Origin of the sequence: Streptomyces incarnatus (assembly GCF_001027185.1) — a bacterium.
Taxonomy (GTDB): Bacteria; Actinomycetota; Actinomycetes; order Streptomycetales; family Streptomycetaceae; genus Streptomyces; species Streptomyces puniciscabiei.
Genome location: NZ_CP011497.1, coordinates 2,995,249 through 3,399,453, shown reverse-complemented (window position 1 = coordinate 3,399,453; position 404,205 = coordinate 2,995,249). Strand labels below are relative to the sequence as shown.

The following is a 404,205-nucleotide window of genomic DNA, read 5'->3' as shown; positions in this document are numbered from 1 at the left end:
CCGCAGCAGCACCTCGGTGCCGATGCGGGCCGCGTGCGTCCGGGCCAGGCAGTCCCGCACGATCTCCCGCCAGGCGTCCGGGAGTTCGGGGGACAGGCGCAGTTCGTCGGTGCCGCGCGCATACGCGGCGGCCGCGTCGCGGCGGGCCGTCGGGGTGGCGCCGGACAGCGGGAAGGAGTCGGTGAGGACGAGATGCGCGAGCACGCCGAAGGCCCAGACGTCGGCGGACGGGCGGATACGGCGGCCCCGTTCGCCGATCTCCGCCCACAGCAGCTCGGGCGGGGTGTAGTCGGGGGTGGAGAAGGCCGGGGTGTAGGCGTGGGTGCCCTCCAGTTCGGCTGCCATGTTGAAGTCGGCGAGCCGCGCCGAACCGTCCGGCATCAGCAGCACGTTGGCCGGTTTCAGATCCCCGTGCACCCAGCCCGCCCGGTGCAGCTGGGCCAGCCCCTCGCAGACCTGGGCGAGCAGCGCGGGACCGGCGGCCGGGCGCGGTGCGGCGGCGAGCAGCGCGGACAGGGAGCCCTCGGCCCGCTCCAGGACGAGGACGGTGGCGCCGTCGAGCGCGGGGCGGTCCGGGTCGTCCACGACGAGCGACTCGTACATCCGGATCAGCCGCGGCCGGCTGAGCCGCCGGTGCAGGTCGACCTCGCGCTCGATGAGGTCGCGCAGATGGGCCAGTTGACGCGGGGTGCCGGTGCCGGTGGGCAGGAACTTCAGCGCGGCGGTGGCGGGCAGCTCCGCCGGACCGCCGGTGCGCCGGCCCACGTACACGCTGCCGAAGGCGCCCGTCGCGATCGGCTCGCGCACCTCCCAGGCGCCGACCCGGTAGCCCCGTGGCACCGGTACGGCGTACGGCTCGGTCACCGGGCCGTACGGCCGACGTCGGCGGAGGCGGCGGACAGGACCACCAGGTCGTCCTCCCGTACGAGATCGAAGCGGAGCGCCAGGGAGACCAGGGACTCCTTCTTGCCGTTGAGGCGGGGACCGGTGTCCGCGGTCTCCGGGCCGGGCTTGAGCCGCAGCTTCACCGCCAGGTAGTCGATGTTCCACTGCACCGAGGTGCGCGAGGCGGCCGGCCAGGCGGGGCGCAGCCGGTCGACGACCTGGTCGACCGTGGGCAGCGGGGCGTGCGGATCGCCGCGCAGCCGGGGTTCGCACAGGGCGGCCAGGACGGCGAAGTAGCGCTTGGTGCGGTCGACGGAGAAGGCGGGCGCGGTGGTGTCCCCGTCCGGCCCGGCCCCCTCCCGCAGATAGTCGTGGCGCGGCGCCCACACCTCGATCGGCAGCAGGTCACCGGCGGCGGGCAGCACGATCCGCGAGAACTCGAACGGGATCGGCGCGTCCAGCCGGCCCGGGCCGACCTTGATGTGCTCGCCGGCGCCCTCCGGGTTCTCCACCACGTAGGTCTGGCGCGCGGACAGGTTGCTCAGTATCCAGAACGCGCCCTGGGCGCTGAGTTCCCCGGCCCGGCGGGAGACCCCGTCGTGCGGGATCGTCAGGTCGTTGCCCAGCGCCCGTCCGAAGCTGAGGCGCTCACCGGGTGCGAGCCGGATCTGGGTGCTGCGGTCCTGTCGGTCCTCCGGGGTCGGCGGAGGTACGACGATGATGCTGTACAAGGTGCGTCTCCCCGTGCCTGACGGCCACCGGCCGGGTCTGGCCGCACCGGTCAGCCTAGGGGGACACACCAGGGCCGTGCCTCCCCCTGGACGGGTGAGACACGGCCCTCGGTGTTGAAATGGCGCGAACTGTTCCGTGACGCGCGCAGCGGTCAGTAGCTCGGGCGGTTGAACCAGTAGCTGCCGCCCTTGTTGGCGCAGAAGACGATGGTCAGGATGCCGAGCACGATGCTGACCAGCGCCAGGAGGTTGCCGCCGAAGAGGCTGAGCACGCTGAACAGCGTGACGAGCGAGGCGTAGACGATGGCCGAGACGCGGACGCCTCCGCGACCGCCCGCGAACTTGGCGCCGGTGAAGATCCCCCAGAACGCGAACGCGAGGACGATGATGCCGAACACGATCATCACGCCCACACCGATGCTGGCGGCCTTGTCCGCGTCGGTCGACGAGACGGTGCCGTCGGACGACACGACGCTCCTGATGCGGTCGGCGAACCAGGAACTGGCCACCAGCATCAGCAGACCGGCGAGCGCCTGGAACCCGCCCAGTACGAACAGGAACACGCGCGCGGCCTTCACACCGCCGGGCATCGCCGCGGGGGCCACCGGGGCGCCGTAGCCGGGCTGCTGGACCGGCGGCGCCGCCGGGTAGCCGTAACCGGCACCCTGGGGCTGCTGGGCGTAGCCGTAACCGGGCTGCTGCCCCTGCGGGGGGCCATAGGGGTTGTTCGGGTCACCGAAGCTCATGGTGGGGTTCCTCCGTTTTTCGAGTGCGGGGACGAGGCGCGGCACTGCACGGAGGAGGGTTTCTACAGATGCGGTCCGTCCCCCCGTCGAGCTGCCCGCTGCACTGTGGTGTCCATCGTTCTTGACCGGTTCCTGACTTGTCCAGCCGAAAGCCCCAGGTGTTGTGCAAGTGCAACATCATTGATCATCTGCCGGCCGTGCCGCGGGACCTCCGGCCACCCGGATTGGAACCGGGGGCGGGTCATCCGCGAGGATGGGGGCATGACCGCCCAGATTCTCGATGGCAAGGCCACCGCAGCCGCGATCAAGTCCGATCTGACCGCCCGCGTGGCGGCGCTGAAGGAGAAGGGCGTCACGCCCGGCCTCGGCACGATCCTGGTCGGGGACGACCCCGGCAGTCAGAAGTACGTCGCCGGCAAGCACCGCGACTGCGCGCAGGTCGGCATCGCCTCCATCCAGCGCGAGCTGCCGGGCACGGCCACCCAGGAGGAGATCGAGGCGGTCGTACGGGAGCTGAACGAGGACCCGGCCTGCACCGGTTACATCGTCCAGCTGCCGCTGCCCAAGGGCATCGACGAGAACCGCATCCTGGAGCTGATGGACCCGGCCAAGGACGCCGACGGGCTGCACCCGATGAACCTGGGCCGGCTGGTCCTGAACGAGCCCGCCCCGCTGCCCTGCACCCCGAACGGAATCCTTTCCCTGCTCCGGGCCCACGGCGTGGAGATCAAGGGCGCCGAGGTCGTGGTCGTCGGCCGCGGTGTCACCATCGGCCGGCCCATGCCGCTGCTGCTCACCCGGCGCAGCGAGAACGCCACCGTGACCCAGTGCCACACCGGCACCCGCGATCTGTCCGGCCACCTGAGGCGGGCCGACATCATCATCGCCGCGGCCGGCTCCCCGCACCTGATCCGCGCCGAGGACGTCAAGCCGGGCGCCGCCGTCCTGGACGTCGGTGTCTCCCGCAACGCCGAGGGCAAGATCATGGGTGACGTCCACCCGGACGTCGTCGAGGTGGCCGGCTGGATCTCTCCGAACCCCGGCGGTGTGGGCCCGATGACCCGGGCGCAGCTGCTGGTCAACGTGGTCGAGGCGGCGGAGCGCAGTGCCGGCTGACGAGGCCCGCGCGGGGGCGGTCACCCGCGGCACGCAGAGCGCGGGCGCGGTCGCCCGCGGGGCGCACGGCGCCGAGGAGCGTCCGGAGCGGACCACCCGCCGCTTCCCGCGGATCACGAAGGACACCGCGCGGCCCGAGGGCGGCGGCCGGGCCGCGCCCGGTGACGCCCCGGCCCCGGCGCGGCAGTGGCCCCTGCTCGTGGTGCTCGGCGGGGTCGCGTGCGGCCTGCTGCTCACCGCCCTCGACCTGTTCCGCGCCGGCACCCTGCTGATCGGCGCGGCCCTGCTGGCCGGCGCGGTGATGCGCTGGATACTCCCGAGCGTCGGCATGCTCGCCGTACGCTCCCGCTTCACGGACATCGCCACCTACGGCGTGCTCGGCCTCGCGATCGTCCTGCTGGCGATGATGGCCCAGCCCAAGCCGTGGCTCGAGATCCCGTTCCTGAAGGATCTGCTGCACGTCACGATCAGCAACAAGTAGCCGGGCCGCGCCGCCGGTGGCCCGCGCCTCCCCCCGGGGCGCGGGCCACCGGCGTACCCCCGTGCCCCGACGGTACGGCCGCCCGCCCGGCCCCCGCGTCCACCGGCGGACCGAACTCCCTCACCACCGCGGGCGGTAGGCCACCTGGTTCCTGCAACTTCCGTACTACTCCTCAGGTTTGACTCCCGCCTCCGGCCTCGGGCGTTACCCTGCGGCGATGCGACCGCTGACGCCCCGCCCGCTCCTGGTGGACACGCTGATCGCGGTCGGCATGGCCGTGGTCGCCGTCCTGCTGGGGCAGGAGTCACGATCGCAGGGCTGGCCGGAACTCGACGCCCGCGCCTATGTCCTGGTCGCCCTCGCCCATCTGCCGGTCGCCCTGCGCGGCCGGTGGCCCCTCGCCGTCTTCGCCGTCGTGCAGGCCGCCGCGATCGTCTACACCACCCTCGGCTACTGGCCGGTGGTGTGCACCTTCGGCTCCATGCTCGCCCTCTACACCGTGGCCTCCGTACGCCCCGTGCGCACCGCCCTGGCCTGCGCGGCCTGCATGACCGGGGTCTGGGCGTACGCCGGGGTGGTCAGCCACACCCCGTCCATGGCGTCCGTGCTCGGCCAGGCGCTGCTGTACTGCTCGGTGCTGGTCTGGTTCGGGCATCTGGCCCGGCGCTCCGCCGAACTGACCCGGCGGCTGCGCGCCGAGCAGGCCGAGCGGGCCCGGCGCGCGGTCGCCGAGGAACGGGGCCGGATCGCCCGCGAGTTGCACGACGTGGTCGCCCACCACATGTCGGTGATCTCGGTGCAGGCCGGTCTCGCCCGGTTCGTCTTCGACTCCAACCCCGGCCGGGCGCGCGGCGCGCTCGGCACCATCGCGGACACCAGCGGCGAGGCCCTGGAGGAGCTGCGCCGCATGCTGCAGGTGCTGCGCGAGGAGGACCCGGAGGCGCCCGAGCGCGCCCCCATGCCCACGCTGGCCCGGCTCGGCGAGCTCCTCGACCGGGTCCGGGCCGGCGGGCTGCCCGTGGACCTCGCGGTGGCGGGCACCGAGCGCCCGCTGCCGCCCGGCGTCGAACTGTGCGCCTACCGGGTCGTCCAGGAGGCCCTCACCAACGCCCTCAAACACGCCGGTCCGGCGCACGCGCGCGTGGAACTCCGGTACGGCTCCCACGAGCTGACCGTCCGCGTCACCGACGACGGGCAGGGGACGATTCCGGCCAGAGTGCCGGCGGGCGGCGGACACGGCTTGATCGGCATGCGCGAGCGGGCCAAGCTCTACGGTGGGACGATCACGGTCGGCCCACGCTCCGAGGGCGGGTTCGAGGTCCTGCTGGACCTGCCCACCTCGGCCGCCGAGCGCGGCGGCACCGGCGCACCGGAGGCGGAGCTGTAGGGACGGCGCCGGCAACGGGACGGCGCACGGCGAGGGGACGACCGTACGGCATGACCAGAGTGCTCGTCGTCGACGACCAGTTCCTCATCCGCGCCGGACTCGTCGGTCTGCTGGAGGCCGCGCCCGGCTTCGAGGTGGTGGGCGAGGCCGCGGACGGCGAGGAGGCCGTGCGGCTCGCCGCCGACACCCGCCCCGACGTGATCCTGATGGACATCCGGATGCCCGGGGTCAACGGCATCGAGGCCACCGAGCGGATCCTCGCCGCCGCCGACGGCCGCCCGCCCCGGGTGCTGGTGCTGACCACCTTCGACCTCGACGAGTACGTGTACGGGGCGCTGCGCGCCGGGGCCTCCGGGTTCCTGCTGAAGGACTCCGGGCCCGAGCGGCTGCTCGCCGCCGTCACCGCGGTCGAGGGCGGCGACGCGCTGTTCGCGCCCAGTGTCACCCGGCGCCTGGTCGAGGCGTTCGCCCACCGGCAGGCTCCGGCCGGGACCGAGACGGCCGCCCCGCCCGACCTCGCCGTGCTCACCTCCCGGGAGAGGGAGGTCCTCGAGCTCACCGCCCGCGGCCTGTCCAACGTGGAGATCGCCGACCGCCTCTACATCAGCGAGGCCACCGTCAAGACCCACCTCAACCGCACGATGAGCAAGCTCGACCTGGGCAGCCGGGCCCAGGCGGTCGTGCTGGCGTACGAGACGGGACTGGTGACACCGGGCGGCTGAGCGGCGGCTCGCCCCCACCCCCGAAGGGAGGCGAACCACCGCCGGGAATCAGCCTTCCGCCCATGAACCGCCTGTTCAACGGCTGTCCTTGCGCTGTGGCACGGAAGTGACCGTTCCGCTACGGTGTCCGCGCGCCGTCCATGCTCCCGCGCGCCCCTACTCCGGGAACTGGGATCCTTAGGGAGTGCATCCTTGTGGGTAGCCAGGACGGGGGAAGTAGGGGGGAAGCGATGCCTCGTTGGAAAGATCTGCCCGAGGAACTGGATCCGCAGATCAAGGAGTTCACCCAGCAGGTGCGGCGGCTCGTGGACCGCAGCGGTCTGAGCGTCGCGGCACTCGCCGACCGCACGGGCTACAGCAAGACGTCCTGGGAGCGTTACCTGGGCGGCCGGCTGCTCGCGCCCAAGGGGGCGATCGTCGCGCTCGCCGAGGTCACCGGCACCAACCTGGTGCACCTGACCACGATGTGGGAGCTGGCCGAACGCGCCTGGAGCCGGGCCGAGATGCGGCACGACCGCACCATGGAGGCGATCCGCATCTCCCAGGCGCGCGCCGCGCTCGGGGAGTTCGGCGCCGCGGAGGCGACCGGTGGCCCGTCCGGCCGCAAGGGTGCCGGCGCGGCCACAGGGATCGCCGGTCCGGCCGGTGTCTCCCCGACGATCCCCACCCAGCCGACGGCCCCTGACGCCGACGCGCGGGAGGGGGCGGGACGTGAGCGGGGCGAAGGCCGTGACCGGGCGGAGGGTCTCGACCGGGCCGGGGGGCTTGACCAGGCTGGGGGGCCTGATCGGGTCGACGACTCTGGGCGGGGCGGGGGTTCCGGGCGCGGCTCGGTCGGTGGTTCCGGTCGTGGTGCGGCCGACGGATCCAGTCGTGGTTCGGCCGGTGGTGCGGGCCGCGGGGCGGTCGACGGTTCGGGTCATGGGGCCGGTGACGGTTCGGGGAGTGGTGCGGCCGGGGGTCCGGGCGGCGGCTCGGGCCCTGGGGGCGCCGAAGCGGCAGGTCCCGGTACGGCCGACGGAGCGGGCCGGGAGCCGGCCGAGGCGGCTGGGCGGGGGCTGACCGGCGACGCGGGTCCGGGTCCGGCCGGCCGGGACGGCGCCGGGCGCGGCGCGGCCTCGGGCGCCAACTCCTGGGGTCTGGCCGGGTACCAGGGCCCGTCCAAGGCGAGCGCCCGCCCCGGCGCCGGGGCGCGCGCGGAGGCCGGTGCCGGGGCGGGCGCGGGGGCCGGTGCCACCGCCGTGAACGGCGCCAGGCCCGCCGGTTCGCCCGAGGGCCCCGGCTGGACCCCTGCCACCCCGGACCCGTACGGCGGCGGGCCGGCTGGGCCCGGCCCCACCGGCGGCGGCACCCCGGCACCGGGGAAGGCCGGCCGGCAGCGGGTGATCATGTTCCTCGCGGGGCTCGTCGGCGTGCTCGTCGTCATCGGCGCCGTCTTCTTCTTCACCGACCGGGGCGGCGCCAGGCACGAGAACGCCGGCAAGCGGCCGTCCCCCAGCGCCACCGCGCACGCGCCCCTGCCGCCCGGGGTCAAGTGCGCCGGCTCCGCCTGTGACGGCAAGGACGCCGAGGCCATGGGGTGCAGCGGCGAGCTGGTGACCACCGCCAAGACCGCCACCGTCGGCACCACGACCCTGGAGGTCCGCTACAGCAAGGCCTGCGGCACCGCCTGGGGCCGCATCACCGGCGCCGCCCAGGGCGACCAGGTCCAGGTGTCCGCCGGGAAGGCCCGGCAGACCGGTGCGACCTCCGGCGCCGGCGACACCATCGCCTACACCCCGATGGTCGCCGTCAAGAACGCGGCAGAGGCCAAGGCCTGCGCGACCCTGGCGTCGGGGCGCACGGGGTGCACCAAGTAGGGGCAACGGGACCGACGCCCCTCGCGGTCCGGCGTGCGGCGGAACGGGCGGCCCCGCGCAGGGGCAACGGGCGCCCCGAGCGCAGGGCCGGCGAGCGCCCCGAGCGCAGGGCTGACGCGCGCCCCGGGCACGGCCAATGGGCGCCTGAGCAGGGCTGACGGGCCGCGGCGCGTCCGGCGTACGGCGTGCGGGGAATCGGGAGGGTGAAATTCCGGGGCCGGGTGCATGGCGGGCCGGATTCTGGGCACGCGCCCCAGTACCCCCCACGGGAGTCCGGCACGTCCGGTACCCCCACCTGGCGGCCGCCTCCGTCCTCTCCCCCTCTCCCGGACGGGCGGCCGCCCTTTCGTTAGACCCACCTTCGACTTGTGGGGTGATCCACAGGGCCCCGGACGTCTCGCATGCCGGATGCGCGATAGCCTGACCGCTGGATCGATCTCTTGACGCCAAGAGATCGATCATCCGCCCGGGGCCGGGATGCCCCACCGCCAGCTGTCATACGGAGAACGCCATGACCCGCACTCCCGTGAACGTCACCGTCACCGGCGCGGCCGGCCAGATCGGTTACGCCCTGCTCTTCCGCATCGCCTCCGGCCAGCTGCTCGGCGCGGACGTGCCGGTCAAGCTGCGCCTGCTCGAGATCACCCCGGCCCTGAAGGCCGCCGAGGGCACCGCCATGGAGCTGGACGACTGCGCGTTCCCGCTCCTGCAGGGCATCGACATCACGGACGACCCGAACGTCGCCTTCGACGGCGCCAACGTAGCCCTCCTGGTCGGCGCCCGGCCCCGCACCAAGGGCATGGAGCGCGGCGACCTGCTCGAGGCCAACGGCGGCATCTTCAAGCCGCAGGGCAAGGCCATCAACGACCACGCCGCTGACGACATCAAGGTCCTGGTCGTCGGCAACCCGGCCAACACCAACGCGCTCATCGCGCAGGCCGCCGCGCCGGACGTCCCGGCCGAGCGCTTCACCGCGATGACCCGCCTGGACCACAACCGCGCGCTGACGCAGCTCGCGAAGAAGACGGGTTCGACGGTCGCCGACATCAAGCGGCTGACCATCTGGGGCAACCACTCCGCCACCCAGTACCCGGACATCTTCCACGCCACCGTCGCCGGCAAGAACGCCGCGGAGGTCGTGAACGACGAGAAGTGGCTGGCCGAGGACTTCATCCCGACCGTCGCCAAGCGCGGTGCCGCGATCATCGAGGCCCGCGGTGCCTCTTCGGCGGCCTCCGCCGCCAACGCCGCGATCGACCACGTGTACACCTGGGTCAACGGCACCGCCGAGGGTGACTGGACGTCCATGGGCATCCCGTCGGACGGTTCGTACGGCGTGCCGGAGGGTCTGATCTCCTCCTTCCCCGTCACCACGAAGGACGGCAAGTACGAGATCGTCCAGGGCCTGGACATCAACGAGTTCTCCCGTGCGCGCATCGACGCGTCGGTGAAGGAGCTGGAGGAGGAGCGCGAGGCGGTTCGCTCGCTGGGCCTCATCTGAGAGTTCCGTCAGACGCGGTGACGCTCGGCACCCCGCCGTGGGGGTGCCGGGCGTTTGCCGTCTGCGGGTGCGTTCCGGCTACCCGCCGTAGGAGCGCGCGCTTGCTGCCGGATGCCGGTCCGTTGTGGTTGCTCGCGCAGTTCCCCGCGCCCCTTCGGGGCGCTTTCCATATCCCGCCACCACCAGTGCCGTAGCCCCCAGCACCACCACCCCCGCCGTTCGCAGCGCCGGGCCCAGGCCGTGGAGCAGGTCGGTGTGGGCGGACAGGACCGTGCCGGTGACGGCGACCCCCAGGGCCGCGCCCGTTTCCCGGGCCGTCGTGCCGAGGCCGGAGCCGAGGCCCGCCTGGTGGGCGGGGAGGGAGGTGACCACGCCGACGGTCAGGGCCGGCATGGAGAGGCCGGCACCGGCGGAGATGACCAGGAGCCAGCAGACGAACACCGCGTAGGGCGTGCCGGCGTCGGCCGTGGACGCGCCGAGCAGGCCGAGGCCGATGAGGGCGAGACCGGCGCCGATGACCGCGCGCGGGTGGCCGGCCCAGCGGGTGGCCAGCTTCTGGGACACGGCCATCCCGAAGACCAGGGGCATGATCGCCACCCCCGTGACGGCGGGGCCGAAGCCCTTCACGCCCTGCAGGTACTGGGAGTTGACGAAGAACAGGGAGAACAGGCCGAAGAACGCGGTGGCCGTGCCGAGGGAGGCCGAGCGCAACCGGGGCGAGGCGAAGACCCGCGGGTCGAAGAGGGGCGCCGCCGAGCGCAGGGCGTGCAGGGTGAAGGCCGCGATCAGCAGCGCGCCCGCCGCGAAGGCGCCGAGGATGCGCGCGGAGCTCCAGCCGTAGGTCGGGCCCTCGATGATGCCGAACAGGACCGCGACCAGGCCCGCGGTGAGCAGCAGGGTGCCGAGCGGGTCGGGGCGGGCGGCGGTGGCGCGTTCGGTGCGCGGGACGGTGAGCGCGGCGGCCACGGCGAGTACGGCGGCCAGCGGGACCATCACCGCGAACAGGGCGCGCCAGGTGAGGAACTGCCCGGCCAGTCCGCCGCCCAGGTTGCCGGCCGCGCCGCCCAGGCCGATCGACAGCGTCCAGGCACCCATCGAGCGGACCCGGTGTTCCGGCGCGGACAGCTGCATCAGGATCGAGAGGGTGGCCGGGGTGATCAGGGCCGCTCCGGCGCCGGACAGCCCCCGGCCCGCTATCAGCATGGCGGGCGCGGTCGCGAGCGCGCTGGTGGCGGCGCCCGCCGCGAACAGGGTCAGCCCGGTGAGCAGGGCGCCCTTGCGGCCGTACCGGTCGCCGAGCGCGCCGGCCGGGATGAGCAGGCCCGCGAAGACGATGACGTAGGCGTCGACCGTCCACAGGATCTCGGTGTGCGAGGGATGCAGGGACGACGAACTCAGCTGCGGGATGAGGAGGTTGATGGCGGCGACCATGCTCTGGGCGACCAGGACGCAGGCGCACAGCGCGAGCAGGGTGGGGCGTTTCAGGGCGTGCGCGGGCACGGCTCCTCCCGGGAGCTTCGGAGGTGGTGGTGGGATCGCCCTCACCGTAGGCTCGGCGGTGACCTGCTTTCCAGTGCAACCTTCGCAAGGGATACCTGCACATGACGCAATCCACGGGGCTGGACCTGAATCTGCTGGTCGCGCTGGACGTGCTGCTGGAGGAGCAGAGCGTGCAGGGTGCCGCCCGCCGACTGCATCTGTCCGAGCCCGCCATGAGCCGCACGCTCGGCCGGATCCGCAAGGCGCTCGGCGATCCGGTCCTGGTGCGCGCCGGGCGCCGGATGGTGCCCACTCCGCACGCGCTGGCCCTGCGGGCCGAGGTGGGCGCGGTGGTGGAGCGGGCCCGGGCCCTGTTCGCGCCGGGCCGCGACACCGACCTGCGGACCGTCTCCCGCACCTTCACGATCCTCGGCCACGACGCGGTCTCCGCCACCCACGGCGCCGCCCTCTTCGCCCGCGCCGCCCGCGAGGCACCCGGCATCCGCCTGCGCTTCCTCTCCGAGAGCCATGTGGACGCCCCGTTCCTGCGCCAGGGCACCGCCGACCTGGAGGTCGGGGTGATCGACACCACCGCGCCCGAGGTGCATGTGGAGACGGTGTACGAGGAGCGCATGCTGGGCGTCGTACGGTCCGGACACCCGTTGCTGGACGGGGAGTTGACGCCCGAGCGGTTCGCCGGGCAGGCCGGTCACCTCGTCGTCTCCCGGCGCGGCAGGCAGCGCGGCCCGGTGGACGACGCCCTGGCCGAACTCGGCCTCGGCCGCTGCGTGGTGGGCAGCGTCGGCACCTATCCCGCCTCGCTGTTCGTGCTGCGCGAGACCGACCTGATCGGCCTGATCACCACCTACAGTCGCCCGATGGCGGACGCCCTCGGTCTCGTCGTCTTCGAGATCCCCCTCGAACTCCCGGCGGTCGAGGTGGGGCTCGCCTGGCACCCCCGGCACGACGCCGACCCCGCCCACGCCTGGCTGCGCGCCTGCGTCCGGGACCTGATGGCCGAGGCGTCAGGCGCCGTCCTCGGCTAGTAGCCGCTTCTCGAACCAGTGGCCGCCGTAGACGTCGTCGTTGTAGCGCGGGATCTCGGTGTACCCGCACGCCCGGTACATCGCCTGCGCCTCGGTGAGCACCGTGTGCGTGTCCAGGCGTACGACCGTCAGGCCGCGCTCCAGGGCCTCCCGCTCCAGCGCCGCCGGCAGCCGCCGTGCGAGCCCCAGCCGGCGCGCCTCCGGGTGCACCCACACATGGCGGATCTCGCCGGCCCCGGGTGCCAGCCGTCTGAACGCCCCGCAGCCCACCGGCCGCCGTTCCTCGTACGCCACCAGGAAGGCACCGGCCTCCCCGGTGACCTCCTCGGGGCGTACCAGGGCCGCCTTGTCGTAGCCCTCGGGGAAGCGCGCGTCGATGTCCGCCGCGTAGGCCTCCAGGCAGGCCCGCGCGTCCGGCGAGGCGCCGTCGACGCTCTCCACCGTGATCCGCACCTCACGCCGGGGCGAGCGGCCGAGCCTGCGCCGGTTCCTGGTCGACATGATCGAGGAGTACGCCCGGCACGTGGGCCAGGCCGACCTGATCCGGGAGTCGCTCGACGGCCGCGTGAACGAGGACCCGCCGGCCGGCTACCGGGCGTGGTAGCCGGCCGGCGGGTCCTCATGCGGGCCTTCACGGCTTCACGGCGTGGGGTCCGGCGGATCGGTGTTCGTGGCGTGCCGGGGGCGGTTCCTCGTCGAGATCTGGCCGACGAGTTCCCAGAAGCACACCAGAGCGGTGACCGGCGGGATTCCGAAGATCACTAACGAGAGCAGCGCATGCGACGAGTGGCTGACGCACAGCCCCACGGCGAGCGCGGAAGCGGCCAGCACGACGCACCAGGAACGCCGCGCACTGCGGCGCTGAGCGGTGGCCCGCAGTACGGAGAGGGCGGCCACGAACCACGGCCCGTACACGGTCAGCGGCCAGCATTGCGCCAGTCTCGTCGGCAGCACGGACGACGCGATTCCGCGCAGTTGCCAGTACGAGTAGCAGACGGACCAGCCCAGCATGCACAGCGCGCAGACGGTCACCGTCGCGATCAGCAGCGTGATGTGGGTGAGGCTGCGGCCGCCGTCGAGCAGATGGGACTCGTGACGCACCCGTCGGCGGTTGTTCCTGCGCGGGGACGGCAGGTCCAGGGGGGTGACGGGGCTCACGCTGGTCGGCGTGGACAGTATCTGGGCCAGTTCCTCGACCGGGTCCCAGTCGTTCGGCGCGATGTCCTGGTCCGGGACGTTCCAGGTTTCCATCGTTCTACCTCCGTACCCCCGCCTCAGGACGCCCTGTACAGAGCTGCCATCGTCCGCCGGTATTCATTTTCCATTGTGTTGATTTTCGTAAGGAAGTCGTCGAGCAGATCCGAGCATGACGTGACGTCCGCCTCGCCGCTCCAGCGCAGCATGGTCGTCTTATGATCCTCGGCCGCGTGCCAGTCCAATCGCATCACGGTCACCTAACGACGGCCGATGGAGGTGGGCTTTGGGGCATTCGGGGGAATTGTAAATACACAGGCAATTGTATTCCGTGAATACTGCAATTAAATGGTCGACGGGTTGAGTGATCTGGTGCGGGCTGATGTGACCCCGCGCACTTTCCGTCATCGATCGCGCATGCGAGGTGCCGGTCCTGGGCAGGCGGCGACGGTCCCCGAGCGTGGCACGCGAGTGACACAGGGGCATCGATCAGGAACGGAAGGCAACACCGATCATGGCGGACAGAACGGCACGACAGGCCCAGGCGACCATCCACGCGGGAGGCGAGTGGCTGGCTGCGGTCTCCGGCGCGACGCGCGAGATCCTCGACCCCGCGGACGCCCGGCCGTTCGCCGTGGTCGCCGAGGGTGACGAGAAGGACGCCGAGCGCGCGGTGGCCGCGGCCCGGCAGGCCTTCGACCACGGCCCCTGGCCGCACACCCCGGTCGCCGACCGCGCCGCCCTGCTGCGCCGCGTCGCCGGCCTCCTCGTACGCGACCGCGAGGAGCTGGGCCTGCTGGAGAGCCGGGACGCGGGCAAGACCGTCGAGGAGGGGCGTATCGACATCGACTGTGTCGCCGACGCCTTCCGCTACTTCGCCGACCTGGTCGCCGCCGAGGCGCCGGGCCGGGTCGTGGACGCGGGTTCCCCCGACATCCACAGCGTCGTCGTGCACGAGCCGGTCGGCGTCTGCGCGCTGATCACCCCCTGGAACTACCCGCTGCTCCAGGCCAGTTGGAAGATCGCTCCGGCCCTCGCCGCCGGCAACACCTTCGTGATCAAGCCCAGCGAGATCACCCCGATGACCACCGTCGCGCTGATCGAGCTGCTGGCGGAGGCGGGCCTGCCCGCCGGGGTCGCCAACCTCGTCACCGGCCCCGGCCACACCGTCGGCGCCCGCCTCGCCGAGCACTCCGACGTCGACCTGGTCTCCTTCACCGGCGGCCTGGTCAGCGGCACCAAGGTGGCCCAGGCCGCCGCCCCGACGGTGAAGAAGGTCGCCCTCGAACTCGGCGGCAAGAACCCCAACGTCGTCTTCGCCGACGCCTGCGCCACCGAGGAAGGCTTCGACACCGCCGTCGACCAGGCCCTCAACGCCGCCTTCATCCACAGCGGCCAGGTCTGCTCGGCCGGCGCCCGGCTCATCGTCGAGGAGTCGGTCAGGGACCGCTTCGTCGCCGAACTCGCCCGCCGGGCCCGGCGGATCAGGCTCGGGCGCGGCACCGCGGACGGTGTCGAGTGCGGCCCGCTCGTCTCCGAGCAGCAGCGCGCCAAGGTCGAGGCGTACGTCGCGTCCGCGCTCGCCGAGGGCGCCGTACTGCGCTGCGGCGGCAAGCGGCCGGAGCCGTCACCGGAGCGCCCCGAGGCCGGCTACTTCTACGAGCCGACGGTCCTCGACGCCTGCCACCGCGAGATGCGGGTCGTCCGCGAGGAGGTCTTCGGACCGGTCCTCACCGTCGAGACCTTCCGCACCGAGGAGGAGGCCGTCAGCCTCGCCAACGACACCGAGTACGGCCTCGCCGGCGCCGTCTGGACCGCCGACGCGGGCAGGGCCCGCCGCGTCGCCGGCCGGCTGCGCCACGGCACCGTCTGGATCAACGACTTCCACCCCTACCTGCCGCAGGCGGAGTGGGGAGGCTTCGGCAGGAGCGGCACCGGCCGCGAGCTGGGACCCGCCGGACTCGCCGAGTACCGCGAGACCAAGCACGTCTACCAGAACCTCGCGCCGAAGCCGGTGCGCTGGTTCGCCGGCTGAGCCCCACCTCTTCGCCCCCCGGAAACACCCCCTGGAGTAGTACCCCCATGTCCCACACCCCCCACGTCTACGACTATGTCGTGATCGGCGGCGGCACCGCGGGCTCCGTCATCGCCTCCCGCCTCACCGAGAACCCGGACGTCACCGTCGCCGTCATCGAGGGCGGCCCGAGCGACGTCGGCCGCGACGACGTCCTCACCCTGCGCCGCTGGATGGGCCTGCTCGGCGGCGACCTCGACTACGACTACCCGACCGTGGAGCAGCCGCGCGGCAACTCCCACATCCGGCACAGCCGCGCCCGCGTCCTCGGCGGCTGCTCCTCCCACAACACGCTGATCTCCTTCAAGCCGCTGCCGTCCGACTGGGACGAGTGGGAGGAGGCCGGCGCCAAGGGGTGGGGGGCCGTGCCCATGGAGGCGTACTTCGCCCGCCTGAAGAACAACATCGTCTCCGTCGACGAGAAGGACCGCAACGCCATCGCCCGGGACTTCGTCGACGCCGCCCAGGCCGCGCTCGGCGTCCCCCGCGTCGAGGGCTTCAACAAGAAGCCGTTCACCGAGGGCGTCGGCTTCTTCGACCTCGCCTACCACCCCGAGGACAACAAGCGGTCCTCGGCGTCGGTGGCGTACCTGCACCCGGTGATGGACGAGCGCCCGAACCTGACGATCCTGCTGGAGACCTGGGCGTACCGGCTGGAGCTGGACGGCACCCGGGCCCAGGGCGTCCACGTGCGCACCAAGGACGGCGAGGAACTGCTGGTCCGGGCCCGGAACGAGGTGGTCCTGTGCGCGGGCGCCGTCGACTCCCCGCGCCTGCTCCTCCACTCGGGCATCGGCCCCCGCGGCGACCTGGAGGCCCTCGGCATCCCCGTCGTCCACGACCTGCCCGGCGTCGGCGAGAACCTGCTGGACCACCCCGAGTCGGTCATCGTCTGGGAGACCCACGGCCCGATCCCGGAGAACTCCGCGATGGACTCCGACGCGGGCCTGTTCGTGCGCCGCGACCCCGGACACGCGGGCCCGGACCTGATGTTCCACTTCTACCAGATCCCGTTCACGGACAACCCGGAGCGGCTCGGCTACGAACGCCCGCGGTACGGCGTCTCGATGACCCCGAACATCCCCAAGCCCAGGTCCCGCGGCCGCCTCTACCTCACCAGCGCCGACCCGTCCGTCAAGCCCGCCCTCGACTTCCGCTACTTCACCGACGAGGACGACTACGACGGCCGGACCCTGGTCGACGGCATCCGCATCGCCCGTGAGATCGCGAGGACCGAGCCGCTCGCGAGCTGGCTCAAGCGCGAGGTGTGCCCCGGTCCCGAGGTCCGGGGCGACGCCGAACTCAGCGAGTACGCCCGCAAGGTCGCGCACACCGTGTACCACCCGGCCGGCACCTGCAGGATGGGCGCCGCCGACGACGAACTGGCCGTAGTCGACCCGGAGTTGAGGATCCGAGGCCTCGACGGCATTCGCATCGCCGACGCGTCCGTCTTCCCGACCATGACCGCCGTGAACCCGATGATCGGGGTGCTCATGGTCGGGGAGAAGGCCGTCGACCTGATCGGAGGTGACGCCCGATGACCCGCACCGTCCCCACCCGCAAGCCGCCCACCGCCGCCCCTGTCTTCTCCGTCGAGGGCCTGTGGAAGGTCTTCGGCCCCAAGCCCCAGCGGATCCCCGCCGACCCGGAGCTCAGCACGCTGGACCCCGCCGACCTGCGCGCCCGCACGGGCTGTACGGCGGCCGTCCGCGATGTCTCCTTCGACGTCCGCAAGGGCGAGGTCTTCGTGGTCATGGGCCTGTCCGGCTCCGGCAAGTCCACCCTGGTCCGCTGCCTCACCCGGCTGATCGAACCGACGGCGGGCACGATCTCCATCGACGGCGAGGACGTCCGCGCGATGGACAAGGGCCGCCTGCGCGAACTGCGCCGGCACCGGGCCGCCATGGTCTTCCAGCACTTCGGCCTGCTCCCGCACCGCACGGTCCTGGACAACGTGGCCTACGGCCTGGAAATCCAGGGCGTCGGCAAGGCCGAGCGGCGCGAGCGGGCCGCCGAGGTCGTCGCCAAGGTCGGCCTCGAAGGCATGGAACACCGCCGCCCCGCCGAACTCTCCGGCGGCCAGCGCCAGCGCGTGGGCCTGGCCCGGGCCCTGGCCGTCGACCCCGAGGTCCTGCTCTTCGACGAGCCGTTCAGCGCCCTCGACCCGCTCATCCGGCGCGACATGCAGGACGAGGTGGCCCGCCTGCACCGCGAGGAGGGCCGCACGATGGTCTTCATCACCCACGACCTGTCCGAGGCCCTCAAGCTGGGCGACCGCATCGCCCTGATGCGCGACGGCAGGGTCGTCCAGCTCGGCACCCCGGAGGAGATCGTGGGCTCCCCGGCCGACGCTTACGTCCGCGAGTTCGTCCGGGACGTCCCGCGCGAGCAGGTGATGACGGTCCGTACGGCGATGAAGCCGGGCGACTGCGGCGGTTCCGAGCACCCGGGCGCCCTCACCCCGGACGCCGTGGTCGCGGACGCGATCAAGGCCGTGGCCGAGACCGGCACACCGGCGTGCGTGGTGGAGGACGGCCACTGCGTCGGGACCGTGGACCACGAGCTGCTGCTGGACGTCGTGGCGGGCCTCGACGTGTGCGTACCCGCCCCGCGCATCAGCCCGGAGGCGGTCTGATGGCAACGCTCACCGTCCCGGCCTCCCGCACGAACGTCCCCCGCGTCCTCAGGAGCAGAACCACGGCGAAACTGCTCCTCCTCGCGCTGGTCACCGCCGTACTGCTGCCCCTCCTGCACGGCGGACCGTGGCCGCAGCACCTGACCGTCAGCCTGGACAAGCCGCTCACCGGCGCCAGCAACTGGGTCATCGACAACCGCGACAGCCACCCGCTGTTCCTGTACTTCTTCGGCTACATCAGCAACGCCGTCGTCATCGCCGTACGCGGCGTCTACCTCACGCTGCTCGCCGCGGGCTGGGCCGGCGTCACGGCGTTCGGCGCCCTGCTCGCCTGGCGCTTCGCCGGCCCCCGGCTCGCCGCCGGCACCGCGATCGCCTTCCTGGCCTGCGGCGCCCTGGGCATGTGGGTGCCGACCATGCAGACCCTCGCGCTCATGGTCGTCGCCGTCCTCGCCTCCGTGGCCGTCGGCGCGCTGCTCGGCCTCGCCGCCGGCCTGTCCGACCGCCTGGACCGCGCCCTGCGCCCGGTCCTGGACACCATGCAGGTGCTCCCGGCCTTCGCCTACCTCCTCCCCGTCGTCCTGGTCTTCGGCATCGGCGTCCCCGCGGCCGTGCTCGCCACCGTCGTGTACGCCGCCCCGCCGATGGCCCGCCTCACCGCGCTCGGCCTGCGCGGCGCCGACCCCGAGGTCCTGGAGGCCGTGGAGTCGCTCGGCGCGACCCGCCGCCAGCGGCTGCTGACCGCCCGCATCCCGCTCGCCCGGGGTGAACTCCTCCTCGGCCTCAACCAGACGATCATGATGGCGCTGTCCATGGCCGTCATCGCCTCCGTCATCGGCGCCGGCGGCCTCGGTGACCGCGTCTACCAGGCGCTCGCCTCGGTCGACGTCGGCCAGGCCCTCGCCGCCGGCATCCCGATCGTGCTGCTCGCGATCGTGCTGGACCGCGTGACCGCGGCGGCGGGCGCGGGCGCCGGCGACGGCACCACGCGCCCGAGGACCATCGGCTGGGTCTACGCCCTCGCCGTCACCGTGGCCGCCGCCCTGGCCGCCCGCCTCCTGCACGGCCTCGACTGGCCCTCCGGCTGGACCCTGGACATCGCCGAACCGGTCAACCGTGCCGTCGACTGGATGACCAACCACCTCTACTCCGGCGTCCCGGTCGTCGGCGGTACGGCCGACTGGGCGGGCCACTTCACCACCTGGGTGCTGGACCCCGTGCGCGGCGGCCTGCAGTGGCTGCCCTGGTGGTCGGTGCTGCTGATCGTCGCCGCCCTGGCCTGGTCGATCGGCACCTGGCGCACCGCCCTGACCGCCGTCCTCGCCATGGCCGCGATCGGCGTCCTCGGCGTCTGGGAGCCGGCCCTCGACACGCTCTCCCAGGTGCTCGCCGCCGTGGCCGTCACCCTCGTCCTCGGTTTCGCGACCGGCATCGCCGCCGCCCGCAGCGACCGCGTCGAACGGGCCCTGCGGCCGGTCCTGGACGTGTTCCAGACCATGCCGCAGTTCGTGTACCTGATCCCGGTCGTCGCCCTGTTCGGCGTCGGCCGCGCCCCCGCCGTCGCCGCGGCCGTCGTCTACGCGCTGCCCGCCGTCGTCCGGATCACCGCGCAGGGCCTGCGCCAGGTCGACCCCGCCGCGCTGGAGTCGGCGCGCTCGCTCGGCGCGACCGGCCGGCAGCAGCTGTGGCAGGTCCAACGCCCGCTGGCCAAACGGTCGTTGCTGCTCGCCGTCAACCAGGGCGTGGTCCTGGTGCTCGCCGTCGTCATCATCGGCGGCCTGGTCGGCGGCGGCGCCCTCGGCTACAACGTGGCCTTCGGCCTCGCCCAGGGCGACCTGGCGACCGGTCTGGTGGCCGGCGCCGCGATCGTCTGCCTGGGCCTGATGCTCGACCGGGTGACCCAGCCGACCGGGCGACGCGCGAGGAAGGGAGCGTGACATGACGAAGCTCAAGCGCAGGACGGCACTGATCGCCGCCGGAGCGGCCACCGTGTCGCTGCTCACCGGCTGCGGCGCCGCCGACATGACCAAGCAGGCCAGCCCGTTCGCGAACGCCAAGGGCTCGAAGACCGTCACCCTGTCCGTGCAGTCCTGGGTGGGCGCGCAGTCCAACGTGGCCGTCGCCCAGTACCTGCTGGAGCACGAGCTGGGCTACCGCGTCGACACCGTCCAGGTCGACGAGGTGCCCGCCTGGGACGCGCTCAGCCAGGGCCGGGTCGACGCCATCCTGGAGGACTGGGGCCACCCGGACCAGGAGAAGCGGTACGTCCAGGACAAGAAGACGATTCGGCGGGGCGGCGGCCTCGGGGTGACCGGTCACATCGGCTGGTTCGTCCCCACCTACCTCGCCGAGCAGCACCCGGACATCACCGACTGGAGGAACCTGAACAAGTACGCCTCCCTCTTCCGCACCGCGGAGAGCGGCGGCAAGGGCCAGCTGATGGACGGCTCCCCGTCGTACGTCACCAACGACAAGGCCCTGGTGAAGAACCTGAAGCTGGACTACCAGGTCGTCTTCGCCGGTTCCGAGGCCGCGCAGATCACCCAGATCAAGCAGTTCGCCAAGGAGAAGAAGCCCTTCCTGACCTACTGGTACGCCCCCCAGTGGCTGTTCAAGAAGGTCCCCATGACGGAGGTGAAGCTCCCGCCGTACAAGGACGGCTGCGACGCGGACGCGGCGAAGGTCGCCTGCGCCTATCCGCACACCCCGCTGCAGAAGTACCTCAACGCCGGGTTCGCCAGGTCCGGCGGCAAGGCGGCGGCCTTCCTGAAGAAGTTCAGCTGGACGACCGAGGACCAGAACGAGGTCTCCCTGATGATCGCCGACCAGAAGCTCTCGCCCCAGGACGCGGCGAAGAAGTGGGTGGACAGCCACCCCGACGTGTGGAAGCGGTGGCTGTCCTGAACGCCCTCATTCCTTGAGGGAGTCGGCGATGCCCTGAAGCGCGGCTGCGGCCCGCCGCTGCGGTCCCGGTCCGAAGGTGACGCGGGTGGCCCCGAGTTCGCCGAGCCCGGCGGGCGAGGGGCCGGCCCAGCCCTCGCCGTCCAGCCGGGCGAGCGCGTTCAGCGGGCCCTGGATGCCGGACCGCAGCAGCGGCAGTACGGCGGCGGGGGCGAGGATCGGATAGACGCAGTCGGCGCCCGCCGCCACGTACAGCGCGGCCCGCTCGATGGCCCGCCCGGGGTCCTTGTCGCCGTGCACGAAGGTGTCGACCCGGGCGTTGACGAACAGCCGGCCGGCGGCGGCCGAGCGGACCTCGGCGAGGAACTCGGCGTGCTCGCGCGGGTCCTTGAGGACACCCCCGCGCGAGTCCTCGAGGTTGCACCCGACGGCACCCGCCTGAAGCACCCGCTCCACCAGTTCCTTCGGCGCGAGCCCGTACCCGTCCTCGACGTCCGCCGACACCGGCACGTCCACCGCCCGCGCGATCCGGGCGACCGCGGCGAACATCTCGTCGGCGGGGGTGGCCCCGTCCGCGTACCCGAGCGAGGCGGCCACCCCGGCGCTCGGTGTGGCCAGCGCCGGGAACCCGGCCTCTTCGAAGACGCGCGCACTGGCCGCGTCCCAGGGCCCGGGCAGGACCAGCGGGTCGCCCGGGGGGCGGTTGCGGTGCAGTGCGCGGAACGCGTCCACTTTGCTCACGGCTGATACCCCCCGGGCGGGACGCGACGGCTGACCATGATCCGGTTCCAGCCGTTGATGACGGCGACCAGGCCGATGAGGTGGGCGAGTCCGGCCTCGTCGAAGTGCTCGGCGGCGCGCTCGTACACCTCGTCGGGCACGAACCCCTCGGTCAGCACGGTGACGGCCTCGGTCAGCGCCAGCGCGGCCCGTTCCCGCTCGCTGTAGAGGCCCTCGGTCTCCTCCCAGGCGTTCAGCAGCTGGACACGGTCCTCCGACTCCCCGTTCTCCCGGGCGGCCTTCAGGTGCATGTCGAGGCAGAACGCGCAGTGGTTGAGCTGCGAGGCCCGGATCATCACCAGCTCGGCGAGGACCGGATCCCCGAGCCCCTTCTTCGCCGCCGCGCTCAGCGCGGACATCGCCCGCCCGACCTCGCGGTCCAGCAGTCGGGTACGGCTCACGTGTGCTGCCCGGGCTGGTAGTGGCCCGGGGTCATCCGGGTGGTCACCCCGAACCGGTTCCAGGTGTTGATCACCGCGATGGCGGCGATCAGCTGGGCCAGCTCGGCCTCCTCGAAGTGCCCGGCGGCCCGGTCGTACACCTCGTCCGGCACGAAGCCGTCGGTCAGCACGGTGATCGCCTCGGTCAGCTCGATCGCCGCCAGCTCCTTCGCGGTGTAGAAGTGCCGCGACTCCTCCCAGGCGCTGAGCTGCACGATCCGCTCCACGCTCTCACCGGCCGCGAGCGCGTCCTTGGTGTGCATGTCGAGGCAGAACGCGCAGTGGTTGAGCTGCGAGGCGCGGATCTTCACCAGCTCGTACAGCTTGGGGTCGAGCCCCTGCCTGGCGGCGGTGTCCAGCCGGATCATGGCCTTGTAGACCTCCGGCGCGTGCTTGGCCCAGGCCAGTCGCGGGGCCTGCTCGGTGACGTACTCGGCGTTTTCCTGTGCAGTGCTCATGCCCTCGACCCTAGGAGCCGGGCAGCCCAGGAGTATGGTCCATTTCCATGGCGGAATCCTGGGCCACTCTGGGCGTCGACCTGCATCTCGAACCGGCCGGCTCCGGCGGGCTGCGCCGGGGCCTGACCGACGCCCTGCGCGACGCCGTCCGCACCGGCCGCCTCGCCCCCGGCACCCGGCTGCCCTCCTCCCGCTCCCTCGCCGCCGACCTCGGCATCGCCCGCAACACCGTCGCCGAGGCGTTCGCCGACCTGGTGGCGGAGGGCTGGCTCACCGCCCGCCAGGGCTCCGGCACCCGCGTGGCGGACCGGGCCGTCGTCCCGCCGGCGGACTCGGCACCCCGGCGCCGGGAAGCCGCCCGCCCCACCCACAGCCTCATCCCCGGCACCCCGGACCTGGCCGCCTTCCCCCGCACGGAATGGCTCAAGGCCGCCCGCCGCGCCCTGGCCACGGCCCCCTACCAAGCCCTCGGCTACGGCGACCCGCGCGGCCGCCCCGAGCTGCGCGAAGCCCTCGCCGGCTACCTCGCCCGCGCCCGCGGCGTGCGCGCCCACCCGGACTCCGTCCTGATCACCGCCGGCTTCTCGCACGCCCTGCGGCTGCTCGGCACGGTGCTGCGGGCGCGCGGGGCGCGCACGGTGGCGGTCGAGTCGTACGGCCTGGACGCGCACCGGGACGTGCTGCGCGCCGCCGGCCTGACGGCACCCGCCCTCCCGTACGACCGGCTGGGCACGGACACCGGCCCGTTGACGGACGCCGGCGCGGTCCTCCTCACGCCCGCCCACCAGTTCCCCATGGGCACGCCCCTGCACCCGGACCGGCGCACGGCCGTCGTGGACTGGGCGCGGCGGACCGGCGGCCTGGTCCTGGAGGACGACTACGACGGCGAGTTCCGTTACGACCGCCAGCCCGTCGGCGCCCTCCAGGGCCTCGACCCCGACCGCGTGATCTACTTCGGCACCGCCAGCAAGTCCCTCGCCCCCGGCCTGCGGCTGGGCTGGATGGTGCTGCCGACGGCCCTGACGGAGGAGGTGACCGCGGCCAAGGGCCGCGTCGACACGGTGGGCGCGCTGGACCAGCTCACCCTCGCCGAGTTCATCACCTCCGGCGCGTACGACCGTCACGTCCGCTCCTCCCGCCTGCGCTACCGGCGCCGCCGCGACGCCCTCGCCGCCGCCGTCGCCGCCCGCGCCCCCGAGGTCACGGTCACCGGCATCGCCGCCGGCCTGCACGCGGTGCTGCGGTTGCCGGCCGGCATGGAACAGCCGGTGATCCAGGCCGCCGCCTGGCAGGGGCTGGCCCTGCACGGCCTCGCCTTCCACCGCCACCCGGAGGCCGGCACCGAGCCGCTGGACGCGCTGGTCGTGGGGTACGCGACACCGCCGGACAGCGCGTGGGCGGGGGCGCTGGACGCGCTGTGCAGGGTGCTGCCGTAGCCGCGCTCCGGCCGGTCAGGCGCCCGGCGGCAGCCAGGGTGCGAGGTCGTCGCGCCATCCCTCGAAGTGCTCCAGGGCCACGCCCAGACGGGAGTTCTCCGCCCGGTACAGGGCGCCGACGATCTGGTGCGGGTCGACGACCGGGAGCAGGGACTCGCCCTCCTCCTCCGAGGCGGCGACGGCTTCGGCCTCCGGCCCGGTGAGCCGGTCGTACGGGTAGGTCAGGGACGGGCACGTCCGTTCCGGGCCGGGGCAGGGGGTGCCGGGCGGCCACACCCAGACCGCACCGTGGTGCCGTACGAGGACTTCGCCCAGGTACCGGGCGACCGCCCGCAGGAACGGGCCGCGCCGGTCGTCGTACTGCCGGCCTGCTCTGGTTCAGGCGCCGCCGTACCAGTGGCGAGGGGTAGGCCCCTGAGCTGACCGGCCCACCACCTCGGGAGGCCCCCGCCCGAAGGGAATCCTTCGGGCGGGGGCCTCCCGCGTCTCACCGCTCACCGTGAGGGGCGACCGGAGGTCGCTTCCGCGGAACTACGGCTGCCCGGGGAGCGGCTCAGCCCTCCTCGGCCACCGCCACCGGTGCCTCCCCGAACCGTGCCAGCGCCAGCGCGCCCGCCACGGCCACCAGGAACCCCAGCACCGCCAGCCAGGTCAGCCCCTCGCGCGTACGGTCCCCCAGCCACACCACGCCCACCGCGGCCGGGCCGATGGTTTCGCCGATCACCATGCCGGCGGTCGCGGTCGTCACGGACCCCCGCTGCAGTGCCGACGTCAGCAGCATGAACGCGGCGCCGCCGCCGATCAGCAGGGCGTAGACCGCCGGGTTGGTCAGAAGATCCGCCGGCGCCAGACTGTCGATCAGCCGCACCGACACCTCCACCACCCCGAAGCCGAACCCGGCCCCCAGCCCGAGCACCAGCGGCCGCGCCGGTCCGGACAGCCGCCCGGCCGCGAACGCGAGCAGCAGCATCCCGGCCGCCACGGCGAGCATCACGTACCGCAACACGTCCGAGCCGCCCACGTCGCCCTCCGGGCCGGACGCCAGCCCCAGCATGGCGAGCCCGGCGCAGACCACGGCCACCGCGCTCCACTCGGTGCCGTTCAGCCGCACCCGCAGCAGGCGCGCCGCCACCACCGCGGTCACCGCCAGACTCGCCGCCAGGGCCGCGCTGACCGCGTAGATCGGCAGGGACCGCAGTGCCGCGATCTGGAACAGGAAGCCGAGCCCGTCCAGCGCGAGACCGGCGATGTACCGCCACTGCCTGAGCGCCCGCAGCAGCAGTGCCGCCTCGCCACCACCCCCGTCCGTGCCCGCCGCCCGCGCGGCCACCGCCTGCAACACCGTCGCGGTGCCGAAGCAGACCGCCGCGCCAAGGGCGCACACCATTCCAAAGACCACAAAGGGACTCTAGGAGACGGCTGATCCGGCCACCCCCTGTGGCCTGCGCTCTTACCGTTCTCTAGGCTGGCGGCCGGCATCAGGCCACTCGGATCCGGACACGGGGGAGACACGAACATGGCTGACACCCGGCGGCGGTTGCGCTCGGGCACGGTGATCCTCGGCGGCATGGGCCTGCTGGCCGCCGCCCTCACCGCCTGCTCGTCCGACCCGGACAAGCGCTGCGTCGACCGCGACAGCTACACCTACGCCAAGGGCTACAAGGTCGTCTCCGACAAGAACTGCACGTCCGTCAAGGCGTCCGTCGACGGCGGCTGGTACTACGGCGGCAAGAAGAAGGGCTCCTGGGTGAGCGGCGGCTCCTTCACCAGGCCCAGGTCGGGTTCGGGCGGCAGCCACGGCGGCAGCGGGGTGCACCGCGGCGGCTTCGGCGGCGGCCACCACAGCTCCGGCGGCTGACCGGTACCGGGCCATGGAACGCCGTACCACCACGCCCCGCCCCGGCTGGCAGCGGACCGTCGAGGCGCAGGGGCTCGTCTACCCCCTCACCCGCCACCCCGACGGCTCCCTGCGCCCCTACTGGGACGAGAGCGCCTACTACGTCTTCTCCCTGGCGGAGGTCGAGGCGCTGGAGGAGACGGTGGAGGAACTGCACCGCATGTGCCTCGCGGCCGCCGAGCACATCGTGGCGAAGGACCGGCTCGCCGACCTCGGCATCACCGACCCGCGCGTGGCCGAAGCCGTCACCGAGGCCTGGCGGCGCCGCGCCGAACTCCCCTCCGTCTACGGCAGGTTCGACCTCCTCTACGACGGCAGTGGCCCCGCGAAGCTGCTCGAGTACAACGCCGACACCCCGACCTCACTGGTCGAGGCGGCCTCGCCGCAGTGGTTCTGGATGGAGGACCGCTTCCCCGGCGCCGACCAGTGGAACTCCCTGCACGAACGCCTCGTCGCGGCCTGGCGGACCCAGGCCGCGCTGCTGCCCCCCGGCAGCCCGCTGCACTTCGCCCACTCCTCGGCCGACGAACTCGGCGAGGACCTGATGACGGTCGCCTACCTGAAGGAGACCGCCGAGCAGGCCGGCCTCGACACCGACTGGCTGTCCATGGAGGAGATCGGCTGGGACACCCTCTCCGGCCGCTTCGTCGACAACCAGCTCCGTTTCATCCGCGGCATCTTCAAGCTCTACCCCTGGGAGTGGCTCACCACCGACGCGTTCGGCGGGCACGTCCTGGACACCCTCGACAACGGCGGCGGCACCGGCAGCACCCTGTGGATCGAACCCGCCTGGAAGATGCTGCTCAGCAACAAGGCCCTGCTGGCGGTCCTGTGGGAGCAGTACCCCGGCCACCCCAACCTCCTGCCCGCCTACCTCGACGGCCCCCGCGAGCTGGCCTGCGCACCCGGCTACGTCGCCAAGCCGCTGCTCGGCCGCGAGGGCGAGGGCGTCACCGTGCACGAGCCCGGCGCGCCCGCCGTACTCCGCGACGAGCCCTGCTGCTACCAGCAGCTCGCGCCCCTGCCCGCCTTCGACGGCAACCACGTCGTCCTCGGCGCCTGGGTCGTCCAGGACGAGGCCGCCGGCCTCGGCATCCGCGAGTCCACGGGCCTGATCACCGACGAGTACGCCCGCTTCCTGCCACATGTGATCCTCTAGGCTCCCAGGACGGTCCGCAGCTGCTCCAGCCCCCACTCCAGTTCCTCCTCGCCGATCACCAGCGGCGGGGCGATGCGTACGGTGGCGCGGTGGGTGTCCTTGACCAGGACCCCGCGGTCCATCAGCCGCTCGGAGACCTGCCGCGCCGTGCCGGCCTTCGGTGCGATGTCCACGCCCGCCCACAGTCCGCGCCCGCGCACCGCCGTCACCGCGCCCGTGCCGAGCAGCGCGCCCAGGTCCCGGTGCAACCGCTCGCCCAGCTCGGCCGCCCGCGCCTGGAACTCGCCCGTGCGCAGCATCGCGATCACCTCCAGTGCCACCGCGCAGGCCAGCGGATTCCCGCCGAACGTCGAGCCGTGCTCGCCCGGCCGGAACACCCCGAGCACCTCCGCGCTCGACACCACCGCCGACACCGGCACGATCCCGCCGCCCAGCGCCTTGCCCAGCACGTACATGTCCGGGACCACCCCCTCGTGCTCGCACGCGAAGGTCCGCCCGGTGCGGCCGAGACCCGACTGGACCTCGTCGGCGACGAAGAGCACGTTCCGCTCGCGGGTCAGCGCGCGGACGGCGGCCAGATAGCCCTCCGGCGGTACGACCACCCCGTTCTCGCCCTGGATCGGCTCCAGCAGCACCGCCACGGTGTTCTCCGTCAGCGCCTGGCCCATCGCCGTCAGATCGCCGTACGGCACGATCTCGAACCCCGGCGTGTACGGCCCGAAGTCCGCCCGGGCCTCGGGGTCGGTGGAGAAGCTGATGACCGTCGTCGTACGGCCGTGGAAGTTGCCGCCCGCGACCACGATCTTCGCCATCTCCGCGGGCACCCCCTTCACCCGGTACCCCCACTTCCGGGCCGTCTTCACCGCGCTCTCGACGGCCTCGGCCCCCGTGTTCATGGGCAGCACCGTCTCCATCCCGCACAGCTCGGCCAGCTCGGTGCAGAACGCGGCGAACCGGTCGTGGTGGAAGGCCCGGGAGGTCAGCGTCACCCGCTCCAGCTGGGCCCGCGCCGCCGCCACCAGCCGCGGGTGGCGGTGCCCGAAGTTCAGCGCCGAGTAGCCGGCCAGGAAGTCCAGGTAGCGGCGGCCCGCCACGTCCGTCATCCAGGCCCCCTCGGCGGTGGCGACGACGACCGGCAGCGGGTGGTAGGTGTGCGCGCTGTGCGCGTCGGCGGCGGCGATCAGGTCTTCCGCAGTGGTCACGACGGCCTCCGAGGACGAGGGGGGATCTCCTTCCTACCGTCGCTCGCATGGTGGACCGAGGAACCTGGCCGCGCGCTCCGCCCGGTAGGCTGATCAGCGGGCCGTGACTGGCGCGCTGGGATGGGACGGACCATCGGGGAGCGGCCCGAGTCTGATGTGTGCCGTGCGCCTGGGCCGAACGTGAACGCTGTACGCACGCCGTCCGGAGGTCCCCATGTCGAAGCAGCACCTCTCCACCGAGTCCACCGCCTTCCGCGCGGCCCTCGACGTCATCCGCGCCGTCGAACCGCGCGTCGCCGACGCCATCGGCCAGGAGGTCACCGACCAGCGCGCGATGCTCAAGCTGATCGCCTCCGAGAACTACGCCTCCCCGGCCACCCTGCTGGCGATGGGCAACTGGTTCAGCGACAAGTACGCCGAGGGCACCGTCGGCCGCCGCTTCTACGCCGGCTGCCGCAACGTCGACACCGTCGAGTCCCTGGCCGCCGAGCATGCCAAGGAGCTCTTCGGCGCCCGCCACGCCTACGTCCAGCCGCACTCCGGCATCGACGCCAACCTCGTCGCCTTCTGGGCCGTCCTCGCCGACCGGGTCGAGGCCCCCTTCCTGGAGAAGGCCGGCGCCCGCCAGGTCAACGACCTGACCGAGGCCGACTGGGCCGAACTGCGCCAGGCCTTCGGCAACCAGCGCATGCTCGGCATGTCCCTGGACGCCGGCGGCCACCTCACCCACGGCTTCCGCCCGAACATCTCCGGCAAGATGTTCGACCAGCGCTCCTACGGCACCGACCCGGCCACGGGCCTCATCGACTACGACGCCCTGCGCACCCAGGCCCGCGAGTTCAAGCCGCTGATCATCGTCGCCGGCTACTCGGCGTACCCCCGTCTGGTGAACTTCCGGATCATGCGCGAGATCGCCGACGAGGTCGGCGCGACCCTCATGGTCGACATGGCGCACTTCGCTGGCTTGGTCGCCGGCAAGGTCCTGACCGGCGACTTCGACCCGGTCCCGCACGCCCAGATCGTGACGACCACCACCCACAAGTCCCTGCGCGGCCCGCGCGGCGGCATGGTCCTGTGCGACGACTCCCTGAAGGACCAGGTCGACCGCGGCTGCCCGATGGTCCTCGGCGGCCCGCTCCCGCACGTCATGGCCGCCAAGGCCGTCGCCCTCGCCGAGGCCCGGCAGCCCGCCTTCCAGGACTACGCCCAGCGCATCGTCGACAACTCGAAGGCGCTGGCCGAGGGCCTCATGCGGCGCGGCGCCACCCTGGTGACCGGCGGCACCGACAACCACCTCAACCTGATCGACGTCGCCACCTCCTACGGCCTCACCGGCCGCCAGGCCGAAGCGGCCCTCCTCGACTCGGGCATCGTCACCAACCGCAACGCCATCCCGGCCGACCCCAACGGCGCCTGGTACACCTCCGGCATCCGCATCGGCACCCCCGCGCTCACCACCCGTGGCCTCGGTACGGCGGAGATGGACGAGGTGGCGGGCCTGATCGACCGCGTCCTGACCACCACCGAGCCGGGCACCACCAAGTCGGGCGCCCCGTCCAAGGCGGCCCACCTCCTCGACGAGAAGGTCTCCCAGGAGATCGCCCAGCGAGCGACGGACCTGGTGGCAGGCTTCCCGCTGTACCCGGAGGTCGACCTGGGCTGATCAACCCCGGTCAGGGGCAGCGCCCCGGAAGGGGCGCGGGGCCGCATCAATATGCGGCTCCGCCGCGGGGCGCGACCAGCCACAACCGGTCCGCAGTCCCCGACGCACCCGATCCACCCCCCCACCTCTCGGGCCAATGACACCCCCAGCCGATGAGAGAATGGGCAACATGGCTTCCGCTGACGAACCTCGCGTGCTCTCCGGCATCCAGCCCACCGCCGGCTCGTTCCACCTCGGCAACTACCTCGGCGCCGTCCGCCAGTGGGTGGCCCTGCAGGAGTCCCACGACGCGTTCTACATGGTTGTCGACCTGCACGCGATCACGGTCCCGCAGGACCCGAAGGAGCTGCGCGCCAACACCCGCCTGGCCGCCGCCCAGCTCCTCGCGGCCGGTCTGGACCCCGACCGCTGCACGCTGTTCGTCCAGAGCCACGTCCCCGAGCACGCCCAGCTCGCCTGGATCATGAACTGCCTCACCGGCTTCGGCGAGGCCAGCCGCATGACCCAGTTCAAGGACAAGTCCGCCAAGCAGGGCGCCGACCGGGCGAGCGTCGGCCTGTTCACGTACCCGATCCTCCAGGTCGCCGACATCCTCCTCTACCAGGCGAACGAGGTGCCGGTGGGCGAGGACCAGCGCCAGCACATCGAGCTGACCCGCGACCTGGCCGAGCGCTTCAACGGCCGCTTCGGGCAGACGTTCACGATCCCGTCGCCGTACATCCTCAAGGAGACGGCGAAGATCTACGACCTGCAGGACCCGTCGATCAAGATGAGCAAGTCGGCGTCCACGCCGAAGGGCCTGATCAACCTGCTCGACGAGCCGAAGACCACCGCCAAGAAGGTCAAGAGCGCCGTCACCGACACCGACACCGTGATCCGCTACGACACGGAGAACAAGCCGGGCGTGTCGAACCTGCTCACCATCTACTCCACCCTCACCGGCACGTCGGTCGCCGAGCTGGAGCGGGAGTACGAGGGCAAGATGTACGGCGCCCTCAAGACCGACCTCGCCGAGGTCATGGTCGAGTTCGTGACGCCGTTCCGGGAGCGCACCCAGCAGTACCTGGACGACTCCGAGACGCTCGACTCGATCCTGGCCAAGGGCGCGGAGAAGGCGCGCGCGGTCGCCGCGGAGACGCTCGCGCAGGCGTACGACCGGGTGGGCTTCCTGCCGGCGAAGCACTGAGAGGCACACGGACGCACGGACCGGCGCCGAGGCGCACGACCGTACACACGTCCTAGTGGGCAGAGCGCTGCACATCACTTCCGCTGCGCCTGCCCCCAGGACGACCGTGGCCGTACAGTCGATACCCGGACGACTGAGAACACAACAGACGCGACGACAGGAGACGACGTGGGGACCGTAACGATCGGCGTGTCGATCGCGGTCCCGGAGCCTCACGGCCGCCTGCTCCAGGAGCGGCGCGCGGGCTTCGGCGACGCCGCGGCTCACGGCATCCCCACGCATGTCACGCTGCTGCCGCCGACCGAGGTCGACGAGAGCGAGCTGCCGGCCGTCGAGGCGCACCTCACGGAGGTCGCCGCGGGCGGGCGGCCGTTCCCGATGCGGCTGTCCGGCACCGGCACGTTCCGTCCGCTCTCCCCGGTGGTCTACGTCCGCGTCGTCCAGGGCGCCGAGGACTGCACCCTGCTGCAGCAGCGGGTCCGGGACGCCTCCGGGCCGGTGGCGCGTGAGCTGCAGTTCCCGTACCACCCGCACGTCACCGTCGCGCACGGCATCGACGAGGCGGCGATGGACCGCGCGTTCGAGGAGTTGGCCGGCTTCGACGCGCAGTGGCCGTGCACGGGTTTCGCGCTGTACGAGCAGGGGGCCGACGGGGTGTGGCGGAAGCTGCGGGAGTACACGTTCGGGGGGACTGTGGTGCCGTCGCAGGCCGGTGCGGTGCGTGAGTTGGGCCGGAGTAGCGCAGTCTCGTAGTGCCGGGAGCTGTGGTCTGGCGGCTGCGGCTGCGTCGTGGCTGGTCGCGCAGTTCCCCGCGCCCCTTTGGGGCGCGTTCCTCGCGGTGCTAAACAGGCAGCCGTCGGAACAGCGCCCTAGGCGTGTGCCGCAACGCCGACATGACCATCCGCAGTGCTCCCGGCACCCACACCACCTCCGAGCGTCTGCGCAGCCCCAGTTCGATGGCCGTCGCCACCGCCTCCGGAGTGGTCGAGAACGGCCCCCCGTCCCGGAGGTACCCGGGCCGTACGACCATGACGTGGGCGCCCGTGCCGTGGAGGGCGTCGCCGAGGCCCTGGGCGAAGGCGTCGAGGCCGGCCTTGCTGGAGCCGTAGATGAAGTCGGTGCGGCGGGCCCGCTCGCCGGCGGCGGAGGAGAGCACCACCAGGGAGCCGTGCCCCTGGGTCTGCAGGGCGCGGCCGGCGACCAGGCCGGCGGAGACGGCTCCGGTGTAGTTGGTCTGGGCGACCTGGACGGCGCGTGCCGGGTCCCGCTCGTCGTGGGCCTGGTCGCCGAGGATGCCGAAGGCGAGCAGCACCAGGTCGATGTCGCCCTCCGCGAACACCTTGCCGAGGGCGGTCTCGTGGGACTCGGGGTCGAGGGCGTCGAAGGCGACGGTACGGGTGTCCGCGCCGAGTGCGCGCAGGCTCCCGGCGGCCTGTTCCAGGGCCGGTGAGGGGCGGCCCGCGAGCCATACCGTGCGGGTGCGGCGGGCGATCAGCCGGCGCGCGGTGGCCAGCGCGATGTCGGACGTGCCGCCGAGGACGAGCAGGGAGTGGGGGAGACCGTGTTCCGGGCCGTCAGGTCGTCGCATGCCGGTGACCGTATCGTCCCTGTATGGGGGTTAGTTACGGAACATTCGGCCACTCCACACAATGGGTGATTAGTGGGATGTCTTACGAGCGCGCGGTCGGGGGCAGGAACGGATCATGGACTGGCTGAAGAGACTCCCCGGCATCGGGCCGCTCGTGGCCCGGCTGACGGAGACGCACGCGTGGCACTGCTACGAGCGGCTGGACCGGGTGAAGTGGACGCGACTGGCCGCCGCGATGACGTTCATCAGCTTCGTGGCGTTGTTTCCGCTGCTGACCCTGGTCGCCGCGGTCAGCGCCGCCACGCTCAGCCCGGCCCGGCAGAAGACCGTCGAGCACAAGATCGCCGAGCAGTTCCCCGGCGTCCTGTCCAGCCGCCTGGACCTGACCTCGCTCGTGGACAACGCCGGATCCGTCGGCGTCATCGCGGGCGCCCTGCTGCTGTTGACGGGCATCAGCTGGGTCGGCCAGATGCGGGACTGCCTGCGCGCGGTGTGGGAGCTGCCGGACCAGCAGCAGAATCCGGTGGTGGCCAAGGCCAAGGACGCCGGCATCCTGCTCGGCCTCGGCGGGGCCGTGCTGGTCACGCTCGCCGTGTCCACGCTCGCCTCGGCCGCCGTCGGACTCGTCTCGCGCACCCTCGGCCTGGCCGAGCACGGCTGGGGCAGTGCGCTGCTGCGGATCGCCGCGTTCGCCGTCGCCGCGCTCGCCGACTTCCTCGTCCTGCTCTACGTCCTGACCCTGCTGCCCGGTGTCGAGCCGCCGCGCCGCCGCCTGCTGGTGGCGGCCCTGCTCGGCGCGGTCGGCTTCGAACTGCTGAAACTGCTGCTCAGTGGCTATATCCAGGGGGTCGCCGCGAAGAGCATGTACGGCGCGTTCGGCGTCCCCGTGGCGCTGCTGCTGTGGCTCAACTTCACCGCCAAACTGGCACTGTTCTGCGCCTCCTGGACGGCGACGCCCAGCAAGGAGGACCGGGAACCTAGGACCGCGGCCGACGGCGCATCAGGTCCGGCAGCGGCCACCGGCGATTGACCAGGAACGCCGCGCCCGCGAGCAGCACCAGCACCCCGCCGGTGATGGCGGCGGCGGTGCCGATGCCGGAGCCGGCGGCGGTACCGGCGGTGGCACCGGCCACCGGCCTGGCGCCGGCGCCGTTCTTCCCGGAGTTCCCGGCGGACGCGCTTGCCCCCGGGCTCGGCAGGGCGCTCTTCGGCGGCACCAGCTCGCCCACCGGATTGACCTTGCCGGCCGCCTGGAAACCCCAGTCGAACAGCCTGGCCGTCTCCTTGTAGACCTCGTTGTGCTCGGCCTTCTCCGGATGCATCACCGTGACCAGCAGCACCCTGCCGCCCCGTTCGGCGACCCCGGTGAAGGTGGCGCCCGCGTTGGTGGTGTTGCCGTTCTTCACGCCCGCGATGCCCTGGTAGACGGGCACGTCGGTGTCACCGCTCAGCAGCCGGTTGGTGTTGCGGATCTCACCGGACTCGAACCTGGCACTGACGGTGGAGCAGTAGTCGCGGAAGTCCTTCTTCTGCAGCCCGGACCGGGCGAACAGCGTCAGGTCGTACGCCGACGACAGCTGCCCCGGCTCGTCGTAGCCGTCGGGCGAGACCACGTGGGTGTCCAGGGCCTGCAGTTCGTCGGCGTGGTCCTGCATGTCCTTGACGGTCTGCGCGACGCCGTTGTTCATCGAGGCCAGGGTGTGCACGGCGTCGTTGCCCGAACGCAGGAAGACCCCGAGCCACAGGTCGTGGACGGAGTAGGTGTGCCCCTCCTTTATCCCGACCACGCTGGAGCCGACGCCCATGCCCGCGAGGTCGGCCGGCACCACCTTGTGCTTCTCGTCCTTCGGGAAGCGGGGCAGCAGGGTGTCGGCGAACAGCATCTTCAGCGTGCTCGCCGGGGGCAGCCGCCAGTGCGCGTTGTGCGCGGCGAGCACCTCGCCGGACTCGGCGTCGGTGACGATCCAGGAGCGCGCGGTGATGTCCTTCGGCAGCACCGGGACACCCGGCGCGAGGTTGACCTGCGTGCCGGGCTGCCCCAGCCGGACGCCGCCCACGGTCGACATCCGGTCCGGGGGAGTGGCCGTCGGGTGGGCGGAGGGGACGGGGGCGGCGAGGGCGGCGGGCGCGGTGGCGGACAGCGCCAGCAGGGTGGCTGAGGTGACCAGCAGGGATCGCCGGCCGGTCTTCTTCGGTGCGGACACGGTCGAGAACGTACCTTTTGTCGGCTGTGAAGTCCCATGACCCGCCTCACCCCGGACACGGAACCGGACGGCGAACGGCGATACTGGTCGTATGAAGCTCAGCCGTCCGGTCTCCTGGTTCCTGCTCGCCTTCGGGGTGTGGTCCTGGGTCATCTGGGTCACTTTCGTCAAGAACCTGGTCAAGGACAGCAGCGGGCTCGCCTTCGACCACGGCCACCCGACCGCGTACTTCTGGGTGCACCTGCTGCTGGCGGTCGTCTCCTTCGTATTGGGGACGGTCATCGGGGGCATCGGGTTGCGCGGACTGCGCGCACTGCGCCGCGCGTCATAGCCATCCGGGATGGTCGCCGTCCTCGCGCTGGTCGCCGTCGCCGCCCTGGCCGTCGTGGCGGGCCTGCACTGGTACGTCTGGCGGCGCCTGGTCCGCGACACCACGCGCGGCGCCGGCCCGGCCCGCCGCGCCGGCACGGTGCTCTTCGTCACAGGCCCGGCCCTGACGCTCGGGGCCCTGCTCACCGAGCACTCCGCCGCCCCCTTCTGGCTCCAGCGCACCCTCGCCTGGCCCGGCTTCCTCTGGATGGCCGTCGCCCTGTACCTGCTGCTGGCGGTACTGGCGGGCGAGGTCGTACGCCCCCTTCTCCGCCGCATCCTGACCCGCCGCAGCAGACCCGGCGAGGAGGAGACGGCAGAGCCTCTCAGCGAACCGAGCGAGAACCTCGTCGCTTCACCTCTCAGCGAACCGAGCGAGAACCTCGTCGCTTCACCTCTCGGCCAACCGAGTCGGGTGGCGGGTGGGCATAGGCCGGGGGTCCAGGGGGCGGAGCCCCCTGGTACGCCCACTGCAACACCGGATCCCACGCGCCGCCTCTTCGTGTCCAGAGTCGTAGCCGCCGCAGCCACAACCGCGGCCACAGCGACCGTTGGCTACGGAACCTACGGAGTACTCCGCGGCCCGCACGTGAAGAACGTCACCGTCCCCCTGGCCAAACTCCCGCGCGCGGCCCACGGTTTCCGCATCGCGGTCGTCAGCGACATCCACCTCGGCCCCGTCCTCGGCCGCGACTTTGCGCAGCGGGTCGTCGACACCGTCAACGCCACCCGGCCGGACCTGATCGCGGTCGTCGGCGACCTGGTGGACGGCAGCGTCAAGAACCTGGGCCCGGCCGCCGCACCCCTCGCACAGCTCAGCGCGCGGCACGGCGCCTACTTCGTCACCGGCAACCACGAGTACCTCTCCGGCGCCGAGCAGTGGGTGGCCGAGGTGCGGTCCTTCGGCCTGCACCCGCTGGAGAACGCCCGCACCGAGTTGCCGTACTTCGACCTGGCCGGGGTGAACGACCTGGCAGGCGAGAGCGAGGGCCGGGGACCGGACTTCGGCAGGGCGCTCGGCGACCGGGACCCGGCACGCGCGTGCGTGCTGCTCGCGCACCAGCCGGTGCAGATCCACGAGGCCGTCCGGTACGGCGTCGACCTGCAGCTGTCCGGGCACACCCACGGCGGCCAGCTCTGGCCCGGCAACCTCCTCGCGGCCGCCGCCAATCCGACCGTCGCCGGCCTCGACCGCTACGGCGACACGCAGCTGTACGTCAGCCGGGGCGCCGGCGCCTGGGGCCCGCCCACCCGGGTGGGGGCGCCGTCGGACGTGACGGTCATCCACCTGGCCGCCACGCGCGCGTGAGCCAGGTCAATCCACCTGGCCGCCACGCGCGCGTGAGCCGCTCCACGCCCGAGCCGCGGCCCGAGCCGCGCCGCCCCCTGGCCGAAACCGCTCCCATGCCTGTGAAGACGCTGTGAAACCCGGGGGAAACAACGCCTCGGTAAGTTCTTTCCCCATCTGGTCAGAAAGCCCTTCCCCCAGGCGAAACCCGTGTGATTAGGTGAGCCGCGCCACTAGGGGGTGGCGAAATTGTGCTGGCCAGGGGTAGGGCCTTTGAAGGGCCTGGGGAGGGCACCACCATGCGATCAGTTCGCATGCGCGTTCTCGTGGCACTGCTCGTGCTCGCGATCGTGGGAATCGGCGGCTGGCAGCTGCTGCCGTCGCAGGACAACCAGAACAAGACCATCGCGGTCGGTACGACGGACGCCGTCACGGACCTCGACCCGGCCGGCGCCTACGACGCCGGTTCCTGGGCCTTGTTCAGCAATGTCTTCCAGTCGCTGCTGACGTTCGAGCCGGGCGGCGTCGAGCCGGTCCCGGACGCGGCGCAGAGCTGCGCCTTCCAGGGCGGCGGTCTGCGGACGTACCGGTGCACACTGCGCTCCGGGATCACCTTCCCGAGCGGACGCGCGATGACGGCCGAGGACGTGAAGTACTCCTTCGACCGGGTCAAGAAGATCAACTCCGACGTCGGCCCGGCGTCGCTGTTCGCCACGCTCGGCTCGGTGACCGCCGACAGCGCGACGACCGTCACGTTCCATCTGTCGTCCCCTGACGCCACCTGGCCGCTGAAGGTCGCCACGGGCGCCGGGGCGATCGTGGACAAGGAGAAGTACCCGGCCGACGCCCTGCGCAAGGGCACCGACGTCGACGGCACCGGCCCGTACACCCTGACGTCGTACACCAGCGACGACAAGGCCGTCCTGGAGCCGAACGGCCACTACAAGGGCTATCTCACCGGCACCGGCCGCCCGATCGAGCTGCGGTACTACGCCGACTCCGCGAAGCTCGACAGCGCCTGGAAGGCGGGGCAGGTCGACGTCGCCACCCGGGAGCTGCCGCCGAGCGTGCTCTCCCAGCTGAACCCGAGCGACCCCAACCAGCGGGTCACCGAGTCCGACAGCGCCGAGACCCGCAACCTGTACCTCAACACGCGCGCCACCTCGCCTCTGCACGACGCCCGGGTGCGCCGCGCGATGGCCTGGCTGGTCAACCGCGAGCAGCTCGCCTCGACGGTCTACGAGGGCACGGTCGACCCGCTGTACTCACTGATCCCGACCGGCATCACCGGCCACACCACCTCGTTCTTCGACGACTACCCGACGCAGAGCGTGCAGAAGGCTCGGGCGCTGCTCGGCCAGGCCGGGGTGAGCCTGCCGGTGCGCTTCACGTTCGGCTACGGCAGGAACCGGGGCGTGGGCGAGCAGGAGGCCGCCGCGCTGAAGCGGCAGCTGGAGGCCGGCGGCCTGTTCAAGGTGGACGTCCAGGGGTACGAGTGGACCGACTTCCAGAAGCGCTGGGCCGCCGGGAAGATGGACGCGTGGGCGGTCGGCTGGGTGCCCGACTATCCCGACCCGGACACCTTCGGCGCCGCGCTCGTCGGCACCGGCTCCACGATGAGCACCGGGTACAGCAACAAGCTGGTCGACAGTCTCATCCAGGACAGCCAGCGGTACGCCGACCGCAGCCGGGCCGCGAACGACTTCAAGGACATCCAGGCGGACGTCGCCCAGGACGTCCCACTGATCCCGCTGTGGCAGCGCAAGGAGTACGTGGTCAGCACCGAGGCCGTGGGCGGCAGCCAGTACCTGGACGACGGCACGGGCGTGTTCCGCCTGTGGCGTCTGCAGTGGATCTGATCAGCCGGCCTGCTCGCCGCGCCCCTTGGTCTCCTTGGTCCCCTTGGTCTCGTCCCTCTTGGTACGGGGATCCGGCAGTGCCTTCGTCATGCCGGGCAGGAAGTCCGTGAACAGCTCATGGACCTCCAGGACCAGGGGGCGCAGCACGCGGAAGCGGGCGAGCGCCACCCCGCGGGCGGTCAGCCGGGCGCCCCGGCGGGCCAGGCGGTAGCTGCGCTCGCGCCCTTCGGTCCGGTCGAAGACCCAGTACAGGACCAGGCCCATCTGGGAGAGCCACATCAACTCCGGGAGCACGTCCCGCAGTTCGGGGGCGACCTTGGACTTGGAGCCCGCCAGCACCTCGCGGTGGACGGCGATGGCCTGCTCCCGGGCGTGCTCGCTCTCCGGGGAGAAGGGGCTGAGCGGGCTGTCGGGGTCGGCGGCGTTCTTGAAGAACTGCACGGCGAACTCGTGGTACGGGCGGGCGATGTCGAGCCAGACGGTCAGCACGCCCGCGAGCCGCGCCTCCAGGTCCGTCTCCCGCTCCAGGACCTCGCGGACCGCCGCCCGGTGCTCGGCGGCGATCCGGTCGTAGAAGCCCTGGATCAGGTGTTCCTTGCCCTCGAAGTAGTAGTAGGCGTTGCCGACGGAGACCCCGGCCTCCTTGGCGATGGCCCGCATGGTGGTCTTGTCGTACCCGCGCTCCTGGAACAACCGCATCGCGGTCTCCAGGATCAGCGCGCGGGTCTGCTCGGACTTGCTGCTGGGGGAGCCGGCCCTCTCGGGGCCGTCGTTCTTCGCGGGCACGGTGAAGAGCCTAACGAGTACGCCGTAAGGGCCTAACCGGTGGCGCAGGCTCCGCCGGAGCAGGAGCGCGGCTCGTAGCTCCAGCCGGTGTCGGGACGGTAGGTCCACCCGTCCTCCCGCCGGTAGGCGGTCCCGCCCCAGTTCCATTCGCCGCGCGGCGCGCCGTTGTTCCGCTGCGCACCCCGCCACTTCGCCGCCGCCAGCACCGCGCCGCGGGCGAGCCGGGCGCCGGAGGGGGTGCTGAGCCGGTGGGCGAGGGGGCGGTGCTCGCGCAGGGCCCACAGGACGACGATCCAGGCGCGCGAACCCCGGTACACCTGGCCGGAGTCGCCGACAACGGTGACCTCGTCGAGGGTGGCGGCGTGGTCGAGCCCGGGGAAGCGGGCCCGGGCCCGGTCCGAGCCGGCCGGCAGCAGGTCCAGCGGCACCAGCTGCGGCTGCCGGGCGAGCCAGTCCCGTACGTGGGTGCACAGTCCGCACCCGGCGTCGTACAGCACGGTCAGCCCGCGGACCGGGACGCCCCCCGTGGCGCCCCGGTCCCCCGTGGTGGTCACGGCGGTCACGCCCCGGCCGCCGGGGCGGTCCACTCCTGCGGGCCGACCGGGGGCAGCTGCTCGCGCTCCATGACCCCGCGCCGGCGGATCCGGTTGAGCACGTACACGTTGCCCAGGTGCATCACGCCGAGCACCAGCAGCACCACGCCCAGCTTGGTCGACAGGGCCTCGAAGATGCCGCGGGTATCCTCGATCGTCTCGTCCCCGCTCAGATACAGCGCCACGAAGCCGAGGTTGACCAGGTAGAAGCCGACGACCAGGAGATGGTTGACGGCGTCCGCGAGCTTCTCGTTGCCGCGCAGCACATCGGCGAGGAAGATCCGGCCGTTGCGGCTGAGCGTGCGGGCCACCCAGATGGTCAGCGCGATGCTGACGACCAGGTAGATGACGTAGGCGATGACCGTGCGGTCCATACCCCACCCCTTGTTGAACGCGTTCAAAACGCTGACAGGGATGACTGTAGACCTCTTTTTGAACGTGTTCAACTCAATCGCGGTCAGCTTCTGCGGCCCAGTTCCCGGCGCTTGGTGTAGTCCGTGAAGCCGAGGACGTTGCCCCAGGGATCGGCGATCTCCACCGTCCACCCGGTGGCCCCCTGGACCACCTCGTCCAGCGGCTGGATCCCGGCCGCGGCCAGCTCCCGTGCCGCCGTCCGCGCGTCCGGCACCTCCAGCCAGACCCGCGCCGAGGGCCAGGGCGGCGACCGGTGCCCCAGCTGCTCCTCGACGCACAGCAGGATCCCGGGCGTCTCCGCGCCGACCTTCAGCAGGGCGAGCCCGCCCTCGTCGAACCGGAAGCCGACGCTGAACCCGGCCCGCTCGTAGAACCCGACGGCCTCGCCGAGGTCTCCGACGGGAAGCAGAACGTTGTCGAAACCGAGCAGCTCGTAGGACTCTTCGTCTGACATGTCGTCACATTAGAACCGCCCGGTGCGGAAACCCGACAAAAACGCCCGAGGGCCCTGCTTCCGGAGGATCGGAAGACAGGGCCCTCGGGCCGGACCGGCGGCGCCGGCGTGACCGGCGGGCGGATCAGTAGCGACGTGTGATCAGCGCGCGCTTGACCTCCTGGATCGCCTTGGTGACCTCGATACCGCGCGGGCAGGCGTCCGTGCAGTTGAAGGTCGTGCGGCAACGCCACACGCCGTCACGGTCGTTGAGGATCTCCAGGCGCTGCTCGCCCGCCTCGTCACGGCTGTCGAAGATGAAGCGGTGGGCGTTCACGATCGCGGCCGGACCGAAGTACTGGCCGTCGTTCCAGAACACCGGGCAGGACGACGTGCACGCGGCGCACAGGATGCACTTGGTGGTGTCGTCGAAGCGCTCGCGGTCCTCGGCGGACTGCAGCCGCTCCCGCGTCGGCTCGTTCGTGTCCTTGGTGACCAGGAACGGCATGACGTCCCGGTACGCCTGGAAGAACGGCTCCATGTCCACGACCAGGTCCTTCAGGACCGTCAGGCCCTTGATGGGCTCGATCGTGATCGGCTTCTCGGGGTTGATGTCCTTGATCAGCGTCTTGCAGGCGAGACGGTTCCTGCCGTTGATCCGCATCGCGTCCGAACCGCAGATGCCGTGCGCGCAACTGCGGCGGAAGGTGAGGGTGCCGTCGAGGTCCCACTTGATCTTGTGGAGGCCGTCGAGGACACGCTCCTTCGGGTCGATCTCCAGCTGGAAGTCTTCCCAGGCGGCCTCCGCCGAGACCTCCGGGTTGAACCGGCGGACCCGGAAGGTGACCGTGATGTAGGGGGAGTCGGCGAAACCGGGCTCGGGCTTGCCGGCCGCCTCTTCCTTGTCCAGAACAGGGGTAGCCATCAGTACTTACGCTCCATCGGCTGGTAGCGGGTCTGGACGACCGGCTTGTAGTCGAGACGGACGGTTTCCGAGCCGTCGGCGCCGACCTCGCGGTACGCCATGGTGTGGCGCATGAAGTTGACGTCGTCGCGGTTCGGGTAGTCCTCGCGGTAGTGACCGCCGCGGGACTCCTTGCGGGCCAGCGCCGAGACGGCCATGACCTCGGCCAGGTCCAGCAGGTTGCCCAGCTCGATGGCCTCCAGCAGGTCGGTGTTGAACCGCTTGCCCTTGTCCTGGACCGCCACGTTCTTGTAGCGCTCCCTGAGCTCGGCGATCTTCTCGACGGCCGTCTTGATCGTCTGCTCGGTGCGGAACACCATGACGTTGGCGTCCATGGTCTCCTGCAGCTCACGACGGAGCGTGGCCACCCGCTCGTTGCCGGTGGAGTTGCGCAGCCGCTCGATCTGCTCGACGACGAACGACTCCGGGTTCTCCGGCAGCTCGACGAAGTCCGCCTTGTGGGCGTACTCGGCGGCGGCGATGCCCGCGCGGCGGCCGAACACGTTGATGTCCAGCAGCGAGTTGGTGCCGAGGCGGTTGGCGCCGTGCACGGAGACACAGGCGACCTCGCCGGCCGCGTACAGACCCGGGACGACGGTGGTGTTGTCCGCCAGGACCTCACCCTCGACGTTCGTCGGGATGCCGCCCATGGCGTAGTGCGCGGTCGGCTGGATCGGGATCGGGTCCGTGTACGGCTCGATACCGAGGTAGGTGCGCGCGAACTCGGTGATGTCCGGCAGCTTGGCGTCCAGCTGCTCCGGCGGCAGGTGGGTGAGGTCCAGGTAGACGTGGTCGCCCTCGGGACCGCAGCCGCGGCCCTCGCGGATCTCGGTGTAGATGGAGCGGGACACGACGTCACGGGACGCCAGGTCCTTCATGACGGGAGCGTACTTCTCCATGAAGCGCTCGCCGTCCTTGTTGCGCAGGATGCCGCCCTCACCGCGGGCGCCCTCGGTGAGCAGGATGCCCATGCGCCAGATGCCGGTCGGGTGGAACTGGAAGAACTCCATGTCCTCCAGCGGCAGGCCCCGGCGGTAGACGGCGGCCTGGCCGTCACCGGTGAGGGTGTGCGCGTTGGAGGTCACCTTGAAGAACTTGCCGCAGCCGCCGGAGGCGTAGATGACGGCCTTCGCCTGGAAGACGTGGATCTCGCCGGTCGCCAGCTCGTAGGCGACGACACCGGCCGACTTCTTGACGCCGTCGACCTCGGTGATCAGCTGGTCCAGGACGTAGAACTCGTTGAAGAACTCCACGCCCTCCTTGACGCAGTTCTGGTACAGCGTCTGGAGGATCATGTGGCCGGTGCGGTCCGCGGCGTAGCAGGACCGGCGGACCGGGGCCTCACCGTGGTTGCGGGAGTGACCGCCGAAGCGGCGCTGGTCGATGGTGCCGTTCGGGGTCCGGTTGAACGGCAGGCCCATCTTCTCCAGGTCGAGGACGGCGTCGATGGCCTCCTTCGCCAGGATCTCGGCGGCGTCCTGGTCGACCAGGTAGTCACCGCCCTTGACCGTGTCGAAGGTGTGCCACTCCCAGTTGTCCTCCTCCACGTTGGCCAGCGCGGCGGCCATGCCGCCCTGCGCGGCGCCCGTGTGGGAGCGGGTGGGGTAGAGCTTGGTCAGCACGGCGGTACGGCTGCGCTTCGTCGCCTCGATGGCGGCGCGCATGCCCGCGCCACCGGCGCCGACGATCACTGTGTCGTACTTGTGAATCTTCACTGGGTCTCGCCTCACTGCGGGGCTTTGTCGGAGACCGGGAGGTGCGAGCATCGGCCGGGGGTCCGGGGGTTGTCCCCCGGGAAATGCAGCATGATTCTCGCAGCCCCGTGCCTAGCGGATGTTCGGGTCGAAGGTGAAGATCACCAGCGTGCCCAGCAGGATGGTCCACACCGTGGCGGTGTACAGCAGGGCCTTCAGCCACATACGGGAGGCGGGACGCTCCGCGTAGTCGTTGATGACCGTGCGCAGGCCGTTGGCGCCGTGCAGCATCGCGAGCCACAGCATCAGCAGGTCCCAGACCTGCCACCAGGGGGACGCCCAGCGGCCCGCCACGAAGGCGAAGCCGACCTTGGACACACCGCCGTCCAGCACGAGCTGGATCAGCAGGTGGCCGATGACCAGGACGACCAGCACGATCCCGGACAGGCGCATGAACAGCCAGGCCGCCAGCTCGAAGTTGCCCCGGGTCGACTTCGGGGACTTCTTGGTGCGCTTGCGCGGCGCCTCGATCAGCGGGGCCGGGTTGTCGACGGTGTAGACGGGGGCGCCCTCGACGGGGCCGACTCCGGACGCGGCGGTTTCAGTGGTGGACATCGGCGTCAGCTCCCAAAGAGAACGCGGTACGCGTGACCGAGGACCGGGTAGATCGCCCCGACCATCAGCACGATCCAGACACCCATCACGGTCCAGAACATCTGCTTCTGGTAGCGCGGGCCCTTCGACCAGAAGTCGACGGCGATGACGCGCAGGCCGTTGAGCGCGTGGAAGAGGATGGCGGCGACGAGGCCGTACTCCAGCAGCGCGACGATCGGCGTCTTGTACGTGGCTACGACCTTGTCGTAGTCCTCGGGGGAGACACGCACGAGAGCGGTGTCCAGCACGTGAACGAACAGGAAGAAGAAAATGAGGACGCCGGTGACTCGGTGAGCCACCCAGGACCACATTCCTTCCCGGCCGCGGTACAGCGTTCCAGCCGGCACGGAAGTCCCTCCGGGAGCGGGGATTGGGGCCGCGCCGGCTTCGGTGTCGGGCGGGCCCGGCCGGGTACGGTCCACCGGCCCCCAGCATCGTAGCGATGCGCTGCGCTGTGCTTTACGGGGGGCCTACCTTGTGTGATCAAATTGGCACCGGATGGGTTAGGCGGCGGGCGGCTACCGGGGCGGTGTGTCCTGTTATTTGCCGGGTGCGGGTGCGTTGGGGCTGGTCGCGCCCCGCGGCGGAGCCGCTGATCGATACTGCCCCGCGCCCCTGAGGTAGGTGCCCAGTCGCCCTCTCGCAAGGCGCCGGAGTTCATCTGCAGCTATGACCCGTTCCTCTTCGGGATCGTTTGTCAATCGTGATCGGATCGCCTCGAGGATGCGGTCGAGGGATTCGTCCGGGTGGGTGTCACCCAGGTAGATGACGAACGCGTGTCCGAACCTGGCCTCGTAGGCCGCCTGTGCCGCGCTCAGGGCCATGTGGGCCGCGGAGTACGTGTCCTCGGGGAGCTCGGGGAGGGACTCTCCGGCCAGCGCCTCCGCCATGTCGGCCGGCGACAGGTCGTACGCCGCCTCGTCCGCCGCGGCCAGGAGGGAGTCCAGGTCGGGGTAGGGGCGGTGGTCCGCGACGCGGTGGGACCAGCGCAGGCTGCGCAGGCAGTGCAGCAGGAGGGCGCGTGCCTCGTCGGCGGGTGCCGCGTTGAAGGCGTCGAGCGGGTTGGGGAGATTCGGGAGACGGTGGGCGGGCAGCGTGGGTCCTCGCGTCACATGTGGCGTGGCAGGGGATGCTGTGAAAGGTGTGTCGTCAGGTTATCGAGAGTGGTCACTGTGTGTCCGCGAGGTGCCTGAAATTCACCCGGACGGCAGAGTTTCAAAGCGCCTGGATGACGAACGAAGTGCCAAACGGTCGTACGTTGGCAGGGTGACCCAGCACAAACGCAGTGATCCGGCGCAGCAGGTGATGCGGAAGCGGGTGGTGGTGGCCGCCGCGGTCGTCGGGACCGTCGCGCTCGGCACGGGGGTCGGCGTGTGGGCCTCGGCGGGCGGGGGCGGCGGGAAGCCGGCGGAAGGGGGTGCGCGGCAGTCGTCGTCCGGCCGGGTGGCCGGCGGTTCCCCCAGCGGGGCGGGCACGCCCTCGGCGAGTCCGGCGCCCAGCCGGTCCTATCCGCTGTCCCGGGCGCCGCGCACGATACCCGCGGTGCGCTCCCACACTCCGGCGCGCGGGCCCGGCTGGAAGCCGCGGAGGGCGGACCGGGTGGTGATCAGCAACGGCGAACTGGCCGACGAGGGGCGGCTGATAGCCGGGGAGCTGGGGCTGACCTACGCGGGGCAGAGGGCCGACGTACGGGCGGGGGACCTCCGGCTGGCGCTCGGTGGCGGGGGCGGGAACCAGGAGTCGTACACCATGACCGTCCGCGGGGGGCGGGTCGACATCAGCGGGCCCGGCGACGCCGGCGTCTTCTACGGCACCCGGACCCTGAAGCAGGAGATCAAGGGCGGCGGTACGGCCCCGGAGGGGGTCGTACGGGACGAGCCCGCCAAGCCGGTGCGCGGGTTCAACCTGGACATCGCGCGCAAACCGTTCTCCGAGTCCTGGATAGAGGACCGGATACGGGAGCTGGGGGACCTGAAGTTCAACGAGCTGGGGCTGCACTTCTCCGACGACCAGGCCTTCCGGATCGAGTCCAGCACCCACCCCGAGATCGTCTCCCCGGTCCATCTCAGCAAGGCGCAGGTCAGGCGGATCGTGGACCTGGCGAACAGCCGGCACATCACCGTCGTACCCGAGATCGACTCGCCGGGGCATCTGGGCGCCGTCCTCGCCGCCCACCCCGACCTGAAGCTGCGCAACGCGAGCGGGGTCGTCACCAAGGGCGCGATCGACATCTCCAAGCCCGCCTCCGCGAAGCTCGTGGACGATCTGCTGAACGAGTACGCGGGCCTGTTCACCGGCGGCCAGTGGCACCTCGGCGGCGACGAGTACCAGGCGCTGACCGTGAAGAACCCCCAGGCCTCCTATCCGCAGCTCGCGGCGGCCGCCCGGCGGAAGTACGGCTCCGGCGGCACGGTCGCCGACCTCGCCACCGGCTGGCTGAACGACCGCGCCGCCACCGTCCGCGCCCACGGCAGGACCATGCGCGCCTGGAACGACGGCTTCTACCGCGGTACGTCCGTGCAGGCGGCCCGGGACCTCCAGGTCGCCTACTGGACGGGCAAGGAGCTCGGCGCCCGCCAGCCGGTCGACTACCTGAGCGCGGGCCGCAAGGTCATCAACTACAACGACGAGTTCCTCTACTACGTCCTCGGCCAGCCGCAGACCTTCGTCTACCCGACCGGACAGCGGATCTACGAGCAGTGGAACCCCCGGGTGCTGCGCGGCACGGCCGCCGTACCGGCGAGCTACGACGGCCGGATCCTCGGCGGGTCGTTCGCGGTCTGGTGCGACTTCCCGAACGCGCAGACCGAGGCTCAGGTCGCGGCCGGCATCCGGATGCCCCTGCGGGCCACCGTCCAGAAGCTGTGGGACCCGGGCAGGCCCGCGTTGTCCTGGGCCGACTTCCGGAACCTGGCGAACCGGCTGGGCTGACTTGGCCGAAAACCTGCGCTGTGACACTCCCGTGCAGTATCACGCAGTAAAGGGAAGTGCGGGCTCCGTAACGGTCGGCGCCCCGGCGAGGGAGACATTTCATGAGCCTGGTGGAACGGATCGCACAGGCCGACGCACGCGGACTGGCTGCCGGCGGGCTGGCTTGTTTGGATCGGTGCCTGCCGCTGCTCGGCGCCGACGACGAGCTGCTGCGCCCCCTGTGGGCGTGCCTCGCCGACGGCTCCGACTGGGCGGCGAGCCTGGAGAAGGCGCGGGGCGCGCTCGGTGCCGGACAGCCGGACGACGAGGCCGCGCTGCTCGCCCGGCGCATGCTGGACGCGGCGCCGGCCGAGCGCGGTGCCGACGCGGTACGGGCCTGGGCCGACGCCTGCTCGGTCGCCTCCCTGCGCATCCACCGGCTGCTCGACCCCGCCGCGGACGGCACGTCCACGGCCGACGGGCTCGACGCGGGGCGGGCGGGACAGACGGCCGACCTGCCTCCCCTGGTCGCGGCGGAGCTGCGGCGGCAGACCGCGGTGCTGGACGTCCTCGCCGAGCACGGCGCCAACGGCCTGCGCCGGGCGCTGGACCTGTCGATCGAGGGCCGGCGGGTGCTGCGCGCGGTCGTGTCGCGCCGGGAGCGCGCCGGGTCCTGAGCAGCGCGGGGTGCTCTCCGGCCGGCCGGGGCTGGGGTCGGGTCGCTTGCCGGCGCGTTCAAACCCCCCGCGTGCGCGAGTCCTGTGACCGTCGTGCGGTCGGCATGGGGTGGTTCTGCGGTGGTTGGCGGAACCGTACTGAATGGCGTGACAGTCGGCCGCGGCGGCTCGCTCTTCCCTATGTGACAGCCCAGTACGTGACAGCACAGCAGGAGACCAGGCCGCACGCCGCGGCGAAGCCCGTGCGGTGGGCCGCGGACGCCGTGGCGACCATGCGCGAGGGTGCCCGGGTCCGGCTCGACTACTCGGCGCAGAGCCTGTGGCGGGTGGACCGGATGATCGAGGAGATCCGGCGCGAGGGGCCGCCGTACGCGGCTGTCGAGAGCGTGCTGCGCGGCTTCGGCGCCTACGCCGGTGAGGTGATCGTCCGGCAGTGCGGCGCCGAGTGGTGGGCGTCGGGAGGCGACCACTGGGTGCGCACGCCGGACGGGCGGCTCTGGGACCCCTTCGACGAGGCCCGGCGTGCCTACGGCGGCAACGGCTCGCTGCGCCTGCTCTGCCGGGACGCGACCGGCTCCCGCTGACCGGCGGACGCCCTGCTCTCCGCGCACGTCAACGGGTGGGAACGAGGTCCGGACGGGCCTGCGCGGGCCGCCGGGCGGGGCGCACGGGAGGCTGTGACACTTCTGTGAGCCGTGACGCTGATGTCCCTGGGGACGCGGGACGCCGAAAGTCGTGTCGCTCGGTACGGACGAGGACGGTTCTTGGGCCACGGAGGGGAACCCCGCCGCCGGCAGGCGTACGACGGGGAGCTGGGCGCGGCCGTCGTGCGGGCCCAGGACGGCGACGAGACGGCCTTCGCGGTGGCCTACCGGATCGTGCAGCCGGGCCTGCTCGGCTATCTGCGGGGCCTGGTCGGCGAGGACGCCGAGGACGTGGCGTCCGAGGCCTGGCTGGAGATAGCCCGCGACCTCGGCCGGTTCAAGGGCGACGGCGCCGGCTTCCGCGGCTGGACCGCGACCATCGCCCGGCACCGCGCCCTGGACCATCTGCGCCGCCGCCGGGTGCGGCCCCGGGCTGCGGCGCTGGAGCAGGACGCGCTGGAGCTGCCCGGCCGGCTCGACACCCACGACCAGGCCCTGGAGTCGCTGTCCACCGCACGGGCGCTGGAGCTGCTGCGCGGCCTGCCGCAGGACCAGGCCGAGGCCGTGCTGCTCCGGGTGGTCGTCGGCCTCGACGGCCCGGCCGCCGCGCGCGTCCTCGGCAAGCGCCCCGGCGCCGTCCGCACGGCCGCGCACCGCGGGCTGAAACGCCTCGCCCGTCAGCTGGGCGTCCAGGAACCGGCGGCCGGGCCGGCGACGGAAGCCGGCCCCGGGGAGAAGTAGTCCTCGTCACCCGGGCGTACCCGTGAAAGGCAACGGCCGGGGCCGCCACCCCCCACAGGAGAGGCCCCGGCCGTCGCGCTGCCGGGCCGCGTGCGGCCCGTACTCTCTACAGCGCCGAGCGTGCCGTATCTGTCACACCCGGCCACCGCCGATCCTCACCCTGCGCACATCCGTACCCGGTCACGAGTTAGTTGCATCTTCTACAGACATGGACGTGGAGCGGTTTCACGCCGTAACGTGCCTTTCGCGCCGACCGGGAAACAAGGCGTAAAGGGAGTCAGGTGCTGGGGGACGACGCGGAGCTGACCGCCGCGGTGCGATCGGCACAGGACGGTGACGAGACCGCGTTCCGTACTGTGTACCGCGCGGTGCATCCACGCCTGCTCGGATACGTCCGCACGCTGGTCGGCGATCCGGACGCCGAGGACGTGGCGTCCGAGGCCTGGCTGCAGATCGCCCGCGACCTCGACCGGTTCAGCGGAGACGCCGACCGCTTCCGCGGCTGGGCCGCCCGCATAGCCCGCAACCGCGCCCTGGACCACATACGGATGCGCGGCCGCCGCCCCGCCATAGGCGGCGACGAGACGGAACTCACCGGCCGGCCCGCCGAGTCCGACACGGCCGGCGAGGCCATCGAGGCCCTGGCCACCGGCAGCACCCTCTCCCTCATCGCGCGGCTGCCGCAGGACCAGGCCGAGGCGGTCGTCCTGCGTGTCGTGGTCGGCCTCGACGCCAAGAGCGCCGCCGAGACCCTCGGCAAACGCGCCGGTGCCGTACGCACCGCGGCGCACCGCGGCCTGAAGCGGCTCGCGGAGCTGCTCGGCGACGATCCGGAATCGGCCGGCGTGCTCGACGCGCTCCCGCCCCAGCGAGAACCGCGCGGCCGCGCGGTGTCGTCCGCAGGTGTGACGGATACGCGTGCGCGGACGCAGAAGGACATGTGATGGCCGACGAGCAGTACAAGTGGCTGAACCGGGAGACGGCGGAACGCCTGCTGCGCGGTGAGTCGCTGGAAGCCGTCGACGCCTCCGCCCGTGACCAGGCCGAACGCCTCTCCCGGGCGCTCGGCGCGCTGACCTCGCAGACGGCCCCCGCCGCCGACGAACTGCCCGGTGAGCAGGCCGCCCTCGCCGCGTTCCGCAAGGCCCGCGAGGCCGCCGGCACCGAAGGCAGCACCGCGGACCGGGCCGGCGACACCGCCCGCTCGTCCGCGCCCGGCGCCGACGCGGGCCTGGTCCGCATCGGCACCCCGGCCCGTACCGGAATCCCGGCCCGCCGCCGCCCCCGCTGGGGCCGCCCGGTGCGGCTGGCGCTGGCCGCGGCGGTGGCCGTGGGCACGGTCGGCGGGGTCGCCATGGCCGCCGGGACCGGGGTGTTGCCCACGCCGTTCGGGCCCGAGCACCCCGCCTCCTCCTCCTCCTCCGTCTCCGCCGACCCGAGCTCCGGATCGGCGCTCGCCTCGGTCCCGCAGGGCACTCCGGGGGCGACCGTGAGCCCGGGCGCGCCGAGCGGCAGCGCGGGCACGCACCCCGGCGCCTCCGGCGCGGCCGTCGGACCGGGCGACCACACCGGCAAGAGCACCCCGCCGGGCAGCGGCGACCCCTCCGGCACCCCGGGCGGCCGGTGGAAGGACGCGGCCTCGGCCTGCCGGGACATCAGGGACGGCAGGGAACTGGACGCCGGCCGCCGGCGCGCCCTGGAGAACCTGGCCGGCGGCAGCGCCCGGGTGAGCCGGTACTGCAAGGCCGTCCTGGCCACCGTCGACTCGGTCGACGGCGCGACGGGCGGCGGCAAGGGCGACGACAAGGGCGACAAGGGCAAGGGCAAGGGAAGCGGCCAGGGCGACGACGAGGGCCACCCCGGCCACGGCGGCGACGGTCACCCCGGCTGGTGGGGCGGCAACGGCGGCAAGGGCGACGGCGGCGGCAAGGGCAACGGCGGCAAGGGCAACGGCGGCGGCAAGGGCCGGCACGGCGACGACGTCGCGTCCGCTCCCTCGGCCCTCTCCCCGGCCCGCCACACCTGGACGACCGGCACCGTGCTCGGCCCGGTACCGAGCCCGACGTACACCGCGCTCTGACCCCGATTGCCCGTCTGACCTGCGGTTTCGTGGGCCGCGAAAAATTCTTCGCGCGGGGTGTGACGTTTTTGGAGCCCCGTACGCAGTACTGAGTGAGCCGACTGGTCATCGGCCGTCGCACTGAGCCGGGGTTCCCCCCGTACCCACGGCTCGTGCACCTGGCGCGGGCGGGACACGTTCCCCCGGTCCCGCCCGCGCCCCGCAATCCCGCCTCACCAGTGGACGACCACCTTGTCGCCCACCCGCACCTGAGCGAAGAGCTGCTGGATCGCGGCCTCGTCCCGGACGTTCACGCACCCGTGCGAGGCTCCCGCGTAACCGCGCGCCGCGAAGTCGGACGAATAGTGCACGGCCTCGCCTCCGCTGAAGAACATCGCGTACGGCATCGGCGAGTGGTAGAGCGTCGACACCCAGCTCCGCTCCTTCCGGAAGACGTGGAAGACGCCCTCCCGGGTCGGCGTGTACTGGGCCCCGAACCGCACCGCCGTCGTGGCGAGCGTCCGCCCGTCGACCATCCAGCGCAGCGTCCGCGTCGTCTTGTCGATGCACAGCACGCGTCCGGTCAGGCAGCGCGGGTCGGGCGCGCCGGCCGGCTGACCGCCCATCAGATACAGCTCCCACGTGCCCGGCGGGTGCGTCATCTCCACCAGCCGCTGCCAGGTGACGCTGTCCGTCCGCCCGGTCCGCGGCAGCCCGCGCTTGCCCTGGAAGCCCCGCACGGCCTGCTCGGTCGGACCGTCGTACGACCCCGTCGGCCCGTCGAACAGCCACGCCACCTGGCGCAGCCGGGCCTGCAGCTCCCGCACGCCCGGCCCGCTGTCACCGCGCGCGTACAGGATCCGGGGAGCGGGCGCGGGGACGGGCGCGGGCGAGGAGGACCGCTCCGGACGGGCGGGCTCGGCCGGGCGGCTCGCCGGGATCTGTGCCGGGCGCTGGACGTGCACCGGGGCCCGGGGTTTGCCGTCGGCCTCCGCGGGCTGCACGCTGCAGCCGCACAGGGCGGTGAGCGCGGCGAGGGCGGTGGCCGAGGTGAGCACGGCGGCGGGTCTTCGCGAGATCGTCATGCCGGGATGCTTCCCCGCGTGACCGCCGCCGAACGACGGGGCATGGTGAGGGGGTGACAGGACGCGCAACCCGGAGGCATCCATGACGCGTGAGTCGGAGTCGGGACTGCCCATCGAGCAGGTCTACGGGCCGCAGGACCTGCAGGGCTGGGACCCGGCCGGGAAACTGGGCGAACCGGGCACGTACCCCTTCACCCGCGGGGTCTACCCGACGATGTACACCGGCCGGCCCTGGACCATGCGCCAGTACGCCGGCTTCGGCACCGCCGCCGAATCGAACGCCCGCTACCGGCAGCTGATCGCCCACGGCACCACGGGCCTCTCGGTCGCCTTCGACCTGCCCACCCAGATGGGCCACGACTCCGACGCGCCCCTCGCGCACGGCGAGGTCGGCAAGGTGGGCGTGGCGATCGACTCGGTCGAGGACATGCGGGTGCTGTTCGACGGCATCCCGCTGGACCAGGTGTCGACCTCGATGACGATCAACGCCCCGGCGGCCCTCCTGCTGCTCCTCTACCAGCTGGTGGCCGAGGAGCAGGGAGCGCGCGCCGACCGGCTGACCGGCACCATCCAGAACGACGTGCTGAAGGAGTACATCGCGCGGGGGACGTACATCTTCCCGCCGAAGCCCTCCCTGCGCCTGACGGCGGACATCTTCAAGTACTGCACCGCAGAGATCCCGAAGTGGAACACGATCTCGATCTCCGGCTACCACATGGCCGAGGCGGGCGCCTCGCCCGTCCAGGAGATCGCGTTCACGCTGGCGGACGGCATCGAGTACGTCCGTACGGCGGTCGCGGCAGGCATGTCCGTCGACGACTTCGCGCCCCGCCTGTCCTTCTTCTTCGTGGCCCGTACGACGCTGCTGGAGGAGGTCGCCAAGTTCCGCGCCGCCCGCAGGATCTGGGCGCGCGTGATGCGCGAGGAGTTCGGCGCCCGCAACCCCAAGTCCCTGATGCTCCGCTTCCACACCCAGACGGCGGGCGTCCAGCTGACGGCCCAGCAGCCGGAGGTGAACCTGGTGCGGGTCGCCGTACAGGCCCTGGCCGCGGTGCTGGGCGGCACCCAGTCCCTGCACACCAACTCCTTCGACGAGGCGATCGCGCTGCCGACCGACAAGTCCGCCCGGCTGGCCCTGCGCACCCAGCAGGTGCTGGCGCACGAGACGGACGTGACGGCGACGGTGGACCCGTTCGCGGGCTCCTACGCGGTGGAGCGGATGACCGACGACGTGGAGGAGGCGGCCGTCGACCTGATGCGCAGGGTCGAGGACCTGGGCGGGGCGGTCGCGGCGATCGAGCGGGGCTTCCAGAAGTCCGAGATCGAGCGGAACGCCTACCGGATCGCCCAGGAGACCGACTCCGGGCAGCGGGTGGTCGTCGGCGTCAACCGCTTCCGGCTGGACGAGGAGGAGCCGTACGAGCCCCTGCGCGTCGATCCCGCCATCGAAGCCCGGCAGGCGGAACGCCTGGAGAAGCTCCGGGCCGAGCGGGACCAGCGGGCGGTGGACGCGGCGCTGGACGCGCTGCGGAAGGCGGCGGAGGGCGAGGAGAACGTCCTGTATCCGATGAAGGAGGCGCTGCGGGGGCGGGCGACGGTGGGGGAGGTGTGCGGCGCGCTCCGCGGGGTGTGGGGGGCTTATGAGCCGTCGGAGGTGTTCTGAGCTGGGTGATTCCCTCGAATGGGTGATCGAGGGCGGAATCCGCACGTGCCCGGATACGCTCGTGAAGAGTGAGTCCCCGAAATGGAGGATGCCGTGGCTGTACTGCAACACGAGCTGACGTTGGGCGAGGCCGCCGACCTGCTCTCCCGTGCACTGCCTGGGCACCGCGTGGAGATTCTCCAGGGGAGGCTCACCGTGACACCGCCGCCGGACGGTTCGCATGCGCTGTCGCTGACGAAGCTCGGTAGGGCATTCGACCGAGCAGGGATTGTCGATGTGGGCGGCGAGTATGTCCAGGGCGTCGGCCTTTGGTTGCCCACACTGCCTGAGGACTTCGCGATTCCCGACTTCTCGGTCGTCGATGAGGACTTCCGTGACGCCCATGTCACGAAGAACTACTACGCACCGAACGTCTTCCGTCTGGTCGTGGAAGTGACATCGACGAACTGGTCAGACGACTTGGGCCCCAAGGTCGAGTGCTACGCCCAGGCCGACATCCCGGTTTACATCGTGGCCGACCGCAAGCACGACGAGGTCCTCCTCTACACCAACCCGGCCGACGGCAAGTACCCCGACCCCGTCCGCTACAAGCGAGGCCAGTCCGTCCCCGTCCCCGAATCCGTCGGCGTCACCCTCGACCTCCCCGTGGACACCCTCCTCGACGGCGACGACTGACCCGGCCCGAACCGGAGTGTCGTACCCCCGTGCGACACTCCTTTCCATGTTCGGCGTCATCGATCTCCCCACCTATCTGGCAGGACTCGTCCTGATCGTCCTGCTGCCCGGGCCCAACTCCCTGTACGTCCTCTCCGTGGCCGCCCGGCGCGGAGTCCGGGCCGGTTACACCGCGGCCGCGGGAGTGTGGTGCGGGGACACCGTGCTGATGACGCTGTCCGCCGCCGGGGTCGCCTCGCTGCTCAAGGCCAACGCCGTGCTGTTCGGGATCGTGAAGTACGCCGGTGCCGGGTATCTGACCTGGCTGGCGATCGGCATGCTGCGGGCCGCCTGGCAGATGTGGCGGACCCGGCGGGAGAAGGCCGTCGAGGAGGACGCCCCGTCCACCGCCGGGTACGAACGGCCTTTCCGGCGCGCCTTCGTCGTCAGCCTCTTCAACCCCAAGGCGATCCTGTTCTTCGTCGCCTTCTTCGTGCAGTTCGTCGACCCGGACTACGCCTACCCGGCCCTGTCCTTCGTCGTCCTCGGCGCGTTCGCCCAGCTGGCCAGCTTCCTGTACCTCAGCGCGCTGATATTCAGCGGCACCCGGCTCGCCGCCGCGTTCCGGCGCCGCAGGCGGCTCTCGGCGACGGCCACCTCGGCGGCGGGCGCGCTGTTCCTCGGGTTCGCGGTGAAGCTGACGCTGGCCAGCGCGTAGCGCAGGGTCAGGCACCCACCCCGGCCAGGTAGGCCCGGACCCCGTCCGCCGTGTCGCCCGCCCAGCCCACATAGCCGTCGGGCCGGACCAGGAACACCCCCGGGCCGTACGACTCGGGAGCGGCGGGCAGCGCCCGTACCCCGGCGACCGGGGTGTCCGCGCCCAGCAGCGTCCAGTGCGGCCCCCGGAACACGTCGAAGAGGCGGATCCCGGACACCGTGCCGTCGGGGGCGCGGTCGCCCGCCCGGACGCCGGTCGGGTCGGTCCGCGTCTCGGCGCTCAGGGACGACTCCCGGTAGCCCAGCCCGAGTTGCATGGTCGCCTGTCCGCGCCGTACCTCGCCGCGGTGCACGCCCGTCGAGAGGTCCAGCATGGCCGCCGCGGTCGCCCGGCGCTCCTCCTCATAGGTGTCGAGCAGGGCGTCCGGCGCCCCGCCGCGCAGCACCGCGCCCAGCTTCCAGCCCAGGTTGTAGGCGTCCTGGACGCTGGTGTTCAGGCCCTGGCCGCCGGCCGGGGAGTGCACGTGGGCCGCGTCGCCCGCGAGGAAGACCCGGCCCACCCGGAAGCGGTCCGCGAGGGCGGCGCGTGGCCGGAAGTCGGACGCCCAGCGCAGCTCCGTCACGTCGTCGGCGTCCAGATGGGTGTACCCGGCGACGATCTTGCGGATGCCGTCGAGGGACAGGTCGAGGTCCGTGCCGTCCGGGAAGCGCCCCGCCAGCTGGAAGTCCTGTGTGGCGGGCAGCGGGCACAGCAGGACCCCGCTGTCGTCGGATCCCGGAAACGCGTGCCAGTGGTCCCGGTCCAGGCCCCGCACCCGTACGTCCGCCACCAGGAACGGCACCGGGTCCACCGTCTCCCCGGTCATGCCCACACCCACCGCGCGCCGGACCACCGAGCGGCCGCCGTCGGCCGCCACGACATAGCGCGCGCGGACCGTCGTACCGTCGGCGAAGCGCGCGGTCACCCCGTCCGGGTCCTGCTCCAGGTCCGTCAGTTCGCGTCCGAAGGCCACCTGGCCGCCCAACTCCCGCAGCCGGGCGTGCAGGACCTCCTGCGTCCGCCACTGCGCGACCATCCACGGCTCGGCGTACGGCGTGCCCTCGTCCGCCTCGATCCGCTCGAACATCGGCCGCTCGCCGACCCGTTCGCCGTCCTTCCAGATCATCCGCACCGGAACGGGACCGCCCGCCGCGCGGATCTCCGCCAGCACCCCGAGGTCGTCGAAGACCTCCAGGGTGCGGGGCTGCAGGCCCTTGCCGCGCGAGCCGGGGAACAGGGCCTGCGCCCGCTCCACCACCAGTGCCTCCACCCCGCGCCGGGCCAGGTCGATGCCCAGGGTCAGGCCGGTGGGACCCGCGCCCACGATCAGGACGTCCATCACATATCCCCTTAACGTTGTTAAGTGCTGGCGATCGCAAGCGTGCCCTTAACGCTGTTAAGCTGTCAAGTGTGAGCCCCGAGAAACGCGCCCCCCTCGACCGCCGACGCGTCGCGGACACCGCACTGCGGCTGCTGAACGAGGTCGGTCTGGACGGCCTGACCCTGCGCGCCATCGCGAAGGAGCTGGACGTCAAGGCGCCCGCGCTGTACTGGCACTTCAAGGACAAGCAGGCACTGCTGGACGAGATGGCGACGGAGATGTACCGGCGGATGCTCGCCGGCACCGTGCTCGACCCCGCCGACACCTGGCAGCAGCGGCTGCGCGGGACCGGCCGCGGACTGCGCGCCGCGCTGCTCGGCTACCGCGACGGCGCCAAGGTGTTCAGCGGCTCGCGTTTCACCGGCACGGACCACGCCCCCGTCCTGGAGGCCCACCTGCGGCTTCTGACGGACGCCGGGTTCACCCTCGCCCAGGCCGTCCACGCGGGCCGCACCGTGAACGCGTACACCATCGGCTTCGTCACCGAGGAACAGGGCGTGCAGCCCCTCCCGGGCGAGCGCCGGGAGGGGTACGACGTCGAGGAACGCGCCCGGCGCCTGGCCGAGTACCCGCTCGCCGCCGAGGTCGGAACGCTGCTCTTCGACGGTTACGACGAGCAGTACGAGGAGGGACTCGCGATCGTGATCGCGGGCGTCGGGGCGCGGTACGGGATCAGCTGAGCGCGGGCGGCGTGCGCTTCAGCGCCCGCTTCAGCAGCGGACCGAACGGCCTCTCCACGAACCGGTGGATCAGCCAGGCCAGCACCAGCATGCCCAGCACGGTCACCGCGAGCGTCGGCCAGGCGGGCAGGCCGAGACCCCGGTGCAGCACCCGGATGACGAACCAGCCCAGGTGCTCGTGGACCAGGTAGAACGGGTACGTCAGCGCGCCCGCCGTGACCAGCCACGGCCAGGAGGCCCGGCGCGTCCAGCCCAGCGCCACGGCGGCGACGGCCGCGAAGGCGACCGTGACGATCAGGACGACGACGTACGGGTCGCGGTGCGGGTGCGCGCCCCACAGGCCGCGCGTGGCCGAGCTCTGCGCGAGCAGCCAGGACATCGCCACGATGCCCCACGCCAGCAGGTCGCTGCCGAAGCGGTGGATCAGGTACAGCGCCAGACCGCCGATGAAGAAGAAGGCGTAGTCCGGCATGACCACCTGGTTCAGCAGCTCGTTGCCCGACGTGCGGCACAGCACCGCCGCCAGCGCCCATACCGAGCAGAACAGCACCACCCGGCGGTAGGTCACCCCGCGCAGCACGACGAGCAGCGCGAAGAGGGCGTAGAAGCGGACCTCGACCCAGAGCGTCCAGCACACGCCCAGGACGCGGGTCGCGCCCATCGGCTGCTGCAGCATCGTCAGGTTGACCAGGAACTCGTCGAGACGCACCGGGTGCACGACGACGGGCAGGGCGAGGGACGCCCCCGTGACCAGGAGCAGCGCCACCCAGTAGGCGGGGTAGAGGCGGGCGACCCGGGAGCGGAAGAAGTCGCCGAGGGTGCGGCCCCAACTGCTCATGCAGATCACGAAACCGCTGATGACGAAGAAGAACTGCACGCCGAAGTTGCCGTAGACGGCGGCCCGGGACAGCCCCGGGAAGAGGTGGCCCGGACTGCCGTGCCAGGACGCCGAGACCGTGCCGCCACGACCGGTGTAGTGGTAGAGGCAGACCATCAGCGCGGCGACGAGCCGCAGCCCGTCCAGGGCGAGCAGGCGGCCCCGGCGCGGGCCGGGGGCGGCCGGGACCTCGGCCGCCCGGCCTATGAGAGGGCCGGGCGCCGGGACGACGCCGGAGGGTGGAGCGGCCATGTGCGCTTTCCTTCCTGGTCCGTGGTCCTGGTCCGTGGTCAGCCGCGGGCGCCGCGCCGCAGGCTCCGCGCCTTCTTCGCCATCCGGCGGACCGTCGCGTTGCGCGGGATGAACGCCAGCTGGGCGGGCACCCCGCCGGGCAGGGCCAGCGAGGTCAGCCGCCGGCGCTTGAAGTAGCGCAGGGTGTGCTGGTTCAGGTTCCGCGCGAGCCAGGTCTCGGCCTCGGCGCGCAGCCCCGGGTAGATCTTCGGCTGCATCGCGAAGCCCACCGCGCGGAGCAGCGCGCCGAGCGCCTCGACCGCCATGCCGGTGTGCTGCTCGGTCACCGCCCCGCGGTCGCCGAGGTCGGGCAGCAGCGCGTCGACGATGGTCACCGGGACCCGGTTGCTGTTCTCGTACGGCGTCAGTTGCTCCAGCAGCAGCCCGGTCCCGATCCGGGCGACCGGCAGGCCGTACAGGGCCTGCGCCGTGAGCAGGGCGGTGGAGAAGCAGCCGACGACCAGCGCGGGACGCATCCGCTGGTACAGCACCTCGGCGAGGACCGGGGTGTCGAGCACGGTCAGCTCCACCTCCAGCCGCTCCGCCCGCTGCTCCAGCAGGCGGGTGAAGCGGGCCGGGGCGGACGGGTGCGGCTTGAACACCACCCGGGAGTGGCCGAGTCGGGCGGCCCCCTCGAGCATCCGCACATGCAGGTTCTCCTCCTGCTCGGCGGTGAGGATGTCCAGCGCCGACAGATACTGGCCGAGCAGCAGCGCGGGCTCCTCGATCCGCGGCAACTCCTCGTCCGAGGGCGCCAGTTCGGCGAGCACCTTGGTGAAGGCAGGCGTCGGCACGAGCTCCGCGGGCACGTCGAACTCGGTGAGCAGCAGCGGCTTCAGGCCCGGCACCAGGTCCAGGTGGAGCACCCGGTCCACGCGGGTGCCGACCAGCGGGTCGATCTTGTTGCGGGTGGGACCGTAGCTCATCAGGCCGTCGGCGTAGACCGTCACCGGGGCGTCCGTGAAGATCTGCGCGAGCGCGTGGGCCGGGTTGACCTGGATGGACTCCACGGCCAACTCGACGTCGTCTTCGCCCAGTTGCCACTCGTGCCGCAGGAAGCGTTCCCACAGCGGCATGTCGTCCACCCGGGGCGCCCAGCCGCCCGGGTGGAACGGGAAGATCGTGTCGTTGTACAGGATCACGTCGTCGAAGCGGTCGCGCAGCTTCTCGAAGCCGGGCGCCTCGTCCAGCGCGGGCGTGGTCTCGGGCGTGGCCGCGTTGTTGCACACCAGCAGGATCCGCCGGTCGGCCGGGCGGAAGCAGCCGGAGTCCAGGGCGGCGGCGAGCGTGGCCGTGCCGTACAGCGTCGACGCCTGGAAGATCTGGGTGGTCACGCGGCGGCCCCCGCGGAGGCGGGACGGCGGCGCAGCCGGCGCAGCTTGCCGGCGCGCTGGAGATCCATCGAGTCCAGCGCGTCGTCCAGCACGTCCTGCGGCATGCGCCGCAGGGCAGCGGCACTCATGGATTTCAGTTTCTTCGCCACCGCGGGCTCGAACCTTTCGATGGATCCCAGATGATGGGAAATGATGGCGCAATAGGTACGGACGGCCTTCGGCAACAGCTGGTCGGCGTCCCGGTCCTGGGCGGTTTCCGCGACGACCTGATCGAATGCCCGAATGAAATCGAGTTGCCGGACATCGCCGATCTGGGTGAGCGAGGAAGCCACGCCACGCCGGTAGAACACCCCGAGCAGGCTCACCGCGGCGAAGGACTCCGCCTCCCGGTGCAGCTTCCAGATCCACGGCCGGTCCTCCGCCGTGCGCAGCCCGTCGGTGAAGTGCAGCAGCCCCTTGTCCAGCAGCCGGCGGTGGTAGACGCCCGCCCACGCGTACGCGTAGTCGACGGAGGTGGACCGGTCGGTGGGCAGGATCGCCTCCCGCGGGTCCAGCACCACGTTCCGCCGGCCGACGGGCACCCGGTTCACGACGCGCGACCGCGCGGTGCACTGCACATGGTCGGTGCGGATGAAGTCGCAGCCGAGTTCGTCCATCGCCGTGACCAGCCGCGGGAAGTACCCGGGGGCGAGCCAGTCGTCGCCGTCCAGGAACGTCAGGTACGCGCCGCGCGCCCGGTCGATACCGGTGTTGCGGGCGGTCGCCAGCCCCCCGTTCCGCTCGTGCCGGACGTAGACCGCGCCGGGCAGCTCGCGCTCCGCGCGCGCGAGAATCTCTGGTGTCCCGTCGCGGGAACAGTCGTCGACGAGAATGAATTCGAAGTCCTCACGCGCGTTCGCCTTCAGGCTCCTGAGCGTGTCGGGCGCGTATTGCTGCACGTTGTAGAACGGCACGATGACGGAGAGCTTGACCACGGCTTGAACGTTAGGGCGAACCCCGTCATTCGTCTTGACCGACTGCTTGATGCTGAGTGAACGGCACGTGGCGAAGCTGTGAACCGGGCTTTTTTCCGGTGCTCTCGCGGCCCGATTCGCCATTCGGCGATGTGCTGTTAACCGTTTGTTGCATTCGGGTTGGGCGGAACCTCGGAATGGCTTCCTAGCGTCTTCGGCGTGCCAGCAAGTGCTACGAAGTCCCTGCGGGTCGCCGTCCTCGCCGATTCCGACACCCGGTGGAAGTGGGGCGCCCTCACCGCGCGGCGCCTCGCCCCCACGGACGCCGGGATCCGGCTCGACGGCTACCTCCTGCGGGGGCGCGCCACCCCGACAGCGCGTCAGCTGAAGGAGGTCGGCGTCCGGGCGGACTCCCTGCGCGAGGTCACCGGCGTCGAGTTCCTGCGCGCCATGGACGAAGCGTCGTACGACGTCCTCGTCCTGGCGCTGGTCGGCGGCGGCGTCCAGGCCATGCTGCACGGGCTGCGCGCCACCTGGGCGGGTGCCGGCCGTCGCCCCGTCGTCGTCACCGGGTACGTCGGTGTCGTCTACGAGAAGCTCGCCGACGGCCTGCTGCTGCGGCACGGCGCCGACCTCGTCCTCGCCAACTCCCGCCACGACGCGGACCGGTTCCGGGCCGTGTACGAGGGCGTGGGCGCCGACGCCTCCTCGGTCACCGAGGTCGCGCTGCCGTTCCTCGGCGGGGCGCCGTACACCGGTGAACACGAGCCGTACACGGTCGTCTTCGCCGCCCAGCCGTCCGTCCCGGACAGCCGCAAGGACCGCGCCTACCTGCTCAACCGGCTGATCGGGCACGCCCGGAAGCACCCCGAGCGCGAGGTGCTGCTGAAGCTGCGCTCCAAGCCCGGCGAACACACCACCCACATCGAGGAGTTGCCGTACCAGAAGCTGGCCCAGGGCCAGGACCTGCCCGCCAACTTCCGCCTGGTGTACGGCCACATGGGCGAGGTGCTGGACCGCACCGACCTGCTCGTCACGGTCAGCTCCACGGCCGCCCTGGAGGCCCTGCACCGCCGTATCCCCACGGTGATCCTGACCGACCTGGGCGTGCGCGAGGTGCTCGGCAACCACCACTTCACCGGCTCCGGGTGCCTCGCCTCCTGGGACCAGCTGGACGCCGGGCACCGGCCGGTGGCCGACGAGGACTGGGTGGCCCGGCAGGGCGTCGCTGCCGACGGCTCGTACGAGACGGCCTTCGACGCCGCCCGCGAACGCATCGCCAAGCTGCTCGACCGCCCCGGCGGCCTGCCGCCCCTGAACCCCTACTACACCCCCGAGACCGCGCCCGGCTATCTGCCCGGCATCCTCGCCCGGCACCACCTCGGCCCCGACGGCGTCCCGCTGCCCGGCGCGCCCGCCGCCGACAAGGAGCCCGGACCGGTCCGCCAGATCGTGCGCCGCGCCGCGCGTGGCGCCTACCGCCACGGCGTGCAGCGCGTCGCCCCGGTGATCCGCCGGATGGGGGAGCTGTGACCTCATCGCAAGGAGTAGATCCCATGTCCAACCCGGAAGCGGGCCACGGCGCGACGGTGCGCCGGGTGCTCGCGGTGATCCCCGCCCGCGGCGGCTCCAAGGGCGTGCCCGCGAAGAACCTCGCGCCGCTCGGCGGCGTCCCGCTGGTGGCGCGCGCGGTGCGCGAGTGCCGGGCCACCCGGCTGGTCACCGACGTCGTCGTCTCCACCGACGACCAGGCCATCGCCGCCGCCGCCCGGGAGGCGGGCGCCGAGGTCGTGCTGCGGCCGGCCGCCATCGCCGGGGACACGGCGACCTCCGAGGCCGCGGTCCTGCACGCCATGGACGCCCACGAGGCGCTGCACGGCGCGGCCGTCGACGTGGTCCTGCTGGTGCAGTGCACCAGCCCGTTCATCGTCCGCGAGGACATCGACGGTGTCGCGTCGGCGGTGCTCGAGGGCGGCGCCGACACCGCCCTGACGGTCGCGCCGTTCCACGGCTTCGTCTGGCGGGAGACGGTCGACGAACTCCCCGCGCAGGGCGGTCCGTCGTCCGGCGCCGCGGTGCCGGAGGGCCGGTCGGCAGCGCAGGTCCCGGTGAGCCTGCCCCGCCCGGCAGCCGGCCCCGTCAGGGCCTCGGCGGCGGCAGCGCCGGGCCCGACCACGACGCCTGGCACGGCCCCGGTGACCGCGGCGCCGGGCGGCGGTCCCGTCGTTCCCGCGTCGGCCGCGGGGGGTTACGGCGGTGGCTCCGCCGCTTCCGCGTCGGCCGCGAGGGGTTGTGGCGGCGGCCCGGTCGTTCCTGCGTCGACCGCTGGAGGCCATGGCCCCGCCGTTCCCGCGCCGACCGCCGGAGGCCACGGCGTCAACCACGACAAGTCCTTCCGGCCGCGCCGCCAGGACCGCCCCCAGGACTTCCTGGAGACCGGCGCCGCCTACGCCATGGACGCGGCGGGCTTCCGCAAGCACCAGCACCGCTTCTTCGGCCGTACGGAACTCGTCCGCACCGATCCCGCCCGGGTGCTGGAGATCGACGACCCGCACGACCTCGCCCGCGCCCGCGCGCTGGCCCCCCTCTTCGACGCGGACCGCCCGGGTTCGCTGCCCACCTACGACGACATCGACGCCGTAGTCCTCGACTTCGACGGCACCCAGACCGACGACCGGGTGCTGATCGACTCCGAGGGACGGGAGTTCGTCTCCGTGCACCGCGGCGACGGACTCGGCATCGCGGCCCTGCGCCGAAGCGGCCTGAAGATGCTGATCCTGTCCACGGAACAGAACCCTGTGGTCGCCGCCCGCGCCCGGAAGCTGAAGCTCCCCGTGCTGCACGGCATCGACCGCAAGGACCTCGCGCTGAAGCAGTGGTGCGAGGAGCAGGGCATCGCGCCGGAGCGCGTGCTCTACGTCGGCAACGACGTCAACGACCTGCCGTGCTTCGCCCTCGTCGGCTGGCCCGTGGCGGTCGCGAGCGCCCACGACGTCGTACGCGGCGCCGCACGCGCGGTCACCACCGTCCCCGGCGGTGACGGCGCGATCCGAGAGATCGCCAGCTGGATCCTCGGCCCCTCTCTCGATTCCCTCCCCAAGTAAGGACATCCCCCTGATGAGCACCAACTCCCGTCTGCGTACGTTCGGTTCCCGCGAGGTCGGCCCCGGCAAGCCCGTCTACATCTGCGGCGAGATCGGCATCAACCACAACGGTGAGCTGGAGAACGCCTTCAAGCTGATCGACGTGGCCGCCGCGGCCGGCTGCGACGCGGTCAAGTTCCAGAAGCGCACCCCGGAGATCTGCACCCCGCGCGACCAGTGGGACATCGAGCGCGACACCCCCTGGGGCCGGATGACCTACATCGACTACCGCCACCGCGTGGAGTTCGGCGAGGACGAGTACCGCCAGATCGACGAGTACTGCAAGGAGAAGGGGATCGACTGGTTCGCCTCCCCGTGGGACACCGAGGCCGTCGCCTTCCTGGAGAAGTTCGACGTCCCCGCCCACAAGGTGGCCTCCGCGTCCCTGACCGACGACGAGCTGCTGCGCGCGCTCCGCTCCACGGGCCGCTCGGTCATCCTCTCCACCGGCATGTCGACGCCGAGGCAGATCCGCCACGCGGTCGAGGTCCTGGGCAGCGACAACATCCTGATGTGCCACGCCACCTCGACGTACCCGGCGAAGGCCGACGAGCTGAACCTCCGCGTGATCAACACGCTGGAGAAGGAGTACCCGAACGTCCCGATCGGCTACTCCGGCCACGAGACCGGCCTGCAGACGACGCTGGCCGCGGTCGCGCTGGGCGCGGTCTTCGTCGAGCGTCACATCACCCTCGACCGCGCCATGTGGGGCTCCGACCAGGCCGCGTCCGTGGAGCCGCAGGGCCTGGAGCGCCTGGTCCGCGACATCCGCGTGATCGAGGCGTCCCTGGGTGACGGCGTCAAGAAGGTCTACGACTCCGAGCTCGGCCCGATGAAGAAGCTGCGCCGCGTCACCGGTGTCGTCGCCGAGGCGGAGATCGCGGCGGCGGCGGGCGAGCCGGTCTCGGTCTGAGCACCGGCCGCCTGAGCCCCTTCGGATTCCCTTCGGATTCCCTCACGACGGGACGGTCGTACGCCGATGAGCCCCCGCGCCGGTCACGCCGGCCACCCTCCCCGCACGCTCGCCTTCGTGGAGAGCCCGGTCCAGCTGCTCAACGTGCTGGAGTGGGCGCATCTGCGCGGACTGGGCGGCCCGGAGCAGCCGGATCCGCTGCCGTCCGTGCCCGCCCAGGTGCGGCGGACCGTGGCCGGCGGCCCGGCACGGACCGGCGCGGACCTCACGGTCGTCGTCCTGTCCCCGACCGACCCCATGACCCGGGGCCAGCTGCGCCGCATGGCGGACCTGGCCCGGGACGAGGGGTACCGGGTGCGCTGGGAGGAGGCGCGGGGCGGCCCGGCCGCGCCCTTCTCCACGATCGGCGGCCTGGCGGGCCCCTTGAGAAGGGCCAAGCGGATCGTCATGGGAGACCCGTTCTCCCGGTACGTGCAGTTGCTGTTGACGATCACCCGGGCGAAGGACCTGGTCGTGGTCGACGACGGCACGGCGACGATGGAGTTCGTCGCCCAGCTGGCCCGGGGCGAGCGGCTGGTCCGCTGGCACCGCAAGGGCGGCCGCCCGGGAGCCCGGGACCTGCTGTTCGCCCCGGTGTCGTCCTCGGCCCGCCGCCGCCTGACCCCGAGCGCCCGCCGGAGCGTGGAGGTCTTCTCCTCCATGCCGGTCACCGAGACCCCGGACGGCGTCACGGTCACCGCGAACGACTTCTCCTGGACCCGGGCCCGCTTCGGTCCGCCGCGCATCACCAAGGGTGCGGACATGGTCGGAACCTCCCTGGTGGAAACGGGAGTCGTGGACGGCGACGCGTATCTGGAGGCGGTTCGTCACCTGTCCCGGACGCACGGTGCCACGCGCTACTTCGCCCACCGCAGGGAGAGCGCGGAGAAACTCCACCGCCTGGCCGCCGAGACCGGTCTGGAGATAGTCCGCCCGGACCTCCCGCTCGAGGTGATCGCCCGCCGGGGCCCGATCGGCCGTACGATCCTCAGCTTCCCGTCGACGGTCGTCCACACCCTGCCACTGGCGCTGGTGGGCACGGGGGTGAGAGTGGCGGTGTGCGACATCGACCCGACCTGGCTGACCGAGACCGCGTCCCCCCGGGCCCAGGGTTTCCTGTCCGGGGTGACGGGCACGGCACGGGACGTACACCGGCTGGCGGCGGTGAGCCCGGCCTAACCGCCCAGGTCCTGGCCTCGCCGGCCCGCCGCGGACGCGAAGCCCAGCCAGGTGTGCCGGTTGCCCGCCCAGCACCAGCCGACCTTGGGGGCGTCGCGGCGCTCGCGGCCGTCCCGCCCGGTGCCGTTGCTGATCCACAGCGCCGGGGTACGGGCGTCCAGGGCGCCGCCCGGCTTGCGCAGCCTGGAGCCGATGGTCATGAAGCAGTGGTTGCGCTCCAGGACGGTGGGCTGCTGCAGCACCCAGTGGATGCCCTCGGTGAGCAGCAACGGCGTGCGGGACTCTGCGGTGAGGGCGGGCAGTGCCTCGGCAGGGCTCCAGTTGGCCATCGTGTCGCCTCGGTCGAGGCCGGTGAGGAGGTGGAGCGGAGTGTCGGGCAGCACGACCGTGTCGAGCGGGGCGAACAGGTCGACGTCGTCCATGTCGGTGACGACGAAGCCCGGCTTGCCGTCGCGGCGGAGCAGCGGAGCGAGCGCGGACGCGGGGGCCCGGTCCGGGTGAACGGCGAGCAGGGCGCCGCCGTCGCAGCCTGCAGCGGCCCCGGCTGCGGCGGCGAAGCCACGGAGCTCTTCGGCGGGCACCCCGGCGATCTCGTGCACCCCCAGCTCGATCAACCGCTCGGCCTGTGCGCTCAGGGGCGGGAGTAAGGGCAGAACGCTGGAGGCGGCGGGCGTGGTCGCGGACATGATCCTCCCAGGGACGGCGATCGCGGACGGGCCGGGGGCGGGCCTGGTGGGGCCCATGTGGCCCAGAGGTGGCCCGGAGGCGGGCTCAGGGCCAACGAGGCGGGCCGCCGGAAGGTTCCCGCTATGGGGGCCGACGATCGTCAGGGCTTGCGGGCCAGTACGAACGCGCGTGCCCTTTTCTCCTCGCCGGCCGGCTCCCGGCGGACCGTCGCCACCAGGTCGAGGTCGGCCTCCGCCAGCAGCGCTGTGATCTGGTCCGGGGTGCGCCAGTAGTAGTCGAGGTCGATCTCGTGGCCGAAGCGTTCGGGCAGGTGCAGGTGGCCGGGCTCCTCGGAGGTCTGGAAGGCGAGGAGGACGTGCCCGCCGGGCTGGAGGGTGCGGTGGATCTCGGCGCAGGCCGTCGGCAGGTGGGCGTCGGGGACGTGGATCGTCGAGTACAGGGCGAGGACGCCGCCCAGGGTGGCGTCCGGCAGGTCCAGGGACGTCATCGAGCCGATGTGGAAGCGCAGTTGGGGGTAGGTGTCGCGGGCCAGCGTCACCATGGCGGGGGAGAGGTCGACGCCGAAGGCCGGGACGCCCAGCTCGTCCAGGAGCGCGGTGACGTGGCCGGGGCCGCTGCCCAGGTCGGCCACGGGGGCCGGGCCGTGCTCGGTGACCAGCTCGGCGAAGGCCGTGATCACGGCGCGGTCGAGCGGGTGCCGGCCGCCGGGCGGGAACTGGGCGGCGTAGTCCTTGGCGATCGCGTCGTAGGAGGTGCGGGTCGTCTGCAGGAAGCTCTCGGTCGCGTCCGTCACGGGTGCGCACCCTAGCCGGACGCGACGCGCGCTGTGGTCCGGTTCGTGGACATGGCGAGCGTGACTGTACCGAGGCGTGGTATCCGTGGAAGAAGGAAAGAAGGGTTTTACCCATCAGAGTCCGCCGCCATGCGTCCGCCGGTCAGATTTTCTTCCCCTAACGGGCTGAACTTTTGTTGATCGAGGGGTAGTTGACCAGCCGGGCGTCCTACCCTTCAGAGGGTGAAGCAATTGATGTCCCTAGAGTCCGAGGCCGGCCTCGCGGGGGATGTGCTCCCCGGCGTGCTGAGCGCAGCCCTGCACGCCGAACTCGTCGCCTTCCGTCGCGACTTGCACATGCACCCTGAGCTGGGCAATCAGGAGTTCCGTACGACCGCCGCGATCAAGGAGCGGCTGGAGCTGGCCGGGCTTCGGCCCCGGGTGCTCGCCAAGGGAACCGGACTCGTGTGTGACATCGGTGTGGCGGAGGGTGAGCGGCCGGCCCTACCGCTGCTGGCCCTGCGGGCGGACATCGACGCCCTGCCCATCCCGGACACGAAGAGCGACTGCCCGTACCGGTCGACCGTGCCCGACCGGGCCCATGCGTGCGGGCATGATGTGCACACGACCGTCGTGCTCGGGACGGGGCTCGTCCTCGCCGACCTGCACGCCAAGGGCCTGCTGCCCCGGCCGGTCCGGCTGATCTTCCAGCCCGCCGAGGAGGTGCTGCCCGGCGGCGCGCTGGACGCCATCGAGGACGGGGTGCTCAAGGGGGTCGAGCGGATTCTCGCCGTGCACTGCGACCCCCGCGTCGACGCCGGGAAGATCGGACTGCGGCACGGCGCCATCACCAGTGCGTGCGACCGGCTGGAGATCTCGCTCGACGGGCCCGGCGGGCACACCGCCCGGCCGCACCTGACCACCGACCTGGTCACCGCCGCCGCCCGCGTCGCCACCGACGTGCCCGCGCTGATCGCCCGCCGTGTCGACACCCGGGCCGGGCTGGCCCTGACCTGGGGGCGGATCGAGTCGGGGCACGCGCCGAACGTGATCCCGCAGCACGCCGAGCTGTCAGGCACCGTGCGCTGCCTGGACCTGGAGGCCTGGCGGCAGGCCCCGGACATCGTGCACGCGGCCATCGACGAGGTCGCCACCATGCACCGCGCCAAGTCCGAGATCACCTACGTGCGCGGGGTCCCGCCCGTCGTCAACGACCGCGAGTCCACCGATCTGCTGCGCCGGGCCATGGCCGCGCGCCGGGGCCGGGACTCCGTCGAGAGCACCGAGCAGAGCCTCGGCGGCGAGGACTTCTCCTGGTACCAGGAGCACGTCCCCGGCGCCATGGCCCGGCTCGGGGTCCGGCGGCCCGGCGAGCGCACCGTGCGCGATCTTCACCAGGGTGACTTCGACGCCGACGAGCACGCGATCACGGTCGGCGTGGAGATGTTCACGGCGGCGGCCTTCCTGGAGCCGAACGGAACACAGGGCTGAGCGAGCCGAGCGCAGGGCCTGAGCGAGCCGAGCGCAGACCTGAGCGAGCCCAGCACACGGTGAGCCGGCCGAGCGCCCGGCTGAGCCGGCCGAACGGAGCACAGGGCTGAGCTCGCGGCCCCCGCGGCGCTGCCCCGGGGGTCTTTCCCCTGGCCGGCGCAACACAGTCGTAAGCCATTCGTACACGGTGCGCAACAGCCCTCTGCAAGAGGTCGAGACCACGTGTTCAGACGCTGTTTGCCTCGAATCGATAACGGCTTCGAGAGGGGGTGTTTTGCGACATCTACGCGCGTTACGATGCCGCGAAGCCGACGCCGCCGGGGCGTTTCGGCTCGAGCACTGGCATGGTGCTCACATCAAGCGCCGACACGGCGCTCAGGTCAGGTGAAGGAGCCTCCCGTGCGCCGGGTAGCCAAGCTTTCCGCTGCGTGTGCCGCCACCGCAGCCCTCGCACTGACTGCCACCGCGTGTGGCAGCACGTCCTCCGACAACAACGCCTCGTCCTCCGCCTCCTCGGGTGGCGGCAAGGGCATCAAGATCGGCCTCGCCTACGACGTCGGCGGCCGTGGTGACCGGTCCTTCAACGACTCCGCCGCGCGCGGTGCCGACAAGGCCGAGAAGGAGTTCGGCGGTTCCATCAAGGAGCTGACCGCCAAGACCTCCGACACCGAGGCCGACCGCGAGCAGCGCCTGTCGGACCTGGCCCAGGCGGGCTACAACCCGATCGTGGCGGTCGGTTTCTCCTACGCCTCGGCCGTCGACAAGATCGCGAAGCAGTACCCGAAGACCAGCTTCGGCATCGTCGACTCGGTCGTGAACGCGAAGAACGCCGACAGCATCACCTTCACCGAGGAGCAGGGCTCCTACCTCGCCGGTGTCGCCGCGGCGCTGAAGAGCAAGGCGCACCACATCGGCTTCATCGGCGGCGTCGACGTCCCGCTGATCAAGAAGTTCGAGGCGGGTTACGTCCAGGGCGCCAAGGCCACCGACCCGAAGATCAAGGTCGACACCCAGTACCTGAGCCACGGCTCGGACTTCTCCGGCTTCGCCAGCCCCGACAAGGGCAAGGCGGCCGCGCAGGGCATGCTCGACAACGGCGCCGACGTGATCTACTCGGCGGCCGGCTCCTCCGGCAACGGTGCCATCGAGGCCGTCAACGGCAAGAAGGGCACCTGGGCCATCGGCGTGGACTCGGACCAGTACAACATCCCGGGTCTGGCCAAGTACAAGAACTCGATCCTGACCTCCATGGTCAAGAACGTCGACGTCGGCGTGTACGACTTCATCAAGTCCGTGCACGACGGCAAGCCGCTGACCGGCCTCAACGCCTACTCCCTCGCAAAGAACGGTGTCTCGCTGGCCACCAGCGGCGGCTTCATCGCCGACATCCAGCCCAAGCTGGACGCCGCGAAGAAGGACATCGTCGACGGCAAGATCAAGGTCAAGACGACCCCGTGACCCGAGCGGTACGGCCGGGCCGCCGACCCGGCGGTCCGGCCGTACCGTGGGACTTGAGGCTCGGCGCGGGGGCGCCCTCCGGAGCCCCCCCGCCGAGCCATAACAATGTGTCAACTCTACGCGTGTAGCATGGAGTTGCCGCGCTAGCGTCGCCGACGCCCAAGCCCTCCCCTACGCAGCCCCTTTCCCCGAGGAGAGTGCGCCATCAACGCGTCCAGCCCTCCCGCTGCCGTCGAACTGCGCGGCATCACCAAGCGTTTCCCCGGCGTCGTCGCCAACCGCGACATCGACATCACGGTCCGCACGGGCACCGTCCACGCCCTGTGCGGTGAGAACGGCGCCGGCAAGTCCACCCTGATGAAGATCCTCTACGGCATGCAGCAGCCGGACGAGGGCACCATCACGGTCAACGGCGAACAGGTCACCTTCCACAACCCCGGCGACGCCATCGCCCGCGGCATCGGCATGGTGCACCAGCACTTCATGCTCGCCGACAACCTCACCGTGCTGGAGAACGTCGTCCTCGGCGCGGAGAAGCTGTACGGCATCGGGAACAAGGCCCGCACCAGGATCAAGGAGATCTCGGACGCGTACGGCCTGAACGTCCGCCCGGACGTGCTGGTGGAGGAGCTGGGCGTCGCCGACCGCCAGCGCGTGGAGATCCTCAAGGTCCTCTACCGCGGCGCCAGGACCCTGATCCTCGACGAGCCGACGGCCGTGCTCGTGCCGCAGGAGGTCGAGGCGCTCTTCGACAACCTGCGCGAGCTGAAGTCCGAGGGCCTCACCGTCATCTTCATCTCCCACAAGCTGGGCGAGGTGCTGTCGGTCGCCGACGAGATCACCGTCATCCGGCGCGGCACGACGGTGGGCACGGTCTCGCCCGAGGGCACCACCCCCAAGCAGCTCGCCGAGCTGATGGTCGGCAGCGAGCTGCCCACCCCGGAGACCGAGGAGTCCACCGTCACGGACGTCCCGATGCTGAAGGTGGAGGGGCTGCACCTCGCGCAGACCGACCTCGAGGGCATCGAGCGGATCATCCTGGACCAGATCTCCTTCACCATCCACAAGGGCGAGGTCCTCGGCATCGCCGGTGTGGAGGGCAACGGCCAGTCCGAGCTGGTCGAGGCGATCATGGGCATGCGCCACCCGGACGCCGGTGTCGTCACCCTCGACGGCACCGACATCTCCCACACCCCGACCCGCGACCGCCGCGAGGCCGGCATCGGCTACATCCCCGAGGACCGCCACCGCCACGGCCTGCTGCTGGAAGCCCCGCTGTGGGAGAACCGCATCCTCGGCCACGTCACCGAGAAGCCCAACGCGCGCGGTCAGCTGCTCGACATCAAGGCCGCCCGCGCCGACACCGAGCGGATCGTGCAGGCGTACGACGTCCGCACCCCCGGCATCGACGTGACCGCGGCCTCGCTGTCCGGCGGCAACCAGCAGAAGCTGATCGTCGGCCGCGAGATGAGCCACGACCCCAAGCTGCTCATCGCCGCCCACCCCACGCGCGGCGTGGACGTCGGCGCGCAGGCCGCGATCTGGGACTACATCCGCGAGGCCCGCCGCGAGGGCCTGGCCGTCCTGCTGATCTCCGCGGACCTGGACGAGCTCATCGGGCTCTCCGACACCCTGCGGGTGATGTACCGCGGCCGCCTGGTCGCGGACGCCGACCCCGCCACCATCACCCCCGAAGAGCTGGGCTCCGCCATGACGGGTGCGGCCACCGGCCACCTGGAGCACACAGAGGACGACGAGCGATGAACAAGCTGACCTCACGGATCGACAAGGAGCGGCTGCTCCTCGGCCTCGCCGCCCCGGTGCTGGCGATCGTCGCCGCGCTCGTCGTCACCGCCCTGGTGATCCTCGCGACCGGCAAGAACCCCGGCGACGCGTTCAGCGACATGGTGACCTACGGCTTCGCCAGCGACAGCCAGGTCTACATCCTGAACAAGGCGACGACGTACTACCTCGCGGGTGTCTCGGTCGCCATCGGCTTCCGGATGAACCTGTTCAACATCGGTGTCGACGGCCAGTACCGGCTCGCCGCGTTCTTCGCCGCCGTCCTCGGCGGGGCGCTGACCGTGCCCGGCTGGATCGCGATCCCGCTGATCCTCATCTGCGCCATGGCGACCGGCGCCCTGTGGGCGGCCATCGCGGGCATCCTCAAGGTCACGCGGGGCGTCAGCGAGGTCATCTCGACCATCATGCTGAACTCGATCGCCACCGCGATCATCGCCTATCTGCTGCAGCCCGGGAAGCTGGCCCAGCTGGAACAGGGCGGCACCCTCGTGTCCACCAAGCCGCTGCCGTCGTCCTCGTACTTCTTCAGCATCAACACCGGCCCGGCCGGTGAGCTGTGGGGCTTCATCTTCATCGCCGCGGCCGTCGGCGTGGCGTACTGGTTCGTCCTCGGCCGCACCCGGTTCGGCTTCGACCTGCGCACCGTCGGCCAGTCCGAGAGCGCGGCCGCCGCGAGCGGTGTGTCCGTGAAGAAGATGATCGCCACCAGCATGATCATCTCGGGTGCGGTGGCCGGTCTGATCGGCATGCCGACCCTGCTCAACGACTCCTACGCGTTCAGCAACGACTTCCCGGTCGGCATCGGCTTCACCGGCATCGCCATCGCCCTGCTCGGCCGCAACCACCCGATCGGCATCGCGCTCGGCGCCCTGCTCTGGGGCTTCCTGGAGCGCACCACCAACCACCTGGAGTTCCAGGGCTACGACAAGGAGATCCTCGGCGTCATCCAGGGCGTCATCGTCCTGTGCGTCGTGATCGCCTACGAGGTCGTACGCCGCTACGGCCTCAAGCGCCAGCAGCAGAAGGTCGGCGCCGAACTCGCTGCGCAGGCCGCCGCCCCGACGAAGAAGCAGGAGGTGGCGTGATGACTGCCACGATGACCGACACGCCGCCGCCCGCGGCGCCCAAGGCGGCGGGCGCGCCGCAGCGCTCGGGCCGCTCCTTCGGCCAGATCCTCCTGCTCGTCGCGGGTGCGCTGCTGCTCCTGGCCGCGGTCCGCATGATCACCGGCTCCCAGCAGCTCGACTCCGCCGGGCAGGTCAGCGCCGCGCTCGGTCTCGCCGTGCCGATCGGCCTCGCCGGCCTCGCCGGTCTGTGGTCCGAGCGGTCCGGTGTGGTCAACATCGGCCTCGAAGGCATGATGATCCTCGGCACCTTCGGCGCCGGCTGGGTCGGCTGGCAGTCCAGCCCCTGGCTCGGCCTGCTGTGCGGCATCGGCTTCGGCGTCCTCGGCGGCCTGCTGCACGCCGTCGCCACCGTCACCTTCGGCGTCGACCACATCGTCTCCGGTGTCGCGATCAACCTGCTCGCGCTGGGCGCCACCCAGTACCTCGCCAAGCTGTTCTTCGCGGGCGGCGCGGCGGCGAACGCGGGCGGCAACCCCAAGCAGTCCCCGCCGGTGGACTCGCTGCCGCAGGTCACCGTGCCCGGCCTCTCCGACGGTCTGCAGTCCCTGGAGAACCACCACTGGTTCCTGATCTCCGACCTCGCCGGCATCCTCGGCGGCCTGATCACCAACCTGTCCGTGATCACGATCCTGGCCGCGGTGCTGTTCGTCGGCAGCTGGTGGCTGCTGTGGCGCACCCCGTTCGGCCTGCGGCTGCGCTCCTGCGGCGAGAACCCGACCGCCGCCGAGTCCCTCGGCGTCAACGTCTACAAGTACAAGTACGCGGCCGTGGCCGTCTCCGGCGGACTCGCCGGCCTCGGCGGCGCCTTCCTCGCGCTGGTCACCTCGCACACCTACCTGGAGGGCCAGACCGGCGGCCGCGGCTACATCGGCCTCGCCGCGATGATCTTCGGCAACTGGCGTCCGGGCGGCCTCGCGATGGGCGCGGGCCTGTTCGGCTACTCCGACGCGCTCCAGCTGCGCAACGGCGGTCCGACCGTCCACGCGCTGCTGCTCCTGCTGGTCATCCTGCTGGTCGCGCTGGCCGGCTGGAAGCTGTACCGCACCTCGCTGTGGCAGGGCGCGATCAGCCTGATCGTGGCTGCCCTCGTCCTGGTGTGGTACCTGGTCACCGACGAGGTCCCGAGCGACTTCGTGGGCGCCACGCCGTACGTCGTCACCCTGCTGGTGCTGTCCCTGTCGGCGCAGCGCCTGCGGATGCCGAAGGCGGACGGCATGCGCTACCGGAAGGGCCAGGGCAAGTGACACAGGAAGCCGCGGGGTTCGACTGGGAGGCGCTGCGGGAGGTGGCGCGCGAGGCGATGACCCACGCGTACGCCCCCTACTCCGGCTTCCCGGTCGGCGTGGCGGCCCGGGTCGACGACGGCCGCACGGTGACCGGCTGCAACGTGGAGAACGCCTCCTACGGGCTCGGCCTGTGCGCCGAGTGCGGCCTGGTCTCCGACCTGCAGCGCACGGGCGGCGGCCGCCTGACGCACTTCACCTGCGTCGACGGCACCGGCGGCCTGCTGGTCCCGTGCGGGCGCTGCCGCCAGCTGCTGTACGAGTTCGGCGGCCCGGAGCTGCTCCTGGACACCCCCGCGGGCGTCCTGCCCCTCTCCGAGATGCTGCCCCAGGCCTTCGGGCCCGGGCATCTCTCCTCGTAAGTCCCGTACGGCCCCCCTGCCCCGCTCGCAGGGGGGCCGCACACTTCGCACCTCCCGGAAGGAACCACACCCGCCATGGCCATGGACGCCATCTCCGTGATCCGCACCAAGCGGGACCGCGGCGAGCTGACCGACGAGCAGATCGACTGGGTCATCGACGCGTACACCCGCGGCGAGGTCGCCGACGAGCAGATGTCCGCGCTCGCCATGGCGATCCTGCTCAACGGCATGACCCGCCGCGAGATCGCCCGCTGGACGGCGGCCATGATCGCCTCCGGCGAGCGCATGGACTTCTCGGCCCTGTCCCGCCCGACGGCCGACAAGCACTCGACCGGCGGCGTCGGCGACAAGATCACCCTCCCGCTTGCCCCGCTCGTGGCCGCGTGCGGTGCCGCCGTCCCCCAGCTCTCCGGCCGGGGCCTCGGCCACACCGGCGGCACCCTGGACAAGCTGGAGTCGATCCCCGGCTGGCGGGCCCTGCTCTCCAACGAGGAGATGCTGCACGTCCTGGACACCACGGGCGCGGTGATCTGCGCGGCGGGCGACGGCCTGGCCCCGGCGGACAAGAAGCTCTACGCCCTGCGTGACGTCACCGGCACGGTCGAGGCGATCCCGCTGATCGCCTCCTCGATCATGTCGAAGAAGATCGCCGAGGGCACCGGGTCGCTGGTCCTGGACGTGAAGGTGGGCACCGGCGCCTTCATGAAGACGATCGAGGACGCCCGCGAGCTGGCCACGACGATGGTCGGCCTCGGCACCGACCACGGCGTGAAGACGGTCGCCCTCCTGACGGACATGTCGACCCCGCTGGGCCTCACCGCGGGCAACGCCCTGGAGGTCCGCGAGTCGGTCGAGGTCCTGGCGGGCGGCGGCCCGGCGGACGTGGTCGAGCTGACGCTGGCCCTGGCGCGCGAAATGCTTCAGGCGGCCGGGGTGAAGGACGCCGACCCGGCGAAGGCCCTGGCCGACGGCTCCGCGATGGACGTCTGGCGCCGGATGATCGCGGCCCAGGGCGGCGACCCGGACGCGGCGCTGCCCACCTCGAAGGAGCAGCACGTCATCAAGGCCCCGGCCTCCGGTGTCCTGACCCGCCTGGACGCGTACGACATCGGCATCGCCGCCTGGCGCCTGGGCGCCGGCCGCGCCCGCAAGGAGGACCCGGTGCAGGCGGCGGCGGGCGTCGAGATGCACGCCAAGCCGGGCGACACGGTGACGCAGGGCCAGCCCCTGCTGACCCTCCACACCGACACGCCCGAGCGCTTCGAGTACGCGCTCCAGGCGGTCGAGGGCTCGTACGACATCGCGGCACCGGGCACCGACTTCACGGCATCGCCGGTGGTGCTGGAACGTATCGCCTGACCAGGGGATTTCCCTTGCGGGTGAACGGGACCGGTGGACCGCCACCGGTCCCGTTCGGCATGTTGGATGAGCCCATGGCGGAGATCATCCAGGGGCTCGTCACCGTGGCTCCCTACTCCGCCGTCATGACTGCCGACCGACCCGGCGTCACCCCAACCCCGCCGCCACCCCCACCAGCACCGGCACCGACACCACGGTCGACAGCAGGATGGACTCGCGGGCCAGGCCCTCGGCGACCCGGTAGCGGCCGGCGTACGTGAAGAGGTTCTGCGCGGCCGGGAGGGCCGAGGTCACCACCACGTCCAGCAGCGGGGCGCCGTGGAGGCCGAAGAGAGCGGTCGCCAGCGCCCACGCCACCAGCGGCTGGCCCACCGACTTCAACACCACGGAGAGCAGCACCAGTTGGCGGTCCCGGCCCCGGCCGGGGGCCGGACTGCCGTGCAGGGACATGCCGAAGGCCAGCAGGGCCGCCGGGACGGACATGCCGCCGATCAGGCTGAGGGGGTTCATGAGGGGGCCCGGGACGTGCACGCCCGCCGCCGAGACCACCACACCCGTCAGCGAGCCCACCGCGATCGGATTCCGCAGAGGCGTCAGCAGGCGCCGCCACACCGTGCCCTTCTCGCCCATCCCGGACAGGTCCAGGACCGTCAGCGCGACCGGCGTCACCAGGACCACCTGGAAGAGCAGCACCGGCGCCACCAGGGAGGCGTCGCCCAGGACGTACGCCGCGATCGGGATACCGAGGTTGCCCGAGTTGACGTAACCGGAGCACAGGGCACCGATCGTCGTACGGCCCACGCCCCAGCGGCGTACGGCACCGACCGCCACGAAGACCCCGGCGACCGCCGCCGTGCTCAGCGCCGTCACCAGCAGGCGGGCCGAGAAGAGCACCGACAGGTTCGCGCGCGCGAGGGTCGTGAACAGGAGCGCGGGGCCCGCCACCGCGAAGGCCAGCCGGGTCAGCACCTCGCCGCCCTGCGCCCCGAGTGTCCCGCACCGCCCGAGCACATAGCCCAGCCCGATGACGACCACGATCACCGCGAACCCGCTCAGTACCCCCGTCACCCGGCCAACCCTCCGAGGAGAAGCGGGAACTGGTCAAGGTGATCCGTGCCGACGATGATCCGTACCGATGAGTTCCGCCCGGACCGCCGGTCTACCGCACGTGAAGGCCGAGGAACCCGCCGTGCTCGTGCTGCCCGGCCCCGTCACCCGGGACGAGGTGGCGGGGCTGTGCGCCCAGGTGCAGTCGCTGCTGGCGGGCGAGGGCGCCCGCGTCGTCGTGTGCGACGTGGGCGGGCTCGGGCCGCCGGGCCTGGCCGCCGTGGACCTGCTGGCGCGGCTGGAGCTGGCCGCCCGCCGGGCCGGCGGGCGGATCCGGCTGCGGGACCCCGATCCGGCGCTACCCGCCCTGCTCGACCTCGTCGGGCTCCGCTTCCAGATGGAGGGGCAGGCCGAAGAGCGGGAACCAGCGCTTGGTGTCGAGGAAGCAGTGGAAACCGGTGATCCGGCCGTCTGACAGCTCCAGCACCTGCACGGCCCAGGGGGCGAAACCGCCCTTCTCCTCGTCCGGCTTGTAGTGCGCGAACCCCGGCAGGCCGTTGACCTGCACCGGCAGCAGCCGCGAGCCGGCGCAGGAGGCACCGAGCGTCGACATGAAGCCGGTGATGTCGGCCGGGCCGCGCAGCCACAGGTCGAACGGCGGCATCGTCATGACGGCGTCCTCGTGCAGCAGCGCCGTCAGCGCCGTCATGTCGTAGCCCTCGAAGGCTTTGACATAGCGCTCCAGCAGTTTCTGCTGCTCCTCGTCGAGCGGATCGGACACCGCGCCCTCGGGGCCGGCGTCCGCGCGCTCGGCGAGCGTGGCCCGCGCCCGCTGCAGCGCGCTGTTGACCGAGGCGACCGAGGTGTCCAGCAGCTCGGCGACCTCGCTCGCCTTCCACGCCAGCACCTCGCGCAGGATCAGCACCGCCCGCTGCTTGGGCGGCAGCTGCTGCAGGGCCGCCATGAAGGCCAGCCGGATCGACTCCTTCGCGACGGCGGCTTCCGCCGGGTCGTCGACCGTGGGCAGCACGCGCGCGTCCGGCATCGGCTCCAGCCAGGTGTGGTCCGGGCGCGGGGAGAGCGCGGCCTGTGCGAGCGGGGTCGACTCCGTCAGGTCCATCGGTCTCGCCCGCTTGTTGCCCGCCGTCAGCATGTCCAGGCACACGTTCGTCGCGATCCGGTACAGCCACGAGCGCAGGCTGGAGCGGCCCTCGAACTTCTCATAGCTCCGCCAGGCCCGCACCAGGGTGTCCTGCACCGCGTCCTCCGCCTCGAAGGAGGAGCCGAGCATGCGGTAGCAGTACCCGGTCAGCTCGGTCCGGTGCTTCTCCAGTGCGACGTCGAGGTCCGCCGTCGCCGTGCTGTCACCCATCGTCCACCCACCCCTGTGGCCGTTCCCTGCGGCGCTTCCTTGCGCCCCAGCACTTGGAAGCTACCGCAGGGCACTGACAATGGCGCCCGGAGTCGGGAAACGTGCAGGTGAGGTGGTGCGCCGCAGAACTCGGGTGGGTGCTGTTCGCGGGCGGCCGCGGGGCCGTCGTGGTTGCACGCGCCCACGGGGCGGAGCCGCATGTCGACACAGCCCCGCCCCCCCTTCAGGGCGCCCCTCAGTGCGCGTTGGCCACGACCGGGCGCCGCGCCGCCACCCGGGCCGCCCGCGTGCCCAGCACCGTGATGGTGACGACCCCCGCGACCGCCAGCAGGCCGACCCCCACCGTGCCGCCCCAGCCGTCCGCGTGGAACGCGATCGCGCCGACCGTGCTGCCGACGCTGGAGCCGATGTAGTACATGGACTGGTACAGGGCCGAGGCCTGGGCGCGGCCGCGCGTGGCCGTCTTGCTGACCGCCGAGGAGGCGACCGCGTGGCCCGCGAAGAAGCCCGCGGTGATCAGCACCAGGCCCAGCAGGACCAGCGGCAGCGAGGGGACCAGCGAGAGCAGCAGGCCCGCCGCCGTCGTACCGCCGGCCAGGTACAGCGCGCCCCGACGGCCGAGCCGGCCCACCAGGCGGCCCGCCGTGGACGCCGAGGCCGTACCCACCAGGTAGACCAGGAAGATCGAGCCGATGATGCCCTGCGGCAGCCCGAACGGCGCGCCCGTCAGCCGGTAGCCGATCACCGTGTACACACCGCCGAACACCGTCATGAAGAGCGCGCCGATCGCGTACAGCCGCCGCAGCAGCGGGTTGGCGAGGTGGTCGCGGACCGTGCCGAGCAGCACCCGGGGCCGCAGCGAGCCCGCCGTGAAGTGCCTCGGCGCCGGCAGCAGCAGCCGGAAGGCGATCGCGCACCCGACGGCGACCACGCCGATCACGCCGACGGCCACCCGCCAGCCCCACTCCTGAGCCACCCAGCCGGTGATCACCCGGCCGCTCATACCGCCCACGCTGTTGCCCGCGACGAACAGTCCGATCGCCGTGACCAGCGCCTTCGGCCGGACCTCCTCGGCCAGATACGCCTGCGCGGAGGCCGGCAGACCGGCCAGCGCCGCGCCCTGCACCGCCCGCAGCACCACCAGCACGCCGAGCGACGGCGCGAACGGCACCAGCAGCCCCACGGTCACCGCGACGGCCAGCGAGGCCGTCATCACCGCACGGCGGCCGAAACGCTCGGACAGGGCGCTCATCGGCAGCACGAACAGGGCCAGACCGCCGGTCGCGGCCGCCACGGTCCAGCTCGCCTCGCTCGCCGCGACCCCGAACTCGCCGGAGATCAGCGGCAGCAGGGCCTGGGTGGAGTACAGCAGGGCGAAGGTCGCGACCCCGGCGAGGAAGAGGGCGAGGCTCATCCGGCGGTAGCCGGGCCCGCCCGGAGTCATACGGGAGTCGGCGGCGGAGGTGTCGGGGACGGGGACGGTCGTTGCGGCGCCCACGGTGGTGGACGCCCCGGTACTGGCGGGAGACATGCCTCGACCGTATGGACGCCCTCGCTCATCCGTCCAATGCATGGAATCGCCATAATCGTTCCCATGCCGCATCAGCAGAGCTCACCGCCTCGCCTGTCACCGAACAGTGACACAGAAGACATGTCCGGGATGTCGAGGGTGCTGGCGCCCCGCCTCGCGTACTTCGCCGGTGTGGCCCGCACCGAGCACGTCACCCGCGCCGCCCACGAGATGAACGTCCCCCAGTCCACCCTGTCCCGCGCGATGGCCCGCCTGGAGCAGGACCTGGGCGTCGACCTGTTCGCCCGGCACGGCCGCACGGTCTCCCTCACCCCGGCCGGCCGCACCTTCCTCACCTCCGTCGAACGCGCCCTCGCCGAGATCGAGCGGGCCGCCGAGGAGGTACGCGCGGACGCCGACCCGGCCACCGGCAAGGTCGCCTTCGGCTTCCTGCACACCATGGGCGCCGAGACGGTCCCCGGCCTCCTGCACGCCTTCCGCGAGGACCACCCGCGCGTCCGCTTCAGCCTGGTCCAGAACTACGGCGAGGCGATGCTGGAACGCCTGCGCGCCGGAGAACTGGACCTCTGCCTCACCTCACCCGTCCCCGACGCCCCCGACCTGGTCGCGCGCCGCCTGGACGAGCAGAAACTCCGCCTCGTCGTCCCCGCCGACCACCGCCTGGCCACCCGCCGCCGCGTCCGCCTCGCCGAGGCGTCCGAGGAAACCTTCGTCACCCTGGAGCCCGGCTACGGCTTGCGCCGCATCGTCGACTCGCTGTGCCAGGAGGCCGGCTTCCGTCCCAGGATCGCTTTCGAGGGCGAGGAGGCGGAGACCCTGAGGGGTCTGGTGGCGGCGGGCCTCGGGGTCGCCCTGCTCCCTCCGCCCACGGTCCCGAGGCCAGGGGTCGTGGAACTCACGGTCACGGCCCCGAGAGCGGTGCGGGAGATCGGCGTGGCGTGGCTCGCGGACCGCCCGGACACACCCCCGGTGGCCGCGTTCAAGAAGTTCCTGCTCTCGAGAAGGGGCAACCTGCTGCCCACCTGAGCGCTACCGCTGCAACGACTTGCCGAACCCCACGGCCAACGGCATCCGAAGCCCGATCGGCGGCGGAGCCGCCAGCGCGTCCTCAACAGGGCGGGACACGGAGTGCCCGAACAACGCCCCCATCATGAAGTCAACGGCCAGGGAAGCGACTTCGTCCCGGTGCCCATACAACCCGTGTCCGTCGGAGTGCACCTCGAACCGGCACACCTCCCGGTTCACCTTCTTCGCCCGCGCCGCGAACCGGAACGACAGCTCGGGATCGGTCCGCTCGTCATTCGTGCCGTGCACGATCAGCACCCGCCGCCCCACCAGCTGCTTCACCGGCTCCGCAGGCGCGGCCACGTCGTCCTCGGGCAGCCAAGGGGCCAGCGCCACAACGGAGTTGACGGCCTCGTGCCCGCCCGCCCGCAGCGCCGCCCGCCCGCCCATGTCCACCCCGACCAGGCACACGGGAACGTCCCCGTACCGCCGTACGACCTCGTCGGCGGCCCACTCGGCGTCCACGGCCAGCTGTGCCTCGCTGCCGTTCCAGCCCCGGCACCGGTAGTGGACGGTGTGGACGGCCAGCCCCTCCTCCCGGCCCGCGCGAGCCAGCCGACGGCCCAGCGAGCGCAGCGCGAGCGCCGCCCGGACGGGGGACGGCCTGCGGGCGGAGACCTCCTCCCCGCCGGGGAGCAACAGCACCGCTCCGCTCACCGCCGTCGGCACCGCGCCGACCGCCTTCCCCAGCCCGGCCGTTCGGACCGGTGTCGCTTGCTGTCCCATGGCAGAACAGTGTCAGAAGGGGCGGTGTACGAAACCCGTACGCGCGGTCACTGTTGCATATCGACGGAAAACCGTCCCCGCGCAGCTGACGCGTTCACCCGTATCTCTACGCGCGTAGGCGTTACAGTGCGGAAATGACGAGCCAGACTGCACCAAGTGGGGCCGTTCCGACGCCGGACCAGATCCGCCGGGCACCCAAGGTTCTGCTGCACGATCATCTCGACGGCGGGCTCCGCCCCGGAACCGTCGTCGAACTCGCCCAGGAGAGCGGCTACGCGGAGCTGCCCGAGACCGATCCGGACAAGCTGGGCATCTGGTTCCGCGAGGCCGCCGACTCCGGCTCGCTGGAACGGTATCTGGAGACCTTCAGGCACACCGTCGGCGTGATGCAGACGCGGGAGGCACTCGTCCGGGTCGCCCGCGAGTGCGCCGAGGACCTCGCCGAGGACGGGGTCGTCTACGCCGAGGTGCGGTACGCCCCCGAACAGCACCTGGAAAAGGGGCTCACCCTCGAAGAGGTCGTCGAGGCCGTCAACGAGGGGTTCCGGCAAGGCGAGCGGCTCGCCCGGGAGAACGGCCACCGCATCCGGGTCGGCGCCCTGCTGACCGCCATGCGGCACGCCGCCCGCTCCCTGGAGATCGCCGAACTCGCCAACCGCTACCGGGACTCCGGAGTCGTCGGCTTCGACATCGCGGGCGCCGAGGCGGGCTACCCGCCCACCCGGCACCTGGACGCCTTCGAGTACCTCAAGCGCGAGAACAATCATTTCACGATCCACGCCGGCGAGGCCTTCGGGCTGCCGTCCATCTGGCAGGCGCTGCAGTGGTGCGGCGCCGACCGGCTCGGGCACGGGGTGCGGATCATCGACGACATCGAGGTCCACGACGACGGCTCCGTCACCCTCGGCCGGCTGGCGTCGTACGTCCGCGACAAGCGGATCCCGCTGGAGCTGTGCCCCAGCTCCAACCTGCAGACCGGGGCGGCGCCCTCCTACGCCGAGCACCCGATCGGGCTGCTGCGCCGACTGCACTTCCGGGCCACCGTGAACACCGACAACCGGCTGATGTCGCACACGAGTATGAGCCAGGAATTCGAGCATCTCGTCGAGGCGTTCGGTTACACGCTCGACGACCTCGGGTGGTTTTCGGTCAATGCAATGAAGTCGGCCTTCATTCCTTTCGATGAACGACTCGGCATGATCAATGACGTCGTCAAGCCCGGATATGCGGAACTGAAATCCGAATGGCTGTTCCGGCAGACGGCCTCCACCAGCGGGTCTGCCGGTTCGGCGGGATAGCGGCGGCTCGGCGTGACGGGCGGGTTGTGAAAGGCGGTTCACAACCCGTCCGCATTTCGGTGTTTGCGGCGGGTGATCGGGCGTGTTTACGGTCAAGGACCGTTCATCGTTTTTGTTCTCCGTCCCCTATTGCAAGGACGCATTCGCCATGAAGCACTCTGCCGTCAGGACTCTCGGTGTCGCCGCCCTCGGTGCCGCTTTCGCTGCCGCCGGCGCGGGAGCGGCCAACGCGGCGGTCCCGGCCGTCCCGGACGCGGCCCCGGCGCTCGGCACCGTCGCCAGGACGCTGCCGGCCGGGGACACCGGCATGAACCAGCCGGCCGCCACCGACGCCCTCAGCCGGGGGCAGGACGCCCTGGGGGCCGGGATGGCCGCCACGCAGCCGGCCGTCGAGAACGCGCTGCACGGCGGGCCGACCGGGCCGCTCCACAGCCGCATCGGCGGACTGCCCGTGCAGGGCGCGCCCGTGCACGGCCTGCCGGTGAACGGGCTCTCCCTCGGCTGACACCGCCGCCGTACCACGCCGTCGGGGCGCCTCGGTCAGGTCCGGGGGCGCCCCGACGGCGTGGTGCGTACGGCGGTCATGGCAGCCGGGCCGGTCACCAGGCGGTGCGCGGCTTGTCCTCGGCCGGCAGCAGGATCCACAGCGCTATGTAGACCAGGAACTGGGGGCCGGGCAGCAGGCAGGACAGCAGGAAGATCACCCGCATCGTCGTCGCCGAGGTGCCGAAGCGCCGCGCCAGGGCTGCGCACACTCCGCCGATCATGCGGCCGTGGGTCGGGCGGGCAAGGGTGGTCATCTCGGCTCCTCCGTGTCGTCGGTCCCTGTCGCCGGCTGTCTTCATCAGCGGCTTCATCGGCTGTCGTCAGCCGACTTCCGAGCTGTCTTCGACGATACGGAGACGAAGCGGACGAAGCGTCACTCTATGGAGCTATTCCGACCCTGGGAATCGTCGGGGTCCGCCCCTGAGACGGCTCCTCCTGGACGGTGACGGCCTCGGCCCCCGCGCGCTCGTCCAGCTGCCACCGCCGCACCCGGGCCCGGCCCGCCGGCACGACCACCAGGTGGGCCAGCGCCACGCCGGCCGTGTTCAGCAGCAGCGAGTCGACGTCCACGACCCGGCCGGGGACGCCGGTCTGCAGCAGGGCGATGCCGACGGAGACCAGGGCGCCGGCCGCGGTCGTACGGATCAGGGAGGAGACCGGGGACACGGTGAGCCTGCCGTGCGCCATCGGCAGCAGCACCCCGAGCGGGGCGAGCAGGGCCACGCCCTCGCCGATGCGTCTGGCCGCCACCGGCCAGCCCAGGGCCAGATCGGCCCGGATGCCGGCGAAGGGGTGCAGATTGGGGGGTGCCACCCAGGGGACGTCCAGGGGTCGCAGCATCAGCCAGGCGACGAGGGCGAGATGGGCGACGAGGAGGACACCTCCTGTCACCCGGATACGGATCGCGGCGCTGTCGCCGCCGATGGAGCCTTGACGCTGCACGACACCCTAGACGCGGGGGTGGTGCCGGTCGGTTCCGGCCCGCAACTTTTTGGTTGCCGTGTGCGCTGGAAGCGGTTTCGCTCCGCTGGGTTGGGGGAGCGGTTTCGCCGTGGGGGTCCTGATTCGTTGCGGGCTGCGGGTTCGTTGTGGTTGCTCGCGCAGTTCCCCGCGCCCCTTCGGGGCGCTGCCCCCCGCGAGGCCATCGAAGGCGCTGGTGCCCCCTACCGCCTCGGGATCTCGGTCGATGGTGGTTCTGCGGTGCCCGGGCGGTCGCGGACGTCGGCGGTGCAGTCGTAGCGGCGCAGGGGTCCGCCGGTCGGGCCGCCGAGGGTGACCGAGCCGTCGCCCTCGGTCGCCGCCGAGTCGGAGAGGGTGCACACCAGCTGGGCCAGGGCGTAGGAGGTGAGCCGGGACGGTGCCGTGCTCAGGCGGAGCGCGTCCTCGGGGTCGCCGGGACCGGGCCCGCGCACGGTGAGACCGCCCGGCACGTACGTCGTATAGCCCGCGGAGCGCTCCGCGGCGGACGGGGACGCGGCGAGCTGGTCCAGGAGACCCTGGGCCACGATCACGCGGCGCCGCGCGTCCGGGGTGCCCTCGGGCACCCGTACCGTCCGGTCGACGGCCACCAGGGACGCCCCGCAGAGCAGGAAGACCTGCACGGGCACGCCCCGCGCGGACTGTGTGGCCAGGTCCGGCCCGGCCAGCGAGCACGGCACCCGGGACGGCGCCGCACCGAAGTCGGTCGGCACCTGGGTGGCCCGGATACCGCAGCCGGAGACCAGCAGGCCGAGGAGAGGCAGCGTCAGCAGCCGTCGCACGGTCGGTCGTCGCGCGGTCAGGCGTCGTACGGACATCACCCCTCCTCTCCTGAACTTCCTGAACTTCCCGAACGTCCTGAACCGCCTGAACTTCCCGGATCCCCCTTGCTTCCGGAGTTCCCGGGAGCGTCCCTGTCGGCCTTCCCGCCCTCGCCGGTCTCCTCCGTCAGCCGGGAGGCGTCCCGCGGAAGCCTCAGGGTGAACACCGCGCCGCCGTCGGGCGAGTTGGCGGCGGTGATCTCGCCGCCGTGGATGTGGGCGTTCTCCATGGCGATGGACAGGCCCAGCCCGCTGCCCTCGGAGCGCGGCCGGGAGGCGCTCGCCTTGTAGAAGCGGTCGAAGACGTGGGGGAGCACGTCCTCGGGGATGCCCGGTCCGTGGTCGCGCACCGCGATGACCAGGTCGTCGCCGTCTATGCGGACCGACACCCGTACCGGCGACCCGCCGTGTTTGAGCGCGTTGCCGATCAGGTTGGCGAGTATGACGTCCAGGCGGCGCGGGTCGAGGCGGGCGTGGATGCCGCGCTCGGCGTCCAGTTCGACCGCGTCCAGCCAGGCCCGGGCGTCGATGCAGGCGGTGATCTGGTCGGCGATGTCGACGTCGTCCAGGACCAGCCGGGCGGTGCCCGCGTCGAAGCGCGTGACCTCCATCAGGTTCTCGACCAGGTCGTTCAGGCGCCGGGTCTCGCTCACCACCAGCCGGACCGCGGGCTCGATCATCGGATCCATGGATCCGGACTCGGCCTCCAGCTCCTCCTCCAGCACCTCCGTCACGGCGGTGATGGCGGTCAGCGGCGTCCGCAGCTCGTGCGACATGTCCGCCACGAAGCGGCGGGACGCCTCGTCCCGCGCGGCCATCTCCGCGACCCGCTTCTCCAGCGCCTCGGCGGCGTTGTTGAACGTCCGTGACAGATCGGCGAGTTCGTCGGTCCCCGACACCCGCAGCCGCGTGTCCAGCCTGCCCTCGCCGAGCCGCCGGGCGGCGATGCCGAGCCGCTGCACGGGCTTCAGTACGGTCGAGGCGGCGGCCTGGGCCAGCAGCGCGGCGCCGATCAGGGCGAGCCCGGTGGCGATGCCCAGCGACCAGGCCAGCGAGTTGAGGTCCTTCGCCTCCGGCTCCAGCGACTTGGCCATGTAGCCCGTGGGCCCGCCGCCGATCACCCGCGAACCGGCCACCAGATACGGCGTGCCGTGGTCCACCACCCGCTGCCAGTACAGGTGGTACGGCTCCTTGTTGGCGTCGGTGACCTTCTGCTGCTTGTTCACGGCCGCGCGCAGCGACTTCGGCACGTCCTCCAGCGAGAAGCCGTTGATGCCGCCCGAGTTGCCGTACACCGTCTTGCCGGCGGCGTCCTGGGCGACCAGCAGCACGCTGAAGTGCTGGCTGCTCGCCGCCATCTGGCCCGCCGCGCGCTGGAGTTGGTCCTGGGTGGGATGCGCCGGCAGCGCGCCCGCGCGGTTCTGCATCTCCTGCCGGAAGTCGCGCAGCACCGCGTCCTGGGCCCGGGTGAGCACCGCTTCCCGGTTGAGCCAGTAGGCGATGCCGGACGCCGAGACGGCGGCCGTCAGCGCCACCAGCGCGAAGACGACGACCAGGCGCAGCCTGAGGCTGGTGAACCTGAGCCGTGACAGATTTCCCCTGCGCCCCGCGGCCCAGCCGCGCAGCCCCCCTTGCGTGTCGGTCACTGAGGCGTATCCAGGCGGTAGCCGACACCACGGACGGTACGGATCAGCGTCGGGGACGAGGGCACGTCCTCGACCTTCGCGCGCAGCCGCTGCACACAGGCGTCCACGAGCCGCGAGTCACCGAGGTAGTCGTGCTCCCACACCAGCCGCAGCAGCTGCTGCCGGGACAGCGCCTGACCCGGTCGCCGGCTCAGCTCCAGCAGCAGCCGGAGCTCGGTCGGGGTCAGCTGCAGGTCCTCGCCGTTCTTCGTCACGGTCATCGCCGACCGGTCGATGACGAGGTTGCCGAACGTCGCCGAGTCACTGGACTCGCGCTCCCCGCGCCGCAGCACGGCCCGGATCCGGGCGTCCAGCACCCGGCCCTGCACCGGCTTGACCACGTAGTCGTCGGCGCCGGACTCCAGCCCGACCACCACGTCGATGTCGTCACTGCGCGCGGTCAGCAGGATGATCGGCAGCTGGTCGGTGCGCCGGATGCGACGGCACACCTCGAAGCCGTCGATGCCGGGCAGCATCACGTCCAGCACGATCAGGTCGGGCCGCTGCTCGCGCAGCAGCTTCAGACCGTCCTCACCGCTGGCAGCGGTCGCCACCCGGTGTCCCTGGCGCGTCAGGGAGAGCTCCAGGGCCGTGCGGATGGCGTCGTCGTCCTCGATCAGCAACAGGGAAGGCACGGGCTCATTCTGGCCCATGGACGGGCCGTCGTACGACCCGCCGACACCGGGCCTTCCCTACCGCCACCATCTGTGCACTTCCTGTGACGACGCTGGGCCGGACCCCTGTGACAGGTCTGTGACAGTCGGCGGACACGGCGATGAAGTCGCCCCGGCAGTCTTTTGGGCACGGGCCGGACGGGGGAGCCAAGGGCCGGCCCGGCAAGACCGAACCACCGGAAGTCCACCACGGGGAGCGCGAGATGAACACGCTGCACAGCATCAGCACCAGCGCAGTGATCACGCGTCTGCACGACGTGAACCGGGGTTCCGAGAAGTCCGGTGCCGTGAGCGGGCGGGGGTGCGCTCGCGGCACCGGGCGCCAGCACGCCGCCTACATGACGGTGGTCGACGCGCACACGGGGGACACGCACGGGGGATCCGCGTACGGGGAGGACTCGGGGGAGCAGCGCCGTTCCCTGACGGAGGCGGAGTTCACCGCCTACGTCCAGGAGCGCCGCGCCTCCCTGTACGCCACCGCCTACCACCTGACCGGCGACCGCTTCGAGGCCGAGGACCTGCTGCAGAGCGCGCTGTTCTCGACGTACAAGGCGTGGGAGCGGATCAGCGACAAGGCCGCGGTCGGCGGTTACCTCCGCCGCACCATGACCAACCTGCACATCAGCGCCTGGCGGCGCCGCAAGCTCAACGAGTACCCGACCGAGGAACTGCCGGAGACGCCCTCCGACACGGACGCGATGCGCGGCACCGAGCTGCGCGCGGTCCTGTGGCAGGCGCTGGCCCGGCTGCCCGAGCTCCAGCGCACCATGCTGGTCCTGCGCTACTACGAGGGGCGTACGGACCCGGAGATCGCGGAGATCCTCGGCATCAGTGTCGGCACGGTGAAGTCCAGCATCTGGCGCTCGCTGCGCCGGCTGCGCGAGGACGAGGTCCTCAGCTTCGGCCGTGACGAGGAGGACGCCTTCGGCGAGCTGGTGGCCTGAAGGTCCGGGGTCACTGGGGGGTGACCCGCGGGGGGACACGGGGGAAAACGGAGGGGGACACGGGGGCCTCGGGGGAGGGACCCACGGGGGAACGGGGGAGCACGAGAAGCGGGACTGGAGGGGCCGGGGGGCCTGTCCAGTCCCGTTTCGCGCTCCGCCGTGCGGTGTTCTCGTGTCCGTAGGGCGGTTACGCCACCGTCTGCCGGCGCGCCTGCCGCCCCGCCGCCGCTGCCGCGAGCCGCCCCAGTGCCTCGTCGCGGTCGCAGGGATGCGCGCCCAGCGACACCTGGCGGGTGACGATCGAGCGTTCCGCGCGCATGAGCCGCCAGCCGCGGCGCAGCAGGAACGGCACCGACTTGCGGCCCTCCTTCAGATCCCGCAGGAACCGCCGGCGGAACGTGGTGACCGGCCCGCGGCTCAGGCACAGCGCGTCCGCGAGCAGGCCCTCTTTCCGGCAGCGTTCGACGATCTCCGCGGCGAAGATGCCCTCCGCGATGAACAGCGGGGTACGGCCGATGTGCAGCGTCTCCTCGCCGGTACGGGCGCTCAGTGAGATGTCGTACACCGGAACCGGCGTCGAGCCGGTGGCACACAGCCGGGCGATGGCTTCGACGGCGGAATCCGCGTCCCACGACCGCGGATGGTCCCAGTCGATGTCCGAACTCCCGTCCACCAAGGGCAGGGTCGGGTCGTCGCCCTCCTTGTAGAAGTCGTCCAGACGCAGGACGGGGAGTCCGGAACGGGCGGCGACGAGGGACTTGCCCGAACCCGAGGGGCCGCACAGCAGCACGACGCGGGCGGGGGACGGGGGATGAAGGCTCACGGAACACCAGTTTGACGCATGGCGGCCCGCCTGCCGACCCCGCGGGTCGGCTTTTGAGCGTGACTCCCGCCTCAACTACCCTTCGTGTCGACCGCTTCACCCTGCGTATCAGAAGGTGACCCCGCATGACACGACACACGCCTCCCCGCCAGCGCACCGCGCGGCGCGCCCTGATCGTCCTCGCGACCGCCTCGGCGGCGCTGGGTGCGGGCGTGGCGACGGCATCCGCGGACGCCGCCCGTGTCCCGGACGTGCCCTGGCGGCCTGCCTCGACCGGGGCGATGACCCCGCAGGCCGGCGCCGAGGTGCCGGGGCTGACCGACTACGCCGCCATCCCCGTCCAGGCCCTGCGGTACACCCCGGTCGCCCCCACCCGTGTCGCGCCGGGTGACGACGGTGACCTCGGCGGTCTGACCGGCCCGGTCGCCCGCATGGGCCCGATCGGCGTCGCCCCGGCGGCGGAAGGCCTCAGCGGTGTACTGGGCGGTCTGACCGGGGGCGAGGGCTGACCACGCGCGAGAGAGCCGCGCCGCCCCTGGACGGAGGGGTGGCGCGGCTCTCGGCTGTGGTGGGCGGCAGGCTGCGGTGGGCGTCAGTAGGAGGAGCCGGACGCGCCCAGGGAGCCCGTCGGGTGCCACACCGTCTTGGTCTCCAGGAAGGCCGTCAGGCGGTCGGTGCCCGGCGTCTCGGAGTAGTCCACAGGCTGTGGACGCAGGACGCGCTTCAGGTTGTCGGCCGCCGCGATCTCCAGTTCCTTCGCCAACTCCTCGTCGGCGCCCGCGAGGTCGATCGCGTTGACGTCCTGGTGCGCGGCCAGCGGTGCCGCGAGCTCCGCCGTGCGGCCGGAGAGGATGTTCACCACACCGCCCGGGACGTCCGACGTGGCCAGCACCTCGGCCAGGGAGAGGGCCGGGAGCGGGGACTTCTCGCTCGCGATCACGACCGCCGTGTTGCCGGTGGCGATGACGGGCGCGAGCACCGAGACCAGGCCCAGGAAGGACGACTCCTGCGGGGCCACGACGGCCACCACGCCCGTCGGCTCCGGCGAGGAGAGGTTGAAGAACGGGCCCGCGACCGGGTTCGCCCCGCCGATCACCTGGGCGATCTTGTCGGTCCAGCCCGCGTACCAGACCCAGCGGTCGATCGTCGCGTCCACGACCGCGGCCGCCTTCGACTTCGACAGGCCCTCCGCGTCGGCCACCTCGCGCACGAACTGGTCCCGGCGGCCCTCCAGCATCTCCGCCACGCGGTAGAGGACCTGGCCGCGGTTGTACGCCGTCGCGCCGGACCAGCCGCCGAACGCCTTGCGCGCGGCCACGACCGCGTCACGGGCGTCCTTGCGGCTCGACTGCGGTGCGTTGGCCAGCCAGTTGCCCTTTGCGTCGGTCACCTCGTACACCCGGCCGCTCTCGGAACGCGGGAACTTCCCGCCGACGTACAGCTTGTAGGTCTTGAAGACGCTCAAACGGTCAGACATCGAGGTATGCCTCCAGGCCGTGGCGGCCGCCCTCGCGGCCGAAGCCCGACTCCTTGTAGCCGCCGAACGGCGAGGTCGGGTCGAACTTGTTGAACGTGTTGGACCAGATCACGCCCGCGCGGAGCTTGTTCGCGACCGCCAGGATCCGCGAGCCCTTCTCGGTCCAGATGCCCGCCGACAGGCCGTACTGCGTGTTGTTCGCCTTGGCGACCGCCTCGTCCGGGGTGCGGAAGGTGAGGACCGACAGCACCGGGCCGAAGATCTCGTCGCGGGCGATGGTGTGTGCCTGGGTGACGTTCGTGAAGAGCGTCGGGGCGAACCAGTAGCCGGAGGAGGGGAGTTCGCAGGCGGGGGACCAGCGCTCGGCGCCCTCCGCCTCGCCCCGCTCGGCCAGCGCGGTGATCCGGGCCAGCTGCTCCGCGGAGTTGATCGCGCCGATGTCGGTGTTCTTGTCCAGCGGGTCGCCGAGGCGGAGCGTGGTGAGGCGGCGCTTGAGGGAGTCGAGCAGCTCGTCCTGGATCGACTCCTGCACCAGCAGCCGGCTGCCCGCGCAGCAGACCTGGCCCTGGTTGAAGAAGATGCCGGTGACGATGCCCTCGACGGCCTGGTCGATGGGCGCGTCGTCGAAGACGATGTTGGCGCCCTTGCCGCCCAGTTCCAGGGTGAGCTTCTTCCGGGTGCCCGCGACCGTACGGGCGATCTCCTTGCCGACGGCCGTGGAGCCCGTGAAGGCGACCTTGTTCACGTCCGGGTGCGCGACGAGCGCGGCGCCCGCGTCGCCGTAGCCCGGGAGGATGTTCACGACACCCTTGGGCAGGCCCGCCTGGCGGCAGATGTCCGCGAAGAACAGCGCGCTCAGCGGCGTGGTCTCCGCCGGCTTCAGCACGACCGTGTTGCCGGTCGCCAGCGCCGGGGCGATCTTCCACGCCAGCATGAGGAGCGGGAAGTTCCAGGGGATGACCTGGCCGGCGACGCCCAGCGGCCGCGGGTCCGCGCCGAAACCGGCGTGGTCGAGCTTGTCGGCCCAGCCCGCGTAGTAGAAGAAGTGCGCCGCCACCAGCGGGAGGTCGGCGTCCCTCGTCTCCTTGATCGGCTTGCCGTTGTCCAGCGTCTCCAGGACGGCCAGCTCGCGGCTGCGCTCCTGGATGATCCGGGCGATGCGGAACAGGTACTTGGCGCGCTCGGAGCCCGGCAGCGCCGACCACTTCTCGAAGGCCTTGCGCGCGGCCTTCACGGCCCGGTCGACGTCCTCGGCGCCGGCCTGGGCGACCTCCGAGAGGACCTCTTCCGTGCTGGGGCTGACCGTCTTGAAGACCTTGCCGTCGGCCGCCTCGGTGAACTCGCCGTCGATGAACAGGCCGTAGGAGGGGGCGATGTCGACGACCGAGCGGGACTCGGGCGCCGGTGCGTACTCGAAAACCATGATCGATCAGTCCACCGTCACGTAGTCGGGGCCGGAGTAGCGGCCGGTGGCCAGCTTCTGACGCTGCATCAGCAGGTCGTTCAGCAGCGAGGAGGCGCCGAAGCGGAACCAGTGGTTGTCCAGCCAGTCCTCGCCCGCGGTCTCGTTGACCAGGACCAGGAACTTGACGGCGTCCTTGGAGGTGCGGATGCCGCCGGCCGGCTTCACGCCGACCTGGACGCCGGTCTGGGCGCGGAAGTCCCGTACGGCCTCCAGCATGAGCAGGGTGTTGGCGGGGGTCGCGTTCACCGCCACCTTGCCGGTCGAGGTCTTGATGAAGTCGGCGCCGGCCAGCATGCCGAGCCAGGAGGCGCGGCGGATGTTGTCGTACGTCGACAGCTCGCCGGTCTCGAAGATGACCTTCAGTCGGGCGCTGTCGCCGCAGGCCTCCTTCACGGCCACGATCTCGTCGTACACCTTCAGGTACCGGCCGGCGAGGAACGCGCCACGGTCGATGACCATGTCGATCTCGTCGGCGCCGGCGGCGACGGCGTCCCGGACGTCGGCCAGCTTCACGTCGAGGGCGGCACGGCCGGCCGGGAAGGCGGTGGCGACCGAGGCGACCTTGACGCCGGAACCGGCGACGGCCTCCTTGGCGACGGCCACCATGTCGGGGTAGACGCAGACCGCGGCGGTCGTCGGGGCCGTACGGTCGGTGGGGTCGGGGTGGACCGCCTTGGCGCCGAGCGCCCGGACCTTGCCCGGGGTGTCCGCGCCTTCCAGCGTCGTCAGGTCGACCATCGAGATGGCGAGGTCGATGGCGTACGCCTTCGCGGTGGTCTTGATGGAACGGGTGCCGAGAGACGCGGCGCGCGCCTCCAGGCCGACCGCGTCGACGCCGGGCAGCCCGTGCAGGAAGCGGCGCAGCGTGCTGTCGGACGCGGTGACGTCAGCGAGAGCGTGTGCTGTGGGTGCAGTGGTGGGCATGGTCACCAGACGAGCATATCTACGCGCGTAGCAGATGTATAGCCCCGGTGCTCATATCCCGGCCGGAGATCACAGCTGAGCGCCGGTTCCGGGGCGCGTGGCGGCAGCGCCGCCGGGGTCGTGCAGACTGGGCGCATGACCACCCCCGACCACCAGTCACCCGCGTCACAGCCCCCGGGCCCCACCGTCAAGGACCGGATCTACCGCTCGCCCATGGCGCTCGTGGGCGGCGTGCTGCTGCTCGCCGTCGTCGGCTGGCTCGGCTTCGACGCGCTGTTCCGGGGCCATGGCCGCGCGCCGTGGCTGGCGCTCGCCGCGATGATCCTGATCGTGCCGCTGGTGATCGCCTTCACGCTCCGCCCGGCGGTCTTCGCGGGGCAGGACCGGCTGCGGGTGCGCAACCCGTTCCGGGTGATCAGCCTGCCCTGGGGAGAGATCGCCTCGCTGCGCTCCGGCTACTCCAACGAGGTCGTCGCGAAGTCCGGCGGCAAGTACCAGCTGTGGTCGATCCCGGTGTCGCTGCGGGCCCGCAAGAAGGCGGAGATGCGCAAGGCGCGGGCCGCGGCGGAGGCGGGGCGCGGCGGGGCGCCGGCGCGCCGCGGTTTCGGCGGTTTCGGCGGCATGGGTGGCTTCGGCGGCGCCGGCGGCGCGGACATCGCGGCCGGACCGACCCGCGCCGAGCCCGACCAGGCCATGGACGACCTGCGGGACCTGCTGGACCGGCGCGGCGAGGCGGAGTCGGCGCAGGGGGAGGTCACGGTGCGCTGGGCGTACGAGGTGATCGCACCCACGCTGGCGGGTGCGGTGCTGCTGCTGATCCTGCTCGCCACGGGGTGAGGCCTTCCGGGGCGCAGGGGTCAGCGGGCGCCGGGCGGGGTGGGCCGGGGCTCGCGGCAGGCAGAGGTGTGGGTTGACCATCCGGGTTCATGGCCGCCGGGGCTCCTGGCACGCGGCGGCGTGGGCTGACCACGCGGGGTCGTGGCCGGCCGGGCTCGTGGCACGCGGCGGTGTGGGCCGTCGGCCGGGGTTCATGGCCGACGGCCCACGGCTCATGGCACGCGACAGCGTTGGCTCTGGAACATGCGTGAGCCTCCGCCGCCGTTCGCCCTGGACGGATGGAACCTGCGGTTGAAGTTCATCGGGATGTCCAGCGCGAAGAAGTTCTTCCCGTCCCCCGTCCGCGCGCGCACGCGGATCTGGTGCTCGGCCACCGGCACCGCCTCGGGCAGCTGCAGGATCCAGGCCTGCTTCCACGGCCCGGCCGGGGGCCGGAGGTCCCTCGGCATGCGCGCGCCCATGAGCGCCAGCAGGTCGGGCAGCCGGTACCGCCGGTCCAGCATCTTCACCGGACCGAACTTCATGATCACGTGGCAGGTGACCCGGGTCAGGTCGACCGTCTCCTTGAGGTGGCCGTCCATCTCGCAGCGGACCTGGTGACCGAGCCACGGCAGGGCGGGGGTCAGGGTGATGGTGAGGAGGTCCAGGACGTAGGTGTCGTCGCTGATGTCCTCCACCAGGGCCACACTCATCTGACTCACCCCGCAGTGTCGAGTACGAACGCCCCTTCACCCGTTCGGGCGCGGGGAAACGGTGGGAAGGAAGCCGACGGCCGTGGCGTCGGCGGGGGCGCCGACGCAAGGCGTCCGGGCGGACACCACCGGCGGGATCGGCCGGTGACGGGAGGGACGGCCGTCCGGACACCCGGCGTACGGCGCCTGGTGTCCGGCCCTGGTGGGATGCGCACGGCGCGTGGGCCGTCGGACAATGGGCACAACCGGTGCTCCGGCCCGATTCCGGCGGGCCGGAGCTCCCCGACATCGCGGGTTCTGGGCTACTTGCCGCCGCCCCAGTTCCCGCCCTCCCACTCGCCGCCGCCCCAGCCCTCGCGGTGGATCACGCGGAAGCTGGCCACCACACCGTCCTTGATGCGGATGTCGTCGACCTTGCCCACGTGGACACCGTCCGCGGAGCTGTGGGGGCCGACGGTGGCGATGGGGGCGCCGTTGTCGCAGACCACTCCGCGGAAGACCTCGACGGTCTTGTGGCTGTCGTTGCGGATGTTCAGACTCCTGGCACCGAGGCCGCTGACCACGGTGATGCAGTCGCCCGGGTGGGCGGAGTACGACCGCTCGTTGATCTGGATCCGGCCCCAGTCGCCCTCCTCGTGCCTGCTCCAACCCTCGTTGCCCTTGCCCTGCCCGTTGTCGCCGCCGAGGGGCGCCGCGGCGGCAGATGCCGGGGCTGACTGGGGCGCCGGGGCGGAGGCCGCCGAGGCGTAGGTGATGCCGGTCGCGGCCAGGGCGGCGGCGGATGCGACACCAGCGGTGACCACGGTGGAACGGGGGAGCTTCATATCGCTTCTCCTGTCTCCGGTTTCAGAGATACCGGCCCGTCAGCCGGCTCGTGAGTAAAAGTACCCACCGCAGTCATATTGGTCATATAGGAAGATAGGGATAAGGGGCCAATAGAGGTATTTTTGGCGTCATATCCCTGTCCTCGGGAAGCCTCGACGGCCCATCAAGTTGCCGTGATTAAAAGCAGATTGACCGACTATTAGGCCTTCCGACGGATCTTCTGACGCATGCTCATCTCCGTCGTGTCGCGGCGTGTCGCACCGCGCCGCAGCGTGTCGCCGTCGCGGGGGAGGCGAGTCGTGTTAGGAGGGGCGCGCCGCTCGGTGCGCTGCTCGGTGCCGTCGGGCGAGTACCGGACGAAGGCTTCGCGGGAGGTGAAAGACGTTTCCCTTCCGGGGAGTTGAGGAGAACCGCGGCCCTGGAACGACGAATGGGCGCCCCCCGGGTCGGGGGCACCCCATCGGTGTCGTACGGGATCGGTGTCGTACCGGATCGGTGTCGTACCGGATCGGTGTCGTACGGGTCAGATGCCGGCGGCCGCCGACAGGTCCCGCTTGATCGCGGTGAGGAGCTCCGTCGCGCGGGCGCGGGCGGCCGGAAGCGCCGCGTGGTCCGCGACCGGCACGACGACCTCCAGGTAGCACTTCAGCTTCGGCTCGGTGCCGCTCGGGCGGACGATCACGCGGGCGCCGTCGAGGCTGTAGCGCAGGCCGTCCGTGGGCGGCAGCTTGTCGGTGCCCCGGGTGAGGTCCTCGGCGCGGACGACGGCCAGGCCCGCCAGCCCGGTCGGCGGCTGCTCGCGCAGGCGGCGCATCGCGTCCGCGATGAGGGAGAGGTCCTGGACGCGGACGGAGAGCTGGTCGGTGGCGTGCAGGCCGTGCTCCACGGCGAGGTCGTCGAGCAGGTCCAGGAGGGTACGGCCCTCCTCCTTCAGCACGGACGCCAGTTCTGTGATGAGCAGGGCCGCCGTGATGCCGTCCTTGTCGCGCACGCCCTCGGGGTCCACGCAGTAGCCGAGGGCCTCCTCGTAGCCGTAGCGCAGGCCGTCCACGCGGGCGATCCACTTGAAGCCGGTCAGCGTCTCCTCGTACGGCAGCCCCGCCTTCTGGGCGATCCGGCCGAGGAGGGAGGAGGAGACGATCGACTCGGCGAACACGCCGGTCGCGCCCCGGCGGACCAGGTGGGCGGCGAGCAGGGCGCCGACCTCGTCGCCGCGCAGCATGCGCCAGTCGGCGCCGTCCTTGACGGCCACGGCGCAGCGGTCGGCGTCGGGGTCGTTGGCGATGACGAGGTCCGGGTCCGTGGCGCGGGCCCGGGCGAAGGCCAGGTCCATCGCGCCCGGCTCCTCCGGGTTCGGGAAGGCGACCGTCGGGAAGTCCGGGTCCGGGTCGGCCTGCTCGGCGACCAGCACCGGCTCGGGGAATCCGGCCCGGGCGAAGGCGGCCAGCAGCACGTCCTTGCCGACGCCGTGCATCGCCGTGTAGACCGTGCGGGCGGTGCGCGGGGAGCCGGGGGCCAGCACGGCGTCCGTACGGGCCAGATAGGCGTCCAGCACCGCGTCGTCCAGGGTCTCCCAGCCGGCGTCCGGGCGCGGTACGTCGTTCAGGGAGGCGATCGCGTCGATCTCGGCGGCGATCCCCGCGTCGGCGGGCGGCACGATCTGGGAGCCGTCGCCGAGGTAGACCTTGTAGCCGTTGTCCCGGGGCGGGTTGTGGCTGGCGGTGACCTCGACGCCCGCGGCAGCGCCGAGATGCCGGATGGCGTAGGCCAGGACCGGGGTGGGCAGCGGGCGGGGGAGTACGGCGGCGCGCAGGCCGGCGCCGGTCATCACGGCGGCGGTGTCGCGGGCGAAGTCGGCGGACTTGTGGCGGGCGTCGTAGCCGATCACGACGAGTCCACCGGCGTGGCCGTGCTCCTTCAGGTACGCGGCGAGGCCGGCGGCCGCCCTGATGACGACGCTGCGGTTCATGCGCATCGGGCCGGCGCCCAGTTCGCCGCGGAGACCTGCGGTGCCGAACTGGAGGGTGCCGCTGAAACGGGCCGAGAGTTCCGTGACGTCACCGGCCTCGATCAGCTTGGCCAGTTCGTCCCGGGTCTCCGGGTCCGGGTCCTCGGCGAGCCACGCCTTGGCCCGTGCGATGAGATCGTCGTGCACCTTGGGATCAACCTCTCCGTGTTTGCCTGGTCCACTGGGGGCTCCGCCCCCAGACTCCCGGTTGCCCACCCGCCCACCCGAATCTGTCGGCTGGAAGGCGGGCGGAAGGGGTCAGCGGCGTTTACAGCTTGCCCAGCACCTGGCCCAGCAGTTCGCCCATCCGAGCCGCCGAGTCGCGGCCCGCCTGGAGGACCTCCTCGTGGTTGAGGGGCTCGCCGGTCATGCCGGCCGCGAGGTTGGTGACCAGGGAGATGCCCAGCACCTCGGCGCCGGCCTCGCGGGCGGCGATGGCCTCCAGGACCGTGGACATGCCGACCAGGTCCGCGCCGATGACGCGGGCCATGCGGATCTCGGCCGGGGTCTCGTAGTGCGGGCCGGGGAACTGCGCGTAGACGCCCTCCTCCAGGGAGGGGTCGATCTCCTTGCACAGGGCGCGCAGGCGGGGGGAGTACAGGTCGGTCAGGTCGACGAAATTGGCGCCGACGATCGGCGACGTCGCCGTCAGGTTGATGTGGTCGCTGATCAGGACCGGCTGGCCGGGGCGCATGCCCTCGCGCAGGCCGCCGCAGCCGTTGGTGAGGACCACGGTCTTGCAGCCGGCGGCGACGGCGGTGCGGACGCCGTGGGCGACGGCGGCGACGCCGCGGCCCTCGTAGTAGTGGGTGCGGCCCAGGAAGACCAGGGCGCGCTTGTCACCGAAGGAGTACGAGCGGATCTTGCCGCCGTGCCCCTCGACGGCCGGCGGCGGGAAGCCGGGCAGCTCGGTGACCTGGAACTCGGCGTCGGGCGCGCCCAGGGCATCGACGGCCGGAGCCCAGCCGGAGCCCATCACGAGGGCGACGTCGTGGGTCTCGGCGCCGGTGAGTGCGCGCAGGCGCGCGGCGGCGTCGGCGGCGGCGGCGTACGGGTCGCCCTGGATGTCGTCCGGAAGAAGAGATGCGTTCACGAGGTCGAGGGTAGCCGCTCTTCGCCTACGCGCGTAGATGACAGACGTCACGGGATCGGGATCGTTGTCTTGTCGTTTCCGACGAAGCCGCTCCGCGGGCGTCGCTGTCACTCGTCGGTGATGAGGATGTCCTTGTCGTTGAACACCTCGACGATGAAGATCAGCAGACGGCCGCGGCTCACCGTGTACTCCACCAGGATGTTCTGGGTGAGCCGGATCGTACGGTCGTCGCCCGTGGACCCTATGGGCCGGGACACCGGGAGGAAGGGGTCGCGGGCCAGCTCTAGATCGGCGCCCGCTCAGCAGGGGCGTTTCCGCAGCTCCATCACGTAATCGTGGGGCGCCCCCGCCGACTCCGCCGCGTCGGCGATCTCCCCCAGGTAGCGGGCCGAGGGCAGGCCGCCCTCGTAGCCGTTGAGGACGTACGTCCACGCGGCCTCCTCGCCGTCCAGGGTGTGCACGCGTACGCGGACCCGGCGGTAGAGGCCGTCGCCCACGCCTTCCCACCGGTCGAGGGACTCCTCGTCCAGGGGTGCGATGTCGTACAGGCCGACGAAGACCTGTGCCAGCGGGTCCTCGACGATCGTCGCCAGCGCCCCCTCGAAGTCCAGGTGCTCGCCGCCGAACGTCAGCCGCCAGCCGTTCAGCCAGCCCGTGGCGCGCAGCGGGGAGTGCGGGGCGCGGAAGGACATCAGGCGCGCGTCGAGGTTGCCGGCGTACGCGGCATAGAGCGACATGGGGAGAGCGTACGGCAGGGAAAGTCCCGTCACTCGCGCCCCGTACGGCACTCGCGTGCGCCCCCGGGCAGTAGCACCTTGAAGCGTGCGGGACAATGGGGTACGTGACTCGGATCGTGATCATCGGTGGCGGACCCGGCGGATACGAAGCGGCCCTGGTGGCCGCCCAGCTCGGTGCGGAGGTGACCGTCGTCGACTGCGACGGTCTGGGCGGAGCGTCGGTGCTGACCGACTGCGTGCCGTCGAAGACGCTCATCGCAACGGCCGAGGTGATGACCACCTTCGACTCGTCGTACGAAGAGCTCGGCATCATCGTCGCCGACGACACCCCGCCGCTGGAGCAGGCGGCCCGGGTGGTCGGGGTGGACCTGGGGAAGGTCAACCGCCGGGTGAAGCGGCTGGCTCTCGCGCAGTCCCACGACATCACCGCCTCCGTCACGCGGGCCGGCGCCCGGGTCATGCGCGGCCGCGGCCGGCTGGAGGGCATGCAGGCCCTCGACGGGTCCCGCAAGGTCGTCGTCACCGCCGCCGACGGCACCGAGGAGACCCTCACCGCCGACGCCGTCCTCATCGCCACCGGCGGTCACCCGCGCGAACTGCCCGACGCCCAGCCCGACGGCGAGCGCATCCTGAACTGGACCCAGGTCTACGACCTCACCGAGCTGCCGGAAGAGCTGATCGTGGTCGGGTCGGGTGTGACCGGCGCCGAGTTCGCCGGCGCCTATCAGGCCCTCGGCTCGAAGGTCACGCTCGTCTCCTCCCGGGACCGCGTGCTGCCCGGCGAGGACCCGGACGCCGCCGCCGTGCTGGAGGACGTCTTCCGGCGCCGCGGCATGAACGTCATGGCCCGCTCCCGCGCACAGTCCGCCAAGCGCGTCGGCGACCGGGTCGAGGTCACCCTGGCCGACGGCCGGGTCATCAGCGGCAGCCACTGCCTCATGGCCGTCGGCGCCATCCCGAACAGCGCCGGGCTCGGCCTGGAGGAGGCGGGCGTCAAGCTGCGCGACTCCGGGCACATCTGGACCGACAAGGTGTCCAGGACGACCGCTCCCGGCGTGTACGCGGCCGGTGACGTGACCGGGGTCTTCGCCCTGGCGTCCGTCGCCGCCATGCAGGGACGCATCGCCATGTACCACTTCCTCGGCGACGCGGTGGCCCCGCTGAACCTGAAGACCGTCTCCTCGAACGTCTTCACCGACCCCGAGATCGCGACCGTCGGCTACTCGCAGGCGGACGTGGACGGGGGCAAGATCGACGCGAGGGTCGTGAAGCTCCCCCTCCTGCGCAACCCGCGCGCCAAGATGCAGGGCATCCGGGACGGCTTCGTGAAGATCTTCTGCCGGCCGGGTACGGGCATCGTCGTCGGCGGTGTGGTCGTGGCACCGCGCGCCTCGGAACTGATCCACCCCATCTCGATCGCCGTCGACAACAATCTGACGGTCGAACAGATCGCGAACGCGTTCACGGTGTACCCCTCCCTTTCGGGGTCGATCGCGGAGGTGGCCCGGCAGCTGCACACCCGCAAGGCCGGCGCGGAGGCCTGACGGCCGGATCCGACTTCCCGCTGGTCACGGGGAGTTGCCGCGTGTGCGTACGGCATAGGCGGGGCGACTAGGTCCTATACCACTTCCCGCCCTGCCGTGCGAACAACTTCTGTTATTCGGCGCAAACTGCTGAAACCAGACGGTCGCTGGGGTTACTGTCAGTTTCGTGTTCGCTGCTGAACGTCGCCAATTGATCCTCGAAATGGTGCGAGCGAACGGAGCCGTGTCGCTCCGTGAGCTCGCCCGCGTCGTCCAGACCTCCGAAGTGACCGTACGGCGGGACGTGCGGGCACTGGAGGCAGAAGGACTCCTCGACCGCCGGCACGGCGGTGCGGTACTGCCGGGCGGTTTCACCCGCGAGTCGGGCTTCCCGCAGAAGTCCCATCTCGCGACCGCCGAGAAGACGGCCATCGCCGACCTCGCGGCGAGCCTCGTCGAAGAGGGCGAGGCCATCGTGGTCGGCGCGGGTACCACCACGCAGGAGCTGGCCCGCCGGCTCGCGCGGGTGCCCGGCCTGACGGTGGTCACCAACTCCCTGCTGGTCGCCCAGGCGCTGGCCCATGCCAACCGGGTGGAGGTGGTGATGACCGGCGGCACCCTGCGCGGCTCCAACTACGCCCTCGTGGGCTCCGGTGCCGAGCAGTCCCTGCAGGGGCTGCGGGTGTCCAAGGCCTTCCTGTCGGGCAGCGGTCTGACGGCCGAGCGCGGGCTGTCCACCTCCAACATGCTCTCGGCGTCCGTCGACCGGGCCCTCGTCCAGGCCGCCGCGGAGGTCGTGGTCCTCGCGGACCACACCAAGCTCGGCACCGACACGATGTTCCAGACCGTGCCGACCGACCTCATCACGCGGCTCGTCACCGACGAGCCTCCGCCTCACGACGACCGTGCGGCCACCGAGCTGCAGGCCCTTGCCGACCAAGGGGTGCAGATCGCCGTGGCCGGGGCCGGCAGCCCTCCGGGGGGTGAGCAGGCCCCGGCGCGACGCGCCGCGCTGCCGGGGCCGCGCAGGGGGGTGTCGCTCCGCTCGGGAGCGGGGTACGGGGAGCCTGCGGGAGCCGAGCGGGGGCGCGTTGCCGATCTGCGGCGGCGCTGAGGGTGCGCTCAGAACGGGCTGAGGGTGCACTGAGAACGGGCTGAGGGTGCGCTGAAAACGGAACGCCCGGCAGGCCAACCGAGGTTGGTCCACCGGGCGTCCTTCGAAAGCCGCGTCAGTCCTTGATCTCGCAGATCGCCGCGCCGGAGGTGACCGACGCGCCGACCTCGGCGCTGAGGCCCTTGATGGTGCCCGCCTTGTGGGCGTTGAGGGGCTGTTCCATCTTCATGGCCTCCAGGACGACGACGAGGTCGCCCTCCTTGACCTCCTGGCCCTCCTCGACGGCGACCTTGACGATCGTGCCCTGCATCGGGGAGGCGAGGGTGTCGCCGGAGGCGACGGGGCCGGACTTCTTGGCCGCGCGACGCTTGGGCTTGGCGCCGGCCGCGAGGCCGGTGCGGGCCAGGGACATGCCCAGGGAGGACGGGAGGGAGACCTCCAGGCGCTTGCCGCCGACCTCGACGACGACCGTCTCGCGGCCCGTCTCCTCCTCCGCCTCGACATCGGCGGGGGCGGCGAACGGCTTGATCTCGTTGACGAACTCGGTCTCGATCCAGCGGGTGTGGACCGTGAACGGGTCGGTGGAGTCGGTCAGTTCGGGGGCGAACGCCGGGTCCTTGACCACCGCGCGGTGGAAGGGGATCGCCGTGGCCATGCCCTCGACCTGGAACTCGTCCAGGGCACGGGCGGCCCGCTGAAGGGCCTCCTTGCGGGTGCGGCCCGTCACGATCAGCTTGGCCAGCAGGGAGTCCCAGGCCGGGCCGATCACGCTGCCGGACTCCACGCCCGCGTCCAGGCGGACACCGGGGCCGGAGGGCGCGTCGAACCTGGTGACCGTACCCGGGGCCGGGAGGAAGTTGCGGCCGGGGTCCTCGCCGTTGATGCGGAACTCGAAGGAGTGGCCGCGCAGCGGCGGGTCGTCGTAGCCGAGCTCCTCGCCGTCGGCGATGCGGAACATCTCGCGGACCAGGTCGATGCCGGCGACCTCCTCGGTCACCGGGTGCTCGACCTGGAGGCGGGTGTTGACCTCCAGGAAGGAGATCGTGCCGTCCTGGCCGACCAGGAACTCACACGTGCCCGCACCCTCGTAGCCGGCCTCCTTCAGGATGGCCTTGGAGGCGCGGTACAGCTCGGCGACCTGCTCGTCCGAGAGGAACGGCGCGGGGGCCTCCTCCACGAGCTTCTGGTGGCGGCGCTGCAGCGAGCAGTCACGGGTGGAGACGACGACCACGTTGCCGTGCTTGTCGGCCAGGCACTGGGTCTCCACGTGGCGCGGGCGGTCCAGGTAGCGCTCGACGAAGCACTCGCCGCGGCCGAAGGCGGCGACCGCCTCGCGGACGGCGGACTCGTACAGCTCGGGGACCTCTTCGAGGGTCCGGGCGACCTTCAGGCCGCGGCCGCCGCCACCGAAGGCGGCCTTGATCGCGATGGGCAGGCCGTGCTGCTCGGCGAAGGCGACGACCTCCTCGGCCCCGGAGACCGGGTCGGGGGTGCCGGCCACCAGGGGGGCGCCGGCGCGCTGGGCGATGTGCCGGGCGGCGACCTTGTCACCCAGGTCGCGGATGGCCTGCGGGGGCGGGCCGATCCAGATCAGGCCCGCGTCCAGGACCGCCTGGGCGAAGTCGGCGTTCTCCGAGAGGAAGCCGTAGCCCGGATGGATGGCGTCCGCGCCCGACTCGCGCGCCGCGTTCAGGATCTTGTCGATCACCAGGTAGCTGGTCGCCGGGGTGTCACCGCCCAGGGCGAACGCCTCGTCCGCGGCGCGGACATGCAGAGCGTCGCGGTCCGGGTCCGCGTAGACGGCCACGCTCGCGATCCCGGCGTCCCGGCAGGCCCGGGCCACGCGGACAGCGATTTCGCCACGGTTGGCGATGAGCACCTTGCGCACGATTGAGGCTCCCTCCTTGAAACAAGCCGAGTTTAGGGACTGCCGACACGGCACTTCGACCCGTCCCCAATGGTGAGCTTGCCCACACGGAGCGTGATGCGAGGCTCGCTCCACCCGCGAAAACCCTTGTCGCACCGGTCGTACGCAGGGGTCCTCCGGAAAACCCTAGCCCGGTCATGTGGTCAAGGTCTCTGTGAGAGCGTGCTGCGGCCCACTCTGTTTCTTTGTCGAGTCCCTACGAATGGCCCAATGATTCTTTGCTGCCGCGCGAACCCTTGTCCCGGGGTTTACCCGTTAGTAGCGTTCATGACGACTCGAACGTACCTGGAGTAACAAGACGCTGGCTCGAGAGTGGGTGGGGACCGGTGGTGCGCAGACCGGTGGCATGGGTGGTGGCGATCGTCCTCCTGGCGGAGGCGTTCTTCATCGCGGCGCTGAACTGGTTCCTCGGGGTGGTCGTCGACCGGCAGAAGATGTCCCTGGCCGGGCTCGACCCGAACGTGATGTCGACGTCCTCGAAGATCGGCGGCGTCGTCTTCGGCCTCTACTTCGCGCTGTGCGCGCTGGTGGCCGTCCTGGTCGCGATACGCGACCGCGCCCCCGCGGGCTTCGGCCGGGTCCTGCTGATCAGCGTGGCGGTCGTGCACGGCCTGCTGGGCGCCTTCGCGCTGAGCCTGGTCGGCGTGACGGCGTTCCTGTTCATGGTGGTGGTGCTCGGCCTCGTCGTCCTGCTGCTGATGACGTACGACCGTGACGGCGGGCCGGAGCCGGCCGGGCCCGGTGGTGCGGGGCAGGGCGGTGACCCGAAGGCCGAGGCCGGGCCCGAGCCGGCCACGGCCCCGGACGCGGCGGCCGTGCCCGCCCCCCGTACGGGCGAACCCCAGGACGGGGACGACGAGCCACGGGACGCCGTGCCCGCCCAGGTCACTCGGCCGGTGACCACAAGTCCGTGATGCCGACGCCCAGTTCGGCCAGCAGCTTGCGCACCAGGGGCAGGCTGATGCCGATCACGTTGCCGTGGTCGCCGTCGATGCCCTCGATGAACGGCGCCGACAGGCCGTCCAGGGTGAACGCGCCGGCGACGTAGAGGGGCTCGCCCGAGGCGACGTACGCGGCGATCTCCTCGTCGGTCGGTTCGCCGAAGCGGACGACGGTGGAGGCGGTCCCGGACACGTACCGCTTGGCCGTCGTGTCCCAGATGCAGTGCCCCGTCTGGAGGATCCCGGCGCGCCCGCGCATCGCCTTCCAGCGGGCGGTCGCCTCCTCGGCGTCGGCGGGCTTGCCGAGGGCCTGCCCGTCCAGCTCCAGCACCGAGTCGCAGCCGATCACCAGGGCGCCCTGCACCTCCGGCTTCGCCGCCACGACCGAGGCCTTCGCCTCGGCCAGCGCGAGCGCCAGCTCCGCCGGGGTGGGGGCGGTGACGGCGTCCTCGTCGACGCCGCTCACGATCACCTCCGGTGAGAGGCCGGCCTGCTGCAGGAGGCCCAGGCGGGCCGGGGACTGGGAGGCGAGGATCAAGCGGCGGCGTGGCTTGGCAGTCATGCCGTCAGGGTAGCGGCGGCGCCGCGCTCGCTCAGGCCGAGTCATCGCTGGCCGAGTCGTCTCAGGCCGGGTCATCGCTGGCCGAGTCGTCTCAGGCCGGCTCATCTCAGGCCGGATCATCGCTGGCCGGGTCATCGCAGGCCGATGACCAGCATGGCCAGGATCATGGCCAGGGCCAGGAGGAAGCCGAGCCGCCGGAGCATGTCATGCGCTTCGCGCATGTCCTCCGGCGGCTCGTCCTCGGGGTCCGACCACAGCATGCCACCAGCGTGGGGCCTCGGCCGGGGCGGGCGCCTGAGTACGGGTACTCAAATGGCGCCCTGAACTATGAGGTTGATTCCGCTCAGCTCGGCCAGTAGGTGCGGGTCCAGGACGCCGGGCCCGGCTTGGGCAGGTGGGCGCCCGCGATCCTGCTGGGGTCGGACCACGCGTCCCTGGGGCCCTCCGCGCCGGGCGGTGCCGCCGCTGCCGCCGCGGCGCGGGCGCGGACCACCGCCAGGGCGGCGGCCAGCTCCTCCGGGGTCGGGTTGCCCCGTACGACTCTGATCGTCACAGCGGGCTCCTTTACAGGGGGATGTTGCCGTGCTTCTTCGGAGGCAGGGATTCCCGCTTGGTACGCAGCTGACGCAGGCCGCGGACGATGTGGGCGCGGGTGTCGGACGGCATGATCACGGCGTCGATGTAGCCGCGCTCGGCCGCGACGTAGGGGTTGAGGAGGGTGTCCTCGTACTCCTGGATCAGCCGGGCCCGGACCGCCTCGACGTCCTCCCCGCTCGCCTCCGCCTCGGCGATGGTGCGGCGGTGCAGGATGTTGACCGCGCCCTGGGCGCCCATGACGGCGATCTGGGCGGTCGGCCAGGCCAGGTTGAGGTCGGCGCCCAGGTGCTTGGAGCCCATGACGTCGTAGGCGCCGCCGAAGGCCTTGCGGGTGATGACCGTGATGAGCGGAACGGTGGCCTCGGCGTACGCGTAGATCAGCTTGGCGCCGCGCCGGATGATGCCGGTGTGCTCCTGGCCGACGCCGGGCAGGAAGCCGGGGACGTCCACGAAGGTCAGCACCGGGACGTTGAAGGCGTCGCAGGTGCGCACGAAGCGGGCGGCCTTCTCGGAGGCGTCGATGTCCAGGCAGCCGGCGAACTGCATCGGCTGGTTGGCGACGATACCGACCGGGTGGCCCTCGACCCGGCCGAACCCGGTGACCATGTTCGGCGCGAACAGGGCCTGCGTCTCGAAGAACTCGGCGTCGTCCAGGACGTGTTCGACCACCGTGCGGATGTCGTACGGCTGGTTCGCGCTGTCCGGGACCAGGGTGTCCAGCTCGCGGTCCTCGTCGCTGACCGTGAGGTCGGCCTCCTCGGGGAAGACCGGGGGCTCGGAGAGGTTGTTGGACGGCAGGTACGACAGCAGCTGCTTGACGTACTCGATGGCGTCCTTCTCGTCGCCGGCCATGTGGTGGGCGACACCGGAGGTCGCGTTGTGGGTGCGGGCGCCGCCCAGCTCCTCGAAGCCGACGTCCTCGCCGGTGACGGTCTTGATGACGTCCGGGCCGGTGATGAACATGTGCGAGGTCTGGTCGACCATGACCGTGAAGTCGGTGATGGCCGGGGAGTAGACCGCGCCGCCCGCGCAGGGCCCGACGACCAGGCTGATCTGCGGGATCACACCGGAGGCGTGGGTGTTGCGGCGGAAGATCTCGCCGTACGCGCCGAGGGAGGCCACGCCTTCCTGGATGCGGGCGCCGCCGGAGTCGTTGATGCCGATGACCGGGCAGCCGGTCTTCAGCGCGAAGTCCATGACCTTGACGATCTTCTGGCCGTAGACCTCGCCGAGGGCGCCGCCGAAGACGGTGAAGTCCTGGGAGAACACGGCGACCGGCCGGCCGTCGACGGTTCCGTAGCCGGTGACCACGCCGTCGCCGTAGGGGCGGTTCTTCTCCAGGCCGAAGTTCGTGGAGCGGTGCCGGGCGAACTCGTCCAGCTCGACGAAGGAGCCCTCGTCGAGGAGGAGCTCGATCCGCTCACGGGCCGTCAGCTTGCCCTTCGCGTGCTGCTTTTCGACGGCGCGCTCCGAGCCGGCGTGCGTCGCCTCGTGGATACGGCGCTGCAGATCCGCGAGCTTGCCCGCGGTCGTGTGGATGTCGATCTCTTGGCGCTCTTCCGGCTCGGACATCGGGATCGCGGCTCCCTGCCTGCTCAAAAGGGGGGACGGTTACTCATCCGTAGAGTAGTGCTGGGCCTGGGTGTCGGCAGTGCGGCGTTTCCCACACCTAGGGTGACTTGCATGACGCCGCACAATGCATCAGATGACAGCCGTGGTTCCGATGACAGCCGTGCTTCCGGTGACCGCCGTGGGTCCGGCGACGGCCGCTGGTCCGACCTGGACCGTCCGCCCCTGAACGCCGTGGCGCTGCGCCGCGGGCTGGTCCGGGACGGGGGCCTGTACAGCGCGGTGGACGTGGTGCAGCGCACCGGCTCCACCAACTCCGACCTGGTCGCCCGGGTCGGCGCCGGGCAGGCCGGTGAGGGCGCGGTGCTGGTCGCGGAGGAGCAGACGGCGGGCAAGGGGCGGCTGGACCGCCGGTGGACGGCGCCGGCGCGCTCGGGCCTGTTCTTCTCCGTGTACCTGCGCCCCGCCGAGGTGCCCGTGGCCCGTTGGGGCTGGCTGCCGCTGCTCACGGGCGTCGCCGTGGCCACCGGGCTGGCCCGGGCGGCGGGCGTGGACACGGCCCTGAAGTGGCCGAACGACGTGCTGGTGACCGTGGGCGGAGAGGAGCGCAAGGCCGGGGGCATCCTCGCCGAGCGGGCCGGTGACGACGGTGTGGTCATCGGCGTCGGCATCAACGTCACGCTGCGGGCGGAGGAGCTGCCGGTGCCGCAGGCGGGGTCGCTGGCGCTGGCGGGTGCGGTGAGCACGGACCGGGATCCGCTGCTGCGGGCGGTGCTGCGGGCGCTGGAGGACTGGTACGGGCGGTGGCGGTCGGCCGGGGGTGACCCGTCGGTGAGCGGACTGCAGGAGGCGTACGCGGCGGGGTGCGCGACGCTGGGGCGCACCGTGCGGGCCGAGTTGCCGGGGGAGCGTTCGATCGTGGGCGAGGCGGTGGCGGTCGACGGGGACGGGCGCCTGGTCATCGCGACGGAGGCCGGGGTGCAGGAGCCGGTGGGGGCGGGGGACATCGTGCATCTGCGGCCTGCGTGACGGTGCCCTCTGCTGTGCGGGGGCCCGGTGCCTGTGCCGGCCGGGGGTCGGGTCGCTTGCCCGCGCTCGCGGGGTGCCGCTGCGCCCACCCGTGCCGCCCCAGCGGCACGACTGCCCGCAGCTACGAGCCCCGTAAGGGGCGCGGGGCTGTATCAATATGCGGCTCCGCCGCGTGGGCGCGACCAGCCACGACGGACGCGCGGCCGGGGACGGCGGGGGCGCCCCCGGACCTGCCCCGAGGCGGGGGTCTGGGGGCGCAGCCCCCGGGGTTGGCCGGCACCGACGCCGGTCACCGGACCCGGCACCGGGAAGTGGACCGTCCGCCGAACCCAACGGAGTGAGCTGGCGCACACCTGCCGTAGAGTTGAGGCCGGTCGATACCTGACCGCGGCAGATCGGAAGGGCAGCAGGCGTGACCGTCGACGACACGGGCTCCGGCGCGGACGCGGACGGCCGGGTGGACCCCCTCCAGGAGCGGGGGGACGCCCATGCCGCCGGTCCCGGCGAGGACCCGCTGGCCCTGCGCCTCGAACAGCTCATCCTGGGCGCCGAGCGCCGCTACACGCCGTTCCAGGCGGCCCGCAGCGCCGGTGTCTCCATGGAGCTGGCGTCCCGGTTCTGGCGGGCCATGGGTTTCGCCGACATCGGGCAGGCCAAGGCGCTGACGGAGGCCGATGTGCTGGCCCTGCGCCGGCTCGCGGGTCTCGTGGAGGCGGGGCTGCTCAGCGAGGCCATGGCGGTGCAGGTGGCCCGGTCCACCGGGCAGACCACCGCCCGTTTGGCCGAGTGGCAGATGGATTCCTTCCTGGAGGGCCTGACCGAGCCGCCCGAGCCCGGGATGACCCGCACCGAGGTGACGTACCCGATCGTCGAGCTGCTCCTGCCCGAGCTGGAGGAGTTCCTGGTCTATGTGTGGCGGCGCCAGCTCGCCGCCTCGGCCGGGCGGGTCGTGCAGTCGGCGGACGACGAGGAGATGGTGGACCGGCGGCTCGCCGTCGGCTTCGCCGATCTGGTCGGGTTCACCCGGCTGACCCGCCGGATGGAGGAGGAGGAGCTCGGGGAGCTGGTCGAGGCCTTCGAGACCACCGCGGCGGATCTGGTGGCGGCGCGTGGTGGCCGGCTCATCAAGACCCTCGGTGACGAGGTGCTGTACGCGGCGGACGACGCGGGCACGGCAGCGGACATCGCGCTGCGGCTGGTGGAGACGCTGTCGAACGACGAGACGATGCCGGAACTGCGGGTCGGCATGGCGTTCGGCACGGTCACCACTCGCATGGGTGATGTGTTCGGTACGACGGTGAACCTGGCCTCCCGGCTGACGTCGATAGCCCCCCGGGACGCCGTGCTGGTGGACAGCGCCTTCGCCGAGGAGCTGATCCGCACCGGCGAGGCGCCCGCCTCCGAGGCGGAGGCGGCCGAGGCCGCGGCGGCCGCCGAGAAGGAGGGCGAGGAGCCGCCGACGTACCGCTTCGCGCTCCAGCCGATGTGGCAGCGCCCGGTGCGTGGACTCGGCGTGGTCGAGCCCTGGTTGCTGGCCCGCCGCGACGGTCAGCCGTGATGCCTCTCCAGGCGCTCCGCTAGCGGCCGGTGCCGGCCGCCGCGTCCACGCACAGACCCAGCACCGGTACGCACAGCCCGCCCGGGCCCGGATCCGTCGTTCCGTGGCTGGGCGCCGGGGTGGTCGGGGCCGGGCGGCCGGTCGTCGGGGCCGGAGCCGGGGCGGACGTCGTCGCCGAGGGTCGCGGTGCGGTGCCCGGGGTGGAGACCGCGGTGGTCGGGAGGCCGGTCGCGGTCGGTACGGCGGTGCTCCCCGCCGATGTGCTGGGCGCGGCCGGGCCGGTGGGTGTGGCCGTGGGCGTCGGCGCGAGGCTTCTGCCGCCCATGACGGAGGTCGCCGAGGGCAGCGCGGTCGGGCCGGCGGTGACCGCGGCGGCGGTGTCCGCCGCGTGGTCCCCGGCGCCGCCGCCCGCGCCTGAGCGGGGCTCGGCCTCCGCCGTGCCCGGGGCGCCGACCCCCGACTCCGACGAGACCCGGACCAGGCTGAGCACGCCCGCCGCCAGGGCGAGACCGCCGGCCGCGAGCAGCACCTTGCGCGGGCGCGGTTTGCGGTGCCGCCCACGCCGTACGGGCCCCTCTTCCGCGTCTTCCGCACGGGCCTCTTCAGGTATCGGTGCCATGGTTCCCCTCCCCGGTTCCCCTCCCGGCCGCGCCCCGGGCGGGCCGTGGCGGACGCACGCTATGCGTTCCTGTGGGCGATGTGGGGTGAGACGGCCGGGATGTCACTCGAACGGGCGTAGCCCCCTGGGCTTTCCCGGGATCGGGTACGGCTGCGATGATCGGTCCGAGCGGTGCGTTAACCCGCGTTAACACGTGAGCCGGAGGGTGTCATGAGCGAGGAGCGGTTCGGGGAGTTCGTGCTGGTGCGGCGGCACGGGCATGTCGCGGAGCTGGTCATGGACCGGCCCAAGGCGATGAACGCCGTCTCGACGGAGATGGCCCGCTCCCTCTCCGCCGCGTGCGCGGCGCTGGCCGCCGACCGGGACGCGCGCGTGGTGGTGCTGACCTCGTCCCACGAGCGGGCGTTCTGCGTCGGCGCGGACCTGAAGGAGCGGAACTCCTTCAGCGACGCGGATCTGCTGCGGCAGCGGCCGGTGACGCGCGGTGCGTACACCGGGGTGCTGGAGCTGCCGATGCCGACGATCGCGGCGGTGCACGGGTTCGCGCTGGGCGGGGGCTTCGAACTCGCCCTGTCCTGCGACCTGATCGTGGCCGACCGTACGGCGGTGGTCGGGCTGCCGGAGGTGTCCGTCGGTGTGATCCCGGGCGGCGGCGGTACCCAGCTGCTGCCGCGGCGGGTCGGGGCGGCGCGGGCGGCCGAGCTGATCTTCTCCGCGCGTCGGGTGGAGGCGGCGGAGGCGGCCGGGCTGGGGCTCGTCGACCGGCTGGTGGACGAGGGCCGCGACCGCGAGGAGGCGCTGGCCCTGGGCGCCGCCATCGCCGGCAACTCCCCGGTCGGCCTCCGCGCCGCCAAGCGCGCACTGCGGCTGGGGCACGGGCTCGATCTCCGGGCGGGCCTGGAGGTCGAGGACGCCGCCTGGCGTTCGGTGGCCTTCTCGGGCGACCGCGCGGAGGGAGTGGCAGCCTTCAACGAGAAGCGCAAGCCGGAGTGGCCGGGGGAGTAAGGCACGCTGTGCTGGGGCTGGTGGGGGACGGCTGGCCACGCCGGGTGGGTGCAGGCTACGACGGCGATGAGCGCCCCGTAAGGGGCGCGGGGAACTGCGCGATCAGCCCCCACGCACCCGCACTCGGCAGACAGCGCGCAGCCCCGAGCTCCTAGCCGCACAGTCATCCCCCTGATCGCCGCACCAATGTCCCGAATCCCCTAAATCATCCCTAACCTGGAGTAATGGGCGAGGACAAGCGGCTAGCCGCAGTCGTGGCGCTGGCGCAAGGCATGGCGGCGGCGCACACCCCGGCAGGGGCATGGCAGGCCGCCGCGCTCGGTGCCTGCCGGGCGCTGGACGGCAGCTTCGCCGCGCTGTCGGTGTGGGAGCGCGAACTGGGCCGGCTGCGGGTCCTCGTGAACGTGGGCGACCGGCGCCCGGACGAGGAGGAGTTCCCCGAGTCCGAGGCCTATCCGGTGCACCAGTTCCCGGAGATCACCGAGTTCCTGCACGAGCGCTGGGCCGGCGGGGGCGGACCGAACGCGTGGGTGGAGACCGCCGAGGGCACCGCCGCCGGCACCCCGGGCTATTTCCATCAGCGCGTCGCCGCCCTGCGCCGCCGGGGGCGCGGCTGTTGTGTCGTCGCGCCGGTCCTGCTGCACGGCAGGGCGTGGGGCGAGTTGTACGTCGCCCGTGCCGTCGGGGACCCCGTGTTCGACCGGGCCGACGCCGACTTCGCGACCGTGCTGGCCGCCGTCGTCGCCGCCGGGCTCGCGCAGACCGAGCGGCTGGAGGAGGCCCGCCGGCTCGCGTACACCGACGCCCTCACCGGACTCGCCAACCGGCGGGCCGTGGACGTACGCCTGGAGGAGGCGGTCGAGCGCCACCGCACGGAGGGGGTCGTCGTCAGTCTCGTCGTCTGCGATCTCAACGGGCTCAAGCGGGTCAACGACACCCTGGGGCACGCCGTCGGGGACCGGCTGCTGGAGCGGTTCGGCTCGGTGCTGTCGCTGTGCGGTGCCATGGTGCCGGGCGCGCTGGCCGCGCGGCTCGGCGGGGACGAGTTCTGTCTGCTGGCCGTCGGGCCGGCCGCCGACGACGTCGTCAAGGCGGCCGACGAACTGTGCCGCAGGGCAGGGGAGTTGGAGCTGGGGGAGGGCGTGGCGTGCGGGGTCGCCTCGACCGAGGATCCGGTCGGGGAGGTGCGTGACGCGCGGCGGCTGTTCCGGCTCGCCGACGCCGCCCAGTACCGGGCCAAGGCCCTGCGGGCGGACCGGCCGGTGGTGGCGGGCCGGGAGGGGCCGGAGGATCCGGTCGTACGGCTGGCCGACGAGCCGCCGCACGTGTCGCCCGCCGAGCGCCGCCGGTTCCGGGGGCGCAGGCCGTAGGCGAGGTCCCGTGGGTGAGGTCCCGAGGGTGAGGCGAAGCCCACACGGGTCGGTAAGGGTCGCTCCCGTACTCCACTAGTGACATCACGGCATTCAATGCGTACGCTCCTGAATATGGATATGCACACTGTGGTGGTGGGGACGTCGGGTGTCACGGCGTCCGACGTGCTCGCCGTGGCGCGCGGCGGTGCCCGCGTCGAGCTGTCGGCCGAGGCGGTGACGGCCCTCGCGGCGGCCCGCGAGATCGTGGACGCGCTGGCGGCCAAGCCCGACCCGGTCTACGGCGTCTCGACCGGCTTCGGCGCCCTGGCGACCCGGCACATCAGCCAGGAACTGCGCGCCCAGCTGCAGCGCAACATCGTCCGCTCGCACGCCGCAGGCATGGGCCCGCGGGTCGAGCGCGAGGTCGTACGGGCGCTGATGTTCCTGCGGCTGAAGACCGTCTGCTCCGGACACACCGGCGTGCGGCCCGAGGTCGCGCAGACCATGGCCGACGTGCTCAACGCCGGGATCACCCCGGTCGTGCACGAGTACGGCTCCCTCGGCTGCTCCGGCGACCTGGCCCCGCTCTCCCACTGCGCCCTCGCCCTCATGGGGGAGGGTGACGCGGAGGGCCCCGACGGGGTCGTACGGCCCGCCGGTGAGCTGCTCGCCGCGCACGGCATCGAGCCGGTCGAACTGCGCGAGAAGGAGGGCCTGGCCCTCCTCAACGGCACCGACGGCATGCTCGGCATGCTGGTCATGGCCCTCGCCGACCTCGACACCCTCTACAAGTCCGCCGACGTCACCGCCGCCCTCAGCCTGGAGGCGCTGCTCGGCACGGACAAGGTCCTCGCGCCGGAGCTGCACGCCATCCGACCGCACCCGGGGCAGGGCGCCAGCGCCGCCAACATGCTGGCCGTGCTGAAGGGTTCGCAGCTCACCGGGCACCACCAGGACGACGCCCCCCGCGTCCAGGACGCCTACTCCGTGCGCTGCGCCCCGCAGGTCGCCGGTGCCGGGCGCGACACCATGGCGCACGCCCGGCTGGTCGCCGAGCGGGAGCTGGCCTCCGCCGTCGACAACCCGGTGGTGCTGCCCGACGGCCGCGTGGAGTCCAACGGCAACTTCCACGGCGCGCCCGTCGCCTACGTCCTGGACTTCCTCGCCATCGCCGCCGCCGACCTCGGCTCCATCGCCGAGCGCCGCACCGACCGGCTGCTGGACAAGAACCGCAGCCACGGGCTGCCGCCGTTCCTCGCCGACGACGCGGGTGTCGACTCCGGGCTGATGATCGCCCAGTACACGCAGGCCGCGCTGGTCAGCGAGATGAAGCGGCTCGCCGTACCGGCCTCCGCGGACTCCATCCCGTCCTCCGCCATGCAGGAGGACCACGTGTCCATGGGCTGGTCGGCCGCGCGCAAGCTGCGCACCGCCGTCGGCAACCTCACCCGGATCATCGCGATCGAGCTGTACGCCGCCACCCGCGCCATCGAGCTGCGCGAGGGTCTCGCCCCGGCGCCCGCCTCCCAGGCCGTGATCGAGGCCGTGCGCGCCGCCGGCGTGCAGGGTCCGGGCCCGGACCGGTTCCTGGCGCCCGACCTCGCCGCCGCCGACGCGTTCGTGCGCGGCGGGCACCTGGTCGCCGCGGTGGAGGCCGTCACCGGCCCGCTGCAGTAACGTCCCGGCAGGACGACAGGGGCCCCGCCGTGCGCGGGGCCCCTGTCGTCACGTCACTTCAGCTTGGCCTGCTGGGCCTTGACGACCTCCGGTGACACCGCGTACGCCTTCTTGTCCATCATCGCGCCCAGGTTCGACGTGAAGTAGACCGACAGGGTGGTCCCGGTCCGGACGACCTCGGCGTGGACGGGCGCCGGGTCCCCGTCGCCGGTGTCCATGGTCGCGGTGAACGCCACCGCCCCGTCCCCGGTGGCCGTGGCCTTCTCCTCGGCGACCTTGGTGAACTTCGTCCTCGTGCCCGCCTGCGCGGCGGGGAAGCCGCTCGCGCAGCCCTGCACGGCGGTGCGGACCGTGCCGAGCGCCTTCTCGGCGCCGGCCCCGTCGTACGAGGCCAGGGTGACCGTGGTGACGTCCCGGTCCAGGGACTTGTGGATCGCCTCCTCGAACTTCCCGTCGGCCAGGTCCTTCATGGAAGTCGCCTTGTCCGTGGGGTCCTTCGTCTGGTTCTCCGTGGCCAGCCGGTCGGTCTGCGCCGCCGCCTCGACCGGCGGGAGCCCGCTCATCACGCGGGCCAGCGGCCGGCACAGATCGCTCTGGGTCGTGATCGGCTTGGCGCGGGTGGCGGGCACCGGCGCCACCTTGTAGCCGGGCACCTCGCCCTGGGCGATGATCAGCTTCTTCAACTCCGCGGCGCCCAGCGCCTTCGCGGCCGTACCGGAGTCCTTCGCGTCCCCGCCCGAACCGCCGCCGGAACAGCCCGTGACAAGGGCGAACGACAGTGCACCAAGAACCGCGGCGGCGCACAGCCGTACGCCCGATGATCTCTTCATGGGCGCACTATGTGGGAACCGTCAAAGGCTCGTCAAGGGAAATTAAAAGCCCATGCGTTCGCGGCGCACCGAATACATGACGAAGCCCGCGCCCACGCCCAGGAAGAGGGTGCCGCCGACGACGTACGGCGTGGTGTCGATGCTTCCGGTGTCGGCGAGCTGGGTGTCGTCCGCCGCCTCCCGCGCGGTCTCCGCGGTCGCCTGCGTCACCGCCCTGGCCTGCTCGGTCAGGTGCGCGGCGGAGGTTTCCGCGTTCGCTCTCGCCGTGGCGTCCGCCTGGGAGTCCTGCGACGCGTTCGCGGACGGGACGAACCACAGGGCGCACAGCAGCGTGCCCGCGGCGGTGGCGGTCAGCAGCGGACGGCGAGCGGATGACACGGAATATCGATCCCCTTGTGACGCTGGCGAATTGGCCGTGGGGAGCGATGTTAGTGAAAGTCGCGGGTCACAGGAAAGTCACGGGTGGTTTCGGTCGTACGCTCGCGCCATGAACGCTGAAGAGACATCACGGTATGTACGGCTTCGAGTGGAGATCGTCCTCGAGGTGCAGGACGAGGACGAGGTGAGCAAGGCCGCGCTGCGCCGGCTCGCCGCCGATCCGGAGCTGCCCGCGGCGGAGCGGGCCCAGGCCGAGGGGGCTGTGACGGAAGACACCGCGGAGGCCCTGGCGTATCTCGTGGACCCGTTCGACCTGGTCAGCGAGGTGCCCGGGGTGGAGCTCCAGCAGGCGTCCTGGTCGAGTGAGCGGATCGACTACGACCCGGACTCGCCGGACTGGGACCTGGATGAGGAAGATGGAGCGGACGACGAAGAAGAGGACGGCATCGGCTGAGCGTCCCGGGGCACCCTGACCCCGGACGGCAACCGCCGTCCGGGGTTTCGTCGTTCCAGGGGGACGCACGGACCGACTCCCGTACCACCCGCGCACCGTGGACGTGGTGTGCCCCACAGATCCCCGGGATGTGGAACGGGACGGCATGGCCGGAGCGTTGACGGTTCCTACGGGGGTTCTCGGGGTTTTTGGCGACTCGGCAACGATGGAGAAGCGTGTGATGACGGACAGTAAGCGGCGCAAGGGCCTGATGGCCGCGTCCGCACTGCTCGGTGGTGTCCTGGCCCTCACGGGCTGTTCCGGCGGCGGCAAGGCCAAGGCGTCCGACCAGGGCGAATCCTCCCAGGCCCAGGCCGACGCAGCGGCGGCGAAGAAGTCCTCACAGGCGCAGATCACGATCACGCCGAAGGACGGCTCCGACAACGCCTCCATCAACAACTCCGCCGCCGTCACCGTCAGCAAGGGCACGCTCACCGGCGTCACGATGACCACCCAGGACGGCAAGGCCGTCGCCGGTCAGCTCTCCGCCGACCGGACGAGCTGGAAGCCCACCGTCCAGCTGCAGCGCTCCACCACCTACAAGGTCGCCGCCGAGGCCAAGGACTCCCAGGGCCGCATAGCCAACGAGAACGCGACCTTCACCACCGTCTCCCCGGCCAACAGCTTCATCGGCACCTTCACCCCGGAGGACGGCTCCACGGTCGGCGTCGGCATGCCGGTCTCGATCAACTTCGACAAGGCGATCACCAACAAGGCGGCCGTGCAGAAGGGCGTCACCATCACCTCCAGCAGCGGCCAGGAGGTCGCCTGCCACTGGTTCAACGCCAACCGCATGGACTGCCGCCCGGAGCAGTACTGGAAGGAAGGCTCCACCGTCACCCTGAAGCTCGCCCTCGACGGCGTCCAGGGCGGCCCCGGCATCACCGGCGTGCAGCAGAAGACGGTCACCTTCCACATCGGCCGCAACCAGGTCTCCTACGTCGACGCGAAGACCAAGCAGATGAAGGTCACGCAGGACGGCAAGGTCGTCAAGACCATCCCGATCTCCGCCGGCGCCCCCGAGCACACCACCTACGAGGGCCAGATGGTGATCTCGGAGAAGTTCAAGCAGACCCGGATGAACGGCGCGACCGTCGGCTTCAAGGACTCCGACGGCAAGGGCGAGTACGACATCAAGGACGTGCCGCACGCCATGCGCCTGACCACCTCCGGCACCTTCATCCACGGCAACTACTGGGGCGCGCCGTCCGTCTTCGGCAACGTCAACACCAGCCACGGCTGTGTCGGCCTGCAGGACGCCAAGGGCGCCGGCGACCCGAACACCCCGGCCGCCTGGTTCTACAGCCACTCCCTGATCGGTGACGTGGTCGTCGTCCAGAACACCGGCGACAAGACCGTCGCCCCGGACAACGGCCTCAACGGCTGGAACATGAACTGGGCCCAGTGGAAGGCCGGCTCGGCCGTCTGACGGTCCGTCCACAGCTCCCCGGTGCCGCCCCCTCAGAGGGCGGCACCGGCGTTTCCGGGCCCTCCATGGGCCCGGCCACGGCCTTCTCATGCATCTCTTATGCCGGGCTCAGGGTGCCGTCACGGGGCGTCCCTAGCTTGCCGGCCATGTTCTTCACCTACCTGAGGCGCGAACTGCGCCGCCGCAGAAAGGCGGCCCTCGTCGTCGCCTCCGGCCTCGCGCTGGGCATCGCGCTGGTCATCGTGGTCAACTCCGTGTCGAGCGGCATGGGCAAGGCCCAGGACAAGGTCCTGCAGTCGCTGTACGGCCTGGGTACGGACATGACCGTCACCAAGGCGCAGACGCCGAGCGGAAGCAGCTCGCAGCGGCCCCGCTTCCGGTTCGACGCGAAGGGCAGCGACGACACGTCCACCCAGAGCAGCGACCGGGTCATGGTGCAGGGCTTCACCACCCTGTCCGCCTCGACCGTCTCCAAGGTCGCAGGCCAGCAGGGCGTGTCGACCGCCGTGGGCGGGCTGAACCTCAACGTGTTCAAGGTCAGCGGCCAGTTCACCCGCGGCCAGTTCCAGCAGAACGGCGGGGGTGCCGGCGGGTTCCAGCGCGGTGGCGGCACGGGGCAGCCGCAGGGCGAAGTGAAGGGCGGCGGCGCCGACTTCGACATCAACCAGTACACCGTCTTCGGCACGGACGTCACCCGGACCGGCGTCGGCCCGCTGAGCTCCTCGAAGATCACCAGCGGCCGTACCTTCAGGACCACCGAGACGAACGCCGCGGTGGCCGTGGCCGACTCGGCGTACGCCAAGGAGAAGAAGTACAAGGTCGGTTCGACCGTCACCGTCAAGGGCACCAAGTTCACCGTGGTCGGCATCGCCACCGCCGACAGCGGCGACTCGGCGGCCAACCTGTACATCCCGCTGAAGCGGGCGCAGACCCTCGCCGACGAGAAGGACAAGGTCACCACGATCTACGTCAAGGCGACCGACTCCCAGAAGATCGACTCCGTCAAGAGCGCCATCCAGAAGAACGTCTCCGGTACGACGGTCACCACCTCCTCCGACCTGGCGAAGACGGTCTCCGGATCCCTGTCCACCGCGTCCTCCCTGGCCACCAAGGTCGGCACGTGGCTGTCCATCGCGGTGCTCGTGGCCGCGTTCCTGGTCGCCGGCCTGCTGACCTCCTCCGCGGTCTCCCGCCGCGTCCGCGAGTTCGGCACGCTGAAGGCGCTGGGCTGGAAGTCGGGCCGGGTGACCCGGCAGGTGGTCGGCGAGGCCGTGGTCAACGGCCTGGTCGGCGGCGCCCTCGGCATCGCCCTGGGCCTCGCGGGCGCGTACGCGGTCACGGCGATCAGCCCCACGCTGCAGGCCCAGCTGGGCGGCGGCGGTGGCGGCTTCGGCGGCGGTCCCGGTGCCGGTGGCGGTGGCTTCGGCGGGCCGGGGCGACAGACGGCCAGGACTCTGGAGGTGGCCCTCACGGCACCGGTGAGCGTGACGACGATCGCCCTGGCGGTGGCCCTGGCAGTGGCGGGCGGCCTCATCGCGGGCGCCTTCGGCGGCTGGCGCGCGTCGCGGCTCCGTCCGGCGGATGCACTGCGCCGAATCGAGTAGTTGACGTCGGCTGCTGCGGCGGCGCTACGAAGCCGACGGCACTGCAACTCCCTAGGGGCGCGGGGAACTGCGCGACCAGCCCCCACTCACCCGCAGCTGACAACAAGCTCACCACCCCCGAACCCTCCCCAGGAGCCACCCCCGTGTACGAACTCAGAAACGTCACCAAGCGCTACACCCGAGGCAAGGACACCGTTCACGCCCTCGACGGAGTCGACCTGACCATCGCCGACGGAGACCGGCTCGTCATCCAAGGCCCCACCGGCGGCGGAAAGTCCACGCTCCTGCAGATGCTCGGCGGCCTCGACCGGCCGACCTCGGGCGAAGTCGTCCTGGACGGCACCGACCTGGCCGAGCTCGGTGAGGCCCGGCTGACCAGGGTCCGCAGCGAGAACATCGGCTTCGTCTTCCAGTCCTTCAACCTCATCCCCACGCTCACCGCACAGGAGAACGTCGAGACGGCCCTCGTACCGCTCGGCATCAAGGTCAGGGAACGCCGTGAACTCGCCGCCGACGCGCTGAAGTCCGTCGGTCTCGGTGAGCGCCTCTCCCACCTCCCCGGCGAGATGTCCGGAGGACAGCAGCAGCGCGTCGCCATCGCCCGGGCCGTGGTGAAGAAGCCCAAGGTGCTGCTGGCCGACGAGCCGACCGGCAACCTCGACGAGGGCATGCGGGACGAGATCATGGACGTACTCGAACGCCTGTGGAAGGAGCACGGGCTGACCTTCATCATGGTCACCCACGACTCCGCGATCGCGAAGAAGGCCCCGCGGCTGGCCACCATCCGCAAGGGAAAGATCACGGTAAGGGAGAACGCCGGTGCCTGATCCCGCAGTTGTGTAACGGCGGTCCGGCCGCGGCGTAACAGTTTTCCGTCATCATTTCTTACCGTCCTCTCGTCTATTGAGCCGTCTGATCACCCCCCGGCATACTCTGCGTGACCCCGGGGGGGGGGTTGACGTTCGACGACGTTCACATCCACGACCTCCCCCCGGCCGGGCGACGGGGAATTCGCCCGGTACTCCATCTCCAGGGGGAGAACTTGCGCAGACAAGTGAAAAGAGCTGCTGCGGCCAGTGTCGCCACGGCCGCAGCCGTCGCCCTCGCAGCGGGTATGACCAGCCCGGCGTCGGCGAAACCCGCGGTGCCCACCACGGCCGCCGCCTCCGCGCTCACCGCCGAGACCCATGTCACGCTCATCACCGGTGACCGTGTCGCCCTCGACGCCAAGGGCCGGATCGTCGGCCTTCAACGGGCCAGGGGCCGCGAGCACATACCCGTCCAGATCCGCAGGACCGAGGGGCACACGCTGGTCGTGCCGGTCGACGCGGCCCACCTGGTCGCCTCCGGCAAGCTGGACCAGCGCCTGTTCGACGTCACCGAGCTGAACAAGGCGGCCACCCGCCGGGCCCAGAAGAACGGCCTGAAGGTCATCGTCGGCTACCACGGGACCGCCGCGGCCGCCAGGGCCGGCGTCCGGGGCGCGGGCCATCTGCGGCGCACCCTGGGCGCCCTCGACGCCGATGCCGTACAGACGCCGGTCGATGACACCGCCGCGCTCTGGCACGCCGTCACCCACGGGGACGACACCGCCTCCGGCATCGCGCACGTCTGGCTCGACGGCGTCCGCAAGGCCTCCCTCGACAAGTCCGTGCCGCAGATCGGCGCCCCGGTCGCCTGGAAGGCCGGATACACCGGCAAGGGCGTGAAGGTCGCCGTCCTGGACACCGGCGTGGACACCAGCCACCCGGACCTCAAGGACCAGGTGATCGCGTCCAAGAACTTCTCCGGCGCCGCCGACGCCACCGACCACTACGGGCACGGCACCCACGTCGCCTCGATCGTGGCGGGCACCGGCGCCAAGTCGGGCGGCAAGTACAAGGGTGTCGCTCCCGACGCCAGGATCCTCAACGGCAAGGTCCTCGACGACACCGGCTCCGGTGACGACTCCGGCATCCTCGCCGGCATGGAGTGGGCGGCCCAGCAGGGCGCCTCCGTCGTCAACCTCAGCCTCGGCGGCTACGACAGCCCCGGCATCGACCCGCTCGAGGCCGAGGTGAACAAGCTGTCCGCCACCAAGGGCATCCTGTTCGCGATCGCCGCGGGCAACGACGGCCCGCAGTCGATCGGCTCGCCGGGCAGCGCGGACGCCGCGCTCACCGTCGGCGCCGTCGACAAGAAGGACAAGCTCGCCGACTTCTCCTCCACCGGCCCGCGCCTCGGCGACTACGCCATCAAGCCGGACGTCACCGCGCCCGGCGTGGACATCACCGCCGCCGCGGCCAAGGGCAGCGTCATCGACCAGGAGGTCGGCGAGAAGCCCGAGGGCTACCTGACCATCTCCGGCACCTCGATGGCCACCCCGCACGTCGCGGGCGCCGCCGCGATCCTGAAGCAGGAGCACCCCGACTGGGGCTACGCCGAGCTGAAGGGCGCGCTGACCGGCTCCGCCAAGGGCGGCAACTACACGCCGTACCAGCAGGGTTCGGGCCGTATCGCGGTGGACAAGGCCTACCGGCAGACCGTCGTCGCCGACCCGGTGTCGGTGAACTTCGGGCTGCAGCAGTGGCCGCACACCGACGACAAGCCGGTCACCAAGAAGGTGACGTACCGCAACCTCGGCGACAAGGACGTCACGCTCACCCTGAGCAGCACCGCCCTCGACCCCAAGGGCCACGCGGCACCGTCGGGCCTCTTCACGCTCGGCGCGACCAGGCTGACGGTCCCCGCGCACGGCAAGGCCTCCGTCGCCCTCACCGCGAACACCAGGCTGGGCGGCACCCTGGACGGCGCCTACTCCGCGTACGTCACCGCGACCGGCGCCGGCCAGACGGTCCGCACGGCCGCCGCGGTGCAGCGCGAGGTGGAGTCGTACGACGTCACCGTGAAGGTCATCGGCCGTGACGGCAAGCCGGGCAGGTACTACACCGCCGACCTCAGCGGTGTGTCCGGCCTGGCGAGCGGCACGCAGGTGAGCCCGTACGACCCGTCCGGCACGGTGAAGGCGCGCCTGCCGAAGGGCACGTACCTGCTCAACTCCGCGGTCTTCGTGGACAAGAACGGCACCAAGGGCACCGACTGGATCGTCCAGCCGAAGCTGACCGTCGCCAAGAAGCAGACCCTCACGATCGACGCGCGCAGGGCCAGGCCGGTGGACATCACCGTCCCGGCCGCGGGGGCCAGGTCGCAGTTCGCCTCCCCCGGGTACTCCCTGACGCTCGGCGACAGCGAGTACAGCTACAGCTGGTTCCTGGACTCGTACAGGAACTTCCGCACCGCCCACCTGGGCCCGCGGCTGCCCGCCGGCCGGCTGTTCCAGCAGTGGGACGGCCACTGGAGCAAGGGGGCGGACCAGGAGTACGACGTGACCTCCGGCGGCCCCGTCAAGCAGCTCGCCACCGGCTACACCAAGCACTGGAAGGCGAGTGAGCTGGCCACCGTCAAGGCCCGGCTCGGCGCGTCCGCGCGCGGCAAGACCGGCGCGATCTCCGCGACCGGCTGGCTGCCCGGCAGCTCCGGAGCCTCCTCGATCGAGATCCCGCAGCAGCTGCCCGGTGACCGCACCCTGCATCTGTCCGCCGGCGGCGGCGTCCTGTGGAACCTGGACTTCAGCCAGTACGGCGGACGCGACCAGGACGGCTTCCCGATCCAGGACGCCGGCTACACGCTCGGCCAGTCCTCCTACAGGGCGGGCCACAGCTACACGAAGACGGTCAACACCGCGGTCTTCGGCCCGCACCTCGACAAGGACCTCGGGCTGTTCCGCACCGGCAACGAGATCTACGGGGCGCTGCCGCTGTTCGCCGACTCCGCCCGGCACGCCGGGTACTCGGAGTTCACCTCGGTGAACACCACCCTGTACCGCGACGGCGCCAAGGTCGGCTCCACCGAGGACCCGCTGTTCGGCGACGAGACCTTCAAGGTCCCGGCCGGTGACGCCGCGTACCGGCTGACCACCTCGGTCAGGCGCTCGGCGAAGGTCGCCCAGGCCTCCTCGCGGATCGACGCGACCTGGACCTTCCGCTCCAGGAAGACGTCCGGCACCGCCAGCCGGCTCCCGGCCTCCGTCCTGCACTACGGCGTCACGACCGGCCTGGACAGCCGGGTCCCGGCCGGGAAGACGATCACCTTCCCGGTCACCGTCGAGGGCTCCGCCGCGGGCGGCAACCTGAAGTCCCTCGCGGTGTACGTCTCCTACGACGGCAGGACCTTCACGAAGGCCGACGTCCGAGGCGGCAGGATCACCGTCAAGAACCCGGCGAAGGGCAAGTCCCTCTCCTTCCGCTCCGTGATCACGGACAAGAAGGGCAACACGTCCGAGATCACGATCTACGACGCGTACTTCGGCCAGTGAGCCGCAGCGCCCGCTGAACGAGCGAGGGGCACCCGGAGCACAGGCTCCGGGTGCCCCTTCGTCGTAGGAGGGCCTACGCCGACGGCACCGCGCGGGTCGCGTCCGTGCCCCAGCTGGCCAGCAGACGCAGCGAGTCGGCGGACGGGGAGCCCGGCTCGGCGTGGTAGGTGACCAGGCACTGGTCCGCGTCGCCGGCCAGGCGGAAAGACTCCCAGTTCAGGGAGAGGTCGCCGACCAGCGGGTGGTGCAGGCGCTTGACGCCATGGCTCTTCTCCTTGACGTCGTGCGTCGCCCACAGCCGACGGAACTCCTCGCTCTTGACGGAGAGTTCACCGACCAGCGCCGACAGCCTCGGGTCGTCCGGACAGCAGCCCGCGTCCATGCGCAGGGCGCAGACGATGTCGATCGCCTTCTGCTCCCAGTCGACGAACAGCTCGCGGTACTCCGGGCGCAGGAACGTCAGACGTGCCCAGTTCCGCTCCGCCGCCGGCAGTTCCGCCCAGTCACCGAAGAGCGCCGCCGCCATCCGGTTCCAGGCGAGGATCTCCGAGCGGCGCCCGACGATGTACGCCGGTACGCCGTCCATCGTGTCCAGCAGCTGCCGCAGCGCGCCCCGGACCTGCTGCTGCCGTGCCGCCGGCTTCTTCTTGTGCGACTTCGGCTTGGCCAGATGCGTCAGATGCGCGTGCTCGGCGTCCGACAGCCTCAGCGCCCGGGCGATCGAGTCCAGGACCTCCGCCGAGACGTTCCGCCCGTTGCCCTGTTCCAGCCGGGTGTAGTACGCCACCGACACCCCGGCCAGCTGTGCCAGCTCCTCGCGGCGCAGCCCCGGCACCCGACGGTGCCGGCCGAACTCCGGCAGCCCCACGTCCTCCGGCTTCAGCCGGGCCCGCCTGCTGCGCAGGAACTCGCTCAGCTCGGCCCGCCGGTCCAGCGGCCGTCCGGCGGCCGCCGCGGCCCGCGGTGCTGAGTCCCTGTGCTCCATACGTCCAGTATTCCCGGTCGTACGTGCACGAGCCTGACCCCGCCAGTGGTAGGCACAGCGGTCGTACGCAAAGGCGTGGTCTGGGTGGCCGGCCCGGATCGCGGCAGGCTGGGGCCGTACCCGGTCGGAAGGCAACCGGGCACGGAACACCTGCTAGGAGAACCCCCGGCATGACCACTGTTGCTGCGTATGCCGCGCCCGCCGCGAAGGCTCCGCTGGAGCGGACCACCATCGAGCGGCGCGCGGTCGGCGAGTTCGACGTCCTGATCGACATCAAGTTCGCCGGCATCTGCCACTCCGACATCCACCAGGCCCGCGAGGGCTGGGGCGAGGCCATCTTCCCGATGGTGCCCGGCCACGAGATCGCGGGTGTGGTCTCCGAGGTCGGCCCCGGTGTGACGAGGTTCGCCGTCGGCGACCGGGTGGGCGTCGGCTGCATGGTCGACTCCTGCCGTGAGTGCGAGAACTGTCTGAGGGGTCTGGAGCAGTTCTGCCTCAAGGGCATGGTCGGCACGTACAACGCCGTCGGCAGGGAGGGCGAGCCCACCTACGGCGGCTACTCCGAGAAGATCGTCGTCGACGAGAACTACGTCGTGCGCATCCCCGACGGCCTGTCGCTGGACGTGGCGGCCCCGCTGCTCTGCGCCGGCATCACCACCTACTCGCCGCTCAAGCACTGGAACGCGGGCCCCGGCAAGAAGGTCGCCGTGGTCGGCCTGGGCGGCCTCGGCCACATGGCCGTCAAGATCGCGCACGCGATGGGCGCCGAGGTGACCGTCCTCTCGCAGTCCCTGCGCAAGAAGGACGACGGCCTGAAGCTGGGTGCCGACCACTACCACGCCACCAGCGACCCGAAGACCTTCGAGGAGCTGGCCGGCACCTTCGACCTGATCGTCTCCACCGTCTCGGCACCGATGGACTTCGGCGCGCTGCTGTCGCTGCTGAAGGTGGACGGCGCGCTGGTGAACGTGGGCGCCCCCGAGGAGCCCATCTCCCTCAACCTGTTCTCGGTGATCGGCGGCCGCAAGACCCTCGCGGGCTCGATGATCGGCGGTATCGCCGAGACCCAGGAGATGCTCGACTTCTGCGCCGAGCACACCCTGGGCGCCGAGATCGAGCTGATCAGCGCCGCGGAGATCAACGAGGCGTACGAGCGGGTCCTGTCGAGCGACGTCCGCTACCGCTTCGTGATCGACACGGCGACGATCTGATCTTCCGGGTCGTGATCGGTACGGCGGTCATCTGGTCTTCCGGGTCGTGATCGGCGCGGCGGGCATCTGCCGTGCCGATTCGGAGAGCGGTCGGGCAGGCGCAGCCGGTGCGGGCCGCCGACCAGCGGTGGTGAGCGCGCCGGCTGGTGTCTCCAGTGGCACCGGCCGGGGCTTGTCGCGAGGCCGGCGGCCACCCACACTGCTGCACCCGTCGGCGGCGGGCACAGCAGCCGCGGTGTGCGGGTGCGCGTGCGGATGTGGGAGCGGGTGTGGGTGCGAGTTCCGGGTGACGCGGCTGGGTGGCTGAGGTGCGGTCAGCCGCCGAAGCCGACCGGCCCGGCCGCACCGGTCGCTGGGCCGGCGCGGACGGCACCGGGCGCGGTCAGGCCTGGTCGATCGCGAAGCCCTCTCCGGCGCGGTAGGACCGCACGAGCGCACCCCCGTCCCCGCCCGGCCGTACCACATGGGCGCGGCCCAGACCCGCCACCCGGACCTCGCCGTCCACCACGTGGAGCAGGGTGCTCTCGTCCACGGCGACCCCGTACGGCGCCGCGCCGCGCCCGACCACCGCGATCAGCCGCGCGAGCGTGCCCCACTGGGCGGCGTGGACGTCCACCGCGAACGGCACCAGTCCGAGCCCCGCCCGCACCTCGACCTCCGCCAGGTCCTCCCCGGTCTCCTCCGGGCACACCGGCACCCCGTCCACCAGCCACCCGCCGACCACGGCCCGCCGCGCGGCGACGGCGGCACCGGCGGAGAACCCGGCATACGGCATCCCGCGCCCGGCGAGCAGCGCCGGCAGCCGGTCCAGACAGTCGCCGAGCGCCTCCTGGTACGCGGGCGTCAGCCCACCGCACACCAGCAGCCCGTCGACCCCGGCCAACGCCGCCTCCGGCTCGAACCGGCCGCCGAGCGGCACGAGCAGCGGCACGGGCGTGCCGGCCCCCGCCTTCCGCAGCACCTCGGCGTACCGCTCGAACTGCGCCGCCCCGTCCCCCTCGTCGAGGATCAGGCACCCGATGCGCCGGTCCCCTCCGACCGCACGGACGAACGGCTCGTACACCTCGGCCGTGTCCCATCCTCCACCGATCAGAAACGTGTCCATCGCTCTCCTCCCCCTTGCTGTACGGCTTGCCGGCAGCTCGCGTGGCTCCCTGGCTTCCGCGGCTTCGCGGACGGTGAATGTACGGGGGAGGGCCCGCCCCCGTCGCCGGATTTACCCGGCCCGCCCCGCGAGCCCCAGCAGTCCGGCCGCGTTGCCGCCGAGGACGCGCTCTTGGAGCTCGGGGGAATCCGTCGCCCGCTCCACCATCGCGCGAGCCACGACCGGGTCGCCGTAGGGCGCGTCGGAGCCGAAGAGGGTGCGCTCGGGGAGTGCACGGACGGCGAGCCGTACGGCGATGACCAGGAAGGCGGTGGACAGCTCCAGGTACATGCCGGGCGTGTCCCGGACCAGCTCGACGGCCTCCATCCAGTGCAGGCCGCCCAGTTGGCTGACGACGAGGGGGACGCGGGGGTGGCGGCGGGAGAGGGCGGCGAGCGTGCGCAGGTCCTCGGCGGTGGTGGGGGCGAACCCGTGCACGACGACCGGCAGCCCGCCGTGATCGGCGGCCGCCCGCAGCACCGGCTCCAGCCGGCCCGCCCGCCCCGGGGCGGGCGTCAGCTCACCGATGCCGTGCAGCCCCCGCCCCACCACGTCCTCGGCGACGGCCCGCTCCACCTGGGCGTCCGGCAGCTCCAGGGGCACGGAGCCGAATCCGAGGAACCGGTCCGGATGGTCCGCGACCGCCGCGCTCACCTCGTCCAGGGCACCGGCGAAGGCCTCGCGCGATCCGTCCGTCCCGCCGAGCGCGCCGTCGAGCACGGCGAACTCACGGCGCAGGCCCGCCAGATCGGTGGCGCGCTCGGGGTGGGGGCGAGTGGGGAACAGGACGGCCTTGTCGACGCCGGCGGCGTCGAGGGCCTCCAGGTGAAGACGGACGGGGTCGTGCACATGCCCGTGCGCATCGATGATCATCTCTCTCCTCCGGGACGCGGAATAGTGATCGCCGGGGGAGAGTTGCAGCCTGACACGGTGAGAGGGTCAAGCGGCACGCGGAGCGGGAGGGGGCGGCGGGGGATGCTGATCGGTGAACTCTCCGCCCGCACCGGCACGAGCCCCCGCCTCCTGCGTCACTACGAACGCACCGGCCTGCTGTCCCCGCGCCGCCGCGCCAACGGCTACCGCGAGTACACGGAGGCCGACGTCCCCCGGGTCCGGCGCATCCGCACCCTCCTCGCGGCGGGCCTGCCGACCCGGGTGGTCGCCGCTCTGCTGCCCTGCACCGCCGACGACTCCACGTCCGGCCCCACCCTCGCCCCGTGCCCCGGCGTCCCCGAGGCCCTGCGCCACCGGCTGGCCGAACTCGACGAGCGAGCCGCCCGGCTGGAGACCGAGCGCACCGAACTCCGCCGACTGCTCGCAGAGCTGACCTGAGCCACGTCCGGCCCGGGTGAGCGCATCGGCGGATCAGGGGACCGAAGGGCCGCCGGCGGAGTTCGCGGCCCTGAGACAGGAGATCATTCAGCGACAGGCCACTCGGGTCTGACCGTGACGGCTCTGTGCTTCCTGCTGTTGTGGCGAACCGCCAGGTCGGCGCGGGATCCCGGCCCGAGCCGCCGCGTCCATCCGCCGGAACCGCGTCGTGAGCCGCTGGACTGACGGTCGGGGGCCGGGGTGCCGGTCAGCCGGGGAGGGTGGCCGGGCTGCCGCCGTTGGCCTCGTAACCGGCCACCGCCAGGGCGCGGTAGAGGGCGAACTCGGCGGCCGGGTCGGCGGACAGGGTCCAGGGCAGCGCCCCGACGTGCCCGTCGACGTGTATCAGCTGGTGCATGGCCTCCTGCCAGCGCTCGGCGCGGACCAGGAAGAAGATCAGCAGATGGCGGACGTGCGCGAGCATCGGGTCGTCGGGGCGGGCCGAGTGCACCGCGTGCAGGGCGCCGTGCATCGCCTTGGTGACGACCTCGCTCTGGTAGAAGCTCGCCACCAGGTTCACCTCGGGGAGGTGCTCGAAGACCGCGAACAGGGGCAGCGCGGCGAGCAGTGAGCCCTGCGGTGCGCGGGCCGCGGCGGCCTCGGCGAAGGAGTACGCCTGCTCGCGCGAACCGTGCCACTTCTCGCACCAGTAGTGCAGCGCGGCCAGATGCGCGCCCATGTGATGCGGGGCGCGGTCGAGGATCTTCAGCCACAGCTGGTCGAACTCGTCCTGGGAATAGGCGAGTCCACGGGCAATGGACAGCTCGACGATGTACGGCACCGGGTCGCCGGGAGCGAGCAGGGCGGCCTGTGCGCACGCGTCCCGGGCCTCCTCCATGATGATCCGGAAGTCGTCCGTGCCCGGCGTCGAGGTCCGCCAGGCCTGCTGGACCAGGAACTCCGCGTAGACGGCGGCGCAGCCCGCGTCCTTGGGCTGCTCGGCCCGCCACACCCGAAGCCACTGGCCGCCCGGCGTCTCGTGTATCCCGCCGGGCCGCTGCTGCAGCTCCAGCGCGGCCGCGCCCGCGAAGGCCTGCACGCGCTGCCAGCGCGGCTCGCCCTCGGTCTCGGTGCCGGCCAGCAGCTGGGAGGCCGCGTGATAGTCCTGCGTGCGCTGCACCAACTCCAGGACGTCCAGCAGGTCCTGGTCCGGGCCCGGCATGCGCAGGTCCAGCTCCTCCTGGCGCATGAAGCCGTAGGCCGCCGGATCGGCGGCGTCGGGGTGTCCCGGGGGAACCTGCTCGATCACGCCGCGCCTGCGCCGCATGACCGACAGCAGCACGAAGCTCAGCATGAGCAGCGCCATGAGCAGCCAGAGAATCGACATGCCCCAAGCGAACCAGACGCCGCCGACAATTGGCCAACCCCGCCACGAGGCTGTGGAAAACTCCGGGGCTGTTCATGACAGGGCAACGCCACAGGGCAAGGACGCAGGGCGAGGACGCAGGGAGAGGACGCAGGGCGAGCAAGGGTGAGGGGAAACCCTTCCTCCGGTGCCGCTCGAGCCCGGCGGGCGTCAGGATCCGGTCAGGCGCACTACGCTCGGTGCACATGAGCGACAGGCACATCAGTCAGCACTTCGAGACCCTCGCGATCCACGCGGGCAACACCGCGGATCCCCTCACCGGCGCGGTCGTCCCGCCGATCTACCAGGTCTCGACCTACAAGCAGGACGGCGTCGGGGGGCTGCGCGGCGGCTACGAGTACAGCCGCAGCGCCAACCCCACCCGCACCGCCCTCGAGGAGAACCTCGCCGCGCTGGAGGGCGGCCGTCGCGGCCTCGCCTTCGCGTCCGGCCTGGCGGCCGAGGACACCCTGCTGCGCACGCTGCTCAGCCCCGGTGACCACGTGGTGATCCCGAACGACGCCTACGGCGGCACCTTCCGCCTCTTCGCCAAGGTCGTCACCCGCTGGGGCGTGGAGTGGTCCGTCGCCGACACCAGCGACCCGGCCGCCGTACGGGCCGCGATCACCCCGAAGACCAAGGCCGTCTGGGTGGAGACCCCCTCCAACCCGCTGCTCGGCATCACCGACATCGCCGCCGTCGCCTCCGTCGCGCACGACGCGGGCGCGAAGCTCGTCGTCGACAACACCTTCGCCACGCCCTACCTGCAGCAGCCGCTGTCGCTCGGCGCGGACGTCGTCGTCCACTCCCTGACCAAGTACATGGGCGGTCACTCGGACGTCGTGGGCGGCGCGCTGATCGTCTCCGACCAGGGCCTCGGCGAGGAGCTGGCCTACCACCAGAACGCGATGGGCGCCGTCGCCGGCCCCTTCGACTCCTGGCTGGTGCTGCGCGGCACCAAGACGCTCGCGGTGCGGATGGACCGGCACAGCGACAACGCCACGAAGATCGCCGACATGCTGACCCGGCACCCGCGCGTGACCAGCGTGCTCTACCCGGGCCTGCCCGAGCACCCCGGCCACGAGGTCGCCGCGAAGCAGATGAAGGCGTTCGGCGGCATGGTGTCCTTCCGGGTGCGGGGCGGTGAGGAGGCCGCCGTCGAGGTGTGCAACCGCGCCAAGGTGTTCACCCTCGGCGAGTCGCTCGGCGGCGTCGAGTCCCTCATCGAGCACCCCGGCCGGATGACGCACGCCTCCGCGGCCGGCTCCGCGCTGGAGGTACCCGGTGACCTGGTACGCCTGTCCGTGGGCATCGAGAACGTCGACGACCTGCTGACCGACCTCCAGCAGGCGCTGGGCTGACGGAAACCAGCGCCGGGGTGCGCGGGGAGGCTCGTGGGGGCGGGCCGGTGGCGGGTGGACGGTTGCCGGACGTCACCAGCCGGTGATCGGCGGAGTCGTCTGGGAGGGCGGCTCCGTCCACGGGTGCACTCGGGCCGCCCACACGCTGAACGCGACGACCGCGGCGCAGGCCAGCAGCCACAGCACCCGGCGGACGAGCTGCCTGCGCCCGAGCAGCCGCTCGCCGCGGCGCACCGCCTCCGCGCACAGGTCCGGCGGCACCGGTGCCGGAGCCCGCTCCATGATCTGCCGCGCGGCGGCCTCCCGTTGGGGCCGGTTCATCCCGCCCTCCCGCCGCGCCGGGTTCCCGATGCCCGCGCGCTCCTGGGCTCGCCCCCACGCGGGGCGCTCCCGGCGCTCTCCCCGCCCCGCGCGCGCCCGCGGCCCGACCCACTCCGCACGGCCGGGGGGCTCGACGCGGCCGGAGCACCCCCCACGGCCGGAGCACCCCCCACGGCCGGGGCACCCCTGGCGGCCGGTACGCGCCACGCGCTGTTCGCTCCCCGCCTCCTCACGACGGCGCCACCTTCCTGCCCGCCGTCCGTGGCGAGGGGCGGCTCGGCGGGTGGAGCAAGGTGGCTGTCGCGCGGTCGCAGATGGTGTGGACGCGCTCTTGCGGGAGCCCGAGGAGGGCCGCGGTCTGTTGCTCGGCGACGCCTTCGTACAGGCGCAGCACCAGGATCAGCCGCTCCTGCGGGGTGAGCGCGGCGAGCGGGCTGCGCGGATCGGGGCGGCCGCGGCCGAAGGCGCCGTACTGGTGCCAGGTCGCGCGGGCGAAGCGGGTGGCGAGGTACTGGCGGGCGCAGTCGTACGGGTCCTCGCCGTGCAGCCGGTCCCAGCGCGCGTAGGTGTGGGCGAGCGCGAGCGTCAGCAGGCGCCGCGCGCGCGGGTTGGCGTCCGGCGCCTCCGCGGTCAGCAGCGTGGCGGCATGCAGCAGACGTCCGGCCGCGCCCGCGACGAAGGCCTCGAACTCGCGGGCCCGGCGGGTACTTCGGGACACCTGCCGCTCACGCACCGCGCCTCCCCCCTTGAACGGGGCCCGTCCGGTACGGGAAATGGTGAACCGCGTACGACGCAGGACCCGGTCTCATATGAGGCCAGCGGCGGCCCGGGGTCAAGACTCCGGAAGCCACCGATGCCGGGAGGCGCCGACGGGGTTCAGGACGCCGGCTGCTGTTCCGCCGGCGCGGGCCCCTGCACCGTCATCCGCGCGGACAGCGCGCGGTTGAAGCGGGTCAGGAGCGTGCAGAACTGCTCACGCTCCTCCGGTGCCCAGTCCTGGGTCAGCTCGGCCATCAGCTGACGCCTGGAGGAGCGCACCTCCTCCAGCCGCGCGACCCCGCGCGGGGACAGCTGAAGGACCACCGCCCGCCCGTCCTCGGGGTGCGAGGTGCGCTTGACCAGCCCGGTGTCGACCAGCGGAGCCACCTGCCGGGTGACCGTGGAGGAGTCGATGCCCATGCTCGCCGCGAGCGCCTTGACGCCCATCGGGCCTTCCTTGTCGAGGCGGTTGAGCAGCAGATACGCCGCGCGGTCCATGGAGTTGCGCACCTGCCCGACGCCGCCGAGCCGGGTCTGTTCGGCACGGCGGGCGAACACCGCCACCTCGTGCTGGAGGGTGTCGAGGAGACCGGTGTCACCGACGGTCGTCATGTCCATCGACATTTCAGGTGTTGTGGGCATGGCCGGGGGCTCGCTTCATGAAGGGCTGCTGGGTTGGGGGACAGGGTACGCGGCCCGGCGGCGGACCGTACCGGCGCTGCGCAAACCGGTCTCGCAGCTTGGTCACACCCGTCGTGTACGACCGTGAACTGCGATGCTGGAGTCATGAGCTACCGCACGGCTGACTCCTTGCGTTCCGTCACCCTGGACGATGTGCGAGGAGCGCAGAAGATGCTCTCCGGCGTGGCACGGGTCACCGCGATGGAGGGCAGCCGGCACCTTACCCAGCTGGTCGGCGCGCCGGTGCATCTGAAGTGCGAGAACCTGCAGCGGACCGGCTCGTTCAAGCTGCGCGGCGCCTATGTGCGCATCTCGGGACTGCTGCCGGAGGAGCGGGCGGCCGGGGTGGTGGCCGCGAGCGCCGGGAACCACGCCCAGGGTGTGGCGCTGGCCTCCTCACTGCTCGGTGTGCACTCCACGGTGTTCATGCCGAAGGGCGCGCCACTGCCGAAGATCAGCGCGACGCGCGACTACGGCGCCGAGGTGCGCCTGCACGGCCAGGTGGTCGACGAGACGCTGGCCGCCGCCGAGGAGTACGCGGCCGAGACAGGGGCGGTGTTCATCCACCCCTTCGACCACCCGGACATCATCGCCGGTCAGGGCACGGTCGGCCTGGAGATCCTGGAGCAGTGCCCGGAGGTGCGCACGATCGTCGTCGGCATCGGCGGCGGCGGGCTCGCGGCCGGGATCGCGGTGGCGGTCAAGGCGATCCGGCCGGACGTCAGGGTCGTCGGCGTGCAGGCGGAGGGCGCGGCCGCCTATCCGCCGTCGCTGGCCGCCGGGCACCCGGTGTCGGTGCGGAACCCGGCGACGATGGCCGACGGCATCAAGGTGGGGCGGCCGGGCCTGGTGCCGTTCGGGATCGTCAGGGATCTGGTCGACGAGGTGCGCACCGTCAGCGAGGACCAGTTGTCGGCCGCGCTGCTGCTGTGCCTGGAGCGGGCCAAGCTGGTCGTGGAGCCGGCCGGGGCGAGCCCGGTGGCGGCGCTGCTGGCCGCGCCGGACGCCTTCGAGGGCCCGGTCGTCGCGGTGCTCTCCGGCGGCAACGTGGACCCGGTACTGATGCAGCGCGTGCTGCGGCACGGCATGGCCGCGCAGGGCCGCTACCTGGCCGTACGCCTGCGGCTGACGGACCGCCCGGGCGCCCTCGCCACGCTCCTCGGGGTGTTGTCAGCGGTCGACGCCAACGTCCTCGACGTGAGCCACGTACGAACCGACCCCCGGCTCGGGCTCACGGAGGCGGAGGTGGAGCTGCACCTCGAGACGAAGGGCCCAGCACACTGCGCCGAGGTCGGCCAGGCCCTGCGGGACGCGGGTTACACCGTCATCGACTGAGGCCGGGCCGCCTTGCGCCCCTGCGCCTCGTACCCCCTCGCCACCCGATCAGGTGAAGTCCATTGAGGGACGCGATACATCGCGTTATGGTGTGTCGTGGAGGCGGGCTGCTCGCGGCTCTTTGCCCGTCCCTTGGAAAACCACGGGCGCATTTGAACGTGCAAACCTAACCTTTCCGAAGAATCCCGGACGACGACCCCCGATGACGTGGAGACAGACATGCCAGGCGCCATCCATGCCGAAGGCCTGGTGAAGACCTTCGGCGACGTAAGGGCTCTCGACGGCGTAGACCTCGACGTGCCCGAGGGCACGGTCCTCGGCCTCCTCGGGCCGAACGGCGCCGGCAAGACGACGACCGTCCGCTGCCTGACCACGCTCCTGCGCCCCGACAGCGGCAAGGCGGTCGTCGCGGGCGTGGACGTGCTGCAGGACCCCGACGCCGCGCGCCGCTCCATAGGCCTGTCCGGCCAGTTCGCGGCGGTCGACGAGTATCTGACCGGCCGGGAGAACCTGGTGATGGTCGGACAGCTGTACCAGATGAAGGCCAAGGCGGCGAAGGCGCGCGCGGCTGAGCTGCTGGAGCAGTTCAACCTCGCGGACGCCGCCGACCGCCCCACCAAGACCTACTCCGGAGGCATGCGCCGCCGGCTCGACCTCGCCGCGGCCCTCGTGGTCTCCCCTCCGGTGATGTTCATGGACGAGCCGACGACCGGCCTCGACCCGCGCAACCGCCAGCAGCTGTGGGAGGTCATCAAACAGCTCGTCTCCGGCGGCACCACCCTGCTGCTGACCACGCAGTATCTGGAGGAGGCCGACCACCTCGCCCACGACATCGCGGTGGTCGACCACGGCCGGGTGATCGCCCAGGGCACCTCCGACCAGCTCAAGGCCCGCACCGGCGGCGAGCGCGTCGAGATCGTGGTGCACGAGCGGGAGCACATCGCGACCGCCGCCGAGGTGGTGCGCGGCTTCGGCAAGGGCGAGGTCACGGTCGAGGAACACACCCGCCGGCTGACGGTTCCCGTGACCGGCGGCGCCAAGCTGCTCGCCGAGATCATCCGCGAGCTGGACACCCGCGGGATCGAGATGGACGACATCGGGCTGCGCCGCCCCACCCTCGACGACGTCTTCCTGTCGCTGACGGGACACGTGGCCGAGACCGCCGCCCACGACGACGAGGCGACCGCCGAGGAGGCCGTGAAATGAGCGCCGTCAGCGACTCCCTGGTGGTCGCCCGCCGGAACCTGATCCGCATGCGCCGGATTCCCGAGATGCTGGTCTTCGGGCTGATCCAGCCCATCATGTTCGTGGTGCTGTTCACCTACGTCTTCGGCGGTTCGATCCAGGTCGGCGCGTCCCACTCCACCCAGGACTACCGCGAGTTCCTGATGGCCGGGATCTTCGCGCAGACGGTCACGTTCGCCACGGCGGGCGCCGGTGCGGGCATCGCCGACGACATGCACAAGGGCCTCGTCGACCGTTTCCGCTCCCTGCCCATGGCGCGTGGCGCGGTCCTGACCGGACGCACCCTCGCCGACCTGGTCCAGACGGCACTGACCCTGCTCGTGCTCGCGGTCGTCGCCCTGATCGTCGGCTGGCGCACCCACGAGAACCTCGGCAAGGTGCTCGCCGGATTCGCCCTGCTCCTGCTGCTCGGGTACGCGTTCTCCTGGATCGGCGCGCTCATCGGCCTGTCCGTGCGCACTCCCGAAGCGGCGACCTCGGGAGGCCTGATCTGGCTGTTTCCGCTGACGTTCATCTCGAACGCGTTCGTGGACGCCAACCAGATGCCGGCCTTCCTGCGGCACATAGCGGAGTGGAACCCGTTCAGCGCGACCGTGCAGGCGTGCCGCGAGCTGTTCGGCAACCTCCCCCCGGGCTTCCGGACACCCGGCGCCTGGCCCATGCAGCACCCCGTGCCGGCCTCGCTGATCTGGTCGGTCGTGATCATCCTGATCTTCCGCACGCTCGCGGTGCGCAAGTACCGCCGGGCCAACGGCTGACCTCGGGGCGTCACAGCGGGCCGACCGCGACCGCCTCGCCCACGGTCTCGTGCACCTTGAGGTCGTGGGTGGGCCGCGCGATGCGCAGAAGCCGGTGCACGCGCCCCTTGGGAACCACCACCCGCACCGTGCCTCCGTGTCGGACGGCCGTCCGGTGGGCACCGATGAGCGCACCCAGTCCATGCGCGTCGCAGAAGGTGACGTCACCGAGGTCGATGATCACCTGGGGACGCCCACCGTGGTCGGCGATGAGTGCTCCCAGATGCGTCCGCAGCCCCGGCTCGGTGAAGATGTCGATCTGGCCGGCCAGGCTGGCGATCGTCCAGCCGTCGAGGCGGTCGACGGACACCGTCAGCTTCCCATGCCCGTCCCCCTGTCGGTCTTCCCTGTCCATGCCGCACCTCCACTCCGGCCTTACCGGCAGCTTCACGCGGGCGGTGGGGTGCCGACAGGGGCGGACGGTCCCGGGTGGGGTGCTGCGGGTCCTTGCCGCGGTAGGCCGTTCGGCCCATGGCGCGGGCACGGGTGGATGGCCGTGGCGCGCCGTCGGGCGTTCCCGAGGTCTCACCGCGGCCCCCGCGCTGTTGCGGAGGCCGGGGCCCGGCGTTGCAATCAAGTGTGAGGCACTTTGGCGGCGCCGTGCCCGCAGGCCTCCCCGCTCCCGGGACGGGGGCCGGCCGGAAGGGGCTGAAGACCGACGCCCTGGGCATGTTCTCCTCGGTGGCCATGGGCCTTGCCTCCACCGGCCCGGCGTACAGTCTGGCCGCGACGCTGGGCGTCATCGTGGCCGGGGTCGGACTGCAGGCCCCGATCGTCACGATGCTGGCCTTCATCCCGATGCTGCTGATCGCGTACGCCTTCCGGGAGCTCAACGCGAGCAACGCGGACTGCGGGACCACCTTCACCTGGGCCACGCGCACCTTCGGACCGCGCGTCGGCTGGATGGGCGGCTGGGGAATCATCGTCGCCGACACCATCGTCATGGCGAACCTCGCCGAGATCTCGGCCGCCTACGGCTTCCGGCTGGTGGGCCTGGACGGACTGGCGGCGAGCCGGCTGTGGACCACCGTGGTCGGCATCGCCTGGATCGCCGTACTCACCGCGATCTGCTACGTCGGCATCGAGTTCTCGGCGGCCGTCCAGCGCTGGCTGCTGTGCCTGGAAGTGGTGATGCTGGTCTGCTTCGCCGTCGCGGCGCTGGTCAGGGTCTACACCGACCCGCCCGCGACGGCGATCCATGTCTCCGCCTCCTGGTTCAACCCGTTCGAGGTGCCCTCGGTAAGGGCGCTGACCTCGGGCATCCTCGCGGGGGTCTTCATCTACTGGGGCTGGGACACCGCGTTCTCGGTCAACGAGGAGACCGTCGACAGCACGCGCGTCCCCGGGCGCGCCGCGGTCCTGACCACCGTGCTGCTGCTGGTCATGTACGGCCTGGTGTCCACCTCGGCGCAGTCGTTCGCGGGAGTCGGCACCTCCGGCATCGGGCTCGGCAACCCGCGCAACTCCGACGACGTGCTCTCCCGGCTGGGCGACGCCGTGTTCGGGACGGACGGCACCGGGCTGCTCCTGTCGCGCATGCTCGTCCTGATGGTGCTGACCTCCGCGCTGGCCTCCGCCGAGACCACCATCCTGCCCCTGTCCAGGACCGTCTTCTCCATGGCGGTCCACAAGGCGGTCCCCGCCCGGTTCGCCCGGCTCCACCGCAGGTTCCTCACCCCGACCTGGGGCACGGTCGGCGTGGGAGCGGTCTCGATCGCCCTGTATGTCCTGCTGGCGTCGTTCAGCCAGAACATCCTGGCCGACTCGGTCGAATCGGTCGGTCTCGCGATCGCGTTCCAGTACGGGGTGACCGGCCTCGCCTGCCTCTGGTACCACCGCAAGGTCCTGACCCGCAGCACCAGGGATCTGGTCTTCAAGGGCGTACTGCCGGCGCTGGGCGCGCTGATGATGCTCTCGCTGTTCCTCTACGCGGCCTTCGCCGTCTACGCGAAACCCGGGTACGGCATGACCGCCGTCGATCTGCCGCTGATCGGCAGGACGGGCGGGGTCACCGTGCTGGGCCTCGGCGCCCTGCTGATCGGTCTGCTGCTCATGCCGGTGGTCACCCATGGCCACACCATGGCCCTCAAGCTGCAGCGGAGCCTGCTTCCACGCCGCCTGCCGGCCCACGCCGCCGTCGACTCGGCGAGCCGCTACCAGCCCGCCGACAGCCGGTCCGGGGTGGGTGGCGACTGGTACGACGTCATTCCCCTGTCGGGCACCCGGGTCGGCCTGGTCGTCGGAGACGTGCTCGGGCACGGCCTGCGTGCCGCGGCCACCATGGGCCGCCTGCGTACGGGGGTGCGGGTGCTGGCCCGGCTGGACCTGAGCCCGGACGAGCTGTTGTCCCGCCTGGCCGACCTGGTCGAGCAGACCTCGTACGAGGGCGGGGCCGGCCGGGGCCCGGGCCACCCGAAACCGCACGCCGACGAGGCCATGGGCGTCAGCTGCCTGTACGCGGTGTACGACCCGGTCTCGGGCAGGTGCGGGCTCGCGCGGGCCGGGGAGCCGGTGCTGGCGGTCGTCGACCCGCGCACGGGCGTCGTCGACTGTCCGCAGCTGCCGAGCGGGCCACCGCTGGGGATCGGGGGCCCGCCCTACCAGAGCACGGAACTGGACCTCGCGCCGGGCAGCCTCCTCGCCCTCTGCACGGACGGCCTGCTCCAGGCGGCCGACGACCGCGCCGCCGGGCTCGCCCGGCTGTCCCACGTCCTGGCCGGCGGCCACGCGTCCCTTCCGGAGCTGTGCGACAGGGCGGTGGCCACGCTGCTGCCCGGGCCGGTGGACGTGGACGCGACGCTGCTCGTGGTCCGCACCCGCCTGCTCGACCGGAACCAGCTCGCCGAGTGGTCGGTACTCCCGGACCCGGCGGCGGTGGCCACCATCCGCACCGCCACCGGCAAGCAGCTCGTCGACTGGGGGCTGGACGACCTGGCCTTCACCACCGAGCTCGTCGTCAGCGAACTGGTCACCAACGCCATCCGCTACGTCGGCGGTCCGATCCAGGTACGCCTGATCCGCGACCGGGCCCTGATCTGCGAGGTCTCCGACACCGGCCACACCTCGCCGAATCTGCGGCACGCCGCGAGCGACGAGGAGGGCGGGCGGGGCCTGTTCATCATCGCGCAGATGACCCACCACTGGGGCACCCGCTACACCAGCGCCGGCAAGACCATCTGGACCGAACAGGACCTCCCGCCCCCGGGCGGCAGCTAGTGCCGGGGCACCAGGCCCGGGACCCGGCGCCGGGCACGGCGAAGCCCCCGGGGGCCGGGCGGGATCCGCCGGCCGCCGGGGGCTCGAGGTCACATCGGGTGGGGGATCAGCCCGAGTACGGCTCGGCCTTCAGGATCCGCACCGAGGCCTTCTTGCCGTTCGGCAGTTCGTACTCCGCGTCCTCGCCGACCTTGTGGCCGATCACGCCCGCACCGAGCGGGGACTGCGGCGAGTACGTCTCGATGTCGGAGCTGGCGTACTCGCGGGAGGCGAGCAGGAACGTCAGCGTGTCGTCCTCGTCACCGTCGAAGGCGATCGTGACGACCATGCCCGGCGCGACGGCACCGTCGGCGGAGGCCGGGGCCTCGCCCACCTTGGCGTTCTCGAGAAGCTGGGTCAGCTGCCGCACGCGCAGCTCCTGCTTGCCCTGCTCCTCCTTGGCCGCGTGGTACCCGCCGTTCTCACGCAGGTCGCCCTCCTCGCGCGCGGCCGCGATCTTGGCGGCGATCTCCGTGCGCGCAGGACCAGTAAGGTACTCAAGCTCGTCCTTGAGCTTGTTGTACGCCTCCTGGGTCAGCCAGGTGACGTTCTCGCTGGTCTGGGTCACAGGGTGCTCCTCGTCGGTACTGGGAATACAAAGCATCGCCCTACCCAGAAGAATGTTCCCTCTCGGGTGGGCGAAACCACGAGCCTAACAATTCGAGGCCGCAAGGGGGAGGACATAAGCCATAAGAATTACATCAACGCAGGTCAGCGGCTACGTATTCCGGGTGATGCCGGGGATGTCCGGCCCTGTCAGCCGGTGTGACAGCCGAGCAGTTCGGCCGTCGTCCCCTTCGCCGTCGTACGCAGCGTGACGACCCGGTCGATGCGCGTGGCCGGCCCGGTGAAGCGGAAGTCGGCCCGGCCCACCTCGGAGCCGTCCGCCGCCTGGGAGCGCAGGGTGCAGTAGCCCGAGGTGCCGGAGTCCTTGCGGACCTCCAGATGCACCTTGACCGCGTTGTCCGTGGCGTCGAAGGCGATCACCTGGGCGCTGATCCTGCTCTGCACGACATAGTGGTAGGCGAAGTAGGCGACCAGTGCGAGCAGGGCCGTGCCGAGCACCGCACCCGCGACCCTGAGCCTACGGTCCGCGCGCTCGTCCGAGGAACGGCCGTAGCGGCCCTCGGGCAGCCGCGTGCTCGCCGTACTCATGATCGTCCTCTCGGCCGGAACCGGACCCGGAATTATTCGCCCCCCGATTCCGTCACTATAGAAGTCGCCGACTGCGCCCGGAGCCACGGGGGCGCCGACTTACCGAGGATTGAGTCTTGACTGACCAGCTGCGACTGATGGCCGTTCACGCGCACCCCGACGACGAGTCGAGCAAGGGCGCGGCCACCATGGCGAAGTACGTGTCCGAGGGGGTGGACGTGCTGGTGGTGACCTGCACCGGCGGAGAACGCGGGTCCATCCTCAACCCCAAGCTCCAGGGCGACAGGTACATCGAGGAGCACATCCACGAGGTACGCAAGAAGGAGATGGACGAGGCCCGCGAGATCCTCGGGGTCAAGCAGGAGTGGCTCGGCTTCGTCGACTCCGGCCTGCCCGAGGGCGACCCGCTGCCGCCGCTGCCGGAGGGCTGCTTCGCCCTGGAGGACGTCGACAAGGCGGCCGGCGAGCTCGTGCGCAGGATCCGCGCCTTCCGCCCGCAGGTGATCACCACCTACGACGAGAACGGCGGCTACCCGCACCCCGACCACATCATGACCCACAAGATCTCCATGGTGGCGTTCGAGGGCGCGGCGGACACCGAGAAGTACCCGGAGGCCGAGTACGGGCCCGCCTACCAGCCGCTGAAGCTGTACTACAACCAGGGCTTCAACCGCCCCCGCACCGAGGCGCTGCACCACGCGATGCTCGAGCGCGGCATGGAGTCGCCGTACGGGGAGTGGCTCAAGCGCTGGGACGAGACGCAGCGTGTCGAACGCACCCTGACCACGCACATCCCGTGCGCGGACTTCTTCGAGATCCGCGACAAGGCGCTGATCGCGCACGCCACGCAGATCGACCCCGACGGCGGCTGGTTCAAGGTCCCGATGGAGCTGCAGAAGGAGGTCTGGCCGACGGAGGAGTACGAGCTGGCGAAGTCTCTCGTCGACACCTCCCTCCCCGAGGACGACCTCTTCGCGGGCATCCGGGACAATGCCTGACATGAGCGCAAGCGTGAGCCCGGCAGTGACGCACCTCGTCCCCCTGGCCGACCTCGACCAGAACAAGGTCACCCCCGGTGTCCTCGGCTTCATCGTCTTCGCGGTGATGGCCCTGGCGGTGTGGGGCCTGATGAAGTCGATGAGCAAGCACATGAACAAGGTCGACTTCAAGGAGTCCCCGGACCCCGAGGAGAAGCAGGCCGAGAACGCCGACTCCGCCGCCCGGCGGCACTGACCCGGGCGTCAGCGTCCCGCCGCCACCGCCACCCCCATCACCTCCCGGGCGTGGCGGTCCGGCGTCATGCGCAGCCGCCAGGCCTGCCAGCCGTCCTCCAGGCTGACCCCGCGTTCCAGCAGCAGCGCGTACGCCGGGACGTACTCGGCCAGTTTCTCGTCCCGCAGGGGATGACCGGCGCGGGCGAGCTGGGCCAGCTCCTCCTGGGCGACCGCCGCGCCCACCTCCGCCCCGCCCGGCGCCGCGTACGGCAGCAGGGTGCAGCGCAGGAAGCGGGCCCAGTCCTCGCCGCGCCGGTCGCCGTAGGAGACGAACAGGTCCAGCGCCTCGTCGGCGAGGGCCAGCGCGGCCTGCGTACGGGCGTTGCCCGCGTCGACCACGGCCAGCTCCAGGCAGCTCCACGCCTCGCCGTGGGCGACGCCGATGCGCTGGAAGTCGGCGCGGGCGTCCACCAGGAGCTGCCGGGCGAAGCCGGAGTTGCGCAACGAGCCGGTCTGCGCGGCCCGCTGGTCGCGGGTGACCCGCGCCGAGTGGTGCCGGGCGCAGGCCAGGCCGTACACGTCGCGCATCCGGGAGAACATGGTGCGGGACCGCTCCAGGTCGCGCACCGCCAGGTCCAGGTCGCCGGTCTCCTCCAGCGCCTGGCCCAGGTAGTACAGCGTCCACGCCTCGCCGCGCGCGTCCTCGTTCTCCCGGTGCCGGGCGGCTGCCTGCCCGAGGCTCTCCACGGCCGGTGAGGCGTCGCCGGCCACCAGCCGGGCCCGGGCCAGCTGGGTCAGCGCCCACGCCTCGCCGCGCGCGTCGTGCGTCCGGCCGTACCGCTCCAGGGCCGCCCGCAGCTCGGTCTCCGCACGCGGCACGTCCCCCATCCGCAGCGCCAGCTGGCCGAGCTGGAAGTGTGCCCAGGCCTCGCCGTGCACCGAGCCGCCCTCGCGGTGCAGCACCAGCGAGCCGGTGAGCAGCTCCAGCGCCTCGGCCGGCCGGGCCCGGTCACGCTGGACGGCGGCCAGGGCGTGCATCGTCCAGGCCCGGTCGGTGGCCAGCTCGGGGGCCGCCTGCAGATCCAGCGCCTCCTGCAGCTTGGCGGCCGCCTCCGTGAGGTTGCCCTGGTGGTGCAGGGTGATCCCGAGCGAGCACAGGGCCCGGGCCGCCCCCGCCTCGTGGTGCGCCTCCCGGTACAGGTCCACCACCGACGCCAGCGTGGAGCGCGCCTTGTCCAGCTCGCCCAGCTGCCGGGCCGCGATACCGGTACGCCACTGCACCGAGCGCACCAGCAGCCCCTGGTCCACGGCCTCGGCCAGCTCGCTGATCTCCCCGAGCCGGTACAGGTCGCCGCGCAGCAGGCAGTAGTCGCACAGCGCGCCCAGCAGGTTCTGCACCGCCGCCTGGTTGACGCCCTCGGCGTGCCGCAGGGCCGCGGTGATGAAGCTGGACTCGTCGTCCAGCCAGCGCAGCGCCTCGTCCAGCGAGGTGAAGCCGTGCGGGCCGAACTGGTGCGAGCGCGTCGACACGTTCCCGTCGACCAGGCGCAGCACCGAGTCGGCCAGGTCCGCGTAGTTCACGATCAGCCGTTCCTGCGCGGCCGCGCGCTCCGCCGGGTCCTCCTCGTCCAGCAGCCGGGCCTGGGCGAAGGCGCGCACCAGGTCGTGCAGCCGGTAGCGGCTGCCGCGCACGTGGTCGAGGAGGCCGGCCCGGGCGAGGGCGACCAGGTGGCGGGTGGCCTCGGCCTCGTCCGTGGCGAGCAGCGCGGCGGCCGCCGCGGCACCCAGCGAGGCCCGGCCCGCGAGCGCGAGCCTGCGCAGCAGCCGGCGCGCGGGCTCCGGCTGGTCGGTGTAGCGCAGCCACAGGGCCCGCTCCACCGGCTCCACCGGCCCGTACGCGCCCAGGTCCGTGGCCAGCTGCCGGGGTGAGCGCGGGCCGAGCGCGGAGCCCGCGATCCGCAGGGCCAGCGGCAGCCCGCCGGTGAGGTCCCGGATCCGGTCGGCGGACTCGGCGTCGTACGGCCCCGACGCGTCCTCGGCGACGGCACCGAGCAGTTCCTCGGCGCCCGCCGCGTCCAGCGCCTCGACCGGCAGGTGGTGCACCCAGGCCGACAGGTCCGCCGGCAGGTCCAGGGCGTCGCGGGCGGTGACCAGGACCAGGCTGTCGGAGCGCTCGGGGACCAGCGCCCGCACCTGCTCCGAATCGGCGGCGTCGTCCAGCACGATCGTCACCGGCAGACCGGACAGATGCTGGTGGTACAGCTCGCCGAGCCGCTTGACCTGCTGGTCGGGGGAGGAGCGCTCCCGGAACAGCAGCTGCTCGCGGGGCGCGCCGAGCCGGTTGAGCAGGTGCAGCAGGGCGTCCCGGGTCGCGAGCGGTGCCTCCTCCCGCCTGCCGCCGCGCAGATCCACGACCACCGCGCCGCGGAAGTGGTCCCGCAGCTCGTGCGCCGCGCGCACCGCGAGCGTGGTCCGGCCCGAGCCGGGCTCGCCGTGCAGCACGACCACCGTCGGCCGGGTCTCCGTCGCCGCCCGGGCGGCCTGCGCCCACTGCCGGATCCGCGCCAGCTCCGCCCGCCGCCCCGCGAACGCGCGGTCCGCGTCCGGGAGTTGCCCGAACGACTGCTCCAGCACCGAACGCCGGCGGGCCGCCGCGCTCTTGTCCGTGCCGCGCAGCGCCGGGCCGCCCTTCTTCTTCGGGGCCGTGGCGGCGGTCAGCACCCGCTGCTGGTCGAGGAACGGGCGGATGCCCCGCACCTCCAGCGCGGTCAGCCACTGCAGCCGCAGCTGTTCGGGCCCGCCGGGCTGCCCCGCCGCGCCCGCGCGGTGATGCGCGGCGGGCAGATGGGCGCCGGCCACCTTCACCACGGAGGCGGCGGCACCGACCACACCCGCGGTGACACCCGCGCCGACGGCCGTGCCGGCGCCGGTGCCGAGGGAGACGTCGGCCACGGCCGCGGCCACCGCCGCGACCACCGCCACCAGCAGCGCGGTTCCGGCGCCCTCGCGCGCGTAGCGCTGCCCGAAGGTCAGCCGGCCCGCCTCGGCCTCGTCCAGCGCGCGGACGTAGGCCTCGTACTCCTCCCCGGCCGCCCCCGCCATCGCGTCCAGCGCGCCGCGCGCCCGCGACAACAGCACCTGCCCGTCGATCCGCCCGCCCGAGCGCCGTACCTCCTCCTCGACGGCCCGCACCAGCAGCCGCTCCGCGTCCACCCGATGGCCGTCCCGCATGTCCCGTCCCCCTCCGGCGTCAACTCCGTTGCCTATGAGTGTCCTTCGGGGCGCACGGGATGGCGAGGGGGTGACGATCAGGGGGTGGGTGAGGGTTTCGTGCCGACGCCTCGCGCACGTCCCCGGCCGAGTCGATCACGTCCGGGAATCAAGGAACCGGGCCAAGGCCCGTAAAGGCCGAGCCGTCGCAGGACTGACCGGAACGTGTGGGGCAGGATGGAGGTATGCCGAACCGACTGGCCCATGAGACATCCCCCTACCTGCTCCAGCACGCCGACAACCCCGTCGACTGGTGGCCTTGGTCGGCTCAGGCATTCGACGAGGCGCGCAGGACGAACAGACCCGTACTGCTGAGCGTCGGATACAGCAGCTGTCACTGGTGCCACGTCATGGCTCACGAGTCCTTCGAGGACCGGGCCACCGCCGACTACCTCAACGAGCACTTCGTCACCATCAAGGTCGACCGCGAGGAACGCCCGGACGTGGACGCCGTCTACATGGAGGCCGTACAGGCCGCCACCGGTCAGGGCGGCTGGCCGATGACCGTGTTCCTCACCCCGGACGCCGAGCCCTTCTACTTCGGGACCTACTTCCCGCCCGCGCCCCGCCACGGCATGCCCTCCTTCCGGCAGGTGCTGGAGGGGGTGCAGCAGGCCTGGGCGACCCGGCGCGACGAGGTGAGCGAGGTGGCCGGGAAGATCGTCCGCGACCTCGCCCAGCGGGAGATCGGCCAGCAGGCCGCGCAGCCGCCCGGCGAGCAGGAGCTCGCCCAGGCCCTCCTCGGGCTCACCCGTGAGTACGACCCGCAGCGCGGCGGATTCGGCGGAGCGCCCAAGTTCCCGCCGTCCATGGTGCTGGAGTTCCTGCTGCGGCACCACGCCCGGACCGGCGCGGAGGGCGCGCTGCAGATGGCGCGGGACACCTGTGAGCGGATGGCGCGCGGCGGGATCTACGACCAGCTCGCCGGCGGGTTCGCCCGCTACTCGGTCGACCGCGACTGGGTCGTGCCGCACTTCGAGAAGATGCTCTACGACAACGCGCTGCTCTGCCGCGTCTACGCCCATCTCTGGCGGGCCACGGGATCGGACCTCGCCCGGCGCGTCGCCCTGGAGACCGCCGACTTCCTCGTGCGTGACATGCGCACGGACGAGGGCGGGTTCGCCTCGGCTCTCGACGCCGACAGCGACGACGGCACGGGCCGGCACGTCGAGGGCGCGTACTACGTGTGGACGCCCGAGCGGCTGCGCGCCGTCCTCGGGGACGCGGACGGCGACCTCGCCGCCCAGTACTTCGGCGTGACGGACGAGGGCACCTTCGAGCACGGGCAGTCCGTCCTCCAACTGCCGCAGAGCAACGCCGTCTTCGACGCCGGGAAGATCGCCTCCATCAGGGAGCGGCTGCTCGCCGAGCGCGCCGGTCGCCCCGCGCCCGGCCGGGACGACAAGGTCGTCGCGGCCTGGAACGGCCTCGCCGTCGCCGCGCTCGCCGAGACCGGCGCGTACTTCGACCGGCCCGACCTGGTCGAGGCCGCCGTCGGCGCCGCCGACCTGCTCGTGCGGGTGCACCTCGACGAGCACGCCCGGCTCGCCCGGACCAGCAAGGACGGCCGGGTCGGCCCCAACGCGGGCGTGCTGGAGGACTACGCCGACGTCGCCGAGGGCTTCCTCGCGCTCGCGTCCGTGACGGGCGAGGGCGTCTGGCTGGATTTCGCCGGGCTGCTCCTGGACCATGTGCTCGCCCGCTTCACCGACCCCGGCACCGGTGCGCTGTACGACACCGCCGCCGACGCCGAGCCGCTGATCCGCCGGCCGCAGGACCCCACCGACAACGCCACCCCGTCCGGGTGGACCGCGGCGGCGGGCGCGCTGCTGAGCTATGCCGCGCACACCGGGTCGGAGCCCCACCGTACGGCCGCCGAGCGGGCGTTGGGGGTCGTGAAGGCGCTCGGGCCGCGCGTGCCCCGGTTCATCGGCTGGGGGCTCGCCGTCGCCGAGGCCCTGCTCGACGGGCCGAGGGAAGTCGCCGTCGTCGGACCCGGCCTCGACGAGGAGCGGACGGCCGCCCTGCACCGTACGGCCCTGCTGGGGACCGCGCCGGGTGCCGTCGTCGCCGTCGGCACCGCGGACAGTGACGAGTTCCCGCTCCTCGCCGACCGGCCGCTGCACCACGGTGAAGCGGCCGCGTACGTCTGCCGTAACTTCACCTGTGACGCGCCGACGCCCGATCCGGAACGGCTGCGAGCGGCGCTCGGCAGCCGGTGAGCGGCGCGGACGCGCGAAAGCGTGAACGGGTGAAGTGTCCGAGTGTGAGCGGGTGTCCGGGTAAGTCCCGTTACCCGTAGCACCGTTCCGAAACACGCTATTTATCGGAAGAGCTCCCGCGCTTCACAGTTCCCCCCTAGTCTCTCCACAGCGGGTTGACGGGTGGTCACTCACCGTCGCCCGCACAGGGGGTAATCGGGGATCTGGGGGGATCTTTTTGCTCACGTCCGTCTTCATCGCCGCCGTCTCGCTGGCCCTGTTCTGGATGGCGGCTTTCACCCTGTGGTGGCAGATGCACGCGTGGCGCACGCCCGAGGTGCTGGCCTCCACCCGGTTCGGCAGACCGGACGGCGACGAACACCTGTCGTTCTCGCTGCTGCTGCCCGCCCGGCACGAGCAGGCGGTGCTGGACCACACCATCCAGCGGCTGCTGGAATCCACGCACACCGACTTCGAGATCATCGTGATCGTCGGGCACGACGATCCGGAGACCACCGAGGTGGCCGAGAAGGCCGCCGCACGGGACCCGCGCGTCCGGGTCGTCGTCGACACCCACGAGAAGAAGAACAAGCCGAAGGCCATGAACACGGCGCTGCCGCACTGCCGCGGTGACGTCGTCGGGGTGTTCGACGCCGAGGACCAGGTCCACCCGGAGCTGCTCGCCCACGTCGACCACGCCTTCCGCACCACCGGCGCGGACGTCGTCCAGGGCGGGGTCCAGCTCATCAACTTCCACTCCAGCTGGTACAGCCTGCGCAACTGCCTGGAGTACTTCTTCTGGTTCCGCTCCCGGCTCCATCTGCACGCGCAGAAAGGTTTCATTCCGCTTGGCGGCAACACCGTCTTCGTCCGCACGGACGTCCTCAGGGAAGCGGACGGCTGGGACCCGAACTGCCTCGCCGAGGACTGCGACCTGGGTGTCCGGCTGTCCAGCGTCGGCAAGAAGGTCGTCGTCGCCTACGACTCCGACATGGTGACCAGGGAGGAGACCCCGGGTTCCCTCATGTCGCTGCTCAAGCAGCGCACCCGCTGGAACCAGGGCTTCCTCCAGGTGTACCGGAAGAAGGACTGGCGGCAGCTCCCGGGACTCGGACAGCGGCTGCTCGCCCGGTACACCCTCATGACCCCGTTCATGCAGGCCTTCTCCGGCGTGATCATCCCGCTCAACGCGGCCGTCGCGCTCTTCCTCGACGTGCCCGTCGGGATCGCCTTCCTCACCTTCCTGCCGCTGGTCACCGCCGCCGTCACCTTCGTCTTCGAGGTGGTCGGGCTGCACGACTTCGGCAAGCAGTACGGCCTGAGGGTCCGACTCGTCCACTACGTGAAGCTCATCGTGGGCGGCCCCTTCTACCAGGTCCTCCTCGCCGGTGCCGCGATCCGCGCCGTCTGGCGCGAGCAACGCGGCCGCAACGACTGGGAGTTGACCACGCACGTCGGCGCGCACCTCACCGCGGCCGAGCCCCTCCGAGAGGACGTTCCCGCGTGACCTCCACACTTCCCGCGGTGACCGCAGCGAAGGTCCCCGCGCAGCGCCCACCTGTGCCGCAAGACCGTTCGACCGGCCGGACGGACCCGCCGCCACGGCTCCGCTCCTCCCGCCCCGACCTGCTGCTCTGCGGCCTCCTGCTCACGGCGATCCTCGTCGTCCAGGGCTGGAACATCGCCGACTACCCGACCCTCAGCGACGACGAGGGCACCTACCTCGCCCAGGCCTGGGCCGTCCAGCAGGGCCGGGGCCTGGCCCACTACACCTACTGGTACGACCACCCGCCCCTCGGCTGGATCCAGATAGCCCTGCTCACCCGGCTCCCCGCGGCGATCAGCCCCGGCTCGATGACCGTCGGCACCATGCGGCTCACCATGCTGCTGGTCAGCGGCATCAGCGCGGTCCTCGTCTACGTCCTCGGCCGCCGGCTCTCGCTGCCCCGCTGGGCCGCCGGGCTCGGCATGGCACTGTTCGGGCTGTCCCCGCTCGCGGTGGTCCTCAGCCGGGAGATCTTCCTCGACAACATCGCCGTGATGTGGCTGCTGCTGGCGTTCTGCCTGGCCGCCTCGCCCAGCCGCCACCTCTGGCACCACTTCGGCGCGGGCCTCGCCGCCGCCGCGGGCGTGCTCAGCAAGGAGACGACGCTCGTCGTCCTGCCGGCCCTGCTCGTCACCATGTGGCGCCACGGCCACCGCGACACCCGCAAGTTCGCCCTCACCGGAGCCGTCACCGCCTGCGCCCTGACCGGCTTCTCCTACCCGCTGTTCGCCCTGCTCAAGGGCGAGCTGCTGCCCGGTGCCGGACACGTGTCCCTCTGGGACGGCATCACCTACCAGATGTCCAGGCCGGGCTCGGGATTCCTCCTCGACCGCTCCTCCGGCTCCTACGGCGTCCTGCACTCCTGGCTGTACTACGACCGCGTCCTGCCCCTCGGCGGCCTCGCCGCGGCCCTGCTCCTGCTGCTCGCCCGGCGCTGGTCGGTCACCGCCCGCGCCCTCGCCGGACCGGCCCTGGCCGTGGCGATCCTGGCCGCCGTGGCCCTGCGCCCGAACGGCTATCTGCCCGCCATGTACATCATCGGCGCGCTGCCCTTCCTCGCCCTGGTCCTCGCGGGCGGCGCCGCCTCCGTCGCCCACACGGCCCTCCGCAGGTGGCGCACGGAGGGCGAGAAGCGGTACGTCACCGGCGGCCGGTACGCGCTGGCCGCCGTCCTCGCCCTCGCCGCCGGCGCCTACGTCGTACCGCACTGGTACGACGGCGACCGCACCGCCGTCACCGCCGACGCCAACCGGCCCTACCGGCAGGCCTCCCACTGGCTCAGCACCGAGGTCGCGGACCCGGGGGACACCCGTGTGCTCGTCGACGACGCCCTCTGGCTGGACCTCGTGCACGCCGGATACCGGCCCGGGCTCGGCGCCATCTGGTTCTACAAGGCCGACCTCGACCCGGCCGTCATGAAGACCATGCCGCACGGCTGGCGGGACATCGACTACGTCGTCGCCTCGCCGACCGTGCGCCGCGACGCCAAGGACCTGCCCAATGTGCGGGCCGCGATCCGGCACTCCACCCCGGTCGCCACCTTCGGCACCGGACCCGACCGCATCGAGATCCGGCAGATCCAGGCCGGGGGAGGGGCGCGATGAGCGAGTACACCGCGCCGGCACAGGGCCTCGACGCCGTAGAGATCCCCGAGCCCGGCGCCGTCACCATCGTCGTACCCACCTTCAACGAGTCCGCGAACGTCCGGCGGTTGCTGGACCAGATCACCGAGTCGGTGCCCGCGCGGCTGCCCTGCGAGGTCCTCTTCGTGGACGACTCCACCGACGACACCCCCGAGGTCATCCGCGCGGCCGCACAGGACTGCCCGTTCCCGGTGGCCGTGGTGCACCGCGAGGAACCCGTCGGCGGGCTCGGCGGGGCGGTCGTCGAAGGGCTGCGGGCGGCCACCTCCGAGTGGATCGTCGTCATGGACGGCGACTGCCAGCACCCGCCGTCGCTGGTACCGGAGCTGGTGGCCACGGGGGAGCGGACGAGCGCCGGACTCGTCGTCGCCTCCCGGTGCATCGAGGGCGGCAGCCGGGCCGGGCTCGCCGGTGGCTACCGGGTGGCCGTCTCGCGCGGCGCGACCTGGCTCGCCAAGGCCCTCTTCCCGCGCCGGCTGCGCGGCATCAGCGACCCGATGAGCGGTTTCTTCGCCATCCGGCGCAGCGCGGTCACGGCGGACGTGCTCAAGCCGCTCGGCTACAAGATCCTCCTCGAACTGGCCGTCCGCAGCCGCCCCCGGCAGGTCGCCGAGGTGCCGTTCGTCTTCCAGGACCGGTTCGCGGGCGAGTCCAAGTCCACCGCCAAGGAGGGCTTCCGCTTCCTGCGCCACCTGGCGGGCCTGCGCACCGCGTCCCCGGTCGCCCGGATGGTCGGCTTCGGCCTGATCGGCGCCAGCGGCTTCGCACCGAACCTGCTCGGGCTCTGGGCGCTGACCGTCCTCGGGATGCACTACCTGCCCGCCGAGATCCTCGCCAACCAGCTCGGCGTCGCCTGGAACTTCCTGCTCATCGAGCAGCTGCTGTTCCGCGACCGGCGGGCACACCGGCGCTGGTGGGACCGGCTCGGCCGGTTCGCGCTGCTGGCCAACGCCGACCTGCTGCTGCGGATCCCGCTGATCGCCCTGCTGGTCGGCCGGTTCGGCATGGGCGCCCTGCCGGCCACCGCGCTCGCGCTGGTCATGACGTTCGTCCTGCGCTTCGCCGGTACCGAGGCGCTGGTCTACCTCCCCCGCCGCCGGGGGAGCCGAGCAAGGAGAGCCGTGTGAGGACGACGTATCGCAGGCGCCGCAGACGGACCGCGCTGGCCGGGGTGGGCGCCCTGACCGCCGGCCTGCTCCTGACCGCGCCCCAGCCGGCCGAGGCCGCCAACCTGATCAAGAACCCCGGCTTCGAGACCGCCGGTACGGACGGCATGCCGTACTGCTGGGAGAAATCCGGCTGGGGCGACAACGACTTCAGCTTCGAGACGACCTCGGACGCGCACTCCGGGTCCCGGGCCATGAAGGTCACGCTGGCCCGCCGGGCCGACGGCGACCGCAAGGCGCTGATCACCGAGTCGACGGACTGCGCGCCGGGCGTGACCGCCGGAAAGCAGTACGACCTCGGGCTCTGGTACAAGACGACGACCCCGGACGCCAACATCACCCTCTTCCGGCACGACACCACCGCCGGCTGGCAGTACTGGACCGACCTCAAGACCCTCGACATGGCGTCGGCGTGGACGCAGGCCACGGTCCGCACCCCGGAGGTCCCGGCCGGCACCGACCGCATCACCTGGGGTGTCTCCGTCTACGGCACCGGCTCGGCGACCACCGACGACTACACCATGGACCAGGTCCCGGACCCGCTTCCGCCGGCCCAGTGCACCGGCACGAACGACCAGTGCGCCAACGGCAGTTGGTCGGTCCTGCCCACGCAGAACCCGGTCCGCTCCATGCACTCGGTCGTCCTCAACAACGGCAAGGTGCTGCTGATCGCCGGCTCCGGCAACAGCGAGGAGAACTTCAACGCGGGCACGTTCACGAGCGCGGTGTACGACCCGGCGACCGGTACGTACAAGGTCATCCCGACGCCGAAGGACATGTTCTGCGCGGGGCATGTGCAGCTGCAGGACGGCCGGGTGCTGGTGCTGAGCGGCAACAAGGCGTACCCGGTCGCGGGCGGGCACGGCTACGAGGGGTTCAAGGACTCGTACATCTTCGACCCGAAGACCGAGACGTACACCAGGACGAACGACCTGAACGACGGTCACTGGTACCCGTCGGCGACCGAGCTCGGCAACGGTGACGTCATCTCCTTCGGCGGACTCCGCGAGGACTCCACCGGCTCGGTGACCGCGGAGAGGTTCAGTTACGCGCAGAACCAGTGGCTGCCGCTGTGGCAGGTCAACCAGACCTGGTCGTACTGGGGCCTGTACCCGGCGATGATCCTGATGCAGGACGGCCGCCTCTTCTACACCGGCAGCCATGTCTTCGGCAACAACATCCCCGGCACGGGCTCGGCGGTCTACGACTACGACGCCAACACGGTCACGCAGATCGCGGGGTTGCAGAACAAGGACGAGCGCGACCAGTCGGCGTCCGTGCTGCTGCCCCCGGCGCAGGACCAGCGGGTGCTGACGATCGGCGGCGGCAACATCGACTCCAACCCGGACGCGGGCCGCCTCACCGACCTGATCGACCTCAAGCAGGCCAACCCGTCGTACGTCGCCGGACCGCCGGTCCCGCAGGGCACGGTCGACCTCGGCGGCGGGCCCCGGCCGGAGACCGGCAACCAGGGGAAGATGTACGTCTCCGCGGTCCTGCTGCCCGACGGCAAGGTGCTGGAGACGGGCGGCGCCCTGCACAACCGGGCCGACCCGGTGTACGAGTCCTCGCTCTACGACCCGGCCACGAACACCTTCGACCCGGTCGCGGCCGACCCGGAGTCCCGCGGCTACCACTCCTCGGCGTTCCTGCTCCCCGACGGCCGGGTGATGGCGACGGGCGACAACCCCGGCAACGGCAGCTGGAACCACAACGTGTCCATCTACACCCCGCCCTACCTCTACAAGGGCACCCGGCCGACGATCACCTCGGTGATCAACCAGGAGTGGAAGTACGGCGACACCCAGCGGATCACCGTCGACCGCCCGATCGCCAAGGCGGAGCTCATCCGCCCGGCGGCGGTCACCCACTCCTCCGACCCGAACCAGCGGTTCGTGGACCTGCCCCTGTCGGTGGACGGCGACAACGTCGACCTGAACGTCACGAACAACCCGAACATCGCGCCGCCCGGCTGGTACATGCTCTTCGCGGTCGACCCGGGCGGAGTGCCGTCGGTGGCCAAGTGGGTCCACCTGACCGGCCCTTCGGCCCTGACCGCCGCGTCCCCGCACATCCACGCCTTCGCCGACTCGCTGTCCGGCAAGGTGTCGGGCCCCGGCAGGAAGCGGACCGCACAGCAGGTCAGCCCGACCATCTCCGGCTGCGACCGGCACTACGGCTCGGCCAACGTGTGCGTGCCGACGGTGTTCCCGCCCGAGGTGAGGAGGACGGCGGCCGCGCGGTGTGCCTGGCTCAAGGAGAACAACTACGGCCGGCTGAAGGTGAACGGCGCCGACGACCCCCTGGGGCTGGACCGGGACCGGAACGGGACCGCCTGCGACAAGGGGGATGTGACCAGGCGCTAGCCGCGCGCCGCCAGGGCGCGCTCCACGATGGCCTCCAGCTGGTCGTGGTGCGCGCCCTTCCAGTACGCGCGACCGCACTCCGTGCACTGGGCGAAGACGTCGTAGGTGCGCTGGGTGCCATGCTTGAGCTGGTCGGCGACCTCGGCCTTCGTGGCCTGTTTCAGCAGGCCGTTGCAGGCGGTGCAGCGGGTCCAGGGCTTCAGGTCGGGAGCGAAGCGGTCGAGGACGTCGTGCAGCTGGTCGTCGGGGCGGGTGCTGTAGACGAACGCGCCGGCCCAGAGTTCGCGGCGGCGCAGCAGGCCCCGGTCGCGGCTGAGCATGACCCGCTTCTCGGCCGCCGAGCGGGCGGCGAGGGCCGCGTCGCCGATGTCCGTCGATTCGTACGCCGTGTCCACGCCGAGCAGGCGCAGGCGGCGGGCGAGCGTGCCGAGGTGGACGTCGAGCAGGAAGCGGAGCGGGGCGCCGGGGACCCGCTGGGGGCGGTCCACGGGGCGTACCCGCACCGTCTCGCCCGCCCGCGGGATGTGCGACACCGGCACCTCGCGGCCGTCCACCTCCAGCGCGCCGACCTCGGTCAGCGGGACGCCGAGGGACTCGATGACATGGCCGAGCGTCGAGACGCCGTCCGTGCCGAGCGGCGTGGCGCCGGTGCGGCGGGCGGCCGGTACGAACAGGTGGAGCGCGGGGGCGACTTCGACGTGGATCTCGGGTCCGTTCACCCCGTCAGCATCGCACGGGACGGCGCCCGCGCCTCAGCGGTTTTCGCTGGGCAGGCCGTGCTCCATGACGTCCAGAGCGCGGTCGATCAGGGCCGTGAAGTCGTCCCGGTGGTCGTTCTCCGCCCAGTACATGGAGGTCTCCATGAGGCCGCCGATCAGACACATGGCGTAGACCCGGACCTCCAGGCTGTCCGGGTCGCGGCCGGTGCGCTCGCCGATGGCCTGACAGAGCATGCGGCCGGTGGCCGACATGCTCTCCATCATCCGCGAGCGCACCGCGGGGACCTGGACCATGAGGTGGGTGCGCAGCCGGGTCACCGCGGGCTCGTCGGCCATGGCGAGCCCGACGGCCCGGTGCAGGACGTACCGGATGGTCTCGGACCAGGGTTCGCCGGCGGGCCGTGCCTTGATCTCCTCCAGGATGACCGGGTCGTACTCGTCCGTGAGGACGATGTCCTCCTTGGTCGGGAAATACCGGAAGACGGTCGACGGCGACACCTCGGCCCGCTCGGCGATCTGGTCGATCGTCGTGGCGTCGTAGCCCTGCTCCCGGACCAGTGCGTACGTCGCCGCGCGGATCGCCTCCCGGGTCTTGATCTTCTTGCGTTCCCGCAGGCTGAGGCGGGGCCGGTCGGCGGGGGAGGTGCTGGGGGTGCGTGCGGCCGTCATGCGGGACATTGTCAGGCATCCGCGGCGGGGGCGGCCACGGCCGGGGTCTCCTTCCGCTCGGTGCGCCGCACCGCGGGGACGTCCGGCAGCAGCAGGGCCGCGAGCAGCGCCGAGAGCAGGGAGGCGACGCCGCACACCAGCAGCACCAGGGCCAGGCCGTGCACGAAGGCGCCGTTCGCGGAGGCCGCGAGGTGGGCCGAGTGCACCTTCCCGGCGACCACGTGCGCCGCGACCACGGACTCCCGGGCGGTGTGCGCCACCGGACCCGGCAGCCCGGTCACGTCGAGCCGGTCGCGGAAGGCGCCGGCGAGGAGGCTGCCGAGCAGGGCGACCCCGATCGCGCCGCCGACCTGGCGGAAGGTGCTGAGCAGTCCGGAACCGCTGCCGGCCCGGTCGGCGGGCAGGGCCCCGAGGGCGCCGTCCATCGCCGGGACGACGGAGAAGCCGAAGCCGAGGCCGGCGAGGGCCAGCCACAGCGCGGTGAAGCCGTAGCCGGAGTCCACCGCGGTACGGCTGCCCAGCAGGGCGGCGAAGGCCAGGACGACCAGGCCGGCGCTGACCACCGCGCGCGCCCCGAACCGGGCGACGGCGGCCTGGGCGCCCTTGGCGGCGACCATCAGGCCGCCCATCATCGGCAGCAGCCTGAGGCCGGTGCCGAAGGCGTCGTGGCCGAGGACCGCCTGGAGGTAGGTCGGCACCGCGAACATCAGGCCCGACAGGACGAACATCACCAGGGTCGCGGCGACCGTGTTGAGCAGGAAGCCGCGCCGGCCGAGCAGGCCCATGTCCAGCATGGGGCGGGTCATCCGGCGTTCGCGCAGGACCAGGCAGGTCAGCAGGGCGGCGGCCGCCGCGACCATGGCCAGGACCAGCGCGTCGGTCCAGCCGCGGTCCGGGGCCTCGATGATGGCGTAGATCAGGGCGCCCAGGCCGGTCGCGGTGAGCGCGGTGGAGACGGGATCGACCTTGGGGCTCGCCGGGTCGCGGGTCTCGGGCAGCAGGAAGACGCAGGCGGTGATGCCGATCGCGGCCATCGGGAGGTTGACCAGGAAGACCGAGCCCCACCAGAAGTGGTTCAGCAGCCAGCCGCCGACGAGGGGGCCGAGCGGCATGCCGAGCGCCGAGGCGGCGGAGATCATGGCGACGGCCTTGCCGCGCTCGTCCGGGCCGAAGAGGGCGGGCAGCACGGACAGCGAGAGCGGCATGATCAGCGCGCCGCCGATGCCCATGACCGCGCGGGCGGCGATGACGGTGTTCACATCGCCGGCCAGGGAGCCGAGCACGGAGCCCGCCAGGAAGACCCCGAGGCCGGCGATCAGCATCAGACGGCGGCCGAAGCGGTCGCCGAGCAGACCCGCCGGGAGCATCAGCGCGGCGAAGACGACGATGTACGCGTCCATCATCCACTGCTGCTGCCCGGTCGTGGCGCCGAGCTGCCCGGCCATCGTCGGCAGGGCCACGTTGAGGATCGTCGAGTCGAAGGCGAGCACCAGCATGCTCGCGACCAGGGCCCCGAGGGCCCACCAGCGGCGGGGGTCGCGCCGCGCCTCGGCAGCGTCAGTGACAGTAGCCATGAAATGAGAGTAGCTCTCAAAATCATGTCAGTGTCAATAAACAGTCGGTGGCGGGCAAACGAAACCGGCCACGGCTGATGAGCCGTGGCCGGAAGGGGGGTGGGGGTGGCGGCTTACGCGTGCTGGTAGGCCACCAGCGAGATGCCGACGTAGTGGACGACGAACGCGGCGAGCGTGAACGAGTGGAAGACCTCGTGGAAGCCGAACCAGCGCGGTGACGGGTTCGGGCGCTTGATGCCGTAGACCACGCCACCGGCGCTGTAGAGCAGGCCTCCGACGATCACCAGGACCAGGACCGCGATGCCGCCGGTGCGCATGAAGTCGGGCAGGAAGAACACGGCCGCCCAGCCCATCGCGATGTAGCAGGGCGTGTAGAGCCAGCGTGGGGCGCCGACCCAGAAGACGCGGAAGACGATGCCGGCCGCGGCGGCGGCCCAGATGCCCCACAGCAGCCACTGGCCCTTGGCCCCGGGCAGGAGCAGCAGGGTCAGCGGGGTGTAGGTGCCCGCGATGATCAGAAAGATGTTGGCGTGATCCAGGCGGCGCAGGACGCCGTCCATCCGCGGGCTCCAGTTGCCCCGGTGGTACAGCGCGCTGACCCCGAAGAGCAGGCAGGCCGTCAGGACGTAGATGCCGCAGGCGATCCGGCCTCTGGTGGAGTCGGCGAGGGCGGTGAGCACGAGGCCCGCGATGAGTACGGCCGGGAACATGCCGAGGTGCAGCCAGCCGCGGAGCCTGGGCTTGACCTGTTGCGACAGTGAGAGCGCGGGACCGCGGCCGTGGGCCGGCGTGTCCGTGGGCGCGTCGGGGACGGACGCAGTCATGGGGGGCATGGTACCTACGGCGCCGTAAGTCGGGTGTCAGGGCGGTCTCGGTCGATCGAACGCAAAAAGACCTTCAGGTGACGCAAACCTGGACGTAAAGGGAACGCAAACAGGCCTGGAAACCGTGGTCTTCCTCACGTCGCTCACCTGTGAGGTCCCCTGGACATATGCGCACTCTGGGCGGATGATCAAATGAGTGCGGTCGGCACCGGATGAGCATCCCGTGAAGCATCCGGGTCGCAGCCCCCACGGGGCAACAGGACAAAATCCCTCACCAGGGTATAAATCCCTCACTTAGGAGCAACCGTGGCGCGCGACAACTCGGCTACCAGCGTTCCCACCAACCACCAGGCACTGATCTCCTGGGTCAACGAGATCGCCGAACTGACGCAGCCGGACAACGTGGTCTGGTGTGACGGCTCCGAGGCCGAGTACGACCGGCTGTGCGAGGAGCTGGTCGCGAAGGGCACCTTCAAGAAGCTCGACCCGATCAAGCGCCCCAACTCCTACTACGCGGCCTCCGACCCGACCGACGTCGCGCGCGTCGAGGACCGCACCTTCATCTGCTCCGAGAAGGAGGAGGACGCCGGCCCGACCAACCACTGGAAGGCCCCCGCCGAGATGCGGGAGATCTTCAGCGGCGAGAAAGGCCTGTTCCGGGGCTCCATGCGGGGCCGCACCATGTACGTCGTCCCGTTCTGCATGGGCCCGCTCGGCTCCCCGCTGTCCGCGATCGGCGTGGAGATCACCGACTCCGCCTACGTCGCCGTCTCGATGCGCACGATGACGCGCATGGGCCAGGCCGTCCTGGACGAACTCGGCGACAGCGGCTTCTTCGTCAAGGCCGTCCACTCCCTCGGCGCCCCGCTGGAGCAGGGCCAGGAGGACGTGCCGTGGCCGTGCAACTCCACCAAGTACATCTCGCACTTCCCCGAGGACCGCGAGATCTGGTCCTACGGCTCCGGCTACGGCGGCAACGCCCTGCTCGGCAAGAAGTGCTACGCGCTGCGCATCGCCTCCGTCATGGCGCGTGACGAGGGCTGGCTGGCCGAGCACATGCTGATCCTCAAACTCACCCCGCCGCAGGGCGAGTCCAAGTACGTCGCCGCCGCCTTCCCGAGCGCCTGCGGCAAGACCAACCTCGCCATGCTGGAGCCCACCATCTCCGGCTGGACCGTGGAGACCATCGGCGACGACATCGCCTGGATGCGCTTCGGCGAGGACGGCCGCCTGTACGCGATCAACCCCGAGGCCGGCTTCTTCGGTGTCGCGCCCGGCACCGGCGAGCACACCAACGCCAACGCGATGAAGACCTTGTGGGGCAACTCGGTCTTCACCAACGTCGCCCTCACCGACGACGGCGACGTGTGGTGGGAGGGCATGACGGAGGAGACCCCGGCCCACCTGACGGACTGGAAGGGCCGCGACTGGACCCCGGACTCCGCCGAGCCCGCCGCGCACCCCAACGCCCGCTTCACCACGCCCGCTTCGCAGTGCCCGATCATCGCGCCGGAGTGGGAGGACCCCAAGGGCGTGCCGATCTCGGCGATCCTCTTCGGCGGCCGCCGCGCCTCCGCGGTGCCGCTGGTGACGGAGTCCTTCGACTGGAACCACGGCGTCTTCCTCGGCGCCAACGTGGCCTCCGAGAAGACCGCCGCCGCCGAGGGCAAGGTCGGCGAGCTGCGCCGCGACCCCTTCGCCATGCTGCCGTTCTGCGGCTACAACATGGGCGACTACATGGGCCACTGGATCGACGTGGCCAAGGGCAAGGACCAGTCCAAGCTGCCGAAGATCTACTACGTCAACTGGTTCCGCAAGAACGACGAGGGCAAGTTCGTCTGGCCCGGCTTCGGCGAGAACTCCCGCGTCCTGAAGTGGATCGTGGAGCGCCTGGACGGCAGGGCCGAGGGCGTCGAGACCCCGATCGGCGTGCTGCCGACCAAGGCGGCCCTCGACACCAAGGGCCTGGAACTCTCCGACTCCGACCTGGACTTCCTGCTCACGGTCGACAAGGACGTCTGGCGCGAGGAGGCGGCACTCGTCCCTGAGCACCTCAACACCTTCGGCGACCACACGCCGAAGGAGCTGTGGGACCAGTACCACGCGCTCGTGGAGCGCCTGGGCTGAGGCCCGCACCTCGAAAGAGATCCCGAAAGACTCCACGGCCGGCCGCCGTGCCCTGACCAGCGATCGTCCCGGCCGGCCGTGGTGACAAACCGGCGAGGCCCGCACAACGGCGTGGGGGCTCTGGGCCTGTCGTCACGTTCCCGCCCGCCCCGCGGGAGCACGACGGCAGGCCCTCGCCCGTGTACGGCGACGCGCCCCGAAGGGGCGCGGGGAACTGCGCGAGCGACCACGAACCACAGGCAGCCGCAGAACGACATCAAGCCCTACGGCGAGACGTGGCCCGACCCACCGCACCGAAGAAACGCCCCGCACCCCAGGAATCCGGCCAAAGCCAACGCGGTGTATGGCGCCCGGTCCGCGCGTCGCTGCACGTGCACGCGGACCGGGGCCGGCGAGGGGACCCCGGGCTGGGGTCAGGGGGTCGAGCTGAGTTCCTTCGGATCGGATCCCGCACGGGCGTGCGCGTCCATCCGCTCGGCCGCGAGGATGGCCGCCGCGGTGTCGGCCCGCGAGGCGGCGACCACGAGCGCACGGCCGGCGAGCGCGTGCGCACGCCGGTGCAGCGCCGCGGGATCGCCGGCCGCGGACGGCGTCGCGCGCAGCGGAGGGCGTCCTCCCCGGAGCCGGGCCACCTGCTCGGCGAGCCGCTCGCCGGCGGTCTCCAGGTCGGCCGACGGAGTCAGCCCGCGCAGCTCGTCGGTCACGGCGAGCAGCGCGGCGAGGTGGCCGGCGAGCTGGATGTCGAGCTCCTCCTCGCGCGACCGGTGGGGGAAGTCGGAGGCGGTGCCGGCCATCGTGCGGTGGACCGACTTGGTGCGGATCGGTTCGTACATGGGGGATGGCCTCCTGTGCTCTGACAGGAAGCCATCCTAGCTTGGATTTCGTCTAAAGTTGAGTCGAGTCACGGAAAGGAGTCCCCAGGACTCTCTCCGCTACGGCTGGCTGTAGCCGTCCAGGAAGTTCCCGATCCGGGTGATCGCGTCCCGGAGGTCGCCGACCGACGGCAGGGTCACCACCCGGAAGTGGTCCGGCTCCGGCCAGTTGAAGCCCGTGCCCTGGACGACCATGATCTTCTCCTGGCGCAGCAGGTCCAGGACCATCTGCCGGTCGTCCTTGATCTTGAAGGCCTGGGGGTCGAGCCGCGGGAAGAGGTACAGCGCGCCCTTGGGGCGGACGCAGCTGACGCCCGGGATCTGCGTCAGCAGCTCGTACGCCGTGTCCACCTGCTCCTTCAGCCGCCCGCCCGGCAGCACCAGGTCGTTGATCGACTGCCGTCCGCTGAGCGCGGCGACCACCCCGTGCTGCCCCGGCATGTTGGCGCACAGCCGCATGTTCGCCAGGATCGTCAGGCCCTCGATGTAGGAGTCGGCGTGCGCGCGCGGCCCGGAGATCGACATCCACCCCACCCGGTACCCGGCCACCCGGTAGGCCTTCGACATGCCGTTGAAGGTGAGGGTGAGCAGGTCCGGGGCGACCTTGGCGGTCGGGGTGTGCGTGGCGCCGTCGTAGAGGATCTTGTCGTAGATCTCGTCGGAGCAGACGAGGAGGTTGTGCCGCCGGGCGATGTCCGTGAGCCCCTTGAGCATGGCCTCGTCGTAGACGGCCCCCGTCGGGTTGTTGGGGTTGATGATGACGATGGCCTTGGTGCGGTCGGTGACCTTGCGCTCGACGTCGGCGAGGTCGGGCATCCAGTCCGACTGCTCGTCGCAGCGGTAGTGCACCGCCGTACCGCCGGACAGGGAGACGGCGGCGGTCCACAGCGGGTAGTCCGGGGCGGGTACGAGTACCTCGTCCCCGTCGTCCAGCAGGCCCTGCATCGCCATCACGATCAGCTCGGACACGCCGTTGCCGATGAAGACGTGCTCGACGTCCGTCTCGATGCCGATGGTCTGGTTGTGCATGACGACGGCGCGGCGGGCGGCCAGCAGGCCCTTGGCGTCGCCGTAGCCGTGCGCCGTGGAGACGTTGCGGAGGATGTCCTCGAGGATCTCCGGGGGGCACTCGAAGCCGAAGGCGGCCGGGTTGCCGGTGTTGAGCTTGAGGATGCGGTGGCCCGCCGCCTCAAGCCGCATGGCCTCCTCGAGAACCGGGCCCCGGATCTCGTAACAGACGTTGGCGAGCTTGGTCGACTGGATCACCTGCATGACGTGAGCTTACGGCCCGGTAATGCCTCATGGCTCGTGTTTTCCAACACGTGAGACACATCGGTTTGCCCCGATATCTCCATCGGCTGTCTCAGTGGTCACCCGCGTCCCTAGAATGCGGTGCCGCCGGGCGCCGGATCCCGCACGGCGACGGGAGTGGGGCGGGGAGGTACAGAGGGATGGGGATGGACGGCGGACACAGACCGGACGGCGGCCACGTACCGGGTCTCGCACCCCGGCACGGCCCCGACGCGGCCGCCACGCAGCCGCTCCCGGCCCCACCGGCCGGCCCTCCGGCGCACCCCTTCCCGGCGGCCCTGCCGCCGGACGCGGTCCCAGGCGTTCTGCCACCGCACGCGGGTCGAACGCAGCCCCTCCCGGCTTCCCTGCCGCCGGACCCGGGGCAGCCCCGGTCGTTCCCGGACGCCCAGCCGCACCCGGGGCACGAGCGGCAGCCGGCCGCGGCTCCGGCCCCGGTTCCGCCGCGGGCGGGCCATGCGTCGCCCGGCTCGCCGCCGCCGAACGTGTACCTCCCGCAGTCGGTCCCCGCTCCGGCCTACGACGAGTACGCCGACCCTGCGGCCGCCCACGGCTGGCAGAACGCCTACGACCGGACCCGCGAGCTGCCCGCGGTCCCGGCGGCGGACGAGCCGGGCGCGGCGGCGATCGCCGCTCTGGCGGGCGGCTCGGATTCCCCCGCCCCGGACGGGTCCGGTCCGGCCGCCGGCACGTCCGCCGCCGCGAGCCCCCGCACGGACACCGGCTCCCCGGCCGCGGGCACGCCGACGGCGGCCGGCGGCTCCCCCTCGCCCTCGCCGTCCCCCTCGACCTCCTCCCCGGACGTCCAGGCGTCCCGGAGCCAGGGCCAGGGTCCGGCGACCGACGGCCCGACCCCCTCGGCGTCCGCTCCGGCCGCTACGACGTCCCGGGCGCCCGCACCCACGGCGACCACGGCCGCCCCGACCACCTCCGGGCCCGCCTTTCCCGGCGGCCAGGGCCACGGTCACGGAGCCACGAAACACCCGCACTGACCAGCGAAGATCGCTTTCTCGCCAACGACGGCCCCAATCCAGGTCACTTGGCCTGTCGTCAAGTCGTGTCGGCATGCCGGCGGGCGAGAGTTGTACGCATGACCGAGCAGCCTCACCCTTCCCCCTCCCGACAACCGCTGCCCCACTCCGACGTGCTCGCCTCCGACGAGGACCGCGAGCGGGCCGTCGAGCGGGTCCGGGCCGCCGTGGCGGACGGCCGGCTGGCACTGAGCGAGCTGGACGACCGGCTGGACCGGGTCCACGGCGCCCGTACTCTCGGCGAGCTGGCGCAGGCCGCACGTGGGCTGCCCGAGCCCGGGCCCAGGGATTCCCTGGTGGTGGAGGACCGGGCACCCACCTCCCGCTTCGCGATCGGCGTCTTCGGCGGATTCCGGCGTGACGGCGAGTGGGTCGTTCCGCCCAGGTTCACCGCCTGGTCCATGTGGGGCGGTGGCCGGCTTGATCTGACCGAGGCCCGCTTCGCCGCCCAGGAGACCGTGATCCGTGCCGTCGCCCTGTGGGGCGGCACCGGGATCGTCGTTCCGGACGACATCGACGTCGAGGTCAAGGGGCTCGGGCTGTTCGGCGTGTTCCGACGGCGTGGTGCCCGTAAGCCCGGCAGGCCGGGCGTCCCGCGCGTCGTCATCAAGGGTCTCGCCCTGTTCGGGGCCGTGGTCACCAAACCCCCGGAGCGGTAGTGGAGTTGCTCAGGCCGGGAGGTACAGGGAAACCCCTATGACCTGAGCGGGCTTCTTGTTCGCGTCCCCTCCATGTGCCGATGATGTGCATGACAAACGAGTGGGCGGCCGGAGACTCCGGTCGCCCAAGTCGTCAGAGGGGACCCCCACATGAACAAGCCTCTCCTTGCCGCGCTCTCCTCCCTGGCCATAGCCGGGCTGGGCGCGACCCCCGCGGTCGCCGCGCCGCACACCACCGCTGCCGCCAAGCCCAAGGCGACCGTCAACTTCGCCGGCACCGTCGCGCTCAGCAACTGCTCCGGCTCCGTCATCCGCTTCCCCAACTCCGCCGACAGCGACCCGGCGCTCGTGCTCACCAACGGGCACTGCCTGGAGACCGGCTTCCCGGACCCCGGTCAGGTCATCACCGGCCAGTCCTCCAGCCGTACCTTCGGTCTGCTGAACGCCTCCGGCAGCAAGGTCGCCACCCTGCGCGCCAACCAGGTCGTCTACTCGACCATGACCGACACGGACGTCACGATCTACCGGCTGACCACCACGTACGCGCAGATCAAGAGCGCCTACGGGATCAGCCCGCTCACCGTGAGCGACACCCACCCCACCGCCGGCACCGCCATCAAGGTCGTGTCCGGCTACTGGAAGCGCACCTACAGCTGCAGCATCGACGGCTTCGTGTACCGGCTGAAGGAGGGCGACTGGACCTGGAAGGACTCGGTCCGCTACACCTCCTCCTGCAACACCATCGGCGGCACCTCGGGCTCCCCGGTGATCGACACCACCACCGGCAAGGTCGTCGCCGTCAACAACACCGGCAACGAGGACGGCGAGACCTGCACGGAGAACAATCCGTGCGAGGTGGACGAGAACGGCAACGTCACCATCCACCAGGGCATCAACTACGCCGAGGAGACCTACCAGATCCCCGCCTGCTTCACCACGGGCAACAAGCTGGACCTCGGCGCGTCCGGCTGCGTCCTGCCCAAGCCGTAACGGCCATACGGTCATACGGTCATACGGGCGTACGGCGGACGGACCGGCCCGCGAGCACGTCCGTCCGCTTCCCGTCCTCGATGACGAACCGTCCGTCGACCAGGACGTACGGGATACCGGTCGGCAGCGTGCGGGGCTCGGCGAACGTCGCGCCAGGCGCCACCGTCTCCGGGTCGAACAGCACCAGGTCGGCCCGGTACCCCTCGCGCACCAGCCCCCGGTCCGGCAGCCGCAGCCGGGCCGCGGGCCGGGACGTGAGATGGGCGACGCACTCCTCCAGCGACAGGATCCCCAACTCCCTTACGTAGTGGCCGAGATAGCGCGGGAAGGTGCCGTAGGCGCGCGGGTGTGGCTTGGCGCCCCGCAGGATGCCGTCCGAGCCGCCGGTGTGGGTGCGGTGCCGCATGATCGTGCGGACGTTGTCCTCGTGGCCGACGTGCTGGAGGATCGTCGTACCGAGCCGGTCCTCGACCAGCAGCCGGCGGGCGGTGTCCCACGGGGCCTCCCCGCGCACGGCGGCCGACTCCCGTACGGTACGGCCCACGTACTCCCCGAGCGCCGGGTCGCCGACCCCGGAGATCTCGATCGTCCCCCACTCCACGGGCACGCCGTGACAGCCGTCCGAGCCGGTCACCTCCAGGTCGTGCCGGATCCGCGCGGCCGTCGCCGGGTCGCCGAGCCGCGCCAGGATCTCCTCCGGGCCGCCCTCGCTCGCCCAGCTCGGCAGCAGCGCGGCCAGGGTGGTGCAGCCGGGGGTGTAGGGATAGGTGTCGAGGGTGATGTCCGCGCCGGCGTCCAGCGCCTGGTCCAGCAGGGCCAGCAGGTCCGGCGCGCGGCCCTCGTTGACCCCGAAGTTCATCGTGGCGTGGGCCAGATGGAGCGGACAGCCGGCCTCCCGCGTCAGGGCGACCATCTCGGCATAGGCCTCCAGGGCCCCGGCGCCGTAGGAGCGGTGGTGCGGGCAGTAGTAGCCGCCGTACGACGCCACCACCCGGCACAGCTCGGTCAGTTCGGCGTCGGGGGCGTACATGCCGGGCGTGTACGTCAGCCCGGAGGACAGCCCGACCGCCCCCTGCTCCATGCCCTCGGCGACCAACTGCCGCATCCGGTCCAGCGCTTGGGGTGTCGCCTCCCGGTCCTCCCAGCCGACGGCGAGCGCGCGGACCGTGCCCTGGGGGACGAGATAGGCCGCGTTGACGGCGATGCCCCGGTCGAGCCGGTCGAGATACTCGCCGACCGACCGCCAGTCGAGGTCGAGGTCGTCGCCGTACCCGTTCCACCCGCTGATCGCCCGCCGTACCTCCTGAAGCGTGCGGTCGTCGACGGGCGCGTACGACAGCCCGTCCTGCCCGAGGACCTCCAGCGTGACCCCCTGCGCGGCCTTCGCGCTGTGGTCGGGGTCGCGCAGCAGGGCGAGGTCGGAGTGGGCGTGCATGTCGATGAAGCCGGGGGAGAGGACCAGGCCCTCCGCGTCCAGTTCCCGCACGGCGCGCGGACGCTGGCAGCCGGCCGCGGCGGCCTCCTTGACGATTCCGGTGATCCGGCCGCCGTCGACCACCACATCGGCCCGGTACGACGGTTCGCCGCTGCCGTCCACGACGTCGGCGTCCCGGATCACGAGTTGCTCCACGGCCGGTTCCTCCCGCGGGTCTAGAAGAACGTACGGATGTACTCGACGACCGTCCCGTCGGCCTCGGCCACCGGGATCAGCTGCCACTTGTCGAACGACGTGCACGGGTGGGACAGGCCGAACCCGATCCAGTCGCCGACCTCGACGTCCGCGCCCGGCTCCGTGCGCAGCCAGGCGTGCTGGTCGGACAGGCCGGTCACCGTGATGCCGTGGGCCGGGCGCTCGGCACCGTTCCGGCGTACCACCTGGGCGGCCGGCAGGTCCAGGTCGTAGGCCGCGTCACGCTTGCCTGCGTTGGCGAAGGCCTGCTCGGGGGTCGGCCGGGCGACGACCTGCGCCCACAGCCGGAAGGCGGGCTCCAGCGCCCCTTCCTCGGGGACGCGGGTGAAGGGGGTGAGCCTGCGGTAGTGCCCGTCGTCGTGCGAGACGTACGCCCCCGAGCGCAGCAGCTTCAGCACGGGCAGGGACAGCTCGGGGATCTCCTCGAACACGTCGGCCACCGCGTCGAACCAGGCGCTGCCGCCCGCGCTCACCACGATCTCCTCCGCGTCCTTGAGGTGTCCGGCCCTGTCGAGGCCGGCGGCGAGCGCGACCAGCCGCCGCAGGTACGACCGCACCCGCTCCGGATCGGCCCGCGGGACCTCGCCCTCGTAACCGGCGACGCCCACGAGCCGCAGCGTGCGCGTACGGCCCACCGCACCGGCCACGGCGAGGGCCTCGGCCTCCGTGCGCACCCCGGTCCGCGCGCCCTCGCCGGCGCCGAGCTCCACGACGACGTCGACGGGCCGCGCGGAGCCCTTCAGGGCCGCGTCCATCAGCTCGGCGCCGCGCACGGAGTCGACGTAGCAGACGAGCCGGAAGTCCGGGTCGGCGGCGAGTTCGGCGGCGATCCAGCGCAGGGCCGGGGCGTCGACCAGCTCATTGGCGAGGAAGACCCGCTGGATGCCGAACGCCCGGGCGACCCGCACCTGGTGGGGGACCGCCAGCGTGATGCCCCAGGCGCCGTGCTCGATCTGGCGCTGGAAGAGCTGCGGGGCCATCGAGGTCTTGCCGTGCGGGGCGAAGGCGAGGCCGTGCCGGGCGGCGTACGTCTCCATGAGCGCCAGGTTGTGCGCGAGCCGCTCCGCGGAGAGGACGAGGAGGGGAGTGGTGAAGCCGCCGCCTCCGGGTTCCGCCGAGAAGAGGTTGCGGCGCTGGGCGGTCAGTTCGCCGACGGTGAGGCCGTCGGCGTCCGGCGGGAGGCCCTTGAAGCGGTGGTCGACGCGTTCCTCGGCCAGCCGGGCGAGCGCTTCGCTGCTGCTCATGGAGCCCCTCTCTCGACCCGTTGCACTCTCTGCAACGGTCATTGCATGTATTGCTGCTTGGTGTCTAGCATCTCGCCGACGCCGGGTCAACGGAGCCGCTACCCGGGTATCGGACAGGAGTCATCATCAAGGACGCTGCTTACCCCGTGAAGGGTTCGGCCGTGCGGGATGTGGACGTGGACGTGGTCGCGCTCGGCGAGTCCATGGTCACCTTCCTGCCCAGCCGGCCGGGCCGCCTCGCGGACGTGCCCTCCTTCGACCGCGCGATCGGCGGCGCCGAGTCCAACGTGGCCTGCGTGCTGGCCGCCGCCGGGCACACCGCCCGCTGGATCGGCCGGGTCGGCGCGGACGGCTTCGGCGACCACCTGGTGGAGTGCATCGCCGGGTACGGCGTCGACGTCTCGTCCGTCTCCCGCGACCCGGCGCGGCCGACGGGGGTGTACTTCCGTACCGCAGGCGACCGGGGCACGGGTGCGCACGAGGTGGCGTACTACCGGGCCGGCTCGGCGGCCTCGGCGATGTCGGTGGGAAACGTGGACCTCCGCGCGGTACGGGCGGGCCGCGTGCTGCACCTGTCGGGGATCACGGCCGCACTGTCCGGCGCGTGCCTCGACCTGATGCGTGAGCTGACGGCACCCCGCCCCGGCCGTCCGCTGGTCTCCTTCGACGTCAACTACCGGCCCGCGCTGTGGCGCGGCGCCGACGGACCGCGCGTCCTGCTGGACCTGGCGCGGCGCGCGGACATCGTGTTCGTGGGGGACGACGAGGCCCGCGACGCCTGGGGGCTGCACGGCGGACGGTCCATCGCCGGGGCGCTGCCCGAGCCGGCGATGGTCGTCGTCAAGCGGGGCAAGGCCGGCGCGACCGCCTTCGGCAGGACCGGCGACGGTACGGAGGACGCCGACGGCACCGCGACGTTCGTCCGCGCTCCCCAGGTGGACGTCGTCGCCCACGTCGGCGCGGGAGACGCCTTCGCCGCCGGCTTCCTTTCCGCCACCCTCCGCGACCTGCCCGTACGGGACCGCCTCCGCCACGGCCACCTCTTCGCCGCCGCCGCCCTCACCACCCCCGGCGACCTGGCCACGCCCCCCGCCCGGGACCACGCCGACCGCCTGACCGCCCTGGACGACACCGCATGGGGGAGACTTCGACTCGCCCCCGGCTGGACGCAGGCCGAGCGGGCAACGGAGGAGGCGAACACCCCATGAGCCAGACCGTAGACCGCGCCCTGAGCATCCTGCCGCTCCTCGCCGAGGGCCCCGCGGACCTCGGCCAGGTGGCCGACCGCCTGGGCGTGCACAAATCCACGGCGCTCCGCCTCCTGCGCACCCTGCACGAGCACGGCCTGGTCTACCGCCAGTCCGACCAGCGCTACCGCCTCGGCGCCCGGCTCTTCGCCCTCGCCCAGGAGGCGATGGAGAACCTCGACATCCGCGAGATCGCCCACCCCCACCTGGTACGGCTGAACGAGGCCTGCGGCCACACCGTGCACCTCGCCGTGTACGAGGAGGGCGAGGTCCTCTACATCGACAAGGTGGACAGCCGCTACCCGGTCCGCATGTACTCGCGGATCGGCAAGCCCGTCGCCATCACCGTCGCGGCCGTGGCCAAACTCCTCCTCGCCGACCTGCCCGAACCCGAGCGCCGCGCCCTCGCGGACAAGCTCGAATACCCCCTGTACACGCCCCGTTCGACCGCCAACGCCCCCGCTTTCCTGCGGGAGTTGGAGAAGGTCCGCGAACAGGGCTGGGCCACCGACCTCGGTGGCCACGAGGAGTCCATCAACTGCGTCGCCGCCCCCATCCGCGGCGCCGACGGCCGCGTGGTCGCCGCGATGTCGGTGTCCGCGCCGAACGTGGTCGTCACCGCCGAGGAACTCCTCACCCTGCTCCCGCAGGTCCGCCGTACCGCGGACGCGATCAGCGGCGAGTACTCCGGAAGAACGCCAGTGGGCGACCCCGAATGACAGACGAGGACCGTGCATGACCGAGAAGACCGCCCTCACCCCGAAGACCCACACCACCCCGCCCGCCAAGTTCTCCCACGGCGTGAAGAAGGGCAACATCCTCCAGGTCGCCGGCCAGGTCGGCTTCCTGCCCGCCGAGGAGGGCAGGCCCCCGACTCCGGCCGGTCCCACCCTGCGCGAGCAGACCCTCCAGACCCTCGCCAACGTCAAGGCGATCCTCGAAGAGGGCGGCGCGAGCTGGGACGACGTGATGATGATCCGCGTCTACCTCACCGACGTGGACCACTTCGCCGAGATGAACGAGATCTACAACGCCTACTTCGAGGAGCAGGGCCTCACCCAGCCGCCCGCCGCCCGGACCACGGTCTACGTCGGTCTCCCGGCCGGCCTCCTCATCGAGATCGACGCGCTCGCCGTACTCGGCTGAGCGCCTGACGGTCCCCCACCTCCCGCACGCCCCCTCCCGGTACGGCGGCCCCCACCCCCGGGCCGCCGCACCGCGATCCACCCTGCCCGAAAGCACCATGAACTTAAGCAGAGGACCCCCGTATGTCCTTCATCCCCTTGGCTGCTGCCACGCCCGCCACCCCACCCCACACCGGAGGCCTGCTCCTCCTCCTGCACGGCACCCCCGGCCTCCTCACGGTCGCGGCCCTCGGCATAGCTCTGCTGCTGTTCCTGATCATCAAGGTCCGGCTGCAGCCCTTCGTGGCCCTCCTGGCCGTCTCCATAGCCGTGGGCCTGCTGGCCGGCCTGTCGGTCACCGAGCTCTTCGGCACGGTCCAGCGTTCCGACGCCGTCTCCACCGTCGAGTCCGGCATGGGCGGCATCCTCGGCCACGTCGCGATCATCATCGGGCTCGGTACGATGCTCGGCGCGATCCTGGAGGTCAGCGGCGGCGCGGAGGTGCTGGCGGCCCGCCTGCTCGGCCTGTTCGGCGAAGAGCGCGCCCCCCTGGCCATGGGCCTGACGGGCCTGATCTTCGGCATCCCGGTCTTCTTCGACGTGGGCATCTTCGTCCTGGCCCCGCTCGTCTACGCGGCGGCCAAGCGGGGCGGCAAGTCGATCCTGCTCTACTGCCTGCCCCTGCTGGCGGGCCTCTCCATGACCCACGCCTTCCTGCCCCCGCACCCCGGCCCGGTCGCCGCCGCGGGCCTCCTCCACGTCCAGCTCGGCTGGATCATCCTCATGGGCATCGTCTGCGGCATCCCGGCCGTACTGGCCGCCTGGGCGTACTCCGCCTGGATCGGACAGCGGATCTTCGTCGCCGTACCGCAGGACATGGTCGAGGCGGCCCAGGAGGCGAAGGGGGCGGTCGTGGCCGAACAGCGCGCCCAGGGAGTGGAGCCCCAGGAGCGTCCGGTGCCGCTCACCACGGTCCTGGCCATCATCGGCACACCCCTCATCCTGATCCTCGTGGCCACCTTCTCCTCGATCGCCCTGGACCCGTCCCCCACCCGCTCGGTCCTGGAGTTCTTCGGCCACCCCTTCGTGGCCCTGACCCTGGCCCTGCTCCTCGCCTACTACCTCCTGGGCATCCGCCGCGGCTGGTCCCGCAAGTCCCTGGAGGCGGTGTCCACTTCCTCCCTCAAGCCGGTCGGCAACATCCTGCTGGTGGTGGGCGCCGGCGGGGTCTTCGGCGCCGTACTGAAGGCGAGCGGGGTGGCCCAGGCGTTGTCGGACACGTTCCATGGCGTAGGCCTGCCGGTGATCGTCCTGGCGTACCTGATCTCGCTGGTCCTGCGGGTGGCGCAGGGCTCGGCGACGGTGGCGATCGTGACGACGGCGGGCATCGTGGCGCCCCTGCTCTCGGCGGGCCACCATTCCCAGCCCTTCGTGGCCCTGGTCATCATGGCCATCTCCGCGGGCTCCATCTTCGCGTCCCATGTCAACGACGGCGGCTTCTGGATGGTGGCCAAGTACTTCGGCATCAGCGAACGCGACACGCTGCGCACCTGGACGGTCCTGGAGTCGGTGCTGTCGGTGACGGGGTTCGCGGTGGCGGCGGTGGTCGGTTTGTTCGTGTCACCTTCTTGGCCGTGAACGACCGAGCTTGTGTTCGCGGTTGTTCACACCTTGTCGCGCTCCCGACTGCCCCCTACGACAGGACGGTCACGGGTCGCATCCACCCACCCCCCCGATGGTCAGGGGGAGGATGCGGGTGCGGTGACAAGCACCCACGCCGAGCGTGCGCGATCGCGCACGTTGACCCCGGCGACGACATCGGCCGGGCCAGCGAGCCCGCACCGACGACAGCGGAAAAGGTCCCGGTCGGGCCGGTTGGCCCGCTCGGTGTGGCCGCAGCGCGGGCAGCGTTGCGAGGTATGGCGCGCGTCCACCTCGAGGAACGGCACCCCGGCCTTCTTGGCCTTGTAGGCGAGGTGCTGTCCGAGCCGGTGGAAGGGCCAGGCGGAGAGGGTGCCCCGCTGGTCGCGGCGTAGCCGTACCCGCTCGCGGATCCCGCCGAGTTCCTCGACGGCGATCCCGCGACCGGTGCGTTGTGCGACGGACACGATCTCCTTGCTGATGCGGTGGTTCACGTGGGTGGCATGGCGCTGCTCCTTCTGTCTCCGGCGGGCCAGGCGGCGGGTGGCCGAGCGCGTCTGTTTCCGCTGGAGTTCGGCACGCTTGCGGGCCTGCCAGCGCCGGTAGCGCGTCAGGCGGCGGCCTTGGTGATTGGTGCCGTCGGACGTAGTGGCCAGGTTCACGATGCCGCGGTCCACTCCGATCCAGTCGACCGGCTCATACACGTGCGGATCGGGGATCTCACATGTGGCGACCAGGAACCACTTGCCGCCGCGCCGGACGAGGTCACTCTCGCCCTTGCGGCACGTCACGAGCGTCTTGAGCCGATCGGGCGAGCAGGCGAACCGGATCCCCTTCGTCCGCCCGTCCACGGTCCAGATGGAGACGGTGCGTGCGTCGTACTGCCAGGACAGGCAGCGGTCGTCGAACGGCTGGGCCGCCTCCGGCCGGAAGACGATCGGCGTGCTGACCGCCTTGCGGTACCGCTTGGAGGTGGGCGGGCCGAAACGCCCCGCCCGCAGGTTGGCTTTCAGTGACGCGTAGGCGTCGACGACCTTCTTCACCGTCCTCACCACCGGCTGCGCCGACAGCCCGAACGTTGCCTTCAGATCCGCGTACACCTCCTTCTGCAGACCGTTGCGGTCCTTGATGTCCTGGGCAAAGCCAATCTGCGAGGCGTAGGTGGCGGCCCGATTGCAGGCGCGCAGGGTCGACTCCAGAGCCGACGCCTGCTCGGGCGTCGGCAGCAGTTTCACCTGGATCACCAGCTTCATGGCATCGGACCGTAGTACGGCCACCGAAAACGTGAACGCATCTTTCTCGGATGTCGCCAATTCGGATGATCTATGCGATGACTGTTCGCATTCTCGGGCTTCACGGAGTGTTGGGTAGAGGCGTTTCACGGCGTGAGAGAGCGGTTGTGGTGACGCTCCGCGTTGCTGGAGTGAAAGGGGATGAGCGGGCTGACTGGTTCCGGCACAGGGAAGTCGTCCATACTGCCGCCGTGGAGCAGCGCATAGGAGCGAGCAGCAAGCCGTACGGGGCCGAGCCGTTGAAGGCCGAGCCCGTGACGGGCGCCGGTTTCGACCCGGCGTTCATCCCCGGGATCACGGCCCCGGCACCGGCGAAGTCCGACGAGCCGGAGGACGCGGTGGTGCCGGCGGATTCGCCGGATTCGCCGGAGCCGGAGGACGCGAAGGCGCCCGAGGAGACCACGGAGCCCGACGGGACCCACGAGACCGACGTGACCGCGGAGTCCGGCGAGACCACGGACGGCGACGGCCCGGACAACGGCCCCGAGGACGGCCCGGTCTTCGAGGCCGCCGACCGCCGCGCGAGGATCGTGGCCGACCGCAAGGGCGTCCGCCTCCGTCTGGACGAGGAGTCCTGCGAGTTCCGCTGGGACGAGATCGCGGCGGTGGAGACGGAGACCCCCCGCTTCGGCAAGCGCTACACGATCACCGTCCACACGCCCGAGCGCCGCTGGTATCCCATCGAGATCGAGGCGACGTCGAAGTCCCTCTTCAAGGAGTGGGACGACCAGCTGGACGCGGTCCTGGACGCGTACTTCGAGGAAGGCTCCGCGGCGGAAGAGTCCGCATAGGCGTCCGGCCCCGGCGACGGCGGACTCGTGTGATCACGCCCGGGCCGCTGAAGGCCCGGGCGTCGGTGTCATCGGTCGGATGTCATGCCACGTGTCATGTCACGGCAGCGCATGCACATGCGCCCCCACCCCGTTCGACCACGCGTTGCCCGCCGACGCGTCCCAGTTCGTCGACCAGGTCATCGCGCCCCGCAGGTCGGGATAGGTCTTGGCGGGCTTGAAGGTGCCGCAGTTGGTGCCGGCCGTCAGGCAGTCCAGGGCGTTGTTCACCACGGTGGGGGACACGTAGCCGCTGCCCGCCGCGCTCGTGGAGGCCGGGAGGCCGAGGCCCACCTGGGACGGGGCCAGGCCGCCCTGGAGCTGGATGCAGGCGAGGGCGGTGAGGAAGTCGACCGAGCCCTGGCTGTAGACCTTGCCGTCGCAGCCCAGCATGGAACCGCTGTTGTAGTACTGCATGTTGACGACCGTGAGGATGTCCTTCACGTTCAGCGCCGTCTGGAAGTACGCGTTCGACGTCGACTGCATGTCGATCGTCTGCGGGGCCATCGTGATGATCAGGGACGAGCCCGCCTTGGCCGACAGGGCGCGCAGGGCCTGTGTCATGTAGGTCGCGTTGAGGCCGTTCTCCAGGTCGATGTCCACGCCGTCGAAGCCGTACGTCTGCATGAGGGAGTAGACCGAGTTCGCGAAGTTCGTCGCCGACGTCGAGTCGCTGATCGACACCGTGCCGTTCTGGCCGCCGATCGAGATGACGACCTTCTTGCCGGCCGCCTGCTTGGCCTTGATGTCCGCCTTGAACTGGTCCACCGTGTAGCCGCCCAGGCCGGACGAGTCCAGGTTGAAGGTCACGGCACCCGGAGTCGACGTGGCGTCCGCGAAGGCCACCGCGATGATGTCGTACGAGGAGGGGACGTCCGACAGTTTCTGGACCGTCGCGCCGTTGTTGAAGTTCTGCCAGTAGCCGGTCACCGCGTGCTTGGGCACGGAGCCACCGCCGCCACCGCTGCTGCCCCCGGAGGACGTCGTGGCCGTCACCGCCGCCGACTTCGCCGATTCGCCCGCCGTGTTGGTCGCCGTCACCTGGAAGGAGTACGACGTGGACGCCGTCAGGCCCGTCACCGTGGCCGACGTTCCCGTCACCGCCGTCACCTTCGTGCCGTCGCGGTAGACGTTGTAGCCCGTGGCGCCCGTCACCGGGGACCAGGACAGCGACGCGGAGGAGGACGTCGTACCGGAGACCGTCAGGCCGGCCGGAGCCGCCGGGACCGTGGGGGCCGGGTCACCGCCGCCTCCGCCGTCGGGGCCGTAGACCGAGACGTCGTCGGCGTAGTAGGCCGCCTGGCCGTACCAGCCGTGCGTGTAGACCGTGACCGAGGTCGTCGACGCGCCCGTGGTGAAGGTCGTCGACAGCTGCTTCCAGGCGGAGGTGTCCGGCGTCCACGTGGACACGTCCGTCGTGCCCGTGCCGGTCACGCCCAGGTAGGAGTAGCCACCCTGGACCCAGGCGCTGAGGGTGTACGTCGAGTTGGGCTTGACCGCGACCGTCTGGGTGCACTGGGCGTCGTCCTGGCCGGCCGGGGTCGCCTTCAGGGCGGAGGAGCCGGAGTGCACCGGGGAGGAGACCGTCGTGCCGCTGCCGGCCGTGCAGGTCCAGTTGGACAGGCCCGACTCGAAGCCCGCGTTCCTGACGTTGTTGACGTCCGCCGCGGAGGCCGGGCCCGCGGCCGCGGTGAGGCCGGCCACGGAGAGGGCCAGGGCCGTGGCGGCGGACCACAGGGTGATTCGCCGTCCACGGGGTCTGGGTATGCCTGGTGCATGGTCCACTGGGGCCTCCGGTGGGGAAGGGGGCTTCGGCGAGGGCGCCTTGGCGTGGGAGGGGAAGGGAGGGGAGAGATGCGGTGGCCACCGTTGGGCATACAAGTTGGTCCAGACCAATCCGGGTGTCAAGAGGTCCAGACCAAAACCGTTTCCGGATCGCGGCTCAAGCTGTCCGGATATGGCCCAAGTTGTGACCGGAGAGTTCCACGCGAGCTTCACAAACGCTGTTCTCCGGCCATACGGCCGTGGATACAGTGCTCACGTAGTCACGCAGTGAAGTCGTCCTGGCGCACGGGAGTCACCTCCGTGGGCCGGCGGGTGTGAAGAGCGGGGAGCTGCGCGTGCCAACTGCCATTGCCGTGACCAGTGCCGACATGGCGCTGCCGGCGCAGGACGAACGGACCATGCCGGCCGTCGTGCTCGGCGGCCTCGACCAGCGGCCCCTGGAGCACGCGCTCACCGAACTCCACACCCTGACCGAGCAGTACGGATACGTCATCGTCGTCTGCTCGACCGCGACCCCCGAGCCCGTCGTGCGGCGGCTGCACACCCTGCGCTCGCTGCTGGAGAGCGACCGCATCGCCGTCTTCCGGCCCGAACTGCCGCCCCTCGGCATCGCCGTGCTCGCCCGGCAGCTGCGGCAGCTGGCCTCCTGCGACCTCAGTCCGGGCGTCCTCGCCTCCGCCGGGCGCCTGCTCACCCACTACATCCACGCCGGGGCCGTCCTCGCCTCGGTCGCCAGGCTGGACCGGGTGCCGGTCGGACTGAAGGCGCACGCCAAGTCCTGGGTGCCCGGCAGCCAGTTCGCCGTGCTCGCGCACCCCGAGCCGCAGCTCGTGCGCACCGGTCCCGGTGTCACGCTCAAGGGCCCCGAGTTCACCACCTGGATGCTCGTCGCCAAGGGGCAGCTGCCGGGGGACTGGGTCGCCGGTCTCGCGGGGCAGTGGAGCGTGCACGGGCTGCGCGAGGTCCCGCTGCCCGCCGAGTCCCCGGTGTGGTGGGGGACGGGCCGCATGACCGAGTTCTGCAGCTACCTCGCCGATCTGTCCGTTCTGTACCAGCTGGTGACCTCGGTGCGGCAGACCGCCTGCCACTGGTGCGGCCTGGACGTCATCGGCGACCGCTGCGTCTTCTGCTCCGCCACCCCGCCCGCCCGCGAACCCGCCGCGCCCCGCGCCCTGGAACAGCGCACGCCCGCCTGACCCGACCCGCACGTCCCCAGTCCGCTCGACCGATTCCCCCAATGAGGTTGCACGGTTCATGAACTCCCGTCAGCGCCGCGGCGTGATACTCCTGATCCTCTCGGTCCTGTGCGCTCTCGGCGCGTTCGCCGGCGTGCTCTCCGTCGTCCACAACGTCGATTCCAAGGTCGGGCCCGAGGTCACCGCCTACCGGGTGCGGTCCGACGTGAAGCCGTACACCACCCTCGGCGCCGGTCAGTTCGAGAAGATCAAGATGCCCAGGCGGTGGCTGTCCGGCAACGCGGTCACCGACCTGCGGCAGATCCAGGGCAAGATCGCCGTCACCACCCTGCGCGCGGGCTCCCTGCTGCAGACCGACATGATCGTCGACCAGCCCGCCCTCCAGCCCGGACAGCAGGAGGTCGCCATCATGATCGACGCGGCGACCGGCGTGGCGGGGAAGATCACCCCGGGATCGCACGTCAACGTGTACGCCACCTTCGCCGGGAAGAAGGAGGGCGACCCGGACCAGTCGAAGATCATCGTCGCCAACGCCCGGGTCCTCGACGTCGGCCAGATCACCGCCCTCGACCCGGACCAGAGCAAGAACCAGCAGCAGCCCAGCCAGGCCGTCCCCATCACCTTCGCGCTGTCCACCCTCGACGCCCAGCGCATCACCTACGCCGAGTCCTTCGCCCAGCGCGTCCGGCTCGCGCTGGTGGCGCCCGGCAGCGAGACCAGCGTCCCGGACCGGGACCGCACCTACGAACTCGCGACGGACAAGTGAGAGGCGGTGGCCCGCATGCCGACCAGGATCCTCCCGGCGGGAGCCGACCCGGACGCCGTACGCTCCCTCACCACCCTGCTCAGCCAGCTCCCCGACGCCGAACCACAGCCACCGGTCGGCGACTCCACCCAGCTCGTCGACACCCTCGCCCGGCTCGCCGCCGAGTCCGTGGACGAACTCCCCGAAGTCGTCGTCGTCCACGAGCGCATCGGACCGGTCCCGGCCCTGGAGCTGATCCGCGAGGTCGCCCTCCGGTTCCCCGCCGTCGGCGTCATCCTCGTCACCACCGACGCCGGCCCCGGCCTGTTCTCCGCCGCCATGGACTCCGGCGCCCGCGGCCTGGTCGCGCTCCCGCTGTCGTACGAGGAACTCGCCAGCCGGGTCCAGGCGGTCGCCCAGTGGTCGACGGGCGTACGGCGCCATCTCGGGCACGGCGCCTCCGACATGCTCGGCGGGGTCGGCGGCACGGTCGTCACGGTCAGCGGCGCCAAGGGGGGCACCGGTGCGACGCTGACGGCGCTCCACCTGGCCCTCGCCGCACAGGCCTCCGGCCGGGCGACGGCCCTGGTCGACCTCGACCTGCAGACCGGGGACATCGCCTCCTACCTGGACATCCAGTTCCGGCGGTCCGTGGCCGACCTCGCCGCCATCACCGACATCTCCCCCCGCGTCCTCGCCGACGCCCTCTTCCGCCACGACACCGGGCTCGCCCTGCTCCTCGCGCCCGGCGAGGGCGAGCGCGGCGAGGAGGTCACCGACCGCGCCGCCCGGCAGATCGTCAGCGCCCTGCGCTCCCGCTACGAGGTGGTCGTCGTCGACTGCGGCGCCCAGCTGAGCGGTGCGGGCGCCGCCGTGGTGGAGATGGCCGACATCGCACTGCTCCTCACCACGCCGGACGTCATCGCCGTCCGCGCCGCCAAGCGGACCGTACGGATGTGGGACCGGCTGCAGATCCGCAAGGCCGAGGAGACCACGGTGGTCGTCAACCGGCACAGCCGCAGTACGGAGATCCAGCCCGCGCTCGTGCAGCGCATCACCGGGACCGCGCTCGCGCGTACGGCGATTCCCGCCAACTTCAAGGAACTTCAGGCCGTTGTGGACGCCGGCCGGGTCCATGAGCTCGACAGCAAGAGCACGGTGAAGCAGGCGCTGTGGGGGCTCGCGGGGGAGCTGGGGCTGGTGAAGGCGGCCGAGGGGGCCGCGGGCCATCGGGGGAGCGGGCGTGGTCCGGGCGGATTCCGGCGGCGGAAGGAGTGAGTGCTCCATGAGAAGGCCGGGTGGGGACCGGGAGCGGGACCGGGGGCAGGTCAGCATCGAGTTTCTCGGGATGACGCCGCTGATCATCCTGACGCTGGTGCTCCTGTGGCAGGCCGTGCTCGTCGGGTACACCTTCACGCTCGCCGGGAATGCCGCGGACGAGGGGGTGCGGGCGGGGACGGCGGCGCCGCAGGGTGGTGCGCGGCAGGCGGCCTGCTCGGCGGCCGGGCTGAGGCACCTGTCGGCGGCGTGGCGCGGGGACGCCACGGTGACGTGCAGCCAGTCCGGCTATGTCACGGCCGATGTCTCCCTCAAGGTGCCCGTTCTCTTCCCCGGCGTGATCTCCTTCCCCGCCACGGTGCACGGCCACGCCGGTGCCGTCGAGGAGGTGAAGCGCTGAGATGTCCCCTCGCCGGAGCAGCGACCGGGGCCAAGTCGCCATCGAGTACCTCGGGTTCATCCCGGTCCTGCTGATCGTGGCCATGGCCGGCATCCAGATCGGGGCCGTCGCCTATGCCGCCGAGCAGGCCAGTACGGCGGCCCGGGCCGGGGCGCGGGCGGCCTCTCTGCGGCAGGACGCCCAGCAGGCCTGCTCCGAGGCCGTCAGCGGCGGACTCACGGTGACCTGTGCGACCGGGGGCGGAGGAGACGGCTCCGTGACCGTCACCGCCACGGTGAACATCCCCCGGATCGTCCCCGGCTGGCCCCTCGACCCCGCCGTCAAGTCCGCCACCATGCCGCTCGACCACTGACCGAGGAGGTGCCGACATGAGCCTGCGGGCACGCATCAGCACTCCGGAGGAGCACGGCAGCCGGGGCGAGGACGGGCATCTGGTCGCCTCCTACCGGGCCAAGCTGCTGGAGGAGATCGACCTCGCGGAGATGAGCTCGCTCGCCGCGGCCGAGCGCCGGGCGCGCCTGGAGCGGGTGCTCGGGCACATCATCAGCCGTGAGGGCCCGGTGCTGTCGACGGTCGAGCGCGCGCAGCTGATCCGCCGGGTGGTGGACGAGGCGCTGGGCCTCGGCATCCTGGAGCCGCTGCTGGAGGACGCGTCGATCACCGAGATCATGGTGAACGGCCCCGACGCGATCTTCGTCGAGCGGGGCGGCCGCGTCGAGCAGCTGCCGCTGCGGTTCGCCTCCGCGGACCAGCTGATGCAGACCATCGAGCGGATCGTGTCCACCGTCAACCGGCGGGTGGACGAGTCGAACCCGATGGTGGACGCCCGCCTGCCCTCCGGCGAGCGCGTCAACGTCATCATCCCGCCCCTGTCGCTGACCGGACCGATCCTCACCATCCGCCGCTTCCCGCGCTCCTTCACCCTCCAGGAGCTGGTCGCCTTCGGCTCCCTGGACGAGCCCATGGTGTATCTGCTGGCGGGGCTGGTGCAGGCGAAGTTCAACATCATCGTCTCGGGCGCCACGGGCACGGGGAAGACGACCCTGCTGAACGCGCTCTCGGGTCTGATCCCGTCCCACGAACGCATCATCACCATCGAGGACTCCGCCGAGCTCCAGCTCCAGCAGACGCACGTGGTCCGGCTGGAGTCGCGGCCGCCGAACGTCGAGGGCAAGGGCCAGGTCACCATCCGCGACCTGGTCCGCAACTCCCTGCGCATGCGCCCGGACCGGATCGTGGTCGGCGAGGTCCGCGGCGGCGAGTCCCTCGACATGCTCCAGGCGATGTCGACGGGCCACGACGGCTCGCTGGCCACCGTGCACGCCAACAGCGCCGAGGACGCCCTGACCCGGCTGCAGACCCTCGCCTCCATGTCCGACGTAGAGGTGCCCTTCGTGGCCCTGCACGACCAGATCAACAGCGCGGTCGACGTCATCGTCCAGCTCACCCGCTTCGCCGACGGCGCCCGCCGGATCACCGAGATCGCGCTGCTCGACAGCCACGGCGGGGAGCCGTACCGGATCGCGACCGTGGCCCGGTTCGACGCCCGGCCCATGACCCCGGACGGCCGCGTGTACGGCAGCTTCCAGTACTTCCCGATGCCCCGCCGTACCGCCGACCGCCTCTACATGGCGAGCCAGCCCATCCCGCAGGCCTTCGGAGTCGCCCACTCCGTGGACCAGCTCGCCACCCGAGAAGCCAGGTAGGCCACCCATGGAACTCCACACCCTCGTCCAGCTCACCACCGGCGTGACGCTGCTGACCTGCGTCCTGGCGGTGGCCGGCGTGCACGCCTACGCCGCGGGCCGGGCCCAGCGCGCCGCGCTCGTGGACCGTCTCACCCACACCGGCCCGGCCCCGGCGACCGGCCGCACGCGCCGCTTCCGCGACCTGGACCGGCGGCTGCGCCGTACCCGTCTCGGCCGCCGGCTGGAACTGCGCCTGGCGGCCACCGGCCTGGACGTCACCCCGGGCGAGTTCTTCGTCTACATGCTCGCCGCCATCGCCGCGCTCTGGCTGATCGGCCAGGCCACCCTGGCCCCCTTCTTCGGCCCCCTCGCCGGCCTGCTCGGCATCTGGGCAGCGGTCCAGTTCCTCAACTGGCAACGCCAGAAACGCATCGAGCGGTTCATCAACCAGCTCCCCGAACTCGCCCGCATCCTGGCCAACGCCACCCAGGCGGGACTCGCCCTGCGCACCGCGATCGGCATGGCGGCCGAGGAGCTGGAGGCCCCGGCGGGCGAGGAACTGGCCAAGGTGTCGGACCAGCTGGCCATCGGCCACTCCCTCGACGACGCGCTCGGCGAGCTGGCCGACCGCCTCCCCTCCCGCGAACTGGTCGTCCTGGTCACCACCCTGGTGCTGTCGAACAGAGCGGGCGGCCAGGTGGTGAGCGCCCTGCGGAACCTCACCGAGACCCTGGAGGAACGCAAGGAGACCCGCCGCGAGATCCGCACCCAGCTGAGTCAGGTGACGATGACGTCGTACGCCGTCCCCGTCCTGGGCGTGGGCGCGCTGTTCCTGATGAACGGGGTGAAGGACGGCGCGCTGGCCCGCATGACCGGCTCACCGGTCGGCCAGGCTTGCGTCCTGATCGCCTTCGCGATGTACGCGGTCGGATTCGTCCTCATCCGGCGCCTGAGCCGGATCGACGTGTGAGGGAGGGCGGCCCGGTGATCGGATTCCTGCTCGCCCTGCTGATGGGCCTCGGCGTCTGGGGTGCCTTCGCGGGCATCCGGATGTACCGGGCGGACGCGAAACTCCCCGGTGACCTGGCGGTGGCCCTGGAGGTCGGCGCCACCCGCACCGGCGCGGTCGGCTCGGTCATCGACCGGATGGGCATGCGCTACGCCCCCGCCGTGCTGCGCCTGATGGGCCCGCGCCTGGTGGCCAAGTACCGCCGCAGGATCGACCTCGCCGGCAACCCCGGCGGCCTGACCATCGACCGCTACGCGGCCCGGCGGGCGGTGTACGGCGCGCTGGGCGCGGTCGGCTGCCTGGTGTTCCTGCTGCGGGGCCAGTGGTTCGTGGCCGTACTGCTCCTGTTGTTCGGCGCGTTCTGGACGGAGGTCGGCATCTGGTCGGCGATCCGGGTCCGCAAGGACGTCATCGAGCGCACGCTGCCGGACTTCCTGGACGTGCTGGCGGTGGTGGTCAGCGCGGGGCTGGGCTTCCGCCAGGCCCTGGACCGCGTCGCCTCCCGCTACGAGGGCCCCTGGGCGGACGAACTGCGCATCACCCTGCGCCAGATGGACCTGGGCATGAGCCGCCGCCAGGCCTTCGCGGAGCTCCGCCGGCGCAACGACTCCGAACAGGTGGCGATGTTCGTGACCGCACTGCAGCAGGGGGAGGAACTGGGCGCACCGATCGTCGACACCCTCGTCTCCCTGGCCAAGGACATGCGCCGCACCGACGCGCAGAACGCCCGCCGCAAGGCCGCCCGCGCGGTGCCCAAGGCCACGCTGATGATCACCACCTTCATGGTCCCGGCCACGATGCTGCTGCTGGGCGCCGGCCTGATCCTCGGTTCCGGCGTGGACTTCGGCTCGCTGACGGGGAAGTGAGCGGACGTGACGGTGACGGGGCTGACGGGGCGCGGGGGAGGGACGTTCCTCGGCGGCAGGATGAGAGAGGTCCTCGGCCGGCTCCGGGAGCGGTCCAGGGCCGCCACGGGCCGCCTTGCCGTGCGCCGGAGGACGGCGGCCGGTACCGCACCCGCTCCCGAACCCTCCGAGAAGATCCAGATCAGCGCGCTGCAGGCGATGTGCCGGCAGGTCTTCGGCTTCCGCCTCGCCATGATCGCCCTGGCCGCCCCCGCCGCCCTGCTCCACGCGGCCCCCGGCCTGGGCGCCCGCCTGGTGGGCGCGGCCGTGGTCGTCACCTTCATGGTGTCGTACGTCCTGTTCCGCGACTGGGAGCGCTTCGGCCCGCTCCTCCTGCGCCACCCCAGCCTCCTGGCCGCCGACACCCTCTTCGGCTCGTTCCTCCTGATCTCGGCGGGCCCGGACACCACCCTCGCCTACGTCAGCGTCTGCACCCCGCTCCTGGCGGGCCTCGTCTACAGCTGGCGCGGCGCCGCGTTCTTCGCCTCCCTCCAGTCCCTGATCCTGCTGCTCGTCCACGCCACCCTGAAGGCCGACCGCCACGCCCCGGTGGCGGAAGCGCTCCTCCTGCCCGGCCTGTGCGTCATCGCCGGTGCCATGGGCTCGACCCTGCGCAATCTCATGCTCCGCTTCGGCGCCGCGACCCAGGCCCTCACGACGGTCCAGGCGCGCCTCGCGGCGGCGGAGGCGGTGAGCGCCGAACGCGCCCGGCTGGCCCGCGAGATGCACGACTCCGTGGCCAAGACCCTGTACGGCGTCGCCCTCGCGGCGGACGGCCTGGCGGCCACGGCCTCGGCCGACGCCCCCGACCCCGGCCGCATCCGGCAGCAGGCGGAACTGGTGTCCCGCTCGGCGCGCAGGGCGGCGGCGGAGTCGCGGGAACTCCTCACGGACCTGCGCCGACAGCAGCCGGACCGGCTCGACGCGGGCGGCGTCGACGGCGGGGGTACGACGGTCTGGCACGAACTGACGGAGACGGCCGACCACTTCACGGCCCGCACGGGTCTGCGGGTCACCTGCCCCGACCTGGACCCGAACCATCTCCCGTCACTGGCCGCCCCCCTGGCCCGGCACCTCCTCGCCATCACCACGGAAGCGCTGGAGAACGCCTACCGCCACGCGCGCGCCACCCACGTGGAGGTACGGGCGGCCGTGCACGGAGGCCTGCTCCGCCTCACGATCCACGACGACGGCCGTGGCCTCCCGCCCGGCACCACCCTCGAACGGCTCCGCGACTCCGGCCACTTCGGCCTGCTCGGCATGGTGGAGCGGGCCGCGCAGGTGGGCGCCCGGATCCGCATCGGCCGGGGCGGCCACGAACGGGGCACGGAGGTGCGCGTGGAACTCCCTCTGCCTCCCCTGCCGTCGCCCAACGGCCCCGACCCCGCACCCCGGAACCCCTGAGAGGAGGCACCATGCAGCACACCCATCCCTGGCCGGAGGCCGCCGCGCCACCGCCTTCCCCGCCCCTGCGTCTGCTGGTGGCCGACGACAACCCCGTGGTCCGGGCGGGCCTGACGGCACTGCTCTCCGGCCGCGAGGACACCACGGTGGTGGCGGAGGCGACGGACGGCCGCGAGGCGTACGAGGCGGCCGTACGACACCGCCCGGACGTCATCCTCCTCGACGTCCGCATGCCCGGGGTCGACGGAATCTCGGCGTTGCCGCACCTGGTACGGCTGGCGCCGGTCATGATGCTCACCTACAGCCACGAGACGGAGACCGTGCGGGAGGCGTTGCGGCTGGGGGCCGGGGGATATCTGGTCCACGGCGAGTTCACGACGGAGCAGCTGGTGCGCGCGGTACGGGATGTCCGGGAGGGCCGGCCACATGTGACCCCGGGGGCGGCGAAGGCGTTGCTGACGGAGTTGCTGGGGAGTGCACCTGCACACACGGAACCTCAACAACCGGACTTCCTAAGGGAAAACTCCACCAAAGGCCTTTCGCACCTGCAACCCACCATGGGACAGTCATTCCGTTCGAGTTTCCGGCTGAGCACAAGGGAGGCGGAGATCATGGACCTCATCGCGTCCGGCATGACCAACCAGCAGATCGCCGCCGCCTGCTTCATCTCCGAGAAGACGGTCAAGAACCACATCAACCGCATCTTCGCCAAGCTCCAGACCACCACCCGGTCCCAGGCGGCGGCGAAGTGGCTGGGGGTGGCCTGAGGTGGGGGCGTGGGGGTGCGGACGGCAGGGGGAATGGGTCCGGGGTTGGGCCCTGGGGCCCTTGGGTGGCGCGAGCGCCGGGCCGTACGTTGCCGAGATCGGAGGCGAGTCCGGAGGGGACCACCATGAACAACTGGTTCAACACCACCGTCGCGTATCTGCAGGCCCGAGTCGCTCGCAGCGACAGGGGGCAGACCGCGGTGGAGTACCTGGGCATCATCGCGGTGGTGGTGGCGATCGTGTTGGCGATCACGGGCACGAGCATCGGGCAGACGATCTTCGACGCGATCACCAACAAGATCGCGCAGGTAACCGGCGGCTGATCCTTCCGAGCGGCGACGCAGGGCAGGCCTTCCCCATCTACATCACGGTGGTGGCAGGCCTGCTCTTTCTTGCGTTGGCCTACCTCGCGGTCGGCCAGGCCACGGTGAACCGGAGCAGTGCGCAGACGGCTGCGGACGCGGCGGCGCTGGCGGCTGCCCAGAAGACCCGTGACCAGCTCGCGGGCATATGGGTGGACGATGTACGCGACCCGACCAAATGGCAGGCCGTCTTCGCCGGTCAGGGTGGTGAGGACTTCTGCTCGCGGGCCGGCCAACTCGCCGGGCAGAACGGTGCGACGGCGCAGTGCCAGTTCCAGCCACCCCTGAGCTACACGGTCGAGGTCAAGACGAACAAGCCCGTGGGTGACTCCGTCGTACCCGGTACCGAGAACGTGCATTCGACCGCGCACGCGACGGCCGTGATCGAACCTCTCTGCAAGCCCCCCGACGCCGGTGCCAAGGGCGATGCTCTGCCCCAACTCATCTGCCGGGACAAGGTGTGGGACCTGAAGCCGGATGATCCGTCTGGACTGCCGAAGCCCAATGACCTCTTCGACGTCCACCTGGCCGACTCACCAGCGAACGATCAATGACGAAGGAAGCGGAGCGATGAGCATTCGGTTCACTGCGCAGGCCCGCAGGGGGATGGTCGCATTGGCCGTTGCGGCTGGTCTGGCCGTCGGTGTGGCCGGCTGCGGTGGAAGCGGCGGTGGCGACGACATGAAGCCGGGCAGCTCGGCATCCGCTTCCAGGACAGGCGGCTCCAACCCGACCGCGCAGGAGGGTCAGTCGGACCAGCCGCTGGCCGAGTTGAAGGGGTCGGACGGCCTGCTCCTCCAGATCACCTCGGCACAGCGCGATACGGGCGGTTTCGTCTCGATCAATGGCACACTGAAAAACGACGGGGCCCAGACCGTTGCGATTCCCTCGGCCCTGAGCGGCAACGAAACCGAGATCATCAAGAACGGCAGATCTCTGGGCGGGGCCACCTTGGTCGATGCGCAGGGCAAGAAGCGGTACTACGTGCTGCGGGACACCGAAGGCCGCCCGCTGACGACCACCGGCTTCTCGACACTCAAGGCCGGCGAAACCCTGGCCGTCTTCATGCAGTTCCCAGCCCCACCCGCGAACACCACCGACGTGGAGTTCCAGCTGCCCACCTTCGCCTCCGCCACCATCAAGATCTCCGGGTGAGGCCGAAGTGACCCCCACCCGTCTCGCCCTCACCCTCACCGCCGTAACCCTCCTCCTCACCGCCACCCCCGCGAGGGCCGACGGCACGGACCCCAGTCAGCCCCCGGACACCGCGCCCTCCGCGGCCGCCCCGGTGAAGATCGACCCCACCGATCCCGACCTCAAGCTCCCCGAAGGCGCCACTCTCGCCGCGCCCAAGGTGCTGGACATCAAGTCGGTCGTGGAGGACCAGAGCGGGGACGAGCGGCGGGAGGACACCAACGCCGACGTGACGTTCGCGCTCCAGGCCGAGGTCCTCTTCAGCAAGGACAGCGCGAAGCTCAGCGACGAGGCGAAGTCCCGCATCGCCACCATCGCCGGGGAGATCAAGAAGCAGAACGCGACCCAGGTCCGCGTCTTCGGCTTCACGGACAACCTCGGCTCGTCCGCCCACGGCGACGTCCTCTCCAGGCAGCGCGCCAACGCCGTACAGGCCGTCCTGGACCAGGACCTGAACGACCCGAACATCACCTTCGAGGTCCGGGGCTACGGCGAGCAGTACCCGATCGCCGACAACTCGACGGAGGAGGGCCGCAGGAAGAACCGCCGGGTGGAGGTGTCGTTCCCGCGTACGCAGGAGTGACGGGCACTCACCCACCTCGTAGCCGAACTAAACGGCTCCGTGCAGGTACACCTGGTCGTGCTGCGCGTCGACGGGGTGGACGGCGATGTTCAGCCAGTTCAGGTCTCCCTCACAGACTGTGCACACCGGCCCTTCGGTGACGTCGGCGAGTGTCTCCGGCTCCTTCAGACCGAGGTGGGCAAAGGGGGTGGTCGGCGACTGTCCCGTCCCCGAGGTAAGGGGGGCGTTCCGGTGCAACAGGGAGCTCTCGGGACCCAGCTTCGCAATGAAGGCCTTGGTGTCGGCCTTGGGCAGCGTGAAGGCGAGCAGCACGCCGTCGTCCTGGAACCCCCTCTGGTAAGCGGCCCTGAGGTCGGTGGCCCGCGCCGGGATCGTGACGTTCATGTCCCGGGCGACCTGCGCGGGGGTCGTGCCTTCGACCCAGTACGGGATGCGCCGTCCGCCGGCGGACCCCTCCCGCACCGAGGTCCCTGGTGCGGGTGACGAGGAACAGGCGGTCAGCGAGCAGGCCAGGGCGGCGCACAGCACGCCGAGGAGCGCCCGGCGTGGGCGCGCGGAGGGCACAGGGAGAGCGGATGTGTTTCTCACCGGGCGTCTCCGTTGCGTCCGATGTCCGTACGTGTCCCGTCCCGCCCGGGATCGGCCGGGGGAGGCAGGGAACCCGACGTGGTTCCCAGGTCGTAGTGCTGCACCGACCCACTGCCTCTCATGTCGTACTCCTTGGCCAGGCCCGTCCTGTGCAGCCGGGCCATGTCCGCGTCGGTCACGGTCGTCGGTCCGATCGGGGTGGCCTTTCCAGGGTCCCAGTTGTAGCGGTCCCAGACGTTGACCCGGTAGTCGAGGCCGATCTTCGGCTTGCCGTCGGCTCCCGGTACCACGGTGACCACGCCGGTGGTGTTCGTCTTGGCGCTGCCGATCGCCAGGTACCAGTTGCGATCGGAGTGCGTGTAGCCGGTGCCGGAGGACTCCACCGGAATCGCCACGGGCTTGCCGCCCGACTTCCGGTAGGCGTCCAGGGCCTCTTGCCGCCAGTGCTCCTGGTTCTCCGTGATGCTCGCCTTAGCCGCGTCACGCAGCACGGCGTCGTCGCGCAGCATCCTGTCCACGTCCAGGTCGAGGGCCGTCCCGGTGCCCCGGAGGTAGTGGTCCATGTTGCGGGCCGCGTCCGTGTTGCCGATGAAGTCGCCCGCGTTCGCCATTCCTTTGGCTTCCGCCAGAATCCAGTAGTCGTGCGCGGTCGGGTCTTCGACGTCGTACGGACCGGATCCGCCGTCGGGGGAGATCTGCTTGACCGTGACGCCGAGGATTCCGGCGGAGATCAGGTGGTCCTTGTCCTGGGACCACAGTTCGGCACGTGCCCCGGGACTCAGTGACTCCCACAGCCGGCGGAGTTCTGCGCGCTGCTGCGGATTGGCGTCATCGCCGAGTTCCGCGAGCTTGCGGGCCCGCGGCAGCATGTCCTCGTCGAGGGAGGTGTACGTGGCGTGGCCCGCGTTATAGGGGTCGTTGCCGTGGCTTCGGCCGAGTGCGCGCACCACGGCGGCATCGATCTCCGCGGCGTGACGCACCAGGTCGGTGAGGGAGTTGGCGTACCACTGCATCAGTTCGCCCTGCGTTGCAGGCCGACGAGTTCCTGGTGGGCGTCGTCCAGGACGCTCCAGATGCTCTTGGCCTCACTGTGCAGGTCGGCGCACTCCTTGGCCGTCTTGTCCACGAACTCGCGCGTCACGGTCGCGTTGACCCCAGTGGTGCGACTTCAGCGCGGCGGCGGCCTGCATCGTCGTGCCCGCACCGCGGTCGTCGGCTCCCGCTCCCGCGATGTCGGCCTGATCGTGGAGGCGGGCGTGCAGCTGGAAGGCCTCGTGACCGACGGCACCGAGGTCGTCCTGATGGACGACGAGATCCGCGCCGCCGGTGCCGCCCGTGCCGCCGACGGTGTCGGCCACATGGTTCAGTTGCAGGTGCGCCGTTTTCCCCTCAGCAGCTTGGTTCTTCAGCTGCTCCCATTCCTCCCAAGCCATGCGTCACGAACCCCCGTTGTGATGCTTTTGAATTCCTTGCCGGGCAGTTTACGTGCACACAACCATGCGTCGCCGGACGAGACCGGGCCCGCTACGCGTCCACCTCGTACTCGAACCAGATCCGGTGGGTGCCGTCCGCATCGATCCGCAGACCACCGGACCCTCGGATCCCGGCCAGCGCCCCCGTCCCGCTCCCCGGCACGATCACGAAGAACTCGGCCTCTCTGCCCTCCCCGAAGGTCGTCGCCGAGTGGGCGAAGTTGAAGGCACCGCTCAGCTCGCCCAGCGTCCCCTCGAAGGACTCCATGGCGACATACGTGCCGGTCCCGCTGGACTGGTCGTACGCCGCGGTGAACAGCGTCTGCGACACCCCGGCGACCTCGCCCTCGTACCGCTTCCGCATGGTGGCCACCCCGACCGGCACCGCCGTCCCGACCACCGGCTCCGGCAACCGCACCTCCGCCGGAGTGAACTCCTCGACCTTGAACGTCCCTGAAGCTCTCATGCCGCGATGCTAGGACGCGCCACTGACAACGGCCCTCAACCCGAGCCGTCCGCACCGCCGGTGCCACCTGGGTCACGAACGCCGTCGGTGTCGCCCTCGGCCTCCACGCTCACCCGGACCCCCGCCCGCAGCCCCCACCCAGCCATCACCCCCGCCTCCGCCTCCAGCACATGCCGGGCCCGCAGGCGGGGGCGGCCCAGGCGGCCCGGCTTCATCGTGCGGACGGCGAGGACGGTCAGGCGGCGGTCCAGGTAGGCGACGTCGATCGGGATGCGCATGCCGAAGGTGTGCACCCCGCTCGCCGGTGACAGCAGCATCGCCCCGGCGACCGAGTCCCGGCCGAGCAGCCCCTTCGTACGGGCCCGGTAGGAGGCCGCGATCTCCAGGGGGAGGACCAGCGGGGCGGCCGTCGGGGCCTCGCCGCCCTCGTCCCGCGGCACGATCAGGCTGCCCGAACCGTCCCGCCAGCGTCTTGCCATGTGCCCTCCCGCGCCTCGGTGCCGCCAACTCTCCGTCGGCCAAAACCGGTTGTCACCCCACGTCCTCCCCACTAGGAAGAGGACCATGACTGGACTCGGTGTCGTGTTCCGCCCCCAGCTTCCGCCCGAGCGGCTGCGGGCGGCGGCCCGTGCGGCGGACGAAGCAGGACTCGACGAACTGTGGTTGTGGGAGGACTGCTTCCGGGAGGGCGGGATGGCGACCGCCGCTGCGGCGCTCGCCTGGACCGAGCGGGTGCGGGTCGGTGTCGGACTGCTGCCGGTGCCCCTCAGGAACGTGGCGATCACCGCGATGGAGGCCGCTTCCCTGCACAGGATGTTCCCGGGGCGGGCCACTGTCGTCGTCGGGCATGGCGTGCAGGACTGGATGGGGCAGGTCGGTGCCCGCGCCGCCTCCCCGCTCACCCTCCTCGGCGAGCATCTCGACGCCCTGCGCGCCCTGCTCGGTGGTGCTCGGCTCACCGTGCGGGGCCGGTACGTCTCCCTCGACGACGTCGCCCTCGACTGGCCGCCGGAGCGGCCGGTGCCCGTCCTCGCCGGCGCCACCGGGCCGCGTACCCTCCGCCTTTCCGGAGCCAAGGCCGACGGCACCCTCCTCACCGCCGCCACCTCCCCGGACGGCGTACGGCAGGCCCGGCAGCGCATCGCGGAGGGGCAGAAGGAGGCCGGGCGTGGGGAGCAGCACCCCGTGGTCGTCTATCTGCTCGCCGCCACGGGCCCCGGCGCCGAAGCCCGGCTGCGGGCCGAACTCGCCGACGAGGGGCTGGAGTCGGCCACGGACGTCGGCGTGGCGGGGGACGCGGGCGCCGTGGCCGCGGCCGTACGGCGGCTCGCCGAGGCCGGTGCCGACACCGTCGTGCTGCAGCCGACCGGGGACGAGCCCGACCCGGAGGGGTTCGTGCGGTTCGCCGCCGAGGAGGTCCGGCCGTTGGTGCCGTGACCGCAGGTGGCGAGGCGTTGTCAGTGGCGGCTGCCACACTGCCTGGCATGACCGACGAGCGCAGCGGCGAGCAGGGCGACGAGCACAGCGGCGAGCTCCGTGAAGTGCGCCTGCGGGGCGTCAGGGATGACGATCTGTACGTCTTCCTCTCCTATGAGCACGACCCGGAAGCCGTCCGCCGGTCGAGATTCACGCCCCGGCCGCGGGACGCGTTCCTCACGCACTGGCGCAAGCGCGTGCTGGGCGATCCCGACTGCCTCGTGCGGACCGTCACGGTGGGGGGCGAGGTCGCCGGTCACATCGTCTCCTGGACGGTGGACGACAAGCAGCGGTTCGTCGGGTATTGGCTCGGACGGCCGTACTGGGGTGGCGGCATCGGCACCCGCGCGCTCGGTCTCTTCCTGGAGCTGGAGCGCGTACGGCCTCTGTACGCCGACCCGTTCGGCGGCAACACCGCCTCCGTCCGCCTGCTGGAGAGACACGGCTTCGAGCGGGCCGGCACGGTCCGGCACGGGGATGACGAACACGTGCTGCTCGTCCTCACCGGATCCGGGGGCGAGAGCCCATGACCGCGCCCTCGCCCCCGCTCCGGGTCGGCTAGCGCCGGTCGGCGGCGGGCGGGTGGTCGCCGGTGGCGCCGTCGATCAGCTCCCGCAGGATGTCCATGTGGCCGGCGTGCCGCGCGGTCTCCTCGACCATGTGGACCAGGGTCCAGCGCAGGCTGACGGTGATGTCCCGCCAGGCCGGGCTGCCCTGGGCGTCCAGCGGCAGCCCGGTGATCACGGCGTCGGCGGCGGCGCGGGCGCGGCCGTAGAAGGCGACGATCCGCTCGGTCGTCTCCCCGGGGGTGACCCGCATGTCGTCGTGCGGGTCGAACCACAGCGGCTCGGGCTCGCCGCCGAACGTCTCCACGAACCAGCCGTACTCGACACAGGCCAGATGTTTCACCAGGCCCAGCAGATTGGTGCCGGACGGTGTCATCGGCCGGCGCAGCTGCTCGTCGTCCAGGCCGTCCAGCTTCCACAGCACGGCGTCCCGGTGCCGGTCCAGGCTCGCGTGCAGGGTCTGCTTCTCTCCGGCGGAGTAGGTCGTCATGCGGGCGGAAATTAGCAGGCACGGGCCGAGGTCACCCTGCGATCATGGCGGCCATGTCAGGGAACCGCTCGTTCGAGGACCTCGTGGCCGAGGGAGCCGCCGTATCCACCGACGGATGGGACTTCTCCTGGTTCGAGGGGCGGGCCAGTGAGGAGCGGCCCTCGTGGGGGTACGCCGTGTCGGCGGGGGAGCGGCTGGCCCGGGCCGAGGCCGTGCTGGACGTCCAGACCGGCGGCGGTGAGGTGATGGACTTCGCGCTGGGCAGGGCGGAGCCCGCCCGGCCGGTGCTGGCGGCCGCGACGGAGGGCTGGCCGCCGAACGTGGCCAGGGCCACCGCGCTGCTGCGACCGCGCGGGGTGGTGGTCGTCGCCGCCCCGGACGACGCGCCGCTGCCGTTCGCCGACGAGACGTTCGACCTGGTGCTCAGCCGTCATCCGGTGCGCCCGTACTGGGACGAGATCGCCCGGGTGCTCCGGCCGGGTGGCACGTACTTCGCCCAGCACGTCGGGCCGGCCAGCGTCGTCGAGCTGGTGGAGTACTTCCTCGGGCCGCTGCCGCAGGGGGTGCGCTCCGGCCGGGACCCCGAGCGCGAGCGGGCCGGCGCCGAGGCGGCGGGCCTGGAGGTGGCCGGGCTGCGGGCGGAGCGGCTGCGGATGGAGTTCCATGACATCGCCGCCGTCGTCCACTTCCTGCGCAAGGTGGTGTGGATGGTGCCGGGCTTCACCGTGGAGGCGTACGAACCCCGGCTCCGGGCGCTGCATGACCGGATCGAGAAGGAGGGGCCGTTCGTGGCGCACAGCACCCGGCACCTCTTCGATGTCCGCAAACCCGGCTGATTCACCCGGAGTTTGCCAACGGTTTCCACATCGTTATCCGGTGTGGTTCACATGAGCCTCATCTGTCACATAAGTTCAGACCAAGGTAATTCGCGCTGGCAAACCCGCGCGGGTGGCACCGCGCAGTGGAGGGGGCTGCGCGGTGCCGTGAAGCCGAGTGATCTCCCCCGTCCGTCGTAGCGGAACCGTCAAGTCACCGTTCGCTGACCGGGTAGCCCGTCGGAGGGACCCCGGACCAACGCGCCGACATGCGCCCAGATGGCGTAAACCGGCCGAATCTCTCCGAATCGTTTCGCATCTGATCGGTTTTCCCTGGGATTCCGCTGTGAACCGGCCATGTGACCCCCCTGAATCCAGCATTCCGTGCCCACCGGGGCGTCGCCGGGTGATTCCGGAGAGTAGTTGTGTCCCGCCAATGCACCCACCATCCCTCACGAAGGGTTATGGTGGAACCCCCCCCTCGGGCCGGTCCGTCTCCCCCCCACGGACCGGCCCGTTTTTCATGTCGCCTCCGGCGGGATTCCCGGCGAGGGCTCCGGGAACCTCCCGGCGCCGACCGGGCGTCCCAACGTCAGGGGCGCGGGGAACCGGGCGCGGAACCCCCGCACAGCCGCGCTCGACGGCGAAACCGCAGGGCCCCCGAACCCGTCCCCGAACCCCGTCCCCAAACCCCGGGCCAGAGCAAAGTCCCCAGGGGGGTAGGCTCGAACAACTCCCGCTCCCCCAACCCGCCGCCAACCCCCCGGAGGGCCACGTGAACCTGCGCGACAACCTGCGCAGCCTGCTCGTCAGGCTCTACGCACGCCGGGTGGAGGGCCACCTGGACCACACCCAGGTGCCCAAGCACATCGGCGTCATCATGGACGGCAACCGCCGCTGGGCGAAGGCGTCCGGCTCCACCACCGTCCACGGCCACCGGGCCGGCGCGGAAAAGATCGAGGAGTTCCTCGGCTGGTGCACCGAGACCGACGTCGAGGTCGTCACCCTGTGGCTGCTGTCCACGGACAACTTCGACCGGCCGCAGGACGAACTCGTCCCGCTGCTCGGCATCATCGAGGACGTCGTCCGCACGCTCGCCGCCGACGGCCGCTGGCGCGTGCACCACGTCGGCACGATGGACCTGCTGCCGGGCGGCATGCAGCGCACCCTGAAGGAGGCCGAGGAGGCCACCGCCCACATCGACGGCATACTCGTCAACGTGGCCATCGGCTACGGCGGCCGGCAGGAGATCGCCGACGCCGTGCGCTCCATGCTCCTCGACGCCCGTGACAAGGGCGTGACGATGGAGGACCTCGCCGAGTCCGTCGACATCGACATGATCGGCCGTCACCTCTACACCGGCGACCAGCCCGACCCGGACCTCGTCATCCGCACCAGCGGCGAGCAGCGGCTGTCCGGATTCATGCTGTGGCAGACCGCGCACTCGGAGTACTACTTCTGCGAGGTCTTCTGGCCCGCCTTCCGCAAGGTCGACTTCCTGCGCGCCCTGCGCGACTACGCCGCACGTCACCGGCGTTACGGCGGCTGAACACCCCTCACGCCCCGCCGGCCGCCACGGCAGCGGGGCGCTCCTTATACCCCGGTTCCGGCGGACTTAACAAGGAGTTCACCGGCACGCCGTTGGCCGCTTTTGCATGGCGGTGCATGTTCGAGGGCATAAGCCAGTCAGGTCGACACCCGAACCACGGGTGTCGGATCTCAGCGGGCGGCACGGGGCCGTCCGCCCGGGAGGCCCTTTGCACCAGCCCGATCGTGCGGTCACTGCACGGAAGCAGCCGCGGAGGGCCGGTTCACGGCCCGCCGCACGCGGGGGCCAGACACCGGTCCAGCTCAGCCTCGTCGCTCCCCGACCTCATCCGAGGGGGTACGTCCTTCCGTGGTGACCAGCACAAAGCGCCACAAGCCAGACCGGCGCACCTATGTTCTCGACACCAGCGTCCTGCTGGCCGACCCGAACGCCCTGACCCGCTTCGACGAGCACGAGGTCGTGCTCCCCATCGTGGTGGTCACGGAGCTGGAGGCCAAGCGGCACCATCCCGAACTCGGCTACTTCGCCCGCCAGGCCCTGCGCCTGCTGGACGACTACCGGGTGAAGAACGGTCGCCTCGACGCCCCCATCCCGATCGGGGAACTGGGCGGGACCGTCCGTGTCGAGCTCAACCACTCGGACCCCAGCGTGCTGCCCACCGGCTACCGCCTGGGGGACAACGACTCCCGCATCCTCGCGGTGGCCCGCAACCTGCAGGCCGAGGGGTACGACGTCACCGTCGTGTCGAAGGACCTCCCGCTCAGGATCAAGGCCTCCTCCGTCGGTCTCCTCGCCGAGGAGTACCGCGCGGAGCTCGCCATCACGGAGAACTCCGGCTGGACCGGAATGTCCGAACTGACCCTCCCCGGCGAACAGGTGGACATCCTCTTCGAGGAAGGGCACCTCTACGTCCCCGAGGTCACCGAACTGCCGGTGCACACCGGTCTGACCATTCACTCCGAGCGCGGCAAGGCGCTCGGCCGGGTCACCGCCGAGGGCAACGTCCGGCTGGTGCGCGGCGACCGGGAGGCGTTCGGCATCAAGGGCCGCAGCGCCGAGCAGCGGATCGCCCTCGACCTGCTGCTCGACCCGGACGTCGGCATCGTCTCGATGGGCGGCCGGGCCGGCACCGGCAAGTCGGCGCTGGCGCTGTGCGCGGGCCTGGAGGCGGTCCTGGAGCGCCGCCAGCACCAGAAGGTGATGGTGTTCCGGCCGCTGTACGCGGTCGGTGGGCAGGAGTTGGGCTATCTGCCGGGCAGCGAGGCGGAGAAGATGAGCCCGTGGGCGCAGGCCGTCTTCGACACGCTGTCGGCGGTCACCAGCCGCGAGGTCATCGAGGAGGTCACCGCGCGCGGGATGCTGGAGGTGCTCCCGCTCACCCACATCCGCGGCCGCTCGCTGCACGACGCGTTCGTGATCGTGGACGAGGCGCAGTCGCTCGAACGGAATGTGCTGCTCACCGTTCTGTCCCGAATCGGCGCGAATTCACGGGTCGTTCTCACCCATGACGTGGCACAAAGGGACAATCTACGTGTCGGCCGTTATGACGGGGTCGTCGCCGTCGTGGAGAAGCTGAAGGGCCACCCGCTCTTCGCCCATGTCACGCTGACCCGGTCCGAGAGGTCCCAGATTGCGGCGCTCGTGACCGAAATGCTGGAGGACGGCCACATCTGACCCCACCCGCACGACAGTTGGCGCCGTCCGGCAAAGGCCAAGAGCCTAGCCGGGCGGCGCCTCGGCGTGTGGAGGTTTCCGAAAATCCCCCGGGCCAAACGGGATGTGAGCTTTCACACTCAACGCAGAATTGCCACCCGGCGTCCGGTTACGGCAGAGTCTCAGTCCTGTCAGGCCCCGCATACGACACACCTGTACCCCCAGCGGTACAGCACCACAGCAGCACCACCAACTCCATAGAGTCCGTCGTATGCCGCCCGAGCACCACGCGGCGCTCCCCGCAGGGGGAGTTGCCCACCGGGCCCGCGCCTCCCGTGACCCCGCAGTTGGGAGGCCAGTGCCAGGGGCACGATTGCGTCCGCCAGGGTCACCGAAGCGGGCGATGCTGGAAGGAAACCGTGTGAGCCGGATTTCGGTCCGGGGATTCGCAGTGGCCTCGGCCACCGCGGTCACCGCCGTCGGAAGCGTCGTCGGAGTTGCCTCGGGCAGCGTCGCGCAGAACAACGACGCCGAGCCGACGGCCGCCGACACCACGCTCCTCGCGGACATACCCGCGGGCCAGCAGGCCCAGGTACAGTCCGCGTCCCTGACGCAGCAGGCCGACGCACAGGCCATCGCCGCGGACGCGAGCGCCAAGAAGGACGCCGAGGCGGCGGCCCGCAAGGCAGCCGCCGAGACAGCCATCGCGAAGAAGGCGGCGGCCGAGCAGGCGGCCAAGGACGCCAAGGCGCGCGCCGAGGCCAAGTCCGCGGCCAGCCGCGACAGCGCCCGCGACTCCTCCAGCTTCCCGGTCCAGAGCAGCTACTCCGTCGCGCAGATCCAGGCGATGGCGCGGCAGATGGTGGCGTCCGACCAGTTCCAGTGCTTCAGCAACATCGTGGACCACGAGTCCAGCTGGAACTACCACGCGGTCAACGCCTCCTCCGGCGCCTACGGTCTCTTCCAGGCCCTGCCCGCCGGCAAGTACGCCTCGGCCGGCGCCGACTGGCAGACGAACCCGGCGACCCAGATCAAGTGGGGCCTCAACTACATGAACAGCCGGTACGGCAGCCCCTGCCAGGCCTGGTCGTTCTGGTCGGCCAACCACTGGTACTAGACCAGCCCGGTCCGCACCGGTCGCACTCAACCTCGCGCAGCCCCTCCCCGTCCTCAGGTGAGGGGCTTTCGCCCTGTACGGTCGTACCCGAACGCCTCCAGGGGGAGGAGAGGTGGCGAGCACGCGGGGACGCGGGGGAAGAGGACGGATCATGTCGCGAGTGCCAGGGTGGCTCGGCAAGCTCGGCGCCGGTCTCACCGAGATGAGCGAGCGCCTGGACGAGCGCCGTGCCGAGGTGGCGCGCGAGGACACCGCGACCCCCGCGGACACCCCGCCCGAACCCGCCGCCCCCGGCCCCGACCCGATCCCCGTACCGGCCGCCCGCCGGCCCACGCCGGCCGCTGGCCCCCGTCCCGACCCCGCCGAGGCCGTGCCCTGGGGCGTGCGGGTCGCGGCCGAGGCCGGCTGGCGGCTGCTGGTGCTCGCCGGCACGGTCTGGGTCCTGATGAAGGTCATCAGCGCCGTCCAGCTCGTGGTGTTCGCCTTCGTCATCGCCCTGCTGGTCACCGCGCTGCTGCAGCCGACGGTCGCCCGGCTCACCCGCCGCGGAGTGCCGCGCGGCCCGGCCACCGCGCTCACCGCGATCAGCGGGTTCGTCGTCATAGGGCTGATGGGCTGGTTCGTGACCTGGCAGGTCATGGAGAACATCGACACGCTCTCCAACCAGATCCAGTCCGGCATCGACGACCTGCGCGACTGGCTGCTGAAGAGCCCGTTCCACGTCACCGACAAGCAGATCAACCAGATCGCGAAGAACCTCCGCGAGGCGATCGGCGCCAACGCCGACCAGATAACGTCCGCGGGCCTGGAGGGCGTCCAGGTCATCATCGAGACCCTCACCAGCATCCTCCTGGTGTTCTTCTCGACCCTGTTCCTGCTCTACGACGGCAAGCGCATCTGGGAGTGGTTCCTGAAGCTGGTGCCCGCGGCGGCCCGCCCGGGCGTGGCCGGCGCCGGCCCGCGCGCCTGGCGCACCCTGACCGCCTATGTGCGCGGCACCGTCCTGGTCGCCCTGATCGACGCGATCTTCATCGGCATCGGCATCTACTTCCTCAACGTGCCGATGGCCGTCCCGCTGGCCGTCTTCATCTTCCTGTTCTCCTTCATCCCGCTCGTCGGCGCGGTCGCCTCCGGCGCGCTCGCGGTGATCGTGGCGCTGGTGACCCAGGGTGTCTTCACGGCCGTCATGACCCTGATCGTCGTCCTCGCGGTCCAGCAGATCGAGGGCCACGTGCTGCAGCCGTTCATCCTGGGCCGCGCGGTCCGCGTCCACCCCCTCGCGGTCGTCCTCACGGTCGCCGCCGGCGGCATGGTGGCCGGCATCGGCGGCGCGGTGGTCGCCGTGCCGCTGGTGGCGGTGGCCAACACGGTGGTGGGGTATCTGCGGCAGTACTCGGAGGAGCTGCAGCGGCAGAAGGCCGCCGCCGAAGAGCCCCTCCCCGAGAACGCGGAAGACCCCGTCCACCAGGAGTGAACGGGGCCTGTCCGGGACGGCCTACTCGGCCAGCACCGCCTCGGCGTCAAGGGTGACGCCCACGGCCTGGATCACGGAAGCGATCTTGAACGCCTCCTGGACGACCTCGCGCTCCACGCCCGCCTTGCGCAGCACCTGCTCGTGCGAGTCCAGGCACAGACCGCAGCCGTTGATCGCGGAGACCGCGAACGACCACAGCTCGAAGTCGACCTTCTCCACCCCCGGGTTGCCGATGACGTTCATCCGCAGGCCCGCGCGCAGGGTGCCGTACTCGTGGTCCGACAGCAGGTGGCGCGTCCGGTAGAAGACGTTGTTCATCGCCATGATCGCGGCGGCCGACTTGGCGGCCGTGTACGCCTCCGGCGTCAGGTTCGCCTTCGCCTCCGGCTCCAGCTCACGCAGCACGATCGGGGAACGGGAGGCGATGGCGGTCGCCAGCACCGTGCCCCACAGCTGCTGCGCGGGCAGGTCGGAGTTGCCGATGACCGAGCCCAGGTTGAGCTTCAGGTCCTTGGCGTAGTCCGGGACGCGGGACTTCAGCGAGTCGAGCGACATGGGTCACTCACCGGCCAGGAGCGCGACCGGGTCCAGGGTGCTCTCGCCCTTGTTCCAGTTGCACGGGCACAGCTCGTCGGTCTGCAGGGCGTCCAGCACCCGCAGGACCTCCTTGGGGTTACGGCCCACGGAACCGGCGGTGACCATGGTGAACTGGATCTCGCGGTTCGGGTCGACGATGAAGACGGCGCGCTGCGCGAAGCCGTCCTCGCCCTCGATGCCCAGGTCGCGCATCAGCTCGTGCTTGGAGTCGGCCATCATCGGGAACGGCAGGTCGGTCAGGTCCGGGTGGTCCTTGCGCCAGGCGTGGTGGACGAACTCGGAGTCACCGGAGAAGCCGAGGATCTGGGCGTCGCGGTCGGCGAACTCGTCGTTCAGCTTCCCGAACGCGGCGATCTCGGTCGGGCAGACGAAGGTGAAGTCCTTCGGCCACGCGAAGACGACCAGCCACTTGCCCTCGTAGGACTTGTGGTGGATCTGCTCGAACTCCTTGCCCTTCTCCAGCGAGACGCAGGCGGTCAGTTCGAACTCGGGGAACTTGTCACCGACAGTGAGCACACGCTCTCCTTGCAGCGAGGAACACCCCTTTTGGGGGTGTTTCCCATGGGTTGGACTTTGTCGATGTTGGCACAGACTGCATTGATTAGTGAAATAGCTACACTCGGTCATGTTGATCGGAGGTAGTTATCAGTGACCGTCAGTAACGGCAAACGGAGGCAGCCGAGCCTCGCACAGCTGCGTGCCTTCGCCGCCGTCGCCGAGCATCTGCACTTCCGGGACGCGGCGGCCGCCATCGGGATGAGCCAGCCCGCCCTGTCCGGCGCGGTCTCGGCGCTGGAGGAGACCCTCGGGGTGACCCTTCTCGAGCGTACGACGCGCAAGGTGCTGCTCTCGCCCGCCGGTGAGCGCCTCGCCGTACGGGCGAAGGCGGTGCTGGACGCCGTCGGGGCGCTGCTGGAGGAGGCCGAGGCGGTCCGGGCGCCGTTCACGGGCGTCCTGCGCCTCGGGGTGATCCCCACGGTCGCGCCGTACCTGCTGCCGACCGTGCTGCGGCTGGTCCACGAGCGCTATCCGCACCTCGACCTCCAGGTGCACGAGGAGCAGACCGCCAGCCTGATCGACGGCCTGGGCTCCGGCCGCCTCGACCTGCTGTTGCTGGCGGTGCCGCTCGGCGTGCCCGGTGTCGTCGAACTCCCGCTGTTCGACGAGGACTTCGTGCTCGTCACCCCGCTCGACCACTGGCTCGGCGGCCGCGAGGGCATCCCGCGCGCGGCGCTCAAGGAGCTGAACCTGCTGCTCCTGGACGAGGGCCACTGCCTGCGGGACCAGGCGCTCGACATCTGCCGGGAGGCGGGCCGCGAGGACGCCCCGGTGACGACCACCGCCGCCGGCCTCTCCACGCTGGTCCAGCTGGTCGCCGGGGGCCTCGGCTGCACGCTGCTGCCGCGTACGGCCCTGAAGCTGGAGACCGCCCGCAGCAGCCAGCTCCTCACCGGTTCCTTCGCCGACCCGGCCCCGAGCCGCCGGGTCGCCTTCGCGATGCGGGCCGGGGCCGCGCGCTCCGCGGAGTACGCGGAGTTGGCCGTGGCTCTGCGGGGGGCGTTGGGTGCCCTGCCGGTGCGGGTGCTGGAAGCGCCCTGAAGGGGCGCGGGGAACTGCGCGACCAGCCCCCACCGGCCCGCAGCCGCGCGTACCCCGGAGCCACCCTCCCCGGAGCGATCCTGCTACTCGGTACGCAGACCTTCTGGCCGCATCAACCGCACCAGCGGCGGCAGGCTCAGCAAGGTCACGGTCACGACGACGCCCGCGCCCACCGCCGTCATCGACAGCACGCTCCGCCAGTCCACGCTCACCGTCGCGCCCACCATCTTCAGCAGAACCCCGCCCAGCGTCAGGCCCACGGCCGAGGCGAGCAGCAGGCCCAGGGCGATGGGGATCGCCGTCTGCCAGAGCACTGACATGCTCAGGGTGCGCCGCCGGGTGCCGAAGGCGACCAGCGAGGACAGCAGCTTGCGGCGCTCGCGCAACTGCTCCAGCTGGGAGACCAGCAGGCTCATGCCGATCAGTGCCAGCACGCAGACGGCGCCGACGAACGTACCGGTGCGGATGGACGTGAACTTGTTCGACTGCTCGGTCGACGACCACACCATCGCGTCCGCGAGCGGATCGATCCGCGCCGCCGTGTTGCGGACGTACTCGTGCACGTCCGGCACCGACTCGTCGATCCTGAGGTACACCCCTCCGGTCAGCGCGCCGCTCATCCGGCCGGTCAGCGCGGCCGGCGTCATCAGCACCCCGCTGTCCTTGGTGCCGTTCGGCCCGGTGATCGCGCGGGCCTGCTTCAGTCCGTGCGGCACGGTCCAGACGACGTCCGGGCCGTCGCCCCGGCCGTCGCTCGTGTTGACGTGGAGCGTGCGGCCCGGCCGGGCGTATCTGTCGACCTCGGAGTCCTCGTCCCCGCCCTTCGCGACGAAGACGTCCCCGTCGTGGCAGGAGGTCAGCGCGGCCACCTTGCGCAGGGAGGCGCAGGTGCCGACGGTGAGGCCCACCGTGTTCTCCGGCCCGGCGTCCCCGCGCCAGGGCCGGTCGCCCATCTCGGTGCTGCCGAGGGCGGTGGCCTCGCGTACGCCCGTGGTCGCCGCGAACTTCCCGGCGGCCGCCACGAAGGGGACGCCCCGGGACAGGTTGACCTGCATCTGAACGCGGTCGGTGTCCTGGCCCGTGGACTTGGTGTAGTCGCCCTGCACCCCCGAGAACAGCATCTGCAGCGCGATCGCCCCGGCCACCGCGACCGCGATGCCGTTCACCATGCGGGCCGCCGTACCACTGCTCAACTGCAGCCGTCGTACGGCCAGTTGCCAGGCCACCCCGCCGCGCCCGAGCCGGGCCACGACCGCCTCGACGATCCACGGCAGCAGCGCGGTCACGCCGACGAGCAGCAGCAGGACGCCGCCGATCACCAGGTACTCGTTGAAGGTGCCGTTGTTCCGGCCCTGGCCGATCATCGGCGCGAGGCACGCCAGTCCGCCGAGCGGCAGCAGCAGCCGCCACCACAGCCGGCGGCGCGCGGGCTTGGCCGTACGGACCACGCCCAGCGGTTCGATGACCACCCCGCGCAGCGCGAACAGCGTGACCAGGACCGCCGCCGCCGGGACGGCGACCGCGACCAGTGCGGCCAGCGCCGGGGAGGGGTTGAGATAGCTGGGGAACACGCTGACGTCCATGATCTCGACCGAGGCCGCGAGCTGCCGGCCGAGCAGGAAGAAGACGGTGCCGAAGACCAGCCCGACCAGTGACCCGGCGAGCGCCTCCCCGGCCGCGATCCGCCGGGTCATCCGGCTGTCGGAGCCGACCAGCCGCAGCGCGGCCAGCCTGCGGTCGCGCCGTTCGCCGCCGAACCGTACGGCGGCGGCGATGAACACGGCGACCGGCATCAGCAGCACCGCGAAGACGACCAGCACCAGCAGGATCAGCACCGGGTCGGCCTTTTCCGCCGGGGACGCCTGCGCGGGCCCGAAGTGGGTGATCCGGGCCGTCCGCCAGTTGTTGATGTGCGAGGCCAGGTCCTTCGCGCCGGCGTAGTAGGCGAGTTCGTGCGAGCCGATCAGCCCGGACTCGGCGATCGTCCCGACGATCCGGTACGGCAGCCGCTCGCGCAGCAGCTTGCCGTCGGCGGAGCCGAGCAGCTTCTTCAGCGCGGGGGAGACGACCATGTCGCCGGGCGCCGGATACGCCGTCAGGCCCGGCGCGACCGGTGCCCGCGGCCCTTCCGGTTCCACCAGCCGGCCGCGGACGTCCGTGCCGTGGTACGTCGTGTCGGCGTCGGAGATCACCAGCGTGTTCGCGGCCTTCGGCCGGTGCGGGCCGTAGGTGTAGTCGAGGCGTGCCTGGTCACGGTCGTGCCGTACCGCGATCGCGTTCGGGAGCGCGGTCGTCAGCAGCAGCAGCGCCACGCCGAGGCCGACGCCGACCGCGGTCAGCAGCATCCGCACCCAGCCCTCGCGCCCGCCGGTGAAGGCGAACCGGACGCCCATGCCGAGGTCCCTGGACCACTGCCGTGCCTTCATATGGCCCGCTCCATGTCGCGGGACTTCCCGTCGCGTACGACGATCTCGCGGTCGGAGTAGGCGGCCACCCGGGGCTCGTGCGTGACCAGCACGACGGCGGCGTTGGTGGTGCGGGCCGCGTCGGTCAGCAGCTCCATCACGCGCTCGCCGTTGAGGGAGTCGAGCGCGCCGGTCGGCTCGTCGGCGAACACCACCCGGGGCTCGGTGACCAGGGCCCGCGCCACCGCGATGCGCTGCCCCTGGCCGCCGGAGACCTCGCCGGGCCGCTTGCCCCTGAGGTCGTCCACCTCCAGGCGTTCCATCCAGGTGAGCGCGGCCTTCTCGGCCTGCTTGCGGGAGGTGCCGTTCAGCCGGAGCGGCAGCGCCACGTTCTCCACGCAGGTCAGCTCGGGCACCAACTGGCCGAACTGGAAGACGAAACCGAACTCGGACCGGCGCAGCGCGCTGCGCTCGGCGTCGCTCAGGCCGGCCAGTTCGCGGCCGTTGTAGACGATGGACCCGGAGTCGGGCGGCACGATGCCGGCGAGGCAGTGCAGCAGCGTCGACTTGCCGGAGCCGGAGGGGCCCATCACGGCGACGACCTCGCCGGGGTGGATGGAGAACTCGGCGCCGTCGAGCGCGACCGTGGGGCCGTACGCCTTGTGCAGGTTCTCGGCGGCGAGCAGGGAGCCGGGGGGAGGAGTCACTTGGCCACCGCCTCACGGAGCTTGTCGAGGCGCGCGGCGGTCAGCTCCAGCCAGCGCAGGTCGGCCTCCAGGTGGAACAGCGCGTGGTCGCAGATCAGCTGGTCCGCGAGGTCGCCCTTGCGCTTGCGGTCGGTCAGGATCCGCATGCTGCGCAGGTGCTCGGCGCGCTGGGTGTCGAGGATGACGGAGGCGTCGCGATGGGTGAGGAGGGCGAGGACGACCTTGTTGTACAGGGTCGACTGCAGGTACTCCTCGGGCTTCTCCGGCGTGCCGAGCCAGCGCTCGACGTCCGTGATGCCGGCGCCGGTGATGGCGTACCGCTTGCGCTCGGGGCCGTCGCCCGCCTCGATCCCGTCGACCTCGACGAGGCCGTGCTTCAGCAGCCGGGACATCGTGGAGTAGACCTGGCCGTAGTGCAGCGGCCGGTCGTGACCGAACTTCTCGTCGAAGGCCCGCTTCAGGTCGTAACCGTGCCGCGGGCCGGACTCCAGGAGTCCCAGGAGAGTGTGACCGATGGACATGCACCGCACTCTACACACGGTGTATACGTCGCATGTATACGCGGAGTGTGTAGATCATGGCGGCGCGTACGGGGGCCCAGGTGGCGGGCCATTGTCATGGTTCGGTAACGAAACAGCCCGTCCGGCGTGCGCGGGGAGGCCGTTCAGGCCGACGGGGGTTCGGGGGCGGAGCCTCCCGGCGGCCGGCCCCGGCGCGGCAGCGGCCCCGTCTCCTTCGGCAGTCGTCCCGCCTCGGCCAGTGCCTTCCTGAGCAGGAACTCGATCTGCGCGTTGGCCGACCGCAGTTCGTCCCCGGCCCAGCGCGCCAGTGCCTCGTACACCGACGGGTCGAGCCTCAGCAGCACCTGCTTGCGCTGCTGAGGCCGACGCTTCGGAGTCCCCGAAGGCTCCGTCACTGGTAGAGCGTCCCGGTGTTGAGGACCGGCTGCGGGGCCCGGTCGCCGCACAGCACCACCATCAGGTTGGACACCATCGCCGCCTTGCGCTCCTCGTCCAGTTCCACGATGTCCGCCTCCGCGATCCGGCCGAGCGCCGCCTCGACCATGCCGACCGCGCCGTCCACGATCTGCCGCCGCGCGGCCACGACCGCACCGGCCTGCTGCCGCTGGAGCATCGCCGAGGCGATCTCGGGAGCGTACGCGAGGTGCGTGAAGCGCGACTCGACGATCCGCACTCCGGCCGCCTCCACCCGCGCCTGCAGCTCGACGGCCAGCTTCTCGGTGATCTCCTCGGCGTTGCCGCGCAGCGACAGACCGTCCTCGTCGTGGGCGTCGTACGGGTACTCGATCGCGATGTGCCGTACGGCCGTCTCGGTCTGGGTGGCCACGAACTCGGTGAAGTCGTCGACCTCGAAGGTGGCCTGCGCGGTGTCCTGGACCTTCCACACCACGACCGCGGCCAGCTCGATCGGGTTGCCGTAGGCGTCGTTGACCTTCAGTACGGCGGTCTCGTGGTTGCGCACCCGGGTGGAGATCCGGGTCCGCGAGGTGAACGGGTTCACCCAGCGCAGGCCGTCCTGCCGGACCGTGCCCCGGTAGCGCCCGAAGAGCTGCACGACCCGGGCCTCGCCGGGCGCGACGGTGTTCAGGCCGCGCAGCGAGATGATCGCGGCGAGGAACACGACGATCCCGGTGACGATGAGCCCGGCCCTGGCGCCGGCGGCGGTGACGGCCGAGGCGGCGGCGAGCAGCCCGGCGGTGGCACCGAGTCCGAGCAGGCCGAGCAGCAGCGCGAGCCCGCCGCCGATGCTGTGCGCGGTGAACTCCCGCACCTGTGGCGCGGGCATCTCGGGTACGTCGAGTGCGGAGTCGTTGGCGGTCATGGTGATCCCCGTTCAGGTGGTGCTCACTTCGGTCTAGCTAAGTGATATCACTTTTCGCGCCGGAAGCAACCCTGTGACCTCCACAACCGTCGGTTCCCTTGGAGCAGGTGCTGATTGTCACGTCCGTAAAAGAACGGATCGGACGTCCTTTGTCATATAGACGGGTGTTAGCTTTCGGAGCTGACCACTGAGACGGAAGCGGAGCGAAGGAACCCATGGGACGAGCGGAAGAGAGACGAGCGCGCCAGCGCGGTGGCCACCGCGCGGCGCCCAAGCGCCGCCGCTCCGCCCCCGCAGGCGGCGCCGCGCCCGCACCCGGCGGCAGCGCCGGGCCCGCCCCGGGCCGCAGAGCCGCCGGCAAGGCCGCCAAGCCGCCCAAGGGCCGCATACGCCGCCTCTTCACCTGGAAGAAGATCCTGGGCACGTTCTTCGGCCTGTGCCTGTTGACGATCGCGGCCTTCATCGGGCTGTACATGTACGTGGACATCCCGGTGGGGAACGCCGACGCCCAGTTGCAGAGCAACATCTACAAGTACAGCGACGGCACCATGCTCGCCCGCACCGGCCAGCTCAACCGGGAGAGCGTCGACCTCGCCCAAGTCCCCAAGGACGTCCAGCGCACCTTCGTCGCGGCCGAGAACAAGACCTTCTACCACGACTCCGGCGTCGACCTCAGGGGCACCGCCCGCGGTGTGCTCAACACCCTTATGGGGCGCGGCACACAGGGCGGTTCGACGATCACCCAGCAGTACGTCAAGAACTACTACCTGGACCAGAACCAGACCGTCTCGCGCAAGCTGAAGGAACTGGTCATCTCGCTGAAGCTGGACCGCCAGAAGTCCAAGGACTACATCCTCGCGGGCTACATCAACACCAGCTACTACGGCCGCGGCGCCTACGGCATCCAGGCCGCGGCGCAGGCGTACTACCACAAGGACGCCAAGGACCTCTCGGTCCAGGAGGGCGCCTACCTGGCCGCGCTGCTCCAGGCACCCAACCAGTACGACTGGGCCATCGCGAGCGACACCGGCAAGAAGCTGGCGGTGGCCCGATGGAACTACGTCCTGGACAACATGGTCAAGCAGCACTGGCTGGACGCGGGCAAGCGCCAGGCCTTGAAGTTCCCGGTACCGAAGGCGCCCAAGGCCGCGCCCGGCATGAAGGGACAGACCGGCTACCTGGTGGACGCGGCCAACGCGGCGCTGGAGAAGCAGCTGGTCGCCCAGGGCAGGGCCAACTCCATCGGGGACGCCGAGGCGTTGGTGAAAAAGGGCGGCTGGACCATCACCCTGAACATCGACAAGAAGAAGCAGGCCCAGCTGGAGCAGGCGGTCACGTCGCAGCTGATCAGCAAGCTGGACCCGAAGAAGCGCTCCGTCGACGGCAACGTCCAGCCCGGTGCCGTGTCCGTCGACCCGAAGACCGGCAAGGTCCTCGCCATGTACGGCGGTGCCGACTACTTCAAGCACTTCACCAACAACGCGACCCGCCGCGACTACCAGCCGGCCTCCACCTTCAAGCCGGTGATCCTCGCCGCCGCCCTGGCCGAGGGCGCCACGACGCAGGACGGCCAGCCCATCACGGCGAACACGATCTACGACGGCACCAGCGGCCGCCAGGTCGTGGACCGCGGCAGCAAGGTCGGCTTCGGCCCGCCGAACGAGGACGACCAGGACTACGGGCCCATCACCGTCCAGACGGCGATGAACAAGTCCGTCAACTCCGTCTTCGCGCAGATGGGCGTCGACGTGGGCATGAGAACGGTGATGGCCACCGCCGCCGAGCTCGGCATGGACACCAAGGGCATGGACCCGGTCCCCGCGCAGACGCTGGGCTCCATGGGCGCGAGTCCGCTGGAGATGGCGGGCATCTACGCGACCTTCGACAACCACGGCAAGAAGGTCACCCCGGCGATCATCAAGTCGGCGGAGCACAAGGACAGCGACCTCGCTCTCCCGGACCCGATCGGCGACCAGGTGATCCCCCAGAAGGCCGCCGACACGGTCACCTCCGTGCTCACCGGCGTGGTCGACGACGGTACGGCCAGCGACTCGGTGGCGGGCAACTCGGCGCGCCACGGCCAGCAGGTCGCCGGCAAGACGGGTACGTCCGACAACAACAAGTCGGCCTGGTTCACCGGCTACACGCCCGGCCTGGTCACCTCGGTCGGCCTGTTCGGCGAGGACTCCAAGACGCACGCGCAGGTTCCGCTGACGGGCGCGACCGGCCCGCTCAACCCCATCGGCCACACCGGCCGCATCAACGGTGGCGGCTATCCGGCGATGATCTGGGCCTCGTACACCTTCGAGGCGATGGGTGACGTCAGCAAGTTCGACCTGAACACCGACCAGGGCGCGGCCGTCCAGCCGACACAGACCCCGACGCACAGCCAGACCCCGTCCCAGACGCCGTCGCACACGCCGACCAGCAAGCCGCCGACCAGCTCCGCGCCGCCGTCGAAGACGCCGACGCAGACGCCGACCCAGACGCCCACGCAGACGCCGACGCAGACCCCCACACAGACGCCGACGCAGACGCCGACAGGCGGCATCTCGGACAACCCGCTCGATCCGGGTGGCGGCCGGAACTTCGGCCAGTAGGCCAGTAGGCCCGTAGGCCGGTGGGCCAGCGGGCCAACAGGCCGGTAGGCAGGTGGAGCGCACACGTGAAAGGGCGCCCGGGAACTCCCCGGGCGCTCTTTCACGCAGCTACGGCTCTCTCAGCCCCGGTTCAGCTCGAACCACACCGACTTGCCGGTGCTCAGCCGGGTCGCGCCCCAGCGCCGGGCCAGCTTGTTGACCAGGTACAGGCCGCGCCCGCCCTCGTCGTCGGCCCGGGCCTGCCGCAGCCGCGGCAGCTGCGGTACGTCGTCGCCGACCTCGCAGCGCAGCACGTCGGTGCGCAGCAGCCGCAGCGTCACCGGCCGGGACGCGTACCGTACGGCGTTCGTCACGACCTCGCTGACCAGCAGCTCCACCGAGTCCGACAGATCCTCCAGGTCCCAGCGGGCGAGCGCGCGCCGGGCCAGGCGGCGGGCCTGGCCGGGGGCCGTGTCGTCCGGCTCCAGCTTCCAGTACGCGACGTCGCTCGGCGCGATCCCGTCGAAGCGGGCGGCGAGCAGCGCGATGTCGTCGTCCCGGTCGCCCGGCCCGAGCATGTCCAGCACCTCGTCGCACAGGGCTTCCAGCGGCGGCGGATGGTCCGGGCCGGTCAACCGGGCGGTCGCGGCGAGCTTCTCCCGCAGCTGCTCTATGCCGGTCCACACGTCCCGCAGCCGGGACTCCACCAGCCCGTCGGTGTAGAGGAGCAGCGTGGCCCCGGCGGGCGCGTCCAGCTCCACGGCCTCGAAGTCGACACCCCCGACGCCGATCGGCGCCCCCGGCGGCACCCGCAGCACCTCGGCCCGGCCGCCCAGGTGCAGCAGCACGGGCGGCGGATGGCCGGCGTTGGCGATGGTGATGCGGTGCGTCACCGGGTCGTAGACGGCGTACAGGCAGGTCGCCATGCGGTCCGTGCCGAGCCGCTGCGCCTGCTCGTCCAGGTGGTGCAGCACCTCCTGCGGCGGCAGGTCGAGACCGGCCAGGGTCTGCGCGGTCGTCCGCAGCTGGCCCATGATCGCCGCCGAGGTCATGGAGTGGCCCATGACGTCACCGACCACGAGCGCGACCCGGCTGCCGGGCAGCGGGATCGCGTCGTACCAGTCGCCGCCGACCCGCGCGGTCTCCGCGGCCGGCAGATACCGGGAGGCCAGCCGCACGCCCGTCGGCCGGGGCAGGGTCTCGGGCAGCATGGTGCGCTGCAGCTCGTCGGCGATGTACGCCTCACGGCCGTACAGCACCGCCTTGTCGATGCCGAGCGCGCTGTGCGTGGCCAGCTGGGCCGCCACCAGCAGGTCGTCGGCCTCGAACGCGAGCCGCTCCGGGCGGCGCAGGAACAGGGCGGCGCCGATCACCCGGCGCCGGCCGCGCAGCGGCGCGAGGATCGCGTGCTGCCCGGACGGTACGACCGTCTCGGCGCACTCGCCGAGCAGCTCCGGCAGCGCGGCCCGGGCGGCGGGCGAGTCGGCGAACACCGGGCGCACCCCGCGCAGCACCTCGTTCAGCGCACCGCCGGGGCGCACCTCGCACAGCTCGGTGGTGAGCGAGGACAGCTCGGCCAGCGCACTCGGATCCGGCTCGGGTTCGAAGGCGGGCGGCAGCAGCACCCCGTCGGTGTCCCGGTCCTCCGGAATCCGGTCGGTACGGCGCAGCCGCAGCACCACCGGACCGGTGGGCCGCTCGTCGCCGACCGGCAGCGGGTCGCGCAGATAGACCAGGATCGCGTCCGAGAACGTCGGCACGGTCGCCCGGCACAGCCCCATCACGATCTCGTCCAGGTCCAGACCGCGCGCGATCCGCCGGGTGGCCGCGCCCACGAAGCGCAGCCGGTCGCCGTCGCGCCGCATCGGCATCGGCCGGCCCGGCGGCAGACCCCGCCCGGTACGGCGCTCCTGACCGCCCGTCGCCCGCTCCTGCTCGGCGCCGGGCTGCGGCGGGATGGCCTCCGGCGCGGGGCGCGCCGGAAGGGCCGCCTCGGGCGCGGGACGCGGGCGGTGTGCGCCGGGCTCGGTGGTGGCGGGCTGGGAGTGCTCGGGGCCGTTGACTGGGGGCTCCTTCCCCTTGCCGACCGGGGACTGCGTCCCCCTGCCGTCCTTTCCCTGGCCACACGGTGTGGCCGTGCCCGGTGCGCAGGACACTCCCTCCGGCCGGGCCTGCGCCGGTAAGGCCGGGGTGCCGGCCGGTTTCGGGGCACGCGTGAGCGCCCCGTGGCCCTCCGCGGGGTCGGCGCCCTGAGGGCGCTCGAAGGAGGTGGGCTGCTCCGTCACGCGTGTCGCATCCATCCGTACGGCACTGCGCGCCGGGCGCGCAGTTGCTCCCGCAGAAGTCCCGATACCCGCAATACGTGCCCCAGGAACGGAATTCCCGCGTGGTCAGAGGTGGTTCCTGTGCCCTGGTGCCCCTCGCTCACGTGCTGCCGCCCCTCGGTGACGATCGGTCAAGCCCGGCACATGCCCCGGGAGTTGCTTGTACGCGCCCTTGCGGAGGACGATCCTACGTTTTGTGCCCGGGGGCGCATCAAGGGTCTCATGAGGACACATGCGCGGGCGTACGGTCCCAGTCCTCCGGGAGAGAAGGTACCGCCCAGGACGGATCCGGGCGCCAGTGCTGCCAGCCGTCCGAGAACGGCGTCCCCCACGCCTCGATCACCTCGACCGCGTCCCGCCCGGCCGCCCGGACCCGCTCGGCGGTGGCCGCGTCCATCAGCCCGTCCCGCTGGGCCTGCGCGAACTCGTCCTCGTCGCGCCAGTGCCAGCTTCGGTCGGGGTGCACGGAGATGTCCAGGAAGTAGTCCTCGGAGTCCACCCCGCCCGACCAACGGGCCAGCGGCTGCTCCAGGTTGACGTACCAGTTCTTGAACCGCCAGCCCGGCTCCCAGAACAGCCACACCGACCAGGGCCGGCCCGGCTGGGCCAGCTTCAGCACACCCGTGCCGAACCAGCGGTCCCGCTGCACCGAGCGCGGCTTGGTGTAGCGGGACCGGAGCGGCTCCAGGTGCACGGGCGTGCCGTCGGCGAGGACCGGCTTCACGCACTCGGTGCCGGGGGCCATCCACACGGCGAGCAGTTCGGCGTCGTCACGGACGACGGTGACGGGCCGGGCGATGTGGATGCGCGCACCGGCGTTCGCCCGGTAGCGCCACAGGATCTGGGCCCCGGGGGCCCAGTGGGGCGCGGGTCCCGTCCCCGCGGCCTCGGCCGTGTCCGCCGGGTCCGCCGCGTCCGCCGTCTCCACGTCTGTCGTCGCTCCGTCGTCCGTCATGGACAGATATTAGGTGCCGCAGGCATACGACGCTGCGGTGCACGTCACGGTTCCGGGCGGCCGGTGACCGGTGGCCGGAAAGGTTCGCTCGTGGTTACGGGTGCGTCATCCGCAGGACATCCAGGGCCTCGTCGAGCTGGTCGAGCGTCAGGTCGCCGCGCTCGACATAGCCGCTCTCCAGTACGACCTCACGGATCGTCTTCCGCTCCTCGAGCGACCTCTTGGCGACCTTCGCGGCCTCCTCGTAGCCGATGTACTTGTTCAGCGGGGTCACCACGGACGGGGACGACTCCGCGTACTCCCGGGTCCGCTCCCGGTCGGCGGTGATGCCGTCGACCGTCCGGTCGGCCAGCAGCCGGGAGACGTTGGCGAGCAGCCGGATGGATTCGAGCACGTTCTTGGCGATGACCGGCAGCATGACGTTCAGCTCGAAGTTCCCCGCGGCGCCGGCCCAGGCGATGGTGGCGTCGTTGCCGATGACCTGCGCGGCCACCATGAGGACGGCTTCGGGGATCACCGGGTTGACCTTGCCCGGCATGATGGACGACCCCGGCTGCAGGTCCGGCAGCCGGATCTCGGCGAGCCCGGTGCGCGGCCCGGACGCCATCCACCGCAGATCATTGGCGATCTTCGTCAGTCCGACCGCGATGGTCCTGAGCTGTCCGCTGGTCTCCACGATCCCGTCCCGGGCGCCCTGCGCCTCGAAGTGGTCACGGGCCTCGGTGAGCGGCAGCCCGGTGGCCCGGGCGACCTCCTGGATGACGGCGGCGGAGAAACCGGGCGGGGTGTTGATACCTGTGCCCACGGCGGTGCCGCCGAGGGGGAGTTCGGCGAGCCGGGGAAGGGAGGCGCGGAGCCGCTCGACGCCGTGGCGAACCTGCGCGGCGTACCCGCCGAATTCCTGACCGAGCGTCACGGGGGTGGCGTCCATGAGGTGGGTCCGCCCGGACTTCACGACATCGGCGAACTCCCCGGACTTGCGGCTCAGGGAGGCGGCGAGGTGGTCGAGGGCGGGGATCAGGTCGTGGGTGACGGCGGCGGTGGCGGCGATGTGGATGGAGGAGGGGAAGACGTCGTTGGACGACTGCGAGGCGTTGACGTGGTCGTTCGGGTGCACGTCCCGGCCCAGCCGGTCACTGGCGAGGGTGGCGATGACCTCGTTGGTGTTCATGTTGGACGAGGTGCCGGAGCCGGTCTGGAAGACGTCGATGGGGAAGTGCTCGTCCCATCGCCCCTCGGCGACCTCGGCCGCGGCCTCCTGGATCGCTTCGGCCACCTCCTCGTCGAGCACGCCGAGTTCGGCGTTCACCTTGGCGGCGGCGCCCTTGATCCGGGCCAGCGCCTCGATGTGCGCGCGTTCCAGCCGCTGCCCCGAGATCGGGAAGTTCTCGACGGCGCGCTGCGTCTGGGCGCGCCACTTGGCGGCGGCGGGGACACGGACCTCGCCCATGGAGTCGTGCTCGATGCGGTAGTCGCTCATGGCGGTTATAGCGGTCGGGCAGGCGCGGTTGTTCCCTGTCGTTACGCTGAGTGAGTGAGACGGGCCATGACCAAAGCCGCAGGCCGGGGGGTGTGGGGCAAGGAGCGGTGGAACAGGTCTGCCCATTGCCTCCCCTCACACCCACCCGGCTCACCCGGCGGGCAGGCGAGGCGCGACCGCGCGCCCCGCCCGCCACCCGCAAGCCGCCATGCCCGAGTACTGCGGCGGGGCGTCAGGCCAGGCCCGGGCCCCGGACCGGGATCGAGGTGAACGTCGGCTGCGGGGCAGGGTCGGTGAAGAAGTCGTTGCCCTTGTCGTCCACGACGATGAACGCCGGGAAGTCCTCGACCTCGATCTTCCAGACGGCCTCCATGCCCAGCTCCTCGTACTCGAGGACCTCGACCTTCTTGATGCAGTCCTGGGCGAGGCGGGCGGCGGGGCCGCCGATGGAACCCAGGTAGAAGCCGCCGTGGGCCGCGCACGCGTCCGTGACCTGCTTCGACCGGTTGCCCTTCGCCAGCATCACCTTCGAGCCGCCCGCCGCCTGGAACTGCTCCACGTAGGAGTCCATGCGGCCGGCCGTCGTCGGGCCGAAGGAACCGGAGGCGTAGCCCTCGGGGGTCTTCGCCGGACCCGCGTAGTACACCGGGTGGTCCTTCAGGTACTGCGGCATCTCCTCGCCCGCGTCCAGCCGCTCCTTGATCTTGGCGTGCGCGATGTCACGGGCCACGACCAGCGGGCCGGTCAGGGACAGGCGGGTCTTCACCGGGTACTTCGTCAGCTCCGCGAGGATCGTGTCCATCGGCTGGTTGAGGTCGATCTTGACCACGTCACCGTCCGACTCCAGGTGCGCGTCCGTCGTCTCCGGCAGGAAGCGCGCCGGGTCCGTCTCCAGCTGCTCCAGGAAGACGCCCTCGGCGGTGATCTTCGCGACGGCCTGGCGGTCGGCCGAGCAGGAGACGGCGATCGCGACCGGGCAGGACGCGCCGTGCCGGGGCAGGCGGACCACGCGGACGTCGTGGCAGAAGTACTTGCCGCCGAACTGCGCGCCGATGCCGATCTTCTGGGTCAGCTCGAAGACCTTCTGCTCAAGGTCCTTGTCGCGGAAGCCGTGGCCGAGCTCCGAGCCCTCCGCCGGGATCTCGTCCAGGTAGTGCGCGGAGGCGTACTTCGCGGTCTTCAGGGCGTACTCCGCGCTGGTGCCGCCGACGACGATCGCCAGGTGGTACGGCGGGCAGGCGGCCGTACCGAGCGAACGGATCTTCTCCTCCAGGAACTTCATCATGGAGGCCTCGTTCAGGACGGCCTTCGTCTCCTGGTAGAGGAAGGACTTGTTGGCGCTGCCGCCGCCCTTCGCCATGAACAGGAACTTGTACGCGCCGCCGTCGGTGGCGTAGAGCTCGATCTGGGCCGGCAGGTTGGAGCCGGTGTTCTTCTCCTCCCACATGGTGAGCGGAGCCATCTGCGAGTAGCGCAGGTTCAGCTTGGTGTAGGCGTCGTAGATGCCGCGGCTCAGCGCCTCCTCGTCGCGGCCTTCCGTCAGCACGTTCTGGCCGCGCTTGCCCATGACGATCGCCGTGCCGGTGTCCTGGCACATCGGGAGCACGCCGGCCGCCGCGATGTTCGCGTTCTTCAGCAGGTCCAGCGCCACGAACTTGTCGTTGCCGGACGCCTCCGGGTCGTCGATGATCCGGCGCAGCTGGGCGAGGTGGGCCGGGCGCAGGTAGTGCTGGATGTCGTGGATGGCCTCCGCGGCCAGCTTGCGCAGCGCCTCCGGCTCCACCTTGAGGAACGTCCGCCCGTCCGGGCCCTCGACGGTGGAGACGCCCTCGGACGTCACCAGCCGGTACGGGGTGGTGTCCTCTCCCTGGGGGAGCAGATCGGTGTACGCGAACTCAGGCATCTCAGCCCATTCCTCACTCTGACGGACGGCCGCCCGCCGACGCTGGCGGGCCTCACCAGCCTAGAACCTGCCGCCGACACGGAACCTGTGAGGTAAGGCTCAGTTCGACACGCCGAGCCCGCAGGGGGTTTTCCACAGCCCCTAGTCGCGATCTATCGCGTTTCGGTACGCTGTGCCCGTGGACCTTCAGAAGCACACCGAAGCACCTGTCGCCGAGCTGCGTGCCTCGGACGCCGACCGTGACCGCATCGCCGAGATCCTCCGTGAGGCCCTGGCCGAGGGCCGGCTGACCGCTGACGAGCATGCCGAGCGGGTCGACGGCGTCCTCGCCGCCAAGACGGTGGGTGAGCTGGAGGTCTTCATCCGGGACCTGCCCGCGGCCCACCAGCCCCCGGCCGGCCCCGCCTACACACCCGTCCCGCCCCGCCCCACCCCCGGCGCGATACCGCACGAGGCGGACGCCAACGTTGTCGCGGTCTTCAGCAGCGCGGCGCGCCGGGGCCGCTGGCGGGCCGGCCGCCGGATCCACGCGTACTCGGTCTTCGGCAGCGTCGAGATCGACCTCAGCGAGGCGATCTTCGAGTACCAGCAGGTCGTGATCAAGGCCGTCTCGGTCTTCGGCGACGTCCAGATCCGCGTCCCGGAGAACGTGTCGCTGCGCGGCACCGGAGGCGGCGTCCTCGGCAACTTCGAGGTGGACACGCTGGACTCGGTCGACTCCGACGCACCGGTGGTCTACGTCGACGGCTGGGCCGTACTCGGCAATGTCGAGGCCCGCCCCAGGCGCGGCAAGCGCGTGGCGGACATCCTGGACCGGGTGCAGAGCAGGATCGACCGCAAGCTGGAGCGGGTCCAGGACAAGGTCGACCGGAAGATGCGTAAACACCTGGGCCGCTGACGCTCGCGATTCCGCCGGTGAGCGGAGGGTTCCGCTCCTCCTGTGCCGTCACGAGGGGGCGCGAACAAGCCGCCGCGCGCCCGCGACTGGGAACGCTGTGCATAGGCGCGCGCACAGCGGGTAGGCCTTGCTGCATCGTCTCTCGCTCGCGAAGCCGTCGTCAGGAGTAGACCGTGCTGCAACCGCCGCATTCGTCCCTGCAGGTCGCTGCCCTTCCGGCCCAGCGGGTGCCAGTGCGAGACAGGGACCAAGACGCTCCCTGGCACACCGAGGCCGTGTGCCGGCGCGACGAGGCGGGCCTGTTCTTCGCGCCGTCGAAGGAGCCGACCGCCGCCCGGCTGTCCCGCGAGGAGGCGGCCAAGCGCGTCTGCGCCCGCTGCCCGGTGATGGTCGAGTGCCGCGAACACGCGCTCCTCCAGCCCGAGCCGTACGGCGTCTGGGGCGGCCTCACCGCAGCCGAGCGCCGCGTGGTCCTGGCAAGGCGCCGCAGGCGAGAGCTCGAACTGAAGAAGGCGGCACGGGCGACTGCGGCCAACCGCATAGCGGGCTAGGAGATGGGGCGCCCCCTCCGCACCGGGGGCGCTGATTCCCTGAAGGGCGCGGGGCTGCATCGATACGCGGCTCCGCCGCGTGGGCGCGACGGCCACGCATCACCCGCAGCCGCCGACGCTCCACGCGCCCCCTTTGACACGGGCGCTGATCAGCTCCGGAACTACTTGGCCCGGTCGAAATCGATCGCGCTGTAGGCCCGCAGCTTGCTCAGCCGGTGCTCGGAGTCGATCCGGCGGACCGTCCCCGACTTCGAGCGCATCACGATCGACTCGGTCAGCGCGGTCTCCGACTTGTACCGGACACCCCGCAGCAGCTCACCGTCGGTGATACCGGTGGCGACGAAGAAGACGTTCTCCCCGGACACCAGGTCGTCGGTCGTCAGCACGCGGTCCAGGTCGTGCCCGGCGTCGATGGCGCGGGCACGCTCCTCGTCGTCCTTGGGCCACAGCTTGCCCTGGATGGTCCCGCCCAGGCACTTCACGGCGCAGGCCGAGATGATGCCCTCCGGCGTGCCGCCGATGCCCAGCAGCAGGTCGACGCCGGTGCCCTCGCGCAGCGCGTAGATGGAGCCCGCCACGTCACCGTCGGAGATCAGCTTGATGCGCGCGCCGGCCTCACGGACCTCCCGGATCAGACCCTCGTGCCGCGGCCGGTCGAGGATGACGACGGTGACGTCCTCGGGCGTGGCCTTCTTCGCCTTGGCGATCCGCTTGATGTTCACCGCCACGGGCGCGTCGATGTCGACGAACTCGGCGGCCTCCGGACCGGTGACCAGCTTGTCCATGTAGAACACGGCGGACGGGTCGAACATGGCGCCCCGCTCGGCCGCGGCGAGCACGGCGATCGCGTTGGGCATGCCCTTGGCGGTCAGCGTGGTGCCGTCGATCGGGTCGACCGCGATGTCGACCTCGGGACCGGTGCCGTCGCCCACCTGTTCCCCGTTGAAGAGCATCGGGGCCTCGTCCTTCTCACCCTCGCCGATGACGACGACGCCGTTCATCGACACGGTGGAGACGAGGGTCCGCATGGCGCGCACCGCGGCACCGTCGGCGCCGTTCTTGTCACCGCGTCCCACCCAGCGGCCCGCTGCCATCGCGGCGGCTTCGGTCACCCGGACGAGTTCCAGGGCGAGGTTGCGGTCGGGAGCCTCGGAGGGAACATCGAGCTCGGACGGCAGGTGATGATTTTCGGTCATCGGAGCGCACCTTTCTGATACGACGACGGCCGGATGAGGGTATTCGACCCTGACTTTATCGCCGGACAGACAAAATGAGCAGGGGACCCCACGGATGAGCGCTTGGGGCACCTGCGACGATAGAGGGCGTGGCAGGTTCGAACGGTAAGCAGAAGACAGCCCGGGACATGGTTCTCTCCCTGGCCCTGATCGGCATCGCGGCGTTGGTCGTGTACTTCCTCGCCATCCCGCACGACGATCACGCTCCCGACCTCAAGCGGGTCGACTACCGGGTCGAGCTGCTCACCGCCCGTCGCGCCGCGAGCTACCCGGTGGCCGCGCCCGAGGGCCTGCCGAGTACCTGGAAGGCGACCTCCGTACGCTTCGAGGGCGAGAACGGTGACCGCTGGCACCTGGGCTTCCAGACCCCGGACAGCCAGTACGTGCAGATCGAGCAGTCCACGCAGAAGCCGGCCGACTTCATCGACCAGGCCAGCCAGGGCGCGTCGGCGACGAAGCAGACGGAGACGATCGGCGGCCGCACCTGGACCCGCTACAGCGGCGGCCGCTACGACGCCCTCGTGCTGAACGGCACGCGCGGCTCCACCACGGTGGTGGCCGGCACGGCGCCCTTCGCGGAGCTGACCAAGATGGCGGCGGCGCTGAAGATGCAGTGACCTCCCCGCATGTGAAGAGGCCCCCTCGAATACGCCGTCACGCGGGGGCCTCTTCATGTACGGATCCGCTCAGGCGGTGATGACTCAGACGGTCGTGACGACGTCCTCGTACGCCAGGCGCGGCGAGCGCGGGAACCAGGCGTCCGGGCCGGGCTTGCCGATGTTGACCACCATCAGCGGGGTGTGGTCGTCGTCCAGGAACTCCTTGCGGACGCCCTCGAAGTCCAGACCGGTCATCGGGCCGGCGGCGAGGCCGGCGGCCCGGACGCCGATGATGAAGTAGGCGGCCTGCAGGGCGGCGTTCAGCGCGGCGGCGCCCTCACGGGCCGGACGCTCGCTGAAGAAGAGGTCCTTGGCCTGCGGGAAGTGGGGGAAGAGGGTCGGCAGCTCCTCGTGGAACTCGTTGTCCGCGGAGAGGATCGCGACCAGCGGGGCGGCGGCCGTCTTCGGCTGGTTGCCCTCGGCCATGTGCTGCACCAGGCGCTCGCGGGCCTCGGGGGAGCGGACCAGGGTGATGCGCAGCGGGCTCTGGTTGAAGGCGGTGGGGCCGTACTTGACGAGGTCGTAGATCGCCTGGACCTGCTCGTCGGTGACCGGCTCGTCGGTGAAGGCGTTCGCGGTGCGGGCCTCACGGAACAGCAGGTCCTGGGCGGCGGGGTCAAGAACGAGAGACATGCGTGAACTTCCTGGATGGCACCTTGATCCGACGTACCGGACCGTGGTCCGGATCGGCTGACGTGATGAGCCTACGACAGTGAAGTTCAACCTTCAACAAAAGTCGGGGGGTGGTGACCCGCTTCACAACGGGAGCGGCTGCCGACCCCTACTCGGCCTCCGTCTCCGCCTCCTTATCCGTCTCCGCCTCCTCCTCGGCCAACGCCGCGTCCAGCCGCGCCCGCGCCCCCTCCAGCCAGCGCCGGCACACCTTGGCCAGCTCCTCGCCGCGCTCCCACAGCGCCAGGGACTCCTCGAGCGTCGTACCGCCCGCCTCCAGGCGCCGTACGACCTCGATCAACTCGTCCCGCGCCTGCTCGTAGGAGAGCGCCTCGTCCACCTTGCCGGTCATTCGCCTACCTTCACTGTGAATTCGCCTTCGGCGACGCGGGCCCGGAGTGCCTCGCCTTCGGTCACCTCGTCCGGACCGCGTACCACGTGCCCGTCCGTCTTCTGCAGCACCGCGTAGCCGCGCTTGAGCGTCGCCGCGGGGGAGAGGGCCACCACGCGCGCGTGCGTGTGCGTCAGCTCCGAGTCCGCGCGGTCCAGGAGATGGCCGAGGGTCCGCCGACCGCGCTCGGCGAGGGAGGCCACCTGGTCGGCGCGCTCGTCGATCATCCGGTGCGGATCCTCTATCGAGGGCCGGGCGAGGGCATGCGCCAGCCCCCGCTCCTCCCGTTCGACGAACGCGTTCACGCAGCGCCGGGCCCGGTCCCGCAGCATCCGCACCCGCTCGAACTCCTCACCCACGTCCGGCACGACCTTCTTGGCAGCGTCGGTAGGGGTGGAGGCGCGCAGATCGGCCACGTGGTCGAGCAACGGGTTGTCGGGCTCGTGCCCGATGGCGGAGACCACGGGCGTACGGCACTCGGCCACGGCCCGCACCAGCTGCTCGTCGGAGAAGGGCAGCAGATCCTCGACGCTGCCGCCCCCGCGGGCGACGATGATCACATCGACGTCCGCGATCTCGTCCAGCTCCTTCACCGCCTGCACGACCTGCGGGACCGCGTGCACGCCCTGCACCGGGACGTTGCGCACCTCGAAGCGGACGGCGGGCCAGCGGTGGCGGGCGTTCTCCAGCACGTCCCGCTCCGCGGCGGAGGCGCGACCGCAGACGAGCCCGATCAGCTGCGGCAGGAAGGGCAGCGGCTTCTTCCGCTCCGGCGCGAACAGTCCCTCGGCCGCGAGCGCCTTCTTCAGCCGCTCCAGCCGGGCCAGCAGCTCACCGACGCCGACGGGCCTTATCTCGGCGGCGCGAAGGGACAGCTGGCCACGCGGGGCATACCACTCCGGCTTCGCCAGTACGACGACGCGGGCGCCCTCGCCGACGACATCGGCGACGGCGTCGAACACCTGCCGGTAGCAGGTCACGCTCACGGAGATGTCGTACGACGGGTCCCGCAGCGTCAGGAACACGACACCGGCGCCCGGCCGCCGCGACAACTGCGTGATCTGCCCCTCGACCCACACCGCACCGAGCCGGTCGATCCAGCCCCCGATCAGCCGGGAGACCTCACCTACGGGCAGGGGGGCTTCGGGGGTGGTTTTGGCAGCCATGCGGTTGAGAGTAACGGGGGGTACCGACAACGAGTCTCCCGCCGACACCGCCGACACCGCCGCCGACGCCGCCAAGCGCCCCCACCCCCCGCTCGGCGTGGCGGCGAGCGGTCTCGCGCAGGTGGTGGGCGGACGAGCCTGTCCCGGCCGCCGGACCGCCGCGACCAGGGTGATCACCGCCGCGCACAGCGGAGCGACCCGCGGCACACCGGCGTCCGTCCGGGACAGCGCACGGGGCAGCCGGCGATCCCTGCCCCTCCGGCCCCCCTTGCCGAGCCCCACGCGCGCGTAGCCGTCGCCCCCGCGTACACCAGCGCCACCGCCCCGTGCGAGCGGGCGTCCGGGGCGTCCGGCGTGCCGGACACGTCGACCGGCGCCATGGGAGCGATGAAGAGAAGTCTGTGATCACGAGGTCCCGCAGGCCGAGACCGCGGCGCAGCCGGTGGTGTGGGTCGGCCGCGCTCGGTGAAGGGGCCGGGGACGGCGTCGTCGTATCCGGGCCGGACATGGCCATCGGTGTTCCCCGCGCGGCGCCGGACGGGCGATCTCGGCGCCGCCGAACGCGGCCTTACGATGGGACGCATGACCGCTTCGCCTGGCCGCCGTGTCCTGCTCGCCGCCCCCCGGGGCTACTGCGCCGGTGTGGACCGCGCCGTGATCGCCGTCGAGAAGGCCCTCGAGCAGTACGGGGCCCCGATCTACGTCCGGCACGAGATCGTCCACAACAAGTACGTCGTGCAGACCCTGGAGAAGAAGGGCGCCGTCTTCGTCGAGCGGACGGAGGAGGTGCCACCGGGCAACATCGTCATGTTCTCGGCGCACGGCGTCGCCCCCGTCGTGCACGAGGAGGCCGAGCAGGGCCGCCTGGCCACCATCGACGCCACCTGCCCGCTGGTCACCAAGGTCCACAAGGAAGCCGTCCGCTACGCCAAGGAGGACTACGACATCCTCCTGATCGGCCACGAGGGCCACGAGGAGGTCATCGGCACCTCCGGCGAGGCCCCCGAGCACATCCAGCTCGTCGACGGCCCCGGCGACGTCGACAAGGTCGAGGTCCGCGACCCGTCGAAGGTGGTCTGGCTGTCCCAGACCACCCTGTCCGTGGACGAGACCATGGAGACCGTCGACGCCCTGAAGACGAAGTTCCCCGGTCTCGTCTCCCCGCCCAGCGACGACATCTGCTACGCCACGCAGAACCGCCAGCTCGCCGTGAAGCAGATGGGCGCCGAGGCCGAGCTGGTCATCGTCGTCGGCTCGCGCAACTCCTCCAACTCCAAGCGGCTGGTCGAGGTCGCCAAGCTCGCCGGTGCCCGCGAGGCGTACCTGGTGGACTTCGCCGACGAGATCGACGAGGCCTGGCTGGAGGGAGTGACGACGGTCGGCGTCACCTCCGGCGCCTCCGTCCCGGAGGTCCTCGTCGAGCAGGTTCTCCAGTGGCTCGCCGAGCGCGGTTACGGCGACGTGGAGATCGTCAAGGCCGCCGAGGAGTCCATCACCTTCTCGCTGCCCAAGGAGCTCCGCCGCGACCTGCGCGAGGAGGCCGCCGCCCTGGTCGCCGAGCGCGGCGGAAGCGGTACGACCGAGGCGTGACTGTCAGTGGTCCGTCGTAACGTAGTGCCATGCAGATCTTCGGCGTGGACATCGGCGGATCCGGGATCAAGGGCGCCCCTGTGGACCTGGACAGGGGCGACCTGGCCCAGGAGCGCTGCAAGGTGCTCACCCCCCATCCGGCGACACCGGACGGCGTGGCCGACGGGGTCAAGCAGGTCGTCGACCACTTCGGCTGGACCGGCCCCGTCGGCCTGACCTTCCCCGGAGTGGTCACCGGCGGCGCCACGGTCCGTACGGCGGCGAACGTCGACAAGAGCTGGATCGACACCGACGCGCGCGCGTTGTTCAGCGGCAAGCTGGGCGGCCTGCCGGTGACGGTCGTCAACGACGCGGACGCGGCGGGCGTCGCCGAGATGCAGTTCGGCGCCGGCCAGGGCCGCGGGGGCACGGTCATCCTGCTCACCTTCGGCACCGGCATCGGCAGCGCCCTCTTCTTGGACGGCCGCCTCGTGCCGAACACGGAGCTCGGCCACCTGGAGCTGAGCGGCCACGACGCGGAGAAGAAGGCCTCCAGCAAGGCCAAGGACGACCACGGCCTGAGCTGGGAGCAGTGGGCCCGCCGCGTCCAGAAGTACCTGGCGCACGTGGAGATGCTGTTCTCGCCGGAGCTGATCATCGTCGGCGGCGGGGTCAGCCGCAAGGCCGACAAGTTCCTGCACTTCATCGACGGCATCAGGGCCGAGATCGTCCCCGCGCAGCTGCAGAACAACGCGGGGATCGTGGGAGCGGCGATGAGAGCGGCCCAGGAGAGATGACCGGGGGCGGCCGGGGGCGTCGGCTCAGTTCCGCCGCCGGCGCCGCCGTACCCACCGCACCCGGCGTACCAGCACGATCACCCCGGCGGCCAGCGTCCCGCAGTACAGCCAGCCGGCCTGGGTCGCCAGCCCGGTGAACAGCCCCATCAGCCGCCCGACCAGCCCCCCGCCGCCGTCGGCGACGGGCACCATGCCCGCGGCGAACGCGATGGGCAGGACGACGGGAGCGGTCAGCACGTCCCCCGCCCGCACCCACAGCGCCGTCAGCGCGCACACGGGCAGGAACAGCACGCCGTACGCGCTCAGGGACCCGCCGAACAGTGCGTCCAGGCAGCCCAGCAGGAACATCGCGAGGGTGCAGAACAGTCCGCCGCCGAGCCCGGTGAGCCGGGGCCCGGGCACCCTCGGCTCGGGCGCGGACGGCCGGGCGGCGGCCCAGGCCTGCCGCCCGCCCCGCTCCTGCCGCCCCGCCCGCCCCGACCTCCGCGCCCCCTGCCCCTGGCCCGGCCCGCGCCCGCCGCCGGGCCTGCGGCGGGCCTGCGGAGGCAGGTGCGCGGGCTGGTGCGGCGTGCCGCGTCGCGGTCCGTCGTTCGGGGGTCGCGATCCGTGTTGCTCCACTGGACCAACTTAGGTCTGTTTATGTGCCGAATAGCCCATCAGACACGCCGGTGGGAAGCGCTTGGCCAGGCGTTCGAAGCTCCCGCGAGCCGCTCGGCGCGGACGCCGTAGACTGGTGGATCGGCCAGCGTTCCTGGCCCCTGGCAGCCCCTGGCCCACTCATCTACGGGAAGTCGCAACGTGTCGCTCACGATCGGAATCGTCGGCCTGCCCAATGTCGGCAAGTCGACCCTGTTCAACGCCCTGACCAAGAACGACGTGCTGGCGGCCAACTACCCGTTCGCCACGATCGAGCCCAACGTCGGTGTGGTCGGCGTCCCCGACGCGCGGCTGGCCAAGCTGGCCTCGATCTTCGGCTCGGAGCGCATCCTTCCGGCCACGGTCGACTTCGTGGACATCGCCGGTATCGTGCGCGGCGCCTCCGAGGGCGAGGGCCTGGGCAACAAGTTCCTCGCGAACATCCGTGAGTCCGACGCGATCTGCCAGGTCATCCGCGCCTTCAAGGACGAGAACGTCGTGCACGTCGACGGCAAGGTCTCGCCGAAGGACGACATCGAGACGATCAACACCGAGCTGATCCTGGCGGACCTCCAGACGATCGAGAAGGTCCTCCCGCGCCTCCAGAAGGAGTCGCGCATCAAGAAGGACGTCGCTCCCAAGGTCAAGGCGGTCGAGGAGGCCAAGGAGATCCTGGAGAAGGGCGACACACTCTTCGCGCACGGCATCGTCCAGGGCACCGAGCGCAACGAACTCCTCCATGACCTGCACCTGCTCACCACCAAGCCCTTCCTCTACGTCTTCAACGTCGACGAGGACGAACTGATCGACGAGGACTTCAAGAACGAGCAGCGCGCCCTGGTCGCCCCCGCCGAGGCGATCTTCCTCAACGCCAAGCTGGAGGCGGACCTCGCCGAGCTGGACGAGGAGGAGGCCCTGGAGCTGCTGGAGTCCGTCGGCCAGCACGAGCCCGGCCTCGCCACGCTGGCCCGCGTCGGCTTCGACACCCTCGGCCTGCAGACGTACCTGACGGCCGGCCCCAAGGAGTCCCGCGCCTGGACGATCAAGAAGGGCGCCACGGCCCCCGAGGCGGCCGGTGTCATCCACACCGACTTCCAGAAGGGCTTCATCAAGGCCGAGGTCATCGCCTTCGACGACCTGGTCGAGACCGGCTCGGTCACCGAGGCCCGCGCCAAGGGCAAGGCCCGCATGGAGGGCAAGGACTACGTCATGCAGGACGGGGACGTGGTGGAGTTCCGCTTCAATGTATAGGCATCGCATTGCCGTGGATCCGGTGAATTAGCAAAACACCAGGTCAGGCGGGGTCGGCCCGGATTCGGGTCGGCCCCGTTCGCATGCCCGTGACTGGAATTCGGCTGGATGATCTGACGCTTCCTCACCCGTCGTCATCCGGCTCACGTCGGGCACGCGATTCGCGGTGGTTGACCGCCCGCGCCCCTGACGAGACGTCAGCCTGGCAGGCAGTGAGCGGGCTCTGCCGAGAAAGGCAGTGCCCCTGACCTCGGACGCTGGGCCGTCAAGGTCGCTGCAGGGTCGCTGATCAGGCAGAACGGCACTTCGCGGCAGCGCCGAACACCACATCCATGCGGTTCAGTGCGCGTTGCGAACCGTCTCGAACGCCTCGCGCAGCAGCGTCACGAAGTGGTCGGCGGAGAGGCGGCGGTCCGAGGCGTCCGTGTGCTGGGCGACGTGGGCGATGAGGGCGCTGCGGATGGCGGCCACGCAGACGCGGGCGAGTACCTGCGTACGCAGGTCGCCGTGGTCCGGCAGCCGCTCGGCAAGCGCGTCGGCGATGGCGGCCTCGATGTCCCAGAGCACGCGCGTGCGGCCGGGGCCCGTGGACAGGTCGCGGGGCGGGGCGCCGACGAAGAGGATGGCGAGGCCGCCGTCGAGTTCTCCGGCGGCGGCCAGGAGTCCGTTGAGGACCGCGGTGAGCGGGGTCTCGTCGGCGGGGCGCCGTGGGATCTCTCTGCGCAGCAGCGGGAGGAGGTCCTGGATCTCCGCGAAGACGAGGTCTTCCTTGGAAGGGAAGTAGCGGAAGAACGTGCGTTCCGTCACGCCGGCCGCCGCGGCGATGTCCTTGACCGTCGTGCTCTGGTAGCCGTGCTCGGCGAACATGCGGGCGGCCGTGTGCAGCAGCGCTCCCCGCGTGGCGGCCTTCTTCCGGTCCCGCCGTCCCAGCTCGCGTCCACCCTCCTCGTTCATCCGTTCATCCTGACATGCCCCGAACGCCGCCCGGTCGGCAGACCCTCTGCAAAGTGTCATGACTGACATGTTATGTATCGTGTCAGTCATGACAGTTTTTGGTCGGCTGATATCCCGCGCCGGTGCGCGGCGTCGCGTCACGCTCGCCGTGGTGGCCGCGTTCGCCCTGACCGGCACCGTGGGCATGGCCGAGTTCGTCTGCCGGGACAGGATCGGCGAACGGTTCGCGACGGAGGCCGGGAAACGGCTCGGCAGGACCCCGGGCGTCGACGTGGGCGCCAGGCCCGTGCTGTGGCAGCTGGCCCGGGGCTCGTTCCCGGATGTCGGACTGACGGCGGACGGCGTGACGGTCCGCCGGATGTCGGGGCTCGGCATCGACGCCCATCTGCACCAGGTGCGACGGTGCGGCCACACCGTGACGGTGCGGTCCACCACCGTCGACGTCGAGGTCCCCGCCGCCTCCCTGGCGGACGGCGCGTTCCAGGGCCTGGGCGGCGAGGTGGTTCCGAGCCCGGAGACCGGGCAGCTGCTCGTCCATCTCGGCCGGGCGGGCGCGCTCACCGTCCCGGTCACACCCACCCTGCACGGCGACACGATCTGGACCGTCCCCGGCCGACCGACCTTCGACGGCGCTCCCCTGCCGGGCGCCCTGGCGCACAAGGTCACGGACAGGGCCGAGCGCTCCGTCGAACTGACCGGTCTGCCCCTGGCGTTGGAGCCGCGGCGGCTGGCCGTCACCGATGACGGCCTGCGTCTCACCCTGTACGGCGGCCCGGCCGCGTTCCACGCCTGACCAGCAGGCCCATCCCCCTCGCGGGCCCCTCCCCGACCGTGCCGCTCGCCCCTGCACATCCCCCCTCAAGGAGCACCTTTTCCATGGCTACCCTGCTCTACCGGATCGGCCGCGGTGCCTTCAGGCACCGCCGGGCGGTGCTGGCCGCCTGGCTGCTGGCACTGACCGCGGTGGTCACCTGTGTGATCACCTTCGGCGGCACGACCAACGACGAGTTCACCGTCCCGGGTTCACCGGCCCAGACCGCGATGGACACCCTCAAGACCGAGCTGCCCTCGGCGGCCGGCACCAGCGCCCAGATCGTCTTCGTGGCCCCCAAGGGGCACAAGATCACCGAACCGCAGTACGCCAGGGCGGTCAGCGCCACCATGGCGGATGCCGACAGGGCCCCGCAGGTCGTCGGCGTCACCGACCCGGTGCAGAGCAAGGTCATATCGCCGGACCGCACGGCCGCCCTCGGCCAGGTCCGCTACCAGGTCAGCAGGGCCGACCTGCACGACGACAGCCTCAGCTCGCTGGAGAAGACCACCCGGCCGGCGAAGGACGCGGGGCTCACCGTCGAGGTCGGCGGGTCCGCCTACGGCAGCAGCAAGAGCACCGGCCACACCAAGGAACTGATGAGCCTGGCCGTCGCCCTCGTCGTGCTGACCATCACCTTCGGCTCACTCTTCGCCGCCGGCATGCCCCTGCTGACGGCGATCACCAGTGTCGGCATCACCCTGCTCGGACTGTCGGCGCTCACCGGCGTCCTGACCATCTCCAGCACCGCGCCCTCCCTGGCCTCGATGCTGGGTCTCGCGGTCGGCATCGACTACGCCCTGTTCATCCTCTCCCGCCACCGCTCCCAGCTCGCCACCGGCATGGACACCGAGGAGTCCGCGGCCCGCGCCACCGCCACCGCCGGAAGCGCGGTCGTCTTCGCCGGCCTCACCGTGATCATCGCGCTGTGCGGCCTCGCGGTCGTACGCATTCCGTTCCTCACCGTCATGGGCGTGGCCGGTGCCGCCGCCGTACTGATCGCAGTCGGCGTGTCCACGACGCTCCTGCCCGCCCTGATGGGCTTCGCCGGTGAACGGCTGCGGCCGAAGCCGGGCTCACGCACCGCCCGTCGCGAGCAGGCGGCCCAGGGCGAAGGGCACAGCCGGCGCAGGCCGATGGGCGAACGCTGGGGCAGGATCGCCATTCGCCGCCCGCTGCTCACCCTGCTGGCCGTCCTCCTCGGCCTGCTCGCCGTCGCCGTCCCCGCCCGCGACCTCCAACTCGCCCTGCCCGACAACGGATCGGCCCCCATGGGCAGCAGCCAGCGGCAGGCGTACGACACCGTCGCCGAGAAGTTCGGCCCCGGCTTCAACGGCCCGCTGCTGGTCCTCGCCGACACCTCGCACACCGGCAGCCCGCAGCAGGCCACGGCCACGCTCGTGAAGGACCTGAAGGCGGACGACGGCGTCGCCGCGGTCGGGAAGCCGCAGGTCATCGAGCACGGGGACGCGGCGGTCATCCAGGTGGTGCCGAAGACCGGCCCGTCGGACCAGAAGACGAAGGATCTCGTCGAGCACATCCGGAACGAGGCGGGCGACTGGCACAGGCAGACCGGTGCAGAGGTGTCGGTGACCGGTACGACGGCCGTGAACATCGACGTCTCCGACCGGCTCGCGAGCTCGCTCGTCCCGTTCGCACTGGTGGTCGTCGGACTGTCCCTGCTGCTGTTGCTGCTCGTCTTCCGGTCGGTGATCGTGCCGGTGAAGGCCAGCCTGGGCTTCCTGCTGTCCGTGGCCGCCACCTTCGGCGCGGTCGTGGCCGTCTTCCAGTGGGGCTGGCTCTCCGGGCCCCTGGGGATCGCCGAGACCGGGCCGATCGTCAGCATCCTGCCCATCCTGGTGATGGCGGTGCTGTTCGGACTCGCCATGGACTACGAGGTGTTCATGGTCAGCCGCATGCGCGAGGCGTACGTCCACGGCGCCAGGCCACGCGATGCCGTCCTGGCCGGTTCGCGCCACGCCTCCCGGGTCGTCACCGCCGCCGCACTGATCATGTTCGCGGTGTTCGCGAGTTTCATCCCCGGCGGCAGCTCCATGCTCAAGCCGATCGCCCTCGCCCTCGCCGTCGGCGTCTTCATCGACGCCTTCCTCGTCCGCATGACCCTCGTCCCGGCGGTCCTCGCCCTGGTCGGGCGCTCCGCCTGGTGGCTGCCGAAGTGGCTGGAGCGGCTGCTGCCCCAGGTCGACATCGAGGGCGAACGGCTGGGCGGCGACCACGGCACCGAGGCCGACGCCCCCGGGCACGGTGAGCCGGTCACCGCGGGCAGGAGCGTCGACGGCGGGACCTTGTAGAACACCGTCCCTCCGGGTCCTGCGGGCCCGCATGGGGGTGCGGCGGGGCGCGGCCCGGCAGACGAAGCGAGTCCGCCGGGCCGCCCACGCACGGAGCGCACCGGACCGGCGGCGGCCCGCAGCCCGCCGGCCAGGTCAGCCGTGGGGCGGAGCCGGCGGCGCCCCCGTCTGCCGCACCCTGTTCGGCGGCCTGGGCAGGCTCCGCGGTGAGCAGTGCGGGGGCGGCGAGCACGGTGGTAAGGGCGGCGCCCGGGAAAGTCTTCAGTGCACGCCTGCTCCTGCTTGTCCCGGCGCGGTGTCCGCCGCCATGTGGTGCACCGCGAGGCGCCGGGCGTCGTGCTCGGGGCGGATGGCGGCAAGGGCAAGGGCGCCCGCGACGAGCATCACCGCGGCGGCGGCGAGGAACGCGGTGGTGTAACCGGCGGCCGGGCTGCTGGACGCGTCGATGAGGTGCCCGGTGAGGAGCGGCGCGACGAGGCCGGGCAGAGTGCCGACGGCGGCGACGATGCCGAACACCGCACCGCGCTGGGCCACGGGCACCACCTCGGCGGTCGTCATGTAGTGGAGCGGTATGGCGATCGACGTGGCGCCGAAGCCGAGCGTGATCAGGATCAGGCGCGGACCCGTGGCGTGGACGAACGGAATCGCTGCCATGGCGCAGCCTGCGACGCACACGGCGGTGCTCTGCACCGCCCCGCTGGACCAACGGCTGCTCACCCCACGGGACTTCAGCGCGTCCACGAACGGGGAGACCGACAGCAGCAGCACCAGGCCGAAGCCGGAGACGACGCTGATGCAGGCCGCGGCGGACCGCGCCGACATGCCCAACTGGGTGCGGAGGTACGACGGCAGCCACGCCTGGCTGAGGGAGAGCGCCCACTGCGCGCCGAAGGCGCTGGCGATGCTGCCGAGGACGGTGCCGGTGAGCAGGATCCTGCGGTACGGCAGCCGCAGCCCGCCGGCACCGGTGCCGGTGCCGGCGTGTTGGCCGTCGTAGGGGCCGTCGTGGCCGGTGCGCCACCACAGCAGCGCCCAGACGGCGCTGACGGCGGCGAGTGCGGCGTAGGCCGAGCGCCAGCCGAACGCCTGGACCAGCCAGGTGACGACGGGGGCCGCGATCAGGGTGCCGAGTGCCGCCCCGCCTATCTGGAGGGCCGACGGCAGGGCACGTCGTTCGGCCGGGAACCACCTGTACAGCGCGTGGATCGACAGGGAGGCCGCCGGCCCTTCGGCCGCGCCCAGCAGGACGCGGCCGGCCATGAGGGTCGGCACCGACGCCACGGCCAGGACCGGGAGCTGGGCGGCGGACCACAGCAGGGCCATGCCGAACAGCAGGGTGCGACTGGAGATCCGGGTGGAGAGGAAACCGCCGACGAGTCCGGAGAGGGAGAACAGGAAGAAGAAGGAGCTGGAGATCAGGCCGTAGGCGCTGTTGCTGAGGTGCAGCTCTTTCGTGATCGGTACGGCGGCGAGGCCGAGAACGGACTTGTCGGCGTAGTTGACGACCATGAAGGTCACGATCATGGCCGTGATCAGCCAGGCTCTGCGGCGGTCGGGACGGAGGACGGCGATGGCGCCGTCGCTGTGCCCGGTCGAAGGCGCGGAGGAGTGGGGTGCCATGGGTGACTCCTGCGGGTGCGGGTGAAGCAGGGGGTCGTTAAGGAGGGGCGGGTCCCCGTGACCACAGGTCCTCGGGCATGAGGCGCGTACGAAGTCCTGCGGCGCCGCCCCTGTGGCACCAGGGGAGTCGGTCAGATCAGGCCCTTGGCGATGGCGTTCTTGTGGATCTCGGTGGTGCCGGTGACGATCCGGAACATCCGCAGGCTGCGGAAGATCTGCTCGACCTCGTTGCCGCGGGTCAGCCCGGCCTTGCCGTGGATCTGCACGGCCTGGTCGGCGACGCGGAAGCACGCCTCGGAGGCGAACAGCTTGCACATGTTGGCCTCGACGGAGACGTTCTCGCCCCGGTCGGCCTTCGCCGCTGTCGCCGTCACCATCGAGCGGGCCGCGTAGATGTCGGTGGCCATCTCGGCGATCTTGTGGTGGACGGCCTGGTGGGCGAGGAGAGGCCGGCCGAAGGCGACACGGTTCGTCGCGTACGTGACCGACAGGTCCCAGGCGCGGCGTGCGGCGCCGATCAGGGACGGGCAGTGCAGGAGCCGGTTGAGGGTGATGCGCCCGATGCCGATGCGCAGGCCCTGGCCGATCTCGCCCAGCAGGTTCGCGGCCGGGACACGGCAGTGGTCGAAGACGAGGTCGCCCTCCATCTGCTGCCCGGACATGGGGACTTCACCGTCCAGGACCGTGCAGCCGGGCGTGTCGAGGTCGACGAGGAACGCGCTGTACAGCTCCTCCTCGCCGGCCATACGGGCCACGACGATGGCGAAGTCCGCGAAGGGGGCGGCGGAGCTGAAGACCTTCTTGCCGGTGAGGACGTAGCTGTCACCGTCCGGGGTCGCGGTGGTCGTCATCCTGCGTACGTCGGAGCCCGCGTCCTCCTCCGTGAGGGAGAAGCAGCAGGCGCGCTCGCCCCGGATGACGGGCATCAGGTAGTGCTCCAGCTGGTGCTCCGTGGCGTACTTCACGATGGCTCCGGCGCGCAACGGGCCACCCATGTCGCCGAGCACCGAGTGGGACAGGGCCGCACCGGAGGCCGTCAGCTCCTCCTTGACGGCGCAGAGTTCGGTGAAGCTCAGCCCCTGGCCGCCCAGCTCGGGGGGCAGGCTGATGCCGTAGAAGCCGAGTTCGCGGCTGCGTTTCCAGACGTGTTCGAGGGTGGGACGCTCCAGTCGGCTCTCGGCGGTGATGCCGCGCTCGCGCTCGAAGGGGATCAGTTCGTCGCGCAGGTAGGCACGCAGGCGGACGACGAGGTCCTGGAGGCGCGGGTTGTCGTCGTAGGAGGGTTCGAGGGTGAAGGGCATGCGGGGGCTTCCTTGGAAAGACGGTCGGGGAAGGGTCAGTTGACGCGGCGGTCGGCGCCCGCCCAGTACCGGTCGCGGATGGCGCGGCGGTCGATCTTGCCGTTGGGGTTGTGGGGCAGCGCCGCGACGAAGTCGACCGAGCGGGGCTTCTTCATGCGGGCCAGGCGGTCGGCGCAGAAGCCGATGAGAGCGTCCTCGGTGAGCGTGGCGCCCTCGCGCAGGACGACGACCGCCTTCACGGCCTCGCCCCACTGCTCGTCGGGGACGCCCACCACGGCCGCCTCGTACACGTCCGGGTGCTGGTGCAGGACGGACTCGACCTCGACGGCGTAGATGTTGAAACCGCCGGAGACGATCATGTCCTTCTTGCGGTCGACGATGAAGACATAGCCGTCCGCGCGGCGGCGGGCGAGGTCGCCGGTGAGGAACCAGCCGTCGCGGAAGGAGGCGGCGGTCAGCTCCGGCGCGCCCAGGTACCCGGGGACGACGTCCGGTCCGCGTACGGCGATCTCGCCGATCTCCCCGTCCGGCACGGGAGTTCCGTCCTCGTCCACGATCGCCACCTCGGCCTCGGCGAGCGGACGTCCGCAGGACAGCAGCAGTTCCTCGTCCTCGCCCTCGATGGCGCGCCGGTGGTCCTCGGTGGACAGGAACAGGACGCCGGAGGTCGTCTCGCCGCAGCCGTAGCCCTGGGAGAGGACCGGACCGAAGAAGTCCCACGCCTCACGGATGCGCCGCGGGGACATGGGAGCGGCGCCGTAGATCAGCTGGCGCAGGCTGGAGGTGTCGTAGTCGCGGGCGTGGGGCAGCGCGAGCACCGTGTTGATCATCGTGGGGACCACGAACGCGTGCGTGGCCCGCTCGCGCTGGACGGTGGCGAGGAACTCCTCCGCGTCCCAGCGCGGCAGGATCACCGCACAGCCGCCGGCGAAGAAGATGCCCAGCAGCGGCATGCCGGAGGCGTGGGTGACCGGCCCGGCCAGGATCTGCCGGTCACCGGGGCCCACGCGGGTGCCGGCGCTCATCACCGTCTTGCGCATCAGGGCCAGGCGGTTTCCGTACGTCTGGACCGCGGCCTTGAGCTTGCCGGTGGAGCCGGACGTGAAGTGCAGGACAGCGGCATCGCCCTCGGCGCACTCGACAGCCACGGGCTCCGCTTCATTTCCGGACAGTGTGTCCAGGTATCCGGGACCGAGGTCGGTGGGGCCGTCGTAACCGATCACCGTCTTCGCCGCGGTGCCGGACACGATGGGGCGTACGGCGTCCAGGTGGGCGGCGTCGGCGAGCAGCACCCGCGCGTCCGACTCGCGCAGCAGGTGGGCCACCTCGGTGGCGCCCAGCCGCGCGTTGATCGGGACGCGGACCAACCCGGCCTTGTACAGGGCGATCTCGGTCACCACCAGCTCGGCGCGGTTGGCGGCCAGGGTGGCCACCCGGTCGCCCTGATGCAGACCCAGGCCGCGCAACGCGACCGCGAGCCGGTCACTGTGGTCGTCCAGTTCCGCGTACGTCAACCGGGTCTTGCCGCAGATCACGGCTTCGGCGTCGGGCTGGTGGCCGGCTGTCCGGCGTACGTACCGCCCCAGGTTCATCGCGCACCCCACATGAGTTCCTGAACAATCTGTTCGGTAACTAGCTTGGCGTCCAGCAACGTAAGCCCAGCGTTAAGGTCGGGTCAACGGTCAGGGCCACACAGGGCGAGAAGGAGACACAGTGGAAACGAAGCCCGCCGGGGACCGGCGCGTTCGCCGGACCCGTGCCGCTCTGCGTGCGGCGCTGGTCGAGCTGGTCCTCGAAAAGGGGTTCCACGCGATCACGGTCGAGGAGATCGCGGAGCGCGCGGACGTCGGCCGGGCCACCTTCTACGCGCACTACCGCGACAAGGAAGACCTCCTCGTCGGGATCGTCCAGGACCTCGCCGAGGACCGCGAGCGCCTGCTGCCGGCCGTCACACAGGCCCGGGAGAAGGGCTTCACCGGCCAGCCCGTGCTCTACATCTTCCAGCACGCCCAACAGGAACGGCCCGTCTACCAGGTCATCCTGCGCGGGGAGGGCGACGGCCGGGCGCTGCGCGAGTTCACCGAACTCATCCGCACCCAGGCCGAGCAGGTCTTCCGCACCCGCGCCGAACAACTCGGCGCCACGCCCCGCATCCCTCTCGACATCGTCGCCCGCGCCTGGACCGGCGAACTGATCGGCCTGCTGACCTGGTGGGTCGAGAACGACACCGGCTACAGCGCCGAGGAGATCACCGCCCATCTGCGGGACCTGTCGGTCTACGGCCGCGTCTGGGCCACGGGCCTCACACCCCTCGACGCCCCCGGAGCACTCGATCTCACACCGTGAGCACCGCGTCCTCCGTGCCACGAGTCCGGCCCCGACCGGGGCGGCCTGACTGTGCACCGTCAGTATTCCGCTTCAGCGTGTGATCAGTCCGCGGCCGGCAAGGGGCCGGCCTCTCGGTGAGCCGGGCCCCGTGGTCGCGCCCGCCGGCGGCGAGGCCGGGGGCCGACATCAGCGGCATCGAACTCGCGCCCCGCCGCCAGCGGTTGACGGCTTGTCTGGCCGGTATCGCCCTCAACCTGTCCGTCGCCTCGGCCCTGCTCCTGGCCCTCGCCCTGACGCACACCGGTACGACGGCGCACCGGCTGCTGTCCGTGGCCCTGCTGCCGGCCGTGCTGCCGTTGCCGTTCCCGTTCATGGTGTTCACTCGCGCGGACCTGTACTTCGTCCTTCAGGACCTCACCGGCTGCCGGAACCTGTACGGCGACGGGCGCGCCTACGCCCGGTACCTCCTCCGGCGCGTGCTGCGCTCACCGCGCCCCGGCAGCGGGGCCACCGGGACCGGTGACCCGGGCGCCCGGCTGTCCGCGCACGAGCGGCGGGCCGTTCGCCTCTGCAGCGTCGTGCTGGTGGTCGGCACGGTGGCCTGCCTGATGTTCATGGCCGCCGTCACCCTTCCCGCCGACGTCACCCTGCTGGTCCGGGCGGCACGCGGTCTGGGGCCGGGGCACGGCCTCGCGGGCAATGCCGACTCGGCGGCCGTACTGGTCACCCTGGGCGGAGTCAACGTCCTGCGGCTGGTCACCCGGTGGCGCGACCGCCGCTCGGGCCGGTCCCCGGGAGCCGTCCGACGGCCCGCGCCTCCGCCGGACGGGGATGTGAGGGCTCACATCCCCGTCACCCGCGCCACCGTGAACGGCGTGGTCGGTGTCCCCGCCCCCATCGGGCCGCCCTTGTCGAACTGGGAGCGGACGACGAGCAGGCCGTGGTGGGTGTGGGCCAGGGTGGTGGGGATCTGCAGGGCGGGGGTGGTCAGGGTGCGGGTCAGCCGGGCCTCGGTGCCGTCGGGGGAGAGGTGCCAGCGGGTCAGGGTGTTGGTCCTGTTGTGGGCCGCCCACAGGGTGCGGTGGGACAGCTCCAGCCCGTCGCCGTTCACCAAGTCGCCCCCGTGCAGGGTGACGTGACGGACCGAGCCGTCGGTCACGTCGACCCGGTACAGGCCGCCGCCGGTCATGTCGACCACGAACAGCAGCCGTCCGGTGGGGTCGGCAACGATGCCGTTGAGGGTGTAGGCGTCCCGTGAGTGCGGGGGTACGGCCCCGCTCAGGTCGACGTGCGCGACGAGCGGCGCGCTGCCGCCCCGGGCCACCTCGGCGGGCGTGATCCGGTACAGCACCGGACGCACGCTGTCGGTGGCGTACGCCGTGCCGTCCGCGGTGACGACGAGGTCGTTGATGAAGCGCTGGTCGCCCTCCGGCACCGCGAAGCGGGCCAGCAGGGCGCGGTCGCGCAGGTCGTAGACGTCGATTCCGGTGGTGTGGTCGATGACCCACAGGCGGCCCGCCCGGTCGGCCTTCAGCCCGTTGGCCGTCGTACGGCCGTCCGTGCCGGCCGGCAGGAAGACGCCGGCGGCCCGGGCGCCGGCGGCGGCCCGGTAGACCGCGCCGGTCGTGAAGGAGCCGACGTACGCATCGCCCGTGCGCGGGTCGAGGGCGATGCCCTCGGGGTAGGCCCGGTCGTCCGGGAGGGCGAAGGCGGTGGAGACGCGGGGGCCGGTGGCCGCGGCCGCCCGGGGCGCGGCGAGGGCCACGGCCCCGGCGGCGGCGCCGGTCAGGAAGGTGCGGCGGTGGATCGAACGGGACACGGCGGTGCCTCTCGGTTCGGCTGCTCACTATCAGATGACTGAAAACCTATATTAGAGCTCTAATCATCGCCAGGGTATTTATCTCCGCCAGAGTCTTCATCTCCCACCACGCACTAATCTGGCCGGGTGACCTCCATGCCCGCGTCCGAGCGCCTCGGCTCCCACCTCAAGCGGGCCGAGCAGGCCCTCAACGCCACGAAGACCGCGGTCCTCAAGCCCGCGGGCCTGACCGTCGCCCAGTACGCCGCGCTGCTCCACCTCTCCGGCAACCCCGGCATCTCCGCGGCGGCCCTGGCCCGGCTGTGCGGGGTCACCCCGCCGACCATGAACACGGTCCTGAAGAACCTTCAGGACCGCGAACTCATCACCCGCAGCCCGCACGAGTGGCACAAGAACGTCCTGGAGACCCGCCTCACGGACGAGGGCCGCGCCGTCCTGGCCGAGGCCGACACGGCCGCCGTACGCGTGGAACGGGCCCTCGCCGCGGAGTTCACCGACGCCGAGCAGGAGGCGCTGACCGGGCTGCTCGCCCGCTGTGCCAGAGTCCTGGAGGAACAGCGCCCGGGAAGCCGATGACGGGCTCCGGCGCCGGATCCGTCACCCAGCCCGCCACCAGCACCAGCCGGGACTCGCGGTCGACGGCGAGGAAGCCGAAGGGGCGGTCGAAGACGGCGCGGACGACCGTGGTTTCGTAGCGGTACTGCGGCGGGGCGCTGCCCGGCGCCGCCATCACCGCCGTCACGGCCGCCGCCCGGAACCCCAGTGGACCGAACTGGGCCAGTGCCGACTGGCGGGCCGCGCCGATGGCGAGCGGGTACTCGCTGATGCCGGGGAAATGGCCGTGGCGGGCATCCGTCGCCGCCGTCAGCCCGAACAGCCCCGCCAGGGCGAGCAGATCGTGGTCGGCGCGCACCTCGTAGGCCACCGTCCGCACGTCCAGCGTCACCGGCGCCGGCTCGACGGCCGGCTGCTGCTCCACGTACAGGCCCGGACCCACATGCCCGTGCGGCAGCGCGCCGCCCCCGGTCAGCGGCAGTGCCCGCGCCACGATCCCCACCCCGGCCGCCAGCACCTGACCCGGCGTCATGCGCTCCTCGCCGAGGACCAGATGGACGTCGATGCCGTTGTCGCCGGGCACCGTCAGCGCGGTGACGAAGCCGTCCGGGGTGCCCGTCACGCCCACCCGGTCCGGTCGTACGCTGCGCCGGTGCAGGCCGCGCAGCGTGCGCCCCTGCCAGGGGCCGGAGCCGGGCCGCAGTGGCAGCTCGGTGAACGGATGCCGCCACGTCGTGCGCAGCGCCAGCGCGCTCGCCAGCACCATCCGGGCGTCCCGGGTCAGCGTCACCGGCATGCGCTCCACCAGCCCGCCGGTCCGCTCGGCCGCCCAGGCGTCCAGTCGCTCCTGCGCGGTGACGAGGTCGTCCCCGAACACCCCGTACGTCCCGGCCGGCAGCCCGGCCCGCCACTCCTCCCGCAGGGGGAGCGCCTGGTGCGTCCACAGGCCGAGCGCCGCGTCCAGGCCCGGTACCGACCGCAGCGCCGCCAGCAACTCCCGTGCCGCACCCGCCGCCTGATCCGCCGGCAGCCCGAGGGCCTCGCTCAGCTCGGCCCGCACCGGGCCCGCGGCGCCGTCCGCCAGGAAGGCCAGCAGCGGCCAGACGCCCGGCGCGGAGAAGACGGTGCCCTCGGGCAGGGCCTGCGCCCAGCGGGCGGCCAGCCCGTTCACCCGGCGGACGGTGTCGGCGGCCACCTCGCTCACTGATCGTCCTTCCACGGGTCGCTCGCGTCCAGCTCGTCCGGGTACTCCGGGAAGCGCAGCGGGTCCGTCACCCAGCCCGCCGCCAGCACCAGCCGTGAGTGCCGGTGCAGCGCGAGGAAGCCGAAGGGGCGGTCGAAGCGGGCCTCCACCCTGCTCGACACATACCGCAGCCGAGGCATCGCACCGCCCGCGACCAGCCCGAACATCGTGACCGCCGCCGCGCGGAAGCCCAGCGCCTCGAACCGGGCCAGGGCACTCTGCGTGGCCGATCCGACGGCGAGCGGGAAGCCGCTGATGCCCGGGAAGTGGCCCCGCCGGGTGTCCCGCGCCGTCGTCAGCCCGAACAACCGGGGCTGCTTCAGCAGATCGTGGTCCGCCCGCGCCTCGTACGCGGCCGTCAGGACGTCGAGGACCGGCGGTGCGGATGCCGCGCAGCGCTCCTTGACGACCCGCAGACCCGGGCCCACCTCCCCGTACGGCAGCCGGGAGCCCGGTACGACCGTGCGCGGGTGGTGCAGCAGATCCACCCCCGCGCCGAGCACCCGGCCAGGGGCCATCCCCTCCTCGCCCAGCAGCAGATGCACGTCCAGCGCGTCCGTGCCGAGCACCTTCAGCTCGGTGACCCAGCCGTGCCGGGTGTCGGCGACGCCGACCCGGTCCAGCAGGGTGCTCCTGCGCCGCAGGCCCAACCGCTCGGTGGCGGCCCAGGGTGCGTACGACGTCTCCAGCGGCACCTCGTGGAACGGGCTCAGCCACCTGGTCCGCATCGTCAGCGCACCGGCCAGCACCAGCTCGGTGTCCTCGTCCAGCGGGGCCGGCATCCCGTCGATCAGCCCGCCGGTACGGTCCGCCGCCCAGGCGTCCAGCGCCCGCTGGTCGGCGGCCACGTCCCCGGTGAGCACGCCGTGCGCCTCGGCGGGCAGCCCCGCCCGCCACTCGGGAACGAGCTCCACCGTCCGGCTGGTCCACAGGCCGACGGCGGAGTCCACCCCGGGCAGGGCGGCCAGCGCCCCGAGCAACTCCCGTGCCGCACCCGCCGCCTGATCCGCCGGCAGCCCGACGGCCTCGCTCAGCTCCGCCCGCGCCGGGCCCGCCGCGCCGTCCGCCAGGAAGGCCAGCAGCGGCCAGACACCGGCCGCCGAGAAGACCGTGCCGTCCCGCGCCGTCTCCGCCCACCGGGCGGTGAGCCCGTTCACCGCCCGGACGACCTCGCCGCCCACCCGGCTCCCCGTCAGGGTCCCCACCCTCATTCCGCCCCCGTTCGTTCCCCGCCCAACCGTATCGGTGTCCCGTGCCCCGCCTGGTGCAGGTGTGAGCACAGTCGTCCGAGCGTATCTATGCGGCTATAGGGAGAAAGTGCCTGGGTAAAGGCCCCGCACGCCTCACGTCATCACATCGAGTGATTCCCTGGCCTTTGCTTGCATGGCACAACCCACGGTTGCCAGGCTGTTGCTGTCTGTACAACCTGATGGGAGCGGCCAGTGACTTTCGGTGAGCAGCCGGCGTACCTGCGTGTCGCGGGTGATCTCCGCAAGAAGATCGTCGACGGTTCACTGCCGCCCCACACCCGCCTGCCCTCCCAGGCCCGCATCCGCGAGGAGTACGGCGTCTCGGACACCGTCGCGCTGGAGGCCCGCAAGGTGCTGATGGCCGAGGGGCTGGTCGAGGGCCGCTCCGGTTCGGGGACGTACGTCCGCGAGCGCCCGGTGCCCCGCCGCGTGGCCCGCTCCGGATACCGCCCGGCCACCGGCGCCACGCCCTTCCGGCAGGAGCAGGCCGACGCCTCGGTGCGCGGCACCTGGGAGTCCAGCAGCGAACAGACCGAGGCCGGCGCCGCCATCGCCGAGCGGCTGGGCATCCAGGCCGGCGACCGGGTCATGCGCACCAAGTACCTGTTCCGCGAGGCCGGCGAGGCGATGATGCTCTCCACCTCCTGGGAGCCCCTCGCCCTCACCGGCCGCACCCCGGTGATGCTGCCCGAGGAGGGTCCGCTCGGCGGCATGGGTGTGGTCGAGCGCATGCGCGCCATCGACGTCATCGTGGACAACGTCACCGAGGAGGTCGGCGCCCGCCCCGGCCTCGCCGAGGAACTCCACGTCCTCGGCGGCGTCCCCGGCCATGTGGTCCTGGTCGTCCACCGCACGTACTACGCCTCGGGCCGCCCGGTGGAGACGGCCGACGTGGTGATCCCGGCGGACCGGTATCAGGTGGCCTATCACTTGCCCGTCAGGTGACGGGGGTTGGCAGGGGTGGGTGGGAAGCGGTGGGGTCACGCCCGGGGCTGACGCGCGCCCGCCGTCGCGCCCCACCGGCCCCACGTCCCCCACCTCCACCGGCGTGTCGCCGTCCCCGTACGCGCCCCCAAGTGAGGTAGCGCACACCCTTGGCGCCTGCCGCCGGTGTGATCTCCGGTCGCGCGACCTCCGTACGGGCCGAACCAAGGCCACAATTCGGCCGTCTTCCCAGGTGGTCAGCGGTCACACGGATATGCCTCCGACTCGGGACGGTGGCGCTCACGGCGGCGCGTTCGCTTCCGTGCGCCCCCTGCGTACTGGCCGGTTGCATACCTCTTTGTGAAAAGGCGTGTTCGCTGCGTAAAGGTTGGGCGTACGCTCGGGCATATGCGTATTGCGGTTTCCTTAGGTGGGGCACGGCGGGGGCCCACAGGAAGCGGAAGTGGGTGGGGCGGTGCGAGAAGGGGCGGCGCGGGCGGTGGGGGCCATGAGTGAGGGGACGGTCTCCCTGCCCTGGCTCGTGATACGGCAGGACGACAACGGCAATCGCTACCGCGTGGGCCGGTACGCGACCCGCGCCGAGGCCCAGAAGATCGCCGACAGCCTCGACGACCGGGGACACAAACAGCTCTACTGGGTCGAGCGCATCGGCCAGAACGGCGACGGCGCCCGCAACTGACCACACGCGCCCTCCCGTAGGCTCCGCCCCATGACGTCCATGACCCCCGGCACACCGATGACGGACCGGACCGTGGTGGTGGGAGCCGCCCTGCTCGACGGCGGCCAGCTGCTCGCCGCCCGCCGCAGCGCACCCGCCGACCTGGCCGGACGCTGGGAACTGCCCGGCGGCAAGGTCGAGCCGGGCGAGCGGCCCGAGGACGCCCTGGTGCGTGAACTGCGCGAGGAGCTCGGCATCGAGGCCGAAGCGGTGGAGCGGGTGCCCGGGCAGTGGCCGCTGCGCGCGCCGTACGTGCTGCAGGTGTGGACCGCCCGCCTGCGCCCCGGCTCGCCCGCACCGAGGCCCCTCCAGGACCACGACGAGCTGCGCTGGCTGACCCCGGACCGGATCTGGGAGGTCGACTGGCTCGACCAGGACGTGCCCGCGGTCCGCGAGGTCTCACCCCGGCTCACCACCGGCCCGCGCTGAGCGCCCCCTACGCCGTTCGTGCCACTGTGCGCCCTCCTGTGCGGTACTCCCCCTGGGATATCGGGTATGTGCCCATTAACCCCATGAAACCGGACATGGGTGGGCTCGCTGGCCTGGGAAGTGATCGGCGTGATCGACACCGATGGCGACTGCGCCGAGTGGACGTTTCCCGCGGAGCCGGGGGCCGTGCGCACCGCACGCGCCGCCGTCCGCCGCCAGTTGCACGGCTGGCACCTCGACTGCGTCGCCGACCTGGCCGCGTTGCTGGTCAGCGAGCTGGTCACCAACGCGCTGCGGCACGCCACCGGCCCCATCGGGGTACGGCTCGTCCGTCCCCTCGGGCTCGACGACGCGCTCCTGGTGGAGGTGTCCGACCCGCTGCCCGACCCGCCGCACGCACGCGTCGCCCGCGACGAGGACGAGAGCGGGCGCGGTCTGCAGCTGGTCGCCGGCTCCTCCCGCCGCTGGGGCACCCGGCCCGGCGCGAGCGGAAAGACCGTCTGGTTCGAACTGGCGGTGCCGGGGTGAGCACGAAGCACTCGGGGGGCAGGGGGGTGTACAGCCGGCGGGGGTGCGTCCATCGTGCGCCGCGGGCGCGCGGCCGGCTCCGGGGCGCGTGATTCGAGGACGCCTTCCCTGGTTAGAAGAGTGGAAGTGATCTCACGGTCGGTCCGAAAAACATCTGGACCGAGCTGTGATCGTGAACACCGTGTCATGCGGCGCCGTAGTGCTGGATACTGCGGGCAGCCGCTGTCGGTGACCGGTGCCGGGCGCGGTGAGCTGGAGGGGACGGTTCGCGTGAGCGAGATACCAGCGAAGGCCACGGAGTCCGAGGACCCGTCGGGCGGCGCGATGAACCAGGCCGCGGAGGCCGCCGCACCCGGCGACGCCATGTGGCAGAGCAGTCCGCCCGGTTCCATCTACGACTACATCAAGGTCGCGTCCTTCTCCATCGGCCCCGGCGGGCTGGTCGACCAGTGGAGCCTGCGCGCCGAGCAGCTCTTCGGCGTCCCCGCCGCACGCGCCGTCGGCATGGACCCGATAGAGGCCTTCATCGATCCCGACCTGCGCGAGCGCGGCCAGCGCAAGATGGCCGAAATCCTCGACGGGCGGGAGTGGACCGGGGTCGTGCCCTTCCGGATGCCGGACAAGGCGGACGGCACGCGCGGCGAGGAGGGGCTGGCCGAGGTCTACGTCATGCCCACCCGGACCGCCGAGGGCGACAAGGCCGCCGTGTGCATCGTCGTGGACGTCCGCACCCTGCGCAGCATCGAGACCGACCTGGCCGCCTCACAGGCCATATTCGGCCAATCCCCGTTCGGATTCCTGCTGATCGACACCGATCTGAGAGTCCGTCGGGCCAATGAACGGTTCGCCTCCACCTTCGGTGGAACCCCGGACGACCACCGGGGCAAGGGAGTTCACGACTATCTGCCGCGTGGTGAGGCCGAGCGGGTTTCGGCCACCCTGCGGCGGGTGCTGGAGACCGGCCAGTCCATCACCGACATGCATGTCACCGGTCACCTCCCCGGCTCCGAGGAACGCCGGCACTGGTCCGTCAACCTCTACCGCGTGCACGGCGGCACCGGCCGGCCCATCGGCATCGCCTGGCTCGGCACCGACATCACCTCCCGCCGGGCCGCCGCCCGCGAGGCCGCCGCCGCCCGGCGCAACCTCGCCCTGCTCAACGAGGCCGGCGCGCGCATAGGGAACTCCCTCGACCTGGAGACCACGGCCCGGGAACTCCTCGACGTCGTCGTCCCCGGCTTCTGCGACCTCGCCACCGTCGACCTCTACCAGGGCCTGCTCACCGGCGACGAGACCCCGCCCGGACTCACCGACGGCAGCGCCGAACTGCGCCGCGTCGCCTTCGCGAGCGCCGTCGCCGGGGCGCCCTTCGCCGGCTCCGGTGAGCCCGTCGAGGTCGGCGCGGTCCACCACTTCCCCTTCAACTCGCCCTGCGCGGACGCCCTGCGCACCGCCCGGCCGCGGGCCGTTCCCCCCGAGGAGGGCGGCCTCGTGCAGTCCACGCTGGCCGTGCCGATGGTCGCCCACGACACGGTCGTCGGCCTCGCCCAGTTCTCCCGCGCCAAGGGCAGCGAGCCGTTCGGCGACCGGGACCGGGACCTGGCCGTGGAGCTGGCCGCGCGCGCCGCGGTCTGCATCGACAACGCGCGGCTGTACCGCAGGGAGCACGAGCGGGCGCTGATCCTGCAACGCTCGCTCCTCCCGCCCGGCGACCCCGAGGCCTCCGGGCTGGACATCGCCTGCCGCTATCTGCCGGGCAACGCGGCGACCGAGGTGGGCGGCGACTGGTTCGACGTGATCGAACTGCCCGGCCACCGTACGGCGTTGGTGGTGGGGGACGTGATGGGGCGCGGCCTGCGGGCGGCCGTCGCCATGGGTGAACTCCGCACCGCCGTACGCACCTTGGCGCTGCTGGATCTCGAACCCGCCGAGGTGCTCTCGGCGCTGGACGAGATCGCGCGGGGGCTGGGGACGCCGGGGGGCGTGCAGCAGGCGACCCGTACGGCCCGCCAGCCGCGGGACGCCGACCTCTCCGAGGTCTACCTCGCCACCTGCGTCTACGCCGTCTACGACTCCGTCACCCGACGCTGTACGTTCGCCAACGCCGGCCATCTGCCCCCCGTCCTGGTCGAGCCCGGTGAACCGGCCCTGATGCTGGACGTGCCGCCCGGCATGCCGCTCGGGGTGGGCGGCGAGCCCTTCGAGGAGGTCGAGGTCGAGCTGCCGGAGGGCGCGCTGCTGGCGCTCTACACGGACGGTCTGGTCGAGTCCCGCGACCACCCCCTGGACGAGGGCCTGCAGGCATTCGTCGGCGCGCTCACGGACCCGTCCCGCCCCCTGGAGGACGTCTGCGACCATGTCCTCAACACCCTCGACACCCACCACGGCGAGGACGACATCGCGCTGCTGATGGCCCGGGTCCAGGGGCTGCCGGCCGAGTGCGTCGGCGACTGGACGCTGCCGCGGGAGCCGCGGAGCGTGGGGCGGGCCCGGGAGTACGCCCGGGGGCAGTTGCTCAGCTGGGATCTGGAGCCGCTGGTCGACACGACGGAACTGCTCGTCAGCGAGCTGGTCACCAACGCGCTGCGGTACGGCGAGGGGGAGATACGGCTACGGCTGCTGCTCGACCGCACGCTGGTCTGCGAGGTGTGGGACAGCGGACTGGTCCAGCCGCGTCGGCGGCGCGCCCGGGACACGGACGAGGGGGGCCGGGGGCTGCAGCTGGTGGGGTTGCTCAGTGCGGCGTGGGGCTCGCGCCGTACCCCGCGGGGCAAGACGGTGTGGTTCGAGTTGCCGCTGCCCGGGGCGGAGGCGGGCCTGACCGACCCGGCGGAAGCACTGCTGAGCCTCTTCTGAGCCGCCCCCTGGGGGCTCCGCCCCCAGACCCCCGGGCACGGCTTCCTCGGCTACGCAGGCGTTGAGAAGCTGTGGCGGGACCTGGTCCGTGGGCCGCCGTAGCTTGCCGGGGGGCCGGCGTCCGGGGTTTCGGAGAGGAGGATTCCGCCGAGGACTGCGGCGGCCAGGCCCGGGGCGTCGCCGTCGGCGGCGGTGTGCGGGTTGCCGTGCGCCCGTACGTTCCGTTCGGCCAGGTCCCGGGCCTCGCGGGCCAGGGCATCGGCCTGGGCGGCGTGGCCGGCACCCAGTTCGCGTGCCGCCTCCGCCAGGCGGACCCGGGCCTGAGGGCCCACCGCGCCCCGGTGCACCGTGACGAAGTCGTCCGCCCCGGCGACCGAACCCCTCGCCACAAGCAGCGCCGCGGCGGACGGCGCACCGGCGAGGCCCGTGTCCAGCCGCTCCACCGCCCGCGCGATCCGGCGCAGGGCGTCCAGCGGGTCGTACGGGCCGGCCGTCAGCTCATGCCGTACGGCGGCCAGCACGGCGTCCGCGTGGGCCAGCCGGGCGTGCAGCTCACCGCTGGTCAGGGGGCCCGGCACGCCCCCTTTGCGGGCCGCCGCGATCTCCGCCTCCGCACCGGTCAGCGCGGCCGGCACCAGCGCCGCCGCCTCCCGCAGCTCGGCGGCGAGCCGTTCCACCCCGGTGACCAGGACGTCGGCCTGGGCCACCGCGCCCTCGGCGGCGCGCAGCTGCCCGGCGGCCCGCGCACCGGCGCCCGCGTCGGCCGACTGGCGGGCCTCGTTGAGCCGCATGGTGGCGAACACCAGCCGGTCCTTGGCCTGTTCGAGGTACCCGGTGACGGGCGCGACGGCCGCCGGTGTGCAGCGGTCGCGCAGGGAGGTCAGGGTGTTCCCGGCGGTCAGCGTCCGCCCCGTCAGCTCCCGGAACCGCCCCTCGGCGACCTCCAGCGCCCCGGCCAGCCCGGGCCCGTCCAGCTCCCGCAGCCGGTCCAGCGCGGCGGCCTCGGCGTCCAGCCGGCGTCCCGCCTCCGCGCACCGGCCGACCACGCCGACCAGCGCCTGCCGCCGGGCCACGTCGTCCTCCGGCACCCCCTGCTCGTACCGCCGCCAGATCCCGCACGCGGCCGCCAGTTCGGTCTCGGCGGCCCGCAGCGCCTTGACGAAGGGCTCCGTGTCCGCCCCCCCGAAACGCGCCCGGACGAAGGAGAGTTCCTCCTGGCTCGTGCGCACACAGTCGTCGGCCAGGACCAGCGCGGCGCGGGCCTGGCGCTCGGAGTCGGCCGGAGTGGGCGCGGGCGGTGCGGCCGAGACGATCCCGGGCGTCGTACGGGTCCGGGCACGGCGGGTGCGGCGCACGTATCCGTATCCGGCCAGCCCCACGGCGGCGACCACCGCGATCAGGGGCAGCACGAGGTCGGCGGTCGACGTCTCCTCCTGCGGCGCGGCGGCGCTCGCGACGGTCCCGGTGGACGTCACGGGAACCGGATCTTGCGCACCGGCCGTCATCACCGGCAACACCAGCCACCCGGCCCCGACCACGACACCCAGCACGGCATGCGCCACCCGCACGCGTATGTGCGCCTTGGCGCGCCGGGGCCGGCCGCGGATCAGGGAGGACGTCACATTTCGGAGCGTATGGGCAGGTAGGCGCCTTCGCGAGCGGGACGGATACGGCTGGGGGACGGGATGGGCAGGGGGTCAGGAATGGACGCCAGAGGCAGCGACCGGCCGATGACGGACGGGGGAGGGACGGACGAAGGAGGGACGGACGGGGGAGCAACGGACGGGTCAGCCGACGAGCTCGTGCGGCGACCGGCGCAGACCGCCTCCGCGAAGGATGCCCCGCACGGACCGCCCGCCCCCGACACCGAGGACACCCGGTCGGGTCCGCCCGGCCCCGACGCCGAGGACACCCGGTCGGGTCCGCCCGGCCCCCACGCCGAGGACGTGCCCCAAGAGGCATCCGCCCCCGACGACGAGACCCGCCCGGCCGGTGGGAGTCGGAAGCGCGCCTGGCCTCGGACGCTGCGGCGCACCGCGCTCGTCCTCGTCCTCCTGCTGCTCCTCCCCACCCTCGCCGCGGAGACCGCCCTCCGCGTCAACTACACCGGCACCCCTGAACCCGGCACGTACACCCGTGACCGCGATGCCATCTGGCTCGGTCACGCCTGGATCGACGGCCGTAAGACCGACGCCGACGTCACCGCCCTGGCCGGCCGGCTGCGCGGCACCGGCATCCGCGACCTGTACGTCCACGCGGGCCCCCTGGAGCACGACGGAACCCTTCCCAAGTCGGCGTACCCACGGGCGCGTTGGCTCATCGAGACCTTGCACGGCAAGGCGCCGCACATCCGCGTCCAGGCCTGGCTCGGCGACGAGGTCGCCCCCGAGAAGCCGTACGCCATGCACCTGGAGCGCCCCGCGACCCGCTCCCACGTGGTCGCCTCCACCCGCCAGATCCTGGACACCGGCTTCCAGGGTGCCCACTTCGATCTGGAGCCCCTGCACTCCGGCGACCGGAACTACCTCGCCCTCCTGGACGCCCTGCACCGCGTCACCCGGGACCACCGTGCGGTGCTCTCCGTCGCCGCGCACCAGATCGATCCGCTGCCGGCCCTCCACTCCTTCTGGGGAACGGCCACGGGCCACCCCAAGTGGTGGTCGCAGGCGTACTTCGGGCAGGTCGCGCGCCGCGTCGACCAGATCGCGGTGATGTCGTACGACACCATGCAGCCGTCGCAGAGCCTGTACGGCGGCTATGTCGCCCAGCAGACCTCGCTGGCCCTGGAGGTCACTCCCGAGTCCACGGACCTGCTCATGGGCCTGCCCTTCTACCACGAGAACCGCTTCGGCCACTGGGCCCGTGCCGAGACCGTCCCGGCCGCGGTACGCGGTGTCCGCCTCGGCCTGTCCCGCACCGACAAGGGCCGGGCACGCTTCGGGGTCGCCCTCTACGTCGACTTCGCGGCCACCGAAGCGGACTGGACGGCTTATCGGGAAGACTGGGTCCGGTGACCGGAACAGGACACCGTGAGGGAACATGATGGGCATGCACATGTTCTTGGTGATGGCGGCCGTCCTCGCGGTGACGCTCATGGGCGTGCTCGGCGTCCTGGCCGTCGGGGGGGTGTGGGTACCGCCGGTGGCCCGCCGCCGGGTGCTGCGGCCCCGGCTGTGGGGGTACGGGGCGCTGGTGAACGCGGTCGGGCTGGGCCTGTTCATGTTCCTCGGGCCCCTCGCCGACGCGGGTCTTGAGTTCCTTCCGGCCCTCGGCTGGTGCCTGTGGATGGGCGGAACGGTGGTCCAGCTCCTCGCCCAGCGCCCCGGTCGCCCCGCCCCTACGAAGACCGCCTCCTGATCTTCGACCCGAGCCACACCAGCGGGTCGTACTTGCGGTCGACCGCGCGTTCCTTCATGGGGATCAGGGCGTTGTCGGTGATCTTGATGCCCTCGGGGCAGACCTCGGTGCAGCACTTGGTGATGTTGCAGTAGCCGAGGCCGTGTTCGTCCTGGGCCGTGCGCTTGCGGTCCAGGCCCGTGTCGGCGGCCGAGTCCAGCGGGTGCATGTCGAGTTCGGCGATCCGCATCAGGAAGCGCGGGCCCGCGAACGCCTTCTTGTTCTCCTCGTGGTCCCGGACGACATGGCAGGTGTCCTGGCACAGGAAGCACTCGATGCACTTGCGGAACTCCTGCGAGCGGTCCACGTCCTCCTGCATCATCCGGTACTCACCGGGACCGAGCCCGGCGGGCGGGACGAAGGCCGGGACCTCCCGCGCCTTCTGGTAGTTGAAGCCGACGTCCGTCACCAGGTCCCGGACCACCGGGAAGGCGCGCAGGGGCGTGACGGTGATCGTCTCCTCGCGGGAGAACACCGACATCCGGGTCATGCACATCAGCCGCGGGCGGCCGTTGATCTCCGCCGAGCACGAACCGCACTTGCCGGCCTTGCAGTTCCAGCGCACGGCCAGGTCGGGGGCCTGCGTGGCCTGGAGGCGGTGGATGATGTCGAGCACCACCTCGCCGTCGTTGACCTCGACCTCGAAGTCCTCCAGGCCGCCGCCCTCGGCGTCACCCCGCCACACCTTGAAGCGGGCCTCGTAGCTGCTCACTCGTACAGCTCCTCTTCGGCGAGGTACTTGACCAGCTCCTCCTTCTCGAAGAGGGCGAGCAGGTCCGGGCGGATGGGGGCGGTGGTCTCGCGGGTGAGGCGGATCTGGCCGCGGCCGGGGTCGGTCGCCGCGAGGCCGCCGGTGGGGTCGGCGAGGGCGCAGAGCAGGTTCACGTTGCGCCACTTGCGGTCCATCGTGGGGTGGTCCTCGCGGGTGTGGCCGCCGCGCGACTCGGTGCGCTCCAGGGCCGCACGGGCCACGCACTCGCTGACCAGCAGCATGTTCCGGAGGTCGAGGGCCAGGTGCCAGCCGGGGTTGAACTGGCGGTGGCCCTCGACCCCGGCGCGGCGTGCGCGTACCCGCAGCTCGGCGAGCTTGTGCAGGGCCTGCTCCATCTCGCCCTCGCGGCGGATGATGCCGACCAGGTCGTTCATGGTCTGCTGGAGTTCCTGGTGCAGGGTGTACGGGTTCTCCGGCGGGCCCGCCTCGCCCGCCCGGTCCGCCTCCGCCGAGAACGGGCGCAGGGCCTCCGCCGCGGCCGTGTCGACCTGGGCGTCGTCCACCGGCGGACGCCGGTACGCCAGCCCCTGCGCGTACTCCGCCGCGTGCCAGCCCGCGCGGCGCCCGAAGACCAGCAGGTCGGAGAGGGAGTTGCCGCCGAGCCGGTTGGAGCCGTGCATGCCGCCGGCCACCTCACCGGCCGCGAACAGGCCCGGCACCCCGCGTGCGGCCGCCGTGTCGGAGTCGACCGCGATGCCGCCCATCACGTAGTGACAGGTCGGCCCGACCTCCATCGCCTCCGCCGTGATGTCGACGTCCGCCAGCTCCTTGAACTGGTGGTACATGGACGGCAGCCGGCGCCTGATGACCTCGGCGGGCATACGTGTCGACACGTCCAGGAAGACACCGCCGTGGGGCGAGCCCCGGCCCGCCTTGACCTCGGCGTTGATGGCGCGGGCCACCTCGTCGCGCGGCAGCAGCTCCGGTGGGCGCCGGTTGTTGTCCGGGTCCTCGTACCACCGGTCGGCCTCCTCCTCCGACTCGGCGTACTTCTCCTTGAAGACGTCCGGGATGTAGTCGAACATGAACCGCTTGCCCTCGGAGTTCCGCAGGACCCCGCCGTCGCCGCGCACCGACTCGGTGACGAGGATGCCCTTCACCGACGGCGGCCAGACCATGCCCGTCGGATGGAACTGCACGAACTCCATGTTCAGCAGCGGCGCGCCCGCCAGCAGCGCGAGCGCGTGGCCGTCGCCCGTGTACTCCCACGAGTTCGACGTCACCTTGAAGGACTTGCCGATGCCGCCGGTCGCGATCACCACGGCGGGGGCTTCGAGGACGAAGAAACGGCCGGTCTCGCGCTCGTACGCGAAGACGCCCGACACGCGCTCCCCGTCTTTGAGGATCCTCGTGACCGTGCACTCCTGGAAGACCTTCAGCCGGGACTCGTAGTCCCCGGTCTCCTTGAAGTCCTCCTGCTGCAGGGCGACGATCTTCTGCTGGAGGGTGCGGATCAGCTCGAGGCCCGTACGGTCGCCGACGTGCGCGAGCCGCGGGTACTCGTGGCCGCCGAAGTTGCGCTGGGAGATCCGGCCGTCCTTCGTACGGTCGAACAGCGCGCCCCAGGTCTCCAGTTCCCAGACCCGGTCCGGGGCCTCCTGGGCGTGCAGCTCGGCCATCCGCCACTGGTTGAGGAACTTGCCGCCGCGCATGGTGTCGCGGAAGTGGACCTGCCAGTTGTCGTGCTCGTTGGCGTTGGCCATCGCCGCCGCGATGCCGCCCTCGGCCATCACCGTGTGCGCCTTGCCGAACAGGGACTTGCAGATCACCGCCGTACGGGCGCCCCGCTCGCGCGCCTCGATCGCGGCCCGCAGCCCGGCGCCGCCGGCACCGACCACGACGACGTCCCACTCCTGGCGGTCGACCACGGACATTCGCTCAGATCCTCACTGGTCTCTAGAAGAAGCGCGGGTCGGCGAAGACCCCGGACGCGACGAGATAGACGTAGAAGTCGGCGAGCGCCACGCTCAGCAGCGACGCCCACGCCAGCTGCATGTGCCGGGCGTTGAGCCGGCCGACGAACTGCCACGCCTTGTAGCGCACGGGATGCCGGGAGAAGTGTTTGAGCTTGCCGCCGACGATGTGCCGGCAGGAGTGGCAGGAGATCGTGTAGGCCCAGATCAGCGTGATGTTGACCAGGAACACCACGGTGCCGAGGCCCATGTGGCCCCAGTTCTCGTGCGGGTCGCGGAAGGACAGCACCGTGTCGTACGTCAGCACGCCCGCGACCAGGATCGCCGCGTAGAAGAAGTACCGGTGGACGTTCTGCAGGATGAGCGGGAAGCGCGTCTCGCCGGAGTACGTCCGGTGCGGCTCGGCCACCGCGCAGGCGGGCGGGGACGCCCAGAAGCTGCGGTAGTACGCCTTGCGGTAGTAGTAGCAGGTCAGGCGGAAGCCCAGCGGGAAGATCAGGATGATGATCGCCGGGGAGATCGCCCACCAGCTGCCGAAGAGATCCGCGTTCGGCCCCGAGGGCATGGTCTTGCAGTTCTCCGCGAGACAGGGCGAGTAGAACGGCGAGACGTACGGCGCCGCGTAGTAGTCCGCGTTCGCGAAGGCCCGCCAGGTCGAGTAGACGACGAAGGCGAGCAGACCGGCCGCGGTGACGGCGGGCGCCAGCCACCAGCGGTCGGTCCGCAGGTGCGGGGCGGCGATCGCGGCGCGCGCAGTGGTCCGTACGCCGCCGCTGTTCTGTTGGGGTTCCGTACCAGTGGCCAATGCGGGGCTCCGCTTCTATGGCTCGATCTGCGCTGGGGACCTGTGACTGGGGGACGGCTCGGGGCGGCTCGGGGATCAGGGGGCGTGGCGGTCGCGGGCGCCGAGGCCCTCGTCGTCCGAGCCCACCCACAGGCTGGTGTCGTACGGCGCGTCGGAGATGGTGACGAGGTCGGGGCGGCGGGGGGACTCCGGCGCGGCGGCCGCCTCACGCAGCAGCGCCACGCTCTCCCGCAGATGGTCGGCGTCCAGCCGGACCCGGCGCACGTCCAGGCCGCCGCTGCCGAGCTGGTGTTCCAGGCGTCCCAGCGACCGGTACAGATCGTCGAGAGAGCGCTGGACCGAGGTGATGTCGTCGTGCACGGACATGACTTGCCCTCACTTCCGCGGTTCCGGCGGGTCCTGGGCGGCGACGTTCATGCGCCTTGGAGTGTTGCGCGCCACACCCGCCGATGTGAAGGCGTGTGCAGCGATTGGCGGAGGCGCACTGGTGCATCTCCGGTGGTGTTGCGCCACACGAGTGGGGTTACTGCTCGTGAGCGCCGTGTCGCCCGTTGTTGCCGGATCCTTTCCTCTTCAGTGGGCCGCATAGATCTGATCAGCTCCATATACCGCCAAAGGTGATCAGCTCCACATTCCGACACATGTGAGCATAAACCCGCGGCTTCCCGGAGGTAGCAGAGATGTCCCACGACGGAGTCGGACCGCGCGCCGTCATGCGATCGGTCGCCTTCCTGGCCGCAGGCGCGCTCGCGGTGCCGTTCCTCGCCGCGTGCGGCTCCGACGAGGAGGTCCCCAAGCCCCTCGCCGCGCAGGACATCGCCCCGGTCGCCCGTGGCCTGGTCGCCGACGGCGGGACGCTGAAGTGGGCCGTCGACGCCGTACCCGCGACCCTGAACGCCTTCCAGGCCGATGCCGACGCCGGCACCAGCCGCGTCGCCCAGGCCGTCCTGCCGTCGATGTTCCGGCTGGACGCCACCGGCCGGCCGGTGCCCAATCCCGCCTACCTGGAGTCGGCCAAGGTCATCGAGACCGAGCCGCGCCAGGTGGTGCTGTACAAGCTGAACCAGCAGGCCGTGTGGAGCGACGGCCGGGAGATCGGCGCGGCCGACTTCGCCGCCCAGTGGCGCGCCCTGTCCGGCAGGAACAGCGCGTACTGGACCGCCCGCAACGCCGGCTACGACCGCATCGAGAAGATCGAGCGCGGCGCGAACGACCTCGAGGTCCGGGTCACCTTCTCCCGCCCCTACGCCGACTGGAAGTCGCTGTTCTCCCCGCTGTACCCGAAGGACGTCATGGGCACCCCGGACGCCTTCAACGACGGCGCCCGGCGCGGTCTGAAGGTCACCGCCGGGCCGTTCACCGTGGCCAAGGTCGACACCGCCCAGAAGGACGTCGTCCTCACCCGCAACCCGCGCTGGTGGGGCAAGGCCGCCAAGCTGAACGAGATCGTGCTGCACGCCGTACCCCGCGACAAGCGGGCCGAGGCGCTCGCCGACGGCAGCGCGGACCTCGCCGACGTCGACCCCGCCGACGCCCAGCGGATCGGGCTCGCCGCCCACGGCGCCGCGAACCCGCTGCAGGGCTCCGGGAAGACCTCGGTGAAGAAGCTGCGCGCGTGGGCGCGCGCGCACGACTTCGACCCGGACGACGTCAAGGCCGGCCGGACGAAGCTGCGCAAGGCCATCTCCGAGTACCTGGACGAGCAGCAGGCGCTGAGCGGTGTCGAGGTCCGCAGGTCGCTGGAGCCCGCGTACACGCAGCTCGCCCTGAACGGCTCCCGGGGCCCCCTCGCCGACGAACGCGTCCGCCGGGCCGTCGCCCGCGCCCTGGACCGCCGGGAACTGGCCAGGCTGGTGCTCACCCCGCTGGGCCTGCCCGCCGTTCCGGTCGGCAGCCACCTCGCCCTGTCCGGGCAGGCCGCGTACGCCGACAACAGCAGCGCGCTCGGCGCCCAGGACCCCAAGGAGGCGCAGGCGCTGCTCGCCGACGCCGGGTGGGTGCCGGGCGGCCCGGTGCAGGAGCCGAAGAAGGGCGAGAAGGCGGCCGGTCCCGAGCGCGGGAAGACCGACGGCGGCGAGAAGAAGGGGAAGGGCGAGAAGGCGGAGGACAAGTCCGACGGCGGCAGGGACGGCGAGTACATCGTCGGCGAGGACGAGAAGAACGGCGGACGCGGGGACGGGGGCGACCGGCACCTGGCCCAGGAGGGCAGGCACGGGGGCGCACAGGGTGCCTACGCCCCGCAGGGCACCGCCGCGCCGGCGGCCGCGGCGAAGCCGCTCGCCAAGGACGGCAAGCCGCTCCTGCTCCGGTTCGTGCTGCCCTCCGGCGCCGGCTCCCAGACGCTGACCTCGGTCGCCGACCGGATCTCCGCCATGCTGGAGCGGGTCGGCATCCGGACGACGATCAGCAAGGTCTCGGATGCGAGCTACTTCAAGGACCACATCGCGTCCGGCGACTACGACCTCGCGCTGTACTCCTGGCCGTCCTCCGCGTTCCCGGCGACGGACGACCGGCCGGTGTACGCCAAGCCGGTGCCGGCGGCGGACGGCTCGCTGAACGTCGAGCAGAACTACACACGGGTCGGCACCGACCAGGTGGACCAGCTGTTCGACGAGGCCGCGACCACCCTGGACGAGGACGAGGAGGTGTCGCTGATCCGCAAGGCGGACGCCAGGATCTGGGCCGCGGCCGGGTCGATTCCGCTGTACCAGCGGCCTCAGCTCGTGGCGGTGCGGAAGAACCTGGTCAACGCCGGGGCGTTCGGATTCCAGACGCCGGTCTACGAGGACATGGGCTTTCTGAAGAAGGGGGCGAAGGTCTCCGCGAGTCCCACGACCGCCTCCGCCAGTCCCGGCAGCTGACCTCCCCGGAGATCATCACACGGCCCTGAGGAGGCCGCTTCCCGCGGGGCCACGTACCATGGGGTGAGGCCGTGGCGTGTCCAGCCCGGCAGGACCCGCGCGACACAGACGTACGCGCAGGGCAATCCTCACACTCCGGGAGTTCGTCGCACTATGGCTGTGTCCATGACACGTCACGACATCCGCAACGTCGCCATCGTCGCTCACGTCGACCACGGCAAGACCACCATCGTCGACGGCATGCTGAAGCAGGCCGGCGCGTTCGCCGCCCACCAGCTCGACCAGGTCGACGACCGGGTCATGGACTCGAACGACCTGGAGCGTGAGAAGGGCATCACGATCCTCGCCAAGAACACGGCGGTGAAGTACCACCCCAAGGACGGCGGGGAGCCCATCACCATCAACATCATCGACACCCCCGGCCACGCCGACTTCGGCGGCGAGGTCGAGCGCGGTCTGTCCATGGTGGACGGTGTCGTGCTGCTGGTGGACGCCTCCGAGGGCCCGCTGCCGCAGACCCGGTTCGTGCTGCGCAAGGCGCTGCAGGCCCGCCTGCCCGTCATCCTGTGCATCAACAAGACGGACCGCCCGGACGCCCGGATCGACGAGGTCGTCAACGAGACCTACGACCTCTTCCTGGACCTGGACGCGGACGAGGAGCAGATCGAGTTCCCGATCGTCTACGCCTGCGGCCGTGACGGCATCGCCTCGCTGACCAAGCCCGAGAACGGCACGGTCCCGGCCGACTCCACCAGCCTGGAGCCGTTCTTCTCCACGATCCTGGAGCACATCCCGGCTCCGACGTACGAGGAGGACGCGCCGCTCCAGGCCCACGTCACCAACCTCGACGCCGACAACTTCCTCGGCCGTATCGCGCTGCTCCGGGTCGAGCAGGGCGAGCTGCGCAAGGGCCAGACGGTCGCCTGGATCAAGCGCGACGGCAGCATCAGCAACGTGCGCATCTCCGAGCTGATGATGACCGAGGCGCTCACCCGCAAGCCCGCCGAGGTGGCCGGCCCGGGTGACATCTGCGCCGTCGCCGGTATCCCCGACATCATGATCGGCGAGACCCTGGCCGACCCGGAGAACCCCATCCCGCTGCCGCTGATCACGGTCGACGAGCCCGCGATCTCCATGGTCATCGGCACGAACACCTCGCCGCTGGTCGGCCGGGGCGGCACCGGCAAGGGCGCCGACGCGAAGGCGGCCGTGAAGGACCGCAAGGTCACCGCCCGCCAGGTGAAGGACCGCCTGGACCGCGAGCTGATCGGCAACGTCTCCCTCCGGGTGCTCGACACCGAGCGTCCGGACGCCTGGGAGGTCCAGGGCCGTGGTGAGCTGGCGCTCGCCATCCTGGTCGAGACCATGCGCCGGGAGGGCTACGAGCTCACCGTCGGCAAGCCGCAGGTCGTCACCAAGGAGGTCGACGGCAAGGTCTACGAGCCGGTCGAGCGCATGACGATCGACGTGCCCGAGGAGCACATGGGCGCCGTCACCCAGCTGATGGGTGTCCGCAAGGGCCGCATGGACAACATGTCCAACCACGGTTCCGGCTGGGTCCGCATGGAGTTCGTGGTGCCGTCCCGCGGTCTGATCGGCTTCCGGACCGAGTTCCTGACGCAGACCCGCGGTACCGGTATCGGGCACTCCATCCACGAGGGCCACGAGCCCTGGTTCGGTGCGCTGCAGACCCGCAACAACGGCTCGCTGGTCGCCGACCGCTCCGGTGCCGTCACCGCGTTCGCGATGACGAACCTCCAGGAGCGCGGCGTGCTCTTCGTGGAGCCGGGCACCGAGGTGTACGAGGGCATGATCGTCGGTGAGAACTCCCGCTCCGACGACATGGACGTCAACATCACCAAGGAGAAGAAGCTCACCAACATGCGGTCCTCGACGGCCGACGTGGCCGAGTCGATCGTGCCGCCGCGCAAGCTGTCGCTGGAGCAGTCGCTGGAGTTCTGCCGTGACGACGAGTGCGTCGAGGTGACCCCGGAGGCCGTTCGCATCCGCAAGGTCAACCTCGACCAGCGTGAGCGGGCGCGCGCCGCGAGCCGCGCCAAGCACGGCTGATCCCCGAGCAGTTGAGCCCGGGCGTCCCCAAGGATGGGGGCGCCCGGGCTTTTTGCAACCCGTTTTTGGTGGCCCCATGTCCGACATGCGGAGATCGCTGCCCGATAGCCATGTAACAAGTCCGTTTCGCGCCTTCTTCGGTCGAACAGTTTGTCCAGATTTTGGAAGGTCCAGCGGCGAGCTGTGACTGAATTGAGATCTACGGGCGGTGGTCGGTATCCGACCCATGGCAGATAGTTAGCCGCGTAGCGCTCGGGTCAATGGGTCCAGCGCACTGTGGGGACAGTGCGCCGACTCACGAGCACCAGGGGGTGCCTGTCCCTCCGTCAGGGGTGTCGGAGGGACGACGGAAACCCTCTCCTGTTGGTGAACACGTGGAGTCATGAGGAGGAACACCCATGCGCGGTGTCACGAACGCCAGGTGGGTCGGTTCGTCATTTCCAGCGGTGTGATTCGGCGGTAGGACTACGCGCGTCCGCCTCGCGGTTCAGCGCGTCCTCGGAGTACCCGGGCACCTCCCACACTCATACCTGTGAAACGGACGAACCGTGACAAGTCCTATCGACATTGAGGGCGGCGGTACCTCGGTCGTCGTCGACGGCGAACCAGGGCCGGAGGCGAAGAGCGAAACCGTCAAGCTCGAAGGCCGGTCCCCCGGCCAGCTGATGTGGCTGCGCTTCAAGCGCGACCGCACGGGCGTGATCTCGGCCTACGTCGTGGGCTTCTTCTTCCTGATCGGCCTGCTCGCCCCGCTGATCGCCAAGCTGTACGGCAAGAATCCGTACACGGTGTATGCGGACGAGCGCCCGGAACTCTTCGACAGCGCCGGCGTGCCGGTGCACCCCAACGGCGGTATCAGCAGCGAGTTCTGGTTCGGCCTCGAACCCGGCAACGGCTACGACGTCTTCACCAAGCTGATCTACGGCATCCGCACCTCGCTGATGATCTCGGTCGCCGTCACCGTCGCCGTCGTCATCACCGGCATCCTGCTCGGTGTCGCGGCCGGCTATCTCGGCGGCAGGACCGACTACTTCATCGGCCGGGTCATCGACTTCCTCCTCGCCTTCCCGGCACAGCTGTTCTTCATCGCGAGCATGCCGGTCGTGGTGTCCCTGTTCGTCAGTCCCCGCGACGAGACACCCACCTACGTCCGGGTGCTGGCCCTGATCATCGTCCAGTGGTTCCTGGGCTGGATGGGCCTCGGGCGGATCCTGCGCGGCACCGCGCTCGCCCTGCGGGAACGGGAGTTCATCGAGGCGGCCAAGGTCAGCGGGGCCTCGCCGTGGCGGATCATCCGCAAGGAGATCCTGCCGAACATCGTCACCCCGCTGCTGGTGCAGGCGACGTATCTGCTGCCCAACTTCGTGACCGCCGAGGCCGGTCTGTCGTACCTGGGCGTCGGCATCGTCGAACCGACGCCGGACTGGGGGCAGATGTTCTCCAAGGCGTCCACCGAACTGGTGATGCAGAACGACATCACCTACATGTTCTTCCCCGGCGTATCGATGATCATCTTCGTCGTCGCGTTCAACCTGCTCGGGGACTCGGTCAGAGACGCCTTCGATCCCAAGACCGCGCGCTGACCGCAGCACGTCAATCACACGGAACGTCAAGTTTCACAGATGGGTGGGAAATTTCGTGATGAGTAGGGGCGGACGCCACGTCTACGGCGCGCTCTCCGTGCTCGCGGCCGGAGCTCTCGTGCTCACCGGTTGCAGCAAGGGCGGCAGCGACACCGGCACCAACGACAAGAAGGACCAGCAGGACGCCAAGCGGCAGCAGGCGTCGATCAAGTTCGGCGGCACGGCGGACTCCACCGGCCCGGCCGCCGCCGTGCCCGGCGCCAAGTCCGGCGGCACCATGGAGGTGCTGCAGCGGGACAGCTTCGCGCACCTCGACCCGGGGCAGATCTACGTGTCCGACCAGATGGCGCTCGCCCAGCTGATGCACAGAGGCCTCACCGGCTACAAGGCCACCAGCAACGACGGCAAGCAGCACGAGGTCGTCGGCGACCTCGCCACCGACTCCGGCACCACCACGGACGGCGGAAAGACCTGGAAGTACACGCTCAAGGACGGCATCAAGTTCCAGGATGGCACCCCGATCACGTCCAAGGACGTCCGCCAGTCCGTCGAGCGGCTCTTCGCGCCCTTCATCACCCAGGGCCCCACCTACCTGCAGCAGTGGCTGGCCAACGCGTCGGGCGCCACCTACCGCAAGCTGCTCCCGGACGGCCCCTACAAGGGCAAGCACCTGCCGGACAGCGTCCTGGAGACGCCCGACGCGAAGACGATCGTCTTCCACTTCGCCAAGCCGCACCCGGACCTGCCGTACACGCTCGCCATGGCGGGCTACGCCGTCGTGTCCGCCAAGGGCGACACCAAGGAGAAGTACGACAAGGCGCCGCTGGCGACCGGCCCGTACGAGGTCCAGTCGTTCAAGTCCGGCAAGTCGATGGTGCTGGTCAAGAACCCCAACTGGGACCCGAAGACGGACCCGATCCGCCACCAGTACGTCGACCGGTTCAACTTCACGTTCAACCAGCAGTTCGAGACCTCCACCAAGGCCCTGCTGGCGGACAGCGGCCCCGACCAGACCGGCGTCAGCTTCAGCAACCAGGTGGACGCGGGCAACCTCTCCCAGGTGCTGCGCGACCCCAAGCTCAAGTCCCGCACGATCTCCGGCTACCAGCCGTACGTCGGCCAGATGAACATCAACATGAGCAAGCCGGAGATGAAGGACATCCGCGTCCGCCAGGCCATCGCGTACGCCCTGCCGGTCACGCCGTTCGTGCGTGCCTACGGCGGCACCGACGCGATGGAGGTCGCCGGCGGCATCATCAGCCCGACCGTCAGCGGCTACGACGCCGCCTTCGACCCGTGGGGCAAGAAGAAGAACCCGGCCGGTGACCCGGAGAAGGCCAAGGCGCTGCTGAAGCAGGCCGGCAAGCTCAACATGAAGCTGACCTTCGGCTACACCAACACCCCCGAGGGCCAGCAGTACTCCACCGCCATGGCGGCGGGCCTGAAGAAGGCCGGCTTCGACGTCCAGCGCCAGGAGATCCCGTCCGAGACCTACTACGACCAGGTCTCCAAGCTGAACAACACCTACGACATCTTCCACACCGCGTGGGGCGCCGACTGGCCGTCCGCCTCGACCGTGATCCCGCCGCTGTTCGACGGCCGTGGAATCGCCGACGGCGCGCAGAACTACCCGCAGATCAACGACCCGAAGGTCAACAGCGAGATCGACCGGATCAGCACGATCACCGACCCGGTCAAGGCCGCGGCCGAGTGGGAGAAGCTCGACCAGTACATCGTCAAGGACGCCGTCGCCGTCGTCCCGACCGCGTACTACAAGCAGACCCAGATCGCCGGTTCCAAGGTCGGCGGCCTCGTCTACGACGACGTGATCGGCGGAGTCGACCCGCGCCGCCTCTTCATCAAGTAACCGTCCCCTCCCGGTACCCGGCGCGCCCCCGCACCAGGGGCGCGCCGGGCGCCGCCAAGGCCGCCGACGTCTGAGAGCTGCCCTGTCATGCTGCGCTTCCTCGTCCGCCGGATCATCGGTGCCGTCGTCATCCTGTTCCTGCTGAGCATCGTCACGTTCGTGCTGTTCTTCGGGGTGCCCCGGGATCCCGCGCTGATGATGTGCGGCAAGACCTGCAATCCCACGAGCATCGCGAACATCCACCACGTGCTCGGCCTGGACAAACCCATCACCGAGCAGTACTGGATCTTCCTGCACAACCTGTTCCTGGGCAGCAACCAGTTCGACCAGGGACCGTGCCCGGCCCCCTGCTTCGGCTACTCGTACCACACCAACGAGCTGGTCTGGGGCACCCTGATGGACCGGCTGCCCACCACCGTCTCGCTCACCCTGGGCGCGAGCGTGTGCTTCCTGATCGTCGGGCTCGGCACCGGGCTGCTCGCCGCCTGGCGGCGCGGCACACTGATCGACAAGACGGCCACCGCCGCCGCCATGGTCATCAGCTCGCTGCAGATCTACTTCCTCGGCCCGCTCGCCCTGGCGATCCTCGTCTACCAGACGCACTGGTTCGACAAGCCCGCCTACACCAACTTCACCCAGGACCCCGTCTCCTGGTTCTCCGGCCTGATCATCCCCTGGGTGATCCTCTCCACGATCTTCGCCGCGCAGTACACCCGTATGGCCCGCTCCTCGATGATCGAACAGCTCCAGGAGGAACACGTCCGCACCGCCCGCGCCAAGGGCATGTCCCGCCGTTACGTCTTCTTCCGCTACGCCTGGCGCGGTTCGCTGATCCCGATCGTCACCATCTTCGGCATCGACCTCGGCTCGCTGTTCGGCGGCGCCATCATCACCGAGTACACCTTCGGCCTGCCCGGCCTCGGCAACCTCGCCGTCCAGTCCGTCTTCTTCAGCGACCTGCCGCTGCTGCTCGGCGTGATGCTCTTCTCCGCCAGCATGATCCTGCTGTTCAACATCATCGTCGACGCCGCCTACGCCTTCATCGACCCGCGCGTGCGGCTGTCCTAGGAGCACTGTCGTGACCACTCTGACCAAGGAGGCCGGTGCCCCGCACCCGGCCGGCACAGCTCCCCTGCTCTCGGTGCGGGACCTGCACGTCAGCTTCAGGACCGAGGACGGCGTCGTACGGGCCGTGGACGGGCTCTCCTTCGACCTGGAGCGCGGCAGGACGCTCGGCATCGTGGGCGAGTCCGGCTCGGGCAAGTCGGTGACCAACCTGACCATCCTCGGCCTGCACAACCCCATGTTCACCACCGTCGAGGGCGAGATCCTGCTGGACGGGCGGGAGTTGACGACCGCTCGGGAGTCCGAGCTGGAGAAGCTGCGCGGCAACAAGGTCGCCATGATCTTCCAGGACCCGCTCACCGCGCTCTCCCCGTACTACACGGTCGGCCGGCAGATCGCCGAGCCGTATCTGAAGCACACCGGCGCCTCCAAGAAGGAGGCCTGGGCCCGTGCGGTGGAGATGCTCGGCAAGGTCGGCATCCCCAACCCCAGGGAGCGGGCGAAGGACTACCCGCACCAGTTCTCCGGCGGCATGCGCCAGCGCGCCATGATCGCCATGGCCCTGATCTGCGACCCCGACCTGCTCATCGCCGACGAGCCGACGACCGCCCTGGACGTGACGGTCCAGGCGCAGATTCTCGATCTGCTCAAGGACCTGCAGCAGGAGTTCGGATCCGGCATCATCTTCATCACCCACGACCTGGGGGTGATCGCCGACATGGCCGACGACATCATGGTGATGTACGCGGGCGGCGCGGTGGAGCGGGGCACGACCGACGAGGTGCTGCGCTCGCCCCGGCACCCCTACACCTGGGGCCTGCTGAACTCGATGCCGCGCCTGGACTCCGATCCCGGCGGCCGGCTCTCCCCGATCCCCGGCACCCCGCCCTCGCTGCTCACCCCGCCGTCCGGCTGCCGTTTCCACCCCCGCTGCACCTATCCGGAGCGGGTCGAGGGCACCGGCCGCTGTGTGCGCGAGCGCCCGCTGCTGGCGCCGGACCGGGCCTCCGCGTGCCATCTCACGGAGGAACAGAAGCGGACCATCTTCATCGAAGAGATCAAGCCCCGTCTGGGCTAGGAGGACATCGGCATGACTGAGGACATGGTCCTCCCGGCCCCGCGCGACGAGAGCGCCGCCCCGGACGGGGAGCCGCTGCTGGAGGTCTCCGGACTGACCAAGCACTTCCCGGTCAAGGGCGGCTTCCCGATCCGCCGGACCGTCGGCGCGGTGCAGGCCGTGGACGGCATCGACATCACCGTGCACGCCGGGGAGAGCTTCGGCCTGGTCGGCGAGTCGGGCTGCGGCAAGTCGACCACGGGCCGGCTGATCACCCGCCTGCTGGAGCCGACGAGCGGCACGATCACCTACCGCGGGCGGGACATCAGCCACGCCTCGCGGGGGCAACTGGCGCCGATCCGCTCCGAGATCCAGATGATCTTCCAGGACCCGTACTCGTCGCTGAACCCGCGGCAGACGGTCGGCAAGATCATCTCCGGGCCGATGGAGATCAACGGAATCGAGCCGGAGGGCGGCAGGGAGAAGCGGGTCCGGGAACTCCTGGAGATCGTCGGCCTGAACCCCGAGCACTTCAACCGCTTCCCGCACGAGTTCTCCGGCGGCCAGCGCCAGCGCATCGGCGTGGCCCGCGCACTGGCCCTGGAGCCGAAGCTGATCGTGGCGGACGAGCCGGTCTCCGCGCTGGACGTCTCGATCCAGGCCCAGGTCGTGAACCTGCTCCAGGAGGTGCAGAAGGAACTGGGCATCGCGTTCGTGTTCATCGCCCACGACCTCGCGATCGTCCGGCACTTCTCGCAGCGCGTGGCCGTGATGTACCTCGGCAAGATCATCGAGGTGGGCGACCGCGACTCCATCTACACCCGGCCGCGCCACCCGTACACCCACGCCCTGCTGTCCGCGGTTCCCGAGGTGAACCTCTCGGAGGACGACACGGGGGCACGCGAACGCATCCGCCTGGCCGGCGACGTCCCCTCGCCCATCTCCCCGCCCTCCGGCTGCCGCTTCCGTACGCGCTGCTGGAAGGCGCAGGAGCGATGCGCCACCGAGGAACCCCCGCTGATCCAGATCTCCGGCAACCGAGAAGGCCATCTGACGGCCTGCCACTTCCCGGAGGAGCCGACGACCGAGGCACGGGACGAGGACATCGTCCTGGACCCGGCACTGGCGGCACTGGAGGAGAACGCCGACTAATCAGGGGGAGGGCGTCGGCTGGTCAGGAGGAGGGCGTCGGCCGGTCAGGAGGGCCGGGCCACGGTGATGATCTCGGGGCTCGCGGGGGTGAGCGGCCCCCGCCCCCAGTCGCCGTACTGCTCCACGACCGTCAGGCCGGCCTCGGTCAGGAAGCCCGCCAGGGACTCCCCGTCCAGGAACCGCAGGACGCTGTGGCAGACCTGCGGGGCCGGCCAGGCATCGCCGTCGTAGGTCTCGGTGAACCGGACCCGCTCACCGCTGAGGCCGTCGCCCTGGACCTCGTGCCACACCCGCACCGGGGTGCCGTCCTCGGCGGTGATCTCGTACACCCGGTCCGGCGTCCACCGCTCCCAGGCGCGGGCGCCGGGGTTGCGGGTCTCGAACACGAACCGCCCCCCGTCGCCGAGAGCCGCCCGGACCCCGCGCAGACAGTGCCGGATGTCCTCGTCCCGGACCAGTTCCTGGAAGGCGTGCCCGGTCATGACGGCGAGGTCGAACTCCCCGTCCCACAGCCGGGCGCGCATGTCCCCGAGCACCCACTCCACGTCCGGCCGGGCCCGCCGCGCCTGGACGAGCATGGCGGGGGCCGGATCGAGCCCCGTCAGCCGGCCCCGGTGCCCCTCGGCCCGGGCCCGCCGCAACAACTGCCCGGTGCCGCACCCGACATCCAGCACCGAACGGGCCGCCCGCACCAGACCCAGGTAGAAGTCGTCTCCCGGCCCCCAGGGGTTGAGGCGGTCGTAGAGCGCGGCGAGCGTGAGATCGGTAAACACATGATCTACCACCGCGGCAGTCTGACACATCCTGTTGAACGGTGCGTCAGGTTCCGGTGCAGTTCTTGAGGGGTTCTCAACTCTTGGTGCGGGCGGCCTCGTTGTACGACGAAGGCCCGCGCCTGGGGAGGCGCGGGCCTTCGTCCCCTGGAAGCGGACGTTCAGGGGCTCGGGTCAATGGGCCGGTGAAGGTCCGTTCCGCGAGGGGGCGGCTGACGAAAAGGGGTGTGTCAGGCCGCCGCCTCGGGGTCCTTGGAGAGACTGTCCTTGGGGGCCCGGGGGGCGGGGATCGTCTCCTGGGTCTCAGGATAGTGGCACGCCGTGAGGTGACCCGGCTTGTTGCCCTCCGCCTGCACCAGCGGCGGGGCCTCCGTCGCGCACTTCTCCGTCGCCTTCCAGCAGCGGGTGCGGAAGCGGCAGCCGGAGGGCGGGTTGATGGGGGAGGGCACGTCGCCGACCAGGCGGATGCGCTCGCGCGGCTCCTCGTCCACCGTGGCCTCGGGTACGGCGGAGAGCAGCGCCCGGGTGTAGGGGTGGCGCGGGTTGTCGTACAGGTCCTCGCGGTCGGCGATCTCGACGATCTTGCCGAGGTACATGACCGCGACCCGCTGCGAGAAGTGGCGGACGATCGCGAGGTCGTGGGCGATGAAGACGAACGCGATGCCCAGTTCCTTCTGCACCTTCTGCAGCAGGTTCACGACCTGGGCCTGGATCGAGACGTCGAGGGCCGAGACCGGCTCGTCCGCCACGATCAGCTTCGGCTCCAGGGCCAGTGCGCGGGCCACGCCGATGCGCTGGCGCTGGCCGCCGGAGAACTCGTGCGGGAAGCGGTTGAAGTGCTCGGGGTTGAGACCGACGATCTCCAGGAGTTCCCGGACGCGCTTCTCGCGGCCGCCGGCCGGGTTGATGTCGTTGATCTCCATCGGCCCGGAGATGATCTTGCCGACCGTCTGCCGCGGGTTCAGCGAGGCGTACGGGTCCTGGAAGATCATCTGGATCTCGGAGCGGATCGGCGCCAGCTCCTTGCGGCCCGCGTGCGTGATGTCCTGCCCGCGGTAGGTGATCTTGCCGCCGGTGGGCTCCAGCAGGCGGGTGATCAGCCGGCCCGTGGTCGACTTGCCGCAGCCCGACTCGCCGACGAGGCCCAGGCTCTCGCCCTCGCCGACCTGGAAGTCCAGCCCGTCCACGGCCTGCACCGCGCCGACCGTACGGCGGATCGGGAAGCCGCCCTTGATCGGGAAGTGCTTGGTGAGCCCGGAGACGTCCAGGAGGGGGTTCGTGTTGCTCATGGTCGTGAAGTCCCGTCTGCTGTCCGTCAGTTGTGCCGGGTTGTGGCGAAGTCGGTGAAGAGCTCCCGCTTCTGCTCCACGGTCAGGTGGCAGGCGGAGCCGCGGCCCTCCACGACCTCCAGCAGCGGTCGGTCGCTGGAGCACTTTCCGTCGGCGATCTTCTCCGCGAAGGCACAGCGCGGGTGGAAGCGGCAGCCGGAGGGCGGGTTGAGCAGCGAGGGCGGGGAGCCGGGGATGGGGGAGAGCGGCACGTCGACCGGGCCGTCCAGGCTCGGCATCGAGTTCAGCAGGCCCAGGGTGTAGGGGTGGTCCGGGGCGCTGAGCACCTGCTTCTTGGTGCCGCGCTCCACGCACCGGCCGCCGTACATCACCAGCACGTCGTCCGCGATGTCGGCGATGACGCCCAGGTCGTGCGTGATGAAGATGATCGCGGTGCCGAACTCCTGCTGCAGGTCCTTCAGCAGGTCCATGATCTGGGCCTGGACCGTCACGTCGAGGGCCGTGGTCGGCTCGTCGGCGATCAGCAGCTCGGGGTCGCAGACCAGTGCCATGGCGATCATCGCGCGCTGGCGCATACCGCCGGAGAACTGGTGCGGGTAGTCGTCCACCCGCACGTCTGGCTGCGGGATGCCGACCCGGCGCAGCATCTCGATCGCGCGGTCCCGGGCCTCCTTCTTGGAGCAGCCGGTGTGCTTGCGGTACGTCTCCGCGATCTGCACGCCGACCTTGTGGTACGGCGACAGGGAGGCCAGCGCGTCCTGGAAGATCATGGACATCTTGTTGCCGCGCAGCTTCTCCAGGGTCCGCTCGGAGGCGGTGAGCAGCTCCTGCCCGTCGAGCAGGATCTCACCCTCGAGGGCGGTGCGTTCGCGGTTGTGCAGGCCCAGGATGGCGAGGTTGGTCACCGACTTGCCGGAGCCGGACTCGCCGACGATGCCGAGGGTCTTGCCCTTCTCCACGTCGAAGGAGAGCCCGTCGACGGCCTTGACGATGCCGTCCTCGGTGGAGAAGTGCACGCGCAGGTCGCGGACGGAGAGGAAGGGGGTGCTCATCTTGTCTCTCCTTAGGCGAGGCGGACGCGCGGGTCGATGAAGGCGTACACGGTGTCGACGATGATGTTGAACAGGACGATCGCGCCGGCCGCCACGAGGACCACACCGAGCAGCATCGGCAGGTCGTTGTCGCGCACGGCCTTCACCGAGAGGGCGCCGATGCCGTGCAGACCGAACGTCGCCTCCGTGATGATCGCGCCGCCGAACAGCGAGCCCAGGTCCAGGCCGAGGATCGTCACGATCGGGCCCATCGCGCCGCGCCAGGCGAAGCGGAAGAACACCGTGCGCGCGGACAGGCCCTTGGCCCGTGCCGTGCGGACGTAGTCCTCGTTCAGCGTCTCGACCAGCTGGGAGCGGGTCATACGCGTGTAGTTGGCGGTGAAGATGATCGCCAGCACGAACCACGGCAGCAGGAAGCCGCCGAACCAGCCCGCGGGGTCACTGGTGAAGCCGGAGTTGTCGTTCGGGCGGGGCAGGATGCCCCACTCGTCGGAGAGGTAGAACATCGCGACGATGCCGACGATGTAGATCTGCAGCGACGAACCGACCAGCGAGGCCGAGGAGGCGATCTTGTCGAGCGGCTTGCCCTGCTTGACGGCCGCGATCATGCCGGTGCCGACACCGAAGACGACGAACACGACCGCGCTGCCCAGAGCGAGGGAGAGCGTTGTCGGGAAGCGGTCCGTGATCATGCCGAGGACCGGCTCACGGTTGATGAACGAGTAGCCGAGGCACGGTGCGTTGCAGTGACCGAACGAGGCGTAGTCGCGGCCCACGAAGACGCCTTCGAGCCAGTGCCAGTACTGCACCGGCAGCGGATCGTCGATCCCCAGGTTGTGCTTCACCAGCGCCAGAGTCTGTGGCGTGCAGATCTTGCCGCAGGCGACCCGGGCGGGGTCACGCGGAGCGACGTAGAAGAGGAGGAAGGTGATGGCACTGATGATCAGCAGGATCACCGCTGCGCCGAGTATCCGGCGGACGAGAAAGCGGAACATGGCGATGGGATTCCCTGGGCGACGCCGTGGTGGGGGCGGAGGGGGACGGGCGGGGCGCCGGTGTACGGCGCCCCGCCCCTGGACGAACTGGGGCGTCAGGCCTTCGTGTACAGCTTGTACATGATGAAGCCCGAGAACAGCGGGTCGAACACCGCGCCGCCGACCTTGTCGCCGTACAGGTAGAACCGGCGCTGGAAGGTCTCGGGGATGATCGGAGCCAGCTCCGTCATGATCTTCTTGTCCAGGTCCTCCCACGCGGCGCCGGCCTTGGCCGGGTCGGTGATGACGGCGTTCTTCTTGATCGCGTCGTTGACCCAGCTCACGTTCAGCTGGGAGACGTTGTTGGAGCCGTTGGCGATCGTGCCGCCGTCGAACAGCGGCTGCATGACGGTGTAACCGGTCGGCCAGTCCGGGGACCAGCCGAACCACATCACGTCGAACTGGTTGTTGATCTGCTGGATCTGGTCGTAGTAGCTGCCCTGGTCGACCGCCTTCACGACCGGGTCGAAGCCCGCCGCCTTCAGGGCGTTGACGATGACGACCTTGGTCTTCTCGTAGGCGTCGTTTCCACCCTTGGGGTAGGTGTAGACGATCTTCTGGCCGAGCTTGCCGGCCTCCTTCAGCAGCGACTTGGCCTTCTCCGGGTCGCCCTGCGGCTTCTTCAGCTTGCCGTAGACGTCCTGGTGTGCGTAGCCCAGGATGTCGGGGCTGATGATGGAGGTCGCGTAGTCACCGGCCGCCTCGCCGCCGTAGATGCGGCGGATCTGCTCCAGCGGCCAGGCGTAGTTGAGCGCCTGGCGCACCTTCGGGTCGGTGATCCGCTTGCAGTTGATCGCGTAGTAGTAGAGGCCGCTGAGCAGACCGTTGATGGTCCGCTTCTTCAGCGTGGCGTCGCTCAGCACCTTCTGCAGACGCTCCGCGGGCACACCGCTGTACGCCATGACGGAGTACTGGTCGCCGCCGCTCTGCGCGATCAGCCGGTCGGTGGCGGCCAGCGCTTCGGTGCCGAACTCGAAGGTGAAGCTGTCCGGGTACGCGTTGCGGATCGAGTCCGTCGACGGGTCCCAGTGCGGGTTGCGCACCAGCTTCAGGGACTTGTCGACGGAGTGCTGGGCGATCTTGTACGGGCCGGCCGAGACCGGGTCCTTGTCGTACTTCTCCTTGGTGTCGTGGCTCACCGGCACGGCGCCGTAGGAGTGCATGGCCAGCGTGAAGTTGAGGTCCGGGCGGGCCTCCTTCAGCTTCAGCGTGATCGTCTTCTTCGTGTCGTCGGTGACGATCGAGTCGAGGTGCTTGCTGCTGAACGGGCCCTTGTACTTCGAGCGGAAGTCGCTGGAGCCGACGAGCGCGGACTGGACGTACTGCGCACCCTCGGTGGTGAAGCTGGCGAAGCCGCGCTCGATGCCGTGGCGGACGTCCTCGACGGTCAGCTCGCTGCCGTCCTCCCACTTCAGACCGTCCTTCAGGGTGAAGGTCCAGGTCTTGCCGCCGTCGCTCATGGTGCCGGGGTCGGTGGCGAGGTCACCGACCAGCTTCATGGAGCCGTCCATGGCGATCTTGTAGCCGGTCAGGGCACGGATGTACAGGTTGCCGACGGTGGAGTTCCAGGCGTAGTAGATCCGCTGCGGGTCCAGGTGGGAGAAGTCGGTCGGGCCGAGGCCGGTGATGTTGCCGCCCTTCTTCGCACCGGGGATCTCGGGGGCGGGGCCCGTCGAGTCCTCCTTCGTACCGACGGTCACGTGACCGGTGTACTTGTCGGTGCCGGCGTGGCCGTTGCCGCTGTTCCCGCCACCTCCGCCGCTGCTGCACGCGGAGAGGACCATGGAGCCGCCGGCCGCGACCGACGTGGCGATGACGAAGTTTCTGCGGGAAAGGGACATGGTTTCCTGCTCTGGTCGAGGAGAGATACGAGCTTCTCCGGCGGGCCCCGTCGCCCGGACCGGAAGGTGGAACGGGAGGTTCAGCGCCCGGCCTTCGGGTCCAGCGCGTCGCGCACCGAGTCACCGAGGAGGTTGAAGGCGATGACGAAGATCACCATCGCCAGGCCCGGGAAGAGCATGTACGTGATGTCGTTCTGGTAGAACTTCGACGCGTTCTGGACCATGACGCCCCAGTCGGGCGTGGGGTCGGACAGACCGACGCCGAGGAAGGACAGACCGGCCTCGACCGTCACGTACATCGGAAGCGCCAGGGTCGACTGGATGAGGATCGGCGTCCAGAGGTTCGGCAGCAGTTCCTTGAAGATGATCCGGGCGGGGGAGGCCCCCGTCACCTTGGCCGCTTCGACGAACTCCCGCTCCCGCAGGGAGATCACCTCACCGCGCAGCAGTCGGGCGATGGGCGCCCAGCCGAACGCCGTCATGACGGCGATCAGGGAGACGACGGTGAGCCAGGTCGGGGTCGCCTCGTCCGGCGCGACCAGGATCGTGAGCATCACCGGCCAGAAGCCGATGAAGAACAGGGTCTGCGGGAAGGCCAGCAGGATGTCGATGATCCGGCCGACGAGGTAGTCCGTCTTGCCGCCCAGGTAGCCGGCGGTGAGGCCGATGACAACGCCGAAGAAGGCCACCAGCAGGGTGGTCGCCGTCGCGATCAGCAGCGAGTTGCGGATGGCGTAGAGCAGGAACGTGAACACGTCCCGGCCCAGCTGGGGGTCGATGCCGAACCAGAAGTTCCCGTCGATGCCGCCGTTGGGCTTGACCGGGAGACCGAAGTCGTTCAGCAGGGTCGGGTCGTTCTGACCGTACGTGGTGTACGGATCCTTCCCGTACACCTTGGCGATCAGCGGTGCGGCGATGCCGATGACGAAGAAGAAGATCACCACAAAGGCGGATATGACGCCCGTCCGGTCCCGCTTGAAGCGGGTCCAGGCCAGCCGTCCCGGAGAGCGGCTCTCGGTGCCCTTGGGGTTGCCGGGCTTCGCCGAAGTGGCGCTGTCTTCTTCGGTCACCTCGAGTGCGGCGGCCGGGGAAGAGGATGCGGGGGTGGTCATGATGCTCCGTGCCTTGTGGGTCAAGGCTCCGCAGGGCGCTCCCCTACGGGCTACGCCGGACTTTTTCAACGCAATTCATTCACGGTCAATAAATTCTCGGTCGCCTTGGTTGCGTCTTTACCTTCTTTACTCGTACTTGATCGTTCCGTAGCTACGCGGGTAGTACGCCGTAATCAATCCGTGCTTCACATCGGGCTAATGGGGCTAATCGGGCAAGAAGTTCGATATGCGGACGGTGGTGTGTCGAAATGCGTACATCGACACGTCGCAATCCAACGTTTCGGCATCGTTGTCCGAAGATCTGTTGTGCACCCTTGGCAAGATCGTCCAGCCGCCCCCGTCCGGCTGCCCGCGTTCGGATGATGCGTCCCCCTAACGGCCCCTCAATCCGGCGGCGCGCATGCGGTATGCGTCGTATAAGCCGATATTGGCCGGTAATGGATCGGTGAGCGCGGAGGAGGCAGCCATGCGGGGTAGCACGCACGCCCGATGGGCCGCCTGCGCGATCGCGGCCGGGCTGCTGGCCACCGCGTGCGGTGGGGGCGGCGGCGTCGGCGGCGCCGGGGTGCTGACCTCCTCCTGGGGCGACCCGCAGAACCCCCTGGAGCCCACCAACACCAACGAGGTCCAGGGCGGCAAGGTCCTCGACATGATCTTCCGGGGGCTGAAGAAGTACGACCCCAGGACCGGGAAGGCGCAGGACTGGCTCGCCCAGTCCATCGAGACCAAGGACTCGCAGCACTTCACGATCAAGGTCAAGGACGGCTGGACCTTCTCCAACGGGGAGAAGGTGACCGCCCACTCCTTCGTGGACGCCTGGAACTACGGGGCGAGCCTGAAGAACAACCAGAAGGACGCCTACTTCTTCGCCTACATCGACGGGTACGACAAGGTCCACCCCGACAGCGGCCCCCAGACCGCCGACACCCTGTCCGGACTCGAGGTCGTCGACGACCACACCTTCACCGTCCGGCTGGGCCAGAAGTTCTCCAGCTTCCCCGACACCCTCGGCTACGCGGCCTTCGCCCCGCTGCCCCGCGCCTTCTTCACCGACCACGCCGCCTGGCTGAAGAAGCCGGTCGGCAACGGGCCGTACCAGATCGAGTCGTACACCCGGGGCTCGGCGATGAACCTGAAGAAGTGGGACGGCTACCCCGGCCCCGACAAGGCCCGGAACACCGGGGTGACCCTGCTGGTCTACACCGACAGCAACACCGCCTACACCGATGTGCTGGCCGGCAACCTCGACCTCGTCGACGACGTGCCGGCCAGCCAGCTCAAGAACGTCGAGACCGATCTGAACGGCCGCTACATCAACACCCCGGCCGGCATCCTGCAGACCCTCGCGTTCCCCTACTACGACCCGAAGTGGAACACCGACGGGGCGCGCAAGGTCCGCACCGGCCTGTCCATGGCGATCGACCGCAAGCAGATCACCGAGACCATCTTCCGGAACACCCGCACCCCCGCCACCGACTGGACCTCACCGGTCCTGGGCGCGGCCGGCGGATACAAGCCCGGGCTGTGCGGCCACGCCTGCGACTACGACCCCGCGCAGGCCAAGAAGCTCATCCAGGAGGGCGGCGGGATCCCCGGCGGCCAGCTGAAGATCACCTACAACGCGGACACCGGCTCGCACAAGCAGTGGGTGGACGCCGTGTGCAACTCCATCAACAACGCGCTCGGCAACGACCGGGCCTGCGTGGGCAACCCGGTCGGCACCTTCGCCGACTTCCGCAACCAGATCGGGCAGCACAAGATGACCGGCCCCTTCCGGGCCGGCTGGCAGATGGACTACCCGTTGATCCAGAACTTCCTGCAGCCGCTGTACTACACCGGCGCCTCCTCCAACGACGGCAAGTGGTCGAACAAGCGGTTCGACCGGCTCGTCGACCGGGCCAACGCCGAGACCGGCCAGGCCGCCGCCGTCCGGCTGTTCCAGCAGGCCGAGGAGGTCGTCCGCGACAACATGGCGGCCATCCCGCTCTGGTACCAGAACGGCAGCGCCGGCTACACCTCCCGGATCTCGAACGTCGCGCTCAACCCGTTCAGCGTGCCGGTCTACAACGAGATCAAGGTGGGCTGAGCGGCATGGGGCGCTATGTCGTACGGCGGCTGCTCCAGATGATCCCCGTGTTCATCGGGTCCACCCTGCTGATCTTCCTCATGGTCAACGTGATGGGCGACCCCATCGCCGGCCTGTGCGGCGAGCGGGCCTGCGACCCGGCGACGGCCGCCCAGCTCAAGCGGGAGTTCGGCCTGGACAAGCCGCTGTGGCAGCAGTACGCGACCTACATGGGGAACGTCTTCACCGGAGACTTCGGTACGGCGTTCAACGGCCAGCCGGTCACCGAGCTGATGGCCACGGCGTTCCCCGTCACCATCCGGCTCACGATCGTCGCGATCCTCTTCGAGATCGTCGTCGGCGTGACGCTCGGCGTGCTCACCGGCCTCCGGCGCGGCCGGCCCGTCGACACCGGGGTGCTGCTGGCCACCCTGGTGGTGATCTCCGTCCCCACCTTCGTCACCGGCCTGCTGCTCCAGCTGCTGCTCGGCGTCCAGTGGGGCTGGATCAGACCGTCCGTCTCGGCGTACGCGACCTTCGGCGAGCTGATCGTGCCCGGCCTGGTCCTCGCCTCCGTCTCCCTCGCCTACGTCACCCGGCTGACCCGCACCTCCATCGCGGAGAACAAGCGCGCCGACTACGTCCGCACGGCGATCGCCAAGGGCCTGCCCAGGCGCCGGGTCGTCACCCGTCATCTGCTGCGCAACTCGCTGATCCCCGTGGTCACCTTCATCGGCGCCGACATCGGCGCGCTGATGGGCGGCGCGATCGTCACCGAGCGGATCTTCAACATCCACGGCGTCGGCTTCCAGCTCTACCAGGGCATCCTGCGCCAGAACACCCAGACGGTCGTCGGCTTCGTGACGGTCCTCGTCCTGGTCTTCCTCGTCGCCAACCTCCTCGTCGACCTCCTGTACGCCGTACTCGACCCGAGGATCCGCTATGCCTGAACAGCCGTACGAGCCCGAGGGCGCCATCGCCGGGACCGGCATGGGCGGCGCGATGGACCTGGGCGCGAGCGAGGCCGCCACGCTGGAGCGGACACCGGGCGGCCCGGAGGGCACCGGCCCGGCCGGCAGGCCGCGCTCGCTCTGGTCCGACGCCTGGCGGGACCTGCGCCGCAACCCGGTCTTCCTGATCTCGGCGGTGGTGATCCTCTTCCTGGTCTTCATCTCCCTGTGGCCCTCGGCGATCGCCCCCGGCAGCCCCCTGAAGTGCGACCTCGCCAAGGCCCAGGACGGGCCGGGGCCGGGCGCGCCCTTCGGGTACGACGGCCAGGGCTGCAACGTCTACACGCGCACCGTGTACGGCGCCCGTACGTCCGTCACGGTGGGCGTGCTGGCGACGCTCGGGGTGGCCGTCCTCGGGTCGGTCCTCGGGGCCCTGGCCGGGTACTTCGGCGGCACCTGGGACTCGATCCTGTCCCGCATCACCGACATCTTCTTCGCCATCCCGGTGGTTCTCGGCGGTCTGGTGCTGCTGTCGGTGGTGACGAGCAACACGGTGTGGCCGGTCATCGGGTTCATGGTGCTGCTCGGCTGGCCGCAGATCGGCCGGATCGCCCGCGGCTCGGTCATCACCGCCAAGCAGAACGACTACGTCCAGGCCGCCCGTGCCCTCGGCGCCTCCGACTCCCGCGTCCTGCTGCGCCACATCGCCCCGAACGCCGTGGCACCGGTGATCGTGGTGGCGACCATCGCGCTGGGCACGTACATCGCGCTGGAGGCGACCCTGTCGTACCTCGGCGTGGGCCTGAAACCCCCGAGCGTCTCCTGGGGCATCGACATCTCCGCCGCCTCCCCCTACATCCGCAACGCCCCCCACGCCCTGCTGTGGCCCTCGGGCGCCCTGGCCGTCACGGTCCTGGCCTTCATCATGCTCGGCGACGCGGTCCGCGACGCCCTCGATCCGAAGCTGAGGTGAGGGCCGTGCGAGGTGATGGCGGCGCGCTGCTCGAAGTACGGGACCTGTGCGTGGAGTTCCGGACCCGGGACGGGGTCGCGCACGCCGTCAACGGGGTGAGTTACGAGGTGGACGCGGGTCAGACCCTGGCCGTGCTCGGCGAGTCGGGATCCGGCAAGTCGGTGACCGCGCAGGCCGTGATGGGGATCCTCGACACCCCGCCGGGCAAGGTCACGGGCGGCCGGATCCTGTTCCGGGGCCGGGATCTGCTCACACTGAAAGAAGAGGAGCGCAGGAGGATCCGCGGCGCCGAGATGGCGATGATCTTCCAGGACGCGCTGTCGGCCCTCAACCCCGTCATCTCCGTGGGCGACCAGCTCGGCGAGATGTTCGTCGTGCACCGCGGGATGTCGAGGAAGGACGCGCGGCGCAAGGCCGTCGAGCTGATGGAGCGGGTGCGCATCCCGGCCGCGGCCCAGCGGGTGCGTGACTATCCCCACCAGTTCTCCGGTGGCATGCGCCAGCGCATCATGATCGCCATGGCGCTGGCCCTGGAACCGGCGCTGATCATCGCCGACGAACCGACGACGGCGTTGGACGTCACCGTGCAGGCCCAGGTCATGGACCTGCTCGCGGAGCTGCAGCGCGAGTACCACATGGGGCTGATCCTGATCACCCACGATCTCGGGGTCGTGGCCGACGTGGCCGACCGGATCGCGGTCATGTACGCCGGGAAGATCGTCGAGTCCGCGCCCGTCCGCGACATCTACAAGGCGCCCGCCCACCCCTACACCCGCGGCCTGCTCGACTCCATCCCGCGCCTGGACCAGAAGGGACAGCAGCTGTACGCCATCAAGGGCCTGCCGCCGAACCTGATGCACATCCCGCCCGGCTGCTCCTTCCACCCGCGCTGCCCGATGGCGAGGGACGTCTGCCGCACCGACGAACCCCCGCTGTACGAGGTCTCCGGCACCCGCGGCAGCGCCTGCCACTTCTGGAGGGAGTGCCTCGATGACCCCGGCGACCGCGACCACTGAACCCATCCTCGAAGTGACCGGACTCGTCAAGCACTACCCCCTCACCCGGGGCATCCTCTTCAAGAAGCAGATCGGCGCGGTGAAGGCCGTCGACGGCGTCGACTTCACCCTGGCCAAGGGCGAAACCCTCGGCATCGTCGGCGAGTCGGGCTGCGGCAAGTCGACCGTCGCCAGGATGCTCTGCAACCTGGAGCGCCCGACGGCCGGCTCCATCAGGTTCAAGGGCGAGGACATCACCAAGCTGTCCGGCAGGGCCCTGAAGGCCGTACGCCGCAACATCCAGATGGTCTTCCAGGACCCGTACACCTCCCTCAACCCCCGTATGACGGTCGGCGACATCATCGGGGAGCCGTACGACATCCATCCCGAGGCCGCGCCCAAGGGCGACCGCCGCCGCCGGGTCCAGGAACTGCTGGACGTGGTCGGCCTCGACCCGGAGTACGTCAACCGCTATCCGCACCAGTTCTCCGGCGGGCAGCGCCAACGCATCGGCATCGCACGGGGGTTGGCGCTGCGTCCGGAGGTGATCGTCGCCGACGAGCCGGTGTCCGCCCTCGACGTCTCGGTCCAGGCCCAGGTGATCAACCTGCTGGCCCGCCTGCAGTCGGAGTTCGACCTCTCCTACGTCTTCATCGCGCACGACCTGTCCATCGTCCGGCACATCTCCGACCGGGTGGCGGTGATGTACCTCGGGCGGATCGTGGAGACCGGACGCGACGCCGAGATCTACGACCACCCCACGCACCCCTACACCCAGGCGCTGCTCTCGGCGGTCCCGGTCCCGGATCCCGAGGCCCGGGAGCAGCGCGAGCGGATCATCCTCAGCGGAGACGTGCCGTCGCCGACGAACATCCCCTCCGGCTGCCGCTTCCGCACCCGCTGCTGGAAGGCGCAGGAGCGCTGTGTCCGGGAGGTGCCGGCCCTCGCGGTACCGGCCGTCTTCCGCGCCGCCTCCGGCCCGGCGGCCCACCCCTCGGCCTGTCACTTCGCGGAGGAGAAGCGGGTGGTTCCGGCGGAGTAGGCGTAGGCAGAGGGAGGAGGAGACAGGGGAATCCGCGGCGTGGGAGTGCGCGGGGAGTGCGCGTACGGCAGCGGGCCGGGATGACATGGCGCATCCCGGCCCGCTTACGGCACCCGCACGGCCGTACGCTGATCAGCCTCGCGCGTCCGTATATCGGTACCGCTTCCGTGAAGTTGCCTGCGTGTTAACGCGGTTCACGGTCATTTTCCCTGATCGGGCAGGGCTCGCCGGAGGAAGTCCAGCTGGAGCAGCAGCAGGTTCTCCGCGACCGTCTCCTGCGGGGTCATGTGCGTCACCCCGGACAGCGGCAGCACCTCGTGCGGGCGGCCGGCGGCGAGCAGGGCGGAGGACAGCCGCAGGGAATGGGCGACGACGACGTTGTCGTCCGCGAGGCCGTGAATGATCATCATCGGGCGGTGCGGCTCGGCCGCGTCGACGAGGCCCGCGTCGTCGATCACCGAGTTGCGCCGGAAGACCTCCGGCTGCTCGTCCAGGAGGCCGAGGTAGCGCTCCTGGTAGTGGGTGTCGTACAGCCGCAGATCGGTGACCGGGGCGCCGACGACCGCCGCGTGGAACACGTCGGGCCGGCGCAGTACCGCCAGGGCGGCCAGATAACCGCCGAAGGACCAGCCGCGGATCGCCACCCGGCCCAGGTCCAGCGGGAACTCCCCGGCGAGCGCGTGCAGCGCGTCCACCTGGTCCTGGAGCACGACGGCCGCCAGCTCGTCGCGGACCGACTTCTCCCAGGCCGGCGAGTGCCCCGGAGTGCCCCGCCCGTCCGCCACGACCACCGCGAAACCCTGGTCGGCGAACCACTGGGAGGTGAGGTGGGCGTTGTGCGCGGCGACCACCCGCTGGCCGTGCGGGCCGCCGTAGGGGTCCATGAGGACGGGCAGGGGACCGTCACCGTGGTAGTCCCGTGGCATAAGCACGGCGCACGGAATTCGGCGTGCGCCCCCATGAGTGAGCGTCACTCGGGGGGACAAACCAGGATCTTCGGCGTACGACCGGACAGTCGCCGCCGGTTTTCCGTCACAGAGCACCTGGACACGGGACCCCGGAGTGTCCGGCGTCGCGGACACGAGCACGGTCACGCCGCCGGCGCGCACCGCCGAGTGCACCCCGGGCTCCTGCGACACGCGCTCCACGCCCAGCTCGTTCACCCGGTACACATGGACCTGGCCGGTCTCGGGCTCCGGTGCCTCCGCGCCCGCCGAGGCGGAAACCAGCACGTCGTGGTCGCCCACGTCCAGCACCGCCCGGATGTGCAACAGGCCGCTGGTCAAGGGCCGTTCGCCGACCGCGAGGACCCGGACGCCCCCCTCGTCCGCGATCCGGACAAGCTGCCCGGACGGGCTCCAGCACGGCACTCCAGGGAAAAGTTCCAGCCAACTTGGATCTTCGTCGGCGTGCACCATCCGGGTGGCCCCCGTGTCCGGGTCCACCGCCAGGAACAGCTGGCTGCGCTGGTCCCGCGCCTGCACCAGCAACAGCGGCGCACCCGCCGCTGACCAGTGCACACGGGCCAGATACGGATAGCGGGACCGGTCCCACGCGACCTCCGTGCGCGCCCCGTCGAGCCCGATCACGAACAGCCGCACGTCCGCGTTGGGCGTGCCGGCGGCCGGGTAGGCGACGTTATGTGGCTCACGCTCCGGGTGTGACGGATCGGCGATCCACCACCGCCGCACCGGCGTGTCGTCCACGCGCGCCACGAGGAGCCGGTCACCGTCCGGAGCCCACCAGAAACCCCGCGAACGGCCCATCTCCTCGGCCGCGACGAACTCCGCGAGCCCGTAGGTGACCCGTCCCGGTCCGTCCGTGGACTCCGGCTCGGCGAGCGCCCGGTCACCGTCGCCCTCGGCGCCCACGACCCGCAGCGCACCCTGCGCGACATACGCGATGTGCGTCCCGCCGGGGGAGGGGCGCGGGTCGATCACCGGCCCCGGGACCCGGAGTTCACGTGCCGTACCGGCTCGCAGCTCGGCCGTGAAAAGCCGCCCTGACAAGGCGAAAGCGGCCAACTCCACGGCGGTGTCGGTGGCGTAGGAGACGATGCCGGCGCCGCCCTCCCGGCTGCGCTCGCGCCGGGCCCTTTCCTCGGCGGAGAGCTCTTCGGAGGCGCCGCCGAGGAGCGCGCCCGGATCGGCCGCCAGGCGCTCCGCGCCCTCCGGAAGATCCATGATCCACAGGGAGTTGGCCCGGTCGGTGCCGGAGCCGGAGCGCAGGAACGCGACACGCGCACCGTCGGGTGCCACCGTGAACGCACGCGGCGCGCCGAGGGTGAACCGCTGCGTCCGGGCGTGCCGGCGGGGGAAGGAGTCAGACTCGGTCGTCATACCCCGACCATATTGGCCATGCGCCCCCTTGTGCGGCCGTGCGCCGAGCGATGCGCGAGCACGGATAGTTATGATCACTACCGCTGTGTGGGTATGAACCTGCTGGCGTCTGCATGGATTTGCTCAACTGATCTAGATCTGACGATCTTTGGAGGTGAGCCGCCGTGGCACTCTCGATTTCGGCGGTGGTGCTGCTGGCGATCATCGTCTTCCTGCTGATCAAGAAGTCGGGGCTGAAGGGCGGTCATGCGCTCGTCTGCATGCTGCTCGGCTTCTACCTCGCCTCCTCGACCGTCGCCCCCACGATCAGCCAACTGACGACCAACGTCGCCAGCATGATCAGCAGCATCAAGTTCTGAGGGCAGCTCCGGCGGGCGTCAGAGGGGCTGCCGCGTCGGGATGCCTCAGCGGGCGCCAGGAGGCTGCCGCGTCGGGGGCCAGGGGTTTGGCTGCGGTGGGGTCGGGGGTTGGCCCAAATCTTCCCATTGCCCTGCTCCCTCCCGGGCCCTCGTCCCCGGCCCCGGTGCTCAGCGTCCGGCAAGCCCCGGTGTCGAGCCCCCTCCGACCCCGCCCCGGCCACCCCCGTCGGCGGGCTGGCGCGGCGTAAGGGGGAGTGGGCCTCGTAGGGTGGACCCATGACGGAACTCCCCGCCCGGCGTCTGCTTCTGGTGCACGCGCACCCGGACGACGAGTCGATCAACAACGGCGCCACCATGGCCAGGTACGCGGCCGAGGGGGTGCACGTGACCCTGGTCACCTGCACGCTGGGGGAGAGGGGGGAGGTCATCCCGCCCGAGCTGCGGCATCTGACGGGGCCCGCGCTGGGCGCGCACCGGCGTAGGGAGCTGGCCGACGCCACGCGCGCGCTGGGCGTGAGCGACGCTCGGCTGCTCGGCGGCGCGGGGCGGTACGGCGACTCCGGGATGATGGGCATTCCGGACAATGGCGACCCCGGATGCTTCTGGCAGGCCGATGTGGACGAGGCCGCCGGATATCTGGCCGACGTGATCCTCGAGGTCCGGCCCCAGGTCCTCGTCACCTACGACGACAACGGCGGCTACGGCCACCCGGACCACATCCAGGCCCACCGCGTCGCCATGCGCGCCGTCGAGCTGGCGGACGAGCGCGGGCACCGGATCGACAAGGTGTACTGGAACCGGGTGCCGCGTTCCGTCGCCGAGGCCGCCTTCGCCCGGCTCCAGGAGGAGCTGGCCGTACTGCCCTTCGAGAAGAGCGGCAGCGTCGCGGACGTACCCGGCGTGGTCGACGACGAGCGGGTCACCACCAGCGTCGACGGCACCGCCTTCGCCGCGGCCAAGGCCGCCGCGATGCGTGCCCACGTCACCCAGATCGAGGTGGCCGAGCCCTACTTCGCGCTCTCCAACGAACTGGCCCAGCCGCTGTTCACCACCGAGTACTACGAGCTGGTGCGCGGCGAGGCCCGGCCCGGGGAGACCGACCTGTTCGCGGGCGTCGAGGAGGCGGCGGCATGAGCGGCGGCGGTGGCATGAGCGACAAGGGACAGGGCCCGCTGCTCGCCCAGCCGCTGCAGCGGCCCTCCGCCGGGCGGATCGCCGCCTATGTCGGGCTTTTCCTGCTCGGCGCCGTCATCGGGGCGGCCGGGGCCCTCGTGCAGGCCGCCTGGTTCCCCGGCGGGCTGCTGCTCGCCCTCGCGGGCGCGGCCGGGCTGTTCCTCGGCGGGGCGTACGCCACGGGCGGCCGGGGCGGGGCGGTCGCACCGGTGGTGGGCTGGATCGTCACCGTCATCCTGCTCACCACCTCGCGTCCCGAGGGCGACTTCCTGTTCGGCGCGGGACTCGGCTCGTATCTCTTCCTGCTCGGCGGCATGGCCCTCGCTGTGATCTGCGCCACCCTTGGTGCCGGGCGGCAACCTCGGGGTGGTCCCGCCCGACTTGGCAAGTGACGTACTACTTTCTCCGCGCGGCGCACGTGCGAGTCCGGTGTGGGTTTCCTCAGCGGTCATGGGATACACGCCAGAAGTGGCCAGTATGGTGGTGCGCGCCGCCGAGCCGCCCGAGCTAGTTGAGGTCGTAACGGGCGGCGAAGCCAACTGGGAGAACCTGCCTTGAGTCGTGAAACTGACACTCCGTCCTCCGGGCCCAACGGGCGCGGCGGAGCCGCATACCCATCCGGCACGCCGCCGTACGGGACCCCCATGGCTTCCGACGACGGTACGGACGCGGGCCGTTCGGTCACGCGGCCGGAGGAGAAGAAGACCGAGACCACACTGACGACCCGGATCCGGATCAACATTCCGGGGTCCCGGCCCATTCCGCCGGTCGTCGTGCGCAAGCCCGTCGGGGACACCGACGGCGCCGGGGACGAGGCGCCCGCCCGTGACACGCGGCCCGCGGCCGACGGCCCCGCCACCGGCTCCGTCGAGCCGCCCGCCGAGCCCGCGGCGCAGGCCGAGGAGAAGACCAGCGACTGGTTCGCGCCCCGCAAGTCCTCCGGCGGCAAGGGCGCTCCGGCCACCGGCGGCACGAACGGGTCCGGAACGTCCGGCGGTTCCAGCACCGCCCCCGGCTCGTCGGGCACCCGTTCGGGTGGTCCGGGAGCATCCGGTGCGTCCGGTACCACCGGCGCACGATCCGGCGGGCGTCCCGGCGGTGTGGTCGGCTCCATGAGCGTCCCGGGCGCCTCCCGCTCCGGTACGGGCACCGGCAAGGGTCTGCCCGGTGCCACCGGCGGCCCCGTCGCCCCCGGACACGGCGGCGGCACCGGTTCCTTCGACGTGACCGAGGTGCTGAACGCGGGCCCGAGGGGCGCCGGCTCCCGTCCCGGCGCGTCCGGCGGCGAACCGCGCCGCGACGACCTGCCGTACTTCTCGGAGAACGGCGGCCAGGACGACTTCGACGGCACGGGTACGGCGGGTTCGGGTGCGGCCGGTACGGGCGGCCACGACGGCTTCGGCACCCCGGGTGCGAACGGCCAGAACGGCTTCCCGGGCGCCCCCGGCGCTCCGGGGGCGAACGGCCTCGGCGGCCCCGGCGGTCCCAGCGGCTTCAACGGCCCGCACGGCCACGGCGGCCCCGGCGGTCCGCAGGGCCCGGCCGGCCCCACCAGCGGCCCGGTCACCGGCGACGGCCCCCTCGTCCCGTCGGCGGGCGAGCCCTTCGACGGCCTGTCCGGCAGGGACGGCAGGGACGGCCTGGGCGGCTACGACGGCCCCGGCCGCCCGGGCACGGCCCAGCCCCCGCGCAGCGCCCTCGCCGACATCGCCGACCTCGAAGGTCCCGCCGGCCCCGGCCGTCCAGGCGGCGGCCCCGCCGGACCCGGCGCCCCGGCCGCCGGCCCCGGTGTCACCGGTCTCGGCCCGGGTGGCGGGCTCAGCGACGACACCGCGATCCTCACCCCGCAGAAGCCGGCCCCCGAACCGGGCACGCCCGGCTACCGCCCGGCCGACAACGTCTCCGGGCACACCGTCACCAGCGGCATCCCGGTCGTCCCCGGGGCCGGCACCTCCCCGTTCGGCACCCCGGCCGGCGGCCCGGCCGCGCAGCGCCCGTCCCAGCCGGAGCCGTCCGGTGCGCCCAAGGCGCAGGCCAAGCCGAAGAAGAAGGGCCGCAGCAAGCTGGTGCTGCTGGGCGCCGGCGTGGTCGTCGTCGCGGGCGGTGCCTACGGCGCCGGACTGCTGATGAACCACACCGACGTGCCCAAGGGCACCACGGTCCTCGGCGTGGACATCGGCGGCGGCACCCGGGACGACGCCGTCAAGAAGCTCGACGACGCCTTCGGCGGCCGGGTGAACAAGCCGCTGAAGCTCTCCGTCGGCGGCAACACGGTCACCCTCACCCCGGAGAACGCCGGTCTCCAGTTCGACTTCCAGGCCACCGTGAGCAAGGCCGCGACCAGCGACTACAACCCGGTCCACGTCATCGGCTCGCTCTTCGGGCAGAAGCGGGTGATCGACCCCGAGATGCCGGTGGACGAGGAGAAGCTGCAGGCCGCCCTCCAGCAGGCCGGCGGCGGCTCCGGCTCGGTCGTCGAGGGCGGCATCGACTTCAAGCCGGGCCGGGCGGTAGCCGTCTACGGCAAGGCGGGCAAGGCCATCGACGCCGCCCAGTCCACCCAGGCCGTCGAACAGGCCTACCGCACCCTGGTGGAGACGGGCACGCCGACCCCGGTCACCGTCCCGACGACCACGAAGCAGCCGACGGTGTCGAACGCGGCGGTCGACCAGGAGATGAAGCTGTTCGCGGAACCGGCGATGTCGGCCAAGGTGACGGTGTCGGCGGGCGCGGGCCACGTCGTGCTGATGAGCCCGGAGAAATCGCTCTGGAAGTTCCTCAAGGTGGTGCCGACTTCGGACGGCAAGCTGGTCGACAAGCCGGACCTGAACGCCCTGAAGCAGCTGTACGGCAAGGCCTTCGACGGCGTGCTCATCACCCGCGGCAACGGCAGCAAGACGCCCGTCACCCCGCAGGACGTCTACGTCGCCCTCCGTCAGGCCCTGATCAGCAGGACCAACCGGGTCGCCGTCATCCCCACCAACCCGAGCTAGCACGGCGACACCACAGGGGGCGCCCACCGGACACCGGGCGCCCCCTTCGCCATGCCCTGTCACCCGATCGGCATGACATCTGTCATCCGGCACTCAGGACCCCCGACACTGCCCCGCACCCGGCCCCCGCCGCGAGCATGGGTGCCATGACGACAACTGCGGCACCGGCCACCACCACCCCGGTGGTCGGCTTCGACCAGGTGACCAAGACGTACGGGAGCGTGAAGGCCGTCGACGGGCTTTCGCTCCGGCTGTACCCGGGCGAGACCGTCGCCCTCCTCGGCCCGAACGGGGCCGGCAAGTCCACCACCCTCGACCTGCTCCTCGGCCTCAAGCAGTCCGACAGCGGAACGGTGAGCCTGTTCGGCGGCACCCCGCGCGAGGCGATCGTCGCCGGTCGGGTCGGGGCGATGCTGCAGAGTGGCGGGCTGATGGACGAGGTCACCGTCGCGGAGCTGGTGAAGCTGAGCTGCTCGCTGCACCCGAAGCCGTACCAGGCCTCGGACGTGATGGCCCGCGCCGGCATCACGCAGATCGCCGACCGCAAGGTCAACAAGCTCTCCGGCGGCCAGGCCCAGCGGGTGCGCTTCGCCCTGGCCACCGCCGGCGACAGCGACCTGATCATCCTGGACGAGCCGACGACCGGCATGGACGTCTCCGCCCGCCAGGCCTTCTGGGCCACCATGCGCGAGCAGGCCGACCAGGGCCGTACGGTCCTCTTCGCCACCCACTACCTCGAAGAGGCCGACGCCATCGCCGACCGGGTCCTGGTGCTGCACCGCGGCCGGCTCCTCGCCGACGGCACCGCCGCCGAGATCAAGGCCAAGGCCGGCGCCCGCCGCGTCTCCTTCGACCTGGAGGGCGAGATCGACGAGGCCGCCCTGCGCGCCCTGCCGTTCCTGACGTCGATCGACGTATCCGGCCAGACGGTCCGCATCCAGTCGTCCGACGCCGACGCCACCGTGCACGCCCTGTACGGCCTCGGTGTCTACCCCCGCAACCTCGAAGTCGCCGGTCTCGGTCTGGAGCAGGCCTTCGTCGCCATCACGGAGGCCGAGGAGGCCAAGCAGTCATGAACGCCCTGATCAAGCTCGAACTGACCCGCGCCCTGCGCAACAAGAAGTTCCTGTTCTTCTCGGTGCTGTACCCCGCGATCCTGTTCCTGATCTTCTCCAGCAGCTCCGGCTCGAACGAGAAGGTCGACGGCACCGGCCTGACCGTCGCCACGTACCTGATGGTCTCCATGGCCTCCTTCGGCGCCCTGACCGCCGTCCTGATGGGCAACAGCGAGCGCATCGCCAAGGAGCGCGAGAACGGCTGGGTACGGCAGCTGCGGCTGACCCCGCTGCCCGGGCGCGGCTATGTCCTGGCCAAGACCGCCAGCGCCGCCGTGGTGAGCCTGCCGTCGATCATCGTGGTGTTCGTGGCCGCCGCCGCGATCAAGCACGTCCACCTGGACGCCTGGCAGTGGCTGGCCCTCACCGGGGTCATCTGGGCCGGCAGCCTCGTCTTCGCCGCGCTCGGCGTCGCCATCGGCTACCTGGCCTCCGGTGACGCGGTCCGCCCGATCACGATGATCGTCTACTTCGGCCTGTCGATCCTCGGCGGCCTGTGGATGCCCTCCACCAGCTTCCCGAAGACCCTGCAGGACATCGCGAAGTGGCTGCCCACGCACGCGTACGCTGCACTGGGGCGGGCGATCGAACAGAGCCAGGCCCCGCACGCCACGGACATCGCCATCCTCGCCGTCTACTTCGTCCTCTTCGCGGGCGGCGCGGCCTGGCTGTACCGGAAGGACACGCTGAAGGCGTGAGCACGATGACGGAAGACCCGCGGGCCGGCGAGCGGCGGCCGGAGCACCAGGTGCGGATCGGCCAGGGGCCGCGCAACCGGCGCGAGCTGGTGGTCAAGGTGCTGTGGATCGGCATCTGGCTGGTCTTCCTCAGCGCGCCGGTGCAGGACCTGGCCTCGGGCCGCCACACCGTGGGCGCCACGGTGGCCGGCGGGATCGGCCTCGCCGCCTTCGTCACCGCCTACCTGACGCTGGTCTTCCGCAACATCGGCCGGCCCTTCACCCCACGAGTCGTCCTCTCCCTGCTCGCGGTCCTCGGCGTCCTCGCCCCCCTGCTGACGTTCACCCTGGGCGGCGCGTGGCTCGGCCTGTTCATCTACCTCTCGGTCGCCTGCGGGGCCACCCTGCCGGTCCGGGCCGCGTTCTGGGCGATCCCCGGGGCGACCGTGGCGATGTTCCTCGTCGGGCTGCGCTGGCACGAGAAGCCGGACGAGAGTCTGCTCCTGGTCCCGATGATCGGGTTCGCGATGGTCGGGGTCGGCCAACTCGTCCGTACGACGGTCGAGTTGCGCAAGGCCCGGGAGACGGTGGCCCACCTCGCCGCCAACGAGGAGCGCCTCCGCCTCGCCCGCGACCTGCACGACCTGCTCGGCCACTCGCTGTCCCTGATCACGCTGAAGAGCGAGCTGGCGGGCCGGATGCTGCCCGACCACCCCGACAAGGCGGCCCAGCAGGTCGCCGACATCGAGCAGGTCAGCCGGCAGGCCCTGGTGGACGTACGGGAGGCGGTCACCGGCTACCGGCGCCCCAGGCTCGCCGCCGAACTGGCCGGCACCCAGGTCGCCCTGACCGCCGCCGGTGTCAGCGCCGAGGTGCCGGCCGAGCCGGATCTCGGCGACGTGCCCGAGGAGTCGGAGTCCGCGCTCGCGTGGGCGCTGCGCGAGGCGGTCACCAACGTGGTCCGGCACAGCGGCGCCGACAGGTGTCTGGTCCGGCTCACCCACCGTCAGTCCCTCGACGGCGCCATGCTCGAACTCTCCGTCGAGGACAACGGATCCGGTGGCTCCGGCGGCGGACCCGGCAACGGTCTGACCGGCCTCACCGAGCGGCTGGAGAAGGTCGGCGGCTCCCTGGAGGCGGGCCGGATCAAGCACGGGTTCCGGCTGGTCGCCCGCGTCCCCGCGGCCCCTTCGGGGCACGTAGGATCCGGGGCATGACGAGCACGATCAAGGTTCTCCTGGCCGAGGACCAGTCGATGGTCCGCGAGGCCCTGGCCGCGCTGCTCGGCCTGGAGGAGGACATCGAGGTCGTCGCCCAGGTCGCGCGCGGTGACCAGGTACTGGCGGCCGTCGGCGCGCACGGCGTGGACGTGGCGCTGCTCGACATCGAGATGCCCGGCTGCACGGGCATCGAGGCGGCCGCCCGGGTCCACCGGGAGTTCCCGCAGGTCAAGCTGGTCGTCCTCACGACTTTCGGGCGCCCCGGCTATCTGCGCAGCGCCATGGAGGCGGGTGCCGACGCCTTCCTCGTCAAGGACGCCCCGGCCGCCCAGCTCGCCGAGGCGATCCGCAAGGTGCTGTCCGGTGAGCGGGTCATCGACCCCACGCTCGCCGCCGCCGCGCTCGCCGAGGGCGCCAATCCGCTCACCGAGCGCGAACGCGAGGTCCTCCGCGCGGCCGCCGACGGCTCCACCAACGCCGAACTGGCCAAGACGCTCCACCTCTCCCAGGGCACGGTCCGCAACTACCTCTCCACGGCCATCCAGAAGCTGGCGGTACGGAACCGGGCGGAGGCGGTGCGGACGGCGCGGGAGAAGGGGTGGCTGTGACCGGACCGGCCGCCCCGCCGTTCCGTCGATCCCGCCCGGCCTGTCAGTTGAGCATGGCCCGCGCGGTATGGGCCTGCTGCCGTACCTTCCGCGCGGCCGACTCGTCCACCACCTCGATCAAGTCGGCGTAGTACTCCAGCTCTTCCGCCCCGGAGCAGAACTCCCCGCGCTGCACCAGGAGTTGCCCCCGCTCGTACCGGAGCCGGGCCGGATGCGCGGGCACCAGCAGCGCCAGCTCCACGGCCCACAGCGCCACGTCCGACCGTTCCGGCCGGGCGGCGGCCCACGCGCGGATGTTGTTCAGGATCCGCTGGACGACCTCCAGCGGCGCGGCCGGCTCCAGCATGGAGGCTTCCAGCGGCGCCCCCGTGGCCCCCACCACGAGCATCTCCGCGTCGGTCCCGGTCAGCACCCGGCCGCCGTCGAACGGATCGGCCAGCACCTGCTCCTCGGCCGGGCCGAAGCCCACCACGAAGTGCCCCGGCAGCGCGACGCCGTACACCGGAGCCCCCGCCCGCCGCGCGACCTCCAGCCACACCACCGACAGCAGGATCGGCAGCCCGCGCCGCCGCCGCAGCACCTCGTGCAGCAGGGAGGACTCCAGCCGGTCGTAGTCGGCGGGCGTGCCGTGGAAGCCGTAGTGCGCCCCGAGCAGCCGCCGTACCGCTTCCGCCCACGCGCGCGGCCCGCCCGGCCGGTACGGCAGCTCGCCCGCGAGCCGGTCCAGCTCCAGCTGGGATGCGTCGATCCCGGCCTCGTCCAGCGTGCCGTCGGCCTCGGCGCCGATCAGCAGGCACAGCGCCGACAGATCCGGCCGCTCGGACCGGGCCTCCTCGGCGAACCTGCGGCGCAACTCGGCCGACCGCTCCGGCGGGGGCGGGTACGGCGGCGGCAGATACGGGTGACGCATGCCAGGCTCATGCCCTTCCACGGGCGGTTCTACGACCCACCCGGACCGGAATCGTCCGTCTCTTCGCCTTCGTCCCGGCCGGCTCCCGGATCCCGGCGGTCAGCGGGGCCGGCGCCATGGCTCGGGCGACCCACCGCACCCGCGCCCGATCCCCGTCCGCCGCCCGCGCCCGTCGCCCGGTCCGGGTCTCGGTCCGGGCCCGCGGACCCGCCCGTTTCGGCGTGCTGGTCCTCCGACGCCGCCGCGTCCGGTTCCCGGTAGTGGTGGTACGCGAAGTGGGGTGTGAAGCCCAGGGCGGCGTACAGGGCGCGGGCCCCCTCGTTGTCCGTCTCGACCTGCAGCCAGGCCGCCGACGCTCCCTCGTCCAGCGCCTGCCGGGCCAGCGCGGCCATCACCTCCGTGGCGAGCCCCTCCCGGCGCCGGCCGGGGTCCACCTCGACCGCCGCGAACCCGGCCCACCGCCCGTCCACGACACACCGCCCGATCGCCGCAGGGGGCTCGTCCCCGGCGCCGGGCACGGTCGCGAACCACACCGACGGGCCCCCGCCGAGCACCCGCAGGGCCACCTCGCTCACCCCTTTGCGCTGGTACCGGGCGAGCCACGCCTCGTCCGCCTGCCGGGACAGCACCACACCGGTGCCCTCGGCCCGGTCCGCGACCGGTGCCAGGGCGCCGGTCCACACCTCGGCGGTCACCTCCCGCACCCAGCCGCGCCGCTCCAGCTCCGCGCACAGCAGCTCCTGCGTGCCCTCGGCACCGGTGGCCGTCTGGACGTAGGCGGGCAGGCCACGCTCGCCGTACCAGCGTCGTACGGCGGCGAGGGCCGCGTCGAGGGGCAGACCGGGGTCGCCGAGCGGCAGCACACTGTTGGCCCGCCGGGTGAATCCACCGGCCGCCCGCAGCTCCCAGTCACCGAGCCGCTCGGTCTCCAGCGGCTGCCAGCCGCGCGAGGCGACCCGCGCGAGTTCCTCGTACGAGGCGGCGGGGCCCCTGCGGCGCGCCGGAGCGGCCGGTACCACCTTGCCCGCGACCAGCTCGGACTCGGCGATCCGGACACTCCGCCCGTCCCGCCGTGTGATCATGAGCACGCCATCGTCCCATGATGTGAGAACACCCACCGTGTCGGTGAACTTCTCCGGCGCCTCACCAGTTTCGCTCAAGCGCCGTACTGACACCCTTTTTCCCACGTCAGAAGGGGTGATACGGACTTTCAGGCGTCCTGCCGCCGAGATTTCCACTGGTCAGTTCACCCCTCCTGTTCGGATCATGCTCCGGAACGGAGATACTAGGGGCGGGCATCGACGACGCCGCGCTCCCGCGCGCCAGGCGGCGGAGCCTGAGGAGGCCCGCCAGCGCCCTATCGAGGAGGAACGACAGCGTGACCTACGTCATCGCGCAGCCTTGTGTCGACGTCAAGGACAAGGCGTGCATCGAGGAGTGCCCGGTCGACTGCATTTACGAGGGCTCCCGGTCCTTGTACATCCACCCGGACGAATGCGTCGACTGTGGTGCCTGTGAGCCGGTCTGCCCGGTCGAGGCGATCTTCTACGAGGACGACGTCCCGGAGGAGTGGAAGGACTACTACAAGGCGAACGTCGAGTTCTTCGACGAGCTCGGCTCTCCCGGCGGCGCCAGCAAGCTGGGGCTGATCGAGCGCGACCACCCGTTCGTCGCCGCGCTGCCGCCGCAGGGCGAGTGACCGTCTGAGCGCCAAGCGGCCCGCACACCGCCGCGCCGCCTCGGTCCCGTACGGCCCGATCGTCCAGATCACCGCCGTACGGGACCGAGGCGTTTGCCGCACCGTACGAAAGTGAGCCTGATTCCCGTGTCCGCAGTCTCCGACCGGCTCCCCACCTTCCCCTGGGACAAGCTGGAGCCGTACAAGAAGACGGCCGCCGCGCACCCCGACGGGATCGTGGACCTCTCCGTGGGCACCCCGGTCGACCCGGTGCCCGAACTGATCCAGAAGGCCCTGATCGACGCGGCCGACTCGCCGGGCTACCCGACCGTCTGGGGCACCCCGGCGCTGCGTGACGCGATCACCGGCTGGCTGGAGCGCCGCCTGGGCGCCCGCGGGGTCACCCACCGCCATGTGCTGCCGGTCGTCGGCTCCAAGGAACTGGTCGCCTGGCTGCCGACCCAGCTGGGCCTCGGCCCCGGCGACAAGGTGGCCTACCCGCGCCTCGCCTACCCCACCTACGAGGTCGGCGCCCGCCTGGCCCGCGCCGAGTACGAGGTCTACGACGACCCGCGCGACCTCGACCCGGCCGGCCTGAAGCTGCTCTGGCTGAACTCCCCGTCCAACCCGACGGGCAAGGTGCTGTCGAAGCGCGAGCTGACGGACATCGTCGCCTGGGCCCGCGCCCACGGCGTCCTGCTGTTCTCCGACGAGTGCTACCTGGAACTGGGCTGGGAGGCCGACCCGGTCTCGGTCCTGCACCCGGACGTCAACGGCGGCTCCTACGACGGCATCGTGGCCGTCCACTCCCTCTCCAAGCGCTCCAACCTGGCCGGCTACCGCGCGGCCTTCGTCGCCGGCGACCCGGCCGTCCTGGGCCCGTTGCTGGAGATCCGCAAGCACGGCGGCATGATGACCCCGGCGCCGACCCAGGCGGCCGTGGTGGCGGCCCTCGGCGACGACGAGCACGTCCGCGTCCAGCGCGAGCGCTACGCCGCCCGCCGCGAGGCCCTGCGGGCCGCCCTGCTGGGCCACGGCTTCCGCATCGAGCACAGCGAGGCGAGCCTGTACCTGTGGGCCACGCGGGACGAGTCCTGCTGGCGGACGGTCGCCCACCTGGCCGACCTCGGCATCCTCGTCGCCCCCGGCGACTTCTACGGCGAGGCGGGCGAGACGTTCGTACGCGTCGCCCTGACGGCGACGGACGAACGCGTCCGGGCGGCGGTGTCCCGCCTGACGGCCTAGCCGGTCCGGACACAACCGAACGGGGTCCAGGGAATTCCCTGGACCCCGTCACCGGTCAGCGCCGGGCGCTCAGCCGAGCGGCGACAGGCCCTGCACCGGCAGGTTCGGCACGCCGGTCTTCGTGGCGTTGGACGCGGCGCCCCCGAGGGCCTGCCCCGCCGCCCCGGCGGCACCGCCCGCGGCCTGCTGCGCCACCGGCGCCGTCTTCTTCAGGGCACCGCCCGTCGCCTTGCCCGCGGCCGGCACCGTCTGCTCGACCGCCTTGCCGCCCGTGTGGCCCGCGAGGGAGGTGACGTTCTGCGCGGCACCGTCGACGGTGCTGCTGGCGTGTGCCGTGTCCAGAGCGGACAGGCCACCCACGTTCGGGGTCGCCGGCAGGCTCGTGGCCGCACCGGCGGAGCCGGCCGCACCGACCCCGGCTGCCGCTCCCGCTGCGACGAGCAGCGCGGCACGGGCGATCCGGCGGGTCAGAGGGAGGGACATGATGCTCCATTCGACGGGAGAGAACGGTGTCTGCGTCCGGGTCCGTGTCGCGGCCCGGACGCCGTGACTACCGCTCGAAGCCCGCGAAGGTTGCGGACGCCCCAGGTAAAGAATGGATAACGCATCGCATTATCAGGTGTGGATAAAAACGGGCAAAGAACATCCGCCCCAAACCCGCGCAGAATCCTTACAGCCCCTGGTTTTCCAAGGAATCCCCGAGACGGCACGCGTCCCGTCCGAACCGCCGCCCGAACCGGCGCCGCACAACCCCTCGGGGTGATCTCCCGTACTACTGTCCGGCCACGATCCGGACGACCCCCAGCGCCGCCCCGGCACCGCGCGCCCCGCCGGAAGCGGCCGTCCTCCACTGCCCGCCGCCGCTCCCCGCGGCCCACTCCCGGCCCTCGTACGACACCCGCTGGATGTGCAGCGCCGAGGAGTTGGCCACGGCCCACTGCGCCAGCTGCCAGCCCCGCTGCCGTTCGCCGCGCCCGGTCGCGTCGACCTTCGTGCCCTGCGGCACCGGCACGGTCACCGTCCGGCCCTGCGCGGTCGCGGTGACGCTCGGCGAGGGAGAGGGCGACGGCACGGGCGTCCCGCCCACCTGCGCGCCGGTCTCCTGCAGCGCGTCCCGCCCGAAGTCCCGCACCAGCGCCGCCCGTACCGCGTCCGGACCCGTCGCCGAGGCCGTGGTCTCCGGGCGCCCGTCGCAGGTCAGCGTGGCCGCCGCGCGTCCGGTCAGGGCCGCGGCCAGCAGCTGCGCGTCCGGCTCGTGCTTGGCGTACGCCTCCGGGTAGCCGCTGCGCTGGACCTCCTGGGCCGCCTCGGTCAGCGGCAGACCGGTGTAGTGCGGCACCTTGGCCAGGTGCGCGTAGAAGATGCCCGCCGCGTACGCCGGGTCCATGATCTGCTGCTCGGTGCCCCAGCCCTGCGAGGGCCGCTGCTGGAACAGGCCCAGCGAGTCCCGGTCGCCGTGCTCGACGTTGCGCAGCCCCGACTCCTGCAGGGCGGTCGCCAGCGCGATCGTCACCGCCCGCTCGGGCATGCCGCGCCCGGTGCCGACGGCCGCGATCGTCGCCGCGTTCACCGCCTGCTCCGGGGTGAACTCGTACGACTTTCTGTCGCCGTCGGCCGAGACCACCTTGCAGCCGCGCGCTCCGCCGCCTCCGGTGACGTACTGCACCACGAGGTACGCGGCGACGCCGCACAGGACCAACAGGGCCGCGCCGAAACGGAAGAGGCGGCCGCGGCGCTTGGGACGGGTGGGGGACGGCTCTGGCACGCGTACAAGGTACTGGAGGCCCGCCCGGGCCTCACGCGGGGTTGACCGGACAGCGCTTACCCCCGGCCCCCACGAACGGCGCGCTAGGGTCGGCGCCATGGCCGACACCTCGCTTGACCTCACGCTCGACGCCGCCGCGCTCACCGCACAGCTCGTGGACTTCCCCTCCGAGAGCGGCACCGAGAAGCCGCTCGCGGACGCGATCGAGACCGCCCTGCGCGCCCTGCCGCACCTGACGGTCGACCGCTACGGCAACAACGTGATCGCCCGTACGAACCTGGGCCGCGCCGAGCGCGTGATCCTGGCCGGCCACATCGACACGGTCCCGATCGCGGACAACGTGCCCTCGCGCCTGGACGAGGACGGCGTGCTGTGGGGCTGCGGCACCTGCGACATGAAGTCGGGCGTCGCGGTGCAGCTGCGCATCGCGGCCACGGTCCCCGCGCCCAACCGCGACCTCACCTTCGTCTTCTACGACAACGAGGAGGTCGCCGCCGACCTGAACGGCCTCAAGCACGTGGCCACGGCCCACCCGGAGTGGCTGGCGGGCGACTTCGCGGTCCTGCTGGAGCCCTCCGACGGCGAGGTCGAGGGCGGCTGCCAGGGCACCCTGCGGGTGCTGCTGAGGACGACGGGCGAGCGGGCCCACTCGGCGCGCTCCTGGATGGGCTCCAACGCCATCCACGCGGCGTCCCCGATCCTGGCCCGTCTGGCCGCTTACGAGCCCCGCTACCCCGTGATCGACGGCCTGGAGTACCGCGAGGGCCTGAACGCCGTGCGCATCGGCGGCGGGGTCGCCGGCAACGTCATCCCCGACGAGTGCGTGGTGACGGTCAACTTCCGCTACGCCCCCGACCGCACCGAGGAGGAGGCGATCGCGCACGTCCGCGAGGTGTTCGCGGACTGCGGGGTGGAGGAGTTCGTGGTCGACGACCACAGCGGCGGCGCGCTGCCCGGCCTCTCCCACCCGGCCGCCGCGGCCTTCATCGAGGCGGTGGGCGGCACGCCGCGCCCCAAGTACGGCTGGACGGACGTCTCCCGCTTCTCCGCGCTCGGCATCCCGGCCGTCAACTACGGCCCGGGCAACCCGCACTTGGCCCACAAGCGCGACGAGCGGGTGGAGACGGCGAAGATCCTGGCGGGCGAGGAGCGCCTGCGGAACTGGCTCACCGCGTAGGCAGCCGCGCTCCGGGCCGCCGCGGGACGGCATGAGTCGCCCGTACGGCGCACGCGTGCCGGACATACGTATGTCCCCCCTCCGTAACCGGCGTGGATCTACGCTGAGGTGGAACCACCCCCGAGCGGAGGGAGCGCACATGCCTACCGGCAACCCCGAGGGGAAGAAGATCCCGCCGGACGAGCAGCGGCTGGGACCGGTCCTCCGCCGCCGAGGACAGGTGACGCCGAGTACGACGGACCAGCGGCTGCTGGACGCCGGTGGCCCCTCGGACTGGGTCCACACCGATCCGTGGCGCGTGCTGCGCATCCAGTCGGAGTTCATCGAGGGCTTCGGCACACTGGCCGAACTCCCGCCCGCCATCAGCGTGTTCGGCTCGGCACGTACGCCGGTGGACTCGCCGGAGTACGACGCCGGGGTGCGGCTCGGCCGGGGCCTGGTGGAGGCGGGCTGGGCCGTGATCACGGGCGGCGGGCCGGGCGCGATGGAGGCGGCCAACAGGGGCGCCTGCGAGGCGGGCGGCGTCTCGGTCGGCCTCGGCATCGAGCTGCCCTTCGAGCAGGGCCTGAACCCCTACGTCGACATCGGCCTGAACTTCCGCTACTTCTTCGTCCGCAAGATGATGTTCGTGAAGTACGCGCAGGGTTTCGTGGTCCTGCCCGGCGGCCTCGGCACCCTCGACGAACTCTTCGAGGCGCTGACCCTGGTCCAGACCCAGAAGGTCACCCGCTTCCCGATCGTCCTCTTCGGCAGCGAGTACTGGGGCGGCCTGGTGTCCTGGCTGAAGAACACCCTGGTCGCCCAGGGCAAGGCCAGCGCCAAGGACCTCCTGCTCTTCCACGTCACGGACGACGTGGAGGAGGCGGTGGCCCTGGTGTCGAAGGAGGCGGGCCGCTAGCGCGCGCTCTGGACCGCCCCCTTGCCCATCCGCGCTCCCGCCCGACTCGGCCGACCGAGCGGCGGGGGGCGAAGGGGCCGGCGGGGCGAATACGGCGCCGTGACCCTCAAGGCGGTCACGGCGCCGCACCCGGCTCAGCACTCGAGCCATCACGCTGGGATCCGCTCCGAGCGATCACACCGCCGCGCCACCCGGCCACCACGCGGACATCCGGCCCGCCCCGCCTCGCCCGGCAGCCGCAGCGCGATTCCCCATCCACCGCAACCCACTGCCTCAGCCTCCCGGCCGACCGAGACGGGTGGGTGTGGTGGGCAGACGGGGGTCCAGGGGGCGGAGCCCCCTGGCACCTAGGCCAGACCCCGGCGAGCCACCGCAGGGACCCGGTGGCCGGCGATGGACGCGACCATCTCCAGGACCTGGCGGGTCTCGGCCACCTCGTGCACCCGGTACACCTGCGCCCCCAGCCACGCGGACACCGCGGTCGTCGCCAACGTACCGATCAACCGCTCCTTCACCGGCCGGTCCAGCGTCTCACCCACGAAGTCCTTGTTGGACAGCGACACCAGCACCGGCCACCCCGTGGCGACCATCTCGTCCAGCCGCCGCGTCGCCTCCAGACTGTGCCGCGTGTTCTTCCCGAAGTCGTGCCCGGGATCGATCAGCACCGACTCCCGCGGCACCCCGAGCGCGACCGCCCGCTCGGCCAGACCCACGGTGACGTCCAGGATGTCGGCCATGACGTCGTCGTACGTCACCCGATGCGGACGCGTACGCGGCTGCACACCCCCCGCGTGCGTGCACACCAGCCCCACCCGGTACCGCGCGGCGACCCCCGCGAGCCCCGGATCGACGCCGCCCCACGCGTCGTTCAGCAGATCCGCCCCCGCCTCGCACACCGCCTCGCCGACCTCGGCCCGCCAGGTGTCCACGCTGATGATCACGTCCGGGAAGCGCCGCCGTACCTCGGCCACGAAACCGACCGTCCGCCGCGCCTCCTCCTCGGCCGTGACCTCCTCGCCCGGCCCGGCCTTCACCCCGCCGATGTCGACGATCGCCGCACCCTCGGCCACCGCCTGCTCCACGCGGGCGAGGGCAGGCTCGTCGCGGAACGTGGCCCCCTGGTCGTAGAAGGAGTCCGGAGTCCGGTTGACGATCGCCATGATCACCGGCTCGTGGGGCCCGAATTCCCGCCTGCCCAGCCTGAGCATCCGCTGTGACCTCTCCTCGTATGTCCCGCAGTACAGCCGCCTGTGACCCTAACTGTCAGACTCGCATGGCACGATCGGAGCCAGACAGATTCAGCGTCCGGCACAGGCCGGCACGGAGCGTGGGGACCCCTGGCGATGGTGATGTTCTTGTTCCTGGTCGTCGCGCTGGTCGTCGTCGTCGCCGCGGTGACCCTCGCCGTGGTGGGCGGCGGCGGGAGCGGCCCGCTGCCCGAGGTGGCACCGGAGCGGCTGCAGGACCCGCTGCCCCCCGACCGCCCGGTGAACCGCGCGGACGTGGACAGCCTGCGCTTCCCCCTCGCCCCGCGCGGCTACCGCATGGCGGACGTCGACGACGCCCTCGGCCGGCTCGGCGCCGAACTCGCCGAGCGGGACGCCCGTATCACCGATCTGGAGTCGGCGCTGGCCGGCGCCAGAGCCGCGGCGGCACACGTCCACCTGGAGAAGCCCGAGCGGCCGGAGGACCCGCGATGAGCGACGGCGCCGCCCTTGCCGGGCCCGACGGCGCCCTGCGCTGCCCCTGGGCCCTGTCCACCGACGACTACGTGGCATACCACGACGAGGAGTGGGGCCGCCCGGTCCACGGCGACGACGCCCTCTTCGAGCGGATCAGCCTGGAGGCCTTCCAGTCGGGCCTGTCCTGGATCACGATCCTGCGCCGCCGCGAGGGCTTCCGCGCGGCCTTCGCGGGCTTCCGCATCGAGAAGGTGGCCGCGTTCACCGACGAGGACCGCGAGCGACTGCTGGCGGATCCGGGCATCATCCGCAACCGCGCCAAGGTCGACGCCACGCTCGCCAACGCGCGCGTGCTGGCCGGCTGGGCGGAAGGCGAGCTGGACGAGCTGATCTGGTCCCACGCCCCCGACCCGGCAGGCCGCCCGGCCCCGAAGACCCTCGCCGACGTCCCGGCCGTGACCCCGGAGTCCACGGCCCTGTCCAGGGCGCTGAAGAAACGGGGCCTCAGATTCGTCGGTCCGACGACGGCGTACGCGTTGATACAGGCCTGCGGCCTGGTCGACGACCACCTGGAGACGTGCGTGGCGCGAGGCGCCGGTGCCTGACCGCATGTCCGGGTCCCCGACGCTGGCCGGCATCCTGGACGCGGCGGCCCGGGGGCGCTTCCCGGCTCCCGACGGCGCGGTCACCGTGGTGCCGCAGCCGAGCCGTCGCGACGCCGGGGTGATCGCGTTCACCGCCCACTCCGTGGTGTTCACGGACGAGGACCCGCGGTGGGTGCGCAGCACGCTCGCGTCCCTCGACTGCGACGCGCTGGCGTCGGCGATGAACCCCCGCTTCCTGGCCGCGTTCCTGGCCCGCACGGGCCGGTCGACCGACACCACGGACCTGCTCACCGTGGCGAGCTCCCTGCCCGGCGACCCCCCGCTGGAACTGCGCGAGATCGCCGACCCGGACCATCTGCGCGTGCACAGCGCGCGCAGGCGCCGGGACGAGGTGCGCGTCTGGGCGACGGACGGGGGAGTGGTGGTCCTCGGGCGGGGCGTGGCGGGCCGCTGGGAGACGGCCGTCGAGGTGGACGAGGACGTACGGCACCGGGGGCTGGGCCGGGCCCTGGCCACGGCCGCCCGGCACCTCGTGCCCCCCGGGCAGTGGGTCTGGTCGCAGCAGGCCGCGGGCAACGCCCGCAGCGTCCGCGCCTTCCAGGCGGCCGGCTACCGCCCGGTGGGCGCGGAGGCCCTGTTCACCGCGCGGTAGCACCGGCCCACGGGCCCGCCCTGTCCGGTCCTGTCCGCTAGCGGCCCAGGTACTTCGGCCTCTCCTTGTTCACGAACGCCTGCACGGCGATCGCGTGGTCCTCGGACCGGCCGGCCCGGGTCTGCAGCTCGTCCTCCTTCTCCAGGGTCTCGGCGAGGGAGTGCGTGAGGCCGTAGGCCACCGCCTCCTTGAGGGCCGCGTACGCCACCGTCGGGCCCTCGGCCAGCGCCCGCGCCGTCTTCTCGGCCTCGGCGCGCAGCTCGGCCGCGGGGACGAGCCGGTTGGCGATGCCCAGCTCCAGCGCGTCCTGGGCGCTGATGCTGCGCGGGAAGAGCAGCAGGTCGGCGGCGCGGCTCGGGCCGATCACCCGGGGCAGGGTCCAGGAGATCCCGGAGTCGGCGGTCAGGGCGACGCCCGCGAAGGAGGTGTTGAAGGCGGCCGTGTCGGCGACCAGCCGGTAGTCCGCGGCGAGCGCGAAGCCGAAGCCCGCCCCGGCGGCGACGCCGTTCACCGCGGCGACCACCGGCTTGGGCGCCCCGGCGAGGGCTCGCACGATCGGGTTGTAGTGCTCCTTGACCGTGCTCATCGTCTGCCCGGACCCGGTCTCGCGGTCCGCTGCGAGCAGCCCGATGTGCTCCTTGAGGTCCTGTCCGACGCAGAACGCCCGGTCCCCGGCCGCGGTCAGCAGGATCGCCCGTACGGCCGTGTCCCCGGCCGCGGATTCCGCCGCCTCCCGGAGGGCGACCTTGGTCGCGATGTTCAGCGCGTTCATCGCCTCGGGGCGGTTCAGCGTGATCGTCGCGAGCCCGTCGCTCACCTCGTAGAGCACGGTGTCGGCCATGGGTCATCCCCTCCAGTCGCGGATGACGTACCGCTCAGTACGTCCCTGTACGAAGGACAGCATGGCGGAGATCGCCGCCCAAGGGCCGGACCGGACGTGTGAGCTGCGTCAAAGAAAACCGGAGCGGAGCCGGCCGGTGGATGTCCGTGCGGCGGTGCAGTATCGCAGCCACATCGCCGAATTGGGTGGTTTTGCTCGCGCGCGTTGCCCAAGCGATGCCGACTGATGTTGGTCATCGGGTCCTGCGATGCGGGATAATGGCTGGGAAGCAATGTGTTCGATGCCGGTGGCGCGTGTCCGTTCCGGAACACGCGGATGCCCTCCTAGGGCTCTCGGCAGACGATGAGCTGGTTTCAGGAAGGGGAACGAGCATGGCGGCCATGAAGCCGCGGACGGGCGATGGCCCGCTCGAGGTGACCAAGGAGGGGCGGGGCATCGTCATGCGCGTTCCGCTCGAAGGCGGCGGTCGACTCGTCGTCGAGCTGACCCCTGACGAGGCCGAGGCGCTCGGCGACGCCCTCAAGAAGGTCGTCGTCTGACGTCCCAGCGATCCTGTCCTGCGGACTGCCCCGGCATCGTACGCGGTGCCGGGGCAGTCGCGTGTCCGTCCCGCGGCGGGCCGGTCACCGCTTGACGGCGCACAGCAGCCCGTCGCCCACCGGCAGCAGCGAGGGGACGAGCTCCTGGCTCTCGCGCACCGCGCGCAGCAGCTCGCGCAGCCGCAGCACTTCGGTGGGCTGCGGCCCCGAGTCCACCGTGCGGCCGCCCGCGAAGACGCCCTCGAAGACCACCAGGCCGCCCGGCCGCAGCAGGCGCAACGATTCAGCTAGATAGTCCAGGTACTCCAGCCGGTCGCCGTCGCAGAAGACGAGGTCGTAGCCGGCGTCCGCGAGCCGGGGCAGCACGTCCAGGGCGCGGCCGGGGATGAAGCGGGCCCGGTTGCTGGCGAAGCCGCAGGCGCGGAAGGCCTGCCGGGCGAACTGCTGGTGCTCCGGCTCCGGGTCGACCGTGGTGAGCACCCCGTCCGGGCGCATGCCGTGCAGCAGATGGATTCCGGACACCCCGCAGCCCGTGCCGATCTCCGCGACCGCCTTGGCGTCCACGGAGGCGGCGAGCAGTCGCAGCGCGGCGCCGGTGCCGGGCGACACCGAGCGCAGCCCTGCGGCGCGGGCCCGGTCACGGGCCCACCGCAGTGCGTCGTCCTCGGCGACAAAGGCGTCGGCGAACGCCCAGCTCGTCTGCCGGTTGCCGGTAATGACCCTCTCCTGTCCCCGTGGTTGCCTGGGCGTGACTGTATCCGTTGGTGGCGGGAACCCGCAGATGGGACCGGGCGTTTATAGGGATGAGACGGTGGCCGGCGACGCGACGGGGGGCGAGAGGTGGATCAGACCGCCGAGCAACTGCTGACGCAGTCGCACGAGCCGTATCAGCGAGTATCAAATTCTCGTAAAACCGCTTATCCGGAGCTAACGGGCGAGGTGGCTATGGTAGGGGCTCCACTGGACACCACCAGAGCCGACAGGGGAGGTGCGGCTGCGCCCGAGGATCGGGGTGGAGTGCTGCGGCGCTTCCTCGGGTCGGCGGGCAGGCCGAAATCCGTGACCGACACCGCTGCTGACCACCACGCCGGTCTCGCCGCAGGCGAGGCCCAGACCGCGACCTTCTCCACCGACGCGGACGGGCAGGCGTGGACTCCGCCCACGTGGGAGGAGATCGTCAGCACGCACAGCGCCCGGGTCTACCGGCTCGCCTACCGTCTGACGGGCAATCAGCACGACGCGGAGGACCTCACCCAGGAGGTCTTCGTCCGCGTCTTCCGCTCCCTGTCGACCTACTCGCCGGGCACCTTCGAGGGCTGGCTGCACCGCATCACCACCAACCTGTTCCTGGACATGGTCCGGCGCAAGCAGCGCATCCGCTTCGACGCCCTCGGCGAGGACGCGGCCGAGCGCCTGGCCAGCCGCGAGCCCACCCCGCAGCAGCTCTTCAACGACGCGCACTTCGACGCCGACGTCCAGCAGGCCCTGGACACCCTCGCGCCCGAGTTCCGCGCCGCCGTCGTCCTGTGCGACATCGAGGGCCTGTCGTACGAGGAGATCGCCGCGACCCTCGGCGTGAAGCTCGGCACGGTCCGCTCCCGCATCCACCGCGGCCGCTCCCAGCTCCGCAAGGCGCTCGCGCACCGGTCGCCGGAGGCGCGCGCGGCCGAGCGGCGCACCTTCCTGGCCCGTGTCCCCGCTCTGGGGGGAGGGGGCGCGACCGCGTGAGTGGATCCCGGCCCAAACCCGCGGGGGCACACCTCGCAGAGCAGCACCTGGGAGACCGGCTCTCCGCCCTGGTGGACGGAGAGCTCGGTCATGAGTCGCGTGAGCGGGTCCTCGCGCACCTGGCCACCTGTGCCCGGTGCAAGGCGGAGGCGGACGCCCAGCGCCGGCTGAAGAACGTGTTCGCGGAGGCGGCCCCGCCGTCCCCCTCGGCGAGCCTCCTGGCCCGCCTGCAGGGCCTGCCCGGAGGAGGTGACCTGGACGGCGACGGCATGTCGCCGCCAGGGGGACTCTTCGGCCGCGGCTCGGACGACGACGACACCACGGGGACGACGGGAGCATCCGGCGGCTCGGGCGTCTCGGGCGGCTCGGGCGTCTCCGGGGTCTTCGGGGTCTTCGGGGTGAGGCGCGGCGAGCGCTTCGCGTTCGGATACGTCCCCGCCCGTCCGCACGGCCCCGCGCACCCGGGCAGCCCCGTCTCCGCCGCCGAGGAGCGCGGCTTCCGCATCCATCCCGTCGGCCGCCCGGACGACGGCCGCTCCGCCTCGCGCGGTCTGCGGTTCGCGGCCGCCGCCGCGGGCGCGGTGTCGCTGGCCGCGGTCGCCCTCGGCGGCGTCACCACCGCCATCCCCGGCGACACCGCCGTGGACGCCCGCGGCGGCTCCGGCACCGGCAGCAATGTGATCCCGGCGCGCCCGGCGGGCACCGGCGCGGGTTCGGGGGCCGCCACGCCCGACAGCCAGCGCCGCCGCTCGCCGGCGCCGCTGTTCGCCCAGGGCGGTACCCAGCTCGGACCGCTGCCGGCCGTCCCGACCTCGATGGCGGCGCCGCTGGTGCCCGGCCTGCCGGCCCCCGGCACCGGCCAGGGCCAGGGCGGCGACGCCGTGAGCGGCCTGACCGCGCCGGTGACGGCCGGTGCGGCCGCGGTCTCCCCGCTGATACGTCCGCTCGACGACACCGTGGTCTATCCGCTCGCCGCCTGGTCGAGAGTTCCCGGAACGCCCGGCGCCGGCTTACTGCCCGCCCCGCTTCCCGCTCCCGTCCTCGATATCACCGCCGCTCCCACCCCGTCCCCCTCCACCCCCCGCCAGACGCCCTGACCGGCCCCTTCGCCACGGCCCGCGAACCTGGTTGAATCCGGTGAGGGCCGTTCCCGCGGCGATGACCCGGGGGCGCAGTCGACGTTCCGCGGCCGCCGCCGACGCGTGCGGCCGCGGCCAGCCGTGGGGAGAGCATGAACAAGGGCAACCGTGTCCCACCGGAGTCCGACCCGGAGGGAACGGCGGGGGCGACACCGGCCGACTCCGCCCCGGCGCAGGGAGCCGGGTCGGTGCGGGCCGGGTCCGGGACGGGCGAGGCGGACAACGCCGCCGCCTTGGCCGAGGGGGCCTTCGAGCTGACCGAGGACGGCGATTTCGAGCTGGCCAAGCCGGTGTCCGAGCCGACGGGCGCAGCCGAGCCGACAGGCGCCGCCGAGGTGACCGGAGCCGCTCCGGCCGACGGCTCGACCGGGCCCGGGGCAGGCGCGGCAGGTGCCTGGGCGGCGCCCACCGAGCGGCCCAAGCCGTTGCACGACCCGGACCCCTACGGCACCCCGCCGTACGGCCAGCCGGGCCCCTGGGCGCCCGCGCCGCCGGTGCAACACCCTGCGGTCACGGCGGCCCAGGGAACGACTCAGGGAGCCCCCGTGCCTGCTCCCAGCACTCCATCGATGGCACCCGGCGCTGCCGCGCCCGGGCCGCCCGCACCGCCAGCCGAGGCGCCCACACCCGCACCCCTGACGGGGCCGCACACCCCAGCACACGGCGTCCCCGCGCCAGAGACACACACCCCCGCAGCCGGCGTACCCCTACCCGCCGCCACCGCCCCCCTCGCAGTCCCCGGACCGCCCACCCCCACCGCTCCAGCCGCCGCCCCCTCGACCCCTGCGGCGCCCGGCGCTCCGACCTCCGCGGCGCCTGCCCCTGGCGTTTCATCTGCCGGTGTTCAGCCCTCCGGCACTCCCGCGCCTGCGGTGCCCGCGTCCGGCGTTCAGCCCCCCGGCACTCCCGCCCCCGCGCCAGCCACCCCCGACACTTCAGCCCCCGGCGCCCCAGCCCCCGGCGCCCCTGCTCCCGCGGGCGCCCCAGCCCCCGGTGCCCCCGCTCCCGAGGGCGCCCCGGGGCCATCCCCCTCCGAGGTGGAGGCGGGGCGGCGGTATGACCCGTGGGCTGTGGGGTCTCCCAAGGAGCAGGTGCTCGGGGCGGGGGCGTTGCAGCAGACCGGGGTCGGGGTGTTGACCCACGAGGAGCGCGGTCGGCGGGGGAAGCGGCTGTTCGTGGGGTGGAGCCTCCTGGTGGCCCTGGTGTCGGCGGTGGCCGGCGGGGTGGCCGGCGCCTGGGTCGAGCGGCAGGGGCTCGGGGACGACGTACGGCTGCCGCAGGCCGGGCACGTGCCTGCCGGGCGGGCGCCCGGCAGCGTGGCCGGGATAGCCGCCCGCGCACTGCCCAGCGTCGTCACCCTGCACGTCACCGGCACCGACCAGAGCGACACCGGCACCGGCTTCGTGCTCGACACCCAGGGGCACATCCTCACCAACAACCACGTCGTCGCGCCGGCCGGCTCAGGCGGCGCGATATCCGTGACGTTCAGCAGCGGCGACACCGTCAAGGCCGAGGTCGTCGGCCACGACAGCGGCTACGACCTCGCCGTCGTCCAGGTCCCCGGCATGCAGGGGCTCACCCCGCTGCCCCTCGGCAACTCCGACGACGTCCGGGTCGGCGACCCCGTCGTCGCCATCGGCGCCCCCTTCGACCTCGCCAACACCGTCACCTCCGGCATCATCAGCGCCAAGGAGCGGCCCGTCACGGCCGGGGGAGAGAAGGGCGACGGCAGTGACGTCAGCTATGTCGACGCGTTGCAGACCGATGCCCCGATCAACCCGGGCAACTCCGGCGGCCCGCTCCTCGACTCCCGGGCCCAGGTCATCGGCATCAACTCCGCCATCCGTTCCGCCGACGGCGGCTCCGACTCGGACAGCAGCCAGGCCGGGTCCATAGGCCTCGGCTTCGCCATCCCGGTGAACCAGGCCAAGCGGGTCGCCGAGGAACTGATCAGCGACGGCCACGCGACCCACCCCGTGATCGGCGTCACCCTCGACATGGCGTACACCGGCGACGGCGCCCGTATCGACAGCAGGAGCGCGAACGGCGGCCCCGCAGTGAGCAGAGGCGGCCCCGGTGACCAGGCCGGTCTCAAGGCGGGGGACGTCATCACGGAGGTCGACGGAGAGCGCGTGCACACGGCCGAGGAGCTGATCGTCAAGATCCGCGCGCACCGGCCCGGCGACCGGCTGCGGCTGACGGTCCGGCGCGACGGCACGGACCGGGACGTCCCGCTCCGACTGGGCGCGGCCGAGCAGAACTGACACAAGTCTCACCTCGGGACGGTACCGGTCGGACAGGAACGCCGGGTACCGTTGAGCGACCGAGGACATCGCAAGGAGCGTCAGGTGTTCAATGACATAGGGCCACTGGAGCTGGTGACCATCATCGTGCTCGCCGTGCTCGTCTTCGGTCCGGACAAGCTCCCGAAGGTCATCCAGGACGTGACGCGCACGATCCGGAAGATCCGCGAGTTCTCGGAGAGTGCCAAGCAGGACATCCGCAACGAACTGGGTCCGGAGTTCAAGGACTTCGAGTTCGAGGATCTCAACCCGAAGACGTTCATCCGCAAGCAGCTGGACAACGACGAGCTGGGCCTGAAGGAGATCCGCAACGGGTTCGACCCGCTGAAGAAGGAGATGGCCGAGATCACGGACGCGGTCAACGGGCGGGAGAGCGAGGTGTCCGCGTCGGCCGCGGCCTCCTCGGTGTCCGCGTCGGCCGCGGGTTCGGCCGCCTCGGGGCGTGTCGACATGGCCAAGAAGCCCGAGGAGCCCGCCAAGGACGAGCGGCCGCCCTTCGACGCGGACGCCACCTAGGCGCACCCCCCGCGCCGACACGCGCACCCTCCTCGCCGACACGCGCACCTCCGGCGCCGACCGCGCACGCTCGGCGCCGACACGCGCACGCGGGCGTACGCCGCGCACGTGACGCGTTTCATAGCACGCCCCCGTCGCATACGGCCTGAACAGGCCGTTCGCGCGACCCACGCATCCAGCGCCTGCCCTGCGGCTCTCACCGGTGTGGATATGCTGCCGAGTTGTTGTGCGGACCGGACGAGTACGCCCGAAGGGGGGCGGGCCACCGCTGGTCCGACGAGAGCGAGGAGGCGTCCGGGCAGATGGAGACGACGAGTCGGGTGGGCGCGCAGGCGCCGGTCGCGGAGGGCGCGCAGCAGCTGTCCTCCGCCCGGCGTACGGTCGACGGTTATCTGCAGGCACCTTTCCCCTGGTACGGCCTCGACGAGGCGTTCACCGGTCCACGCTGGCTGATGCAGGTCGGTACGGCGGCCGACGGCGCCGTCGAGCACGGGTCGATCGGACACGGCGACGAGCCCTCCGTGCGCGGCGAGGCCGGCTCCCCCGGTGAGCCGCGGGAGAAGTTCGCGGTGGTCGTCACCGTCGCCGCGCAGCCGTCCCGGCGCAGCGCCGACGGTACGGGGCTGCTGGAGGCCACGTCGGTGTCCTCGGCGGCGTGGCTCGCGGGGGTGGGGCTGCTGTCCTTCACCTGGCCGGGGCAGATGGACCACACCCTGCGGGACGACTGGCTGGAGCAGCAGACGGAGACCGCGTGGTCGCTGGCCGACGATCTCGAGGGGCCGGAGTGGAGCCGGCTGTCTCTGCCGGTGGACGGGGCCGCGGCCTCGTTCTACTACCGGGAGTCGGAGTTCGGATGGGTCCTGGCCGGGTCCACCGAAGCGGGGGTGCACCTGGGGGCGTACGGACGGGGGATGAGCGCGTACGGGCTCGGATTCTCCGTGATCAAGGACATCGCCGCGTACGCGTAGGGTGCGGGGCCCGGGTGCGCTGCCGCCCGGGCCCTCGGCCGCGCTCGTCAGTGCCTCAGGTTGTGCCAGACCGCCAGGACGGCACCGACCTGCACCAGGAGCCAGGCGATCTGCCCCGACAGGCCGCGCATCTGGTAGATCGACAGCAGCAGCGCCAGACGGCTGGGCCAGTACTGCCGCTCTTCCCGGAACGTCGCCATGTCCATCGAGGTGCTGGTGAGGGTCAGGACGGTGAGGAGGAGCACGGTGTACAGGATGAGCTGGCGGGGGTTGGTGTCGGTGATGCGGATGAACAGCGTGGCCAGTAGCACGGGGATGCAGTAGGCGGCCGTGAGGTAGCACGCCCGTGCCTGGCTGCGGCGTCCGGGCAGCAGACGCCACAGCGCCCCGAGGGTGAAGCCCGCGGCAGCCCACGCGACCTGATAGAGGATCAGGTCGGCGGCGGCCTCCGGAATGCCGGTGGGACCGTACAGGGTCTGGTCCACGGTGTAGAGATCGCGCGCCTGGTAGTAGACGAGGGCCACCGTGGCCAGGGTGCCGAAGCAGAAGGCCAGACGCGCCGCGCGTACCGCGTTCGACCACCAGTGTCCGTCGGGCCCCCAGGCCAGGGCGGCGTCCAGCACGGAGATCTGCTCCGGCGGGTTCCTCCTGCCGCACCCGGCGACCAGCCACCCGCGCAGCCGGCGCAGTTGGTCCTCCAACTCGGCGCAGGTGACCCCGCCGCCACGGCCCTGTTCCAGCAGGTACATCTGATGGTTGACGTTGCGGTACTCGTGCGCCTTCTCCATCAGTTCACGTCGGCGTCCCTCGGTGTCCAGCCGAAGCGCCCGGAAACGGCCTCCCAGCTCGCCCAGCACGGACCGTCGACGTCCCATGGCGAGAACAAGGTAGACGGAGAGGATGTCCAGCGGCAGCCAGATGCCGTACAACGCGCTGGCGCCTGCGAATCTGGCGGCCCTCAGCCCGACGAAGAAGGCGAACATCGAGATCGTCAGCAGAAGATCCGGTCTGCTCGGTCCCAGGGAGAAGCGCTCGGGCCGGTGACGGCGGTGCGCACGGCGCGACTGGTTGCGGAAGTGCAGCAGAGCCAGCAGCGCGATGCCTGTCAGCACCCAGCTGTAGGAGAAGGCCCATTTGAGGTCGGTGAAGGAGAAGTTCTCCAGCACCCTGTTCACGGTCGTGCCGTACGAAGCGGGGGGCCGGTCGACGAGCCAGGTGGCGCGCTTCCACTGTCGTTCGTTCACCCCCCAGGCGCATGCGAGCAGCGCCACGGCGACGGCCGCCAGCAGGCACCCGACCAGAGCCACGGACTTGCTGGGCGCCCTGTCCCACCGCGCGGTCCAGCGGGCGCGCAGCAGCCCTCCCTCGCGTGCGAAACGCCAGGCCCAGGCGGACATCGCGGCCAGCCACAACCACATGGTCGCCAGGCCCAGCATGACGAGTCCGGCGCGGCCGACGGTAGTTGCCCTCCGCGGCGCCAGGCTCTCCGGAAGCCCGAAGAGGTCGTGGGCCACGACCACCAGCAGGCCGACGGCGGCGACAGCGCCCGCGGTCGCGACGACGGCGCGCACCTGCCGGCGCCGGGCCACGCTCAGGCGGGCCGGCTCGTGGCGCGCGGTACGAGGTGCGGCGGGTGACATGCCGCGGCTCCAGGGGCGGGCGACGATGATCAGCGCCAGGCCCGCGGGGATGCAGAGAAGGGCGTGCCACCGGGGCGACTCCTGGTCCCGCGGGAAGAGCAGCAGCAGCGACAGGGCGACTGCCACGCTGAGCACGGCCCACTCCAGAAGCACCCGGGGGAGGCTCAGGTCGCGCCCGGCACCGGTGCGCACGACCTGCGCCCCCGGTCCCCCGGCCGCCGCCCCGCGCGGGGCGCGCCGCGCCGCCCCGCGCACGGCGGCCGGGTCGTAGCGTCTGGTCCGGAGCGCCGCCACGGCGAGCAGGATCGAGGCGCACACCCACCAGGAGACGACGCCCGCGGTGCTGATGCGCGACTCACTGAGGACCGCCGCCCACGTCCGTCGCCAGGACAGATCGACCTCGACGCGTACCGTTTCGGGGAGCTGATCGCGCCAACTCAGGGTGTTCTCGCTGGAGTACGACGCCCGTTCCGAGAGATCGTTGAAATTGAGGCCTCCGAGGTCGGCCTCGATGCTCTTCCAGGGGATCGTACGAAGCGTCGGCGGGTTGAGGAGGATCGTCCACTTGTCTTTGTTCGGGGCGATCTCCCAGGGCCCCACCAGGACGGGCTTTTCGGTGGTGATCCAGGTGAACGCGACGTAGTGCACCTTGACCCGGTCACCGGTCTCCATCACCGTGGGGTCTTTCTGGTGCCACTCGTTGCGCTCGCTGGAAGTCTCGTTGCCGCGCAGCAGGCATCGCATGGCCTGGCGGTACTTCGGCGAATTCTCACTGAACGTCAAATGCCTCGCCAGCCGCCACCGCTTCGGCACCTCCACACTCATGTCGGAAGTGAGCTGCGGGACATCGCGCTCGTGCTGTTCCAGCCGGAGTGTGGCCTTGACAATGCTGCCTTCGAGGCCGCCTGAAGAACAGTCAGTGCTTTCTTCACGCGTCTCCGTCGTGCCGCACCCACTCGCGCACGCCAGCAGCAGAATCAGCGACAGCAGCCGCCACCACCGCGTCATCACCATCGGGCTGACCCCTCTCCCTGTCCCCGGCGAATCTAGACAAGGCGTCATATATGTCATGCACAGACACACGAGGAGGCCCGGACACTACCCCTTTGGGTGTGACTCTGGCATTTGCAACCGGCAGATGATCGACGGACAATGGAAGTAGCTGACCGTCAGCCGATTGACGGAGGACCCATGACCGATACCAAGGTGGGGTTCCCCCGGAGTCCGCTTCCCCGATTCGAGGAGGCCGAAGGGCTGGGGCCCCAGGACACCGAATTCGTCAAGGATCTGGTGGCGGTACTGGCCAAGTACGGGAATCTGGACCGTTTCGGCCTGTGCCTGCTGCACGACCACTTCCCGCTCTCCGCGGACGAGGTTCTGGTGGAGACGAACGACCCCGAGGCTCGCACGCTGCACGCGCACGTGGAGAAGGCGGACGGGACACGGCACGCCAAGGCATCGCAGTGGCGGTTCGTGCCGCACGCCGACCATGAGCCGGGTCGGGAGGCCGGCACGGACTCCTGCCAGGAGATCATGCTGTGCACCACCCTCGACCTGTGCCCGGGACGGGAGCACGAACGAGGCGACCGCTGACGCGGACCACCTGGCCACGCGGCCACACGCCCACACCGAGGAGGGACCACGACGAGGGGGCGCCGTCCGTGCCGGACGGCGCCCCCTCGCTGCGGCGGCTCTAGAACTTGTTCTTCGGCGTGATCCCCAGCGACAGGCCCGACAGGCCCCGCTGGCGGCCGCCCAGCTTGCCGGCGATGGCACGCAGGGCGGAGCCCGCCGGGGAGTCCGGGTCGGTCAGGACCACCGGCTTGCCCTCGTCGCCGCCCTCGCGGAGGCGGACGTCGATCGGGATGTTGCCGAGGACCGGGACGGTCGTACCCGTGGTGCGGGTAAGGCCGTCGGCGACCAGCTGGCCGCCGCCCGTGCCGAAGACGTCGACCATCTCGCCGCAGTGCGGGCACGGCAGGCCGGACATGTTCTCGACCACGCCGACGATCTTCTGGTGGGTCTGGACCGCGATGGAGCCGGCGCGCTCGGCGACCTCGGCCGCCGCCTGCTGCGGGGTCGTGACGACCAGGATCTCGGCGTTCGGGATCAGCTGGGCCACGGAGATCGCGATGTCGCCGGTGCCGGGCGGCAGGTCCAGGAGCAGGACGTCCAGGTCGCCCCAGTAGACGTCCGCCAGGAACTGCTGCAGCGCCCGGTGCAGCATCGGGCCGCGCCAGACGACCGGGGCGTTGCCCGGGGTGAACATGCCGATGGAGATGACCTTCACGCCGTTCGCCGACGGCGGCATGATCATGTTCTCGACCTGGGTGGGACGGCCGTCCGCGCCCAGCATGCGCGGCACGCTGTGGCCGTAGATGTCGGCGTCGACGACGCCCACCTTCAGGCCGTCGGCGGCCATGGCGGCCGCCAGGTTCACCGTCACCGAGGACTTGCCGACGCCGCCCTTGCCGGAGGCGACCGCGTAGACGCGGGTGAGGTTGCCGGGCTTGGCGAACGGGACCTCGCGCTCGGCCTGGCCGCCGCGCAGGGCCGCCGCCAGCTCCTTGCGCTGCTCGTCGCTCATCACGTCGAGGGTGACGCCGACGCGGGTGACGCCCTCGACCCGGGAGACCGCCTCGGTGACCCGCTGGGTGATCGTCTCGCGCATGGGGCAGCCGGAGACCGTCAGGTACACGGTGACCGCGACCGCGCCGTCATCCCCGATCTCCACCGATTTGACCATCCCCAGTTCGGTGATGGGTCGGTTGATCTCGGGGTCGTTCACCGTCGCCAGTGCCTCGCGCACCGCGTCTTCCGTAGCCATGAGAACGATGGTACGGCGCTCCGAGGGGCGTCCGGGATGCCCCTCAGCGGTCGTCTGTGTCACGTCCCGGCGACCGATCTGACCGTTCCGCCGGGAATACGACATGCCCGGGGTGCCCGTCGTGCCGGCGGCGTTCGTCCAGCTCCTTGACGAGGTCCTGCAGCTCCGAGCGGATCCAGTCGCGGGTCGCCACCTCGCCCAGGCCCAGGCGCAGCGCGGCGATCTCCCGGGTCAGGTACTCGGTGTCGGCGATGGACCGCTCGTTCTGCTTGCGGTCCTGCTCCAGGTTGACCCGGTCGCGGTCGTCCTGCCTGTTCTGCGCGAGCAGGATCAGCGGGGCCGCGTAGGAGGCCTGCAGGGACAGCGCGAGGGTCAGGAAGATGAACGGGTACTCGTCGAAGCGCAGATGCCGGGGCGCGGCGATGTTCCACAGCACCCAGACGATGATGACGACCGTCATCCAGACGATGAAGCGTCCCGTGCCCAGGAAGCGGGCGATCCGCTCCGACAGCCGGCCGAAGGCCTCCGGGTCCCACTCGGGGATGATCCGGCGGCGCGGCGGGCGCGGCTGGTCCAGGCGGGGCGCGCGGGGCCGGGTGGCGGCCGTGGCGCCCACCGGGGTGCGCTCACGGGTCGCGGTGTCGCGCTCAGGAGCCATAGGTCCCCACCCCCTCGTTCTCGTCGTTCAGGTGGAACTCCGTCTCCCGCCAGTCCTCGGGCAGCATGTGGTCCAGTACGTCGTCCACGGTGACCGCCCCGAGCAGCGACCCGGACTCGTCCACCACGGGCGCGGCGACCATGTCGTACGTGGCGAAGAACCCGGCGATGACGCGCAGCGCCGCGTCCGGGTCGAGTGGCTGCAGGTCCGTGTCGACGATGGAGCTGACCAGGGAGTACGGCGGCTCGCGCAGCAGCCGCTGGAAGTGGACCGTGCCCAGGTACTTGCCGGTCGGGGTCTCGTCCGGCGGACGGCAGACGTAGACCTGGGCGGCGAGGGCCGGGGAGAGGTCGGGGTTGCGGACCCGGGCGAGCGCGTCGGCGACCGTGGCGTCCGGGCGCAGCACGATCGGCTCGGTGGTCATCAGACCGCCGGCCGTGTGCTCCTCGTACGACATCAGCCGGCGCATGTCGGCCGCGTCGCCCGGCTGCATCAGGCTCAGCAGCCGCTCCTTGTCCGCCTCGGGCAGCTCGCCGAGGAGGTCGGCCGCGTCGTCGGGGTCCATGGCCTCCAGGACGTCCGCCGCGCGCTCCTCCTTGAGCTTGCCGAGGATCTCGATCTGGTCGTCCTCCGGGAGCTCTTCCAGTACGTCGGCCAGCCGGTCGTCGTCGAGGGCGGCGGCGACCTCGGCGCGCCGCTTGGGGGAGAGGTGGTGCAGGACGTTGGCGAGATCGGCGGGGCGCAGCTGCTCGAAGGTGGCGAGCAGGCTCTCGGCGCCCTGTCCGTGCTCCTCCAGGGAGAAGCCGGTGACGGCCGACCACTCGACGGTCAGCGTCTCGCCCTTGGCCCGCCGGAAGGCGCTCGCCTTCCGGCCCTTGCGGACGAAGACGCGGTCGACCTCCCAGTCGCGGCGGGCCGGCAGCTGCTGCACGGACAGGTCGAGGACGGTGACCTCCTCGCGGGTCTCCACCAGCGTCACGCGCCGGTCCAGCAGCTCGCCGAAGACCAGCCGCTCGGTGGGCCGCTGCTCGAAGCGCCGGACGTTCATCACGCCGGTGATGATGACCTGCCCGGACTCGACGCCGGTGACCCGGGTCATGGGCAGGAAGATGCGGCGCCGGGTGGTCAGTTCGACGACCAGCCCGAGCAGGCGCGGGGGTTTGCGTCCCACGCGCAGCATCACGACGAGGTCCCGCACGCGGCCCACCTGGTCGCCGTTCGGGTCGAAGACGGGGACCCCGGCGAGGTGCGAGACGAAGATCCGGGGGGCGCCGGCTGCCATGGCTGTGGTTCCTTTGGGTGGGGTTCGTGTGAGTTGCTCGGAAATGCCCGCACGGTTGCGCTTCAGGCTAGCCCCTCCTGATCGGATACGCCCCGGTGGGCCGCCCGGACGGACTGGCTCCGCCGGGCGGCCGGGGCACCGGTACGCTGCGGTACGCCGCTCAGGAACCGTCAGAAAGGCAGCTCCACCTGTGACTGCGATTCCCCACGGCCGAACCGGCCGGGCCGCGCGGCTCACCGCGCTGTGCGCACTGGCCGTGACCGGGGCGGTGGTGCTGACGGGGTGTGGCGGCGGGGATCCGGACGCGGGGACCAACGGCGTGGGCAAGCTGCCCCCCGACCGGATCCAGGCGAAGACGCGGGCGGCGGCGTCGGCGGCGTCCGCGGTGCGGCTGTCCGGCACGGTCGTCACCAGCGGCCGTACGTACACGCTGGACATGCGGCTCAAGGCCGACGGCGGCACGGGGTCGGTGACGTCGAAGGGGGCGACCTTCAAACTGCTGCGGGTCGGCAGGCAGCTGTATCTGAAGGCCGACGCGGACTTCTGGAACCAGGCCGATGGCAAGGGCGGCGACGGCGCGGCCGCCTCGCTGAACGGCAAGTACGTCAAGGTGCCGCAGGGCGACCCCGCGTACCGGAAGTTCAGTGGGTTCACGGACAAGGACGTCCTCCTCGGCGGACTGCTCACGCTGCACGGCACACTGGCGACGGACGGCCACCACGACGACGCGGGTACCCGCACCATCCGCATCACCGGCGACAAGGGCTCCGGCGGCAGCCTCGACGTCTCCCTGGAGGGCACGCCGTACCCCCTCCGCCTGGTCCGCGGCGGCGGGGCGGGGACCCTCAGCTTCTCGGACTGGGGTAAGGACTTCACCGTTACCGAGCCCGCGAAGGGTGAGACCGTGGACTACGGCAAGCAGCTGCCGACGTCCTAGTCGTTCGGACAGGGGGTGCCGGTCGGGTGGGCCGGGGAGGGTTCGGCACCGCCGGTCCGGCCCGTGCGGCCCGAGCGCCGTTGCGGCCGACAGAAGTGGCCGGCATCGCTCGCCACCGGCACGTCGTCTCCGCCGCGCCCTGGCACCGGCACTCCTCTCTCCGTCGCGCCGCCGGTCAGGCCCGTGCGGCCCGAGCGCCGTTGCGGCCGACAGAAGTGGCCGGCATAGCTCGCCACCGGCACGTCGTCTGCGCCGCGCCCGGTTGGCACCGGCACTCTCTCTCCGCCGCGATGGCGCTCAGCCACGACGGCGGTGACCGGCGGTGCCGCACCCTCCTCGGCCCTCGGCGTCAGCGACCCTTCCGCCGCTTCGCCAGCAGCTTCGGCAAGCCCGCCGGAATCGGCATCCGCGTGGTCGCCGGAGTCGTGACCGGCCGCTCGGCCAGGCTGCCGGACGGCAACGGCAGCACGGACCCGGCCGGAGCCAGGCGCAGCACCCGGCACTCACGTGCCCAGCGGCCCGGCATCTCCTCGCCGTCGGGAGCGTTCAGGCGCTTGCCCTTCAGCTCGGCGACGGCCGCCTCCCACTCCTCGGAGCCGGGGGACAGCTCGGACACGGTCACCGGGAACGTCACCAGCCGGCCGCCCTTGTCCTTGCTGCGCACGGTGACCTCGGCGGTGCCCCCGTCGGCCAGCCCCTCGAGCGGCTGCTCACCGGGCCCGTCGCCGACCAGGCACAGCGCGCCCTCGTGCCACACGTGCCACAGCGCACGCGCGGCCGAGGCACCGGCGCCCCTGACCCAGATGAGACCGGACTTCTTCGAGGCCTCCTCGATGAGGGCCCGGTCGAGCAGCTCGCTTGTCATGCGCCCAGCCTAACCAGCGCCCGCTCACAGCCAGCCGTTGCGCTTGAGCACCCGGTGGATGCCCACGCACATGGCGATGGTGACGCCCAGGACCAGCGGGTAGCCGTACTTCCAGTGCAGCTCCGGCATGTGGTCGAAGTTCATGCCGTACACACCGGTCACCATCGTCGGCACGGCGATGATCGCGGCCCAGGCGGTGATCTTGCGCATGTCCTCGTTCTGCGCGACGGACGCCTGCGCCAGGTTGGCCTGGAGGATGGAGTTGAGGAGTTCGTCGAAGCCCAGCACCTGCTCCTGCACCCGGGCGAGGTGGTCGGCGACGTCCCGGAAGTACTTCTGGATGTCCGGGTCGACCAGCCGCATCGGCCGCTCGCTCAGCAGCTGCATCGGCCGCAGCAGCGGAGCCACCGCCCGCTTGAACTCCAGCACCTCACGCTTGAGTTGGTAGATCCGCGCCGAGTCCACACCACGGGAGACCCCGCCCTTGCGGCCCGGCGAGAAGACCTCGGTCTCCACCTCGTCGATGTCGTCCTGCACCGCGTCGGCGACCGCGATGTAGCCGTCCACGACATGGTCGGCGATCGCGTGCAGCACCGCCGAGGGGCCCTTGGCCAGCAGCTCCGGGTCGTCCTGGAGGCGGTGCCTGAGGGCCCGCAGCGAGCCCTGACCGCCGTGCCGGACGGTGATGAAGAAGTCCCGGCCGGTGAAGCACATGACCTCGCCGGTCTCCACGACCTCGCTGTTGGCGGTGAGCCGGTCGTGCTCGACGTAGTGGATGGTCTTGAACACGGTGAAGAGCGAGTCGTCGTACCGCTCCAGCTTGGGCCGCTGGTGGGCCTGCACCGCGTCCTCGACGGCCAGCGGGTGCAGCCCGAACTCGCTCGCGATACCGGCGAATTCGGCCTCGGTCGGCTCGTGCAGGCCGATCCACACGAAGCCGCCGTCGCGCCGCACCTGCCGCATCGCCTCCTGCGGGGTGAGCGGCTTCGCGCTCGCGACCCGCGCGCCGTCGCGGTAGACGGCGCAGTCGACGACGGCCGACGGGGTGGCCGGGTCACGGGTGGTGTCGTACGACGTGCTCGACGCGCTCGTGGCCTTGCGCAGCGAGACGCGGGACGGACGGACCACGGCGCGCAGGTCGCGGATCATCGACATGGGCAGGCTCCTTCGCGACAGGCAACGAAAGACCGCCGGCGACGGGTGGAACTACCCGGAATGAGGACGTTTTCACTGCGGATGTTTGGCACGTCCACAAAGCGGGGAGCACCGCACCGTCGCGGTGGCGACTTCGCTACTGATGCAGAACTGATTCGATCAGGCAGATCGGGTGATCAGACGATCAGGGCAAAGCGAAACGAAGTGCTCTTCCGAAGGGCAACGCGCACGGGAAGGCGTGGAACAGCCGGAAACCAGCCAGTGACTACATCAACGGGCGGAAGAGCGAGTGGTACTGCACGGTCGACTTCGATCCATGACAGCCCCACCTCCTCCGGCCGGTCCCTCGTAAGGGAGTCTCCTCGGCGTCGGGACCCGATCGCGACGCTGCTGCGTGCTGTCCCGAACCACCGGCTCAGCGTAGCAGCCGCCCGAAGTGTCAAGTCGCCGCTTTGCCCGCTACTGACGAGTTCTATGCTCGCCGCATGGTTGATGTTCTTCCTCTGGTCGAGGCACGGTTGACGACCGCCCTGGGCGAGCCGGACGCGCGCGCCGCCGTCACCTTCCTCGGCACGGACCGCATCGAGGTGCTCCGGTTCCAGGAGGGGGACGTCCTGCGGTACGCCACCCTCGGCATGTCCGCACACCCGATGACCGACCCCACCGCGATGGTCGCCGACCCGGTCAAGGGCCCCCGCGCCGAGCTGGTCCTCTCCGTCCGCGCGGGCCTCGCCGACACCGACAAGGTGCTCCGCCCGCTCGCCGTACTGGCCGCGTCCCCGCAGGTGGAGGGCCTGATCGTGACCCCGGGCGCCTCCCTGGACGTGGGCGACCCGCTGTGGCCCGGCGCTCCCTTCACCTCGGTGCTGGTGGGCGAGCCCGGCGGGCTGGTCGAGGACCTGGAGCTGGACGACCCGATGGAGCCCGTGCGGTTCCTGCCGCTGCTGCCGATGACCCCGAACGAGGCCGCCTGGAAGCGGGTGCGCGGCGCCCAGGCCCTCCAGGAGCGCTGGCTCGCGAACGGGACGGACCTGAGGGACCCCGCCCGCAGGTCCGTCCCGCTCGACTGACCGGCGCGTGACCGATCTCACCAATGCGGGCCCGGATCCGGTCAGTTGGCGAAGGCGGTGACGCCGTCCTCGCCGGCGTGCTCCGGCGCCGGCTCCTCGGCCCCGTGCGCGAGGGCCTTGCGGCGTACGGCCACGACGGCCGCGCCGAGCAGCGCGGTGACCGCCGCCACCACGAACGGGAGGTGGATGTCGCTCCACTCCTCGATCTTGGGCGCGAAGTAGGGCGCGGCGGCGGCCGCGAACCAGCGGACGAAGTTGTAGCCCGCGCTCGCCACCGGGCGCGGGGCGTCCGACACCCCGAGGGCCAGCTCGGTGTAGACGGTGTTGTTCACGCCGATGAGCGCGCCGGACAGGATCGTGCAGACGATCGCGGTGGTGTGGTCGCCGTAACCGAGGACCAGGACGTCCGCGGCGAGCAGTACCAGTGAGCCGCCGAGCACCTTCAGCGAGCCGAACCGCTTCTGCATGCGCGGCGCCACGATCACGGAGAAGACCGCCAGCAGCACACCCCAGGCGAAGAACACCGCGCCGGACCGGTACGGGGTCATGTCCAGCACGAACGGCGTGAAGGCCAGCACGGTGAAGAACGTGTAGTTGTAGAAGAACGCGGAGACCGCGGCCGAGGCGAGACCGCCGTGGCCGAGCGCCCGGATCGGGTCCAGGACCGAGGTCCTGCGGGCCGGCTTCGGCTGCTCCTTCAGGAACGCCGTGATGCACAGGAAGCCGATCGCCATCAGCGTGGCCGTGCCGAAGAACGGGTAGCGCCAGCTCATGTTGCCGAGGATGGCGCCGAGCAGTGGGCCGCAGGCCATGCCGAGGCCGAGCGCGGACTCGTACAGCAGGATCGCCGCCGCGCTGCCCCCGGCCGCCGCGCCGACGATCACCGCGAGCGCGGTGGAGACGAAGAGCGCGTTGCCGAGGCCCCAGCCCGCCCGGAAGCCGACGAGCTGGGCGACCGAGCCGGACGTGCCGGCCAGGCCCGCGAAGACGACCACGAAGGCGAGGCCGAGCAGCAGGGTCCGGCGGCCGCCGATGCGGCTGGAGACGAACCCGGTCAGCAGCATCGCGACCGCGGTGATCAGGAAGTACGAGGTGAAGAGCAGGGACACCTGACCGGCGGTGGCGTGCAGGCCCTGCGCGATCGACGGCAGGATCGGGTCGACCAGGCCGATGCCCATGAAGGCGACGACGGAGGCGCCGGCCGTGGCCCAGACCGCCTTGGGTTGTCGCAGCAAGTCCATCTGTACTCCCCACTCACATCGCAAGTTAGCTCGTCTAATTATTGTATATTACATTGAGTTTGCCGGACGGGTGATCGTCCTTGACGTTGGCGGGCAGGGGTAGGACCGTGGAGCCCTATGAGGGGCGAACCCAGTTGCCCGAGGTGCGGTGGCCGGGTCAGGGCGCCCGGTCTCTTCGCCGATGCGTGGCAGTGCGATGTGCACGGCACGGTGTATCCGCTGCAGCCCGTGATCCCGCCCAGTGTCGAAGCCCTCGCCGCCGTCGTGCACCGCACGCACGTGCCGTTGTGGATGCCCTGGCCGCTGCCGGTCGGCTGGCTCTTCACGGGGGTGGCCTACGCGGGCGACGACCGCAGCGGTGGCCGCGCGACCGCCGTCGCCTGCTCCGGGCCCGGCCCGCTGGGCGGCCCGGGTGAACTCATCCTGGTCGCCGAGGAACTCGGCGTCGGCCTCGGCGCGCGGTACGCGGGCATCGACGGCCCGGACCCGGGGTCGTACATGAACGTCGAGAAGCCGCCCCAGGCCAAGGTGCTGGCCGGCGGCCGCCCGACCCCGCTCTGGCACGTCTACCGCACCCCCGACGACCGCGCCGTCTTCGCCGGTGAGGCCCTCGGCATGTGGCTGTGGGCGGTGATCTGGCCCGAGCAGGCGGGTCTGCTCATGTACGACGAGCTGGTGCTGACGGATCTGCGGGACGCGGGGGCGGAGCTGGATCTGGTGCCCTGCGGAGCGTTGTCGCCGCGCTTGCTTCGGCCGTGACGCCCGCTGGGGCGCCGGGTTCTGTTTCGTTGGCGGGTGCGGGCGCGTGGGGGCTGGTCGCGCAGTTCCCCGCGCCCCTTCAGGTCGGTTGTCGTAGGGGGCGCTGATCAGTTGCGGGTGTGACAGTCGGGCCTCAAAACGCCGCTATCCTTAGGTGTCCCCTTCCGTGACCGTCATCCGTCTGGAGTCTGCGTGCGTATCGATCTGCACTGTCACTCCACGGCTTCCGACGGTACGGACACCCCGGCCGAGCTGGTGCGCAATGCCGCTGCTGCCGGGCTGGACGTGGTCGCGCTGACCGATCACGACACCACCCGGGGGTACGCCGAGGCGATCGCCGCGCTGCCCGAGGGGCTCACGCTGGTCACCGGGGCGGAGCTGTCCTGCCGGATCGACGGCATCTCGATGCACATGCTGGCCTACCTGTTCGACCCCGAGGAGCCCGCGCTGCTCGCCGAGCGGGAGCTGGTGCGGGACGACCGGGTGCCGCGGGCCAAGGGCATGGTCGCCAAGCTGAACGCGCTGGGCGTGCCGGTCACCTGGGAGCAGGTCGAGCGGATCGCGGCCGGTGGTTCCGTGGGGCGCCCGCATGTCGCGACGGCGCTGGTCGAGCTGGGCGTCGTACCGACGGTGAGCGACGCGTTCACCGAGGAGTGGCTGGCCGACGGCGGGCGGGCCTTCGTGGAGAAGCACGAGACGGACCCCTTCGAGGCGATCCGGCTGGTCAAGAACGCGGGCGGAGTCTGTGTGTTCGCGCACCCGGCCGCCGCCAAGCGCGGCCGGACGGTGCCGGAGTTCCGCATCGCGCAGATGGCCGAGGCCGGTCTGGACGGCATCGAGGTCGATCACATGGACCACGACGCCGACGCGCGCGACCGGCTGCGGGGCCTGGCGAAGGACCTGGATCTGCTGGTCACGGGCTCCTCGGACTACCACGGCAGCCGCAAGACCGTGACGCTGGGCGCGTACACGACCGACCCCGAGGTGTACGGGGAGATCACGCGGCGGGCGACCGGCGCGTTCCCGGTGCCGGGCACCGGCGGGGCCTGAGGCCGTCAGCGGCCCTTCCGCGCCCCCAGTTCACCTTTTTCCAGCAAGGCCAGTACTTCCCCCATGTTCGACATCGCCGTCTTCGGCTCTCTGTTCCTGACCCTTTTCGTCATCATGGATCCCCCCGGGATCACCCCGATCTTCCTCGCCCTGACCGCCGGCCGTCCGGCCAAGGTGCAGAAGCGCATGGCCTTCCAGGCCGTGTGCGTGGCGGGCGGGGTCATTGCCACCTTCGGTGTCCTCGGCCACCAGATCCTCGACTACCTGCACGTCTCCGTCCCCGCGCTGATGATCGCGGGCGGTCTGCTGCTTCTGCTGATCGCGCTGGACCTGCTCACCGGCAAGACCGACGAGCCGAAGCAGACGAAGGACGTGAACGTCGCGCTCGTACCGCTGGGCATGCCGCTGCTGGCCGGACCCGGTGCGATCGTGTCCGTGATCCTGGCCGTGCAACGGGCCGGCAGCGTGGCCACGCAGGTCTCGGTGTGGTCCGCGATCCTCGCGATCCACGTCGTGCTGTGGCTGGTGATGCGTTACTCGCTGCTGATCATCCGGGTCATCAAGGACGGCGGTGTCGTACTGGTGACGCGGCTCGCCGGCATGATGCTCTCCGCGATCGCCGTGCAGCAGATCATCAACGGGATCACTCAGGTGATCCGGGGGAGCTGAGCCCTCGTCGGCTCGGCTCCCCCGGAAAGCTTGAGTGGTGCCCCGCGCGTGAGCGTTACGGCGTTACGAGGCCTGGGTCTCGGCCGGGCGGATCCACAGACGCTGCCCGATGGCGGCGGCCTGCTGAACGATCCGGTTGACGGAGGCGGCGTCCACGACGGTGCTGTCCACGGTGGTGCCGTCGACCTCGTCGAGTCGCATGATCTCGAAGCGCACAGGCTTCTCCCTTCGTCTGGTCATCCTCCTGAGGAGAACTACTCGTGGTGACATGCGGTGTATCCGCTGTCGTACGGAGTCAACGCGCTTCTTGTTACAAACATTCCCTACGCTAAAGAAATTTTTCGAACGGCTAATTACTAGCCGGTAAGTATCGTCTGTCGAACCGATCGGGACCGGTTGTGTTCGCAGCGTGACCACCGGGACAATGGAGTCGATGAACGACGACCTGGCGGCCCTGGGCGCCCGCATCGACCGCACGAACGAGCTGCTGGAACGCATGCTCGCCGAGGTGGCGAAGACGCCCTCCACCCACGCGATCTTCGTCGACGCGGGCTATCTGTACGCGGCCGCGGGCCGGCTGGTCGCCGGGACCGAGGACCGCCGGGCCTTCGACCTCGACGCCGAGGGCCTGATCGAGGCCCTCATCGACCGGGCCCGCCAGGTCTTCGCGGACAGCCGTCTGCTGCGGGTGTACTGGTACGACGGCGCCCGCCGCCGCATCCACACCGCCGAGCAGCAGTCCATCGCCGAACTCCCCGACGTCAAGGTCCGCCTCGGCAACCTCAACGCCAACAACCAGCAGAAGGGCGTCGATTCCCTGATCCGCAGCGACCTCGAATCACTGGCGAGGCACCGCGCGATCAGCGACGCGGCCCTGCTCGGCGGCGACGAGGACCTGGTGTCGGCGGTCGAGGCGGCCCAGGGCTACGGCGCCCGCGTCCACCTGTGGGGCATCGAGGCGCCCGAGGGCCGCAACCAGGCCGAGCCGCTGCTCTGGGAGGTCGACAGCCAGCGCACCCTCGACCTGGAGTTCTTCAAGCCGTACGTCTCCCGCCGCACGGCCGCCGCCTACGACGCCACCGCCGGCACCCGCCCCACCCGCGAGGACGTGCGCTTCGTCGGCGCCCAGATCGCCGCCAAGTGGCTGGCCGCGCGGGGCCGCGAGGCCCTGGTCGAGCTGCTCCCGGGCCACCCCTACCTGCCCGGCTCCGTCGACCAGGACCTCCTGGTCGAGGCCGAGGGCCTGCTCCAGTACTCCCTGCGCGGCCAGGCGGACCTGCGCCGCGCCCTGAGGGACGGCTTCTGGGAGCACCTGCAGACGCAGTACTAGCCCTGCTCGGCCGCGGAGTCCCAGAAGTCGGCCAGCGCGCGGGCCGTGGCGAGCGGCTGGTCGGTGTTGGGGGAGTGCTCGGCGTCGTCGATCACCGTGCGCCGGGCGTTCAGCCGTACCGCCATGTCGTCCAGCAGGGACAGCGGCCAGGTGTCGTCCCGGGCGCCGGACAGGACGTGGAACGGCAGCGGCAGCGCGGCCAGTTCCGCGACCCGGTCGGGTTCCGCGCACAACTGGCGTCCGGCCGCGATGAGTTGGGCGGGCTTGGTGGCGAGCCAGCGGCGCCGCAGGTCGTCGCGGTCGTCGAGGCCGCCGTCGAGCACCGGCGTCTCCGTCTCCTCGGGCGTCTCCATCGCCCGCATCGCGTTCCACACCTCGGCCATGGTCATCACCGCGAGCGCGTCCCGCAGCAGCTTCACGCGCTGCTGCTGGGCTTCCGAGATCTGCGCGGGGCCGGAGGCCATGAGGGTGAGCGACCGGAAGGGCGCGTGGTCGAGCAGCACGGCCGTGCGCGAGACCTGCCCGCCGAAGGAGTGCCCCAGCAGATGCACCGGCTCCCCGAGCGCCTCGGCCTGTGCCAGCACGTCCCGCGCCAACTCCTGCTGGGCGTAAGCGGATTCATCGGTCTCGGGACCATCCGACTCGTACTGGCCGCGCCCGTCGACGGCGACCGTCCGGTACCCGCGCCGCGCGAGCGGCACGTGCAGCGGATTGAAGTCCTCCTTGCTCCCGGTGAACCCCGGCAGCAACAGCGCCACCCCGCGGGGCTCGGCCCCGTCGGCCACGGGAGCGTCGACGACGGCGAACTCCCCGCGCGCGGTCCGCAGCGCGTACGCACGGGCACCGGGAGGCGGGACGAAGGTGGCGGGCCTGCTCATGCGGAGAGGCTATCGGGTGGTCGTGCGCTGTGGTGCGGCTGGGCCGGGGATGCGGCCGCCGGCCCAGGTCGGCGGGGTACCGGCGGCGGGAAGCACCGAGGAGGGGGGCGGGAAGCGCCAGGGAGGGGCGGCGGGAAGCACCGAGGAGGGGGGCGGGAAGCGCCAGGGAGGGGCGGCGGGAAGCGCCAAGGAGGGGGTGGGAAGCACCAGGGAGAGGCGGCGGGAAGCGCCCCCGGAGGGACGGCGCCGGATCCGGACATGCGACGGCCCGGTCCACATCGGTGGACCGGGCCGTCGCATGTCGGGTGCCGGGTCAGCCCTCGGCGGCCTCGGCGGCCACCGTGGCCTTACGGGTACGGCGGCGCGGCTTGGCCTCCGCCTCCGGCTCCTCGGTGGCCTGCGCCGGAATCTCGGCGGTGACCGCCTTGGCGACGGCCTTGCGGGTCCGCCGGACCTTCGGCGCTGCCACCTCGGCGTCCCCGTCCGCCTCGACGACGGCAGCGGCCGTCTTGCGGGTCCGCCGGGGCTTGGCCTCGGCCTCGGGAGCCTCGGTCGTCTCCGGCGCGGCTGCGGCCTTCTTGCGGGTGCGGCGCGGCTTGGCCTCGGCCTCCGGGACCTCGGCCGCCTCGGGCGCGGCTGCGGCCTTCTTGCGGGTGCGGCGGGGCTTGGCTTCCGTGCCCTCGGCGGTGTCCACGGCGGCCTCGGCCTGCGGGGCCTCGGCGGCGGCGGCCGTCTTCCGGGTGCGGCGGGGCTTGGCCTCGGCCTCGGGGGCTTCCGTCGTCTCCGGGGCTTCCGTCGCCTTGGGCGCGGCTGCGGCCTTCTTGCGGGTGCGGCGGGGCTTGGTCTCCGTGCCCTCGGCGGTGTCCAGGGCGGCCTCGGCCTGCGGGGCTTCGGTCGTCTCGGGCGCGGCTGCGGCCTTCTTGCGGGTGCGGCGCGGCTTGGGCTCCGCTTCCGTGTCCACCGGTGCCGCCTCGGTGACGGCGGCGGCCGTCTTCCGGGTGCGCCGGGGCTTGGCTTCCGTGCCCTCGGCCGTGGCGACGGCCGTCTCGGCGGCGGGCTCGGCCGTCTTGCGGGTACGGCGGCGCGGCTTCGGCTCCTCGACGGGCGCGGCCACGGCCTGCGGCTCGGTGGCCACAGGGGCCGTCTCCGCCTCCGGCGCGGTCGTCTCGGGCGTCGTCCCGGTCACGGCCGGCTCCGCCGACTTGCGGGTGCGGCGGCGGCGCGGCTTCTCCGGCGCCTCGGGGGTCTCCAGCCGGGCCGGGCCCTCCGCCGTGTCCACCGACTCGACGGCGGCCTCGACGGCGGCCTCGGTGGCCGTCACCGGCTGCGCCGGAGCCCCGCCGCGCGTACGGCGACGGCGGCGCAGGGTGCGGGGAGCGCCGGCCTCCTCCGCGCCGGTGGCCTCCGCGGCGCCCGGCTCGGCGGTCGGCACAGCGGTGGGCGCGGCGGCGTCGAGCGGTGCTCCGCCACGGGTGCGGCGGCGACGGCGCGGCGTACGGGCCGTACGCTCGCGCTCGGCGGCGCTGCCGGACCCGGGACGGTCGTCACGCTCGCCCCGGCCACCACGGCCGCGGCCGCGGGCGCCACGCCCGCCGGTCTCGCCGAGGTCCTCCAGCTCCTCCGCGTCCAGACCGGCACGGGTCCGCTCCGAGCGCGGCAGGGTGCCCTTGGTGCCCTCGGGGATGCCGAGGTCGGAGAACAGGTGAGGGGACGAGGAGTACGTCTCCACCGGGTCGTTGAAGTCCAGCTCCAGCGCCTTGTTGATCAGCTGCCAGCGCGGGATGTCGTCCCAGTCGACGAACGTGATCGCCGTACCCTTGGCGCCTGCGCGGCCCGTACGGCCGACCCGGTGCAGGTAGGTCTTCTCGTCCTCGGGGGACTGGTAGTTGATGACGTGGGTCACGCCCTCGACGTCGATGCCGCGCGCGGCGACGTCGGTGCAGACCAGGACGTCCACCTTGCCGTTGCGGAAGGCGCGCAGCGCCTGCTCGCGGGCGCCCTGCCCGAGGTCGCCGTGGACCGCGCCGGAGGCGAAGCCGCGGCGCTGGAGCTGCTCGGCGATGTCCGCCGCCGTACGCTTCGTACGGCAGAAGATCATCGCGAGGCCACGGCCCTCGGCCTGCAGGATGCGGGCGACCATCTCCGGCTTGTCCATGTTGTGCGCGCGGTAGACGAACTGCTTGATGTTCGCGACCGTCGCACCCTCGTCGTCCGGCGCGGTGGCGCGGATGTGCGTGGGCCGGGACATGTACCGGCGCGCGAGGCCGATGACCGCGCCCGGCATGGTCGCCGAGAACAGCATGGTCTGGCGCTTGACCGGCAGCATGTCGATGATCTTCTCGACGTCGGGCAGGAAGCCCAGGTCGAGCATCTCGTCGGCCTCGTCGAGGACCAGGCACTTGACGTGCTTGAGGTTCAGCTTCTTCTGGCCCGCGAGGTCCAGCAGCCGGCCCGGGGTGCCGACGACCACGTCGACGCCCTTCTTCAGGGCCTCCACCTGGGGCTCGTAGGCCCGGCCGCCGTAGATCGCGGCCACGCGCACGTTACGGACCTTGCCCGCCGTCAGCAGGTCGTTGGTGACCTGGGTGCACAGCTCGCGCGTCGGGACGACGACGAGGGCCTGCGGGGCGTCGGTGAGGGCCTCGGGGGCGGCGCGTCCGGCCTCCACGTCCGCGGGGACGGTGACGCGCTCGAGGAGCGGAAGACCGAAGCCCAGCGTCTTGCCGGTGCCGGTCTTGGCCTGGCCGATGACGTCCGTGCCGGAAAGGGCGACGGGGAGCGTCATCTCCTGGATGGGGAAGGGAGTGATGATGCCGACGGCCTCCAGGGCCTCGGCGGTCTCGGGAAGGATTCCGAGTTCTCGAAACGTCGTAGTCAGGGTCATGCCTCTTCTGTGTGCGCGGCGCGAGGCGAGCGCGGGGGTCATGTGCGACCGTGCCGGGGACGTCGGCTGCCGTACGGGCGAACCACTCGGGCAAGCCGTAAGACACGGGACCTCTGCCGACGCTCTAGCGCTCGTACCGCTGAGGGTGTCCCTCCGGTCGTCGTACGTACGTCGCCGTACGGCCAGGGAGGGCTGTCGGGTCGGAGCCGATCGGGCCACCGACCGGGCATCCTCATGCGTGCGGCCTGTTCGGAGACGTCGAACACCGTCGACGCACTCTGGCAGGCGCATTACCACCATACCCCGGATTCGCGCACATGCGATGGCCGATTTCGTCACGTCATGGTCGTCACACTGATCGGCCGGGCCCCTCCGGTGCAGCGCAAGCGGGCTATTGTGCGCCTCATGACTAGCTCTGACAAGCCTGAGAACGCGTCCGCCGCCTCCGCCGAACCCACCGGTGTCGCCGCCCAGGACTGGGCGCAGGCCTCCGCCGACCCGCAGTACCGCGCTGCCGTCGTGGACCTGCTCGGCGCGCTCGCGTACGGGGAGCTGGCGGCGTTCGAGCGGCTCGCCGAGGACGCGAAGCTGGCGCCGACCCTCGCGGACAAGGCGGAGCTGGCGAAGATGGCCTCGGCCGAGTTCCACCACTTCGAGCGGCTGCGGGACCGGCTGACCGAGATCGGCGAGGAGCCGACGGCGGCCATGGACCCCTTCGTCGCGGCCCTGGACGGCTTCCACAAGCAGACCGCGCCCTCGGACTGGCTGGAGGGCCTGGTCAAGGCGTACGTCGGCGACTCGATCGCGAGCGACTTCTACCGGGAGGTCGCGGCCCGCCTCGACTCCGACACCCGCGAGCTTGTCCTGGCCGTCCTGGACGACACCGGGCACGCCGGGTTCGCGGTGGAGAAGGTGCGGGCCGCGATCGACGCGGACCCGCGCGTGGGCGGCCGGCTGGCGCTGTGGGCGCGGCGGCTGATGGGGGAGGCGCTGTCGCAGTCGCAGCGGGTGGTCGCCGACCGGGACGCGCTGTCGACGATGCTCGTGGGCGGGGTGGCCGACGGGTTCGATCTCGCGGAGGTCGGGAAGATGTTCTCGCGGATCACTGAGGCGCACACGAAGCGGATGGCTGCGCTGGGCCTCGCGGCCTGAGAGCCGGGTGCGCTCTGTGGGGGTGAGTGCGGTGAGTTGCGCGGCTGCGGGCGCGTTGTGGTTGTTCGCGCCCCCGCGGCGGAGCCGCATATCAGATTCAGCCCCGCGCCCCTTTTGGGCGCTGCCCCCTACGCCCGCTGCAAAGGCGCCGTCGCTACGCCGTCGCTGATCGGCGCAGCCTGCCTGCGGGGCGCAGGAGCAGGGACAGGGATGCCGCCGAGATGATCGCGGCGCCCAGGAGGCTCAGCCAGGCGGTGCCGGGGCCGAGGGCGGTGTGGGTGACGAAGTCGCCGAAGAGGGCGCCGGCGATGCCCGTGCAGAGGACCAGGGGGCGGGCCGGCAGACGGTGGGACAGGCGGTACGCCGCCGCCCAGGCGAGGACGAGACCGAGCACAGCGGAGCCGAGCGCTTCCAGGATCATCAGCGGGTCCCTCCCACGGCGCGTCTGCCTTGACGGTCGTAGCCCGTCATACCCGTGACCTGCGGAGTGCAATCCTCCGCTGTGGAGGAGTTGTGCGCCGGCCGTGTGCATCGCTCATACGGAAGGGCCCGGCGGCTCGCGGCCGCCGGGCCCTTGTGCATGTCGTCCGCCTACAGCGCGCCGAAGCCCACCTTGCGCACGGTCGGCTCGCCGATGTCCACGTACGCGAGGCGGTCGGTCGGGACCAGAACCTTGCGGCCCTTCTCATCCTGCAGGCTCAGCAGCCCCGTCTTCCCGGCCAGCGCCTCGGCCACCACGCGCTCGACCTCCTCGACGCTCTGACCGCTCTCCAGAACGATCTCGCGGGGCGCGTGCTGCACGCCGATCTTGACCTCCACGGCTATGTCCCTCCGACGGTCACTGATGTGCGCGATCTGCCGCGCCGTACCCAGCACACATTAGTCCGGTGAGGGGACCTGCACGCTTCGGGCCGGAACGCCGTCAGCGAACAGCGGACGGGAACACACGGCCGTCAGTGGTGTTCGCTGCCGTGCAGCGGGAAGCCCGCGATGCCCCGCCAGGCCAGTGAGGTGAGCAGTTGCACCGCCTGGTCGCGCGGCACGCTGCGGTCGCTGTGCAGCCAGGAGCGGGCCACCACCTGGGCGAGACCGCCGAGACCGGAGGCGAGCAGCATCGACTCGGCGCGCGACAGGCCCGTGTCCTCGGCGATGACGTCGCAGATCGCCTCGGCGCAGTCGTTGGTGACCTTGTCGACGCGCTCGCGCACCGCGGGCTCGTTCGTCAGGTCCGACTCGAAGACCAGCCGGAAGGCGCCGCCGTCGTCCTCGACGTAGGCGAAGTAGGCGTCCATGGTGGCGCGGACGCGCTGCTTGTTGTCGGTCGTCGAGGCGAGTGCGCCCCGCACCGCCTGGATCAGCGACTCGCAGTGCTGGTCCAGCAGGGCGAGGTAGAGGTCGAGCTTGCCGGGAAAGTGCTGGTAGAGCACCGGCTTGCTCACGCCGGCCCGCTCGGCGATGTCGTCCATCGCCGCAGCGTGGTACCCCTGCGCGACGAAAACCTCCTGGGCGGCGCCCAGCAGCTGGTTCCGTCGAGCTCGGCGCGGCAGACGGGTGCCACGCGGGCGTGCCGCCTCAGTTTGCTCGATGGCTGTCACGCCGCCTCCCAAAGTCGTCCATTTCGCGGTGTCGGCCGCGCGGCCATCGTACTTTTCGGTAACCGTGGTGTGCGCGCTGCGAGCGCAGAATTTCACGTACCGGACGACGGGGAAAGCCGTAATGGGCTCCCCGTGCGGCCGCGGGAGTCCGGGGAGGTCAGCGGTAGTCGTCCTCGTCGAGCGAGACCACACGCGCCTGTTCGGCCAGATCTGCCTCGTTCGCGCGGTCCGGATCCTTGCCCGTCAGGGGGTCGTCGCGGTCCGGGGCGATGTCGTGATGCTGCTCGGCGGCGTCCGCCTCGGGGGCCTCGACGTCGATCTCCTCGGCCGTTTCGGCCTCCAGGTCCTCGATCGTGTCGGGCTCGATGGGGTCATAGGCCATGGTGGGCTCCCTTCCTACGAACGTCCCTGGAAGCAGCAGGGGGCCACATACGGGTGCCCTTTCTACGAGCCTAGGAGACAGCAGATCCGGACGCCATGCCGTCGCGCCCGTTCGTAGCGGACCGGTCCGGTTCCGGTTCACCCGTCACCCGCGGCCCGCACTGTGACGGCGAACACATGAACCCCGGCGTGATCACCTCGTAACATTGCCGCATGTCTTCGACCGAGTCGCCGTCCGTGTCGGCCGCCAGTGTGCTTCCGAGGGTGGCGCCCGTCCGGGTCGGCGAGGGCGAGCGGTTGCGGTCCGTGGGACTGCCCGGAGTCACCCTGTCGGTCCGCTCCCGCCGCCCCGCGCGCGAGGGCCTGCCGCCCGCGCTGTACGTGCACGGGCTCGGCGGTTCCTCGCAGAACTGGTCGTCGCTGATGGCGGAGCTGGACGGCGTCCTGGACAGCGAGGCGGTCGACCTGCCGGGCTTCGGCGACTCCCCGCCCCCGGACGACGGGGACTACTCCGTCACCGGGCACGCGCGTGCGGTGATCCGCTACCTCGACGCGGCCGGCCGCGGCCCGGTCCACCTGTTCGGCAACTCGCTCGGCGGCGCGGTCACCACGCGCGTGGCCGCCGTACGCCCCGACCTGGTCCGTACGCTCACGCTCGTGTCGCCGGCCCTGCCGGAGCTGCGCATCCAGCGCACCGCGGCGCCGACCGCGCTGCTCGGAGTGCCCGGTGTCGCCGCCCTGTTCACCCGCCTCACCAAGGAGTGGACGGCCGAGCAGCGGGTGCGCGGCGTCATGGCGCTCTGCTACGGCGACCCGTCGCGGGTGTCCCCCGAGGCGTTCCAGCACGCCGTGGAGGAGCTGGAGCGGCGGCTGCAACTGCCGTACTTCTGGGACGCGATGGCCCGCTCCGCGCGCGGCATCGTCAACGCCTACACGCTCGGTGGACAGCACGGGCTGTGGCGCCAGGCCGAGCGCGTGCTCGCCCCGACGCTGCTGATCTACGGCGGCCGTGACCAGCTGGTCGGCTTCCGCATGGCCCGCCGGGCCGCCCGCGCCTTCCGCGACTCGCGCCTGCTGTCCCTGCCGGACGCCGGGCACGTGGCGATGATGGAGTACCCGGAGGTGGTGGCCACGGCGTTCCGGGAGCTCCTCACGGAGACCGAGGACGCCGGCGCCGACTCGGGCACGGGGAGCTGAGGCCGGCGTGGGACGCCACAGCCGCCGCGGCCCGGCCCCCAAGGCCGACTCCGCGGACATAACCGCCCCCAGGCGGACGCGCGGCACCCGGGACGAGCAGCCACTGCTGCCCGGGCAACGACAGGCACCGACGAACGGGACCGGTGCCGGCCCCGCCGCGGCCCCGCAGCGCGGCTCGCACCAACCACCGACGTTCCCTTCCGGCATCCCTGCGCCGGGCGCGCCCCGTCTGCCCGACGGAACACCGGCACATGGTTTCCCCGGGCTTCCGGACGGCACTCCGGCGCACGGTTTCCCCGGGCTTCCGGACGGCACTCCGGCGCACGGTTTCCCGAAGTTTCCGGACGGCACGCCCGGGCGCGGTGTGCCTCGTCTGCCTGATGGCACTCCCGCGCATGGTGCACCGAGCTTCCCTGATGGCACGCCGGCCCAGGGCGTTCCGCGTTTCAGCGAGGGAACCCCGGCGCGCGGTGTGCCGCGTCTGCCCGACGGCACTCCCGTGCGCGGTGTCCCGAGGATTCCGGACGGCACCCCCGCGCACGGTGCCCCGAGGATTCCGGACGGCACCCCGGCGCGCGGTGTCCCGAGGCTTCCGGACGGCACGCCCGCGCACGGTTTCCCGAGGCTTCCCGATGGCACCCCCGCGCACGGTGCCCCCCGTTTCGGTGAGAGCGCGTCTGCTCGTGGTGGGCATCCCGAGCAGCGGGAAGCCGGCGGTGGCTGGGGTGAGTTCGCGGGGGCGGCCGGTCCGGGGGTGGTGCTTCCGCGGCCGCGGCCGGCCGGGCCGGGGGCGGGTTCCGGGCCCCGGCAGGAGTACCTCGACGCCTTCGCCGACGGGCGGGCCGGCGGCGTCGGTCTCGACGACGACGTCGACGTCTTCGCGCCCCGCCCGGGCAAGCCCCGCCCCGACGAGGAACACCCGGCCGACGCGCCGGAGGCCGACGCCGGCGACGCACCCCCGGCCGGCTCACCCGGGCCGCGCCCCTCCGGTGTGCCCGCGCAGCGCCCCGGCGGCAAGGGCCGGGCCTTCACCGGGATCGCGGCGGCCGCCGTCACCACCGTGCTCGCGGTGGTCGTCGCCGGACAGGTGACCGCATCGCGGCACGACGGCGGACAGTCGGGCTCCGCCACCGGCCAGGCCCGGGACGCGCGCACCTCCGGCGGGAAGACCCCCTCCGCCCCGCCCGGCACGGTCACGCTGTCGTACGAGCAGAAGATGGACCGGAAGTACCCGCTGAGCGCCACGCTGAAGGGACCGGGGAAGTTCGACGCGGTGCCCGGTTTCGCCAAGGCACCCGGTACCGGGCAGAAGTACACCTACCGGGTGGACGTCGAGCAGGGGCTCGGCCTGGACGGCGAGCTGTTCGCCGAGGCCGTGCAGAAGACCCTGAACGACGACCGCAGCTGGGCCCACGGCGGCGCCCGTACCTTCGAGCGGATCTCCTCCGGCAAGCCCGACTTCGTGATCACGCTGGCGAGCCCCGGTACGACGGCCCAGTGGTGCGCCAAGTCCGGGCTCGACACCGCGGAGGACAACGTCTCCTGTGACTCCGCCGCCACCGAACGAGTGATGATCAATGCGTACAGGTGGGCCCAGGGAAGCAAGACATACGGCGACAAAATGTACGCATACCGGCAGATGCTGATCAACCATGAGGTCGGCCACCGGCTCGGCCACGGCCATGTGACGTGCCAGAAGAACGGCGAACTCGCCCCCGTCATGCAGCAGCAGACCAAGTTCCTCGACCATGACGGAATCCACTGTCTGCCCAACCCCTGGCCCTATCCCAGGAGTTGACAGTCACCGCTCATGTCACATTGACATGAGCCCTGACTTCGTTCATATTTCTGCACATGTGGTCTAGTCATGCCGTCCGTGAGAGCTCAGCCATAGAGCTGGCGCTCATCGGCGTGACCGCGCTCTGCGTGGCCGACATCCACTGTCGCTGACGCCGCCTCCCTGGCGTTCGCGTCGCGATTCTTCTTCCTTCTCTTCCGACCGTGCTCCGTCCGTGACCCTGTCGCGGACGCACGGGCCTTTCGACGACCCGACGCCGGGGCCGACGTCTGCCCGCAGTCGTCTCACTCCTCGTCCATCAGTCTCAGTATTCGAGAGGTCGTCATTCCGATGCGTCAACCGTCCGTCATAGCGCGCCGCGTGGCAGCGGCATCCGTCAGCCTGGTCGTGGCAGCGGGCGTCGCCGCCTGCGGCCCGAAGGACAACGATGCCAAGGGCTCCGGTGGCGACTCCACGCCCCACAAGGGCGGCACCCTCACGGTGCTGAACTCCCAGCCGCAGACCGACTTCGACCCCGCCCGCCTCTACACCTCCGGCGGCGGAAACGTCCCTTCGCTGGTCTTCCGCACCCTCACCACCCGCAACCGCGCGAACGGCGCGGCCGGCACCAAGGTCGTCCCCGACCTCGCCACCGACACCGGGCGCCCCAGCAAGGACGCGACGGTGTGGACGTACACCCTGAAGAAGGGGCTCAAGTACGAGGACGGAACGCCGATCACCTCGGCCGACATCAAGTACGGCATCGAGCGCTCCTTCGCTCCGGAACTCTCCGGCGGTGCGCCCTACTTGAGGGACTGGCTGGTCGGCGCGGCCGACTACCAGGGGCCGTACAAGGACAAGAAGGGGCTCTCGGCGATCGAGACACCCGACGCGCGGACCATTGTCTTCCATCTCGACAAGCCCGAGGGCGAGTTCCCGTACCTCGCCACGCAGACGCAGTTCACCCCGGTGCCCAAGAGCAAGGACAACGGCACCAAGTACGAGGAGCACCCGGTCTCGTCCGGCCCCTACCGGGTCGTCAAGAACGAGAACGACGGTGAGCACCTGGTCCTCGAACGCAACACGTACTGGTCGACGGCCGTCGACGACCAGCGCAAGGCCTACCCGGACACCATCGACGTCCGCTCCGGCCTCGACTCCTCGGTGATCAACCAGCGGCTGTCCGCGTCTCAGGGTGCGGACGCGGCCGCGGTCACCACGGACACCAACCTCGGCCCGGCCGAGCTCGCCAAGGTGAGCGGCGACAAGGAGCTGGCCGCGCGCGTGGGCACGGGGCACTTCGGCTACACGAACTACATCGCGTTCAACCCGACCGTGAAGCCGTTCGACAACCCGAAGGTGCGTGAGGCCATCGCCTACGCCGTCGACCGGTCCTCGGTGGTCAACGCGGCCGGCGGCAGCGCGCTCGCCGAGCCCGCCACCACCTTCCTGCCCGACCAGAAGTCCTTCGGCTACACGCCGTACGACCCGTTCCCGGCCGGTACGTCCGGCAACCCGGCCAAGGCCAAGGACCTGCTCGCCCAGGCCGGTTACAAGAACGGGCTTACGGTGACGCTGACCCACTCCAACGCCAAGGACTTCGAGACCAGCCCGGAGATCGCGACCGCCCTCCAGGACGCGCTCAAGAAGGCCGGCATCACGGTCAAGCTGCAGGGCCTGGAGGACAACGACTACCGGGACAAGATCCACGGCGTGAAGACCGAGCCCGGTTTCTTCCTCGCCCACTGGGGTGCCGACTGGCCCTCCGGCGGTCCGTTCCTCGCCCCGATCTTCGACGGCCGGCAGATCGTCAAGGACGGCGCGAACTTCAACACGGGCCTGCTCAATGACAAGTCGGTCAATGACGAGATTGACGCGATCAACAAGTTGACCGACCTTGACGCGGCCGCCCAGCGCTGGGGTGCACTGGACAAGAAGATCGGCGAGAAGGCCCTCGTCGTGCCGCTGTTCCACCCGGTCTACAAGCGTCTGTACGGCAAGGACGTCAGGAACATCGTCATCAGCGACTGGACCGGCGTGCTGGACATCTCCCAGGTCGCGGTGAAGTAGCGCCGTGAGCGAGGCACTCGTCGCCGTCGAGGCCGCCGGGACGGACGCTTCCGTCCCGGCGGCCTCGGGGGCCCGTCAGTTCTGGCGGCGGCTGCGCGCGCAGCGCGCCGCCCTGGTCGCCGCGGCCGTCGTCGCGCTGCTCGTCCTGGTCGCGCTCGCCGCCCCGCTGCTCACCGCGCTGGAGGGCCAGGACCCCACCACCTACCACCCGTCCCTGATCGACTCCGCGCGTGGCGGCGTGCCCATCGGTTCCCTCGGCGGCATCGGCGCCGACCACTGGCTGGGCGTCGAACCGCAGACCGGCCGCGACCTGTTCGCCCGGCTGGTCTACGGGGCGCGGGTGTCACTGGGCGTCGCGCTCGCGGCCACGGTGCTGCAGGTCGTCATCGGGGTCGCGGTCGGTGTCGGTGCCGCGCTGGGCACCCGATGGGTTGATCAACTGTTGAGCCGGGCTACCGACGTCATCGTGGCGATGCCGCTGATGATCATGTCGTTGGCGCTGCTGGCCATCGTGCCCCCCGGGTTTCCGCGGCCGGTCCTGGTCACCCTGGTCGTCGGCCTGATCGGCTGGGGCACCATCGCGAAGATCGTGCGGGCGCAGACGCTGTCCCTCAAGGGGCTCGACTACGTCTCCGCCGCCCGGCTGAGCGGCTGGGGCGCCTGGCGGGTCGCCCGCCGCGAACTGCTGCCCGGCCTCGCCGCGCCGGTCATCACCTACGCCGCCCTGCTGGTGCCGATGAACATCTCCGTCGAGGCGGCGCTGTCCTTCCTCGGCGTCGGCGTGAAGCCGCCCACCCCCTCCTGGGGACAGATGCTGACCGCCGCGGACGTCTGGTACCAGGCCGCGCCGCAGTACCTGCTGCTGCCGGCCGGCGCCCTGTTCGTCACCGTCCTCGCCCTCACCGTCCTCGGCGACGGTGTGCGCACCGCACTCGACCCGCGCGCCGCCTCCCGCCTGCGCGTCGGCACCGGCCGCAAGGACGTCGAGAACGCCAGGAGCGAAGACGTCAAGACCGCCAAGAGCGAGAAGGAGGCCTCCGTATGAGCGGCTTCATGAGCGGCTTCGGCGGATTCCTGCTGCGCCGCGCCGTCGGCGCGGTGGTCACGCTGCTCGCCATCTCGGTGATCGTCTACGTCGTCTTCTACGTCACCCCCGGCAACGTCGCCCAGATCACCTGCGGCCCGCGCTGCTCACCGGTACAGGTGCACCAGGTCGCCGAGCAGCTGAAGCTGGGCGACCCCCTCTACCTGCGCTACTGGCACTTCCTGCAGGGCCTGTTCGCCGGCCAGGACTTCTCCACGGGCACCGCGGTCGAGCACTGCGCCGCGCCCTGCCTGGGCCAGTCGTACCAGACCGACCAGCAGGTCCTGGACATCATCCTGACCAAGCTGCCGGTCAGCCTGTCGCTGGTCCTCGGCGCCATGGTGGTGTGGCTCGTCCTCGGCGTCGGCACCGGTGTGCTGTCCGCGTGGCGGCGCGGCCGGGTCTCCGAGCGCGTACTGACCGCGATCACCCTCGCGGGCACGGCCACGCCCGTCTTCGTCATCGGCCTGGTGCTGATGATCGTCGTCTGCGGCGAACTGCAGCTGCTGCCCTTCCCGCAGTACGTGAACTTCTCCGACGATCCTGAGCAATGGGCCTGGAACCTGCTGCTGCCCTGGCTCTCGCTCGCCCTGATCGAGGCCGCGGCCTTCGCCCGCCTCACCCGCGCGGCCATGCTGGAGACCCTCGCCGAGGACCACATCCGCACCTTCCGGGCGTACGGCGTCGGGGAGCGCTCCGTCGTCGGCCGGCACGCCCTGCGCGGCGCCCTCGCGCCCGTGATCGCGCTGAACGCCAACAACGTCGGCTCCGCCGTCGGCGGTGCCGTCCTCACCGAGACCCTGTTCGGGCTGCCCGGCATCGGCCAGGAGCTGGTGCACGCGGTCAACGTCGTCGACCTGCCGGTGGTCGTCGGCATGGTCCTGGTCATCGGCTTCTTCGTGGTCCTCGCCAACGCCGTCGCGGACGTCCTGTACGCGGTGGCCGACCGACGGGTGGTGCTCGCATGAGCCTGGTGGACGTCACGGACCTGACCGTCGAGTTCGGTTCGCTGCGGGCCGTGGACGGCCTCTCCTTCAGGCTCGCGAAGGGAGCCGCGCTGGCCCTGGTCGGCGAGTCCGGCTCCGGCAAGTCCACGGTCGCGGGCGCCCTACTGGGCCTGCACCGCGGCACCGGAGCCCGGGTCACCGGCTCGGTCCGCGTCGCCGGCACGGACGTACAGGCGGCTGTGGACGAGGAATTGCGGCGCCTGCGCGGTGCCAAGGCCGCCATGGTCTTCCAGGACCCGCTGTCCTCGCTGGACCCGTACTACGCGATCGGTGACCAGATCGCCGAGGTCCACCGCGTGCACACGCGCGTGTCGCGCCGCGCCGCACGCGCGCGTGCCGTGGAGGTGCTGGAGAGGGTTGGAATTCCGGACGCGGTACGGCGGTCCCGGTCCCGGCCGCACGAGTTCAGCGGCGGCATGCGCCAGCGCGCCCTCATCGCCATGGCCCTCGCCTGCGAGCCCGACCTGCTGATCGCCGACGAGCCGACCACGGCCCTCGACGTCACCGTCCAGGCCCAGATCCTCGACCTGCTGCACACGCTGCGCGAGGAGACCGGCATGGGCCTGCTGCTCGTCACCCATGACGTGGGCGTCGCCGCCGAGAGCGTGGACGACGTCCTCGTCATGCGGCACGGCAGGGCCGTCGAGCACGGCCCGGTCGGCACGGTCCTCGCGGCGCCCGTCGAGGCGTACACCCGGGAGCTCCTCGACGCCGTCCCGCGCGTGGACACCCGCCGCACCGCCTCCCAGGCCTTTGACGAGGTCGTGCTGGAGGCCACCGGGCTGCGGCGCGAGTTCGGGCGCGGCAGGGGGGCGTTCGCGGCTGTGGACGACGTCTCGCTGACCGTCCGCCGCGGCGAGACGCTCGGCGTGGTCGGCGAGAGCGGCAGCGGCAAGACCACCCTCGGCCGCATGCTCGTCGGGCTGCTGGAGCCGACCGCCGGCGCGATCCGCTACGAAGGGCGCCCGCACACCGGCGTGAACCCGGCCGTGCAGATGGTCTTCCAGGACCCCGTCTCCTCCCTCAACCCCCGCCGCAGCGTGGGTGAGTCCATCGCCGACCCGCTCCGCGCGCGTGGCGAACAGGACGAGCGGCGCATCCAGGGGCGCGTGACGGAACTCCTGGAGCGCGTGGGGCTCGAGAAAGCGCACTACGACCGCTACCCGCACGAGTTCAGCGGCGGCCAGCGCCAGCGCATCGGCATCGCCCGGGCGCTCGCCGCCGAACCGCGCGTCATCGTCTGCGACGAGCCGGTCTCCGCGCTGGACGTCACCACACAGGCCCAGGTGGTCGGGCTGCTCGGCGAACTCCAGCGGGAGCTGGGCCTCGCGCTGGTCTTCATCGCCCACGACCTCGCCGTCGTACGGCAGGTCAGCGACCGGGTCGCGGTGATGCGCCGGGGCCGCGTGGTCGAGTGCGGGCCCGCCGACGAGGTGTACGACAGCCCGCGCGAGCCGTACACCCGGCAGCTCCTGGCGGCCGTACCGGCGCTCGACCCCGAGCTGGCGGCACAGCGGCGCGCGGCGCGGCGGGAACCGGCCGTGGCGTAACGTTTCGTGCACGGTTGATCGCCGGGTGAGGCCTTAGCGCGGCCGAACGCGACCCGCACGCGAAAGTTACGACCGTTCACCCCTTTTGGTGGCGCGATGGACAACCGTCCGTCGCGCCACCGCCTTGTGCGCTTACGTTCGTCCCGCTGCGAGCCGCCAGTGCAACGGCGGCTCACCGGACGGGAGATCGGGGGTGCACACGTGCGCATCGGACTGCTTACGGCAGGCGGCTACCCGTATGTGAGCGGTGACGCCGGACTCTGGTGCGACCGGCTCGTGCGCGGGCTCGACCAGCACGAGTTCGACATCTACGCGCTCAGCCGCAGCAGGCGCCAGGAGGACGACGGCTGGGTCCCGCTCCCGCCGCAGGTCAGCGGGGTGCGTACGGCGCCGCTGTGGACGGCCGAGGACGACGGGGTCGCCTACTCACGGCGCGCGCGCCGGCGCTTCACCGAGTGCTACGGCGAGTTGCTCGCCGCCGTGTGCGCCGGGCCCGGAGCCGCCTCCGAGGAGACGTCCAACGATCTGACGGACCGTTTCGGCAGCGCCCTGTACGGACTCGCCGAACTCGCCCGCGACGAGGGCGGCCTGGTCCGCGCCCTGCGCTCGGACGCCGCCGTGCGCACCCTCGAACGCGCCTGCCGCGCCCCCGGCGCGCTGCGCACGGCGCGCGAGGCGCGCGTACCCGATCTGCTCACCGTCACCGCGCACCTCGAACGCGCCCTGCGCCCCCTCTCCCTCGACTGGTACGGCGACGACGGCCTCGGCGCGGCCGACCTCTGCCACGCCGCCGCCGGCGGCTCCGCGGCCCTCCCCGGGCTGCTCGCCCGGCACTTCTGGGACGTGCCGCTGCTCGTCACCGAGTACGGCGTGCAGCTCCGCTCGCACTACCTGGCCCTCGGCCCGGACACCGCGCCCCCCGCCGTACGCGCGCTGCTCGCCGCCTTTCAGGGTCGGCTCGCCACCGAGGTCTACCGGCGTGCCGAGGTCCTCACCCCCGGCAACGCGCACGTCCGTCGCTGGCAGGAACGGTGCGGCGCCGACCGGGCCCGGATCCGCACGGTCTACCCGGGCATGGACGCCACCCGCTTCGCGGAGGTCGGCGAGGCCCCGGACCGCGCCGACCCCGGCACGCTGGCCTGGGTCGGGCGCGTCGAGCCCGCCAAGGACCTGATCTCGCTGCTGCACGCCTTCGCCGAGGTCCGCAAGGAGGAGCCCAAGGCGCGTCTCAGGATCGTCGGCGCGCCCTCCGGGCCCGAGGGCGCGGCCTACCTCGGCCACTGCCGGGCACTCGCCGCGCAGCTCTTCCCGGACGAGGCGGAGGGCGTGCACGCGGTGGGTTCCAATCCCGTCTCCTTCGAGGAGATCGGCGGCCCGGAGGCCCCCAGCCTGGCCGAGGCGTACGCCGCGGGAGCGGTCGTCGTCCTCTCCAGCGTCGTCGAGGGCTTCCCCGTCGGCCTGATCGAGGCCATGTTCTGCGGCCGGGCCACGGTGTCCACCGACGTCGGCGCGGTGGTGGAGGTCATCGGGGGCACCGGACTCGTCGTGCCCCCGCGCAATCCGCGGGCGCTCGCCGAGGCGTGCGTGGCGCTGCTGCGCGACCCCGAGCGCCGTGAGCGCCTCGGCGCCGCCGCACGCGCCCGCGCGCTCGAACTGTTCACCGTCGAGCAGAACATCGCGGCATTTCACGGCATTTACCTGCAGATCGTCTCGCACTGTCCGGTCCGCCGGGTCGTCCTCGACGAGGCCGGCGAGCCCCTGCCGTTCGCCACTCCCGCCGAGTCCCACGTCCCCGGCCGCTGGACCGGCCCCACGGCCCGCGTCCTGCCCCGGAGCGTCCCCGGCTGGGTCACGGCCCCACCGGTACGCACGACACGACTGGCCGCCGCAGAGGGGGCGTGATGGACACACGTGACGACGGCATGGGCACAGACGGCGCTGGGGTAGTGGCCGACCGTATGGGCACAGACGGCGCTGGGGTAGTGGCCGACCGTATGGGCACAGACGGCGCTGGGGTAGTGGCCGACCGTATGGGCACAGACGGCGCTGGGGTAGTGGCCGACCGTATGGGCACAGACGGCGCTGGGGTAGTGGCCGACCGTATGGGCACAGACGGCGCCGGGGTAGTGGCCGACCGTATGAGCGGAGACGGCGCCGGGGTAGTGGCCGACCGCATGGGCGCAGACCGTGCCGGAGCGATGGCAGACCGTGCGGGCGCGGACCGCACTCGGGCGGTGGCCGAGTTGAGCGAACGGGGCGCGCCGGGGGACCTTCGGCTGCTGAGCGCGGGGGTATCAGGGGAGTGGTTCGAGTCGGAGCCGGGCGGTGCGGAGGCCGGGACCGTCGAGACCTCGTCGGCGCCGTCCGCCACGGGGGCCGGCGAGACCTCGTCGGGGCCATTCGCCGTCGTGTCCGATGCGCGAGGTGCCGCCGGTGCCGTCCAGCCGGACGGACGGCCGGGCCGTCCCGGAGCGCTCGCCGGGGCCGCGGCCACTCGGGCGGAACCGGACGACTCGCCGTTGAGCAGCTCACGGTCCGGCGATCAGGAGTCGGGCACGAGGCGCGTCGCCATGCCCCGGCGGGGCGCCGTCGACCCCGTGAAGGCCCTGCTGCACCGGCACCGTGAGCTGTGCGAGCGGGCCGTGGACCCCTTGGAGATCGCAGCCGGGCTGGAGGCGCACGGCGTCACCGACCGGACCGCCGCCCGCTTCCGCCACCGCGATGTCTTCTCGCTCGCCGAGGAGCTCTACGCGCGCGTGCCCCGCACCGGCGAGCCGGTCCCGGAGGCCGAGCCCCTGCCCCTGCCCGTGCCCCGGGTGCGCGCGGTCTGGATCCTGCTCACCCTCCTGCCCGGCGCCCTCGGAGCGGCCACCGTGGCCGGACTGCGCCTGACCCAGGCACACCCCCGCCTCCTGACCGCCGTCCTCGGCATCATCGCCGTGGCCCTCGCCACGCGTGCCGCACTGCGCCACGGCCCCCTCGCCGGCACACCCCGCACGCGCGCGTGGCGCACGGCGAACGGGACGCGCGCGTGGACCCTGTGGCTGCTGGGCTACGCCCTCCTCGGCGACGGCCTCCTCCGCGCCGTCGTGACCGGTGGCCCGGACGCCCTGCCGACCGGCGCCCCGGACGGGCCCTGGCCCACGGCCCTCGCGCCCACCCTGGCCCTGACCCTGGCCTGTGCCCCGGCGGCCTGGTGCGCCCACCTGCTCAGCGCGGGCGCCCGCCGCAGACTCGCCGGCAGCCGGGGCCTCGAGGACTTCACGGCCGCCGCCAAGCCGTTGCTGTTCGGCGCGTTCACCCTGTTCCTGGGCGCGCTCACCGCCCTGCTCCTGACGTGCGGCGCTGTCCTGCACGAACCCGTGGCCTACCCGCAGACCCTCGCCCTCGGTGCCCTGTTGCTGCTCGCCCGCCTCCTCACCGTGCACGGCCACCGGCACGCCCCGGCCGTGGCGCTCGGGGCCGCGGCGGCCACGGAGGCCCTCGCCCTCGCCCTGCCGTCGGCCGGGAGGCTGCCGGGCTGTGCCGTCCTGACGGCGCCCGTAAGGGCTCTTCTGGACACCTGGGGAGAGGCCGCCGTCCCCGTCCTCGCCTGCGGCACGGCCGCGCTGGCCCTGCTGTTCCACGCCAGCCGCACCCTCACCCGGGCCTCGGCGCACGCGCCCACGGGAGCGCCCGACTGAATCTCCCGCCGCCGGCCCGAACCGCAGCCGGCGGCGACCGCACCACCCGTTTTGAAGGAGAACGCCAGATGACCACCTCCCGACCCGGAGCGTCCGGTGCCCCCGGAGCCGCCGGCACCGCAAGCGCGGGCGGGCCCACCGCACCCTCTCGGCCCAGCACACCCTCTTGGCACGCAGCATCCAGTGGCCCCTTCGGCCACATTCGTTCCGTCCGTCACCTCGGCCCCGCCGGTCACGCCGGCGCCGACACCCCGGGAGTCGTCCGATGAGGGTCCTGCTGATCGGAGCCAACGGATACATCGGCCGCTTCGTCGCCGACCGCCTGCTCGCCGACCCGGCCGTGCAGCTCACCGCACTCGGCCGCGGCGACGACGCCGACGTCCGCTTCGACCTCGCCAGCGGCAGCCCCGGCGCACTCACCCGCTTCCTCGACGCGGTCCACCCCGGGGTCGTCATCAACTGCGCCGGCGCCATCCGCGGCGGTGCCCGCGAACTGACCCGGCACAACACCGTGGCCGTCGCCACCGTCTGCGAGGCCCTGCGCCGCAGCGGCTGCGGGGCCCGTCTGGTGCAGATCGGGTGCAGCGCCGAGTACGGGCCGAGCCAGCCCGGCTCCTCCACCGCCGAGGACGCCGTACCGCGCCCCGGCGGCCCGTACGGTGTGAGCAAGCTCGCCGCGACGGAGCTGGTCCTCGGCTCCGGACTGGACGCCGTCGTGCTGCGGGTCTTCTCCCCGGCAGGCCCCGGCACCCCGGCCGGCTCCCCGCTGGGCCGGCTCGCCGAGGCGATGCGGCGCGCCATGCAGTCCGGCGACGGCGAGCTCAAGCTCGGCGGCCTCGGCGTGCAGCGCGACTTCGTGGACGTACGCGATGTCGCCCGCGCCGTGCACGCCGCCTCGCTCTCCGCCGCGCAGGGCGTCATCAACATCGGCTCCGGCCGCGCCGTCCGCCTCCGCGACGCCGCCGCCGTCCTCGCGCGCGTGGCCGGATACGGCGGCGCCCTGCACGAACTCGACGCCCCGCCCGGCCCGTTGCGCAGCGCGATCGGCCACCCCCGCGCCGACTCCGACCACGCGGCCCCGGCGGCGTACCCGTACCCGGACGGCTGCGGCAGCTGGCAGCAGGCCGACGTGCGCACCGCGCGGGACCGGCTCGGCTGGCGGCCCCGCATCAACCTCGAGGAATCCCTGGCCGACATCTGGATGGAGGCGGCATGCCGCATCTGACCAGCACCACAGCAGGCGCCACGAGCACCGGCCTGCGCACCGCCATCGGCGTCCCCGGCTACGCCCACCCGCTCGTCGCCCCCGCCCAGTGGGCCGAGCTCGCCCGCCCGGGCATCCCGCTGGACTGGGTCGTCCTGAACGTGGCCGCCGGCCCCGGCACCCGGCCGGACCCGCACTGCCTGGAGGCCGCGGGCCGGCTGCGGGGTGCGGGCGTCCGGGTCCTCGGCCACCTGGACCTCACCCATGGCGGCCGTGCCCTCGCCGACCTGCTCTCCGATGCCCACCGTTACCTCGACTGGTACCGGGTCGACGGCTTCCTGCTGGACCGCTGCCCCACCGACCGCACGGCGCTCACCGAGGTCCGCCGCGCGGTCACCACGCTCCGCATGATCAGTGACTCTGCCCACATCGTCCTCGGCCACGGCACCCACCCGCACCCCGGGTACGCGGAGAACGCCGACCAACTGGTGACCTTCTCCGGCTCCTGGTCCGACTACCGCTGGTCGCAGGTCGCCGAGTGGACCGCCGACTATCCGCCGGACCGCTTCTGCCACTTCGTGCACGGAGTGCCCCGCGGCCATCTGGAGGAGGCGCTGCGCATCGCCCGCTGGCAGGGAGCGGCGACGATCTACTTCACCGACCGCACGGACCGCGGGGGCCGCATCGACCCCTGGGAGACCATGCCCGGCTACTGGGACGAAATCGTCTCGCGTGTCGGAACAGGTGTCTCGGAATGAAGAAGGCCGTGGCAGTGTTACGAGGAGAACAACTGTAGTGATTGACCGACCAACGGAGTCCCCGTGTCGCTGCCACCCCTGGTTGAGCCGGCTGCTGAGCTCACCGTAGACGAGGTCCGCAGGTACTCCCGCCACCTGATCATCCCCGACGTGGGCATGGACGGGCAGAAGCGGCTGAAGAACGCCAAGGTGCTCTGTGTGGGCGCCGGCGGCCTGGGCTCGCCGGCGCTGATGTACCTGGCCGCCGCGGGCGTGGGCACGCTCGGCATCGTGGAGTTCGACGAGGTCGACGAGTCGAACCTGCAGCGCCAGATCATCCACAGCCAGTCCGACATCGGCCGCTCCAAGGCCGAGTCCGCCCGCGACACCGTCAAGGGCATCAACCCGTACGTGAACGTGGTCCTGCACGAGGAGCGGCTCGAGGCCGACAACGTGATGGACCTGTTCAGCCAGTACGACCTGATCATCGATGGTACCGACAACTTCGCGACGCGCTACCTGGTCAACGACGCCTGCGTGCTGCTGAACAAGCCGTACGTGTGGGGGTCGATCTACCGCTTCGACGGCCAGGCCTCCGTCTTCTGGTCCGAGCACGGCCCCTGCTACCGCTGCCTCTACCCGGAGCCCCCGCCGCCCGGCATGGTTCCCTCCTGCGCCGAGGGCGGCGTCTTGGGCGTGCTGTGCGCGTCCATCGGCTCCATCCAGGTCAACGAGGCCATCAAGCTCCTCGCGGGCATCGGCGAGCCGCTGGTCGGCCGCCTGATGATCTACGACGCCCTGGAGATGACGTACCGCCAGGTCAAGGTCCGCAAGGACCCGAACTGCGCGGTCTGCGGTGAGAACCCGACCGTCACCGAGCTCATCGACTACGAGGCCTTCTGCGGCGTCGTGTCCGAGGAGGCCCAGGCGGCCGCCGCCGACTCCACGATCACTCCGAAGCAGCTCAAGGAGTGGATCGACGAGGGCGAGAACATCGAGATCATCGACGTCCGCGAGCCGAACGAGTACGAGATCGTCTCCATCCCGGGCGCCCGGCTGATCCCGAAGAACGAGTTCCTCATGGGCACCGCCCTGGAGGGCCTCCCGCAGGACAAGAAGATCGTCCTGCACTGCAAGACGGGTGTCCGCAGTGCGGAAGTCCTCGCCGTCCTGAAGTCCGCGGGCTTCGCCGACGCCGTGCACGTCGGCGGCGGCGTCATCGGCTGGGTCAACCAGATCGAACCGCACAAGCCGGTCTACTGATCACCGGCCCGGCTGATCAGCGGGACTGAAGAAGCCCACGGCTCCGAACTGCTTGGATGCCGTGGGCTTCTGTCGTTGTTGGTTGGCGTCGGCCGGCCTCGGACGGCCCAGGGACGGCCCGAGTGGCGTGCAGCCTGAACGCCGGTGTGTCCCGCTACCAACCACCGCCGAACATGGGTTGCAGGGTTGCCGCTGCACCTGACGTGATGGCGAGTATTCCGCCCAGGCCGGCCAGGGTGGTGGTGTTCTGGAACAGCTCCTGTCGGAGACGCGCCCACCAATCGCGGCTGCGGCGACTGGGACCACGTGCCATCACGAGACCGGTTTGGTCAGACAGGGTTACTGATCGGGTGATCACGCGGGGAACGGCGCTGTCGGCTTGACCCTCTCCTTACGTCAGGCTTGAGGCTGTACGCCGACGAAAGGTCAGGTGGATGAGCTACTCCGTGGGACAGGTCTCGGCCTTCGCCGGTGTGACGGTACGTACGTTGCATCACTACGACAAGGCAGGGCTGCTCTCGCCCAGCGACCGCAGCCACGCCGGCTACCGGCTCTACAATGACGCTGACCTGGTCCGTCTCCAGCAGATCCTCTTCTACCGCGAGCTCGGTTCCTCCCTCGAGGAGATCGCTGCGATCCTCAGGGATCCGCTGTCGAACGCCCTGGAACATCTGCGCGCCCGTCAGCGGCAACTGAGGGAGGAGATCGCCAGGCTGCAACGGCTGGCCGAGGTGGCGGAGCGGGCGATAGAGGTCCAGCAGACCGGAGTGTCCCTGACTCCCCAGGAACGCTTCGACGTCTTCGGTGAGATCACTTTCGACCTGAGCTATGCCACCGAGGCGGAGCTGAAGTGGGCGCAGTCGGATGGGCAGCGCGAGGCGATGGCGCGCGCAGCTGCCCACACCAAGGAGGACTGGCGGCAGCTCATGGGCGAGGCAGCTGCCTGGCGCGCGGAGCTACTCGCGGCCTTCGACGAGGGGGAGCCGAGCGACGGCGAGCGGGCCATGGACCTCGCAGAGGAGCACCGCCTGCACATCTCACGATGGTTCACCTGTTGCCCGCCTGACATGCACCGGCGCATCGCGGACGACTTCATCGCCGACCCGCGCGCTTTCGCCCTGGTCGTACCGCCGTCGCAGCAACGCCCGGGACTGGCCGTCTACACGTGCAAGGCGGTCCACGCCAACGCGGCCCGCCACGCAGCCGGCCGTACCGATTCCGAGGAGAACCGATGAGGATCCTGATCGCCGCAGCCGGATCACGCGGCGACGTCGCGCCCTATACGGGCCTGGGCGCAGAACTGCGCCGCGCCGGATACGACGTCGTCCTCGCCACCACGGAAACCTTCGCGCCCCTCGTACGCGACGCCGGGCTGGAATTCCGCAGTCTCCCCGCCGACCCGCGGGGACATGGCGGCGTGTCGGGCAAGCGTGAACTGATGCGTACTGCTGCCGCGTTCATCACCGAACTGGGCCAGGGGTTTGCCGACGCGATGGCGGACGGCCCGGATCTGCTCCTGCTGTCGACCACCACGGCCCCGCTGGGCTGGCATGTCGCGGAGGCCACGGGCACGCCTAGCATCGGTGTGTACCTCCAACCCACCGCACCGACCGGCGACTTCCCACCCGTCGTGACCGGCTCATGCTCGCTGGGCCGTCCCGCCAACCGGGTGGCCGGGCGTTTTGCTCTTCGCATGACCGACCGGGTCTTCGAGCAGGCGGTGGCAAAGCTGCGCCACCGACTCCAGCTGCCGCCGGCTTCCGCGTCAGCGATGCGCAGACGGCAGGAACAGGCGAACTGGCCCATCCTGCACGGCTTCAGCACGGCACTCGTGCCCCGCCCCTCGGACTGGCGCCCCGGACTGGAGATCGTGGGCAACTGGTGGCCCCATCACGATCCGTCCGGCCGACTGCCCGCCGATCTGGAGGACTTCCTTCGTGCCGGCCCCCGGCCCGTCCTCATCGGCTTCGGGAGCATGGCGGCCGGGGACGGGGTACGGCTGAGCGAGCTCGCCGTGCGGGCCCTGCGCCGCGCCGGGCTGCGCGGCATCCTCCAAGCCGGCAGTGCTGGGCTCGCAGCCGACGGCGACGACGTGCTCACCATTGGGGACGTACCGCACGCCCTGCTGTTCCCACGGCTGGCTGCTGTGGTCCACCACGCAGGGGCCGGCACGTCAGCGGCCGCGTTGCGCGCCGGAGTGCCCGCGGTCACCGTGCCGGTGACTGCCGACCAGCCGTTTTGGGCGAGACGGCTCGCTGTCCTCGGCGCCGCCACCAACCCGATCCCCTTCCGATCCCTGACTGCCGAACGGCTGGCCGACTCACTCGACCGGGTCGTGAAGCAACAGGCATACGCACGAGCCGCCGCGAGGGGCGCGCAACACATGGCGACCGAGGACGGAGCCGGCCAGGCACTCAAGGCCATCCAGCAGCTGGTGAGATCCAGCTAGGTCGGTGGAGCGCACATGGCACGTATGTGGCTCACCAGGTAGGGAGTTCCTGGCGGCTCATGTGGGGGCGGGCCACGAACGGGCGGAGCGGTTGCGCTGTCAGCGGTTGCTCGTGGTGCCGATGTCGACGATGTGGTTGTACCGCTCCACCAGCACGAAAAGCTTGATCTTCTGCGTCGTCTCCCCGCTGCCGAAGGTCAGGGTGACGATGACCTCATGGCCGTTACCCACGGCGCCGTTGTCGGTCACCGTCCACTTCCGCGGGACGTTCTGGGCACGCAGGACACCGTCCGCCCCGTGCTTCTTCTCCCAGGCCGCCAGTCGCTTGGCGAAGTCGGGCGTCAGGTAATGCTTGCGGAGAACCGTTTCCAGCGTGGCGTCGGGGTCCGTGTAGTCGTCGATCGCGTCGATGTACGCGCCGTAGAAGTCGGCGACCCGGGTCACCACTTGGCCGCTCGTGCCGCTGACGGACTGCGGTGCTGCGGCGGACGACTTTGCGGGGGCATGGACGGATGCCTGTGCCGACACCTGTGTCGACACACCGAGTCCGACAGCCAGGACGAGGCCGACGGCGACGGCCGCGCGGCGGCCCGGACGGCGGTGTGCGGGGGACTTCCTGTTCATGTGCATGTTCCTTTTCTGTTCCCTATGTGGTTGCTCTCGGCCCGGTGTCTTCGTGCCGGGGCCGTCGTGTGGCTATCGCCTCTTCGGGTCGGCGGGCCCTGCCCCGGAGTCATGAACATCTGCTGCTGCGCGGACCCGTTCCCCCCTGCCGCGGCTCGGGACGCGATCGACGACACCAAGTCCTGCTGAATCGCGCCGAACGACCCTGTCAGTGGTCGATTGGCCGCCCTCCCCACCCCCGTGGCGGAGGGCGGCCCCGGTCATGCGGTCAGCGGAGCTTGTCCACGGCCCGTGACGGCCGTCTTCTTGGAGGCCTTCACCGGCGCATGCCGGAAGTCGCGAGACGGGTGCCAAAGACGGCCCAGGAGGTCACCGTGCGCAGGCCGTATCCGTGCCCGCTCCCCTCCACAGGCGGCGTGTCGTAGTCCTTCAGCGTGGCCTCGGTCTCCGAGCCGGCCTTCTCGATGCGTGCGCACAGGACTTGATGTCGTTGCTCGGCCGCGAGAAGCTCCCCTTCGCCACAGCCGTCCTGGACAACTGCACGCTGACCTGACGGACGGTCGCTCCTGTCGAGTTCGGTGCGGAGCTCCCGGTATCAGGTCCGGGCCGTCGCCGCCCAGTGCCATGCGTAGACAGCGGTCCTGTTCCACCGACTCCAGTACGCAGGCGGTGACCTTGCCGACCGTTCAGGGCGGGCTTGGTACGACGGGAGTTGGGCCGCCGTGGGGAAGCCGACGCCTTGGCCGCGACGTTTGCCAGTGTGGCGGGCGTCGTGCCGAGGGCGAGCCCGTGACGGCGAGTGCGAGGGGCGGGCCTGCTCGGGTGCGCCGGGGCATGGGTGTCTCCCGTGGATGAGTGCATGAGTGTCGTTGGTCGCCCGCCGCCGACTGGTCGGTCCGGTCCTGGTCGGTGCGACACCAAGAGCATCAGCCGTCACGACGGCTCGGCGCAACGCCGGACGCCCGCCTGGCGAGGGTGGAACCATCCCAGCCCATCTGACGTGCAGGTATATGGACCGCCTGAGATACGGGGACACGTGGGAGGCTGGGGGAGCGGTGTCGACCGGGGACGACGTCGAACAGTTCGCGGCGCTGCTGCGCCGGCTGAAGGACCGCACGGACCGGAGCTACGGCTCCCTGGCCCGCCGTCTCGGCATGAACACCTCCACGCTGCACCGCTACTGCGCGGGCGAGACGGTCCCGCAGGACTACGCCCCGGTGGAGCGGTTGGCCGCCTTCTGCGGAGCAACACCGGAGGAACGCCTCGATCTGCACCGCCTGTGGCTGCTCGCGGTGACGGCACGACAGCGGCCGAGGGCGGGTGAGGAGGCAGCGGATCCGACAAAGACCGAAGGGGCACTGAAGCCGACAGGGGACGAGCGGGCTTCGGGTCCGGACAGCCGGACGGCGGGGCGTGCGGGTGGCAGCACGTGCCGTGTGGGTGGTGGCGCCGACGGCATCGGTGGTGACGGGGGCGGCACGAGCGGTTCACCACCGCGACTCGATGCGGGCGCCCCCGACGCCGCACTGGCTGCTCCCGGCGCTCCCGGACCGGGCAGTCGCGAGTCGACGGCCCAGTGGGATGCGGTCCGCTCAACTGGACGGCCCTGGTACCGAAGTCGCCGTACCGTCGTCGGCGCAGCCACGGCGACCGTACTGCTGGTCACGCTGGGCAGTATGTCGGCGCTGTCGGCCGACCGGTCTCACGACAACTCCGCCAAGGCCCCCGGTCAGTCCCGGACGACAGGAACCGGTACGTCACACCACCCCTCGGCCACTGCGGCCAGCCCCTCCCGCAGCCGCTCTTCGGCCTCGCCCTCCACAGGAGTACGGGCTTCAGGGAGCCCCGAGTCGAAGGGCGGATCGTCGGCTGAGACGAAGAGCGACGCCCCCGTGCCAACCGGTGTGCCACTCACGTGGACCGCCGACTCGCGGATCTGGGACGGCGGTTGCGGGTACGACTACGTCATCGGGAAGGAGCCGGCCCAGGTGCCCCCGCCGCCGGTGGAGCAGGACGCCGGACTGTGGGCAGCGACGCTGCAGGCGGTACCTGGGCGGCAGACGATGGTGCAGATCTCGGTGCAGGGGAAGTCGTCCACGGCCGTGGTCCTCGCGGCCCTCCGGGTCCGTATCGTCAGCCGCGGCACCCCGGTCACCGGCAACGCGTACGCCATGGGTCAGGGCTGCGGCAGTGATCTGCCGCCCCGCAACTTCTCCGTGAACCTGGACGTCGACCGCCCGATCGCCCACGCGCGCCCCGGCAACGACAGCGGAAAGCCCGTCCCTGCGGTGCAGTTCCCCTACCGCGTCTCCGCCGAGGACCCGGAGGTGCTGCAGGTCACCGCGACGACCGAGGCCTACGACTGCAACTGGTACCTGGAACTCGACTGGTCATCCCAGGGCCGCACCGGCACGGTCCGCATCGACGACCACGGCCACCCGTTCCGCACCAGCAGCATCAAGGGCCTGCCCCACTACTGGTACGGCACGAACGACCACGGTGTGCGTCAGTGGGTACCCACCGACTCTTGAGGGAACGTGGGGGCTGCTCGGGCCATTCATCCACTCAGGTTCGGTGTCGGATCCGGCATGACACCTGTCATATGCAATACCGGATGCAGAGCACTGGGGCTCGCGGGTCGACGTCCGTACGGTACTTCTCATGACGAAGAGCAACGGGGAGAACTCACCGAAGACCGACATCAAGGTGAGCCTGATCGGCGGTCATCGCCTGGCAGGAGCCACCCTCCACGAGAGGACCGTCACTGCTTCCCTCATCGGTGGTGCCGACGTCGATCTGACGGACATCGACATCCCGGACGGCACCGAGCTGCGCATCACCAAGTTGAGCCTGATCGGCGGCGTCAGCCTCAAAGTCCGCCACGACGTCCGGGTGGAGGTCCACGGGCTGCGCCTGGGCGGAGTGAAGGACGATGGCCCGAGCGAGCCGGGTGGCCCGACCGTCCGGATCGACGCCTGGGGCCTGGTTGGCGGCGTCAGCGTCACCCGCGCCTAGCTAAAGTTCAAAGAAGCCACCAACCTCCTGGCCGTTCTCCATCCGCTTGCGTGGTTCGGGGCCGTGGCCGTGCCGCCGTCGTCCGTGACCGGCACCGCGACCACCTGAGCCGAGACGGCGACCGCCATGTGGATCCTGCCGTACTCCCGGCCGCTAGCCGTGTGCAGGATCGGGTTCGCGCTCAGCTCGCTCACGATCAGTTCGGGGTCTACTGAGCCGGCTCCCCGGTGCGGATGGCGGTAGCCTCGGGTGCGTACGGCGCCCGGGGCCCCCGTCCGCGTCAGGAGCAGACCTTGCCGTCCTTCGGTACCGTCCCGTTCAACAGGTAGGCGTTCACCGTGGAGTCGACGCAGTCGCTGCCGTTGCCGTACGACCCATGTCCCTCGCCCTTCCAGGTGAGTTCGACGCCGACGTCCTTGCCCAGCTCGTCGGCCATTCTGCGGGCGCCCTCGTAGGGCGTGGCCGGGTCGCCGGTGTTGCCGACCAACAGGATCGGCGCCGCTCCCGGTGCGCTGACCTCCGGAGTCGTGTACTGGCCCGGCACCGGCCAGTCGTGGCACCAGCCGGCCGTGTCCCAGCCCAGAAAGTCCCCGAACACCGGCGAGATCCGCTCGAACTCCGCCAGCCGTTTCCTGGTCTGCGCGAGCGTCGGCCGCTCCCTCTCGTCCAGGCACGATATGACCCGCTGGGAGTGGGACGTCGTGCCGTAGTGACCCGAGGAGTCCCGCTCGTCGTAGCCGTCGGCGAGCGCGAGCAGTGGTGATCCGTCGCCCTTCTCCGCCGAGTCGAGCGCGGCGGTCAGCCTCGGCCAGCCGGACTCGCTGTACAGCGGCAGGACGATCCCGGTGACCGCGAGAGAGTCGGTGAGCTTCCGCCCGGACGACGTCGGCAGTGGTCGCGCGTCGATCCGCTTCAGCAGGGCCGCGATCTTCCGGGTGCCCTGTGCGGGGTCCTGTCCGGTGGACTTCAGGTAGTCGTCCAGCGCCCGCTGGAAGCCGCGGGCCTGGTTCGCCGCCTGGCCCACCGTGTCCGCGGTCGGGTCGACCACCGCGTCGAGGATCAGCCGTCCCACCCGCTTCGGGAACAAGTGGGCGTACACGCCGCCGAGTTCGGTGCCGTAGGAGATGCCGAAGTAGTGCATCCGCGGGTCGCCGAGGACCTGGCGCATCAGGTCCATGTCCCGGGCGGTGTCGGTGGTGGACACATGGGCCAGCAGGGTGCCGGCCGCCTGCTGGCAGCCCTTGCCGAAGTCGGCGACGTCCTGGAAGAAGGCCTTCTCCTCGCGCGGGGTGTCCGGTGTGGCGTCCACGTCCTCGGCGGCCTGGATCTGCCGGTCGCCGCGGCACCGGACGCCCTCACTGGCGCCTACTCCGCGCGGGTCCCAGCTCACCAGGTCGTAGCGCTCACGGAGTTTCGCGACGGTGTTCGCGTAGTACGGCATCATCTCCAGGCCCGAGCCGCCGGGGCCGCCGAAGTTGAACAGCAGCGAGCCGATTCGGCTCCCGCCCGTCGCCCGCGCGCGGATCAGTGCCAGGCCGATCGTCGCACCGCGCGGCTCGGACCAGTCCAGCGGCACCTTGAGCGTCGCGCACCGCCAGTCGCCGCTCGGCGCGGGGGAGTCCCCCGTGGCCTTGCACCCGTGCCAGTCGAGGCGCTGTGAGGTGAGGGAGGCGGGCAGGTCGCTCGCCGCCGCCGACGGGGGAGCCGCGCTCGTGCCCCGGCTCCGTTCGCCCTTGTGTCCCTTCCCCTCGCCGCTCCCGCCCGACGAGCCGCCGCAGCCGGCCACCAGCAGCGCCGCGGCCACCGCGGCCGTCCAGCGCAAAAATCGCCTCATACGCACCCCCCTCACAGGCCCTTCGCGTCGTGCCGCGCCGGGCGTTCAGGCCATGGTAGGCACATCCGATCGAGCCCGCGGCAGCCTGTGGATAACGCTCTGACCAGCGGTTTTCCCCGCTGTGGGATGTTTCGGGCTCCAGGGCGGGTCAGGTGCAGACCGTGCCGGCCTTCGGCTCCCTCCCGTCCAGCAGATAGCCGTTCACCGCGCTCTGCACGCACCTGTTCTTGCTGTCGTACGCACCGTGCCCCTGGCCCTTGTACGTCAGCTCCACGGCGACCCCCTTGCCGAGCGCGTCCGCCATCTTCCGCGCGCCCTCGTAGGGGGTGGCCGGGTCGCCGGTGTTGCCGACGACGAGGATGGGCGCCGAGCCGGGCGCGCTGACGTCGGGATGGTCGGCGGCACCGGCCACGGGCCAGTCGGTGCAGCTGAGCATGCCCCAGGCCAGGTAGTCCCCGAACAGCGGGGAGGCAGCGCGGAACTCGGGCAGCTTCTGCTGGACGTAGCCGGCGGTGTACCTCGGCTTCTCGTCGGCGCAGTTGATGGCGACGTTCGCGGCTGTGATGTTGCTGTACTGGCCGTCCTCGCTGCGGCCGTTCATCGAGTCGGACAGCAGCATGAGGATCTTGCCGTCGCCCGCGTAGGCCTGTTCGAGGCCCTCGGTGAGGTACTCCCAGAAGTCCTTGGAGTACAGGGACTGCGCGATGCCGTTCGTCGCGGCGGTCTGGGTGAGCTGGCGCGGCGCGATGCCGGGGATCGGCTTCTTCTCCAGGTCGTCCAGCAGTTTCGCGATGCGGTTCTTCACATCCTGCGCGCTGGTGCCGATCGGGCATTCCGCGGTCTTCGAGGCGCAGTCCTCGGCGAAGTTGTCCAGCGCGAGCTGGAAGCCCTTGGCCTGTCCGAGCGCGCTCTGCTCGGGGTTCTGCGTGGGGTCGACGACGGCGTCGAGCACGGCCCGGCCGACGTGCCCGGGGAACAGGTGGGCGTACACGCCGCCGAGTTCGGTCCCGTACGAGATGCCGAAGTAGTGCAGTTTGTCGTCGCCGAGGACCTGGCGCATCAGGTCCATGTCGCGGGCCGCGTCCGTTGTCGCCACATGCGGCAGGATCTTCTTGGAGTTCTTCTCGCAGGCCGCGTTGAACTGCTTGGTGCGGTCCAGGAGTTGGGTGCGTTCGGCACTGTCGTCGGGGGTCGCGTCCTGCTGGAAGTACGCGTCCAGCTGGGCGTCGCTCTCGCACTTCACCGGCGCGCTGCGGCCGACGCCCCGCGGGTCGAAGCTGACCAGGTCGTAGCGGGTGCGCAGGGCGGCGTAGTCGGAGGCGAAGGCGGGCAGCGCACTGACGCCGCTGCCGCCTGGGCCGCCGAAGTTGAACACGAGCGAGCCGATCCGCCGGCTCGCGGGGCCGCTGGCCCTGGCGCGGATCAGGGCGATGCCGATGGTGTCGCCCTTCGGTCTGCTCCAGTCCAGCGGTGCCTTCATGGTGGCGCACTGCCATGTGCCGCCGTGCGGCAGCGGGGACGGGGCACTTCCGCCGCCCTCGGCCTCGGACGGAGCCGGGCAGTCCTTCCAGTCCAGCTTCTGCGCCGCGAGGTCGCCGTCCTTGCTGCCGTCTCCGCAGCCGGCCAGCAGGGCGGAGACCAGCAGGGCAGTGGTGGTCAGGGCCGCGGCGCGCAGCCGGGAGGGGTTCGCCATGTTTCCCATCCTGGAGGTGCGCACGCCGGGGCGCGCGGGGCGCGGGCCGTACGAGGTACGGGCACCCGGCGCCCGTACGGGGCTCTCTGCGCGGTGCACGTCGCGCCCGTACGGGGGTCTTTGCGCGGTGCACGTCGCGCCCGTACGGGGGTCTTTGCGCGGTGCACGTCGCGCCCGTACGGGGGTCTTTGCGCGGTGCACGTCGCGCCCGTACGGGGGGTCTCTGCGCGGTGCGCCCCGTGCCCGTACAGGGCGTCCTGCAAACTGCACCCCGCGCACGTACAGGCTCCCTAGAGGGCTCCCTTCCGGGTGAGCTGGTTGAAGGCGAGCCAGCCCGGCAGCACCGGCAGCCACAGCGTGAGCAGCCGGTACAGCAGGACGGCCGGCGCGGCGACCTCCTTGGGCAGGCCGAAGGCGATCAGGCCGAGCGTGAGGCTTGCCTCGACCGCGCCCACGCCGCCCGGGGTGGGCGCCGCGGACCCGAGCGCGTTGCCCGCGAGGAAGACGACGGCGACACTGGCGATGCTCAGCGAGGCGGAGCCGCCGCCGAACGCCCGGATCGAGGCGTCCAGGCACATCACGAAGCAGGCCGTCAGCAGGAGCATGCCGCCGATGCCGGTGACGAGCTTCTGCGGGCGCTGCAGCACGTCGAGCATGCGCGGTACGACACCGGCGAAGAGCGACCGCACGCGCGTGACGACGAATTTCCGCAGGAACGGCACCGAGGTCACCACGAGCACCAGCACCGCCACGGTCAGCAGACCCGCGATGACCGTACGGGACGGCGACAGTGACGGCGTCTTCTCGGTGCCGGTCAGATAACCGAAGGACAGCAGCATCAGGATGTGGCAGCCGAGCCCGAAAAGCTGCGACGCGCCGACGCTCGCCACGGCGAGACCCGCGCGTACGCCGGCGCGCTGCAGGAAGCGCGTGTTGAGCGCGACACCGCCCACCGCGGCCGGCGCCACGATCTTCACGAAGGACCCGGCGACCTGCGCGCCCACCGTCCTCAGGAAGGGCACCCGCTCCGGTACGAACCCCAGCAGCGCCATCGCCGCGGCGACGTAGCTGAGCGCGGAGAACAGCACCGCGGCGACCACCCAGCCCCACTGCGCCTGCGCGAACAGCGTGCCGAACTGGATGTGGGTGAGCTGCGTCAGCAGGTAGTACGCGCCGATCGCGCCCGCGATGAAGCTGATGAGTGTGCGCGGCCGTACCCGCTCCAGCCGGGCAGGTTCGACGGGGGCCTGCGGCCTGATCCGCAGCACCTCGTGCCGGATCTGGGTGAGCAGGTCCTCCTCGCGGGCCTCTTCGAGGGCCTCGTCGATGGCTCGCCGCTCCGCGCGCTGCTCGGCGCGGACCGTCTTCTTGTCGGGCCTTTCGAGGCCGGCCCCGCTCGTCCCGGTCCCCTCCTCCGGGCGGGCCTGCCTGGCCTGCCGGGACGCCTCGAGGACCGCCTCGCGCTCGCGCTGGGCGCGTTCCCTGGCCAGCCGGCGCAGCGTCGCGCGCGTGGAGCGCGTCAGGGCGATCGGCTGGAGCATCGGCAGACAGTCGGCGACCGCGTCGGGCCCGAGCACCCGGACCGCCGAGGCCACCGCGCGCTCGGCGCCCACCCGCAGACCGAGGGTCGTGACCAGCTGGGCCACGTCCATGCGCAGCAGCAGCTCGCCGGCCGCGATCTCACCGCCGCGCAGTTCGGCGAGGATCACCCTGCCGGAACGATCCACCAGAATCGCGTCACCCGCGAGTCGGCGGTGCGCGATGCGCCGCGACTGCAGCGCCCGCACCTGGTGCCAGGTGTTGCGCAGCAGCTCGTCGGTGATCTCCTCGTCGGCCAGCGAGTCCAGCGTGCGCCCGCCGGTGTGCTCGTAGACGAGCATGACCGCGTCGGGGCCGAGTTCGGAGGTGGCGATCAGCTTGGGCGCGTTGGCGCCGGCCGCGATCGCCGCGTACGCCAGCAGTGCCTCCTGCTCCAGCGCCTGGCGCAGCGACTGGAGGCTGGAGCGGGTGGCGAAGCCGCGCAGGGTGAGATTGCGCCACGCACGGTAGAAGAAGCCCTGGGCCTGCTGTTCCCGGTCCACGACCGTGACGTCCAGCGGCGGGCCGTCCTCCAGGGTGACGAAGTAGCGCCGGCCGCGGTCGCCGTTCTCCGTCTCCACGGCTTCCTCGCGCGCCGCGCTGACGGGATGGAAGCCGACGTGCCTGAGGCCCGCCATCAGGGTCTGGCCGGTGGGGCGGACGTTGGGGGAGCCGACCGCGTACAGCGTGCCGTAGGCGATGGTCCAGCCGATCAGCACCGTCAGGATGATCGAGAACGGGGTGGTGTAGCCGGTGACCAGCATCGAGAACGCGTCGAGCAGCAGCACGATCCACAGCACCGCGCGCCATCTGGGTCTGCGGGACATGCCGACGGCCGTCATATAGGCGATCACAGGTGCCAGATAGCCGTGCACGGGATCGGTCAGGGCGTGGATGTCGCCCGGGGAGGGCTGGGTGAGCGCCTCCTGGATCGAGCCCGGGGCGGCCCGCGCCACCCACAGGTCGGTCGCGAGGGTCACTCCGTGGGCGAGGACCGCCGCGAGGACGCCGTCGGCGATGCGCAGCCCGTCGCGTTTGACCAGCCGTTCGATCGCGAAGGCGACCGGCACCAGCAGGATCGCGATGCTGGACGCCAGACCCGCGATCCTGATGAGCAGGTCGGGGGCCTGCCCGGTGCCCTTGTTGATGTCCTGCTCGAAGCCCGAGGTGGTGCCGTGCGCGAACGCGGCGATCGCGAGCAGCACCACGATGGCGAGCACGCCCACCAGGAGCCGCATGAGATCGGAGGGGCGGTGCACGCGCGCGGGGAGCAGCGGTTCGTCGCCTTCCACGGCCTCGGCGTGCGGATCGTCGTCCGCGCCTGGACCGTGGCCGGGAGGCGTGTTCTGCGGGACCTGTGCCCCCATGGTGTCGCCGTCCGCGTCCTCACGCGCGCGCGTGAGGTCGTTTTTGTCGGTCTCACGCGCGTGCGTGCGATCGCTTCCGTCGGTCTCACGCGCGCGCGTGCGGTCGTTTCCGTCCGTCTCCCGCGCGCGCGTGCCCTCGGCTGCGTTGTCCTCGCGCGCGCGTGCGGTGCCGTCTTCCGTGCCGTCGTGCCGACGCGGAGCGGGGTCCCGCTGCTGGGCGGCGTCGCCGCTTCCGGCCGCGCCGCCGGCGGTGTCGGGGCGCGCGGCGGCGTCAGGGGTGCCCGCCGCGCCTTCGGGGTGCACGCCCTGCTGCTTCATGGTCTCTTCTTGGTCTCGTATCACCGGTCACCGCCCGCACGATGGTGGCATGCCCCCCCGACACCCGCGGGCATCAGGGTGCGGATGCGCGGGCGCACAGTCTGCCGGAAGCGCCGTCCGGGGGCGAGAGGGCCGTGCCCCGCGGTCCGCGCCGCGATGTCGGTGGCGTGCGGCAGGATGGGACGAATGAGCGAGCAGAGCCCTGCCGAGGACACCCGCGAGGACCACGCGGACGCGCTGCCGGAGTACGCGGAGCGGGTCCTCGAGGTCGCCGAGCGGATTCCGCCGGGGCGGGTCATGACGTACGGCGATGTCGCCGAGTGGCTCGAGGAGGGGGGACCGCGCCAGGTCGGCCGGGTGATGTCGCTGTACGGAGGCGCCGTCCCGTGGTGGCGGGTGGTACGCGCCGACGGGATGCTGCTGCCCGGCCATGAACTGCGCGCGCTCGCCCACTACCGCGCGGAGGGCACGCCGCTGAAGGAGGCGGCCAGGAGCGCCGGGGGGCATCTGCCGCGGATCGACATGCGGCGGGCCCGATGGGACGGCGGGGCGGGCGCGGTGGGTCACATCTGACAGCTTCCGCCATTCGATGCCCTCGAGGAGAGCCCATGGCCCGTTCGGGTGACGCCGGGGACATCCGTGGCATGACGTACGTTCGTGGGTTGTGGGACGCACGTGGTCCGCGCGCCATGAGGGAAGAAGCGGAAGCCCTGCTTCCGTCCCGTGTGGCGGCGTAGCGTCGGCTGCACGTGTCCCCCTCACCCCGCGGCCACCGCCTCGCACCCGTGACCGCCCGCCCACCAGCACGAACACCAGGACCGGCCCATCACGTGAGCTCCTCTTCCTCCACCAGGCGCCTGCCGCACCCCCCGGTGCGGCAGGGGAGCCGTGGCGCTTACCGACTGGTCCGTACCCCGCCGGCCGCCGTCGACCCCCCTCGTCTGGACGCGGCACAGCGCGCCGTGGTTGACCACCGCGCCGGACCCCTGCTCGTCCTCGCCGGCCCCGGCACCGGCAAGACCACCACCCTCGTCGAGTCCGTGGCCGCGCGGATCGCCCGCGGTGCCGACCCCGAGCGCATCCTGGTGCTGACGTTCAGCCGCAAGGCCGCCGTCGACCTGCGCGACCGCATGGCCGTGCGCATCGGCGCCGCCCGCGCGCCCCGGGCGACCACGTTCCACTCGTACTGCTACGCACTGGTGCGCGCCCACCAGGACAGCCACCTGTTCACCGAGCCGCTGCGGCTGCTCTCCGGCCCGGAGCAGGACGTCACGGTCCGCGAGCTGCTCGCCGGGCAGCCCGAACTGCAGCGGCTCGGACTGGCCCATGTGCGCTGGCCCGACGAGCTGCGCGCCTGCCTGACCACGCGGGGCTTCGCCGACGAGGTCCGCGCCGTCCTCGCCCGCAGCCGCGAGCTGGGCCTCGGTCCCGACGCGCTGGACGCCTTCGCCCGCCGCATCGGGCGCCCCGACTGGCGCGCCGCGGCCGCGTTCCTCGCCGAGTACCTGGACGTGCTCGACCTGCAGGGCGTGATCGACTACGCGGAACTGGTCCACCGCGCGGTCCTGCTCGCCCGCCGCCCCGAGACCGCCGTACGGCTCGCCGCCCAGTACGACGCCGTGTACGTCGACGAGTACCAGGACACCGACCCCGCCCAGGTACGGCTCCTGCACGCGCTGGCCGGCGGCGGACGGACCCTGGTGGCCTTCGGCGACCCCGACCAGTCGATCTACGCCTTCCGGGGCGCGGACGTGAACGGCATCCTCGACTTCCCGGCGGCTTTCCCGCGCGCGGACGGCCGCCCCGCCCCCGTCGAGGTGCTGCGCGCCTCCCACCGTTCCGGCGCGGCCCTGCTGGCCGCCACCCGGCTGATCACCCAGCGCATGCCGCTGCCCCGGCTGCCCGCCGACAAGGTCCGCGCGCACCGCGAGCCGGTGGCCGTGCGGGACGGGGGACGCGTAGAGGTCTACACGTACCCGACGGCCGGTACAGAACTGGACAACATCGCGGACATCCTGCGCCGTGCGCACCTGGAGGACGGCGTCGCCTGGAGCGACATGGCCGTCCTGGTCCGGGCCGGCTCCCGCAGCCTGCCGACCCTGCGCCGCGCCCTCACCGCGGCCGGCGTCCCGCTGGACATCGACGGCGACGACCTGCCGCTGCGCCACGAGCCGGCCGTGGCCCCCCTGCTCACCGCCCTGCGCGCGGTGGCCATGGCGGAGTCCCGGAGTCACGAGGAGAGCGCGGGCGCGCTCGCAGGCCCGCTCCAGGAACTCGCAGCTTCCGGGGAACCCGAGGGAACCACCTCCGCACCCGAGGGAACCACCTCCGAAAAGGCTGAAGGGGCTGAGGAGGCCGCCACCGCGGACGCCGCTCCCGAGGACGCCGCCCCCCAGGACACCGCAGAGCCGGCCCCCGACGCCACCTGGCTCGACACCGAGACCGCGCTCACCCTGCTCGCCTCCCCCCTCGCCGGCATGGACCCGGCCGACCTGCGCCGCCTCGGCCGTGCCCTGCGCGAGGAGGAGCGGGCGGCCGGCAACCCGCTGCCGCCCCCCTCCGACGTACTGCTCGCCCGGGCGCTCGCCGAACCCGAGCGCCTGGCCGTGCACGACCCGGCGTACGCGCGCGGGGCGCAGCGCCTCGGCGCCCTGCTCCGCAAGGCCCGCGAACGGCTCGCGGGCGGCGGCACGGCCGAGGAGGCGCTGTGGGACTTGTGGGAGGGCACGCCCTGGCCCGCGCGGCTGGAGCGGGCCGCCCGGCGCGGCGGCGCCGCAGGCCGCAACGCCGACCGGGACCTGGACGCCGTGTGCGCGCTGTTCGCCACCGCCGCGCGCGCGGAGGAGCGCACCGGAGGCCGTGGCGCGCTGAACTTCCTCGCGGAGATCGAGGCCGAGGACATCGCCGCCGACACGCTCGCCCGCCGCGCGGTACGCCCCGACGCCGTCCGCCTGATGACCGCGCACCGCGCCAAGGGCCTGCAGTGGCGGCTGGTCGTGGTCGCCGGTGTCCAGGAGGGCCTGTGGCCCGACCTGCGCCGCCGCGGCTCCCTGCTGGAGGCCGACCGCATCGGCCGCGACGGACTCGCCGAACCGCTCACCCCGGGCGCCCTGCTGGCCGAGGAGCGCCGCTTGTTCTACGTCGCCGCCACGCGCGCGCGTGAACGTCTCGTCGTGACCGCTGTGAAGGCGCCGGCCGACGACGGTGACCAGCCGTCCCGCTTCCTGACCGAACTCGGCGTCGAACCCCGGGACGTCACGGGCCGCCCCCGCCGCCCGCTGTCCGTGGCCGCCCTCGTCGCCGAGCTGCGCGCCACCACGGTCGACCCGCGCGCCTCCGCCGCCCTGCGGGAGGCCGCCGCCCGGCGCCTGGCCCGGCTCGCCGCGCTCGCCGACGAGGACGGCCGCCCCCTGGTGCCGTCCGCGCACCCCTACCGCTGGTGGGGCATGTACGACCCGACGGAGAGCAAGGTGCCGCTGCGCCACCGCGACCGGCCGGTCGTGCTCTCCGGCAGCGCCCTCGACCAGCTCGCCAACACCTGTGCGCTGCAGTGGTTCCTGGGTCGCGAGGTCAAGGCGGACGCCCCGGCCACCACCGCCCAGGGCTTCGGCAACGTCGTCCACGTCCTCGCCGACGAGGTCGCCTCCGGCCGCAGCCCGGCCGACCTCGACGTCCTCATGGAGCGCCTGGACTCGGTGTGGAACGCGCTCGCCTTCGACGCGCCCTGGAAGTCGCAGCAGGAGAAGGACAACGCGCGCGTGGCGCTCGAGCGCTTCCTGAACTGGCATGTGCTGGACCGCACCGGACGCGCCCCGGTGGCGAGTGAGCAGGACTTCGACGTCACCCTCGAAGCGGGCGACTACCAGGTCCGCATCCGCGGCCAGATGGACCGCGTGGAGACGGACGCCGAGGGCCGTGCCTACGTGGTGGACTTCAAGACCGGAAAGCAGGCGCCCAGCGCCGCCGAGGTGGCCCGCCACCCCCAGCTCGCCGTCTACCAGCTCGCCCTCCGGGAAGGCGCCGCCGACGAGGCCTTCGACGGCGTGCGTCCCGAACCCGGCGGCGCCGAACTGGTGCACCTCAGACAGGGCGCCGCCCGGCGCGACGGAGGCGACAGCCTGCCCAAGGTGCAGACCCAGGAGCCGTTGTCGGGGGAGTGGGTCGGCGAGCTGCTGGCCACGGCCGCCGGCAAGGTCCTCGACGAGCGGTTCGCGCCGAACACCGGCCAGCACTGCACGCACTGTGCGTTCCGCGCCTCGTGCAGCGCCCGGCCCGAGGGACGCCACGTGGTCGAGTGAGCCACCGTCAGATGCGGGAGTGACGTACGGCACCACCCATGCTGACCTGCGCTTCTTCCTCCCCGGAAGGTCGATCCGGACCCGACTGTCGGTGCCCGCCGCTAGCCTTTTCCGACATGCCCTCCCGTATCACCGACCCCGAGCAGCTCAAGGAGCTACTCGGCATCCCGTTCACCCCGGAGCAGACGGCCTGCATCACCGCGCCGCCCGCCCCGCAGGTGATCGTGGCCGGAGCCGGGTCGGGCAAGACCACCGTGATGGCCGCCCGCGTGGTCTGGCTGGTCGGCACCGGCCAGGTCGCTCCCGAGCAGGTCCTCGGCCTGACCTTCACCAACAAGGCCGCCGGCGAACTGGCCGAACGCGTCCGCAAGGCACTGATCAAGGCCGGCGTCACCGACCCGGACGTCATCGATCCCGACAACCCGCCCGGCGAGCCCGTGATCTCGACGTACCACGCCTTCGCCGGCCGCCTCCTCACCGACCACGGCCTGCGCCTCGGCCTGGAGCCCACCTCCCGCCTCCTCGCCGACGCCACCCGCTACCAGCTCGCCGCGCGCGTGCTGCGCGAGGCACCCGGCCCCTACCCCGCGCTGACCCGCTCCTTCGCCGACCTCGTCAGCGACCTGCTCGCCCTCGACTCCGAGCTCGCCGAACACCTCGTCGACCCCGAGGAGCTGCGCCTCTGGGACGCGGACCTGCTGCGCACCCTCCAGAGCGCCAAGCTCACCAACGCCGATCTGCGCAAGGTGCCCGAGACGGCCGCCGCGCGCCGCGAGCTGGCCGACCTCGTCCGCCGCTACCGGACCGCCAAACGCGAACGCGACCTGCTCGACTTCGGCGACCAGATCGCCCTGTCCGCCCGCCTCGCCCGCATCCCCGAGGTCGGCCGGCTGCTGCGCGAGGAGTTCCGCGTGGTGCTCCTGGACGAGTACCAGGACACCTCCGTGGCCCAACGCGTCCTGCTGGCGGGCCTGTTCGGCGGCGGAACGGGCCATCCCGTGACCGCCGTAGGCGACCCCTGCCAGGCCATCTACGGCTGGCGCGGTGCCTCCGTCGCCAACCTGGACGACTTCCCCGCGCACTTCGCGCACGCCGACGGCCGCCCCGCCACCCGGCAGGCGCTCAGCGAGAACCGCCGCAGCGGCGGCCGCCTCCTCGACCTCGCCAACGGACTCGCCGAACCCCTGCGCGCCATGCACGCGGGCGTGGAGGCCCTGCGCCCGGCCCCCGGCGCCGAGTACGACGGCACGGTCCGCTGCGCCCTGCTGCCCACCCACGCCGAGGAGATCGACTGGATCGCCGGCTCCATCGCCCACCTCGTGCACACCGGCACGGCCCCCGGCGAGATCGCCGTCCTGTGCCGTACGGCGACCGACTTCGCCGAGATCCAGGGTGCCCTGGTGGCCCGGGACGTCCCCGTCGAGGTGGTCGGCCTGTCCGGGCTGCTGCACCTGCCGGAGGTCGCCGACCTCGTCGCCGTCTGCGAGGTCCTGCAGGACCCCGGCGCCAACGCCTCCCTGGTGCGCCTGCTCACCGGCCCGCGCTGGCGCATCGGCCCCCGCGACCTCGCCCTCCTGGGCCGCCGCGCCCGCCTCCTGGTGGCCCACGCACGCGTGGCGGACGGCGACGACCCCGACCGCCGGCTCGCCGCGGCCGTCGAAGGGGTCGATCCGGCGGAGGTGATATCGCTCGCGGACGCCCTCGACACCTTCCTCGAATCACCGAGGGAGGACGACACCGAGGACGACGAGCTGCCGTTCTCGGCGGACGCGCGCGTGCGCTTCGCCCGGCTGGCGACCGAGCTGCGCGACCTGCGCCGCTCGCTGTCCGACCCGCTGATGGACGTCCTGCACCGCGTGCTCGCCGTCACCGGCCTGGAGGTGGAGCTGTCGGCGTCCCCGCACGCCCTGGCCGCCCGCCGCCGCGAGACCCTGTCCAACTTCCTGGACACCGCCGCCTCCTTCGCGGCGAGTGACAGCGAGGCCACCCTGCTCGCCTTCCTCGGCTTCCTGCGCACCGCCGCGCAGTACGAGAAGGGCCTCGACAACGCCCTGCCCGGCGGCGAGAACACCGTCAAGGTGCTCACCGCCCACAAGTCCAAGGGCCTGGAGTGGGACGTCGTGGCCGTCCCCGGACTGGTCAAGGGCACCTTCCCCAGCGCGCAGGGCCGCGAGAAGTGGACGGCACAGGCCAAGGTGGTGCCGCACGCCCTGCGGGGCGACACCGACACCCTGCCCGACGTCGACAGCTGGGACGCGCGCGGCATGAAGGCCTTCCACGAGGCCATGAAGGACCACCAGCACACCGAGGAGCTCCGCCTCGGCTACGTCACCTTCACCCGGCCCCGCTCCCTCCTGCTGGGTTCCGGCCACTGGTGGGGCCCCAGCCAGAAGAAGCCGCGCGGCCCCTCCGACTTCCTCCAGGCCCTCCACGACCACTGCGCCGCCGGGTACGGCGAGATCGAGGCCTGGGCGGAGGAGCCCGCCGAGGACGCGGAGAACCCGGCGCTGCACACGGCCGGCGCCGACCAGGTGTGGCCGCTCCCGCTGGACGCCGCCGCCCTGGCCCGCCGCCGCGCGGCCGCCGAGACCGTCCTGGCCCACCTGGACGCGCTCGCCGCCCAGGACACCACCCACCCGCCGGCCGCCCACGACCCCGCCGCCCTCGACGACCCGGACTGGCCCGTACCCCCGGACGAAGAGGACGGTTACGACCGGGACCCCTACAGCGACGAACCGTACGAGCCCGATGCCGGGGAACCGTACGCGGGCGAGCCCTACGCCGGACACCCGTACGCGGGCGAGCCCCACGCCGAGGGCCCGTACGACGACGACCCGTACGGGAGCGAGGCCCCGTACGCGGACGGCACCGGTGCTCAGGATCCCGACGGATGGGACTCCTGGAGCGCCGAGCGGCCGACCGTTCCCCACCAGGCGCCCCCGCCCGGCGCCCGCGCCCCGCACGGTCCCGCCCCCGATGCCTCCCTCACCCCCGAGGAGGCCCGCGCCATCGCCTCCTGGGACCGTGACCTGGACGCGCTCACCGGAGAGCTGCTGCGCGCCCGCCAGGCCGTCACCGACGTCCCGCTGCCCGCCACGCTCACCGCCTCCCAGCTGCTGCGCCTGGCCGAGGACCCGGACGGGCTCGCGCAGGAACTCGCGCGCCCCATGCCGCGCCCCCCGCAACCGGCCGCACGCCGGGGCACCCGGTTCCACGCCTGGGTCGAAGCCCGCTTCGAGGAACTGCGACTGCCCCTGCTCGAACCGGACGAGCTGCCGGGCAGCGACGCCGAGATCGCCGACGAACAGGACCTGGAAGCCCTGAAGGAGGCCTTCGAACGCACCGAGTACGCCCGGCGCACCCCCTACCGGGTCGAGGCCCCCTTCCAGCTCACCCTCGCCGGCCGCGTCGTACGAGGCCGTATCGACGCGGTGTACCAGCACGGCGACGGCGAGAGGACGACGTACGAGATCGTCGACTGGAAGACCAGCCGCACCCGCACCGCCGACCCGCTCCAGCTCGCCGTGTACCGGCTGGCCTGGGCCGAGCAGCAGGGCGTGCCGCCGGAGTCGGTCACGGCCGCCTTCGTCTATGTGCGCAGCGGCGAGGTCGTACGGCCGCGTGACCTGCCGGACCGGGCCGCCCTGGAACGGCTCCTCAGGGAGGACACCCGAGCGGCAGACTCCGGAACGGAAGACTCCGAAACGGCACGGCGGGCACCCTGAGTGTGACGAACCGCCCGCCGAGGTTGTCGGTGCGGGCCGATAGGCTCGTGGGCATGAGCCAGACCCCGGACAGCGCCGTCCGCACGTACATCGAGCAGCACCGCGCCGCCTTCCTCGACGACCTCACGGCATGGCTGCGCATCCCCTCCGTGTCGGCCCAGCCCGACCACGCGACCGACGTACGGCGCAGCGCCGACTGGCTCGCGGCCAAACTCAAGGAGACCGGCTTCCCGACGGCCGAGGTCTGGCTGACCCCCGGCGCCCCGGCCGTCTTCGCCGAGTGGCCCTCCGGCGACCCCGAGGCGCCCACCGTCCTCGTCTACGGCCACCACGACGTGCAGCCCGCCGCCCGCGAGGACGGCTGGGACAGCGACCCCTTCGAGCCGGTCGTCCGCGGAAACCGCCTCTACGCGCGCGGGGCGGCCGACGACAAGGGCCAGGTGTTCTTCCACACACTCGGCGTCCGCGCCCACCTCGCCGCCACCGGGCGCACCGCCCCCGCCGTCAACCTGAAGCTGCTGATCGAAGGCGAGGAGGAGTCCGGCTCCCCGCACTTCCGGGCCCTGGTCGAGGAGCACGCGGGCCGGCTCGCCGCCGACGCCGTGATCGTCTCCGACACCGGCATGTGGTCCGAGGACACCCCGACCGTGTGCACCGGTATGCGCGGCCTCGCCGAGTGCGAGATCCGGCTGTACGGCCCCGGCCAGGACATCCACTCCGGCTCCTTCGGCGGCGCGGTGCCCAACCCGGCCACCGCCGCCGCCCGCCTGGTCGCCGCCCTGCACGACGAGCACGCGCGCGTGGCGATCCCAGGCTTCTACGACGGCATCGTGGAGCTGACCGACCGCGAGCGCGAACTGTTCGCCGAGCTGCCCTTCGACGAGGAGCGCTGGCTGGAGACGGCCAAATCCCGCGCCGCCCACGGCGAGGCCGGATACAGCACCCTCGAACGCATCTGGGCCCGCCCGACCGCCGAGGTCAACGGCATCGGCGGCGGCTACCAGGGCCCCGGCAGCAAGACGATCATCCCGTCCTCGGCCATGGTGAAACTGTCCTTCCGCATGGTCGCGGGCCAGGAACCCGACCACCTCGAGAAGGCCGTCCGCGACTGGGCCGGGACACAGGTGCCCGCCGGGATCCGGCACGAGATCCGCTTCGGCGCGGCCACCCGGCCGTGCCTGACGCCGCTCGACCACCCCGCACTGCAGTCCGTGGTCCGCGCCATGGGCCGGGCCTTCGAGAAGCCGGTCCGCTTCACCCGCGAGGGCGGCTCCGGACCCGCCGCCGACCTCCAGGACGTCCTCGGCGCCCCCGTGCTCTTCCTGGGTATCTCCGTCCCCTCCGACGGCTGGCACGCCCCGAACGAGAAGGTCGAGCTGGACCTCCTCCTCAAGGGCGTCGAGACCAGTGCCTACCTGTGGGGTGACCTGGCCGAGCACTGGCGGCCCACGCCCTGACCGACCGGCCCCGTACGGGAGGGCATCGCGCGCGGGGCACACTGGAACGACCGTCCCGCCCGTCCCACCCGCGCCCGGCCCGGTGCCCGCCCGCCCACGTCCCGCCGAACGACCCGCCGAACCAACCGCTGCACTGGGGGAGTTGGAAGCACCCGTGACCACCTGGACCGACGACACAGCCGATCGACCCATCTCGCTGACCGCCCCGAGCGGCATCGACCGCGCCGCCCACCACCGGCTCGACGAGGCCTGGCTCGCGGCGGCGTGGAGCCACCCCACGACCCGCTGCTTCGTGGTCTCCGGCGGCCAGGTGCTCATCGACGAGACACCGGACGGCCGCACCGAGCTCGTCATGACGCCCTCGTTCGAGGCCCCGCTCACCGAGGCGCACCGCTACTTCCTCGGCATCGACGAGGACGGCGTCAGCTACTTCGCGCTCCAGAAGGACGCGCTGCCCGGCCGTATCGACCAGTCCGCACGCCCCGCGGGCCTGCGCGAGGCCGGACTGCTCCTGTCACCGCGCGACGCGGGCCTCATGGTGCACGCGGTCGGCCTGGAGAACTGGCAGCGCACCCACCGCTTCTGCTCCCGCTGCGGCGAGCGCACGGTGATCGCCGCCGCCGGTCACATCCGCCGCTGCCCGGCCTGCGGCGCCGAGCACTACCCGCGCACCGACCCGGCCGTGATCATGGCCGTGACCGACGCGGACGACCGCATCCTGCTCGGCCGCCAGGTCCACTGGCCCGAGGGCCGCTTCTCCACGCTCGCCGGCTTCGTCGAACCCGGTGAGTCCATCGAGCAGGCGGTGCGCCGGGAGGTGTCCGAGGAGGTCGGGGTCACCGTCGGTGCCGTGGACTACGTGGCCAGCCAGCCCTGGCCCTTCCCGTCCAGCCTGATGCTCGGCTTCATGGCCCGCGCCACCTCGACCGAGATCGACGTCGACGGCGACGAGATCCACGAGGCCCGCTGGTTCTCCCGGGAGGAACTGCACGAGGCCTTCGAGTCCGGCGAGGTGCTGCCGCCCTACGGCATCTCCATCGCGGCCCGCCTGATCGAGATGTGGTACGGCAAGCCGCTGCCGACGCGCAGCTTCGTCTGAGACAGCGTCCGAGACACAGCAGGGCGGCCCCTGATCCTGTTCAGGGGCCGCCCTGCTGCGGTCACCGCGGAAGCCCGCGGAGCGTCACGCGGCGAGCTTCTGCTTCACCTGGGCCAGCGACGGGTTCGTCAGCGTGCTGCCGTCGGCGAAGAGCACGGTCGGGACCGTCTGGTTTCCGCCATTCGCCTTCTCCACGAAAGCGGCGGACTCGGGGTCCTGCTCGATGTTGATCTCGGTGTAGGCGATGCCCTCCCGGTCCAGCTGGCTCTTCAGCCGCCGGCAGTAGCCGCACCAAGTCGTGCTGTACATCGTCACAGTGCCCTGCATGTCTCTCGCGCTCCTCAGGCAGCTCGGAAAAACGTCCAGGGGGAGAACGTACGCGAGCCGTCCGCCATTCCCGCCCGGGGTATCCACGCGCGGTATCCACAGGCCCATGTGACGCCTGCCGCATTAGTACGACTACAGGTGCCCGCCTGTGGACAACCGGCACGCCGGCCCCGGAGGACCTGGCAGCATGGCGGGGTGACAGCAGCAACGCACTCCACCCTCTTCCCGCAGACACCGGACTCGGCCGACGCGGTGCTCGAAGGGCTCGACCCCGAGCAGCGCGCGGTGGCCACCGCCCTGCACGGGCCGGTGTGCGTCCTGGCCGGAGCGGGCACCGGCAAGACGCGGGCGATCACGCACCGCATCGCCTACGGTGTGCGCGCCGGCATCCTCCAGCCCTCCAGCGTGCTCGCCGTCACCTTCACCAACCGCGCCGCCGGAGAGATGCGCGGCCGGCTGCGCCAGCTCGGCGCCCACGGCGTCCAGGCCCGCACCTTCCACTCCGCCGCCCTGCGCCAGCTCCATTACTTCTGGCCGAAAGCGATCGGTGGTGGCATGCCCCGGCTGGTCGACCGCAAGATCCAGCTCGTCGCCGACGCGGCCGCGAGCCTGGGCACCCGGCTCGACCGGGGCGAGCTGCGGGACGTCACCGCCGAAATCGAATGGTCCAAGGTCACCCAGACCATCCCGGCCGACTACCCGTACGCGGCCGCGAAGGCCGGCCGTGAGGCCCCGCGCGATGCCACCGAGATCGCCCACCTCTACGCGGCCTACGAAGACCTCAAGCGCGACCGCGCCGTGATCGACTTCGAGGACGTCCTGCTGCTCACCGTCGCCATCCTGCAGGACCGGCACGACATCGCCGACCAGGTCCGCGCGCAGTACCAGCACTTCGTCGTCGACGAGTACCAGGACGTCAGCCCCCTGCAGCAGCGGCTGCTGGAGCTCTGGCTCGGCGACCGCGACGACCTGTGCGTCGTCGGCGACGCCAGCCAGACCATCTACTCCTTCACGGGCGCAACGCCCGACCACCTCCTCGACTTCCGCACCCGGCACCCCGGCGCCACGGTCGTCAAACTCGTCCGCGACTACCGCTCCACCCCCCAGGTGGTCCACCTCGCCAACGGCCTGCTCGCCCAGGCCCGCGGCCGCGCCGCCGACCACCGGCTGGAACTCGTCTCCCAGCGCCCCGCCGGCCCCGAACCCGTCTGCACCGAGTACACCGACGAGCCGGCCGAGGCCGAAGGCGCCGCCCGCCGCATCCGCGAGCTGATCGACGCGGGCGTCCCGGCCGCCGAGATCGCCGTCCTGTTCCGCACGAACGGACAGTCCGAGACGTACGAGCAGGCCCTCGCCGACGCCGGCGTGCCCTACCAGCTGCGCGGCGCCGAGCGCTTCTTCGACCGGCCCGAGGTGCGCAAGGCCGGCATCGCCCTGCGCGGCGCGGCCCGCTTCGGCGGCAACGACTCCCTGCTGGACGACGCCGTGGACCTGCCCTCCCAGGTGCGTGCCGTCCTGTCCTCAGAGGGCTGGACCACCGAGCCCCCGGCCGGCTCCGGCGCCGTCAGAGAGCGCTGGGAGTCCCTCGCCGCCCTGGTCAACCTCGCCCACGACCTCTCCGCCGCCAGACCCGGCGTCACCCTCGGCGACTTCGTGACGGAACTCGACGAGCGGGCGAACGCCCAGCACGCCCCGACCGTCCAGGGCGTCACCCTCGCCTCCCTGCACGCCGCCAAGGGCCTGGAGTGGGACGTGGTCTTCCTGGTCGGCATCGCCGAGGGCATGCTGCCCATCACCTACGCCAGGACCGACGAGCAGATCGAGGAGGAACGCCGGCTGCTCTACGTGGGCGTCACCCGGGCGCGGGAACGGCTCCACCTGTCCTGGGCGCTGTCCCGGTCACCCGGCACCCGCCCCAACCGCCGGCCCAGCCGCTTCCTCGACGGACTGCGCCCCGGCACCACGGCCACCGTCGGCCACAGCGGCGCCGCCGCGACCGGAGGCATCGAGCGCGGCACCACCACCGGCGCCCTCGCCGCTCCCCGCCGTACCCAGCGCACCCCGGCCCGCTGCCGGGTCTGCGGCCGCACGCTCACCGACGCGGGCGAGATGAAGCTGATGCGCTGCGAGGACTGTCCCTCGGACATGGACGAGGGACTCTACGAACGGCTGCGGGAGTGGCGGGCCGTCCAGGCCGAGCGCAGCGGACAGCCGGACTTCTGCGTCTTCACCGACCGCACCCTGATGGCCATCGCCGAGGCCCGGCCCGGGACTCCGGCCGAACTCTCCCGCATCCCCGGTGTCCTCAGCCGCAAGCTGCGCAGCTACGGAACCGACGTTCTGGCCATCTGCGCAGGCCACGAGGCCGGAGAGGGCGACGAGGACGACTGATACGAACTCGTCGAAAAAATAGTTTGCGCATGCCCCGGCAATCCCCATAGGTTCTAGGCACGGACGCAGCGGCCTTCTCGAAGGGCCCGGCTCCGTGATGTACTTGCACATCCGAACGGACTGGTTCACCCCAGTCCTCGAGACGCCGAGAGGAGGCGAGTCCAGTGATCAGCATCAACAGCAGCACCATCAGCACGGCCAAACTGACCGATCGCTCGGCCGTCTCCCTGTGCATGCTCGGCGCCTCCCACCGGGGCACCGGTCTGTCCGGCATTCGTGCCGACCGTCCGGCGTCCTCCGTCGCTCTCGCGGGCCTTCCCGTCCGTGAGCGCAATGAGCGACCGACCAAGGCACTGGAAGCAGTAGCGGCACAGGCGCAGGCCTATGCCTTTGCGGCGGCCGGTGCCGGATTCCGGAAGCAGACGACGCAGCACCACCTGATGTGGGCCTTCCGTGGGCCAGAACCCTGGAGTGATCCAGCCTGATCCGATCAGGCCGGCGCCTTCAGGGCCGCGGAACCCCATCCGGGATCCGCGGCCCTTCTGTTTTCCCCAAAACGGGGACGACGGAGCGAAGGGGCCTCGGGACAAGAAAAGAACCCGGTACCCAGCCGACACCCGGTCAACCGGCCGGACCGACCAGACGAGGAAGACCAACCGTGCAACTCGAAGCGCACGCCCCGTCCGTACCGCCTTCGCAAACGATCCCCCCGCCCGGCCTCACGGAGGACTCCACCTTGACCCCCCTCACCGCGCTCACCGCGCTCGACGACGCCATCGAGAACCTCGGCGTACCCGTCCCCTGCCGCTCCTACGACCCGGAGGTCTTCTTCGCCGAGTCGCCGGCGGACGTCGAGTACGCCAAGTCCCTCTGCCGCACCTGCCCGCTGATCGAGGCCTGCCTCGCCGGCGCCAAGGAGCGGCGTGAGCCCTGGGGCGTCTGGGGTGGCGAGCTCTTCGTCCAGGGTGTCGTCGTCGCCCGGAAGCGGCCGCGTGGCCGCCCGCGGAAGAACCCGGTCACGGCATGAACACCGCAGGAACGATCGATCGCCCCCTCACGCACGACCCCCAGAAGCAGGCCCCGATGAAGCCGTCCACCAGCGAGCCCGCCGGCTCCGCGACTCCAGACGTCACCACCACCGGCGCGACCGAAGCGCGCCAGAACAGGACCCGAGAGATGCAACTCATGCAAGAAGCCCTGGCTCGTGCGCATATGCACGAACGACTCGACGACGCCGTGCGGGAACGCCGGGCCGTCCGCCTGGCGGTCGCCCAGCGGATGCAGCGCCGGGCCGAGCGCGCCTCGCTGCGCGCCCGGCGCGCGCTCGCCATGGCGGTCATGCAGTAACGATCACACCCACAGAAGAGGTGGCCTCCCGGCCCTGGGGAGGCGAAGCCTTCTGCGCGGGGGCCGGTCCGGCCGAACGGACCGGCCCCCGCGGCGCGGGCCGGTCCGGCCGAACGGACCGGCCCCCGCGGCGCGTTGTGCCCGCCGCGGTGCGTTGTACGGCGATCCGCCGCCTGCGGAGTTATCGTCGCGAGGTGACGAGTCCTCCCGGAGGAAGTGATCAGGGCGGCTCCACCCCGGAGCGCCGTGTGCTCGTGTGCGCCCGTTGCGGCGCCCCCGCCGACGGTCCTCCGCCGGCCACCTGGACCTGTTCCGTGGAGAACGGCGTCCGTCAGTACTTCTGCGACACCTGCTCCAGGGAGAACCTGAGGGCGATCGAGGGGCGGCTGGACTCGTCCTGGTGGTGAGCCGCTGCCAGGGGGCCCCTCCCCCCTCCCTCCCCCCCCCAGTTCCGGTCACGCCTCCGCTGCCGTCCCCTCCTCCTCCGTCTCAGGTTCTTCTTCGAGGGCGAAGCCCGGCAGCCACTCCTGCAGTTCCTCGCGGAGCCGTACCGTGGCGCCGAGTTGGCACAGCACGCCGATGGTGCTCAGCGTCACCCGGTGGATCAGCAGGTAGGCGGGCGGCAGGTTGAGCCGCTTGCCCAGCTGGTAGGCCGGGGAACGGGGGTCGGCGATGCGGGCGGCCTGGTTGCGCATCCAGGTGCGGTTGAAGGTGAACGCCTCGACGCGGGCCGGTTCGATGATCGGCAGCAGGTAGTCGAGGACCGCGTCGGGGTCCAGCTCTATGGACTCCTTCACGAATCCCTCCTCGCAGAGGAGTTCGTAGACCGTCTCCGCCTCGCCGTCCAGCGTCATGCGGAGCGAGATGCCGATCGGGGTCGGCAGACCGCCGGGCAGCCGGTCGACCGTGCCGAAGTCCAGGACGCCCAGACGCCAGTCGTCCTCCCCGGCCGGGCCGCCGGGCAGCAGCCGGAAGTTGCCGGGATGCGGGTCGGCGTGCAGCAGGCCGGTGCGGGCCGGGCCCGAAAAGAGGAACCGGGCCAGGAGCTGGCCGGCACGGTCGCGCTGCTCCGGGGTGCCGTCTGAGATCACCTCCGACAGCGGGATGCCGTCGATCCACTCGGTCACCAGGACCTGGTCGCACTGGTGCACCACCGCCGGGACCACCACGTCCGGGTCGTCCGCGAACTCCTCCGCGTGAACGGTCTGGGCCTGCGCCTCCAGTGCGTAGTCCAGCTCCTCGGAGACGCGGTCCCTCAGCTCCGCGATGAGCGGCTTGATGTCCATGCCGGGAATCAGCGGCCCCAACAGGCGGGCGAAACGGCTCAGTTGGCTCAGATCGGAGAGCAGGGCCTCGCCGGCGCCCGGGTACTGTACCTTGACCGCCACCTCGCGGCCGTCGTGCCACACCGCCCGGTGCACCTGCCCGATCGAGGCCGCGGCGGCCGGCTTGTCCTCGAACTCCTCGAACAGATCGCGCCAGTCCGGACCGAGCCGCTGCTCGAGCACCGCGTGCACCGTGCGGGTCGGCATCGGCGGCGCCGCCTCCTGGAGCTTGGTCAGCGCGGCGCGGTAGGGCCCGGCGATCTCCTCGGGCAGTGCGGACTCGAAGACGGACAGGGCCTGCCCGAACTTCATGGCCCCGCCCTTCAGCTCGCCGAGCACCTTGAAGAGCTGCTCCGCCGTGCGCTGTTGCAGTTCACGGCCGACGATCTCCGCGGACTCGCCCACGATCCGCTTGCCCAGCCCCCAGGTGGCCCGGCCGGCGAAGCCGAGCGGGAGCGCGGCGAGCTTGGCGGTACGGGTGACCGCCTTCCGGGGAAGATCAGACATGCGCCCTCCAGGTCCCAGTCGGCCGCGCCGCGCCCGCTGTGCGTCGTCGCTCCGTCGACGGCCGTTGCACCGCCATTGTCGCGCGCGCCGCGCCGTCGTTTGAGGGGTGCTCCTCTTTGGGTCTCTGCGCAGCGCCGCACCCGCATGCCGGATGCGGCCTGACCGGTCGGGCGTGCCAGTCGAGGCCGGGCGTGGAGGCCTCCCAGCGGGTGCCGGTGCTGGACGGCGACTCCCCGTCGAGGAAGGCCAGCGCGTGTGCCGCGGCCAGTCCGGCGACCGCCGTGGCCAGCGTCAGATCGCAGGCGCCCACCCGGCGGGCCCTGGCGCACCGCCACTGGGCGGTCAGCCGCGGCCAGGCCGGGTCCCGGTCCCCGCGGTCGAGGTGCAGACAGCGGGCGCAGCCCGACTCGCCGGGTACGACGAGCGGTCCGACGACTCCGGTGCCCTCGACCACGCCGGCGTACAGGTGGGGCGTCCCGGAGGTCATGAGCGGCTCGGCGTCGGCAGGGTCCGGCGCGTGCACGGCGACTTCGTCCCGGGGTGTGAGGACCACCAGGGAGAGCCCGGGGTCCTGGGCGACGGAGCCGGGGGAGTGGGCGCGACGGGGTGGGCGGTCGGGTGCCGCACGGCGCACGGCGGCCCGCGCCGCCGTCTCGCGGCGCTCGCCGAGCGACTCGGCGGGCAGCCCGCCCGGCGCGACGTCCCACGGCTCCACGCGTCCCACGTCGCGCACGTCGATCTCGCCGACTCCGGCGCCCGAGAGCGCCGAGGCGAGCACCGCGCCGACCCGTCCCGCGCCGCGCACCTGCACGCGCAGTGCGCGGCGGGCGGCGAGCCGGGCGAGCGCGCCGCCGGGCTCGGCCGTGGTCAGGGACAGCGCGGCGAGGTCGGGGCGCAGCCGCCGCAGGACGTCGGTCTTCGCGCGCAGGGCGTCGGCGGCCGGTCCGCCGCCGCGCGCGTCGTCGACCAGGCCCGCGCGGGTCAGGCGTGCCAGCAGGGTGTCGACCTGGCCGGCCGGGAGCCGCATGCGGCGGCCCTCCTGGCGGAGCAGCGGCAGCCCGCGGGTGCCGTTGAGCAGATCCAGGAAGGCGTGCGTCGCCGGGTCCATGGGTCCCAGTGTCAGCGCGTGCGCCGCGGTCATCCCGAACTGCACGGTCTCGCGATCACGCCAGCCGCGCCGCAGCGCGGGTTTCATCACCGGATGCATGACTGGCCCCCGTATCCCTGGAAAGCATCCCGAACGTCTCGTCGCCGGTGGAACCGGTCACGTTCCCCCGACGCCTGCCAGCATGCCGCGACCGGCCGCCCGGCGCCGAGGGTTATCCACAGGTTGGGGGTATTCGTCACACAAGAGGACTGGATAAAGGGTGTCGAACCGGGCGTGCGGAGCATCGTACATCCGGATGTGCGGATCAGTCGTAGGAGTCACAGGAATCAAACGCATGGTGGGGGATCGGCATCGAACCCTCCCCGAGCCGGGACTTCGGCCGCACCCAGCGGGTAACGTCGGGGCGTGCCCGCCGACCCACTGCACCGCGCCGGAAAGCCACAGCGCAGCACGACGAGCCAGCCGCCCGGCGGCTCGGGGGCGAGCGCGATCGAGGTCCGCAGGAGCTCCCGGCGCCGCCGGACGGTCTCCGCGTACCGCGAGGGCGATCGCACCGTCGTGCTGATCCCCGCCCGGATGTCGAAGGCGGAGGAACAGCGCTGGATCACCGTCATGCTCGACAAACTCGCCGCCCAGGAGAGCCGGCGGGTGCTCGGCGACGCCGAGCTCGCCGAGCGTGCGGAGCGGCTGTCGGCCCAGTACTTCGACGGCCGGGCGCGCCCCGCCTCCGTACGGTGGGTCACCAACCAGAACACGCGCTGGGGTTCGTGCACCCCGGCCGAGGGCAGCATCCGGCTCTCGCACCGGCTGCAGGGGATGCCCGAGTACGTCGTCGACTACGTCCTGTGCCATGAGCTGGCCCATCTCCTGGTCCCCGGTCACGGGCCGGACTTCTGGCGGCTGCTGGAGGCGTACCCGCGCACCGAGCGGGCCCGCGGCTACCTCGAAGGGGTGGTCGCCGCGGAACGGCTGCCGCACCTGCCCGGGGTGCGCGGGGAGTGAGCCGGGCGCGGTCCGTCCTCCTCCGGGCGCGGTTGTGTACCGGGTCTGTACCGGCTGCGTGCGATGTCGGACTTTGCCGTTAGCCTGGCGCGACGCACTCACATTCGGGATGGGGGACGGTCGTTACGCATGGCCAGGGAATTCCAACGCGGCCACAAGGCCAGGATCAGTGACCTCACGGCGGGCACGGATCTGTACGTAGGCGTACAGATCTCCGCCCCCGGACTGACCTTCGACATCAGCTGCTTCGGTCTGGACGCCGACGAGCGCCTCTCGGACGACCGGTACTTCGTCTTCTTCAACCAGCCGAAGTCCCCGGAGGAGTCCATCCAGCTGCTGGGTGCCCAGGCGGGCGACACCGAGTCGTTCCGGGTCACCCTGGACCGCATCCCGTCGCACATCCACAAGCTGTCCTTCACCGCGACCGTCGACGGCACCGGGCAGATGTCGCAGATCGCCCCCGGCTACCTGCGCATCGTGGCGGGCGGTGAGGAGGTCGCGCGGTACTCCTTCAGCGGCGCGGAGTTCTCCACCGAGCGGGCCGTGATGCTCGGTGACATCTACCTGAAGGACGTGTGGCGGTTCGCGGCCGTCGGCCAGGGCTTCGACGGCGGTCTGGAGGCCCTGCTGAAGAACTTCGGCGGTGAGGTGCTGGAGGAGGAGGCGGCCGCCGCCCCGCAGCAGCCGCAGACCGGCGCCGCCCCCGGCTTCGCCCCGCCCGCCCAGGCGACGACCCCACCGTCGTTCGCCGCTCCCTCCGCGCCGGCCCCCGCGCCCGCCCCCGCGCCGCAGCCCGCCGCCCAGGGCTTCGCCCCGCCGCCCGGAGCCACGCCCCCGCAGGGATTCACACCGCAACCCGGCCAGACCCCGCCCGGCCAGACCCCGCCCCCGCCTCCGGCACCGGGCCCGGCGCCCGCGCCGAACGTGCATGGCGCGCCGACGGTCATCGCCCCCATGACCCCGCCCGCCGGCGGCACGGTCCCGCCGCCGGCCCCCGCGCCCGCGCCCTACGGCCACCCGCAGCAGCAGCCGTCGTACGGCTACCCGCCCCAGCAGCAGTCGTACGGCGGTCAGCCGACCGCGCAGATGCCCCCCGGCTACGGCCAGCAGCCGCCCTCCTACGGCGGCCGGCCCACCGCGCCCATGCCGCCGGGCTACGGGCAGGTACCGGGTCAGCAGCCCGCCGGCTACCCGGCGCCCCAGGGGGCCCCGCAGGGCGGCGCGGGGGTGACGGCCGCGCTGCAGATGTACAAGGAGACGCCGACCGGGCAGCGCTGGACCCAGCAGAACAAGAAGCTCATGCGCGTCGACCTCGGCATCGGCGGGCAGCCCGTGCTGGCCAGGCAGGGCAGCATGGTGCTCTACCAGGGCAAGGTCGACTTCAGCTACAAGGGCGCCGGGTTCGCCGGGCGGATCGTCGGCAGCGCCACCGGTCAGGAGATGCAGCTGATGCGCTGCACCGGCAACGGCCAGGTGTTCCTCGCCGAGAACTCCACCCATCTGCACCCCGTCGAGCTCCAGGGCGACGCGATCTGCGTCTCCGCCGAGAACGTCCTCGCCTTCGACGAGAGCCTGCACCACGAGGTCCGCCGCATCGAGGGCCACGGCATCCCCGGCGGCGCGCTGTTCACCATGCAGTTCCAGGGCACCGGCACGATCGTCGTCAAGACGCACGGCACGCCCGTGGTCCTGCCGGTCACGCCGACCACCTTCGCCGACTGCAACGCCGTCGTCGCCTGGTCGGCCGCCTCCCAGGTGATCGTCTCCAGCCAGGTCCGCATGCGCCGCAACGCCTACCCGGGCGACACCGGCGAGAGCGTCAACCTCCAGTTCCGGGGCGCGCCCGGCAACTTCATCGTCGTCCAGCCGTACGAGGTCTAGAGGGAGCCCGTCATGAACCAGCCGCTCGCGGGCTACGCCCCCGCACCCGTCACCGCCCGCATGGAGAACCACGGCCACCACATGCTGAAGGTCGCCATGCAGACCGGCAACGACCTCCTCGCGCGCGTGGGCTCGATGGTCGCCTACGAGGGCTTCGTCCAGTACGAGCCCAACCCGCCGGCCGTCCGCCAGATCGCCCGCGACTGGATCACCGGCGAGGGCGCGCCCCTGATGAAGTGCACCGGGGACGGGCTGCTCTATCTCGCCGACTACGGCGCGAACGTCGTCGTGATCAACCTCAACGGAGACGGCATCTCCGTCAACGCCACCAACCTGCTGGCCTTCGACGCCCACCTCAGCTGGGGCGTGGAGCGGGTCAAGGGGCTCGCGAAGTTCGCCGGACAGGGCCTGTGGAACACGAGGATCTCCGGGCAGGGCTGGGTCGCGCTGACCTCCCGGGGCGAGCCGATCGTCGTCGACTGCGGCGGCGGCGAGGACGAGACGTACGTCGACCCGGACGCGCTCGTCGCCTGGTCGCCGAACCTCAAGGTGAAGGGCAAGCGCAGCTTCAAGGCGCAGTCGCTGATCGGCCGGGGCAGCGGTGAGGCCTACCAGATGGCCTTCTCCGGCCAGGGCATCGTCGTCGTCCAGCCCAGCGAGGACAGCACCGACCGCATCCGGATCCGGGGCTGAGGGGGAGTCAGGAAGCCATGCAGAGCCCGCTTTTCGCGCACAACGACATCCAGACGCAGGAGCGCTGGAGCCTGCAGAACGCGCAGCTGCTCCGCGTCACCCTGGAGGGTCACGACGACATCCTCGCCCGCAAGGGCACCATGGTCGCCTACCAGGGGCTGATGGAGTTCGACGCCGAGTACCAGAACAACCACCAGGCACGCGCGCGTGCGTACACCGGTGAGGGCCTGGACCTGATGCGCTGCCACGGGCAGGGCACGGTGTATCTCGCCAACCTCGCCCAGCACGTGCACATCATGGACATCGAGCAGGACGGGCTGTCCGTCGACAGCTCCTACGTCCTCGCCATGGACTCCTCGCTGCACTACGAGGTCGTCGCCGTCGACAGCCTCTACGGCATCTCCGGCTCGGGGAAGTACCAGCTGAACATCACCGGGCGCGGCAAGGTCGCCCTGATGACCTCGGGCGCGCCGCTGCTGATGCAGGTCACGCCGGACAAGTACGTCAACTGCGACGCGGACGCGATCGTCGCCTGGTCCACCGGGCTGCGGGTGCAGATGCAGGCCCAGACGCATTCCTCCGGGGTGTGGCGCCGGCGTGGCAACACCGGTGAGGGCTGGGAGCTGAGCTTCATGGGCTCCGGCTTCGCACTGGTCCAGCCCAGCGAGCTGCTGCCGCCGCAGAGCGCGGTGATCGGGCAGGGTCTCGCCGCCCAGTTCGGCATGGGGCAGCACGGGGCGCGCGGCCAGAACCAGGGGAACGTCTGGAGCTGAGCGTCCAGTAAGCCAACGTAAGGGGCGTCGGCCATGGCGGGCGCCCCTTACACATGCCCCCGGGTCAGAGGCGCGCCCGGGCCGCCTCCAGCAGGCGTACGACCGACTCGTCGGCCGCGTCCGCCACCTCGCCGTAGGCGAACCAGCGCAGGTCCAGCGACTCGTCGCTGATCGCCTCCACGGCCCCGTCGGGGGCGACGGCGGCGTACTGCACGTCCAGGTGCCAGGCGCAGGGCGTGTGGTGCCGGTCCAGACGCACCGGACCGCTCGGCAGCAGGATCAGACCGGCGATGCCCGACTCCTCCGTCGCCTCACGCAGGGCGGCGTCCGCGAGGGTGGCGTCGGCCGGCTCGCAGTGGCCGCCCATCTGCAGCCACATCCGCATCTTCTTGTGGAGGGTCAGCAGCACCCGCTCGCGCGCCGGGTCGATCACCAGGGCGCTCGCCGTGATGTGCCCGTCCCCGCAGGCCTTCCACATGCCGTCCGGATGGGCCGCCAGATGGTCCAGGTAGGCCTGGCGCAGCTGCTCCTGGCCCTCGTACCCCTTCAGGACGAGGACCGCGTCGTCGTACAGGCTCACTCGGTGTCGTCGCCCTCGTCGTCGTCCTTCTTGTCGTCCTTCTTCAGGTTCGGTTTCCCAGCGGAACCGCCCGCCGCCTCACCGAGCATCTTGTCCAGCTCGGAGAAGTCCAGCTGCTCGCGGTGTACGAAGCCGTCCGGGTCGTCCAGGTCGGTCGCGGTCGGCAGCATGTCCGGGTGGGCCCACAGGCCGTCCCGGCCGTCGACCCCGCGCGCGTCCGTGAGCGAGGCCCACAGGCGGGAGGCGTCGCGCAGCCGACGCGGGCGCAGCTCCAGGCCGATCAGCGTGGCGAACGTCTGCTCGGCGGGGCCGCCCGTGGCACGGCGGCGGCGCAGGGTCTCGCGCAGGGCGTCGGCGGAGGCCAGACGCGGCTTCGCGGCCGCGTGGACCACCGCGTCCACCCAGCCCTCCACGAGCGCCAGAGCGGTCTCCAGACGGGCCAGGGCGGCCTTCTGCTCCGGGGTGTCCTCCGGCTGGAACATGCCCTGCTGAAGGGCGTCCTGCAGCTGCTCGGGGTTCTGCGGGTCGAACTGGCCGACCACGTCCTCCAGCTTGGCGGTGTCGACCTTGATCCCGCGCGCGTAGCCGTCGACCGCGCCGAACAGGTGCGAGCGCAGCCACGGCACGTGCGCGAAGAGGCGCTGGTGGGCGGCCTCGCGCAGGGCCAGGTACAGCCGCACCTCCTCCTGCGGCACGCCGAGGTCCTTGCCGAAGGCCTCCACGTTGGCCGGGAGCAGCGCGGCCTTGCCGGCCGGGCCGAGCGGCAGGCCGATGTCGGTGGAGCCGACGACCTCGCCCGCGAGCACACCGACGGCCTGCCCGATCTGGGTGCCGAACATGGCGCCGCCCATCGAGCGCATCATGCCGATCAGCGGGCCCGCCATGGCCTGCATCTCCTCCGGCAGGACGTCGCCCATGGCCGCGCCGACCCGCTCGGCGACCGGGTCGACCAGCTCCTGCCAGGCGGGCAGGGTCGCCTCGACCCACTCCGCGCGGGACCAGGCGACCGCCGAGGCGGAGCCCGACGGCAGGGACGTGGCGTCGTCCAGCCACAGGTCGGCCAGGCGGACGGCCTCCTCGACCGCCCTGCGCTCGGCCGGGCCGACGCTCGCGTCCTTCGTGCCGTCCGGGGTGCCCTGGGCGACCGTCTGGCGGGCGATCTGCTTGGCCATGTCCCAGTTCACCGGGCCGCCCTCGTAGGAGAGCATCTGACCCAGCTGCTGGAACGCGGCGCCCAGGTCGGTGGGGTTCAGCGACCCGAACATCGCTGCGAGCGGATTGTCGGCGCCGGGGCCGCCAAAGCCGCCGGCTCCGGGCAGGCCGCCGAAGCCGAACGGGTTGGCCGGTCCCTGCCCACCACCGCTCTGCTGGTCCTTCTTCTTGCCCTCGTCGCCGTCCTCCGGCTCCTCCGGCGGAAGGCCGAAACCGAATGGGGTGTCACTCACGGGATTCCTCGGCTGGTAAGGCCACCGGTTCTCTCCGGCGGCGCGGCTGCCCGACAACACCACCCAGCGTAGACACCCGGACCCGATCGGGGCTCGGTGCTTCGCCCGCGGAAGGCCTGCGGCAGGATGGATACACCTGGTACGAACGCGTCACTCGCGCTCGTACTGAAGACAACCGCTGGAGACGCCCGGTGAGTTCCCCAGATCCGCAGGTTCGCGCAGCGCGAAACCCGTCAACCCCGTCCACTCCCGCCGTGCGCGGACCCGTCGTCGCGGTCACCGGCGCCGCGAGCGGGGTCGGTGCCCTGCTCACCGAGCGGCTCGCCGCCTCGGAGGAGATCCGGCAGGTCGTCGCCATCGACGAGCGGCGCGGCGACTGCGCCGGGGCACAGTGGCACATCCTGGACGTGCGCGACCCCGCCATCGCGGACAAGCTGCGGGGCGCCGACGTGGTCGTCCACCTCGCGCTCGACCTCGACCTGGAGACCGATCCGGCCGCCCGCAGCGCTTACAACGTCCGGGGGACGCAGACCGTCCTGACCGCCGCCGCGGCGGCCGGTGTGCACCGCGTCGTGCTGTGCACCTCGGCGATGGTCTACGGCGCGCTGCCGGACAACGAGCTGCCCCTCTCGGAGGACGCCGAGCTGCGCGCGACCGCCGAGGCCACCGGCGTGGGTGACCTGCTGGAGATCGAGCGGCTGGCCCGGCGGGCGCCACGCGCGCACCCGGGGCTGAACGTCACCGTCGTACGGCCCGCGGTGCTGGTCGGGGGCACGGACACCGCGCTGACCCGGTACTTCGAGTCGCCGCGGCTGCTCGTCGTCGCCGGTTCGCGGCCGGCCTGGCAGTTCTGCCACGTCGAGGACCTGTGCGGCGCCCTGGAGTACGCCGTCCTGGAGAAGGTCGACGGGGAACTGGCCGTCGGCTGCGACGGGTGGCTGGAGCAGGAGGAGGTCGAGGAGCTGAGCGGGATCCGGCGGATGGAGCTGCCGTCGGCGGTGGCGCTGGGCGCGGCGGCCCGGCTGCACCGGATCGGGCTCACGCCGTCCCCGGCGGGGGACCTGGCGTACACGATGTACCCGTGGGTGGTCAGCGGCAGCCGGCTGCACGACGCCGGGTGGCGGCCGCGGTGGACCAACGAAGAGGTCCTCGCGGAGCTGCTGGAGGAGGTGTCCGGGCGGCACACGGTGGCCGGGCGGCGGCTCGGGCGCAAGGACGCGACGGCCGCGGGTGCGGCGGGGGCGACGGTGGCCCTGCTCGGCGCCGCCGCCGTGGTCCGGCGGGCCCGCAAGGCCCGGCGCCGCGCGTGAGCCGGGTGGATCATCAGCCGGGTGGCCGGGGTGCCGCTGAGCCCCGCCGCGTCGTAGGACACTCCAAACGTCCCCGCGCGCGTGCCTGGTGAATCTCGTATTCCCCGGTGTCACAGGCGTGCGGCACGATGGGGACATGGCACATGCGAACGAGCACCCCGGTGAGCAGGCGGCACAGGATCCCATCAAGTTGATCGGTGTCCGGGAGACCGCGCTCTCCGTGGACGAGGTGTTCCGGGCCGTCGGCGACGACGCGGCCGGGGGCATCGCCCTGTTCGTCGGGACGGTGCGCAACCACGACGGGGGCGCGGACGTGGACGCGCTCGGGTACTCCTGCCACCCCAGCGCCGAGGCCGAGATGCGGCGGATCGCCGAGAAGGTGGTGGCCGAGTATCCGGTGCGGGCACTGGCCGCCGTGCACCGGGTCGGGGACCTGCGGGTCGGGGACCTGGCCGTGGTCGTCGGCGTCGCCTGTCCGCACCGGGCCGAGGCCTTCGACGCCTGCCGGAAGCTGATCGACGACCTCAAGCACGAGGTGCCCATCTGGAAGCACCAGAGGTTCTCCGATGGCACGGACGAATGGGTCGGCGCCTGCTGAGTGCCGGGCCGGCCGAGGCCGTCAGGTACGTCACTCGGAGCACACGGGCCACCCCGTGTTGCGTAACCGGCACCCTCGCGTGAGCGTTGTCAGTGCGGATGGTTAATCTGCTGATCAGTCAGTTGCGTACGCTCATGGCGTTGGGAGGTCGGCATGGGGGCGCTTGTCTGGCTGCTGATTCCGCTGGTGGCCGCGATCGGCGGCGGACTGTGGGGCAGTTGGGCCAATCGGACTCGTAAGATGCGCGGCGACGGCCCGGAGCTGGACGGCTATGCCCGGTTCCGCGAGGCCATGGAGAGGTCTCAGACGGGTGCCGGCGGCGCGTGACAGGGGTGCCCTGACGGTGCGCTGACAGAGGCGTCCCGTACTGTCGTGGCATGCCACGCCGCACCGCGACGATGCTCGCCTCCACCCTGATGCTGATCGCGCTCCTGTGCGCGGGAGTGCTCATCCCCGTGCCGTACGCGGAGATGTCCCCCGGCCCGACCGTGAACACGCTCGGGGACCACGACGGCGAGCCGGTGCTGCAGATCTCCGGGCACCCGACGTACCCGACCGACGGCAACCTGAACATGACGACGGTCCGGGTGACCAGCGCGGACTTCCGCATGAACCTGGTGCAGGCGGTCTACGGCTGGCTGGACCCCGACACCAAGATCGTCCCGCACGACACGCTCTACCCGAACGGGACGACCGAGGAGCAGTCCTCGCAGCAGAACGCCGAGGAGTTCAGCCAGTCCCAGGAGAGCGCCAAGGTCGCCGCCCTGAAGGAACTGGGCGTCCCGGTGAAGTCCTGGGTGATCGTCTCCACCGTCGTCAAGGGCTCGCCGGCCGAGGGCAGGCTGCACGCCGGTGACGTGATCAAGGCCGTCGACGGCACGGCCGTGAAGCAGCCCTCCGACGTCGCCAAGTTCGTCACCAGGCACAAGCCCGGGCAGAACGTCGTCTTCACCGTCGTCCCCGCCAAGGAGCAGGCCGCCGCCGAGAAGGCGCACAGGACCGCGACCAGGACGCAGGACGTCACCATCACCACGGCCACGTCCCACGACACCGGCGGCAAGCGGGCCATCGTCGGGATCTCCGCCGGCACCGACCACACCTTCCCGTTCACGATCGACATCAAGCTCGCCGACGTCGGCGGGCCCAGCGCCGGTCTGATGTTCGCCCTCGGCATCTACGACAAGCTGACCCCGGGCAGCCTGACCGGCGGCAAGTTCGTCGCCGGCACCGGCACCATCGACGACAACGGCACCGTCGGGCCGATCGGCGGCGTCGAGATGAAGACCGTCGGCGCCCGCGACCGGGGCGCCCAGTACTTCCTGACCCCCGCCGACAACTGCGCGGCCGCCGCCAAGGACACCCCGGGCGGGCTCACCCTGGTCAGGGTGAAGAACATCGGCGACGCGCTCGACGCGCTGAAGGACATCCGCAGCGGCGACACCGCGGCGCTGCCCAAGTGCACCACCAAGGGCTGAGCGGTACGCGCGCGCGACCGTGACACACGGCTGGGGGCGCCCCCCAAGCAGGGGCGCCCCCAGCGCCGCGTTCGAACCGGGCGCGGTCAGTCCGCGAACGTCGCCGCCAGGGCCTCGGCCAGGCCGGGCACCAGGTCGGGGCCGGTCAGGACCTCCGTCGGGGAGTCCTTCTCGCGCAGCCGCAGCGCCGACTCGCGCCCGCCGTCGCGCAGCACCGCGACGGTCATGCGCACCTCCTGGCGCTCGGGGTGGTCGGCGACCCACTTGGCCAGCCTGGCCTCGCTCAGGTTCTCCGGGACCTGCGCCTCGGCGGACGGCGGCAGCATCAGGCGCTCCACCGAGAGCGCGCAGCCGACCACGGCGTCCGGCCAGGCGATGGTGCCGAGGAACTCGTCCAGCGGCTTGCCGGACGGGATCTCGTCCTGCTCGATCGGGGTGAGACCGGCGGAGGCGGACTCGTCCTCAAGGCCCAGCTGGGCCGCGAGCGCGGGTTCCTGAGCCCGCAGCCGTGCGGTGTCGACAAGGGCGAAGAGGCGAGCGGGCTGGTCCCAGCCGAGGCCGGAGACGTACTCGTCGATCTCGAGTACGGCCCGGGTGAGCGGGCTCGCTGCCATGGGAGTGTTGGACATGGTCACAATCCTGCCTCGTTCCCCACCCGAATCGGGAACCGACCAAAGCGTGAGTAAGTTGCATAGGTGTGGGTCCGCGATCACGGGGGGCCACGGCGGGTCCGCGAACACGAGGGCCCGACGGATCGACAGCGAACTTCGAGGTGCGCACCTTGGCTTTCCAGATGCCGGACCGCGGCGGAGGCCCGACGGGGCCACGGATCAGAGCGGGACGACCGTCCCGGGGCGTCCGGACCCTGCTGATGACCCTGGGCGTCCTGGCCGTCCTCGGCATGGCGTTCACCATGTTCGCGGGCTTCTGGACGGACTGGCTGTGGTACCGGTCGGTGCACTACTCGTCGGTGTTCACCACCACGCTGTGGACCAAGATCGGCCTCTTCTTCGTCTTCGGCCTGCTGATGGCGGTCGCGGTGGGGGTCAACATCTGGCTGGCGCACCGCCTGCGGCCCCCGCTGAGCGCCATGTCCATGGAGCAGCAGAGCCTCGACCGCTACCGGATGGGCATCGCGCCGTACAAGACGTGGCTGCTGCTCGCCGTCACCGCGCTCGTCGGGCTGATCGCCGGCGCCTCGGCGGCCGGCCAGTGGCGGACCTGGCTGATGTGGGTCAACGGCGTGCCCTTCCACCAGAAGGACCCCCAGTTCCACCTCGACATCTCCTTCTACGCCTTCGACCTGCCCTGGTACCGCTTCCTGCTCGGCTTCGGCTTCGCCGCCGCCATCCTGTGCCTGATCGCCGCCGCGCTCACGCACTACCTGTACGGCGGGCTGCGCGTCACCAGCCCCGGCGCGAAGGCCACCGCCGCCGCGACCGGGCATCTGTCGGTGCTGCTCGGCGTCTTCGTCGCCCTCAAGGCCGTCGCCTACTGGCTCGACCGGTACGGCCTGGCCGTCAAGTCCAGCGACTTCAAGGCGACCGGCAACTGGACCGGCCTGCGCTACGTCGACGCCAACGCCTATCTGCCGGCGAAGACGATCCTGTTCTGCATCGCCGTCATCTGCGCGCTGCTGTTCTTCGCCACGCTGTGGCGGCGCACCTGGCAGCTGCCGGTCATCGGCTTCGGCCTGATGGTCCTCTCGGCGATCCTGATCGGCGGCCTGTACCCGGCGATCGTGCAGAAGTTCCAGGTCCAGCCCAACGAACAGGCCAAGGAAGCCCCGTACGTCCAGAAGAACCTCAAGGCGACCCGCGAGGCGTACGGCATCGACGACACCAAGGTCACCGAGTACGCCGGCAAGTCCACGGCCACGGACAAGACCGGTCTGCGCCGTGACGCGGACGACGCGGCGAGCATCCGGATCATGGACCCGAACATCGTCTCGCCGACGTTCCAGCAGGCGCAGCAGATGAAGAAGTACTACGCCTTCCCGACCAACCTGGACGTCGACCGGTACCCCTCGAAGGACGGCAAGGACGACAAACACGACACGGTGCTCGGCCTGCGCGAGCTGAACCTGGACGGCGTCCCGAGCAACAACTGGATCAACGACCACTTCCGTTACACGCACGGCTACGGCGTGGTCGCCGCCAAGGGCACCGAGGCCGACGACCAGGGCCAGCCGGTCTTCACCGAGTCCGGCCTGCCGTCCACGGGTGACCTCGGTCCGTACCAGCAGGGCATCTACTACGGCGAGAAGACCACCACGTACTCCATCGTCGGCGGCCCGCAGAAGGAGGTCGACTACTCGCGGGACGACGGCACCGAGAAGACCACCAGGTACACCGGCAACAGCGGCGTCAACCTCGACAACCCCATCAACCGGGCCGCGTACGCGGTGGCGTTCAACGAGCCGCAGATCCTGTACTCGGGCGCGATCGGCAAGGGCTCGCGGATCCTGTACAACCGCACGCCCAAGGAGCGCGTCGAGGCGGTCGCTCCCTGGCTGACCATCGACGGCGACACCTACCCCGCGGTCGTGGACGGCCACGTCCAGTGGATCGTCGACGCCTACACGACGTCGAACGGCTACCCGTACTCCTCGCGTACGACCCTCGGCGACACCACGGCCGACTCGCTGACCGCCACCAACAACAACCGCGCGGTGGTGGCCCAGCAGAACCAGGTCAACTACATCCGCAACTCGGTGAAGGCGACCGTCGACGCGTACACCGGCGAGGTCAAGCTGTACCAGTGGGACACCCAGGACCCCGTGCTGAAGACCTGGATGAAGGCCTTCCCGGGCACGGTGCAGCCGAAGAAGGCCATCTCGCCGGACCTGCTGTCCCATCTGCGCTATCCGCAGGACCTGTTCAAGGTCCAGCGCGAGCTGCTCACCCGCTACCACGTGACGGACGCGCAGACGTTCCTCACCGGCAGCGAGGTCTGGCAGGTGCCCGACGACCCGACCAACGACTCGGGCAGCGCGGTGCCGCCGTACTACCTGAGTATGAGGATGCCGGACCAGAGCCGGCAGTCGTTCTCGCTGACGACGACGTTCACGCCGAACGGACGGGACAACCTCAGCGCGTTCATGGCCGTCGACTCCGATCCGGGCACCAGTGACTACGGCAAGATCAGAATCCTGAAGCTGCCGACCAGTACGACGGCCGACGGTCCCAAACAGGTGCAGAGCCAGTTCAACTCCCGGCCGGACATCGCGGAGACGATCAGCCTGCTCACCCGCGGGCACTCCAAGGTCGAGTACGGCAATCTGCTGACCGTGCCGCTCGACGGCGGACTGCTGTACGTGGAGCCGGTCTACGTCCTCGGCGGCAACAAGCTGAAGTACCCCCTGCTGGGCAAGGTACTGGTCTCCTACAACGGCAAGCCGGCGTTCGAGGACACTCTCGACGCGGCGCTCAACAAGGTGTTCGGCGTGGACGGTTCGACCACCACACCACCGGACACCGGCACCACCCACCCGCCGTCCTCCACCAACCCGACCGTCCAACAGGCCCTGGCCGACGCCCAGAAGGCGTTCGACGCGGGCCAGCAGGCCCTCAAGGCGCCGGACGGCCCGGACTGGACCGCGTACGACAAGGCCCAGAAGGATCTGAAGGCCGCCCTGAAGCGGGCCGAGGAGGCGCAGGCCAAGGCCGGCAAGAACGGCACCGGCGGCAAGAGTTGATCACGGGCACCCCGCGTCGTGGTACGGTTGACACGCAACGGCGCGGGGTGGAGCAGCTCGGTAGCTCGCTGGGCTCATAACCCAGAGGTCGCAGGTTCAAATCCTGTCCCCGCTACTGCAGTCGAAGGCCCGGATCCCCAGGGATCCGGGCCTTCGTGGTGTGCGAACTCATGTGCTGAGGGGAGGGACGGCCGCGCCGCCGTGGGGAGTTCGGGGCTGTGTGTTTGACTTGTCGTCCTGTGGGCATGTCGACAAAACGCTGAAGTGACCTCACGGGCTGCGGTATACCGGGTGTACCCAGGTTGCAGGTGGTGCGACGATGGACGTTATGGGGGACAAGGCAACTCTGTTCGAGTCAGGGCGATTTGCGCAGGCTTCCGGTGAGGAACCGACCCGTGACGAAATGACCGACATGGGGGAAGCCGCCGAGGAGGTACGCCTCGGACTCGCCGCGCAGAGCGGCGACGCCGAGGCCGCGAGCGTCCTCGGAGCCATGCTGCTGCGCCGCGGCGACCTCGACGGAGCCGAACCCCAGCTGCGGGCCGCCACCGCGGCCGGCGACCGGGCCGCCGCCAACAACCTGGGCGTGCTGCTGCACCAGCGCGGCTACCCCGAGGAGGCCGCCGGCTGGTGGCGCATCGCCGCCGTCGCCGGTTCCGCCGCCGCCGCGCACGCCCTGGGCCGCTACCACCGGGAGCGCGGGGACGAACCCGCCGCCGAGTACTGGCTGCGCCAGTCCGCGGAGCAGGGCCACGTCCTCGGCGCCTACGCGCTCGCCGACCTGCTGGAGCACCGCGGGGACGTCGGCGCCGAGCACTGGATGCGGGCCGCCGCCGAGCGGGGACACCGGGAGGCCGCCTACCGGCTGGCGCGCGCGCTCGACACCGCGGGGCGCGAGGACGAGGCCGGGGCCGGGGCCGACAACGCTGTCGCCGAGGCGGAGCAGTGGTACCGGCAGGCCGCCGCGCGCGGCCACCGGCGGGCCGCGCTGCACCTCGGGGCGATCCTGGAGAAGCGCGGGGAACTGAAGGAGGCCGGGCGCTGGTACCTGACCTCCGCCAAGGACGGCGAGCCGCGGGCCGCCTGCGCGCTCGGCTTCCTGCTGCGCGACGCCGGGGACACCGAGAGCGCGGCCGTGTGGTGGCTGCGCGCCGCCCAGGAGGGCGACGGCAACGCGGCCAACGCGCTCGGTGCGCTGCACGCCGAGCGCGGCGAGACCCAGACCGCCGAGCGCTGGTACCGGGCGGCGCTGGACGCCGGTGACGACAACGGCGCCTACAACCTCGGGCTGCTCTGCGCCGAGCAGGGGCGCACCGCCCAGGCCGAGCAGTGGTACCGGCGGGCCGCCTACGCCGGGCACCGGGAGGCCGCCAACGCGCTCGCCATCCTGCTGCTCCAGGGCGGTGACACCACCGGCGCCGAGCCCTGGTTCTCCAAGGCCGCCGAGGCCGGCAGCGTGGACGCCGCGTTCAACCTCGGCATCCTCTACGCCGGACGCGACGAGGAGAGCACGGCGCTGCGCTGGTACGAGCGGGCGGCCGCCGCCGGGCACACCGAGGCCGCGCTCCAGGTCGGGATCGCCCGGCTGCGTGCGGGCGAGGAGCAGGAGGCCGAGCGGCACCTGCGGTGCGCGGCGGGCGGGGGCAGCACGGAAGCGGCGTACCGGCTGGCGGCGCTGCTGGACGCGCGGCGGCCGCCGGAGCCGGCGCACGAGCTCGGCGAGATCGTGCACGAGAAGACCGAGTGCGAGGAGTGGTACGAGCGGGCGGCGGCCCAGGGGCACCGGCGGGCCCAGGTGCGGGTCGGGATGCTCGCGGCGGCGCGGGGTGACGTGGTCGAGGCGGCGCGCTGGTACCGGGCGGCGGCGGAGGCCGGGTCGCGCAACGGCGCCTTCAACCTCGGGCTGCTGCTGGCGCGGGAGGGGAGCGAGCCGGAGGCCGCGGTGTGGTGGACGCGGGCGGCGGATGCCGGGCACGGCCGGGCGGCGCTGCGGCTGGCCCTTGTCTACGCGCGTCGGGGTGAGCTGGCGGAGGGACAGCGGTGGGCCGACCGCGCGGTCGAGCTGGGACCGGCGGAGGTGTCGGAGCGGGCGGGGCGGCTGCGGGACGCGCTGCGCGAGGAACTGTCGGCGTGAACGAGTGAGCCCCGCCACGTCGCGGGTAACCGATTTGCTTCCGTCGACCTCTCTCACGTAATGTCGTGTTCACCGACGCGGGGTGGAGCAGCTCGGTAGCTCGCTGGGCTCATAACCCAGAGGTCGCAGGTTCAAATCCTGTCCCCGCTACTGAAGGCCGAGGGCCGGAATCCAGAGATGGGTTCCGGCCCTCGGTGTTTTGCCCGTCGCAGGCGCGCAAAGAGCCTGGGTGCGCAAAGGGTCCGGGTACGCAAAGAGCCCCGGCGGTCGCCGGGGCTCCAGGGAAGCGGTGGGTTACGCCTTCGCGCAGTCCGGGCACAGCCCCCGGTACGTCACCTCGACGTCCGACACCGTGAAGCCGAAGCGCTCGGTGTCGGGGAGGTCGGCGAGCGGGTTGCCCAGGGGGTGGACGTCGCGGATCGCGCCGCACTGGGCGCAGACCAGGTGGTGGTGCGGCCGGTGCGCGTTCGGGTCGTAGCGCTTGGCGCGTTTGTCCGTCGTGACTTCCAGCACCTCGCCGAGCGAGACCAGCTCACCCAGCGTGTTGTAGACGGTGGCCCGGGAGATCTCGGGCAGCTTCGCGACAGCCCGGGCGTGGACCTCGTCGGCCGTCAGGTGCACGTGGTCGCCGTCGAGGACCTCGGCCACGACGCGCCGCTGCGCGGTCATCCGCCATCCGCGTCCACGCAGCCGTTCCAGAAGGTCACTCATGGACAACAGCCTAACAGCAAGGGGGACCAGGACGGGAATAGGTGTGAGTTTGGATCGATTTTTGACTTAGAACTTGTCCAATGTAGGATCGGGACCGGCTTTGGTCACAGGACAGGACCGGGCCAGGACCGGGACAGGACGGTCAGGAATGACGCAGGAGGCGCGCGTGACGCAGGGACCGCTCACCACGGAGGCCGGTGCTCCGGTCGCCGACAACCAGAACAGCGAGACGGCGGGCGTCGGCGGACCGGTCCTCGTCCAGGACCAGCTCCTGCTGGAGAAGCTCGCCCACTTCAACCGGGAGCGCATTCCGGAGCGGGTGGTGCACGCGCGGGGTGCGGGCGCCTACGGCACCTTCACCGTCACCGCCGACGTCACGCCGTACACCCGTGCCGCCTTCCTCTCCGAGGTCGGCAAGGAGACCGAGGTCTTCCTGCGGTTCTCGACCGTCGCCGGGAACCTCGGCGCGGCGGACGCGGTCCGTGACCCGCGGGGCTTCGCGCTGAAGTTCTACACCGAGGAGGGCAACTACGACCTCGTCGGCAACAACACCCCGGTGTTCTTCATCCGGGACGCGATCAAGTTCCCGGACTTCATCCACACCCAGAAGCGCGACCCGTACACCGGCAGCACCGAGGCCGACAACGTGTGGGACTTCTGGTCGCTGTCGCCGGAGTCGACCCACCAGGTGACCTGGCTGTTCGGCGACCGTGGCATCCCGGCGTCGTACCGCCACATGGACGGCTTCGGCTCGCACACCTTCCAGTGGAACAACGCGGCGGGCGAGGTCTTCTGGGTCAAGTACCACTTCAGGACCGACCAGGGGATCAGGAACCTCACGGCGGCGCAGGCCGAGGCGCTCGCGGGCAAGGACCCCGACTCCCACCAGCGCGACCTGCGCGAGGCGATCGAGCGCGGGGAGTTCCCGAGCTGGACCGTGGGCGTGCAGATCATGCCGGCGGCGGACGCGGCGACGTACCGCTTCAACCCGTTCGACCTGACCAAGGTCTGGCCGCACGCGGACTACCCGGTGATCGAGATCGGCAGGCTGGAGCTGAACCGCAACCCGCGGAACGTCTTCGCCGAGGTCGAGCAGTCGGTCTTCAGCCCCGCGCACTTCGTGCCGGGCATCGGCCCCTCGCCCGACAAGATGCTCCAGGGCCGCCTCTTCGCGTACGGCGACGCGCACCGCTACCGCGTCGGCATCAACGCCGACCACCTGCCGGTGAACCGCCCGCACGCCACCGAGGCGCGCACCACCTCCCGGGACGGCTTCCTGTACGACGGCCGGCACGGCGGCGCGAAGAACTACGAGCCGAACAGCTTCGGCGGGCCGCGGCAGACCGGCCGTCCGCTGTGGCAGCCCGTCCCCGCCGACGGCTCCACCGGCAACCACCCGACGCCGGTGCACGCCGAGGACGACGACTTCGTGCAGGCGGGCAACCTCTACCGGCTGATGTCGGAGGACGAGAAGGAGCGCCTGGTCGAAAACCTGGCGGGTGCGCTCGCGCCGGTCTCGCGCGAGGAGATCGTCGAGCGCGCGATCGGCAACTTCCGCAAGGCCGACGCCGACTTCGGCAAGCGGCTGGAGGCAGCGGCGCAGGCGCTGCGCGGCTGAGCCTGCGGCCATGAGCCGGGGGCTGTGAGTCGGGGGCTGTGAGTCGACGGCGATGAGTCGGCGGCGATGAGTCGGCGGCACGCCCGTGCCGCTGGGCGGGCCGGACCCCAAGGTGCTCGGGGTCCGGCCCGTTCCGCGTGCTCAGAGCGCCGGTGCGGGCTCGCGGGCCGGGGCCCAGCAGCGGATGATGTCGCGGACCGAGACGATGCCGGCCACCTCGCCGTGGTCGAGGACGACCAGGTGCCGGAAGCCGCCGTGCGCCATGGCGCCGGCGGCCTCTTCCAGGGTCCAGGTGGGCGCCGCGAAGACGACGTCGGTGGTGGTGTGGGCGTGGGTGCGTTCCGTGTCGGGGTTCTGGCCGAGGCCGACGGAGTTCAGGATGTCGCGTTCGGTGAGGATGCCGATGCCGCCGGCGTCCGGGTCGAGTACGACGGCGGCGCCGACGCGGCGGGCGGACATCAGGGCGGCTGCCTGGCGGAGGGTGTGGGCGGGGCCGACGGTGAGGATCACCGTGCTCATGGCGTCTCGGACGAGCATGGGTGGGGCCACCTCCTAGGAATCCAGTGAACTAGTTCATGGATTCACAAGTTCACAAGTGGGGGTGGACCCAGAGTGCCAGGTAAAGGGCGGGTCAACAAGGGGGCGCGTGACGCCAGTTGAGGGCGTACCGGGAGTACTCCCGTGCCTCACTGGCGCGGGTTGAGATACCCCAGCAACTCGTCGTGCAGCAGGCCGTTGGACGCGACCGCGTTGCCGCTGTGCGGGCCCGGACGGCCGTCGAGGCCGGTGAAGACGCCTCCGGCCTCCGTCACGACGATCGCGTTGGCGGCCATGTCCCACAGCGACAGCTCCGGCTCCGCGCAGATGTCCACGGAACCCTCGGCGACCATCATGTACGGCCAGAAGTCGCCGTACGCGCGCGTGCGCCACACCTGGCGGGTGAGGTCGAGGAAGCCGTCGAGGCGGCCCTGCTCCTCCCAGCCGGAGAGGGAGGAGTACGCGAAGGACGCGTCCTCGAGCTTGCCGACGCCGGAGACGTGGATGCGGGTCGCGGAGGTCAGACTGCGGCCGGTGAAGGCGCCGTGGCCCTTCGCGGCCCACCAGCGGCGGCCGATGGCGGGGGCGGAGACGAGGCCGACGACGGGCTCGAAGCCACCCTCGCCCGCCTCCATCAGCGCGATGAGGGTCGCCCACACGGGCACACCGCGGACGTAGTTCTTGGTGCCGTCGATGGGGTCGATCACCCAGCGGCGGGGGCCGGAGCCCTCGATGCCGTACTCCTCCCCGAGCACCGCGTCCCTCGGGCGGGCGCGCTGGAGCTGGCCGCGGATCAGTTCCTCCGCCGCCTTGTCCGCCTCGCTCACCGGGGTCATGTCCGGCTTCGTCTCCACCTTCAGGTCGAGGGCCTTGAAGCGGTCCATGGTGGCGGCGTCGGCGGCGTCGGCGAGGACGTGGGCCAGGCGCAGGTCGTCTAGGTAGTCCGGCATGAAAGGAACGGTATCTGCCGGGGGTGGTGGCGGCCAGCAGGGGCGGGCGGTGTCGGGGCCTGTGCTGCGGGCGGGTGGCCGCGATTGCTGCAGCTGGCTCCCTGACGGGGCGCGCGCTGCGGCCGGCCGGGGGGCGGGTCGCTTGCCGGGCGGCTCCCCACTCCCGGTTCCGCCCTATCGCTCCAGGCTCCGCCCGAGCGCTCCCGGTTCCGCCCTATCGCTCCCGGCTTCGCCCGAGCCCTCCCGGCTTCGCTCAAGCGGGGCGCCCTCACCGCCCACCCGCGGCGTGAACCCGGCGCCCGAACCCCCGCGAACCCTTGACAGTGCATACAAGCGCGTCAAATCTGGGCGCAGAGCCGCTCCGCCCCCAGGGAGGCGATGATGCCTGCTGCCCGGGAGTCCCTCCTGGACGCCGCCTATACGGCCCTCGCGCGCCGGCCGTGGTCCGCGGTGCGGATGGTCGACGTGGCCGCGACGGCGGGGGTGTCCCGGCAGACCCTGTACAACGAGTTCGGCAGCAAGGACGGGCTGGCGCGGGCGCTGGTGCGGCGGGAGGCCGACGGATACCTCGCCGGGGTCGAGCGGGCCCTCGCCGGGCCGGGCGAGCCGGGGGAACGGCTCACCGCCGTCGCCGAGTGGACGAGCTCCGCCGCGCGGGGCAACGCGCTGGTACGGGCCATGCTCACCGGCTGCTGGAGCGAACGGCTGCCCACCCCGCCGCTCGCCGCCGTACCGCCCTCCTCCTCGGTGCCGGCGCAGCGCCGCGCCGACGGCCCGCTGCCCACGCCCCGCGACTTCGTACGGATCGTGCGGGACCGCGCGGTCACCGCCCTCGCCGGACCCACCGCCACCCCCGCCGACGCCGCCGAGCTGGCCCGCCCCTGCGAACTGGCCGTACGCCTCGCCCTGTCCTGCGTCGCGGCGCCACCGGGGGAGGGCGGCATGGCCGAGCTGATCCGAGCGGTCGTCCCCCGCCAGGCGGTGTGATGCGCCGGAGACTGACCGGCGACTTCCCGGGGATTCCCCTGATTCCCCCCGGCTTCCCCTTGATAGCCCCGGATTTCCCAGTAGGGGCCGCCCCGGTGGTTCAGTACGGGCCGCCCCGGTAGTAACGAGCCCCGTACGGCCGGGGCCGGTCACCGCGCTCATGGGCCGCGTCGGACCGGTCCGCCGGTGCCGTACGCTCCGCCAGCGCGCGCAGCCGCTCCAGGCCGGCCAGCACCTCGGCGCGATGGCGGGACTCCTTCATCCACCGTGGCAGCCGAGGGAACATCGCCCTCGTGAAACCGGTGCCGCCCTCGCGCAGGGTGGCGGCGACATAGGCGGCCAGCGCGTCGACGTGCTCCCCGTTGTAGGCCCACAGCACCCGGCTCGCGCAGCGCGTCTGCAGCCACAGGGGGCGCAGGAAGAACGGGTCCTCGGTCCCGCCGAGTTGCGCCGCGACCAGCCCGCCATCCCGCACGGCGGCCTTCCACTCCGCGTTCGCGCCGCATGCCGCACACGTGAGCCGACGGGGCCGGAACAACAGCTCGGAGTAGTACCTGAGGGCCGGAAGACCGGGGCGCTCGGCGACGTCCGCCCGGCCGCCGCAACCGGGACACACCACCAGGATGCGGTCGGCGAACCGGGCCAGCCATTCCCCTTGGTCAAGGTGCCGGACCGGGCCGGTGCCCTGCTCGAAGTCCATGCCCGCGCCCCTAGTGCGCCGACCCCGACAACTGCAGCCCGATCACCCCGACGATGACCAGGCTGATCGAGACGATCTTCAGGGTGGACACCAGGTCACCCAGGAACACCATGCCGTAGATCGCGGTGCCCGCCGCGCCGATGCCGGTCCACACCGCGTAGGCGGGGCCCACGTCGAGCTTCTTCAGGGACAGGGTCAGCAGGCCGAAGCTGCCGAGGGCGAAGGAGGCGAAGGCGACGGTCGGCCAGAGGCGGGTGAAACCGTGCGAGAGCTTCAGGCACACGGCGAAACCGGTCTCCAGAATCCCGGCCACGATGACCAGCAGCCACGCCATGCGCTGTCCTCCCGTTGATCCGGATCTCCGGCTCGGTGCGAGTATGCACTTACCGGACCCGGCCCCCCGCAAACAACGCAGGCCGCCTCAGTCGCCCTCCTTGCGCTCCCGCGTGGCCAGCAGCCGGCGCAGCGAGTACAGGCGCGCCGGGTCGGCGTGGCCCTCCTCGACCCACGCGTCCAGCGCGCAGTCCTGCTCGTCGTGGCTGCACGCGCGCGGGCAGCCCTCGGTGCCGGGTTCGAGGTCCGGGAAGGCGTGGATCACCCGGGACGGGTCGATGTGCGCCAGGCCGAAGGAGCGGACCCCGGGGGTGTCGACGACCCAGCCGTCCGTATCGGACAGCGGCAGGGCGAGGGCGGACGTCGTGGTGTGGCGGCCGCGGCCCGTCACCGCGTTCACCTGGCCCGTCGTACGCCGGCGCTCCAGCGGGACCAGCGCGTTCACCAGCGTCGTCTTGCCGACACCGGAGTGGCCCACGAACGCGGTGACCCTGCCGTGCAGATGCTCCCGCACCCGGTCCGCCGCGTCCCCGCTCTCCAGCTCCTCCCGGCTGGTGACGACGTACGGGATGTCGAGGGCGCCGTACAGCTCCAGCAGCTTGTCCGGCGGGGCCAGGTCCGACTTGGTCATCACCAGCAGCGGCTCCAGGCCGCCGTCGAAGGCCGCCACCAGGCAGCGGTCGATCAGCCGCGGGCGCGGTTCCGGGTCGGCCAGGGCCGTGACGATCGCCAGCTGGTCGGCGTTGGCGACGACCACGCGCTCATAGGGGTCGTCGTCATCGGCCGTGCGCCGCAGCACCGACGTACGCTCCTCGATCCGCACGATCCGGGCGAGCGTGTCCTTCGCGCCGGACAGGTCGCCGACCAGGGCCACCCGGTCCCCGACCACCGCCGCCTTGCGGCCCAGCTCGCGGGCCTTCATCGCCATCACGGTCCGGTCCTCGACCAGGCAGGTGAGGCGGCCGCGGTCGACCGTGAGCACCAGGCCCTCGGCCGCGTCCTCGTGCTTGGGCCGGATGTTCGTCCGCGGCCGGTTGCCCTTGCGGTTGGGACGCGTGCGGATGTCGTCCTCGTCGGTGTGCTTGCCGTAGCGGCGCATGGCGTACGTCCCTACTGCCCGAGCATCCCGGTCCACAGCTCGGGGAAGTCCGGCAGGGTCTTCGCCGTCGTCGCCACGTTCTCGATCCGCACGCCCTCGACGGCGAGACCGATGATCGCGCCCGCCGTCGCCATGCGGTGGTCCTCGTAGGTGTGGAAGACGCCGCCGTGCAGCGGGCGGGGGCGGATGTGCAGGCCGTCGGCGGTCTCGGTGACGTCACCGCCGAGTTCGTTGATCTCCTTGGTCAGCGCGGCCAGCCGGTCCGTCTCGTGCAGCCGCAGATGGGCCACGCCCCGCAGGGTCGAGGGGGAGTCGGCGAGGGCGGCGACCGCCGCGATGCCCGGGGTCAGCTCGCCGACGTCACCCAGGTCCACGTCGATGCCGTGGACGGCGCCGGAACCGGTGAACACCAGCCCGAACTCGGTGAGTTCGCAGGAGCCGCCCATCTCGGTGAAGATCTCCCGCAGCCGGTCGCCGGGCTGGGTGGTGCGCTCCGGCCAGTCCGGGACCAGCACCTTGCCGCCGGTGACGAGGGCCGCCGCCAGGAACGGCTGGGCGTTGGACAGGTCCGGCTCGATCGTCAGGTCCCGGCCGAGCAGCGCGCCCGGTGTCACCCGCCACACGTTCGGCTCGCCACCCGACTCGGGGGTGTCCACCTGGGCGCCGACCGCGCGCAGCATGTCGACGGTCATCCGGATGTGCGGCATGGACGGCAGGGTGCCGCCGGTGTGGCGGACCTCGACGCCCTGGTTGAAGCGCGGGCCGGACAGGAGCAGGGCGGAGACGAACTGGGAGGACGAGGAGGCGTCGATCGACACCGGGCCGCCGTCCAGGGCCCCGCCGCCGTGCACGGTCAGCGGCAGCGCGCCCCGGCCGTCGTCGTCGATCCGGGCGCCGAGGGCGCGCAGGGCGTCGATCACGCCGTGCAGGGGACGCTCGTACGACCGCGGGTCGCCGTCGAACCGGATGGGGCCGTCGGCCAGCGCGGCCACCGGCGGCAGGAAGCGCATCACCGTGCCGGCGTTACCGACGTCGACCGTGGCCGGGCCGTGCAGGCCGGTCGGCAGGACCCGCCAGGCCTCGCCGGTGCCGTCCGGGCCCACCCCCTCCTCGATCTCCACGCCCATCGCGCGCAGCGCCCCGGCCATCAGCAGGGTGTCGCGGGAGCGCAGCGGGCGGCGCAGCCAGCCGGGCTCGGAGGCGAGGGCGGCCAGCACCAGCGCGCGGTTGGTGACCGACTTGGACCCGGGCACGTGGACCGTCGCGTCGACGGCTCCGCTCGCGTGCGGGGCGGGCCAGAGGGCGGTGTGTGCGGGGTTCACGGTCATGCGCCCCACTTTAGTGGCTGGGGACGGTCGCAGAACTCGATCAAAAGTGCCGAAACCCCACCGAAAACGCGGCAGAAGCTGTCAGGTGCGGATGCGCCCGGTCCCGGTGTTCACACCTGCAGCAGCCAGCGGCCCCCGCCGATCAGCGAGCTGAGCGACACCGCGTGGAACAGGAACAGCCACAGCCCCGCCGGCACGTGCGTCAGCCGGGACAACTGGTCGGCGTCGGAGTCCCCGGCGCCACCACGGGACCGCTTCAGCTGCAGCTCGAACGGCGGCCGTACCCCGCCGAACAGCAGGAACCACACCACCGCGTACGCGAACCCGGCCTGCACCTGGGGCCCCGTCAGCCAGGACACCAGCAGGAAGGCGCCCCCCGCCAGCACCACGGTCAGGACGCCGTACGCGTTGCGGATCATCACCAGCATCGCCACCAGCAGCGCCGTCGCGACCCAGAGCAGGAGCGTGATCCGGCCCGCGGCCAGCAACGCGGCCCCGCCCAGCCCCAGCAGGGAGGGCGCCGTGTACCCGGCCGCCGCTGTCAGGATCATGCCGAGCCCGTACGGCTTGCCCCGGCTGACCGTGAGGCCGCTGGTGTCCGAGTGCAGCCGGATGCCGGTGAGCTGCCGGCCGGTGAGCAGCGCGATCAGCCCGTGGCCGCCCTCGTGCGCGATGGTGATCGCGTTGCGGGATATCCGCCACAGGGTGTGCGGGACGACGACGGCGAGCGCGGCGGCCGCCATGGTGAGCACCACCCACAGGGCGGGGTCGGGCTGGGTGCCGGTGAGCCGGTCCCAGAGGTCGGGCAGCGCGAGGGCGGCGAGGCTGTCCATGGTCCGAGTGGCTCCCTCTCCTGGTGCGGAGTCTGGCAGTGTGGCACGTATGTGCGGACGGTATGCATCGAGTCGTAGGCCCGAGGATCTCGCGGGAATCTTTGAGATCGAGATGGGGGTCCCCCCAGGGCGAGCGGAGTCGAGCCTCTGGGGGAGGGAGCCCGAGGAGACCCTGGAGCCGGACTACAACGTGGCCCCGACCAAGGAGGTCTACGCCGTCCTCGACCGTCCTCTCAAAGACGCGGACTCCCCGCGTCCGGTTCGCCAGCTGCGCAGGCTGAAGTGGGGACTGGTGCCGTCCTGGGCCAAGACGCCCGAGGGCGGCGCCCGGATGATCAACGCGCGGGCCGAGACCGTGCACGAGAAGCCCGCCTACCGCCGGGCCTTCGCCGCCCGCCGCTGCATCATCCCGGCCGACGGCTACTACGAGTGGGTCACCGGCACGCAGGAGCGCGAGCTGGAGGTCGAGGGCAGGAAGAAGCGGCCGCGCAAGCAGCCCTACTTCGTGCTGCCGGCCGACGGCTCGGTGTTCGCGATGGCCGGGCTGTACGAGTTCTGGCGCGACCGGACCCTGCCCGACGACCACCCGCAGGCCTGGTGGGTCACCTGCTCGGTGATCACCACCGAGGCGGAGCGGACCCCGCTGGCCGTGGCCCCCGCCGACGGCCCGCACGCCCTGGCCGACATCCACCCCCGGATGCCGCTGATGCTCACCCCGGACCGCTGGGACGCCTGGCTCGACCCGGCCCGCACCGATCCGGACCACCTGCGCGACCTGCTGGCGCCGCCCCCGCCCGGCCTGATGCGCGCCTACCCGGTCTCCACGGCCGTCAGCAACGTCCGCAACAACGGCCCCGAGCTGCTCAAGGAGCTCGAGGCGCCGGAAGAGGGCACACTCTTCTAGCGTGATCGAGATTGTCGAGACCGACGCCGGTACCGCCCGCATCACCTGGCACAAGGCGAAGAAGCCCCGACTCGTCCTCGCCGTCGGCCACGGCGCCGGCGGCGGCATCGAGGCGCGCGACCTCCAGGCGCTCGCCCGGGCCCTCCCCGCGCACGGGGTGACCGTCGCCCTCGTGGAGCAGCCCTGGCGCGTCGCCGGGAAGAAGGTCGCCCCCGCGCCGGGGACCCTGGACACCGGCTGGCGCGGCATCTGGCCGGCGCTGTCCGGGATGGCCCTGCCGGTGATCTCCGGCGGCCGCAGCGCCGGGGCCCGGGTCGCCTGCCGTACCGCGACCGAGCTGGGCGCGCACGCCGTGCTCGCACTCAGCTTCCCGCTGCACCCGCCGGGCAAGCCGGAGAAGTCCCGTGCCGAGGAGCTGCTCGGCACGGGAGTGCCGACGCTGGTCGTGCAGGGCGGCAACGACCCCTTCGGGAAGCCGGAGGAGTTCCCCGCGGGCGGCCACGAGCTGATCGAAGTGCCGTACGGCGATCACGGGTTCGCGGTCCCCAAGCGCGCGGAGATCACCCAGGAGCGGGCCCTGGAGATCATCACCGAGGGTGTCGCGCGGTGGACCGCGTCACTCGGGTGACCCCCGGGAATGTTGCGCGGTGACCCTCTGTTGAGGCGGACAGAAGTGCTGAGGCCTCGGCACCGACGTCGTAGGAGAGGAAGTCCGCCGCATGGGTTCGACCATCTGCCCGGCCCGCAGCAGCCGTACTGACCTGGACTGGACGGTGCTGCACGCGGCCAAGACCGCTCCTATTCGAGGGGCGGCAGGCACGGGTCGTGTTCTATCCTCCGAATCGAGTGGGACCGGTCTCGGTCCTGCCCGGGATCTTGAGGAGGTGGGTCCGGTCACCGGTACCGACGCAGGGACCGACAACGGCCAGGCGGAGCAGCCCGAGGGCCAGGGCGTGAGCGCGGAGGCGACCGGCGAGTCGACCGCGGAGCGCAGCGCGCGCTTCGAGCGGGACGCGCTGGAGTTCCTCGACCAGATGTACTCGGCCGCGCTGCGCATGACGCGCAACCCCGCCGACGCCGAGGACCTGGTGCAGGAGACCTACGCGAAGGCGTACGCGTCCTTCCACCAGTTCCGCGAGGGCACCAACCTCAAGGCGTGGCTGTACCGGATCCTCACCAACACCTTCATCAACTCCTACCGCAAGAAGCAGCGCGAGCCGCAGCGCTCCGCCGCGGAGGAGATCGAGGACTGGCAGCTCGCCCGCGCCGAGTCGCACATGTCGACGGGCCTGCGCTCCGCCGAGTCGCAGGCGCTCGACCACCTGCCCGACTCGGACGTGAAGGAAGCGCTGCAGGCGATCCCCGAGGAGTTCCGCATCGCCGTCTATCTCGCGGACGTCGAGGGCTTTGCGTACAAGGAGATCGCGGACATCATGGGGACACCCATCGGTACGGTGATGTCCCGGCTGCACCGGGGCCGCCGTCAACTGCGCGGCATGCTGGAGGACTACGCCCGTGAGCGCGGGCTGGTCCCGGCGGGCGCCGGAGAGTCGAACGAAGCGAAAGGCTCGGGCTCATGAGCTGCGGAGAGCCGCACGAGACGGACTGCAGTGAGGTCCTCGACCATCTGTACGAGTTCCTCGACAGCGAGATGCCGGAAGTCGATCGCGACAAGTTCCAGCACCACTTCGAGGAATGCTCTCCGTGCCTGGAGAAGTACGGCCTGGAGCAGGCCGTGAAGAAGCTGGTCAAGCGGTGCTGCGGGCATGACGACGTGCCCGCGGACCTGCGCGCCAAGGTCATGGGCCGGATCGACCTGATCCGCTCCGGCGGGACCGTGCCGGAGCACGACGTGACCGCCGCCCCGCAGGAGAACTGACCGCCGGGCCATCACCCGAACGTGCTAATCCTCAGGTCGTAGACCCCGCACCCCCGATCCCCGCCCTACGCTCCGAGCCTGGACAGGCATGGTCGAGGAGGGGAGCGCGATGGAGGCGGTACCGGCGAGGGCACGCGGCTGTGTGACCGCCGCCGCCCTGCTGGCGCTGCTCTGCCTGCTGCCGCTGGCGACGGTACGCACCCCCTGGTGGGCGCTCGGCCTGCTCGCCGCGCTCTACACCGCCTGCGAGCACGTCGTCCGCCGGCGCTTCGGCGGCACCTTCTACCCCGTGCTCCTCGCCGGGGCGTTCCTGCTGCCGCCGCCGGCCGCCGCGCTGGTCCCGCTGCCCGCGGCCCTGCTGCCCGCGGCCCTGCTCCGGCCGGGTGACCACGGGCCCGCGTGGCCGCGCCGCGTCTGGCGGGCCGCGCGGCCCGCGCTCGCCGTGTGGGGCGCCGCCCGGGTGCACTGGGCGCTCGGCGGCCGGGACGCGGTCGTCGCCTCCGACTTCCCCTACGCGCTGCTGCCCGCCGGCGCGGCCGTCCTCGCCTTCTGCCTGATCCTCACCGCCCTCGACGGCGGCATCCGCGCGGCCGCCCTCGGCGTCCCGCTGCGCCGGGCCTGGCGCGGGCTGCTGTCGCGCTCCCTCGCGCCGGTCGCGGTGCACGGGCTCGCCGGGCTGATGATGGCCGTGCTGTGGCGCAGCCCGTACGGCCCGGTCGCGGCCCTGCTCGTGCTGCTGCCGATGTGCGTCTCCTGGTGGATCTTCGCCCAGTACCACCGCGAACGCGCCGCCCACCAGGCCACCATCCGCGCCCTGGTCCAGGCCGTGGACATCAAGGACGGCTACACCCGCGGCCACAGCGAACGCGTCGGCCAGGCCTCCGTGCTGATCGCCCGCGAACTCGGCATGGACGACGACCGCGTCGAGGTGCTGCGGTTCGCCGGGATCCTGCACGACGTCGGCAAGCTCGGCGTCCCCACCAGGCTGCTGCGCAAGGACGGCCCGCTGACCCCGGAGGAACGCCGGATCATCGAACTGCACCCCGAGTACGGCCATGAGATGGTCCGCGGGATCTCCTTCCTGGGCGAGGCCCGCGCCGCGATCCTGCACCACCACGAACGCCTCGACGGCAGCGGCTACCCCTACGGCCTCGTCGGCGACCGGATCCCCGAGTGCGCCCGGATCGTCGCCGTCGCCGACGCCTTCGACGCGATGACCTCCACCCGTTCCTACCGCCGGGGCCGCCCGGTCGAGGCGGCCGTGGCCGAGCTGGAGCGGTGCGCCGGCGCGCAGTTCGACCCGCGCATGGTCGGCGCGCTCGTCCGGGCGCTGGCCCGATGGGGCTGGCACCCCACGGTCACCGCCGACGAGTCCGCGTCCGACGGCCAGGTCCGGGAACCGGTCACCGGGGCACCCCGATGACCGCCCTGCGGGCCGTCCACGGCGCCGCCGCCCTCGTCGCGGCCGGCTCCCTGGCCGTCACCCTGTGGACCGGGCTGCACGAACGGGACGTCGCGCTCGCCTTCGGGGTGCTCATAGCCGTCGGCGAGCTGACCCGCTGGAGCGGCGCCCCGGTACGGCAGGCCGCGCCCCTCGCCACCGCCGGCTCGCTGTCGTACGCCCTGCTCGGAGCGGATGCCGGGCGGCCCACGCAGCACGACGCGGCGCAGGTCGTCACCGTGGTCCTCGCCGCCGCCCTGCTCGGCGCCGTCCCGCACATCTGGCACGGACGCACCCCCACCCTCGACCATCTGGCCCGCCGCGTACTCACCGTCGGCTTCGCCGCCGTCTGCTTCCAACCCCTCTGCCACCGGGGCCTGTTCGCCTCCTGGAGCGGCCCCGCCCAGGCCCTCCTGCTGGTCGCGCTGCTCTGCCTCACCGCCCTGTGCGACGCCGTCCTGGCCGCCGCCCTCGCCCACTCCCGCACCCGCTGGCCGTTCGGCCCGCTGCTGCGCGAGGAGCTGCGCGGGCTGCTCGGCATCGGCTCCGCCGTCTGCGCGACCGGCGCGGTGATGGCGCTCGGGGTCGCCGTCGCCGGGCTGTGGGCGCTGCCCGTGTTCTGCCTGCCCCTGCTGCTCACCCAGCTGTCCCTGCGCCGGTACGCCGCCGTGCGCGCCACCTACCGGCAGACCATCGCCTCCCTCGCCCGCGCCACCGAGATCGCCGGCTGCACCCC

At 71.6% G+C, this 404,205-nt stretch carries 369 protein-coding genes, 2 tRNA genes, 4 pseudogenes and 1 riboswitch (1 of these 376 only partly in view); of the genes and pseudogenes, 215 read left to right on the top strand and 160 right to left on the bottom strand.

Features of this window, described 5'->3' with window-relative positions; genetic code table 11:
- The 3 genes from ABB07_RS15040 to ABB07_RS15030 form a co-directional block, all read right to left on the bottom strand.
- Positions 1-864, bottom strand: an 864-nt coding sequence (locus ABB07_RS15040) for a protein kinase domain-containing protein (RefSeq protein WP_208899204.1), incomplete at its 3' end; no start/stop codon positions are given.
- A complete protein-coding gene (locus ABB07_RS15035) occupies positions 861-1,616 on the bottom strand; it encodes an FHA domain-containing protein (protein ID WP_208899203.1) in 756 nt (251 codons plus the stop codon). The genes ABB07_RS15035 and ABB07_RS15040, both read right to left, overlap by 4 nt.
- 152 nt (positions 1,617-1,768) lie before the next feature.
- A complete protein-coding gene (locus tag ABB07_RS15030; RefSeq protein WP_208899202.1) occupies positions 1,769-2,362 on the bottom strand; it encodes a hypothetical protein in 594 nt (197 codons plus the stop codon).
- A 261-nt stretch (positions 2,363-2,623) separates the two neighbouring features.
- Here ABB07_RS15030 and ABB07_RS15025 point away from each other — a divergent pair, with 261 nt between their 5' ends.
- The 6 genes from ABB07_RS15025 to ABB07_RS15000 all read left to right on the top strand — a co-directional run bounded on the left by ABB07_RS15025 (position 2,624) and on the right by ABB07_RS15000 (position 9,428).
- Positions 2,624-3,478: a bifunctional methylenetetrahydrofolate dehydrogenase/methenyltetrahydrofolate cyclohydrolase gene (locus ABB07_RS15025; RefSeq protein WP_208899201.1), complete on the top strand. Its 855-nt coding sequence runs from the start codon at positions 2,624-2,626 to the stop codon at positions 3,476-3,478.
- Positions 3,468-3,959, top strand: coding sequence for a DUF3017 domain-containing protein (locus ABB07_RS15020; RefSeq protein ID WP_208899200.1), 492 nt, complete (start codon positions 3,468-3,470; stop codon positions 3,957-3,959). The genes ABB07_RS15025 and ABB07_RS15020 overlap by 11 nt, the downstream gene beginning before the upstream one ends.
- A gap of 217 nt (positions 3,960-4,176) precedes the next feature.
- Positions 4,177-5,346, top strand: a complete 1,170-nt coding sequence (locus ABB07_RS15015) for a sensor histidine kinase (RefSeq protein ID WP_244189364.1) — start codon at positions 4,177-4,179, stop codon at positions 5,344-5,346.
- Positions 5,347-5,396: 50 nt separating this feature from the next.
- Positions 5,397-6,068 (top strand): response regulator, encoded by a 672-nt coding sequence (locus ABB07_RS15010; RefSeq protein WP_208899199.1) that lies wholly within the window; start codon positions 5,397-5,399, stop codon positions 6,066-6,068.
- A 230-nt stretch (positions 6,069-6,298) separates the two neighbouring features.
- The gene (locus tag ABB07_RS15005) at positions 6,299-7,927 is read left to right on the top strand and encodes a helix-turn-helix domain-containing protein (RefSeq protein ID WP_208899198.1); all 1,629 of its coding nucleotides are present in this window, start codon (positions 6,299-6,301) and stop codon (positions 7,925-7,927) included.
- A gap of 511 nt (positions 7,928-8,438) precedes the next feature.
- Positions 8,439-9,428: a malate dehydrogenase gene (locus ABB07_RS15000; protein WP_208899197.1), complete on the top strand. Its 990-nt coding sequence runs from the start codon at positions 8,439-8,441 to the stop codon at positions 9,426-9,428.
- A 78-nt stretch (positions 9,429-9,506) separates the two neighbouring features.
- On the opposite strand, the gene ABB07_RS14995 is transcribed toward ABB07_RS15000, so the two are convergent.
- Positions 9,507-10,928, bottom strand: coding sequence for an MFS transporter (locus ABB07_RS14995; protein ID WP_208899196.1), 1,422 nt, complete (start codon positions 10,926-10,928; stop codon positions 9,507-9,509).
- A gap of 101 nt (positions 10,929-11,029) precedes the next feature.
- On the opposite strand from ABB07_RS14995, the gene ABB07_RS14990 reads away from it, so the two are divergent.
- Positions 11,030-11,953, top strand: coding sequence for a LysR family transcriptional regulator (locus tag ABB07_RS14990; protein ID WP_208899195.1), 924 nt, complete (start codon positions 11,030-11,032; stop codon positions 11,951-11,953).
- Here ABB07_RS14990 and ABB07_RS14985 read toward each other — a convergent pair.
- A pseudogene (locus ABB07_RS14985) lies at positions 11,933-12,412 on the bottom strand (GNAT family N-acetyltransferase); the annotation flags it as partial. The gene ABB07_RS14990 and the pseudogene ABB07_RS14985 sit on opposite strands and share 21 nt — an antisense overlap.
- Here ABB07_RS14985 and ABB07_RS14980 point away from each other — a divergent pair.
- Positions 12,396-12,557, top strand: coding sequence for a mycothiol transferase (locus ABB07_RS14980; protein ID WP_208899193.1), 162 nt, complete (start codon positions 12,396-12,398; stop codon positions 12,555-12,557). The pseudogene ABB07_RS14985 and the gene ABB07_RS14980 overlap by 17 nt on opposite strands.
- Before the next feature lie 35 nt (positions 12,558-12,592).
- Here the strand turns inward: ABB07_RS14980 and ABB07_RS14975 are convergent, their stop codons facing one another.
- Positions 12,593-13,204 carry a DUF2637 domain-containing protein gene (locus ABB07_RS14975; protein WP_055709601.1) on the bottom strand — a complete coding sequence of 204 codons (612 nt, stop codon included), beginning with the start codon at positions 13,202-13,204 and terminating at the stop codon, positions 12,593-12,595.
- A gap of 23 nt (positions 13,205-13,227) precedes the next feature.
- Positions 13,228-13,398: a hypothetical protein gene (locus ABB07_RS14970; RefSeq protein WP_208899192.1), complete on the bottom strand. Its 171-nt coding sequence runs from the start codon at positions 13,396-13,398 to the stop codon at positions 13,228-13,230.
- A gap of 263 nt (positions 13,399-13,661) precedes the next feature.
- Here ABB07_RS14970 and ABB07_RS14965 point away from each other — a divergent pair, with 263 nt between their 5' ends.
- Genes ABB07_RS14965 through ABB07_RS14945 form a run of 5 tightly spaced genes read left to right on the top strand, consistent with a single transcriptional unit; the run spans position 13,662 to position 20,760 of the window.
- Entirely contained in the window at positions 13,662-15,182 is a 1,521-nt protein-coding gene (locus ABB07_RS14965) for an aldehyde dehydrogenase family protein (RefSeq protein WP_208899191.1), read from the top strand.
- Between the two features lie 47 nt (positions 15,183-15,229).
- Positions 15,230-16,762: a GMC family oxidoreductase gene (locus ABB07_RS14960; RefSeq protein WP_208899190.1), complete on the top strand. Its 1,533-nt coding sequence runs from the start codon at positions 15,230-15,232 to the stop codon at positions 16,760-16,762.
- A complete protein-coding gene (locus ABB07_RS14955; protein WP_208899189.1) occupies positions 16,759-17,856 on the top strand; it encodes a quaternary amine ABC transporter ATP-binding protein in 1,098 nt (365 codons plus the stop codon). The genes ABB07_RS14960 and ABB07_RS14955 overlap by 4 nt, the downstream gene beginning before the upstream one ends.
- A complete protein-coding gene (locus tag ABB07_RS14950; protein WP_208899188.1) occupies positions 17,856-19,793 on the top strand; it encodes an ABC transporter permease in 1,938 nt (645 codons plus the stop codon). The genes ABB07_RS14955 and ABB07_RS14950 overlap by 1 nt, the downstream gene beginning before the upstream one ends.
- Before the next feature lies 1 nt (position 19,794).
- Positions 19,795-20,760, top strand: coding sequence for an ABC transporter substrate-binding protein (locus tag ABB07_RS14945; RefSeq protein ID WP_208899187.1), 966 nt, complete (start codon positions 19,795-19,797; stop codon positions 20,758-20,760).
- A gap of 6 nt (positions 20,761-20,766) precedes the next feature.
- Here the strand turns inward: ABB07_RS14945 and ABB07_RS14940 are convergent, their stop codons facing one another.
- Genes ABB07_RS14940 through ABB07_RS14930 form a run of 3 tightly spaced genes read right to left on the bottom strand, consistent with a single transcriptional unit; the run spans position 20,767 to position 22,435 of the window.
- Complete coding sequence (locus tag ABB07_RS14940) at positions 20,767-21,498, bottom strand: isocitrate lyase/PEP mutase family protein (RefSeq protein WP_208899186.1); 732 nt, start codon at positions 21,496-21,498, stop codon at positions 20,767-20,769.
- Positions 21,495-21,938 carry a carboxymuconolactone decarboxylase family protein gene (locus ABB07_RS14935; protein ID WP_244189363.1) on the bottom strand — a complete coding sequence of 148 codons (444 nt, stop codon included), beginning with the start codon at positions 21,936-21,938 and terminating at the stop codon, positions 21,495-21,497. The genes ABB07_RS14940 and ABB07_RS14935 overlap by 4 nt, the downstream gene beginning before the upstream one ends.
- Positions 21,935-22,435 carry a carboxymuconolactone decarboxylase family protein gene (locus ABB07_RS14930; protein WP_208899185.1) on the bottom strand — a complete coding sequence of 167 codons (501 nt, stop codon included), beginning with the start codon at positions 22,433-22,435 and terminating at the stop codon, positions 21,935-21,937. The genes ABB07_RS14935 and ABB07_RS14930 overlap by 4 nt, the downstream gene beginning before the upstream one ends.
- A 47-nt stretch (positions 22,436-22,482) precedes the next feature.
- Here ABB07_RS14930 and pdxR point away from each other — a divergent pair, with 47 nt between their 5' ends.
- The gene (gene pdxR, locus ABB07_RS14925) at positions 22,483-23,871 is read left to right on the top strand and encodes a MocR-like pyridoxine biosynthesis transcription factor PdxR (RefSeq protein ID WP_208899184.1); all 1,389 of its coding nucleotides are present in this window, start codon (positions 22,483-22,485) and stop codon (positions 23,869-23,871) included.
- A gap of 15 nt (positions 23,872-23,886) precedes the next feature.
- On the opposite strand, the gene ABB07_RS14920 is transcribed toward pdxR, so the two are convergent.
- The gene (locus ABB07_RS14920) at positions 23,887-24,147 is read right to left on the bottom strand and encodes a hypothetical protein (RefSeq protein WP_208899183.1); all 261 of its coding nucleotides are present in this window, start codon (positions 24,145-24,147) and stop codon (positions 23,887-23,889) included.
- 277 nt (positions 24,148-24,424) lie between these two features.
- The gene (locus ABB07_RS14915; protein WP_208903449.1) at positions 24,425-25,258 is read right to left on the bottom strand and encodes a DMT family protein; all 834 of its coding nucleotides are present in this window, start codon (positions 25,256-25,258) and stop codon (positions 24,425-24,427) included.
- Between the two features lie 129 nt (positions 25,259-25,387).
- Between ABB07_RS14915 and ABB07_RS14910 the strand changes: the two genes are divergently transcribed.
- Both ABB07_RS14910 and ABB07_RS14905 read left to right on the top strand, forming a co-directional pair.
- Positions 25,388-25,729 carry a hypothetical protein gene (locus ABB07_RS14910; protein ID WP_208899182.1) on the top strand — a complete coding sequence of 114 codons (342 nt, stop codon included), beginning with the start codon at positions 25,388-25,390 and terminating at the stop codon, positions 25,727-25,729.
- Positions 25,730-25,742: 13 nt separating this feature from the next.
- Positions 25,743-26,927, top strand: a complete 1,185-nt coding sequence (locus tag ABB07_RS14905) for a glutathionylspermidine synthase family protein (RefSeq protein WP_208899181.1) — start codon at positions 25,743-25,745, stop codon at positions 26,925-26,927.
- On the opposite strand, the gene rocD is transcribed toward ABB07_RS14905, so the two are convergent.
- Positions 26,924-28,129, bottom strand: a complete 1,206-nt coding sequence (gene rocD, locus ABB07_RS14900) for an ornithine--oxo-acid transaminase (protein ID WP_208899180.1) — start codon at positions 28,127-28,129, stop codon at positions 26,924-26,926. The genes ABB07_RS14905 and rocD overlap by 4 nt on opposite strands.
- Before the next feature lie 93 nt (positions 28,130-28,222).
- A riboswitch (ZMP/ZTP riboswitch) is annotated at positions 28,223-28,311 on the top strand.
- 32 nt (positions 28,312-28,343) lie between these two features.
- Here rocD and ABB07_RS14895 point away from each other — a divergent pair.
- The 3 genes from ABB07_RS14895 (at position 28,344) to ABB07_RS14885 (ending at position 31,731) form a co-directional block, all read left to right on the top strand.
- On the top strand, positions 28,344-29,792 hold the full coding sequence (locus ABB07_RS14895) for a glycine hydroxymethyltransferase (RefSeq protein ID WP_208899179.1): 1,449 nt from the start codon (positions 28,344-28,346) through the stop codon (positions 29,790-29,792).
- 160 nt (positions 29,793-29,952) lie between these two features.
- Positions 29,953-30,978 (top strand): tryptophan--tRNA ligase, encoded by a 1,026-nt coding sequence (gene trpS / locus ABB07_RS14890; RefSeq protein WP_425264722.1) that lies wholly within the window; start codon positions 29,953-29,955, stop codon positions 30,976-30,978.
- 168 nt (positions 30,979-31,146) lie between these two features.
- On the top strand, positions 31,147-31,731 hold the full coding sequence (locus ABB07_RS14885) for a 2'-5' RNA ligase family protein (RefSeq protein WP_208899177.1): 585 nt from the start codon (positions 31,147-31,149) through the stop codon (positions 31,729-31,731).
- 88 nt (positions 31,732-31,819) lie between these two features.
- Here ABB07_RS14885 and dprE2 read toward each other — a convergent pair whose 3' ends face one another.
- On the bottom strand, positions 31,820-32,566 hold the full coding sequence (dprE2, locus tag ABB07_RS14880) for a decaprenylphospho-beta-D-erythro-pentofuranosid-2-ulose 2-reductase (protein ID WP_208899176.1): 747 nt from the start codon (positions 32,564-32,566) through the stop codon (positions 31,820-31,822).
- 115 nt (positions 32,567-32,681) lie between these two features.
- Here dprE2 and ABB07_RS14875 point away from each other — a divergent pair, with 115 nt between their 5' ends.
- The gene (locus ABB07_RS14875; RefSeq protein ID WP_208899175.1) at positions 32,682-33,596 is read left to right on the top strand and encodes a YihY/virulence factor BrkB family protein; all 915 of its coding nucleotides are present in this window, start codon (positions 32,682-32,684) and stop codon (positions 33,594-33,596) included.
- On the opposite strand, the gene ABB07_RS14870 is transcribed toward ABB07_RS14875, so the two are convergent.
- Positions 33,544-34,770: a D-alanyl-D-alanine carboxypeptidase family protein gene (locus ABB07_RS14870; protein ID WP_341845884.1), complete on the bottom strand. Its 1,227-nt coding sequence runs from the start codon at positions 34,768-34,770 to the stop codon at positions 33,544-33,546. The two genes, ABB07_RS14875 and ABB07_RS14870, sit on opposite strands and share 53 nt — an antisense overlap.
- Positions 34,771-34,861: 91 nt before the next feature.
- Here ABB07_RS14870 and ABB07_RS14865 point away from each other — a divergent pair, with 91 nt between their 5' ends.
- The 3 genes from ABB07_RS14865 to ABB07_RS14855 all read left to right on the top strand — a co-directional run bounded on the left by ABB07_RS14865 (position 34,862) and on the right by ABB07_RS14855 (position 38,286).
- Positions 34,862-35,101, top strand: coding sequence for an SCO4848 family membrane protein (locus tag ABB07_RS14865; RefSeq protein ID WP_142218596.1), 240 nt, complete (start codon positions 34,862-34,864; stop codon positions 35,099-35,101).
- 9 nt (positions 35,102-35,110) lie between these two features.
- Complete coding sequence (locus ABB07_RS14860; protein ID WP_208899173.1) at positions 35,111-36,448, top strand: metallophosphoesterase; 1,338 nt, start codon at positions 35,111-35,113, stop codon at positions 36,446-36,448.
- 293 nt (positions 36,449-36,741) lie between these two features.
- On the top strand, positions 36,742-38,286 hold the full coding sequence (locus ABB07_RS14855; RefSeq protein ID WP_244189362.1) for an ABC transporter substrate-binding protein: 1,545 nt from the start codon (positions 36,742-36,744) through the stop codon (positions 38,284-38,286).
- Here ABB07_RS14855 and ABB07_RS14850 read toward each other — a convergent pair whose 3' ends face one another.
- The 9 genes from ABB07_RS14850 to ABB07_RS14810 all read right to left on the bottom strand — a co-directional run bounded on the left by ABB07_RS14850 (position 38,287) and on the right by ABB07_RS14810 (position 44,936).
- Positions 38,287-39,072: a TetR/AcrR family transcriptional regulator gene (locus ABB07_RS14850; protein WP_208899171.1), complete on the bottom strand. Its 786-nt coding sequence runs from the start codon at positions 39,070-39,072 to the stop codon at positions 38,287-38,289.
- 32 nt (positions 39,073-39,104) lie between these two features.
- Positions 39,105-39,626: a thiol-disulfide oxidoreductase DCC family protein gene (locus ABB07_RS14845; RefSeq protein ID WP_208899170.1), complete on the bottom strand. Its 522-nt coding sequence runs from the start codon at positions 39,624-39,626 to the stop codon at positions 39,105-39,107.
- Between the two features lie 5 nt (positions 39,627-39,631).
- Positions 39,632-40,039: a hypothetical protein gene (locus ABB07_RS14840; protein WP_208899169.1), complete on the bottom strand. Its 408-nt coding sequence runs from the start codon at positions 40,037-40,039 to the stop codon at positions 39,632-39,634.
- Positions 40,040-40,122: 83 nt separating this feature from the next.
- The gene (locus ABB07_RS14835) at positions 40,123-40,533 is read right to left on the bottom strand and encodes a VOC family protein (protein WP_208899168.1); all 411 of its coding nucleotides are present in this window, start codon (positions 40,531-40,533) and stop codon (positions 40,123-40,125) included.
- Between the two features lie 124 nt (positions 40,534-40,657).
- Positions 40,658-41,437 carry a succinate dehydrogenase iron-sulfur subunit gene (locus ABB07_RS14830; RefSeq protein ID WP_208899167.1) on the bottom strand — a complete coding sequence of 260 codons (780 nt, stop codon included), beginning with the start codon at positions 41,435-41,437 and terminating at the stop codon, positions 40,658-40,660.
- The gene (gene sdhA, locus ABB07_RS14825) at positions 41,437-43,191 is read right to left on the bottom strand and encodes a succinate dehydrogenase flavoprotein subunit (RefSeq protein WP_208899166.1); all 1,755 of its coding nucleotides are present in this window, start codon (positions 43,189-43,191) and stop codon (positions 41,437-41,439) included. Before sdhA ends, ABB07_RS14830 begins: the two co-directional genes overlap by 1 nt.
- 111 nt (positions 43,192-43,302) lie before the next feature.
- Positions 43,303-43,785, bottom strand: a complete 483-nt coding sequence (locus tag ABB07_RS14820) for a succinate dehydrogenase hydrophobic membrane anchor subunit (RefSeq protein ID WP_208899165.1) — start codon at positions 43,783-43,785, stop codon at positions 43,303-43,305.
- A 5-nt stretch (positions 43,786-43,790) separates the two neighbouring features.
- Complete coding sequence (gene sdhC / locus ABB07_RS14815) at positions 43,791-44,171, bottom strand: succinate dehydrogenase, cytochrome b556 subunit (RefSeq protein ID WP_079048673.1); 381 nt, start codon at positions 44,169-44,171, stop codon at positions 43,791-43,793.
- A 192-nt stretch (positions 44,172-44,363) separates the two neighbouring features.
- Complete coding sequence (locus tag ABB07_RS14810; RefSeq protein WP_208899164.1) at positions 44,364-44,936, bottom strand: 2-oxo-4-hydroxy-4-carboxy-5-ureidoimidazoline decarboxylase; 573 nt, start codon at positions 44,934-44,936, stop codon at positions 44,364-44,366.
- Positions 44,937-45,129: 193 nt separating this feature from the next.
- On the opposite strand from ABB07_RS14810, the gene ABB07_RS14805 reads away from it, so the two are divergent.
- From ABB07_RS14805 to ABB07_RS14780, 6 genes are all read left to right on the top strand, one after another.
- A complete protein-coding gene (locus ABB07_RS14805) occupies positions 45,130-46,755 on the top strand; it encodes a beta-N-acetylhexosaminidase (protein WP_208903448.1) in 1,626 nt (541 codons plus the stop codon).
- A gap of 101 nt (positions 46,756-46,856) precedes the next feature.
- The gene (locus ABB07_RS14800; protein WP_208899163.1) at positions 46,857-47,411 is read left to right on the top strand and encodes a hypothetical protein; all 555 of its coding nucleotides are present in this window, start codon (positions 46,857-46,859) and stop codon (positions 47,409-47,411) included.
- Positions 47,412-47,608: 197 nt separating this feature from the next.
- The gene (locus tag ABB07_RS14795; protein WP_208899162.1) at positions 47,609-47,995 is read left to right on the top strand and encodes a hypothetical protein; all 387 of its coding nucleotides are present in this window, start codon (positions 47,609-47,611) and stop codon (positions 47,993-47,995) included.
- Between the two features lie 180 nt (positions 47,996-48,175).
- Complete coding sequence (locus ABB07_RS14790; RefSeq protein WP_208899161.1) at positions 48,176-48,796, top strand: RNA polymerase sigma factor; 621 nt, start codon at positions 48,176-48,178, stop codon at positions 48,794-48,796.
- A 281-nt stretch (positions 48,797-49,077) separates the two neighbouring features.
- Positions 49,078-49,740 (top strand): RNA polymerase sigma factor, encoded by a 663-nt coding sequence (locus ABB07_RS14785; RefSeq protein ID WP_208899160.1) that lies wholly within the window; start codon positions 49,078-49,080, stop codon positions 49,738-49,740.
- The gene (locus tag ABB07_RS14780; protein WP_208899159.1) at positions 49,740-50,876 is read left to right on the top strand and encodes a hypothetical protein; all 1,137 of its coding nucleotides are present in this window, start codon (positions 49,740-49,742) and stop codon (positions 50,874-50,876) included. The genes ABB07_RS14785 and ABB07_RS14780 overlap by 1 nt, the downstream gene beginning before the upstream one ends.
- A 212-nt stretch (positions 50,877-51,088) precedes the next feature.
- On the opposite strand, the gene ABB07_RS14775 is transcribed toward ABB07_RS14780, so the two are convergent.
- Positions 51,089-51,940: a L,D-transpeptidase family protein gene (locus ABB07_RS14775; RefSeq protein ID WP_208899158.1), complete on the bottom strand. Its 852-nt coding sequence runs from the start codon at positions 51,938-51,940 to the stop codon at positions 51,089-51,091.
- An 82-nt stretch (positions 51,941-52,022) separates the two neighbouring features.
- Here ABB07_RS14775 and ABB07_RS14770 point away from each other — a divergent pair, with 82 nt between their 5' ends.
- The 3 genes from ABB07_RS14770 to leuE all read left to right on the top strand — a co-directional run bounded on the left by ABB07_RS14770 (position 52,023) and on the right by leuE (position 54,975).
- Positions 52,023-53,603, top strand: coding sequence for an acyl-CoA mutase large subunit family protein (locus ABB07_RS14770; protein WP_208899157.1), 1,581 nt, complete (start codon positions 52,023-52,025; stop codon positions 53,601-53,603).
- A 93-nt stretch (positions 53,604-53,696) separates the two neighbouring features.
- The gene (locus ABB07_RS14765; protein ID WP_244189361.1) at positions 53,697-54,278 is read left to right on the top strand and encodes a Uma2 family endonuclease; all 582 of its coding nucleotides are present in this window, start codon (positions 53,697-53,699) and stop codon (positions 54,276-54,278) included.
- A 46-nt stretch (positions 54,279-54,324) separates the two neighbouring features.
- Complete coding sequence (leuE, locus tag ABB07_RS14760) at positions 54,325-54,975, top strand: leucine efflux protein LeuE (RefSeq protein WP_208899155.1); 651 nt, start codon at positions 54,325-54,327, stop codon at positions 54,973-54,975.
- A gap of 7 nt (positions 54,976-54,982) precedes the next feature.
- Here leuE and ABB07_RS14755 read toward each other — a convergent pair whose 3' ends face one another.
- A complete protein-coding gene (locus ABB07_RS14755; protein ID WP_208899154.1) occupies positions 54,983-56,353 on the bottom strand; it encodes an FAD-dependent monooxygenase in 1,371 nt (456 codons plus the stop codon).
- Between the two features lie 71 nt (positions 56,354-56,424).
- Here ABB07_RS14755 and ABB07_RS14750 point away from each other — a divergent pair, with 71 nt between their 5' ends.
- The gene (locus tag ABB07_RS14750) at positions 56,425-57,075 is read left to right on the top strand and encodes a TetR/AcrR family transcriptional regulator C-terminal domain-containing protein (protein WP_208899153.1); all 651 of its coding nucleotides are present in this window, start codon (positions 56,425-56,427) and stop codon (positions 57,073-57,075) included.
- On the opposite strand, the gene ABB07_RS14745 is transcribed toward ABB07_RS14750, so the two are convergent.
- From ABB07_RS14745 to ABB07_RS14735, 3 genes are read right to left on the bottom strand one after another with little or no spacing between them, the layout of a single operon-like run.
- Positions 57,068-58,204, bottom strand: a complete 1,137-nt coding sequence (locus ABB07_RS14745; protein WP_208899152.1) for an acyltransferase family protein — start codon at positions 58,202-58,204, stop codon at positions 57,068-57,070. The genes ABB07_RS14750 and ABB07_RS14745 overlap by 8 nt on opposite strands.
- A 38-nt stretch (positions 58,205-58,242) precedes the next feature.
- Positions 58,243-59,577, bottom strand: coding sequence for a polysialyltransferase family glycosyltransferase (locus ABB07_RS14740; RefSeq protein ID WP_208899151.1), 1,335 nt, complete (start codon positions 59,575-59,577; stop codon positions 58,243-58,245).
- Positions 59,574-60,551: a glycosyltransferase family 2 protein gene (locus ABB07_RS14735; protein WP_208903447.1), complete on the bottom strand. Its 978-nt coding sequence runs from the start codon at positions 60,549-60,551 to the stop codon at positions 59,574-59,576. Before ABB07_RS14735 ends, ABB07_RS14740 begins: the two co-directional genes overlap by 4 nt.
- Before the next feature lie 198 nt (positions 60,552-60,749).
- Here ABB07_RS14735 and ABB07_RS14730 point away from each other — a divergent pair, with 198 nt between their 5' ends.
- The 4 genes from ABB07_RS14730 to ABB07_RS14715 all read left to right on the top strand — a co-directional run bounded on the left by ABB07_RS14730 (position 60,750) and on the right by ABB07_RS14715 (position 65,804).
- Positions 60,750-62,063 carry a DUF6716 putative glycosyltransferase gene (locus ABB07_RS14730; protein ID WP_208899150.1) on the top strand — a complete coding sequence of 438 codons (1,314 nt, stop codon included), beginning with the start codon at positions 60,750-60,752 and terminating at the stop codon, positions 62,061-62,063.
- A 23-nt stretch (positions 62,064-62,086) separates the two neighbouring features.
- The gene (locus tag ABB07_RS14725; RefSeq protein WP_208899149.1) at positions 62,087-63,634 is read left to right on the top strand and encodes an N-acylneuraminate cytidylyltransferase; all 1,548 of its coding nucleotides are present in this window, start codon (positions 62,087-62,089) and stop codon (positions 63,632-63,634) included.
- 13 nt (positions 63,635-63,647) lie between these two features.
- Entirely contained in the window at positions 63,648-64,586 is a 939-nt protein-coding gene (locus tag ABB07_RS14720; protein ID WP_208899148.1) for an N-acetylneuraminate synthase family protein, read from the top strand.
- Positions 64,587-64,652: 66 nt separating this feature from the next.
- Positions 64,653-65,804 carry a hypothetical protein gene (locus ABB07_RS14715; RefSeq protein ID WP_208899147.1) on the top strand — a complete coding sequence of 384 codons (1,152 nt, stop codon included), beginning with the start codon at positions 64,653-64,655 and terminating at the stop codon, positions 65,802-65,804.
- Here the strand turns inward: ABB07_RS14715 and ABB07_RS14710 are convergent.
- Positions 65,801-66,490, bottom strand: coding sequence for a DUF5701 family protein (locus ABB07_RS14710; RefSeq protein WP_208899146.1), 690 nt, complete (start codon positions 66,488-66,490; stop codon positions 65,801-65,803). The two genes, ABB07_RS14715 and ABB07_RS14710, sit on opposite strands and share 4 nt — an antisense overlap.
- Positions 66,491-66,630: 140 nt before the next feature.
- Positions 66,631-67,284, bottom strand: a complete 654-nt coding sequence (locus ABB07_RS14705) for a class I SAM-dependent methyltransferase (protein ID WP_208899145.1) — start codon at positions 67,282-67,284, stop codon at positions 66,631-66,633.
- Between the two features lie 234 nt (positions 67,285-67,518).
- On the opposite strand from ABB07_RS14705, the gene ABB07_RS14700 reads away from it, so the two are divergent.
- From ABB07_RS14700 to ABB07_RS14670, 7 genes are all read left to right on the top strand, one after another.
- On the top strand, positions 67,519-68,754 hold the full coding sequence (locus ABB07_RS14700) for an amidohydrolase (protein ID WP_208899144.1): 1,236 nt from the start codon (positions 67,519-67,521) through the stop codon (positions 68,752-68,754).
- Positions 68,755-69,153: 399 nt separating this feature from the next.
- Positions 69,154-70,212, top strand: coding sequence for a BMP family lipoprotein (locus tag ABB07_RS14695; protein ID WP_208899143.1), 1,059 nt, complete (start codon positions 69,154-69,156; stop codon positions 70,210-70,212).
- 237 nt (positions 70,213-70,449) lie between these two features.
- The gene (locus tag ABB07_RS14690) at positions 70,450-71,976 is read left to right on the top strand and encodes an ABC transporter ATP-binding protein (protein WP_208903446.1); all 1,527 of its coding nucleotides are present in this window, start codon (positions 70,450-70,452) and stop codon (positions 71,974-71,976) included.
- Entirely contained in the window at positions 71,973-73,100 is a 1,128-nt protein-coding gene (locus ABB07_RS14685; RefSeq protein ID WP_208899142.1) for an ABC transporter permease, read from the top strand. The genes ABB07_RS14690 and ABB07_RS14685 overlap by 4 nt, the downstream gene beginning before the upstream one ends.
- On the top strand, positions 73,100-74,386 hold the full coding sequence (locus tag ABB07_RS14680; protein ID WP_208899141.1) for an ABC transporter permease: 1,287 nt from the start codon (positions 73,100-73,102) through the stop codon (positions 74,384-74,386). The genes ABB07_RS14685 and ABB07_RS14680 overlap by 1 nt, the downstream gene beginning before the upstream one ends.
- Positions 74,383-74,787 carry a cytidine deaminase gene (locus tag ABB07_RS14675; protein WP_208899140.1) on the top strand — a complete coding sequence of 135 codons (405 nt, stop codon included), beginning with the start codon at positions 74,383-74,385 and terminating at the stop codon, positions 74,785-74,787. Before ABB07_RS14680 ends, ABB07_RS14675 begins: the two co-directional genes overlap by 4 nt.
- Positions 74,788-74,862: 75 nt before the next feature.
- Positions 74,863-76,146 carry a thymidine phosphorylase gene (locus ABB07_RS14670; protein ID WP_208899139.1) on the top strand — a complete coding sequence of 428 codons (1,284 nt, stop codon included), beginning with the start codon at positions 74,863-74,865 and terminating at the stop codon, positions 76,144-76,146.
- 147 nt (positions 76,147-76,293) lie between these two features.
- On the opposite strand, the gene ABB07_RS14665 is transcribed toward ABB07_RS14670, so the two are convergent.
- Positions 76,294-77,214, bottom strand: coding sequence for an AEC family transporter (locus ABB07_RS14665; RefSeq protein WP_208899138.1), 921 nt, complete (start codon positions 77,212-77,214; stop codon positions 76,294-76,296).
- Between the two features lie 67 nt (positions 77,215-77,281).
- Here ABB07_RS14665 and ABB07_RS14660 point away from each other — a divergent pair, with 67 nt between their 5' ends.
- Positions 77,282-77,668 carry an STAS domain-containing protein gene (locus tag ABB07_RS14660; RefSeq protein ID WP_208899137.1) on the top strand — a complete coding sequence of 129 codons (387 nt, stop codon included), beginning with the start codon at positions 77,282-77,284 and terminating at the stop codon, positions 77,666-77,668.
- Here ABB07_RS14660 and ABB07_RS14655 read toward each other — a convergent pair.
- Both ABB07_RS14655 and ABB07_RS14650 read right to left on the bottom strand, forming a co-directional pair.
- Positions 77,552-78,565, bottom strand: coding sequence for a sigma-70 family RNA polymerase sigma factor (locus ABB07_RS14655; protein WP_208899136.1), 1,014 nt, complete (start codon positions 78,563-78,565; stop codon positions 77,552-77,554). The two genes, ABB07_RS14660 and ABB07_RS14655, sit on opposite strands and share 117 nt — an antisense overlap.
- 235 nt (positions 78,566-78,800) lie before the next feature.
- Complete coding sequence (locus tag ABB07_RS14650; RefSeq protein WP_208899135.1) at positions 78,801-80,096, bottom strand: MFS transporter; 1,296 nt, start codon at positions 80,094-80,096, stop codon at positions 78,801-78,803.
- Positions 80,097-80,159: 63 nt separating this feature from the next.
- On the opposite strand from ABB07_RS14650, the gene ABB07_RS14645 reads away from it, so the two are divergent.
- The gene (locus ABB07_RS14645; RefSeq protein WP_208899134.1) at positions 80,160-81,122 is read left to right on the top strand and encodes a LysR family transcriptional regulator; all 963 of its coding nucleotides are present in this window, start codon (positions 80,160-80,162) and stop codon (positions 81,120-81,122) included.
- 3 nt (positions 81,123-81,125) lie between these two features.
- On the opposite strand, the gene ABB07_RS14640 is transcribed toward ABB07_RS14645, so the two are convergent.
- A complete protein-coding gene (locus tag ABB07_RS14640) occupies positions 81,126-81,887 on the bottom strand; it encodes an alpha/beta hydrolase (RefSeq protein ID WP_208899133.1) in 762 nt (253 codons plus the stop codon).
- A 134-nt stretch (positions 81,888-82,021) separates the two neighbouring features.
- Here ABB07_RS14640 and ABB07_RS14635 point away from each other — a divergent pair, with 134 nt between their 5' ends.
- Both ABB07_RS14635 and ABB07_RS14630 read left to right on the top strand, forming a co-directional pair.
- Positions 82,022-83,185: an adenosine deaminase gene (locus ABB07_RS14635; RefSeq protein ID WP_208899132.1), complete on the top strand. Its 1,164-nt coding sequence runs from the start codon at positions 82,022-82,024 to the stop codon at positions 83,183-83,185.
- A 148-nt stretch (positions 83,186-83,333) separates the two neighbouring features.
- A complete protein-coding gene (locus ABB07_RS14630) occupies positions 83,334-83,690 on the top strand; it encodes an ATP-binding protein (RefSeq protein WP_208899131.1) in 357 nt (118 codons plus the stop codon).
- A 94-nt stretch (positions 83,691-83,784) separates the two neighbouring features.
- On the opposite strand, the gene ABB07_RS14625 is transcribed toward ABB07_RS14630, so the two are convergent.
- The 5 genes from ABB07_RS14625 to afsQ1 all read right to left on the bottom strand — a co-directional run bounded on the left by ABB07_RS14625 (position 83,785) and on the right by afsQ1 (position 87,850).
- On the bottom strand, positions 83,785-83,985 hold the full coding sequence (locus tag ABB07_RS14625; protein WP_208899130.1) for a PspC domain-containing protein: 201 nt from the start codon (positions 83,983-83,985) through the stop codon (positions 83,785-83,787).
- A gap of 124 nt (positions 83,986-84,109) precedes the next feature.
- Positions 84,110-84,673, bottom strand: coding sequence for a VanZ family protein (locus ABB07_RS14620; protein ID WP_208899129.1), 564 nt, complete (start codon positions 84,671-84,673; stop codon positions 84,110-84,112).
- 221 nt (positions 84,674-84,894) lie between these two features.
- Positions 84,895-85,527 carry a hypothetical protein gene (locus tag ABB07_RS14615; RefSeq protein WP_208899128.1) on the bottom strand — a complete coding sequence of 211 codons (633 nt, stop codon included), beginning with the start codon at positions 85,525-85,527 and terminating at the stop codon, positions 84,895-84,897.
- Complete coding sequence (locus ABB07_RS14610) at positions 85,527-87,176, bottom strand: sensor histidine kinase (RefSeq protein ID WP_208899127.1); 1,650 nt, start codon at positions 87,174-87,176, stop codon at positions 85,527-85,529. Before ABB07_RS14610 ends, ABB07_RS14615 begins: the two co-directional genes overlap by 1 nt.
- Positions 87,173-87,850, bottom strand: a complete 678-nt coding sequence (gene afsQ1 / locus ABB07_RS14605) for a two-component system response regulator AfsQ1 (protein ID WP_067041772.1) — start codon at positions 87,848-87,850, stop codon at positions 87,173-87,175. The genes ABB07_RS14610 and afsQ1 overlap by 4 nt, the downstream gene beginning before the upstream one ends.
- 242 nt (positions 87,851-88,092) lie before the next feature.
- Between afsQ1 and ABB07_RS14600 the strand changes: the two genes are divergently transcribed.
- Complete coding sequence (locus ABB07_RS14600; RefSeq protein WP_208899126.1) at positions 88,093-88,833, top strand: SigE family RNA polymerase sigma factor; 741 nt, start codon at positions 88,093-88,095, stop codon at positions 88,831-88,833.
- A 187-nt stretch (positions 88,834-89,020) separates the two neighbouring features.
- Here the strand turns inward: ABB07_RS14600 and ABB07_RS14595 are convergent, their stop codons facing one another.
- Positions 89,021-89,656: a uridine kinase family protein gene (locus tag ABB07_RS14595; RefSeq protein ID WP_244189360.1), complete on the bottom strand. Its 636-nt coding sequence runs from the start codon at positions 89,654-89,656 to the stop codon at positions 89,021-89,023.
- A 125-nt stretch (positions 89,657-89,781) separates the two neighbouring features.
- On the opposite strand from ABB07_RS14595, the gene ABB07_RS14590 reads away from it, so the two are divergent.
- Positions 89,782-90,165 (top strand): hypothetical protein, encoded by a 384-nt coding sequence (locus ABB07_RS14590; protein WP_208899125.1) that lies wholly within the window; start codon positions 89,782-89,784, stop codon positions 90,163-90,165.
- Positions 90,166-90,248: 83 nt separating this feature from the next.
- Here the strand turns inward: ABB07_RS14590 and ABB07_RS14585 are convergent, their stop codons facing one another.
- The 3 genes from ABB07_RS14585 to deoC are packed head-to-tail and all read right to left on the bottom strand — an operon-like array spanning position 90,249 to position 93,522.
- Positions 90,249-91,133: an aldehyde dehydrogenase family protein gene (locus ABB07_RS14585; RefSeq protein ID WP_208899124.1), complete on the bottom strand. Its 885-nt coding sequence runs from the start codon at positions 91,131-91,133 to the stop codon at positions 90,249-90,251.
- Positions 91,126-92,556, bottom strand: a complete 1,431-nt coding sequence (locus ABB07_RS14580) for an aldehyde dehydrogenase family protein (RefSeq protein ID WP_208899123.1) — start codon at positions 92,554-92,556, stop codon at positions 91,126-91,128. The genes ABB07_RS14585 and ABB07_RS14580 overlap by 8 nt, the downstream gene beginning before the upstream one ends.
- A 6-nt stretch (positions 92,557-92,562) precedes the next feature.
- Entirely contained in the window at positions 92,563-93,522 is a 960-nt protein-coding gene (gene deoC / locus ABB07_RS14575) for a deoxyribose-phosphate aldolase (RefSeq protein WP_208903444.1), read from the bottom strand.
- Between the two features lie 135 nt (positions 93,523-93,657).
- Here deoC and ABB07_RS14570 point away from each other — a divergent pair, with 135 nt between their 5' ends.
- Positions 93,658-94,359, top strand: coding sequence for a PH domain-containing protein (locus ABB07_RS14570; RefSeq protein WP_208899122.1), 702 nt, complete (start codon positions 93,658-93,660; stop codon positions 94,357-94,359).
- A gap of 212 nt (positions 94,360-94,571) precedes the next feature.
- Here ABB07_RS14570 and ABB07_RS14565 read toward each other — a convergent pair whose 3' ends face one another.
- From ABB07_RS14565 to ABB07_RS14540, 6 genes are all read right to left on the bottom strand, one after another.
- Entirely contained in the window at positions 94,572-95,051 is a 480-nt protein-coding gene (locus ABB07_RS14565; RefSeq protein WP_208899121.1) for a hypothetical protein, read from the bottom strand.
- A 302-nt stretch (positions 95,052-95,353) separates the two neighbouring features.
- Entirely contained in the window at positions 95,354-95,875 is a 522-nt protein-coding gene (locus ABB07_RS14560; RefSeq protein WP_208899120.1) for a hypothetical protein, read from the bottom strand.
- Between the two features lie 524 nt (positions 95,876-96,399).
- Complete coding sequence (locus ABB07_RS14555; protein ID WP_208899119.1) at positions 96,400-98,031, bottom strand: phospho-sugar mutase; 1,632 nt, start codon at positions 98,029-98,031, stop codon at positions 96,400-96,402.
- 121 nt (positions 98,032-98,152) lie between these two features.
- Positions 98,153-98,977: a purine-nucleoside phosphorylase gene (locus ABB07_RS14550; RefSeq protein WP_208899118.1), complete on the bottom strand. Its 825-nt coding sequence runs from the start codon at positions 98,975-98,977 to the stop codon at positions 98,153-98,155.
- 107 nt (positions 98,978-99,084) lie between these two features.
- The gene (locus ABB07_RS14545) at positions 99,085-99,234 is read right to left on the bottom strand and encodes a hypothetical protein (RefSeq protein WP_208899117.1); all 150 of its coding nucleotides are present in this window, start codon (positions 99,232-99,234) and stop codon (positions 99,085-99,087) included.
- A gap of 42 nt (positions 99,235-99,276) precedes the next feature.
- Positions 99,277-99,714: a gamma-glutamylcyclotransferase family protein gene (locus ABB07_RS14540; protein WP_055707882.1), complete on the bottom strand. Its 438-nt coding sequence runs from the start codon at positions 99,712-99,714 to the stop codon at positions 99,277-99,279.
- A 95-nt stretch (positions 99,715-99,809) separates the two neighbouring features.
- On the opposite strand from ABB07_RS14540, the gene ABB07_RS14535 reads away from it, so the two are divergent.
- Positions 99,810-101,258 (top strand): NAD(P)H-quinone dehydrogenase, encoded by a 1,449-nt coding sequence (locus tag ABB07_RS14535; protein WP_208899116.1) that lies wholly within the window; start codon positions 99,810-99,812, stop codon positions 101,256-101,258.
- 166 nt (positions 101,259-101,424) lie between these two features.
- Positions 101,425-102,351, top strand: coding sequence for a DeoR/GlpR family DNA-binding transcription regulator (locus ABB07_RS14530; protein WP_279617388.1), 927 nt, complete (start codon positions 101,425-101,427; stop codon positions 102,349-102,351).
- A gap of 115 nt (positions 102,352-102,466) precedes the next feature.
- Here ABB07_RS14530 and ABB07_RS14525 read toward each other — a convergent pair whose 3' ends face one another.
- Positions 102,467-104,239: an acetyl/propionyl/methylcrotonyl-CoA carboxylase subunit alpha gene (locus ABB07_RS14525; RefSeq protein WP_208899114.1), complete on the bottom strand. Its 1,773-nt coding sequence runs from the start codon at positions 104,237-104,239 to the stop codon at positions 102,467-102,469.
- Between the two features lie 365 nt (positions 104,240-104,604).
- Between ABB07_RS14525 and ABB07_RS14520 the strand changes: the two are divergent.
- Positions 104,605-105,099: pseudogene (locus tag ABB07_RS14520) on the top strand (hypothetical protein); the annotation flags it as partial.
- A 64-nt stretch (positions 105,100-105,163) separates the two neighbouring features.
- On the opposite strand, the gene ABB07_RS14515 reads toward ABB07_RS14520, so the two are convergent.
- From ABB07_RS14515 to ABB07_RS14505, 4 genes are all read right to left on the bottom strand, one after another.
- Positions 105,164-105,781: a Maf family protein gene (locus ABB07_RS14515; RefSeq protein WP_208899113.1), complete on the bottom strand. Its 618-nt coding sequence runs from the start codon at positions 105,779-105,781 to the stop codon at positions 105,164-105,166.
- Positions 105,782-105,912: 131 nt separating this feature from the next.
- Complete coding sequence (mmpB, locus tag ABB07_RS41525) at positions 105,913-106,041, bottom strand: morphogenic membrane protein MmpB (protein WP_279617387.1); 129 nt, start codon at positions 106,039-106,041, stop codon at positions 105,913-105,915.
- A gap of 83 nt (positions 106,042-106,124) precedes the next feature.
- Positions 106,125-106,334, bottom strand: a complete 210-nt coding sequence (locus tag ABB07_RS14510; protein WP_208899112.1) for an acyl-CoA carboxylase epsilon subunit — start codon at positions 106,332-106,334, stop codon at positions 106,125-106,127.
- 11 nt (positions 106,335-106,345) lie between these two features.
- Positions 106,346-107,950, bottom strand: coding sequence for an acyl-CoA carboxylase subunit beta (locus ABB07_RS14505; protein WP_208899111.1), 1,605 nt, complete (start codon positions 107,948-107,950; stop codon positions 106,346-106,348).
- A gap of 111 nt (positions 107,951-108,061) precedes the next feature.
- Here ABB07_RS14505 and ABB07_RS14500 point away from each other — a divergent pair, with 111 nt between their 5' ends.
- Together ABB07_RS14500 and ABB07_RS14495 are read left to right on the top strand one after the other, a co-directional pair.
- Positions 108,062-108,976 (top strand): biotin--[acetyl-CoA-carboxylase] ligase, encoded by a 915-nt coding sequence (locus tag ABB07_RS14500; protein ID WP_208899110.1) that lies wholly within the window; start codon positions 108,062-108,064, stop codon positions 108,974-108,976.
- Between the two features lie 412 nt (positions 108,977-109,388).
- Complete coding sequence (locus ABB07_RS14495) at positions 109,389-110,534, top strand: adenylate/guanylate cyclase domain-containing protein (protein ID WP_208899109.1); 1,146 nt, start codon at positions 109,389-109,391, stop codon at positions 110,532-110,534.
- 19 nt (positions 110,535-110,553) lie between these two features.
- On the opposite strand, the gene ABB07_RS14490 is transcribed toward ABB07_RS14495, so the two are convergent.
- The gene (locus ABB07_RS14490; RefSeq protein WP_244189357.1) at positions 110,554-111,153 is read right to left on the bottom strand and encodes a hypothetical protein; all 600 of its coding nucleotides are present in this window, start codon (positions 111,151-111,153) and stop codon (positions 110,554-110,556) included.
- A gap of 210 nt (positions 111,154-111,363) precedes the next feature.
- Between ABB07_RS14490 and ABB07_RS14485 the strand changes: the two genes are divergently transcribed.
- The 3 genes from ABB07_RS14485 to hutH all read left to right on the top strand — a co-directional run bounded on the left by ABB07_RS14485 (position 111,364) and on the right by hutH (position 115,187).
- Entirely contained in the window at positions 111,364-112,158 is a 795-nt protein-coding gene (locus ABB07_RS14485) for an enoyl-CoA hydratase/isomerase family protein (RefSeq protein ID WP_208899108.1), read from the top strand.
- Between the two features lie 224 nt (positions 112,159-112,382).
- The gene (locus tag ABB07_RS14480) at positions 112,383-113,528 is read left to right on the top strand and encodes a GGDEF domain-containing protein (RefSeq protein WP_208899107.1); all 1,146 of its coding nucleotides are present in this window, start codon (positions 112,383-112,385) and stop codon (positions 113,526-113,528) included.
- Between the two features lie 120 nt (positions 113,529-113,648).
- Entirely contained in the window at positions 113,649-115,187 is a 1,539-nt protein-coding gene (gene hutH, locus ABB07_RS14475; protein WP_208903441.1) for a histidine ammonia-lyase, read from the top strand.
- 53 nt (positions 115,188-115,240) lie between these two features.
- On the opposite strand, the gene ABB07_RS14470 is transcribed toward hutH, so the two are convergent.
- Positions 115,241-116,017, bottom strand: coding sequence for a hypothetical protein (locus ABB07_RS14470; protein ID WP_208899106.1), 777 nt, complete (start codon positions 116,015-116,017; stop codon positions 115,241-115,243).
- 42 nt (positions 116,018-116,059) lie between these two features.
- Positions 116,060-116,395: an LPXTG cell wall anchor domain-containing protein gene (locus ABB07_RS14465; RefSeq protein WP_208899105.1), complete on the bottom strand. Its 336-nt coding sequence runs from the start codon at positions 116,393-116,395 to the stop codon at positions 116,060-116,062.
- A gap of 109 nt (positions 116,396-116,504) precedes the next feature.
- On the opposite strand from ABB07_RS14465, the gene ABB07_RS14460 reads away from it, so the two are divergent.
- From ABB07_RS14460 to ABB07_RS14440, 5 genes are all read left to right on the top strand, one after another.
- Positions 116,505-116,849 (top strand): hypothetical protein, encoded by a 345-nt coding sequence (locus ABB07_RS14460; RefSeq protein WP_208899104.1) that lies wholly within the window; start codon positions 116,505-116,507, stop codon positions 116,847-116,849.
- Between the two features lie 220 nt (positions 116,850-117,069).
- Positions 117,070-118,317, top strand: coding sequence for a L,D-transpeptidase (locus ABB07_RS14455; protein ID WP_208899103.1), 1,248 nt, complete (start codon positions 117,070-117,072; stop codon positions 118,315-118,317).
- A 146-nt stretch (positions 118,318-118,463) separates the two neighbouring features.
- Positions 118,464-119,921, top strand: coding sequence for an ABC transporter permease (locus ABB07_RS14450; RefSeq protein ID WP_208899102.1), 1,458 nt, complete (start codon positions 118,464-118,466; stop codon positions 119,919-119,921).
- Between the two features lie 143 nt (positions 119,922-120,064).
- On the top strand, positions 120,065-120,748 hold the full coding sequence (locus ABB07_RS14445) for an ABC transporter ATP-binding protein (RefSeq protein ID WP_208899101.1): 684 nt from the start codon (positions 120,065-120,067) through the stop codon (positions 120,746-120,748).
- A 287-nt stretch (positions 120,749-121,035) separates the two neighbouring features.
- Positions 121,036-124,275 carry a S8 family peptidase gene (locus ABB07_RS14440; RefSeq protein WP_425264721.1) on the top strand — a complete coding sequence of 1,080 codons (3,240 nt, stop codon included), beginning with the start codon at positions 121,036-121,038 and terminating at the stop codon, positions 124,273-124,275.
- Positions 124,276-124,348: 73 nt separating this feature from the next.
- On the opposite strand, the gene ABB07_RS14435 is transcribed toward ABB07_RS14440, so the two are convergent.
- Positions 124,349-125,260 (bottom strand): helix-turn-helix domain-containing protein, encoded by a 912-nt coding sequence (locus ABB07_RS14435; RefSeq protein WP_208899100.1) that lies wholly within the window; start codon positions 125,258-125,260, stop codon positions 124,349-124,351.
- A gap of 170 nt (positions 125,261-125,430) precedes the next feature.
- On the opposite strand from ABB07_RS14435, the gene ABB07_RS14430 reads away from it, so the two are divergent.
- The gene (locus tag ABB07_RS14430; RefSeq protein ID WP_208899099.1) at positions 125,431-126,471 is read left to right on the top strand and encodes an NAD(P)-dependent alcohol dehydrogenase; all 1,041 of its coding nucleotides are present in this window, start codon (positions 125,431-125,433) and stop codon (positions 126,469-126,471) included.
- Positions 126,472-126,853: 382 nt separating this feature from the next.
- On the opposite strand, the gene ABB07_RS14425 is transcribed toward ABB07_RS14430, so the two are convergent.
- Both ABB07_RS14425 and ABB07_RS14420 read right to left on the bottom strand, forming a co-directional pair.
- Positions 126,854-127,576 (bottom strand): type 1 glutamine amidotransferase family protein, encoded by a 723-nt coding sequence (locus tag ABB07_RS14425; protein WP_208899098.1) that lies wholly within the window; start codon positions 127,574-127,576, stop codon positions 126,854-126,856.
- A gap of 111 nt (positions 127,577-127,687) precedes the next feature.
- Positions 127,688-128,488: an amidohydrolase family protein gene (locus ABB07_RS14420; RefSeq protein ID WP_208899097.1), complete on the bottom strand. Its 801-nt coding sequence runs from the start codon at positions 128,486-128,488 to the stop codon at positions 127,688-127,690.
- A 102-nt stretch (positions 128,489-128,590) separates the two neighbouring features.
- On the opposite strand from ABB07_RS14420, the gene ABB07_RS14415 reads away from it, so the two are divergent.
- Entirely contained in the window at positions 128,591-128,947 is a 357-nt protein-coding gene (locus tag ABB07_RS14415) for a MerR family transcriptional regulator (protein ID WP_208899096.1), read from the top strand.
- Positions 128,948-129,194: 247 nt separating this feature from the next.
- Here the strand turns inward: ABB07_RS14415 and ABB07_RS14410 are convergent, their stop codons facing one another.
- On the bottom strand, positions 129,195-130,313 hold the full coding sequence (locus ABB07_RS14410; RefSeq protein WP_208899095.1) for a hypothetical protein: 1,119 nt from the start codon (positions 130,311-130,313) through the stop codon (positions 129,195-129,197).
- Between the two features lie 224 nt (positions 130,314-130,537).
- On the opposite strand from ABB07_RS14410, the gene ABB07_RS14405 reads away from it, so the two are divergent.
- A complete protein-coding gene (locus tag ABB07_RS14405) occupies positions 130,538-131,692 on the top strand; it encodes a cystathionine gamma-synthase (protein WP_208899094.1) in 1,155 nt (384 codons plus the stop codon).
- Between the two features lie 72 nt (positions 131,693-131,764).
- Here the strand turns inward: ABB07_RS14405 and ABB07_RS14400 are convergent, their stop codons facing one another.
- The 3 genes from ABB07_RS14400 to ABB07_RS14390 all read right to left on the bottom strand — a co-directional run bounded on the left by ABB07_RS14400 (position 131,765) and on the right by ABB07_RS14390 (position 133,396).
- Entirely contained in the window at positions 131,765-132,013 is a 249-nt protein-coding gene (locus ABB07_RS14400; RefSeq protein WP_208899093.1) for a hypothetical protein, read from the bottom strand.
- A 229-nt stretch (positions 132,014-132,242) separates the two neighbouring features.
- Positions 132,243-132,746, bottom strand: a complete 504-nt coding sequence (locus tag ABB07_RS14395) for a sigma factor-like helix-turn-helix DNA-binding protein (RefSeq protein WP_208899092.1) — start codon at positions 132,744-132,746, stop codon at positions 132,243-132,245.
- A gap of 143 nt (positions 132,747-132,889) precedes the next feature.
- On the bottom strand, positions 132,890-133,396 hold the full coding sequence (locus ABB07_RS14390) for a MarR family winged helix-turn-helix transcriptional regulator (RefSeq protein WP_208899091.1): 507 nt from the start codon (positions 133,394-133,396) through the stop codon (positions 132,890-132,892).
- Between the two features lie 162 nt (positions 133,397-133,558).
- Between ABB07_RS14390 and ilvA the strand changes: the two genes are divergently transcribed.
- The 3 genes from ilvA (at position 133,559) to ABB07_RS14375 (ending at position 136,791) form a co-directional block, all read left to right on the top strand.
- Entirely contained in the window at positions 133,559-134,788 is a 1,230-nt protein-coding gene (gene ilvA, locus ABB07_RS14385; RefSeq protein WP_208899090.1) for a threonine ammonia-lyase, read from the top strand.
- A gap of 219 nt (positions 134,789-135,007) precedes the next feature.
- Entirely contained in the window at positions 135,008-135,994 is a 987-nt protein-coding gene (locus tag ABB07_RS14380) for an ATP-binding cassette domain-containing protein (RefSeq protein ID WP_208899089.1), read from the top strand.
- The gene (locus ABB07_RS14375; protein WP_208899088.1) at positions 135,991-136,791 is read left to right on the top strand and encodes an ABC transporter permease; all 801 of its coding nucleotides are present in this window, start codon (positions 135,991-135,993) and stop codon (positions 136,789-136,791) included. Before ABB07_RS14380 ends, ABB07_RS14375 begins: the two co-directional genes overlap by 4 nt.
- Positions 136,792-136,801: 10 nt before the next feature.
- Here ABB07_RS14375 and ABB07_RS14370 read toward each other — a convergent pair whose 3' ends face one another.
- The gene (locus ABB07_RS14370; protein ID WP_208899087.1) at positions 136,802-137,185 is read right to left on the bottom strand and encodes an STAS domain-containing protein; all 384 of its coding nucleotides are present in this window, start codon (positions 137,183-137,185) and stop codon (positions 136,802-136,804) included.
- A 245-nt stretch (positions 137,186-137,430) separates the two neighbouring features.
- On the opposite strand from ABB07_RS14370, the gene ABB07_RS14365 reads away from it, so the two are divergent.
- Entirely contained in the window at positions 137,431-140,046 is a 2,616-nt protein-coding gene (locus tag ABB07_RS14365; protein WP_425264720.1) for an amino acid permease, read from the top strand.
- A 106-nt stretch (positions 140,047-140,152) separates the two neighbouring features.
- Here ABB07_RS14365 and greA read toward each other — a convergent pair whose 3' ends face one another.
- On the bottom strand, positions 140,153-140,653 hold the full coding sequence (gene greA / locus ABB07_RS14360; protein WP_055707236.1) for a transcription elongation factor GreA: 501 nt from the start codon (positions 140,651-140,653) through the stop codon (positions 140,153-140,155).
- 188 nt (positions 140,654-140,841) lie between these two features.
- A complete protein-coding gene (locus ABB07_RS14355) occupies positions 140,842-141,240 on the bottom strand; it encodes a DUF4307 domain-containing protein (RefSeq protein ID WP_208899086.1) in 399 nt (132 codons plus the stop codon).
- Between the two features lie 137 nt (positions 141,241-141,377).
- Between ABB07_RS14355 and mca the strand changes: the two genes are divergently transcribed.
- Entirely contained in the window at positions 141,378-142,238 is an 861-nt protein-coding gene (gene mca, locus ABB07_RS14350) for a mycothiol conjugate amidase Mca (protein WP_208903438.1), read from the top strand.
- Positions 142,231-142,473 (top strand): hypothetical protein, encoded by a 243-nt coding sequence (locus tag ABB07_RS14345; protein WP_208899085.1) that lies wholly within the window; start codon positions 142,231-142,233, stop codon positions 142,471-142,473. Before mca ends, ABB07_RS14345 begins: the two co-directional genes overlap by 8 nt.
- 8 nt (positions 142,474-142,481) lie before the next feature.
- Here the strand turns inward: ABB07_RS14345 and ABB07_RS14340 are convergent, their stop codons facing one another.
- The gene (locus ABB07_RS14340) at positions 142,482-145,685 is read right to left on the bottom strand and encodes a tetratricopeptide repeat protein (protein ID WP_208899084.1); all 3,204 of its coding nucleotides are present in this window, start codon (positions 145,683-145,685) and stop codon (positions 142,482-142,484) included.
- Positions 145,686-145,909: 224 nt separating this feature from the next.
- On the opposite strand from ABB07_RS14340, the gene ABB07_RS14335 reads away from it, so the two are divergent.
- The 5 genes from ABB07_RS14335 to ABB07_RS14315 all read left to right on the top strand — a co-directional run bounded on the left by ABB07_RS14335 (position 145,910) and on the right by ABB07_RS14315 (position 154,646).
- Positions 145,910-147,946 (top strand): thioredoxin domain-containing protein, encoded by a 2,037-nt coding sequence (locus ABB07_RS14335; RefSeq protein ID WP_208899083.1) that lies wholly within the window; start codon positions 145,910-145,912, stop codon positions 147,944-147,946.
- Between the two features lie 217 nt (positions 147,947-148,163).
- Complete coding sequence (locus ABB07_RS14330) at positions 148,164-149,432, top strand: glycosyltransferase (RefSeq protein ID WP_208899082.1); 1,269 nt, start codon at positions 148,164-148,166, stop codon at positions 149,430-149,432.
- Positions 149,429-151,075 carry an ArnT family glycosyltransferase gene (locus ABB07_RS14325; RefSeq protein WP_208899081.1) on the top strand — a complete coding sequence of 549 codons (1,647 nt, stop codon included), beginning with the start codon at positions 149,429-149,431 and terminating at the stop codon, positions 151,073-151,075. The genes ABB07_RS14330 and ABB07_RS14325 overlap by 4 nt, the downstream gene beginning before the upstream one ends.
- Positions 151,072-152,241 (top strand): glycosyltransferase, encoded by a 1,170-nt coding sequence (locus tag ABB07_RS14320; RefSeq protein WP_208899080.1) that lies wholly within the window; start codon positions 151,072-151,074, stop codon positions 152,239-152,241. The genes ABB07_RS14325 and ABB07_RS14320 overlap by 4 nt, the downstream gene beginning before the upstream one ends.
- Positions 152,238-154,646 carry a galactose oxidase family protein gene (locus ABB07_RS14315; protein WP_244189356.1) on the top strand — a complete coding sequence of 803 codons (2,409 nt, stop codon included), beginning with the start codon at positions 152,238-152,240 and terminating at the stop codon, positions 154,644-154,646. Before ABB07_RS14320 ends, ABB07_RS14315 begins: the two co-directional genes overlap by 4 nt.
- Here ABB07_RS14315 and ABB07_RS14310 read toward each other — a convergent pair.
- The 4 genes from ABB07_RS14310 to trhA form a co-directional block, all read right to left on the bottom strand.
- A complete protein-coding gene (locus tag ABB07_RS14310; RefSeq protein ID WP_208899079.1) occupies positions 154,643-155,365 on the bottom strand; it encodes a Mut7-C RNAse domain-containing protein in 723 nt (240 codons plus the stop codon). The genes ABB07_RS14315 and ABB07_RS14310 overlap by 4 nt on opposite strands.
- Before the next feature lie 33 nt (positions 155,366-155,398).
- The gene (locus tag ABB07_RS14305; protein ID WP_482268570.1) at positions 155,399-156,034 is read right to left on the bottom strand and encodes a TetR/AcrR family transcriptional regulator; all 636 of its coding nucleotides are present in this window, start codon (positions 156,032-156,034) and stop codon (positions 155,399-155,401) included.
- Between the two features lie 11 nt (positions 156,035-156,045).
- On the bottom strand, positions 156,046-157,608 hold the full coding sequence (locus ABB07_RS14300; RefSeq protein WP_208899077.1) for an MFS transporter: 1,563 nt from the start codon (positions 157,606-157,608) through the stop codon (positions 156,046-156,048).
- Positions 157,609-157,721: 113 nt separating this feature from the next.
- Positions 157,722-158,432, bottom strand: coding sequence for a PAQR family membrane homeostasis protein TrhA (trhA, locus tag ABB07_RS14295; protein ID WP_208899076.1), 711 nt, complete (start codon positions 158,430-158,432; stop codon positions 157,722-157,724).
- A gap of 306 nt (positions 158,433-158,738) precedes the next feature.
- On the opposite strand from trhA, the gene ABB07_RS14290 reads away from it, so the two are divergent.
- On the top strand, positions 158,739-160,559 hold the full coding sequence (locus ABB07_RS14290; protein ID WP_208899075.1) for a phosphoenolpyruvate carboxykinase (GTP): 1,821 nt from the start codon (positions 158,739-158,741) through the stop codon (positions 160,557-160,559).
- A gap of 413 nt (positions 160,560-160,972) precedes the next feature.
- Here the strand turns inward: ABB07_RS14290 and ABB07_RS14285 are convergent, their stop codons facing one another.
- Together ABB07_RS14285 and ABB07_RS14280 are read right to left on the bottom strand one after the other, a co-directional pair.
- On the bottom strand, positions 160,973-161,392 hold the full coding sequence (locus tag ABB07_RS14285) for an SCO4983 family protein (RefSeq protein WP_208899074.1): 420 nt from the start codon (positions 161,390-161,392) through the stop codon (positions 160,973-160,975).
- Positions 161,393-161,491: 99 nt separating this feature from the next.
- Positions 161,492-162,703 carry a pyridoxal phosphate-dependent aminotransferase gene (locus ABB07_RS14280; protein ID WP_208899073.1) on the bottom strand — a complete coding sequence of 404 codons (1,212 nt, stop codon included), beginning with the start codon at positions 162,701-162,703 and terminating at the stop codon, positions 161,492-161,494.
- A 524-nt stretch (positions 162,704-163,227) separates the two neighbouring features.
- On the opposite strand from ABB07_RS14280, the gene ABB07_RS14275 reads away from it, so the two are divergent.
- The 3 genes from ABB07_RS14275 (at position 163,228) to ABB07_RS14265 (ending at position 165,422) form a co-directional block, all read left to right on the top strand.
- Positions 163,228-163,734, top strand: a complete 507-nt coding sequence (locus ABB07_RS14275; RefSeq protein ID WP_208899072.1) for a hypothetical protein — start codon at positions 163,228-163,230, stop codon at positions 163,732-163,734.
- A gap of 98 nt (positions 163,735-163,832) precedes the next feature.
- The gene (locus tag ABB07_RS14270) at positions 163,833-164,432 is read left to right on the top strand and encodes a DUF1707 SHOCT-like domain-containing protein (protein WP_208899071.1); all 600 of its coding nucleotides are present in this window, start codon (positions 163,833-163,835) and stop codon (positions 164,430-164,432) included.
- Between the two features lie 150 nt (positions 164,433-164,582).
- Complete coding sequence (locus tag ABB07_RS14265; RefSeq protein WP_208899070.1) at positions 164,583-165,422, top strand: S1 family peptidase; 840 nt, start codon at positions 164,583-164,585, stop codon at positions 165,420-165,422.
- A gap of 19 nt (positions 165,423-165,441) precedes the next feature.
- Here ABB07_RS14265 and ABB07_RS14260 read toward each other — a convergent pair whose 3' ends face one another.
- Both ABB07_RS14260 and ABB07_RS14255 read right to left on the bottom strand, forming a co-directional pair.
- Positions 165,442-167,052 (bottom strand): N-acyl-D-amino-acid deacylase family protein, encoded by a 1,611-nt coding sequence (locus tag ABB07_RS14260; protein WP_208899069.1) that lies wholly within the window; start codon positions 167,050-167,052, stop codon positions 165,442-165,444.
- 20 nt (positions 167,053-167,072) lie between these two features.
- A complete protein-coding gene (locus ABB07_RS14255; protein ID WP_208899068.1) occupies positions 167,073-168,356 on the bottom strand; it encodes an amino acid deaminase in 1,284 nt (427 codons plus the stop codon).
- Positions 168,357-168,526: 170 nt separating this feature from the next.
- Between ABB07_RS14255 and ABB07_RS14250 the strand changes: the two genes are divergently transcribed.
- From ABB07_RS14250 to ABB07_RS14235, 4 genes are all read left to right on the top strand, one after another.
- Positions 168,527-169,564: a sugar kinase gene (locus ABB07_RS14250; RefSeq protein WP_208903436.1), complete on the top strand. Its 1,038-nt coding sequence runs from the start codon at positions 168,527-168,529 to the stop codon at positions 169,562-169,564.
- Positions 169,561-170,322, top strand: coding sequence for an IclR family transcriptional regulator (locus ABB07_RS14245; protein ID WP_208899067.1), 762 nt, complete (start codon positions 169,561-169,563; stop codon positions 170,320-170,322). The genes ABB07_RS14250 and ABB07_RS14245 overlap by 4 nt, the downstream gene beginning before the upstream one ends.
- A 16-nt stretch (positions 170,323-170,338) precedes the next feature.
- Positions 170,339-170,749: a RidA family protein gene (locus ABB07_RS14240; RefSeq protein WP_208899066.1), complete on the top strand. Its 411-nt coding sequence runs from the start codon at positions 170,339-170,341 to the stop codon at positions 170,747-170,749.
- A gap of 122 nt (positions 170,750-170,871) precedes the next feature.
- On the top strand, positions 170,872-172,365 hold the full coding sequence (locus ABB07_RS14235) for a GntP family permease (RefSeq protein WP_208899065.1): 1,494 nt from the start codon (positions 170,872-170,874) through the stop codon (positions 172,363-172,365).
- Positions 172,366-172,466: 101 nt separating this feature from the next.
- Here the strand turns inward: ABB07_RS14235 and ABB07_RS14230 are convergent, their stop codons facing one another.
- A complete protein-coding gene (locus ABB07_RS14230) occupies positions 172,467-173,621 on the bottom strand; it encodes an RNA-guided endonuclease InsQ/TnpB family protein (RefSeq protein WP_208903435.1) in 1,155 nt (384 codons plus the stop codon).
- A gap of 230 nt (positions 173,622-173,851) precedes the next feature.
- Between ABB07_RS14230 and ABB07_RS14225 the strand changes: the two genes are divergently transcribed.
- Positions 173,852-174,451, top strand: a complete 600-nt coding sequence (locus ABB07_RS14225; protein WP_244189354.1) for a hypothetical protein — start codon at positions 173,852-173,854, stop codon at positions 174,449-174,451.
- Positions 174,452-174,550: 99 nt separating this feature from the next.
- Here the strand turns inward: ABB07_RS14225 and ABB07_RS14220 are convergent, their stop codons facing one another.
- A complete protein-coding gene (locus tag ABB07_RS14220) occupies positions 174,551-176,275 on the bottom strand; it encodes a chitinase (protein ID WP_208899064.1) in 1,725 nt (574 codons plus the stop codon).
- Positions 176,276-176,589: 314 nt separating this feature from the next.
- Between ABB07_RS14220 and ABB07_RS14215 the strand changes: the two genes are divergently transcribed.
- From ABB07_RS14215 to ABB07_RS14150, 14 genes are all read left to right on the top strand, one after another.
- Positions 176,590-177,471 (top strand): hypothetical protein, encoded by an 882-nt coding sequence (locus ABB07_RS14215; RefSeq protein WP_208899063.1) that lies wholly within the window; start codon positions 176,590-176,592, stop codon positions 177,469-177,471.
- A gap of 58 nt (positions 177,472-177,529) precedes the next feature.
- Entirely contained in the window at positions 177,530-178,237 is a 708-nt protein-coding gene (cpaB, locus tag ABB07_RS14210) for a Flp pilus assembly protein CpaB (protein ID WP_208899062.1), read from the top strand.
- 15 nt (positions 178,238-178,252) lie between these two features.
- Positions 178,253-179,494 carry a CpaE/TadZ family protein gene (locus tag ABB07_RS14205; RefSeq protein ID WP_208899061.1) on the top strand — a complete coding sequence of 414 codons (1,242 nt, stop codon included), beginning with the start codon at positions 178,253-178,255 and terminating at the stop codon, positions 179,492-179,494.
- Positions 179,495-179,501: 7 nt separating this feature from the next.
- Positions 179,502-179,894, top strand: coding sequence for a TadE/TadG family type IV pilus assembly protein (locus tag ABB07_RS14200; RefSeq protein ID WP_208899060.1), 393 nt, complete (start codon positions 179,502-179,504; stop codon positions 179,892-179,894).
- 1 nt (position 179,895) lies between these two features.
- Positions 179,896-180,246 carry a TadE/TadG family type IV pilus assembly protein gene (locus ABB07_RS14195; protein ID WP_208899059.1) on the top strand — a complete coding sequence of 117 codons (351 nt, stop codon included), beginning with the start codon at positions 179,896-179,898 and terminating at the stop codon, positions 180,244-180,246.
- Between the two features lie 16 nt (positions 180,247-180,262).
- On the top strand, positions 180,263-181,600 hold the full coding sequence (locus tag ABB07_RS14190) for a TadA family conjugal transfer-associated ATPase (protein ID WP_208899058.1): 1,338 nt from the start codon (positions 180,263-180,265) through the stop codon (positions 181,598-181,600).
- Between the two features lie 7 nt (positions 181,601-181,607).
- Positions 181,608-182,552: a type II secretion system F family protein gene (locus tag ABB07_RS14185; RefSeq protein ID WP_208899057.1), complete on the top strand. Its 945-nt coding sequence runs from the start codon at positions 181,608-181,610 to the stop codon at positions 182,550-182,552.
- A gap of 17 nt (positions 182,553-182,569) precedes the next feature.
- On the top strand, positions 182,570-183,457 hold the full coding sequence (locus ABB07_RS14180; RefSeq protein ID WP_208903433.1) for a DUF5936 domain-containing protein: 888 nt from the start codon (positions 182,570-182,572) through the stop codon (positions 183,455-183,457).
- A gap of 60 nt (positions 183,458-183,517) precedes the next feature.
- The gene (locus ABB07_RS14175) at positions 183,518-184,900 is read left to right on the top strand and encodes a sensor histidine kinase (RefSeq protein ID WP_208903432.1); all 1,383 of its coding nucleotides are present in this window, start codon (positions 183,518-183,520) and stop codon (positions 184,898-184,900) included.
- An 11-nt stretch (positions 184,901-184,911) separates the two neighbouring features.
- Positions 184,912-185,667, top strand: coding sequence for a response regulator (locus tag ABB07_RS14170; RefSeq protein WP_208899056.1), 756 nt, complete (start codon positions 184,912-184,914; stop codon positions 185,665-185,667).
- A gap of 125 nt (positions 185,668-185,792) precedes the next feature.
- A complete protein-coding gene (locus tag ABB07_RS14165; protein ID WP_208903431.1) occupies positions 185,793-185,990 on the top strand; it encodes a Flp family type IVb pilin in 198 nt (65 codons plus the stop codon).
- The gene (locus ABB07_RS14160; protein ID WP_208903430.1) at positions 185,987-186,583 is read left to right on the top strand and encodes a pilus assembly protein TadG-related protein; all 597 of its coding nucleotides are present in this window, start codon (positions 185,987-185,989) and stop codon (positions 186,581-186,583) included. Before ABB07_RS14165 ends, ABB07_RS14160 begins: the two co-directional genes overlap by 4 nt.
- Before the next feature lie 16 nt (positions 186,584-186,599).
- Positions 186,600-187,184 carry a hypothetical protein gene (locus tag ABB07_RS14155; protein WP_208899055.1) on the top strand — a complete coding sequence of 195 codons (585 nt, stop codon included), beginning with the start codon at positions 186,600-186,602 and terminating at the stop codon, positions 187,182-187,184.
- 7 nt (positions 187,185-187,191) lie between these two features.
- A complete protein-coding gene (locus ABB07_RS14150) occupies positions 187,192-187,806 on the top strand; it encodes an OmpA family protein (RefSeq protein WP_208899054.1) in 615 nt (204 codons plus the stop codon).
- A 27-nt stretch (positions 187,807-187,833) separates the two neighbouring features.
- Here the strand turns inward: ABB07_RS14150 and ABB07_RS14145 are convergent, their stop codons facing one another.
- The 5 genes from ABB07_RS14145 to ABB07_RS14125 form a co-directional block, all read right to left on the bottom strand.
- Positions 187,834-188,370, bottom strand: a complete 537-nt coding sequence (locus ABB07_RS14145; protein ID WP_208899053.1) for a hypothetical protein — start codon at positions 188,368-188,370, stop codon at positions 187,834-187,836.
- Between the two features lie 20 nt (positions 188,371-188,390).
- The gene (locus ABB07_RS14140) at positions 188,391-189,407 is read right to left on the bottom strand and encodes a hypothetical protein (protein WP_208899052.1); all 1,017 of its coding nucleotides are present in this window, start codon (positions 189,405-189,407) and stop codon (positions 188,391-188,393) included.
- 72 nt (positions 189,408-189,479) lie between these two features.
- Positions 189,480-189,827, bottom strand: a complete 348-nt coding sequence (locus ABB07_RS14135) for a hypothetical protein (protein WP_208899051.1) — start codon at positions 189,825-189,827, stop codon at positions 189,480-189,482.
- Positions 189,828-189,918: 91 nt separating this feature from the next.
- Positions 189,919-190,332, bottom strand: coding sequence for a DUF3224 domain-containing protein (locus tag ABB07_RS14130; protein ID WP_208899050.1), 414 nt, complete (start codon positions 190,330-190,332; stop codon positions 189,919-189,921).
- 35 nt (positions 190,333-190,367) lie between these two features.
- The gene (locus ABB07_RS14125) at positions 190,368-190,811 is read right to left on the bottom strand and encodes a DUF192 domain-containing protein (RefSeq protein WP_208899049.1); all 444 of its coding nucleotides are present in this window, start codon (positions 190,809-190,811) and stop codon (positions 190,368-190,370) included.
- Between the two features lie 85 nt (positions 190,812-190,896).
- On the opposite strand from ABB07_RS14125, the gene ABB07_RS14120 reads away from it, so the two are divergent.
- The gene (locus tag ABB07_RS14120; RefSeq protein WP_244189352.1) at positions 190,897-191,769 is read left to right on the top strand and encodes an LLM class flavin-dependent oxidoreductase; all 873 of its coding nucleotides are present in this window, start codon (positions 190,897-190,899) and stop codon (positions 191,767-191,769) included.
- Between the two features lie 47 nt (positions 191,770-191,816).
- Positions 191,817-192,338, top strand: a complete 522-nt coding sequence (locus ABB07_RS14115; RefSeq protein ID WP_208899047.1) for a GNAT family N-acetyltransferase — start codon at positions 191,817-191,819, stop codon at positions 192,336-192,338.
- A 28-nt stretch (positions 192,339-192,366) separates the two neighbouring features.
- Here the strand turns inward: ABB07_RS14115 and ABB07_RS14110 are convergent, their stop codons facing one another.
- Complete coding sequence (locus ABB07_RS14110; protein WP_208899046.1) at positions 192,367-192,864, bottom strand: DinB family protein; 498 nt, start codon at positions 192,862-192,864, stop codon at positions 192,367-192,369.
- A 53-nt stretch (positions 192,865-192,917) separates the two neighbouring features.
- On the opposite strand from ABB07_RS14110, the gene ABB07_RS14105 reads away from it, so the two are divergent.
- From ABB07_RS14105 to ABB07_RS14085, 5 genes are all read left to right on the top strand, one after another.
- Positions 192,918-193,700, top strand: coding sequence for a class I SAM-dependent methyltransferase (locus ABB07_RS14105; protein WP_208899045.1), 783 nt, complete (start codon positions 192,918-192,920; stop codon positions 193,698-193,700).
- Positions 193,701-194,454: 754 nt separating this feature from the next.
- The gene (locus tag ABB07_RS14100; RefSeq protein WP_208899044.1) at positions 194,455-195,228 is read left to right on the top strand and encodes an isoprenyl transferase; all 774 of its coding nucleotides are present in this window, start codon (positions 194,455-194,457) and stop codon (positions 195,226-195,228) included.
- Between the two features lie 348 nt (positions 195,229-195,576).
- Positions 195,577-196,902: an RNA 5'-3' helicase PhoH2 gene (locus ABB07_RS14095; protein WP_208899043.1), complete on the top strand. Its 1,326-nt coding sequence runs from the start codon at positions 195,577-195,579 to the stop codon at positions 196,900-196,902.
- A gap of 400 nt (positions 196,903-197,302) precedes the next feature.
- Positions 197,303-197,998 (top strand): aggregation-promoting factor C-terminal-like domain-containing protein, encoded by a 696-nt coding sequence (locus tag ABB07_RS14090; protein ID WP_244189351.1) that lies wholly within the window; start codon positions 197,303-197,305, stop codon positions 197,996-197,998.
- Between the two features lie 151 nt (positions 197,999-198,149).
- On the top strand, positions 198,150-199,472 hold the full coding sequence (locus tag ABB07_RS14085) for an AI-2E family transporter (RefSeq protein ID WP_208899041.1): 1,323 nt from the start codon (positions 198,150-198,152) through the stop codon (positions 199,470-199,472).
- A gap of 21 nt (positions 199,473-199,493) precedes the next feature.
- On the opposite strand, the gene ABB07_RS14080 is transcribed toward ABB07_RS14085, so the two are convergent.
- Together ABB07_RS14080 and ABB07_RS14075 are read right to left on the bottom strand one after the other, a co-directional pair.
- Positions 199,494-200,027, bottom strand: coding sequence for an alkyl hydroperoxide reductase (locus tag ABB07_RS14080; protein ID WP_208899040.1), 534 nt, complete (start codon positions 200,025-200,027; stop codon positions 199,494-199,496).
- A gap of 3 nt (positions 200,028-200,030) precedes the next feature.
- Entirely contained in the window at positions 200,031-200,585 is a 555-nt protein-coding gene (locus ABB07_RS14075) for a peroxiredoxin (protein WP_208899039.1), read from the bottom strand.
- Positions 200,586-200,717: 132 nt separating this feature from the next.
- On the opposite strand from ABB07_RS14075, the gene ABB07_RS14070 reads away from it, so the two are divergent.
- Positions 200,718-201,668: a LysR substrate-binding domain-containing protein gene (locus ABB07_RS14070; RefSeq protein ID WP_208899038.1), complete on the top strand. Its 951-nt coding sequence runs from the start codon at positions 200,718-200,720 to the stop codon at positions 201,666-201,668.
- A gap of 83 nt (positions 201,669-201,751) precedes the next feature.
- Here ABB07_RS14070 and ABB07_RS14065 read toward each other — a convergent pair whose 3' ends face one another.
- The 5 genes from ABB07_RS14065 to ABB07_RS14045 form a co-directional block, all read right to left on the bottom strand.
- A complete protein-coding gene (locus ABB07_RS14065; RefSeq protein WP_208899037.1) occupies positions 201,752-204,094 on the bottom strand; it encodes an ABC transporter permease in 2,343 nt (780 codons plus the stop codon).
- On the bottom strand, positions 204,091-204,780 hold the full coding sequence (locus tag ABB07_RS14060) for an ABC transporter ATP-binding protein (protein ID WP_208899036.1): 690 nt from the start codon (positions 204,778-204,780) through the stop codon (positions 204,091-204,093). The genes ABB07_RS14065 and ABB07_RS14060 overlap by 4 nt, the downstream gene beginning before the upstream one ends.
- Positions 204,777-205,301: a PadR family transcriptional regulator gene (locus tag ABB07_RS14055; RefSeq protein ID WP_055704790.1), complete on the bottom strand. Its 525-nt coding sequence runs from the start codon at positions 205,299-205,301 to the stop codon at positions 204,777-204,779. Before ABB07_RS14055 ends, ABB07_RS14060 begins: the two co-directional genes overlap by 4 nt.
- A gap of 143 nt (positions 205,302-205,444) precedes the next feature.
- On the bottom strand, positions 205,445-205,696 hold the full coding sequence (locus tag ABB07_RS14050; protein WP_244189350.1) for a type II toxin-antitoxin system antitoxin: 252 nt from the start codon (positions 205,694-205,696) through the stop codon (positions 205,445-205,447).
- Positions 205,693-206,622 carry an SPFH domain-containing protein gene (locus tag ABB07_RS14045; protein ID WP_208899034.1) on the bottom strand — a complete coding sequence of 310 codons (930 nt, stop codon included), beginning with the start codon at positions 206,620-206,622 and terminating at the stop codon, positions 205,693-205,695. Before ABB07_RS14045 ends, ABB07_RS14050 begins: the two co-directional genes overlap by 4 nt.
- 215 nt (positions 206,623-206,837) lie before the next feature.
- On the opposite strand from ABB07_RS14045, the gene ABB07_RS14040 reads away from it, so the two are divergent.
- Positions 206,838-209,222, top strand: a complete 2,385-nt coding sequence (locus tag ABB07_RS14040) for a transglycosylase domain-containing protein (RefSeq protein ID WP_208899033.1) — start codon at positions 206,838-206,840, stop codon at positions 209,220-209,222.
- 119 nt (positions 209,223-209,341) lie between these two features.
- Here ABB07_RS14040 and ABB07_RS14035 read toward each other — a convergent pair whose 3' ends face one another.
- The 4 genes from ABB07_RS14035 to ABB07_RS14020 all read right to left on the bottom strand — a co-directional run bounded on the left by ABB07_RS14035 (position 209,342) and on the right by ABB07_RS14020 (position 215,863).
- Entirely contained in the window at positions 209,342-211,486 is a 2,145-nt protein-coding gene (locus ABB07_RS14035) for a SpoIIE family protein phosphatase (protein WP_208899032.1), read from the bottom strand.
- 259 nt (positions 211,487-211,745) lie between these two features.
- On the bottom strand, positions 211,746-212,480 hold the full coding sequence (fomD, locus tag ABB07_RS14030) for a cytidylyl-2-hydroxypropylphosphonate hydrolase (RefSeq protein WP_208899031.1): 735 nt from the start codon (positions 212,478-212,480) through the stop codon (positions 211,746-211,748).
- Positions 212,481-212,574: 94 nt separating this feature from the next.
- A complete protein-coding gene (locus tag ABB07_RS14025; RefSeq protein WP_208899030.1) occupies positions 212,575-213,960 on the bottom strand; it encodes a class II fumarate hydratase in 1,386 nt (461 codons plus the stop codon).
- Between the two features lie 232 nt (positions 213,961-214,192).
- Complete coding sequence (locus tag ABB07_RS14020; protein ID WP_208899029.1) at positions 214,193-215,863, bottom strand: fumarate hydratase; 1,671 nt, start codon at positions 215,861-215,863, stop codon at positions 214,193-214,195.
- 178 nt (positions 215,864-216,041) lie between these two features.
- On the opposite strand from ABB07_RS14020, the gene ABB07_RS14015 reads away from it, so the two are divergent.
- Both ABB07_RS14015 and ABB07_RS14010 read left to right on the top strand, forming a co-directional pair.
- Positions 216,042-216,761 carry a DUF1707 SHOCT-like domain-containing protein gene (locus tag ABB07_RS14015; protein ID WP_208899028.1) on the top strand — a complete coding sequence of 240 codons (720 nt, stop codon included), beginning with the start codon at positions 216,042-216,044 and terminating at the stop codon, positions 216,759-216,761.
- 173 nt (positions 216,762-216,934) lie between these two features.
- On the top strand, positions 216,935-217,312 hold the full coding sequence (locus tag ABB07_RS14010; RefSeq protein ID WP_055710548.1) for a WhiB family transcriptional regulator: 378 nt from the start codon (positions 216,935-216,937) through the stop codon (positions 217,310-217,312).
- A 161-nt stretch (positions 217,313-217,473) separates the two neighbouring features.
- On the opposite strand, the gene glpX is transcribed toward ABB07_RS14010, so the two are convergent.
- Positions 217,474-218,508 carry a class II fructose-bisphosphatase gene (gene glpX, locus ABB07_RS14005; RefSeq protein WP_208899027.1) on the bottom strand — a complete coding sequence of 345 codons (1,035 nt, stop codon included), beginning with the start codon at positions 218,506-218,508 and terminating at the stop codon, positions 217,474-217,476.
- A 128-nt stretch (positions 218,509-218,636) separates the two neighbouring features.
- Here glpX and ABB07_RS14000 point away from each other — a divergent pair, with 128 nt between their 5' ends.
- Positions 218,637-219,164 (top strand): DUF4245 domain-containing protein, encoded by a 528-nt coding sequence (locus ABB07_RS14000; RefSeq protein WP_208899026.1) that lies wholly within the window; start codon positions 218,637-218,639, stop codon positions 219,162-219,164.
- Positions 219,165-219,248: 84 nt separating this feature from the next.
- Here ABB07_RS14000 and ABB07_RS13995 read toward each other — a convergent pair whose 3' ends face one another.
- The 3 genes from ABB07_RS13995 to xseA all read right to left on the bottom strand — a co-directional run bounded on the left by ABB07_RS13995 (position 219,249) and on the right by xseA (position 221,435).
- A complete protein-coding gene (locus ABB07_RS13995) occupies positions 219,249-219,839 on the bottom strand; it encodes a malonic semialdehyde reductase (protein WP_208899025.1) in 591 nt (196 codons plus the stop codon).
- A gap of 148 nt (positions 219,840-219,987) precedes the next feature.
- A complete protein-coding gene (locus ABB07_RS13990; protein WP_208899024.1) occupies positions 219,988-220,230 on the bottom strand; it encodes an exodeoxyribonuclease VII small subunit in 243 nt (80 codons plus the stop codon).
- Positions 220,227-221,435, bottom strand: a complete 1,209-nt coding sequence (gene xseA / locus ABB07_RS13985) for an exodeoxyribonuclease VII large subunit (protein WP_208899023.1) — start codon at positions 221,433-221,435, stop codon at positions 220,227-220,229. Before xseA ends, ABB07_RS13990 begins: the two co-directional genes overlap by 4 nt.
- Positions 221,436-222,017: 582 nt before the next feature.
- On the opposite strand from xseA, the gene ABB07_RS13980 reads away from it, so the two are divergent.
- The gene (locus ABB07_RS13980) at positions 222,018-223,025 is read left to right on the top strand and encodes a 4-hydroxy-3-methylbut-2-enyl diphosphate reductase (protein ID WP_208899022.1); all 1,008 of its coding nucleotides are present in this window, start codon (positions 222,018-222,020) and stop codon (positions 223,023-223,025) included.
- A gap of 29 nt (positions 223,026-223,054) precedes the next feature.
- Complete coding sequence (gene ppgK, locus ABB07_RS13975; protein ID WP_208899021.1) at positions 223,055-223,801, top strand: polyphosphate--glucose phosphotransferase; 747 nt, start codon at positions 223,055-223,057, stop codon at positions 223,799-223,801.
- A 24-nt stretch (positions 223,802-223,825) separates the two neighbouring features.
- Here ppgK and ABB07_RS13970 read toward each other — a convergent pair whose 3' ends face one another.
- Positions 223,826-224,419 (bottom strand): DUF6542 domain-containing protein, encoded by a 594-nt coding sequence (locus ABB07_RS13970; RefSeq protein WP_208899020.1) that lies wholly within the window; start codon positions 224,417-224,419, stop codon positions 223,826-223,828.
- A gap of 180 nt (positions 224,420-224,599) precedes the next feature.
- Between ABB07_RS13970 and ychF the strand changes: the two genes are divergently transcribed.
- On the top strand, positions 224,600-225,688 hold the full coding sequence (ychF, locus tag ABB07_RS13965; protein ID WP_208899019.1) for a redox-regulated ATPase YchF: 1,089 nt from the start codon (positions 224,600-224,602) through the stop codon (positions 225,686-225,688).
- A 339-nt stretch (positions 225,689-226,027) separates the two neighbouring features.
- Here the strand turns inward: ychF and ABB07_RS13960 are convergent, their stop codons facing one another.
- Positions 226,028-226,642, bottom strand: a complete 615-nt coding sequence (locus ABB07_RS13960) for a TetR family transcriptional regulator (protein ID WP_208899018.1) — start codon at positions 226,640-226,642, stop codon at positions 226,028-226,030.
- A gap of 88 nt (positions 226,643-226,730) precedes the next feature.
- On the opposite strand from ABB07_RS13960, the gene ABB07_RS13955 reads away from it, so the two are divergent.
- Positions 226,731-227,435 (top strand): LmeA family phospholipid-binding protein, encoded by a 705-nt coding sequence (locus ABB07_RS13955; protein WP_208899017.1) that lies wholly within the window; start codon positions 226,731-226,733, stop codon positions 227,433-227,435.
- A gap of 83 nt (positions 227,436-227,518) precedes the next feature.
- On the top strand, positions 227,519-229,765 hold the full coding sequence (locus tag ABB07_RS13950) for an MMPL family transporter (protein ID WP_208899016.1): 2,247 nt from the start codon (positions 227,519-227,521) through the stop codon (positions 229,763-229,765).
- Between the two features lie 261 nt (positions 229,766-230,026).
- Here ABB07_RS13950 and ABB07_RS13945 read toward each other — a convergent pair whose 3' ends face one another.
- The 3 genes from ABB07_RS13945 to ABB07_RS13935 form a co-directional block, all read right to left on the bottom strand.
- Positions 230,027-231,385: an MFS transporter gene (locus ABB07_RS13945; protein WP_208899015.1), complete on the bottom strand. Its 1,359-nt coding sequence runs from the start codon at positions 231,383-231,385 to the stop codon at positions 230,027-230,029.
- 131 nt (positions 231,386-231,516) lie between these two features.
- Positions 231,517-232,686, bottom strand: a complete 1,170-nt coding sequence (locus tag ABB07_RS13940; protein WP_208899014.1) for an acyl-CoA dehydrogenase family protein — start codon at positions 232,684-232,686, stop codon at positions 231,517-231,519.
- Between the two features lie 35 nt (positions 232,687-232,721).
- Positions 232,722-234,278 carry an acyl-CoA synthetase gene (locus tag ABB07_RS13935; protein ID WP_208899013.1) on the bottom strand — a complete coding sequence of 519 codons (1,557 nt, stop codon included), beginning with the start codon at positions 234,276-234,278 and terminating at the stop codon, positions 232,722-232,724.
- Between the two features lie 121 nt (positions 234,279-234,399).
- Here ABB07_RS13935 and ABB07_RS13930 point away from each other — a divergent pair, with 121 nt between their 5' ends.
- Positions 234,400-235,032: a TetR/AcrR family transcriptional regulator gene (locus ABB07_RS13930; RefSeq protein ID WP_208899012.1), complete on the top strand. Its 633-nt coding sequence runs from the start codon at positions 234,400-234,402 to the stop codon at positions 235,030-235,032.
- Positions 235,033-235,855: 823 nt separating this feature from the next.
- On the opposite strand, the gene ABB07_RS13925 is transcribed toward ABB07_RS13930, so the two are convergent.
- Positions 235,856-236,833, bottom strand: a complete 978-nt coding sequence (locus tag ABB07_RS13925) for an SMP-30/gluconolactonase/LRE family protein (protein WP_208899011.1) — start codon at positions 236,831-236,833, stop codon at positions 235,856-235,858.
- 135 nt (positions 236,834-236,968) lie between these two features.
- Between ABB07_RS13925 and ABB07_RS13920 the strand changes: the two genes are divergently transcribed.
- Positions 236,969-237,409 (top strand): MarR family winged helix-turn-helix transcriptional regulator, encoded by a 441-nt coding sequence (locus ABB07_RS13920; protein WP_208903429.1) that lies wholly within the window; start codon positions 236,969-236,971, stop codon positions 237,407-237,409.
- Here ABB07_RS13920 and ABB07_RS13915 read toward each other — a convergent pair.
- Together ABB07_RS13915 and ABB07_RS13910 are read right to left on the bottom strand one after the other, a co-directional pair.
- Positions 237,324-238,592 (bottom strand): serpin family protein, encoded by a 1,269-nt coding sequence (locus ABB07_RS13915; RefSeq protein WP_425264717.1) that lies wholly within the window; start codon positions 238,590-238,592, stop codon positions 237,324-237,326. The two genes, ABB07_RS13920 and ABB07_RS13915, sit on opposite strands and share 86 nt — an antisense overlap.
- Entirely contained in the window at positions 238,589-239,842 is a 1,254-nt protein-coding gene (locus ABB07_RS13910) for a serpin family protein (RefSeq protein ID WP_208899010.1), read from the bottom strand. Before ABB07_RS13910 ends, ABB07_RS13915 begins: the two co-directional genes overlap by 4 nt.
- Before the next feature lie 231 nt (positions 239,843-240,073).
- Between ABB07_RS13910 and ABB07_RS13905 the strand changes: the two genes are divergently transcribed.
- From ABB07_RS13905 to ABB07_RS13885, 5 genes are all read left to right on the top strand, one after another.
- Positions 240,074-240,826: a GntR family transcriptional regulator gene (locus ABB07_RS13905; protein ID WP_208899009.1), complete on the top strand. Its 753-nt coding sequence runs from the start codon at positions 240,074-240,076 to the stop codon at positions 240,824-240,826.
- A 487-nt stretch (positions 240,827-241,313) separates the two neighbouring features.
- On the top strand, positions 241,314-241,505 hold the full coding sequence (locus ABB07_RS13900) for an SPOR domain-containing protein (protein ID WP_208899008.1): 192 nt from the start codon (positions 241,314-241,316) through the stop codon (positions 241,503-241,505).
- A 57-nt stretch (positions 241,506-241,562) separates the two neighbouring features.
- Entirely contained in the window at positions 241,563-241,973 is a 411-nt protein-coding gene (locus ABB07_RS13895) for a (deoxy)nucleoside triphosphate pyrophosphohydrolase (RefSeq protein WP_208903427.1), read from the top strand.
- A 99-nt stretch (positions 241,974-242,072) separates the two neighbouring features.
- Positions 242,073-242,501 (top strand): ATP-binding protein, encoded by a 429-nt coding sequence (locus ABB07_RS13890; RefSeq protein WP_208899007.1) that lies wholly within the window; start codon positions 242,073-242,075, stop codon positions 242,499-242,501.
- Between the two features lie 270 nt (positions 242,502-242,771).
- Complete coding sequence (locus ABB07_RS13885; protein WP_208899006.1) at positions 242,772-245,357, top strand: SpoIIE family protein phosphatase; 2,586 nt, start codon at positions 242,772-242,774, stop codon at positions 245,355-245,357.
- Between the two features lie 50 nt (positions 245,358-245,407).
- On the opposite strand, the gene ABB07_RS13880 is transcribed toward ABB07_RS13885, so the two are convergent.
- Positions 245,408-246,979, bottom strand: coding sequence for a hypothetical protein (locus ABB07_RS13880; protein ID WP_208899005.1), 1,572 nt, complete (start codon positions 246,977-246,979; stop codon positions 245,408-245,410).
- Positions 246,980-247,159: 180 nt separating this feature from the next.
- Here ABB07_RS13880 and ABB07_RS13875 point away from each other — a divergent pair, with 180 nt between their 5' ends.
- Both ABB07_RS13875 and ABB07_RS13870 read left to right on the top strand, forming a co-directional pair.
- Positions 247,160-248,371 carry a glycoside hydrolase family 18 protein gene (locus ABB07_RS13875; protein WP_425264716.1) on the top strand — a complete coding sequence of 404 codons (1,212 nt, stop codon included), beginning with the start codon at positions 247,160-247,162 and terminating at the stop codon, positions 248,369-248,371.
- Positions 248,372-248,405: 34 nt separating this feature from the next.
- On the top strand, positions 248,406-248,714 hold the full coding sequence (locus tag ABB07_RS13870) for a hypothetical protein (protein WP_208899004.1): 309 nt from the start codon (positions 248,406-248,408) through the stop codon (positions 248,712-248,714).
- Here the strand turns inward: ABB07_RS13870 and ABB07_RS13865 are convergent.
- The 4 genes from ABB07_RS13865 to ABB07_RS13850 form a co-directional block, all read right to left on the bottom strand.
- Positions 248,695-249,465: a succinate dehydrogenase/fumarate reductase iron-sulfur subunit gene (locus tag ABB07_RS13865; RefSeq protein ID WP_208899003.1), complete on the bottom strand. Its 771-nt coding sequence runs from the start codon at positions 249,463-249,465 to the stop codon at positions 248,695-248,697. The two genes, ABB07_RS13870 and ABB07_RS13865, sit on opposite strands and share 20 nt — an antisense overlap.
- Positions 249,462-251,399, bottom strand: a complete 1,938-nt coding sequence (locus ABB07_RS13860) for a fumarate reductase/succinate dehydrogenase flavoprotein subunit (protein ID WP_208899002.1) — start codon at positions 251,397-251,399, stop codon at positions 249,462-249,464. The genes ABB07_RS13865 and ABB07_RS13860 overlap by 4 nt, the downstream gene beginning before the upstream one ends.
- A 22-nt stretch (positions 251,400-251,421) precedes the next feature.
- Positions 251,422-252,243, bottom strand: a complete 822-nt coding sequence (locus ABB07_RS13855) for a hypothetical protein (RefSeq protein ID WP_208899001.1) — start codon at positions 252,241-252,243, stop codon at positions 251,422-251,424.
- Between the two features lie 75 nt (positions 252,244-252,318).
- Positions 252,319-252,609, bottom strand: coding sequence for a hypothetical protein (locus ABB07_RS13850; protein ID WP_208899000.1), 291 nt, complete (start codon positions 252,607-252,609; stop codon positions 252,319-252,321).
- A 314-nt stretch (positions 252,610-252,923) separates the two neighbouring features.
- Here ABB07_RS13850 and ABB07_RS13845 point away from each other — a divergent pair, with 314 nt between their 5' ends.
- From ABB07_RS13845 to ABB07_RS13815, 7 genes are all read left to right on the top strand, one after another.
- Positions 252,924-255,104, top strand: coding sequence for an ABC transporter family substrate-binding protein (locus tag ABB07_RS13845; protein WP_208898999.1), 2,181 nt, complete (start codon positions 252,924-252,926; stop codon positions 255,102-255,104).
- 153 nt (positions 255,105-255,257) lie between these two features.
- Positions 255,258-257,174, top strand: a complete 1,917-nt coding sequence (typA, locus tag ABB07_RS13840) for a translational GTPase TypA (protein WP_208898998.1) — start codon at positions 255,258-255,260, stop codon at positions 257,172-257,174.
- 548 nt (positions 257,175-257,722) lie between these two features.
- Positions 257,723-258,757: an ABC transporter permease gene (locus tag ABB07_RS13835; protein WP_208898997.1), complete on the top strand. Its 1,035-nt coding sequence runs from the start codon at positions 257,723-257,725 to the stop codon at positions 258,755-258,757.
- Positions 258,758-258,815: 58 nt separating this feature from the next.
- Entirely contained in the window at positions 258,816-260,624 is a 1,809-nt protein-coding gene (locus ABB07_RS13830; protein ID WP_208898996.1) for an ABC transporter substrate-binding protein, read from the top strand.
- Between the two features lie 87 nt (positions 260,625-260,711).
- Positions 260,712-261,692 (top strand): ABC transporter permease, encoded by a 981-nt coding sequence (locus ABB07_RS13825; RefSeq protein ID WP_208898995.1) that lies wholly within the window; start codon positions 260,712-260,714, stop codon positions 261,690-261,692.
- A gap of 10 nt (positions 261,693-261,702) precedes the next feature.
- Entirely contained in the window at positions 261,703-262,767 is a 1,065-nt protein-coding gene (locus tag ABB07_RS13820; RefSeq protein ID WP_208898994.1) for an ABC transporter ATP-binding protein, read from the top strand.
- 12 nt (positions 262,768-262,779) lie between these two features.
- Positions 262,780-263,898: an ABC transporter ATP-binding protein gene (locus ABB07_RS13815; RefSeq protein ID WP_208898993.1), complete on the top strand. Its 1,119-nt coding sequence runs from the start codon at positions 262,780-262,782 to the stop codon at positions 263,896-263,898.
- A gap of 44 nt (positions 263,899-263,942) precedes the next feature.
- Here ABB07_RS13815 and ABB07_RS13810 read toward each other — a convergent pair whose 3' ends face one another.
- The 6 genes from ABB07_RS13810 to ABB07_RS13785 form a co-directional block, all read right to left on the bottom strand.
- Complete coding sequence (locus tag ABB07_RS13810; RefSeq protein WP_208898992.1) at positions 263,943-264,683, bottom strand: class I SAM-dependent methyltransferase; 741 nt, start codon at positions 264,681-264,683, stop codon at positions 263,943-263,945.
- A 218-nt stretch (positions 264,684-264,901) separates the two neighbouring features.
- Entirely contained in the window at positions 264,902-265,960 is a 1,059-nt protein-coding gene (locus tag ABB07_RS13805) for an ABC transporter ATP-binding protein (protein WP_208898991.1), read from the bottom strand.
- Positions 265,961-265,986: 26 nt separating this feature from the next.
- On the bottom strand, positions 265,987-267,012 hold the full coding sequence (locus tag ABB07_RS13800) for an ABC transporter ATP-binding protein (protein ID WP_208898990.1): 1,026 nt from the start codon (positions 267,010-267,012) through the stop codon (positions 265,987-265,989).
- 11 nt (positions 267,013-267,023) lie between these two features.
- On the bottom strand, positions 267,024-268,007 hold the full coding sequence (locus ABB07_RS13795; RefSeq protein WP_208898989.1) for an ABC transporter permease: 984 nt from the start codon (positions 268,005-268,007) through the stop codon (positions 267,024-267,026).
- A 95-nt stretch (positions 268,008-268,102) separates the two neighbouring features.
- Entirely contained in the window at positions 268,103-269,887 is a 1,785-nt protein-coding gene (locus tag ABB07_RS13790) for an ABC transporter substrate-binding protein (protein WP_208898988.1), read from the bottom strand.
- An 80-nt stretch (positions 269,888-269,967) separates the two neighbouring features.
- Positions 269,968-270,999, bottom strand: coding sequence for an ABC transporter permease (locus tag ABB07_RS13785; protein ID WP_208898987.1), 1,032 nt, complete (start codon positions 270,997-270,999; stop codon positions 269,968-269,970).
- Between the two features lie 466 nt (positions 271,000-271,465).
- On the opposite strand from ABB07_RS13785, the gene ABB07_RS13780 reads away from it, so the two are divergent.
- The 5 genes from ABB07_RS13780 to ABB07_RS13760 are packed head-to-tail and all read left to right on the top strand — an operon-like array spanning position 271,466 to position 277,024.
- Positions 271,466-273,085: a peptide ABC transporter substrate-binding protein gene (locus ABB07_RS13780; RefSeq protein WP_208898986.1), complete on the top strand. Its 1,620-nt coding sequence runs from the start codon at positions 271,466-271,468 to the stop codon at positions 273,083-273,085.
- A 5-nt stretch (positions 273,086-273,090) separates the two neighbouring features.
- Entirely contained in the window at positions 273,091-274,014 is a 924-nt protein-coding gene (locus ABB07_RS13775; protein ID WP_208898985.1) for an ABC transporter permease, read from the top strand.
- Complete coding sequence (locus ABB07_RS13770) at positions 274,007-274,987, top strand: ABC transporter permease (RefSeq protein WP_208898984.1); 981 nt, start codon at positions 274,007-274,009, stop codon at positions 274,985-274,987. The genes ABB07_RS13775 and ABB07_RS13770 overlap by 8 nt, the downstream gene beginning before the upstream one ends.
- A 5-nt stretch (positions 274,988-274,992) precedes the next feature.
- Positions 274,993-276,003: an ABC transporter ATP-binding protein gene (locus tag ABB07_RS13765; protein WP_208898983.1), complete on the top strand. Its 1,011-nt coding sequence runs from the start codon at positions 274,993-274,995 to the stop codon at positions 276,001-276,003.
- The gene (locus tag ABB07_RS13760) at positions 275,978-277,024 is read left to right on the top strand and encodes an ABC transporter ATP-binding protein (RefSeq protein ID WP_208898982.1); all 1,047 of its coding nucleotides are present in this window, start codon (positions 275,978-275,980) and stop codon (positions 277,022-277,024) included. Before ABB07_RS13765 ends, ABB07_RS13760 begins: the two co-directional genes overlap by 26 nt.
- A 200-nt stretch (positions 277,025-277,224) precedes the next feature.
- Here ABB07_RS13760 and ABB07_RS13755 read toward each other — a convergent pair whose 3' ends face one another.
- Positions 277,225-279,363 carry a prolyl oligopeptidase family serine peptidase gene (locus ABB07_RS13755; protein ID WP_208898981.1) on the bottom strand — a complete coding sequence of 713 codons (2,139 nt, stop codon included), beginning with the start codon at positions 279,361-279,363 and terminating at the stop codon, positions 277,225-277,227.
- Between the two features lie 164 nt (positions 279,364-279,527).
- Between ABB07_RS13755 and ABB07_RS13750 the strand changes: the two genes are divergently transcribed.
- The 8 genes from ABB07_RS13750 (at position 279,528) to ABB07_RS13715 (ending at position 287,508) form a co-directional block, all read left to right on the top strand.
- Entirely contained in the window at positions 279,528-279,722 is a 195-nt protein-coding gene (locus ABB07_RS13750; RefSeq protein WP_055707280.1) for a hypothetical protein, read from the top strand.
- A 276-nt stretch (positions 279,723-279,998) separates the two neighbouring features.
- Entirely contained in the window at positions 279,999-280,856 is an 858-nt protein-coding gene (gene mshB, locus ABB07_RS13745; RefSeq protein ID WP_208898980.1) for an N-acetyl-1-D-myo-inositol-2-amino-2-deoxy-alpha-D-glucopyranoside deacetylase, read from the top strand.
- 14 nt (positions 280,857-280,870) lie between these two features.
- Positions 280,871-281,287 (top strand): DUF6113 family protein, encoded by a 417-nt coding sequence (locus tag ABB07_RS13740; RefSeq protein WP_208903425.1) that lies wholly within the window; start codon positions 280,871-280,873, stop codon positions 281,285-281,287.
- A 162-nt stretch (positions 281,288-281,449) separates the two neighbouring features.
- Positions 281,450-283,888, top strand: coding sequence for a hypothetical protein (locus ABB07_RS13735; protein WP_208898979.1), 2,439 nt, complete (start codon positions 281,450-281,452; stop codon positions 283,886-283,888).
- Between the two features lie 146 nt (positions 283,889-284,034).
- The gene (locus tag ABB07_RS13730; protein ID WP_208898978.1) at positions 284,035-284,964 is read left to right on the top strand and encodes an ABC transporter ATP-binding protein; all 930 of its coding nucleotides are present in this window, start codon (positions 284,035-284,037) and stop codon (positions 284,962-284,964) included.
- Positions 284,961-285,701, top strand: a complete 741-nt coding sequence (locus ABB07_RS13725; RefSeq protein WP_208898977.1) for an ABC transporter permease — start codon at positions 284,961-284,963, stop codon at positions 285,699-285,701. The genes ABB07_RS13730 and ABB07_RS13725 overlap by 4 nt, the downstream gene beginning before the upstream one ends.
- A gap of 5 nt (positions 285,702-285,706) precedes the next feature.
- Positions 285,707-286,897, top strand: coding sequence for a sensor histidine kinase (locus ABB07_RS13720; protein WP_208903424.1), 1,191 nt, complete (start codon positions 285,707-285,709; stop codon positions 286,895-286,897).
- Complete coding sequence (locus tag ABB07_RS13715) at positions 286,894-287,508, top strand: response regulator transcription factor (protein WP_208898976.1); 615 nt, start codon at positions 286,894-286,896, stop codon at positions 287,506-287,508. The genes ABB07_RS13720 and ABB07_RS13715 overlap by 4 nt, the downstream gene beginning before the upstream one ends.
- A gap of 43 nt (positions 287,509-287,551) precedes the next feature.
- Here ABB07_RS13715 and ABB07_RS13710 read toward each other — a convergent pair whose 3' ends face one another.
- Together ABB07_RS13710 and ABB07_RS13705 are read right to left on the bottom strand one after the other, a co-directional pair.
- Positions 287,552-288,418: a transglutaminase family protein gene (locus ABB07_RS13710; protein ID WP_208898975.1), complete on the bottom strand. Its 867-nt coding sequence runs from the start codon at positions 288,416-288,418 to the stop codon at positions 287,552-287,554.
- A gap of 233 nt (positions 288,419-288,651) precedes the next feature.
- Positions 288,652-289,656: pseudogene (locus ABB07_RS13705) on the bottom strand (GNAT family N-acetyltransferase); the annotation flags it as partial.
- A gap of 140 nt (positions 289,657-289,796) precedes the next feature.
- Here ABB07_RS13705 and fdxA point away from each other — a divergent pair.
- Together fdxA and ABB07_RS13695 are read left to right on the top strand one after the other, a co-directional pair.
- On the top strand, positions 289,797-290,117 hold the full coding sequence (gene fdxA, locus ABB07_RS13700) for a ferredoxin (RefSeq protein WP_023546973.1): 321 nt from the start codon (positions 289,797-289,799) through the stop codon (positions 290,115-290,117).
- Positions 290,118-290,243: 126 nt separating this feature from the next.
- On the top strand, positions 290,244-291,341 hold the full coding sequence (locus ABB07_RS13695; protein WP_208898973.1) for a bifunctional succinyldiaminopimelate transaminase/glutamate-prephenate aminotransferase: 1,098 nt from the start codon (positions 290,244-290,246) through the stop codon (positions 291,339-291,341).
- A gap of 69 nt (positions 291,342-291,410) precedes the next feature.
- Here the strand turns inward: ABB07_RS13695 and ABB07_RS13690 are convergent, their stop codons facing one another.
- The gene (locus ABB07_RS13690) at positions 291,411-291,824 is read right to left on the bottom strand and encodes an ATP-binding protein (RefSeq protein WP_208898972.1); all 414 of its coding nucleotides are present in this window, start codon (positions 291,822-291,824) and stop codon (positions 291,411-291,413) included.
- A gap of 289 nt (positions 291,825-292,113) precedes the next feature.
- Positions 292,114-293,106, bottom strand: a complete 993-nt coding sequence (locus ABB07_RS13685) for a VldE C-terminal domain-containing protein (RefSeq protein ID WP_208898971.1) — start codon at positions 293,104-293,106, stop codon at positions 292,114-292,116.
- A 97-nt stretch (positions 293,107-293,203) separates the two neighbouring features.
- On the opposite strand from ABB07_RS13685, the gene dapE reads away from it, so the two are divergent.
- Together dapE and ABB07_RS13675 are read left to right on the top strand one after the other, a co-directional pair.
- Complete coding sequence (dapE, locus tag ABB07_RS13680; protein WP_208898970.1) at positions 293,204-294,283, top strand: succinyl-diaminopimelate desuccinylase; 1,080 nt, start codon at positions 293,204-293,206, stop codon at positions 294,281-294,283.
- A gap of 139 nt (positions 294,284-294,422) precedes the next feature.
- Positions 294,423-295,181 carry an LOG family protein gene (locus ABB07_RS13675; RefSeq protein ID WP_208898969.1) on the top strand — a complete coding sequence of 253 codons (759 nt, stop codon included), beginning with the start codon at positions 294,423-294,425 and terminating at the stop codon, positions 295,179-295,181.
- A 347-nt stretch (positions 295,182-295,528) separates the two neighbouring features.
- Here ABB07_RS13675 and folP read toward each other — a convergent pair whose 3' ends face one another.
- Positions 295,529-296,389, bottom strand: coding sequence for a dihydropteroate synthase (folP, locus tag ABB07_RS13670; protein WP_208898968.1), 861 nt, complete (start codon positions 296,387-296,389; stop codon positions 295,529-295,531).
- A gap of 135 nt (positions 296,390-296,524) precedes the next feature.
- On the opposite strand from folP, the gene ABB07_RS13665 reads away from it, so the two are divergent.
- The 3 genes from ABB07_RS13665 to ABB07_RS13655 are packed head-to-tail and all read left to right on the top strand — an operon-like array spanning position 296,525 to position 298,120.
- Positions 296,525-296,881 carry a DivIVA domain-containing protein gene (locus ABB07_RS13665; RefSeq protein ID WP_208898967.1) on the top strand — a complete coding sequence of 119 codons (357 nt, stop codon included), beginning with the start codon at positions 296,525-296,527 and terminating at the stop codon, positions 296,879-296,881.
- Positions 296,878-297,468, top strand: a complete 591-nt coding sequence (locus ABB07_RS13660) for a DNA-3-methyladenine glycosylase I (protein WP_208898966.1) — start codon at positions 296,878-296,880, stop codon at positions 297,466-297,468. The genes ABB07_RS13665 and ABB07_RS13660 overlap by 4 nt, the downstream gene beginning before the upstream one ends.
- A 4-nt stretch (positions 297,469-297,472) precedes the next feature.
- Entirely contained in the window at positions 297,473-298,120 is a 648-nt protein-coding gene (locus ABB07_RS13655; protein ID WP_208898965.1) for a GNAT family protein, read from the top strand.
- A 37-nt stretch (positions 298,121-298,157) separates the two neighbouring features.
- Here ABB07_RS13655 and chcB read toward each other — a convergent pair whose 3' ends face one another.
- A complete protein-coding gene (chcB, locus tag ABB07_RS13650; RefSeq protein ID WP_208898964.1) occupies positions 298,158-298,961 on the bottom strand; it encodes a 2-cyclohexenylcarbonyl CoA isomerase in 804 nt (267 codons plus the stop codon).
- A gap of 61 nt (positions 298,962-299,022) precedes the next feature.
- On the opposite strand from chcB, the gene ABB07_RS13645 reads away from it, so the two are divergent.
- The gene (locus ABB07_RS13645; RefSeq protein WP_208898963.1) at positions 299,023-299,187 is read left to right on the top strand and encodes a hypothetical protein; all 165 of its coding nucleotides are present in this window, start codon (positions 299,023-299,025) and stop codon (positions 299,185-299,187) included.
- Between the two features lie 145 nt (positions 299,188-299,332).
- Entirely contained in the window at positions 299,333-299,500 is a 168-nt protein-coding gene (locus tag ABB07_RS13640) for a DUF3117 domain-containing protein (RefSeq protein ID WP_018544333.1), read from the top strand.
- An 84-nt stretch (positions 299,501-299,584) separates the two neighbouring features.
- Here ABB07_RS13640 and ABB07_RS13635 read toward each other — a convergent pair whose 3' ends face one another.
- Positions 299,585-300,283 (bottom strand): O-methyltransferase, encoded by a 699-nt coding sequence (locus ABB07_RS13635; RefSeq protein ID WP_279617426.1) that lies wholly within the window; start codon positions 300,281-300,283, stop codon positions 299,585-299,587.
- A 234-nt stretch (positions 300,284-300,517) separates the two neighbouring features.
- Here ABB07_RS13635 and sigE point away from each other — a divergent pair, with 234 nt between their 5' ends.
- The 5 genes from sigE (at position 300,518) to ABB07_RS13610 (ending at position 306,154) form a co-directional block, all read left to right on the top strand.
- Positions 300,518-301,228, top strand: coding sequence for an RNA polymerase sigma factor SigE (gene sigE / locus ABB07_RS13630; protein WP_208898962.1), 711 nt, complete (start codon positions 300,518-300,520; stop codon positions 301,226-301,228).
- On the top strand, positions 301,225-302,325 hold the full coding sequence (locus ABB07_RS13625) for a zf-HC2 domain-containing protein (protein WP_208898961.1): 1,101 nt from the start codon (positions 301,225-301,227) through the stop codon (positions 302,323-302,325). Before sigE ends, ABB07_RS13625 begins: the two co-directional genes overlap by 4 nt.
- 611 nt (positions 302,326-302,936) lie before the next feature.
- A complete protein-coding gene (locus ABB07_RS13620) occupies positions 302,937-304,631 on the top strand; it encodes a S1C family serine protease (RefSeq protein WP_279617425.1) in 1,695 nt (564 codons plus the stop codon).
- 84 nt (positions 304,632-304,715) lie between these two features.
- Complete coding sequence (locus tag ABB07_RS13615; RefSeq protein WP_208898959.1) at positions 304,716-305,186, top strand: sec-independent translocase; 471 nt, start codon at positions 304,716-304,718, stop codon at positions 305,184-305,186.
- Positions 305,187-305,488: 302 nt separating this feature from the next.
- On the top strand, positions 305,489-306,154 hold the full coding sequence (locus ABB07_RS13610; protein WP_208898958.1) for a hypothetical protein: 666 nt from the start codon (positions 305,489-305,491) through the stop codon (positions 306,152-306,154).
- A 47-nt stretch (positions 306,155-306,201) separates the two neighbouring features.
- Here the strand turns inward: ABB07_RS13610 and ABB07_RS13605 are convergent, their stop codons facing one another.
- Positions 306,202-308,802, bottom strand: a complete 2,601-nt coding sequence (locus tag ABB07_RS13605; protein ID WP_244189759.1) for a DUF6185 family protein — start codon at positions 308,800-308,802, stop codon at positions 306,202-306,204.
- 183 nt (positions 308,803-308,985) lie between these two features.
- Here ABB07_RS13605 and ABB07_RS13600 point away from each other — a divergent pair, with 183 nt between their 5' ends.
- Positions 308,986-309,387, top strand: coding sequence for a hypothetical protein (locus ABB07_RS13600; protein ID WP_208898956.1), 402 nt, complete (start codon positions 308,986-308,988; stop codon positions 309,385-309,387).
- Positions 309,388-309,487: 100 nt separating this feature from the next.
- On the opposite strand, the gene ABB07_RS13595 is transcribed toward ABB07_RS13600, so the two are convergent.
- Genes ABB07_RS13595 through ABB07_RS13585 form a run of 3 tightly spaced genes read right to left on the bottom strand, consistent with a single transcriptional unit; the run spans position 309,488 to position 312,561 of the window.
- Positions 309,488-310,621 (bottom strand): Mrp/NBP35 family ATP-binding protein, encoded by a 1,134-nt coding sequence (locus tag ABB07_RS13595; RefSeq protein WP_208898955.1) that lies wholly within the window; start codon positions 310,619-310,621, stop codon positions 309,488-309,490.
- A 43-nt stretch (positions 310,622-310,664) separates the two neighbouring features.
- Positions 310,665-311,279, bottom strand: a complete 615-nt coding sequence (locus ABB07_RS13590) for a DUF1003 domain-containing protein (protein ID WP_208898954.1) — start codon at positions 311,277-311,279, stop codon at positions 310,665-310,667.
- Positions 311,269-312,561, bottom strand: coding sequence for a magnesium transporter MgtE N-terminal domain-containing protein (locus tag ABB07_RS13585; protein ID WP_208898953.1), 1,293 nt, complete (start codon positions 312,559-312,561; stop codon positions 311,269-311,271). Before ABB07_RS13585 ends, ABB07_RS13590 begins: the two co-directional genes overlap by 11 nt.
- A 190-nt stretch (positions 312,562-312,751) precedes the next feature.
- On the opposite strand from ABB07_RS13585, the gene ABB07_RS13580 reads away from it, so the two are divergent.
- Positions 312,752-313,498, top strand: coding sequence for a hypothetical protein (locus ABB07_RS13580; protein ID WP_208898952.1), 747 nt, complete (start codon positions 312,752-312,754; stop codon positions 313,496-313,498).
- A 349-nt stretch (positions 313,499-313,847) separates the two neighbouring features.
- Here the strand turns inward: ABB07_RS13580 and ABB07_RS13575 are convergent, their stop codons facing one another.
- Both ABB07_RS13575 and ABB07_RS13570 read right to left on the bottom strand, forming a co-directional pair.
- Positions 313,848-314,363 (bottom strand): hypothetical protein, encoded by a 516-nt coding sequence (locus ABB07_RS13575; protein WP_208898951.1) that lies wholly within the window; start codon positions 314,361-314,363, stop codon positions 313,848-313,850.
- 24 nt (positions 314,364-314,387) lie between these two features.
- Positions 314,388-315,518 carry a magnesium and cobalt transport protein CorA gene (locus ABB07_RS13570; RefSeq protein WP_208898950.1) on the bottom strand — a complete coding sequence of 377 codons (1,131 nt, stop codon included), beginning with the start codon at positions 315,516-315,518 and terminating at the stop codon, positions 314,388-314,390.
- Between the two features lie 485 nt (positions 315,519-316,003).
- Here ABB07_RS13570 and ABB07_RS13565 point away from each other — a divergent pair, with 485 nt between their 5' ends.
- Positions 316,004-316,588, top strand: coding sequence for a suppressor of fused domain protein (locus ABB07_RS13565; RefSeq protein WP_208898949.1), 585 nt, complete (start codon positions 316,004-316,006; stop codon positions 316,586-316,588).
- A 41-nt stretch (positions 316,589-316,629) separates the two neighbouring features.
- Here the strand turns inward: ABB07_RS13565 and ABB07_RS13560 are convergent, their stop codons facing one another.
- A complete protein-coding gene (locus tag ABB07_RS13560) occupies positions 316,630-317,829 on the bottom strand; it encodes an MFS transporter (RefSeq protein WP_208898948.1) in 1,200 nt (399 codons plus the stop codon).
- 117 nt (positions 317,830-317,946) lie between these two features.
- Between ABB07_RS13560 and ABB07_RS13555 the strand changes: the two genes are divergently transcribed.
- The 3 genes from ABB07_RS13555 to ABB07_RS13545 all read left to right on the top strand — a co-directional run bounded on the left by ABB07_RS13555 (position 317,947) and on the right by ABB07_RS13545 (position 320,307).
- On the top strand, positions 317,947-318,588 hold the full coding sequence (locus ABB07_RS13555; protein WP_055706881.1) for a DUF6758 family protein: 642 nt from the start codon (positions 317,947-317,949) through the stop codon (positions 318,586-318,588).
- A 192-nt stretch (positions 318,589-318,780) separates the two neighbouring features.
- Entirely contained in the window at positions 318,781-319,638 is an 858-nt protein-coding gene (locus tag ABB07_RS13550; protein ID WP_208898947.1) for a PHP domain-containing protein, read from the top strand.
- A 63-nt stretch (positions 319,639-319,701) separates the two neighbouring features.
- Positions 319,702-320,307, top strand: coding sequence for a MarC family protein (locus ABB07_RS13545; RefSeq protein WP_208898946.1), 606 nt, complete (start codon positions 319,702-319,704; stop codon positions 320,305-320,307).
- A gap of 63 nt (positions 320,308-320,370) precedes the next feature.
- On the opposite strand, the gene ABB07_RS13540 is transcribed toward ABB07_RS13545, so the two are convergent.
- Positions 320,371-320,547: a hypothetical protein gene (locus tag ABB07_RS13540; RefSeq protein WP_159045531.1), complete on the bottom strand. Its 177-nt coding sequence runs from the start codon at positions 320,545-320,547 to the stop codon at positions 320,371-320,373.
- A 193-nt stretch (positions 320,548-320,740) separates the two neighbouring features.
- Here ABB07_RS13540 and ABB07_RS13535 point away from each other — a divergent pair, with 193 nt between their 5' ends.
- The gene (locus tag ABB07_RS13535) at positions 320,741-321,637 is read left to right on the top strand and encodes an NYN domain-containing protein (protein WP_208903422.1); all 897 of its coding nucleotides are present in this window, start codon (positions 320,741-320,743) and stop codon (positions 321,635-321,637) included.
- Here the strand turns inward: ABB07_RS13535 and ABB07_RS13530 are convergent.
- Complete coding sequence (locus ABB07_RS13530; protein ID WP_208898945.1) at positions 321,634-322,515, bottom strand: alpha/beta fold hydrolase; 882 nt, start codon at positions 322,513-322,515, stop codon at positions 321,634-321,636. The genes ABB07_RS13535 and ABB07_RS13530 overlap by 4 nt on opposite strands.
- 313 nt (positions 322,516-322,828) lie before the next feature.
- Positions 322,829-325,399, bottom strand: a complete 2,571-nt coding sequence (locus tag ABB07_RS13525; protein ID WP_244189349.1) for a DEAD/DEAH box helicase — start codon at positions 325,397-325,399, stop codon at positions 322,829-322,831.
- A 405-nt stretch (positions 325,400-325,804) separates the two neighbouring features.
- On the opposite strand from ABB07_RS13525, the gene ABB07_RS13520 reads away from it, so the two are divergent.
- Positions 325,805-326,551: a ferritin-like fold-containing protein gene (locus tag ABB07_RS13520; protein WP_199832851.1), complete on the top strand. Its 747-nt coding sequence runs from the start codon at positions 325,805-325,807 to the stop codon at positions 326,549-326,551.
- A gap of 154 nt (positions 326,552-326,705) precedes the next feature.
- On the opposite strand, the gene ABB07_RS13515 is transcribed toward ABB07_RS13520, so the two are convergent.
- The 4 genes from ABB07_RS13515 to ABB07_RS13500 all read right to left on the bottom strand — a co-directional run bounded on the left by ABB07_RS13515 (position 326,706) and on the right by ABB07_RS13500 (position 328,528).
- Positions 326,706-326,972, bottom strand: coding sequence for a hypothetical protein (locus ABB07_RS13515; RefSeq protein ID WP_208898943.1), 267 nt, complete (start codon positions 326,970-326,972; stop codon positions 326,706-326,708).
- 170 nt (positions 326,973-327,142) lie between these two features.
- Positions 327,143-327,370, bottom strand: a complete 228-nt coding sequence (locus ABB07_RS13510) for a DUF3107 domain-containing protein (RefSeq protein ID WP_055706876.1) — start codon at positions 327,368-327,370, stop codon at positions 327,143-327,145.
- Positions 327,371-327,504: 134 nt separating this feature from the next.
- Positions 327,505-328,146, bottom strand: a complete 642-nt coding sequence (locus tag ABB07_RS13505) for a TetR/AcrR family transcriptional regulator (RefSeq protein WP_055706875.1) — start codon at positions 328,144-328,146, stop codon at positions 327,505-327,507.
- A gap of 157 nt (positions 328,147-328,303) precedes the next feature.
- Entirely contained in the window at positions 328,304-328,528 is a 225-nt protein-coding gene (locus ABB07_RS13500) for a hypothetical protein (protein ID WP_208898942.1), read from the bottom strand.
- 212 nt (positions 328,529-328,740) lie between these two features.
- On the opposite strand from ABB07_RS13500, the gene ABB07_RS13495 reads away from it, so the two are divergent.
- The 14 genes from ABB07_RS13495 (at position 328,741) to ABB07_RS13435 (ending at position 346,548) form a co-directional block, all read left to right on the top strand.
- A complete protein-coding gene (locus tag ABB07_RS13495) occupies positions 328,741-329,724 on the top strand; it encodes an alpha/beta fold hydrolase (protein WP_208898941.1) in 984 nt (327 codons plus the stop codon).
- A gap of 472 nt (positions 329,725-330,196) precedes the next feature.
- Positions 330,197-331,522, top strand: coding sequence for a DUF3152 domain-containing protein (locus ABB07_RS13490; protein ID WP_244189348.1), 1,326 nt, complete (start codon positions 330,197-330,199; stop codon positions 331,520-331,522).
- A 56-nt stretch (positions 331,523-331,578) separates the two neighbouring features.
- On the top strand, positions 331,579-331,674 hold the full coding sequence (locus ABB07_RS41750; RefSeq protein ID WP_341845882.1) for an Ms4533A family Cys-rich leader peptide: 96 nt from the start codon (positions 331,579-331,581) through the stop codon (positions 331,672-331,674).
- Between the two features lie 178 nt (positions 331,675-331,852).
- Complete coding sequence (locus tag ABB07_RS13485) at positions 331,853-333,571, top strand: ABC transporter substrate-binding protein (protein ID WP_208898939.1); 1,719 nt, start codon at positions 331,853-331,855, stop codon at positions 333,569-333,571.
- A gap of 4 nt (positions 333,572-333,575) precedes the next feature.
- A complete protein-coding gene (locus tag ABB07_RS13480; protein ID WP_244189347.1) occupies positions 333,576-334,616 on the top strand; it encodes an ABC transporter permease in 1,041 nt (346 codons plus the stop codon).
- Between the two features lie 8 nt (positions 334,617-334,624).
- Positions 334,625-335,623: an ABC transporter permease gene (locus ABB07_RS13475; protein WP_208903421.1), complete on the top strand. Its 999-nt coding sequence runs from the start codon at positions 334,625-334,627 to the stop codon at positions 335,621-335,623.
- A complete protein-coding gene (locus ABB07_RS41520; protein WP_208898938.1) occupies positions 335,620-337,212 on the top strand; it encodes a dipeptide ABC transporter ATP-binding protein in 1,593 nt (530 codons plus the stop codon). Before ABB07_RS13475 ends, ABB07_RS41520 begins: the two co-directional genes overlap by 4 nt.
- 201 nt (positions 337,213-337,413) lie before the next feature.
- The gene (locus ABB07_RS13465) at positions 337,414-339,114 is read left to right on the top strand and encodes a DUF3492 domain-containing protein (protein WP_244189345.1); all 1,701 of its coding nucleotides are present in this window, start codon (positions 337,414-337,416) and stop codon (positions 339,112-339,114) included.
- A gap of 695 nt (positions 339,115-339,809) precedes the next feature.
- Positions 339,810-340,895 carry a hypothetical protein gene (locus ABB07_RS13460; protein WP_208903420.1) on the top strand — a complete coding sequence of 362 codons (1,086 nt, stop codon included), beginning with the start codon at positions 339,810-339,812 and terminating at the stop codon, positions 340,893-340,895.
- 265 nt (positions 340,896-341,160) lie between these two features.
- Positions 341,161-342,120: an NAD-dependent epimerase/dehydratase family protein gene (locus ABB07_RS13455; RefSeq protein ID WP_208898936.1), complete on the top strand. Its 960-nt coding sequence runs from the start codon at positions 341,161-341,163 to the stop codon at positions 342,118-342,120.
- A complete protein-coding gene (locus ABB07_RS13450) occupies positions 342,108-342,857 on the top strand; it encodes a spherulation-specific family 4 protein (protein ID WP_208898935.1) in 750 nt (249 codons plus the stop codon). Before ABB07_RS13455 ends, ABB07_RS13450 begins: the two co-directional genes overlap by 13 nt.
- Positions 342,858-342,920: 63 nt before the next feature.
- Positions 342,921-344,099, top strand: a complete 1,179-nt coding sequence (gene moeZ / locus ABB07_RS13445) for an adenylyltransferase/sulfurtransferase MoeZ (protein WP_208898934.1) — start codon at positions 342,921-342,923, stop codon at positions 344,097-344,099.
- Between the two features lie 434 nt (positions 344,100-344,533).
- On the top strand, positions 344,534-345,334 hold the full coding sequence (locus tag ABB07_RS13440) for a MerR family transcriptional regulator (RefSeq protein ID WP_208898933.1): 801 nt from the start codon (positions 344,534-344,536) through the stop codon (positions 345,332-345,334).
- On the top strand, positions 345,331-346,548 hold the full coding sequence (locus ABB07_RS13435; protein WP_208898932.1) for a glycosyltransferase: 1,218 nt from the start codon (positions 345,331-345,333) through the stop codon (positions 346,546-346,548). Before ABB07_RS13440 ends, ABB07_RS13435 begins: the two co-directional genes overlap by 4 nt.
- A 99-nt stretch (positions 346,549-346,647) precedes the next feature.
- On the opposite strand, the gene ABB07_RS13430 is transcribed toward ABB07_RS13435, so the two are convergent.
- The gene (locus ABB07_RS13430) at positions 346,648-347,172 is read right to left on the bottom strand and encodes a hypothetical protein (RefSeq protein WP_208898931.1); all 525 of its coding nucleotides are present in this window, start codon (positions 347,170-347,172) and stop codon (positions 346,648-346,650) included.
- Positions 347,173-348,182: 1,010 nt separating this feature from the next.
- Between ABB07_RS13430 and ABB07_RS13425 the strand changes: the two genes are divergently transcribed.
- Together ABB07_RS13425 and ABB07_RS13420 are read left to right on the top strand one after the other, a co-directional pair.
- Positions 348,183-349,703: a helix-turn-helix domain-containing protein gene (locus tag ABB07_RS13425; protein WP_208898930.1), complete on the top strand. Its 1,521-nt coding sequence runs from the start codon at positions 348,183-348,185 to the stop codon at positions 349,701-349,703.
- Between the two features lie 130 nt (positions 349,704-349,833).
- A complete protein-coding gene (locus tag ABB07_RS13420) occupies positions 349,834-350,187 on the top strand; it encodes a hypothetical protein (protein ID WP_208898929.1) in 354 nt (117 codons plus the stop codon).
- 56 nt (positions 350,188-350,243) lie between these two features.
- On the opposite strand, the pseudogene ABB07_RS40795 reads toward ABB07_RS13420, so the two are convergent.
- The 4 genes and pseudogenes from ABB07_RS40795 to ABB07_RS13405 form a co-directional block, all read right to left on the bottom strand.
- A pseudogene (locus ABB07_RS40795) lies at positions 350,244-350,396 on the bottom strand (ATP-binding protein); the annotation flags it as partial.
- A gap of 71 nt (positions 350,397-350,467) precedes the next feature.
- Complete coding sequence (locus ABB07_RS13415; protein WP_208898928.1) at positions 350,468-352,021, bottom strand: alpha/beta hydrolase; 1,554 nt, start codon at positions 352,019-352,021, stop codon at positions 350,468-350,470.
- Positions 352,022-352,169: 148 nt separating this feature from the next.
- A complete protein-coding gene (locus ABB07_RS13410; RefSeq protein WP_208898927.1) occupies positions 352,170-353,714 on the bottom strand; it encodes an alpha/beta hydrolase in 1,545 nt (514 codons plus the stop codon).
- 290 nt (positions 353,715-354,004) lie between these two features.
- On the bottom strand, positions 354,005-356,977 hold the full coding sequence (locus tag ABB07_RS13405) for a lysylphosphatidylglycerol synthase domain-containing protein (RefSeq protein WP_208898926.1): 2,973 nt from the start codon (positions 356,975-356,977) through the stop codon (positions 354,005-354,007).
- 186 nt (positions 356,978-357,163) lie between these two features.
- Here ABB07_RS13405 and ABB07_RS13400 point away from each other — a divergent pair, with 186 nt between their 5' ends.
- The 5 genes from ABB07_RS13400 (at position 357,164) to nudC (ending at position 367,556) form a co-directional block, all read left to right on the top strand.
- Positions 357,164-357,550 carry an MGMT family protein gene (locus tag ABB07_RS13400; protein WP_208898925.1) on the top strand — a complete coding sequence of 129 codons (387 nt, stop codon included), beginning with the start codon at positions 357,164-357,166 and terminating at the stop codon, positions 357,548-357,550.
- Positions 357,551-357,807: 257 nt separating this feature from the next.
- Positions 357,808-361,275 carry an ATP-dependent helicase gene (locus ABB07_RS13395; protein WP_208898924.1) on the top strand — a complete coding sequence of 1,156 codons (3,468 nt, stop codon included), beginning with the start codon at positions 357,808-357,810 and terminating at the stop codon, positions 361,273-361,275.
- 116 nt (positions 361,276-361,391) lie between these two features.
- Positions 361,392-365,000, top strand: a complete 3,609-nt coding sequence (locus ABB07_RS13390) for an ATP-dependent helicase (protein WP_208898923.1) — start codon at positions 361,392-361,394, stop codon at positions 364,998-365,000.
- A gap of 53 nt (positions 365,001-365,053) precedes the next feature.
- Positions 365,054-366,457 carry a dipeptidase gene (locus ABB07_RS13385; protein ID WP_208898922.1) on the top strand — a complete coding sequence of 468 codons (1,404 nt, stop codon included), beginning with the start codon at positions 365,054-365,056 and terminating at the stop codon, positions 366,455-366,457.
- A gap of 154 nt (positions 366,458-366,611) precedes the next feature.
- A complete protein-coding gene (gene nudC / locus ABB07_RS13380) occupies positions 366,612-367,556 on the top strand; it encodes an NAD(+) diphosphatase (protein ID WP_208898921.1) in 945 nt (314 codons plus the stop codon).
- Positions 367,557-367,640: 84 nt separating this feature from the next.
- Here nudC and ABB07_RS13375 read toward each other — a convergent pair whose 3' ends face one another.
- Positions 367,641-367,883 carry a mycoredoxin gene (locus tag ABB07_RS13375; protein ID WP_030649619.1) on the bottom strand — a complete coding sequence of 81 codons (243 nt, stop codon included), beginning with the start codon at positions 367,881-367,883 and terminating at the stop codon, positions 367,641-367,643.
- Positions 367,884-368,078: 195 nt separating this feature from the next.
- Between ABB07_RS13375 and ABB07_RS13370 the strand changes: the two genes are divergently transcribed.
- The 5 genes from ABB07_RS13370 (at position 368,079) to ABB07_RS13350 (ending at position 372,028) form a co-directional block, all read left to right on the top strand.
- A complete protein-coding gene (locus tag ABB07_RS13370; RefSeq protein ID WP_208898920.1) occupies positions 368,079-370,274 on the top strand; it encodes an ATP-dependent DNA helicase UvrD2 in 2,196 nt (731 codons plus the stop codon).
- Between the two features lie 164 nt (positions 370,275-370,438).
- A complete protein-coding gene (locus ABB07_RS13365) occupies positions 370,439-370,759 on the top strand; it encodes a hypothetical protein (RefSeq protein WP_208898919.1) in 321 nt (106 codons plus the stop codon).
- A 173-nt stretch (positions 370,760-370,932) separates the two neighbouring features.
- On the top strand, positions 370,933-371,301 hold the full coding sequence (locus ABB07_RS13360) for a WhiB family transcriptional regulator (protein WP_023546912.1): 369 nt from the start codon (positions 370,933-370,935) through the stop codon (positions 371,299-371,301).
- A complete protein-coding gene (locus ABB07_RS13355; RefSeq protein WP_055706133.1) occupies positions 371,298-371,621 on the top strand; it encodes a hypothetical protein in 324 nt (107 codons plus the stop codon). The genes ABB07_RS13360 and ABB07_RS13355 overlap by 4 nt, the downstream gene beginning before the upstream one ends.
- A 194-nt stretch (positions 371,622-371,815) precedes the next feature.
- Positions 371,816-372,028 (top strand): hypothetical protein, encoded by a 213-nt coding sequence (locus tag ABB07_RS13350; protein WP_208903840.1) that lies wholly within the window; start codon positions 371,816-371,818, stop codon positions 372,026-372,028.
- A 48-nt stretch (positions 372,029-372,076) separates the two neighbouring features.
- Here ABB07_RS13350 and ABB07_RS13345 read toward each other — a convergent pair whose 3' ends face one another.
- Positions 372,077-373,453: an ABC1 kinase family protein gene (locus ABB07_RS13345; protein WP_208898918.1), complete on the bottom strand. Its 1,377-nt coding sequence runs from the start codon at positions 373,451-373,453 to the stop codon at positions 372,077-372,079.
- Positions 373,446-374,660: a TOMM precursor leader peptide-binding protein gene (locus ABB07_RS13340; RefSeq protein ID WP_208898917.1), complete on the bottom strand. Its 1,215-nt coding sequence runs from the start codon at positions 374,658-374,660 to the stop codon at positions 373,446-373,448. Before ABB07_RS13340 ends, ABB07_RS13345 begins: the two co-directional genes overlap by 8 nt.
- A gap of 306 nt (positions 374,661-374,966) precedes the next feature.
- On the opposite strand from ABB07_RS13340, the gene ABB07_RS13335 reads away from it, so the two are divergent.
- The 4 genes from ABB07_RS13335 to ABB07_RS13320 all read left to right on the top strand — a co-directional run bounded on the left by ABB07_RS13335 (position 374,967) and on the right by ABB07_RS13320 (position 378,910).
- Positions 374,967-375,563: a M48 metallopeptidase family protein gene (locus ABB07_RS13335; RefSeq protein ID WP_055710390.1), complete on the top strand. Its 597-nt coding sequence runs from the start codon at positions 374,967-374,969 to the stop codon at positions 375,561-375,563.
- 129 nt (positions 375,564-375,692) lie between these two features.
- On the top strand, positions 375,693-377,444 hold the full coding sequence (locus ABB07_RS13330; RefSeq protein WP_208898916.1) for a TerD family protein: 1,752 nt from the start codon (positions 375,693-375,695) through the stop codon (positions 377,442-377,444).
- A gap of 12 nt (positions 377,445-377,456) precedes the next feature.
- Positions 377,457-378,137 carry an AIM24 family protein gene (locus ABB07_RS13325; RefSeq protein WP_208898915.1) on the top strand — a complete coding sequence of 227 codons (681 nt, stop codon included), beginning with the start codon at positions 377,457-377,459 and terminating at the stop codon, positions 378,135-378,137.
- A gap of 17 nt (positions 378,138-378,154) precedes the next feature.
- A complete protein-coding gene (locus ABB07_RS13320; protein ID WP_208898914.1) occupies positions 378,155-378,910 on the top strand; it encodes an AIM24 family protein in 756 nt (251 codons plus the stop codon).
- Positions 378,911-378,974: 64 nt separating this feature from the next.
- Here the strand turns inward: ABB07_RS13320 and ABB07_RS13315 are convergent, their stop codons facing one another.
- A complete protein-coding gene (locus ABB07_RS13315) occupies positions 378,975-379,490 on the bottom strand; it encodes an NUDIX hydrolase (protein ID WP_208898913.1) in 516 nt (171 codons plus the stop codon).
- Complete coding sequence (locus ABB07_RS13310) at positions 379,487-380,935, bottom strand: zinc-dependent metalloprotease (protein WP_208898912.1); 1,449 nt, start codon at positions 380,933-380,935, stop codon at positions 379,487-379,489. The genes ABB07_RS13315 and ABB07_RS13310 overlap by 4 nt, the downstream gene beginning before the upstream one ends.
- A 191-nt stretch (positions 380,936-381,126) precedes the next feature.
- Here ABB07_RS13310 and ABB07_RS13305 point away from each other — a divergent pair, with 191 nt between their 5' ends.
- The 4 genes from ABB07_RS13305 to ABB07_RS13290 all read left to right on the top strand — a co-directional run bounded on the left by ABB07_RS13305 (position 381,127) and on the right by ABB07_RS13290 (position 384,318).
- Positions 381,127-382,245, top strand: coding sequence for an SDR family oxidoreductase (locus ABB07_RS13305; RefSeq protein WP_208898911.1), 1,119 nt, complete (start codon positions 381,127-381,129; stop codon positions 382,243-382,245).
- A gap of 136 nt (positions 382,246-382,381) precedes the next feature.
- Positions 382,382-382,843: a molybdenum cofactor biosynthesis protein MoaE gene (locus ABB07_RS13300; RefSeq protein ID WP_208898910.1), complete on the top strand. Its 462-nt coding sequence runs from the start codon at positions 382,382-382,384 to the stop codon at positions 382,841-382,843.
- A gap of 153 nt (positions 382,844-382,996) precedes the next feature.
- Positions 382,997-383,170, top strand: a complete 174-nt coding sequence (locus ABB07_RS13295) for a hypothetical protein (RefSeq protein ID WP_208898909.1) — start codon at positions 382,997-382,999, stop codon at positions 383,168-383,170.
- 50 nt (positions 383,171-383,220) lie between these two features.
- Positions 383,221-384,318 (top strand): YlbL family protein, encoded by a 1,098-nt coding sequence (locus ABB07_RS13290; RefSeq protein ID WP_208898908.1) that lies wholly within the window; start codon positions 383,221-383,223, stop codon positions 384,316-384,318.
- Between the two features lie 86 nt (positions 384,319-384,404).
- On the opposite strand, the gene ABB07_RS13285 is transcribed toward ABB07_RS13290, so the two are convergent.
- A complete protein-coding gene (locus tag ABB07_RS13285; protein ID WP_208898907.1) occupies positions 384,405-384,947 on the bottom strand; it encodes a PPA1309 family protein in 543 nt (180 codons plus the stop codon).
- Between the two features lie 164 nt (positions 384,948-385,111).
- Here ABB07_RS13285 and ABB07_RS13280 point away from each other — a divergent pair, with 164 nt between their 5' ends.
- From ABB07_RS13280 to ABB07_RS13265, 4 genes are all read left to right on the top strand, one after another.
- Positions 385,112-388,015 carry a UPF0182 family membrane protein gene (locus ABB07_RS13280; protein ID WP_208903419.1) on the top strand — a complete coding sequence of 968 codons (2,904 nt, stop codon included), beginning with the start codon at positions 385,112-385,114 and terminating at the stop codon, positions 388,013-388,015.
- Positions 388,016-388,056: 41 nt separating this feature from the next.
- A tRNA-Met gene (locus ABB07_RS13275) sits at positions 388,057-388,130 on the top strand.
- 204 nt (positions 388,131-388,334) lie between these two features.
- The gene (locus ABB07_RS13270; RefSeq protein WP_208898906.1) at positions 388,335-390,149 is read left to right on the top strand and encodes a tetratricopeptide repeat protein; all 1,815 of its coding nucleotides are present in this window, start codon (positions 388,335-388,337) and stop codon (positions 390,147-390,149) included.
- Between the two features lie 76 nt (positions 390,150-390,225).
- A tRNA-Met gene (locus tag ABB07_RS13265) sits at positions 390,226-390,299 on the top strand.
- A 144-nt stretch (positions 390,300-390,443) separates the two neighbouring features.
- Here the strand turns inward: ABB07_RS13265 and ABB07_RS13260 are convergent.
- Positions 390,444-390,860: a Fur family transcriptional regulator gene (locus tag ABB07_RS13260; RefSeq protein WP_079048896.1), complete on the bottom strand. Its 417-nt coding sequence runs from the start codon at positions 390,858-390,860 to the stop codon at positions 390,444-390,446.
- Between the two features lie 166 nt (positions 390,861-391,026).
- Here ABB07_RS13260 and ABB07_RS13255 point away from each other — a divergent pair, with 166 nt between their 5' ends.
- Positions 391,027-392,478, top strand: a complete 1,452-nt coding sequence (locus tag ABB07_RS13255; protein WP_208898905.1) for a catalase — start codon at positions 391,027-391,029, stop codon at positions 392,476-392,478.
- 141 nt (positions 392,479-392,619) lie between these two features.
- Here ABB07_RS13255 and ABB07_RS13250 read toward each other — a convergent pair whose 3' ends face one another.
- Together ABB07_RS13250 and hisN are read right to left on the bottom strand one after the other, a co-directional pair.
- Positions 392,620-393,015: a CBS domain-containing protein gene (locus tag ABB07_RS13250; RefSeq protein ID WP_208898904.1), complete on the bottom strand. Its 396-nt coding sequence runs from the start codon at positions 393,013-393,015 to the stop codon at positions 392,620-392,622.
- A 149-nt stretch (positions 393,016-393,164) separates the two neighbouring features.
- Complete coding sequence (hisN, locus tag ABB07_RS13245) at positions 393,165-393,965, bottom strand: histidinol-phosphatase (RefSeq protein WP_208898903.1); 801 nt, start codon at positions 393,963-393,965, stop codon at positions 393,165-393,167.
- A 381-nt stretch (positions 393,966-394,346) separates the two neighbouring features.
- Between hisN and ABB07_RS13240 the strand changes: the two genes are divergently transcribed.
- A complete protein-coding gene (locus ABB07_RS13240) occupies positions 394,347-394,952 on the top strand; it encodes a TetR/AcrR family transcriptional regulator (protein WP_208903418.1) in 606 nt (201 codons plus the stop codon).
- A gap of 100 nt (positions 394,953-395,052) precedes the next feature.
- Here ABB07_RS13240 and ABB07_RS13235 read toward each other — a convergent pair whose 3' ends face one another.
- The 5 genes from ABB07_RS13235 to ABB07_RS13215 all read right to left on the bottom strand — a co-directional run bounded on the left by ABB07_RS13235 (position 395,053) and on the right by ABB07_RS13215 (position 399,245).
- A complete protein-coding gene (locus ABB07_RS13235) occupies positions 395,053-395,652 on the bottom strand; it encodes a hypothetical protein (protein WP_208898902.1) in 600 nt (199 codons plus the stop codon).
- Between the two features lie 10 nt (positions 395,653-395,662).
- The gene (locus tag ABB07_RS13230) at positions 395,663-395,986 is read right to left on the bottom strand and encodes a DMT family transporter (RefSeq protein ID WP_055710521.1); all 324 of its coding nucleotides are present in this window, start codon (positions 395,984-395,986) and stop codon (positions 395,663-395,665) included.
- Positions 395,987-396,073: 87 nt separating this feature from the next.
- Positions 396,074-397,084, bottom strand: coding sequence for a ribosome small subunit-dependent GTPase A (rsgA, locus tag ABB07_RS13225; protein ID WP_208898901.1), 1,011 nt, complete (start codon positions 397,082-397,084; stop codon positions 396,074-396,076).
- A gap of 11 nt (positions 397,085-397,095) precedes the next feature.
- Positions 397,096-398,412: a 3-phosphoshikimate 1-carboxyvinyltransferase gene (gene aroA, locus ABB07_RS13220; RefSeq protein WP_208898900.1), complete on the bottom strand. Its 1,317-nt coding sequence runs from the start codon at positions 398,410-398,412 to the stop codon at positions 397,096-397,098.
- A 110-nt stretch (positions 398,413-398,522) separates the two neighbouring features.
- Positions 398,523-399,245: a M50 family metallopeptidase gene (locus ABB07_RS13215; protein ID WP_208898899.1), complete on the bottom strand. Its 723-nt coding sequence runs from the start codon at positions 399,243-399,245 to the stop codon at positions 398,523-398,525.
- 49 nt (positions 399,246-399,294) lie between these two features.
- Here ABB07_RS13215 and ABB07_RS13210 point away from each other — a divergent pair, with 49 nt between their 5' ends.
- The 6 genes from ABB07_RS13210 to ABB07_RS13185 form a co-directional block, all read left to right on the top strand.
- Positions 399,295-400,149: an SOS response-associated peptidase gene (locus ABB07_RS13210; RefSeq protein ID WP_208898898.1), complete on the top strand. Its 855-nt coding sequence runs from the start codon at positions 399,295-399,297 to the stop codon at positions 400,147-400,149.
- 1 nt (position 400,150) lies between these two features.
- Positions 400,151-400,777: an alpha/beta hydrolase family protein gene (locus tag ABB07_RS13205; RefSeq protein ID WP_208898897.1), complete on the top strand. Its 627-nt coding sequence runs from the start codon at positions 400,151-400,153 to the stop codon at positions 400,775-400,777.
- 256 nt (positions 400,778-401,033) lie between these two features.
- Positions 401,034-401,729 carry an RNA polymerase sigma factor SigR gene (gene sigR, locus ABB07_RS13200; RefSeq protein WP_208898896.1) on the top strand — a complete coding sequence of 232 codons (696 nt, stop codon included), beginning with the start codon at positions 401,034-401,036 and terminating at the stop codon, positions 401,727-401,729.
- Positions 401,726-402,028 carry a mycothiol system anti-sigma-R factor gene (gene rsrA, locus ABB07_RS13195; protein WP_055710514.1) on the top strand — a complete coding sequence of 101 codons (303 nt, stop codon included), beginning with the start codon at positions 401,726-401,728 and terminating at the stop codon, positions 402,026-402,028. The genes sigR and rsrA overlap by 4 nt, the downstream gene beginning before the upstream one ends.
- 109 nt (positions 402,029-402,137) lie before the next feature.
- The gene (locus ABB07_RS13190; RefSeq protein WP_208903417.1) at positions 402,138-403,451 is read left to right on the top strand and encodes an HD-GYP domain-containing protein; all 1,314 of its coding nucleotides are present in this window, start codon (positions 402,138-402,140) and stop codon (positions 403,449-403,451) included.
- Positions 403,448-404,205 carry the 5' portion of an HD-GYP domain-containing protein gene (locus ABB07_RS13185; protein WP_208898895.1) on the top strand. 535 nt of this gene lie beyond the right edge of the window, so 758 of the gene's 1,293 nt are visible here — the first part of the coding sequence; its start codon is at positions 403,448-403,450; the stop codon falls past the right edge of the window. Before ABB07_RS13190 ends, ABB07_RS13185 begins: the two co-directional genes overlap by 4 nt.

Bases quoted from the DNA above. Each gene is read 5' to 3' on its own strand.
- dprE2 (WP_208899176.1), bottom strand. From the start codon at position 32,566: ATGCGACGACCTGACGGCCCGGAACACGGTCTCCCCCACTCCCTGCTC.
- ABB07_RS13845 (WP_208898999.1), top strand. From the start codon at position 252,924: ATGTCCCACGACGGAGTCGGACCGCGCGCCGTCATGCGATCGGTCGCC.
- ABB07_RS13920 (WP_208903429.1), top strand. From the start codon at position 236,969: ATGCCCGCGTCCGAGCGCCTCGGCTCCCACCTCAAGCGGGCCGAGCAG.
- ABB07_RS14955 (WP_208899189.1), top strand. From the start codon at position 16,759: ATGACCCGCACCGTCCCCACCCGCAAGCCGCCCACCGCCGCCCCTGTC.
- ABB07_RS14175 (WP_208903432.1), top strand. From the start codon at position 183,518: ATGAGAGAGGTCCTCGGCCGGCTCCGGGAGCGGTCCAGGGCCGCCACG.
- ABB07_RS13430 (WP_208898931.1), bottom strand. From the start codon at position 347,172: ATGAACAGGAAGTCCCCCGCACACCGCCGTCCGGGCCGCCGCGCGGCC.
- ABB07_RS15005 (WP_208899198.1), top strand. From the start codon at position 6,299: ATGCCTCGTTGGAAAGATCTGCCCGAGGAACTGGATCCGCAGATCAAG.
- ABB07_RS14645 (WP_208899134.1), top strand. From the start codon at position 80,160: ATGCCGCATCAGCAGAGCTCACCGCCTCGCCTGTCACCGAACAGTGAC.
- ABB07_RS14460 (WP_208899104.1), top strand. From the start codon at position 116,505: ATGAACGCTGAAGAGACATCACGGTATGTACGGCTTCGAGTGGAGATC.
- deoC (WP_208903444.1), bottom strand. From the start codon at position 93,522: ATGCCCACCACTGCACCCACAGCACACGCTCTCGCTGACGTCACCGCG.
- ABB07_RS13610 (WP_208898958.1), top strand. From the start codon at position 305,489: ATGGAGACGACGAGTCGGGTGGGCGCGCAGGCGCCGGTCGCGGAGGGC.
- rsgA (WP_208898901.1), bottom strand. From the start codon at position 397,084: ATGCGCCGCTACGGCAAGCACACCGACGAGGACGACATCCGCACGCGT.
- ABB07_RS14580 (WP_208899123.1), bottom strand. From the start codon at position 92,556: ATGGTTTTCGAGTACGCACCGGCGCCCGAGTCCCGCTCGGTCGTCGAC.
- ABB07_RS13230 (WP_055710521.1), bottom strand. From the start codon at position 395,986: ATGGCGTGGCTGCTGGTCATCGTGGCCGGGATTCTGGAGACCGGTTTC.
- ABB07_RS13495 (WP_208898941.1), top strand. From the start codon at position 328,741: ATGTCTTCGACCGAGTCGCCGTCCGTGTCGGCCGCCAGTGTGCTTCCG.
- ABB07_RS14045 (WP_208899034.1), bottom strand. From the start codon at position 206,622: ATGACCGCCAACGACTCCGCACTCGACGTACCCGAGATGCCCGCGCCA.
- ABB07_RS14425 (WP_208899098.1), bottom strand. From the start codon at position 127,576: ATGGACACGTTTCTGATCGGTGGAGGATGGGACACGGCCGAGGTGTAC.
- ABB07_RS14820 (WP_208899165.1), bottom strand. From the start codon at position 43,785: ATGTCCACCACTGAAACCGCCGCGTCCGGAGTCGGCCCCGTCGAGGGC.
- ABB07_RS13590 (WP_208898954.1), bottom strand. From the start codon at position 311,279: ATGGCTCCTGAGCGCGACACCGCGACCCGTGAGCGCACCCCGGTGGGC.
- ABB07_RS13290 (WP_208898908.1), top strand. From the start codon at position 383,221: ATGCCACGCCGCACCGCGACGATGCTCGCCTCCACCCTGATGCTGATC.
- ABB07_RS14770 (WP_208899157.1), top strand. From the start codon at position 52,023: ATGACGCGTGAGTCGGAGTCGGGACTGCCCATCGAGCAGGTCTACGGG.
- ABB07_RS14830 (WP_208899167.1), bottom strand. From the start codon at position 41,437: ATGGCTACCCCTGTTCTGGACAAGGAAGAGGCGGCCGGCAAGCCCGAG.
- ABB07_RS14710 (WP_208899146.1), bottom strand. From the start codon at position 66,490: ATGTCCGCGACCACGCCCGCCGCCTCCAGCGTTCTGCCCTTACTCCCG.
- ABB07_RS14570 (WP_208899122.1), top strand. From the start codon at position 93,658: ATGACCACCCCCGACCACCAGTCACCCGCGTCACAGCCCCCGGGCCCC.
- ABB07_RS13375 (WP_030649619.1), bottom strand. From the start codon at position 367,883: ATGCAGGGCACTGTGACGATGTACAGCACGACTTGGTGCGGCTACTGC.
- ABB07_RS14390 (WP_208899091.1), bottom strand. From the start codon at position 133,396: ATGTCGATGGACATGACGACCGTCGGTGACACCGGTCTCCTCGACACC.
- ABB07_RS14950 (WP_208899188.1), top strand. From the start codon at position 17,856: ATGGCAACGCTCACCGTCCCGGCCTCCCGCACGAACGTCCCCCGCGTC.
- ABB07_RS13525 (WP_244189349.1), bottom strand. From the start codon at position 325,399: ATGACCCTGACTACGACGTTTCGAGAACTCGGAATCCTTCCCGAGACC.
- ABB07_RS14400 (WP_208899093.1), bottom strand. From the start codon at position 132,013: ATGAACCGGCCCCAACGGGAGGCCGCCGCGCGGCAGATCATGGAGCGG.
- ABB07_RS14685 (WP_208899142.1), top strand. From the start codon at position 71,973: ATGAACAAGCTGACCTCACGGATCGACAAGGAGCGGCTGCTCCTCGGC.
- ABB07_RS14585 (WP_208899124.1), bottom strand. From the start codon at position 91,133: ATGTCTGACCGTTTGAGCGTCTTCAAGACCTACAAGCTGTACGTCGGC.
- ABB07_RS14025 (WP_208899030.1), bottom strand. From the start codon at position 213,960: ATGAGCGACTACCGCATCGAGCACGACTCCATGGGCGAGGTCCGTGTC.
- typA (WP_208898998.1), top strand. From the start codon at position 255,258: ATGGCTGTGTCCATGACACGTCACGACATCCGCAACGTCGCCATCGTC.
- ABB07_RS14340 (WP_208899084.1), bottom strand. From the start codon at position 145,685: ATGCGGGACGGCCATCGGGTGGACGCGGAGCGGCTGCTGGTGCGGGCC.
- ABB07_RS13815 (WP_208898993.1), top strand. From the start codon at position 262,780: ATGACTGAGGACATGGTCCTCCCGGCCCCGCGCGACGAGAGCGCCGCC.
- hutH (WP_208903441.1), top strand. From the start codon at position 113,649: ATGCACACTGTGGTGGTGGGGACGTCGGGTGTCACGGCGTCCGACGTG.
- ABB07_RS13520 (WP_199832851.1), top strand. From the start codon at position 325,805: ATGACTAGCTCTGACAAGCCTGAGAACGCGTCCGCCGCCTCCGCCGAA.
- ABB07_RS13795 (WP_208898989.1), bottom strand. From the start codon at position 268,007: ATGTTCCGCTTTCTCGTCCGCCGGATACTCGGCGCAGCGGTGATCCTG.
- ABB07_RS13515 (WP_208898943.1), bottom strand. From the start codon at position 326,972: ATGATCCTGGAAGCGCTCGGCTCCGCTGTGCTCGGTCTCGTCCTCGCC.
- ABB07_RS14450 (WP_208899102.1), top strand. From the start codon at position 118,464: ATGTTCTTCACCTACCTGAGGCGCGAACTGCGCCGCCGCAGAAAGGCG.
- ABB07_RS14590 (WP_208899125.1), top strand. From the start codon at position 89,782: ATGACACGACACACGCCTCCCCGCCAGCGCACCGCGCGGCGCGCCCTG.
- ABB07_RS13660 (WP_208898966.1), top strand. From the start codon at position 296,878: ATGAGCGACGGCGCCGCCCTTGCCGGGCCCGACGGCGCCCTGCGCTGC.
- ABB07_RS13575 (WP_208898951.1), bottom strand. From the start codon at position 314,363: ATGACAAGCGAGCTGCTCGACCGGGCCCTCATCGAGGAGGCCTCGAAG.
- ABB07_RS14945 (WP_208899187.1), top strand. From the start codon at position 19,795: ATGACGAAGCTCAAGCGCAGGACGGCACTGATCGCCGCCGGAGCGGCC.
- ABB07_RS14380 (WP_208899089.1), top strand. From the start codon at position 135,008: ATGCCAGGCGCCATCCATGCCGAAGGCCTGGTGAAGACCTTCGGCGAC.
- ABB07_RS13425 (WP_208898930.1), top strand. From the start codon at position 348,183: ATGGACCGCCTGAGATACGGGGACACGTGGGAGGCTGGGGGAGCGGTG.
- ABB07_RS14040 (WP_208899033.1), top strand. From the start codon at position 206,838: ATGGGACGAGCGGAAGAGAGACGAGCGCGCCAGCGCGGTGGCCACCGC.
- ABB07_RS13770 (WP_208898984.1), top strand. From the start codon at position 274,007: ATGCCTGAACAGCCGTACGAGCCCGAGGGCGCCATCGCCGGGACCGGC.
- ABB07_RS14355 (WP_208899086.1), bottom strand. From the start codon at position 141,240: ATGAGTACGGCGAGCACGCGGCTGCCCGAGGGCCGCTACGGCCGTTCC.
- mca (WP_208903438.1), top strand. From the start codon at position 141,378: ATGGCCGTTCACGCGCACCCCGACGACGAGTCGAGCAAGGGCGCGGCC.
- ABB07_RS14660 (WP_208899137.1), top strand. From the start codon at position 77,282: ATGAGTTCCGCCCGGACCGCCGGTCTACCGCACGTGAAGGCCGAGGAA.
- ABB07_RS14240 (WP_208899066.1), top strand. From the start codon at position 170,339: ATGACCGAGAAGACCGCCCTCACCCCGAAGACCCACACCACCCCGCCC.
- ABB07_RS14370 (WP_208899087.1), bottom strand. From the start codon at position 137,185: ATGGACAGGGAAGACCGACAGGGGGACGGGCATGGGAAGCTGACGGTG.
- ABB07_RS14655 (WP_208899136.1), bottom strand. From the start codon at position 78,565: ATGGGTGACAGCACGGCGACGGCGGACCTCGACGTCGCACTGGAGAAG.
- ABB07_RS14305 (WP_482268570.1), bottom strand. From the start codon at position 156,034: ATGACGGCCGCACGCACCCCCAGCACCTCCCCCGCCGACCGGCCCCGC.
- ABB07_RS13300 (WP_208898910.1), top strand. From the start codon at position 382,382: ATGGCACATGCGAACGAGCACCCCGGTGAGCAGGCGGCACAGGATCCC.
- ABB07_RS14185 (WP_208899057.1), top strand. From the start codon at position 181,608: ATGGAACTCCACACCCTCGTCCAGCTCACCACCGGCGTGACGCTGCTG.
- ABB07_RS14875 (WP_208899175.1), top strand. From the start codon at position 32,682: ATGGACTGGCTGAAGAGACTCCCCGGCATCGGGCCGCTCGTGGCCCGG.
- ABB07_RS13455 (WP_208898936.1), top strand. From the start codon at position 341,161: ATGAGGGTCCTGCTGATCGGAGCCAACGGATACATCGGCCGCTTCGTC.
- ABB07_RS14230 (WP_208903435.1), bottom strand. From the start codon at position 173,621: ATGAAGCTGGTGATCCAGGTGAAACTGCTGCCGACGCCCGAGCAGGCG.
- ABB07_RS14500 (WP_208899110.1), top strand. From the start codon at position 108,062: ATGACGCCGCACAATGCATCAGATGACAGCCGTGGTTCCGATGACAGC.
- ABB07_RS14200 (WP_208899060.1), top strand. From the start codon at position 179,502: ATGAGAAGGCCGGGTGGGGACCGGGAGCGGGACCGGGGGCAGGTCAGC.
- ABB07_RS13895 (WP_208903427.1), top strand. From the start codon at position 241,563: ATGACGGACCGGACCGTGGTGGTGGGAGCCGCCCTGCTCGACGGCGGC.
- ABB07_RS13655 (WP_208898965.1), top strand. From the start codon at position 297,473: ATGTCCGGGTCCCCGACGCTGGCCGGCATCCTGGACGCGGCGGCCCGG.
- ABB07_RS13990 (WP_208899024.1), bottom strand. From the start codon at position 220,230: ATGACCGGCAAGGTGGACGAGGCGCTCTCCTACGAGCAGGCGCGGGAC.
- ABB07_RS14805 (WP_208903448.1), top strand. From the start codon at position 45,130: ATGCGGAAGCGGGTGGTGGTGGCCGCCGCGGTCGTCGGGACCGTCGCG.
- ABB07_RS13995 (WP_208899025.1), bottom strand. From the start codon at position 219,839: ATGTCTCTCGTTCTTGACCCCGCCGCCCAGGACCTGCTGTTCCGTGAG.
- ABB07_RS14470 (WP_208899106.1), bottom strand. From the start codon at position 116,017: ATGAAGAGATCATCGGGCGTACGGCTGTGCGCCGCCGCGGTTCTTGGT.
- ABB07_RS13785 (WP_208898987.1), bottom strand. From the start codon at position 270,999: ATGACCACCCCCGCATCCTCTTCCCCGGCCGCCGCACTCGAGGTGACC.
- ABB07_RS13215 (WP_208898899.1), bottom strand. From the start codon at position 399,245: ATGGACAGCCTCGCCGCCCTCGCGCTGCCCGACCTCTGGGACCGGCTC.
- chcB (WP_208898964.1), bottom strand. From the start codon at position 298,961: ATGGCCGACACCGTGCTCTACGAGGTGAGCGACGGGCTCGCGACGATC.
- ABB07_RS13740 (WP_208903425.1), top strand. From the start codon at position 280,871: ATGAGCGACAAGGGACAGGGCCCGCTGCTCGCCCAGCCGCTGCAGCGG.
- ABB07_RS14915 (WP_208903449.1), bottom strand. From the start codon at position 25,258: ATGGTGTGCGCCCTTGGCGCGGCGGTCTGCTTCGGCACCGCGACGGTG.
- ABB07_RS13940 (WP_208899014.1), bottom strand. From the start codon at position 232,686: ATGCCCTTCACCCTCGAACCCTCCTACGACGACAACCCGCGCCTCCAG.
- ABB07_RS14245 (WP_208899067.1), top strand. From the start codon at position 169,561: ATGAGCCAGACCGTAGACCGCGCCCTGAGCATCCTGCCGCTCCTCGCC.
- ABB07_RS13825 (WP_208898995.1), top strand. From the start codon at position 260,712: ATGCTGCGCTTCCTCGTCCGCCGGATCATCGGTGCCGTCGTCATCCTG.
- ABB07_RS13410 (WP_208898927.1), bottom strand. From the start codon at position 353,714: ATGGCGAACCCCTCCCGGCTGCGCGCCGCGGCCCTGACCACCACTGCC.
- ABB07_RS14565 (WP_208899121.1), bottom strand. From the start codon at position 95,051: ATGAGTGTGGCCCTGGTGGAGGACATCAGCGACGACACCTACGTCCTG.
- ilvA (WP_208899090.1), top strand. From the start codon at position 133,559: ATGAGCTACCGCACGGCTGACTCCTTGCGTTCCGTCACCCTGGACGAT.
- ABB07_RS14085 (WP_208899041.1), top strand. From the start codon at position 198,150: ATGTCGCGAGTGCCAGGGTGGCTCGGCAAGCTCGGCGCCGGTCTCACC.
- ABB07_RS13535 (WP_208903422.1), top strand. From the start codon at position 320,741: ATGAACGACGACCTGGCGGCCCTGGGCGCCCGCATCGACCGCACGAAC.
- ABB07_RS13600 (WP_208898956.1), top strand. From the start codon at position 308,986: ATGACCGATACCAAGGTGGGGTTCCCCCGGAGTCCGCTTCCCCGATTC.
- ABB07_RS14480 (WP_208899107.1), top strand. From the start codon at position 112,383: ATGGGCGAGGACAAGCGGCTAGCCGCAGTCGTGGCGCTGGCGCAAGGC.
- ABB07_RS13280 (WP_208903419.1), top strand. From the start codon at position 385,112: ATGCCGGACCGCGGCGGAGGCCCGACGGGGCCACGGATCAGAGCGGGA.
- ABB07_RS13675 (WP_208898969.1), top strand. From the start codon at position 294,423: ATGCCTACCGGCAACCCCGAGGGGAAGAAGATCCCGCCGGACGAGCAG.
- ABB07_RS14680 (WP_208899141.1), top strand. From the start codon at position 73,100: ATGACTGCCACGATGACCGACACGCCGCCGCCCGCGGCGCCCAAGGCG.
- ABB07_RS14190 (WP_208899058.1), top strand. From the start codon at position 180,263: ATGAGCCTGCGGGCACGCATCAGCACTCCGGAGGAGCACGGCAGCCGG.
- ppgK (WP_208899021.1), top strand. From the start codon at position 223,055: ATGCAGATCTTCGGCGTGGACATCGGCGGATCCGGGATCAAGGGCGCC.
- ABB07_RS14715 (WP_208899147.1), top strand. From the start codon at position 64,653: ATGAGCCCCCGCGCCGGTCACGCCGGCCACCCTCCCCGCACGCTCGCC.
- ABB07_RS13720 (WP_208903424.1), top strand. From the start codon at position 285,707: ATGACGGAAGACCCGCGGGCCGGCGAGCGGCGGCCGGAGCACCAGGTG.
- ABB07_RS14020 (WP_208899029.1), bottom strand. From the start codon at position 215,863: ATGCCTGAGTTCGCGTACACCGATCTGCTCCCCCAGGGAGAGGACACC.
- ABB07_RS14140 (WP_208899052.1), bottom strand. From the start codon at position 189,407: ATGCAGTGGTACGCCAACTCCCTCACCGACCTGGTGCGTCACGCCGCG.
- ABB07_RS13585 (WP_208898953.1), bottom strand. From the start codon at position 312,561: ATGGCAGCCGGCGCCCCCCGGATCTTCGTCTCGCACCTCGCCGGGGTC.
- ABB07_RS14130 (WP_208899050.1), bottom strand. From the start codon at position 190,332: ATGAGAGCTTCAGGGACGTTCAAGGTCGAGGAGTTCACTCCGGCGGAG.
- ABB07_RS14600 (WP_208899126.1), top strand. From the start codon at position 88,093: ATGAACACGCTGCACAGCATCAGCACCAGCGCAGTGATCACGCGTCTG.
- pdxR (WP_208899184.1), top strand. From the start codon at position 22,483: ATGGCGGAATCCTGGGCCACTCTGGGCGTCGACCTGCATCTCGAACCG.
- ABB07_RS14265 (WP_208899070.1), top strand. From the start codon at position 164,583: ATGAACAAGCCTCTCCTTGCCGCGCTCTCCTCCCTGGCCATAGCCGGG.
- ABB07_RS13690 (WP_208898972.1), bottom strand. From the start codon at position 291,824: ATGTCCCTCCCTCTGACCCGCCGGATCGCCCGTGCCGCGCTGCTCGTC.
- ABB07_RS14300 (WP_208899077.1), bottom strand. From the start codon at position 157,608: ATGGCTACTGTCACTGACGCTGCCGAGGCGCGGCGCGACCCCCGCCGC.
- ABB07_RS13285 (WP_208898907.1), bottom strand. From the start codon at position 384,947: ATGTCCAACACTCCCATGGCAGCGAGCCCGCTCACCCGGGCCGTACTC.
- ABB07_RS14635 (WP_208899132.1), top strand. From the start codon at position 82,022: ATGACGAGCCAGACTGCACCAAGTGGGGCCGTTCCGACGCCGGACCAG.
- ABB07_RS14080 (WP_208899040.1), bottom strand. From the start codon at position 200,027: ATGTCGCTCGACTCGCTGAAGTCCCGCGTCCCGGACTACGCCAAGGAC.
- ABB07_RS13555 (WP_055706881.1), top strand. From the start codon at position 317,947: ATGAGGGGCGAACCCAGTTGCCCGAGGTGCGGTGGCCGGGTCAGGGCG.
- ABB07_RS14650 (WP_208899135.1), bottom strand. From the start codon at position 80,096: ATGTCTCCCGCCAGTACCGGGGCGTCCACCACCGTGGGCGCCGCAACG.
- ABB07_RS14855 (WP_244189362.1), top strand. From the start codon at position 36,742: ATGCGCGTTCTCGTGGCACTGCTCGTGCTCGCGATCGTGGGAATCGGC.
- ABB07_RS13420 (WP_208898929.1), top strand. From the start codon at position 349,834: ATGACGAAGAGCAACGGGGAGAACTCACCGAAGACCGACATCAAGGTG.
- trpS (WP_425264722.1), top strand. From the start codon at position 29,953: ATGGGCAACATGGCTTCCGCTGACGAACCTCGCGTGCTCTCCGGCATC.
- ABB07_RS13325 (WP_208898915.1), top strand. From the start codon at position 377,457: ATGAACCAGCCGCTCGCGGGCTACGCCCCCGCACCCGTCACCGCCCGC.
- ABB07_RS14170 (WP_208899056.1), top strand. From the start codon at position 184,912: ATGCAGCACACCCATCCCTGGCCGGAGGCCGCCGCGCCACCGCCTTCC.
- ABB07_RS13775 (WP_208898985.1), top strand. From the start codon at position 273,091: ATGGGGCGCTATGTCGTACGGCGGCTGCTCCAGATGATCCCCGTGTTC.
- ABB07_RS14115 (WP_208899047.1), top strand. From the start codon at position 191,817: ATGACCGACGAGCGCAGCGGCGAGCAGGGCGACGAGCACAGCGGCGAG.
- glpX (WP_208899027.1), bottom strand. From the start codon at position 218,508: ATGACCGAAAATCATCACCTGCCGTCCGAGCTCGATGTTCCCTCCGAG.
- ABB07_RS14165 (WP_208903431.1), top strand. From the start codon at position 185,793: ATGAACAACTGGTTCAACACCACCGTCGCGTATCTGCAGGCCCGAGTC.
- ABB07_RS13715 (WP_208898976.1), top strand. From the start codon at position 286,894: ATGACGAGCACGATCAAGGTTCTCCTGGCCGAGGACCAGTCGATGGTC.
- ABB07_RS14930 (WP_208899185.1), bottom strand. From the start codon at position 22,435: ATGAGCACTGCACAGGAAAACGCCGAGTACGTCACCGAGCAGGCCCCG.
- ABB07_RS13545 (WP_208898946.1), top strand. From the start codon at position 319,702: ATGTTCGACATCGCCGTCTTCGGCTCTCTGTTCCTGACCCTTTTCGTC.
- ABB07_RS14515 (WP_208899113.1), bottom strand. From the start codon at position 105,781: ATGACTGCCAAGCCACGCCGCCGCTTGATCCTCGCCTCCCAGTCCCCG.
- ABB07_RS13900 (WP_208899008.1), top strand. From the start codon at position 241,314: ATGAGTGAGGGGACGGTCTCCCTGCCCTGGCTCGTGATACGGCAGGAC.
- ABB07_RS14320 (WP_208899080.1), top strand. From the start codon at position 151,072: ATGAGCGAGTACACCGCGCCGGCACAGGGCCTCGACGCCGTAGAGATC.
- ABB07_RS13780 (WP_208898986.1), top strand. From the start codon at position 271,466: ATGCGGGGTAGCACGCACGCCCGATGGGCCGCCTGCGCGATCGCGGCC.
- ABB07_RS13270 (WP_208898906.1), top strand. From the start codon at position 388,335: ATGGACGTTATGGGGGACAAGGCAACTCTGTTCGAGTCAGGGCGATTT.
- ABB07_RS15000 (WP_208899197.1), top strand. From the start codon at position 8,439: ATGACCCGCACTCCCGTGAACGTCACCGTCACCGGCGCGGCCGGCCAG.
- ABB07_RS14990 (WP_208899195.1), top strand. From the start codon at position 11,030: ATGACGCAATCCACGGGGCTGGACCTGAATCTGCTGGTCGCGCTGGAC.
- ABB07_RS14625 (WP_208899130.1), bottom strand. From the start codon at position 83,985: ATGACCACCCTTGCCCGCCCGACCCACGGCCGCATGATCGGCGGAGTG.
- ABB07_RS14235 (WP_208899065.1), top strand. From the start codon at position 170,872: ATGTCCTTCATCCCCTTGGCTGCTGCCACGCCCGCCACCCCACCCCAC.
- ABB07_RS13440 (WP_208898933.1), top strand. From the start codon at position 344,534: ATGAGCTACTCCGTGGGACAGGTCTCGGCCTTCGCCGGTGTGACGGTA.
- ABB07_RS14430 (WP_208899099.1), top strand. From the start codon at position 125,431: ATGACCACTGTTGCTGCGTATGCCGCGCCCGCCGCGAAGGCTCCGCTG.
- ABB07_RS13960 (WP_208899018.1), bottom strand. From the start codon at position 226,642: ATGAACGAGGAGGGTGGACGCGAGCTGGGACGGCGGGACCGGAAGAAG.
- ABB07_RS14375 (WP_208899088.1), top strand. From the start codon at position 135,991: ATGAGCGCCGTCAGCGACTCCCTGGTGGTCGCCCGCCGGAACCTGATC.
- ABB07_RS13620 (WP_279617425.1), top strand. From the start codon at position 302,937: ATGGCACCCGGCGCTGCCGCGCCCGGGCCGCCCGCACCGCCAGCCGAG.
- ABB07_RS14960 (WP_208899190.1), top strand. From the start codon at position 15,230: ATGTCCCACACCCCCCACGTCTACGACTATGTCGTGATCGGCGGCGGC.
- ABB07_RS14535 (WP_208899116.1), top strand. From the start codon at position 99,810: ATGGGGTACGTGACTCGGATCGTGATCATCGGTGGCGGACCCGGCGGA.
- ABB07_RS13475 (WP_208903421.1), top strand. From the start codon at position 334,625: ATGAGCGGCTTCGGCGGATTCCTGCTGCGCCGCGCCGTCGGCGCGGTG.
- fomD (WP_208899031.1), bottom strand. From the start codon at position 212,480: ATGACGGACGACGGAGCGACGACAGACGTGGAGACGGCGGACGCGGCG.
- ABB07_RS13640 (WP_018544333.1), top strand. From the start codon at position 299,333: ATGGCGGCCATGAAGCCGCGGACGGGCGATGGCCCGCTCGAGGTGACC.
- ABB07_RS14905 (WP_208899181.1), top strand. From the start codon at position 25,743: ATGGAACGCCGTACCACCACGCCCCGCCCCGGCTGGCAGCGGACCGTC.
- ABB07_RS14120 (WP_244189352.1), top strand. From the start codon at position 190,897: ATGACTGGACTCGGTGTCGTGTTCCGCCCCCAGCTTCCGCCCGAGCGG.
- ABB07_RS13530 (WP_208898945.1), bottom strand. From the start codon at position 322,515: ATGAGCAGGCCCGCCACCTTCGTCCCGCCTCCCGGTGCCCGTGCGTAC.
- ABB07_RS13330 (WP_208898916.1), top strand. From the start codon at position 375,693: ATGGCCAGGGAATTCCAACGCGGCCACAAGGCCAGGATCAGTGACCTC.
- ABB07_RS14270 (WP_208899071.1), top strand. From the start codon at position 163,833: ATGACCGAGCAGCCTCACCCTTCCCCCTCCCGACAACCGCTGCCCCAC.
- ABB07_RS14720 (WP_208899148.1), top strand. From the start codon at position 63,648: ATGAGCACCAACTCCCGTCTGCGTACGTTCGGTTCCCGCGAGGTCGGC.
- ABB07_RS13860 (WP_208899002.1), bottom strand. From the start codon at position 251,399: ATGTCCGTGGTCGACCGCCAGGAGTGGGACGTCGTCGTGGTCGGTGCC.
- ABB07_RS14065 (WP_208899037.1), bottom strand. From the start codon at position 204,094: ATGAAGGCACGGCAGTGGTCCAGGGACCTCGGCATGGGCGTCCGGTTC.
- ABB07_RS14965 (WP_208899191.1), top strand. From the start codon at position 13,662: ATGGCGGACAGAACGGCACGACAGGCCCAGGCGACCATCCACGCGGGA.
- ABB07_RS13570 (WP_208898950.1), bottom strand. From the start codon at position 315,518: ATGTCGATGATCCGCGACCTGCGCGCCGTGGTCCGTCCGTCCCGCGTC.
- ABB07_RS14205 (WP_208899061.1), top strand. From the start codon at position 178,253: ATGCCGACCAGGATCCTCCCGGCGGGAGCCGACCCGGACGCCGTACGC.
- ABB07_RS13755 (WP_208898981.1), bottom strand. From the start codon at position 279,363: ATGACGACCGAGTCTGACTCCTTCCCCCGCCGGCACGCCCGGACGCAG.
- ABB07_RS13980 (WP_208899022.1), top strand. From the start codon at position 222,018: ATGACCGCTTCGCCTGGCCGCCGTGTCCTGCTCGCCGCCCCCCGGGGC.
- ABB07_RS13390 (WP_208898923.1), top strand. From the start codon at position 361,392: ATGCCCTCCCGTATCACCGACCCCGAGCAGCTCAAGGAGCTACTCGGC.
- ABB07_RS14345 (WP_208899085.1), top strand. From the start codon at position 142,231: ATGCCTGACATGAGCGCAAGCGTGAGCCCGGCAGTGACGCACCTCGTC.
- dapE (WP_208898970.1), top strand. From the start codon at position 293,204: ATGGCCGACACCTCGCTTGACCTCACGCTCGACGCCGCCGCGCTCACC.
- ABB07_RS14110 (WP_208899046.1), bottom strand. From the start codon at position 192,864: ATGACGACCTACTCCGCCGGAGAGAAGCAGACCCTGCACGCGAGCCTG.
- ABB07_RS13945 (WP_208899015.1), bottom strand. From the start codon at position 231,385: ATGGCACCCCACTCCTCCGCGCCTTCGACCGGGCACAGCGACGGCGCC.
- cpaB (WP_208899062.1), top strand. From the start codon at position 177,530: ATGAACTCCCGTCAGCGCCGCGGCGTGATACTCCTGATCCTCTCGGTC.
- ABB07_RS13665 (WP_208898967.1), top strand. From the start codon at position 296,525: ATGGTGATGTTCTTGTTCCTGGTCGTCGCGCTGGTCGTCGTCGTCGCC.
- ABB07_RS14700 (WP_208899144.1), top strand. From the start codon at position 67,519: ATGTCCCTAGAGTCCGAGGCCGGCCTCGCGGGGGATGTGCTCCCCGGC.
- ABB07_RS14670 (WP_208899139.1), top strand. From the start codon at position 74,863: ATGGCCATGGACGCCATCTCCGTGATCCGCACCAAGCGGGACCGCGGC.
- ABB07_RS14135 (WP_208899051.1), bottom strand. From the start codon at position 189,827: ATGGCTTGGGAGGAATGGGAGCAGCTGAAGAACCAAGCTGCTGAGGGG.
- ABB07_RS14435 (WP_208899100.1), bottom strand. From the start codon at position 125,260: ATGGAGCACAGGGACTCAGCACCGCGGGCCGCGGCGGCCGCCGGACGG.
- aroA (WP_208898900.1), bottom strand. From the start codon at position 398,412: ATGACCGTGAACCCCGCACACACCGCCCTCTGGCCCGCCCCGCACGCG.
- ABB07_RS13725 (WP_208898977.1), top strand. From the start codon at position 284,961: ATGAACGCCCTGATCAAGCTCGAACTGACCCGCGCCCTGCGCAACAAG.
- ABB07_RS13400 (WP_208898925.1), top strand. From the start codon at position 357,164: ATGAGCGAGCAGAGCCCTGCCGAGGACACCCGCGAGGACCACGCGGAC.
- ABB07_RS14155 (WP_208899055.1), top strand. From the start codon at position 186,600: ATGAGCATTCGGTTCACTGCGCAGGCCCGCAGGGGGATGGTCGCATTG.
- ABB07_RS13560 (WP_208898948.1), bottom strand. From the start codon at position 317,829: ATGGACTTGCTGCGACAACCCAAGGCGGTCTGGGCCACGGCCGGCGCC.
- ABB07_RS13730 (WP_208898978.1), top strand. From the start codon at position 284,035: ATGACGACAACTGCGGCACCGGCCACCACCACCCCGGTGGTCGGCTTC.
- ABB07_RS13955 (WP_208899017.1), top strand. From the start codon at position 226,731: ATGACAGTTTTTGGTCGGCTGATATCCCGCGCCGGTGCGCGGCGTCGC.
- ABB07_RS14195 (WP_208899059.1), top strand. From the start codon at position 179,896: ATGTCCCCTCGCCGGAGCAGCGACCGGGGCCAAGTCGCCATCGAGTAC.
- ABB07_RS15015 (WP_244189364.1), top strand. From the start codon at position 4,177: ATGCGACCGCTGACGCCCCGCCCGCTCCTGGTGGACACGCTGATCGCG.
- ABB07_RS13415 (WP_208898928.1), bottom strand. From the start codon at position 352,021: ATGAGGCGATTTTTGCGCTGGACGGCCGCGGTGGCCGCGGCGCTGCTG.
- ABB07_RS13605 (WP_244189759.1), bottom strand. From the start codon at position 308,802: ATGACGCGGTGGTGGCGGCTGCTGTCGCTGATTCTGCTGCTGGCGTGC.
- ABB07_RS13190 (WP_208903417.1), top strand. From the start codon at position 402,138: ATGGAGGCGGTACCGGCGAGGGCACGCGGCTGTGTGACCGCCGCCGCC.
- ABB07_RS13800 (WP_208898990.1), bottom strand. From the start codon at position 267,012: ATGAGCACCCCCTTCCTCTCCGTCCGCGACCTGCGCGTGCACTTCTCC.
- ABB07_RS14405 (WP_208899094.1), top strand. From the start codon at position 130,538: ATGAGCGACAGGCACATCAGTCAGCACTTCGAGACCCTCGCGATCCAC.
- xseA (WP_208899023.1), bottom strand. From the start codon at position 221,435: ATGGCTGCCAAAACCACCCCCGAAGCCCCCCTGCCCGTAGGTGAGGTC.
- ABB07_RS14895 (WP_208899179.1), top strand. From the start codon at position 28,344: ATGTCGAAGCAGCACCTCTCCACCGAGTCCACCGCCTTCCGCGCGGCC.
- ABB07_RS14455 (WP_208899103.1), top strand. From the start codon at position 117,070: ATGACGGACAGTAAGCGGCGCAAGGGCCTGATGGCCGCGTCCGCACTG.
- ABB07_RS13450 (WP_208898935.1), top strand. From the start codon at position 342,108: ATGCCGCATCTGACCAGCACCACAGCAGGCGCCACGAGCACCGGCCTG.
- ABB07_RS14410 (WP_208899095.1), bottom strand. From the start codon at position 130,313: ATGTCGATTCTCTGGCTGCTCATGGCGCTGCTCATGCTGAGCTTCGTG.
- ABB07_RS13240 (WP_208903418.1), top strand. From the start codon at position 394,347: ATGCCTGCTGCCCGGGAGTCCCTCCTGGACGCCGCCTATACGGCCCTC.
- ABB07_RS13345 (WP_208898918.1), bottom strand. From the start codon at position 373,453: ATGTCTGATCTTCCCCGGAAGGCGGTCACCCGTACCGCCAAGCTCGCC.
- ABB07_RS13385 (WP_208898922.1), top strand. From the start codon at position 365,054: ATGAGCCAGACCCCGGACAGCGCCGTCCGCACGTACATCGAGCAGCAC.
- mshB (WP_208898980.1), top strand. From the start codon at position 279,999: ATGACGGAACTCCCCGCCCGGCGTCTGCTTCTGGTGCACGCGCACCCG.
- ABB07_RS13210 (WP_208898898.1), top strand. From the start codon at position 399,295: ATGTGCGGACGGTATGCATCGAGTCGTAGGCCCGAGGATCTCGCGGGA.
- ABB07_RS14415 (WP_208899096.1), top strand. From the start codon at position 128,591: ATGCTGATCGGTGAACTCTCCGCCCGCACCGGCACGAGCCCCCGCCTC.
- ABB07_RS14865 (WP_142218596.1), top strand. From the start codon at position 34,862: ATGAAGCTCAGCCGTCCGGTCTCCTGGTTCCTGCTCGCCTTCGGGGTG.
- ABB07_RS15030 (WP_208899202.1), bottom strand. From the start codon at position 2,362: ATGAGCTTCGGTGACCCGAACAACCCCTATGGCCCCCCGCAGGGGCAG.
- ABB07_RS15010 (WP_208899199.1), top strand. From the start codon at position 5,397: ATGACCAGAGTGCTCGTCGTCGACGACCAGTTCCTCATCCGCGCCGGA.
- ABB07_RS13235 (WP_208898902.1), bottom strand. From the start codon at position 395,652: ATGGACTTCGAGCAGGGCACCGGCCCGGTCCGGCACCTTGACCAAGGG.
- folP (WP_208898968.1), bottom strand. From the start codon at position 296,389: ATGCTCAGGCTGGGCAGGCGGGAATTCGGGCCCCACGAGCCGGTGATC.
- ABB07_RS14055 (WP_055704790.1), bottom strand. From the start codon at position 205,301: ATGTCCATCGGTCACACTCTCCTGGGACTCCTGGAGTCCGGCCCGCGG.
- ABB07_RS13500 (WP_208898942.1), bottom strand. From the start codon at position 328,528: ATGGCCTATGACCCCATCGAGCCCGACACGATCGAGGACCTGGAGGCC.
- ABB07_RS13870 (WP_208899004.1), top strand. From the start codon at position 248,406: ATGCACATGTTCTTGGTGATGGCGGCCGTCCTCGCGGTGACGCTCATG.
- ABB07_RS13830 (WP_208898996.1), top strand. From the start codon at position 258,816: ATGAGTAGGGGCGGACGCCACGTCTACGGCGCGCTCTCCGTGCTCGCG.
- ABB07_RS13260 (WP_079048896.1), bottom strand. From the start codon at position 390,860: ATGAGTGACCTTCTGGAACGGCTGCGTGGACGCGGATGGCGGATGACC.
- trhA (WP_208899076.1), bottom strand. From the start codon at position 158,432: ATGACTGCGTCCGTCCCCGACGCGCCCACGGACACGCCGGCCCACGGC.
- ABB07_RS13790 (WP_208898988.1), bottom strand. From the start codon at position 269,887: ATGTCCCTTTCCCGCAGAAACTTCGTCATCGCCACGTCGGTCGCGGCC.
- ABB07_RS14725 (WP_208899149.1), top strand. From the start codon at position 62,087: ATGTCCAACCCGGAAGCGGGCCACGGCGCGACGGTGCGCCGGGTGCTC.
- ABB07_RS13485 (WP_208898939.1), top strand. From the start codon at position 331,853: ATGCGTCAACCGTCCGTCATAGCGCGCCGCGTGGCAGCGGCATCCGTC.
- ABB07_RS14860 (WP_208899173.1), top strand. From the start codon at position 35,111: ATGGTCGCCGTCCTCGCGCTGGTCGCCGTCGCCGCCCTGGCCGTCGTG.
- ABB07_RS14255 (WP_208899068.1), bottom strand. From the start codon at position 168,356: ATGAGCAGCAGCGAAGCGCTCGCCCGGCTGGCCGAGGAACGCGTCGAC.
- ABB07_RS14285 (WP_208899074.1), bottom strand. From the start codon at position 161,392: ATGTACGAACCGATCCGCACCAAGTCGGTCCACCGCACGATGGCCGGC.
- ABB07_RS14540 (WP_055707882.1), bottom strand. From the start codon at position 99,714: ATGTCGCTCTATGCCGCGTACGCCGGCAACCTCGACGCGCGCCTGATG.
- ABB07_RS14755 (WP_208899154.1), bottom strand. From the start codon at position 56,353: ATGGACGTCCTGATCGTGGGCGCGGGTCCCACCGGCCTGACCCTGGGC.
- ABB07_RS13340 (WP_208898917.1), bottom strand. From the start codon at position 374,660: ATGCATCCGGTGATGAAACCCGCGCTGCGGCGCGGCTGGCGTGATCGC.
- ABB07_RS14630 (WP_208899131.1), top strand. From the start codon at position 83,334: ATGAAGCACTCTGCCGTCAGGACTCTCGGTGTCGCCGCCCTCGGTGCC.
- ABB07_RS14280 (WP_208899073.1), bottom strand. From the start codon at position 162,703: ATGCAGGTGATCCAGTCGACCAAGCTCGCCAACGTCTGTTACGAGATC.
- ABB07_RS41750 (WP_341845882.1), top strand. From the start codon at position 331,579: ATGTGGTCTAGTCATGCCGTCCGTGAGAGCTCAGCCATAGAGCTGGCG.
- ABB07_RS14335 (WP_208899083.1), top strand. From the start codon at position 145,910: ATGCCGAACCGACTGGCCCATGAGACATCCCCCTACCTGCTCCAGCAC.
- ABB07_RS14910 (WP_208899182.1), top strand. From the start codon at position 25,388: ATGGCTGACACCCGGCGGCGGTTGCGCTCGGGCACGGTGATCCTCGGC.
- rsrA (WP_055710514.1), top strand. From the start codon at position 401,726: ATGAGCTGCGGAGAGCCGCACGAGACGGACTGCAGTGAGGTCCTCGAC.
- ABB07_RS13320 (WP_208898914.1), top strand. From the start codon at position 378,155: ATGCAGAGCCCGCTTTTCGCGCACAACGACATCCAGACGCAGGAGCGC.
- ABB07_RS14840 (WP_208899169.1), bottom strand. From the start codon at position 40,039: ATGGACCGCACGGTCATCGCCTACGTCATCTACCTGGTCGTCAGCATC.
- ABB07_RS13540 (WP_159045531.1), bottom strand. From the start codon at position 320,547: ATGACCAGACGAAGGGAGAAGCCTGTGCGCTTCGAGATCATGCGACTC.
- ABB07_RS14745 (WP_208899152.1), bottom strand. From the start codon at position 58,204: ATGGCCGCTCCACCCTCCGGCGTCGTCCCGGCGCCCGGCCCTCTCATA.
- ABB07_RS14560 (WP_208899120.1), bottom strand. From the start codon at position 95,875: ATGAAGCTCCCCCGTTCCACCGTGGTCACCGCTGGTGTCGCATCCGCC.
- ABB07_RS14505 (WP_208899111.1), bottom strand. From the start codon at position 107,950: ATGTCCGAGCCGGAAGAGCGCCAAGAGATCGACATCCACACGACCGCG.
- ABB07_RS14440 (WP_425264721.1), top strand. From the start codon at position 121,036: ATGACCAGCCCGGCGTCGGCGAAACCCGCGGTGCCCACCACGGCCGCC.
- ABB07_RS14485 (WP_208899108.1), top strand. From the start codon at position 111,364: ATGAGCGAGGAGCGGTTCGGGGAGTTCGTGCTGGTGCGGCGGCACGGG.
- ABB07_RS13250 (WP_208898904.1), bottom strand. From the start codon at position 393,015: ATGCTCGTCCGAGACGCCATGAGCACGGTGATCCTCACCGTCGGCCCC.
- ABB07_RS13805 (WP_208898991.1), bottom strand. From the start codon at position 265,960: ATGAGCAACACGAACCCCCTCCTGGACGTCTCCGGGCTCACCAAGCAC.
- ABB07_RS13405 (WP_208898926.1), bottom strand. From the start codon at position 356,977: ATGAAGCAGCAGGGCGTGCACCCCGAAGGCGCGGCGGGCACCCCTGAC.
- ABB07_RS13435 (WP_208898932.1), top strand. From the start codon at position 345,331: ATGAGGATCCTGATCGCCGCAGCCGGATCACGCGGCGACGTCGCGCCC.
- ABB07_RS41520 (WP_208898938.1), top strand. From the start codon at position 335,620: ATGAGCCTGGTGGACGTCACGGACCTGACCGTCGAGTTCGGTTCGCTG.
- ABB07_RS13935 (WP_208899013.1), bottom strand. From the start codon at position 234,278: ATGAACCTGGGGCGGTACGTACGCCGGACAGCCGGCCACCAGCCCGAC.
- ABB07_RS13645 (WP_208898963.1), top strand. From the start codon at position 299,023: ATGGCGGAGATCGCCGCCCAAGGGCCGGACCGGACGTGTGAGCTGCGT.
- ABB07_RS14615 (WP_208899128.1), bottom strand. From the start codon at position 85,527: ATGTCCGTACGACGCCTGACCGCGCGACGACCGACCGTGCGACGGCTG.
- ABB07_RS15025 (WP_208899201.1), top strand. From the start codon at position 2,624: ATGACCGCCCAGATTCTCGATGGCAAGGCCACCGCAGCCGCGATCAAG.
- ABB07_RS14640 (WP_208899133.1), bottom strand. From the start codon at position 81,887: ATGGGACAGCAAGCGACACCGGTCCGAACGGCCGGGCTGGGGAAGGCG.
- ABB07_RS13950 (WP_208899016.1), top strand. From the start codon at position 227,519: ATGGCTACCCTGCTCTACCGGATCGGCCGCGGTGCCTTCAGGCACCGC.
- ABB07_RS13595 (WP_208898955.1), bottom strand. From the start codon at position 310,621: ATGGCTACGGAAGACGCGGTGCGCGAGGCACTGGCGACGGTGAACGAC.
- ABB07_RS14800 (WP_208899163.1), top strand. From the start codon at position 46,857: ATGAGCCTGGTGGAACGGATCGCACAGGCCGACGCACGCGGACTGGCT.
- ABB07_RS14105 (WP_208899045.1), top strand. From the start codon at position 192,918: ATGTCAGGGAACCGCTCGTTCGAGGACCTCGTGGCCGAGGGAGCCGCC.
- ABB07_RS13565 (WP_208898949.1), top strand. From the start codon at position 316,004: ATGGTTGATGTTCTTCCTCTGGTCGAGGCACGGTTGACGACCGCCCTG.
- mmpB (WP_279617387.1), bottom strand. From the start codon at position 106,041: ATGCTGTGGTCGGACCCCGAGGACGAGCCGCCGGAGGACATGCGCGAA.
- ABB07_RS14970 (WP_208899192.1), bottom strand. From the start codon at position 13,398: ATGCGATTGGACTGGCACGCGGCCGAGGATCATAAGACGACCATGCTG.
- ABB07_RS13850 (WP_208899000.1), bottom strand. From the start codon at position 252,609: ATGTCCGTGCACGACGACATCACCTCGGTCCAGCGCTCTCTCGACGAT.
- ABB07_RS13760 (WP_208898982.1), top strand. From the start codon at position 275,978: ATGACCCCGGCGACCGCGACCACTGAACCCATCCTCGAAGTGACCGGA.
- ABB07_RS13710 (WP_208898975.1), bottom strand. From the start codon at position 288,418: ATGCGTCACCCGTATCTGCCGCCGCCGTACCCGCCCCCGCCGGAGCGG.
- ABB07_RS14835 (WP_208899168.1), bottom strand. From the start codon at position 40,533: ATGTCAGACGAAGAGTCCTACGAGCTGCTCGGTTTCGACAACGTTCTG.
- ABB07_RS13295 (WP_208898909.1), top strand. From the start codon at position 382,997: ATGGGGGCGCTTGTCTGGCTGCTGATTCCGCTGGTGGCCGCGATCGGC.
- ABB07_RS14125 (WP_208899049.1), bottom strand. From the start codon at position 190,811: ATGGCAAGACGCTGGCGGGACGGTTCGGGCAGCCTGATCGTGCCGCGG.
- ABB07_RS14420 (WP_208899097.1), bottom strand. From the start codon at position 128,488: ATGATCATCGATGCGCACGGGCATGTGCACGACCCCGTCCGTCTTCAC.
- ABB07_RS14775 (WP_208899158.1), bottom strand. From the start codon at position 51,940: ATGACGATCTCGCGAAGACCCGCCGCCGTGCTCACCTCGGCCACCGCC.
- ABB07_RS14780 (WP_208899159.1), top strand. From the start codon at position 49,740: ATGGCCGACGAGCAGTACAAGTGGCTGAACCGGGAGACGGCGGAACGC.
- ABB07_RS13910 (WP_208899010.1), bottom strand. From the start codon at position 239,842: ATGAGGGTGGGGACCCTGACGGGGAGCCGGGTGGGCGGCGAGGTCGTC.
- ABB07_RS13355 (WP_055706133.1), top strand. From the start codon at position 371,298: ATGAACACCGCAGGAACGATCGATCGCCCCCTCACGCACGACCCCCAG.
- ABB07_RS14490 (WP_244189357.1), bottom strand. From the start codon at position 111,153: ATGGCACCGATACCTGAAGAGGCCCGTGCGGAAGACGCGGAAGAGGGG.
- leuE (WP_208899155.1), top strand. From the start codon at position 54,325: ATGTTCGGCGTCATCGATCTCCCCACCTATCTGGCAGGACTCGTCCTG.
- ABB07_RS14975 (WP_055709601.1), bottom strand. From the start codon at position 13,204: ATGGAAACCTGGAACGTCCCGGACCAGGACATCGCGCCGAACGACTGG.
- hisN (WP_208898903.1), bottom strand. From the start codon at position 393,965: ATGCCGGACTACCTAGACGACCTGCGCCTGGCCCACGTCCTCGCCGAC.